At 76.2% G+C, this 454,820-nt stretch carries 432 protein-coding genes, 11 tRNA genes, 1 other RNA gene, 2 pseudogenes and 3 riboswitches (1 of these 449 running past the window's edge); of the genes and pseudogenes, 192 read left to right on the top strand and 254 right to left on the bottom strand.

The genetic code is table 11. The features are described 5' to 3' along the window. On the bottom strand, positions 1-491 hold the start of the coding sequence (locus tag ACU616_RS12375; RefSeq protein WP_446758761.1) for a DUF885 domain-containing protein. It extends 727 nt beyond the left edge of the window; 491 of the gene's 1,218 nt are visible here — the first part of the coding sequence; it begins with the start codon at positions 489-491; its stop codon lies off the left edge, out of view. Positions 492-504: 13 nt separating this feature from the next. Beyond that, the gene (locus ACU616_RS12370) at positions 505-1,284 is read right to left on the bottom strand and encodes an isoprenyl transferase (protein ID WP_446758760.1); all 780 of its coding nucleotides are present in this window, start codon (positions 1,282-1,284) and stop codon (positions 505-507) included. A gap of 136 nt (positions 1,285-1,420) precedes the next feature. Here ACU616_RS12370 and trhA point away from each other — a divergent pair, with 136 nt between their 5' ends. After that, the gene (gene trhA / locus ACU616_RS12365) at positions 1,421-2,239 is read left to right on the top strand and encodes a PAQR family membrane homeostasis protein TrhA (RefSeq protein ID WP_446758759.1); all 819 of its coding nucleotides are present in this window, start codon (positions 1,421-1,423) and stop codon (positions 2,237-2,239) included. A gap of 18 nt (positions 2,240-2,257) precedes the next feature. Here trhA and ACU616_RS12360 read toward each other — a convergent pair whose 3' ends face one another. From ACU616_RS12360 to ACU616_RS12350, 3 genes are read right to left on the bottom strand one after another with little or no spacing between them, the layout of a single operon-like run. Beyond that, positions 2,258-3,511, bottom strand: coding sequence for a geranylgeranyl reductase family protein (locus tag ACU616_RS12360; protein WP_446758758.1), 1,254 nt, complete (start codon positions 3,509-3,511; stop codon positions 2,258-2,260). 30 nt (positions 3,512-3,541) lie between these two features. Then, positions 3,542-4,201, bottom strand: coding sequence for a maleylpyruvate isomerase N-terminal domain-containing protein (locus ACU616_RS12355; RefSeq protein ID WP_446758757.1), 660 nt, complete (start codon positions 4,199-4,201; stop codon positions 3,542-3,544). Between the two features lie 20 nt (positions 4,202-4,221). After that, complete coding sequence (locus ACU616_RS12350; protein WP_446758756.1) at positions 4,222-4,848, bottom strand: hypothetical protein; 627 nt, start codon at positions 4,846-4,848, stop codon at positions 4,222-4,224. Between the two features lie 303 nt (positions 4,849-5,151). On the opposite strand from ACU616_RS12350, the gene ACU616_RS12345 reads away from it, so the two are divergent. From ACU616_RS12345 to trxA, 3 genes are all read left to right on the top strand, one after another. Then, a complete protein-coding gene (locus ACU616_RS12345; protein WP_446758755.1) occupies positions 5,152-5,706 on the top strand; it encodes an AMIN-like domain-containing (lipo)protein in 555 nt (184 codons plus the stop codon). A gap of 75 nt (positions 5,707-5,781) precedes the next feature. Next, positions 5,782-6,213 carry a winged helix-turn-helix transcriptional regulator gene (locus ACU616_RS12340; RefSeq protein ID WP_446758754.1) on the top strand — a complete coding sequence of 144 codons (432 nt, stop codon included), beginning with the start codon at positions 5,782-5,784 and terminating at the stop codon, positions 6,211-6,213. After that, complete coding sequence (trxA, locus tag ACU616_RS12335; protein ID WP_446758753.1) at positions 6,210-6,545, top strand: thioredoxin; 336 nt, start codon at positions 6,210-6,212, stop codon at positions 6,543-6,545. The genes ACU616_RS12340 and trxA overlap by 4 nt, the downstream gene beginning before the upstream one ends. Before the next feature lie 27 nt (positions 6,546-6,572). Here the strand turns inward: trxA and ACU616_RS12330 are convergent, their stop codons facing one another. Beyond that, entirely contained in the window at positions 6,573-6,914 is a 342-nt protein-coding gene (locus tag ACU616_RS12330; protein WP_446758752.1) for a hypothetical protein, read from the bottom strand. Beyond that, complete coding sequence (gene mca / locus ACU616_RS12325) at positions 6,911-7,798, bottom strand: mycothiol conjugate amidase Mca (RefSeq protein WP_446758751.1); 888 nt, start codon at positions 7,796-7,798, stop codon at positions 6,911-6,913. Before mca ends, ACU616_RS12330 begins: the two co-directional genes overlap by 4 nt. A 229-nt stretch (positions 7,799-8,027) precedes the next feature. On the opposite strand from mca, the gene greA reads away from it, so the two are divergent. Then, positions 8,028-8,528: a transcription elongation factor GreA gene (gene greA, locus ACU616_RS12320; protein ID WP_446758750.1), complete on the top strand. Its 501-nt coding sequence runs from the start codon at positions 8,028-8,030 to the stop codon at positions 8,526-8,528. 26 nt (positions 8,529-8,554) lie between these two features. Then, positions 8,555-8,875 (top strand): RNHCP domain-containing protein, encoded by a 321-nt coding sequence (locus ACU616_RS12315; RefSeq protein ID WP_446758749.1) that lies wholly within the window; start codon positions 8,555-8,557, stop codon positions 8,873-8,875. A 118-nt stretch (positions 8,876-8,993) separates the two neighbouring features. Here ACU616_RS12315 and ACU616_RS12310 read toward each other — a convergent pair whose 3' ends face one another. The 4 genes from ACU616_RS12310 to ilvA form a co-directional block, all read right to left on the bottom strand. Beyond that, positions 8,994-11,057 (bottom strand): M3 family metallopeptidase, encoded by a 2,064-nt coding sequence (locus ACU616_RS12310; RefSeq protein WP_446758748.1) that lies wholly within the window; start codon positions 11,055-11,057, stop codon positions 8,994-8,996. Positions 11,058-11,124: 67 nt separating this feature from the next. Beyond that, positions 11,125-11,928 carry an ABC transporter permease gene (locus tag ACU616_RS12305; protein ID WP_446758747.1) on the bottom strand — a complete coding sequence of 268 codons (804 nt, stop codon included), beginning with the start codon at positions 11,926-11,928 and terminating at the stop codon, positions 11,125-11,127. Continuing rightward, positions 11,925-12,935 (bottom strand): ATP-binding cassette domain-containing protein, encoded by a 1,011-nt coding sequence (locus ACU616_RS12300; RefSeq protein ID WP_446758746.1) that lies wholly within the window; start codon positions 12,933-12,935, stop codon positions 11,925-11,927. Before ACU616_RS12300 ends, ACU616_RS12305 begins: the two co-directional genes overlap by 4 nt. Positions 12,936-13,106: 171 nt before the next feature. After that, positions 13,107-14,345, bottom strand: a complete 1,239-nt coding sequence (gene ilvA / locus ACU616_RS12295; protein ID WP_446758745.1) for a threonine ammonia-lyase — start codon at positions 14,343-14,345, stop codon at positions 13,107-13,109. Between the two features lie 70 nt (positions 14,346-14,415). On the opposite strand from ilvA, the gene ACU616_RS12290 reads away from it, so the two are divergent. The 3 genes from ACU616_RS12290 to ACU616_RS12280 all read left to right on the top strand — a co-directional run bounded on the left by ACU616_RS12290 (position 14,416) and on the right by ACU616_RS12280 (position 18,431). Next, positions 14,416-15,891, top strand: coding sequence for a sigma 54-interacting transcriptional regulator (locus ACU616_RS12290; RefSeq protein ID WP_446758744.1), 1,476 nt, complete (start codon positions 14,416-14,418; stop codon positions 15,889-15,891). A 1-nt stretch (position 15,892) separates the two neighbouring features. Beyond that, positions 15,893-17,878 carry a VWA domain-containing protein gene (locus ACU616_RS12285; RefSeq protein WP_446758743.1) on the top strand — a complete coding sequence of 662 codons (1,986 nt, stop codon included), beginning with the start codon at positions 15,893-15,895 and terminating at the stop codon, positions 17,876-17,878. A gap of 76 nt (positions 17,879-17,954) precedes the next feature. Continuing rightward, positions 17,955-18,431, top strand: a complete 477-nt coding sequence (locus ACU616_RS12280; RefSeq protein WP_446758742.1) for a GNAT family N-acetyltransferase — start codon at positions 17,955-17,957, stop codon at positions 18,429-18,431. On the opposite strand, the gene ACU616_RS12275 is transcribed toward ACU616_RS12280, so the two are convergent. Continuing rightward, positions 18,397-19,761: a DUF2252 domain-containing protein gene (locus ACU616_RS12275; protein ID WP_446758741.1), complete on the bottom strand. Its 1,365-nt coding sequence runs from the start codon at positions 19,759-19,761 to the stop codon at positions 18,397-18,399. The two genes, ACU616_RS12280 and ACU616_RS12275, sit on opposite strands and share 35 nt — an antisense overlap. Before the next feature lie 69 nt (positions 19,762-19,830). Here ACU616_RS12275 and ACU616_RS12270 point away from each other — a divergent pair, with 69 nt between their 5' ends. Further along, positions 19,831-20,841 (top strand): SGNH/GDSL hydrolase family protein, encoded by a 1,011-nt coding sequence (locus ACU616_RS12270; RefSeq protein ID WP_446758740.1) that lies wholly within the window; start codon positions 19,831-19,833, stop codon positions 20,839-20,841. Positions 20,842-21,070: 229 nt separating this feature from the next. Continuing rightward, positions 21,071-22,291, top strand: a complete 1,221-nt coding sequence (locus tag ACU616_RS12265) for an acetyl-CoA C-acetyltransferase (protein WP_446758739.1) — start codon at positions 21,071-21,073, stop codon at positions 22,289-22,291. A 197-nt stretch (positions 22,292-22,488) separates the two neighbouring features. Here the strand turns inward: ACU616_RS12265 and ACU616_RS12260 are convergent, their stop codons facing one another. The 5 genes from ACU616_RS12260 to ACU616_RS12240 form a co-directional block, all read right to left on the bottom strand. After that, positions 22,489-23,382: a Bax inhibitor-1/YccA family protein gene (locus ACU616_RS12260; protein ID WP_446758738.1), complete on the bottom strand. Its 894-nt coding sequence runs from the start codon at positions 23,380-23,382 to the stop codon at positions 22,489-22,491. Between the two features lie 185 nt (positions 23,383-23,567). Then, positions 23,568-25,055: a M20/M25/M40 family metallo-hydrolase gene (locus tag ACU616_RS12255; protein WP_446758737.1), complete on the bottom strand. Its 1,488-nt coding sequence runs from the start codon at positions 25,053-25,055 to the stop codon at positions 23,568-23,570. Between the two features lie 175 nt (positions 25,056-25,230). Continuing rightward, positions 25,231-25,304: transfer RNA gene (locus tag ACU616_RS12250), tRNA-Leu, on the bottom strand. A gap of 35 nt (positions 25,305-25,339) precedes the next feature. Continuing rightward, on the bottom strand, positions 25,340-26,722 hold the full coding sequence (locus tag ACU616_RS12245; RefSeq protein WP_446758736.1) for an NAD(P)/FAD-dependent oxidoreductase: 1,383 nt from the start codon (positions 26,720-26,722) through the stop codon (positions 25,340-25,342). 81 nt (positions 26,723-26,803) lie between these two features. Further along, positions 26,804-27,568 (bottom strand): uracil-DNA glycosylase, encoded by a 765-nt coding sequence (locus ACU616_RS12240; protein ID WP_446758735.1) that lies wholly within the window; start codon positions 27,566-27,568, stop codon positions 26,804-26,806. 65 nt (positions 27,569-27,633) lie between these two features. On the opposite strand from ACU616_RS12240, the gene ACU616_RS12235 reads away from it, so the two are divergent. Further along, positions 27,634-27,936, top strand: a complete 303-nt coding sequence (locus tag ACU616_RS12235; RefSeq protein ID WP_446758734.1) for a DUF4235 domain-containing protein — start codon at positions 27,634-27,636, stop codon at positions 27,934-27,936. Here the strand turns inward: ACU616_RS12235 and ACU616_RS12230 are convergent. From ACU616_RS12230 to eno, 4 genes are read right to left on the bottom strand one after another with little or no spacing between them, the layout of a single operon-like run. Next, positions 27,920-28,891: a Ppx/GppA phosphatase family protein gene (locus ACU616_RS12230; protein WP_446758733.1), complete on the bottom strand. Its 972-nt coding sequence runs from the start codon at positions 28,889-28,891 to the stop codon at positions 27,920-27,922. The genes ACU616_RS12235 and ACU616_RS12230 overlap by 17 nt on opposite strands. Further along, positions 28,888-29,412: a DUF501 domain-containing protein gene (locus tag ACU616_RS12225; RefSeq protein WP_446758732.1), complete on the bottom strand. Its 525-nt coding sequence runs from the start codon at positions 29,410-29,412 to the stop codon at positions 28,888-28,890. Before ACU616_RS12225 ends, ACU616_RS12230 begins: the two co-directional genes overlap by 4 nt. Continuing rightward, a complete protein-coding gene (locus ACU616_RS12220) occupies positions 29,409-29,957 on the bottom strand; it encodes an FtsB family cell division protein (RefSeq protein WP_446758731.1) in 549 nt (182 codons plus the stop codon). The genes ACU616_RS12225 and ACU616_RS12220 overlap by 4 nt, the downstream gene beginning before the upstream one ends. Before the next feature lie 4 nt (positions 29,958-29,961). Beyond that, a complete protein-coding gene (eno, locus tag ACU616_RS12215) occupies positions 29,962-31,242 on the bottom strand; it encodes a phosphopyruvate hydratase (RefSeq protein ID WP_446758730.1) in 1,281 nt (426 codons plus the stop codon). A 163-nt stretch (positions 31,243-31,405) separates the two neighbouring features. Between eno and ACU616_RS12210 the strand changes: the two genes are divergently transcribed. Continuing rightward, a complete protein-coding gene (locus ACU616_RS12210; RefSeq protein ID WP_446758729.1) occupies positions 31,406-32,077 on the top strand; it encodes a hypothetical protein in 672 nt (223 codons plus the stop codon). Here the strand turns inward: ACU616_RS12210 and ACU616_RS12205 are convergent. From ACU616_RS12205 to mfd, 3 genes are read right to left on the bottom strand one after another with little or no spacing between them, the layout of a single operon-like run. Beyond that, positions 32,074-33,000, bottom strand: a complete 927-nt coding sequence (locus ACU616_RS12205) for a MazG family protein (protein ID WP_446758728.1) — start codon at positions 32,998-33,000, stop codon at positions 32,074-32,076. The genes ACU616_RS12210 and ACU616_RS12205 overlap by 4 nt on opposite strands. Before the next feature lies 1 nt (position 33,001). After that, entirely contained in the window at positions 33,002-34,003 is a 1,002-nt protein-coding gene (locus tag ACU616_RS12200; protein WP_446758727.1) for a SurA N-terminal domain-containing protein, read from the bottom strand. 56 nt (positions 34,004-34,059) lie between these two features. Next, positions 34,060-37,602, bottom strand: a complete 3,543-nt coding sequence (gene mfd / locus ACU616_RS12195) for a transcription-repair coupling factor (RefSeq protein WP_446758726.1) — start codon at positions 37,600-37,602, stop codon at positions 34,060-34,062. Between the two features lie 314 nt (positions 37,603-37,916). Between mfd and ACU616_RS12190 the strand changes: the two genes are divergently transcribed. Continuing rightward, on the top strand, positions 37,917-39,077 hold the full coding sequence (locus tag ACU616_RS12190) for a Wzz/FepE/Etk N-terminal domain-containing protein (protein WP_446758725.1): 1,161 nt from the start codon (positions 37,917-37,919) through the stop codon (positions 39,075-39,077). Between the two features lie 332 nt (positions 39,078-39,409). Here ACU616_RS12190 and ACU616_RS12185 read toward each other — a convergent pair whose 3' ends face one another. The 15 genes from ACU616_RS12185 to ACU616_RS12115 all read right to left on the bottom strand — a co-directional run bounded on the left by ACU616_RS12185 (position 39,410) and on the right by ACU616_RS12115 (position 58,400). Then, positions 39,410-40,666 carry a hypothetical protein gene (locus ACU616_RS12185; protein ID WP_446758724.1) on the bottom strand — a complete coding sequence of 419 codons (1,257 nt, stop codon included), beginning with the start codon at positions 40,664-40,666 and terminating at the stop codon, positions 39,410-39,412. After that, positions 40,663-41,934, bottom strand: coding sequence for a hypothetical protein (locus tag ACU616_RS12180; protein ID WP_446758723.1), 1,272 nt, complete (start codon positions 41,932-41,934; stop codon positions 40,663-40,665). The genes ACU616_RS12185 and ACU616_RS12180 overlap by 4 nt, the downstream gene beginning before the upstream one ends. Positions 41,935-41,999: 65 nt before the next feature. Beyond that, positions 42,000-42,758 carry a polysaccharide deacetylase family protein gene (locus ACU616_RS12175; protein WP_446758722.1) on the bottom strand — a complete coding sequence of 253 codons (759 nt, stop codon included), beginning with the start codon at positions 42,756-42,758 and terminating at the stop codon, positions 42,000-42,002. Continuing rightward, positions 42,755-43,204 (bottom strand): adenylyltransferase/cytidyltransferase family protein, encoded by a 450-nt coding sequence (locus ACU616_RS12170; RefSeq protein WP_446758721.1) that lies wholly within the window; start codon positions 43,202-43,204, stop codon positions 42,755-42,757. Before ACU616_RS12170 ends, ACU616_RS12175 begins: the two co-directional genes overlap by 4 nt. An 84-nt stretch (positions 43,205-43,288) precedes the next feature. Beyond that, a complete protein-coding gene (locus ACU616_RS12165) occupies positions 43,289-44,485 on the bottom strand; it encodes a glycosyltransferase (RefSeq protein ID WP_446758720.1) in 1,197 nt (398 codons plus the stop codon). Continuing rightward, a complete protein-coding gene (locus tag ACU616_RS12160) occupies positions 44,482-45,252 on the bottom strand; it encodes a CDP-alcohol phosphatidyltransferase family protein (RefSeq protein ID WP_446758719.1) in 771 nt (256 codons plus the stop codon). The genes ACU616_RS12165 and ACU616_RS12160 overlap by 4 nt, the downstream gene beginning before the upstream one ends. A gap of 277 nt (positions 45,253-45,529) precedes the next feature. Beyond that, on the bottom strand, positions 45,530-50,107 hold the full coding sequence (locus ACU616_RS12155; protein ID WP_446758718.1) for a PKD domain-containing protein: 4,578 nt from the start codon (positions 50,105-50,107) through the stop codon (positions 45,530-45,532). Positions 50,108-50,337: 230 nt separating this feature from the next. Continuing rightward, a complete protein-coding gene (locus ACU616_RS12150) occupies positions 50,338-51,021 on the bottom strand; it encodes a hypothetical protein (RefSeq protein ID WP_446758717.1) in 684 nt (227 codons plus the stop codon). Then, complete coding sequence (locus tag ACU616_RS12145) at positions 51,018-52,334, bottom strand: DUF1972 domain-containing protein (protein ID WP_446758716.1); 1,317 nt, start codon at positions 52,332-52,334, stop codon at positions 51,018-51,020. Before ACU616_RS12145 ends, ACU616_RS12150 begins: the two co-directional genes overlap by 4 nt. A gap of 120 nt (positions 52,335-52,454) precedes the next feature. Continuing rightward, positions 52,455-53,960 carry a sugar transferase gene (locus ACU616_RS12140; RefSeq protein WP_446758715.1) on the bottom strand — a complete coding sequence of 502 codons (1,506 nt, stop codon included), beginning with the start codon at positions 53,958-53,960 and terminating at the stop codon, positions 52,455-52,457. A gap of 184 nt (positions 53,961-54,144) precedes the next feature. Next, on the bottom strand, positions 54,145-54,708 hold the full coding sequence (gene pth, locus ACU616_RS12135; RefSeq protein WP_446758714.1) for an aminoacyl-tRNA hydrolase: 564 nt from the start codon (positions 54,706-54,708) through the stop codon (positions 54,145-54,147). A 92-nt stretch (positions 54,709-54,800) separates the two neighbouring features. Continuing rightward, entirely contained in the window at positions 54,801-55,505 is a 705-nt protein-coding gene (locus ACU616_RS12130) for a 50S ribosomal protein L25/general stress protein Ctc (RefSeq protein ID WP_446758713.1), read from the bottom strand. A gap of 234 nt (positions 55,506-55,739) precedes the next feature. Beyond that, positions 55,740-56,720: a ribose-phosphate diphosphokinase gene (locus ACU616_RS12125; protein WP_446758712.1), complete on the bottom strand. Its 981-nt coding sequence runs from the start codon at positions 56,718-56,720 to the stop codon at positions 55,740-55,742. Positions 56,721-56,734: 14 nt separating this feature from the next. Continuing rightward, positions 56,735-58,249 (bottom strand): bifunctional UDP-N-acetylglucosamine diphosphorylase/glucosamine-1-phosphate N-acetyltransferase GlmU, encoded by a 1,515-nt coding sequence (gene glmU / locus ACU616_RS12120; RefSeq protein WP_446758711.1) that lies wholly within the window; start codon positions 58,247-58,249, stop codon positions 56,735-56,737. A gap of 78 nt (positions 58,250-58,327) precedes the next feature. Next, a tRNA-Gln gene (locus ACU616_RS12115) sits at positions 58,328-58,400 on the bottom strand. A gap of 196 nt (positions 58,401-58,596) precedes the next feature. Here ACU616_RS12115 and ACU616_RS12110 point away from each other — a divergent pair. Further along, positions 58,597-59,574 (top strand): acyl-CoA desaturase, encoded by a 978-nt coding sequence (locus tag ACU616_RS12110; protein ID WP_446758710.1) that lies wholly within the window; start codon positions 58,597-58,599, stop codon positions 59,572-59,574. Between the two features lie 35 nt (positions 59,575-59,609). Here the strand turns inward: ACU616_RS12110 and ACU616_RS12105 are convergent, their stop codons facing one another. The 8 genes from ACU616_RS12105 to ACU616_RS12070 all read right to left on the bottom strand — a co-directional run bounded on the left by ACU616_RS12105 (position 59,610) and on the right by ACU616_RS12070 (position 68,944). After that, positions 59,610-60,569 (bottom strand): 4-(cytidine 5'-diphospho)-2-C-methyl-D-erythritol kinase, encoded by a 960-nt coding sequence (locus ACU616_RS12105; protein WP_446758709.1) that lies wholly within the window; start codon positions 60,567-60,569, stop codon positions 59,610-59,612. A 24-nt stretch (positions 60,570-60,593) separates the two neighbouring features. Beyond that, positions 60,594-61,496 carry a 16S rRNA (adenine(1518)-N(6)/adenine(1519)-N(6))-dimethyltransferase RsmA gene (gene rsmA / locus ACU616_RS12100; RefSeq protein ID WP_446758708.1) on the bottom strand — a complete coding sequence of 301 codons (903 nt, stop codon included), beginning with the start codon at positions 61,494-61,496 and terminating at the stop codon, positions 60,594-60,596. After that, complete coding sequence (locus tag ACU616_RS12095; RefSeq protein ID WP_446758707.1) at positions 61,466-62,569, bottom strand: ubiquitin-like domain-containing protein; 1,104 nt, start codon at positions 62,567-62,569, stop codon at positions 61,466-61,468. The genes rsmA and ACU616_RS12095 overlap by 31 nt, the downstream gene beginning before the upstream one ends. Positions 62,570-62,914: 345 nt before the next feature. Next, entirely contained in the window at positions 62,915-63,754 is an 840-nt protein-coding gene (locus ACU616_RS12090; protein ID WP_446758706.1) for a hypothetical protein, read from the bottom strand. Between the two features lie 139 nt (positions 63,755-63,893). Then, on the bottom strand, positions 63,894-64,796 hold the full coding sequence (locus tag ACU616_RS12085) for a TatD family hydrolase (RefSeq protein WP_446758705.1): 903 nt from the start codon (positions 64,794-64,796) through the stop codon (positions 63,894-63,896). Between the two features lie 73 nt (positions 64,797-64,869). Next, positions 64,870-66,663, bottom strand: coding sequence for a methionine--tRNA ligase (gene metG / locus ACU616_RS12080; protein WP_446758704.1), 1,794 nt, complete (start codon positions 66,661-66,663; stop codon positions 64,870-64,872). A gap of 42 nt (positions 66,664-66,705) precedes the next feature. Next, positions 66,706-67,323, bottom strand: coding sequence for a hypothetical protein (locus ACU616_RS12075; protein ID WP_446758703.1), 618 nt, complete (start codon positions 67,321-67,323; stop codon positions 66,706-66,708). 100 nt (positions 67,324-67,423) lie between these two features. Next, the gene (locus ACU616_RS12070) at positions 67,424-68,944 is read right to left on the bottom strand and encodes an amino acid permease (protein ID WP_446758702.1); all 1,521 of its coding nucleotides are present in this window, start codon (positions 68,942-68,944) and stop codon (positions 67,424-67,426) included. Positions 68,945-69,095: 151 nt separating this feature from the next. Here ACU616_RS12070 and corA point away from each other — a divergent pair, with 151 nt between their 5' ends. Continuing rightward, entirely contained in the window at positions 69,096-70,190 is a 1,095-nt protein-coding gene (corA, locus tag ACU616_RS12065; protein WP_446758701.1) for a magnesium/cobalt transporter CorA, read from the top strand. 36 nt (positions 70,191-70,226) lie between these two features. Here corA and ACU616_RS12060 read toward each other — a convergent pair whose 3' ends face one another. Together ACU616_RS12060 and rsmI are read right to left on the bottom strand one after the other, a co-directional pair. Beyond that, positions 70,227-71,141 carry an endonuclease domain-containing protein gene (locus ACU616_RS12060; protein WP_446758700.1) on the bottom strand — a complete coding sequence of 305 codons (915 nt, stop codon included), beginning with the start codon at positions 71,139-71,141 and terminating at the stop codon, positions 70,227-70,229. A 123-nt stretch (positions 71,142-71,264) separates the two neighbouring features. Beyond that, the gene (gene rsmI, locus ACU616_RS12055) at positions 71,265-72,104 is read right to left on the bottom strand and encodes a 16S rRNA (cytidine(1402)-2'-O)-methyltransferase (RefSeq protein ID WP_446758699.1); all 840 of its coding nucleotides are present in this window, start codon (positions 72,102-72,104) and stop codon (positions 71,265-71,267) included. Between the two features lie 53 nt (positions 72,105-72,157). Here rsmI and ACU616_RS12050 point away from each other — a divergent pair, with 53 nt between their 5' ends. From ACU616_RS12050 to ACU616_RS12035, 4 genes are read left to right on the top strand one after another with little or no spacing between them, the layout of a single operon-like run. Beyond that, positions 72,158-73,687, top strand: a complete 1,530-nt coding sequence (locus tag ACU616_RS12050) for a dolichyl-phosphate-mannose--protein mannosyltransferase (RefSeq protein WP_446758698.1) — start codon at positions 72,158-72,160, stop codon at positions 73,685-73,687. A 46-nt stretch (positions 73,688-73,733) separates the two neighbouring features. Then, entirely contained in the window at positions 73,734-74,171 is a 438-nt protein-coding gene (locus tag ACU616_RS12045; protein WP_446758697.1) for a MarR family winged helix-turn-helix transcriptional regulator, read from the top strand. Beyond that, a complete protein-coding gene (locus ACU616_RS12040) occupies positions 74,168-75,448 on the top strand; it encodes an MFS transporter (protein ID WP_446758696.1) in 1,281 nt (426 codons plus the stop codon). Before ACU616_RS12045 ends, ACU616_RS12040 begins: the two co-directional genes overlap by 4 nt. 39 nt (positions 75,449-75,487) lie before the next feature. Then, positions 75,488-76,297 carry an enoyl-CoA hydratase/isomerase family protein gene (locus ACU616_RS12035; RefSeq protein WP_446758695.1) on the top strand — a complete coding sequence of 270 codons (810 nt, stop codon included), beginning with the start codon at positions 75,488-75,490 and terminating at the stop codon, positions 76,295-76,297. A 26-nt stretch (positions 76,298-76,323) separates the two neighbouring features. Here the strand turns inward: ACU616_RS12035 and ACU616_RS12030 are convergent, their stop codons facing one another. The 12 genes from ACU616_RS12030 to galU all read right to left on the bottom strand — a co-directional run bounded on the left by ACU616_RS12030 (position 76,324) and on the right by galU (position 88,115). Further along, positions 76,324-77,322: a hypothetical protein gene (locus tag ACU616_RS12030; RefSeq protein ID WP_446758694.1), complete on the bottom strand. Its 999-nt coding sequence runs from the start codon at positions 77,320-77,322 to the stop codon at positions 76,324-76,326. A 105-nt stretch (positions 77,323-77,427) separates the two neighbouring features. Then, entirely contained in the window at positions 77,428-78,489 is a 1,062-nt protein-coding gene (locus tag ACU616_RS12025; RefSeq protein ID WP_446758693.1) for a fibronectin type III domain-containing protein, read from the bottom strand. Between the two features lie 189 nt (positions 78,490-78,678). Next, on the bottom strand, positions 78,679-79,722 hold the full coding sequence (locus tag ACU616_RS12020; RefSeq protein WP_446758692.1) for a hypothetical protein: 1,044 nt from the start codon (positions 79,720-79,722) through the stop codon (positions 78,679-78,681). 123 nt (positions 79,723-79,845) lie between these two features. Continuing rightward, a complete protein-coding gene (locus tag ACU616_RS12015; protein ID WP_446758691.1) occupies positions 79,846-81,489 on the bottom strand; it encodes a diguanylate cyclase in 1,644 nt (547 codons plus the stop codon). After that, positions 81,486-82,532: a hypothetical protein gene (locus ACU616_RS12010; protein WP_446758690.1), complete on the bottom strand. Its 1,047-nt coding sequence runs from the start codon at positions 82,530-82,532 to the stop codon at positions 81,486-81,488. The genes ACU616_RS12015 and ACU616_RS12010 overlap by 4 nt, the downstream gene beginning before the upstream one ends. Before the next feature lie 101 nt (positions 82,533-82,633). Further along, positions 82,634-83,209, bottom strand: coding sequence for a signal peptidase I (locus ACU616_RS12005; protein ID WP_446758689.1), 576 nt, complete (start codon positions 83,207-83,209; stop codon positions 82,634-82,636). Continuing rightward, positions 83,206-83,859: a hypothetical protein gene (locus tag ACU616_RS12000; protein ID WP_446758688.1), complete on the bottom strand. Its 654-nt coding sequence runs from the start codon at positions 83,857-83,859 to the stop codon at positions 83,206-83,208. The genes ACU616_RS12005 and ACU616_RS12000 overlap by 4 nt, the downstream gene beginning before the upstream one ends. Positions 83,860-84,071: 212 nt before the next feature. Beyond that, positions 84,072-84,145, bottom strand: a tRNA-Ala gene (locus ACU616_RS11995). Between the two features lie 119 nt (positions 84,146-84,264). Then, complete coding sequence (gene sepX / locus ACU616_RS11990) at positions 84,265-84,978, bottom strand: divisome protein SepX/GlpR (protein WP_446758687.1); 714 nt, start codon at positions 84,976-84,978, stop codon at positions 84,265-84,267. A 156-nt stretch (positions 84,979-85,134) separates the two neighbouring features. Next, positions 85,135-85,701 (bottom strand): GNAT family N-acetyltransferase, encoded by a 567-nt coding sequence (locus ACU616_RS11985; protein ID WP_446758686.1) that lies wholly within the window; start codon positions 85,699-85,701, stop codon positions 85,135-85,137. A gap of 58 nt (positions 85,702-85,759) precedes the next feature. After that, positions 85,760-87,166: a molybdotransferase-like divisome protein Glp gene (gene glp / locus ACU616_RS11980; protein ID WP_446758685.1), complete on the bottom strand. Its 1,407-nt coding sequence runs from the start codon at positions 87,164-87,166 to the stop codon at positions 85,760-85,762. 31 nt (positions 87,167-87,197) lie between these two features. After that, on the bottom strand, positions 87,198-88,115 hold the full coding sequence (gene galU, locus ACU616_RS11975) for a UTP--glucose-1-phosphate uridylyltransferase GalU (RefSeq protein ID WP_446758684.1): 918 nt from the start codon (positions 88,113-88,115) through the stop codon (positions 87,198-87,200). Between the two features lie 76 nt (positions 88,116-88,191). On the opposite strand from galU, the gene ACU616_RS11970 reads away from it, so the two are divergent. From ACU616_RS11970 to ACU616_RS11960, 3 genes are read left to right on the top strand one after another with little or no spacing between them, the layout of a single operon-like run. Further along, positions 88,192-88,785, top strand: coding sequence for a 5-formyltetrahydrofolate cyclo-ligase (locus ACU616_RS11970; RefSeq protein ID WP_446758683.1), 594 nt, complete (start codon positions 88,192-88,194; stop codon positions 88,783-88,785). Between the two features lie 40 nt (positions 88,786-88,825). Continuing rightward, the gene (locus ACU616_RS11965; protein ID WP_446758682.1) at positions 88,826-90,163 is read left to right on the top strand and encodes an SLC13 family permease; all 1,338 of its coding nucleotides are present in this window, start codon (positions 88,826-88,828) and stop codon (positions 90,161-90,163) included. An 18-nt stretch (positions 90,164-90,181) separates the two neighbouring features. After that, positions 90,182-91,369, top strand: a complete 1,188-nt coding sequence (locus tag ACU616_RS11960) for a CaiB/BaiF CoA transferase family protein (protein ID WP_446758681.1) — start codon at positions 90,182-90,184, stop codon at positions 91,367-91,369. 158 nt (positions 91,370-91,527) lie between these two features. Here the strand turns inward: ACU616_RS11960 and ACU616_RS11955 are convergent, their stop codons facing one another. Next, a complete protein-coding gene (locus ACU616_RS11955; protein ID WP_446758680.1) occupies positions 91,528-92,022 on the bottom strand; it encodes a MarR family winged helix-turn-helix transcriptional regulator in 495 nt (164 codons plus the stop codon). A gap of 460 nt (positions 92,023-92,482) precedes the next feature. Between ACU616_RS11955 and ACU616_RS11950 the strand changes: the two genes are divergently transcribed. Continuing rightward, complete coding sequence (locus ACU616_RS11950; protein WP_446758679.1) at positions 92,483-92,827, top strand: FmdB family zinc ribbon protein; 345 nt, start codon at positions 92,483-92,485, stop codon at positions 92,825-92,827. 85 nt (positions 92,828-92,912) lie between these two features. Then, entirely contained in the window at positions 92,913-93,569 is a 657-nt protein-coding gene (cpaB, locus tag ACU616_RS11945) for a Flp pilus assembly protein CpaB (protein ID WP_446758678.1), read from the top strand. A 21-nt stretch (positions 93,570-93,590) separates the two neighbouring features. Here the strand turns inward: cpaB and ACU616_RS11940 are convergent, their stop codons facing one another. Further along, positions 93,591-94,289, bottom strand: a complete 699-nt coding sequence (locus tag ACU616_RS11940) for a YbaK/EbsC family protein (RefSeq protein ID WP_446758677.1) — start codon at positions 94,287-94,289, stop codon at positions 93,591-93,593. Positions 94,290-94,379: 90 nt separating this feature from the next. Between ACU616_RS11940 and ACU616_RS11935 the strand changes: the two genes are divergently transcribed. From ACU616_RS11935 to ACU616_RS11925, 3 genes are read left to right on the top strand one after another with little or no spacing between them, the layout of a single operon-like run. Continuing rightward, positions 94,380-94,739, top strand: a complete 360-nt coding sequence (locus ACU616_RS11935; RefSeq protein WP_446758676.1) for a VOC family protein — start codon at positions 94,380-94,382, stop codon at positions 94,737-94,739. After that, positions 94,736-95,158 carry a PaaI family thioesterase gene (locus tag ACU616_RS11930; RefSeq protein WP_446758675.1) on the top strand — a complete coding sequence of 141 codons (423 nt, stop codon included), beginning with the start codon at positions 94,736-94,738 and terminating at the stop codon, positions 95,156-95,158. Before ACU616_RS11935 ends, ACU616_RS11930 begins: the two co-directional genes overlap by 4 nt. Then, positions 95,155-96,048 carry a phosphotransferase family protein gene (locus tag ACU616_RS11925; RefSeq protein ID WP_446758674.1) on the top strand — a complete coding sequence of 298 codons (894 nt, stop codon included), beginning with the start codon at positions 95,155-95,157 and terminating at the stop codon, positions 96,046-96,048. The genes ACU616_RS11930 and ACU616_RS11925 overlap by 4 nt, the downstream gene beginning before the upstream one ends. Here the strand turns inward: ACU616_RS11925 and ACU616_RS11920 are convergent. Genes ACU616_RS11920 through ACU616_RS11905 form a run of 4 tightly spaced genes read right to left on the bottom strand, consistent with a single transcriptional unit; the run spans position 96,018 to position 98,718 of the window. Further along, a complete protein-coding gene (locus ACU616_RS11920) occupies positions 96,018-96,980 on the bottom strand; it encodes an MSMEG_6728 family protein (protein WP_446758673.1) in 963 nt (320 codons plus the stop codon). The genes ACU616_RS11925 and ACU616_RS11920 overlap by 31 nt on opposite strands. A 31-nt stretch (positions 96,981-97,011) precedes the next feature. After that, the gene (locus tag ACU616_RS11915) at positions 97,012-97,368 is read right to left on the bottom strand and encodes a biopolymer transporter Tol (protein ID WP_446758672.1); all 357 of its coding nucleotides are present in this window, start codon (positions 97,366-97,368) and stop codon (positions 97,012-97,014) included. Continuing rightward, entirely contained in the window at positions 97,365-98,231 is an 867-nt protein-coding gene (locus ACU616_RS11910) for an NAD-dependent protein deacetylase (RefSeq protein WP_446758671.1), read from the bottom strand. The genes ACU616_RS11915 and ACU616_RS11910 overlap by 4 nt, the downstream gene beginning before the upstream one ends. Positions 98,232-98,271: 40 nt before the next feature. Beyond that, positions 98,272-98,718 carry an SRPBCC family protein gene (locus ACU616_RS11905; protein WP_446758670.1) on the bottom strand — a complete coding sequence of 149 codons (447 nt, stop codon included), beginning with the start codon at positions 98,716-98,718 and terminating at the stop codon, positions 98,272-98,274. A 111-nt stretch (positions 98,719-98,829) separates the two neighbouring features. Here ACU616_RS11905 and ACU616_RS11900 point away from each other — a divergent pair, with 111 nt between their 5' ends. After that, positions 98,830-99,726 carry an alpha/beta fold hydrolase gene (locus tag ACU616_RS11900; protein WP_446758669.1) on the top strand — a complete coding sequence of 299 codons (897 nt, stop codon included), beginning with the start codon at positions 98,830-98,832 and terminating at the stop codon, positions 99,724-99,726. Here ACU616_RS11900 and ACU616_RS11895 read toward each other — a convergent pair. Next, positions 99,615-99,986 carry a hypothetical protein gene (locus ACU616_RS11895; protein ID WP_446758668.1) on the bottom strand — a complete coding sequence of 124 codons (372 nt, stop codon included), beginning with the start codon at positions 99,984-99,986 and terminating at the stop codon, positions 99,615-99,617. The genes ACU616_RS11900 and ACU616_RS11895 overlap by 112 nt on opposite strands. A gap of 134 nt (positions 99,987-100,120) precedes the next feature. On the opposite strand from ACU616_RS11895, the gene ACU616_RS11890 reads away from it, so the two are divergent. Then, positions 100,121-100,193: transfer RNA gene (locus ACU616_RS11890), tRNA-Arg, on the top strand. 43 nt (positions 100,194-100,236) lie between these two features. Here the strand turns inward: ACU616_RS11890 and ACU616_RS11885 are convergent. The 3 genes and pseudogenes from ACU616_RS11885 to ACU616_RS11875 all read right to left on the bottom strand — a co-directional run bounded on the left by ACU616_RS11885 (position 100,237) and on the right by ACU616_RS11875 (position 103,125). Beyond that, a pseudogene (locus ACU616_RS11885) lies at positions 100,237-101,161 on the bottom strand (IS982 family transposase). A 99-nt stretch (positions 101,162-101,260) separates the two neighbouring features. Next, positions 101,261-102,109: an ABC transporter permease gene (locus ACU616_RS11880; RefSeq protein WP_446758667.1), complete on the bottom strand. Its 849-nt coding sequence runs from the start codon at positions 102,107-102,109 to the stop codon at positions 101,261-101,263. Then, a complete protein-coding gene (locus tag ACU616_RS11875) occupies positions 102,106-103,125 on the bottom strand; it encodes an ATP-binding cassette domain-containing protein (protein WP_446758666.1) in 1,020 nt (339 codons plus the stop codon). The genes ACU616_RS11880 and ACU616_RS11875 overlap by 4 nt, the downstream gene beginning before the upstream one ends. Before the next feature lie 37 nt (positions 103,126-103,162). On the opposite strand from ACU616_RS11875, the gene ACU616_RS11870 reads away from it, so the two are divergent. Beyond that, complete coding sequence (locus ACU616_RS11870; RefSeq protein WP_446758665.1) at positions 103,163-103,807, top strand: TetR/AcrR family transcriptional regulator C-terminal domain-containing protein; 645 nt, start codon at positions 103,163-103,165, stop codon at positions 103,805-103,807. A gap of 252 nt (positions 103,808-104,059) precedes the next feature. Here the strand turns inward: ACU616_RS11870 and ACU616_RS11865 are convergent, their stop codons facing one another. After that, complete coding sequence (locus ACU616_RS11865; protein WP_446758664.1) at positions 104,060-104,617, bottom strand: VOC family protein; 558 nt, start codon at positions 104,615-104,617, stop codon at positions 104,060-104,062. Positions 104,618-104,732: 115 nt separating this feature from the next. After that, the gene (locus ACU616_RS11860) at positions 104,733-105,392 is read right to left on the bottom strand and encodes a maleylpyruvate isomerase family mycothiol-dependent enzyme (protein WP_446758663.1); all 660 of its coding nucleotides are present in this window, start codon (positions 105,390-105,392) and stop codon (positions 104,733-104,735) included. A 307-nt stretch (positions 105,393-105,699) separates the two neighbouring features. On the opposite strand from ACU616_RS11860, the gene ACU616_RS11855 reads away from it, so the two are divergent. Together ACU616_RS11855 and ACU616_RS11850 are read left to right on the top strand one after the other, a co-directional pair. Then, positions 105,700-106,104 (top strand): VOC family protein, encoded by a 405-nt coding sequence (locus tag ACU616_RS11855; protein ID WP_446758662.1) that lies wholly within the window; start codon positions 105,700-105,702, stop codon positions 106,102-106,104. After that, on the top strand, positions 106,101-106,382 hold the full coding sequence (locus ACU616_RS11850; protein WP_446758661.1) for a winged helix-turn-helix transcriptional regulator: 282 nt from the start codon (positions 106,101-106,103) through the stop codon (positions 106,380-106,382). The genes ACU616_RS11855 and ACU616_RS11850 overlap by 4 nt, the downstream gene beginning before the upstream one ends. A gap of 487 nt (positions 106,383-106,869) precedes the next feature. Here the strand turns inward: ACU616_RS11850 and ACU616_RS11845 are convergent, their stop codons facing one another. Further along, the gene (locus tag ACU616_RS11845) at positions 106,870-107,511 is read right to left on the bottom strand and encodes a CAP domain-containing protein (RefSeq protein WP_446758660.1); all 642 of its coding nucleotides are present in this window, start codon (positions 107,509-107,511) and stop codon (positions 106,870-106,872) included. A gap of 357 nt (positions 107,512-107,868) precedes the next feature. Here ACU616_RS11845 and ACU616_RS11840 point away from each other — a divergent pair, with 357 nt between their 5' ends. The 3 genes from ACU616_RS11840 (at position 107,869) to ACU616_RS11830 (ending at position 110,438) form a co-directional block, all read left to right on the top strand. Further along, positions 107,869-108,189, top strand: coding sequence for a GNAT family N-acetyltransferase (locus ACU616_RS11840; RefSeq protein ID WP_446758659.1), 321 nt, complete (start codon positions 107,869-107,871; stop codon positions 108,187-108,189). Positions 108,190-108,262: 73 nt separating this feature from the next. Beyond that, on the top strand, positions 108,263-109,636 hold the full coding sequence (locus tag ACU616_RS11835) for a cryptochrome/photolyase family protein (RefSeq protein ID WP_446758658.1): 1,374 nt from the start codon (positions 108,263-108,265) through the stop codon (positions 109,634-109,636). Then, positions 109,629-110,438: an Fpg/Nei family DNA glycosylase gene (locus ACU616_RS11830; RefSeq protein ID WP_446758657.1), complete on the top strand. Its 810-nt coding sequence runs from the start codon at positions 109,629-109,631 to the stop codon at positions 110,436-110,438. Before ACU616_RS11835 ends, ACU616_RS11830 begins: the two co-directional genes overlap by 8 nt. A gap of 75 nt (positions 110,439-110,513) precedes the next feature. On the opposite strand, the gene ACU616_RS11825 is transcribed toward ACU616_RS11830, so the two are convergent. Next, entirely contained in the window at positions 110,514-110,825 is a 312-nt protein-coding gene (locus ACU616_RS11825) for a putative quinol monooxygenase (RefSeq protein WP_446758656.1), read from the bottom strand. Positions 110,826-110,908: 83 nt separating this feature from the next. Between ACU616_RS11825 and ACU616_RS11820 the strand changes: the two genes are divergently transcribed. After that, positions 110,909-112,297: an FAD-dependent oxidoreductase gene (locus ACU616_RS11820; RefSeq protein WP_446758655.1), complete on the top strand. Its 1,389-nt coding sequence runs from the start codon at positions 110,909-110,911 to the stop codon at positions 112,295-112,297. On the opposite strand, the gene ACU616_RS11815 is transcribed toward ACU616_RS11820, so the two are convergent. Beyond that, the gene (locus tag ACU616_RS11815) at positions 112,294-113,355 is read right to left on the bottom strand and encodes an inositol monophosphatase family protein (protein WP_446758654.1); all 1,062 of its coding nucleotides are present in this window, start codon (positions 113,353-113,355) and stop codon (positions 112,294-112,296) included. The two genes, ACU616_RS11820 and ACU616_RS11815, sit on opposite strands and share 4 nt — an antisense overlap. A gap of 81 nt (positions 113,356-113,436) precedes the next feature. On the opposite strand from ACU616_RS11815, the gene ACU616_RS11810 reads away from it, so the two are divergent. Together ACU616_RS11810 and ACU616_RS11805 are read left to right on the top strand one after the other, a co-directional pair. Next, a complete protein-coding gene (locus ACU616_RS11810; protein ID WP_446758653.1) occupies positions 113,437-114,411 on the top strand; it encodes a glycosyltransferase in 975 nt (324 codons plus the stop codon). Next, the gene (locus tag ACU616_RS11805) at positions 114,405-115,316 is read left to right on the top strand and encodes an SMP-30/gluconolactonase/LRE family protein (protein WP_446758652.1); all 912 of its coding nucleotides are present in this window, start codon (positions 114,405-114,407) and stop codon (positions 115,314-115,316) included. Before ACU616_RS11810 ends, ACU616_RS11805 begins: the two co-directional genes overlap by 7 nt. A gap of 73 nt (positions 115,317-115,389) precedes the next feature. Here ACU616_RS11805 and ACU616_RS11800 read toward each other — a convergent pair whose 3' ends face one another. The 3 genes from ACU616_RS11800 to ACU616_RS11790 all read right to left on the bottom strand — a co-directional run bounded on the left by ACU616_RS11800 (position 115,390) and on the right by ACU616_RS11790 (position 118,470). Beyond that, positions 115,390-116,250: a tetratricopeptide repeat protein gene (locus tag ACU616_RS11800; protein ID WP_446758651.1), complete on the bottom strand. Its 861-nt coding sequence runs from the start codon at positions 116,248-116,250 to the stop codon at positions 115,390-115,392. A gap of 103 nt (positions 116,251-116,353) precedes the next feature. Beyond that, complete coding sequence (locus tag ACU616_RS11795) at positions 116,354-117,544, bottom strand: ABC transporter permease (protein WP_446758650.1); 1,191 nt, start codon at positions 117,542-117,544, stop codon at positions 116,354-116,356. Then, complete coding sequence (locus tag ACU616_RS11790; RefSeq protein ID WP_446758649.1) at positions 117,541-118,470, bottom strand: ABC transporter ATP-binding protein; 930 nt, start codon at positions 118,468-118,470, stop codon at positions 117,541-117,543. Before ACU616_RS11790 ends, ACU616_RS11795 begins: the two co-directional genes overlap by 4 nt. Positions 118,471-118,634: 164 nt before the next feature. Here ACU616_RS11790 and ACU616_RS11785 point away from each other — a divergent pair, with 164 nt between their 5' ends. The 4 genes from ACU616_RS11785 to ACU616_RS11770 are packed head-to-tail and all read left to right on the top strand — an operon-like array spanning position 118,635 to position 121,006. Continuing rightward, a complete protein-coding gene (locus tag ACU616_RS11785; RefSeq protein WP_446761475.1) occupies positions 118,635-119,609 on the top strand; it encodes an MFS transporter in 975 nt (324 codons plus the stop codon). Then, complete coding sequence (locus ACU616_RS11780; protein WP_446758648.1) at positions 119,582-119,818, top strand: hypothetical protein; 237 nt, start codon at positions 119,582-119,584, stop codon at positions 119,816-119,818. Before ACU616_RS11785 ends, ACU616_RS11780 begins: the two co-directional genes overlap by 28 nt. Positions 119,819-119,867: 49 nt before the next feature. Continuing rightward, the gene (locus ACU616_RS11775; protein WP_446758647.1) at positions 119,868-120,545 is read left to right on the top strand and encodes a UdgX family uracil-DNA binding protein; all 678 of its coding nucleotides are present in this window, start codon (positions 119,868-119,870) and stop codon (positions 120,543-120,545) included. A 26-nt stretch (positions 120,546-120,571) separates the two neighbouring features. Next, positions 120,572-121,006: an organic hydroperoxide resistance protein gene (locus ACU616_RS11770; RefSeq protein WP_446758646.1), complete on the top strand. Its 435-nt coding sequence runs from the start codon at positions 120,572-120,574 to the stop codon at positions 121,004-121,006. Here ACU616_RS11770 and ACU616_RS11765 read toward each other — a convergent pair. Next, positions 120,999-122,357 carry an MFS transporter gene (locus ACU616_RS11765; RefSeq protein WP_446758645.1) on the bottom strand — a complete coding sequence of 453 codons (1,359 nt, stop codon included), beginning with the start codon at positions 122,355-122,357 and terminating at the stop codon, positions 120,999-121,001. The two genes, ACU616_RS11770 and ACU616_RS11765, sit on opposite strands and share 8 nt — an antisense overlap. Next, entirely contained in the window at positions 122,354-123,001 is a 648-nt protein-coding gene (gene pdxH / locus ACU616_RS11760) for a pyridoxamine 5'-phosphate oxidase (protein ID WP_446758644.1), read from the bottom strand. The genes ACU616_RS11765 and pdxH overlap by 4 nt, the downstream gene beginning before the upstream one ends. Before the next feature lie 159 nt (positions 123,002-123,160). On the opposite strand from pdxH, the gene ACU616_RS11755 reads away from it, so the two are divergent. Beyond that, positions 123,161-124,291, top strand: a complete 1,131-nt coding sequence (locus ACU616_RS11755) for a citrate synthase 2 (RefSeq protein WP_446758643.1) — start codon at positions 123,161-123,163, stop codon at positions 124,289-124,291. Positions 124,292-124,446: 155 nt separating this feature from the next. Continuing rightward, complete coding sequence (gene serC, locus ACU616_RS11750; protein ID WP_446758642.1) at positions 124,447-125,562, top strand: phosphoserine transaminase; 1,116 nt, start codon at positions 124,447-124,449, stop codon at positions 125,560-125,562. An 84-nt stretch (positions 125,563-125,646) separates the two neighbouring features. On the opposite strand, the gene ACU616_RS11745 is transcribed toward serC, so the two are convergent. Next, complete coding sequence (locus tag ACU616_RS11745) at positions 125,647-126,900, bottom strand: osmoprotectant NAGGN system M42 family peptidase (RefSeq protein WP_446758641.1); 1,254 nt, start codon at positions 126,898-126,900, stop codon at positions 125,647-125,649. 186 nt (positions 126,901-127,086) lie between these two features. Between ACU616_RS11745 and sepH the strand changes: the two genes are divergently transcribed. Together sepH and ACU616_RS11735 are read left to right on the top strand one after the other, a co-directional pair. Further along, the gene (sepH, locus tag ACU616_RS11740; protein ID WP_446758640.1) at positions 127,087-127,953 is read left to right on the top strand and encodes a septation protein SepH; all 867 of its coding nucleotides are present in this window, start codon (positions 127,087-127,089) and stop codon (positions 127,951-127,953) included. A gap of 104 nt (positions 127,954-128,057) precedes the next feature. Then, entirely contained in the window at positions 128,058-128,534 is a 477-nt protein-coding gene (locus tag ACU616_RS11735; protein ID WP_446758639.1) for a general stress protein, read from the top strand. A 92-nt stretch (positions 128,535-128,626) separates the two neighbouring features. Here ACU616_RS11735 and ACU616_RS11730 read toward each other — a convergent pair whose 3' ends face one another. Then, positions 128,627-129,430 carry a TrmH family RNA methyltransferase gene (locus ACU616_RS11730; RefSeq protein WP_446758638.1) on the bottom strand — a complete coding sequence of 268 codons (804 nt, stop codon included), beginning with the start codon at positions 129,428-129,430 and terminating at the stop codon, positions 128,627-128,629. A gap of 50 nt (positions 129,431-129,480) precedes the next feature. Between ACU616_RS11730 and ACU616_RS11725 the strand changes: the two genes are divergently transcribed. The 5 genes from ACU616_RS11725 (at position 129,481) to ACU616_RS11705 (ending at position 133,683) form a co-directional block, all read left to right on the top strand. Beyond that, complete coding sequence (locus ACU616_RS11725) at positions 129,481-130,446, top strand: NAD(P)/FAD-dependent oxidoreductase (protein WP_446758637.1); 966 nt, start codon at positions 129,481-129,483, stop codon at positions 130,444-130,446. Continuing rightward, complete coding sequence (locus ACU616_RS11720) at positions 130,446-131,480, top strand: hypothetical protein (RefSeq protein ID WP_446758636.1); 1,035 nt, start codon at positions 130,446-130,448, stop codon at positions 131,478-131,480. The genes ACU616_RS11725 and ACU616_RS11720 overlap by 1 nt, the downstream gene beginning before the upstream one ends. 96 nt (positions 131,481-131,576) lie before the next feature. Further along, positions 131,577-132,299 carry an ABC transporter ATP-binding protein gene (locus ACU616_RS11715; protein ID WP_446758635.1) on the top strand — a complete coding sequence of 241 codons (723 nt, stop codon included), beginning with the start codon at positions 131,577-131,579 and terminating at the stop codon, positions 132,297-132,299. Then, positions 132,296-133,072 (top strand): ABC transporter permease, encoded by a 777-nt coding sequence (locus ACU616_RS11710; RefSeq protein ID WP_446758634.1) that lies wholly within the window; start codon positions 132,296-132,298, stop codon positions 133,070-133,072. The genes ACU616_RS11715 and ACU616_RS11710 overlap by 4 nt, the downstream gene beginning before the upstream one ends. A 53-nt stretch (positions 133,073-133,125) precedes the next feature. Next, positions 133,126-133,683, top strand: a complete 558-nt coding sequence (locus tag ACU616_RS11705; protein WP_446758633.1) for a TetR/AcrR family transcriptional regulator — start codon at positions 133,126-133,128, stop codon at positions 133,681-133,683. Here the strand turns inward: ACU616_RS11705 and ACU616_RS11700 are convergent. Further along, positions 133,680-134,492 (bottom strand): thioesterase family protein, encoded by an 813-nt coding sequence (locus ACU616_RS11700; protein ID WP_446758632.1) that lies wholly within the window; start codon positions 134,490-134,492, stop codon positions 133,680-133,682. The two genes, ACU616_RS11705 and ACU616_RS11700, sit on opposite strands and share 4 nt — an antisense overlap. A gap of 28 nt (positions 134,493-134,520) precedes the next feature. Here ACU616_RS11700 and ACU616_RS11695 point away from each other — a divergent pair, with 28 nt between their 5' ends. Continuing rightward, positions 134,521-135,489, top strand: a complete 969-nt coding sequence (locus ACU616_RS11695) for an aldo/keto reductase (protein WP_446758631.1) — start codon at positions 134,521-134,523, stop codon at positions 135,487-135,489. 16 nt (positions 135,490-135,505) lie between these two features. Here ACU616_RS11695 and thpR read toward each other — a convergent pair whose 3' ends face one another. The 5 genes from thpR to ACU616_RS11670 form a co-directional block, all read right to left on the bottom strand. After that, the gene (thpR, locus tag ACU616_RS11690) at positions 135,506-136,033 is read right to left on the bottom strand and encodes an RNA 2',3'-cyclic phosphodiesterase (protein WP_446758630.1); all 528 of its coding nucleotides are present in this window, start codon (positions 136,031-136,033) and stop codon (positions 135,506-135,508) included. A 29-nt stretch (positions 136,034-136,062) separates the two neighbouring features. Next, a complete protein-coding gene (locus tag ACU616_RS11685) occupies positions 136,063-136,482 on the bottom strand; it encodes a hypothetical protein (RefSeq protein WP_446758629.1) in 420 nt (139 codons plus the stop codon). Between the two features lie 74 nt (positions 136,483-136,556). Further along, the gene (locus ACU616_RS11680; protein WP_446758628.1) at positions 136,557-137,849 is read right to left on the bottom strand and encodes an MFS transporter; all 1,293 of its coding nucleotides are present in this window, start codon (positions 137,847-137,849) and stop codon (positions 136,557-136,559) included. Then, complete coding sequence (locus ACU616_RS11675; protein WP_446758627.1) at positions 137,846-138,280, bottom strand: MarR family winged helix-turn-helix transcriptional regulator; 435 nt, start codon at positions 138,278-138,280, stop codon at positions 137,846-137,848. Before ACU616_RS11675 ends, ACU616_RS11680 begins: the two co-directional genes overlap by 4 nt. A 32-nt stretch (positions 138,281-138,312) precedes the next feature. Next, positions 138,313-139,863 (bottom strand): NCS2 family permease, encoded by a 1,551-nt coding sequence (locus ACU616_RS11670; protein WP_446758626.1) that lies wholly within the window; start codon positions 139,861-139,863, stop codon positions 138,313-138,315. Positions 139,864-139,969: 106 nt separating this feature from the next. Between ACU616_RS11670 and ACU616_RS11665 the strand changes: the two genes are divergently transcribed. Continuing rightward, positions 139,970-140,185: a DUF2530 domain-containing protein gene (locus ACU616_RS11665; RefSeq protein WP_446758625.1), complete on the top strand. Its 216-nt coding sequence runs from the start codon at positions 139,970-139,972 to the stop codon at positions 140,183-140,185. On the opposite strand, the gene ACU616_RS11660 is transcribed toward ACU616_RS11665, so the two are convergent. Further along, a complete protein-coding gene (locus ACU616_RS11660) occupies positions 140,182-140,976 on the bottom strand; it encodes a DUF3027 domain-containing protein (protein WP_446758624.1) in 795 nt (264 codons plus the stop codon). The genes ACU616_RS11665 and ACU616_RS11660 overlap by 4 nt on opposite strands. A 116-nt stretch (positions 140,977-141,092) precedes the next feature. On the opposite strand from ACU616_RS11660, the gene ACU616_RS11655 reads away from it, so the two are divergent. Then, entirely contained in the window at positions 141,093-142,697 is a 1,605-nt protein-coding gene (locus ACU616_RS11655) for an MFS transporter (protein WP_446758623.1), read from the top strand. Continuing rightward, positions 142,694-143,236: a DUF2771 family protein gene (locus tag ACU616_RS11650; RefSeq protein WP_446758622.1), complete on the top strand. Its 543-nt coding sequence runs from the start codon at positions 142,694-142,696 to the stop codon at positions 143,234-143,236. Before ACU616_RS11655 ends, ACU616_RS11650 begins: the two co-directional genes overlap by 4 nt. Before the next feature lie 5 nt (positions 143,237-143,241). On the opposite strand, the gene ACU616_RS11645 is transcribed toward ACU616_RS11650, so the two are convergent. Next, complete coding sequence (locus ACU616_RS11645; protein WP_446758621.1) at positions 143,242-143,637, bottom strand: cold-shock protein; 396 nt, start codon at positions 143,635-143,637, stop codon at positions 143,242-143,244. 137 nt (positions 143,638-143,774) lie between these two features. Between ACU616_RS11645 and ACU616_RS11640 the strand changes: the two genes are divergently transcribed. After that, positions 143,775-144,125 (top strand): YidH family protein, encoded by a 351-nt coding sequence (locus tag ACU616_RS11640; RefSeq protein WP_446758620.1) that lies wholly within the window; start codon positions 143,775-143,777, stop codon positions 144,123-144,125. Further along, positions 144,122-144,454, top strand: a complete 333-nt coding sequence (locus ACU616_RS11635) for a DUF202 domain-containing protein (protein WP_446758619.1) — start codon at positions 144,122-144,124, stop codon at positions 144,452-144,454. Before ACU616_RS11640 ends, ACU616_RS11635 begins: the two co-directional genes overlap by 4 nt. Here the strand turns inward: ACU616_RS11635 and ACU616_RS11630 are convergent. Continuing rightward, positions 144,444-145,007 (bottom strand): hypothetical protein, encoded by a 564-nt coding sequence (locus tag ACU616_RS11630; protein WP_446761474.1) that lies wholly within the window; start codon positions 145,005-145,007, stop codon positions 144,444-144,446. The two genes, ACU616_RS11635 and ACU616_RS11630, sit on opposite strands and share 11 nt — an antisense overlap. Before the next feature lie 76 nt (positions 145,008-145,083). Here ACU616_RS11630 and ACU616_RS11625 point away from each other — a divergent pair, with 76 nt between their 5' ends. Further along, positions 145,084-145,851, top strand: a complete 768-nt coding sequence (locus ACU616_RS11625) for an endonuclease/exonuclease/phosphatase family protein (RefSeq protein WP_446758618.1) — start codon at positions 145,084-145,086, stop codon at positions 145,849-145,851. A gap of 13 nt (positions 145,852-145,864) precedes the next feature. Here ACU616_RS11625 and ACU616_RS11620 read toward each other — a convergent pair whose 3' ends face one another. The 3 genes from ACU616_RS11620 to ACU616_RS11610 form a co-directional block, all read right to left on the bottom strand. Continuing rightward, a complete protein-coding gene (locus ACU616_RS11620; RefSeq protein WP_446758617.1) occupies positions 145,865-147,520 on the bottom strand; it encodes an AMP-binding protein in 1,656 nt (551 codons plus the stop codon). After that, complete coding sequence (locus ACU616_RS11615) at positions 147,517-147,744, bottom strand: hypothetical protein (RefSeq protein WP_446758616.1); 228 nt, start codon at positions 147,742-147,744, stop codon at positions 147,517-147,519. The genes ACU616_RS11620 and ACU616_RS11615 overlap by 4 nt, the downstream gene beginning before the upstream one ends. 88 nt (positions 147,745-147,832) lie before the next feature. Then, positions 147,833-148,384 (bottom strand): hypothetical protein, encoded by a 552-nt coding sequence (locus ACU616_RS11610; protein ID WP_446758615.1) that lies wholly within the window; start codon positions 148,382-148,384, stop codon positions 147,833-147,835. Positions 148,385-148,452: 68 nt separating this feature from the next. Here ACU616_RS11610 and ACU616_RS11605 point away from each other — a divergent pair, with 68 nt between their 5' ends. The 3 genes from ACU616_RS11605 to ACU616_RS11595 all read left to right on the top strand — a co-directional run bounded on the left by ACU616_RS11605 (position 148,453) and on the right by ACU616_RS11595 (position 153,008). Next, on the top strand, positions 148,453-150,714 hold the full coding sequence (locus ACU616_RS11605; RefSeq protein WP_446758614.1) for a helicase-associated domain-containing protein: 2,262 nt from the start codon (positions 148,453-148,455) through the stop codon (positions 150,712-150,714). Positions 150,715-150,809: 95 nt separating this feature from the next. Continuing rightward, positions 150,810-152,495, top strand: coding sequence for a DNA repair helicase XPB (locus tag ACU616_RS11600; RefSeq protein WP_446758613.1), 1,686 nt, complete (start codon positions 150,810-150,812; stop codon positions 152,493-152,495). Positions 152,496-152,615: 120 nt separating this feature from the next. After that, positions 152,616-152,682: riboswitch (guanidine-III (ykkC-III) riboswitch) on the top strand. A gap of 11 nt (positions 152,683-152,693) precedes the next feature. Continuing rightward, a complete protein-coding gene (locus ACU616_RS11595) occupies positions 152,694-153,008 on the top strand; it encodes a DMT family transporter (RefSeq protein ID WP_446758612.1) in 315 nt (104 codons plus the stop codon). Between the two features lie 259 nt (positions 153,009-153,267). Here ACU616_RS11595 and ACU616_RS11590 read toward each other — a convergent pair whose 3' ends face one another. Continuing rightward, the gene (locus ACU616_RS11590; RefSeq protein ID WP_446758611.1) at positions 153,268-155,250 is read right to left on the bottom strand and encodes a DUF222 domain-containing protein; all 1,983 of its coding nucleotides are present in this window, start codon (positions 155,248-155,250) and stop codon (positions 153,268-153,270) included. Positions 155,251-155,510: 260 nt separating this feature from the next. Between ACU616_RS11590 and ACU616_RS11585 the strand changes: the two genes are divergently transcribed. The 4 genes from ACU616_RS11585 to ACU616_RS11570 are packed head-to-tail and all read left to right on the top strand — an operon-like array spanning position 155,511 to position 159,469. After that, the gene (locus ACU616_RS11585) at positions 155,511-156,020 is read left to right on the top strand and encodes a 2Fe-2S iron-sulfur cluster-binding protein (RefSeq protein WP_446758610.1); all 510 of its coding nucleotides are present in this window, start codon (positions 155,511-155,513) and stop codon (positions 156,018-156,020) included. Then, complete coding sequence (locus tag ACU616_RS11580; RefSeq protein WP_446758609.1) at positions 156,017-157,021, top strand: FAD binding domain-containing protein; 1,005 nt, start codon at positions 156,017-156,019, stop codon at positions 157,019-157,021. The genes ACU616_RS11585 and ACU616_RS11580 overlap by 4 nt, the downstream gene beginning before the upstream one ends. Before the next feature lie 3 nt (positions 157,022-157,024). Continuing rightward, positions 157,025-159,124 carry a xanthine dehydrogenase family protein molybdopterin-binding subunit gene (locus tag ACU616_RS11575; protein ID WP_446758608.1) on the top strand — a complete coding sequence of 700 codons (2,100 nt, stop codon included), beginning with the start codon at positions 157,025-157,027 and terminating at the stop codon, positions 159,122-159,124. Positions 159,125-159,181: 57 nt separating this feature from the next. Then, a complete protein-coding gene (locus ACU616_RS11570; protein WP_446758607.1) occupies positions 159,182-159,469 on the top strand; it encodes a hypothetical protein in 288 nt (95 codons plus the stop codon). Between the two features lie 42 nt (positions 159,470-159,511). Here ACU616_RS11570 and ACU616_RS11565 read toward each other — a convergent pair whose 3' ends face one another. Continuing rightward, the gene (locus tag ACU616_RS11565) at positions 159,512-160,711 is read right to left on the bottom strand and encodes an aminotransferase-like domain-containing protein (protein ID WP_446758606.1); all 1,200 of its coding nucleotides are present in this window, start codon (positions 160,709-160,711) and stop codon (positions 159,512-159,514) included. A 370-nt stretch (positions 160,712-161,081) separates the two neighbouring features. Between ACU616_RS11565 and ACU616_RS11560 the strand changes: the two genes are divergently transcribed. Continuing rightward, positions 161,082-162,887 carry a DEAD/DEAH box helicase gene (locus ACU616_RS11560; protein ID WP_446758605.1) on the top strand — a complete coding sequence of 602 codons (1,806 nt, stop codon included), beginning with the start codon at positions 161,082-161,084 and terminating at the stop codon, positions 162,885-162,887. A 114-nt stretch (positions 162,888-163,001) separates the two neighbouring features. Here ACU616_RS11560 and ACU616_RS11555 read toward each other — a convergent pair whose 3' ends face one another. From ACU616_RS11555 to ACU616_RS11545, 3 genes are all read right to left on the bottom strand, one after another. Then, positions 163,002-165,935, bottom strand: a complete 2,934-nt coding sequence (locus ACU616_RS11555) for a helix-turn-helix transcriptional regulator (RefSeq protein WP_446758604.1) — start codon at positions 165,933-165,935, stop codon at positions 163,002-163,004. Positions 165,936-165,979: 44 nt separating this feature from the next. After that, positions 165,980-166,105, bottom strand: coding sequence for a hypothetical protein (locus ACU616_RS11550; protein WP_446758603.1), 126 nt, complete (start codon positions 166,103-166,105; stop codon positions 165,980-165,982). Positions 166,106-166,233: 128 nt separating this feature from the next. Then, on the bottom strand, positions 166,234-167,529 hold the full coding sequence (locus ACU616_RS11545; RefSeq protein ID WP_446758602.1) for an MFS transporter: 1,296 nt from the start codon (positions 167,527-167,529) through the stop codon (positions 166,234-166,236). Between the two features lie 91 nt (positions 167,530-167,620). Between ACU616_RS11545 and ACU616_RS11540 the strand changes: the two genes are divergently transcribed. From ACU616_RS11540 to ACU616_RS11530, 3 genes are all read left to right on the top strand, one after another. Continuing rightward, complete coding sequence (locus ACU616_RS11540; RefSeq protein WP_446758601.1) at positions 167,621-169,009, top strand: glucose-6-phosphate dehydrogenase; 1,389 nt, start codon at positions 167,621-167,623, stop codon at positions 169,007-169,009. Positions 169,010-169,209: 200 nt separating this feature from the next. Then, entirely contained in the window at positions 169,210-170,493 is a 1,284-nt protein-coding gene (locus ACU616_RS11535; RefSeq protein WP_446758600.1) for an ArgE/DapE family deacylase, read from the top strand. Then, positions 170,490-171,140, top strand: coding sequence for an HD domain-containing protein (locus ACU616_RS11530; protein WP_446758599.1), 651 nt, complete (start codon positions 170,490-170,492; stop codon positions 171,138-171,140). The genes ACU616_RS11535 and ACU616_RS11530 overlap by 4 nt, the downstream gene beginning before the upstream one ends. Here ACU616_RS11530 and ACU616_RS11525 read toward each other — a convergent pair. Then, the gene (locus ACU616_RS11525; RefSeq protein WP_446758598.1) at positions 171,070-171,357 is read right to left on the bottom strand and encodes a DUF4031 domain-containing protein; all 288 of its coding nucleotides are present in this window, start codon (positions 171,355-171,357) and stop codon (positions 171,070-171,072) included. The two genes, ACU616_RS11530 and ACU616_RS11525, sit on opposite strands and share 71 nt — an antisense overlap. Positions 171,358-171,394: 37 nt before the next feature. Here ACU616_RS11525 and ACU616_RS11520 point away from each other — a divergent pair, with 37 nt between their 5' ends. Together ACU616_RS11520 and ACU616_RS11515 are read left to right on the top strand one after the other, a co-directional pair. Continuing rightward, a complete protein-coding gene (locus tag ACU616_RS11520; protein WP_446758597.1) occupies positions 171,395-172,396 on the top strand; it encodes a Gfo/Idh/MocA family protein in 1,002 nt (333 codons plus the stop codon). 38 nt (positions 172,397-172,434) lie between these two features. Then, on the top strand, positions 172,435-173,181 hold the full coding sequence (locus ACU616_RS11515) for a hypothetical protein (protein ID WP_446758596.1): 747 nt from the start codon (positions 172,435-172,437) through the stop codon (positions 173,179-173,181). A 3-nt stretch (positions 173,182-173,184) separates the two neighbouring features. Here the strand turns inward: ACU616_RS11515 and ACU616_RS11510 are convergent, their stop codons facing one another. The 5 genes from ACU616_RS11510 to thrC all read right to left on the bottom strand — a co-directional run bounded on the left by ACU616_RS11510 (position 173,185) and on the right by thrC (position 178,857). Continuing rightward, positions 173,185-173,970, bottom strand: coding sequence for a DUF72 domain-containing protein (locus tag ACU616_RS11510; protein WP_446758595.1), 786 nt, complete (start codon positions 173,968-173,970; stop codon positions 173,185-173,187). 229 nt (positions 173,971-174,199) lie between these two features. Further along, entirely contained in the window at positions 174,200-175,828 is a 1,629-nt protein-coding gene (gene groL / locus ACU616_RS11505; protein ID WP_446758594.1) for a chaperonin GroEL, read from the bottom strand. Between the two features lie 227 nt (positions 175,829-176,055). Next, the gene (locus tag ACU616_RS11500; protein ID WP_446758593.1) at positions 176,056-176,940 is read right to left on the bottom strand and encodes an SDR family NAD(P)-dependent oxidoreductase; all 885 of its coding nucleotides are present in this window, start codon (positions 176,938-176,940) and stop codon (positions 176,056-176,058) included. Between the two features lie 208 nt (positions 176,941-177,148). Then, positions 177,149-177,349: a cold-shock protein gene (locus tag ACU616_RS11495; RefSeq protein WP_446758592.1), complete on the bottom strand. Its 201-nt coding sequence runs from the start codon at positions 177,347-177,349 to the stop codon at positions 177,149-177,151. A gap of 206 nt (positions 177,350-177,555) precedes the next feature. Continuing rightward, positions 177,556-178,857: a threonine synthase gene (gene thrC, locus ACU616_RS11490; RefSeq protein ID WP_446758591.1), complete on the bottom strand. Its 1,302-nt coding sequence runs from the start codon at positions 178,855-178,857 to the stop codon at positions 177,556-177,558. 12 nt (positions 178,858-178,869) lie between these two features. Further along, a riboswitch (SAM riboswitch) is annotated at positions 178,870-178,992 on the bottom strand. A 61-nt stretch (positions 178,993-179,053) separates the two neighbouring features. Between thrC and ACU616_RS11485 the strand changes: the two genes are divergently transcribed. After that, on the top strand, positions 179,054-179,884 hold the full coding sequence (locus ACU616_RS11485) for an HAD family hydrolase (RefSeq protein WP_446758590.1): 831 nt from the start codon (positions 179,054-179,056) through the stop codon (positions 179,882-179,884). A 317-nt stretch (positions 179,885-180,201) separates the two neighbouring features. Further along, positions 180,202-181,200 carry an alpha/beta fold hydrolase gene (locus ACU616_RS11480; RefSeq protein ID WP_446758589.1) on the top strand — a complete coding sequence of 333 codons (999 nt, stop codon included), beginning with the start codon at positions 180,202-180,204 and terminating at the stop codon, positions 181,198-181,200. A gap of 104 nt (positions 181,201-181,304) precedes the next feature. On the opposite strand, the gene ACU616_RS11475 is transcribed toward ACU616_RS11480, so the two are convergent. The 6 genes from ACU616_RS11475 to ACU616_RS11450 form a co-directional block, all read right to left on the bottom strand. Next, positions 181,305-182,171 (bottom strand): ABC transporter permease, encoded by an 867-nt coding sequence (locus tag ACU616_RS11475; protein ID WP_446758588.1) that lies wholly within the window; start codon positions 182,169-182,171, stop codon positions 181,305-181,307. Positions 182,172-182,254: 83 nt separating this feature from the next. After that, positions 182,255-185,146 carry an alpha/beta fold hydrolase gene (locus ACU616_RS11470; RefSeq protein ID WP_446758587.1) on the bottom strand — a complete coding sequence of 964 codons (2,892 nt, stop codon included), beginning with the start codon at positions 185,144-185,146 and terminating at the stop codon, positions 182,255-182,257. Between the two features lie 80 nt (positions 185,147-185,226). Then, on the bottom strand, positions 185,227-186,480 hold the full coding sequence (locus ACU616_RS11465) for a LytR C-terminal domain-containing protein (RefSeq protein WP_446758586.1): 1,254 nt from the start codon (positions 186,478-186,480) through the stop codon (positions 185,227-185,229). Between the two features lie 635 nt (positions 186,481-187,115). After that, positions 187,116-187,448, bottom strand: a complete 333-nt coding sequence (locus tag ACU616_RS11460) for a DUF3263 domain-containing protein (protein WP_446758585.1) — start codon at positions 187,446-187,448, stop codon at positions 187,116-187,118. A gap of 115 nt (positions 187,449-187,563) precedes the next feature. After that, positions 187,564-188,478: an EamA family transporter RarD gene (gene rarD / locus ACU616_RS11455; protein WP_446758584.1), complete on the bottom strand. Its 915-nt coding sequence runs from the start codon at positions 188,476-188,478 to the stop codon at positions 187,564-187,566. A 63-nt stretch (positions 188,479-188,541) separates the two neighbouring features. Further along, a complete protein-coding gene (locus ACU616_RS11450; protein ID WP_446758583.1) occupies positions 188,542-188,973 on the bottom strand; it encodes a CBS domain-containing protein in 432 nt (143 codons plus the stop codon). A gap of 143 nt (positions 188,974-189,116) precedes the next feature. On the opposite strand from ACU616_RS11450, the gene ACU616_RS11445 reads away from it, so the two are divergent. Further along, entirely contained in the window at positions 189,117-189,542 is a 426-nt protein-coding gene (locus tag ACU616_RS11445; protein ID WP_446758582.1) for a DUF5313 family protein, read from the top strand. A gap of 5 nt (positions 189,543-189,547) precedes the next feature. Here ACU616_RS11445 and ACU616_RS11440 read toward each other — a convergent pair whose 3' ends face one another. From ACU616_RS11440 to ACU616_RS11410, 7 genes are all read right to left on the bottom strand, one after another. Next, positions 189,548-190,465, bottom strand: a complete 918-nt coding sequence (locus ACU616_RS11440) for a hypothetical protein (RefSeq protein WP_446758581.1) — start codon at positions 190,463-190,465, stop codon at positions 189,548-189,550. A gap of 200 nt (positions 190,466-190,665) precedes the next feature. Beyond that, positions 190,666-190,738 (bottom strand) — tRNA-Thr (locus ACU616_RS11435). 133 nt (positions 190,739-190,871) lie between these two features. After that, on the bottom strand, positions 190,872-193,406 hold the full coding sequence (locus tag ACU616_RS11430) for a polynucleotide kinase-phosphatase (protein ID WP_446758580.1): 2,535 nt from the start codon (positions 193,404-193,406) through the stop codon (positions 190,872-190,874). After that, positions 193,403-194,899, bottom strand: coding sequence for a 3' terminal RNA ribose 2'-O-methyltransferase Hen1 (locus tag ACU616_RS11425; protein ID WP_446758579.1), 1,497 nt, complete (start codon positions 194,897-194,899; stop codon positions 193,403-193,405). Before ACU616_RS11425 ends, ACU616_RS11430 begins: the two co-directional genes overlap by 4 nt. Positions 194,900-194,996: 97 nt before the next feature. After that, positions 194,997-195,806 carry a DUF2182 domain-containing protein gene (locus ACU616_RS11420; RefSeq protein WP_446758578.1) on the bottom strand — a complete coding sequence of 270 codons (810 nt, stop codon included), beginning with the start codon at positions 195,804-195,806 and terminating at the stop codon, positions 194,997-194,999. Positions 195,807-195,810: 4 nt separating this feature from the next. Further along, entirely contained in the window at positions 195,811-196,413 is a 603-nt protein-coding gene (locus ACU616_RS11415; RefSeq protein WP_446758577.1) for a DUF1326 domain-containing protein, read from the bottom strand. A 100-nt stretch (positions 196,414-196,513) separates the two neighbouring features. Next, positions 196,514-197,227, bottom strand: coding sequence for a hypothetical protein (locus ACU616_RS11410; RefSeq protein ID WP_446758576.1), 714 nt, complete (start codon positions 197,225-197,227; stop codon positions 196,514-196,516). Positions 197,228-197,379: 152 nt separating this feature from the next. Here ACU616_RS11410 and ACU616_RS11405 point away from each other — a divergent pair, with 152 nt between their 5' ends. The 3 genes from ACU616_RS11405 to ACU616_RS11395 all read left to right on the top strand — a co-directional run bounded on the left by ACU616_RS11405 (position 197,380) and on the right by ACU616_RS11395 (position 200,878). After that, a complete protein-coding gene (locus ACU616_RS11405; RefSeq protein WP_446758575.1) occupies positions 197,380-198,156 on the top strand; it encodes an ABC transporter permease in 777 nt (258 codons plus the stop codon). A 122-nt stretch (positions 198,157-198,278) separates the two neighbouring features. Continuing rightward, positions 198,279-199,550 (top strand): S1C family serine protease, encoded by a 1,272-nt coding sequence (locus ACU616_RS11400; RefSeq protein ID WP_446758574.1) that lies wholly within the window; start codon positions 198,279-198,281, stop codon positions 199,548-199,550. A gap of 50 nt (positions 199,551-199,600) precedes the next feature. Beyond that, entirely contained in the window at positions 199,601-200,878 is a 1,278-nt protein-coding gene (locus ACU616_RS11395) for a DUF445 domain-containing protein (RefSeq protein WP_446758573.1), read from the top strand. A gap of 7 nt (positions 200,879-200,885) precedes the next feature. Here ACU616_RS11395 and ACU616_RS11390 read toward each other — a convergent pair whose 3' ends face one another. The 6 genes from ACU616_RS11390 to ACU616_RS11365 all read right to left on the bottom strand — a co-directional run bounded on the left by ACU616_RS11390 (position 200,886) and on the right by ACU616_RS11365 (position 205,339). Further along, the gene (locus ACU616_RS11390) at positions 200,886-201,245 is read right to left on the bottom strand and encodes a hypothetical protein (protein WP_446758572.1); all 360 of its coding nucleotides are present in this window, start codon (positions 201,243-201,245) and stop codon (positions 200,886-200,888) included. A gap of 63 nt (positions 201,246-201,308) precedes the next feature. Then, complete coding sequence (rlmB, locus tag ACU616_RS11385) at positions 201,309-202,283, bottom strand: 23S rRNA (guanosine(2251)-2'-O)-methyltransferase RlmB (protein ID WP_446758571.1); 975 nt, start codon at positions 202,281-202,283, stop codon at positions 201,309-201,311. After that, positions 202,265-203,665: a cysteine--tRNA ligase gene (cysS, locus tag ACU616_RS11380; RefSeq protein WP_446758570.1), complete on the bottom strand. Its 1,401-nt coding sequence runs from the start codon at positions 203,663-203,665 to the stop codon at positions 202,265-202,267. Before cysS ends, rlmB begins: the two co-directional genes overlap by 19 nt. Continuing rightward, the gene (gene ispF / locus ACU616_RS11375; protein WP_446758569.1) at positions 203,662-204,159 is read right to left on the bottom strand and encodes a 2-C-methyl-D-erythritol 2,4-cyclodiphosphate synthase; all 498 of its coding nucleotides are present in this window, start codon (positions 204,157-204,159) and stop codon (positions 203,662-203,664) included. Before ispF ends, cysS begins: the two co-directional genes overlap by 4 nt. Beyond that, complete coding sequence (gene ispD / locus ACU616_RS11370) at positions 204,156-204,818, bottom strand: 2-C-methyl-D-erythritol 4-phosphate cytidylyltransferase (RefSeq protein ID WP_446758568.1); 663 nt, start codon at positions 204,816-204,818, stop codon at positions 204,156-204,158. The genes ispF and ispD overlap by 4 nt, the downstream gene beginning before the upstream one ends. A 38-nt stretch (positions 204,819-204,856) precedes the next feature. Then, on the bottom strand, positions 204,857-205,339 hold the full coding sequence (locus ACU616_RS11365) for a CarD family transcriptional regulator (RefSeq protein ID WP_091373028.1): 483 nt from the start codon (positions 205,337-205,339) through the stop codon (positions 204,857-204,859). A gap of 130 nt (positions 205,340-205,469) precedes the next feature. On the opposite strand from ACU616_RS11365, the gene ACU616_RS11360 reads away from it, so the two are divergent. After that, positions 205,470-206,315, top strand: a complete 846-nt coding sequence (locus tag ACU616_RS11360) for a UbiA family prenyltransferase (protein ID WP_446758567.1) — start codon at positions 205,470-205,472, stop codon at positions 206,313-206,315. 18 nt (positions 206,316-206,333) lie between these two features. On the opposite strand, the gene ACU616_RS11355 is transcribed toward ACU616_RS11360, so the two are convergent. The 3 genes from ACU616_RS11355 to ACU616_RS11345 all read right to left on the bottom strand — a co-directional run bounded on the left by ACU616_RS11355 (position 206,334) and on the right by ACU616_RS11345 (position 209,593). Further along, positions 206,334-207,311, bottom strand: coding sequence for a hypothetical protein (locus ACU616_RS11355; protein ID WP_446758566.1), 978 nt, complete (start codon positions 207,309-207,311; stop codon positions 206,334-206,336). Beyond that, positions 207,308-207,937, bottom strand: coding sequence for an RNA polymerase sigma factor (locus ACU616_RS11350; protein WP_446758565.1), 630 nt, complete (start codon positions 207,935-207,937; stop codon positions 207,308-207,310). The genes ACU616_RS11355 and ACU616_RS11350 overlap by 4 nt, the downstream gene beginning before the upstream one ends. Positions 207,938-208,027: 90 nt before the next feature. Further along, a complete protein-coding gene (locus ACU616_RS11345) occupies positions 208,028-209,593 on the bottom strand; it encodes a cryptochrome/photolyase family protein (protein WP_446758564.1) in 1,566 nt (521 codons plus the stop codon). A gap of 106 nt (positions 209,594-209,699) precedes the next feature. Here ACU616_RS11345 and ACU616_RS11340 point away from each other — a divergent pair, with 106 nt between their 5' ends. The 3 genes from ACU616_RS11340 to disA all read left to right on the top strand — a co-directional run bounded on the left by ACU616_RS11340 (position 209,700) and on the right by disA (position 213,095). Beyond that, positions 209,700-210,413, top strand: coding sequence for a hypothetical protein (locus ACU616_RS11340; RefSeq protein WP_446758563.1), 714 nt, complete (start codon positions 209,700-209,702; stop codon positions 210,411-210,413). 88 nt (positions 210,414-210,501) lie between these two features. Continuing rightward, on the top strand, positions 210,502-211,875 hold the full coding sequence (gene radA, locus ACU616_RS11335; RefSeq protein WP_446758562.1) for a DNA repair protein RadA: 1,374 nt from the start codon (positions 210,502-210,504) through the stop codon (positions 211,873-211,875). Between the two features lie 131 nt (positions 211,876-212,006). Beyond that, entirely contained in the window at positions 212,007-213,095 is a 1,089-nt protein-coding gene (gene disA / locus ACU616_RS11330) for a DNA integrity scanning diadenylate cyclase DisA (RefSeq protein ID WP_446758561.1), read from the top strand. Between the two features lie 27 nt (positions 213,096-213,122). On the opposite strand, the gene ACU616_RS11325 is transcribed toward disA, so the two are convergent. Further along, positions 213,123-213,806, bottom strand: a complete 684-nt coding sequence (locus ACU616_RS11325; protein ID WP_446758560.1) for a MucR family transcriptional regulator — start codon at positions 213,804-213,806, stop codon at positions 213,123-213,125. A gap of 77 nt (positions 213,807-213,883) precedes the next feature. Between ACU616_RS11325 and ACU616_RS11320 the strand changes: the two genes are divergently transcribed. After that, a complete protein-coding gene (locus ACU616_RS11320) occupies positions 213,884-214,786 on the top strand; it encodes an A/G-specific adenine glycosylase (RefSeq protein WP_446758559.1) in 903 nt (300 codons plus the stop codon). Positions 214,787-214,789: 3 nt separating this feature from the next. Here ACU616_RS11320 and ACU616_RS11315 read toward each other — a convergent pair whose 3' ends face one another. From ACU616_RS11315 to ACU616_RS11270, 10 genes are all read right to left on the bottom strand, one after another. Next, positions 214,790-214,996, bottom strand: coding sequence for a hypothetical protein (locus ACU616_RS11315; protein ID WP_446758558.1), 207 nt, complete (start codon positions 214,994-214,996; stop codon positions 214,790-214,792). Between the two features lie 198 nt (positions 214,997-215,194). Next, the gene (locus ACU616_RS11310) at positions 215,195-217,738 is read right to left on the bottom strand and encodes an ATP-dependent Clp protease ATP-binding subunit (protein ID WP_446758557.1); all 2,544 of its coding nucleotides are present in this window, start codon (positions 217,736-217,738) and stop codon (positions 215,195-215,197) included. A 392-nt stretch (positions 217,739-218,130) separates the two neighbouring features. Further along, complete coding sequence (locus tag ACU616_RS11305; protein WP_446758556.1) at positions 218,131-218,484, bottom strand: histone-like nucleoid-structuring protein Lsr2; 354 nt, start codon at positions 218,482-218,484, stop codon at positions 218,131-218,133. 171 nt (positions 218,485-218,655) lie between these two features. After that, positions 218,656-220,158 (bottom strand): lysine--tRNA ligase, encoded by a 1,503-nt coding sequence (lysS, locus tag ACU616_RS11300; RefSeq protein ID WP_446758555.1) that lies wholly within the window; start codon positions 220,156-220,158, stop codon positions 218,656-218,658. Between the two features lie 37 nt (positions 220,159-220,195). After that, positions 220,196-220,999 (bottom strand): type III pantothenate kinase, encoded by an 804-nt coding sequence (locus ACU616_RS11295; protein WP_446758554.1) that lies wholly within the window; start codon positions 220,997-220,999, stop codon positions 220,196-220,198. Positions 221,000-221,004: 5 nt separating this feature from the next. Further along, complete coding sequence (gene nadC / locus ACU616_RS11290) at positions 221,005-221,910, bottom strand: carboxylating nicotinate-nucleotide diphosphorylase (protein ID WP_446758553.1); 906 nt, start codon at positions 221,908-221,910, stop codon at positions 221,005-221,007. Next, a complete protein-coding gene (locus ACU616_RS11285) occupies positions 221,907-223,577 on the bottom strand; it encodes an L-aspartate oxidase (protein ID WP_446758552.1) in 1,671 nt (556 codons plus the stop codon). Before ACU616_RS11285 ends, nadC begins: the two co-directional genes overlap by 4 nt. After that, positions 223,574-224,137, bottom strand: a complete 564-nt coding sequence (panD, locus tag ACU616_RS11280; protein ID WP_446758551.1) for an aspartate 1-decarboxylase — start codon at positions 224,135-224,137, stop codon at positions 223,574-223,576. The genes ACU616_RS11285 and panD overlap by 4 nt, the downstream gene beginning before the upstream one ends. After that, complete coding sequence (gene panC / locus ACU616_RS11275) at positions 224,137-224,991, bottom strand: pantoate--beta-alanine ligase (protein ID WP_446758550.1); 855 nt, start codon at positions 224,989-224,991, stop codon at positions 224,137-224,139. The genes panD and panC overlap by 1 nt, the downstream gene beginning before the upstream one ends. Further along, positions 224,988-225,932: a Rossmann-like and DUF2520 domain-containing protein gene (locus ACU616_RS11270; protein ID WP_446758549.1), complete on the bottom strand. Its 945-nt coding sequence runs from the start codon at positions 225,930-225,932 to the stop codon at positions 224,988-224,990. The genes panC and ACU616_RS11270 overlap by 4 nt, the downstream gene beginning before the upstream one ends. A 323-nt stretch (positions 225,933-226,255) precedes the next feature. On the opposite strand from ACU616_RS11270, the gene ACU616_RS11265 reads away from it, so the two are divergent. Beyond that, the gene (locus ACU616_RS11265) at positions 226,256-227,002 is read left to right on the top strand and encodes an SDR family oxidoreductase (RefSeq protein WP_446758548.1); all 747 of its coding nucleotides are present in this window, start codon (positions 226,256-226,258) and stop codon (positions 227,000-227,002) included. Between the two features lie 86 nt (positions 227,003-227,088). Here the strand turns inward: ACU616_RS11265 and ACU616_RS11260 are convergent, their stop codons facing one another. The 4 genes from ACU616_RS11260 to ACU616_RS11245 all read right to left on the bottom strand — a co-directional run bounded on the left by ACU616_RS11260 (position 227,089) and on the right by ACU616_RS11245 (position 231,012). Next, positions 227,089-228,291, bottom strand: coding sequence for a DUF6779 domain-containing protein (locus ACU616_RS11260; RefSeq protein ID WP_446758547.1), 1,203 nt, complete (start codon positions 228,289-228,291; stop codon positions 227,089-227,091). An 83-nt stretch (positions 228,292-228,374) separates the two neighbouring features. Then, entirely contained in the window at positions 228,375-229,388 is a 1,014-nt protein-coding gene (locus ACU616_RS11255) for a glycine betaine ABC transporter substrate-binding protein (protein WP_446758546.1), read from the bottom strand. 158 nt (positions 229,389-229,546) lie between these two features. Further along, on the bottom strand, positions 229,547-230,284 hold the full coding sequence (locus ACU616_RS11250) for an ABC transporter permease (protein WP_446758545.1): 738 nt from the start codon (positions 230,282-230,284) through the stop codon (positions 229,547-229,549). Beyond that, a complete protein-coding gene (locus ACU616_RS11245) occupies positions 230,281-231,012 on the bottom strand; it encodes an ABC transporter permease (RefSeq protein WP_446758544.1) in 732 nt (243 codons plus the stop codon). The genes ACU616_RS11250 and ACU616_RS11245 overlap by 4 nt, the downstream gene beginning before the upstream one ends. Before the next feature lie 3 nt (positions 231,013-231,015). Here ACU616_RS11245 and ACU616_RS11240 point away from each other — a divergent pair, with 3 nt between their 5' ends. Beyond that, positions 231,016-232,215, top strand: a complete 1,200-nt coding sequence (locus tag ACU616_RS11240) for an ABC transporter ATP-binding protein (protein WP_446758543.1) — start codon at positions 231,016-231,018, stop codon at positions 232,213-232,215. A 12-nt stretch (positions 232,216-232,227) separates the two neighbouring features. Here the strand turns inward: ACU616_RS11240 and ACU616_RS11235 are convergent, their stop codons facing one another. The 10 genes from ACU616_RS11235 to dacB all read right to left on the bottom strand — a co-directional run bounded on the left by ACU616_RS11235 (position 232,228) and on the right by dacB (position 241,759). Further along, a complete protein-coding gene (locus ACU616_RS11235) occupies positions 232,228-232,746 on the bottom strand; it encodes a DUF3180 domain-containing protein (RefSeq protein ID WP_446758542.1) in 519 nt (172 codons plus the stop codon). 5 nt (positions 232,747-232,751) lie between these two features. Next, entirely contained in the window at positions 232,752-233,255 is a 504-nt protein-coding gene (gene folK / locus ACU616_RS11230; protein ID WP_446758541.1) for a 2-amino-4-hydroxy-6-hydroxymethyldihydropteridine diphosphokinase, read from the bottom strand. Beyond that, on the bottom strand, positions 233,252-233,650 hold the full coding sequence (gene folB / locus ACU616_RS11225) for a dihydroneopterin aldolase (protein WP_446758540.1): 399 nt from the start codon (positions 233,648-233,650) through the stop codon (positions 233,252-233,254). Before folB ends, folK begins: the two co-directional genes overlap by 4 nt. Further along, a complete protein-coding gene (gene folP, locus ACU616_RS11220) occupies positions 233,643-234,497 on the bottom strand; it encodes a dihydropteroate synthase (RefSeq protein ID WP_446758539.1) in 855 nt (284 codons plus the stop codon). Before folP ends, folB begins: the two co-directional genes overlap by 8 nt. Then, a complete protein-coding gene (folE, locus tag ACU616_RS11215; protein WP_446758538.1) occupies positions 234,494-235,126 on the bottom strand; it encodes a GTP cyclohydrolase I FolE in 633 nt (210 codons plus the stop codon). The genes folP and folE overlap by 4 nt, the downstream gene beginning before the upstream one ends. Continuing rightward, positions 235,123-237,159, bottom strand: coding sequence for an ATP-dependent zinc metalloprotease FtsH (gene ftsH, locus ACU616_RS11210; protein WP_446758537.1), 2,037 nt, complete (start codon positions 237,157-237,159; stop codon positions 235,123-235,125). Before ftsH ends, folE begins: the two co-directional genes overlap by 4 nt. A gap of 307 nt (positions 237,160-237,466) precedes the next feature. Continuing rightward, positions 237,467-238,108, bottom strand: a complete 642-nt coding sequence (hpt, locus tag ACU616_RS11205) for a hypoxanthine phosphoribosyltransferase (protein WP_446758536.1) — start codon at positions 238,106-238,108, stop codon at positions 237,467-237,469. Beyond that, complete coding sequence (gene tilS, locus ACU616_RS11200; protein ID WP_446758535.1) at positions 238,105-239,148, bottom strand: tRNA lysidine(34) synthetase TilS; 1,044 nt, start codon at positions 239,146-239,148, stop codon at positions 238,105-238,107. Before tilS ends, hpt begins: the two co-directional genes overlap by 4 nt. Positions 239,149-239,161: 13 nt before the next feature. Beyond that, a complete protein-coding gene (locus tag ACU616_RS11195) occupies positions 239,162-240,247 on the bottom strand; it encodes a zinc-dependent metalloprotease (protein WP_446758534.1) in 1,086 nt (361 codons plus the stop codon). A 51-nt stretch (positions 240,248-240,298) separates the two neighbouring features. Next, positions 240,299-241,759: a D-alanyl-D-alanine carboxypeptidase/D-alanyl-D-alanine endopeptidase gene (gene dacB / locus ACU616_RS11190; RefSeq protein WP_446758533.1), complete on the bottom strand. Its 1,461-nt coding sequence runs from the start codon at positions 241,757-241,759 to the stop codon at positions 240,299-240,301. Positions 241,760-241,795: 36 nt separating this feature from the next. Between dacB and ACU616_RS11185 the strand changes: the two genes are divergently transcribed. Further along, positions 241,796-242,287, top strand: a complete 492-nt coding sequence (locus ACU616_RS11185; protein WP_446758532.1) for an inorganic diphosphatase — start codon at positions 241,796-241,798, stop codon at positions 242,285-242,287. 529 nt (positions 242,288-242,816) lie between these two features. On the opposite strand, the gene ACU616_RS11180 is transcribed toward ACU616_RS11185, so the two are convergent. The 4 genes from ACU616_RS11180 to tmk form a co-directional block, all read right to left on the bottom strand. After that, positions 242,817-243,461: a flagellar brake protein gene (locus tag ACU616_RS11180; protein WP_446758531.1), complete on the bottom strand. Its 645-nt coding sequence runs from the start codon at positions 243,459-243,461 to the stop codon at positions 242,817-242,819. 214 nt (positions 243,462-243,675) lie between these two features. Continuing rightward, positions 243,676-243,748: transfer RNA gene (locus tag ACU616_RS11175), tRNA-Thr, on the bottom strand. A gap of 72 nt (positions 243,749-243,820) precedes the next feature. Beyond that, complete coding sequence (locus tag ACU616_RS11170) at positions 243,821-244,999, bottom strand: DNA polymerase III subunit delta' (RefSeq protein ID WP_446758530.1); 1,179 nt, start codon at positions 244,997-244,999, stop codon at positions 243,821-243,823. Next, positions 244,996-245,619, bottom strand: coding sequence for a dTMP kinase (gene tmk / locus ACU616_RS11165; RefSeq protein WP_446761473.1), 624 nt, complete (start codon positions 245,617-245,619; stop codon positions 244,996-244,998). The genes ACU616_RS11170 and tmk overlap by 4 nt, the downstream gene beginning before the upstream one ends. A gap of 147 nt (positions 245,620-245,766) precedes the next feature. Here tmk and ACU616_RS11160 point away from each other — a divergent pair, with 147 nt between their 5' ends. Continuing rightward, positions 245,767-246,555: a trans-aconitate 2-methyltransferase gene (locus tag ACU616_RS11160; RefSeq protein ID WP_446758529.1), complete on the top strand. Its 789-nt coding sequence runs from the start codon at positions 245,767-245,769 to the stop codon at positions 246,553-246,555. 24 nt (positions 246,556-246,579) lie between these two features. On the opposite strand, the gene topA is transcribed toward ACU616_RS11160, so the two are convergent. The 4 genes from topA to ACU616_RS11140 all read right to left on the bottom strand — a co-directional run bounded on the left by topA (position 246,580) and on the right by ACU616_RS11140 (position 253,889). After that, a complete protein-coding gene (gene topA / locus ACU616_RS11155) occupies positions 246,580-249,450 on the bottom strand; it encodes a type I DNA topoisomerase (protein WP_446758528.1) in 2,871 nt (956 codons plus the stop codon). Positions 249,451-249,645: 195 nt separating this feature from the next. Next, positions 249,646-251,205, bottom strand: a complete 1,560-nt coding sequence (locus ACU616_RS11150; protein WP_446758527.1) for an alpha/beta hydrolase — start codon at positions 251,203-251,205, stop codon at positions 249,646-249,648. Continuing rightward, a complete protein-coding gene (locus ACU616_RS11145; RefSeq protein ID WP_446758526.1) occupies positions 251,202-251,528 on the bottom strand; it encodes a hypothetical protein in 327 nt (108 codons plus the stop codon). The genes ACU616_RS11150 and ACU616_RS11145 overlap by 4 nt, the downstream gene beginning before the upstream one ends. A 51-nt stretch (positions 251,529-251,579) precedes the next feature. Further along, positions 251,580-253,889: a sodium-translocating pyrophosphatase gene (locus tag ACU616_RS11140; RefSeq protein WP_446758525.1), complete on the bottom strand. Its 2,310-nt coding sequence runs from the start codon at positions 253,887-253,889 to the stop codon at positions 251,580-251,582. A gap of 201 nt (positions 253,890-254,090) precedes the next feature. Between ACU616_RS11140 and ACU616_RS11135 the strand changes: the two genes are divergently transcribed. From ACU616_RS11135 to ACU616_RS11090, 10 genes are all read left to right on the top strand, one after another. Further along, positions 254,091-256,763 carry a DEAD/DEAH box helicase gene (locus ACU616_RS11135; protein WP_446758524.1) on the top strand — a complete coding sequence of 891 codons (2,673 nt, stop codon included), beginning with the start codon at positions 254,091-254,093 and terminating at the stop codon, positions 256,761-256,763. Positions 256,764-256,899: 136 nt separating this feature from the next. Then, positions 256,900-258,336, top strand: a complete 1,437-nt coding sequence (locus tag ACU616_RS11130) for a glycosyltransferase (protein ID WP_446758523.1) — start codon at positions 256,900-256,902, stop codon at positions 258,334-258,336. Then, positions 258,333-259,541 carry an exosortase/archaeosortase family protein gene (locus tag ACU616_RS11125; protein ID WP_446758522.1) on the top strand — a complete coding sequence of 403 codons (1,209 nt, stop codon included), beginning with the start codon at positions 258,333-258,335 and terminating at the stop codon, positions 259,539-259,541. The genes ACU616_RS11130 and ACU616_RS11125 overlap by 4 nt, the downstream gene beginning before the upstream one ends. Then, positions 259,538-260,602 (top strand): ATP-grasp domain-containing protein, encoded by a 1,065-nt coding sequence (locus ACU616_RS11120; protein ID WP_446758521.1) that lies wholly within the window; start codon positions 259,538-259,540, stop codon positions 260,600-260,602. Before ACU616_RS11125 ends, ACU616_RS11120 begins: the two co-directional genes overlap by 4 nt. Next, positions 260,599-261,750: a non-hydrolyzing UDP-N-acetylglucosamine 2-epimerase gene (wecB, locus tag ACU616_RS11115; RefSeq protein WP_446758520.1), complete on the top strand. Its 1,152-nt coding sequence runs from the start codon at positions 260,599-260,601 to the stop codon at positions 261,748-261,750. The genes ACU616_RS11120 and wecB overlap by 4 nt, the downstream gene beginning before the upstream one ends. Continuing rightward, positions 261,747-262,487: an HAD family hydrolase gene (locus ACU616_RS11110; RefSeq protein ID WP_446758519.1), complete on the top strand. Its 741-nt coding sequence runs from the start codon at positions 261,747-261,749 to the stop codon at positions 262,485-262,487. The genes wecB and ACU616_RS11110 overlap by 4 nt, the downstream gene beginning before the upstream one ends. 105 nt (positions 262,488-262,592) lie before the next feature. Further along, positions 262,593-263,135: a hypothetical protein gene (locus ACU616_RS11105; RefSeq protein ID WP_446758518.1), complete on the top strand. Its 543-nt coding sequence runs from the start codon at positions 262,593-262,595 to the stop codon at positions 263,133-263,135. A 144-nt stretch (positions 263,136-263,279) separates the two neighbouring features. Next, positions 263,280-264,017, top strand: coding sequence for a PIG-L deacetylase family protein (locus tag ACU616_RS11100; RefSeq protein WP_446758517.1), 738 nt, complete (start codon positions 263,280-263,282; stop codon positions 264,015-264,017). A 99-nt stretch (positions 264,018-264,116) separates the two neighbouring features. After that, positions 264,117-264,827 (top strand): SDR family NAD(P)-dependent oxidoreductase, encoded by a 711-nt coding sequence (locus ACU616_RS11095; protein WP_446758516.1) that lies wholly within the window; start codon positions 264,117-264,119, stop codon positions 264,825-264,827. Beyond that, positions 264,827-265,411: an SDR family oxidoreductase gene (locus ACU616_RS11090; RefSeq protein ID WP_446758515.1), complete on the top strand. Its 585-nt coding sequence runs from the start codon at positions 264,827-264,829 to the stop codon at positions 265,409-265,411. Before ACU616_RS11095 ends, ACU616_RS11090 begins: the two co-directional genes overlap by 1 nt. Before the next feature lies 1 nt (position 265,412). Here ACU616_RS11090 and ACU616_RS11085 read toward each other — a convergent pair whose 3' ends face one another. Then, a complete protein-coding gene (locus tag ACU616_RS11085; RefSeq protein WP_446758514.1) occupies positions 265,413-266,096 on the bottom strand; it encodes a cyclase family protein in 684 nt (227 codons plus the stop codon). Between the two features lie 162 nt (positions 266,097-266,258). On the opposite strand from ACU616_RS11085, the gene ACU616_RS11080 reads away from it, so the two are divergent. Both ACU616_RS11080 and ACU616_RS11075 read left to right on the top strand, forming a co-directional pair. After that, complete coding sequence (locus ACU616_RS11080; RefSeq protein ID WP_446758513.1) at positions 266,259-267,839, top strand: purine-cytosine permease family protein; 1,581 nt, start codon at positions 266,259-266,261, stop codon at positions 267,837-267,839. Further along, a complete protein-coding gene (locus tag ACU616_RS11075; RefSeq protein WP_446758512.1) occupies positions 267,836-268,249 on the top strand; it encodes a YybH family protein in 414 nt (137 codons plus the stop codon). The genes ACU616_RS11080 and ACU616_RS11075 overlap by 4 nt, the downstream gene beginning before the upstream one ends. A gap of 286 nt (positions 268,250-268,535) precedes the next feature. On the opposite strand, the gene ACU616_RS11070 is transcribed toward ACU616_RS11075, so the two are convergent. The 9 genes from ACU616_RS11070 to ssd form a co-directional block, all read right to left on the bottom strand. Then, entirely contained in the window at positions 268,536-269,948 is a 1,413-nt protein-coding gene (locus ACU616_RS11070; protein WP_446758511.1) for a gamma-glutamylcyclotransferase family protein, read from the bottom strand. 105 nt (positions 269,949-270,053) lie between these two features. After that, positions 270,054-270,461 carry an Rv3654c family TadE-like protein gene (locus ACU616_RS11065; protein ID WP_446758510.1) on the bottom strand — a complete coding sequence of 136 codons (408 nt, stop codon included), beginning with the start codon at positions 270,459-270,461 and terminating at the stop codon, positions 270,054-270,056. Next, positions 270,458-270,802: a TadE family type IV pilus minor pilin gene (locus tag ACU616_RS11060; protein ID WP_446758509.1), complete on the bottom strand. Its 345-nt coding sequence runs from the start codon at positions 270,800-270,802 to the stop codon at positions 270,458-270,460. The genes ACU616_RS11065 and ACU616_RS11060 overlap by 4 nt, the downstream gene beginning before the upstream one ends. Positions 270,803-270,855: 53 nt before the next feature. After that, positions 270,856-271,149: a DUF4244 domain-containing protein gene (locus tag ACU616_RS11055; RefSeq protein WP_446758508.1), complete on the bottom strand. Its 294-nt coding sequence runs from the start codon at positions 271,147-271,149 to the stop codon at positions 270,856-270,858. Positions 271,150-271,336: 187 nt separating this feature from the next. Continuing rightward, positions 271,337-271,969: a hypothetical protein gene (locus tag ACU616_RS11050; RefSeq protein ID WP_446758507.1), complete on the bottom strand. Its 633-nt coding sequence runs from the start codon at positions 271,967-271,969 to the stop codon at positions 271,337-271,339. A 66-nt stretch (positions 271,970-272,035) separates the two neighbouring features. Next, a complete protein-coding gene (locus ACU616_RS11045) occupies positions 272,036-272,782 on the bottom strand; it encodes a type II secretion system F family protein (RefSeq protein ID WP_446758506.1) in 747 nt (248 codons plus the stop codon). A gap of 10 nt (positions 272,783-272,792) precedes the next feature. Continuing rightward, positions 272,793-273,590, bottom strand: a complete 798-nt coding sequence (locus ACU616_RS11040; RefSeq protein ID WP_446758505.1) for a type II secretion system F family protein — start codon at positions 273,588-273,590, stop codon at positions 272,793-272,795. Next, on the bottom strand, positions 273,587-274,726 hold the full coding sequence (locus ACU616_RS11035) for a TadA family conjugal transfer-associated ATPase (protein ID WP_446758504.1): 1,140 nt from the start codon (positions 274,724-274,726) through the stop codon (positions 273,587-273,589). The genes ACU616_RS11040 and ACU616_RS11035 overlap by 4 nt, the downstream gene beginning before the upstream one ends. After that, entirely contained in the window at positions 274,723-275,820 is a 1,098-nt protein-coding gene (gene ssd / locus ACU616_RS11030) for a septum site-determining protein Ssd (RefSeq protein ID WP_446758503.1), read from the bottom strand. The genes ACU616_RS11035 and ssd overlap by 4 nt, the downstream gene beginning before the upstream one ends. A 151-nt stretch (positions 275,821-275,971) precedes the next feature. Here ssd and ACU616_RS11025 point away from each other — a divergent pair, with 151 nt between their 5' ends. Further along, complete coding sequence (locus ACU616_RS11025; RefSeq protein WP_446758502.1) at positions 275,972-276,826, top strand: HAD family hydrolase; 855 nt, start codon at positions 275,972-275,974, stop codon at positions 276,824-276,826. 25 nt (positions 276,827-276,851) lie between these two features. Here the strand turns inward: ACU616_RS11025 and ACU616_RS11020 are convergent, their stop codons facing one another. Both ACU616_RS11020 and ACU616_RS11015 read right to left on the bottom strand, forming a co-directional pair. Beyond that, positions 276,852-277,820, bottom strand: coding sequence for an aldo/keto reductase (locus ACU616_RS11020; protein ID WP_446758501.1), 969 nt, complete (start codon positions 277,818-277,820; stop codon positions 276,852-276,854). Between the two features lie 51 nt (positions 277,821-277,871). Beyond that, positions 277,872-278,657, bottom strand: a complete 786-nt coding sequence (locus tag ACU616_RS11015) for an oxidoreductase (protein ID WP_446758500.1) — start codon at positions 278,655-278,657, stop codon at positions 277,872-277,874. Between the two features lie 92 nt (positions 278,658-278,749). On the opposite strand from ACU616_RS11015, the gene ACU616_RS11010 reads away from it, so the two are divergent. The 3 genes from ACU616_RS11010 to ACU616_RS11000 are packed head-to-tail and all read left to right on the top strand — an operon-like array spanning position 278,750 to position 280,616. Beyond that, the gene (locus ACU616_RS11010; RefSeq protein ID WP_446758499.1) at positions 278,750-279,313 is read left to right on the top strand and encodes a histidine phosphatase family protein; all 564 of its coding nucleotides are present in this window, start codon (positions 278,750-278,752) and stop codon (positions 279,311-279,313) included. Positions 279,314-279,318: 5 nt separating this feature from the next. Further along, positions 279,319-279,831, top strand: coding sequence for a bifunctional adenosylcobinamide kinase/adenosylcobinamide-phosphate guanylyltransferase (gene cobU, locus ACU616_RS11005; protein ID WP_446758498.1), 513 nt, complete (start codon positions 279,319-279,321; stop codon positions 279,829-279,831). After that, positions 279,828-280,616 (top strand): adenosylcobinamide-GDP ribazoletransferase, encoded by a 789-nt coding sequence (locus tag ACU616_RS11000; protein ID WP_446758497.1) that lies wholly within the window; start codon positions 279,828-279,830, stop codon positions 280,614-280,616. Before cobU ends, ACU616_RS11000 begins: the two co-directional genes overlap by 4 nt. A 431-nt stretch (positions 280,617-281,047) precedes the next feature. Here the strand turns inward: ACU616_RS11000 and cobN are convergent, their stop codons facing one another. Continuing rightward, positions 281,048-284,674: a cobaltochelatase subunit CobN gene (cobN, locus tag ACU616_RS10995; protein ID WP_446758496.1), complete on the bottom strand. Its 3,627-nt coding sequence runs from the start codon at positions 284,672-284,674 to the stop codon at positions 281,048-281,050. Positions 284,675-284,978: 304 nt separating this feature from the next. Then, positions 284,979-285,308, bottom strand: coding sequence for a tetratricopeptide repeat protein (locus ACU616_RS10990; RefSeq protein ID WP_446758495.1), 330 nt, complete (start codon positions 285,306-285,308; stop codon positions 284,979-284,981). Positions 285,309-285,459: 151 nt separating this feature from the next. Between ACU616_RS10990 and ACU616_RS10985 the strand changes: the two genes are divergently transcribed. Continuing rightward, positions 285,460-286,248: a DUF4383 domain-containing protein gene (locus ACU616_RS10985; protein WP_446758494.1), complete on the top strand. Its 789-nt coding sequence runs from the start codon at positions 285,460-285,462 to the stop codon at positions 286,246-286,248. A gap of 59 nt (positions 286,249-286,307) precedes the next feature. Then, positions 286,308-287,486 carry a precorrin-3B synthase gene (cobG, locus tag ACU616_RS10980; protein WP_446758493.1) on the top strand — a complete coding sequence of 393 codons (1,179 nt, stop codon included), beginning with the start codon at positions 286,308-286,310 and terminating at the stop codon, positions 287,484-287,486. Here cobG and ACU616_RS10975 read toward each other — a convergent pair. Next, complete coding sequence (locus ACU616_RS10975) at positions 287,468-288,640, bottom strand: glucose-1-phosphate adenylyltransferase family protein (RefSeq protein WP_446758492.1); 1,173 nt, start codon at positions 288,638-288,640, stop codon at positions 287,468-287,470. The two genes, cobG and ACU616_RS10975, sit on opposite strands and share 19 nt — an antisense overlap. Before the next feature lie 44 nt (positions 288,641-288,684). On the opposite strand from ACU616_RS10975, the gene ACU616_RS10970 reads away from it, so the two are divergent. The 4 genes from ACU616_RS10970 (at position 288,685) to ACU616_RS10955 (ending at position 293,693) form a co-directional block, all read left to right on the top strand. After that, a complete protein-coding gene (locus ACU616_RS10970) occupies positions 288,685-289,305 on the top strand; it encodes a precorrin-8X methylmutase (protein ID WP_446758491.1) in 621 nt (206 codons plus the stop codon). Beyond that, positions 289,302-290,795, top strand: coding sequence for a precorrin-2 C(20)-methyltransferase (locus ACU616_RS10965; RefSeq protein WP_446758490.1), 1,494 nt, complete (start codon positions 289,302-289,304; stop codon positions 290,793-290,795). The genes ACU616_RS10970 and ACU616_RS10965 overlap by 4 nt, the downstream gene beginning before the upstream one ends. Before the next feature lie 37 nt (positions 290,796-290,832). Then, positions 290,833-292,059 (top strand): MFS transporter, encoded by a 1,227-nt coding sequence (locus tag ACU616_RS10960; RefSeq protein ID WP_446758489.1) that lies wholly within the window; start codon positions 290,833-290,835, stop codon positions 292,057-292,059. A gap of 95 nt (positions 292,060-292,154) precedes the next feature. After that, positions 292,155-293,693 (top strand): DUF222 domain-containing protein, encoded by a 1,539-nt coding sequence (locus ACU616_RS10955; RefSeq protein WP_446758488.1) that lies wholly within the window; start codon positions 292,155-292,157, stop codon positions 293,691-293,693. A 24-nt stretch (positions 293,694-293,717) separates the two neighbouring features. Here ACU616_RS10955 and ACU616_RS10950 read toward each other — a convergent pair whose 3' ends face one another. The 6 genes from ACU616_RS10950 to ACU616_RS10925 all read right to left on the bottom strand — a co-directional run bounded on the left by ACU616_RS10950 (position 293,718) and on the right by ACU616_RS10925 (position 299,988). Next, entirely contained in the window at positions 293,718-294,821 is a 1,104-nt protein-coding gene (locus tag ACU616_RS10950; protein WP_446758487.1) for a serine hydrolase domain-containing protein, read from the bottom strand. 215 nt (positions 294,822-295,036) lie between these two features. After that, entirely contained in the window at positions 295,037-296,620 is a 1,584-nt protein-coding gene (locus ACU616_RS10945) for a GTPase (RefSeq protein ID WP_446758486.1), read from the bottom strand. After that, positions 296,617-298,326, bottom strand: a complete 1,710-nt coding sequence (locus ACU616_RS10940) for an ABC transporter (protein ID WP_446758485.1) — start codon at positions 298,324-298,326, stop codon at positions 296,617-296,619. Before ACU616_RS10940 ends, ACU616_RS10945 begins: the two co-directional genes overlap by 4 nt. A 70-nt stretch (positions 298,327-298,396) precedes the next feature. Further along, entirely contained in the window at positions 298,397-298,594 is a 198-nt protein-coding gene (locus ACU616_RS10935) for a hypothetical protein (protein ID WP_446758484.1), read from the bottom strand. A 138-nt stretch (positions 298,595-298,732) separates the two neighbouring features. Continuing rightward, positions 298,733-299,215 carry an FBP domain-containing protein gene (locus ACU616_RS10930; protein WP_446758483.1) on the bottom strand — a complete coding sequence of 161 codons (483 nt, stop codon included), beginning with the start codon at positions 299,213-299,215 and terminating at the stop codon, positions 298,733-298,735. Further along, entirely contained in the window at positions 299,212-299,988 is a 777-nt protein-coding gene (locus tag ACU616_RS10925) for a cobalt-precorrin-6A reductase (protein ID WP_446758482.1), read from the bottom strand. Before ACU616_RS10925 ends, ACU616_RS10930 begins: the two co-directional genes overlap by 4 nt. Positions 299,989-300,026: 38 nt before the next feature. Between ACU616_RS10925 and ACU616_RS10920 the strand changes: the two genes are divergently transcribed. Continuing rightward, positions 300,027-301,109, top strand: a complete 1,083-nt coding sequence (locus ACU616_RS10920; RefSeq protein WP_446758481.1) for a cobalt-precorrin-5B (C(1))-methyltransferase — start codon at positions 300,027-300,029, stop codon at positions 301,107-301,109. Here the strand turns inward: ACU616_RS10920 and cobM are convergent. The 3 genes from cobM to def are packed head-to-tail and all read right to left on the bottom strand — an operon-like array spanning position 301,106 to position 303,623. Further along, positions 301,106-301,849 carry a precorrin-4 C(11)-methyltransferase gene (gene cobM, locus ACU616_RS10915; protein WP_446758480.1) on the bottom strand — a complete coding sequence of 248 codons (744 nt, stop codon included), beginning with the start codon at positions 301,847-301,849 and terminating at the stop codon, positions 301,106-301,108. The two genes, ACU616_RS10920 and cobM, sit on opposite strands and share 4 nt — an antisense overlap. Further along, complete coding sequence (gene cbiE / locus ACU616_RS10910) at positions 301,846-303,069, bottom strand: precorrin-6y C5,15-methyltransferase (decarboxylating) subunit CbiE (RefSeq protein WP_446758479.1); 1,224 nt, start codon at positions 303,067-303,069, stop codon at positions 301,846-301,848. Before cbiE ends, cobM begins: the two co-directional genes overlap by 4 nt. Further along, the gene (gene def / locus ACU616_RS10905; RefSeq protein WP_446758478.1) at positions 303,066-303,623 is read right to left on the bottom strand and encodes a peptide deformylase; all 558 of its coding nucleotides are present in this window, start codon (positions 303,621-303,623) and stop codon (positions 303,066-303,068) included. The genes cbiE and def overlap by 4 nt, the downstream gene beginning before the upstream one ends. 125 nt (positions 303,624-303,748) lie before the next feature. Between def and ACU616_RS10900 the strand changes: the two genes are divergently transcribed. From ACU616_RS10900 to ACU616_RS10880, 5 genes are all read left to right on the top strand, one after another. Next, positions 303,749-304,711: a cobalamin biosynthesis protein gene (locus tag ACU616_RS10900; protein ID WP_446758477.1), complete on the top strand. Its 963-nt coding sequence runs from the start codon at positions 303,749-303,751 to the stop codon at positions 304,709-304,711. Between the two features lie 276 nt (positions 304,712-304,987). Continuing rightward, complete coding sequence (gene yczR / locus ACU616_RS10895) at positions 304,988-306,436, top strand: MocR-like transcription factor YczR (protein WP_446758476.1); 1,449 nt, start codon at positions 304,988-304,990, stop codon at positions 306,434-306,436. Positions 306,437-306,600: 164 nt separating this feature from the next. After that, the gene (locus ACU616_RS10890; RefSeq protein WP_446758475.1) at positions 306,601-307,329 is read left to right on the top strand and encodes a PAS and ANTAR domain-containing protein; all 729 of its coding nucleotides are present in this window, start codon (positions 306,601-306,603) and stop codon (positions 307,327-307,329) included. Between the two features lie 117 nt (positions 307,330-307,446). Continuing rightward, complete coding sequence (locus ACU616_RS10885) at positions 307,447-308,133, top strand: lysophospholipid acyltransferase family protein (RefSeq protein WP_446758474.1); 687 nt, start codon at positions 307,447-307,449, stop codon at positions 308,131-308,133. Further along, positions 308,130-309,638: a cobyric acid synthase gene (locus ACU616_RS10880; RefSeq protein ID WP_446758473.1), complete on the top strand. Its 1,509-nt coding sequence runs from the start codon at positions 308,130-308,132 to the stop codon at positions 309,636-309,638. The genes ACU616_RS10885 and ACU616_RS10880 overlap by 4 nt, the downstream gene beginning before the upstream one ends. Here ACU616_RS10880 and ACU616_RS10875 read toward each other — a convergent pair. Beyond that, a complete protein-coding gene (locus ACU616_RS10875; RefSeq protein WP_446758472.1) occupies positions 309,625-310,020 on the bottom strand; it encodes an acyl-CoA thioesterase in 396 nt (131 codons plus the stop codon). The genes ACU616_RS10880 and ACU616_RS10875 overlap by 14 nt on opposite strands. A gap of 34 nt (positions 310,021-310,054) precedes the next feature. On the opposite strand from ACU616_RS10875, the gene ACU616_RS10870 reads away from it, so the two are divergent. From ACU616_RS10870 to ACU616_RS10860, 3 genes and pseudogenes are all read left to right on the top strand, one after another. Then, positions 310,055-310,663 (top strand): MSMEG_1061 family FMN-dependent PPOX-type flavoprotein, encoded by a 609-nt coding sequence (locus tag ACU616_RS10870; RefSeq protein ID WP_446758471.1) that lies wholly within the window; start codon positions 310,055-310,057, stop codon positions 310,661-310,663. A gap of 30 nt (positions 310,664-310,693) precedes the next feature. After that, positions 310,694-310,807, top strand: a pseudogene (locus ACU616_RS10865) (VOC family protein); the annotation flags it as partial. Positions 310,808-310,809: 2 nt separating this feature from the next. Continuing rightward, positions 310,810-311,118 carry a VOC family protein gene (locus ACU616_RS10860; RefSeq protein WP_446758470.1) on the top strand — a complete coding sequence of 103 codons (309 nt, stop codon included), beginning with the start codon at positions 310,810-310,812 and terminating at the stop codon, positions 311,116-311,118. A gap of 23 nt (positions 311,119-311,141) precedes the next feature. Here the strand turns inward: ACU616_RS10860 and ACU616_RS10855 are convergent, their stop codons facing one another. Next, entirely contained in the window at positions 311,142-311,339 is a 198-nt protein-coding gene (locus ACU616_RS10855) for a hypothetical protein (protein WP_446758469.1), read from the bottom strand. A 189-nt stretch (positions 311,340-311,528) separates the two neighbouring features. Between ACU616_RS10855 and ACU616_RS10850 the strand changes: the two genes are divergently transcribed. Next, positions 311,529-312,017: a type II toxin-antitoxin system PemK/MazF family toxin gene (locus ACU616_RS10850; protein ID WP_446758468.1), complete on the top strand. Its 489-nt coding sequence runs from the start codon at positions 311,529-311,531 to the stop codon at positions 312,015-312,017. Positions 312,018-312,021: 4 nt separating this feature from the next. Here the strand turns inward: ACU616_RS10850 and ACU616_RS10845 are convergent, their stop codons facing one another. The 5 genes from ACU616_RS10845 to ACU616_RS10825 form a co-directional block, all read right to left on the bottom strand. Next, positions 312,022-312,450 (bottom strand): hypothetical protein, encoded by a 429-nt coding sequence (locus ACU616_RS10845; protein WP_446758467.1) that lies wholly within the window; start codon positions 312,448-312,450, stop codon positions 312,022-312,024. A 69-nt stretch (positions 312,451-312,519) separates the two neighbouring features. Next, positions 312,520-312,825, bottom strand: a complete 306-nt coding sequence (locus ACU616_RS10840; RefSeq protein WP_446758466.1) for a hypothetical protein — start codon at positions 312,823-312,825, stop codon at positions 312,520-312,522. A 31-nt stretch (positions 312,826-312,856) separates the two neighbouring features. Beyond that, the gene (locus ACU616_RS10835; protein ID WP_446758465.1) at positions 312,857-313,918 is read right to left on the bottom strand and encodes an AbrB family transcriptional regulator; all 1,062 of its coding nucleotides are present in this window, start codon (positions 313,916-313,918) and stop codon (positions 312,857-312,859) included. 2 nt (positions 313,919-313,920) lie between these two features. Continuing rightward, positions 313,921-314,214: a transcriptional regulator gene (locus ACU616_RS10830; RefSeq protein WP_446758464.1), complete on the bottom strand. Its 294-nt coding sequence runs from the start codon at positions 314,212-314,214 to the stop codon at positions 313,921-313,923. Then, complete coding sequence (locus tag ACU616_RS10825) at positions 314,211-314,669, bottom strand: hypothetical protein (RefSeq protein ID WP_446758463.1); 459 nt, start codon at positions 314,667-314,669, stop codon at positions 314,211-314,213. Before ACU616_RS10825 ends, ACU616_RS10830 begins: the two co-directional genes overlap by 4 nt. A 107-nt stretch (positions 314,670-314,776) precedes the next feature. Further along, positions 314,777-314,847, top strand: a riboswitch (cobalamin riboswitch). Between the two features lie 61 nt (positions 314,848-314,908). On the opposite strand from ACU616_RS10825, the gene ACU616_RS10820 reads away from it, so the two are divergent. The 11 genes from ACU616_RS10820 (at position 314,909) to ACU616_RS10770 (ending at position 324,991) form a co-directional block, all read left to right on the top strand. Beyond that, positions 314,909-316,921 carry a putative cobaltochelatase gene (locus ACU616_RS10820; protein WP_446758462.1) on the top strand — a complete coding sequence of 671 codons (2,013 nt, stop codon included), beginning with the start codon at positions 314,909-314,911 and terminating at the stop codon, positions 316,919-316,921. 2 nt (positions 316,922-316,923) lie between these two features. Next, on the top strand, positions 316,924-317,538 hold the full coding sequence (cobO, locus tag ACU616_RS10815) for a cob(I)yrinic acid a,c-diamide adenosyltransferase (RefSeq protein ID WP_446758461.1): 615 nt from the start codon (positions 316,924-316,926) through the stop codon (positions 317,536-317,538). Further along, on the top strand, positions 317,535-318,917 hold the full coding sequence (locus tag ACU616_RS10810) for a cobyrinate a,c-diamide synthase (RefSeq protein ID WP_446758460.1): 1,383 nt from the start codon (positions 317,535-317,537) through the stop codon (positions 318,915-318,917). Before cobO ends, ACU616_RS10810 begins: the two co-directional genes overlap by 4 nt. Further along, a complete protein-coding gene (locus tag ACU616_RS10805) occupies positions 318,904-319,593 on the top strand; it encodes an energy-coupling factor ABC transporter permease (RefSeq protein WP_446758459.1) in 690 nt (229 codons plus the stop codon). The genes ACU616_RS10810 and ACU616_RS10805 overlap by 14 nt, the downstream gene beginning before the upstream one ends. Then, entirely contained in the window at positions 319,590-319,895 is a 306-nt protein-coding gene (locus tag ACU616_RS10800; RefSeq protein ID WP_446758458.1) for an energy-coupling factor ABC transporter substrate-binding protein, read from the top strand. The genes ACU616_RS10805 and ACU616_RS10800 overlap by 4 nt, the downstream gene beginning before the upstream one ends. A gap of 87 nt (positions 319,896-319,982) precedes the next feature. After that, a complete protein-coding gene (gene cbiQ / locus ACU616_RS10795) occupies positions 319,983-320,717 on the top strand; it encodes a cobalt ECF transporter T component CbiQ (protein WP_446758457.1) in 735 nt (244 codons plus the stop codon). Further along, positions 320,714-321,568 (top strand): energy-coupling factor ABC transporter ATP-binding protein, encoded by an 855-nt coding sequence (locus ACU616_RS10790; protein ID WP_446758456.1) that lies wholly within the window; start codon positions 320,714-320,716, stop codon positions 321,566-321,568. The genes cbiQ and ACU616_RS10790 overlap by 4 nt, the downstream gene beginning before the upstream one ends. Next, on the top strand, positions 321,547-321,894 hold the full coding sequence (locus ACU616_RS10785) for a cobalamin biosynthesis protein (protein WP_446758455.1): 348 nt from the start codon (positions 321,547-321,549) through the stop codon (positions 321,892-321,894). The genes ACU616_RS10790 and ACU616_RS10785 overlap by 22 nt, the downstream gene beginning before the upstream one ends. Then, positions 321,891-323,003 (top strand): Rv2231c family pyridoxal phosphate-dependent protein CobC, encoded by a 1,113-nt coding sequence (gene cobC / locus ACU616_RS10780; protein WP_446758454.1) that lies wholly within the window; start codon positions 321,891-321,893, stop codon positions 323,001-323,003. Before ACU616_RS10785 ends, cobC begins: the two co-directional genes overlap by 4 nt. Continuing rightward, entirely contained in the window at positions 323,000-324,241 is a 1,242-nt protein-coding gene (gene cobA, locus ACU616_RS10775) for a uroporphyrinogen-III C-methyltransferase (RefSeq protein WP_446761472.1), read from the top strand. Before cobC ends, cobA begins: the two co-directional genes overlap by 4 nt. Before the next feature lie 18 nt (positions 324,242-324,259). After that, entirely contained in the window at positions 324,260-324,991 is a 732-nt protein-coding gene (locus tag ACU616_RS10770) for an SGNH/GDSL hydrolase family protein (protein WP_446758453.1), read from the top strand. Between the two features lie 14 nt (positions 324,992-325,005). On the opposite strand, the gene ygiD is transcribed toward ACU616_RS10770, so the two are convergent. Together ygiD and soxR are read right to left on the bottom strand one after the other, a co-directional pair. Beyond that, complete coding sequence (gene ygiD, locus ACU616_RS10765) at positions 325,006-325,857, bottom strand: 4,5-DOPA-extradiol-dioxygenase (protein ID WP_446758452.1); 852 nt, start codon at positions 325,855-325,857, stop codon at positions 325,006-325,008. 113 nt (positions 325,858-325,970) lie between these two features. After that, the gene (soxR, locus tag ACU616_RS10760; protein ID WP_446758451.1) at positions 325,971-326,438 is read right to left on the bottom strand and encodes a redox-sensitive transcriptional activator SoxR; all 468 of its coding nucleotides are present in this window, start codon (positions 326,436-326,438) and stop codon (positions 325,971-325,973) included. A gap of 48 nt (positions 326,439-326,486) precedes the next feature. On the opposite strand from soxR, the gene ACU616_RS10755 reads away from it, so the two are divergent. The 4 genes from ACU616_RS10755 to ACU616_RS10740 are packed head-to-tail and all read left to right on the top strand — an operon-like array spanning position 326,487 to position 328,687. Next, a complete protein-coding gene (locus ACU616_RS10755; RefSeq protein WP_446758450.1) occupies positions 326,487-327,182 on the top strand; it encodes an SDR family NAD(P)-dependent oxidoreductase in 696 nt (231 codons plus the stop codon). After that, on the top strand, positions 327,179-328,204 hold the full coding sequence (locus tag ACU616_RS10750) for an S-adenosylmethionine:tRNA ribosyltransferase-isomerase (protein WP_446758449.1): 1,026 nt from the start codon (positions 327,179-327,181) through the stop codon (positions 328,202-328,204). The genes ACU616_RS10755 and ACU616_RS10750 overlap by 4 nt, the downstream gene beginning before the upstream one ends. Before the next feature lie 13 nt (positions 328,205-328,217). Further along, positions 328,218-328,478, top strand: a complete 261-nt coding sequence (locus ACU616_RS10745; protein ID WP_446758448.1) for an HflX-like GTP-binding protein — start codon at positions 328,218-328,220, stop codon at positions 328,476-328,478. Between the two features lie 14 nt (positions 328,479-328,492). Beyond that, positions 328,493-328,687, top strand: a complete 195-nt coding sequence (locus tag ACU616_RS10740; RefSeq protein ID WP_446758447.1) for a hypothetical protein — start codon at positions 328,493-328,495, stop codon at positions 328,685-328,687. 12 nt (positions 328,688-328,699) lie between these two features. On the opposite strand, the gene ACU616_RS10735 is transcribed toward ACU616_RS10740, so the two are convergent. After that, a complete protein-coding gene (locus ACU616_RS10735) occupies positions 328,700-329,407 on the bottom strand; it encodes a (2Fe-2S)-binding protein (protein ID WP_446758446.1) in 708 nt (235 codons plus the stop codon). Positions 329,408-329,546: 139 nt separating this feature from the next. Here ACU616_RS10735 and acs point away from each other — a divergent pair, with 139 nt between their 5' ends. The 3 genes from acs (at position 329,547) to ACU616_RS10720 (ending at position 333,140) form a co-directional block, all read left to right on the top strand. Then, a complete protein-coding gene (acs, locus tag ACU616_RS10730; protein ID WP_446758445.1) occupies positions 329,547-331,499 on the top strand; it encodes an acetate--CoA ligase in 1,953 nt (650 codons plus the stop codon). A 157-nt stretch (positions 331,500-331,656) separates the two neighbouring features. Continuing rightward, entirely contained in the window at positions 331,657-332,160 is a 504-nt protein-coding gene (locus ACU616_RS10725) for a phage holin family protein (protein WP_446758444.1), read from the top strand. Between the two features lie 110 nt (positions 332,161-332,270). Then, positions 332,271-333,140 (top strand): alpha/beta fold hydrolase, encoded by an 870-nt coding sequence (locus ACU616_RS10720; RefSeq protein WP_446758443.1) that lies wholly within the window; start codon positions 332,271-332,273, stop codon positions 333,138-333,140. 60 nt (positions 333,141-333,200) lie between these two features. Here the strand turns inward: ACU616_RS10720 and ACU616_RS10715 are convergent, their stop codons facing one another. From ACU616_RS10715 to nth, 5 genes are read right to left on the bottom strand one after another with little or no spacing between them, the layout of a single operon-like run. Next, positions 333,201-334,382 carry a MarP family serine protease gene (locus tag ACU616_RS10715; RefSeq protein ID WP_446758442.1) on the bottom strand — a complete coding sequence of 394 codons (1,182 nt, stop codon included), beginning with the start codon at positions 334,380-334,382 and terminating at the stop codon, positions 333,201-333,203. 3 nt (positions 334,383-334,385) lie between these two features. Next, positions 334,386-334,865 carry a plastocyanin/azurin family copper-binding protein gene (locus ACU616_RS10710; protein WP_446758441.1) on the bottom strand — a complete coding sequence of 160 codons (480 nt, stop codon included), beginning with the start codon at positions 334,863-334,865 and terminating at the stop codon, positions 334,386-334,388. Beyond that, positions 334,862-335,632 (bottom strand): NUDIX hydrolase, encoded by a 771-nt coding sequence (locus tag ACU616_RS10705; RefSeq protein ID WP_446758440.1) that lies wholly within the window; start codon positions 335,630-335,632, stop codon positions 334,862-334,864. The genes ACU616_RS10710 and ACU616_RS10705 overlap by 4 nt, the downstream gene beginning before the upstream one ends. Continuing rightward, positions 335,629-336,219, bottom strand: coding sequence for a TlpA family protein disulfide reductase (locus ACU616_RS10700; protein ID WP_446758439.1), 591 nt, complete (start codon positions 336,217-336,219; stop codon positions 335,629-335,631). The genes ACU616_RS10705 and ACU616_RS10700 overlap by 4 nt, the downstream gene beginning before the upstream one ends. Beyond that, positions 336,216-337,010, bottom strand: a complete 795-nt coding sequence (gene nth / locus ACU616_RS10695) for an endonuclease III (protein ID WP_446758438.1) — start codon at positions 337,008-337,010, stop codon at positions 336,216-336,218. The genes ACU616_RS10700 and nth overlap by 4 nt, the downstream gene beginning before the upstream one ends. 105 nt (positions 337,011-337,115) lie before the next feature. Here nth and ACU616_RS10690 point away from each other — a divergent pair, with 105 nt between their 5' ends. Further along, positions 337,116-337,355: a hypothetical protein gene (locus ACU616_RS10690; RefSeq protein ID WP_446758437.1), complete on the top strand. Its 240-nt coding sequence runs from the start codon at positions 337,116-337,118 to the stop codon at positions 337,353-337,355. Positions 337,356-337,592: 237 nt separating this feature from the next. Beyond that, positions 337,593-338,270 (top strand): Crp/Fnr family transcriptional regulator, encoded by a 678-nt coding sequence (locus tag ACU616_RS10685; RefSeq protein WP_446758436.1) that lies wholly within the window; start codon positions 337,593-337,595, stop codon positions 338,268-338,270. 55 nt (positions 338,271-338,325) lie between these two features. On the opposite strand, the gene ACU616_RS10680 is transcribed toward ACU616_RS10685, so the two are convergent. The 3 genes from ACU616_RS10680 to ACU616_RS10670 are packed head-to-tail and all read right to left on the bottom strand — an operon-like array spanning position 338,326 to position 339,780. After that, a complete protein-coding gene (locus tag ACU616_RS10680; protein WP_446758435.1) occupies positions 338,326-339,117 on the bottom strand; it encodes an NUDIX hydrolase in 792 nt (263 codons plus the stop codon). Further along, a complete protein-coding gene (locus ACU616_RS10675; protein ID WP_446758434.1) occupies positions 339,114-339,596 on the bottom strand; it encodes a RidA family protein in 483 nt (160 codons plus the stop codon). Before ACU616_RS10675 ends, ACU616_RS10680 begins: the two co-directional genes overlap by 4 nt. 10 nt (positions 339,597-339,606) lie before the next feature. Further along, entirely contained in the window at positions 339,607-339,780 is a 174-nt protein-coding gene (locus tag ACU616_RS10670; RefSeq protein ID WP_204692708.1) for a hypothetical protein, read from the bottom strand. Positions 339,781-339,883: 103 nt separating this feature from the next. Between ACU616_RS10670 and ACU616_RS10665 the strand changes: the two genes are divergently transcribed. From ACU616_RS10665 to ACU616_RS10655, 3 genes are read left to right on the top strand one after another with little or no spacing between them, the layout of a single operon-like run. Beyond that, positions 339,884-340,876 (top strand): ArsA-related P-loop ATPase, encoded by a 993-nt coding sequence (locus ACU616_RS10665; protein ID WP_446758433.1) that lies wholly within the window; start codon positions 339,884-339,886, stop codon positions 340,874-340,876. After that, positions 340,873-342,126 carry an ArsA family ATPase gene (locus tag ACU616_RS10660; protein ID WP_446758432.1) on the top strand — a complete coding sequence of 418 codons (1,254 nt, stop codon included), beginning with the start codon at positions 340,873-340,875 and terminating at the stop codon, positions 342,124-342,126. The genes ACU616_RS10665 and ACU616_RS10660 overlap by 4 nt, the downstream gene beginning before the upstream one ends. Before the next feature lie 40 nt (positions 342,127-342,166). Then, positions 342,167-344,365, top strand: a complete 2,199-nt coding sequence (locus ACU616_RS10655) for a transglycosylase domain-containing protein (protein WP_446758431.1) — start codon at positions 342,167-342,169, stop codon at positions 344,363-344,365. A gap of 113 nt (positions 344,366-344,478) precedes the next feature. Here ACU616_RS10655 and ACU616_RS10650 read toward each other — a convergent pair whose 3' ends face one another. After that, positions 344,479-344,931 (bottom strand): GatB/YqeY domain-containing protein, encoded by a 453-nt coding sequence (locus ACU616_RS10650; RefSeq protein WP_446758430.1) that lies wholly within the window; start codon positions 344,929-344,931, stop codon positions 344,479-344,481. Positions 344,932-345,007: 76 nt separating this feature from the next. Between ACU616_RS10650 and ACU616_RS10645 the strand changes: the two genes are divergently transcribed. The 5 genes from ACU616_RS10645 to ACU616_RS10625 all read left to right on the top strand — a co-directional run bounded on the left by ACU616_RS10645 (position 345,008) and on the right by ACU616_RS10625 (position 350,413). Beyond that, positions 345,008-345,916, top strand: coding sequence for a metallophosphoesterase (locus ACU616_RS10645; protein WP_446758429.1), 909 nt, complete (start codon positions 345,008-345,010; stop codon positions 345,914-345,916). A gap of 40 nt (positions 345,917-345,956) precedes the next feature. Further along, positions 345,957-346,030 (top strand) — tRNA-Pro (locus ACU616_RS10640). A gap of 102 nt (positions 346,031-346,132) precedes the next feature. Then, positions 346,133-347,479: a hemolysin family protein gene (locus ACU616_RS10635; RefSeq protein ID WP_446758428.1), complete on the top strand. Its 1,347-nt coding sequence runs from the start codon at positions 346,133-346,135 to the stop codon at positions 347,477-347,479. Then, positions 347,476-348,597, top strand: coding sequence for a hemolysin family protein (locus ACU616_RS10630; RefSeq protein ID WP_446758427.1), 1,122 nt, complete (start codon positions 347,476-347,478; stop codon positions 348,595-348,597). The genes ACU616_RS10635 and ACU616_RS10630 overlap by 4 nt, the downstream gene beginning before the upstream one ends. A gap of 4 nt (positions 348,598-348,601) precedes the next feature. Further along, a complete protein-coding gene (locus tag ACU616_RS10625; RefSeq protein ID WP_446758426.1) occupies positions 348,602-350,413 on the top strand; it encodes a prolyl oligopeptidase family serine peptidase in 1,812 nt (603 codons plus the stop codon). Here the strand turns inward: ACU616_RS10625 and ACU616_RS10620 are convergent. The 3 genes from ACU616_RS10620 to ACU616_RS10610 are packed head-to-tail and all read right to left on the bottom strand — an operon-like array spanning position 350,346 to position 353,955. Beyond that, positions 350,346-351,626 carry a glycosyltransferase 87 family protein gene (locus ACU616_RS10620; RefSeq protein WP_446758425.1) on the bottom strand — a complete coding sequence of 427 codons (1,281 nt, stop codon included), beginning with the start codon at positions 351,624-351,626 and terminating at the stop codon, positions 350,346-350,348. The genes ACU616_RS10625 and ACU616_RS10620 overlap by 68 nt on opposite strands. 11 nt (positions 351,627-351,637) lie before the next feature. Beyond that, a complete protein-coding gene (locus ACU616_RS10615) occupies positions 351,638-352,690 on the bottom strand; it encodes an aspartate-semialdehyde dehydrogenase (protein WP_446758424.1) in 1,053 nt (350 codons plus the stop codon). Then, a complete protein-coding gene (locus ACU616_RS10610; RefSeq protein ID WP_446758423.1) occupies positions 352,687-353,955 on the bottom strand; it encodes an aspartate kinase in 1,269 nt (422 codons plus the stop codon). The genes ACU616_RS10615 and ACU616_RS10610 overlap by 4 nt, the downstream gene beginning before the upstream one ends. Before the next feature lie 95 nt (positions 353,956-354,050). Here ACU616_RS10610 and ACU616_RS10605 point away from each other — a divergent pair, with 95 nt between their 5' ends. From ACU616_RS10605 to leuA, 3 genes are all read left to right on the top strand, one after another. Beyond that, on the top strand, positions 354,051-355,643 hold the full coding sequence (locus tag ACU616_RS10605; RefSeq protein ID WP_446758422.1) for a phospholipase D family protein: 1,593 nt from the start codon (positions 354,051-354,053) through the stop codon (positions 355,641-355,643). A gap of 245 nt (positions 355,644-355,888) precedes the next feature. Continuing rightward, positions 355,889-356,539, top strand: coding sequence for a helix-turn-helix domain-containing protein (locus ACU616_RS10600; protein WP_446758421.1), 651 nt, complete (start codon positions 355,889-355,891; stop codon positions 356,537-356,539). Between the two features lie 181 nt (positions 356,540-356,720). Then, a complete protein-coding gene (leuA, locus tag ACU616_RS10595; RefSeq protein WP_446758420.1) occupies positions 356,721-358,457 on the top strand; it encodes a 2-isopropylmalate synthase in 1,737 nt (578 codons plus the stop codon). Positions 358,458-358,493: 36 nt separating this feature from the next. Here the strand turns inward: leuA and mnhG are convergent, their stop codons facing one another. The 7 genes from mnhG to ACU616_RS10560 all read right to left on the bottom strand — a co-directional run bounded on the left by mnhG (position 358,494) and on the right by ACU616_RS10560 (position 366,932). Further along, positions 358,494-358,901 (bottom strand): monovalent cation/H(+) antiporter subunit G, encoded by a 408-nt coding sequence (gene mnhG, locus ACU616_RS10590; RefSeq protein ID WP_446758419.1) that lies wholly within the window; start codon positions 358,899-358,901, stop codon positions 358,494-358,496. Next, positions 358,898-359,227: a monovalent cation/H+ antiporter complex subunit F gene (locus ACU616_RS10585; protein ID WP_446758418.1), complete on the bottom strand. Its 330-nt coding sequence runs from the start codon at positions 359,225-359,227 to the stop codon at positions 358,898-358,900. Before ACU616_RS10585 ends, mnhG begins: the two co-directional genes overlap by 4 nt. Further along, positions 359,224-359,787, bottom strand: a complete 564-nt coding sequence (locus tag ACU616_RS10580; RefSeq protein WP_446758417.1) for a Na+/H+ antiporter subunit E — start codon at positions 359,785-359,787, stop codon at positions 359,224-359,226. The genes ACU616_RS10585 and ACU616_RS10580 overlap by 4 nt, the downstream gene beginning before the upstream one ends. Beyond that, positions 359,784-361,502 (bottom strand): Na+/H+ antiporter subunit D, encoded by a 1,719-nt coding sequence (locus ACU616_RS10575; RefSeq protein WP_446758416.1) that lies wholly within the window; start codon positions 361,500-361,502, stop codon positions 359,784-359,786. Before ACU616_RS10575 ends, ACU616_RS10580 begins: the two co-directional genes overlap by 4 nt. Then, positions 361,499-361,990, bottom strand: a complete 492-nt coding sequence (locus tag ACU616_RS10570; protein WP_446758415.1) for a Na(+)/H(+) antiporter subunit C — start codon at positions 361,988-361,990, stop codon at positions 361,499-361,501. Before ACU616_RS10570 ends, ACU616_RS10575 begins: the two co-directional genes overlap by 4 nt. Next, positions 361,987-364,863, bottom strand: coding sequence for a Na+/H+ antiporter subunit A (locus ACU616_RS10565; RefSeq protein WP_446758414.1), 2,877 nt, complete (start codon positions 364,861-364,863; stop codon positions 361,987-361,989). Before ACU616_RS10565 ends, ACU616_RS10570 begins: the two co-directional genes overlap by 4 nt. Positions 364,864-365,120: 257 nt before the next feature. Next, positions 365,121-366,932, bottom strand: coding sequence for an ABC-F family ATP-binding cassette domain-containing protein (locus tag ACU616_RS10560; protein WP_446758413.1), 1,812 nt, complete (start codon positions 366,930-366,932; stop codon positions 365,121-365,123). A gap of 211 nt (positions 366,933-367,143) precedes the next feature. Here ACU616_RS10560 and ACU616_RS10555 point away from each other — a divergent pair, with 211 nt between their 5' ends. Further along, positions 367,144-368,673: a Mur ligase family protein gene (locus tag ACU616_RS10555; protein WP_446758412.1), complete on the top strand. Its 1,530-nt coding sequence runs from the start codon at positions 367,144-367,146 to the stop codon at positions 368,671-368,673. 20 nt (positions 368,674-368,693) lie between these two features. Here ACU616_RS10555 and ACU616_RS10550 read toward each other — a convergent pair whose 3' ends face one another. Both ACU616_RS10550 and ACU616_RS10545 read right to left on the bottom strand, forming a co-directional pair. After that, positions 368,694-369,458: a class I SAM-dependent methyltransferase gene (locus tag ACU616_RS10550; protein WP_446758411.1), complete on the bottom strand. Its 765-nt coding sequence runs from the start codon at positions 369,456-369,458 to the stop codon at positions 368,694-368,696. Continuing rightward, positions 369,455-370,474 carry a methylenetetrahydrofolate reductase C-terminal domain-containing protein gene (locus tag ACU616_RS10545; RefSeq protein ID WP_446758410.1) on the bottom strand — a complete coding sequence of 340 codons (1,020 nt, stop codon included), beginning with the start codon at positions 370,472-370,474 and terminating at the stop codon, positions 369,455-369,457. Before ACU616_RS10545 ends, ACU616_RS10550 begins: the two co-directional genes overlap by 4 nt. Before the next feature lie 155 nt (positions 370,475-370,629). Between ACU616_RS10545 and ACU616_RS10540 the strand changes: the two genes are divergently transcribed. From ACU616_RS10540 to ACU616_RS10530, 3 genes are read left to right on the top strand one after another with little or no spacing between them, the layout of a single operon-like run. Then, positions 370,630-371,541 (top strand): DUF5996 family protein, encoded by a 912-nt coding sequence (locus ACU616_RS10540; RefSeq protein ID WP_446758409.1) that lies wholly within the window; start codon positions 370,630-370,632, stop codon positions 371,539-371,541. Between the two features lie 28 nt (positions 371,542-371,569). Further along, positions 371,570-372,538 (top strand): pirin family protein, encoded by a 969-nt coding sequence (locus ACU616_RS10535; protein ID WP_446758408.1) that lies wholly within the window; start codon positions 371,570-371,572, stop codon positions 372,536-372,538. Beyond that, on the top strand, positions 372,535-372,963 hold the full coding sequence (locus ACU616_RS10530) for a PPOX class F420-dependent oxidoreductase (RefSeq protein WP_446758407.1): 429 nt from the start codon (positions 372,535-372,537) through the stop codon (positions 372,961-372,963). Before ACU616_RS10535 ends, ACU616_RS10530 begins: the two co-directional genes overlap by 4 nt. Positions 372,964-372,983: 20 nt before the next feature. On the opposite strand, the gene ACU616_RS10525 is transcribed toward ACU616_RS10530, so the two are convergent. Both ACU616_RS10525 and ACU616_RS10520 read right to left on the bottom strand, forming a co-directional pair. Then, positions 372,984-373,745 carry a VOC family protein gene (locus ACU616_RS10525; protein ID WP_446758406.1) on the bottom strand — a complete coding sequence of 254 codons (762 nt, stop codon included), beginning with the start codon at positions 373,743-373,745 and terminating at the stop codon, positions 372,984-372,986. 174 nt (positions 373,746-373,919) lie between these two features. After that, on the bottom strand, positions 373,920-375,989 hold the full coding sequence (locus ACU616_RS10520) for a TPM domain-containing protein (protein ID WP_446758405.1): 2,070 nt from the start codon (positions 375,987-375,989) through the stop codon (positions 373,920-373,922). A gap of 105 nt (positions 375,990-376,094) precedes the next feature. On the opposite strand from ACU616_RS10520, the gene ACU616_RS10515 reads away from it, so the two are divergent. After that, a complete protein-coding gene (locus ACU616_RS10515) occupies positions 376,095-376,451 on the top strand; it encodes a Rieske (2Fe-2S) protein (protein ID WP_446758404.1) in 357 nt (118 codons plus the stop codon). Between the two features lie 70 nt (positions 376,452-376,521). Here the strand turns inward: ACU616_RS10515 and ACU616_RS10510 are convergent, their stop codons facing one another. The 9 genes from ACU616_RS10510 to ACU616_RS10470 all read right to left on the bottom strand — a co-directional run bounded on the left by ACU616_RS10510 (position 376,522) and on the right by ACU616_RS10470 (position 386,190). Further along, positions 376,522-378,249 carry a dipeptide ABC transporter ATP-binding protein gene (locus tag ACU616_RS10510; protein WP_446758403.1) on the bottom strand — a complete coding sequence of 576 codons (1,728 nt, stop codon included), beginning with the start codon at positions 378,247-378,249 and terminating at the stop codon, positions 376,522-376,524. Further along, entirely contained in the window at positions 378,249-379,310 is a 1,062-nt protein-coding gene (locus ACU616_RS10505) for an ABC transporter permease (protein ID WP_446758402.1), read from the bottom strand. The genes ACU616_RS10510 and ACU616_RS10505 overlap by 1 nt, the downstream gene beginning before the upstream one ends. Further along, a complete protein-coding gene (locus ACU616_RS10500; protein ID WP_446758401.1) occupies positions 379,310-380,413 on the bottom strand; it encodes an ABC transporter permease in 1,104 nt (367 codons plus the stop codon). Before ACU616_RS10500 ends, ACU616_RS10505 begins: the two co-directional genes overlap by 1 nt. A gap of 110 nt (positions 380,414-380,523) precedes the next feature. Further along, a complete protein-coding gene (locus ACU616_RS10495) occupies positions 380,524-382,167 on the bottom strand; it encodes an ABC transporter substrate-binding protein (protein ID WP_446758400.1) in 1,644 nt (547 codons plus the stop codon). A gap of 170 nt (positions 382,168-382,337) precedes the next feature. Beyond that, entirely contained in the window at positions 382,338-382,937 is a 600-nt protein-coding gene (gene recR / locus ACU616_RS10490; protein ID WP_446758399.1) for a recombination mediator RecR, read from the bottom strand. A gap of 54 nt (positions 382,938-382,991) precedes the next feature. Continuing rightward, positions 382,992-383,378, bottom strand: a complete 387-nt coding sequence (locus ACU616_RS10485; protein ID WP_446758398.1) for a YbaB/EbfC family nucleoid-associated protein — start codon at positions 383,376-383,378, stop codon at positions 382,992-382,994. A gap of 91 nt (positions 383,379-383,469) precedes the next feature. Then, on the bottom strand, positions 383,470-385,815 hold the full coding sequence (locus ACU616_RS10480) for a DNA polymerase III subunit gamma and tau (protein WP_446758397.1): 2,346 nt from the start codon (positions 385,813-385,815) through the stop codon (positions 383,470-383,472). Between the two features lie 76 nt (positions 385,816-385,891). Next, positions 385,892-385,987: signal recognition particle sRNA small type (gene ffs, locus ACU616_RS10475), an RNA gene on the bottom strand. Positions 385,988-386,105: 118 nt separating this feature from the next. Then, positions 386,106-386,190, bottom strand: a tRNA-Ser gene (locus tag ACU616_RS10470). Positions 386,191-386,430: 240 nt separating this feature from the next. Here ACU616_RS10470 and ACU616_RS10465 point away from each other — a divergent pair. Both ACU616_RS10465 and ACU616_RS10460 read left to right on the top strand, forming a co-directional pair. Further along, complete coding sequence (locus tag ACU616_RS10465; protein WP_446758396.1) at positions 386,431-386,778, top strand: hypothetical protein; 348 nt, start codon at positions 386,431-386,433, stop codon at positions 386,776-386,778. Positions 386,779-386,849: 71 nt separating this feature from the next. Then, the gene (locus ACU616_RS10460) at positions 386,850-388,682 is read left to right on the top strand and encodes a serine/threonine-protein kinase (RefSeq protein ID WP_446758395.1); all 1,833 of its coding nucleotides are present in this window, start codon (positions 386,850-386,852) and stop codon (positions 388,680-388,682) included. 60 nt (positions 388,683-388,742) lie between these two features. On the opposite strand, the gene ACU616_RS10455 is transcribed toward ACU616_RS10460, so the two are convergent. The 5 genes from ACU616_RS10455 to ACU616_RS10435 all read right to left on the bottom strand — a co-directional run bounded on the left by ACU616_RS10455 (position 388,743) and on the right by ACU616_RS10435 (position 391,404). Further along, positions 388,743-388,830, bottom strand: a tRNA-Ser gene (locus ACU616_RS10455). Positions 388,831-388,840: 10 nt separating this feature from the next. Then, positions 388,841-389,317, bottom strand: coding sequence for a nucleoside deaminase (locus tag ACU616_RS10450; protein WP_446758394.1), 477 nt, complete (start codon positions 389,315-389,317; stop codon positions 388,841-388,843). A gap of 103 nt (positions 389,318-389,420) precedes the next feature. Continuing rightward, positions 389,421-390,065: an HAD-IA family hydrolase gene (locus tag ACU616_RS10445; protein WP_446758393.1), complete on the bottom strand. Its 645-nt coding sequence runs from the start codon at positions 390,063-390,065 to the stop codon at positions 389,421-389,423. Continuing rightward, positions 390,062-390,700, bottom strand: a complete 639-nt coding sequence (locus ACU616_RS10440; protein WP_446758392.1) for a tRNA adenosine deaminase-associated protein — start codon at positions 390,698-390,700, stop codon at positions 390,062-390,064. Before ACU616_RS10440 ends, ACU616_RS10445 begins: the two co-directional genes overlap by 4 nt. Next, positions 390,697-391,404: an O-methyltransferase gene (locus ACU616_RS10435; protein ID WP_446758391.1), complete on the bottom strand. Its 708-nt coding sequence runs from the start codon at positions 391,402-391,404 to the stop codon at positions 390,697-390,699. The genes ACU616_RS10440 and ACU616_RS10435 overlap by 4 nt, the downstream gene beginning before the upstream one ends. On the opposite strand from ACU616_RS10435, the gene ACU616_RS10430 reads away from it, so the two are divergent. From ACU616_RS10430 to ACU616_RS10420, 3 genes are read left to right on the top strand one after another with little or no spacing between them, the layout of a single operon-like run. Then, on the top strand, positions 391,403-391,858 hold the full coding sequence (locus ACU616_RS10430; RefSeq protein ID WP_446758390.1) for a PaaI family thioesterase: 456 nt from the start codon (positions 391,403-391,405) through the stop codon (positions 391,856-391,858). The two genes, ACU616_RS10435 and ACU616_RS10430, sit on opposite strands and share 2 nt — an antisense overlap. Next, positions 391,855-392,778: a prephenate dehydrogenase/arogenate dehydrogenase family protein gene (locus ACU616_RS10425; protein WP_446758389.1), complete on the top strand. Its 924-nt coding sequence runs from the start codon at positions 391,855-391,857 to the stop codon at positions 392,776-392,778. The genes ACU616_RS10430 and ACU616_RS10425 overlap by 4 nt, the downstream gene beginning before the upstream one ends. Before the next feature lie 36 nt (positions 392,779-392,814). After that, complete coding sequence (locus ACU616_RS10420; protein WP_446758388.1) at positions 392,815-393,048, top strand: DUF2630 family protein; 234 nt, start codon at positions 392,815-392,817, stop codon at positions 393,046-393,048. A gap of 90 nt (positions 393,049-393,138) precedes the next feature. Here ACU616_RS10420 and ACU616_RS10415 read toward each other — a convergent pair whose 3' ends face one another. Beyond that, a complete protein-coding gene (locus ACU616_RS10415) occupies positions 393,139-394,389 on the bottom strand; it encodes a PucR family transcriptional regulator (protein WP_446758387.1) in 1,251 nt (416 codons plus the stop codon). Positions 394,390-394,636: 247 nt separating this feature from the next. Between ACU616_RS10415 and ACU616_RS10410 the strand changes: the two genes are divergently transcribed. From ACU616_RS10410 to ACU616_RS10380, 7 genes are all read left to right on the top strand, one after another. Further along, complete coding sequence (locus ACU616_RS10410; protein WP_446758386.1) at positions 394,637-395,437, top strand: ABC transporter ATP-binding protein; 801 nt, start codon at positions 394,637-394,639, stop codon at positions 395,435-395,437. Beyond that, entirely contained in the window at positions 395,430-396,236 is an 807-nt protein-coding gene (locus ACU616_RS10405; protein ID WP_446758385.1) for an ABC transporter ATP-binding protein, read from the top strand. Before ACU616_RS10410 ends, ACU616_RS10405 begins: the two co-directional genes overlap by 8 nt. Before the next feature lie 42 nt (positions 396,237-396,278). Next, entirely contained in the window at positions 396,279-397,160 is an 882-nt protein-coding gene (locus tag ACU616_RS10400) for a branched-chain amino acid ABC transporter permease (RefSeq protein WP_446758384.1), read from the top strand. 5 nt (positions 397,161-397,165) lie between these two features. Continuing rightward, positions 397,166-398,329 carry a branched-chain amino acid ABC transporter permease gene (locus tag ACU616_RS10395; RefSeq protein ID WP_446758383.1) on the top strand — a complete coding sequence of 388 codons (1,164 nt, stop codon included), beginning with the start codon at positions 397,166-397,168 and terminating at the stop codon, positions 398,327-398,329. 87 nt (positions 398,330-398,416) lie between these two features. Beyond that, a complete protein-coding gene (locus tag ACU616_RS10390) occupies positions 398,417-399,760 on the top strand; it encodes an ABC transporter substrate-binding protein (RefSeq protein WP_446758382.1) in 1,344 nt (447 codons plus the stop codon). A gap of 248 nt (positions 399,761-400,008) precedes the next feature. After that, positions 400,009-400,986 (top strand): UDP-glucuronic acid decarboxylase family protein, encoded by a 978-nt coding sequence (locus tag ACU616_RS10385; RefSeq protein ID WP_446758381.1) that lies wholly within the window; start codon positions 400,009-400,011, stop codon positions 400,984-400,986. Positions 400,987-401,122: 136 nt separating this feature from the next. Next, on the top strand, positions 401,123-402,769 hold the full coding sequence (locus ACU616_RS10380) for a VWA domain-containing protein (RefSeq protein WP_446758380.1): 1,647 nt from the start codon (positions 401,123-401,125) through the stop codon (positions 402,767-402,769). Positions 402,770-402,855: 86 nt separating this feature from the next. Here ACU616_RS10380 and ACU616_RS10375 read toward each other — a convergent pair whose 3' ends face one another. From ACU616_RS10375 to ACU616_RS10335, 9 genes are all read right to left on the bottom strand, one after another. Further along, the gene (locus ACU616_RS10375) at positions 402,856-403,821 is read right to left on the bottom strand and encodes a glycosyltransferase family 9 protein (protein WP_446758379.1); all 966 of its coding nucleotides are present in this window, start codon (positions 403,819-403,821) and stop codon (positions 402,856-402,858) included. Further along, complete coding sequence (gene rfaE2, locus ACU616_RS10370; protein WP_446758378.1) at positions 403,818-405,236, bottom strand: D-glycero-beta-D-manno-heptose 1-phosphate adenylyltransferase; 1,419 nt, start codon at positions 405,234-405,236, stop codon at positions 403,818-403,820. Before rfaE2 ends, ACU616_RS10375 begins: the two co-directional genes overlap by 4 nt. Continuing rightward, on the bottom strand, positions 405,233-405,913 hold the full coding sequence (locus tag ACU616_RS10365; RefSeq protein ID WP_446758377.1) for a D-sedoheptulose-7-phosphate isomerase: 681 nt from the start codon (positions 405,911-405,913) through the stop codon (positions 405,233-405,235). Before ACU616_RS10365 ends, rfaE2 begins: the two co-directional genes overlap by 4 nt. A gap of 20 nt (positions 405,914-405,933) precedes the next feature. Then, on the bottom strand, positions 405,934-407,178 hold the full coding sequence (locus ACU616_RS10360; RefSeq protein ID WP_446758376.1) for a glycosyltransferase: 1,245 nt from the start codon (positions 407,176-407,178) through the stop codon (positions 405,934-405,936). Next, the gene (locus ACU616_RS10355; protein ID WP_446758375.1) at positions 407,175-408,155 is read right to left on the bottom strand and encodes a glycosyltransferase; all 981 of its coding nucleotides are present in this window, start codon (positions 408,153-408,155) and stop codon (positions 407,175-407,177) included. The genes ACU616_RS10360 and ACU616_RS10355 overlap by 4 nt, the downstream gene beginning before the upstream one ends. Next, the gene (locus tag ACU616_RS10350) at positions 408,152-409,228 is read right to left on the bottom strand and encodes a glycosyltransferase family 9 protein (protein WP_446758374.1); all 1,077 of its coding nucleotides are present in this window, start codon (positions 409,226-409,228) and stop codon (positions 408,152-408,154) included. The genes ACU616_RS10355 and ACU616_RS10350 overlap by 4 nt, the downstream gene beginning before the upstream one ends. After that, positions 409,225-410,748 (bottom strand): HAD-IIIA family hydrolase, encoded by a 1,524-nt coding sequence (locus tag ACU616_RS10345; RefSeq protein WP_446758373.1) that lies wholly within the window; start codon positions 410,746-410,748, stop codon positions 409,225-409,227. The genes ACU616_RS10350 and ACU616_RS10345 overlap by 4 nt, the downstream gene beginning before the upstream one ends. Positions 410,749-410,868: 120 nt before the next feature. Further along, the gene (locus ACU616_RS10340) at positions 410,869-411,381 is read right to left on the bottom strand and encodes a MarR family winged helix-turn-helix transcriptional regulator (protein WP_446758372.1); all 513 of its coding nucleotides are present in this window, start codon (positions 411,379-411,381) and stop codon (positions 410,869-410,871) included. Between the two features lie 25 nt (positions 411,382-411,406). Beyond that, positions 411,407-412,453: a hypothetical protein gene (locus ACU616_RS10335; RefSeq protein WP_446758371.1), complete on the bottom strand. Its 1,047-nt coding sequence runs from the start codon at positions 412,451-412,453 to the stop codon at positions 411,407-411,409. Between the two features lie 202 nt (positions 412,454-412,655). Between ACU616_RS10335 and ACU616_RS10330 the strand changes: the two genes are divergently transcribed. Next, positions 412,656-413,972: an alpha-hydroxy-acid oxidizing protein gene (locus tag ACU616_RS10330; RefSeq protein ID WP_446758370.1), complete on the top strand. Its 1,317-nt coding sequence runs from the start codon at positions 412,656-412,658 to the stop codon at positions 413,970-413,972. A 293-nt stretch (positions 413,973-414,265) separates the two neighbouring features. Here the strand turns inward: ACU616_RS10330 and ACU616_RS10325 are convergent. The 3 genes from ACU616_RS10325 to ACU616_RS10315 form a co-directional block, all read right to left on the bottom strand. Next, positions 414,266-414,338: transfer RNA gene (locus tag ACU616_RS10325), tRNA-Arg, on the bottom strand. Between the two features lie 20 nt (positions 414,339-414,358). Then, a tRNA-Ser gene (locus tag ACU616_RS10320) sits at positions 414,359-414,447 on the bottom strand. Then, positions 414,433-415,725, bottom strand: coding sequence for an MFS transporter (locus ACU616_RS10315; protein WP_446758369.1), 1,293 nt, complete (start codon positions 415,723-415,725; stop codon positions 414,433-414,435). Before ACU616_RS10315 ends, ACU616_RS10320 begins: the two co-directional genes overlap by 15 nt. 88 nt (positions 415,726-415,813) lie before the next feature. Here ACU616_RS10315 and ACU616_RS10310 point away from each other — a divergent pair, with 88 nt between their 5' ends. The 14 genes from ACU616_RS10310 to ACU616_RS10245 all read left to right on the top strand — a co-directional run bounded on the left by ACU616_RS10310 (position 415,814) and on the right by ACU616_RS10245 (position 432,384). Then, positions 415,814-416,347, top strand: coding sequence for a CGNR zinc finger domain-containing protein (locus ACU616_RS10310; RefSeq protein WP_446758368.1), 534 nt, complete (start codon positions 415,814-415,816; stop codon positions 416,345-416,347). Between the two features lie 113 nt (positions 416,348-416,460). Continuing rightward, a complete protein-coding gene (locus ACU616_RS10305; protein WP_446758367.1) occupies positions 416,461-417,903 on the top strand; it encodes a phosphatase PAP2 family protein in 1,443 nt (480 codons plus the stop codon). Positions 417,904-418,123: 220 nt separating this feature from the next. Further along, complete coding sequence (locus ACU616_RS10300) at positions 418,124-418,669, top strand: DoxX family protein (protein WP_446758366.1); 546 nt, start codon at positions 418,124-418,126, stop codon at positions 418,667-418,669. Next, positions 418,666-419,718 (top strand): PHP domain-containing protein, encoded by a 1,053-nt coding sequence (locus tag ACU616_RS10295; RefSeq protein WP_446761471.1) that lies wholly within the window; start codon positions 418,666-418,668, stop codon positions 419,716-419,718. The genes ACU616_RS10300 and ACU616_RS10295 overlap by 4 nt, the downstream gene beginning before the upstream one ends. A 264-nt stretch (positions 419,719-419,982) precedes the next feature. Continuing rightward, on the top strand, positions 419,983-421,794 hold the full coding sequence (locus ACU616_RS10290) for a hypothetical protein (RefSeq protein WP_446758365.1): 1,812 nt from the start codon (positions 419,983-419,985) through the stop codon (positions 421,792-421,794). Between the two features lie 444 nt (positions 421,795-422,238). Beyond that, positions 422,239-423,171, top strand: a complete 933-nt coding sequence (locus ACU616_RS10285) for a glycosyltransferase family 2 protein (RefSeq protein ID WP_446758364.1) — start codon at positions 422,239-422,241, stop codon at positions 423,169-423,171. Next, a complete protein-coding gene (locus ACU616_RS10280) occupies positions 423,168-424,193 on the top strand; it encodes a glycosyltransferase family 2 protein (RefSeq protein ID WP_446758363.1) in 1,026 nt (341 codons plus the stop codon). Before ACU616_RS10285 ends, ACU616_RS10280 begins: the two co-directional genes overlap by 4 nt. Then, positions 424,190-425,023, top strand: coding sequence for a polysaccharide deacetylase family protein (locus ACU616_RS10275; RefSeq protein WP_446758362.1), 834 nt, complete (start codon positions 424,190-424,192; stop codon positions 425,021-425,023). The genes ACU616_RS10280 and ACU616_RS10275 overlap by 4 nt, the downstream gene beginning before the upstream one ends. Before the next feature lie 31 nt (positions 425,024-425,054). After that, positions 425,055-427,616: a glycosyltransferase gene (locus ACU616_RS10270; RefSeq protein WP_446758361.1), complete on the top strand. Its 2,562-nt coding sequence runs from the start codon at positions 425,055-425,057 to the stop codon at positions 427,614-427,616. Then, entirely contained in the window at positions 427,613-428,992 is a 1,380-nt protein-coding gene (locus tag ACU616_RS10265) for a lipopolysaccharide biosynthesis protein (protein WP_446758360.1), read from the top strand. The genes ACU616_RS10270 and ACU616_RS10265 overlap by 4 nt, the downstream gene beginning before the upstream one ends. Continuing rightward, positions 428,989-429,600: an acyltransferase gene (locus ACU616_RS10260; RefSeq protein WP_446758359.1), complete on the top strand. Its 612-nt coding sequence runs from the start codon at positions 428,989-428,991 to the stop codon at positions 429,598-429,600. Before ACU616_RS10265 ends, ACU616_RS10260 begins: the two co-directional genes overlap by 4 nt. Next, positions 429,597-430,001, top strand: coding sequence for a hypothetical protein (locus ACU616_RS10255; RefSeq protein ID WP_446758358.1), 405 nt, complete (start codon positions 429,597-429,599; stop codon positions 429,999-430,001). The genes ACU616_RS10260 and ACU616_RS10255 overlap by 4 nt, the downstream gene beginning before the upstream one ends. Further along, positions 429,998-431,848 carry a hypothetical protein gene (locus tag ACU616_RS10250; protein WP_446758357.1) on the top strand — a complete coding sequence of 617 codons (1,851 nt, stop codon included), beginning with the start codon at positions 429,998-430,000 and terminating at the stop codon, positions 431,846-431,848. Before ACU616_RS10255 ends, ACU616_RS10250 begins: the two co-directional genes overlap by 4 nt. Next, complete coding sequence (locus ACU616_RS10245) at positions 431,845-432,384, top strand: serine acetyltransferase (RefSeq protein ID WP_446758356.1); 540 nt, start codon at positions 431,845-431,847, stop codon at positions 432,382-432,384. The genes ACU616_RS10250 and ACU616_RS10245 overlap by 4 nt, the downstream gene beginning before the upstream one ends. A 74-nt stretch (positions 432,385-432,458) precedes the next feature. On the opposite strand, the gene ACU616_RS10240 is transcribed toward ACU616_RS10245, so the two are convergent. The 3 genes from ACU616_RS10240 to ACU616_RS10230 all read right to left on the bottom strand — a co-directional run bounded on the left by ACU616_RS10240 (position 432,459) and on the right by ACU616_RS10230 (position 434,658). Continuing rightward, positions 432,459-433,403: an endonuclease/exonuclease/phosphatase family protein gene (locus ACU616_RS10240; RefSeq protein WP_446758355.1), complete on the bottom strand. Its 945-nt coding sequence runs from the start codon at positions 433,401-433,403 to the stop codon at positions 432,459-432,461. A gap of 80 nt (positions 433,404-433,483) precedes the next feature. After that, entirely contained in the window at positions 433,484-434,143 is a 660-nt protein-coding gene (locus ACU616_RS10235) for a glycoside hydrolase family 16 protein (protein ID WP_446758354.1), read from the bottom strand. A gap of 323 nt (positions 434,144-434,466) precedes the next feature. Further along, positions 434,467-434,658 (bottom strand): hypothetical protein, encoded by a 192-nt coding sequence (locus ACU616_RS10230; RefSeq protein WP_446758353.1) that lies wholly within the window; start codon positions 434,656-434,658, stop codon positions 434,467-434,469. Positions 434,659-435,234: 576 nt separating this feature from the next. Between ACU616_RS10230 and ACU616_RS10225 the strand changes: the two genes are divergently transcribed. Together ACU616_RS10225 and ACU616_RS10220 are read left to right on the top strand one after the other, a co-directional pair. Next, complete coding sequence (locus tag ACU616_RS10225; RefSeq protein WP_446758352.1) at positions 435,235-435,573, top strand: hypothetical protein; 339 nt, start codon at positions 435,235-435,237, stop codon at positions 435,571-435,573. Next, a complete protein-coding gene (locus tag ACU616_RS10220) occupies positions 435,570-436,223 on the top strand; it encodes a glycoside hydrolase family 16 protein (protein ID WP_446758351.1) in 654 nt (217 codons plus the stop codon). The genes ACU616_RS10225 and ACU616_RS10220 overlap by 4 nt, the downstream gene beginning before the upstream one ends. A gap of 45 nt (positions 436,224-436,268) precedes the next feature. Here ACU616_RS10220 and ACU616_RS10215 read toward each other — a convergent pair whose 3' ends face one another. The 3 genes from ACU616_RS10215 to ACU616_RS10205 all read right to left on the bottom strand — a co-directional run bounded on the left by ACU616_RS10215 (position 436,269) and on the right by ACU616_RS10205 (position 441,057). Next, a complete protein-coding gene (locus tag ACU616_RS10215) occupies positions 436,269-437,336 on the bottom strand; it encodes a glycosyltransferase family 2 protein (protein WP_446758350.1) in 1,068 nt (355 codons plus the stop codon). A gap of 95 nt (positions 437,337-437,431) precedes the next feature. Continuing rightward, entirely contained in the window at positions 437,432-440,062 is a 2,631-nt protein-coding gene (locus ACU616_RS10210; protein ID WP_446758349.1) for an alpha/beta fold hydrolase, read from the bottom strand. 119 nt (positions 440,063-440,181) lie between these two features. Continuing rightward, positions 440,182-441,057: a transposase gene (locus ACU616_RS10205; RefSeq protein WP_446757353.1), complete on the bottom strand. Its 876-nt coding sequence runs from the start codon at positions 441,055-441,057 to the stop codon at positions 440,182-440,184. Between the two features lie 291 nt (positions 441,058-441,348). Between ACU616_RS10205 and ACU616_RS10200 the strand changes: the two genes are divergently transcribed. Both ACU616_RS10200 and ACU616_RS10195 read left to right on the top strand, forming a co-directional pair. Further along, positions 441,349-442,065 carry a 4'-phosphopantetheinyl transferase family protein gene (locus tag ACU616_RS10200; RefSeq protein ID WP_446758348.1) on the top strand — a complete coding sequence of 239 codons (717 nt, stop codon included), beginning with the start codon at positions 441,349-441,351 and terminating at the stop codon, positions 442,063-442,065. After that, positions 442,062-445,028, top strand: coding sequence for an acetoacetate--CoA ligase (locus ACU616_RS10195; RefSeq protein ID WP_446758347.1), 2,967 nt, complete (start codon positions 442,062-442,064; stop codon positions 445,026-445,028). The genes ACU616_RS10200 and ACU616_RS10195 overlap by 4 nt, the downstream gene beginning before the upstream one ends. A 21-nt stretch (positions 445,029-445,049) precedes the next feature. On the opposite strand, the gene ACU616_RS10190 is transcribed toward ACU616_RS10195, so the two are convergent. Together ACU616_RS10190 and ACU616_RS10185 are read right to left on the bottom strand one after the other, a co-directional pair. Beyond that, positions 445,050-446,096 carry an alpha-hydroxy acid oxidase gene (locus ACU616_RS10190; protein WP_446758346.1) on the bottom strand — a complete coding sequence of 349 codons (1,047 nt, stop codon included), beginning with the start codon at positions 446,094-446,096 and terminating at the stop codon, positions 445,050-445,052. 75 nt (positions 446,097-446,171) lie between these two features. Beyond that, positions 446,172-447,029 carry a hypothetical protein gene (locus ACU616_RS10185; RefSeq protein WP_446758345.1) on the bottom strand — a complete coding sequence of 286 codons (858 nt, stop codon included), beginning with the start codon at positions 447,027-447,029 and terminating at the stop codon, positions 446,172-446,174. A 183-nt stretch (positions 447,030-447,212) separates the two neighbouring features. Between ACU616_RS10185 and ACU616_RS10180 the strand changes: the two genes are divergently transcribed. After that, on the top strand, positions 447,213-447,398 hold the full coding sequence (locus ACU616_RS10180; RefSeq protein ID WP_446758344.1) for a hypothetical protein: 186 nt from the start codon (positions 447,213-447,215) through the stop codon (positions 447,396-447,398). A gap of 20 nt (positions 447,399-447,418) precedes the next feature. On the opposite strand, the gene ACU616_RS10175 is transcribed toward ACU616_RS10180, so the two are convergent. Continuing rightward, positions 447,419-448,738 carry a UDP-glucose dehydrogenase family protein gene (locus ACU616_RS10175; RefSeq protein ID WP_446758343.1) on the bottom strand — a complete coding sequence of 440 codons (1,320 nt, stop codon included), beginning with the start codon at positions 448,736-448,738 and terminating at the stop codon, positions 447,419-447,421. A 422-nt stretch (positions 448,739-449,160) separates the two neighbouring features. Here ACU616_RS10175 and ACU616_RS10170 point away from each other — a divergent pair, with 422 nt between their 5' ends. The 5 genes from ACU616_RS10170 to ACU616_RS10150 all read left to right on the top strand — a co-directional run bounded on the left by ACU616_RS10170 (position 449,161) and on the right by ACU616_RS10150 (position 454,803). Then, a complete protein-coding gene (locus ACU616_RS10170) occupies positions 449,161-449,583 on the top strand; it encodes a hypothetical protein (protein ID WP_446758342.1) in 423 nt (140 codons plus the stop codon). Positions 449,584-449,604: 21 nt separating this feature from the next. Beyond that, on the top strand, positions 449,605-450,243 hold the full coding sequence (locus tag ACU616_RS10165) for an LCP family protein (protein ID WP_446758341.1): 639 nt from the start codon (positions 449,605-449,607) through the stop codon (positions 450,241-450,243). An 86-nt stretch (positions 450,244-450,329) separates the two neighbouring features. Beyond that, a complete protein-coding gene (locus tag ACU616_RS10160) occupies positions 450,330-451,238 on the top strand; it encodes a PP2C family protein-serine/threonine phosphatase (protein WP_446758340.1) in 909 nt (302 codons plus the stop codon). A 464-nt stretch (positions 451,239-451,702) separates the two neighbouring features. Continuing rightward, positions 451,703-452,959, top strand: a complete 1,257-nt coding sequence (locus ACU616_RS10155) for an IS256 family transposase (protein ID WP_446758339.1) — start codon at positions 451,703-451,705, stop codon at positions 452,957-452,959. 458 nt (positions 452,960-453,417) lie between these two features. After that, entirely contained in the window at positions 453,418-454,803 is a 1,386-nt protein-coding gene (locus ACU616_RS10150; protein ID WP_446758338.1) for a sugar transferase, read from the top strand. Positions 454,804-454,820: the final 17 nt, after the last annotated feature.

Genomic DNA, 454,820 nt, shown 5'->3' with positions numbered 1-454,820 from the left:
TCGCGCAGCGCGCTGGACAGCGCGTGCACCGCCTCCCCCAGCCGCTGCGGCGGGCACTCCTCGCGGCGGCGGTGCGCGGCGTACCGCTCGGCCAGCGACCCCTCCCCGGGCAGCAGCGTCTCGAGCTCGGCGTGCGCGGCGGCGTAGTCGGCCGGGTTCCCGAGGACGAGGTCGACCTGGAAGTAGCCGCGCACCTCGTCGAGGAAGGGCACCGGCTCGCCGCCGATCTTCCGGGCGCTGCACTCGAGACCGGTCAGCTGCCCGCGGAGGAACTCGGTCCGGTCGGCCGGCAGCCCGGCGACCTCGAGCTCGCGCAGCAGCGCCCGGGCCTGGTCGCGCAGGCCCTGCGGCGTCGGTGCCGGCTCGCTCTCCACCTCCGCGCGGATCCGCTTCTCACCGGTGTAGGCGTCGACGAAGCCGGACTCCAGGCGGTCGAAGCGCAGGCCCAGCCGGACGTACTCGAGGGGGACGTCGACGGTGCCGGAGGCCATGCGCCCGAGTCTGTCACCCACCGAATCGGCGGTGCCGCGCCGCATAGGCCCGCAGGGCGCGCAGGAAGTCGACCCGGCGGAAGTCGGGCCAGTAGACGTCGGTGAAGTAGAACTCCGAGTGCGCCGTCTGCCAGAGCAGGAACCCCGACAGCCGCTGCTCCCCGCTGGTGCGGATGACCAGGTCGGGGTCGGGCTGGCCGCGGGTGTAGAGGTGCTCGGCGATGTGCTCGACGTCCAGCACGCTCACCAGCTCGTCGAGCGTCGTCCCCCGGCTGGCGTGCTCGGCCAGCAGCGACCGGACGGCGTCGGCGATCTCCCGCCGCCCGCCGTAGCCGACGGCGAGGTTGACGTGGGCGCCCGGGCGACCGCGGGTGACCTCCTCGGCCTCCTTGAGCACGGCGACGGTCTCGGCCGGCAGCAGCTCCAGCGCGCCCACGGGCCGCAGCTGCCAGCGCCGGTCGGGCGCGGAGAGGTCCTCGGCGACGCCCTCGATGATCCGCAGCAGCGGCGTCAGCTCCGGCTCGGGCCGCGACAGGTTGTCGGTGGAGAGCAGGAACAGCGTGACCACCTCGACGCCGGCCTCGTCGCACCAGCCGAGGAAGGAGGCGATCCGGTCGGCTCCGCGGCGGTGCCCGGCGTTGGGGTCGAGCAGGCCGGTGGCCCGGGCCCAGCGCCGGTTGCCGTCGATGATCGCGCCCACGTGCCGGGGGACGTCGGCACCGACCAGCTGCCGCGCCAGCCGGTGCTCGTAGACCTGGGTCAGGGCGTCGCGGACCCACTGGCGCGCCCCCACGGGGCACACACTATGCCCCGGGACGTTCACGTTCCGCAGCCGTACCGGCGAGCCGCGGCACCCGCGCCGGGGAGTGGCAGCGACCTCACAGGCCGCTGCCGCTGCACCCGCACCGGCGGCTCCGTAACCTCGGTTCATGAGTGCTGGTGTCCCCGACGACCTCGAGCCGGTCCGGGTGCAGGCCGACGACGGAGCAGAGCTCGAGGCACCTCGCGGGACCGCCGTCGCCACCGTCCTCCACGAGGGCCAGCAGGTCGACCGGACCTGGACCGCCGCGGACTTCGCCGACGGCGACTGGGAGCACCCCGACACCCGCCCGCGGATGCGCGGCTGGCTGCACCTGTTCGCCTTCTTCGGTGCGATCGTCGCCGGTGCGGTGCTCGTCCCGCTCGGGTCGGTGCTCGGCGCGCGCGCCGGGTTCTCCGTCGCCGTCTACTGCGTGACGATCTGCGGCCTGTTCGGCATCAGCGCGCTGTACCACCGCCGCCGCTGGTCACCGCGCGGCTGGAAGGTCATGAAGCGGCTCGACCACTCGATGATCTTCCTGTTCATCGCGGGGACGTACACGCCCTTCTCGCTGCTCGCCGTCGACCAGCCGACCGGCTACTGGGTGCTGGGCACCGTCTGGGCCGGCGCGCTGGCCGGCGTCTCGCTCAAGCTGACCTGGCCGACCGCCCCGCGCTGGGTCGGCGTGCCGCTCTACCTCGGGCTGGGCTGGGTCGCCGTGTTCATCCTCACCGACATCCTGCACATCGCCGGCGTCGCGTCGCTGGTGCTGCTCGCGACCGGCGGCGTCCTCTACACCCTCGGCGGTGTCGCCTACGCGGTGAAGAAGCCCAACCCCGTGCCCGGCGTCTTCGGCTACCACGAGGTCTTCCACGCGATGACCATCGTGGCGGCGATCTGCCACTACATCGCCGTCTACTTCGCGATGTACAACTCGCCCTTCGTGTGAGGCCCGTGGGGGGCCGGCTCAGCTGAACGGCGGCCGCTGGTCCGCGCGGCCGGACAGCCGCCCGGCGGTGCGCCAGGCCCGGGCGACGACGTCGCGGTCGGCATCGGTGACCAGGTTGCCCATCACCCGCAGCGCCACGGTCATCAGGGCGCGGGAGCGCATGCCGACCGGCCCGGCCGCGGGCAGGAAGCGGGGGACGGTGAGGAGCCCGGCCAGCCGGCGGGCGATGGAGAACGCCTCGCCGTAGTGCCGCCGCAGCGTGGCCGGCCAGGCGTGCGACCAGTCGTCCTCGCCGAACAGGTCGACGACGCCGCGCCCGGTCTCCAGGCCGTAGTCGATGCCCTCGCCGTTGAGCGGGTTCACGCAGCCCGCCGCGTCACCGACCAGCGCCCAGTTGCGGCCGGCCACGCCCGACACGGCACCGCCCATGGGCAGCAGCGCCGACGCCGGCGCCTCCACCGGCCCGTCGAGCCGCCAGTCCTCGCGGCGCGCGTCGGCGTAGACCTCCAGCAGCGCCTTGAGCGCCACCCCGGCGGGACGGCGGGCGGTGGCCAGCGTGCCGACGCCGATGTTCACCTGCCCGGCCTGCGCGCCGAGCGGGAAGACCCAGCCGTAGCCGGAGAGCAGCTCGCCCTCGGCGCCCCGCAGCTCCAGGTGCGAGGAGATCCACTCGTCGTCGGCCCGGCCCGAGCGCACGTAGCCGCGGGCGGCGACCCCGTAGGCGGTGTCGCGGTGCCACTCGCGGCCCAGGACCCGGCCCAGCGGCGACCGGACGCCGTCGGCGACGACCAGCCGCCGGCAGCCGACGGTGACCGTCTCGTCGTCGGCGGTCTCGAACACGACGCCGGTCACCCGCTCGCCGTCCCGTTCGACGTCGACGGCGCGGGCCCCCTCCAGCGCGACGGCGCCGTCGGCCAGCGCCACCTCGCGGATCCGGGCGTCGAGCTCGGTGCGCGGCACCGCGCTGCCGTGGTCGGGGAACTCCCCGCCGGGCCAGGGCAGCTCCCACTGCCGGCCGAACCCGGCGGCGCGCAGGCCGCGGTTGCGGGCCCGGGAGCGCGCCCAGGAGCCGAGTCCGAGCCGGTCGAGCTCGGCGATCGCGCGCGGGGTCAGCCCGTCGCCGCAGGCCTTGTCGCGGGGGAAGACGGCGGCGTCGGCGAGCAGCACGTCGTGCCCGGCGCGCGCCGCCCAGGCGGCCGCGGCGGACCCGGCCGGTCCGGCTCCCACCACCAGCACGTCGGTCGCGGCGGGGACGGCGTCAGCAGGGGGCACCTCCCCAGTGTCCCTGGCCGGCGCGGGAACTCAGCCGAACAGGGGGAACCGGGCGGCGGTCTCCCCGAGCGCGGCGCGGTCGGCGTCGGTCAGCGGCTCCCGGCCGGTGCCGCGGCGGGCGGCCGTCGCGTCGTCCCACCCGGTGGGGAGCGGGCCGCCGCACAGGCCCTCGAGCACCCGCCGCACCTCGGCCAGCGCCTCGGGTGCGGGACCGGGCCGGTCCAGCCGCGCCACGAGGTCCAGGTGGTGGACGGCGGCCTCGACGGCCAGCGTGGACAGCAGGTCGTCGACGCGCAGGACGTGCCCCTGCGTCCGCACCAGGTCGTCGGGCCGCACCCGCCCGGCCGAGACCCCCACGGCGGCGACCAGCTCGGCGTACACGGCGGCCAGCTCCGGGAGCCCGCCGGTGACGCTGGCCCGCACCCGGGTGCGCCAGGCGACGTCGGCGTCCTGCTCGGCGCTCGGCTGCCAGGACCGCCAGTAGGCGACCGCGTCACTGGTGGCCGGACCGCCCGCCGGGGTGGCCAGCGCGACCAGACCCCGGCGGGCGTCGTCCACCAGGTGCAGCGTGAGGTCGAGGACCGCCCAGCCGCTGCACCCGCTGGGCGCCCAGCCCTCCTCCGGCGTGAGGCCGGAGACGACGGCGGAGAGGGCGGCGGAGGTCGAGCCCAGCAGCTCCGGCGAGGTCACCGGAGCAGCCTGGCAGAGGATCAGTCCAGGCGCGGGCCGCGCGCGCGGACCTCCTCCACCGAGGTCATGGCGTCGCGGAGCTCGGTCAGCCAGGCGTCGGCGTGCTGGCCGACCAGCCGCACCGCCCACACCAGCGCCTCCGACCGCGACCGGGCCACGCCGGCGTCGACGAGGGTGTCGAGCACCAGCCGCTCGGGCTGGCGCAGCCGGGTCATGACCGGCACGGAGGCGTTGGTGAACACCTCGCGGACGTCCCCGCACGCCGCGCCCCACGCCACCGAGCGGCCGTAGCGCTCCTGGGCCGCGTCGGCGATCGCCATGCGCTGCTCGCGGGTGTCCTCGCGGAAGCGGGCGATCCGCCCCGCCCGCGCGGCGGCCGGGTCGCCCTCGCCGGGGTCGGGCTCGGCCAGCGTGCCGACGACGGTGATCTCGTCGCGGTCGACCACCAGGTCGACCGGCCCGGTGAACCAGCCGTCGGGCAGGCGGCCGGCGAACCAGCCGGCCACCTCGGCCCGGTCGACGTGTGGCGGGGTGTCGGCTCCCCGCCCGCCCGGGCCGCGGCCGCGGCCACCGGGGCCGCGGCCGCGGAAGCCGGGGGCGCCCATCCGGGCGAAGGGTGAGTCGGCGAAGCGGTGGTGTCCGTGCACGACGGCCTCCTGGAGTGAAGTGCTTACGTGATTACACGGTAAGACCCACGTGGTCGTCCGGGAAGACGTCACGTGTGCGCCGAGAGCGGACACGGCACGCCCCACGTGGGTCGGCGACACCCGGACGGCGCAGACGACAGCTGCCACCCCATGGGAGGAGTCACCGCCCGGTCCTCATCAGGTGTTGCCAGCTCACGGGCTCCAGGATCGACATCTGTGGGCGATGCGAGCCATGGTGCCCACCTGCGCGTCGTCGCACTCTTCCAGCATCCGCAGTCCCCACCACCGATGCTGGAGGATCCCGTGGTCACCACCCGCACCCGCACCGCCGCCGTCCTCGCCGCTGCCGCCGTCGTGTCCGCGGCGGCCGCCCCGGCCTCCGCCGCCTCGTCCTGCGCCGTCGTCTGGGGCTCGACCCCGGAGACGGTCCAGGACCGCGGCGGCGGCGTGCTCGACGACGTCCGCGCCGGCCGCCACGACTGCTACGACCGGCTGGTCCTCGACCTGGCCGGGGTCGACGCCGCCGACGTCGGCTACGACGTCCGCTACGTGCCCGCGGTGCACGAGGACGCCTCGGGCCGGCCCGTGCCGCTGCGCGGCGCCGCCGACCTGCAGGTCGTCGTGCACACCCCCGCTTACGACGGGAACGGCGCGGCGACCTACGACCCGGCGGACGACGCCGAGGCCGTGGACGTCACCGGCTACCGCACCTTCCGCCAGGTCGCGTGGGCGCACTCCTTCGAGGGCTCGAGCACCGTGGGGCTCGGCGTCCGCGCCCGGCTCCCCTTCCGGGTCCTCGTCCTGGACGGCCCGGGGGACGGCTCCCGCGTCGCCGTCGACGTGGCACACGCCTGGTGAGCGACGAGAGCGGGGCCGCGGGTCGCCGGCCCCGTCCTCTGGCCGTTCCTGAGTACAGGGTCCATACTCAGCACCGTGGCCGTGACCGAGGCGCTCTCGCTGTTCGGGGACCGGTGGGTGCTGCTCGTCGTCCGCGAGGCGGCGCTGGGCGTCCGGAGGTTCACCGACCTGCAGCAGACGACCGGCGCCCCGCGCACCGTCCTGGCCGACCGGCTGCGCCGGCTGGTGGCCGCGGGGGTGCTCGAGCAGCGCGAGTACGTGCTGCCGGGGGCCCGGCCGCGGTCCGAGTACGTCCTCACCCCGGCCGGGCGCGACCTGCTCCCGGTCCTGGCGGCCTTCTCCGACTGGGCGGCGCGGCACCTGTCCGACGACCGCCCGCCGGACGTGACCTACCGGCACGCCGGCTGCGGCGGCCACGTGGGTGCGCACCTGGTGTGCGACTGCGGGGCCGAGCTCACCCCGGGCGACCAGCTGGTCGCCTCCGTCCTCCGTGAGGGAGTCCGATGAGCACCACCCTGCCGTCCACCACCGACGCGACGTTCGCCGCCGACGTCCTCGCCAGCGACCTGCCCGTGCTGGTCGACTTCACCGCGTCGTGGTGCGGCCCCTGCCGCATGGTGACGCCGGTCCTCGAGCAGCTGGCCGCCGCCGAGCGCGACCGCCTGCGCGTCGTGCAGCTCGACGTCGACGCCAACCCCGAGGTCACCCGCGCGTACGCCGTCCTGGGCATGCCGACGATGAGCCTGTTCCGGGACGGCGAGGTCGTGACGACCATCGTCGGTGCCCGGCCGCGGGCGGCGATCGACCGGGCCCTCGAGCCGCACCTCGCGGCGCGCTGACCGGTGCGCCGGACGGACCTGCCCGCGTCAGCGCGCCGGCGGGTCGGTCCGGTCGTCGCGCTTGGGGCCCTCGATGGCGCGCGGCGCCTGCCGCAGCGTGTCGAGCAGGTCCTGGCCGGGCCGCCGGGGCGGGTCGACGAGCTCGGCCGGGGTGTCGGGGACGACGACGGTCGGCTCGTCGTCGGGGTCGAAGCTGCGCGGCAGCTTCTTGAGGTGCCCGGTCATCGACTTGACCAGCAGCGCGACGGCGACCAGCAGCACCAGGAGGAGGAACAGGCCCAGCGGGCCGGACTTCCCGACGTCCTCGGGCAGCTCCTGCTCGGCGAGGACGGCGCCCACCGCGATGCTGCTCACGACGGTGGCGGTCACGGGACCGGCACCTCGCTGCGGATGCCGGCGAACAGGTCGTCCTCCGGCAGGGTCGAGTCGACCAGCGAGCGGGCCAGCTCGTAGTCCTCGGTGGGCCACACCCGCTGCTGCAGGTCCATCGGGCAGGCGAACCAGCGGCCCTGGGGGTCGATCTGGGTGGCGTGCGCGATGAGCGCGGCGTCGCGGACCGGGAAGTACTCCGCGCAGGGCACCCGGGTGGTGACCCGGTGGCTCATGTCGCGCGCCGGGTCCCAGGTGGCCAGCCACTCCGCGTAGGGCGACTCGGCGCCGGTCTCGAGCATGGCCTCGTGCAGCGCCCGCGTGCGGGTCAGCGTGAAACCCATGTGGTAGTAGAGCTTGCTCGGCTGCCAGGGCTCGCCGAGGTCGGGGTAGCGCTCGGGGTCACCGGCCGCCTCGAAGGCGAGCACGGACACGTCGTGGGTCTTGACGTGGTCGGGGTGCGGATAGCCGCCCCGCTCGTCGTAGGTGAGCACGACGTGCGGGCGGAAGCGGCGGATGAGCGCCACCAGCGGCGCGGCCGCCTCCTCGGTGGGCACCAGCGCGAAGCAGCCCTCGGGCAGCGGCGGCAGCGGGTCGCCCTCGGGCAGGCCGGAGTCGACGAAGCCGAGGAACTCCTGCTCGACGCCGAGGATCTCGCGGGCGCGGGCCATCTCCTCGGCGCGCAGCTGCGGCAGGCGCTCCCAGACCTCCGGGCGGTCGAGCGCCGGGTTGAGCACCGAGCCGCGCTCGCCGCCGGTGCACGTCGCCACCATCACCTGGACGCCCTCGGCGACGTACTTCGCCATCGTCGCCGCGCCCTTGCTCGACTCGTCGTCGGGGTGCGCGTGCACGGCGAGCAGGCGCAACGGGTCCGCTTCGGTCACCGGACCAGTGTCCCCCGGCCGGGCCCGGGGACGCCGCGGACCCCGCCCTCCGGAGGGCCGGGTGTGCTGCGCGTCACTGTGGGGTCGGACACCTGCGATCGCCTCTGCGGGGCCCCGATCCGGGTGCGCTGGGTCCGTGCAGGGGTCCCTCGGCCGGTGTTAGCTTGGCCGGATCGACGTCGTCGCCTCCTGGCCGGGAGGCGGCCCCCGAGCTGCAGGAGTCCCCCGCGTGACCACCCCCACTGAGAACGAGCAGGGCATCTGGCTGACCCAGGAGGCCCACGACCGGCTCAAGGCCGAGCTCGACCAGTTGGTGGCCGGACGGCCGGCCATGGCCGCCGAGATCAACGCCCGCCGCGAGGAGGGCGACCTCAAGGAGAACGGCGGCTACCACGCCGCCAAGGAGGAGCAGGGCAAGCAGGAGCACCGGATCCGGCAGCTCACCGACCTGCTCCGCAAGGCGCACGTGGGTGAGCCGCCGACGACGGCGACCACCGCCGAGCTCGGCACCGTGATCACCATCCGGTTCCAGGGCGACGACGAGACCGAGAAGTTCCTGCTGGGCTCGCGCGAGATCGCCGGCACCACCGACCTGGCCGTCTACTCCCCCGAGTCGGCGATGGGCGCGGCCATCCTCGGGTCGGAGCCGGGCACCACGGTGACCTACCAGGCGCCGAACGGACGCGACATCACCGTCGAGGTCGTCGCCGTCGAGCCGTTCGTCCCCTGACCCGGGCCCCGCGCCCCGCCGTCGGCATGCCCCGCTCCCGGCGGGCGGAGAACACCGGCTTCGTCTGCGTGCACTGCGCCGCCGACGTCCCGGCGAACACCGACGGGCACTACCGCAACCACTGCCCGCGGTGCCTGTGGTCGCTGCACGTCGACGACCTGCCCGGCGACCGGGCCAGCCACTGCCGGGCGCCCATGGAGCCCATCGGGCTGGTCGAGAAGTCGGGCAAGGGCTGGCAGGTGGTGCACCGCTGCACGGCGTGCGGCCACCGCCAGCCCAACCGGCTCGTCCGCGACGGCGACGCCCCCGACGACCTCGACCTGGTGCTGGGCCTCCCCTGGCTCTGACACTGCGGTCCTACCGGACCGCACCGCGGCCACGCGCCGTCCCGACCGCCGCTGAGCCGCTGCGTCGCGCCTGCCCGGACCCCTCCGGGGCCCACTCGGCACGACAGGCCTCCGGCCTCTAGGTGTTCGCCGCGAGGCCACGGCGGCGCAGCAGCGGCGTCGGGTCGGCGTCGCGGCCGCGGACTGCGCGGAATGCCTCCAGCGGGTCCACCGATCCGCCGCGGGAGAGCAGCCGGTCGCGGAAGACGTCGCCGTTCTCCCGGCGCAGCCCGCCGCGCTCCTTGAACCACTCCACGGTGTCGGCGTCGAGGACCTCCGACCAGATGTAGGAGTAGTAGCCGGCCGCGTAGCCACCGGCGAAGACGTGCTGGAAGTACGTCGTCCGGTAGCGCGGCGGCACCAGGTCGGAGGCGACGCCGGCGTCGGCCAGCGCCCGGCGCTCGAACCCGGCGGGGTCGCCGACCTCGGTCTCCGGGGTGATCCGGTGCCAGGCCTGGTCGAGCAGCGTCGCGGCCAGGTACTCCACGGTCGCGAACCCCTCGCCCCACAGCGACGCGGCGTCGATCGCCTCGACGACGGCGGCCGGCAGCGGCTCCCCGGTCTCCACGTGCCGCGCGTAGTGCGCCAGGACCTCCGGCCACAGCGCCCACACCTCGTTGACCTGGCTGGGGAACTCGACGAAGTCCCGCGGCACCGCGGTGCCGGCGAAGCGCGGGTAGGTGACCGCCGAGCTCAGCCCGTGCAGCGCGTGGCCGAACTCGTGGAACAGGGTGTTGACCTCGTCGAGGGTCAGCAGCGTCGGCCGGCCCTCCGGAGCGCGGGCCACGTTGAGGTTGTTGACGACGACCGGCCGGGTGCCCAGCAGCCGCGACTGGGAGACGAAGGAACTCATCCACGCCCCGCCCCGCTTGCCCTCGCGAGCGGTGAAGTCGCCGAGGTAGAGCCCGACCGCCTCGCCGTCGGGCCCGCTGACCTCCCAGACGCGGACGTCGGGGTGGTAGCCGGCCAGGTCCGGGCGCGGGGTGAAGCGGTAGCCGTAGAGGAGCTCCGCGGCCCGGAAGACACCGTCGACCAGGACGCGGTCGAGCTCGAACCACGACCGCAGCGCCGTGGTGTCCACCGAGTACCGCTCGGCGCGCACGCGCTCGCTGTAGAACGCCCAGTCCCAGGCGGCCAGCTCGGTCACGCCGTCGCGGGCGGCGACCTCGGCCAGCACCTCGGCCTCGGCCCGGGCGTTGGCCGTCGCCGGGCCGACCATCGAGGCGAGCATCGCGTCGACGGCGGCGGTGCTGCCGGCGGTCTGGTCGGCGAGCACCAGGTCGGCGTGGGTGGCGAAGCCGAGCAGCCGCGCGCGCTCGGCCCGGACGCGGGCGATGCGCGCGGCGACCGGCCCGTTGTCGTGCTCCCCGGACGACGCCCGGCCCACCGACGCCTCGAACACGCGGCGCCGCAGCTCCCGGTCCCGCAGCTTGGCCAGCACCGGCTGGCCGGTGGGCAGCAGCAGCGGCAGGAGGTACCCGTCGAGGCCGCGGTCGGCGGCGGCGCGGGCCGCGGCGGCGACCTCCTCCTCGGAGAGCCCGTCGAGCTCGGCGGCGTCGGCGACCCGGACGGCGGCGGCCTCGGTGGCCAGCTGCAGGTTCTGCCCGAACCGGGTCGACAGCTCCGAGAGCTCCCGGTTCAGCTCCGACAGGCGCGTCCGCCCGTCCTCGTCGAGGCGCGCGCCGGCCAGGACCCGGTCGAGGTGGTGGCGCTCGACCAGCCGGACCGCCTCCGCGTCGAGGCCGCAGGTGTGGCGGGCCTCGTGGACGGCGTCGACCCGGGCGAACAGCGCCGGGTCGAGCCGCAGCAGGTCGGCGTGCGCGGCCTCCAGCGGCGCGAGCTCCCGCTCGATCTCGCGCAGCCGCGGGGTCGACAGCGACGACGAGAGGTTGCCGAACACCGCCTCGGCCCGGGCCAGCAGCCGGCCGGAGCGCTCCAGCGCCACGATCGTGTTCTCGAAGGTCGGCGCCTGCGCCGACCCGGTGATCCCCGCGACCTCGGCCCGCTGCTCGGCCATCCCGGCGAGCACCGCCTCGCGGCAGTCCTCCAGGGAGATGTCGGCGAACGGCGGCAGCCGGAACGGCAGGGGCGACTCGGCGAGGAGGGGGTTGGACGCGGCGGGGGCGGGGTCGGCGGCGCTCATCGCGTCCCATCCTGCGCCCCTGCCGCGCCGGCCCTCCCGGAGGCCTCCGGCTCCACCCGTCCCGGCCTCAGCGGCTGGCGGTCCGCCGGTAGATCCGGACCGACAGCGGCACGAAGACCACCAGCAGCAGCACCGACCAGATCACCGTGTACAGCACCGGGTGCTGCAGCGACCACGCGTCGGAGGTCTCCAGCACCGGCGCGGTGTTGCCGAACAGCTGCCGGGCGGCCTGCACCACCGCCGACACCGGGTTCCAGTCGGCGATCACCTTGAGCAGCGTCGGGAAGTTGTTCGTCGGCACGAACGTGTTGGCGATGAAGGTCAGCGGGAAGATCACGATGAAGCTGGCCTGCTGCACCACCTCCGGAGTCCGCACGAGCAGGCCCACGGTGGCCATCAGCCAGCTCATGGCGTAGGCGAACAGCAGCAGCAGGGCGAAGCCGGCCAGGGCCTCGAGCGCCGAGGAGTGGATCCGCCAGCCCACGATCAGTCCGGTCACGCTCATGACCACGATGGACAGCGCGTTGAGCGCCAGGTCGGCGACCGTCCGGCCGACCAGGACCGCCGAGGACGCCATCGGCAGCGAGCGGAAGCGGTCGATCAGGCCCTTCTGCAGGTCCTCGGCGAGGCCGGCCCCGGTGATCGTGCTCCCGAAGACGATCGTCTGGGCGAAGATCCCGGGCAGCAGGAACTCGGCGTAGCTGATGCCCTGGATCGGGACGGCGCTGCCGAAGACGTACCGGAACAGCAGCACGAACATGATCGGCGACAACGTCGCGAAGACGATGAGCTCCGGGACCCGCCGGACCTTGACCAGGTTGCGGCGGGTGATCGTGAGGCCGTCCTCGACGGCGACGGACAGCGCGCTCATCGGGCACTCCCTGCGCTCTGGGCCGGCACGCGCCCGGCGGCCGGCGCGGCGGTGTCGCCGGCGCCGTCCTCCGCCGCGTGGCCGGTGAGGGTGAGGAACACGTCGTCGAGGTCGGGCCGGCGCAGCCCGACGTCGAGCACCTCCACGTCGCTCGCGGCCAGCAGCCGCAGCGCCTCGGCGAGGGCGTCGGTGCCACCGCGCACCGGCACGCTCAGCCGGCGGGTCTGCTCGTCGACCTGCGGGTCGCCGGCCGCCAGGGGCGCGAGCAGGGCAGCCGTGCCGACCAGGTCGCCGACGTGGCCGACGGTGAGCTCCAGCCGCTGGCCGCCGACCTGCGCCTTGAGCTCGTCGGCGGTGCCGCGGGCGATGACCCGGCCGTGGTCGATGACCACCATCCGGTCGGCCAGCCGGTCGGCCTCCTCGAGGTACTGCGTGGTCAGCAGGATCGTCGTCCCGCCGCCGGCGAGGTCGGCGATGAACTCCCACATGCCCAGCCGGCTGCGCGGGTCGAGCCCGGTGGTCGGCTCGTCGAGGAACAGCACCCGCGGGCGGGCGATCAGCGAGGCGGCGATGTCGAGGCGCCGGCGCATGCCGCCCGAGTAGGTCTTCGCCGGCCGGGTGGCGGCGTCGGTCAGGTCGAAGCGCTCGAGCAGCTCGCCGGCCCGCTCCCGCGCCTCGCGCTTGCCCAGCCGGTACAGCCGGCCGACCATCTCGAGGTTCTCGAAGCCGGTGAGGTACTCGTCGACCGCGGCGTACTGGCCGGTCAGCCCGATGAGCGAGCGCACCCGGCCGGGCTCCCGGACGACGTCGACGCCGGCCACCTCGGCGCGGCCGCCGTCGGGCACGAGCAGCGTGCTCAGGATGCGCACGACCGTCGTCTTCCCCGCGCCGTTGGGCCCGAGCAGGCCGAGGACGCTGCCCTCCGGGACGGTCAGGTCGACACCGGCGAGCGCGGTGTTGGCGCCGAAGCGCTTCTGCAGTCCCTCGACGAGGATGGCGTCGCTCATGAGGGCAACGTTAGGTGGGGGCACCGACGCTCCGAGAGCCCGCCGTGCCGGCGGTGTACCAGGTCCATGCCCTACCGACCGCGGCAGCGCGCCGGACTCATCGCCGACCCCCACCGCGGGCCCCGTCCGGGGGCTTCCCCGAGCCCGCGAGGGCGCGGGGGACGGGGCCCTCTACCCGGCGGTGACCTCGTAGCCGGCGTGGTCGAGCGCCGCGAGGACCTCCTCGGCGTGGGCGGGCCCGCGCGTCTCCAGGACGACGAAGACCTCCACCTCCCCGAGTCCCAGGCGGGTGGCGGTGCGCTCGTGCTCGACCTCCAGCACGTTGGCGCCGACGTCGGCCAGCGCCGCGAGGACCGCCGCCAGCGAGCCCGGACGGTCGGGCACGCGCAGCCGCAGCCGCAGGTAGCGGCCGGCCGCGGCCATGCCGTGCTGCACGACCTTGAGCATGAGCACCGGGTCGATGTTGCCGCCGGAGACCACCGCCACCACCGGCGGCACGAAGGCGGCCGGGTCGGCCAGCACCGCGGCGACCGCCGCGGCCCCCGCCGGCTCGACGACGAGCTTGGCCCGCTCCAGGCAGAACAGCAGCGCCCGGGAGAGGTCCTCCTCGCTCACCGTGCGCACCTCGTCGACCAGGTCCCGGACGTGGGCGAGGGTGAGCTCCCCGGGCGCCCCGACCGCGATGCCGTCGGCCATCGTCGTCATCCCGGCCAGCGGCACCGGCCGCCCCGCGGCCAGCGACCCCGGGAACGCGGCGGCCGCCTCGGCCTGCACCGCCACCACCCGCACGTCGGGCCGGCGGTCCTTCACCGCCGCCGCGATGCCCGAGACCAGCCCCCCGCCGCCGGTGCAGACGGCGACCGTGGCGACGTCCGGGCACTGCTCGAGGACCTCCAGCCCGACCGTCCCCTGCCCGGCGATGACGTCGGGGTGGTCGAACGGGTGGATGAACACCGCACCGGTCCGCTCGGCGTGCTCGACGGCGGCGGCCAGCGCCTCGGTGAGCGTGTGCCCGGTCAGCCGCGCCTCCGCGCCGTAGCCGCGGGTGGCGGCCACCTTGGGCAGTGGCGCGCTCTCCGGCATGAACACCGTCGCCCGCACGCCGACCATGCGGGCGGCCAGGGCGACCCCCTGAGCGTGGTTGCCCGCGCTCGCGGCCACGACCCCGCGGGCCCGCTCGTCGGCCGACAGCCGGGCCAGCCGCGTGTAGGCCCCGCGGAACTTGAACGACCCGGTCCGCTGCAGGTTCTCGCACTTGAGCCAGACCGGCCCCCCGACCCGCTCGGCGAGGGCCCGGGAGTGCTCCAGCGGCGTCCGCCGCACGACCCCGTCGAGCAGCGCCGCCGCCGCGGCGACGTCGGCCCCGCCGACCAGCGGGGTCACGCTCCCCTCCCCCGCGGTCACGGCCATGCCGGGATCCTCGCAGGGGAGGACGGCGAACGGTGCCCGCACCGTCGGCAGCCGTCGTACCGTGTCGGGGGTGACGGACAGCGCCTCCCCATGGGCCCCAGCGCAGACTCCACCCGCACCCACGACCCTCGGCGAGCTCCGCGCCGGCGGCGCCGCCTTCCGGCCGGTCAAGGCCGAGATCCGCGCCAACCTGCTCGCCCGCCTCGGCGCGGGCCAGCCCACCCTGCCCGGCATCGTCGGCTTCGAGGACACCGTCGTCCCCGAGGTCGAGCGGGCGCTCATCGCCGGCCACGACCTCGTCCTGCTGGGCGAGCGCGGCCAGGGCAAGACCCGCCTCATCCGCACCCTCGTCGGCCTGCTCGACGAGTGGACCCCGGTGCTGGCCGGCAGCGAGCTCAACGAGCACCCGCTGGCACCGATCAGCGTGTGGGCGCACCGCCAGATCGCCGAGCACGGCGACGACACCCCGGTCGGCTGGCTGCACCGCAGCGAGCGGTTCGGGGAGAAGCTGGCCACCCCCGACACCAGCGTCGGCGACCTCATCGGCGACGTCGACCCGATCAAGGTGGCCGAGGGCCGCACGCTGGGCGACCCCGAGACCGTCCACTACGGCCTGGTGCCCCGCACCAACCGCGGCATCTTCAGCGTCAACGAGCTGCCCGATCTCGCCGAGCGCATCCAGGTCGCGCTGCTCAACGTGCTCGAGGAGCGCGACATCCAGATCCGCGGCTACCGGGTGCGGCTGCCGCTGGACCTGCTGCTGGTGGCCAGCGCCAACCCCGAGGACTACACCAACCGCGGGCGGATCATCACCCCGCTCAAGGACCGCTTCGGCGCCGAGGTGCGCACCCACTACCCGATCGAGCTGGCCGACGAGGTCCGCCTGCTGCGCCAGGAGGCGCACACGTCGTGGCTGGGCGGGCCGAGCCGGCACGACGCCTTCGACGCGCCCGTCGTCCCCGAGCACCTGCTGGAGATCGTCGCCCGCTTCACCCGGCTGGTCCGCGAGTCCAGCCACGTCGACCAGCGCTCCGGGGTCAGCGCCCGGTTCGCCATCGCGGGGCTGGAGACCGTGGCCGCCTCCGCCGTCCGCCGGGCCGCCGTCGCCGGGGAGACCCGCCCGGTCGCCCGGGTGGTCGACCTGCCGGGGATCGTCCCGGCCAGCCGCGGCAAGGTCGAGTTCGCCGACGCCGGCAGCGACCCGGACGACGAGCGCGAGCTCGAGGTGCTCGAGCACCTGCTGCGGCAGGCCACCGCGCAGACCTTCCGCGCCCGCTGCGGCGGCCTGGACCTGACCGGCCTGCAGGAGCACTTCACCGGCGGGGAGACCGTCGAGTCCGGCGAGCTGGTGCCCGGCGCGGCGCTGCTCGGCCAGCTCGGCACCATCCCGAAGCTCGCCGAGCTGCTGGGCCGCCTCGGCGTCCCCGAGGGCGAGGAGTCGGCCGAGCAGGCCGCCGCCGCCGTCGAGTTCGCCCTCGAGGGCCTGTACCTCACCCGCCGGCTGGCCAAGGACACCGACGGCACCCGCACGGTGTACGGGGCCTGAGGTGACGCGCCGGCCCGGGAGGGGCTACCGGTACGGACGCTGGCGGGGCGGGCCCGACCCGCTGGCCCCGCCCTACGACCTGGGCAGCGCCGTCGACGAGATCGGCGACTCGGTGCTCGGCGGCAGCGGGGTCCGCGAGGCGCTGCGCGAACTGCTGCGCCGCGGCATGGACGGCCGCCGCGGCCTCGACGAGCTGCGCCGGTCGGTCCGCGACCGGCTGCGGCAGGCCCGCACCGCCGGCCGGATGGACGGCACCCTGCAGGAGGTCCGCGAGCTGCTGGACCGGGCGCTGGAGGCCGAGCGCCGGGAGCTGTTCCCCGACCCGGACGACGCCGCCCGCCTGGCCGAGGCCGAGCTCGACGCGCTGCCGCAGGACACCGCGGGCGCGGTCCGCGCGCTCAAGGACTACCCGTTCCGCTCGGCGGAGGCGCAGCAGGCCTACGACCAGATCCAGGACCTGCTGCGCCGGGAGGTGCTCGACAGCTCCTTCGCGAACATGAAGCAGGCGCTGCAGAACGCCACCGAGGGCGACATGCAGGCGGTCAAGGACATGGTCGCCGACCTCTCGCAGCTGCTCGACGCGCACAACCGCGGCGAGGACACCGACGAGCAGTTCCGCCAGTTCATGGACAGGCACGGGCAGTTCTTCCCCGACGACCCGCAGTCGGTCGACGAGCTGGTCGACTCCCTCGCCCGCCGGGCCGCGGCGCAGGAGCGGATGATGGCCGGCCTGTCGCCGGAGCAGCGCGCCGAGCTGGCCGACCTGATGGCGCAGACGATGTCCGACCTGGGGCTGGCCAGCGAGATGGCGCACCTGCAGGACGCGCTGCGCCAGGCCCGCCCGGACCTGCCGTGGGGACAGCGCGGCCAGGTGCCCGACGGCGAGCAGTCCCTCGGCCTGGGGGACGCCACCAGCGCCGTCGCCGAGCTGGCCGACCTCGAGGCGCTGTCCAACCAGCTCTCGCAGGGCTACGCCGGCGCCTCGCTGGCCGACGTCGACGAGGAGTTGCTGGAGCAGGCACTGGGCCGGGAGGCGGTCGACGACCTCGCCGCGCTGCGCCAGATGGAGCGCGAGCTGGAGCGGCAGGGCTACCTCAACCGCTCCGACGGCAAGCTCGAGCTCTCGCCCAAGGCGGTCCGCCGGCTCGGCGCCACCGCGCTGCGGCGGGTGTTCGCGACGCTCGACGCCACCGGCCGCGGCGAGCACGACGTGGCCGACGCCGGGTCGGCCGGGGAGCTCACCGGCAGCTCGCGGGAGTGGCAGTTCGGCGACGAGCAGCCGCTCGACGTCGTCCGCACGGTCCGCAACGCGGTGCTGCGCACCGCCGGCGACCCGCGGGGGGACGGCGAGCGGCGGGTGCGCATCGCCGTCGAGGACTTCGAGGTCGTCGAGACCGAGCGGCGCACCGGGGCCGCCGTCGCGCTGCTGGTCGACCTGTCCTACTCGATGGCGCTGCGCGGCACGTGGGGCGCGGCCAAGTCGACGGCGATGGCGCTGCACTCCCTGGTGACCACGCGGTTCCCGCAGGACGCGATCCAGATCATCGGGTTCTCCTCCACCGCGCAGGTGCTCAAGCCCGAGACGCTCGCCGAGCTCTCCGTGGACACGCTGCAGGGCACCAATCTGCAGCACGGGCTGATGCTGGCCCGCCGGTTCCTGGCCCGGCACCGCGACGCCGAGCCGGTGGTCCTGGTGGTCACCGACGGGGAGCCGACGGCGCACCTGGAGGAGGACGGCACGCCGTACTTCTGCTGGCCGCCGATGCCCGAGACGATCGCCAAGACCGTCGCCGAGGTCGAGCGGGTGGCCCGGTCGGGCGCGACGCTCAACGTCTTCGCGCTCGACCCCGAGCCCGGGCTGGTGCACTTCGTCCACGACATCACCGCGCGCGCCGGCGGGCGGGTGTTCACCCCCGACAGCGAGCGGCTGGGCGAGTACGTCGTCGCCGACTACCTGCGCACCCGCCGGGGCCGGCGGGCCCGCTGACCCTCCTGCCCCACACCTTGCAGGGTCGGTGCGGGCCCCTGCAGGAGGGCCACCTCGACGGGAGGAGACCGTGACGATGACCACCGACGCCCGGACGGCGGTGACCGTCGCGCAGGTCCCGGTCGACGTCGTCCTGCCGCTGCGCGGCGCGGTGCTGCGCGGCGGCGGGCCGGCGGGCATGCCCGGCGACGACGACCCGGCCACCGTGCACCTGGCCGCGCGCACCGCCGACGGCGCGGTGGCCGGCGTCGTCCGGCTCTCCCCCGCCCCGTGCCCGTGGCGGCCCGACGCCCGGGCGCCGTGGCAGCTGCGCGGCATGGCCACCGACCCCGCGGTGCGCGGCTCCGGCGCCGGCCGGGCGCTGGTCGAGGCCGCGCGGGCGCTGGTCGCCGCGCGCGGCGGCGACCTGCTCTGGTGCGACGCCCGGGTGGGCGCCGTCGGCTTCTACGAGCGGATGGGGTTCACCGTGGTGACCGGCGAGTACGACAAGCCGGGCATCGGCCCCCACCGCGGCATGCTCAGCGACGTCCCGGGTGCGACCCGCTCGAGCTGATCCCGGGGATCGCGCCCGCGCGGAAGGCGTCGACGAAGAGCCGGTGGTCCTCCTGGGTCCGGCGGGCGTAGGAGTGCGCGAAGTCGACCAGGTCGGCGACGAACTCCTCGCGGCGGCCGCCGATCATCCCGACGATCGCCTCCTCGGTCTGGAAGTCGACGAGCGTGTGGTCGCTGTCGACGTCGCCCACGCAGTGCACCTTCGCCGTCGCCCGGCCCAGCTGGGCCAGCACCGGCGCCATCTCGTCGGGCTCGGTGAGGTCGTCCCAGTCCAGGTCGACCTCGTAGGGCGACAGCTCCTGGACGACGAAGCCCACGCCGGCGATCTCGGTGTGGCCCAGGAACTGCGAGGCGTTGGTCTGCAGCGCCCGCTGGCTGACCGCCGTCCGGTGCCCGTGGTGCTCGAACCAGCTCCCGAGCCGGGGGTCGCGGACGATCCGGCTGGGCGCGGCCACGTTGCCCTGCTTGAGCGAGAGGACGACGTCGTTCTCCAGCGCCTGGTCGTAGCCCTCGAGCAGCACGTTGTAGGCGGGGAGCCCGGCGCTGCCGATGCCGAAGCCGCCGGTGCCGATGACGTCCTTGACGTCGTAGGCGACGTCGCGGCGGCGCACCGGCGGCACCACCGTCCCCCGCCAGCGCTCCAGCGCGGCGAGCACCGTCCGCCGCTCGGCGTCGTCCAGCCGGCGGACGCGCCCGCCGTCGGCGAAGCGCCGCTGGTAGTCCTCGACGACGGTCATCCGGTCCAGCAGCGAGCCCCGGGTGCGCGTGGTCGTCTCGAGGACGGCCTCCCGGACGGCGCCCTCGGTGTTGGCCGCGGTGAGGGCGAACGAGCGGTCCTCGTCGGAGCGGGTGAAGGCCTCGACCTGGTCGAGGTAGGCCCGCAGGTAGGTGCCCAGCAGGTCGCCGATGACGTCGTCGCCGAGCGCCTTGCTCCACGCCAGCAGCGCGAAGCTGGCGACGAAGCGGCGCAGGTCCCAGCTGACGTGGCCGACGTAGGCCTCGTCGAAGTCGTTGACGTCGAAGACGATCCGCCCGGCGCCGTCCATGTAGGTGCCGAAGTTCTCCGCGTGCAGGTCCCCCTGGATCCAGACCCGGCTGGTCCGCTCGTCGCACCAGCGGTCCTCGAGGGCGTCCATGTCGGCGTAGAAGAGGCAGGCGCTTCCGCGGTAGAAGGCGAACGGGTCGGCGGCCATCTTGCGGAACTTGGTACGGAAGGCGTCGGCGTCGGCGGCCATCAGCTCGGAGAAGGCGTCGACCAGGACGTCGACGATCACCCCCGCGCGGTCACTTGCAGTTCCCTCGGAGGACACCCGTCGGGGGGATTCGGACACGGGGGGCACCGTAGAGGCTCGATAGCCTGCGGGACAGACGGTTGCGAGGCGCGACGATCGGGGTCGGCGGTGACACGAGCGGGCACGGCACGGCGGTGGGCGGCCGGTGCCGCCTACGGGGGCGGCGGGGCCGGGCTGGCCGGTGCCGGGCTGTTCGGGGTGCTGCGGCTGCAGGCCCGGGCGGCCCGCCGCAGGGTCGAGGCGCGCACCTCCAAGCAGGACCCGCCCTCCGGCGACGGCGTCTACGGCCGCCGGCGCGGCAAGCCCCTGGTGTTCACCGTCCTCGGCGACTCCAGCGCCGTCGGCCTGGGCGTCGACCGTGCGTCGGAGACCCCCGGCGCGCTGCTGGCCGCCGCGCTCGCCGAGCTGGCCGAGCGGCCCGTGCGGCTGCGCCGCCTCGCCGTCTCGGGCGCGGAGTCCTGCGAGCTGGACCCGCAGGTCGACCGGGCCCTGGCCGAGCACCCCGACGTCGTCCTGATCATGATCGGCGCCAACGACGTCACCACCCGCACCCGGCCGTCGGTCTCGGTGCGCCACCTCGGCGACGCCGTCCGGCGGCTGCGGGAGGCCGGCGCGCAGGTCGTCGTCGGCACCTGCCCCGACCTCGGCACGGTCCGGCCGATCGGGCAGCCGCTGCGGCTGCTCGCCCAGCGGTGGAGCCGGCAGCTGGCCGCGGCGCAGACCATCGCGGTGGTCGAGGCCGGCGGGCGCACGGTCTCCCTGGGCTCGGTGCTCGGCCCCAGCTTCGCGCAGGACCGCACACTGTTCAGCGTGGACGAGTTCCACCCCAGCGCGGCCGGCTACGCCTCGGCGGCCGCGGTGATCCTGCCCGCGCTCGCCGACGCGGTCGGCGTCTGGCCCGCCCACGCCGAGGGCCGCCGGCGGCGCCGGGGCGCCGTCCGCCCCGTCGCCCGGGCCGCGGCCCGCGCGGCCGGCCGGCCGGGCACCGAGGTCCGCGCGACCGAGGTCCGCGGCTCGCAGACCGGCCCGCTCGGCACCTGGGCGCGGCTGCTGCGCCGCCGCCCGAGCGAGCTGCCGACCCCCGACGCGGCCGCCGTCCCCGAGGTGCCGGTCGGCTGAGGGAGGTCCCCGCGGCGGGCCCTGCTGCGGGGACCTGCCGCAGGGACCGTTCCCGCACGTCACCGGACGGGCACGGACCTGGCGGGTGGCCGCGGTCGGCGTGAGCCGCGCCACACCTGGAGAACCGAACGGGGTTCTAGCGGCCTCCGGCCGGCTACCCGGGGGTAGTTTCCCGGGTGACCCGACACCCGGCACCCCCGGCCGGGCCCCCCTCATCGTGGAGGACCCCATGCCCGAAGCAGTCATCGTCGCGACCGCGCGCTCCCCCATCGGGCGGGCGTTCAAGGGGTCGCTGAAGGACCTGCGCCCCGACGACCTGGCCGCCACCATCGTCCGGGCCGCACTCGACAAGGTGCCCGCGCTGGACCCGGCCGACATCGACGACCTGATCCTCGGCTGCGGCCTGCCCGGCGGCGAGCAGGGCCACAACATGGGCCGCGTGGTGAGCGTCCTGCTCGGCATGGACCACCTGCCCGGCGCCACGATCACCCGCTACTGCTCCTCGTCGCTGCAGACCACCCGCATGGCCATGCACGCCATCCGGGCCGGTGAGGGCGACGTCTTCATCTCCGCCGGTGTGGAGATGGTGTCCCGCTTCGTGAAGGGCAACAGCGACTCGCTGCCCGACACCCAGAACCCGGCCTTCGCCGACGCGCAGGCCCGGGTGGCGAAGACCGCCGAGAGCGGCGCGGACTCCTGGACCGACCCGCGGCAGAACGGCGAGATCCCCGACGTCTACATCGCCATGGGCCAGACCGCGGAGAACCTCGCACTGCTCAAGGACGTCTCCCGGCAGGACATGGACGAGTTCGCCGTCCGCAGCCAGAACCTGGCGGAGAAGGCACTCGCCGAGGGCTTCTGGGAGCGGGAGATCACCCCGGTCACCACGCCCGACGGCACCGTCGTCAGCAGGGACGACAGCCCGCGCGCCGGCACCACGCTGGAGGGCATCTCCGGCCTCAAGCCGGTCTTCCGCCCCGACGGCCGGGTGACCGCGGGCAACGCCTGCCCGCTCAACGACGGCGCCGCCGCGGTGGTGGTCATGAGCGACACCAAGGCCCGCGAGCTCGGGCTGACCCCGCTGGCGCGCATCGTCTCCACCGCGGTGACCGGTCTCTCTCCGGAGATCATGGGGTACGGCCCCGTCGACGCCTCGGAGCTGGCCCTGCAGCGGGCGGGGATGACGATCGACGACATCGACCTCGTCGAGATCAACGAGGCGTTCGCCGCGCAGGTCATCCCGAGCTACCGCGACCTGGGCATCGACATCGACAAGCTGAACGTGCACGGCGGCGCCATCGCCGTCGGCCACCCCTTCGGCATGACCGGCGCCCGCATCACCGGCACGCTGATCAACGGCCTGCAGACCAGGGACGCGACCTTCGGCCTGGAGACCATGTGCGTCGGCGGCGGCATGGGCATGGCGATGGTGCTCGAGCGCCTCTCCTGACGCCCCGACGATCACGGCGCCGGAACCGCCCACCGGGGTCCCGGCGCCGTGATCGCGGTGCACCCGGCCCGGAACGGCCGGTGGCCCGGCCCCCCGCGAGGGAGACCGGGCCACCGTTGTCCTCTGCCCCGTCCCGGGTCCCACCCTGAGCGTGCGGAGGGTGGGGAGGACGAGGTCCGTCAGTCGTCCTGGGAGCTTCAGTTGTCCTGGAAGTAGGACAGCAGCCGCAGGATCTCCAGGTACAGCCAGACGACCGTGACCAGCAGGCCGAAGGCGATGTACCAGGCGAACTTGGCCGGGGCGCCGCGGCGGATGGCCTCGTCGGCCATGTCGAAGTCGAGCAGCAGCGAGAAGGCCGCCACACCGATCACGACGAGGCTGAACACGATGGCCAGGGGGCCGCCGTCACGCAGGCCCAGACCGTCGGGGACGAAGAAGCCGACCACCAGGTTGACCAGCACCAGGGCCAGGACGCCGAACAGCGCGCCCACGACCCAGCGGGTCAGCTTCGGGGTGACCCGGATGGCGCCGGTCTTGTAGACCACCAGCATCCCGGCGAAGACACCGAAGGTGCCGATGATCGCCTGGACGACGATGCCCGGGTAGATCGTGTTGAAGGCCTCGCTGATGGCGCCGAGCGCGACACCGTAGAGCGCGCCGTAGGCCAGGGTGGCCGCCGGGTTGGCGATCTGCTTGAAGCTGATCACCAGGCCCAGGACGAAGGCCACGAGCACCGCGGGCAGCGCCAGGCCCCACGCGGCCTGGCCGGGCAGCGCCCAGACCACGGCCGCCGCGAGGACGGTGACGAGGAACGACAGGCCCGTCTTCTGGACGACGTCGTCCATCGTCATGTAGCGGGTGGCCGGCGGGCTGTACGGCGAGCCGGTGTAGGGCGCGGCCGCGCCGTACTGGTCCTGCGGGGCGCCGTAGGGCTGGCCGTACTGCTGGCCGTAGCCCGGGGCGGCGTAGCCCTGCTGGCCGTACTGCTGGCCGTAGCCGGGAGCGCCGTAGCCCTGCTGACCGTACGGCTGGCCACCGCCGGACGCGGCGTTGGCGAAGCCCCGGCCGAAGACGGGGTTGTGGCTGGGCATCGTCATCTCCTCGAGGTGACTGGTCGGTCCGTGGGCTGCGTCCTCGCAACCCACTCGGTCCCTACAACGCAGCGGGTGGGCTGCGCGTTCCGCGCGGGGCGCGCCACCCCCGTCGGGTGACCGGGGACGCCGGAGGCGCGGCACCGCGCGGGTGCCGCGCCCCCGGGTGGTGCCGGGTGGCGCGCTCAGGAACCGGCGCCGGGCCCCCCGACCGCCAGCGTGAAGGCGGCGTAGGCGATCGCGTCGGCGTTGAGGTCGAGGACCCCCTGGTCCAGGTTGCTGATGTCGTCGCAGGCCTGGTGGTAGCAGGGGTCATACGCCTCGCCGGCCACCCCGCCGTAGACGGCGGCCTCCTCCTCGGTCTTCACGCCCTCGGCCCCGGTGAACAGGCCACCGCTGGGGACGCCGGCGTCGGCGAAGGCCTGGTAGTCGCTGCGCCCGTCGAACTCGGTGTCCTCCGCCTCGAGGCCCCGGTCGGCGTAGAACGTCCGGAACAGCTGCTCGAGCGCCGCCGACTCGTCGGTCACGTACCCCTCGGGGGCCTCGAACGTCGAGCCGTCGCCGTCGTAGACGAAGCGGACGTAGTTGGGCGAGCCGACCATGTCGAAGTTCAGGTAGGCCGAGATCCGGTCGATCTCCTCCTGCGGCAGGCCCTCGACGTAGTGCGTGGACCCGAGCAGACCCGACTCCTCCGCACCCCACCACGAGAAGCGCAGCGTGGCCTCCGGCTGCACCTCCCGCAGGTTCTCGGCCACCTCGAGGATCGCCGCGCTCCCGCTGCCGTTGTCGTTGATGCCCGGGCCCTCGGGGACCGAGTCGAGGTGGGCACCGAGCTGGACGACCTCGTCGGTGCGGCCGGGCAGCTCGGCGAGGACGTTCTCGGTCTCCCGCGTGCCGGTCTCGGCCTCGACGGTGAAGGTGACCTCGGTGCCGGGCGCGGTCAGCTCCTGGCCGACGGCGAAGGACACCCCGATGGTCGGCAGCGCGGCCGGGTCCGTGAGGGTGCCGGCGATGACGCCCTCGTTCTCGGGGGTGCCCCGGTTGACCACGACGACGCCGGCCGCCCCGGCCGCGTCGGCGTTGGCGACCTTCACGGCGAAGGTGCACGTCCCCCGCTGGACGAGGGCGATGCCGCCCTCGGGGAACCCGGTGAAGTCCTCCGCCTCGCACCCGCTGGTGCTGGTGTCGGTGGGGGCCAGCGGGTCGCCGAGGTCGACCGGGACGACGGTGCCGGCGGCCGTCCCGACCGCGGAGTACTCGACGGTCGTGAAGTCCGTCCCCGCCACGTAGTCCCGCGGCTCGGGCGCGGTGCGGCTGAAGGTCTCCCCGGTCAGCTCGAAGAAGTCGAAGCTGAAGGGCTGGCGGGTCACCTCGTAGCCGGCCTGCTGGAGGCGCTGCTGCACGTAGTCGGCCGAGGCGGTGTAGCCGGGGGTGCCCGAGGCGCGGGTGCCCCCGTTGGCGTCGGCGACGTCCTGCAGCGCCTTCAGGTGCTCGTTGACGCCCTCGACCGTAACGCACTCGAGCAGCTCGTCGACCGTGTCGTTCGTGCGGTGCTCGCACCCGTCGGACGCGGCGGCCGGCAGCGCGGTGACCACGCCGCCGGCCAGCGCCAGCGCGCCGGCGGTGCCGGCCACGGCGATGCGGGACCGGCGGCGTGGGTGGACTCGACTCATGGATGCTCCCCCTCGGACGTCGGGTGGGCCGCGTCGCCCACCCGGCGCCAGCCTGTCAAGGTGCTCACAGGGAACGTCAAGTCCTGGACTTCCTCCGGCCGGTGCGGTATGGCGGCGCACGACGTCCTGGTCGGGGGCGTGCCGGTGCCGGTGAGGTCACCACACGGCGATCCGGTGCCCCCGGTGGGGTTCGAACCCACACTGGAACCCTTTTAAGGGGCCTGCCTCTGCCGATTGGGCCACGGGGGCGCACCGCCGCGGGCCCGACGGCCCCGGCGGGGTGGTCAGCGGGCCTGGGCCCGGTCGGCCTCCGTCGGCGCCGGCATCTGCCTGGTGCCGCCGCTGCTCGCGGCCGTGACGAACTCCCGCCGCGGGTCCTGCAGCTGGCCCAGCGCGATGACCTCGCGGCGGAACACCGAGGCCAGCGTCCAGTCGGCGACCACCCGCGCCTTGCGGTTGAACGTCGGCACGCGGCTGACGTGGTAGGTGCGGTGCATGAACCAGGCCGGCCAGCCCTTGAGCTTGACGCCGTAGACCTGCGCGACCCCCTGGTGCAGGCCGAGGCTGGCCACCGATCCGGCGTACTCGTGGCGGTAGGCCCGCGGCTCCCGGCCGGAGAGGACCGCGACGATGTTGTCGGCCAGCTGCTTGGCCTGGCGGACGGCGTGCTGCGCGTTGGGCGCCGTCGTCGCGCCGGGCTGGTCCTTGGTGATGTCGGGGACGGCGGCGAGGTCACCGGCGGCCCAGGCGTCCTCGGTTCCGCTGACCTGCAGCGTTGGCTCGCACCGCACCCGGCCCCGCTCGTCGAGGGGCAGGTCGCTGGCGGCCAGCAGCGGGTTGGGCTTGGTGCCCGCCGTCCACACCAGGGTCTCGCTGGCGAACTCGTCGCCGTCGCTGAGCCGGACCACGCCGTCGTCGGACACCGACTCCAGGCGGGTGTTGAGCCGCACGTCCATGCCCCGGGCGGTGAGCTGCTTGACCGTCCAGGCGGCCATGTCGAGGTCGACCTCCGGCAGGATCCGCCCGGTCGCCTCCACCAGCACCCAGCGCATGTCGCCGGCCGACAGCCGCGGGTAGTAGTGCTCGACGGCGTAGCGGGCCATGTCCTCGAGCTCGGCGAAGGCCTCGATGCCGGCGTAGCCGCCGCCGACGAAGGTGAACGTCAGCGCCCGGGTGCGGACGGCGGGGTCGTCGGTGGAGGCCGCGGCGTCCAGCCGGGCGAGGACGTGGTTGCGCAGGTAGATGGCCTCGCCGACGGTCTTGAAGCCGATGCCGTGCTCGGCTAGGCCCGGGATGGGCAGCGTGCGCGCCACCGACCCCGCGGCCATGACCAGGACGTCGTAGGAGAGCTCGTACGGGGCGCCCTCGGCGGGGACGACCCGCGCCCGCCGCTCGGCGTGCGACAGCGACGCGACCGCCCCGGTGACCACCCGGCAGCGGTTCAGCGTGCGCCGCAGCGGCACGACGACGTGCCGCGGCTCCACCGAGCCGGCTGCCGCCTCGGGCAGGAACGGCTGGTAGGTCATGTGCGGCTGGGGATCGACGACCACGATCTCCGCCCGCCCGCGGGACAGCTTCTTCTGCAGCCGCAGCGCGGTGTAGAGGCCGACGTAGCCACCGCCGACCACGAGCACCACCGGACGGGACTCAGGACCCGGTCGAGACATGGGGCCCAGCCTAGGGGCCCGGGCCCTCGCCGACAGGGTGACCGGAGCCCGGCCGCGACCGGCCGGGAGCCGGTCCCGCGGTCACCGGGTGCCGGCGACCTGCGTGGCGCGGGTCAGGACGGCGTCGAGCATCGGCTCGGTCAGCCGGCCCGTGAAGGTGTTCTGCTGGCTGACGTGGTAGCTGCCCAGCACCGTCAGCTCCCCGCGCGGGCCGGACAGCGCCACCTCGGCGCCGTGGCCGAACGCCGGGCGCGGCCGGGGCAGCGCGTAGCCGGCGCCGGCGAGCACCGGCCACAGCGCCGTCCAGCCGAAGCCGCCCAGGACGACGACCACCCGCAGGTCCGGCAGCAGCGCCAGCTCGCGCGCCAGCCACGGGTTGCACGTGTCGCGCTCGGCGGGGGTGGGGGCGTTGTCCGGCGGCGCGCAGCGGACGGCGGCGGCGACCCGCACGCCGGTCAGCTCCAGGCCGTCGCCGACGTGCGTGGACGTCGGCTGGCTGGCCAGCCCCGCCCGCCACAGCGCGGCGAAGATCCAGTCGCCGCTGCGGTCGCCGGTGAACACCCGCCCGGTGCGGTTCCCGCCGTGCGCGGCCGGCGCCAGCCCGACGACGGCGATCCGGGCGTCGGCCGGGCCCAGGCCCGGGACCGGGCGCCCCCAGTAGTCCTGGTCGCGGAAGGAGGCCCGCTTGACCCGGGCCACCTCCTCGCGCCAGGCCACGAGCCGCGGGCAGGCGCGGCAGCCCGACACCCGGGCGTCGAGGACGGCGAGGTCGCGGGTGGCGCGGGCGGACCGGGCGACACCGGCCGGGGTGCGCGTGACCGGGTACCCGTCGGCGTCGACTGCCACAACGCCCAGTGGACCACCCCGGCCGGGTGGCGCGGGGCCGGGGTCGGGACGGCATGATCGGCCCCATGGCCCGCAAGGAGCGCAAGGAGAAGGCGCCGCTGACCTGGAAGCTGCTCGGCTCGGGGCTCGCGATCCCCACCGGGATCGCCGCCCGCAAGCTGACCGACGCGGCCTGGTACGCCGCCCGCGGCACCAACCCGCCGAAGAACCCGGCGGCGCCCGGGGTCACCTGGCCGGAGGCGCTGGCCTGGGCCGCCTTCTCCGGGGTCGTGGTGGCCGCCGGCCGGCTGGTGGCCGCCCGCGGCGCCGCCGCGGCCTACCAGTCGCTGACCGGCAAGCTGCCCCCCGGCCTCAACGAGGGTCCCTGACCCCGTCGGCCCGGGCGAGCCGGAGGGCGATGCCGTCGAGGATGTCGTGCTCGCTGACGACGACCTCGTCGAGGGCGAACGCGTCCATCACCGCCCGCAGCACCAGGGCGCCGGCGCCGATGACGTCGACCCGGCCGGGGTGCATGACCGGGTACGCGGCGCGCCGCTCGCGGGTGGCGGTGAGCAGCCCGGCGGTGACCGAGCGGACGGCGCCGACCGGGATCCGGGAGCCGTGGATGGCCTCCGGGTCGTAGGCCGGCAGCCGCAGGGCCAGCGCGGCGACCGTGGTCACCGAGCCGGCCAGCCCGACCAGCGTGGCCGCCTCCCCCACCGGCACCGCCCCGGCGACCTCGGCCAGCGCGGCGCGGACGTCGGCCTCGGCGCGCTGGATCTCGTCGGCGGTCGGCGGGTCGCCGTGCAGGTGCCGCTCGGTCAGCCGCACGCAGCCGACGTCCACCGAGCGGGCCGCGCGCACCCCGCCGGCGTCGCCGAGCACGAACTCCGTCGACCCGCCGCCGATGTCGACCACCAGGTAGGGCGGGCGGGGCGGCGGCCCGCCGTGCGCGGCGGCCGCGGCGTCGAGGGAGGCGGTGGCCCCCAGGTAGGACAGCCGGGCCTCCTCGTCACCGGGGACGACGTCGGGCGGCTGGCCGAGGGTCGCGGTCACCATCGCCTCGAAGTCGGCGCGGTTGGCCGCGTCGCGGGTGGCGCTGGTGGCCACCATCCGCACCGCCGTGGCGCCGAGGTCGCGGGCCTGGGCGGCGTACTCGGCGAGCACGACCCGGGTCCGCTCGATCGCCTCGGGCGCCAGCCGGCCGGTGGCGTCGACGCCCTGGCCGAGCCGGACGACCTCCATGCGGCGCAGCAGGTCGGTGTGCGCACCCTCAGGGGGGACGTCGGCGACCAGCAGGCGGATGGAGTTGGTGCCGCAGTCCACGGCGGCCACCCGGGTCACGGACGCTCCCCCTCGGGCAGCGCGCACGGGCCGCCGGCCCACCACTGCCCCATCTCGGCCACCGCGCGGTCGCCGACGGGGTTGACGCCCGCGCCGGCGGCCAGGGCGTGCCCGGCCAGGGCGTGCAGGCACTTGACCCGGTCGGGCATGCCCCCGGCGGTGGCGCGGGTGGGCAGCTCGCCGAGGGCGTCGCGCTCGGCCAGGTAGGCCTCGTGCGCGGCCCGGTAGCCCTCGGCGAGCGCGGCGTCGGTACCCAGGTCGTCCTGCCACTCGCGCATCCGGCCGGCGGACTCCAGCCGGCTGGCGGCCGCGGACGCGCGCGGGCAGGTCAGGTAGTACAGCGTCGGGAACGGGGTGCCGTCCTCCAGCCGCGGCGAGGTCTGCACGACGTCGGGCTGGCCGCAGGGGCAGCGGTGCGCCACCGCGCGCACCGCCCGCGGCGGGCGGCCGAGCTGGCGGGCGACGAGCTCGCGCTCCTCGGGCGTGATCGGCTCGCGCACCCGCTCCCCGGGCGCGGTCACTCCCCCGCTCCGGCGTCGTCGGCCTCGGCGACCGACCCGAGCAGCTCGTCGTACCAGGGCTGCGCGGTGTCGGGGACGTCGGGCAGCGTGCCGGCGTCGCCCTCGGCGGCCTCGCCGTCGACCACCACGACCAGCCGGTCACCGGGCAGCACGTAGGCCAGCCGCTCCCGGGCCTGGCGGGCGGTCCAGGCGGGGTCGGCCTGGCGCTCGAGCTGGGCCTGCAGGTCGGCGATCTGCTGGTCGTAGGCGGTGCCCTCGGCGGCGAGCCGGGTCAGCTCCGCACGGCCCTCCAGCCACTGGCGGAACGGGCCGGCCAGGGTCAGCAGCAGGAGCAGCACCAGACCCACGAGCAGCACGGCGCGCCCGGTGAACAGCGGCCGCCGGGCCGCGGTCGCCCGCGGCGCCGGCCGCGGGGTGCGCCGGCCGGGCCGGGCTGCCGCCGGGCGGTTGCCCGCGCCCGAGCGGGTGCCGGCCGGCACCGGCCGGGAGGCCGCGTGCGAGAGCGGCCGGCCGGTGGATCGCCGCCGGCCGGTGCCCACGCTCACCGGGTCAGCGGGCCTGCAGGCGCGGGAAGGCCGCGGCGCCGGCGTAGCGCGCGGCGTCGTCGAGCTCCTCCTCGATGCGCAGCAGCTGGTTGTACTTGGCGACGCGCTCGCTGCGCGCCGGGGCGCCGGTCTTGATCTGCCCGCAGTCGGTGGCGACGGCGAGGTCGGCGATCGTGGTGTCCTCGGTCTCGCCCGAGCGGTGGCTCATCATGCAGCGGTAGCCGTTGCGGTGCGCCAGGCCGACGGCGTCGAGGGTCTCGGTCAGGGTGCCGATCTGGTTGACCTTGACCAGCAGCGCGTTGGCGGCGCGGCGCTCGATGCCGTCGGCCAGGCGCGCGGGGTTGGTGACGAACAGGTCGTCGCCGACCAGCTGCACGCGGTCGCCGAGGGCGGCGGTCAGCGCGATCCAGCCGTCCCAGTCCTCCTCCGACAGCGGGTCCTCGATCGAGACGATCGGGTAGGCGTCGACCAGCGAGCGGTAGTAGTCGGTGAGGTACTCCGCCGAGCGGGTCTGCCCCTCGAAGTCGTAGCCGCCGTCGGAGTGGAACTCGGTGGCGGCGACGTCGAGGGCGAAGGCGACGTCGGTGCCGACGGAGTAGCCGGCCTTCTGCACGGCCTCGGCAATGAGGTCGAGCGCGTCGCGGTTGCTGGGCAGGTCGGGGGCGAAGCCGCCCTCGTCACCCAGGCCGGTGGACAGCCCGCGGCCCTTGAGCACCGACTTCAGCGCGTGGTAGGTCTCCGCGCCCACGGCCAGCGCCTCGGCGAAGGTCGCCGCGCCGATCGGGGCGATCATGAACTCCTGGACGTCGACGTTGCTGTCGGCGTGGGCGCCGCCGTTGAGGATGTTCAGCATCGGCACCGGCAGCAGGTGCGCCGAGGGGCCGCCGACGTAGCGGAACAGCGGCAGGCCGGTGGACTCCGCGGCCGCGCGGGCCACGGCGAGGCTCACGCCGAGCAGGGCGTTGGCGCCCAGCCGGGACTTGTCGGGGGTGCCGTCGAGGTCGAGCAGCCGCTGGTCGACCAGCCGCTGCTCGGTGGCCTCGTAGCCGACCAGCTCGGGGCCGATGACGTCGAGGACGCCGTCGACGGCCTTGGTCACGCCCTTGCCGCCGTAGCGCTCACCACCGTCGCGCAGCTCCACCGCCTCGAAGGCGCCGGTGGAGGCGCCGCTGGGGACCGCCGCGCGGGCGATCGTCCCGTCGTCGAGGGCGACCTCGACCTCCACGGTGGGGTTTCCGCGCGAGTCCAGGATCTCCCGCGCGCCTACGGCATCGATGCTGGGCACGGGAAGCAGCCTAGCCAGACCGGCCGGGATGCTCGCGCGACCGCGACACGTGGTCCGGGAACTCCTGTGACGGAGCGCTCACGGAGCGGCCCCGTCGGGACCGCTCCGGCGGTAACCTCCCCGTGGCGGGCGTCTCCCCACGTCCGCGCCGTCGGAGGACCCGATGACCGAGCGCCAGCAGCAGCGATCCCCCTCGTCCGGCGCCGGAGCCGCGCCCGCGCCACCTCCCGGGGACGCCGACGCCGAGTCGGGTCCCACCGTCCTCGGGTTCGCCCCGGACACCGCCGAGGACGACGAGACCGTGGAGCCGGTCGCGGACGGCACGGCGGCGAGGGTGGCGGTCGGCAGCGACCGGCTGGCCTACGTGCGGCGTCCCGACCTCGTCGGCGGGCTGCTCCTGCTGCTGGCCGGCGTGGCCGACGCGGCGAGCGTGTGGCTGCCGTGGGACCGGGACGGGGACGTCAGCGGGCTGTCCCTGGTGGTGCGTGCGGTCGACGCGGCCCCGGAGGGGATCGCCGAGCTGGGGCGCACCGGCCTGTGGCAGCCGGCGGCGGTGGCGGCCGGCGGCGTCGTGCTCCTCGTCCTCGGGCTGCTGCTGCTGCGCCCCGCGCGCGGCCACCGGGTGTCCGGGGTGCTGGCGCTGGGCGTCGCGCTGGCCGTGGCCGCCGCGGTCGTCGGCCGGCTGGTCGACGTCGGCTGGGACGCCCGCTCCTTCGGGCCGGGCGCCTGGTGCGCCGTCGCCGTCGCCGGGCTCGGCGCGCTCGGCGCGCTGAAGGCCGTGCTCACCGCGCCGCGGGTCACCACCGTGCCCGCCGAGCGGCTCCTCGTCGGCTAGCCCGGACCCGCCGGCGACGCCGCGTCGGCGGCCGCGTCGAGCTCGCCGGCGTAGCGCCGGACCGCCTCCCGCAGCGCGTCCTCGGCGTCCCAGCCGCGCTGTGCCGCCGCGGTGACCACGGCCAGCAGCCGCTCCCCCAGCTCCTCCGGCGAGGCCGACCCGAGCTCGGCCGGCTGGGGTGTCGGGAGCCCGGCGCGCTGCGCCCGGCGCACCAGCGCGGCGCCCCAGGAGGTGGCCGGCTGCGAGCGGGACACGCCCTCGGTGGGCGAGCGCCGCTGCTTCTCGGCCTTCTTGATCTCCTCCCAGCCCGCCTCGACGCCGGCGACGTCGCGCGGCCCGGCGTCGCCGAAGACGTGCGGGTGGCGGCGCACCAGCTTGTCCACCAGGTCACCGGCGACGTCGTCGACGTCGAAGCGCCGCTCCTCCCCGGCCTCCGCGGCCACCCGGGCGTGGAACACCACCTGCAGCAGGACGTCGCCGAGCTCCTCGCGCATGGCGGCCGGGTCGTCGTCGACGATCGCGTCGTAGGCCTCGTGCGCCTCCTCGAGCAGGTAGCCGCGCAGCGAGGAGTGCGTCTGCTCGGCGTCCCAGGGGCAGCCGCCGGGCGAGCGCAGCCGGTCCATGACCGCGACGACGTCGAGCAGGCGCACCCCGGGCGGCTCCGGCGCGCCGTCGACGACCGGCGCGTCCGGCACCTGCTCGCCCGCCGCGGCGAGGCAGGCGACCTCGCCCGGGAGCGCCGCGGCGACGGCCGCGTCCGCGACGTCGACGACCTCGCGGCCCGCGGCGCGCAGGGCCCGCGCGGTGGCCGCGGCCCCGGGCAGCGCGGCCACCGGGCGGTCACCGCCCAGTGCCGTCCAGCCGGCCGAGCCGAGCAGGCCGGGCAGCCGCGGGCTGACCGTGACGACGACGGCGACCGGCACCTCAGCCGCCCGACCCGGTGGCGGCCGGGTCGGTGGCGGTGCCGTCGTCGTCGAGCAGGTCGACGACGCCGCCGTCGGCCTCCTGGACGACGTCGTCCTCCAGCGCCCCGTAGCGCGGGTTGACGGTGATCCCGAGGTCGGCGCGGACGTCGTCGACCAGCGCCGCGCCGGCCTCCTCGGCGCCGCTCGCCGCCTCGGTCTCCAGCTGCCCCCGGACCTCCTCGAAGGACGGGGTGGTGCGCTGCCCGACGAAGGCGACGACGACGCCGGGGACGTCGGGCACGGTGACGGTGAAGCCGCTGTCGGGTGCGGCCGCGGCGACGCCCTCGACCAGCGGCGCGGGCACGTCGGAGACCGCGACCGGCTGCAGCGCGGGCCGGGTGATGCCGCCGGGGAAGCGCGCCGCGACGGCCGGGTAGGACGCCGGGTCGGCGGTCAGCTCCGCGACGACGGCGTCGGCGGTGGCCTGGTCGGGGGCGGCGAGGTAGCCGAGCTCGACCTGCTCGAGGTCGCCGCGGACCTCCTCGTAGCGGGCGCGCAGCGCCGCCTCGTCCAGCCCGCCGCCCTCGCCCGCCGCCGTGCCGAGCTCCCGGCGGACGAGCTGGTGGCGGGCGCTGTCCAGGACGTCCTCGCGGGTGAACCCCTGGGCGGCGGCCTGGGCGAACAGCGCCTCGGGGTCCTGGCCGGCCAGCGCCTGCGCGACGAAGTCGTCGACCTCGGTGTCGGTCACCTCGACGTCGTAGCGCTGCGCGGCGGCGTCGTAGACCTGCTGGCGCAGCAGCAGGGTGAGCACCTGGCGGGTGTAGTCGGCCTCGCTGCCGGCCGCGGCCCCGGCGATCGCCGGGTCGGCCAGCCGCTGGTCGACCTCGGCCTGCAGCTCCGCGACGGTCACCTGCCCGTCGCCGACGTAGGCGGCCACGTCGGGCGAGGTCCGGCAGCCGGTCAGGGCGACGACGGCGGCCACGAGCCCCAGGACGGCGGCGGCGGGACGGCGGGTGCGCACGCAGGCAGGCTCCCACAACGCCGCGGACCGCCGTCGCGGCACGCCCCGTCCCGTCCTCAGGAGGCGGCGGCCACCGGCTGCTCGAGCACGGCCGTCAGCAGCGAGTGCAGGTTCTCCAGCAGGGCGACGTCGCGCAGCGGGGTGCGCCGGTCGGGGCCGACCGGGACCTTGAGCGACACCGCCTGGACGGCGGACTTGTAGGTGGCGCCGTCGGCGAGGCGGGCCAGCCGCATCTGCTGCGACTCGCGCAGCGGCACCGGGCTGACCCGGATGGACCGGCCCTGCAGGGAGACCTCGGTGACGCCCAGCCTGCGCATCGCGGCGCGGAAGCGGGCGACGGCCAGCAGGTTGAGCACCGGGGCCGGCGCGGCGCCGTAGCGGTCGGTGAGCTCGTCGAGGACGGCCTGCGCCTGGTCGTCGTCCTGCACCGCGGCGACCTTGCGGTAGGCCTCCATGCGCAGCCGCTCGCCGGGCACGTAGTCGTGCGGCAGGTGGGCGTCGACCGGCAGGTCGACCCGCACCTCGGCGGGCTCGGCCGGCGCCTCCTCCCCCGTGAGCGAGGCGCGGTAGTCGCTGACCGCCTCGCCCACCAGCCGGACGTAGAGGTCGAACCCGACCCCGGCGATGTGCCCGGACTGCTCGCCGCCGAGCAGGTTGCCCGCGCCGCGGATCTCGAGGTCCTTCATCGCCACGGCCATGCCGGCGCCGAGGTCGGTGTTGTGCGCGATGGTGGTCAGCCGGTCGACCGAGGTCTCGGTCAGCGGCCGCGAGGGGTCGTAGGTGAAGTAGGCGTAGGCGCGCTCGCGGCCACGGCCGACCCGGCCGCGGATCTGGTGCAGCTGGGAAAGGCCGAAGGTGTCAGCGCGGTCGACGATCAGGGTGTTGGCGTTGGGGATGTCCAGGCCGGACTCGACGATCGTCGTCGCCACCAGGACGTCGTACTCCTTCTCCCAGAAGCCGACCATGATCCGCTCGAGCTCGTGCTCCTTCATCTGCCCGTGGCCGACGGCCACGCGGGCCTCGGGCACCAGCCGGCGGATCTTGGCCGCGGCCTTGTCGATCGACTGCACCCGGTTGTGGATGACGAACACCTGCCCGTCGCGCAGCAGCTCGCGGCGGACGGCGGCGGCCATCTGCTTGTCGTCCCAGGCACCCACGTAGGTGAGCACCGGGTGCCGCTCCTCGGGCGGGGTGAGGATCGTCGACATCTCGCGGATGCCGGTCAGGCTCATCTCCAGCGTGCGCGGGATCGGGGTGGCCGACATCGACAGCACGTCGACCGCCGTCCGCATGGTCTTCAGGTACTCCTTGTGCTCGACGCCGAAGCGCTGCTCCTCGTCGACGACGACCAGCCCGAGGTCCTTGAACCGGGTGGTGGCCTGCAGCAGCCGGTGGGTGCCGACCAGGACGTCGACCTCCCCGGCGGCGAGCCTGCGCAGCGTCTCGGCGCTCTCGGCGTCGGACTGGAAGCGGGAGAGCACCGCCACCGTCACCGGGAACTGCGCGAACCGCTCGGAGAAGGTCTTGAAGTGCTGGTTGGCCAGCAGCGTCGTCGGCACCAGGACGGCGACCTGCTTGCCGTCCTGCACCGCCTTGAACGCCGCGCGGACGGCGATCTCGGTCTTGCCGTAGCCGACGTCGCCGCAGATGACCCGGTCCATCGGCACCGGGTTGGCCATGTCGGCCTTGACCTCCTCGATCGCGGCCAGCTGGTCGGGGGTCTCCTGGTAGGGGAAGGCGTCCTCGAGCTCGCGCTGCCACACGGTGTCCGGGCCGAACGCGTGCCCCGTGGTGGCCATCCGCGCGGAGTAGAGGCGGATGAGCTCGGCGGCGATCTGCTTGACCGCCTTGCGCGCCTGGCCCTTGGTCTTCTGCCAGTCGGCGCCGCCGAGCTTGGACAGCGCCGGGGCCTCCCCGCCGACGTAGCGGGTGAGCTGGTCGAGGGCGTCGGTGGGCACGAACAGCCGGTCCGGCGGCTGGTTCCGCTTGGACGGGGCGTACTCGACGATGAGGTAGTCGCGCTGGCCGCCGTGCACGGTGCGGCTGACCATCTCGACGTAGCGGCCGATGCCGTGCTGCTCGTGGACGACGAGGTCGCCGGGCTGCAGCTGCACCAGGTCGACGGCGTTGCGCCGGCGGGCCGGCATCTTCACCGCGTCGCGCATCGTGGTGCCGCGCTGGCCGGTGAGGTCGTGCTCGGTGACCAGCACCAGCCCCACGCCGGGGAAGGCGAAGCCGGACTCGAGGTTGCCCTGGGTGATCGAGGTCAGGCCCGCCTCGGGCGCGGACTCGACCCCGGGCACCAGCCGCACGCCGAGGTCGGCGGCGGTGAACTGGTCGGCGGCGCGCTGGGCGGGGCCGGGGCCGGCGAAGGTGACGACCACCCGGCGGCCGTCGCGGGTCCAGCCGCGCAGCGCCTCCACGGCGCGGTCGAGGTCGCCGGAGAAGCGCTCGACCGTGGTCGCGTCGAGGGTGACCGAGCCCTCGTCGTCGGGGCCGAGGGTGAACGCGCCGGTGGTCCACCACGGCAGGCCGCGGCCGCGGGCGGCGGCCTCGACGTCGGCGAGGTCGCGGAAGGACGACGCGCCCAGGTCCAGCGGCGCCTCCCCGGCCTCGGCGGCGGTGGCCCAGGACGCGGCGAGGAACTCCTCCGCGGTGCGCACCAGGTCGGCCGCGCGGCTGCGGACCCGCTCGGGGTCGGCGACGAGCACGTGCGTGCCGGCGGGCAGCAGGTCGGTGAGCAGCTGCATGTGCGCGTCCCCGATGAGCGCCGGCGTGAGGGACTCCATGCCCTCGACGGCGATGCCCTCGGCCAGCTTGCCGAGCACCTCGAGCAGCCCCGGGTGCTCGACGGCCAGGTCGGCGGCCCGGGCGCGGACGGCGTCGGTGAGCAGCAGCTCGCGGCACGGCGGCGCCCACAGCCGGTCGGGCCGCTCGTCGAGGGAGCGCTGGTCGGCGGCGGAGAAGTACCGCAACTCGTCGACCTCGTCACCCCAGAACTCCACGCGGACCGGGTGCGGCTCGGTGGGCGGGAAGACGTCGAGCAGGCCGCCGCGGACGGCGAACTCGCCGCGCCTCTCGACCAGCTCCACGCGGGTGTAGGCGGCGTCGACCAGGGCGCCGGCGACGTCGTCGAGCTCGGCGGTGTCGCCGGGGCGCAGCTCCACCGGGACGCGGTCGCCCAGGCCGGGGGCCAGCGGCTGCAGCACGCTGCGCACCGGGGCGACGAGCACGTCGACCGCGCCGCCCGGGCCGGGGTGCGTCAGGTCGCGCAGCACGGCCAGCCGGCGGCCGACGGTGTCGGCACGCGGGGACAGCCGCTCGTGCGGCAGCGTCTCCCAGGCGGGGAAGGTCTCCACCCGGCGGCCGGGCAGGAGGCAGCGCAGCAGGTCGGCGGCGACGTCGGCGTCGCGCTCACCGGCGGTGACCAGCAGGACCGGCACGCCGGCGCCGGGCGCCGGGGCCGCCAGCGCCGCGGCGACGAGCGGCTGCACCGGCGGCGGGGCGGGGACGGCGAGCTCGGCGGATCCGGCGGCGGCCACCACGCGGGCCACGCCGGGATCGGTGAGGACGACGTCGAGCACGCCGCGCAGGCTCACGAGGGACTTCCTCCTGGGGATCGGACGGCCTCGCGTGCCGCCGACTGCGGCAGGGCCCCCCCCCAGGCTAGTCGCCGGAGGGAGGCCGTGCCGGGGTCGCGGGCCGGGGCGTGGGGCCGGGGCATGGGGCCGGGGTCGGCAGGCGGGCTGGGGCGCCCCGGGCAGCGCTCCTCCGCTCGGGTGAGGCCGTGCCCGCGGCCGGGCCGGGGCGGGGCCGGGGCGACCTAGCCTCGCGGGGAGCCGCTCCGGGTGCGCCGGAGCGACGCACGGGCCGGCACGGCCCCGGCGTCGGCGGGGCTCCGGGGGTGGGGGACATGGAACTTCGTGACTACGTGGCAGCCCTGCGCCGGCAGTGGCGGACGTGGGTGGGGCTCACGCTCGCGGGCCTGCTCGCTGCGCTGGGCGTCGTGCTGGGGGTCCAGCCGACCTACACGACCACGGCACAGGTGTTCGTGGCCAGCTCGGGTGACGGGACGAGCGGTTCGCAGTTCATCAGCCAGCGCGTGCAGACCTACCCGGACGTCGCCCGGAGCCAGACCGTCCTCGACCCGGTCGTGGAGGAGCTCTCCCTCGACGAGTCCACCACCGAGCTGAGGGCCCGCATCGAGGCGGTCAACCCGCCCGACACCTCGCAGGTCGACATCTCGGTCAGCGACGAGGACCCCGACCGGGCCGCCGCCGTCGCCAACGCCGTCGCCGAGCGCTTCAGCGTCGCCGTCGAGGACCTGGAGGAGCGCCAGGACGGCGTCAGCCCGGTGGACCTCACCGTGACCGACCCGGCCACCGTCCCCTCGACCCCGGTGTTCCCCGTGCCGGGCCTCGTGCTGGGCCTCGGCCTGTTCGTGGGCCTGGTCCTGGGCGCCGCCGTCGCGCTGCTGCGCAGCCGCACCGACACCCGCCTCCACTCCGAGGACGACGTCCGCGCCGCCTGGGGCGCCGACGCCGACGAGCTGACCGTCCACGTCGTCGGAGGCCGGCGCCGCCGGGGCATCGGGCGCACGACGTCGCTCACCCGCCAGCTCGAGCCCCTCGACGACCGTCCCGTGCGGGCCGTCGTCGTCCCGGTGTCGCCGGACCAGCCGGGGAACGTGCAGGCCCTGCTGGCCGCCCTGGCGACCGAGCTCGCCGACCGCGGCACACCGGTCGCGGTCACCGAGCACGGCGGCGCGGTCCCCGCCCCCACCGCCCCCGGCGGGGTCCGGCTGACGGTCGGGTCACCGCTGGCCCCGGCGCGCGAGTGGCGGCGCCTGGCGCTCGGGAACGACGGCGTCGTGCTGGTCGTCACCGCCGGCCGGACCGGTGCCGCCGACCTGCGCGGGGTGCGGTCCCTGCTGGCCGCCGTGGAGGCCCGGCTCCTCTCCGTGGTCCTCCTCCCCCCGCTGCGGGCGGCGCGCACGGCTCCGTCCGACGTCCTCCCGGGGAAGCCGGCCCGCCCGGCGGTGGTGACCGGCGACCGGGAGACCGTCGCCTCCTGACGCCCCACCGGCGCCGCACCGCCCCGGTCGTCCTCCACGGGTCCTCGTCTCGCGCGGACCCCGGACGGCCGGGGCGTCCGCCGTCGGCGGGACCGTCTCGTCCGCCGTCGGCGGGACCGTCTCGTCCGCCGGTCCGGGACCGAGGACCGCCGGGTCGAGCGCGGCGGTCGGCCGTGTCCCGGCTCCCCTCCCCCGGCACCACCCCGCACGACCGGCCCGGCGCGGTCCCCGTCCCGCGCGCGGACCCGCCCGGGACGGCCGGTGGCTCCCGGGCAGCGCACGCCGGGCGGCCCGGTCACCCGCAGACGGCGGGAGTGCCCCGGTGCGGCCGCTCAGCGGGGACCGGGGGCCGGCGCCTCGAGCAGCCGTTCCTCGGCGCGCAGCCGCTCCCGCGAGCCGCCCTCGGCGAGGAGGGAGACGGCCAGCAGGAGCAGGAACGCCACGGAGGCGTCGAAGAGGCCGCTCTCGAGCACGCTGCGGCCGAGCAGGAAGGTCAGCAGCCCGAGGAACAGGACACGGTGGGCGCGCGGCGCGCTCAGCACCCCGCGCGCGGTCCAGAGGACCCACCCGGTTGCGACCACCACACCGAACCAGCCGGCCTGCACGAGCAGCGAGACCCAGCTGCTGTCCAGGGGCTGGGTGTCCCAGTACTGGCCCCGGACGCGGATGACCTTGACCGAGAGCCCGCCACCGAAGACCGTCTGCCAGTCCGAGGCGGCCCAGGTGAGGGCGGCCCGCCAGGCGATGAACCGGGAGCCGAGGGTGCTCGTCCCGTCGCCGCCGCGGGACAGGAAGCCGGCCACGGCGCCGGTGGCGACGAGCGCGACGGCCGCGCACCCGGTCAGCACCAGTCCGCTCACCACGAGGCCCACCCGCGGGCGCCGGACGTGCACCGCCATGACGAGCACGGCCACCACGAGCACCAGCAGCGCGGTGCGCGACCCCGTCGCCCAGACGACGCCCAGGAGGACGCCCGCGGCGGCCGCGGCCGGTGCCCCCGCCCGGCCGAGCACGGTGCGCCACGCCAGGTGGAGGACCCCGAGTCCGGCCAGGAGGGCCAGCTCGTTGGGGTCGATGGCGGGCACGCCGCCCGCCAGCCGCCCGTCGGCGTAGGAGGGCAGGCCGGTGACCGCGGCGACGACCGCCACCACGACGCAGGCCCGGACCACGGCGGTCAGGACGTCGACGGCAGGCGCCGCCCGCAGGAGGAGGAGGACGGTGGCGCCCAGCAGGGCGACCCGCACGGCGACGACCCCTCCGGCGACGAGGTGACCGGCGGTGACCGCGCCGAGGACCGAGCTGCTCAGCAGCAGGCCCAGCCACCACAGGGACCCGGTGCCGACCCGGCGCCGCGCGCCGGACCCCGCGAGGACGGCGGCCAGTCCCAGCGCCAGCAGGCTCACGACGGCCTTGGCCACCACGACCGGGTCGAGGGAGCCCGTGAAGTACTCGCCCCGGCGCCACCCGACGCTGCCCACGACGACCAGCAGCGCCGCCAGGGCCAGCAGCGGACGCGACGGCGCGCGTGGATCGGCCCGGACGGCCGGGCGGCGGTCGGGCCGGACGGGGGACGGGGCCGCCGGGGTCACGTGCCCACCACCTCCGCCGACCTCGCGCCCGCGGAGGTCGCGCGTTCGGCGCGGGCCCGGGGCGCCAGCACCGACCGGCGGACGGCGACGGCGGCGAGCACCGGGCCGAGCGCCAGGGCCAGCGGGCTCCAGACCGCCCCGCCCTCGACGGCGGTCACCAGCAGCGCCACGAGCCCCAGCGAGCCGACCTCCAGCGCGCGCAGTGCCAGCACCCGCCGCTGCCTCCCGTGGACGGAGGCCAGGCCCGCGTAGGGCAGCAGCGCGGCGCCGGCCGCGGCGTACGCGCCCCAGCCGAGCACCGCGCCGACCGGCACGGCGTAGCCCCCGCCGGTGAGCAGCGGCCCCGCCCACGGCAGGGCGACCACGGCGAGGACGCCGAGCAGGGCCACCAGGACGGCCAGGCCGGCGGCGGCACGGTCGGCGGAGCGCAACCCGGCCCGGACACCGAGCGGCCGCAGGGAGACGAAGTGCGGGAGGAGGAAGGAGCCCAGCCCGGCGACGAGGACCATCGCCGGTGCGGTGTAGACCCGCGCGGCCTCGAGCGGGCCGTAGGCGGTGGCCCCGGCCGCCGCCACCACCACCAGCCGGAGCAGCGTGAGCAGCGCAGGGCGGATCACCTGGGCGGCCGCCCGCCAGACGCCGAAGTCGGCCACGGCGCGCAGCGCCGGACGTCGCCACGGGCCGCGTGGCCGCTCCGCGCGCGGCACCAGCGCCCAGGCCACGAGGGCCGCACCTGACTGCCCGACGGCGAGGGCGACGACGAAGGAGCCGAGGGTCGGCCCGCCGGCCGACCCCGCGAGCACCAGGGTGACCAGCGCCAGGCCGAGGGCGGTGAGGTCGACGGCCGGCAGCGACCAGAACCGGCCGGCGGCCATGAGCAGGCGGCGCAGCGTGTCCTCGAGCATGAACGCGACCGCCGCCGGGCCGACGAGCAGACCCGCCCACGGCGGGACGGCTCCGGTGGCGAGGGCGAGCAGGCACCCGGCCACGCCGGCGCTCCCCGCGACCAGCGCCGTGGTGACGTGCAGGCCGGCGCGGATGCCGGGCTCGTGGCGGTCCAGGACGGTCAGCGAGTCGCCGACCAGCCCGCTGGAGACGGCGGTGGCCAGGACGAGGACCCCGTAGGCCAGGGAGAACAGCGCCAGCCCCGCAGCCCCCAGCTCCCGCGCCGCGGCCACCTGCAGGACCAGCCCGGCCAGCGCCTGGGTGCCCTGTCCGACGAGGGCGCCCGTGGCCCTGCGGCGGGGCAGCCGGGGGCGACCGGGCATCGGCCGGTGCTCCCGGTCCCCGGGCGCGCCGCCGCTCCGCCGGCAGGACGGGTTCCCCGGAGCGGTCACGACGGGCGGGCGGTCCCCGCGGCCACGGCACGCCGCAGCCGCACGGCGTGCCGGAGCAGGCGCGCGGCGACGTGCCCGCGGGTGTCGCGGGGGCCGACGTAGCAACGCGGCAGCGTGACGCGGTCACCGGGGTGGTAGTCGCCGGTCACGCAGGCGTTGCCGTAGCCGGCGGCGCGGACGGCGCGCGCCGCGGCGTCGTCGTAGGCGCCGTAGGGGTAGCAGAAGCTCGACACCTCGGTCTGCAGGACCTCCTCCAGCACGTGCCGGCTCCGGCCGACCTCGGCGTCGAGCACCGCGGCGTCGGCTCCGGGGAGGCGGGCGTGGGTGAGGGTGTGGCTGCCCACCTCCTGGCCCGCCGCGGCCACCGCCCGCAACTGGTCGGCGTCCATGAGGCGGCAGCGCGGGCCGGGGTCCCAGTCGTTGGTGCCGCCCAGCAGGCCCGCGACCGCGTAGACCGTGCCGGTCGCCCCGTGCCGACGGAGCACGGGGACGGCGTGCTCGAGGAAGTCCGTGTACCCGTCGTCGAAGGTCAGGCCGACCAGCCCGGCGGCGGCGCCGCGGTCGGCGGCCCGCACCAGCTCGGTGAGGGAGACCCCGCGCAGCCCGAGCCGGCGCAGCAGCCGCAGGTGCCGGTCCAGCCGGGCGGGGTGGACCCGCAGCCGGTGCGGATCGGGTCCGGTCGACGGGCTGATCGAGTGGTACATGAGCACGGGCGGCAGCGGCACCCGCGGGCCCGCGTCCAGCGCGGAGGTCATCGGAGCACGCCACCGTCGAGCGCGGCGTGCGTCTCCAGGACGGCCAGCGCCTGCCGCAGCGCGGTGCTGGAGGTGTGCACCGTGTACGGGAAGTACCGCACCTCGACCCCGACACCGGAGAAGTCGTGCTCGAGCTGCAGGCCCTTGGGGGTGCCGCGCCAGTCGTCGCCCTTGAAGATCACGTCGAAGCCGACCTCGCGCCAGGTGTCGAGCTTGTCGGGGACGACCTCGGCGTGCACGTCGTCCACGCAGCTGAGGGCGGCCACGATCTCCATCCGCTCCCGCAGCGGGACCACCGGCAGCCGGCCCTTGCTCAGCAGCAGCATCTCGTCGGAGACGACCCCCGCGATCAGCCGGTCACAGTGCGCGGCGGCGTGCCGGAGGATGTTCAGGTGCCCGATGTGGAAGAGGTCGTAGGCGCCGGGCGCGTAACCGGTCACTGGCATGTCGAGATCCCCCCGAGGACGTGGCGCGTGCACCGCGAGTGCACAAGTCCCGGGGGGTGGCCGTCATCCCCCCGACGGGTCCCCTCACCCGAAGGGACGGGCCCCGGGCGCGACGGCCGGCACGCCGGTCACCGCTGCCGGCACCGGGCCCGCACCGGACGGGGCGACCGCCGCGCGCAGCTCGGCGGTGTACCGCTCCGGCGCGTGCCGGCGGCGCGCGGTCTCGGCGTCGGCCAGGGCGGCGGCGCGGGCACCCGCCCAGTCGGCCGTCACCCGGGTGACGGCGTCGGCCCACGCCGTGGGCCGGCCGGGAGGGACCGCCTGGACGCCGGCGTAGCCGGCCACCGCCTCCTGCAGCCCGCTGTGCGCGCTGACCACCACCGGCCGGGCGGCCAGCACGGCCTCCACCGCCGTGTTGCCGAAGGACTCGTCCCCCACCGACGGCACCAGCACCACGTCGGCCGCGGCCAGGTGGGGCCACACGTCGGCGGAGAAGCCGAGGAACTCCACCCGGTCGGCCAACCCGGCGTCGGCCGCGCCCGTGCGCAGCTCGGCCTCGAACCACTCGTAGCCGGGGAACACCGAGCCGACCACGGCGAGGCGGGCGTCGACGCCGCGCCGCCGCAGGTCCTGCAGCGCGGCGAGGGCGACCTGCGGGCCCTTGCGCGGTGACAGCCGGCCGACGTAGAGCAGCCGCAGCGGGCCCTCCAGCACCGGGCGCGGGGGCGGGACCAGCGCCGGACCGCGCACGACGTTGTGCACCACCCTGCCGCGCCGGCCCACCCGCGGTGCGACCTCGGCGAGGGTCTCCAGGGTGAACCAGCTGTTGGCCACCACCCGGTCGGACAGCACGGGGCACAGCGCCATCCCGCGCCGCAGCAGGCGTGGCGCCGACCGTTCCGCCTCGTGCACGTGCGTGACCGAGCGCCGCCCGGCCAGCCGCGCCAGCAGCGGCCAGGACGGCAGGGTGAGCGTGCTGACGTAGACGCCCGCGGGGTGCCGGCGCAGCAGCCGCAGCGCCGGCGGGGCGCCACGGACGGCGTCGGCCAGCAGCCGCAGCAGGCCCCGGGGGCGCAGCGCGGAGTTGCGCAGGACCGGCATCGGGCACAGCTCCACCGGGAGCCCGCGGGCGCGCAGCTCGGCGACCAGCGGGCCCGGTCCGGGGAGGACGACGGTGACCTCGAAGTCCGTGGCCAGGGCGGTCGCGGCCTCGAGCAGCATCCGGTCGGCGCCGTAGAGCTCCGCGCCGGGGTGGGCCACCAGCAGCCGTGGGCGGGTCACCGGGGCAGCCGCCCCATCTCCCGGAACCACTTGACCGAGGCGAGGGCGAGGAAGCCGGCGGCGGCCAGGAACAGGACCGTGTAGACCGGCACGAACCCCCCGGTCCACCCGTAGAGCACGAAGACGCAGGCCAGCAGCCCGTAGTCGGTCGGCAGCGTGAGCAGGGAACGGCCGGTGCCGACCCGCTCGGCGGTCGGCTGGGCGCGGGTGGCGACACCGTGCTGGGCGCGCAGCGCCTCGTTGAGCATGGTGCCGAAGTAGGTGACCGCGTCGACGACGCAGTAGCCCAGCGGCACGAGCAGGACGACCGGGTCGACGTCGGTGTGCTGGTGGAGCCCGATGAGGACGGCCAGGTGGAGGCTGGAGGCCTTGGCCGCGTCCACCATGTGGTCGAGCCACTCCCCCGCCGGTGAGCCGCCGCCGCGCAGCCGGGCCAGCTGGCCGTCGGCGGCGTCGAGCGCGTAGCCCAGGACGAGGCAGGCCGCGACCACCAGCCCCATCGGCACCGACGGCGGGACGAGGGCCACCAGGGCGATCCCGGTACCGGTGGCGACGGCGCTCAGTGCGGTGACGGCGTTGGGCGTCAGACCCGCGTGGAACGCCAGCGCCGCGAGCAGCCGGCCGAGCCTGCGGTTGACGAACCGGGAGTACGCCGGCGCGCCGGCCGCGCCCTTCTGGGCGGCGGACAACCGCCGCAGCGTTCCGTGCAGCCCCTTCCCCCCGGGGTCGCGCAGGCGCGGGCCGGGGAGGACGCTCGAACGGTTCAACGGGGTGCCTCCGTGTGCTGCGACCGGGTCGGCCGGGGTGCCGCGCGGCGTACGCGGACTCGTTCCTCGTGGGCAGGATCGCAGGGGGCGGGCCCGCCGTGTCGCCGACCGCGTGGCCTCTCACCCGGAGGGGCCAGGCCCTCGTCACCGGGCGGGGAGGGAGCGCACCCCGCGGACGCCGGCGCCTCCCCGGGCCGCGGCAGCCTCCTCCCACGGACGTCAGGACGGCGCCGACGCCCGGTCCCGGGGATCCGGGACCGGGCGTCGGCCCGGCGGGTCAGGCCGGGACGGAGGCGACCGGGCGGGCCGAGAAGGACGTCACCCGGACCGGCACCGGCGCGGTCGCACTGGCCGACAGGTACCCCGACAGGCCCACCGCGCCGGCCGCCTGCAGCGAGACGGTGGTGTCCGTCCGCGTCAGCGTGGGCTGCGCCGGCTCGGGCTGCCCCGCGGCCCACACCGTGGCCGACAGCGCCGTCGTCCCGGTGCCGTCGACGACGAGCCGCACGGCGACCGGGGTGCCGGGCGTGGAGGACACCCCGGGGACGACCACCTCGGCGCCGAGCAGCACCTCGGTGGCCGAGCCCGAGAGGCGGCTGAAGGCGAGCCGGACCGTGCCGTCGGCCAGGTACCGGAGCCGGGCCCGGTACTCCTGGTCGGCCGCCAGGCGACGCCCGACGACGTACACGGTGGCGCCGCCGCCGGTCGGCGCCGCCCCCACGGTCACCGTGGTGCGGACGTCGGCCCGGGTCTGCGCGACGCTGCCCAGGTAGGAGCCGGTGTTGGTGCCCACGGTGAGGCCGAGGGTCGCCGTCCCCGCGGACACCGACTGCCGGGTGGCCCCCGTCGCCGCGGTCCACGCGCCGCCGACGTCGGCGGTCCCCAGGCCACCGGTCACCTCGCGGGCGAAGGCGTCCTGCGCGAAGGGCTGCGGAGCCGGGTCGCCGGCCGGCGCGGTGACCTCGACGCTCCGCGCGGTGGTGGCCGTCGCGCCGTCGTCGTCGGTGACGGTCAGGCGCACGGTGTACGTGCCCGGCGACGCGTAGGCGTGGGTCACCCGCGCCCCTGCGGCCGTGGCGCCGTCCCCGAGCTCCCACGCCCACGCCGCCACCGTGCCGTCGGCGTCGGTGGAGCCGCTGCCGTCGAGCGCCACCGACAGGCCCGTGGCGGTGGCGTCCGCCCGCGCCACCGGAGCCGCGTTGGGCACGGGGCCGCCGCCGGGGACGGGGGCGCCGACCGGGACGGCCGTGAATTCGGCGAACCGGACGGCCACCGGGGCGGTCGCGCTCGCCCCGAGGTAGCCCAGCAGGCCCACCGAGCCCGCCGCCTGCAGCGAGGCGGTCGCGTCGGTCCGCTCGACCAGCGGGGTGGCCGGCTCGGCCGAGGCCGCCGGCCAGGCCGAGGCCCGCAGCGTCGTGGTGCCGCTGCCGTCGACGACCAGGCGGACCGCCAGCGGCGTCCCGGTGGCGTAGCCGGGGACGGGCACCTCGGACCCGACGACGGTCTCGGCGCCGCCGGTGAGCCGGACGACGGCGAGGCGGGCGCTGCCGTCGGCCGGGAACCGCAGCCGGGCGGAGTACTCCTGGCCGGCCGCGACCCGACGCCCGACGACGTACACCGTGGCGCCGGAGCCGGTGGGCACGACCGGGAGCGAGACGGTGGTGCGCACGTCGGCGCCGGGCGCCGCGACCGACCCGAGGAACGCGCCGGTGTTGGTGCCCGCGGTGGTGGCCAGGACGGCGTTGCCCCCGGTCACCGACTGCCGGGTCGCGCCGGCCGACGACGTCCAGGCGCCGCCCGTGGTCGCGGTGCCCAGGCCGCCGCTCACCTCCCGGTCGAAGGTGTCACCGGCCAGGACGCCCGCGCGGACGGTGACCCGCTGCGTGGCAGTCGCGGTCGCGCCGTCGTCGTCGGTGACGGTCAGGCGCACGGTGTAGTCGCCGTCGGCGCGGTAGTCGTGTCCGGCCCGCACGCCGGTGCCGGAGGTCCCGTCACCGAAGTCCCACCGGTGGGCGGTGACCGTGCCGTCGGCGTCCCGCGACGCGGAGGCGTCGAACGACGCCGTCCGCTCGGCGGTGCCGGCCGTGAACGACGCGGTCGGCGGCTGGTTCGGCGGTGGCGCGGCGATGGTCACGGTGGCCGTGCGGGCCGCCGTGGCGCCACCGTCGTCGGTCACCGTCAGTGTCACCGGGTAGGTGCCGGGGGCCGCATAGGTGTGGCCGGCCTGCGCCCCGGTGCCCGTGGCGCCGTCACCGAAGGTCCACGCCCAGGAGGTGATGCGGCCGTCGGCGTCGGTGGAGCCGGCGCCGTCGACGGTGACCGCCGACCCGCTCACCGTGGAGGTGAACGCGGCGGTCGGGATGGCGTTGGCGGGCCGCCCGGTGGTGCCGGCGGCGAAGTGGTTGGCCACCTGCGCCGCGCCGAGCGCCGACGGGTACACCGCGACCTCGTCGACCCGGCCGCTGTACCAGGACTCCGCCTCGACCTCCCAGCTGTACCCGCCGCCGATCCGCCACCAGCCCAGGGTGGGCTGGGCGACGACCACGTCGGAGCGGGCGGCGACCTGGGCGCCGTCCACGTACAGCACCATCGAGCCGGCGCGGAAGGTCGCGACCACGTGGTGCCAGCCGCCGTCGTTGTAGGCCCGCGGGCTGGTCACGACCGCCTTGGCGTTCTGCCAGACGCCGAAGTTCAGCCGGCCCGCGCGGTCGAAGTACACGAGCCGGTCGTGGGAGGGGGCGATACCGCTGGTGCGGTTGCCGAACTCCGCGACGATGCCGCCGGACGTCGTCCGGGTGTTGACCCAGGCCTCGAGGGAGAAGGTCTGCGGCGCCTGCACCTGGGTCGTGGTCGCGGCCAGGCCCGAGCTGGTCCCGCTCAGCTGCGCCGCCGTGTCCGGGTCCCCGGCCAGCGCACCGGCCTGGCCGCGGGCCACCCCCGCGCCGACGGCGAGGTCGTAGCCGCCGGCCTGGTCCAGCGACGCGCCACTGCGCTCGCCGAGGGACCACAGCGACTCCGCGCCGTCGGCCCGCACCGTCTCGACGTAGGACCGGGCGGCCGTGCTGCCCGCGGCCACGGTGACCGGCGTCCACGGCCCGGTGTTGCGGTTGCCCTGCGGGTCGGTGACGGCGACGCGGTAGGTGTGCGAGCCCGCGGTCAGGCCGCGGTCGGTGAACGACAGGAGCTCGCGGTCCCACCAGGTCTGCGAGGTGCTGGTCTCGTACACCGGGGTGGTGCCGTTGTCCCGGTACACGCGGTAGATCAGCACCTCGTTGTCCGGGTCCAGGCTCTCCTGCCAGACGACCCGCGCGGTGCCCGGGGCCGGCGAGGTGACGGTGGGCGTGAGCCCACCGCCGCTGGGCGCCATCCGGCCGGGGGCCGTGCCCGGCAGGGCGAAGCGGACCAGGCCCTGCTGCTCGGTGCCGTTGACCCGCGGGAACTCCCCGGCGTAGACGACGTAGCGGTCGTTGCCGCTGATCGACCACGCGGCCTGGTACTGCCCCGTGGCGGTGCCGGAGGCGAAGATCGGCCACCAGCTGAGCAGCGGGGGCGCCGGCTTGCGGACGAAGTTGGCGTTGTTCCAGACGTAGGGGCCGTTGGTGCCGGTGGCGGTGGTGCCGAACGCCGCGGCGTAGCGGAACTGCCTCGGGTCGTAGTCGGCGTGGGCGCCGATGTTGCCGCAGGCGTGGAGGTGCGAGGCCGTGTAGAGCGCACCGCCGAGCGGGAAGCTGGCGTAGGTGTCGCCCCGGCAGGTGCTGGCCCACAGCAGCCGGCCGCCGGTCGCCTCGGCGGCGAAGGCGCTCTCCAGGTTCCCCGGCCCGTAGTAGTCGTAGGCGGTGCCGTACACCGCCCGGCCGTCGGTGGACAGGCTCCACACCGCGGAGTTGACGCCCTGGTTGGTGATCAGCTGGTTGACCTCGAAGGGTCGGGTGGCGCCGCTCACCGGGTCGAGCGCGCCGATGCCGGTGGCCTTGACCCCGTTGAGGCTGTCGAAGCGGCCCGCGGCGACGACGTGGCCCCCGGCGAGGACGAGTGCCTGGACGACGTTGCTCGTCTGGGAGTTCACCGCGGTGTTCAGGATCGTGTTGCCCTGGGCGTCGCGCTTGGGCGTGAGGGTCTGCTCGTTCTCCCAGACGGGGAGCACGTTGCGGTCCGTCGGGCCGACGCCGGGCACCGGGGCCCAGGGCAGCAGGGCGCCGTTCGCGGAGGACACGGCGGCCAGCCGGCTGCGGCTGGCCGAGCCGACGGCGGTGATCGTCCCGCCGAGGTAGACGGCGCCGGCCGAGGCGGCGATCGCGCGCACCTGGCCGCTCACGCTGGGCCGCCAGTCGGGCACCAGGGCGCCGGTCCGCGTGTCGTAGGCGGCCACCCGGTTGCGCGGCTGCCCGTTGGCGACGGTGAAGTCGCCGCCGACGTAGACGCGCGTGCCGTCGGGCGAGGCGGCGATCGCCAGCGCCTGGCCGTTGAGGTCCGGCGCGAACGACGTCACCAGCTGGCCGGTGCGGACGTCGTAGGCCAGCAGGTTGCGCCGGGGGACCTCCTGGGTGCCCGGGGCCGCGCCCGCGGGGCGGGCGGTGAGGAACCGGCCGGCGACGTAGACGGTGTCGCCGACGACGACCTGCGCCCAGGCGACGCCGTCCTTGCCGTCGGCGGCCTTGCCGATCTGCACCGTCGGCAGGGCGTCGGCGGTCACCGTGACCGGCGTCGCCGGGTCGGCCGGGTTGATCGGCGCGGAGTCCGCGCGGGCCGCGGCCGGTGCGGCCAGACCCAGGACACCGGCGACCAGCAGCAGGCCCAGCAGGCCGGCCACCGCCCGGCGAGCGGTCGTCGTCGACCGCGGCACACGTGCAGACACGTTCGTTCCCCCCATGATCCCGGACGGCCCCACACGGGGCCGGCCCTCACCGAGAGTCACGGTGACACGGGGAACAGGCCGAGGGGGATCACCCGGACAGGTGCCTGCACGCGGAGGACGGGCCCGGATCACCCGCACGGGTCACGCAGCGTCACCGATGGCGGGGTGCGGACACGACGACGCCCGCCCCTCCGGGAGGAGGGACGGGCGTCGGCCGGGCGGGTGTGGGGTCAGTCGGCGGAGCCGGTGAACACCAGGTAGGGCGCGCCGGCCTGGTAGCCGACGGCGAGGGTGAGGGCGTCGCGCTGCCCCTCGGGGACGGTGAAGACGTAGACGCCGGTGGCGTCGGCGCCCGGTGCGGCCGTGCCGGTGAACGGCGCGGACGAGGGGTCCTCCAGCGGCGAGGCCGGGGTGGCGTCGGGGCCGTAGGACAGGTCGACGGCGACGGCGTCGAGCGACACCGGCGTCCCGGACCCGTTGGTGACGCGCACGGTGACCCGGACGGCCGGCCCGGAGACCTGGCCGGGCCCCTGGCCGGTGGCCTCGATCGCCTCGAGGTCCTCGACGGTGGCCGTCACCCCGTTCCCGACGGCGGCCTCCTCGGTGAGCGCGACCGGCGTCAGCCGCGGCGGCAGCTCCTCGGCGGCCTCGGTCGGGCCGGTGGGCCCGGGTGTGGGAGGAGGCGGCGGGACGGTGCCGGTGGGCTCCACGACCTCGGTCGGCGCGGGCGTGCCGGTGGCCCCGGACGCGACCGGGGCGGCGGCCGCGGACCCGCCGGCGCCACCGGTGCCGCCGCCCCCGGCGACGGCGAGCGCCAGGAGCGCGGCGGCCAGGACGGTCCCGGCAGCGACCAGCAGCAGCCGTCCCCGGCCGGACCGTCCACGCCACGAACCGAACCGCTCCGGGAGCCTCATCGGGACACCCCCTCCGCCTCGGGGCGACGGCGGCGCGGCGCCGGGCGGGCCGTCCCGGCCGGCGTCGCGGCCGCGGTCACTGCCGGGACCGGCGGCAGCGGCCCGGCGCCGTCCGGCACCGGCGTCGCCGCCGGTGCGGAGGAGAGCGGCGGGACGGGCAGGTCCGCGGCCGTGGGCCGGCGCCGTCCGCTGGGCCGGCGCGCGGGGACGTCCCGGGCGGCCAGCCGCCGGGCGAGCTCCTCGTAGCCGTCCGCGACGGCGTCCCAGTCGTAGCGCGCGGCGTGCACGCGGGCGCGCTCCCCGGCCCGCCGGGTCCCCTCCGGGTCGGCCTCGGCCGCGGCCAGCTCGCGGGCCACGTCCTGCGGGGTGCGGAACCAGCGGCCGGCGTCGCGGACGACCTCGCGGTTGAAGTCGACGTCGAAGGCGGTCACCGCCGCGCCGGCGCCGATGGCGCGCAGCAGCGAGGGGTTGGTGCCGCCGACGGAGTGGCCGTGCAGGTAGGTGCAGCAGTGGGCGTAGAGCTGGTCGAGCAGCTCCTGGTCCCACAGCCCGCCGAGGAAGCGGACCCGGTGGTCGGCCAGGGCGTGCACGTGGCGGGTGTACTCGTCGGCGTAGGGCGCCGAGCCGACCACCACCAGCGGCTTGGCGGCGTCGCTCGCGGCGTAGCCCTCGACGACGACGTCGACGTGGTTCTCCGGCTCGAAGCGCGCGACGACGAGGTGGTAGCCGCCGGGCTCGAGGCCCAGCTCGGCCAGCCGGTGCGCGCCGGGGGCGATGAGCGGCGCGCCGTAGGTCAGCAGCGTCGTCGGGGCGGCGAAGGCGTCGCGGTAGTAGTCGGCGATGCCCTGGGCGTCGGCGATGAGCACGTCGGACCAGCGGACGGCGAGCGCCTCGGCGGCGCGGTAGTAGCGCCGTCCGGCACCGCCCCACTTGGCGCGCTTCCACTCCAGCCCGTCGACGTGCGTGGCCACCGGGATGCGGGCGGCCCGCAGGGCGGGCAGCAGCGGGGCGTTGGCGGCGTTGAAGACGAACGCGGCGTCCGTGCGGTGGGCCAGCAGGTGGCGCACCGACAGGGCGGAGTGGCTCAGCGTCTCGATCGAGCGGCGGCGGGCGGCCGGCAGGTGCACGAGCTCCATGCCGAGGTGCTCCGCCGGGCGCTCGGCGCCGCTGCCCGGGGTGGTGCGGCAGTAGACGACCACCCGGTGCCCGCGGTCGGCGAGCCGGCGCCCCACCTCCTCGACCGCCGTCTCGAAGCCCCCGTAGCGTGCCGGGACACCGCGGGTCCCCACCATGGCGATGCTCGTGCGGTTCATGGGTCCGTCCTCCGATCAGGTCCGGGTCGGCACTGCGCCCGGCGGTCCTGGCGACGCTAGGGAGAGGGCGGGCGCGTCGGCGTCACCCGCCGGAGGGGGGGTGAGGCGGGCAGCGGCGGCCTAGTAGGCGCCGGAGCGGCCGAGGACGGCGCGCACGGTCTTGACGAGGATCAGCGCGTCGAGGGCCAGCGACCAGTTCTCCACGTACCGGAGGTCCAGCCGCACGGCCTCCTCCCAGGACAGGTCGCTGCGGCCGGAGATCTGCCACAGCCCGGTCAGGCCGGGCTTGACCAGCAGCCGCCGGCTGACCGAGGAGTCGTACCGCGCGACCTCGCGGGGCAGCGGCGGGCGCGGGCCCACCAGCGACATGGAGCCGCCGAGGACGTTGACCAGCTGCGGGAGCTCGTCGAGGGACAGCCGGCGCAGCCACCGTCCGACCCGGGTGACCCGGGGGTCGGCGCGCATCTTGAACAGCAGCCCGTCGGCGCCGTTGGCCGCCTGCAGCGCCTCCAGCCGGCTCTCGGCGTCGACGACCATGCTGCGGAACTTCAGCATCGTGAAGCGCCGGCCGTTCACCCCGACCCGCTCCTGCCGGTGCAGGACCGGCCCCGGGTCGTCCAGCCGGACGGCGAGGGCCAGCCCGAGCAGGAGCGGGGACAGCAGCAGCAGCGCGAGCGCGGCCACGACCCGGTCGACGCAGCCCTTGAGCACCCGGCCCCACCCCTCGAACCGCGGCTGCTCGACCGACAGCAGGGGCAGCCCCTCGAACGGGCGGATGTGCAGCCGCGGTCCGGCCACCTCGATCAGCCCCGGGGCCACCAGCAGCTCGACGCCGCTGCCCTCCAGCTGCCACGACAGCCGGCGCAGGTACTCGGCGGCGGTCTCGCTCGCCGAGGTGACCGCGACGGTGTCGGCGCCGAGCCGCACGGCGGTGTCGACGACGTCGTCGAGGCCGCCGACCGGCACCCCGAGCGCGCCGGCCACCAGCTCGCGGCTCTCCGGCGTCACGCACGCGGCCACGACCTCCAGCCCGGCGTAGCCGTCCCGGCGCACCCGCATGGCCAGCTCGACGACGGCTCCACCGCGGCCGGCCAGGACGACCCGCCGCAGGCAGCGGCCCCGGGCGCGCAGCCGCCGCAGCTGGCAGCGGGCGGCGAACCGCGCGGCCAGGGTGAGGACGGTGACCGCGGGGACGGCGACCACGACCAGCGCGCGGCTGAGTTCGAGCTGGGCGGCGTAGGAGACCAGGCTCGCCAGCGCCACCAGCAGCAGACCGGCCCGGCCGACCCGGCGGTACTCGTCGCTGCCGGTGCCGTGGACCCGCTCGTCGTAGGCGCCGGTCCCCGCCAGCAGCAGCGGCCAGGCCAGGACCAGCAGGCCCGCCGTCCACACCAGGGGCGCGGCGGCGGAGGGCGGGGACGGGTGGGCCGACAGGACCAGGCCGGTGACGGCCGCGGCAGCGGTGACGTCGAGCCCGACCAGGGCCCCGGAGTAGCGGGCGGACCAGCGGGAGGGCGCGGTCGTGCCGGTGGGCCGCGGCCTCCCGGTCAGGACGTCCAGCGCCGGGATCGGGCCCGCGGGCGCGGTGACGCCGACCCGTCCGGCGCCGTGGTGGTTCAGCAGCACGTCTCCCCCTCGAACCGCGTGACTCTCCGTGTGCGGAGGGGAAGAACAGTCACCGAACGTGCTGTGCTGTCGTGCCGCCGATGGCGCCACGTCCCCCGACGCACGAGAGACGCTCACCCAGCGTCATGAGGAAGGCAATGCGGAGAGTGACGGTTCACCCCCTGGGGGCGGCCGCCTCACCCGTTCAGCTACGGGGGTGGACCACGTTCTGTGCCGCCTCCAGGCCCTGCGCGAGGAGTTCCTCGGCGGCGTCGGCGGCCTCGGCGACCAGTAGGTCGAGCTCCTTGCGCTCGGTCGCGGAGAAGTCCTTGAGGACGAAGTCGGCGGGGTCCTGGCGGCCCGGCGGGCGGCCGATCCCGACCCGCACCCGGAGGTAGTCGCGGGTGCCGGTGGAGCGGCTGATCGAGCGCAGGCCGTTGTGCCCGCCCTCGCCCCCGCCCCGCTTGAGCCGGACGGCGGCGAAGGGGATGTCGAGCTCGTCGTGGACGACGACGAGGTCGGCGACCGGCAGCTTGTGGTAGTCGAGCAGCCCGCGCACCGGGCCGCCGGACTCGTTCATGTACGTCGTCGGCCGGGCGAGGACGACGCGGCGGCCGGTCAGCCGGGTCTCGCCGACGAGGGCGCGCGCCCGGGCTCCCTTGCCGGGTGAGAGCTTCACGCCGGCACGGGCGGCGAGCTCGTCGAGGACCATCGCCCCGACGTTGTGCCGGTTGCCGGCGTAGCCGGGGCCGGGGTTGCCCAGCCCCACGACGAGGAAGGGGCCCTCGGAGGGCGGGGACGCCGCAGGGGCGCCGGCCGTGCCGGCGCCCCTGCGGGTCGTGCTCTCGGTCAGCGGGGACCTCAGCTGTTCTCGGTGGACTCGATCGACTCGCCGCTGCCCTGCGCCTGCGGCTCGGGGACGACGTCGCCCTCGCCGGTGCCGCTCTCGGCCGGCGCGGACTCCTCGCGCTCGATGCCGGCCTCGGCCTCGGCCTCGGCCAGCTCGGCGTCGAGCTGCTCGGCGGTCGGCGCGCCCAGGAAGCCGATGACCAGCGCCTCGGGGTCGGTGACGAGCGTGGCACCGCGGGGCAGCACCAGGTCGGCGGCGGTGATGTTCTGGCCCGCCGTGCGGCCGGTGACGTCCACCTCGATGGTGTCGGGCAGCGCGGTCGCGTCGGCCTCGATCGCGACGGTGTTGAGCTGGTGGTTGGTGATCGCGTCCACGCCGGGCTCGCCGACGACGACCAGCGGCACCTCGACGGTCGTCTTCTCGCCGCGGCGGACGGCCAGCAGGTCGACGTGCTCGTGCTGGCGGGTCAGCGGGTCGCGCTGCACCGACTTGGTGAGCGCGAGGTGCTCGGCGCCGTCGAGGACGACGGTGATCAGGGCGTTGGTGCCGCCGTTGCGCAGCACGGCGGCGAACTCCAGCGCCGGCAGCGACAGGTGGACGACGTCCTGGCCGTGCCCGTACAGGACGGCGGGGACGCGGCCGGCGCGGCGGGTCCGGCGGGCGCTGCCCTTGCCGAACTCGGTGCGGGGCTCGGCGACGAGGCGGAAGTCGGCCACGGTGGTGTGCTCCTCAACAGGTGGGTCGGTCTGCGGGCCGGCGGCCGGGCGCGGCACACCTCGCAGGAGCACACGCACGTCGATCACGGAGTCGGACGGGCCGCTCCCTCGCCGGGCTCTGCCATCTTACCCGGCCTCCGGCCGGGTGACCGCGGCCAGGTGCCGTCCCCCCGCTGCGTGGAGCCGTCCCCGTCCGTCCTCGGGGGACCCTCCGGGCCCCCACTCGGCGGACCGTCAGCTGGCGCCGCCGAAGAGGCTGGTCACCGAGCCGTCCTCGAAGACCTCCTTGATCGCCCGGGCCAGCAGCGGGGCGATGGACAGGACGGTCAGCTTGTCGAACTGGCGGGACGGCTCGATGGGCAGCGTGTTGGTCACGATGACCTCGCTGATCCGGCTGTTCTTCAGCCGGTCCACCGCCGCGCCGGACAGGACGCCGTGGGTGGCGCAGACGATGACGTCGGCGGCGCCGGCGTCGAAGAGCGTCTCGGCGGCCTTCACGATCGTGCCGCCGGTGTCGATCATGTCGTCGACCAGGATGCAGACCCGGCCCTCGACCTCGCCGACGACGCGGTTGGCGACCACCTCGTTGGGCCGCATCGGGTCGCGGGTCTTGTGGATGAAGGCCAGCGGGACGCCGCCGAGCTTGTCGCTCCACCGCTCGGAGACGCGCACCCGCCCCGAGTCCGGCGAGACGACGGTGATCTCGCGGTCGCCCCAGTTGCCCTTGACGTGGTCGACGAGCAGGTCGAGGGCGAAGAGGTGGTCGACCGGGCCGTCGAAGAAGCCCTGGATCTGCGCGGTGTGCAGGTCGACGACCATCAGCCGGTCGGCCCCGGCGGTCTTGAACATGTCGGCGACCAGGCGGGCGGAGATGGGCTCGCGGCCGCGGTGCTTCTTGTCCTGCCGGGCGTAGGGGAAGAACGGTGCGACGACGGTGATCCGCTTGGCCGAGGCGCGCTTGGCGGCGTCGACCATGAGCAGCTGCTCCATGAGCCAGGTGTTGATGGGCGCGGAGTGGCTCTGCACGATGAAGGCGTCGGAGCCGCGGACCGACTCCTCGAAGCGGACGAACAGCTCACCGTTGGCGAACTCGTAGGCCGCCGTCGGGGTGGGGGTGACGCCCAGGTGGCCGGCGATCTCGTCGGTCAGCTCGGGGTACGCCCGGCCGGAGAAGAGCATCAGGCTCTTGCTGGTGGTCTGCCGGATCGCGCTCATCGGCTCTGCTGCCCCTACTGGTCGTGGTTCCCGTCGGGCTCCGTCGGCCGGTCCGCACCGTCGCCGCCGGTCACGGGCCGGGCACCGGCCGCGTCCTCGGCCGGTCCCGTCGCCGCCGCAGCGGCCTGCGCGGCGGCGGTGCCGGGACGGCGGCGGCGCACCCAGCCTGCCACATTGCGCTGCGCCGCCCGCGCCACACCCATGGCCCCCGGCGGGACGTCGTGCGTGATCACCGACCCCGCGGCGGTGTAGGCGCCGTCCCCTACGGTGACCGGCGCGACGAGCATCGTGTCCGAGCCGATCCGCACGTGGTCGCCGATCGTCGTGTGGTGCTTGGTCACGCCGTCGTAGTTGACGAACACGGTGGCCGCCCCGACGTTGGCACCCCGCCCGATGGTCGCGTCGCCGACGTAGGACAGGTGCGGCACCTTGGAGTCCTCGCCGACGCGGGCGTTCTTGGTCTCGACGAAGGCGCCGACCTTGGCGCCGCGCGAGAGGTCGGTGCCCGGCCGCAGGTAGCTGAAGGGGCCGACCGTGGCCCCGGGCCCGACGACCGACCCGAGGCAGTGCGACCGGACCACCGACGCGCCCTCCCCCACCCCGGTGTCGACGAGCGTGGTGTCGGGGCCGACGACGGCGCCGGCCCCGACCGACGTCGTCCCGTGCAGCTGCACGCCGGGCAGCAGCCGGGCCCCGGCGGCCACCGACGCGGTCACGTCGACCCAGGTGGTGGCCGGGTCGACGACGGTGACGCCGGCCCGCATGAGCCCGTCGAGCACGCGGTCGTTGAGGGTGCGCCGCCGCGCGGCCACCTCCCGCTGGTCGTTGCAGCCCAGCACGTCGTCGGGGTCCTCGGCCACCGCGCCGGCGACCGGCTCGCCGTCGCCGACCAGCAGGCCGACGGCGTCGGTGAGGTAGAGCTCGCCCTGGTCGTTGTCCTGGTCGATGCGCGCCAGCGCGCGGCGGAGGGCGGCGGCGTCGCCGACGTAGACGCCGGCGTTGACCTCGGTGATCGCCCGCTGCTCGGGTGTGGCGTCGCGCTCCTCGACGATGCCCGTGACCGCGCCGGAGGCGTCGCGGACGACGCGCCCCAGGCCGGTGGGGTCCTCGACCTCAGCGGTGAGGACGGTGAGGACGGCGCCGGCCGCCCGGTGCGCCTCGACCAGCGCGGTGACCGTCTCCGGCCGCAGCAGCGGGGCGTCGCCGTTGACGAGCAGGACCGGGCCGGTCAGGTCGGGGGCGGCGGCCAGTGCGACGGCGGCGGCGTGGCCGGAGCCGCGCTGCTCCTCCTGCACCACCGGCCGCGCGCCGGGCGCGACGGCGGCCAGGTGCTCGGCGACGGCCTCGCGGCCGGCGCCGACCACCACCAGCGTCGTGCCGGCGCCCAGCGGCCCGGTCGCCGCGAGCACGTGGCCGAGCATGCTGCGCCCGCCCATCTCGTGCAGGACCTTGGGCGTGGTCGAGCGCATCCGGGTCCCCTGCCCGGCGGCGAGGACGACGACGGCGGCGACTGCCTGCTGCGGACTCACTGATCTCCTCCGACGGTGGACGGACCGCCGGAGGGGCGACCCGGTGCCTCGGCACGGGTGCGCGTGCCCTCGGCGCTGCTGGGGGACTCGGACTCGAACCGAGACTTCCCGGCTCCAAAGGCCGGCGGGCTGCCGATTACCCCATCCCCCACCGCGGCGCCGTCCCGGCGGCACCACGCGGACGAGCCTAGGGCGCTCCCCGTGGCGGGGCACGGAGCAGGGGGCGGCCGGAGCCGGGGCGCGCCCGTCCGGACGGCGGGGGTGCGGCCGGTGACGTAGGTTACGGCGTCGAAGCCACCGGCCGTCGCGCCGGAGCGTCCTCGCCACGGACGACCCCTGGAGGCCACGTGTCCGCTCCCTCCCTCACCCGGCCGTCGGCCTTCCGACCCGCCGATCCCGACCGGGGCCTGCCGCCGAACGCGCTGGGCAAGGAGAAGGGGCACCTCGAGCAGCTCACGCTCTACGTCTTCGTCGTCGTGCCGTTCCTGGCACTGGCCGCCGTGGTCCCGGCGGTGTGGGGCTGGGGCCTGTCCTGGCTCGACGTCGGCCTGTTCGTCGCCTTCTACTTCGTGCCGCTGCTCGGCGTCACCGTCGGCTACCACCGGTACTTCACGCACGGGTCGTTCAAGGCCACCCGGTCGCTGCGGATCGCGCTGGCGATCGTCGGGTGCATGGCCATCCAGGGCCCGGTCGTGCAGTGGGTCGCCGACCACCGCCGCCACCACGCCTTCTCCGACCGCGACGGCGACCCGCACTCGCCGTGGCGCTACGGCGACGACACCCGCGCGCTGCTCCGGGGCATGTTCCACGCCCACCTCGGCTGGCTGTTCGACCGGCGGCAGACCAACGCCGCGCGCTACGCCCCCGACCTGCTCAAGGACCGCGGCCTGCGGGTCACCAGCCGGCTGTTCATCGTGTGGGCGTTCCTGAGCCTGGCCCTGCCGGCGGCGATCGGCGGCCTGGTGACGGGCAGCTGGGCCGGCGCCTGGACGGCGTTCTTCTGGGCCGGGCTGGTGCGCACCGCGCTGCTGCACCACGTCACCTGGTCGATCAACTCGATCTGCCACGTCGTCGGCAGCCGGCCCTTCGCCTCCCGCGACCGGGCCACCAACTTCTGGCCGCTGGCGATCCTCAGCGGCGGCGAGTCCTGGCACAACCTGCACCACGCCGACCCGACCTGCGCCCGCCACGGCGTGCTGCGCGGGCAGGTCGACATCAGCGCGCGGGTGATCTGGGTGTTCGAGAAGCTGGGCTGGGCGCACTCGGTGAAGTGGCCCGACCCGGTCCGCCTGGCCGCCAAGCGCCAGCAGCCCGCCGCCGCGTAGACACCGTCCGGAGGACGGCGGGCCCCCGCGGTCCCTCACCCCACCAGGCGGGCGCCGGGGACGGGGCCGTGCACGACCCGGACGGTGCGGAACACGCCCTCGCCGGCCAGGACGGCGGCCAGCCGGACGGCGGCGTCCTCGTCCTCCGCCAGCGCGGCCACGGTCGGGCCCGAGCCGCTCACCAGGGCCCCGGCCGCACCGGCACCGGTGGCGCTGCGCAGCGCACGGCGCAGGGCCGGGCGCAGCGAGACCGCCGGCGCCTGCAGGTCGTTGTCCAGCGCGGCGGCCAGCGCCTCGACGGGACCGCTGCGCAGCGCGGCGAGGACCGCCTCGGGCGAGGAGGACGCCGCGCCGTCGGGCAGCCGTCCCGCGGCGCGCAGCCGGTCGAGCTCGGCGTAGACCGCCGGCGTGGACAGCCCGCCCTCGGCGATGCCGAGCACCCAGTGCCACCGTCGCCGGGCCAGCACGGGGGTGAGCTGCTCCCCGCGGCCACCGCCGAGGGCGACGCCGCCGGCGAGGCTGAAGGGGACGTCGCTGCCCAGCCGCGCGGCCAGCGCCGTGAGGTCGCCGCGGGTGGCGTGCGTGCCCCAGAGCGCGTCGAGGGCGACCAGGGTGGCCGCGGCGTCCGCGCTGCCACCGGCCAGTCCGGCGGCGGCCGGGATCGCCTTGTCGACGGCGATGGTGGCGTCGGCGGCCACGCCGGCGTGCTCCGCGAGCAGCTCGGCGGCCTGCCACACCAGGTTGCGCCGGTCGGTGGGCACCGGGTCGGCCCCGCCGGCGCCCTCACCGGTCACGGTGACCGACAGGCCCTCGCCGCGGCGCACGGTGACCGTGTCGAGCAGCGAGACGGCCAGGTAGACGGTCTGCAGCGCGTGGAAGCCGTCGGGCCGCAGCGGGCCCACGGCCAGCGAGACGTTGATCTTGGCGGGTGCGTGCGCGGTGACCGCGCCGTCCCCGCGGGTGTGCCCGGGCCCACCCGGCGACGACCAGCTCACGACGACCGGCTCACGACGGCCGGCTCACGGGGTCACCGGCGCCGTCGCGGCCAGCCGGGCGAAGTCGGTCACCGACAGCTGCTCGCCGCGGGTGGCCGGGTCGATGCCGGCCGCCCGCAGCCGCGCCTCGGCCGCGGCGGGGCTCCCGGCCCACCGGGCCAGGGCGGCGCGCAGGCCCTTGCGGCGCGTGGCGAAGGCGGCGTCGACGACGGCGAAGGTGGCGGCGCGGTCGCCGGGCGGTGGCGGACGGCGGTCGAGGGCGACCAGACCGGAGTCGACGTTGGGCTCGGGCCAGAAGACGCGGCGGCCGACGCTGCCGGCGCGGCGGACCTCGCCGTACCAGGCGGCCTTCACCGACGGGACGCCGTAGGCGGTGCTCCCCGGCGGGGCGGCCAGCCGCTCGGCGACCTCGGCCTGGACGAGCACCAACGCCCGCCGCAGCGAGGGCAGCAGCTCGAGCAGGTGCAGCAGGACGGGCACCGCCACGTTGTACGGCAGGTTGGCCACCAGCGCAGTGGGCGGGGGGCCGGGCAGCTCCGTCACCCGCAGCGCGTCGGCCTCGACCACGGTCAGCCGGCCGGCGAGGTCGGGACGCCGCGCGGCCACCGTCTGCGGCAGCCGGGCGGCCAACCTCGGGTCGATCTCGACGGCGGTGACGGCGGTGGCGGCCGGCAGCAGCCCCAGGGTCAGCGAGCCCAGGCCCGGCCCGACCTCGAGGACGACGTCGTCGGGCCGCAGCTCCGCGGTGCGCACGATCCGCCGGATGGTGTTGGCGTCGTGCAGGAAGTTCTGCCCGAGCGTCTTGGTGGGGCGCAGGTCGAGCTGCTGGGCCAGGTCGCGGATGGCGGCCGGGCCCAGCAGCCCGTCGGTCTGCTCCGGGGTGCTCAGCGGACCGCTCAGTCGAACAGGTGGTGCCCGCAGCCCCACTGGCCGGCGCCGGAGCGCGCGTAGAGCATCTGCGCGCGGAGGGTCTGCTCGGCCACGGAGGCCGCGGCGGGGTCGCCGGCCCCGCCCACGGACGCCCACGTGGAGCGGGAGAACTGGTAGAGGCCGCGGTACGTGCCCGAGGAGCTGACGGCGTCGGGCCGGCCCCCGGACTCGCACTGGGCGAGGGCGCCCCAGTTGAGACCGTCGGCGCTCGCCGGGACGCTGCCGGTCGCGGCGGCGGGGCGCTCCTTGGTGCCGACGCTGACGAGCTCGTCGACCGGCTCGCGGGTGACGGTGGTGGCGAGCTGCTCGCGGGCGGTCTGCACGCCGTCGACCACGGTGATCCGGACGGTGGTGGACTGCTCGCCCTCCACGCCCTCCTGGGTGACCGTCTCCTCCCCCTCGAGGGCCTCGGGGTCCTCGGTCTCGACGGTCCGGTAGTCCAGCGGGCTGGTCTCGACGACCTCGGTCACCTGCACCCGGTACACCTGCAGCCGCATCCCGGCGAGCAGCGGCTGGGCCGGGTAGAGGCTGGTGCGGTCGTCGGCGCCGAGGGTCACGCCCTGCTCGGCGAGCAGGTCGGCGGCGGTGGCGGCGGTCGTGGTGACGACGCGGGAGGCGCCGTCGACGACGAGCGTGACGTCCTTCGGCGTGGAGATCGACAGCGCCATGCCGTCGAGCGGGAGGCGCTCGCTGCGGCTGGCCGACAGCACGAGGTCCTCCGCCCGGTAGCCGAGCTGCTCGAGCGCCTCGTCCACCGACAGCGCGGTCACGTACACCTCCTTGGCCACCCCGTCGACGGTCAGCTGCAGCGGCCGGGCGCGGTTGAGGACGACCGCGTCGCCGTCCCCGACGGTGGCGTCGAGATCGGGGAGGACGACGTCGTGCGCCTGCGTCTGCAGCCCCTCCTCGTCGAGCACCTCACCGACCGTGTCAGCGTAGGTGCTGACCTCGCGGACCTGCCCGTCGATCGTCAGCGTCACCGACTTCTGCGCGGCGAACCAGGCGTAGGAGCCGCCCACCAGTCCGGTCAGGACCAGGGCGGAGAGGGCGAGCTTCAGCGTTCGGGGCACGGCACTTCCACGGGGTCGAGGGGCGCCGGGCGGAAGCGATCGCAGGACGCGCGGCAGCCGGCCACGAGGGGGGACCCAGGGCCGTCGGACGGCGCCCGGACGATCCCCCTCCCGGCTGTCGGTCACGACACGATAACGAGCTCGGTGCGTCTAGAAACGGTGCGCACGGAGTCAAGCAGGTGATCGACACGTCGATCCGACACCACGCCGACACGGTGGGTGACGGACGCGCCTCTCGGGACGCGTGTGCCAGCCGGGATCAGTGAGGTGGAGCCGTGATCGAGGTCACGGTGTCACCCAGGGGCAGCGGGCGGCGTCCCGGGCCGGGTCGGGACGCCGGCTCCCTCAGCCGGCGAGGGCGCGCGCGTCCGCCCGCACCGGGCGCAGCCAGGTCAGCAGGAAGCCGGCGACCGCGATGCCCGCGGCCAGGCTCGCGAAGCCCCCAGCGACCAGCGCGACGGGGAGGAGGTCGACGTTCTCGGTGACGCGGTCACCGAGGTCGATGCCCGCGGCGAGCAGCAGGGTGCCCAGCGGCAGCAGGGCCAGGACGCTGCTCGCGGCGGTGACCAGGTGCGCCGTCCACGTGCGCAGCGCCTCGTCGACCGGCACGTCGGCGCCCTCGGCCGGCAGCGGCCGGACGAGCACGCGCAGCAGCGCGACCTCGGCCAGCAGCCAGGCCAGCAGCGGGACGACGAGGGCCACCCAGCCGACCGTGTCGGGCAGGTCGCCGCGCTGCCACATCAGGGCGGCGACGACGACCTCCGCGGCGACGACGGCGCGCATCGTCCACAGCAGCCACGGCGAGACCTGCTCGGCGCGGCGGGGACGGCGGGCGGGGTCGGAGAGCCGCCAGCGCGGCCGGGGGCGGGTCGCCTCGGCCAGCACCACCCCGGTGAGCAGCCCGACCACCAGGGCCGGCAGCCAGAGGAACACCGAGGCCTCGGCGAACATCCACACGCTCGCCCCGATGCCGAGGACGCCGAGCACCAGGCCCAGCCGGCGCACCCGCCGGCCGTGCTGCGCCTGCCGCTGCAGCGTGGCGACGCCCTCGGGGGTGGGAGTGGCGAACTCGACACCGGCCGACGCGACGGCGCGGCGGCCGGCCGCCAGCGCCCACTCCCGGGCGAGGAGCACACCGGGCACCAGGACGGCGATGAAGAGAACCACGGCGATGAGGCGTCCCACGGGGACCAGTGTGCCCCGCCTCCCGGCTCGCCGGTCGCCCCCGCCGCGGCGCCCCGCACCGGGCTGAGTACCCCTCCCGCTCGCGGGGGTGAGCGGCACGGGGGCAGCGCGGCCCCGCTGCAGGGGCCCGCGCCGAGCGTCAGCGAGGGGTGGGGGGCAGCGGGGTCCTTCCCCAGGTGCCGAAGACCCGTTCGGCGGTGCGGGTGAGGGTGTCGCACAGCTGCGCGAGCTCCACGCCGGTGACCTCGGCCAGCGCCCGGACCGTGTGCGGCACCAGCCGCGAGGCGTTGGGCCGGCCGCGGTGCGGCACCGGGGTGAGGAACGGCGAGTCGGTCTCGACGAGCAGCTGGTCGACCGGCGTGAGGGCCGCGGCCTCGCGGAGGTAGCCGGCGTTGCCGAAGGTCAGCGTGCCGGCGAAGGACAGCACGTGGCCGCGCTCGACGCACGCCTGCGCGAAGGCGGCGTCGCCGGAGAAGCAGTGGAAGACGGTGTGCTCGGGCGCGCCCTCGTCGTCGAGCACCCGGAGGATCTCCTCGTGCGCGTCGCGGTCGTGGACGACCAGCGCGACGCCGTGCTCCTTGGCGATGCGGACGTGCGCCTGGAACGACGCCTCCTGCGCCGCCCACCCCTCGGGGCCGGTGCGGTAGCGGTCCAGGCCGGTCTCCCCCACCGCCCGCACCCGCGGCAGCGCGGCCAGGCGGTCGATCTCGGCCAGCGCCTCGTCGTCGGCGAGCCCGGCGCCGGCCTCGTTGGGGTGGACGGCGACGGCGGCCAGCACGCCGGGGTGCCGCGCGGCCAGCTCCGCCGACCACCGCGACGAGGGCACGTCGACGCCCACCTGCACCAGGCGGGTCACGCCGACGGCGGCCGCGGCGGCGATCTCGGCGTCCACGGCGTCGTCGGCGGCCGGCTCCTCGGTGCGGAAGCCGTTGAGCACGATGTCGAGGTGCGTGTGGCTGTCGACCGCCGGGGCCGGCAGCGGCTCCGGGGACGGCGGCGGCTCGCCCCGCCGGTTGGCGCGGGAGGCGGCCGAGCGGCTCACACCGACCCCTCGCCGGCGCTCGGGCCCGGCTCTCGCCGGGCTGCTCGGTCCACCGGTGAGCTCGCGAACTCGCTCACTGGCCGCCCTCGAGCCGGGCGAGCTCGTCGGCGACGATCGACTCGTCGAGCTTCCTGAACACCGGGGTGGGCGGCGACAGCGGCGTCCCGGGGGGCAGCGGGCGGGAGGCCCACACGGCCTGGCCGTCGGAGTGGTCACCGGTGATGATCGGGTACGGCGAGCCGTCGTCGAGGTCGGTGACCTCCTCGATCCGCGGCTCCGGCGACCACACGCCGGTGCCGCCGAGCAGCTCGTGCACCTTCTGCGCGGAGTGCGGGAGGAACGGGGTGAGCAGCGCGTTGCAGTCGCTGACCGCCTGCAGCGCGGTGTGCAGCACGGTGTCCCGGCGGGCCGGGTCCTCCTTGAGCTTCCACGGCGCCTGGTCGGAGAGGTACTTGTTGGCCTCGCCGACCACCCGCATCGCCTCGGTGGCCGCGGCCTTCTGCCGGTTGCGCGAGAGCAGCTCCCCGACCGGCCCGAAGGCGCCCTGCGTGGCCGACAGCAGCGCGCGGTCGGCGTCGGTGAGCTCGCCCGGCGTCGGGACGGCGCCGACGTTCTTCGCGGCCATCGACACCGTGCGGTTGACCAGGTTCCCCCAGCCGGCGACCAGCTCGTCGTTGTTGCGCCGCAGGAACTCCGCCCAGGTGAAGTCGGTGTCCTGGCTCTCCGGCCCGGCCGCGGCGATGAAGTAGCGCAGCGCGTCGGCGTCGTAGCGGGCCAGGAAGTCGCGCACGTAGATGACCACCTGGCGGGAGGAGGAGAACTTGCGCCCCTCCATCGTCAGGAACTCGCTGGAGACCACCTCGGTCGGCAGGTTGAGCCGGCCCAGCGACCCCGGCGTCCCGCCCCTGTCGCCCTCGCCGTCGTACCCGAGCAGCTGGGCGGGCCAGATCTCGGCGTGGAAGACGATGTTGTCCTTGCCCATGAAGTAGTAGGCGTCGGCGTCCGGCGTCTGCCACCACTGCCGCCAGGCGTCGTCGTCGCCGGAGCGGCGGGCCCACTCGATGGAGGCCGACAGGTAGCCGACGACGGCGTCGAACCACACGTAGATGCGCTTGTCGGGGCGGTCGCGCCAGCCGTCGAGCGGCACCGGGACACCCCAGTCGATGTCGCGGGTGTAGCTGCGCGGCTTGAGGTCGGTGAGCAGGTTCTTCGCGAAGTTGAGGACGTTGGGCCGCCAGCCGCGCCGCGAGTCCAGCCACTCGCCCAGCGAGCGGGTGAACGCCGGCAGGTCGAGGAAGTAGTGCTCCTCCTCGACGAACCTGGGCGTCTCGCCGTTGATCCGGCTCCGCGGGTTGATGAGGTCGACCGGGTCGAGCTGGTTGCCGCAGTTGTCGCACTGGTCGCCGCGGGCGCCGTCGTAGCCGCAGATCGGGCAGGTGCCCTCGATGTAGCGGTCGGGCAGGGTGCGCCCGGTCGAGGGGCTGATCGCGCCGAGTGTCGTCTTGGGGAAGACGTAGCCGTTCTTCAGCAGGCCGAGGAAGATCTCCTGGCTGATCGCGGCGTGGTTGGCCGTCGTCGTCCGGGTGAACAGGTCGTAGGACAGCCCGAGCGACTGCAGGTCGCCGACGATGACCCGGTTGTTGCGGTCGGCGATCTCCCGCGGGCTGACGCCCTCGGCGTCGGCGGCGACGGTGATCGGCGTCCCGTGCTCGTCGGTGCCGCTGACCATCAGCACCCGGTCGCCCACCATGCGGTGGTAGCGGCTGAAGACGTCGGAGGGGACGCCGAAGCCGGAGACGTGGCCGATGTGCCGCGGGCCGTTGGCGTAGGGCCAGGCCACGGCGGTCAGGATGTGCCGATCACTCACGCCCCGAGCCTAGGTGGCGGCGTCCACCCGGTTCCGCGGCCGTCAGCCGCCGGCGGCCGGCGTGGTCACGGTCGGCGGCTCGCCACCCACCGGGGTGGTGACGGCGAGGGTGCACAGGGCCACCCCGATGAGCGCCACGGTGACCAGCCGCAGCCGCGGGTGGACCACCTGCGCGGGCACGTGCCGCCGCGGGCGCGCCGCGGCGGCCCAGGCGAGGGTGGACGGCGCGGAGGCCAGCAGCAGCTTCCCGACCGGGACGGCGAGGGCGAGCAGCGCCAGCGCCGGCACCGGCAGGCCGTCGAGCACCGGGCCGGACAGCCCGACCACGAGCAGCGCGAGGGCCAGCGCCGCCTCGGCGCAGGCGACGCCGGCCGCGAACGGGAGACCGGGGCCCTCCAGGACCCCCAGCGCCGCGCCCGCGCACGCCACGATCCAGGCGGCCAGCCCACCCAGGACGGCGGCGGCGACGACGCCCGGGGGCCGCGACGCGGCGGCGAGCAGCCCGTCGAGCCCGGTCAGCCCGCCGGCGAGCAGGGCGAGGGACTGCAGCGCGCAGACGGCGGCCAGCGCGAGCACCGGGCCCGGCCGCCGGGGCACGGCGGCCGGGCCGGGGCCCGCTGCGGGGGTCGGGAGGGGGGCGTCGAGGACGCTGGTCGCCACGGGTCTGCTCCTGGCCGGGGACGTCGGTCACCGGTCAGGTCGTCCCGCGGGGCCGGGCGCTGGAGGTGCGGGGCGGGGCCGCTCACCCCGGAGGGTGGGGTCAGCGGCCCCCGCCGCGGGCGGCGCGGTCGGCGACCGCGCGCCGGGCGGCCGCCTCGCCCTCCGCGCCGGCCAGCCGGCTGCGCCGCTTGCCGTAGGTGAAGTAGATGAGGAACCCGAGCGCCATCCAGATCGCGAACCGCAGCCAGGTGTCGGCCGGCAGGTTGAGCATCAGGTAGAGGCAGGCCAGCGCCGAGACGATCGGCAGGACCGGCACCAGCGGCACCCGGAAGGCGCGGTGCAGGTCCGGCCGGGTCCGCCGCAGGACGATGACGCCGAGCGAGACCAGCACGAAGGCGAACAGCGTGCCGATGTTGACCAGCTCGGCCAGCGTCCCCAGTGGGAGGAAGCCGGCCAGCAGCGCCACGAAGACGCCCGTGCCGATGGTGATCTTGTACGGCGTCCCGTAGCGCGGGTGGACGGCGGCCATGCCGGGTGGCAGCAGGTGGTCGCGGCTCATCGCGAACAGCACCCGGGACTGGCCGAGCATCAGGATCATCACGACCGACGTGAGCCCGGCCAGCGCGCCCACGGAGATGAGGCTGGAGACGAACGACAGCCCGACGCTGCTGAACGCCTCGGCCAGCGGCGCCTCGGTGGACAGCTCCGCGTAGGGCTGCATGCCCACGACCACCAGCGACACCGCGACGTAGAGCAGCGTGCAGATGACCAGCGAGCCGATGATCCCGCGCGGCAGGTCCTTGCGCGGGTCCTTCGTCTCCTCGGCCGCCGTGGCGACGATGTCGAAGCCGATGAAGGCGAAGAACACGATCGAGGCACCGGCGATGACGCCGCCCCAGCCGAAGCTGCCCTGGGTGAAGCCGAACAGCTGGATGAGCGGGGCGTGCCAGCCGCCCTCCCCCTCGGCCGCGGGCTGGGCGGGCGGCACGAAGGGCGTGTAGTTCGCGGCCTTCGTGTAGAAGAACCCGAGCACGATCACCAGCAGGACGATGACGACCTTGATCGCCACGATCACGCTGGTCACCCGCGACGAGAGCTTGATGCCGAGCACGAGGACGCCGGTCATGACCAGGGCGATGACGATGGCCGGGATGTTGACCGTGGCGGTCTCCCCCGCGATCGACGTCGGCAGCGGGGTGCCCAGGTCACCCAGCAGCTGGTTGAGGTAGCCCGACCAGCCGACCGAGACCGTCGCCGCCCCGAGGGCCAGCTCCAGCACGAGGTCCCAGCCGATGATCCAGGCGACCAGCTCCCCCAGCGTGGCGTAGGAGAACGTGTAGGCCGACCCGGCGACCGGGACGGTCGAGGCGAACTCGGCGTAGCAGACCGCCGCGAGCCCGCACACGACGCCGGCGATGACGAAGGAGATCGCCACGGCCGGGCCCGCGGTGGTGCTCGCGACCTCACCGGTGAGGACGAAGATGCCGGTCCCGATGATCACCCCGACGCCGAAGACGGCGAGGTCGAGCCCGGACAGGTTCTTCTTGAGCCGGTGTTCCGGTTCCTCGGTGTCGCGGATGGAGTCCTCGACGGACTTCACGCGGCGGGCCCCTGCGGCCACGGCGTCCTCCCCCTCGGCGTGCTGCTCGACCTGGCCCCCGTGAGCCCGGCCTCCCGGCCGACCCCTCCGGCAGCGTGGCACGGGCCGGGCCGCCCCGCACGCCTACGCTCTCTCCGGCCCGCCGTCGCGGCGGGACGGGAGGAGGCGCGTGGTGAGCGATCCGCAGACCGACGGCGCGCCCGAGTTGTTCCTGCCCAGTCCCCGCCCGCGACCGGCGGGGGCGTCCCGGCCGGGCCGCGCCCGGCCCCAGGGCACCAGCGCGGTCGTGGACTGCGCGGTCTACGTGCAGGGCCGCCGGGAGCCGCCGGTCGACCCCATGGAGTCCCTCGACGTCGCGGTCGAGCGCGGCGGGTTCGTGTGGCTGGGCCTGTTCGAGCCGACGGAGGCCGAGCTCGGCGCCATCGCCGAGCGCTACGGGCTGCACCCGCTGGCCGTCGAGGACGCCGTCTACGCCCACCAGCGGCCCAAGCTCGAGCGCTACGACGAGGACCTGTTCATGGTGCTCAAGACCGCGCGGTACGTGGAGCACGAGCAGCTGACCGCCACCAGCGAGGTGGTCGACACCGGTGAGGTCATGGTCTTCCTCGGCCCGCACCACGTGATCACCGTGCGGCACGGCGACCACAACGACCTCACCGCCCTGCGGCGCCGACTGGAGGAGCAGCGCGACCTGCTCTGCCACGGGCCGGCCGCGGTGCTGTACGCGGTGGCCGACCTCGTGGTCGACACGTTCGTCGACGTGGCCGAGCAGGTGGCCGACGACGTCGACGAGCTCGAGGCGTCGGTGTTCAGCCCGGAGCGCACCGACGACATCGGGCGGCTCTACCAGCTCAAGCGGGAGCTGATGTCGCTGCGGCGGGCGGTGGGGCCGCTGGAGGTGCCGCTGCAGAAGCTCTCGGAGCGGGCGGTCGACGTCGTCCCCGAGTCGATGCGCTCCTACTTCCGCGACGTGCTCGACCACGCGATCCGGGTGCGCGACCAGGTGGGCTCGCTCGACGAGCTGCTGTCGTCGATCCTGCAGGCCTCGCTGGCGCGCACGTCGATGGCCGACAACGAGGACATGCGGCGCATCTCCGCGTACGCGGGCATCATCGCCGTCCCCACCGCGATCGCCGGGATCTACGGGATGAACTTCGAGCACATGCCCGAGCTGCACTGGCGCTGGGGCTACGCGACGGTGTGGCTGGTCATCGTGGTCGTCTGCTCCCTGCTCTACCGCGGCTTCAAGCGCAACGGCTGGCTCTAGCGGAGGGCGCCTCCGGCCACTGTGCGCCGGTCGGGGTCACGCGTGATCCCGCGAGCCCGACGAGCGCACACTCGCAGCGTCCGCCAGCGCCCGGGCGATGCGGACGACCAGCTCCTCGGGCCGGTACAGGTCCTCGGCGGTCACGAACACCACCCGCCAGCCCGCCGCCTGCAGCCGGTTCAGCCGCTGCCGGTCGCGGGCGAACTGGCCCGGCTCGGCGTGCCACCGCCCGTCGTACTCGACGGCGACGCACACCTGGGGCCAGGCCAGGTCGACGCGCGCGACGAACCGACCGTCCACCCGGACGGTGAACTGCGGGACCGGCGCGGGGAGGCCGCTGCGCGCGACGAGCAGCCGCACCCGGGTCTCCTGCGGGGACTCCGACCGCTCGTCCGCCAGCTCGCAGACACCCCGCGCCCGAGCGCTCCCCCGCCCCGCGGCCTCCGCCGCGCGCGCCCGGAGGGAGGGCAGATCGACCAGGCCCGCCGCCAGGAACCGGTCGACGGCCACCACCGCGTCGTCACCGCTCAGCCGCCGTGCCAGGTCCAGAGCAGTGGCCACCGGCGTGGTCGTGAGGACGCCGTGTCGGCGGAGGACGTCGGTCCTGGCGAGTCGCACCCGGCGCACCGCCAGTCCGCTCGCCCGGACGGGGTGTCGCCCGGGCGGCAGTGTCAGGACGACGTCGTCGTCCGTCCCGGCGAGGTCGACACCCCAGAAGGCGGCCGCACTCGTGCCCGACACCACCGCGCCGGGGAGCACCAGGGAGGCCGCGGCGGACGCACGGAGGACGTGTGTCACCGGGACGTCGCGGTGCAGGTAGACGTCCCGGAACAGGCGCCGCCACGCACGGCTGCGGAGCTGCTCGGGGGTCAGCAGACCGCGGCGGATGGCGTCCGTGCCGCGGAAGGGCAGCCCCAGGAGGCTCGGGGGTTCCGCCGCGGGTCGAGGCACCGCGGCACCGTGCCGCACGGGGAGCCGTTCTCGCCCCCGTCGTCCACAGGTCCGCGTGAGTGTGCGCCCACCGGGGTCTCCGCAGCGGCGATGACCCCGACGACCGCACGGTCGCCCAGCGCCTCAGGAGGGCTTGGCGGCGACGACGGCGTCGTAGACGGTGCGGCGCGGCAGGCCGGTGCGGGTGACGACGGCGCGGATGGCGTCCTTGCGGGTGGCGCCCGCCGCCTCCTCCCCCGCCACGAGCGCGGCCAGCTCGGCGGGGGCGAGCGCCACCGGCGCCGGCGCGGCCCCGGCGACCACCAGCGTGATCTCCCCGCGGACCCCCTCGGCGGCCCACGCGGCCAGCTCGGACAGCGGCCCGCGCCGGACCTCCTCGTGGGTCTTGGTCAGCTCCCGGCAGACGGCGGCCTCCCGGGCGTCCCCGAACGCGGCGGCGCAGTCGGTGAGCGCGTCGGCCAGCCGGTGCGGCGACTCGAAGAAGACCATCGTGCGGCGCTCGTCGGCCAGCCCGGTCAGCCGCGACCGCCGCTCGCCGCCCCTGCGCGGCAGGAACCCCTCGAAGCAGAAGCGGTCCACCGGCAGGCCCGAGACCGCCAGCGCCGTGACCACCGCCGAGGGCCCGGGCACCGAGGTCACGTCGACGCCGGCCTCGATCGCCGCGCGCACCAGCGTGTAGCCGGGGTCGGAGACCGAGGGCATGCCGGCGTCGGTGAGCAGCAGGACGGTCTGGCCCTGGTCGAGCGCCGCCAGCAGCCCGGGGAGGCGGGCCCGCTCGACCGACTCGTGGAAGGTCACCACCCGCCCGGTGAGCGTCACCTCGAGGTCGGTGGCCAGCCGGTGCAGCCGGCGGGTGTCCTCGACGGCGAGCACGTCGGCCTCGGCCATCACCCGGCGCAGCCGCGGGCCGACGTCGCCGGGCTGGCCGAGCGGAGCGCCGCCGAGCACGAGCCGTCCCGTCACGCCCCGAGCCTGTCACGCCGGGCAGGCCGGGGAGCGCACCTACCCTGAGGCGCATGGCGGTCCTGGCTCCCGAGCGCACGGACGCCGGGGACCCGCCGGGGACGCCCTCCCGCGCCACCCGCCGCTGGCCCGCGCCGCGGCCGCGGGTGGACCGCATCCCGCCGCTGCCGGCCGACCGGCTGCTGTCGTGGCTGCTGGCCCTCGCCCTCGGCGTCCTCACGCTGGTCAGCCGGCTGGTCGGCATCGGCTATCCGGACACCCTGCTGTTCGACGAGGCCTACTACCCGCCCGAGGCGCACGACCTGCTGACCTGGGGCCACGAGTACAACCGCGGCTACACGTTCATCGTCCACCCGCCGCTGGGCAAGTGGCTGATCGCGGCCGGCGAGCAGCTGTTCGGCTACGACTCGTTCGGCTGGCGGTTCCCGTCGGCGGTGGCCGGAGCGATCAGCGTCGTCGTCCTCACCCGGCTGGCCCGGCGGCTCACCGGCTCGACGCTGCTCGGGCTGGTCGCCGGCCTGCTGCTGGCCCTCGACGGCTTCCAGTTCACCGTCTCCCGCATCGGCCTGCTCGACGTCTTCCTGCAGGTCTTCGTGCTCGCCGCGGTCGCCTGCCTCGTCGTCGACCGCGACCGGGTGCGGGCCCGGGTCCGCGCGCAGCTGCCGGTGCCGGCCGCGGGTCTCCGGCTCGGCCCGCGCGGCTGGCGGATCGCCGCCGGGTTCCTCTTCGGCTGCGCCTGCTCGGTCAAGTGGAGCGGCGTCTACTTCCTGGCCTTCTGCGCCGTGCTGTCGCTGTTCTGGGACCGCGCCGCGTGGCGGGAGGCCGGCGTCCCGAGGCCGACGGCGACCGCCCTGCGCCGCGGCCTGCCCGGCGCCACCTGGGCGCTCGCGGCGGTCCCGGTGCTCACCTACCTGGCCAGCTTCACCGGCTGGTTCCTCGGCGAGACCGCGCAGGGGCGCTGGTGGGCCCAGCGCAACCCGGACACCGCGTTCCCGTTCGTCCCCGGCGCGCTGCGCTCCTGGTGGCACATGCACGCCGAGTGGTGGCGGTTCCACAACGGCCTATCGACGCCGCACCCGTGGGAGTCGGGGCCCTGGTCGTGGCTGGTCGACGGGCGGCCGATCCTGCTGTGGAACCCGCAGGGCCTGACCGACGCGAGCGGCGGGCAGGTGATCCGCTACATCCTCATGGTCGGGACGCCGACCCTCTGGCTGGCCTTCGCCCCGGCCCTGGTGTGGCTGCTCTGGCGGATCGGAGCCCGGCGCGACCCCGCGGCGGTCCTGGTCGCGGTGGCCGTCGTCGCCGGGTGGGGTACCTGGTTCCTCAACCCCGAGCGCACCATGTTCATCTTCTACACGGCGCCGGTGCTGCCCTTCTTCGTGCTGGCCGTGACCCTCGTGCTGCAGGACGTCCTGGGCCGGCCCGGGGCACCGGCCTGGCGCCGCAGCGCGGGGCTGGCCGCCGTCAGCGGCTACGTCGCCGTCGTGGCCGGCACGTTCGCGTTCTTCTACCCCGTCCTGGCCGGCCGCCCGCTGTCGCACGCCGAGTGGCTGCTGCGGATGTGGTTCCCGTCCTGGTTCTGAGGTCCCGGCTGGCCCGATAGATAGTTGGGGCGTACAACCAATAGTCGTGAGCGCCCCGCCTGTCGACGAGCACCTCGCCGACGTCCTCGTGCGGCTGGGCACCCTGACCGCACCGGACGACGGCCCGTCCCGCACCGCGGCGGCCACCCTCGCCCGCCTGGAGCGCCAGAGCGCGACCCGGGTGACCGAGCTGGCGGCCTCCGAGGGGGTCGCCCAGCCCTCGATGAGCGCGCTGGTGGCCCGGCTGACCGCCCAGGGCCTGGTCCGGCGCGGCGGTGACGCCCGCGTCGTCCTGCTCGGCCTGACCGAGGCCGGCGCCACCGTCCTGGCGCGACGCCGCGCCCGGCGCTCCGCCCGGCTCGACGCCGCGCTCGCGGCCCTCTCCCCCGACGAGGTGCGGCGCATCGCCGACGCGCTGCCCGCCCTCGCCTCCCTGGCCGCCGCGCTGCGCCGGCCCGACCCCACCCCGGAGGTGATCCGGTGAGCTCCGCCGGAGCCAGCACCTGGAGGCAGCCCAAGGCGGTCTACGCCGTCGCCTTCGCCTGCGTCGTCAGCTTCATGGGCATCGGCCTGGTCGACCCGATCCTGCCGGCGCTGTCCGAGCAGCTCGACGCCACGCCGAGCCAGGTCAGCCTGCTGTTCACCAGCTACCTCGTGGTCACCGCCGTGGCGATGCTCGGCACCGGCTGGGTGTCCAGCCGGATCGGTGCCAGGAAGACGCTGATCACCGGCCTGGCGATCATCGTGGTCTTCTCCGCGCTCGCCGGGCTGTCGGGCTCGATCAGCGGCATCGTCGGCTTCCGCGCCGGCTGGGGGCTGGGCAACGCGCTGTTCATCGCCACCTCGCTGGCGGTCATCGTCGCCTCGGCCACCGGGGGCTTCGCCGGCGCGATCGTGCTCTACGAGGCCGCCCTGGGCCTGGGCATCGCGGCCGGCCCGCTGGTCGGCGGCCTGCTCGGCGACATGAGCTGGCGCGGCCCGTTCTTCGGCGTCGCCGTGCTCATGGCCGTCGCGCTGCTGGCCACCGTCGTCCTGCTCGACGAGATGCCCAGGCCGGCGCACAGGACCCCGCTGTCGGCGCCGCTGCAGGCGCTGCGGCACCGCAGCCTGCTGACCATGGGCCTCACCGCGGTGCTCTACAACTGGGGCTTCTTCACGATGCTGGGCTACGCGCCCTACCCGATGGAGCTCGGCGCGGTGCAGCTCGGCTGGGTGTTCTTCGGCTGGGGCCTGCTGGTCGCCCTGTTCTCCGTCGTCGGGGCGCCGCGGCTGCAGGCCCGCTTCGGCACCGCGCCCTCGCTCTACGGCGCGCTCGGCTTCTTCGCCGTCCTGCTGCTGCTCATCGGCCTGTTCACCGACGTCCGCTGGGCGCTCATCACCTGCGTGGTCGCCTCGGGCATCGTGGTCGGCATCAACAACACGCTGACCACCCAGGCGGTCATGCTGGTCTCGCCCGTCGAGCGCCCGGTCGCCTCGGCGGCCTACGGGTTCGTGCGCTTCATCGGCGGCGGGCTGGCGCCGTTCGTGGCCGGCAGGATGGTCGACGCCTGGGACATCCACGTGCCCTTCCTCGTCGGCGCCGGCGCCGTTGCCCTGGGCATCGCCGTGCTGGCCACCGGCCACCGCATGCTGGCCGCGGCCGACGCCGGCCTGTCCGGCGAGGAGCACCTCGACGACGTCGCCGGCGAGGTCGCCGACGAGTTCGGCGGCGCCCCGGCCGCGGTCGACAGCGAGGTCACCGAGGAGCGCGTCCGGGCCTGAGCCCTACGGTGGTCGCCACCGGCTCCTGGAGGACTCCGCATGACCACCACCGACCGCCCGCGCGTGCTCACCGCACCGGACGGCGACGTCTGGACGATCACGCTCGACCGGCCGGAGGCGGGCAACGCGCTCGACCCGGCCATGGCCGAGCAGCTGACCGCGGCCCTGCGGGCGCGCCCCGACGCCAGCCGCGCGGTGCTGCTGCTGGGCAACGGTGAGCGCTTCTGCGTGGGCGGTGACGTGCGCGCCTTCGCCGGCGCCGAGGACCCCGGCGCGTTCGTCGGGCAGCTGGCACACGACTGGCACGAGGTGGTGCGCCTCCTGCTCTACAGCCCCGTGCCGGTGGTCGCGGGCGTGCAGGGCGCGGTGGCCGGGGCCGCGGTGGGCCTGGTGGGCGCGTGCGACGTCGTCGTCTGCGCCCGATCGACGAAGTTCCGCCCGGCCTACGGGGCGCTGGGCTTCTCCCCCGACGGCGGCAGCTCCTGGGCGCTCACCCGCGCGCTCGGCGCCCCGCGGACCCTGGAGCTGATGCTCACCGACGGGTCACTCAGCGCCGCCGAGGCGCACCAGTTCGGCCTGGTCGCGCGGCTGGTGGAGGACCGGCAGCTGCGCGAGGCCGCCGTCACCCTGGCGCAGACGGTGGCCGCCGGACCGGTCCGGGCGATGGTCCGCACCCGGTCGCTGGTCCGCCGGGCGGCCATCCGCACGCTGGAGGAGCAGCTGGACGACGAGGCCCGGCTCATCGCCGAGTCCGCCGCCGACCCCGAGGGCCGCGAGGGCGTGCGGGCCTTCGTCGAGAAGCGGCGGCCGGACTTCCGCGCCGCCGGCCGGGCGGACACCCCGCGGTAGACCTCCCCGTCCGGAGCGCCCGCCGCTCAGCCGGCGGGCAGCAGCGACGGCGGGACCGGCGCCACCAGCAGCGGGTCGGGCCGGCCGACGACGTCGTCGCGGCGGCCGCGGTAGTCGAGCACGGAGAGCACGTGCCGCAGCGCCTCGGTGCGGGCGCGCCCCTCGTCGTCGGCCGCGAGCACCGTCCACGGCGCGGCCGGCGTCGAGGTGGCGCCGACCAGCGCCGCCTCCGCCGCGGGGTCGGCGTCCGCGCGGGCCACGGAGAACCACAGTTTGACCAGGTGGACCCCTCCCCCGGTCAGCGCCTCCTCGAGCCGGGTGAGGTCCTGCAGCGGCGCGGCGCGGGCGGCGGGGTCCCGGGTCAGCGGGCCGCACCAGGACCGGTCGAAGACCACCAGCCGGCCCGCCGCGGGCAGGTGCGCGGCGCGGTCCGGCGCCCCGGCGGGGACGACCGTCGCCACCCGCGGGTCGAGGTGCTCGACCAGCGCGGCGGCGGTGCCGCCCTGCCCGGCGTCCCGCGCGCCCTCCAGGACGACGACGACCCGCCGGCCCTCCTCGTGCACCCAGGCCTGCAGCTTGAGCAGCTCGACCTGCAGGCGCAGCAGGTCCGCGTCGTCGCTCCCCGGCGCGGGCCGCTCCGCGGGGACCCGCTCGGGGCGCCGGGCCGGAGGCCGGGCGGCGCGGTGCACCGCTCCCCGGCCGGCCGCGGTCGCCGGCGGGGGCACCGGCGGTGGCACCGCCCGCCGGGTCGGCGGCGCGGGCGCGGCCACCGGCTCGGGCAGGGCCTCCGGCTCGGGCAGGGCGTCCGGCTCGGGCAGGGCCTCCGGCTCGGGCAGCCGGAGGAGGGTCAGCGGGGTCCAGAGCACGCGCGACCCGCCGTCCCAGTCCAGCCGGACCCGCGCCTGGCAGCGGCCGTCGTCGTGCCGCCAGCCGAGCAGCTCGGCCGGCCGCCAGGCGGCGTCCAGGAGCGCCTCGACCGCCAGCGCCTCCCGGAGGAGGGCGACCGGATGCTCCCCCGCTGCCACGGGGAAGGACGGTAGGCGGCCCGGGGGCCTGGTCCGGGGACGTCGGCCCCACGGGGGTTGACGAAGTCGCCCGCCTCCTGCTGTCGAACGACGTCCCGCGGCCGGTCAGCAGGAGGGGGTCAGCGTGGTGCTCACCACAGGAGACGTCCACGTCCCCTTGTAGGCCCACAGCCGGAACGTGTACGCGGTGCCGTTGACCAGCGGTCCCTCCGTCGTGCCCGTCGCGCCGATCGGCGTGATCGACCGCGTCGACGGCGTCGCACCGCCCGCGCTGCGCTCGAGGCGGTAGCCGGTCGCCCACGGGCTGGCGCTCGCCGTCCACGAGAGGACGGCCGACGGCGTGCCCGACGAGCGCCGGAGGGCCACGGTCTGCCCGACCCAGGAGGCCGCCACGCCACTGGGCGCGGACGTGGTGCGCACGGGCGCCGTCCCGGGTCCGGGGAACGGCTCGTCACCGGCGCTGACGCCGCCGGTCCCCGTCACCGCGAGCTGCCGCCACCGCTCGGTCGTGCTGCTCGGGGCCGGGTGGGGCTCGCGGGCGCTGGTGGTCAGGCGGATCAGTTCCGTGTCGGCCGTCGTGGTGGTGACCCCCGGGGTCCTGATGACCGTGTCGGAGCCCGAGAGCCCGTCCGAGGTCTCGATGGGGTTGGTGAGGCTGACCCCGCTGTAGGCGGCGACACCCCCGGCCATGGTGACGGTGCTCCCGGCGGGGAAGGCGAAGGTGGCGCTGCCCTCCCCGTCGACGGCCTTCTTCCAGAACACCGCGGAGGTCAGCCCGCTCGTGTACGAGTCGCGGCGGACGAGCGTCCAGCCGGGGGGCTCGGGAAGGGGCACGGCGCTGGTGCCGTGCCCGACCTGGGCGAGCAGCACGTCCCCGGCCCGCGTCCCCGCGGGCGCCGGCAGGGTCAGCGAGCCCTGGGCGGTCGCCGAGGCGGCGGACCGGAACGCGATGGAGGGAGCCGGCGCCGAGCACGCCTGGGAGGCCGCCAGGCCGGTCGGCGGCGCCACCCCGTCGGTGGCCCACGCGCCGGCGGGGTTGGCGGTCACCGAGGAGAACCGCGCCGACGCGCCGGGCAGCACCACCGTGAGGGCGAGCAGGCCCAGGGCGCACGCCACGGCGGCCAGGGCACGGCGGGGCAGCCGCCGCGCGCGCCTGGACCGTGTCATCGCCGTCCTCCGTCCGCGCCCGCGTGCTCGCGGGGTCCTCGCCGGTGCATCGACCGCGCGCGGCGCCGACTTGAGCGGCCGGGGCGTGCGGGCACTCCCTCGGAGGAGGACCCGCGGACGACGGGGTGCCGGCACTGCGTGGGTCGACGACGTGGGCGGCGCCGCGCCGTCGATCCGCCCCGGGGCGGGTCAGCAGGAGGGGGTCAGCGGGGCGGTCACCGCGGTGGAGGTCCAGGTGCCGCGGTAGGCCCACAGCCGGAAGGTGTACGCGGTGCCGTTCACCAGCGGTCCCTCGGTGGTGGAGGTCGCGCCGATCGGGGTGAGGGAGCGGGGCGCCTGGGCCGTGCCGCCGGTGCTGCGCTCGAGGCGGTAGCCGGTCGCCCAGGTGCTGGGGCTGGCCGTCCAGGACAGGGACGCCTCGACCAGAGGGGCGGTGGGACGCAGGGCGATCGTCTGGGCGATGTACGCGGTCGTGGAGCCGGGCGACGAGAAGGAGCGGGACGGGGTCGTACCCGGCCCCACGAAGGACTCGTCCGCCGCGGTGATCCCCTCGCTGTCGGAGCTGAGCTTCCAGCGTTCCCGGAGACCCCCGGGCGTCGCGAACTGCGCGCCCGCCTTGGCCAGGAAGTACACGAGCACCGTGTCCTTCACCGTCGTCGTCACCGCCGACGGGGTGACCGTCTCGCCGGCACCGGTGGTCCTCCCGGTGACGGCGACGGGGCTGCTCCGGTCGACCCCGCTGTAGGCGACGATCCCGCCCACCATGTCCCCGGGGCTCGAGTCCGGACGGGTGAAGGTCGCGGGCGCGTCGGCGCCCGTGGCGACCTTGTAGTAGACGGCGGAGGTCACCACCCCTCCGCTCGTGTCCGCGAAGAGGAGTGTCCAGTCGCTGGGCGCGCTGATCGTCGAGGCCCCGTAGTAGGTCACCTGGGCCACCAGGACGTCGCCTGCCTGGGTCGCACTCGGCCGGCTCAGGGTGAGCGGTGACGGACTCGTCGACGCGGCGGCCCCACGGAACGTGATGGGCGTCCGGGTGCAGGCCTGGACCGCGGACAGGCCGGTCGGCGGCGCCACCCCGTCGGTGGCCCACGCGCCGGCAGGGTTGGCGGTCACCGAGGAGAACCGCGCCGACGCGCCGGGCAGCACCACCGTGAGGGCGAGCAGGCCCAGGGCGCACGCCACGGCGGCCAGGGCACGGCGGGGCAGCCGCCGCGCGCGCCTGGACCGTGTCATCGCCGTCCTCCGTCCGCGCCCGCGTGCTCGCGGGGTCCTCGCCGGTGCATCGACCGCGCGCGGCGCCGACTTGAGCGGCCGGGGCGTGCGGGCACTCCCTCGGGGGAGGACCCGCGCCGGCGCTCAGTGCGCCGCGGCCGGCTCCTGCCACGGGTACTGCACCGGCAGGACCCCGTCGTCGACCGCCACGCCGCTGACCGGCCCCTCGACGCCGTCCATGCGGGCCTGGTCGCGCCCGCCGGCCTTGGACGCGTACAGGGCCGTGTCGGCGGCGTGCAGCAGGTCGGCGGCGGCCGCCCCGGCGCCGCGGTGGCAGGAGATGCCCACGCTCGCGGTGATCGTCCGCGGCGCCTCGACCTCCGCCAGCACCGTGCGGATGCGGCGCGCGAACGCGATCGCGTCGTCGGCCTCGGCACCGGGCATGACCACGGCGAACTCCTCACCGCCGTAGCGCGCCACGACGTCGCCCTGCCGCGCGCTCCCCCGCAGCGCCGCACCCACGCCGCGCAGGACGTCGTCGCCGGCCTGGTGGCCGAAGGTGTCGTTGAGCTTCTTGAAGTGGTCGAGGTCGAAGATCAGGACCGCGAGCGGGGCATCCGCCCGGGCGGCGATCGACAGCTCCCGGTCCAGGGCGGCGTCGAAGGCCCGGCGGTTGGACACCCCGGTGAGGCCGTCGGTGAGCGCGCTGCGCTGCAGGTGCTCCAGCAGCGCCACACGGGCGAAGGCCGTCGCGGCGTGGGCCACGGCCTGCTCGGCCACGCCCACCCGGCGCTGCTGGATGCGTGAGCCGGTGCGCGCGTCGTCGGTGAAGGTGAGGACGCCACTGCCCTGACCGTCGAGCCCGAAGGGGATGGCGACGACGCGGCGGGCGCCGTCGAGCACCTCGTCGACCCAGGGGTCGGGAGCGGTCATGGCGGCGAGGAAGGTGTGCCCGCGCGCGCCGACGTCGGCCAGCAGGGAGCCGGGAGCGGGCGGCGCGATGCCCCGCAGCTCCTCCGCCTCGCCGTCCCCGCGCCGGCGCACGGCCAGGTCGACGGCGGGGCCGGTGGCGCCGTCGGGCACGTGGCAGTGCACGGCGGCGACCGCGGCATCGGCCGCGTCGACGGTGAAGTCCAGCAGCGCCTCGGCCACCTCGGTGGTGCTCTCCGCCTCGTGCAGCGCCGCCGCCAGCCGCCGCAGCGCCTCCTCGTCGTAGCGGCGGCGCCGCAGCTCGCGCTCGTTGACCGCGCCGAGGACGGCCGTGGTCACCGCGGTCACCCACACCACCGTGAGGAAGACGCTGTAGGTGAGCTTGTCGAAGCCCTCGACCCCGCGCGCGGGCAGCGAGCCGGTGGTGATCCCCTCGAGCACGCACATGACCACGAGGGAGTGCCAGAGGGCCATCTTCAGGCCGCTGCGGAAGGAGCTCAGCAGCGAGACCGCCAGCACGTGCAGGACGATCACGTAGACGACCGGGCTGTCGATCCCCCCGGTGAGGTAGAGCGCCCACCCGAGGTGGACCGCGTCGAGCATGACCGGCGCGGTGATCGCCAGGACGGCCCACCGGCGTCCCCGGCCCGACAGCCCCTGCAGCAGCAGCCCGAACGCCAGCAGCGCCACCCCGGGCACCAGGAGGTACTGCAGGGGCAGCGTCTGCGCCGTCCGGGTGACCGCCCAGGCCGCCAGCGGCAGGGCCACGACCAGCCCGGCGCGGACGGCGAGCAGCCACCGCAGCCGGTCGGCCAGCGGCAGGAGGTCGAGGTCCTGCGGTGCGGATGCCTGGCTCATGTCGTGGTCCTCGGCGTTCGGGGGAAGTCCTGGAAGTCGTGCACGTCGGAGCTGACGCGGGCCAGCGCCAGCTTCGGGTCGCGCTGGTCGAGCCGGCCCTGCACGAAGAGGAACCCGACCACCACGCCCACCAGACCGAGGGGGAACTGACCGTCCTGGGCGACGGCGACGGCGGTCTCCCCCACGGCGGCGGCCACCTCCGCGACGGCCTGTGCGACCGCCTCGGCGACCGTCGCCGGCGGCGCCTGCAGCGGCTCGGCCCGGACGACGTCGGAGACCGGGGGCGGGTCGTCCAGTGTCGGCGGCGGGGTCGGGCTCGGGACCTCCGGGGTGGGGGTCGGCTCCGGCACGGGCGCGGGGAGGACCTCCGGGGTCGGCGTCGGGGTCGGCGTCGGGGTCGGCGTCGGGGTCGGCGTCGGCGTCGGCTCCGGGGTGCGGCCCGGGAGCGCCGAGGGGGTGGGCTCCGGCGCGGGCGGGACCGGCTCGACGTCGAGGGCCCAGACGAACGTCGCCGCCGCGCGGCGACCCTGTGCCCCGGGGTCGTCGAGGACGGTGACGGTGAGGCGGAAGACGGCCTCGGACGCCGATGCCGGTCGCCAGCCCGTCGGGATGCCGGCGGTGGCGTCGGCGGGCATCCGGTCCAGCGTCCCGCTCCAGACCGGCACGCCGGAGAACGTGGCGCAGCTGGCCGGGTCGGCCAGGGTGCCGGCCTCGACGCCGACCTGCAGGTACGGAGCGAGATCACCACCGGTCCCCGTGGCGCTGAGCTCGACCTCGCCGAGGGACGCCGCCGACCCGGTCACCGCCAGCGCGACGCAGGTGCTCTCGGTGCGCCCGGGGGTCAGCCCCGTGGAGGTGAACAGGGCGGCACCGCCGCGGTCGTCGACCAGGCTGACGGCGCTGGTGCTCGCGGCCGCCGGAGTCGTCCCGACCGGCAGCCACTCCCCTGCGAGGGAGGCGAACAGGGCGGCACCGACCAGCCAGGCGGCGGCTCGGCCGCCACCGGCCGCACGCCGGGGCGGGAGCTGAGGCGCTGGGCGCACGCTGTCCCCCTCCTCGACGTGGTCCGCACCACCGGCGCGGGACCGGCCTCCTGGTCTCATCGGCCTCGCGGGGCCGTTCTTGAGCGGGAGCAGCCGACGGGTCAGACGACGGCCCGCAGGGCCGCTGCCCGGAGCCGGTCGGCGGTGGTGAGGCCACGGCCAGCGCTGCCGCCGGTCCGGCCGGAGACGACGACGGCGGCTGCCGCGAGCAGTGCGGCGGTCGCACCGATCGCGCCCCACCGCCCCTCGGTCCGCCAGTACGCGGGCAGGCCGACGTAGGGCACGCGCAGCTGCACCTCGCCGATGACGCTGGCGGCCGGCACGTGCGCGGTGTCGTTGCTCTGGTTGGCGTCGCCGCGGGTGACCAGGGCGCCCTGCTCGTCGAGGGAGACCAACCGGTGCACCACCAGCCGGTCGACGCCCGAGGGGTCGGGGAACAGCAGGATCTGCCCCGGCTCGAGGTCCTGCAGGAGGACCGGACGGGTCAGCACCACGTCGCCCTCGGCGAGCCGGGGGGCCATCGAGCCGGAGACGACCACGTGCCCCTGGAAGCCGACGAGCCGGGGGGCGAGGGCCAGGAGGACCAGGCCGGCGACGGCGACCAGGACGACCGCGACGGCGATCCGGCCGGCGGCCGTGGCCCGGGAGGTCCACGAGGGAGCGGTCGACGTGATCACGTGTTCCGCGCCTCCCACGTGATCGTGGCGTCGGACCGGGTGCGCTGGGCGTCGTTGTCGTCCTTGACCAGGTACGAGATGCGCAGGGTCAGCGACGTGCCCGGAGCGACCGACGGGCCGAGGGACAGCCCCGTGGCGTAGTCCGCGCGGCTCCGCAGGGCGGTGAGCGTGGCCGCCTGGTCGGCCAGGCCGTCGTTGGCCTGGCGGGTGTTGAACAGGAACGTCGGGGACGCCGTCGGGGTGAAGCCGGTGCTGCAGTCGGGCAGCACCGAGGTGGTCGCCGACACGTTCTGCCCGCGCTCGACGCTCATGACGAGGAAGCGGTCGAGGGTGGTCGCGCCACCGGCCGGCGTGCCGACGTACATCCGGATGTCGGCGGCGACGTCCCCGGCGTAGTCGAGGCGGATGCAGCGGGAGCGGGCCGCGCCGGGCGTGAGCCCGGTCTCGGTCGCGCTCTCGAACAACGCCGTCCCGCTGTCGTTGTCGGTCAGCCGGACGCTGCCGGTCTGCCAGGAGTTGCCGGGGTTCTGCGTGGTGGCCGAGAAGGCCGCGTACGTGGAGCTCCAGGTGAGCGCCACGCTCAGCACCAGACCCACGGGGACGACGGCGGCCAGCACGGATCGGCGACCGCGGCGCGGGGAGACGCGCACGATGCCTCCTTCAGGTGGGTGACGCAGGGACGCTTCTGTTGGACACAACAGGCATCGGCACGTCGTCCCGTGACCCGAGATCGGCACCGGCGTCGCTCACCCCTCCGGGTGACCGCCCGGGAGGTCGGTCCGCGCGGCGGGCGCGGTCGCCGCCCCGGAGACGCCGAACGCCGCCGGGGCGGTGGCCCCGACGGCGTTCTGACGTCTCGGTGTGGAGCTGAGGGGATTTGAACCCCTGACCCCCTCGATGCGAACGAGGTGCGCTACCGGTCTGCGCCACAGCCCCTGACGGACGGCAACGATACCGCCCGCTGGTCCGGGTGCCGCCAGCGGGGGCGGACCCGGCGTGGCCCCCCTGCAGGGTCCCGCCGCGAGCCTGGGAGCGGCGGGGGCAGGGGGCCTTCGTCAGCCGTTGACCACCCGCGGCTGGTAGAGGTCCACGTCGGCGAAGCCGATGTCGTCGTCGTCCAGGCCCACGACCGCGCTGTCCTGCCAGCCGGCGGGCGCCGGCGTGCGGGCGGCCACCACGCGGCCGGGGCGCAGCGGGTGCACCGGGGCCAGCGGCAGGCTCGGGTGCGGCAGGTCGGCGGTGGACCGGGCCGGGGCCTCCTCGGCCACGGCCGGGACGTCGACCGGCGCGGGACGCGGGGCCGGCGCCGGACGGGCGGCCGGGCGCGCCACGGGGCGAGCGGCCGGCCGGACGGCGGCACGGGCGGCGCGGCGGGCAGCGGCCTGCTCCCGGCGCGCGGCGGCCCGCAGCACCACGAGGTAGCCGACGAGCGCGACGTCGAGCAGCCCCTGCAGCAGCCACAGCCACGGCGACACGACCAGCGCACCGACCAGCGCCAGCACCGTCAGGGCGAACAGCCCGGCCAGCGTGCGCCGGCGCACCGCGTGCACGTCGACGCGCAGCTCGCCGGTCCGGCGCAGCGTGTCGCGGTCCACCGACACCCGCTCGGTCGCCGCGGAGTGCACCGGGTCACCGGCCCGCCGCCGCTGCAGCGTCCGCCCCTGGGCGACCTCCGCACGGGACGACGAGGTGTCGCGGGTCACCACCATGGGCACCAGCACCACGAACCACAGCACGACCAGAGCGGCGAGCAGCACGCCAGACCCCATCGAGAACACCACCCGTCACACGAGTCACTTGCCGCGGCAGGTTATGCAGGTCGCTCCCCCCGTGGAGGGAGGCGCGCGGGCGTGTCGCGCGAGTGGTGTGTGACGCGAGTGCCGGACCGGTGGCGTGTCGACGTGGCGTCACGCTCCGCATCGTCCTCAGCGTGGTACGCGGGACCGCCACAGGCCGAGGACCCCACCCGGGACGTCCTCGGCCAGCAGCGCGTACGACAGGTGGTCGCGCCAGTCACCGTCGATGTCGAGGTACCGGCGGGCCAGACCCTCGCGCCGGAACCCGAGCCGCTCGACCAGGCGCTGGCTGGGCAGGTTCTCCGGGCGGATGTCGGCCTGCAGCCGGTGCAGGCCGGCCGGGCCGAACGCGTGGTCGCACACCAGCGCCACCGCCAGCGAGGCCATCCCCCGCCCGGCCACCGCGCGGTCGACCCAGTACCCCAGCGACCCCGAGCGCAGCGCGCCGCGCACGATGTTGTCCACGGTCACCTGCCCGGCCAGCCGCCCCTCCACCCGGACGGCGAAGGGCAGCGACGTCCCCGCCCGCGCGCGCCGCGTCAGCGACCGGCGCATCGCCCGGTAGGCCGCCGAGGTGTGCCGCACCGACCAGGCCACCCCCGCGGAGGGCTCCCAGGGCCGCAGCCACGCCTCGTTGGCCAGCCGCAGCCGGCTCCACTCCGCGGCGTCACCGCGGCGCAGCGGGTGCACCTCCACCGGCCCGCAGGCCAGGCTCGCCGGCCAGCCCGGGTGCTGCAGCGGGTCGAGGTCCAGGTCAGCCGCCCAGCAGCAGCGGCATGACCGTCACCAGTCCACCCTCGGCGACCTCGGTGACGTCCTCGTCGACCACGATGAGGCAGTTGGCCCGCGCCATGCGGGCGAGCATCGCCTCGTCGCCGTCGCCGAGCGGCTCGACGACGTACCCGCCGTCGGGATGGCGCATGACCTGCCCGTGCAGGTACTGGCGGTACCCCAGCGGGGAGAGCAGCCGCCCGGCGCAGATGGCCTGCACCGTGCGCCGGAACAGCTGCCGCTTGCCCAGCATCGAGCGGATCGCCGGGCGGACGAAGACCTCGAAGGACACCAGCGCGGCCACCGGCTCGCCCGGTACGCAGATCACCGGGACCTCGTCACGGCCCAGCCGGCCGAAGCCCTGCACCGGGCCGGGGTGCATGGTCACCTGGCGGAAGCGCATGGGCCCGAGTTCGGCGAGCACCTCCTGCACGAGGTCGCCCTCGGCGGTGTGCGTGCCGGCGATGAGCACCAGGTCGCTGCGCAGCAGCTGGCTCTCCAGCACCTCGGTCAGCCGGCGCCGCTCGGTGGGCAGGATCCCCCAGCGGTAGGCCGAGGCACCGGCGTCGCGGGCGGCGGCGGCGAGCGCGTAGGTGTTGACGTCGACCACCTGGCCCGGCGTGGGCGTGGCGGTGATGTCGACCAGCTCGCTGCCGGCGGACAGGACGGCGACCCGCGGCCGCGGGCGCACCTGCACCCGGTCGCGGCCGACGGCGGCCAGCAGGCTGATCTGCGCCGGGCCGATCGGCGTCCCGACGTGGACGGCGGCGGTGCCGGGCGAGACGTCGTCGCCGGCGCGGCGCACCCAGCCGCCAGGCTCCACCGGCGCGTGCACCTGCACCCGGACCACCCCGCCGTCGGTCCACACGGCCGGGACGACGACGTCGGCGCCGGCCGGCAGCATCGCCCCGGCGGCGACCTTGTGCGCCTGGCCGGGCGCCAGCGCGCTCGGGCCGGCGGCGCCGGCGGCGGTCTCCCCGACGACGGCGAGCTCGACCGGCGCGTCGGGCGCGGCACCGGCGACGTCCTCGGCGCGGACGGCGTAGCCGTCGAGGGCGGCCTGGTCGAAGGAGGGCAGCGCGCGGGCGCTGACCACCTCCTCGGCGCACAGCAGACCCTGCGCGTCCAGCACGGCGAGCTCGATGGGCTCGGGCTGCGGGACGGCGGCCAGGATCTCGTCGAGGTGGGTCTCCACGTCGCGCAGCACCGGCGTCTCGGGCGCTGCCGCGCGCGGCGGCGGGACCTGGCCGGGCTCGATCTGCGTGGTCGCGTGCACGGGCGGCGCCGGGGGGTCGACGGTGGCGCCGCTGCGCAGGTCCAGCGCCGACGTCTCCCGGTACTCCGCGTCCCGGGCGCCCAGCGGCGCCCGCCCCGTGCTGTGCTCGGTCATCCCCGTGATCGTCCCCCCTGCGGGGGCCGGGTCAGGCCTGCGACGCGCCCTCGGCCGGCAGGTCGGCCACGAAGTCGGTCAGCCAGGAGCGCAGCGCCGGACCGAGGTCCTCCCGCTCGGAGGCCAGCCGGATGACGGCCTTGAGGTAGTCGAGCTTGTCCCCGGTGTCGTAGCGGCGGCCGCCGAAGACGACACCGTGCACCGGCTGCCCCCGCTCGACCAGCGTGGCCAGCGCGTCGGTCAGCTGGATCTCCCCGCCGCGGCCGGGCGCGGTCTCCCGCAGCACGCCGAACACCTCGGGGGCCAGCACGTAGCGGCCGATGATGGCCAGGCTGGACGGCGCCTCCTCGACCGGCGGCTTCTCCACCAGCCCGGTGATCGTCACCACGTCCTCGGACCCGCCGGGCTCGACGGCGACCGCGCCGTACTTGTCGATGTTCTCCTTGCCGACGTCGAGCAGCGCCACCACCGAGCCGCCGTGCTCGGCCTGGACGGCGAGCATCTGCTCGAGCAGGTGGTCGCGGGCGTCGATCAGGTCGTCGCCGAGGAGGACGGCGAAGGGCTCCTCGCCGACGAACGCGGCCGCCTGCAGCACCGCGTGGCCCAGGCCGCGGGCCTCGCCCTGCCGGACGAAGTGCACCTGGGCGACGTCGGTCGACTCGTGCACGGCGGCCAGCCGGCCGGCGTCGCCCTTCTTCTCCAGCGCCGTCTCGAGCTCGGGCGTGCGGTCGAAGAAGTCCTCGATGGCGGCCTTGTTGCGGCCGGTGACCATGAGCACCTCGCGCAGGCCCGCGCGCGCGGCCTCCTCGACGATGTACTGCAGCGCCGGGCGGTCGACGACCGGCAGCAGCTCCTTGGGGACCGCCTTGGTGGCGGGGAGGAACCGGGTGCCCATCCCCGCGACGGGGATGACGGCCTTGCGCGTCGGGCGCGTGCGCGGGGTCTCCACGCGGGGAGCCTAGCCAGCCCCCGGGACGGGCCCGGACGGCGGCTCGGGCGACGGGTTCCGGCAATAGCCTGTCGCGGTGACCACCCCGCACGACGGAGAGCCGGCCAAGGCGGCCCTGCGCGACCGGTTCGTGGCCCGCCGCCGGGGCCGCTCCCCCGCCGAGCGCGCGACCGCCGCCGCGGCGGTGACCACCACCCTGCTCCGGCAGCTGGCGCGGGTGCGCACGCTGGCGGCCTTCGTGCCCGACGAGACCGAGCCGGGCACCGGCCGGCTGCCGGCCGCCTTCACCCAGCTGGGCGCCCGCGTGCTGCTGCCGGTCGTGCCCGAGACCGGCCGGGAGCTGGGCTGGGCGGTCGACACCGGCCGGCTGGCGCCGGGCCGGTTCGGGCTGCTGGAGCCGGTCGGGCCGCGGCTGGGCCCGACGGCGGTGGGGGCGGCGGAGGTCGTCGTCGTGCCCGCGCTGGCCGTCGACCGGGCCGGCACCCGCCTGGGCCGGGGCGGCGGCTACTACGACCGGGCGCTGCGGCACACCCGCCCGGGCGCCGTCGTGGTGGCCCTGGTGTTCGACGACGAGCTGGTCGACCGGCTGCCGGCGCTCGACCACGACCGGCCGGTGAGCGCCGTGGTCACCCCGGACGGCGGATGGCAGGCCCTACCCGCCGGTAGGTGACACGGTGGGCCGACCCGTCACCGTCGACAGGAAGGCTCCCGTGTCACCGGAGATCGTCACCATCCTGGCGCTCGTCGCGATCTTCGCGATCGCCACGTTCCTGCCGATCAACATGGGCGCGCTGGCCTTCGTCGCCGCCTTCGTCGTCGGCACCCTCTCGGTCGGGCTGAGCACCGACGACATCCTCGCCGGTTTCCCGGCCGGACTGGTGCTGACCCTGATCGGCGTCACGTACCTGTTCGCCATCGCGCAGAACAACGGCACCGTCGACCTGCTGGTGCGCGGCGCGGTGCGCCTGGTCGGGGGCCACGTGGCCGCCATCCCCTGGATCATGTTCCTCGTCACCGCGCTGCTCACCGCCATCGGGGCGCTCTCGCCGGCGGCGGTGGCGATCATCGCGCCGATCGCGCTCACCTTCGCCGCGCGGCACGGGATCAGCCCGCTGCTGATGGGCATGATGGTCATCCACGGCGCCCAGGGCGGTGGCTTCTCGCCGATCAGCGTCTACGGCGTCACGGTCAACGAGATCGTCGAGGAGTCGGGCCTGCCGAACGACCCGCTGGCGGTCTTCCTCGGCGCCCTGTTCTTCAACCTGGCCATCGCGCTGGTCCTGTTCCTCGTCCTCGGCGGCCGCCAGCTGCTGGGCCGGAAGGTGGCGGCCGAGCCCCTGGCCCACACCGAGCACGCGCACGGCACCCTCGTCCGCGGGCACGGTGCGGCACCCGGGCCCGGGGTCGGCGGGGACGACGACGAGCACGTCCACCCCGACCGGCCCCGCCCGGTCTCCCTCGAGCAGGTCCTCACCCTCATCGGGCTCGTGGTGGTCGCCGTCCTGGCGCTGGTGTTCGAACTCGACATCGGGTTCGTCGCCATCACCGTGGCCGTCGTCCTGGCGCTGTTCTCCGCCCAGCGCCATAAGGGGGCGGTCACCCAGATCAGCTGGTCGACCGTGCTGCTGATCGCCGGCGTGCTGACCTTCGTGTTCGTCCTGCAGGAGGCGGGGACGATCGACTACGTCGGCGACGCGGTGATCGGGCTGGGCGCACCGCTGCTCATCGCGCTGCTGCTGGCCTACATCGGCGGCGTCGTGTCGGCCTTCGCGTCGTCGACGGCGATCATCGGCGTCGCCATCCTGCTCGCGGTGCCGTTCCTGGAGTCCGGGGCCATCAGCGCCGTCGGCGTGGTGGTCGCCCTGTCGGTGGCCTCCACGATCGTCGACGTCAGCCCGTTCTCGACCAACGGCGCGCTGGTGCTGGCCAACGCGCAGGACGTCGACCGGGACCGCTTCTACAAGCAGATCCTCGCCTACTCCGGGATCGTCGTGGTCGTCGGGCCGTTCCTGGCCTGGCTGGTCTTCGTCGTCCCCGGCTGGCTCTGAGACCCCCGGAGGGCTGTCGTGACCGGACCGCTGGACGGCGTGCTCGTCGTCGACCTGACCCGTGCCCTGGCCGGGCCGCACGCGGGGATGATGCTCGGCGACCTGGGCGCGCGGGTGATCAAGGTGGAGAACCCCGGCAGCGGGGACGACACCCGCGGCTGGGGCCCGCCGTTCATCCAGCCGGACTCCGGCGACCGGGAGTCGACGTACTTCCTGTCGACCAACCGGAACAAGGAGTCGATCACCCTCGACCTCAAGGAGGCATCCGACAAGGAGCTGCTGCGCGAGCTGGTCCGCCGAGCCGACGTGCTGCTGGAGAACTTCCGGCCCGGCACGCTGGAGCGCCTCGGCTTCGGCACCGCCGTGCTCGCCGAGCTCAACCCGCGGCTGGTCACCCTCTCCATCAGCGGCTTCGGCCACGACGGGCCCGAGGGCAGCCGGGCCGGCTACGACCAGATCGCGCAGGGTGAGGCCGGGCTGATGTCGCTCACCGGCCCGGGTCCGGACGACCCGCAGCGCGTCGGCGTGCCGATCGGCGACCTGCTGGCCGGCATGTACGGCGCCTACGGCGTGCTCGCCGCGCTGCACGAGCGGGAGCGCACCGGCCGCGGCCAGGTGGTGCGCACCTCGCTGCTCGCCGCGATCGTCGGCGTGCACGCCTTCCAGGGGACGGCGTGGACGGTGGGCGGGCAGGTCGGCCGCGCGCAGGGCAACCACCACCCCTCGATCGCGCCGTACGGCCTGTTCCGCTGCAAGGGCGGCAGTGTGCAGCTGTCCTGCGGGTCGGAGGGGCTGTGGCGGCGGCTGTGCGCCGAGTTCGGCCTGGACCCCGAGGCCGACGGCCTGGCGACCAACGGCGAGCGGGTGGGCAACCGGCAGCGGGTGATCGAGCTGCTCGAGGGCGTGTTCGCCGACGTCCCGCCCGAGGAGCTGCTCGCCCGGCTGGCCGCCGCCGGCGTCCCCGCCGGGAAGGTGCGCACCATCGACGAGGTCTACGGCTGGGAGCAGACCCTCTCGCAGGGGCTGCTGGTCGACGTCGAGCACGCCACGCTGGGCCGGCTGCAGCTGCCCGGGCCGCCGCTGCGCTTCTTCACCCCCGGCCCGGACGGCGAGACCGAGACCACCCGCCGCGACCACACCGCCCCACCGGTCCTCGGCGGCTCGGACGCCGACGTCCGCGCGTGGCTCTCCGCCCCCGGCGACTGACCTCCGGGCCCCGGGGCTCGCGCCACGATCAGGTGACCTGATCGTGGCGCGTCCTCCCTCACGGTGGGCGGTGAGGGAGGACGCGCTGCGGTGAGGGAGGACGACGCACGGTGCGGGAGGACGCGCCGGCGCCGGCGCGACCCCCACGCTGCGGCCGGTCAGCCGGCGACGTCGCTGCCGTGGGCCACCCGCCGGCTGGCGTCGGGGTCGAGGCCCTGGACGACGGTCTCCAGGACGTCGCACAGCGCCTCGGTCTGCTGCCGGGTGAGCGGGTCGAACAACGCCGACCGGACGGCCGCGACGTGTCCGGGGGCGACGCCGCGGACGACGTCCCAGCCGGCGTCGGTGAGGACGGCGACGTTGCCGCGGCCGTCGTCGGCGGACCGCTCGCGGCGCACCCACCCGCGCTCCTCGAGCCGGGCGACGGTGTGCGACAGGCGGCTCTGCGACTGGTTGGCCCGCCGGGCGAGGTCGCTCATCCGGCGGCTGCGACCGGGGGCCTCCGAGAGCATCGCGAGCACGATGTAGGCGGCGTGCGTGAGCCCGGCGTCGCGCTGCAGCTGGGCGTCGAGCTCGCGCGGCAGCAGCTCGGCGACGGTGAGCCACGCTCGCCACGCCCGCTGCTGCGTCTCGTCGAGCCAGGGCTGTGTCACGCGCGGCAGGTTACCGGCGCGTACGGCCCCGTTCCGCCGACTCCGTCGTCCCGTTGTCCCGCCCGCCGCGGGGTCCCCGGTCCACCTCGTGCCGGGCACCACCGTCCGTCGTGCGGCGACGGTGCACCAGGACCGAACGGCGATCCGGCCGGAACTCATCGGCGCGGACGGCACCAGGGCCGGACCGGTACCGACCTCGTCGGGACGACGGGTCCACGGGGCCGGCTCACCCGGTCGGCGGCTGCGCAGCAGGTCGCGGTGCGCGCCGCGGCACCCCCGCCGCCGCACGGCCACCCCGGACCCCGCTGCCGTCGGATCCCGGCACGACGCGGACGTGACGCTCGCCGACAGTGCGTGGACGCCGCGCGGGGCGTGTCGCATCATTGGCAGTCGAGGGTCCCGAGTGCCAGCTCCCGCCGGCACCGGGTCCGCCGACCCGTCCGCCCAGGAGTGTCCCGCCGTGCCCACGTACCAGTACGCCTGCACCAACCCCGAGGCCAGGCACCAGTTCGAGGTCGTGCAGTCCTTCACCGACGCACCCGTGGCCGAGTGCCCGACCTGCGGCGCCCCGGTGCGCAAGGTGTACGGCTCGGTCGGCGTCGTCTTCAAGGGCTCGGGCTTCTACCGCACCGACTCCCGCTCGAAGGCCTCGGCCGGCGACTCGTCGTCGACGACGTCGCCCTCCGAGTCCTCCTCGGGCTCGTCGTCGGGCTCGTCGTCGGACTCCTCGAAGACGACGGCGAAGAAGGAGTCGTCCACGAGCAGCACGCCGTCCTCGAGCGGGAGCAAGGCCGCCGCCGGCTGACGACGGCGCGTCCACAGCCGGGCGCGTCCTCCACAGACCCCGGACGCCGCCGCCCACGGGGACCCCGGACGTCGAACCTGGGCCGGTGCTGCGCCTGCGCCGACCCCGCTCCCCCGTCACCCTCCTGCGCCGGTGCCTGGCGGCGGCCCTCGCCGTCGGCGCCCTGGTGCTCGCCCTCCGCCCGCCCGCGGCACCGGCCGCCGTCCCGCCGCCGGGGACCCCGGTGGTCACCGCCGCCGCCGACCTCCCGGCCGGCACGGTGCTGACGACGGCGGACCTCGCCTCGGCCGAGCTGCCGGACGCCGCGGTCCCCACGGGGGCCGCCGCCGACCCCGCCGCGCTCGCCGGCCGGGTGCTCGCCGCGCCGGTGCGCGCCGGTGAGCCCCTCACCGACGTCCGGCTCGTCGGCCCGGGCCTGACCGCGCTGCTCCCGGCCGGTCAGGTCGCCGCGCCGGTCCGGCTCGCCGACCTGGCCGTGGCCGGGTTGGCCACCACCGGTGACCGGGTCGACGTGCTCGCCACCGCCGCCGGTGGCGTCCGGGCCGAGGTGGTCGCCCGCGCCGCGCTGGTCCTGGCCGCGCCCCGGGCCACCGCGGAGGACGGCGCCGCGGGCGCGGGGACGCCGGCCGACGCGGGCCTGCTGGTCCTCGCCGTCGACGAGCCCACGGCCGCCGCCCTGGCTGCGGCGGCGACCACCGCGACGCTCACGCTCAGCCTCCCCGCCGGTCCCGGTCCGCCGTGAGGCGTGTGCCCGGCCCGGGCGTCAGTCGCTGCCCCAGTGCGGCGGGCGGTCCTCCAGCCAGCGGCGGTCGTCGTCGCGCTCGTCGGGGCGCTCGCCCCAGCCGACGTCGCGGTCGTCGGGCGCCCGCTCGGCCGGCACGGCCGGCGGCGGCGGGGGCGCCTCCTCCACCGGCACACCGAGGCCGTCGAGCACCTCGGCGGCCGGCAGCGCGGCCAGCACCGACCCGGGGACGGCGAGCTTGGCGCCGCGCGTGCCCGACCCGACGACGACCACGTCGGCGGCGGCCACCGCGGCGTCGACCAGCACCGGCCACCCTCCCGGCAGGCCGATGGGGGTGATCCCGCCGAAGGCCATCCCGGTCTCGGCGACGGCGACGTCCTGCGGGGCGAAGGAGGCCTTGCGCGCGCCGAGGTGCCGGCGGACCAGGCCGTTGACGTCGGCGCGGGTGGTGGCCAGGACGACGCAGGCGACCAGCGTCGTCTGCCCTGCCCGGCGCGCGGCCACGACGACGCAGTTGGCCGAGGCCTCCGGGGGCACCCCGTAGGCCTCGGTGAAGGCGGCGGTGTCGGCGAGGTGGTCCTCGACCGGGGCCACCCAGGCGGGGCCGGTCAGGATCGGCAGCGCCGCGGCGACCGGCTCGCCGAGCAGGTCGGGCCGCTCGGCCGCAGGGACCCAGGTCAGGGAACCGAGGGCGGGCACGGGGAGGTCGTCGTCCGGCACCCCCCGATCCTGCCCCGGTGGCCGGATCCCCGCGACGAACGGCAGGTCCCCGGCGGGTGGGCCGGACCGGGAGCCAGCAGGATGGAGGCCATGATCGGCCAGCTGCACTCCGTCGTGATCGACGCGCCCGACGCGCACGCGCTCGCCACCTTCTACGCCGACCTGCTCGGGATGGAGGTGAGCAGGGGCGGCCCCGGCGACGACTGGGTGGTGGTCACCGGACAGGGCCACCGCCTGGCCTTCCAGCAGGCGCCGGACCTGGTGCCACCGGACTGGCCCGATCCCGGGCGGCCCCAGCAGTTCCACCTCGACGTGCGCGTGGCCGACATCGAGGCGGCCGAGCCCGCGGCGCTCGAGCTCGGCGCCCGCAAGCTGCCCGGCGGGGGCGGGGACTTCCGCGTCTACGCCGACCCGGTGGGCCACCCCTTCTGCCTGGTGTGGGACGCGTGAGCGGGCCGGAGCTCCCGGCGGTCGACCGCGCGTCGAGCAGCGCCTTCGTCGCGGCCACGGGTTTCGAGCCCGCCGAGATGACCGGTACCCGGGTCACCGGCACCGTCGAGCTGGGCCCCGACCAGCACACGCCGTGGGGCGTGGTGCACGGCGGCGTCTACTGCACGGTGATCGAGTCGGCGGCGTCGATCGGGGCCAGCGTCGCCGTCGCCGACCGCGGCCAGTTCGCCGTCGGGGTCAACAACAGCACCGACTTCCTCCGGCCGACGACCACCGGCCGGCTCGACGTCGTCGCCGAGCCCGTCCAGCAGGGCCGCACCCTGCAGCTGTGGCAGGTGCTGCTCACCCGCGCGGAGGACGGCAAGCTCGTCGCCCGCGGCCAGGTGCGCCTGCAGAACGTGCCGCTGCCGGGGGCGTGAGCGGGGCCGGACGGGACGACACCGCGGGGCGCCGCGCGCGTGCCGTCGCCGCGGCCACGGCCGTGGCGGCGGCGCACGGCCTCCAGGCGGCCGGGGCGCGGGTGCTGCACGACGGGGTCAACGTCGTCGTGCACCTCGCCCCGGCGCCGGTGGTGGCGCGGGTGGCGACCCTGACGCCGCTGCTGCGCCCCGACCCGGCCCGCCCGTTCGGCCGCGAGGTCGCCCTCGCGGCAGCCCTGGCCGCGGCCGGGGCGGCCGTCGTCCCACCCAGCGACCTGCTGCCACCGGGCCCGCACGAGCACGACGGGCTGGTGCTCGCCTTCTGGCAGCACGTCGAGGTCCGCCCGCAGGCACCCGCGCCCGGCGACGTCGCCGCGGCGCTCACCGCCCTGCACGACGTGCTCGCCGGCCTCCCCGCGACCGGCCCGCCGCTGGACACCCCGCTCGACGATCTCGCCGTCTTCGCCGAGCGGGCCGGCGACTGGGGCGTCTCCCCCGCCGTCCGCGCGCGGATCGCCGAGCGGGCCGAGCGGCTGCGGCCCCGGCTCGGCGGCCCGGCCCGGGCGCTGCACGGCGACGCCCACCCCGGCAACCTGCTCGCGACGCCGGACGGCTGGCGCTGGACCGACCTCGAGGACACCTGCGCCGGCCCGGTCGAGTGGGACCTCGCCTGCCTGCGCAGCACCTCCCGGCTCGACGGCCGGGCCGCGCTCGACGCGCTGGGCGGCCCGTCGGACGCCGCGCTGGCGCCGTGGCTGGAGCTGCGCCGGCTGCACGCGGCGGCGTGGTGGACCGTCGTCGCCGCCGGGCACCCGGAGCGGCGGGAGCGGGCCGCGGCCGTGCTGGCGGAGACGCTGGGTCACACGAGCGGCAGCGCCGGCTCCCGGTAGGTCGTGCCGGCCAGCGCGGGGGGCAGCACGTCGGGGTCGATCACCACGGAGAACAGCGCCCGGGGGTCCTGCAGCGTGGCCGGCGGGCGGGCGGCCGACCGCGGCACCACGCGGTCCCAGCGGGCGGGCCGGCGGTGCGGCAGCAGCTCGCGGCCCTCGAACAGGTAGTCGCCGAGGACCTCGCCCACGAGCAGGCCGGCGCCGTGCTCGACGGGCAGCGCGACGGGGTCGCCGGGGCGGATCTCGTCGAGGAAGGTCGACAGCTGGCGCAGGTCCTTGCTCGGCCGCCGTCCCGACAGCTCCTTGGCGAGGGCCCGCAGCTCGGCCGGGGACACGCCGGTGGCGTCGACGTCGACCCCGGACTGGGTGCCCAGGCCGACGACGCCCGCGGCCAGGCACGCGCCGAGCTCGTTGTGCGCCCGCGGCCGCACCACCCACACCCGCGTGCCCTCCGGCTCGGCCGCCGCCGGGACGTCGTCGGGGCCGGGCCACACGTAGGGCAGGTCCTCGGGCTCGGCGCCGAAGAGGGGCTGGAACAGCGGCCGGTAGAACTCCGGGTCCTTCGCCAGCAGGTTCGACCGGTGCGACAGGTGCAGCGCCTCGTCACCGACCCAGGAGGGCAGCAGGCCGGCGCGGGCGAGCTCGTCCTGGGGAGCCCCGGCGACGTCGGGGGCGAACTCGGCGATCAGCGTCTGCGTGCTGTCGGCGAACCCGCGCTCGCGCCAGACCCGCACCATCGCCAGGCCGTAGCCGACCAGCGCCGCCGTCCGCCCGCGCCACATGCGCACGACCGGGTGGGAGGTCCAGCCGTAGTCGGGCAGCTCGAGGGCGCGCAGCACCTGGAGGGTCTCGACCCGCTGCTTGCCCAAGCGCGGGGAGTCGAGCAGCCGGGCGCTCTCCACGAAGTCGGACACCGGCAGGAAGGTCTGCATCGCCGCGCTTCCTGCCCGCCCCGGCGCGCGGTCAACCGCCGAGCGCCTCCAGCGCGGCCTCCCAGCGGGCGCGGCGGGCGTCGTCGTCCTGGTCCCACCAGGCCGGCCCGCGCTCGCCGAGCCCGGTCTTGGCCAGCTGCACCCGGTCGCGGGCGGCGCGGACCTCGGCGGGGTCGGTCGCCGTCCGCACCGCCGAGCGGGCGGCGCCGAGGTGCGAGAGCAGCCGCGCACGGACGTCGTCGGGCAGCGAGGGGTCGGCCGCCCGCCACCGCCGCCCGTCGACGACGATCCAGCGGCCGTCGCCGGTGAGCCGGCCTCCCTGCAGGGGCCCGGCGCGAGCCTGCGAGCGCTGGGGGGCAGGGAGGTCCTCCCGCTCCCGGCGGGTCACGCGCCGCAGCGGTCGGCGAGCTCCGGCAGGACGGTGCCCAGCGGGGCGTCGACGCGGACGTCGGCCTTCGCGTCGGCGCGGGTCGGGCCGAGGTTGACCAGGGCCACCGGGATGCCGAGCTCGGCGGCGCGCAGCACGAACCGGTAGCCGCTCATGACGGTCAGCGAGGAGCCGAGGACCACCAGGCTCGCGGACTCCTCGAGCATCCGGAAGCAGGTGTCGACCCGGTCGCGCGGCACGGTCTCGCCGAAGAAGACGACGTCGGGCTTGAGCGGGCCGGCGCCGCAGGCGGTGCAGTCGACCATGACGAAGCCGTCGAGCACCTCGTCGGGCAGCTCGGCGTCGCCGTCGGGGTTGACCTCGTCGGCGCGCGGGCCGAAGCCGGGGTTGGCCGCGCGCAGCCGCCGGTGCAGCCCGGCGCGGCCGGCGACGTCGCCGCAGGCCAGGCAGACGGTGCGGTCCAGGCCGCCGTGCAGCTCGACGACGTCGCGGGCGCCGGCGGCCTGGTGCAGCCCGTCGACGTTCTGGGTGACGACGCCGCCGAGCAGCCCGGCCCGCTGCAGCCGCGCGACGGCGGAGTGCCCGGCGTTGGGCCGGGCGGCGGCCATCTGCGGCCAGCCGACGTAGCTGCGCGCCCAGTAGCGGTGCCGGCCGCGGGGGTCGCGGCGGAAGGTCTGCCAGGTCATCGGGGTGTGCCGGCGCAGCGAGCCGGTGGCGCCGCGGTAGTCGGGGATGCCGGAGTCGGTGGACAGGCCGGCGCCGGAGAGGACGAGGACGTCGCCGTCGGCGACCAGGTCGGTCAGCTCGTCGAGCCCGGCGACCGGGGTCCCGGTCGGCTCGACGGCGGGGAGGGCGGCGGTCACCGGCCCATGGTCCCCCGCGACGACGCGCCGTGCCGCGACCTCAGGAGGCGGCGCCGAGCTCCCGCTCCAGCCGGCCCAGCAGGTCGTCGTACACGCGGCGCAGGCCCCGGGGCGCGAAGGTGCGCTCGAAGAAGCCGCCGACGCCGCTCGCGCCGTCCCAGGTGGTGCGCACCCGCACGGTGCTGCTGCCGACGTCGGCCGGGGTGACCGTCCAGGTGGTCACCATCGACGAGCGGGTGTCGCGCTCGACCAGGTTGCCGTCGGGCTCGCTGACCTCGATCGACTGGTCGCGCACCCGCCTCGAGGTCGCGGCGAACCGCCAGTGCACGCGGGTGCCCGAGCCCTGCCCACCGGCCTCGAGGCGGTAGTCGCTGAACTGCCCGGGCAGCACGCGCGAGCGGGTGCCGGCGTAGTCGGCGAGCGCGGCGCGCACCCGCTCAGCCGGAGCCCGGACGACGCGTTCGGCGGTGGCCACGACCTGTCCCATGCCACCCATCCTGCCCCGCCGATCGGGGACCGCGCCGGTCCGCGGACCGGTGCGGCGGTGGGGTGATCAGGTTCACCGATCCGCTCGCCGGTCGCCGGGTACGGGTTCTGGGTGACCACACCGCTGTCCCGGACGCGCACCGGCACGGGCGAGCCCCTCCTGCTCCTGCACGGCATGGGCAGCTCCCGTCGCGACTTCACCGCCGTCGTCCCCCTGCTCACCGACCGCTTCGACGTGATCGACGTCGACCTCCCCGGAGTGGGCCGGTCCCCGGCCCTGGAGGAGCGGCCCACGGTCGCGGCGATCACCGACGCCGTCGAGCGGACGCTGGACGACGAGGGCGTCGGGTCGGTGCACGTCCTCGGCAACTCCCTCGGCGCCCGTGTCGCGCTGGAGCTGGCCCGTCGCGGCCGCGCGCGGTCGGTCGTGGCGATCGCGCCGTCCGGGCTGAACGTGCCGCCGGAGCGGGTCGCGCAGGGCAGCGGCATGGCCCTGGCCCGGGTCGTCATGCGCACCGCCGCACCGCTGGTCGCCCCGCTGTCCCGCTCGGCACTCGGCCGGGCCGCCCTGCTGGGGCCGCTGAAGGCGCGCCCGTGGTCCACGTCCCCCGAGGAGGCCATCGGGGCGCGCGAGGGGTTCGCCGACTCCCGGGACTTCTGGCGCACGCTGCTCTGGGGCCTGCTGCTCGACGTCCCTCGGGGTCTGGACCGCATCGACTGCCCGGTCACCCTGGTGCAGGGGGTGGCCGACTGGATCTCGTCGGGACAGACGGTGCGCTACCTGCCGCTGACGCCGGGTTCGAAGTTCGTGCCGCTGGTCTGGGCGGGTCACGCGCCGCAGTCGGACCGGCCGCGGACGATCGTGCGGCTGGTCGAGGAGACGGCCGACCGGACCGCTCAGTTCACGGACTCCTCCGCGTTGAGGTACGAGCAGCGGAACCGGGCGCCGGCCATGGCCTCGGTGAAGCGCGCCTCCCAGGCCGGGTCGCCTGACGGAAAGGCCGTGTAGACCCGGTCCTCGAGCACGACCGGCAGCCCGTCCGGGCCGGCGTACGCACGCCGCAGCAGCACCCGCGTCTGCCCGTCGACCTCGTCGTGTGCCGGGGCCCAGCGCGCGCGGGCGACCGCGTCGGCCGGGCCGGCGCGCCGGCGTCCGGACAGCCGGGCAGGGCCGGAGTCGGACGGGCGTGCCGACGAGGTGCCCAGGGCGTAGAGCAGGAGGCCTGCGAGCAGCAGGAGGACCAGCAGCTCGGCCAGCGCGACCACCATGGACCGACGGTAGTTCCCCTGAGGCGCCGCGGGCAGGTGCCGGACACCGCCCGCTCCGACCGGCACCGCCACCCGGAAGCCGATCCCGGCCCGCTAGCCTCGACCGGCACCCCCACCCGGCCGCCGGCCGGCGAGCCCCCGTAGCTCAGGGGATAGAGCATCGGTTTCCTAAACCGTGTGTCGCAGGTTCGAATCCTGCCGGGGGCACCGCAAAAGCGCTGGTCAGCGGCCGGAAGACTGATTCCAAGGGTCAGTGGTCGTAGGCGAGTAGCGATCGTCGGACGGTCTGGCCGGTGTGGTCGTTGTGCCAGATGACCGCGGTCAGGGCCAGCAGGCGCTGCAGCACCCGGATCAGGACTCCGGCCGGGGTGTGGCCGCCGTGCAGCTCGAGGTCGAGCTGGCCTGTGAGGGTGTCGAAGACCGACTCGACGGTCTGGCGCAGTGGCTTGAACACCGATGCGCCGGGCCGGTCGGGTTCTCCGCGGCGGGGGCGGCGCAGCAGCCTGAGCCCGGCGTCGCCAGCTCGGCGTCGAAGCGGCGGCCGTAGTCGTGCTTGTCGGTGATGAGCAGCTGTCCGGCATGGCCGGCGAGGAGGGCGGGGTCGGCGCCGAGCAGGTCCAGCAGCACCTGGCGTTCGTCGGCTGTGGCGCCGGAGACGCGAAGCCGACCGGTAGCCCGTGCAAGGTGGCGATCAGGTGCAGCCGCAGCCCCCAGAAGTAGCGGGTGTGGCTGGCGCAGTAGCCGTACTCGGCCCAGCCGGCCAGCTCCGAGCGCCGCACCGCCTCACGGGAACGGGCGCATTCGATCGGCCATTCGATCGGCGTGGAGTCGATCACCCACACGTCATCGGCGAAGATGCTGGTGTCGACGGCGAGCTGGCGGATCAGCCAGGTCAGGGTGCCGGCCAGCCGGCGCAGCCGCTTGTTGTAGCCGGGCTGGTGCGGCAGGTAGGGAAACAGCGGGCGCAGCTGCTGGTCGGCGAAGCGCAGCCAGCGGGCCCCGCTGGTGAACCCCAGCAGCGCCTGCAGCACCGCCAGGGTCACCAGCTCGGCATCGCTGAGCCGGGGAGCGATGCCCGCCGCCGGGCGCCACGGGAGCCGCTGCGGCGAGGCCTTCAGCAGGTCATCGGTGCGGGCACACAGTGCCGTGGCGAGGGTGTCCAGGTCGGCGTCCACGAGGGCCTCCCGGCTCGACGTTGGGTCAGCAGCGCCAAGCCTGAACACCCTCGCCCGTGATCACACCGGCCGTCGCCAGGACCCCTCGGAATCAGTCATCTAGTCCGTCTTGCTGAACAGCCAGGCGGCGACGGCGAGGAGCAGGCCGCCCATCCCGCCGACGATCACCACGTCGAGCCAGACGGGTACCGTCCACGAACCCCAGTGCAGCGCGACCGCGGCGCCCGAGCCGGCGTCGACGTAGTGCAGGACCAGCCTGCGGACGGCGTCGACGCCGTAGGTGATCGGGTTGACCAGGGCGAGGCCGTGCAGCCAGGCCGGCAGGGCGCTGCTGACCGGGAAGAAGGCCCCCGACAGGAACATCAACGGCGCGAGCAGCAGCTGCACCCGCGGCATCACGGTCTGGATCTGTTCCACTCGCACCGCGATCACCAGGCCCAGCGCCGTGAGCGTGAACGCGATGACGAACAGCAGCGCGATCGAGCCGACGATCATCAGCGGCGCGTACGGGACGCCGACCAGGCCGGCCAGCGCCAGCAGCACGACCGACTGCGCCGTCGCCACCGTCGCGCCACCCAGCGCCTTGCCCAGCACGATGCTGGTGCGACTGATCGGCGCGACCATCATCTCGCGCAGGAAGCCGAGCTCCCGGTCCCAGACGATCGAGATCGCCGAGAAGACCGCGGTGAACATGACCGAGGTGGCCAGCACGCCCGGAAAGAGGAACGTCGAGTAATCCGCGCCGCCGAAGCCGCCCCCGCCGATGCTCGCGCCGAGGCCTTTGCCCAGCACGAAGAGGAACAGCAGCGGCTGCACGAACGAGGAGATGATCCGCCCGCGGTCGGTGCGGAACCGCAGGACGTCGCGGTACCAGACCACCTTCACCGCGCGGAGCTCGTGCCGTAGGCCGCGGCCGGCGAGCTGGACCGGAGCGATCGTCGTGGTCATCGCCCGCCTCCGGGGAACAGCCGGTTACCCCGTCCGGGGGCGGCGGCCTGCCGGTCGGCCATCCGGGCGCCGGTGTAGGCCAGGAACACGTCGTCGAGCGTCGGTCGAGCCACGCTGACCGAGCGCACGGTGAGTCCGAACTCGAACAGCCGGGGCACGAACTCCTCGCCGTCCGGGGTGAGGACGACGAGCGCGCCGCCCTCCCGCGTGGTCTCCACACCCAGCCGCTCGCGGAGGAGCGCCTCGGCGGCGTCGTCGTCGACGGTGGCCACTCGCACCCGGTCGTGCCCCACGCTCGCCTTGAGCGCGGACGGGGTGTCGAGTGCCCCGATCCGACCGGCATCGACGATGGCGATGCGGTCGCAGCGCTCGGCCTCGTCCATGTAGTGCGTGGTCAGGAAGACGGTGATGTCCTCCTCGGCGCGCAGCCGGTCGACGTAGCGCCACAGTGAGGCGCGCGACTCCGGGTCCAGCCCGATCGTCGGCTCGTCCAGGAACAGCACGCGCGGGGAGTGCAGCAGGCCGCGGGCGATCTCCAGCCGGCGCTTCATGCCGCCGGAGAAGGTGCGCACCTTGGACTCACATCGATCGGTCAGCCCGACCATCTCGAGGACCGCGTCGATGCGCGGTGCGACGTCCGCCTTCGGCATGCCGTAGATGTCGGCGTGGAAGCGCAGGTTCTGCTCGGCGGTCAGGTAGTCGTCGAGCGTCGTCTCCTGGAAGACCAGCCCGATGTGCCGGCGCACCTCGGTGCGCTCGCGCACCACATCGAAGCCGGCGACCCGCGCACCGCCGGCGGTCGGTCGCAGCAGGGTGCAGAGGATCTTGATGGTGGTGGACTTGCCGGCGCCGTTGGGGCCGAGGAAGCCGAAGAGCTCCCCCGCCCGCACCGACAGGTCGATGCCTCGGACGGCCTCGACCTGATCGAACGTCTTGACCAGGCCTTTCGCCTCGACCGCGGGCGGCCGGTCGACGAGGGCATCCCCTGCTGGGGTCCCTAACGCTGTTAGAGTCACGCGCACAGGTTTCTCTAACATCGTTAGAGTGTCAAGCGTGCCGATCTCCAGAGCCGACGTCGTCCAGGCCGCCGTCGAGGTGCTCGACGACGAGGGCCTGGCTGGGCTGACCCTGCGCGCGGTCGCGGGCCGCCTGGGCGTCAGCGCGCCGACGCTCTACTGGCACGTCAAGGACAAACGGCACCTGCTCGACCTGATCGCCGAGCAGGTGCTGGCCGAGGTACCGGAGAGCACCCGCGCGCCGCGGGAGGGCGAATCGGTGCTCGAGTGGCTCGCGGAGAGCTTTCGCGTCCGCCGCGCGCTGCTGCTGTCCCACCGCGACAGCGTCCAGGTGGTGGCCGGCAACCGACCGACGGACGACGCCCTCCCCGGGATCGAGCGCACCCTCGCCGTGCTGGTGGACGCCGGCCTGGAGCCCGGTGAGGCCGTGCGCGTGATCACCGCGCTCGGCTCGTTCCTCCTCGGCGACGTCCTGGAGACCCAGGCGGCGGCGGACCGGCCGCTCGAGGAGCCGCGCGTCGCCGACCTCAGCGCGTTCCCCACCGTGGTCGCGGCGACCCGCACCGCCGGCGGCGAGGATGAGCGGTTCGAGGACGGTTTGCGCCTCATGCTCGACGGCCTGCGACTACGCCTCGAACGGCGCGCCCGAACCCAGGACGGCACCGCACCTCAGCCGGCGTAGTCGCGGGCGACGGCGGCGAACCGCCGCAGCAACGGACGGCAGCCGGCGCGGACCACCGCTGCGCGCGGGGGTGATCTCGACGGTGCCCGACCCCGGACCATCCGGCCGGTGTGCACAACCTCTGCATCAGTGCGTCGGGGTGCCGGTTGGGGATCCCCCGTAAGCGTCGAGGTTGTCGCCTGCGCGAGTGACGTCGTGGCGACGAGCCATGCGACCGGAATCCCGTGACGATCACCGTCCGCGGACAGCGGCTCAACGGGGGCGTGACAACTCTGTGGTCAGGGAGCGTTGCACGTAGCTCATCGCCTCGTGGGCCGAAGGCCTGGCGAAGCGCCCGGCGAGGTCGTCGACGGAGACGTCCTCCAATCGCTGGTGAATCCACCACAGGTGCCCCTGCGGGTCCCGTACCCGCGCAACCCGCTCACCGAAGGCCAAGTCGGTCGGCCTGGTGACCGGCTCCGCCCCCACCGCCACGGCACGCTCGAACGCATCCCGGGCGCTCGCCACGTACACGCGCAGGTGCGCCGGCGTCGACGGCCAACCAGGCTGAGCGTCGAACAACATGATCACCGCGTCCCCGAGCTCGACCTCGACGTGGCCGATCCGACCGTCGGGCCCAAGCACCCGCGACCCTGGGGTCTCCGCGGCCCCGAAGGCTGCGGTCAGAAAAGTGATCTCGGCGTCGGTGTCCCGACTGATCACCCAGGGATCGACCCGCGAGCAGCGGGTGGGCACACCGACCTCGGCATCGACATCCTCAGTGACCATGTCCCGGATGCCGGCACCAACCGCCGACACGTCCGCGTTCACCGATCAGCCCTTCACCTCGCGGAACGCTCAACACGTGCCGGTCAGGGATCATCTCGTGGGACGCACCGCGTCGCTCACCAGCCGGGCGTGGCGGATCGGGGAGCTCGGCGCGCCGTCACGGGGTCAACGGCTGAGCCAGAAAGGCAGCGGCGGTGACACGGTCACCGGTGACGGTGATGCTCGGGTCGTGCAGCGGGATGCGCCGCCACAGCAGGAGCGCCACGGCGATCTCCGGCCCGGCCACCTCCGCCACGGGGTCTGCGCCCACCTGCCACACCCCGGTCGGCGTGCGCAGCCGCACTCCCACCTCTGCAGCTGCCATCCGGCCCAGGCGCACCTGGCGCGGCTGCAGCGTGTCGACGACCTCGGCGATGCAGTCAGCCGCCACCGCCGAATCCGCCGTCACCTCCACGCCCAGCGCAGCAGCGAGGTCGAACCGGTGGACCAGGACCTCGTGCACCTGTCTGCGCACCCACCAGGCAGCAGTCCCCGGGCCGACGAGCGTGGGGCACGGGCGCGCGGTGTCCGTCAACGCTGCGCGCAGATCACTCGCTGCAGCGGGGTAGTCCAGAAGGTCAGCCCTGCACTCGTAGGGCTCGTGGTCGGGTAGCGGCGCGTCCGGGTCGAGGCGGGCCGTGGCCGCCGCCCAGCGGTGCACCGCACTGACGTGGCGCACCAGAGCCCCTGCGCTCCACGACGCGCACGCCGGCACCGGCAGGGTCAGGTCCGCTCCGGCGGCCAGGGCCGCGAAGGCGTCCTGTTCAGCGGCCAGCACATCTCCTCGCACGAGAAGACAGTCTGACTCCCCCACCCTCGAGTCACCGCCAATCAGGGATCCTCCACGACCGTGATCACCGCCCTCGCGCGTCCGCGGAGACGCCGGTAGCCCGTCGGCTTGCGGGACAGGGCTGCGGGTCGTCAGTGGTCCCAGTCGTGTCGCGAGTCGCCCATGGCGGCCCACCCAGGGACACCTCCTTGGCCCGGTGGAACTCGGGACACGGTCGAACTGCAGCGCGTCGAGGCGGCGGGCGATGCGGGCTCGAGCCTTGACGTCATACTTGCATTTTGCAAGTGTGAACCGCATGAGCCTCTTCATCACCTGCCCCGTCGAGGACGTCGAGCGCGCGACCGCCTTCTACACCGCCCTCGGCTGGACCCTCAACGCCGAGATGTCCGATCACAACGTGTCGTGCTTCGCGATCGCGCCCGAGCAGTACGTCATGCTCGGCAGCCGCGAGATGTACGCGAGCGTCGGCGGCGTCGAGGAGCTGGTCGGCGGACCCCACACGCCCTCGAAGGTCACCGTCTCGTTCGACCTCGGCAGCCGCGAGGCGGTCGACGAGCTCACCGAGCGCGCCGGCGCCGCCGGCGGGCGGATCGGTGACACCGACGACTACCCCTTCATGTACCAGCGCCAGTTCGACGACCCCGACGGCTACCACTACTCGCCGTTCTGGATGAAGCCGGACGCCGACCCGACCGCATGAGCGACCTCGCCGCGGCCCTCGAGATCGTCGGAGCCCGGTGGGCCCTGCTCGTCGTGGAGCGGCTGCTCGACGGGCCGCAGCGCTACGGCGATCTGCAGCGCGACCTCGGGGTACCGACGAACGTGCTCGCGACCCGCCTGCGCGAGCTCGAAGCGGCCGGCGTCCTGACCCGTCTGCCGCTCCGGCACAACACCCGGGCCTACGCGCTGACCGATCGCGGGCTTGCCCTGCGCGAGGCGATCGTCGCGCTCGCACGCTGGGGCGCTGAGCAAGCCTAGGTGTGGCACGCAATCACGGGTCGCTCCGACTGGTCGAGCCCGGCTTGCACCTGCCGGCGGCACCCCGTGATGTCCCAGGACGTCGCGGACGCCCGGACCGACGGATCGTGCGTCCGGGCGTTCGTCGTCGTGCTGGCCGGCCTCGGTGGCCTGCCGGTGGGCTGGTGGTCGCGGGTGGCGTCCTCGGCCCGCCTGGAGAGCCGCTCCCGGACGGCTGGAGCAGTCGGGGGTCGGTGCACACCGGCCGCGCTGGACGCGATCTCTGGAACCGAGCGGACCGGTCTGGTCACGGCCGGGTAGGAGGTGTCCGTCGAGGTGCCCGGGAGCGCCCCCGGCCTCGACGAGCACGAGGGTGATCTCCACGGTCGAGTCGGAGTCGGAGTCGGATCGACAGTCGGCGAGCACCCGGATGCGCTGGTGGAGGTCGGTGGCCACGTGTCCCAGGTCGGTCCAGGACTGGATGGTGCGGGACGTCGAGAAGGCCACCTCAGTGGGCATCGGTGTCGCCACCTCTCGTTCCGGTCCCTGCGGGTGAGCGCGTGTCCTCTCCGGGCGAGATCCAGGCCCTCGCGAAGTCGACGGTGAACCGCACGAAGGCCTGTTGTCGCTGATCGCCCCCAACGTCCTCGGTGCGGGTGACGATCCGGACGCCCACCCCGACGGAGTCGTGGTCGGGGCTGAGGATGGCCCTCCGGTGCCCGTCGTCCGGCGGGACCTCCGCCATGAACAGGTGGTGGATGTCGGAGACGATCCCGCCATGAGGCTCCCACCCCGGGTCCGGAGGCTGCCGCCATGCCCATCCCCTGCCGACGTTCTCCATCGGCGCGACCCCCGACCGCGTCTGCCAGTCCGGCTGGATGCGTTGGATGGGGCTGGGCTCCTCTGCAGGACACCAGTGGTCCTCCTGCCAGGTCTCGGTCCACGTCTCGACAGGGACGTCGGTCTGCGCAGGGCACACGGGGTCGTTCGGGTCCGCGGCCGCCACGGCCTTCGACATCAGCAGATCGGTGTGCGCGCGTGCCCCGGCGTCGAGCGTGCCGTCCCGCACGTAGGGCGGGAGACAGTTGGCGGTGCGTTCGGCGTTGACCAGGCCCAGCAGCTGGTCCTCGACATCGGCCTCGCTGACCATGGTGACCTCCTGGGTTGTGGCGCGCCGGGACGAGGCTCCCTGACCGCCGTCACCCGACCGTCACCGAGCTGCCCGGGCGCCGACCGGGAGCGGCCGCCGTGCCGTCGTCCCTCACGGGCGCAGGGCAGGGCACGGCCGGGGGGACGCTGAGCCACGCGGAGGGCACACCGGGAAGACCGCCGCCGGAGACGGACCGACCGGGTCACGCAGCACACCGCCGGCCCCGGGGACCACGACCTCCGGGTGACATCCGCCCTCGGAGGGAAACCCCCAGGGGCTGCGAGGCGTTACCGTTCCAGTTGCACATCGAGCGCCGGGCAACGTCGCCCGGAGCCATGCGGAGGTGGGAACGCGACGATGGAGACCACGGTGGTGGACGTCCCCGAACGGGGGCGCTTCGAGGTGCGGATCGGCGACCGGGTGGTCGGCCTGGCGAGCTACCACGTCGAGAACGGCACCATGGCCCTGCCGCACACCGAGGTCGACCCGAGCATGGGTGGCCGCGGTATCGGCAAGCTCCTCGTCAGCGGCGTCCTCGACGCGGCCCGCCAGCGCGGGCTGACCGTCCTCCCCTACTGCTCCTTCGTCCGCCACTACATCCAGCAGCACCCCGAGACGCTGGACCTGGTCGCCGACGACGACAAGCCGCACTTCGGCCTGGCCACCGTCGACCACTGACCTCCCGGCGACGACCCGGTGATGACCCGGTGATGACCTGCGGCGCCGCGCTCCGTTGCCTACCGTGGCGCTGGTGCCCACCGCCATCGTCTGGTTCCGCCGCGACCTCCGGCTGAACGACCACCCGGCGCTGGTCGCCGCCTGCGAGTCCGCCGGAGCGGACGGCACTGTCGTGCCCGTCTTCGTCGTCGACCCCCGGCTGTGGGAGCCCTCCGGCGCGCCCCGCCGGGAGTTCCTGCGCGGCTGCCTGGCCGACCTGCGGGAGCAGACCGGCGGCGCGCTGGTCATCCGCTCCGGCGACCCGGCGCGCGTCGTCCCCGACCTGGTGCGGGAGACCGGCGCGGCCAGCGTGCACGTCTCGTTCGACGCCGGCGTGTACGGCCGGGCGCGCGACGCCGCCGTCGAGGAGGCGCTCGGGGAGGTCCCGTTCGTCCGCACCGGCTCGCCCTACGGCGTCACGCCCGGCCGGCTGCTGAAGGACGACGGCACGCCGTTCAAGGTCTACTCGCCCTTCGCCCGCGCCTGGCGGGCCCGCGGCATCCACTCCCCCGCCGGGCGGCCCGACGACCTGCGGTGGGCCGACGGCGTCCCCACCGAGGACCTGCCGCCCGCGCCGGACCTCGGTGGCACCGTGCTGCCCCCCGCCGGGGAGCGCGCCGGGCGCGACGCGTGGGCGCTGTTCCGCGACCAGCGGCTGCTCGGCTACGCGACCTCGCGCAACACCCCCGGCACCGACGGCACCAGCCGGCTGTCGGCGCACCTGAAGTACGGCACCGTGCACCCGCGGACGCTGTTCGCCGAGGCGCAGGCCCTCGGCGAGCAGCACGCCGAGGCCGTGGACAAGTTCACCGGCGAGCTCATCTGGCGCGACTTCTACGCCGACGTCCTCTGGCACCGCCCCGAGACCGCCCGCGAGCCGTTCAACCCCGAGATGGCGCGCATGCGGTACGACACCGGCCCGGTCGCTGACGAGCACTTCGCCGCCTGGGCGCAGGGCCGCACCGGCTACCCGATCGTCGACGCCGGGATGCGCCAGCTGCACGGCGAGGCCTACGTGCACAACCGGGTGCGGATGGTCGTCGCGTCGTTCCTCTGCAAGGACCTGCACATCGACTGGCGGCGCGGCGCCCGCTACTTCCTCGACCACCTCGTCGACGGCGACCTGGCCAGCAACCACCACGGCTGGCAGTGGGTCGCCGGCACCGGCACCGACCCCTCGCCGTACTACCGGGTGTTCAACCCGATCCGGCAGGGCCAGCAGTTCGACCCCGACGGCGCCTACGTGCGGCGCTGGGTGCCCGAGCTGCGCGACGTCCCCGACCGGTACGTGCACGAGCCGTGGACCGTGCCCGGCGGGCCGCCGGAGGGCTACCCGCTGCCGGTCGTGGACCACGCCGAGGAGCGCCAGGTGGCGCTCGCCCGCTACCAGGCGGTGCGGGATGCCTGAGGGGCACACCCTCTACCGGCTGGCGAAGGAGCAGTCGGAGCTGTTCGCCGGCCGGCCGGTGCAGGTGACCAGCCCGCAGGGCCGCTTCGCCGCCGGCGCCGCGCTGCTCGACGGCCGCGTCGTCGAGGAGGTCACCAGCTACGGCAAGCACCTGTTCGCCGACTTCGGCGGCGACGTCCTGCACGTGCACCTGGGCCTCTACGGCACCTACACGACCGGCGTCGGCGACCCGCCGGCCCCGCGCGGCGCGCTGCGCATGCGCTGGGTCGCCGACGGGCCGAAGGGCGAGGGCGTGTGGACCGACCTGCGCGGGGCCACGGCCTGCGACGTGCTCACCCAGCCCGAGGTCGACGCGGTCCTCGACCGGCTGGGCCCCGACCCGCTGCGCACCCGCCGGGGCGGGCCGCTGTCGTACGCGCGGGTCGGCCGCAGCCGGACGGCGGTCGGCGCGCTGCTCATGGACCAGTCGGTGCTGGCCGGCGTCGGCAACGTCTACCGCGCCGAGATCCTCTTCCGGCACCGGATCTCGCCGTTCCGGCCCGGCCGCGACGTCGGCGAGGCCGAGTGGCTGGCGCTGTGGGACGACCTGGTGGTGCTCATGCGCGCCGGCGTCCGGCTGGGCCGGATCGTGACGACCGAGCGGGCCGACCGGTCCCGCCGCTCGGGTGCGGTCCGCCGGGAGGACGCGCACTACGTGTACCGGCGCACCGGGCTGCCCTGCCGGCTCTGCGGCACCGAGGTGCGGACGGCGGAGATGGTCGGCCGCAACCTCTACTGGTGCCCCGTCTGCCAGGCCCTCTGACCGCGAGATCTGCACACTGGTGGCCTTCCGGGCCCGGAAGGCCACCAGTGTGCAGATCTCGCGGGCGCACGGCCGTCAGAGGGAGCCCTTCGCGGGGTCGCCGGCGGGGACGGCGTCGAGCACGGTGACCGCCGGCGCCCCGGTGAGCTTCCCCTCGAGGCGGCCCGACAGCGCGGTGAGCGCCTCGGCCTTGCCGTGCGTGGCCAGCGCCTCGGGGCTCTCCCACTTCTCCACCATCACCAGGGCGCCGTCGCGGCCCTGGTGCAGCGAGTAGCGCTCGCAGCCGGGCTCCTCGTGCACCCGCGGCACGGTGTCGAGCACCGCCCGGCGGACCTCGTCGGCGTGCTCGGGCTTGGGGCTGATGGTGGCGACGACGACGACGGACACGAGCGGTCCCTCCTGCGGTGGGTGGTCGGTGGGCCGGGTGGTGACCTGGCGCACGACCGCCCGGCCGGGCCAGGATGCCAGTCGTGGCCGACGACGGATCGCTCCCCCCGGAGGACGGCAGGCCGCTGCGGGTGGCCGTCGTCGGCGCCGGGCCCGCAGGCATCTACGCCGCCGAGGCGCTGACCGGCCGCGCGCCCGTCCCGGTCACCGTCGACCTGATCGACCGGCTGCCCACCCCCTTCGGCCTGGTCCGGCACGGCATCGCCCCGGACCACCCGAAGATGCGCGCCATCCGCGACACGCTGCACCGGGCGCTGGACCACCCCGGGGTCCGCTTCGTCGGCAACGTCGAGGTCGGCACCGACATCACCCTCGACGAGCTGCGGGCGCACGTCGACGCCGTCGTCTACACCTACGGCGCCGCCCTGGACCGGCCGCTGTCCATCGACGGCGAGGACCTCCCCGGCAGCCTCGCCGCCACCGACCTGGTCGCCTGGTACTGCGGCCACCCCGACGCCGACCGGGAGCGCGTGGAGGCGTCGCTGGCCGGCGTGCGGCGGGCCGTCGTCGTCGGCGTGGGCAACGTCGCCCTCGACGTCGCGCGGGTGCTGTCCCGGGTCCCGCGGGAGCTCGAGCCCACCGACATGCCGCAGCACGTCCTCGACGCCCTCGCCGCGACCCGGGTCGAGGAGGTCACCGTGCTCGGCCGCCGCGGCCCGGCGCAGGCCACCTTCACCACCAAGGAGCTCGACGAGCTCGGTGAGCTGGCCGAGGCCACCGTGCTGGTCGACCCGGACCAGCTGCCCGGCGAGGACGAGCCCCCGCCGCCGGACCGGCTGGTCGCCCGCAACATCGACGTCCTGCGCCAGTACGCGGCCCACACCGCCGAGCCCGGCCGCACCCGGCTGGTCCTGCGCTTCTACCGCCGGCCGGTGCGCCTGCTCGGCGCCGACCGGGTCACCGGCGTCGAGGTGGAGCGCACGACGGTCGACGCCGACGGCCGCGCCACGGGGACCGGCGAGTACGAGGTGCTGCCGGCCGACCTCGTCGTCCGCTCGGTGGGCTACCGCGGGGAGGGGCTGCCCGGCCTGCCGGTCGACCAGCGCAGCGGCACGGTGCCCAACGAGGACGGCCGGGTGCTGCGCGACGGCGCCGCGTCGCCCGGGGAGTACGTGGCCGGCTGGATCAAGCGCGGGCCCACCGGCGTCGTCGGCACCAACAAGCACGACGCCCGCGAGACGGTGGCCTCCCTGCTGGCCGACGTCGGGTCCGGCGTCATCGGCCCGCACGGAGACCGCGACGACCTGGTGCGCACGCTGCAGGCCCGCGGCGCCGAGCCGGTGCTGCTGGAGGACTGGCGGGCCATCGACGCCGCCGAGGTGTCCCTGGGCGCCTCCCGCGGGCGGGCGCGCACGACGCTGCACGAGCGCGAGGCGCTGCTCGCGGCGGTCCGGGCGGCCGCCGGGCGCTAGCCCAGCACCGCGGCGGTCAGCTCCCGGGCGGCGTCCTCGGTGGCCGCCGCGGCGAACCGGATGAGCGTCTCGGTGTCGGGCCGCAGCCGCAGCGGCGCGCCGTCCGGGGTGAGCGCCACGCCGCCGGCCGCGGCCAGCACGGCCAGCCCGCCGGCGACGTCGTGCACGTGCGTGCCGCCGCGGTCGAGGTTGTGCCACGCGCCGGCGGAGCCGTCGGCGACCAGGCAGACGTCGACGGCGGTGCAGCCGGTCACCCGCACCCGCCGCGCGGTCGAGGGGACGAGCACGCCGCGGCCGGTCGGCGCCGTGGGGGCGACGAGGGTGGTGCCCGGACGCGCCCGCGCCGGCACGCCGTCCCGCCGGGCGCCGGCCCCCTCGGCACCGGCCCACCGCCGTCCCGAGGACAGGTCGGCCACCAGCCCGGCCACCGCCCGCCCGCCGTGCACCAGCGCCGCCGAGAACGCCCACGGCGGCAGGCCGGCGCGGAAGTTGCCGGTGCCGTCGAGCGGGTCGAGCACCACCCACGGCTCGTCGTCGGGCACCCGCCGGTCGGAGCGCTCCTCCGACAGCACGGTGACCCCCAGCGGCGCCATGCACTCGGCCGCGGCGGCGTGCGCGGCCTCGTCGGCGGCCATCGACCAGCTGCCGTCGGCCTTGCGCGTGTCGCCGCCGGTGTCCCGGGCGAGCGCGACGGCGACCTCCACGCGGGTGGCGGCCATCGCCGCGAGCTGCGCGAACCGCTCGGTCAGCGGCGCGTCCGCCGGGGGTGGCGCGACCTGCAGGACGCGGCCGGTGCCGATGTCGCGCACCTGCGAGCAGCCCCAGTCCGAGGCGACGGCGAGCAGCGCGGCGCGGCCGGTGACGTGCGTGGACCGGTGGACGACGACGGCCTCGGTGGTGCCCTCGTCGGTCCAGCGCCGGCGCAGGTGCGCGGCAGCGCCGTCGCCGACGAGCAGCCGCGCGCCGGGGTCGAGCAGCTCGGGTGCCAGGGCCGCCGGGCCGACGCCGAGCAGCTCCGCCGCGGCCCGCAGGTCCGCTCCCGACGCAGCGACCCGCATGCTGCCCGTCTCCGCCACGGTCCCCCGCCTCCCGCCGCCGTCCTCCGCACGGTAGGCCCCCGCGCGGGGTAGGGCCCTGCCGTGCTCGACCCCCCCGCGCGGCAGCAGCGCCGCACCGGCCTCGACGACGTCGACGTCGTCTTCCTCGTCCACCGCGAGCCGCCCGACCTGCTCGTCCGCCACCACGCCGCGGTCGCGGCCGACACCGGTCCGGGCTGGCGCGGCCGGGCGCTGCTGGTGGAGAACGCCGCCGCGCCCGCGACCTCCGCCGCCGCCCGGGACCTGCTGCGCACCCGGCACCCCGACGCCGACCGGGCGGTGCTGACCTCGCCGCGCAACCTCGGCTTCGCCCGTGCCATGGACCTGGCGCTGGACGCCTGCCGGGGCCGCTACGTCCTGCTGGTCAACTCCGACGGCGAGCCCGAGCCCGGCATGCTCCGCCGGCTGGCCGAGGTCCTCGACGCCGAGCCGACGGCGATCTGGGCGGCCCCGGCCGTGCACGGGCCCGGCGAGGACGACGACCCGCCCGGGCCGCCGGTCGCCGTGGAGGAACTGAGCGGCACCGCGCTGCTCGTGCGCCGGTCGGAGTTCCTCGCCGCCGGCGGCTTCGACCCGCTGTACTTCTTCTACAACGAGGACCGCGACGCCTTCCGCCGGCTGCGCGCCGCCGGGCACCGGCTGCTGCGGGTGCCGGAGGTCCGGTTCCGGCACGGCAAGGAGGGCCGGACCGCCCGCGGGGTCCTCCTGCGCGAGTGGCACTACGCCCGCACGGTGCAGGTGCTCGTGGTCCAGCACGCCCGCCACCCGGTGCCCGAGGCGGCCGCCCTCCTCGTCCGGCGGGTGCGGTCGGTCGTCCGGCACCTGCGCGACGGCGACCTGCCCGGGGCGGCCGGCATCGCCCTGGCCTGCCTGGAACTGCCGCGCGGACTCCTGGTCGCGGCCGCCCGCCGGCGCCGGCCCTGGGACGGCGAGCGCCTGACCGCCTGGCTCGACCGCGCCCGCCACGACGTCGAGGTGCACGCGGACCGACCAGCGGGCACCCTCCCCGCGTGCTGACACTGCGCGCCGAACCCGCCGCTCCTCCCCCGGCCGACCACGGGGAGGGACCGGTCTGGGACGCCGACCGGACCGAGCTGCTGTGGGTCGACATCGCGGCCGGCCTGCTGCGGCGGGCCGCCGTCGACGCCGCCGGGGAGCTGACCGAGACCGGCTCGGCGCGGGTGGGCGACACGGTCGGCGTCGTCGCCCCGGCCACCGCCGGCGGCTGGGTGGCCGGCGCGGGCGGGGGGTTCACGCACGTCGCCGAGGACGGCACCGCCCGCGTGCTGCTGGACCTCCCCGCGGAGGGTGGCGGCCCCGACGACGGCGGCACCCGCATGAACGACGGCGCCTGCGACCGGGCCGGGCGCTTCTACGCCGGCACCATGGCCTTCGACGAGCGCCCCGGCGCCGGCGCGCTCTACCGGCTCGACACCGACGGCACCGTCACCACCGTGCTCGACGGGCTGACCGTCTCCAACGGCCTGGGCTGGTCGCCCGACGAGCGCACCGTCTACCTCGCCGACTCCGGCCCCGGCCTGGTGCACGCCCACCGCTACGACCCGGACAGCGGCGCCTTCACCGACGGCCGGGTGCTGCTCGAGACCGGCGGCCCCGACGGCGTCGCCGACGGGCTCACCGTCGACGACGAGGGCTGCCTCTGGACGGCGATGTGGGGCGGCGGGCAGGTGCGCCGCTGGTCCCCGGAGGGCGAGCTGCTCGCCGTCGTGGAGGTGCCGGTCGCGCGCACCTCCAGCTGCGCGTTCGCCGGGCCCGGCCGCGACCTGCTGGTGATCAGCACGTCGCGCGGCGAGGAGCCCGAGCCCGACGCCGGGCGGCTGTTCACCGTCCGCCCGGGCGTCACCGGCCCGCCGGCGCAGCCCTACCGCGGCCCCCTGGCCGGCCTCCGCCACGTCGTCTGAGCACGCGAGATCTGCACACTCGCGGCCTTCCGCCCCCGGAAGGCCGCGAGTGTGCAGATCTCGCGCGGAGGCCTCAGCTCTCGCGGAGCAGCTGCAGCGCGGCCGCGGCGAGCTGGTCGCCGGCCTCGGCACCCCGCTGGAACTCCTCGGCGGCGCCGGCGAGGTCGCCCCGGTCGGCGAGCAGCACCCCGAGGTTGTGGTGGCAGTACACGTCGCCGGCCGCGATGCCGGCCCGGTAGGCCTCCTCGGCGGCCTCGTCGTCGCCGAGCTCCTCGCGGTAGAGGTTGCCCAGCGGCAGCCAGGCCACCTGCTCGCCCAGCTTGGCGCCGCGCTCGAGCACCGCGCGGGCCTCGACGGGACGGTCGGTGCTCAGCAGCAGCGCGGCCAGGTCGGCGCGGGCGGCCGCGAAGTGGCCCGCACCGGCCCGCAGCCGCGGCTCCAGCGCCGGGTCGAGGGTGGCGCACCACTCCCAGCAGGCGGCGACGGCGTCGGCCTCGTCGTCCCCGGCGGCGGCGAGCTCCTGCGCGACGCGCAGCGCCTCCTCGCGCTCGCCCTGCTCCCGCAGCAGGAACGCCAGCTGCAGCCCGCCCTCGGTGTCGCCGGCGTCGGCGGCGCCCCGGTAGGCGGCCATGGCCCCCGCGAGGTCGCCGAGCTGCTCGAGCGCCAGCCCGAGGTTGCGCCAGGCGTCGGGCTCGCCGCCGGCCAGCGCGACCGTGTAGGCGTCCACGGCCTCCGACCAGCGCTGCTGCGCGGCGAGGCTGTTGCCCAGGTCGTAGTACCCGGTGGCGTCGCCGAGCGCGGCCGCCCGGCGGAAGCACCACTCGGCGTCGGTGTGCCGGTCGGCGTCGGCCAGGTCGCAGCCCAGCTCGATGAGCTCGTCGGCGTCCTCGGAGGCCTGCAGCCGCCAGAGGCGCGCGTCCAGGTCCTCGGTCATGAGGCCGATGATGTCGGCCCTGACCTGCACGCACGCCCTCCGTCGGGGTGAGGTCACCCCAACGTGTCCGGCGCTGCTCCGCGCGGGTGTCCCCCGCGCGGGCTCAGGCCCGACCGGCCCGCAGCGCCTCCCTGAGCCTGGTCTTCCCGCTGGTGCGCAGCAGCGCCCCGGAGTAGACCCGCCCGCCCAGCCGGACCACCAGCGCGATGGCCACGAGCATGAGGACGACGGCGACGACGACCTCCCACGCGGCCACCTCACCGGCCGCCTGCCGCACCGGCATGACCATCGGGGAGACCCCGGGGACGAACGACGTGACCGTGGCCAGGGTCCCGCCGGGGTCGCCGGCCGCCTGGATCGCCACGATGAAGCCGACGAAGAGCACCAGCGACGCCGGCGCGAGCACGCTGCCCAGGTCCTCCTGCCGGCTGACCAGCGACGCGGCGACGGCGAACAGCGACGCGAACAGCGCGTAGCCGAGGAGGTACCAGAACAGCACCCAGCCGACCGTGCCGAAGAGGTCACCGGGCACGTCGACGACGTCGAACGCCAGCGCCCCGCCCACGCCGATGACCGCGATGAGGGCGATCTGCGCCAGCCCGAGCGCACCGAGGCCGAGGATCTTGCCCGCGAGCAGGTGCCAGGGCCGCATGGTGGCCAGCAGCAGCTCCACCACCCGGCTGGACTTCTCCTCCACGACGCCCTGGGCCACGAACTGGCCGAACAGGATGATCAGGCTGTAGAGCAGCACCACGCCGACGATCGCCACGACGGTGCGCTGCCCGGCGGCCGGGGACGTCTCGTCCAGCGCGGTGACCGACACCTGCGGCAGGTCGCCGGGGTCGATGCCGGCGTCGGCGAGCACGCCGTCCAGCGCCACCGCGCCGACGGCGCCGGAGACCAGCGCCTCGAGGGTCGAGTCGGACTCGCGCACCACCAGCTCGGGGTCGGCACCGGTCCCGCCCAGCACGGCGGCGTCGACGTCCTCGTCCTCGACCGCGGTGCGCGCGGCGTCGTCGTCCCCGAACTCGACGACGGTGACGTCGAGGTCCAGCGCCTGCCCCTGGGCCTGCAGCGCCGGGCCGAGCCGCCCCGCGTCGCCGACCACCCCGATGCGGCTCTCGTCGCTGCCGGAGTTGACGACGACCTGGAACACCAGGACGCCGAGGATGATGAGCAGCATCACGGCCGAGCCGACGAGGAAGGTCTTGTCGCGCAGCCGCGTGGACATCTCGCGCCTGGCCACCAGACGGATCAGGGCGCCGCTGCCGAGCGGGCGGCCGAGCTCGCTCACGCGGCCACCTCCGCCCGCGGGGCCGGCTGCACCCCGGGGTCGGCGACCGCCTCGCGGAACAGCTCGACGAGGGTGGCCTCCCGCCAGGCGAAGTGCGTCACCCGGCCGGTGCGCAGCGCGGCGGCCAGGACGGCCTGGTCGTCGGCGCCCTCGGCGAGCTCGAGCACCGTGTCGCCGGCCCGCTCGGAGACCACCCGGACGCCGGGGACGACGCCGGCCCAGCCCGGGGCGGCGTCGGGGGCGACGACGCGCAGCACCCGGCCGGACTCGCGGCGGCGCAGCTCCTCGACGGTGCCGCTGGCCACGATGCGGCCGCGGGCGAGGATGCCGACGGCATCGCACAGCCGCTCGACCAGGTCGAGCTGGTGGCTGGAGAACACGACCGGCACCCCGGCGCGGCACTGCTCGAGCAGCGCCTCGGCCAGCGAGTCGACCCCGACCGGGTCCAGGCCGGAGAACGGTTCGTCGAGGATGAGCACCTCGGGCCGGCTGACCAGCGCGGCGGCGAGCTGGACCCGCTGCTGGTTGCCCAGCGACAGCTCCTCGACGCGGGAGCGCCGACGCTCGCCCAGGCCCAGCCGGCCGGCCCACTCCTCGGCGGCGCGCGCGGCGGCCGCGGCGTCGAGGCCGTGCAGCCGGGCGAAGTAGGTGAGCTGCTCGCCGACGCGCATCTTCGGGTAGAGCCCGCGCTCCTCCGGCATGTAGCCGACCCGGCGCCGCGCCTCCTCGTCCAGCGGCCGGCCGCGCCACCGGACCTCGCCGGCGTCGGCGCGGGCCAGGCCCATGGCGATGCGCATGGTCGTCGTCTTCCCGGCGCCGTTCGCGCCGCAGAAGCCGAACATCGAGCCGGGGGCGACGGTGAAGCCGACGCCCTCCAGCACGTGGTGGTCGCCGTAGCTCTTGTGCAGCCCGTCGAACTCGAGCACTGCCCCTCCGTCCGCTGGTCCCCGTGCGCGGCCGACGCTAGCGACCGGGACGACGGTCCGGTGGGAACCGAGCCACGCCGGAGCCGTAATCCGTCGGGGGCCGCGGCTACCGTCCCCGCCGTGTCCGCCGCCGCTCGCGCCCCGGCCGTCGCCGGGCCGACCGGATCCCGGCGGGGTACTGGCTCTGGCTGGGCGGCACGACCCTGTCGCTGGTCGGCAACCAGGCGCTGGCCTTCGGCCTGGCCTGGTCGGCGTCCGCGAGCGGGGGCGTCCTGGCCGGCCTCGTCCTGACCGCGGGCCTGCTCCCCCGGGTGCTCCTGCTGCTGGTGGGCGGCGCCGTCGCCGACCGGGCCGGCGTCCGGCGGGTCCTGCTCACCGGGGACGGCGTCATGCTGGCGGCGACGCTCGGGCTGGTCCTGGCGCTGCAGGTGACCGCGCCGACGGCGGCCCTGCTGCTGGGCACCGCGGTCGTGGTCGGCGCCGTCGACGCCTTCTACCTGCCGGCCTCCGCCACCCTGCCCCGGCGGCTGGCGCCGCCGGCCGCGCTGCCCCGGGCGATGGCGGCCCGCCAGCTCGCCGGGCAGCTGGCGCTGACCTGCGGTGGACCCCTGGGCGGCCTGCTGGTGGGGACGGCGGGGCTGACCGCGGTCGCCCTGGCCGACGCGGCGTCGTTCCTGCTGGTGCTGGTCGTGCTGCTGGCGCTGCGGCTGCCCGGCGCGCCGGCCGGGCTCCCCGACGCGGGCACGCCGGGGCTGGCCCGGGCGGCGCTCGACGGGCTGCGCGTCGTCCTGGCCGACCGCCCGCTGCGGCTGTGCCTGGTGCTGCTGTCGGCGGCCGCGCTCGCGCTGCTGCCGGCGTCGGCGCTGCTGCTGCCGCTGCTGGGCCGCGGGCGCGGGTGGACGGCGGGGCAGACCGGGGCGCTCGTCGGGGCGGTGGCGCTCGGCACGGCAATGGTGGTGGTGACCGTGCTGGCGCTCGGGACGTCCGCGCGCCCCGGGCTGGCCGGCCGGCGGGGCTGCTGCTGGCCGCCGCGGGCCTGTCCGGGCTCACCCTGCTCCTGCCCGCTCCCGCCGCGGTCGCGCTCGGGGCGGTCGTCGGCGCGGGCACCGGGGTGTTCACCACGCACGTCGCCCCGCTGATCCTCGGCCGGGGCCCGGCCACCCACCTCTCCCGCGTGCAGGCCGTCGTGGCACTGGCCCAGAACCTGCCCCTGCTGGCCGGCAACCCGCTGCTGGGCACGCTCGCCGACCGGGCGGGGGCGCCGGCCGCGCTGGCCGTGTCCGCCGCCGTCCTCGCGGCCGCCTCCGGGGCCGCGCTGGCCTCCCCCGTGCTGCGCGGCGCGCGGTGAGGCGCCGTCCCACCTCGCGCCCGGGGCCGACCTGGGGTGTCATCGGTCCATGAGCCAGGAGAACCACCCCGCCAGCCCGCCCTCGGGCGTCGGGCTCGACGGGCTGCGCGCCGCGGCCGCCGGCTGCCGGGCCTGCGAGCTGTGGGAGCCGGCCACCCAGACGGTGTTCGGCGAGGGCCCGGAGACGGCGCGCATCGTGTTCGTGGGCGAGCAGCCCGGCGACCAGGAGGACCGCCGGGGCGAGCCGTTCGTCGGGCCGGCCGGCCGGCTGCTCGACCGGGCCCTCGCCGACGCCGGCATCGAGCGCCGGGACGCCTACGTCACCAACGCCGTCAAGCACTTCCGCTTCACCCCGACGCCCAAGCGGCGGCTGCACCAGTCGCCCGGCGCCGAGCACATCCGCGCCTGCCGGCCGTGGCTGGAGGCGGAGTTCGAGGTGCTCAAGCCCGAGGTCGTCGTCTGCCTGGGGGCGACGGCGGCCAAGGCGCTCATCTCCCCGTCGTTCCGGATCACCAAGGAGCGCGGGAAGCTCATGCCCTGGACGCCACCGGGCGTCGCCCGCGCGGAGGCCGGCGACGACGAGCCCGACGAGGACGCCCCCGCCCAGACCTGGATGCTGGCCACCGCGCACCCCTCGGCGGTGCTGCGGGTGCCCGACGAGGACCGGCCCAAGGCCTACGACGCCCTGGTCGCCGACCTGCGCGTCGTCGCCGGCGCGCTGGCCTGAGGAGAGACTGGCCCGAGGAGGGAACCGTGGACGCGATCTACACCGCCGAGGCCACCGCCACCGGAGCGCGCACCGGGGAGGTCGCCTCCTCCGACGGGCGGCTGGACCTGCAGCTGTCGCGCCCCGCCGAGATGGGCGGCGACGGCGGCCCCGGCACCAACCCCGAGCAGCTGTTCGCCGCCGGGTTCGCGGCCTGCTTCCACAGCGCGATGCGCTTCTCGCTCACGCCGCTGGGCCTGTCCCCGAAGGTCCTGGAGGGGTCCTCGGTCACCGCGCAGGTGCACTTCCTGCGCGGCGAGCCCGGCGACTTCGACCTCGCCGTCGACCTCACCGGCCACCTGCCGCAGCTCGACGAGGAGCAGGCGCGGGCGCTGATGGAGCGCACGCACACCGTCTGCCCCTACTCGCGCGCGACGGCGGGCAACGTGCGGGTCGGCCTGCACGTGGCGCCGGTCAGCTGACGACGCGCGAGGCCCGGAAGTCGCGGAACGAGGGCACCAGCAGCGCGACCGCCACCATCGCCACCACGATGACGACGCCGCCGGAGACCATCGCGGCGCCGACGCCGGCGGCGCTGGCGACCGCGCCGGCGCGCAGGTCGCCCAGCCGCGGCCCGCCGGCGACCACGACGAGGAAGACGCCCTGCATCCGCCCGCGCATCTCGTCGGGTGCCGCCGTCTGCAGCATCGACGAGCGCAGGACGGCGCTGACCATGTCGCCGGCGCCGGCCACGGCCAGGCAGGCCACGGCCAGCCACAGGCTCGGCGCCAGCCCGAAACCGATGATCGCCACCCCCCACACGACGATGGCGGCCAGCACCACGGCGCCCTGCCGGTCGACCCGCGACACCCAGCCCGAGGTCAGGCCCATGAGCAGCGAGCCGATGGAGATGCCGGCGTAGAGCCACCCCAGGCTGTTGGGCGAGCCGGCGTAGCGGCCCTCGGCGAGCTCGGGGAACACCGCCTGCGGCCAGGCGAACAGCATCGCGATCACGTCGACCACGAAGGTCATCAGCAGCACCGGCTGGGTGCGCAGGAAGCCGAAGCCCTCCCCCACCCCGCGGAGCGCCGCGCCCAGACGCAGCGGCCCGGTGTGCCCGCCGGGCGGCAGCGGCGGCAGGCCGCGCACCATCAGGACGGCGAAGGCGAGGGTGACGGCGTCGACGGAGTAGGCGAGGAACAGGTCGCCGGCGCCGATGAGGACGCCGGCCAGCAGGGGCCCGACGATCACGCCGGCCTGCCGGACGGTCATCGCCAGCGCGTTGGCCGCCGGCACCTCCTCCGGACCGACCAGCGCGGGGATGACGGCGCTGCGGGCGGGCTGGTTGACGGCGGTGAACCCGGAGACGGCCGCGGTCAGCAGCCAGAGCAGCGCCAGGTTCCCGCCGCCGGGCAGCAGGGCCTGGGCGGCCAGCAGCGCGCTGGTCACCGCCGACCCGAGGCCGGTCACGATCATCAGCCGGCGCCGGTCCATGGCGTCGGCGATCGACCCGCCGAGCAGGCCGAAGACGACCAGGGGCACCAGCGCCACGACCGAGGTGACGCCGACCAGCAGCGAGTCGCGGGTGATCGCGTAGACCTGGAACGGAACGGCGACCAGCGTCATCTGCTGGCCGATCATCGTGGCGGTCACGCCCCAGAAGAGGCGGCGGTACCCGGGGTCGCGCAGCGGGCTGGTGTCGATCGCCCAGCCGCGGCGGGTGCGGCCCCGGCCCAGGGGCCCGCGCCGGGCCTCTGCGGCCGCGTCCGGAGGCTCGCCCCGAGCCTGCGAGGGACGTGGTCCCTCCAGGGGGGCGGCGGGGTCCTCCGTCACGGCGCCAGCCGCTGCAGGACCCAGCCGCCGCCCTCCTCGTCGTCCCGGACGAAGCGCAGCCGGTCGTGCAGCCGGCCCGGGCCGCCCTGCCAGAACTCGATGCTCTCGGGCACCACCCGGTAGCCGCCCCAGGTCGGGGGCCGCGGCACCTTCTCGGTCGCCGTCTCCTCGTCGAGCAGGCGCACCCGCGACTCCAGCTCCTCCCGCGAGTCGACGACGGTCGACTGCAGCGAGGCGACGGCGGCCAGCTGGGCCTCGCGCGGACGGGGATCCCACAGGTCGTCGGAGGCGGCGTCGCCGACCCGCTTGACCCGGCCGGTCACCCGCACCTGGCGCTGCAGTGCGTGCCAGGGGAAGACCAGCGCCGCGCGGGGGTTGGCCGCCAGCTGCGCGCCCTTGGTCGAGGCGTAGCTGGTGCCGAAGACGAACCCGGCCTCGTCGTAGCCCTTGAGCAGGACGATCCGCGCGTCGGGGGCGCCGTCGGCGTCGGCGGTGGCGACGACGACCGCGTTGGGGTCGGGCACCTCGGCGGCGACGACGTCGCGGAACCAGCGGTCGAACTGCTCGAGCCACGAGGCCGCGAGGTCCTCCTCGCGCAGGCCCGGGCGGTCGTAGTCCCTGCGCATGCGGGAGAGATCGGGCACCGGACCATGCTGACACCGCGGCGCGCGGCGGGCCGGGGCGGCCACCGCCACGGGGCGGCCCCGCCTGTGCCGCGATCGGGCGGACGGCCTAGATTCGCTCTGCAGTCGTGCGCCATGACCTGTGCGCGCACGGAGATCGCGCGCAGAGGAGCATGCGACATGGCCGACGACTTCGTACCCGGCCTGGAGGGCGTCATCGCCTTCGAGACCACCATCGCGGAGCCCGACAAGGACGGTGGGTCGCTCCGGTACCGCGGGGTCGACATCGAGGACCTGGTCGGCAAGATCACCTTCGGCAACGTCTGGGCGCTGCTGGTCGACGGCAAGTTCGGGCCGGGCCTGCCGCCGGCCGAGCCGTTCCCCATCCCGGTGCACACCGGCGACGTCCGCGTCGACGTGCAGGCCGCGCTGGCGATGCTGACCCCCATCTGGGGCTACCGGCCGCTGCTGGACATCGACGCCGCCGAGGCCCGCGAGGAGCTCGCCCGGGCCGCCGTCATGGCCCTGTCCTACGTGGCGCAGTCCGCGCGCGGCATCGGGATCCCGGCCGTGCCGCAGCGGCGCATCGACGAGGCCGCCACGATCGTCGAGCGGTTCATGGTGCGCTGGCGGGGTGAGCCCGACCCGCGGCACGTCGCCGCCGTCGACGCCTACTGGACCTCGGCCGCCGAGCACGGCATGAACGCCTCGACGTTCACCGCCCGCGTCATCGCCTCCACCGGCGCCGACGTCGCCGCCTCGCTGTCCGGCGCGATCGGCGCCATGTCCGGCCCGCTGCACGGCGGCGCCCCCTCCCGGGTGCTCCACATGCTCGACGGCGTCGAGCAGTCCGGCGACGCCGAGCGGTACGTCAAGGACCTGCTCGACCGCGGCGACCGGCTGATGGGCTTCGGCCACCGGGTCTACCGGGCCGAGGACCCGCGCGCCCGCGTGCTGCGCAAGGCCGCCAAGGAACTGGCCGCGCCGCGCTTCGAGGCCGCGCTCGCGCTGGAGCAGGCCGCGCTCCAGGAGCTGCGCGAGCGGCGTCCCGACCGCCCGATCGAGACCAACGTCGAGTTCTGGGCCGCGATCGTGCTCGACTTCGCCGAGGTCCCGAGCCACATGTTCACGTCGATGTTCACCTGTGCCCGCACCGCCGGGTGGTGCGCGCACATCCTGGAGCAGAAGGAGACCGGCCGCCTCGTGCGCCCGTCGGCCCGCTACATCGGCCCCGGCCCGCGCAAGCCCGACGAGGTCGAGGGCTTCGACAGCATCCAGGTCAAGGCCATCAACGAGCCCGCCCCGGCCTGACGAAGGACCCCCTTCCTCCCCGCCCTCCGCGAGCTCGGGGCGGGACCCAGGAAGGGGGCCGCACGACGGCCCGGGACCGCGACCGCCGCGGGCCCGGGCCGTTCGTCGTCGGCCGGCTCCCCCGAACGATCCGCACCGGAAGGCACTCCCGCGCCATGACCCTCCAGATCCCCGCCGACCTCCTGCCCGCCGACGGCCGGTTCGGGTGCGGCCCGTCGAAGGTCCGCCCCGAGGCGCTGCAGGCGCTGGCCTCCGACGGCGCCGGGATCATGGGGACGTCCCACCGCCAGGCGCCGGTCAAGGGGCTGGTCCGGCAGGTGCGCGAGGGCCTGGCCCAGCTCTTCGACCTGCCCGAGGGCTACGAGGTGGTGCTCGGCAACGGCGGCACGACGGCCTTCTGGGACGCCGCGACCTTCGGGCTCATCCGGCGCCGCAGCGCCCACGGCACCTACGGCGAGTTCTCCGCCAAGTTCGCCTCCGGGGTCGCCGAGGCGCCCTTCCTCGAGGAGCCGGTGGTCGCCAAGGGGGAGCCGGGGTCGCTCGCGCTGCCGAAGGGCCAGCCGGGCGTCGACGCCTACGGGTGGGCGCACAACGAGACCTCGACCGGCGTCATGGCGCCGGTCGTGCGCCCGCACGGTGCCGACGACGACGCCCTGGTGCTGATCGACGCGACCAGCGGCGCCGGGGGCCTGCCCGTCGACGTCGCGCAGTCCGACGTCTACTACTTCGCGCCGCAGAAGTCCTTCGCCTCCGACGGCGGGCTCTGGATCGCGCTGATGAGCCCGACGGCGCTGGAGCGGGTGGCCGAGATCAAGGCCTCCGGGCGGTGGGTCCCCGGCTTCCTGGACCTGTCGATCGCGATCGACAACTCCGCGAAGGACCAGACCTACAACACCCCCGCCGTCGCGACGCTGTTCCTGCTCGCCGACCAGGTCCGCTGGATGCTCGGCCTGGGCGGCCTGTCCGGCGCGGTGGCGCGCAGCTCCGACTCCGCCCGCCGGCTCTACGGATGGGCGGAGAGGTCGCCGTACGCGACGCCGTTCGTGACCGACCCGGCGCAGCGCAGCCTGGTGGTGGGCACCGTCGACTTCGACGCCTCCATCGACGCCGCGGCGCTGGCGGCGACGCTGCGGGCCAACGGCGTCGTCGACGTCGAGCCCTACCGCAAGCTCGGCCGCAACCAGCTGCGGGTGGGCATGTTCCCCGCCGTCGACCCCGACGACGTCAGCGCGCTGACCGCCTGCATCGACCACGTCGTCGAACGCCTGTGACGGCCCCGCTGCAGGGGCCCGCGCCGGGCTGGGGGTACCTCCCGCTTGCGGGGGACAGCGAGGCGTGGGGGGCAGCGGGGTCCTTCACCGGGCCTGCTCGCCGTCGGCGGGCTGGACGGCCAGGCTGGGGAAGTCGCTCAGGTCACCGGTCGGGCGGCGGTCCCAGCTGCGGAACGTGAGGTCGGTCTGCAGGTAGAGCGCGATCAGCTCGGCGGTGCTGCGGATGCCGTCGAGGTGGGTCCGCTCGTTGCCGTGGCTGCCGTCGATGCCGAAGCCGACCAGCGCCGCGCGGGTGTTCGCGCCCGCCTCCAGCGCCGAGGCGGCGTCGGACCGGTAGTACTTGTAGACGTCGCGGCGGTGCGGCACCTCGTGCACCCGGCACAGGTCGATCAGGTGCCGGGTCAGGTGGTAGTCGAACGGCCCGGTGGAGTCCTGCATCGCGATGTTGACGCACTGCTCCGACGACGCCTGCCCCGGCGCCACCACCGACGTGTCGATGGAGACCAGCTCGGCGACGTCGGCGTCCAGGCCGTGGCTGGCGCCCAGGCCCACCTCCTCGGCGATGGTCACCAGCAGGTGCGCGGTCACCGGCACCTCGACGCCGTGGTCGACGATCGCCTTGAACGCCCCCAGCGCGGCCGCGATGCCGGCCTTGTCGTCGAGGTGCCGGGAGTTGACGAACCCGCTGGCGGTGATCACCGGCTGCGCGTCGATCGCGACGAAGTCGCCCACCTGGATCCCGCGGCGCTCGAGGTCGGCGCGGTCGTGCACGACCTCGTCGACGCGCACCTCGACGTGGTCCCAGCCCACGCCCTGCTCGTCGACCTCGTCGCCGAAGCGGTGCCCGCTGGCCTTGATGGGCAGGATCGTGCCGGTGTGCCAGTAGTCGCCGGAGACGTCGTCGCTGAAGACCGTCACCCGCGCGCCCTCGGCGAAGCGGGCGCTGTGCGTGCCCACCGGGACGATCGCCAGCCGGCCGTTGTCCTTGAGCTGGCTGACCATGCAGCCGATCGTGTCGGCGTGCACGACCACGGTCCGGTCGGCGCCCGGCGCCCCGCTGGGCAGCTCGGCGATCAGCGCCCCCCGGCGGGTGACCTCGAACTCCAGGCCGAGGTCGCGCAGCTCGCCGCCGATGAGCTGCATCACGTGGTCGGTGCGGCCCGAGGGGCTCGGGATGGTGAGCAGCTCCACCATCACGCGCTGCACGTAGTCCATGTCGATGGGCAGGCGCTTCTGACCCGCGTCGACCGGGGAGGGCAGGAAGCGCTCGTTGGGCTCGACGTCGTCGCGGGTGTCGTCGCGGACGAGGCCGGCGTCGTCCCGGGGACCGGTCAGCATGGACGCCGAGTCTAGGACGGGCCCGCCGGCCGGCCGGGGGTGCCGCTCCGGGCCCTGCGGCGGCGATCTCCGCGCACGCCACGCCGCGAACCTGCGGCGCGGCCCCCGTGCACGCGGATAGCCTCACGCGTGGTCCGGTGTCCCCCGGGCCGTCCCGTCCGCCGCCCTGCGTCCGAGGAGGTCACCGTGCGCCCGTTGCGCCTCGTGGCCCTGTCCGAGGACGGCCGCAGCCTCGTCCTCGCCCTCGACGGTGCCGACGGCGACGAGGAGCGCTTCGAGCTGCGGATCGACGACCGGGTCCGCGCCGCCGCCCGGGGAGACACCCGGCGGCTCGGCCAGATCGAGGTCGACAGCGCGCTGTCGCCGCGGGTGATCCAGCAGCGCATCCGCGCCGGTGAGACGCCCGAGCAGGTGGCCGAGGCCTCCGGCACCCGGGTCGAGCGGATCATGCGCTTCGCCCACCCGGTGCTGCAGGAGCGCGAGCGCGTCGCCGACCAGGCCCGGGAGGCGCGGGTGCGGCTGTCCGAGGGCACCCCGAGCGTGCCGCTGCAGCAGTTCCTGTCCGAGCGGCTGCGGCTGCTGGGCGCCGACCTCGACGCCGTCCGCTGGGACGCCGCCCGCTCCGACGACGGCACCTGGGTGGTCACCGCCGCGTGGCAGGCCGGCGCCAAGGAGGGCACCACGCAGTGGGTCTACGACCTCGGGGCCCGCGCGGTCAGCCCGCTCGACGCCGCCACCCGTGACTTCGCCGAGGGCACCCGGCTGGTGCGCGTCGTCCCCGGGGTCCCGCCCGAGCGGCCGGCCCTGCCGGTGCACCGCAGCGCGGCTCCCCAGGACCGGGCCCCCGAGCGGACCGCGCCGGCCGCCGAGCCGCCGCGCGGCGGCCCTGCCGACCGCCGCGCCGACGCCCCTGACGCCCCCGACGACGAGGACGTCTCCGAGCACGACACCGTCGTCCTGCGCACCGGTGAGACCGACGGCGAGGACGAGGACCCGCGCGCCCGCGTCCCGGCGTGGGAGGACATCGTCTTCGGGGTCCGCCGCAACCACTGACCGCCCGGTGTGACCGACCGGACGTGTCCAACCGATCGGCCGGGGTATCCCTCGTCGCGAACGCCCAGCACAGGGCAGCAGCACGCGTGTGAGGAGTACGAGACATGTCGATGTCGGTGTCGATGCCGCTGGGCGGCGTCCAGGTCGGGTCCTACGACAGCTACCAGCAGGCGCAGGCGGCGGTGGACCACCTGTCCGACGAGCGGTTCCCGGTCGAGAACGTCACGATCATCGGCTCGGACCTCAAGATGGTCGAGCGGGTCCTCGGCCGGCTGACCTGGGGCCGGGCGATCGCCGCGGGCGCCGCCAGCGGTGCCTGGTGGGGTCTGTTCGTCGGCCTGCTGCTGGGGATCTTCGCCCCGAGCGGCACCAGCTGGATCAGCTCGGTGCTGACCGGCCTGCTGATCGGTCTCCTGTTCGGGGCGCTGTTCGGGGCGATGGGGTACGCCGCCACCCGCGGGCAGCGCGACTTCACCAGCACCTCGCAGATCACCGCGAGCCGCTACGACGTGATGTGCGACCCCAGCCGCGCCGAGGAGGCCCGCGCCATCCTCGCCCGCTGGTCGCTGCGCAACCCCTGAGACGGCGGCAGGACCGCCGTGCCCCCCACGGCTCGCGCGCTCACCGCGGGGCCCTGCACGGGGGCCGTCCAGCACGACAGGGGCCGTCCCCCTCACCGGAGGGTGGCGAAGGCGACGGCCGCGGCGGCGGCCACCCCGAGGGAGTCGACGCCGTCCCGCATGGGGATCCGGGCCCGCACCCGCGCCGCCGCCTGCGCCTCGGGTGTGAGGCCCGGCCCCTCGGCGCCCAGCAGGACCGCGGTCCGCGGGTGCGCCCGCGGGTCCACCGCGGCCAGGTCGACCGCGTCGGGTGCGGGTGTGAGGGCCACCGTGAGGTACCCGGCGTCGTGCAACCGCGCCAGCCCGCCCGGCCAGTCGGGCAGGACGGCGAAGGGCAGCGCCAGCACGTGGCCCATGGAGACCCGCACCGCCCGCCGGTAGAGCGGGTCGGCGCAGCGCGGGTCCAGCAGCAGCCCGTCGACGCCGAGCGCCACCGCCGAGCGTGCGATCGAGCCGAGGTTCTCCGCGTCGTTGAGCGCCTCGAGGACCGTCAGGCGCCGGGGGGCGGCCGGGTCGGGGCCGGCGAGCAGCGCGTCGACGTCGGCCGGCGGGCGGCGGTCGGCCGAGGCGAGCACCCCGCGGGTGAGCCGGAACCCGATGAGCTCCGACAGCGCCCACTTGTCCATCTCGTAGGCGGCCACGCCCGCGGGCAGGTCCAGCTCCGCCAGCCGGCCGGGGACGCCGAGCACCGCGCGCACGCGGTACGGCGAGGCGAGCAGCCGCTGCACCGCCGGCACGCCCTCGACGACCACCGGACCGGTCCCCCGCGGCCGGCCGGCCGGCCGGTCGCCGGCGTGCAGGTCGCGGAAGTCGGCCACGCGCTCGTCGGCCGGGTCGGTGATCGGGACGGCGGGCACGCCTCGATCCTCCCCGAGCGCCGTCGGCGGTCTGCCCGCAGGATCCAGTGGTGCCCAACACGACTGTCGTCGGTGCCGGGATCGCCGGCGTCGCCTGCGCCCGGGCCCTGGCCGCGGCCGGGGTGCCGGTGCGCGTCCTCGACCGCGGCCGCCGTCCCGGGGGCCGGATGGCCTCCCGCACCCTGTCCGGCCGGGTCACCGACACCGGCGCCTCCTACCTGACCGCCGCCGACGGCTCGCCGTTCGCCGACGTCGTCGCGGACTGGGTCGCCCGCGGGCTGGCCCGCCCCTGGACCGACACCTTCGCGGTCGCCGGCCCGGACGGCGTCGAGCGCACCACCAGCGGGCCGGTGCGCTACGCCGCCCCCGGCGGTCTCCGCTCGCTGGTCGTCGACCTCGCCACCGGCCTGGACCTGGCGCAGGAGCACGCCGTCGAGCGGGTGGAGCCCGGTCCCCGCGTCGACGGCGAGGAGGTGCCCGCCGCCGTCCTGGCCCTCCCCGACCCGCAGGCCCGCCGCCTGCTGCCCGGCGACCTCGCCGGGCGGCTGCTCGGCGAGCGGGAGTGGCAGCCCAGCCTGGCCGTCGTCCTCGGCTGGGACGAGCGCCGGTGGCCGGCCGACCTGCACGGCGCGTTCGTGCACGACGACCCGGTGGTCGAGTGGATCGCCGACGACGGCGACCGGCGTGGCGACGGCGCGCCCGTCCTCGTCGCGCACACCACCGGCGCGACGGCCGCCGCGCACCTCCAGGACCCCGACGCCGCCGCTCCGGCCGTGGCCGCGGCGGTGCGGCGGGTGCTCGGCGTCGGCGTCCCGCCGGCCTGGACGCACGTGCACCGCTGGACGTACGCCCGGCCGGTGGAGCCGCGCGAGGAGCCCTTCGCCCTGGTCGAGGGCATCGGGGTGTGCGGCGACGGATGGCGGGCGCCGTCGAAGGTGGAGAGCGCCTGGACCTCCGGCCACCTGCTGGGCACGGCACTGGCCGCGCAGCTCGGCGCACGGCCGGGGAGCCGCTGATGCCCGGTGGCCTCGCGCCTCCCCCGGGCCCGCCGGACGAGGCGGCCGAGACCGAGCGGTCCGACGGCTCGCGGCCGAAGGCCGGGCTGCGCACCATCCTGCTGCCGGCGTTCATCGCCGTCGCCGTGGGCACGGCCTTCGTCGCGGTGTTCCTCGCCGCCTTCTCCACGCCCGAGCCGCACGGGCTGGCCGTCGGCGTCGCCGCGCCCGCGCCGCAGGTGCAGCAGGTCCGCGACGCGCTCGACCGGGCGCAGCCGGGCGCCTTCACCGTCGTCCCGCTGGACGGCGCCGCGGAGGCGGAGGAGGCCGTCCGGCGCACCGACGTCTACGGCGCGCTCGTCCTCGGCGGCCCGGGGCCGCAGCTGCTCGTGGCCGGCGCGCACGGCCAGGGCGTGACCCAGACGCTCACCCAGGCGTTCGGCCCGGTGGCGCAGCAGGCCGGCGGGCAGCTGCAGGTGCGCGACCTGGTCCCGCTGGCCGCCGGCGACACCCGCGGCCTGGCGATCTTCTACACCGCCTTCGGCGTGGTGCTCGGCGGCTTCCTGTTCGGCATCACCACCTACCAGGCCGCGCCGCAGCTCGGGCTGGGCAAGCGGACGCTCAGCGCGCTGCTGTTCGCCGGCGCCTCCGGGATCAGCGCCTCACTGCTCGGCGAGGTCGCCTTCGCGTCGGTGCCGGCCGGGTTCTGGACCGTCGCCGGCCTGGTCGCGCTGCTGGCCCTCTCGGTGGCCGCGACGGCGGCGCTGGTGCTGCGGCTGCTGGGCGCGGCCGGCACCTTCGTCACCTCGGTCGGGCTGCTGATCCTCGGCAACGCGACCAGCACCGGCAACCTCCCGGCCGAGTACCTGCCGGGGTGGCTGGAGCCGCTGGCCGGGATCCTGCCGCCGGGTGTCGCCGTCCGGGCGCTGCGCGGGGTCACCTACTTCGAGGGCGACGGCGTGGCCCGCGCCCTCGTCGTCCTCGGCCTGTGGTGCGTGGTCCCCGCGCTGCTCATCGCGCTCCTCGACGCCGCCGCCCGCCGCCGCGCGCGCTGACCTCCTCCCGGCACGGCCGGGGGTGTTGACCTGCCCGCGGAAACTCATCTAGCGTTGAGTTCATCAGGCGTTGAGTTCCGTCTCCGGGAGGTCGCCATGACCGACGCCGTCACCGTCACCGACCTGGTCGTCGACCGCGGGCGCCGACGAGTGCTCCCCGGGCTGTCCTGCGCCGTGCCCGCGGGCCGGGTCACCGGCCTGCTCGGCCCCAGCGGCAGCGGGAAGACCACGCTGCTGCGCGCCCTGGTCGGCGTGCAGCGGATCCGCTCGGGCACGGTCACCGTGCTCGGCGAGCCGGCCGGCAGCCCCGGCCTGCGCAGCCGGGTCGGGTACGTGACCCAGGCGCCCAGCGTCTACCCCGACCTCACCGTGCGGGAGAACGCCCGGCACTTCGCCGCGCTGTACGGGCGCGACGCCCGCGCGGCCGACGACGCGCTCGCCGCCGTCGGCCTGACCGACGCCGCCGGGCAGCTGGTCGCCGACCTCTCCGGCGGCCAGCGCGGCCGGGCGTCCCTGGCCTGCGCGCTGGTGGGCGAGCCCGAGCTGCTCGTCCTCGACGAGCCCACCGTTGGCCTGGACCCGGTGCTGCGGGTCGAGCTGTGGGAGCGGTTCCACGCCCTCGCCGCGACCGGCGTCACCCTGGTGGTCTCCAGCCACGTGATGGACGAGGCCGGCCGCTGCGACCGGCTGCTGCTGCTGCGGGAGGGCCGCCTGCTGGCCGACTCCACGCCCGCCCGGCTGCGCGCCGAGTCGGGCACCGACGACCTCGAGGAGTCCTTCCTCCGCCTGGTGCGGGCCCAGCAGGAGGTGGCGGCGTGAGCGCTCCGACCGCCGTCCTGAGCCCCCGGCTGACGACGGCGACCACCGCGCGGGTGCTGCGCCAGCTGCGGCACGACCGCCGCACCATCGCGATGATGGTGCTGCTGCCCAGCCTGCTGCTGGGGCTGCTCTACCTGGTCTGGGAGGACGTGCCGAGCCCGCCCGGGCAGCCCGGCGTCTTCGACCGGGTCGGGCTGACGATGCTGGGGATCTTCCCGTTCGTGGTGATGTTCCTGGTGACCAGCATCGCGATGCTGCGCGAGCGCACCTCCGGCACGCTCGAACGGCTGCTCACCACGCCGCTGTCCCGGCTGGACCTGCTGCTCGGCTACGGCGCCGCGTTCGGGGTGGCCGCGGCGGTGCAGGCGGTCGTGACGGTGAGCGTGGCGACGACGGTCTACGACCTGCAGATCGCCGGGTCGGTGTGGCTGGTCGTGCTCATCGCCGTCGTCGACGCCGTCCTGGGGGTGGCGCTCGGGCTGCTGGCCAGTGCCTTCGCCCGCAGCGAGTTCCAGGCGGTGCAGTTCATGCCGGTCGTCGTCCTGCCGCAGTTCTTCCTGTGCGGGCTGCTGGTGCCCCGTGAGCAGATGGCCGGCTGGCTGCAGGCGATCAGCGACGTGCTGCCGCTGACCTACGCCGTGGAGGCCCTGCAGGAGGTCGGGCGGTCGGCCGCCGGGACGGGCACGATGTGGGCCGACGTCGGCATCGTGGCCGGCGCGGCCGTCCTCGCCCTCGCCCTGGCGGCGGCGACCCTGCGGAGGAGGACCAGCTGACGGCAGCACGGCGCCCGGGACGGCGGCCCGGCAACCCCGACACCCGCGAGGCGGTGCTGGCCGCGGCCCGCACCGCCTTCGCCGAGCGCGGCTTCGACGGTGCCACCATCCGGGCCATCGCCACCGCGGCGGGTGTCGACCCGGCCCTGGTGCACCACTACTTCGGCACCAAGGACAAGCTGTTCCTCGCCGCGATCGAGGCGCCGGCCGACCCCGCGGAGTTCCTGTCGGAGGCGCTGGCCGGCGGCCGTGAGCAGCTCGGGGAGAACGTCGTCCGGCTGCTGCTGCGGGTGTGGGACGGCCCGGTGCGCCCGGCCGGCCTCGCGCTGGTCCGCTCGGCGGTGGGCAACGAGTGGACGGCGCGGCTGCTGCGCGAGTTCCTCGTCTCCCAGGTGCTGCGCCGGGTGGTCGGGACGCTGGACCTGCCGCCGGCCGAGGCGCAGGCCCGCGGCGCGCTGGTGGCCTCCCAGCTCATCGGCGTGGTCATGACCCGCTACGTGCTGCGGCTGGAGCCCATCGCCTCCGCGCCGCCGGCCGAGCTGGTCGCGGCGCTGGGGCCGACCGTGCAGCGCTACCTCACCGGCGACGTCGTCCTGCCCGGGAGCCGCTAGCGCGCCACCCGGGCCAGCTGGCGGCCCTGCGCGACCAGCCGGCCGGCGGAGTCCCAGATCCGGCACTCCTCGTCCGACCAGCCGCCGGTCACCTCCGTCGAGCGCGACTCGACCAGGCACCAGCCCGGCGCCGGCAGCGCGCGGACGAGCACCTGCAGCTGCACGGTGGGCGCCCAGCCGGACTTCCCGACGGCGAAGGCGGTCGGGGGCAGCGCGTCGGCGAACAGCAGCAGCGCCAGCGGGTCGGGCTCGCGGCCGTCGGCCAGCCGGATCCAGGCCCGCAGCACCCGCCGGTCCGACGGGCGGCCGACCACCCAGCCGGCCGTCGCCGGGTCCAGCCGGGTGTCGATCTGCCGGGCCAGCCCGACGGCGGGGCCGCCCTCGCTGGTCCGGGTGGCCACGCACTCGTCGGGCCCGGGCAGCGAGGGAGCCGGGTTGACCGAGTAGTCGGCCGGGGCGCTGCCGAGGGTCGCCGTCGTCACCTGGACGGCGAGCGAGGGGCCGGCCGCGCCGGCCAGCAGGACCGAGGCGTGCGCCAGGGTGCGCCCGGCGGGCCCCGGGGTCACGGTGAGGTCGGCCGGCCCGCCGGCCGTGGCCCGCAGGTAGCTCGCCGAGAGCGCCACCGGGTGCGGGTGCGGGCTGTCGAGCAGCGCCGCCCGCGCGACGACCCCGAGCAGGTAACCCCCGTTGAGCACCGCGCCGCCGACGTCCCAGGCCGGGTCCAGCTCGGCGCGGAACCCGCCGCCCTCGGTGCGGGCGACGGCGGTGGCCCGGTCGAAGGCGGAGAGCTCGGCGTCGGTCTGCGGCACGGCCGCCAGGGTGCCAGGGTGACTGGACGTGGAGTACACGCACCTCGGACGCAGCGGCCTGTCGGTCTCCCGGCTCTGCCTCGGCACGATGAACTTCGGGTGGCGGACGGAGGAGCCCGAGGCGCACGCGGTCATGGACCGGGCGCACGCCGCGGGCGTCAACTTCTTCGACACCGCCAACGTCTACGGCTTCGAGGCCGGCAGGGGGCGCACCGAGGAGGTGCTCGGCACCTGGTTCGCCCAGGGCGGGGGCCGCCGCGAGCGCACGGTGCTGGCCACCAAGGTCTACGGCGGCATGTCCGACTGGCCCAACGACACGTTCCTGTCCGCCCGCAACCTCGTGCGCTCGGCCGAGGCGTCGCTGCGCCGGATGCAGACCGACTGGATCGACCTCTACCAGTTCCACCACGTCGACCTCGCCACGCCGTGGGACGAGATCTGGCAGGCCTGCGAGACGCTCGTCGCCCAGGGCAAGGTGCTCTACGTCGGGTCGTCGAACCACGCGGCATGGCAGCTCGCCGCGGCCAACGAGGCCGCCGCCCGCCGCCGGTTCCTCGGGCTGGTCAGCGAGCAGTCGCACTACAACCTGCTCACCCGGCACGTGGAGCTCGAGGTGCTGCCGGCCGCCCGGCACTACGGCATCGGGGTCATCCCGTGGAGCCCGCTGGCCCAGGGCCTGCTGGCCGGCGTCCTGGGCGACCAGGAGGGCGACCGGCGGCACGCCGAGCGCAACCGGGAGCGCATCGAGCGGCACCGCCCGGCCCTGCAGGCCTACGAGGACGCCTGCCGCGAGTGGGGCCTGGCCCCGGCAGACGTGGGCCTGGCCTGGCTGCTGCACCGGCCGGGCGTCACCGCGCCGATCGTCGGCCCGCGCACCGTGGAGCAGTTCGAGGGCTCGCTGCGCGCCCTGGACGTGCGACTCGAGCAGGCCCAGCTCGACCGCCTCGACGAGGTCTTCCCCGGCTACCGCACCGCGCCCGAGGAGTACGCGTGGTAGCCCACGACGGGGTGACTCACGGCAGGGTCCAGGTGGTCTGCACCTCGTGCCGGCCGGCGGTGCTGCGCACGAGCGCGACCCCGGCGAGCGGCCAGTCCGGCCCGCGGTAGCCGGTCAGCCGGTCGGGCAGGTCGCCGTCGGCGGGCCGGCGCGGGAGCCAGCGGCCCACCGTCAGGTGCGGGCGGAACGGGCGGTCCTCGACCGGCAGGCCGAGTCCGCGGGCGCCGGCGGCCAGCCGGCCCGCCAGCGCGGTGAGGACGGCGACGTCGCCGTCGAGGCCGGCCCAGCAGACGGCGGGCCGGCGCCGGGAGCCGAACCGGCCGGCGCCGGCCAGCCGGAGCGTCGCCGCGGGCGTGCCGGCGACCGCGGCCCCGACGGCGGCGGTGAGGTCGGTCAGCCGGGCGGGCGGGACCGCACCGAGGAACAGCAGGGTCAGGTGCCAGCGGGCGGGGTCGCCCCAGCGCGGCGCGCCCGGGACGTCCCGCAGCGGAGCGAGGGCCGCGGCGAGGTGCGCCCGCGCCGGCGCGGGGGGCGTCACGGACACGAACAACCGCAGCGGTGCCGCGGGCTCGCTCAGCGCACCACGAGGCCGGCCTCGGCCAGCGCGGTCTCCAGCCGCAGCCGTTCGACGTCGCGGGCCAGCCCCGGCGGCAGGGTGGCCAGCGCGTGCGGGACGTCGAACTGCCCGGCCGCCTCGGTGAGCACGTCGTCGTAGGCCGCCTGGAAGCCGCGCCGGCGCTGCGCCGGAGAGCCCGCCGGCACCCGGTCGAGCTGGCGGGCCAGCCGGCGCAGGTCGGCGGCGACCTGCTCCACCGGGCGGTGCACCGGCGCGGGCGGCTGCTCGAGGCCCAACGCCCGGCGGCGGGCGGTGCGGCGGGCGCGCAGGTCGAGCCGCAGCTGGCCGGAGAACAGCTTGAAGGCCGCGCCGAGCGCGGCGAAGCTGCCGACCAGCATGCCGGTGACGGCGGCGAGGGACAGCAGGGCCTCGGTCATGGCGCTCCGTCGAGCCACGGGGGACGGTGGCCGCGACGGTACGTCGGGCGGTCGCCGCCCGCCAGGTGGCCTGCTCAGGCCGCCACCGGCGCGCGACGACGGCGGGCCAGGACCAGCCCGGTGCCCAGTCCGGCCACCACGACGACCAGCCCGCCGAGGATGAGGCCCCACGGCGCCCCGAGGTGCTCGGACACCCAGCCGATGAGCGGCGCCCCGAGCGGCGTGCCGCCCATGAAGCACATGAAGTACAGCGCCATCACCCGCCCGCGCATCTGCGGGTCGGCGCCCAGCTGCACGAAGCTGTTGTTGGCCACGCTGAACACCAGCGCGGCCGCGCCGGCGGGGACCAGCAGGACGGCGAAGGCCACGTACCCGGGCGCCAGCCCGCAGGCGACGGTCAGCAGCCCGAAGACGACGGCGGACCCGACGAGGAAGCGCTGCCGCGGCCGGACGCTGCGCCGGGTGGACAGGAACGCGCCGGTGAGCGAGCCGACCGCGAACGTCGTCGACAGCAGCCCGAAGGCCTCGGCGCCCAGGTCGAAGACCTCGCGGGCCATGAGCGCGATGGTGACCTGGTAGTTGAACCCGAAGGTGCCGATGACGAAGGCCAGCACCATCGCCAGCACCAGGTCCGGGTGCGACCAGGTGTAGGCCAATCCCGCCCGGAGCTGGCCGCGGCCGCGCGCCACCGGCGCGCTGCGCCGCAGCTCCCCCGGCCGCATGAGCGACAGCGCCCCGATGGTGACGACGAAGCTCGCCGCGTTGACGAAGAAGGCCGGCGCGGTGTCGCCGCCGGAGGCGCCGATGAGCAGCCCGGCCAGCGACGGGCCGATCAGCCGGGCGCCGTTGAAGATCGTCGAGTTCAGCCCGACGGCGTTGGCGAGCAGGTCGCCGCCGACCATCTCCGAGACGAAGGCCTGGCGCACCGGCGCGTCGATCGCGGTGACCGACCCCAGGGCGCCGGCCAGGACGAACACGTGCCAGAGCGCGATGGCGCCGGTGGCCACCAGGGTGCCGAGGAGCAGGGCGAGCAGGCCCATGAGCACCTGGGTGACGACGAGGACGCGCCGCTTGTCGTAGCGGTCGGCGAGCACCCCGCCGTACATGCTCAGCAGCAGGGTCGGGCCGAACTGCAGTGCGGTGACGAGGCCGATGGCCACACCGCTGTCACCGGAGAGCTGCAGCACCAGCCAGTCCTGGCCGATGCGCTGCATCCACGTGCCGGTCAGGCTGACCAGGTTGGCCGAGGCGTAGAGCCGGAAGTTGTGCACCCGCAGCGAGCGGAAGGACCCCCGGGCGGCGGACGGCGCGGGCGCGGTCGTGCCGGGGCTCGTCCCGGGGGTGGTCTCAGCGGCCGTCGGGGTCACCCACCGACGAGTTCCTCCATGATCGCCGCGGCCTCCCGCAGGGTCGCCCGCTGCTCGGGGCTGAGCCGGTGCAGCCGCCCCGACAGCCAGGCCTCCCGGGCCCGCGCCTCCTCGGTGAGCAGGCTCTCCGCGGCCGGCGTCAGGGCGATGACCACCTGGCGGCCGTCGGTCGGGTGCGGGTCGCGCGTGACCAGGCCCATCCGCTCGAGCGCGACGACGACGCGGGTCATCGACGGCGGCTGCACCCGCTCGTGGGCCGCGAGCTCCCCCGGGCTCATCGCGCCGTGCCGCTGGAGCGTCGAGAGCGCGGCCAGGTGGGTGAGGGTGACCGTGGTGTCGACCCGCTGGTTGCGCAGCCTCCGGCTGAACCGCATGACGGCCAGGCGCAGGTCGTGGGCGAGCGCCGCGGAGTCCAGCGTGGACCGGGTCACGACGCCCACCCTACCGCGACCCTTAGCCGGGCTCAGAACAGCTGCTGGAGCGGGTCCAGGGCGAAGTAGACGACGAAGGCGACCGCGATCACCCACATCAGCGGGTGCACCTCGCGCCGGCGGCCGACCGCCGTCCGCAGCAGGACGTAGCTGACCACGCCGGCGCCGATGCCGTTGGTGATCGAGTAGGTGAACGGCATGAGCGCGATGGTGAGGAACGCCGGGATGACGAGGGACATGTCGTCCCACTCGAGGGTGCGGATCTGGCTGATCATCAGCGCGCCGACCACCACCAGCGCCGGCGCCGCCGCCTCCGAGGGCACGATCTGCACCAGCGGGGTGAAGAACATCGCCAGCAGGAACAGCGCACCGGTGACGACGCTGGCCAGGCCGGTGCGGGCGCCGTCGGCCACGCCGGCCGCGCTCTCGATGTAGGTCGTGCTCGACGAGACGCTCGCCGCGCCGCCCGCGGCGGCGGCCACCGAGTCGACCAGCAGCACCGGCTGGGAGCCGGGCAGGTTGCGGCGCTCGTCGAGCAGGTCGCCCTCGGCGCCGACGGCGGTGACCGTGCCCACGGTGTCGAAGAAGTCGGCGATCATGATGGAGAAGACGATCAGCAGCGCGGCCACGACGCCGATCCGCTCGAACCCGCCGAAGAGCGAGAACCTCCCGACCAGCGAGAGGTCCGGGGCGCTGACGACGTCGCCGGGCAGGCCGGGCACCTGCAGTGCCCACCCGCGCGGGTTGACCTCGGTGCCGTCGGCGCCGGTGCGCGGCCCGACCGAGGCGATCGCCTCCACGACGATCGCCAGCACGGTCGAGACGACGATGCCGATGAGCAGCGCCCCCCGCACCCGGCGGACGACGAGGACGGCGGTCAGCAGCAGCCCGACGACGAAGACCAGCAGCGGCCACCCGGCCAGCTGCCCGCCCACGCCGAAGGTGATCAGCGGGTTCCCGGGGCGGATGACCCCGGCGTCGGCCAGGCCGATGATCGTGAGGAAGAAGCCGATGCCGACCGCGATCGCCGTCTTCAGCTGCGGGGGGATGGCCTCGAACACCGCCCGCCGGAACCCGGTGAGCACCAGCACGGTGATCAGCAGGCCCTCGAGCACGATCAGGCCCATGACCTCCGGCCAGGCCAACTGGGTGGCGGCGAAGACGGCGACGACGGCGTTGATGCCCAGGCCCGTGGCCAGTGCGAACGGGTAGCGGCCGACGACGCCCATGAGGATGGTCAGGGCCCCGGCGACCAGCGCGGTGACCGCGGCGACGGCGCCGAAGGGCAGGCTCGCCCCGGTGACGTCCGCGCCGGACAGGATGATCGGGTTGAGCACCACGATGTAGGCCATCGTGAAGAAGGTGGTCACCCCGCCGCGCACCTCGCGGCCCACGGTGCTGCGCCGCGCGCTGATGGAGAAGTACCGGTCCAGGCCGTTGCGCGGCCTGATCCTCGGACCCTCGCTGCGACGGGGACGCGGCGACCCGGCCGCGACGTCGGCGGGCGTGTCGCCGGTGCGGCCGGCCGCGCGGACGCCACCGGCCGCGCCGGCGCCACCGGAGGGGCGGGACTTCTCGGGCATGGGGGCTCCTGCTGACCTCGGCTGCCGGGCGGTGAGCGGCGACAGCGTGCCACACGCCGGTCGCGGCCCCGCGCGCGTCGCCGGCCCGGGCGCCTAGGGTCGGTCCGTGCCCGCCCCCACCAAGCCGGCCCCTCCACCGCTGCGCGTCGACACCGTCCGCGTCGTGCTCGTCGGGACCGGGCTGTGGGCCGTCGCGCTCGTCGTCCTGCTGCTGCTCGGGGACCGGGTGGACCGGATGTGGACCTGGACCTGCGTGGCCGGGATCGTCCTCGCCGTGCTGGGGCTGGCCCTGATGCGCTGGCAGAAGGAGGGCGGCCGCTAGAGGACGTCGAAGTCCGCGGTGTCGTAGCGGGCCGACGTCACGACCTCGGCGGGCTCGCCGACGGCGAGGGTCGCCTGGCTGTGCGCGCCGCAGCCGTAGTCGACGGCGACGACGCGGCCGTCGGCCGGGGAGTACTCGTTGCCGCAGGCGCCGAGCAGGCCGCGCAGCGAGCCGGCCAGCGGCAGGAAGAAGCCGCACGCGCCGCACGGGCCGGGCGCCTGGCGGGCCATCGGCGCGCGGGGGCCGAACTCACCGGCCAGCCAGCGCGCGGCCGCGGTGCTGCGCCCCTCGCGCGACATCACCCGCTCGCGGCCCAGCCCGAGCTCGGTGGCCAGCGCCTGCGCCTCCGGGTCGGCCGCGGCGTCGTCGTCGGCGGTGTAGGACGGCACCAGGCGGGGGTCGTCCTCGGTGGCGGGCAGGACGTCGCCGACGGACAGGTCGCCGGGGCGCAGCCGCTCGTGCCAGGGCACCCAGGCCGGGGCCAGCAGCGCGGCGTCGCCGGGCAGCAGCACGACCTCGTCGACGGTGACCTCGTCGGCGTCCGGGACGCGGGCGAGGGTGACCGCCCAGTGCCACCCGACGTAGCCGGGCTGGCGGCTGGCGAAGGAGTGGGTGAGGACCTGGCCGAGCGCGCCGGCCGGCACGCCCTCGGCGGGGTCACCGAGGGGCTCGGGCGTGGCGCCCAGGTGCTCGCCGACGAGGGCGGGGTCACCGGCGGTCTCCTCGGCCGCTGCGCGGGCCAGGTCGACCGCCGCGGTCAGCACGTCGCGGTCGGCGGGGTCGGGGTGCACGCCGCCATTGTCGCCGATGGCCGCTCCCGCGCCGAGGTCCCGGGGTCCCCCGGCCCCAGCGTGACCCCCGTCGCGGTCCCGGCCCCTGCTCAGGGAGGTGCGGCACCATGGGGCCCGTGCCGTCCTCGCGTCCGCCCGGGCCCTCCCGGGGAGTGCTGCGCCGCCGCCCCGCGCCGGCGCCGCCGGACCGCCGCTCCCCCGACCACGGCTCCCCCGACCGTGTGGACACCACCCCGCTGGAGCTGCCCACCGCCGAGCCGGGGCCCGGCACCCGGCCGATGGCCGCGGCTCCCCCGGCCCCGCCGCCGCACCAGCCCCCGCACCAGCCGCCGCCCGCGCACCCGGCGCCCAGGACGACGGTCACCCGGGTCGCCGTCGCGCGCACCCGCGAGCTCACCGGCGCCGCCGTCGCCCGCGTGCGGGCGGCCGGCCGGGCCGACGGGGCCGCGGAGAGCGGCCTGACCCACCTGCTGTGGGTCAACGCCCTGCACATGGCCGGGGACGCGATGATCGCCGTCTCCCTGGCCGGCACGCTGTTCTTCACCGCCACCACCGACGCCCAGCGCGGCAACGTGGCGCTCTACCTGCTGGTCACGATGGCGCCGTTCGCGGTGCTGGCGCCGGTCCTCGGCCCGCTGCTCGACCGGCTCCAGCGCGGCCGCCGGTGGGCGCTGGCCGCCGCCTCGCTCGGTCGGGCGGCCCTGGCGCTGGTGATGGCCGCCCACGTCGGCGACGTCGTCCTCTACCCGGCCGCGCTCGGCGTCCTCGTGCTGTCCAAGGCGCACACCGTGCTGCGCGCCGCGGTGGTCCCGCGGGTGCTGCCGCGCGCCATGTCGCTGACCTCCGCCAACGCCCGCCTGTCGGTGTTCGGGCTGGTCACCGCGGCCGTCGCCGGCGGCATCGGCGCCGGGCTGGCCGCGCTGGCCGGGTTCGGGCCCCTGCTGTGGGCCACCGCCGCCGTCTTCGCCGTCACCGGGGTCATGGCCGTCCGGCTCCCCCGGCACGTCGACGTCCCCACCGGCGAGCAGCCGGCCGACGTGCTCGGCACGGCCCCGCTGCCGCGCTCGGGCCGCCGGCGCCGCCTGGTCGACCCGCACGTCGTCCTGGCGCTGCGGGCCAACGCGGCCCTGCGCGGGCTCGGCGGGTTCCTGACGATCTTCTCGGCGTTCCTCGTGCAGGCCACCGTCACCGACGGCTGGGAGGCCACGCTGGCCCTCGGCGCGATCGCCGGGGCGGCGGGGGCCGGCAGCATCCTGGGCACCGGCATCGGCTCGCGTTGGCACGCCGCCGATCCCGACCGGGTGGTCGTCTGGTCGGCCGGGGCCGCCGCGGCGGTCACCGTGCTGGCGGCGGTGTTCTTCGGCCTGGCGACGGCGGCCGCGGTCGCCGGTGTCGCGGCGGTCGCCAACGCGCTGGGCAAGGTGGCCCTCGACGCGATCATCCAGCGCGAGGTGCCCGAGGGGCTGCGGGCCTCGGCGTTCGCCCGCTCGGAGACGGCACTGCAGCTGGCCTGGGTGGTCGGCGGGGCCCTCGGCATCGCGCTGCCCCCGATCGGCTGGCTGGGCTTCACCGTCGCCGCCGCGCTGCTCGTGCTCGCCGTCGGCCTCGCGCTCTGGACGCCCCGCCGGCGGCGCTGGGCGCCGGTCGACCCGGCGGCCCCGACCGTGCCCGACGCCGTGCGCGTGGCCGGCCCGCCCACCGTCCCGGAGGGCCGGCCGTGAGGACGAGGGGCACCGGCGCCCTGCTGGCCGGCGTGCTGACGGCGGCGCTGGCCGGCTGCGGCGGATCGGCCGCGTCGTCCGGGCCGCCGGAGGTGACGGTGACGGCCGGGCCGCAGGAGGTCGCCGCCCGGCCCACCCAGTACTGCGGCGACGGCGAGGGCCAGCGCTACAAGGTCGAGCCCCCGGTGATCGAGGTCTCCCCCGACACCGCGATCGTCCTCACCGTGCCCCAGGAGGTCGCCGACAACGGCTGGGGCGTGCAGGTCTACGACCAGGGGCTCGAGGAGCGGCTCGGCGAGGTCGACGTCGAGGACGGGCAGGCCCGGTTCGACGGGATCAACAGCTCCGACGTCGTCCCGCCGGCCTTCTACCTGGTGGTGGTCGAGGACGAGCACGACGACTGCGTGCTCTCCGGCGCCTGGCCGATCGGCTTCCTGCGGGCCGGCGGCGACCTCGGCCCGACCCCGACCCCGACGCCGACCCCGACCCCGACGCCGACCCCGGCCCCGTCACCGGCCCCGGTCACCCCGGCCGGCTGACCCCCTCAGGCCTCCAGGTCGGCCGCCACCGCCCGCAGCACCGCCGCGACCTTGCGCGACTCGGCGCGGTCGGGGTGCCGGCCCCGGTGCAGCGTGTTCGAGACGTCGTCCAGCAGCCGGATGAGGTCCTCGATGATGGGGACCAGCTCGTCGGGCTTCTTGCGGTGCTGCGCGGCGACCTTGGCCGCCACCGACGGCAGCGGGTCCAGGACGCGCACCTGCAGCGCCTGGTCGCCGCGGCGGCCGGCCACGATGCCGAACTCCACCCGCTGACCCGGCTTGAGCTCGGTGGTGCCCGACGGCAGGGCGTCCTTGTGCACGAAGACGTCGGGGCCGTCCTCGCGCGAGAGGAAGCCGAAGCCCTTCTCGGGGTTGAACCACTTGACCTTGCCGCTGGGCACGTTGATCCCTCAGTCGTCGTCCGTGGGTGGCCCCGGCGCTGGGCCAGGGGACGGGTGCGGCAGCCTCGGCCGCTGTCCGGGCCCAGGTTAGCCACCGCCGGGATCCCGGTGGAGCGCTTTCGGGGAGGATCGGTCCCGTGAGCGACGGGCCCGGGCACCCGGACTACCGGTTCACCCTCGCCAACGAGCGGACCCTGCTCGCCTGGCTGCGCACCGGCCTGGCGCTGGTCGCCGGCGGGGTGGCGGTGGCCTCCTACGTGCCGCGGCTGGGCGTCCCCTGGGGCGGCGGCGCGGTGGGCCTGGCGCTCGTGGCGACCGGCCTGGGGACCGCGCTGGCCGGCCACGCCCGGTGGCGGCGCAACGAGCGGGCGATCGCCGCCGACCGGCCGCTGCCCGCCGCCCGGACGGTGACCGGGCTGGTGGCGGCGCTCACCGTGGTCGTGCTGCTGGTCGCCGTGCTGCTCGTCCTCGACGTGGCCGGCCGGTGAGCGGGCCGGCCGGTGAGCGGGGCCGGCCGGTGAGCGGGGCCGAGACCCAGCCGGAGCGCACCGCGCTGTCCTGGCAGCGCACCGGCCTCGGACTGCTGGGTGTGGCCGCGCTGCTGGCCCACCGGGCGGCGCTGTCGGGCCGGGTGCTGCCCGGTGCGCTGGCGGCCGTCGTGGCGCTGGCCGGGCTGGCCGTCCTCGGCCTGCTCGCACCGCGGCGGGCCCGCGCGCTCGCCCGCGCGGCGGCGGCGGCACCGCGCGCGGCCGCGCTGGCCACCGCGGCCGTGGTGCTCAGCGCCGCGGCCGCCGCGGCGGTGGTGGTCAGTCGCTGACCGGCGGCTCGACGACGCCGAGGCGGCCGAGCAGGTCGAGGAAGACGACGGCGAAGTCGTTGTCGGTGACCTCGCGCCGGACGGTGGCCCAGTCGACCTGCTCGCGCAGCGCCCGCGCCACCGGCAGCAGCCGGGAGAAGTCGCAGTAGTGCTCGTCGAGCGCCATGAGCTTGGTGGTCAGGATGTCGGTGGCCGCCAGGACGGGCATGTGCACCGACAGCACCGGCTTGACCTCGGCGCGCTCGATGAGGTCGCTCTCCACCGGGTGGCCGCAGGTGCGCCACAGCACGTCGACGAACGAGTTGCCCTGGACGACCTTGGTCAGCCAGTCCTCGGCGGGGTCCTCGACCTGCAGGCCGGCGTCGTGGAGGACCTTGACCGCCCGCTCGGCCTCGGCGGAGGGGACGAGGAAGTCGGCGTCGTGGTCGGGCTCGGGGGCGCCGCGCACCCACGCGGCGTACCCCCCGCACAGGGCGAACGGGACGCCGCCCTCCTTGAGGGCCACGGCGGTGCGCTTGAGCAGGTCGCGGATCTCGTCGCGGTCGTCGGGCATCACGCTCCGGCTGCTACCCGCGACCGGGCGCGCCACGCACGCGTGGGGACGGGCCGGCCGGGGCACGCAGCACGGCGTGCGCATCGCGACCTTCAACATCCTGCACGGGCGCTCGACGGTCGACGACCGGGTCGACGTCGACCGGCTGGCCGCCGCGGTGAAGACCCTGGACGCCGACGTCCTGGGGCTGCAGGAGGTCGACCGCGACCAGCCCCGCTCGATGAACGCCGACCTCACCGCGGTGGCCGCCGAGGCGATGGGCGCCGTCGACTCGCAGTTCGTCGCCGCGCTGGCGGGCACGCCCGGCGGCACCTGGATGGCCGCCACCGGTGACGAGCAGCCGGGCTCGGCCAGCTACGGCATCGCGCTGCTGTCGCGGTTCCCGGTCGTGTCCTGGCGGGTGGTGCGGCTCCCGGCGCTCAACCGGCGCGTGCCGGTGTGGTTCCGCGGCGCCCGGGCGCCCAAGCTGGTCGGCGACGAGCCGCGGGTGGCCGTGGCCGCCGTCCTCGACGGGCCGCACGGCCAGTTCACCGTCGCGGCCACCCACCTGTCGTTCATCCCGGGCTGGAACTCCTTCCAGCTGCGCCGGCTGGTGCGCGCGCTGACCGGCACCCGCGAGCCGCTGGTGCTCCTCGGCGACCTCAACATGGAGCCGCGGCAGGCCACCCGGGTCAGCGGGCTGCGGCCCCTGGCCGCGGGCGCCACCTTCCCCGCCCACGCGCCCACCCGGCAGCTCGACCACGTGCTGGCCCGCGGCCGGCTGGTGGCCACCGGGCAGGCCGAGGCGCCGCGGCTGCCGCTGTCGGACCACCGGGCGCTCGTGGTGCCCTGCGGCCCTGCCTGAGGGGAGCCCGCCCTCAGGCGTTGCGGACGGCGGCGGCCGACTGCAGGCCCAGCTCCTCGATCGAGACCTCCCGCATCTCGACCTTGCGCACCTTGCCGGTGACCGTCATCGGGAACCCGTCGACGATCTTGACGTAGCGCGGGACCTTGTAGTGGGCCAGCTTGCCGGCGCAGAACTCCCGCAGCGCCTCGGCGGTGAGCGGTTCGGCGCCCTCGCGCAGCCGCACCCAGACCATGAGCTCCTCGCCGAACCGCTCGTCGGGGACGCCGATCACCTGCGCGTCGACGACGTCGGGGTGGGTGTAGAGGAACTCCTCCACCTCGCGTGGGTACACGTTCTCCCCGCCGCGGATCACCATGTCCTTGATCCGGCCGACGATGTTGAGGTAGCCCTCGTCGTCCATCACCGCGAGGTCGCCGGTGTGCATCCACCGGGCGGCGTCGATGACCTCGGCGGTCTTGTCCGGCTGCTGCCAGTAGCCGAGCATCACCGAGTAGCCGCGGGTGCAGAACTCCCCCGGCGTCCCGCGCGGCACGGTGCGGCCGGTCTCGGGGTCGACCACCTTGACCTCCAGGTGCGGGTGCACCCGCCCGACGGTCGAGGTGCGCCGGTCGAGGTCGTCGTCGGCACCGGTCTGGGTGGACACCGGGGAGGTCTCGGTCATGCCGTAGCAGATGGTCACCTCGGTCATGCCCATCTCGGCGACCACCCGCTTCATCACCTCCACCGGGCACGGCGAGCCGGCCATGATCCCGGTGCGCAGGCTGGAGAGGTCGTAGGTGCCGAAGTCGGGCAGGGCGAGCTCGGCGATGAACATCGTGGGGACGCCGTAGAGGGAGGTGCACCGCTCGTCCTGCACCGCCTGCAGGGTGGCGGCGGGGTCGAACGCCGGCGCGGGGATGACCATCGTGGCGCCGTGGCTGGTGGCGCCGAGGTTGCCCATCCCCATGCCGAAGCAGTGGTAGTAGGGCACCGGGATGCAGACCCGGTCGGCCTCGGTGTAGCCGCAGCCCTCGCCCACGAAGAAGCCGTTGTTGAGCAGGTTGTGGTGGCTGAGCGTGGCGCCCTTGGGGAAGCCGGTGGTGCCCGACGTGTACTGGATGTTGATCGGGTCGTCGGCCGAGAGCTCGGCGGCCCGCTCGGCCAACAGGCCCCGGTCGGCGGCCCGGCCGGTCGCCATCAGCCGCTCCCACTCCGGGTCGCCCAGGAACACGACCTCGCGCAGCTCGGGGCACTGCTCGCGGACCTCGGCCACCATCGCCCGGTAGTCGCTGGTCTTGAAGGCCGGCGCGGCCACCAGCACCGAGATGCCGGCCTGCTGCAGCACGTAGGCCAGCTCGTGCGTGCGGTAGGCGGGGTTGATGTTGACCAGGACGGCGCCGAGCTTGGCGGTGCCGTACTGGACGAAGACCCACTCGGCGCAGTTGGGCGCCCAGATGCCGACCCGGTCGCCCTTCTGCACGCCGAGGGCGTCCAGGCCGAGGGCGCAGGCGTCGACGTCGGCGACCAGCTCGGGGTAGGTCCAGCGGCGACCGGTCGCGCACTCGACGAGCGCCTCGTGGTCACCCACCCGCGCCGCCGTCCGGTCCAGGTCCGCACCGATCGTGTCCCCGAGGAGGGGGACGGTCGAGGTGCCGCTCGCGTAGGACGGCAGCGCGGGCGCGCTCATCGCCGGCGGTTCTCGGGGAGCTGGACACCTGCCCGGTTGGGCTTGTCGGTGGGGTGCGCGTAGCGCAGCCGCTCGGGCGGCAGCGGGAAGCTGTGGTCCTCACCGAAGGGCGAGAGCCCGCCGGCCAGCTCGCTGACCAGCTCGGTCACCGGCGGCCCCTCGTTCTCCGACTGCCCCCAGGTGGGCTCCACCAGGTGGGCGTGCTTCTCCTTGCGCTTGGCCATCTCGCCTCCGTGCCTCGGGCGCACCTCGGGTGCGCGTCGACGCCATTCTCGCGTGCCCCGTGTCCTACCCGCACCAGCCGCGCCCGCATCACCCCCGTTCGCGGGGACCGCGGCGGGACCGGCCGGCGGTGCGGGCGCCGTAGAGGGTGGGCAGGCCCTCGGCGGTGAGCACCCACCGCCCCCCGCCGACCGGCGCCGCGCGCACCTCACCGCCGTCGAGGCCCTGCACCTGGCGGGTGCGCCACACCGAGGTGCTGACCAGCCGCAGCCGCACCGGCTCGTCGTCGGGGTCCCACTCGTCGTAGCCCTCGGGCTCGAAGGCGACGATCGCCGGGCCGGCGATGCGCAGCAGCCCGCGCTGCCACGGGACGGCCGACAGCCCCCGCCGCCAGCGCAGCGCCCGCAGCAGCCCCCCGAGGCCGGCGACCGCGGCGACGAAGCCGCCGACGACCAGGACGACGACGAGCATGCCGACGAGCGGCAGCGGGCGGCCGCGGTCCTGCGCGACGCTGACGGCGACCGCGCCGAGCAGCACGGCCAGGACGACGGCGATGACCCCGCCGGCCAGCCAGCGCAGCGCCCCGGCGCGATAGCCCTCCAGCGCGGCCCGGGTGTGCGGGTCGTCGGCGGCCGGCTGCACGCCGCCATGCTGGCAGGCCCTCGGGACGGCGGCGGCGGCCCGGCCCGCTGCGTCGTAGCGTTGACCGGATGCCTGCCGACCGCCCCGCCACGCTCGCCGCGTGGCTGCGCACCCGCAGCGACGCCCAGCTCGCGGCGCTGCTCGCCGCCCGGCCCGACGTGGCCCGGCCCGCGCCCTCGGACGTCGTCGCGCTGGCCAGCCGGCTGGCGGTCCCCGTGTCGGTGGACCGGGCGCTCGACGAGCTCGACGCGGCCACCCTGCAGGTGCTCGACGTCGTGCTGCTGGCCCCCACCGACGGCATCGAGGGCGGGGACGTCGCCGCGGCGCTGCCCGGCCTGCCCGAGGACGCCGTCGTCGCCGCGGTCGAGCAGCTGACCACCCGGGCGCTGCTGTGGGGCGACGACGTCCTGCACGCCCCCGACCAGGTGCGCCGCGCCGTCCGGTACCCGGCCGGGCTGGGCCGCCGCGCCGCCGAGCTGCGGGTGACCCTGCCCGCCGACCTGCCCGCGGCCGTCGGTGCGCTGGAGCCCCCCGAGCGGGAGGTCCTCGAGCGGCTGGCCGGTGACCGCCCGGTGGGCCACCTGCCCGAGACCGGCGGCGGCGCGGCCTCACCCGCGCGGCGGCTGCTGCAGGCCGGGCTGCTCGCGCGCATCGACGCGCTCAACGTCGAGCTGCCCCGCGAGGTCGGCCTGCTGCTGCGCGGCGACCAGCCCTACGGCCCGCCGCGGCTGCGCCCCGAGCCGGACGTGGTCGAGCGGGACCCGGCCGCCGTCGACCGGCAGGCCGCCGGCGCGGCGCTGGAGGTGGTCGGGCGGGTCGGCGAACTGCTCGCCGAACTCGAGGAGGAGCCGGCCGGGCTGCTGCGCAGCGGTGGGGTCTCCGTCCGCGACCGCAAGCGGCTGGCCCGGGCGCTGTCGGTGTCGGAGGCCGACGCCGGCTGGCTGCTGGAGCTGGCCTTCGCCGCCGGCCTGCTCGACGTCGGCGGCCCGCACCGCGACGAGTGGCTGCCCACCCGCGGCTACGACCTGTGGCGGGAGCAGCCGCTGCCCGACCGCTGGGCGACCCTGGCGGCCGGCTGGCTGGAGAGCACCCGGCTGCCCTCGCTGGTCGGGCAGCGCGACGTCGCCGGCAAGGCGGTGAACGCCCTGTCCCCCGACCTGGTGCGGCACACCGCCCCGGCCATCCGCCGCTCGGCGCTGACCGCGCTGCTCGACACCCCACCCGGCCGCGGCCTGGCCCCCGACGACCTGGTCACGCTGCTGCGCTGGCGCACCCCGCGGCGGGCCGACCGGCTCGCACCGGTGCCCGACGTGCTCGCCGAGGCCGCGCGGATCGGCGTCCTGGTGGGCGGGGTGCTGTCCTCGGGCGGCCGCGGGTTGCTCACCCGCGGCGAGGAGGGCGCCGCCGACGGCGTGCAGGGGCTGCTGCCGGAGCCGGTCGACCACGTGCTCGCCCAGCCCGACCTGACGCTGGTGGCGCCCGGTCCGCTGGTCGCCGGGCTCGCCGACACGCTCTCGGTCGTGGCCGACGTCGAGTCCTCCGGCGGCGCGACGGTGTTCCGGGTGTCGGAGTCCTCGGTCCGGCGGGCGCTGGACGCCGGGTGGTCGGCCACCGACCTGCACGAGTTCTTCGGCCGCGCCTCGCGGACGCCGGTGCCGCAGGCGCTGGACTACCTGGTCGACGACGTCGCCCGCCAGCACGGCCGGCTGCGGGTGGGCGCCATCGAGTGCTACGTCCGCTCCGACGACCACGGGCTGCTCTCCCAGGTGCTCGGGGACCGGCGGACGGCGTCGGCCGAGCTGCGCCGGCTGGCCCCGGGCGTGCTGGTCAGCGGACTGGGCGCCGACGAGGTGCTCACCGTGCTGCGGCAGGCGGGGTACGCGCCGGCCGGGGAGTCGCCGGGCGGCGCCGTCCTCACCCGGCCGCCGGCCCGGCCCCGCGCGGCCGGGCGGCGTCCCGGCCCTCCGCCGTCGCCGGCCGGGCGCCCGCTCACGCCGGCCGAGGCCGACGCCACCGTGCGCGAGATCCGGGCCGGCGACGCCGCGCTGGCCGCCCGCCCGGCGGCGCCGGTGCGGCAGGTCCCGGGCGTGACCACCGCGGGGACGCTCGAGGTGCTGTCGCGCGCCATCCGCGACGGCGTGCCGGTGTGGCTGGGCTACGTCGACGCGCAGGGCAGCGGCAGCCAGCGCGTCGTGCAACCGGTGTCCCTAGCCGGTGGCTTCCTGCAGGGCTGGGACGAGCGGCGGCGGGAGAACCGCACCTTCGCCGTGCACCGGATCACCTCGGTGGCGCTGGTCGAGGACGACGAGGCGCAGGCCGCGTCGTCCTGACGGGAAGGTGCCGTCGGCACCCGGCGTTACCGTGGGTGGTCCGGCGCAGCCCTCGCGCGCGCCCCTGTGGACCTCCCAGCGACGGAGAGAGACGCGTGTCCGACGGCCCCCTGATCGTCCAGTCCGACAAGACCCTGCTGCTCGAGGTCGACCACCCGCAGGCCCGTGAGTGCCGGGCGGCCATCGCGCCGTTCGCCGAGCTCGAGCGCTCGCCCGAGCACGTGCACACCTACCGGGTCACCCCGCTGGCGCTGTGGAACGCGCGCGCGGCCGGGCACGACGCCGAGCAGGTCGTCGACGCGCTGGTGCGCTACTCGCGCTACCCGGTGCCGCACGCGCTGCTGGTCGACGTCGCCGACACGATGGACCGCTTCGGGCGGCTGACGCTGCAGAACGACCCGGTGCACGGGCTGGTGCTGACCACCACCGACCGCGCGGTGCTCGAGGAGGTCGTCCGGTCCAAGCGGGTGGCGCCGATGCTCGGGGCGCGGATCGACCCCGACACCGTCGTCGTCCACCCCTCCGAGCGCGGGCGGCTCAAGCAGGCGCTGCTCAAGATCGGCTGGCCGGCCGAGGACCTCGCCGGCTACGTCGACGGGCAGGCGCACCCGATCGAGCTGGCGCAGGAGGGCTGGCACCTGCGCGACTACCAGCAGGAGGCCGTCGAGGGCTTCTGGGCCGGCGGCTCGGGCGTCGTCGTCCTGCCGTGTGGCGCGGGCAAGACACTGGTCGGCGCCGCGGCGATGGCCGAGGCCAAGGCGACCACGCTGATCCTGGTGACCAACACCGTCTCGGGGCGGCAGTGGAAGCGCGAGCTCATCGCGCGCACGTCGCTGACCGAGGAGGAGATCGGCGAGTACTCCGGGGAGCGCAAGGAGATCCGCCCGGTCACCATCGCGACCTATCAGGTGATGACGACCCGCCGGAAGGGCGAGTACCGGCACCTGGACCTCTTCGACGCGCAGGACTGGGGCCTGATCGTCTACGACGAGGTGCACCTGCTGCCCGCGCCGATCTTCCGGCTGACCGCCGACCTGCAGTCGCGCCGGCGGCTGGGCCTGACCGCGACGCTGGTGCGCGAGGACGGCCGGGAGGACGACGTCTTCTCCCTCATCGGGCCCAAGCGCTACGACGCCCCGTGGAAGGACATCGAGTCCCAGGGCTACATCGCGCCGGCCGAGTGCACCGAGGTGCGGGTGGCCCTCGACGACGAGGAGCGGATGACCTACGCGGTCGCCGAGCCCGAGGAGCGGTACCGCATCGCTGCGACGGCGACGTCGAAGCTGCCGGTGATCCGGCGGGTGCTCGAGCGCCATCCCGGCGAGCAGAAGCTGGTGATCGGCGCCTACCTCGACCAGCTCGAGGAGCTCGGCCGGGTCCTGGACGCGCCGGTCATCCAGGGCTCGACGACCAACCGGGAGCGGGAGAAGCTCTTCGACGCCTTCCGGCGCGGCGAGGTCGACACGCTGGTCGTGTCCAAGGTGGCCAACTTCTCCATCGACCTGCCCGAGGCCGCCGTCGCCGTCCAGGTGTCGGGGACGTTCGGGTCGCGGCAGGAGGAGGCCCAGCGGCTGGGCCGGGTGCTGCGGCCCAAGGCCGACGGCCGGCAGGCGCACTTCTACACGGTGGTCAGTCGCGACACCCTCGATGCCGAGTACGCCGCCCACCGGCAGCGCTTCCTCGCCGAGCAGGGCTACGCGTACACGATCGTCGACGCCGCCGACCTCGCCGGGCCCGGTGAGGTCGGCGGCCCCGACTGGGTGGACGAGCCCGCCGACTGAACAAGGACCCTGTTCCCCCACCACTCGCGAGCTCGTGGCGGGCCCCTGCAGCAGCGCCGCTCTCCTGCTCACTGGTGGCCGACCTCACCGCCCGGGCCGGCCCCCGTGTGCCATGGTGGGGACGGGACCCGGTCGAGGGCCCCCGGACGAGCGGCGCCGTACCCGGACAGCGACAAGACGGCGACCACGGGAGTCCTCGTGTCCTGGTTCGTCCTCGTCCTCTCCGGCGCCCTCGAGGCCGTGTGGGCCACCGCCCTCGGCCGCACGGAGGGGTTCACCCGCCTGGCGCCGACCGTCGTGTTCCTCGTCGGGATCGTCGGCAGCATGCTCGGGCTCGCCTTCGCGATGCGGAGCCTGCCGATCGGGACGGCCTACGCCGTGTGGGTGGGCATCGGTGCCGCGCTGACCGCCGGCTACGCGATGTGGTCCGGCGAGGAGCCGGTGTCGGCGGTGCGGGTCCTGCTGCTGCTGGGCATCGTCGGCTGCGTCATCGGCCTCAAGCTCACGCACTGACCGCCCCGTGCCCCACGGTGCAGGGGTGATGGCGCGGCTGGTGAGCGAGGTGGCGACCCTGCTGTACCGCCATGACCCGATCGGCATCGCCTTCGGTGACAACCCCGACGAGTACCGCCTCGAGGCGGAGAGCATCGTCGCGCGTCTACCCCGGGCCCGCTCCGTCGAGGACGTCCACCCGCTGGTGCACGAGGAGTTCGTGCGCTGGTTCGACGAGGACACCGTCGTACATCTCCTCACCGTGAGTGGGCTCGCCTCGTCAGTACGGCGGGGGCTCGGTGGTGGCGGTGAGGCCGGTGGGTGTGGTGACGGTGAGGGTGCCGTCGGGGGCCTGGTGGTGGGACCAGCCGGGGGCCTGGTGCTTGCCGCGGTGGTGGCCGGTGCAGTAGCCGGTGAGGTTGGCCGCCGAGGTCCCTCCGGCCGGCCAGGGGACGGTGTGGTCGAGTTCGCCGCCGCGGGGCACGCGGCGGCGGCAGCCGGGGAAGCGGCAGCGGCGGTCGCGGGCGCGCACGTACCGGTCGAGGGCGGCGGCCGGCCGGTGGCCGTCGGTGGGGGCGGGGGTGTGCAGGCCGGTGCCGGCCCGGGCGGTGGCGCGCAGGTCGGGCAGGTCGGTGAGCGCGAGCAGGGCGCCGGTGAGGGCGTCGACGACGGCGATGCGAGGGCGGTCGGCCAGTCCGCCGCCGGTGGTGCGGTCGAGCAGGGCGGCCAGAGTCTGGCGGTGGGCGTGGCTGGCGGCGGTCAGCGCGCCGAGTGCGTCGGTGGCGGCGGTGACCTGCCCGGCGGGGCTGCGCCCCCAGGCGGTCTCGTCGGCGGTGTCGGCGCGCTGGGCGGTGGCGACGGTGCGTCGGGCGTGACCGATGGCCTGCTGGGCGGCCAGCAGCGCGGCACCGGCGTGCTCGACGGCCCGGTCGGCGCGCGCCCACCAGCCGCCCTCACCGGAGTCGGCGCCGGAGGAGCCTTGATCGGCAGCGGAGGGGTTGGCGTGCAGCGCCCGGTCGGGCTGCGGGTCGGGTGGGTCGAGGTCCGCGGCGACGTCGCCGGGGCCCTGCTGGTCTGGTGGTGGGCCGGTGCGTGCCAGCCAGCGCAGCAGTTCTTCCTCGGGCACCGCGTCGTCGGGGTCGGGATCGACCTCGCCGGCCAGGAGGCGGCGTTCGAACTCCTCCGACCAGCGCCGGAAGTCCTCCTCCTCGGCCAGCGAGAGCGCCGCACCGGCCATGTGGACCTCACCGTCAGTCGTCCGGTCAGGCGTCACGTCGGTGGGCGTTGCCTCCGGGCTCGACTCAGTCGTGGTCGCATTGGCGGGCGTGGCGTCGGTGCTGATCAGTGGCTGGCCGGTGAGGGCGGTCAGCAGGGCGCGGACCACCTCGGCGGGCACGACCTGCCCGTCGATCTCACATGCCGCGTCGCCGCCGAGCAGCGCCCCGACCGGGGCGACCACGGTGAGGACCACCTGCACCGGCGGCAGCCCGGACTCACCCGGGCGCAGCACCAGGTCCAGCAGGCAGTCGGCCATCTTCTGCCCGCGGGTGCGGATGTCGGCTGGATCGGCGGGCAGCGCGTCGGCGCAGGCGCCCAGCGCCGCCACCAGCGCGCACGCCTCCGGAGAGGTCAGCAGCGCCGAGACCACGCTCATGCCGTCGGTGCGGTCGGGGCGGAGGTCGATGTCGCGCTGCCGGACCGCGCGGGCCAGCCGGTCGGCCGCGGCGCGGGCGTCACGCGCCAGCACCAGCCGGCGGGCCCTGTCGCCCAGCTGAGCGGGGGTGGTCACCGCCCGCCCGGCGGCCCAGGCCAGCAGCTCGGCCTCCACCGCGGCCCGCAGGCCGTCGTCGCCGATCGGGGCGACCTTGTCCAGCAGCGGCCCCAGGTGCCCGGGGTGCAGCACCCCGGTCTCCAGCGCGGCGAGGGCGGACGGCAGCCGGTGCACCAGGGTCAGCGAGCGTTCCAGCAGTGCTGCGGCGGCCTGCTCGCTGATCGCCAGCGCCACTACCAGCTCCTGGGTGGCCCACTCGCTCACCGGCCGCAGCACCTCGGCCCGCCCCGCCCACCGCTGCGGACTCATCGCCCCCGGGGTGCCCTGCGCCCGGTCGACCGAGGCGGGACGGGCAGCGGCGAAGGCGGCCACCGCGCGCGCCTGCAGCGCGGTCTGCCGGCCGATCTCCCGCCACGCGGCCTGCACCGCACCCAGCGGCCCCGGCGACAGCGCGACCGGCGGCTCCAGCACCGAGGTCCGCACGTCGTCCACGGCACCGACACTACGGCCGACCACTGACAGGAACGGCGGCCTGAGCAGGGCGAACACGGACGAGGACCCCGGATCCACAGGTCCTGGTCCGTACGCGCCTCGGCCGGGGAGCGGGACCTCGGGGCCGAGTCGCCCGGCCCTGATCCGGCACAGCACGGCCGACCACGAGCGGGCCACACCCGTACCCCGGACCAGCCGGAACGGAGCAGTCCGGTCGTGTCCGGTTTGCCACGCCGCGCGCTCCGGGCACGACCGGCGGCATGGACGCCGACATCAGGCTGCGGGTGGACGGCGAGCTGCACGAGCTCACCGTCGACACCCGGACCACCCTGCTCGACCTGCTGCGCGAGCGGCTGGGCAACACCAGCCCGAAGAAGGGGTGCGACCACGGCCAGTGCGGCGCGTGCACCGTGCTGCTCGACGGGGAGCGGGCGCTGATCTGCCTCGCGCTGGCCGTCGCCCACGACGGCGCGGAGATCACCACCGCGCACGGCCTGGCGCCCGACGGCGAGCTCCACCCGGTGCAGCAGGCCTTCCTCGACCACGACGCCTTCCAGTGCGGCTACTGCACCCCCGGCCAGGTCTGCTCGGCCGTCGGCGTGCTGCAGGAGGTCGACCGCGGCTGGCCGAGTCACGCCACCGCCGACCTCACCGCCGACCCGCAGCTCACCGCCGACGAGGTCAGCGAGCGCATGAGCGGCAACCTCTGTCGCTGCGCCGCTTACGCGCACATCACCCCTGCGGTGCAGCAGGCCGGGGGCGCGCGGTGAGGCCCTTCGCCTTCGCCCGGCCGGGCAGCGTCGCGGAGGCGGTCCGCGAGGTCGCGGCCGAGCCCACCGCCGTCTTCCTCGGCGGCGGCACCAACCTGGTCGACCACCTCAAGCTCGGCGTCGCCCGCCCCGACCTCGTCGTCGACGTCCGGACGCTCACCTCCCGCGCGGTGACCGACACCGACGACGGCGGCCTGCTCGTCGGCGCGGCCGTCACCAACAGCGAGCTGGCCGCCGACCGGCGGGTGTGCGAGCGCTGGCCCGCCCTCGCCCAGTCGCTGCTGGCCGGCGCCACCGGGCAGCTGCGGAACCTCGCCACCGTCGGCGGCAACCCGCTGCAGCGCACCCGCTGCGTCTACTTCCAGGACGTCACCACCCCCTGCAACAAGCGCGAGCCCGGCAGCGGCTGCTCGGCCATCGGCGGCTACACCCGCTACCACGCGGTCCTCGGGGCGAGCGAGCAGTGCATCGCCATCCACCCCTCCGACATGGCCGTGGCGCTGACGGCGCTCGACGCCGTCGTCCACGCCGAGGGCCCGGACGGCGGGCGCACGATCCCCTTCGGCGAGCTGCACCGGCTGCCCGGCGACGACCCGACCCGCGACACCGTCCTCGAGCACGGCGAGCTGATCACCGCGATCGAGCTGCCCGCGCTGCCGATGGCGCGCCGCTCCACCTACCGCAAGGTCCGCGACCGGGCCTCCTACGCCTTCGCCCTGGTGAGCGTCGCCGCCGCGCTCGACCTCGCCGACGACGGCACCGTCCGCGACGCCCGCATCGCCCTCGGCGGCGTCGCGCACCGACCGTGGCGGGCCACCCGCGCCGAGGAGGTGCTCCGCGGGCAGCGACCCACCGACGACGTCGCCCGCGCCGCCGCCGAGGCGGAGCTCGCCGACGCAAGCCCTCAGCCGGGCATCGACGGCGGCAACGCCTTCAAGGTCCCACTGGTCACCCGCACGCTCGCCGCGACCCTGCGGATCCTCACCGGCCGGGAGGGCTGACCCGTGACCGAGCTGCTCGAGCCGCGCGCGATCGGCCGCGACCTCGTCCGCCGGGACGGCGTCGAGAAGGTCCGCGGGACGGCCACCTACGCCTACGAGACGCCGGTCGAGTCGCCGGCCTTCTGCCACCCGGTCACCGCGACCGTCGTCCGCGGGCGGATCACCGCCGTCGACAGCACGCAGGCCGAGGCGCTCGACGGCGTCCTCGCCGTCCTCACCCACGAGAACGCCGAGCGGCTGGCCTCGACCGACGACGCCGAGCTCGCGGTCCTCCAGTCCCCCGACGTCGCCTTCCGCGGGCAGGTCGTGGGCGTCGTCGTCGCCGAGACCTCCGAGGTCGCCCGGCAGGCCGCCGACCTGGTGCGCGTCACCTACGACGAGCAGCCGCACGACACCGAGCTGTCGGAGAGCCGCGACGACCTCTACGCCCCGGAGAAGGTCAACCCCTCCTTCGACACCGACACCGTCCAGGGCGACGTGGACGCCGAGCTCGCTGCCAGCGCGGTGCGGGTCGAGCAGACCTACACGACGGCGATGGTGCACAACAACCCGCTGGAGCCGCACGCCTCCACGGCGCTGTGGGACGCCGCCGGCGGCGGGAAGCTCACCCTCTGGGACTCCACGCAGGGCGTGCACCCCGACCGCAAGACCGTCTGCACGGTCTTCGGCCTCGACCTCGAGCAGGTGCAGGTCGTGTGCCCCTACGTCGGCGGCAGCTTCGGCTCCAAGGGCACCCCGCACGCCAACGTCGTCCTGGTGACCATGGCCGCCCGCGCCCTGCCCGGCCGCGCGGTCAAGCTGGCCCTCACCCGCCAGCAGATGTTCACCCTCGCCGGCTACCGGACGCCCACCATCCAGCGCATCCAGCTCGGCGCCGACCGCGACGGCCGGATCCGGGCGCTGGCGCTCGACGTCGTCGAGCAGACCTCGCGGATCAAGGAGTTCGCGGAGCAGACCGGCGTCCCCGCCCGGATGATGTACACCGCCGCGGCCCGGCGGACGACGCACCGGCTGGCCGCCCTCGACGTCCCGGTGCCCTCGTGGTTCCGCGCGCCCGGCGAGTGCCCCGGCATGTTCGGTCCCGAGGTCGCCATGGACGAGCTGGCCCACGCCCTCGGGATGGACCCGATCGAGCTGCGGATCCGCAACGAGCCGGAGGTCGACCCGGAGACCGGCCGGCCGTGGTCGAGCCGGCACCTCGTCGAGTGCCTGCGCGAGGGCGCCGAGCGCTTCGGCTGGGCCGGCCGCGACCCGCGGCCCGGCGCGCGGCTCGAGGACGGCTGGCTGGTGGGCACCGGTGTGGCGGCGTCGGTGTACCCGACCTACCGGATGGCCCAGTCGACGGCGGCCATCCGCCACGAGGCCGGCCGCTACGTCGTCGAGATCGGCGCCGCCGACCTCGGCACCGGCGCGTGGACGGTGCTGCCGCAGATCGCCGCCGACGCCCTCGGGGTCGACGTCGACGACGTCGAGGTCCGCCTCGGCGACACCCGCTACCCCATCGCCTCGGTGGCCGGCGGCTCGTCGGGCACCAACACGTGGGGCTCGGCGATCGTCGTCGCCGCGCGGGAGTTCCGCGGCAAGTTCGGCCCGCGGCCGGAGGACGGCGACGAGGCGCAGGGCGCGGTCGACCAGGCCGGGAGCGACGAGGAGCACGTGGCCGCCGCCTTCGGCGCGCAGTTCGTCGAGGCGCGGGTGCACGCCGACACCGGCGAGGTCCGCGTCCCGCGGCTGCTGGGCGTGTTCGCCTGCGGCCGGATCGTCAACCCGCGCACCGCCCGCTCGCAGTTCATCGGCGGCATGACCATGGGGCTGTCCATGGCGCTGCACGAGGACAGCGTCTGGGACCCGCGGGTCGGCCAGGTCGCCAACCACGACCTCGCCGAGTACCACGTGACGGTCAACGCCGACGTCGGCGACGTGCAGGCGCACTGGATCGACGAGCACGACCCGTACGTCAACGCCATGGGCGCCAAGGGCATCGGGGAGATCGGCATCGTCGGGACGGCAGCGGCGGTCTCCAACGCCGTCTTCTCCGCGACCGGGGTGCGGGTGCGGCAGCTGCCGATCACCCTGGACGCCGTGCTGCCCGGGCTTCCCTGACCGGCGCGGCACCCGGTCGCCACGGCCCGCTGGTCGCTCTACCGTGCTGGAGTGCCCGTGAACGACCTGCAGGACCTCGTCCGGCGCCGCCTCTGGGAGGCGCGGCTGACGGTGTACGAGGCCTCCCGGCGTGCCCGGGGGGCCATCGCGCCCGAGGTGATCGAACGACTGGGCCGCACCGGCGGCCGGGCCTTCATCAGTGCCCGGCTGGCCGGGCACCTGGCCCGGGCGCTCGACGTGCCGGAGAACCGGGTCCGCCGCGCGGCGGACCTGCCGGAGGTGCACGACCCGCGGGTCGACGAGCCCACCGGCCCGCACCTGCGCCTGGTCACCAGCGACGGCTGAGCCCCGTCCGGATCGGCCCCGTCCGGGTCGGCCCCGTCCGGGTCAGCCCCGCAGGACGCCGGCCAGGCGGCGCAGCCCCTCGGTGATCGTCGCCGGGGTGTTGGTGGTGAACGACAGGCGCAGCGTGGCGCGGTCCGGCGTCGCCGAGCAGGAGAACGGCGCCCCGGGCACGAAGGCGACGTCGGCGGCCAGCGCCCGGCGCAGCAGGTCCGCGGCGTCGACGTCGCCGGGCAGGCGGGCCCAGACGAACATGCCGCCGTCCGGGTCCGACCACGTGCTGCCCTCCGGCAGGGTCGCCGGCAGCGCCGCGGCCATCGCGTCGCGCCGCTCGCGGTAGGCCGCGCACAGCCGCCGCACGTGCGCGTCGAGGTCGGTGCGCGCCAGCCACACGGCCGCGGCGGCCTGGTCGATCGTCGAGGTGTGCAGGTCGGCGGCCTGCTTGGCCACCGTGAGCAGGGGCAGCAGGGCCGCCGGCGCGCGCAGCCAGCCCAGCCGCAGCCCGGGCGCGGCCAGCTTGGAGAAGCTGCCCAGGTGCAGCACGCGGTCGGCGGCGGCCGGGTGCACGGCCAGCGGAGGGACCGGCTCGCCGCGGTAGCGCAGCTCGCCGTACGGGTCGTCCTCGACGATCCAGAAGCCGGCCCGGGCGGCGAGCTCGGCCACCGCGGCGCGGCGCTCCGCGGGGAGCGTGCGGCCGGTCGGGTTGGCGAAGGTGGGCACCAGGTAGAGCAGCGCGGGCCGCTCGCGGGCGACGACGTCGGCCAGCGCGCCGGGGTCGATGCCGTGCTCGTCGGAGGCGACGCCGACGACGCGGGCGCCGGCCAGCCCGAAGGCCTGCAGCGCCGCGAGGTAGGTGGGGTCCTCGACGGCGACCACCGCGCCGGGGTCGAGCAGCGCGGTGGTGACCAGGGTGAGCGCCTGCTGGGAGCCGGTGGTGACCAGCAGGTCGGTGGCGGCGGTGGGCAGCCCGCGGGCGGTCATCCGCTCGGCGACGCGGGCCCGCAGGTCGGGGTCGCCCTCGGTGGGCGCGTACTGCAGGCCGCGGCGGGCGCCGGGGCCGGCGAGGACGGCGTCGAACGCCGCCCGCAGGCCCTCGACGTCGAACAGCTCGGGAGCGGGCAGCCCGCCGGCGAAGGAGACCACCTGCGGCCGGTCGAGCAGCGCGAGCAGCTCGCGGACCGGGGAGCTGCCCACCCCGCGCAGCCGCCGGGCGGGCGCGGGCGGCGGGGCGGCGAGGGAGGTCATGACGGCTCCAGGGCTCGACGGACGGCGGACGGCGGGCAGTGAGCGCGGGAGGTGTGCCGCGCGGGCCGGGCCGGGGGCTGCCTGGTCGAGGAGCCGACGAGCACGGTACGCCCGGGACACCGCCGCCGACCTCGCCACCGACCTCGCCGCCGACGTCGCCGGCCGCGGCACCCCGTCCGGCGGGGCGGGTGGGACCGGCGGCGCGGACCGGTGCGCGCCGCGTGAGGCACGCCACTCCCCGACCGCTCCGTCGACCGTCCGCGCAGGTCAGGGCCGTGCCGCAGGGCCCGTATACGTCGTCCGGGGGGAGGCGCGCGGGAGGCGGCCGGTTGGGCGTGTCTCCGGCGGCGCAGGCAGGATGGGTCCCGAGATGGCGAGCGCAGCACGGGCCGGGGCGGTCGCCCCGCAGACGACCAGCCGACCGCTCCGGGCGTGGCAGCAGGCCGCGCTGGACAGGTACGAGGAGCAGGCGCCCAAGGACTTCCTGGTCACCGCGACCCCCGGCGCGGGCAAGACGACCTTCGCGCTGACGCTGGCCACGCGGCTGCTGCAGCGGCGCGAGGTCGGCCGCGTGATCGTCGTCTGCCCCACCGACCACCTGCGGCTGCAGTGGGCCGACGCCGCCGACCGGCTGGGCATCGTGCTCGACCCGGGGCTGACCAACGCCGTCGGCCCCGTGCGCGCCGGCACCCAGGGCTACGTGACCACCTACGCGCAGGTCGCCGGCAAGCCGATGCTGCACGCCGCCCGCGCCACCGCCGTCAAGACGCTGGTGATCCTCGACGAGGTCCACCACGCCGGCGACGGCCTGTCCTGGGGCGAGGCGGTCGAGGAGGCCTACGGCTTCGCCGCGCGCCGGCTGTGCCTGACCGGGACGCCGTTCCGCACCAAGGCCGACGAGCGCATCCCCTTCGTGCGCTACGAGGAGGACGGCTTCGAGGGCGACGACGGCGAGGGCGGGCTGGGCCTGGTCAGCCGCGCCGACTACACCTACGGCTACAAGGAGGCGCTGGCCGACAGCGTCGTCCGGCCGGTCGTGTTCGCCGCCTACACGGGCACCTCCCGCTGGCGGAACTCCGCCGGCGAGGTGGTCGCGGCCTCGCTGTCGGAGGCCGGCACCCGCTCGGTGGAGATGGCCGCCTGGCGCACCGCGCTGGACCCCAAGGGCCAGTGGGTGCCACACGTCATCGCCGCCATGGACGACCGGATCACCCACCTGCGCGAGGACGGCGGCATGCCCGACGCCGCCGGGCTGATCCTCGCCAGCGACCAGGACGACGCCCGCGCCTACGCCAAGATCGTCCGCCGGGTGACCGGCAAGGCGCCCGAGCTGATCCTCTCCGACGACCCCAGGGCGTCGAAGAAGATCGAGCGCTTCGCCGCCGGGTCGGCCCGGATCGCCGTCTGCGTCCGCATGATCTCCGAGGGCGTCGACGTGCCGCGGGCCGCCGTCCTCGCCTGGATGACCTCCTACCGGACGCCGCTGTTCTTCGCCCAGGCCGTCGGCCGCGTCGTCCGTGCCCGGGCGTCGCACGAGACGGCGACGGTGTTCCTCCCCGCCGTGCGGCCGCTGCTGGGGCTGGCCGCCTCGCTGGAGAAGGAGCGCAACCACGTCATGCCGCCGCCCAAGGCGGCCGACCCCGAGGCGCTCGACCTCGACCCGCTGCCGCCCAAGGAGCGCGAGCCGGTCGGGCTCAAGCAGTGGGAGGCGCTGGAGGCCGACGCCCGGTTCGCGCACGTCCTGCACGGCGGGACGGCGCACACCGGCGAGGGCGCCGGCCCGGTCGCGGTCGCGCCGGAGGACGAGGACTTCCTCGGCATCCCCGGCCTGCTCACCGCCGAGCAGACGGCGTCGCTGCTGGCCCGCCGCGACGACGAGCTGCGGCTGCGGATCGCCCAGCGCGCCCACCTCGACGACGACACCGGCGAGCTCCCGCTGGTCGAGGACCATCCCGACGAGGACCTCGCCGACGACGCTGCCGGCCGGTCGTGGCGCGACGCCGCCGAGCTGCGCCGGGAGATCAACCGGCTGGTCGCCCGGGTCGCGGCCAAGACCTCCCGGCCGCACGGGGTCGTGCACACCGAGCTGCGCAAGTCGGTGCCCGGCCCGCCGTCGGCCTCGGCGTCGGTCGACGTGCTGCGCGCCCGCCGCGAGCGCCTCCGCACCATGCTCTGACACCGCGGTCCTCCCGGACCGCACCGCGGCCACGCGCCGTCCCCGACCTGCGCCGAGCCGCTGCGTCGCTCGATCCCGGGACCATCCGGGCCCACTCCTCGCGACCGGACGGCCCTAACCCGTGGGCAGCAGGCCCTGGGCGGCGGCGAGGGCGACGGCCTCGGTGCGGCTGCCGGCGCCGAGCTTGGCCAGGATGTTGCTCACGTGCACGCTCGCGGTCTTCTCGCTGATGTAGAGCTCGGTACCGATCTGCCGGTTGGTGCGGCCGCGGGCCAGCAGGGCGAGCACCTCCGTCTCGCGCGGGGTGAACACCGCCGCCGTCTCCACGACCCGACCGGCGCCGGGCAGCTCCAGACGCGCCCGGCGGGCCAGCGCGGTCACCGCGGCCAGCAGCGGCGCCGCGCGGAGCGAGCGGGCGGTGGCGGCGGCCGCCCGCAGCGGCTCGGCCGCCCCTGACCGGTCCCCCGCGGCGACCAGCGCCTCGGCCAGCCGCCACCGGCTGCGGGCCTGCTCGTAGACGTGCCCGTAGCCGAACGCCGCCACCGCCGCCGCCCACAGTTCCGGGGCCGCCCGGCCGGCCAGCCGCGCGGCCTCCGCCTCCAGCCGCGCGATCCACGCCGCCGCCTCGACGCCGTACCCGCCGACTGCGCGCTCGTGGTCGGCGACCGCCGCCCGGGCCAGCCCGACGAGCTCCTCCCCCGCCGCGGTCCACCGGCCTTCCGCGGCGGCGTCGCCGGTCAGCCGGGCGGTGGCTGCGGCGTCGCCGACGGGCGCGAGCGCGGTGACCGCCAGGCGGACGACGGCGAGGCGCTCGGCGCCCCACAGCTCCCGCAGCCGCACGTCGGCGGCCCGGGCGGTGGCCAGCGCGGCGGCCGGGTCCGGCGTCCACGCGGCCAGCTCGATCTCCGCGCCGGCGGTCGACACCAGCAGCAGCGCGTGCGCTTCCAGCCGGCGCACCAGCCCGCGCGCCCACGCGATCCGGGCCACGGCCTCCGGGTCGCCGCGACCGACCCGCACCAGCAGGCCCGCAGCCCGCACGTGCGCGGCCATCTCCGGCACCCGGGCCAGCCGGTCGGCCAGCGCCAGGGCGCCGTCCCAGTCGCCGAGGGCGTACCGGGACAGGACACCGAGGTGGCGCAGCTCCGCGGCGTAGAACGACCACTCGACGCGGAGCTCGTGGGCCCGCGCCAGCCCGGTGTCGCTCCACCGCAGCGTCTCCTCCGCGGCGCCGCCCTCGTGGGCGACGATCGCCAGGTTGAACAGCACCCGCATCTCGACGTCGGTGTCGCCCGAGCGGCGCGCGCGGGCCAGCGCCTCCTCCAGCCGGGCCGGCAGCTCCGCGCCGCCGCGCGAGCGGGCCAGCGAGACCGCGACGTCGGCCCACGCGCTGTCCAGGCCGAGGACGTCGGCGGCGGCCAGCGCCTCCTCGGCCGCCGCCTCCGCCTCGGCACGACGGCCCACCTCGAAGCAGGTGCGGGCGTGGGTGGCCGCCGCCCAGGTGCGCACCGGCGACGGCGGCGCCGCGGGCACCAGGGCCATCGCCGCGGTGCTCTCCCTCAGCGCGGAGGCCTGGTCCTCGACGCGGGCGAGTGCCTGCGCCAGCGTGTAGTGCACGCGGGCCCGCAGCGCGCGGTCGCCGTCGGGGCCCAGCACGTCCTGCGCCGCGCGCAGCAGCGCGACCGCCCGGTGCAGCTCCCCGCCGCGGCGGGCGGCGGCCGCGGTGTCGAGCAGCAGCTCGGCCTGCCCGCGGCCGGTCCGCTCGGCCGCGTCGGGCACGGCCGGCCACAGCGCCAGGGCCGTCTCCAGGTGCTGCAGCTGCTCGGCCGGGGCGCCCACCCGGCGGGCCTCGTCGGCGGCCTCCAGCGAGGCGGTCAGCGCGCCGGCCAGGTCGTTGCTCTCCCGCAGGTGGTGGGCCCGCTCGGCGGCGGTACCGGCACCCGGGACGGCGGCCAGCTGGGCGGCGACGGCGGCGTGCAGCCGCACCCGCTCGCCGGGCAGCAGGTCGGCCAGCACCGCCTCGCGCAGCAGCGCGTGCCGGAAGCGGTAGGCGCCGTCGGGCGAGACGACCAGCAGGTGGGAGTGCACCGCCTCGGCCAGCGCCTGCTCCAGCTCGGCGGCGGCCAGGCCACCGACGGCGGCCACCAGCTCGTGCCGCACCCGCCGGCCGGCGACCGCGGCCACCCGCAGCACCTGCTGGGCGGCCGGTCCGAGCTGCTCGACCCGGGCCAGCAGCACGTCGGTGAGGCCCAGCGGCAGCGTCTCACCCGCCAGGCCGGCGGCCAGCAGCTCCTCGGCGTAGAAGGCGTTGCCCTCGGCGCGGGCCACCACGTCGTCCACCGTGCGATCGGGCACGCCGGCGGCCAGGCCGCGCACCAGCTCCTCGACGGCGGCGTCGGGGAGCGGGCCGAGGTCGAGCCGCTCCACGCCGGGCAGCCGGACCAGCTCGGCCAGCAGCGGCCGCAGCGGGTGGCGGCGGTGCAGGTCGTCGGAGCGGTAGGAGGCCACCACGGCGACCGGCTCGTCGGCCAGCCGGGCGAGCAGGTAGCGCAGCAGGTCGCGGCTGGAGCGGTCGGCCCAGTGCAGGTCCTCGAGCACCACCAGCAGCGGGGCGTCGGCCGCGAGCCCGGCCAGCGCGGCGGCGACCGCCTCGAACAGCTGCAGCCGGCCGTCGTCGACCGGCGGCCGCAGCGCCCCGACCGGGCTCGCGAGGTCGGGGGCGTCGGGTCCCGCGGCCGCGGCCGCGCGGGCGGCGAACAGCCCGGCCGCGCCGTCGCCGAGGTCGGCGGCGACCGGGCGCAGCAGGTCGACGAAGGGCAGGTAGGGCAGGCCGACCTCCCCGAGGTCGACGCAGTGCCCGGTGAGCACCCGCAGCCCGCGGTCGGCGGCGCGGGCCGCCAGCTCGTCGAGCAGCCGGGACTTGCCGACGCCGGCGTCCCCGGCCACCAGGACGGCGCAGCCGCGGCCGGCCCGCGCACGGTCGACGGCGGCGAGGAGGGTGGCCAGCTCGTCGGCCCGGCCCACCAGGGGTCGCTCGTCCCACCGCGGCACGCCGCCGATCGTGGCACGGGCCGCCGACACCGCCGTGAGCGTTCTCAGCGGGCCCGTCGCGTCCGCCACGGGCCGCGGCGGGTGCGGGTGCCGCGGCCGATCGCCTGCAGGAGGTCCCGCCGGTAGGCCAGCTCGGCCTCGAGCCCGGGGTTGGGGTAGGTGGTGTGCACGGCCGTCTCCTCGTGTCGTCGTCCGGGGGTGGACGGCCACCACGGTCGGCCTGAGGAGGTGCCCGGGACATCGGGCGACCGGGCGGTCCTCGGAGGCCGAGGCCCGTCTGAGGGGCCTCAGGCGCACCTCAGCGCAGGTCGGTGCCCTTCGTCTCGCGCAGGGTGAGGACGGCCAGGAAGGTGATCACCGCGGCGACGGCGACGTACCAGAAGAAGACCGTCGGCACGTCCCGGTTGGACAGGGCGGTGATCACCAGCGGCGCGGTGCCGCCGAAGATGGCGACGGTGAGGTTGTACCAGGCGCCGATGCCGGTGGCCCGCAGCTCCGTGGGGAACAGCTCGCTCATGATCGCCGGCGCCAGGGAGGCCATCGCGGCGTACAGGGCCAGCCCCACGCAGAAGACGACGATCAGCGAGAGCAGGTCGTCGCGCACGAGGTAGGACAGCGGGACGACGAGCACCGCCGTCGCCGCCGCCCAGGTCAGCAGCACGGGCTTCCGGCCCACCCGGTCCGACAGCGCGCCGTAGGGGTAGCACAGCGCGATGAACAGCGCGGTGCCGATCGACAGCGCGATGAAGACCTCGTTGCCGTCGGCGTCGCGGAAGTTGATCGCGAACGGCGTCAGGGCGCTGAAGAACGTGTAGTACGACAACGTGTTGAGCAGGGTGATCGCGATGAGCTGCAGCACCGAGCGGGGGTGCTCGCGGACCGTGCGCAGCAGCGGGTGGGTCGTGGCCCGTGCCTTCTCGGCGTTCTCCTCGAAGCTCTCGCTCTCGGTCAGCGACCGCCGCAGCCACAGGCCGACCAGCCCGAGCAGGCCGCCGACGGCGAAGGCGATCCGCCAGCCGTAGGACTCCAGCTGCCCCTGGTCGAGCACCCCGGTCAGCAGGACGCCGAGCAACGAGGCGAGCAGCAGCGCCGACCCGGTGGAGATGTAGAAGAACGCGGAGTACCGGCCGCGGCGCTCGGCCGGGGCGATCTCGGCCAGGTAGGCCGAGGCGCCGGAGACCTCGCCGCCGAGGCTGAGGCCCTGGGCGATCCGGGCCACCAGCAGCAGCACCGGGGCCAGCCACCCGACCTGCTCGTAGGTGGGCAGGATCGCGATCACCAGCGAGCCGCCGGCCATGAGCAGGATGGTCAGCAGCATGCCGGCCTTGCGGCCGCGCAGGTCGGCGAAGCGGCCGATGAGGACCCCGCCCAGCGGCCGGAAGAAGAACGCCAGCGCGTAGGTCGACGTCGTGCCGATCAGCGCCAGCGCCCGGTTCTCCGAGGGGAAGAACTGGCCGGCGAAGTAGACGAGGAAGGTCGCGTAGACCGTCCAGTCGAACCACTCGACGGCATTGCCGATGCTCGCCGAGACCAGCGTCTTCACCGGCAGCCGGTGCCGCTCGTCCGCCGCCTGCTGCCGAGCCGTCTGCGCCATGGACGGCACGCTAGTGACCGCGGACACGGTCGGCGCGGTGAGCGCGACGCCCGGGAGGGGACGAGGCTGGGGACGACGAGAGGAGCCCCCCGTGCCCGACCTGCCCCCGACCGTCTTCGTCCTCTTCGGTGCCACCGGTGACCTGGCCGCCCGCATGGTGCTGCCGGCCTTCGACCAGCTCGACCGGCGGGGGCTGCTGCCCCGGGACTGGCGGCTGGTCGGCAGCGGCCGCGGCGAGCGGTCCGACGACGACTTCCGGCACCTGGTCCGCGACGCGCTCGCCGAGCACGGGGACGGCGAGCCGTCGCCGGGCCTCCTCGACCGGCTGCGCTTCGCCGGCGGCGGCCACACGCCCGAGGACCCCGGGCAGCTGGTCGACGTCGTCGCGCAGGCCCGCGACGAGCTCGGCGACGGCGTCTCGCTCGTGCACTACCTCGCCATCCCGCCCGAGGCCTTCGAGGGCACCACCCGGGCGCTGCACACCCACGGCCTGACCGAGGGCGCCCGCGTCGTCTACGAGAAGCCCTACGGCACCTCCCCCGACGGCTTCCGCGAGCTCGACGAGCTGGTGCACTCGGTGCTCGACGAGGAGCAGGTCTTCCGCATCGACCACTTCCTCGGCAAGGAGGGCACCCAGGACCTGCACGTCCTGCGCTTCGCCAACGGCCTGTTCTCCTCGGTGTGGGACCGCGAGCACGTGGCACAGGTGCAGGTCGACGTCCCCGAGACCCTCGACGTCGCCGACCGGGCCGAGTTCTACGACGCGACCGGCGCGGTGCTCGACATGCTGGTCACCCACCTGTTCCAGGTGGCGGCGGAGGTGGCGATGGAGCCACCGGCCTCGCTGACGCCGGGCGACCTGCAGGAGGCCCGGGAGGCGGTCCTGGCCGCGTTCCGGCCGCTGGCGCGCGAGGACGTCGTCCTGGGGCAGTTCGAGGGCTACCGCGACCTCGACGACGTCGCCGACGACAGCACCACCGACACCTTCGTGGCGGCCCGGCTGTGGGTGGACACCGACCGGTGGCGCGACGTGCCCTTCCTGCTGCGCACCGGCAAGCGGATGGCCGAGAGCCACCAGGTGGTCACCCTGGTGCTGCGCCGGCCCGACGGCCCGGTGGGCGCCGTCCCCGGCGGGGGCAACACCGTGTCGCTGTCGCTGTCGGGCGCCGGCGAGCTCGACCTCGGGCTGGTGACCAAGCAGCCCGGCCCCGACCTGGCGCTGGCGGTGGCGCAGGCGTCGCTGGACCTGGGCAAGGTGGCCGGCGGCGAGCCGCTGCCGGCCTACGCCTCGCTGATCCACGACGTGCTGGTGGGCGACCGGTCGCTGTTCACCACCAGCGCCGGGCTGGCGCAGACCTGGCGGGCGGTGCGGCCGGTGCTCGACGACCCGCCCGAGGTGCGGCCCTACGCGCCCGGCTCGTGGGGGCCCGAGGCGGCGCAGGAGCTGGCCGACCCGTGCGGGTGGGCGCTGGGGAGCTGAGGTCCGGACCGGGCTCTGGTCGCCTCGCGGCGAGTTGCACGACGCGGCTCCAGGCCCCCGACCGAGGTCGGGGCGGTAGTCCGTGAAGGCGGTATCCAATTGGCACCCGGGGACACAGAGTCGCCCGGTCCGGACGACACCGACCGTACCCCGCCCCCGGCCGCCCCACACCCGGACCGCGCGGGTGCCAGACTCCCGCCGTGGCCGACCTGACCCGCGCCGAGGCCGCCGTCCTGGACGCCGTCGACGAGACGGCGGCCGTCGGCCTGCTGTGCCGCCTGGTGGCCGTCCCCTCGATCGGCGGGACCGCGGCCGAGAGCGAGGTGCAGTCCCTGGTCGCCGGCGAGCTGGAGCTGCTCGGCTGCGACGTCGACCGCTGGCCGATCGACCTGGCCGCGGCCGCCACCGCGCCCGACGCGCCCGGCCAGGAGGTCGACCGGGAGGAGGCCTGGGGTGTGGTCGGCACGCTGCCCGGCCACTCGTCGGACCCCGACGACGGCGTCCCCGCGCTCGTGCTCTGCGGGCACTCCGACGTCGTGCCGACCGGCGACCGGGCGCTGTGGGCGGGCGACCCGTTCACCCCGCGGCTGGCCGGCGGCGCGGTGCACGGCCGGGGCTCCTGCGACATGAAGGGCGGGCTCGCCGCGGCCCTGGCCGCCCTCGCGGCGGTGCGGGCGGCGGGGGTGCGGCTGCGCCGGCCGGTCGCCGTGCACAGCGTGGTCGGTGAGGAGGACGGCGGCCTGGGCGCGTGGGCGACGCTGGGCCGCGGCCACCGCGGCGACGCGTGCGTCATCCCCGAGCCCACCGACGGCGCCGTCGTCACCGCCGCGGCCGGGGCGCTGACCTTCCGGCTGGAGGTGACCGGTGCCGCCGCGCACGCCGCGATGCGCGACCGCGGGGTCAGCGCCGTGGAGCTGTTCGCCGAGCTGCACGCCGAGCTGCGTCTGCTGGAGGCGGAGCGGCAGCGGGACGCCGACCCCCGCTTCGGCGGGGAGCGGTACCCGTTCGGGCTGTCGGTCGGCACCGTGCGCGCCGGCGACTGGGCCTCCACGGTGCCCGACCGGCTGGTCGCCGAGGGCCGGTACGGGGTGCGGCTGGGCGAGCCGGTCGAGGCCGCCCGGGCGGCGTTCGAGGCGCGGGTCGCCGCCTTCTGCGCCGGGCACCCGTGGCTGGCCGCGCACCCGGTGCAGGTCACCTGGACCGGTGGCGCCTTCGCCAGCGGCGAGCTGCCGCCGGGCTCGGCGCTGCTCGGCCAGGTGCGCGACGCCGTCGTCGACGCCGGCGGGCCGCTCCCGCCCGAGCGCGCGGTGTCCGCCGGCACCGACCTGCGCCTCTACGCCGCCGCGGGCATCCCGGCGCTGCACCTCGGGCCCGGTGACCTCCACCTGGCCCACGGCCCGGCCGAGCGGGTGCCCGTCGCCGAGGTGACCGCCGTCGCCCGCGCGCTGGCGCTGCTCACCCTCCGCCGCTGCGGGGTCGCGTGATCGGGTACGAGGAGTTCGCGGCGCTGACCGAGGACTCCCCCACCGCACGCACCGAGTGGGCCGCCGTCGTCGCCGCGTGGAGCGAGCCGCACCGCCGCTACCACGACCTGCACCACCTGGCCGCCGTGCTGGGCCTGGTGGGCGAGCTGGGCGCCCACGCCGCCGACCCGGCCGCCGTCGCGCTGGCCGCCTGGTACCACGACGTCGTCTACGACCCGCGGCGCGACGACAACGAGCAGGTCAGCGCCGAGCGGGCGCGCGCCGGGCTGCGCGGCCTGGTGCCCGGCCCGCGCCTGGAGGAGGTGGTCCGGCTGGTGCTGCTGACCGCCGGGCACGACCCCGCCCCCGGCGACGGCGACGGCGCGGTGCTCTGCGACGCCGACCTCGCCGTCCTGGCCGGGCCGCCGGACGCCTACGCCGCGTACGCCTCGGCGGTGCGCGCCGAGTACGGGCACCTGACCGACGAGGCCTTCACCGCGGGGCGGATCGCCGTCCTGGAGCACCTGCTGGCGCTGCCGGCGCTCTACCGGCTCCCGGCGGTCGCGGGCGCCTGGGAGCCGCGGGCGCGGGCCAACCTCACCGCGGAACTCGGTCTGCTCCGGTCCCGCGCTTCCGGACCCGCAGCCCCGCCCCCACCAGCCGGGTGAGCAGCTCGCGGGCTCCGACCGGCTGGGCCCCGGCGGAGACGGCGACGTCGTAGAGCTCCTCGGGGACGTCGTAGTGGTCACCCTGGAACGCCCGCCGGGGGATGCCCAGCTCGGCGGTGACGAAGGCGTGCAGCTCCTCGTAGCTGACGTCGCTGACCAGGTGCGACCACCGCCGGCCGCGCCAGGGCCAGACCGGGGAGTCGATGAGCACCGCCACCGGGTCAGTCTGCCGCGCCCCGGCTAGCGTCGTCGGGGTGAGCAGGGAGATCCGCTGGGGCGTCGTCGGGCCGGGGCGCATCGCGCAGAGCGTGATGGGCGACTTCGCGCACGTCCCCGACGCGCGGCCGGTGGCCGTGGCCTCGCGGTCGGCCGACCGGGCCGCCGCCTTCGCCGGGCAGCACGGGCTGGAGCGGGCGTACGGCTCCTACGCCGAGCTCGTCGCCGACCCCGACGTCGACGTCCTCTACGTCGCGACCCCGCACCCGCAGCACCACGCGGTCGCGCTGGCCGCCATCGACGCCGGCAAGGCACTGCTGGTCGAGAAGACGTTCACCGCGACGACGGCCGGTGCGCGGGAGGTGGTCGACGCCGCCCGCGCGAACGGCGTCTTCGTCATGGAGGCGATGTGGACGCGCTTGCAGCCCGCCGTCGTCGCGCTGCGGGACCTGGTCGCCGACGGCGCCATCGGGGAGGTCCGCTCGGTGCAGGCCGACCTCGGCGTCGACCGCGCCTACGACCCCGCCGACCGGCTGTTCGCCCTCGAGCTCGGCGGCGGGGCGCTGCTCGACCTCGGCGTCTACGTCGTCTCCTTCGCCCAGATGCTGCTCGGCGCGCCCGACACCGTCACCACCGTCGGCTCGACCTTCCCGACGGGGGTCGACGCCGAGGCCGGGCTGCTGCTCGGGTGGAACGACGGGCGCACGGCCACGCTGACCACCTCGCTGCGCTACCCGACCCCCGGGCAGGCGCGGGTCTTCGGCACGGAGGGGTGGATCGACGTCCTCCCCCGCTTCCACCACCCGGACACGATCGTGCTGCACCGCACCGGCGCCGAGCCCGAGACGATCACCCGCCGTCCCGACGGGGTCGGCTACTCCCACGAGCTGGCCGAGGTCACCGCCTGCCTGCAGGCCGGCCGCACGGAGAGCGCGGTCGTGCCGCTGGCCGACACCCTCGCCGTCCAGGACGTCCTGGGCCGCGCCGCCGAGCAGCTCGGGGTCACCCACCGGGAGGATCCCGACGCGCTCGCTGTTTGACGGTTCAAGTTCCGAGCTGTGGTGCCGAACACCAGGGCATGCCGCTGCTGACGGGACTGACCACCGTCCTCGCCAAGATGACCTCTGCCTCCGCCGTGGCCCAGGCCGCGGCAGGAGTGGGCATCGCCGTCATCGGGGTCACCGGCGCCGGCGCCACGGGGGTCCTCCCCGGTCCGGTGCAGGACGGCGTCGCCGGCGTCCTGGAGACCGTGACGCCGTTCGACCTGCCCGACTCGGCCGACGGCGACGCCGCGGCCACCACCGACGACGACGCGGGGACCGATCCGGCCGCCGTCTCCCCCACCCCCACGCCGGCCGCACCGACCCCGGACGCCCCGGACGCCGGCGACACCCCCGGCTCCGACGACGCGCCCTCCGCCGAGCACACGGCCGGCTCGCCCGGCTCCGACGACCCGGCCGACGCCCCCGACGGGCGGCCCTCCGCCGTCCCGACGCGGACCCCGGCCGCGCCGGGCACCGCCGACCACTCCGGCTCCGGCCCCGACTCCGGCCCGGGGTCGACCAGCCCGGGCTCCGGCTCGAACTCCGGCCCGGGCTCGGACTCCCGGTCCGGTCGCGACCACCCCGAGGACGACGCCACCCCCTCCGTCGCCGCACCCAGCACCGGCTCCGACGACGAGGCCGACGACTCCGGCGCCGACTCCGCGAGCGACCTCGACGACTCCGGCAAAGACGGCTCCGGCAAGGACGGCTCCGGCAAGGACGGCTCCGGCTCGGGCGACTCCGGCTCGGACCCCTCCGGTCACGGCGGCAGGGACGACTGACCCTCAGGCCGCCGTCCAGGCCAGGCCGCTCGCCTGCTCGGGTGTGGGCACCCGGGTGGCCGTGCGGCCGGCGCGGCGGACGGCGCCGGCCAGCGCCACCGCGTCGACGACGGCGGCCCCGCCGGGGTCGTTGTTGAGGTAGACGAACACGTCCTCGTCGTCGGTCCAGGTGGCCGCCAGCCGCTGCGCCCACTCCTCGAGCACCGCCGTGGGATAGCCCCAGCCCTCGGCGCCGGTGTGCAGCCGCAGGTAGCCCCAGCCGGTGGTGCGCCACAGCGGCGTGACCGGCCGCTCGGCCCGGTCGGCCCAGCACAGGGCCGCGCCGTAGCGCTCCAGCAGGTCGCGGACCTCGTCGGTCCACCAGGTGTCGTGCCGGGGCTCGACGGCCACCCGGACGCCGGGCGGGAAGCAGGCGAGGCAGTCGCGCAGCAGGCCAGCGTCGGCCTTGAGCGTGGGGGGCAGCTGCAGCAGGACGACGTCGAGCCGGTCGCCGAGCCCCTCGGCGTGCCGCAGCAGGCGGGCCACCGGCTCCTCGGGCTCGCGCAGCCGCTTGACGTGGGTGAGGAACCGGCTGGCCTTGACCGCCCAGCGGTAGTCGGCCGGCGTCCGCTCGCGCCAGGCGGTGAAGGTGTCGCGCTCGGGCAGCCGGTAGAACGCCGCGTTGCTCTCCACGGTGGCGAAGTGCCGCGCGTGGTGCTCCAGCCACAGCCGCTGCGGCAGCCGCTGCGGGTAGAAGCGGCCGCGCCAGTCGCGGTACTGCCACCCCGACGTCCCGATCACCACGGCCACGGCGTCGGCCTACCCGGCGCCGTGGCGGCCGACGCACCGCCGGCCGCCCGTGATCACCTCGGGTGCAGTGGGGCCTCCTCCGCGCCGAGGACCCGCTGGACCCGGGGTGGTCACGACGTCCCCGCAGGGCGGTGGCCCGGACAGGGCCCGGCAGACGCCGACAGGGGCGGCCCGCCGAAGCGGACCGCCCCTGCCGGGCAGTGCTGGTGGTGCTACGGGGTGGCCGGACTCAGAAGTCCATGCCGCCCATGCCGCCGTCGCCACCGGGCATGGCCGGAGCGGCCTTCTCCGGCTTGTCGGCGATGACGGCCTCGGTGGTGAGGAACAGCGCCGCGATGGAGGCGGCGTTCTGCAGCGCCGAGCGGGTGACCTTGGCCGGGTCGATGATGCCGGCCGCGACCAGGTCCACGTACTCGCCGGTGGCGGCGTTGAGGCCGTTGCCCACCTCGGAGTTGCGCACCTTCTCCGCGACGACGCCGCCCTCGAGGCCGGCGTTGACGGCGATCTGCTTCAGCGGCGCCTCGAGCGCGACGCGCACGATGTTGGCACCGGTGGCCTCGTCACCCTCGAGCTCGAGCTTCTCGAACGCGACGGTGGTGGCCTGCGCCAGGGCGACGCCACCACCGGCGACGATGCCCTCCTCGACGGCGGCCTTGGCGTTGCGCACCGCGTCCTCGATGCGGTGCTTGCGCTCCTTGAGCTCGACCTCGGTCGCGGCGCCGGCCTTGATGACGGCGACGCCACCGGCCAGCTTGGCTAGGCGCTCCTGCAGCTTCTCGCGGTCGTAGTCGGAGTCCGACTTCTCGATCTCGGCGCGGATCTGGTTGACCCGGCCGGCGATCTGGTCGGTGTCACCGGCACCCTCGACGATCGTCGTCTCGTCCTTGGTGACGACGACCTTGCGGGCGCGGCCCAGCAGGGAGACGTCGGCGGTGTCGAGCTTGAGGCCGACCTCCTCGCTGATGACCTGGCCACCGGTGAGGATGGCGATGTCGGTCAGCATGGCCTTGCGGCGGTCGCCGAAGCCGGGGGCCTTGACGGCCAGCGACTTGAAGGTGCCGCGGATCTTGTTCACGACCAGGGTCGCGAGGGCCTCGCCCTCGACGTCCTCGGCGATGATGGCCAGCGGCTTGCCCGACTGCATGACCTTCTCCAGCAGCGGGAGCAGGTCCTTCACCGAGCTGATCTTCGAGTTGACGACGAGCACGTACGGGTCGTCGAGGACGGCCTCCATGCGCTCGGCGTCGGTGACGAAGTAGGGCGAGATGTAGCCCTTGTCGAAGCGCATGCCCTCGGTGAGCTCGAGCTCGAGGCCGAAGGTGTTGCTCTCCTCGACGGTGATGACGCCTTCCTTGCCGACCTTGTCCATCGCCTCGGCGATGAGCTCGCCGATGGCCGGGTCGGCGGCGGAGATCGACGCGGTGGCGGCGATCTGCTCCTTGGTCTCGACGTCCTTGGCGGTCGAGAGCAGGTAGTCGGTGACCGAGGCGACGGCCTTCTCGATGCCCTTCTTCAGGGCCATCGGGTTGGCGCCGGCGGCGACGTTGCGCAGACCCTCGCGGACGAGCGCCTGGGCGAGCACGGTGGCGGTGGTGGTGCCGTCACCGGCGACGTCGTCGGTCTTCTTCGCGACCTCCTTGACCAGCTCGGCGCCGATCTTCTCCCAGGGGTCCTCGAGCTCGATCTCCTTGGCGATGCTCACACCGTCGTTGGTGATGGTGGGAGCGCCCCACTTCTTCTCGAGGACGACGTTGCGGCCCTTGGGGCCGAGCGTCACCTTGACGGCGTCGGCGAGGGTGTTCATGCCCCGCTCGAGACCGCGGCGCGCCTCTTCCTCGAAGGCGATCATCTTGGCCATGTGGTGATGTCCTCCATGCATGGATCGCTGCACGGCCGGGACCGGCGCCCGCGACGGACGACACCGGCGCCGCGGGCGCTCACGTGGCCCGCGCTCCAGTGCCTCACCGTTCCGACCTGATTGGCACTCGGCACTGTCGAGTGCCAATCCGAAGTCTGGCACTCGCCCCTGCCGAGTGCAAGAACGGGGGGTGGCCGCCGGCTGTTCCCCTCCCCCGGCGGGACCCGTCAGCGCGGGGGAGCCTCCGCCGCGGCTGTGGACGCCGTCCGGGCCCCGGCACGGTCCCGTTCCTCCTGACGGGCCAGGGTCGCCGTCTCCAGCCGCAGCAGGAGCCCCGGCGACAGGCGCATGAGCCGCCACAGCACCCGCGCCTGCCGCGGGGCCACGATCACCGCCCGGTTGCGCTCGATCCCCCGCAGCACGTCGGCGGCCAGCGCGTCGGCGGGGTAGAGCCGTCCCCCGCTCACCCGGGTGATCGCGGCGCGCGTGTCGGTGCCCTCGGCGGACGGCACGCGCGGCAGGTCCGCCGGCATCCCCTTGTCGAGGATCGGGGTGTCGATGCCGCCGGGGCAGACGACGCTCACCCGGACCCCCCGCGACGCGGCCTCCGCCCGCAGGCTGAGCGAGAGCCCGACGACCGCCCACTTCGTCGTCGCGTAGGGGCCCATGCCCGGCGCCGGCAGCAGACCGGCCAGCGAGGCGGTGTTGACGATGTGACCGTGTCCCTGCCGCAGCATCAGGGGGTAGGCGGCCTGCACGCCGTGGACGACCCCCCGGAGGTTGACGTCGATGGTCCGGTCCCAGTGCGCCGGGCTCAGCTCCTCCGCCGGTCCGCCGATCCCGAGGCCGGCGTTGTTGACCAGCAGGTCCAGCCGGCCGTGCCGCTCCGCGGTCCCGTCGACCAGCGCGGCGACCGCGTCGGCGTCGCGCACGTCGACGGCAGCCGCCGTGGCCGTGCCGGGTCCGGCGGCGGTCAGCCGCTCCGCGGTCCCCTCGGCTGCCGCGCCGTCGACGTCGGCGAGGACCACCTGGTCCCCGCGACGCACCAGCGCCGCGCCCAGGGCTCGTCCGATCCCGGATGCACCACCCGTGACGATCGCGATGCGCGACACGGCACCCCCTCGTCCCCCGGCGCCGGCCGCGCCTCCTGCGGCAGCCTCCCGCGGCGAGGAGCCCGGGGCCACACCCCGCCGCACGGCGGCCGGCCGCGGAGCACCGGGAGGCCGCGGAGCACCGGGAGGAGGGCACCGCGACCACACGGCACCGAGGCCCGGCTCCCTGTCGGGGACCCGGGCCTCGGTGGGCGTGCAGAGGTGGTTCTCAGGCGGTGCGGACCGCGTCGGCCTGCGGACCCTTCTCGCCCTGGACGACCTCGAAGGTGACCCGCTGGCCCTCGTCGAGGCTCTTGTACCCGTCCATCTGGATGGCCGAGTAGTGGACGAAGACGTCCTGGCCGCCGTCGAGGGCGATGAAGCCGAAGCCCTTCTCGGCGTTGAACCACTTCACGGTGCCCTGTGCCACGTGTGCTCCCACGTTCGTGCGTGCGGACGGACCCCGGGTTCCGGGGGCCGGGTACAGCTCTTCCGCCCGTCGGACACGAACGTGGAACTGACAACCGCGCGAGAACGTACATCAGGGACAGCCAGGTGGGGAGTCACCCCACGCACGACTGCTGCCCGATCGGGGGAGCTGCTCACCCGGACCGGCGCCGGGACGAGCGTACGCCCCTACCGGATGAGCCCGGCCGCCCGCACCGACTTCAGCGACGGCTCCACGCGGTGCGTGGGGCCGACCACCGGCTCCAGCGGGTCGAGGGTCTTGAGGCCCTCGCCGGTGTTGAGGACGACGGTCTCCTTCGTGGGGTCCAGCCGCCCGTCCTCGACCAGCTGCCGCAGCACGGCCACGGTCACCCCGCCTGCGGTCTCGGCGAACACGCCGGTGGTGCGGGCCAGGTCGCGGATGCCCTGCACGATCTGCTCGTCGCCGACCCGGCCGACCGCGCCGCCGGTGCGCCGGATGGCGTCGAGCGCGTAGGGGCCGTCGGCGGGGTTGCCGATGTTCAGCGACTTCGCGATGCCGGTGGGCCTGACCGGCTTGACGACGTCCCAGCCGTTGTCGAAGGCGGTGGCGATCGGGTCGCAGCCGGCGGACTGGGCGCCGAAGACCCGCCACTCGGTGGCCTCGACGATGCCGGCGGCGGCGAGCTCCCGCCAGGCCTTGTCCACCTTGGTCAGCAGCGAGCCCGACGCCATGGGGATGACCACCTGGGCCGGGATCCGCCAGCCGAGCTGCTCGGCGATCTCGTAGCCCATCGTCTTGGAGCCCTCGGCGTAGTAGGGCCGCACGTTCTGGTTGACGAAGGCGGTGTCCTCGAACTCGTCGGTCTCGACGAGCTCGCTGGTCAGCCGGTTGACGTCGTCGTAGGACCCGTCGACGGCGACCAGCGTCTGGCCGTAGACCGCCGACTGCACCACCTTGCCTGGCTCGAGGTCGGCCGGGATGAAGACGTAGGAGGGCAGGCCGACGCGGGCGGCGTGCGCGGCCACCGAGTTGGCCAGGTTGCCGGTCGAGGCCGCGGCGATCTTGGCGTAGCCCAGCCGCTTGGCAGCGGTGGCCGCCAGGCTGACCACGCGGTCCTTGAACGAGTGGGTGGGGTTGGCCGAGTCGTCCTTGACCCACAGCCCGCCGGTGAGGCCGAGCTCGGCGGCCAGCCGGTCGGCGCGCACCAGCGGCGTCATGCCGGGATCGAGGGAGACGCGGTCGGCCGGGTCCTGGCCCACGGGCAGCAGGGCGGCGTAGCGCCAGATGTTCTGCGGGCCGGCCTCGATCTGCTCCCGCGTCACCGCCCGCATGCGCTCGGGGTCGTAGTCGACCTCCAGCGGGCCGAAGCACTGCGCGCAGGCGTGCTCGGCGATGAGGCCGAAGGTGGCGCCGCAGTTGCGACAGACGAGGCCACGGGCGGGGCTCGGGGGGACGGGGCCGCCGGCGGACGAGTCGGCCTGCAGCGAACCGGGAGCGGTCAGGGTCATGCGACGACTACCTCCTCATCTTCCCCGCGGCGGGCCGTCGAGCCGTGCGGGACGGAATTGGCACCTCTCGCCGCTCGCGCAGCGCGGTTGCCGGGGCTTCACCGGGCCGTGTCCCTCTGCCCCTCTGGATGAGTGGAACGGGGCCGACTCTACCCGGGTCCCGGAGCACCGCCGTGGTCCGGCCATGCTGGGCGTCATGGCCTCGGCTGCAGCCCGCATCGTCTACACCGACCTCGACGGCACGATGGTCGGCGCGCGGGGCTCCTTCTGGCACACCGCGGACGGCGTCCCCACCGCCGAGCCGGCCACCGCGCTGCTCGAGCTGCACACCGCCGGGGTCCCGCTGGTCATCGTCAGCGGGCGGACCGTCGACCAGGTGACCGAGGCCGGGCGGATCTTCGCCGCCGACGGCGCCATCGCCGAGCTGGGTTCGTTGGTCACCTGGAAGGGCGGCCGGGCGCGCCACCAGCTTCCCGGCGAACTGCCCGCCGAGCACGCCGGGCGCACGCCCGTGGACGTCATGGCCGGGCTCGGCGTCGTCGAGGACCTCTGCGCGGCGAACCCCGGCCGGCTGGAGTGGCACGCGCCCTGGCACACCACCCACTCCGGCGATGCGCTGCTGCGCGGGTTCGTCGACCCGCTCGCCGTCGACGCGTGGCTCGCCGAGCGGGGCCTGGGCTGGCTGTCCCTCAGGGACAACGGCGCCATCCCCGCGACGGCGGAGCTGGACCTGGCGCCCGAGGGGCAGCTGGCGCGGGTCTACCACCTCATGCCGCGCGGGATCTCCAAGGGCGCGGCGATCGCCTGGGACCTCGAGCGCCGCGGGATCGACCCCGCCGACGCCGTCGCGGTCGGCGACAGCGCCAGCGACCTGGAGATGGCGCCCGTCGTCGGCCGGTTGTGGATCACCGCCAACGGCGCCGAGGTCGAGGGCATGCCGGAGTTGCTGGCCGCCGTCCCGAACGTGACCGTCACCGACGGGGCGATGGGCGAGGGCTGGGCCCAGGCGGTGCGCGCGAGCCTCTGACCGGACGACGGCGGACGGGGTCGTGACGCGGTCCTGCGCACGCCGGTGCGGAAGCGCCCGGCGTGGACGACGGCCACCCGGAGCCGGCATCCCGTCTTGCCCGGTCAACCAGACGGATAAATACTCCCGCCTGACGTCGATCGGCGAAGCGGGGCATCCGAACGGGCTGCGGCCATCTTGCCCGGACCTGGTGACCGCGGTCGGCGACGACGCCGCGGAGGCGACCCTCCGGTGAGTGCCCCTGGACCCCTCGCGGGCACCGGACCAGCGATCAGCGACGATCGGAGCACCAGTTGAGCCACACCACCGACAGGGCGATGAACCGCAGGCGCGTGCTCGCCGGGCTGGCCGGGGCGGGCGTCGTCGCGCTCGGCGCGACCGCCGGACCCGCGAGCGCGGCGCCGGGCACCTCGGGGCCGTCGGGGCCGGGGGGACAGGCCGGCGGCCCCGGCCAGCGGGCGGAGCTGATCCCCGCGCAGACGTCGTGGGAGCCGGTGCCCCCGATGACGGGGAGCCTGGGCCAGGTCCAGATCCCGGGTGTGAAGCTGGCGGTGTGGGACACCGGCGGGAACGGCACACCGATCGTGCTCATGCACCCGCACAGCGGGCACGGCGGCGTGTGGGGCTACCAGCAGGCGGCCCTCGCCGAGGCGGGCCACCGGGTGATCAGCTACTCCCGGCGCGGCTACCTGGGGTCCGAGCCACTGGTGGGACGCGACGCCGGCACCGACCTCCGTGACCTCACCGCCCTGATGGACGTGCTCGAGGTCGGGCAGTTCCACCTGGTCGGGCTGGCCGCGGGCGGCAACGCGGTGTTCGACGCCGCGGTGTCGATCCCGGACCGGCTGCTCAGCTGCGTCGTGGGCTGCACCATCGGCGGCATCCAGGACCCGCAGTGGGCGGCAGTCACCCAGCGGTTGATCGCCGGGGGTTTCCTGCAGCTCCCCGCCGAGTTCCAGGAGCTCGGGCCCTCCTACCGGGCCGCGGCACCGGAGGCGCTGGAGGAGTGGAAGGCCAACGAGGAGGCGCCCAAGCCGGCGACCCCGTTGCCGGGCACGCAGAACGCCCTCACGTGGTCGGCCATCGAGGCGATCACCACGCCCACGCAGCTGTTCACCGGCGACGCCGACATGTACTTCCCGCCCAGCCGGCTGCGCGAGCTGGCGACCCACCTGCCATCAGCCGAGGTCGCGGTGTTCGCCGAGGCGGGGCACTGCCCGCACTGGGAGTCCTACCTCGCCTTCAACGACATGGTGCTGTCGTTCGTGCGGAGGAACGAGCCTGGGGGGCGCGGGCACGGGGGACACGGGGGCTAGGCCGGACGAGGGGGCGTCGAGCCCGTCCTCGACGCCCCCTGGTCGAGCCGGCGGGAGTCTCCTCCACCGCGATGCGTCAGCGCTGCTCCCCTGCGGCGTGACGCTCAGCTGGTGACGTCGCGCCGGGAGAAGTGGCGGAAGCCCAGCGCGGTGAACACCGCGGCGTAGACCAGCGACTGGACGACGCCGCGGAAGAGGTCGGAGGAGTCGACCGGCGTCTGCAGCAGGTCGGTCCAGGCGAACTCCTCCGCGGTCGGGAACCAGTCGCGCAGCGACCCGAGCTGCTCGACCTGGTCGAGGATCGCGAACACGAACATCGTGAACACCGCCCCGCCGACGGCGGCCAGCGGCGCGTCGGTGATCGTCGACAGCCAGAACGCCAGCGTGCCGACGACGAGCAGGTGCACGGCGAGGTAGCCGAGCATCCCGGCCAGCCGGAGCAGCCCCTCCCCCTGCGGCAGGGTCACCCCGATCGGCGTCTGGATCTCGGCGAACCCGAACGCGATGCCGCCGGCCACCACCGCGACGACCGCCAGGGTGAGCAGCGCGGCCACCGACAGCACCAGCGCGGCGGCGAACTTCTGCCGCAGCAGCCGCATCCGCGGCACCGGGGTGGCCAGCGTGTAGCGCAGCGACCCCCACTGCGCCTCGCTGGCCACGGTGTCGCCGAAGAACAGCGCGTAGACCACGACCAGGAAGAAGCCCGTCGTCGCGAACAGCACGAACAGCGTGAAGTTCAGGCCGCTGGCGGTGGCGACGTCGACGAGGTTGATCCGGCTGTTGGTCTGCGCCTCCTCGCTGGCGCCCAGTTGCAGCGCGGCGATGAGCACCAGCGGCAGGGCGACCATCAGCACGAACACGCCGATGGTGCGCCGCCGCTTGAACTGCCGGCGCAGCTCGACCGACAGCCGCAGCGTCCGCTCGGGCCGGTAGCCGGCGACCGCGCCGGTGGGCTGGACGTGCTGTGTCATGGCTCGACTCCGGCCTCGGTCCGCTCCTCGCTCGCTGGCGCTCGCTGCGGTGCTCCCGCGGCTGTCGTTCTCGTGGTCGACGGTCACGACTCCCCCACGAGTGCCAGGAACGCGTCCTCCAGGCGGCGGCGCGGTGTGAACTGGTCGACGGCGACGTCGGCGGCGACCAGCGCCTGCAGCGCCGCCGCCCGCGACGTCCGCTCGCCCAGGTCGGCGACCAGGCCCTCGTCGGTGCGCTCGACGGTGACCCCGGGCAGCCCGGACAGGACGGCGGCCGCGCGGTCGGTGTCGGCGTCGTCGGCCAGACCGACGGAGACCGCGCCGCCGGCGCCGACGATCTCCTCGACCGTGCCCTGCGCGATCTTCTGCCCCTTGGCCATGACCACCACGTGCGTGCAGGTCTGCTCGATCTCGCTGAGCAGGTGGCTGGAGACGATGACCGTGCGGCCGGTGGCGGCGTAGGAGCGCAGAACCTCCCGCATGGCGTGGATCTGCGGCGGGTCCAGGCCGTTGGTCGGCTCGTCGAGCACCAGCAGGTCGGGCAGGCCGAGCATCGCCTGGGCGATGGCCACGCGCTGGCGCATGCCCTGGCTGTAGCGGCGCACCGGACGGTCGATGGCCGCACCCAGGCCGGCGACCTCGATCGCCTCCGCCATGTGCGCGTCGGCGGCCGGGCGGCCGGTGGCGGCCCAGTAGAGGGTGAGGTTGTCGCGGCCGGACAGGTGCGGCATCAGGCCGGTGCCCTCGACGAAGGAGCCCAGGCGCGACAGCACCGGCGCCCCGGGACCGGCGGCGTGGCCGAAGACGCTGATCCGGCCCTCGGTCGGGCGGATGAGGCCCATGAGCATGCGCAGCGACGTCGTCTTGCCCGCGCCGTTGGGGCCGAGCAGGCCGAGCACCTGTCCGCGGCGGACCTCGAAGGACAGGTCGCGGACGGCGACGAAGCCGTCCTTGTAGGCCTTGGTCACGCCCTCGAAGCGCAGCGGCACGTCCTCGCCGTCGGGCTCGACCGCCGAGGTCACCCGGCGCCGGCGGCGGCCCCACAGCCGCGCGGCCAGCCACCCGAGCAGGCCGAGCAGGACGACGGCGCCGAGCAGCCACCACCAGCGCGAGGTGCCGCCGTCGGCCTGGGCCTGGCCCTGCACGGTGGGGACGGCGATCGTCGCGCCGCCGTCGCCCGCACCGGCGAGGGCGACCGAGTAGACGGTCGCCTCGGCCGGCAGCGCGAAGGCCTGGTCGGTCGAGGAGACGACGACGCGCATCGTGTGGCCGGCCTCGAAGCGGTGCACGATGCCGGGCAGCGTGACGCTCACCGGGGTCGGCGCCGCCGGGTCGGCCGACAGGCCGCTGAGCGCGAGGGGGGCGACCACGCCGCCGGGCAGCGTCTGGGCGCCGTCGGGGCCGACGTCGTAGAGCTTGGCGAACAGCGTGGCGCTGCCGCTGGGCGAGGCGACGGCGAGGTCGACCGTGGACGCGCCGACCACCTCGACGGCGTCGGCGAGCGGCTCGCTGGAGAAGGCGGCGAACTGGCCGGGGACCTCCACCGCGGTGCCGCCGAGCGCCGAGGCCAGCGACCCGAGCCCGGGGACGGTGGTGATGGCGGCCGGGGTCCCGCCGGCGGGGGTGACGACCGGCTGGACCGCACCGTCGAGCACGACGTCGACCCGCTCGGTCGGCTCACCGCCGTCCAGGCCGGGGTAGGCGCCGGCGATCACGCTCTGGCTGCCGCCCTGCACGGTGCCCAGGCCGCTGCCCAGCCCGGTCGGCGCGGGGAACCGGAAGCCGGTGCCGGGGTCCTCGCCGCGGGCGGGGTCGCCGGCGTCGCGCAGGTGCCGGTCGAACCAGCCGGCCACGAGCTCGCGCAGGTCGGCGGTCTCCCGCTCCGAGGCCTGCGAGTCGTGGCCCCCGGCGTACCAGACGACCTCCACCGGGGTGCCGTTCGCGGCGATCCCGCGGGCGTTCGCGTCGGCCTGGCCGAGGCCGAACAGCGAGTCCTCGGTGCCCTGCACCAGCAGCGTCGGCGCGGTGATCCGGTCGAGCACCGCGGCGGGGCTGCTGCGGTCGAGGACGGCGGCGATCTCCGGCGTCAGCGTCCCGGTGGCCGCGGCGTCCTGGTAGGCGGCGCAGATGTCGGCGCGGAACCGACCGCAGGTGAGCGCCTGCTCGACCACGGCCGGGTCGACGGCGGAGGTGTCGACCGAGGAGGGGTCGAACGGCAGCGCGGCGCCGTCGGAGGCGGCGGCGCCGTCGGCGCCGCCGAGGGCGTCGAGCAGCCCGCCGGTGGGCGCCGAGCCGACACCGAAGAAGAGCCCGGCCCACAGCCGCTTGTAGACGCCGGCCCCGGCGGTCTGCGGCGTGGCCGCCGGGGTGGCGGCGTCGACGGTGCCGGTCTGGGAGGGGAAGAGCGCCGCGGTCAGCGAGTTCCAGGTGATCTGCGGGGCGATGGCGTCGACGCGGTCGTCGTAGGCGGCGCCGAGCAGCGACAGCGCTCCGCCGTAGGAGGCGCCGGCGACGCCCACCCGCGGGTCGCCCTCGCCGTCGAGCAGGACGTCGTCGCGCGCGGCGAGGACGTCGAGCAGCGTGGACAGGTCGGCGACCTCGTAGCGCGGGTCGTCGAGGCCGATCTGCCCGGTGCTCGCGCCGAACCCGCGGGCGGAGTAGGTCATCACCACGTAGCCGCGCCCGGCCAGGTCGCGGGCGTCGTCGGCCACCGACTGCTTGCTGCCGCCGAAGCCGTGCGCGAGCACGACCGCGGGGGCCGGCGCGTCCGCGGTCGCCGACGCCGGCCGGTAGAGGGTGGTGTCGAGCTCGACGGCGTCGGCACCGGAGCCGGAGGGGACGCGGGCGTCCTCGGTGGAGACGTCCTCGGCCGCGACCGCGGGTGCGGGCAGCGAGACGAGCGCCGTGCCCGCGAGGAGCAGGGCGACGAGGACACCGAGGGCGGCACGGGTGCTCGAGCGCGGGCGAAGACGCACGGGCCCGCGGACGGGAGGCACGCTGCGGCCAACGGACGGCGCCGCACCGGTGTTCCGGGACGGGACGCGACGGACTCGGGTCAGGGCTGCCACTCGGCGGTGAGGACGACGACCAGGCCCGGATCGGCCTCGCCGGGGACCTCGAAGAAGCGCACGGTGGGCCCGACGGTGATCCCGGGGAACGCCTCCATCAGCTGCAGGGCCGACTGGCGCTGGGACTCGTCGCCCGCGGTGAAGAAGACGGTGGTCGTCGCGATCTCGCTGCCCTGGTACTCGCCGACGCCGGCCGCGGTCCACCCCTGGGCGGCGAAGGCGGCGGAGGCGTCGCCGGCCAGCCCGCCGACGTCGGTGGCGTTGAGCACGGTCACCGGCACCCGCACCGGCGTGGTCGGCGCCTGCTCCACCGGCGGCAGCGGGACGGCCGACAGCGGCGGCAGCGGGCCGGAGGTGGGCGTCGCGGACGCCGAGGCGGTCGGCTCCGCGGGCTGGGTGGCGTCGCTCTCCTGCGCGGCCGGTGACGTGAAGCTGTACACGCCGAGCACGACCAGCGCGACCACCACGACGGCGAGCAGTCCGACCACGGACCGCCGGCGCGGGCGACCGCCCTCGTCGTCGTCCCCGCGCAGCGCCGACGGGGAGACGCCGGCCCGGCGCGCGGCACGGCGGCGCTCGACCTCCATCGCCTGCCGCTCGGCGCGCGACGCCGCCCGGCTCCCGACCACACCGGTCGAGGGCCCGGTCGACGGTCCGGTGGAGGGTCCGGTCGGCGGCCCGGCGTCGGGCTCGTCGCGGCGGTCGCGGGACGTGCGGCGCCGGTCGGCGACCTCGCGGTCGGGGATGGCCTCGGTGAGCGGCGCCGGGGGCGCGGCGTCGGTGCGGTCGCGGACTCCCTCGCGGTCGGGGATGGCCTCGGTGGCCGGGGCGGCCGCCCGGGCGCGGGAGACCTCCCGGTCGGGGATGGCCTCGGTGAGCGGGGCCGCGGCAGGCGCGGCGGCCCCGGGGCCCGACGGGCGGGTCCAGTCGCGGTAGGTCGACGCACCGCCGGCCGGCGCCGTGGCGGCCGGTGTGGCGGCCGGTGCGGCCCCGGGGGCCGGCGACGAGGACCGGGACGGAGCCGCGGCGGGGCCCCGGCTGCCGGCCGCGGCCGGGCGGATGTCCTCGGGTGCGGGGCGGGCGGGCGCCCGGCGCGGGGACTCGGCCGGCGCGGGACGCGCCGGGGACGCCGTCCGGCCGCGCGCGGCGGGCCGGGCGGGCTGGTCCCACGGGTCCAGGACGGGGGTCGCGAGCTCGGGCGCGTCGGCCTGGGGCGTGGGGACCGCCTGGAAGGGCGCCATGGTGGTCTCGAGCGCCGTGGGACGGGCGGGTGGCTCGGGTGCCGGGCGGGCGGCTGCGCCGGCCGGCGGGGCGGGCAGCCGCGGCCGCGTGAGCGGCGCGGGCTCCAGCGGGCGCGACCGGGCGGCCGGTCGCGCGGGTACCGGCTGGGCGACCGGCCGCGCCGGCGCCGGCTGGGCAGCCGGCCGTGCGGGCGCCGGCTGGGCAGGCGGCCGTGCGGGCGCCGGCGGTGCGACGGGTCGCGCGGGCGCCGGCGGCGCGGGCGCCGGCTGGGCGACGGGTCGCGGGGGCGCCGGCTGGGCGACCGGCCGCGCGGGTGCCGGCTGCGCGGGGCGCGCAGGTCCCGGTTGTGCGGACGGGCGGCCGGTGAGGGGACGGCGCCGGTCGCCGTCGCCCCCCAGCAGGGCGTCGCGCCGGCGGTCGGCGCGGCTGCGGCCGGGGGTCGTGGGGTGGTCGCTCAGGTCGGCCGGCTGCGCCGCCGCGGTCGGCGCGGCGCCGCGGGGGGCGGCGGGCGCAGCAGGGCCGGGGACGGACGTGTCACCCCCGGGGGGCGGGACGTCGGTACGGCGCCGGCCACCGGCCGGCCGGTCCGTTTGGTCACCACCTGGCGCCACATGCCTGCCCACAGTGACCAAATCTAGAGGGCGGAGGAGTCCTTGCCCAGCAGGTGAGGCGAACGCCGCTGTCTGCGGGCGGTGCGCAACCGGCGCAGCCGGCGCACCAGCAGGGGGTCGGCGGCGAGCGCGGCAGGCCGGTCGACCAGGGCGTTCAGTACCTGGTAGTACCGCGTCGGGGGGACGCCGAACCGCTCGCGGATCGCCGTCTCCTTCGCTCCGGCGTGGCGCCACCACTGCCGTTCGAAGGCCAGCATCTCGTGCTCGCGCCGGGTCAGGCCCGCGGGGTGTGCGGGGCCCTCGCTCGACGCCGTGTCCTCCCGCGGGGGGACCGCGGGGTCGGGGTCGGAGGTCATGGCCGGGGAGGTCCGTTCGATCGGGGGGAAGCCGTCACCGACAACGGTAGGCCCGGGTGCCGACACTCGCGGCGCGCCGTGCGCGGCTCGCCCGATCCGTGATGACCGGGCGCGGTCAGGCGACGGCGGGCACCTGCTCCGCCGCCCGGCGTCCGGCCGCACGGGCCGACCGCAGGCTGTCCACGGTGAAGACGACCAGCGCGGCCCAGACGATGGCGAAGCCGGCCAGCCGGGCCGGCGGCATCGGCTCGGAGAAGACGAAGACGCCGATGGCCAGCTGCATCAGCGGGGTCAGGTACTGCAGCAGCCCCAAGGTCGACAGGGGGATGCGCCGGGCGGCCGCGGCGAACAAGAGCAGGGGCACCGCCGTGGCGATCCCCGAGCTCAGGAGCAGCAGCAGGTGCCCGGTGCCGGCGGTGCCCGCCGTCCCCCGGCCGGTGGCGTGCAGCACGGCGAGGACGGCGAGCGCGGGCACCACCACGACCGCCGTCTCGACCAGCAGACCCGGCGCCGCCTCGACGCGGACGAGCTTCTTGAGCAGGCCGTAGCTGCCGAACGTGGCGGCCAGCGTGAGGGCGATCCACGGCGGCCGGCCGTAGTCGACGGTGAGGACAGCGACGGCGACCGTCGCCAGCCCCACCGCCGTCCACTGCAGCGGGCGCAGCCGCTCGGCGAAGACCACGACGCCGAGCAGGACGCTGACCAGCGGGTTGATGAAGTAGCCGAGCGAGGTCTCGACGACGTGACCGGAGTTGACGCCGTAGACGAAGACCAGCCAGTTGGCCGCGATGAGCACCGACGCGCCGGCCAGCACGAGCATCGTGCGGGCGTCGGTGACCGCGGCGCGGACCAGCGACCAGCGGCGCAGCACGGTGATCAGCAGGGAGATGAACAGCAGCGACCAGACGACGCGGTGGGCGACGATCTCCAGGCCGCCGGCCGGCTCGAGCAGCGGGAAGTACAGCGGGAAGACGCCCCACAGACCGTAGGCGGACAGGCCCGCCGCCGTCCCCAGCCGCCGCTCGTCCACGGCGGGCACCGTACGCCTGCCCTCGCGCAGGTCCCCGCCGCGAGCGGGTGGGGGCGTCCCCGCCTAACCGGTCTGGATGTAGTCGACCAGGTGGGCGCGCTCCTCCTCGAGCTCGTCGAGGCGGGCCTTGACGACGTCGCCGATCGAGACGATGCCGAGCAGCCGGCCGTCCTCCACGACGGGCACGTGGCGGACCCGGTGCTCGGTCATGAGGCGGGCCAGGTCGTGGACCGACGCGGTGCGCACGCAGGTGCGGACCTCCGCGGTCATCAGCGCCGACACCGGCCCGTCGAGCACGCCGGGCCCGGAGGCGTGCAGCCCGCGGACCACGTCGCGCTCGGAGAGGATCCCGTCGACGACGCCGGGGGCGCCGGAGACGACGAGCGCGCCGATGCCGCGCTCGACGAGCAGGGACAGCGCCGCGCGGACCGGGGCGCCGGGCGCGACCGTGACGACCTGCGGGCCCTTGCGGCGCAGCAGCTGGGCGATCTGCACGGGAGCCCTCCCTCCCTCGGCGTCCGGCAGTGTCCACCCGCACGCGCCCGAGGGGCAACGGACTCCGGCGCGCGCCCCGCGCCCGCGGCCGCGCGGCTCGCGCACCCCTCCCCCGGGTGGCGCGGGCGGCCTACCGTCGTGGTGTGCGAACCGAGCACGAGGCCCCTCCCACCCGCCCCGGCCCGTGGCAGTGGCTGCGCTATGCCTTCGGCGGCGGGCTGCCCCGGGCCCTGTGGCCCTGGGTGCTCGCCGACACCACCCGTCCCGGCTGGGTGCGCCGTCACCTGGCCCGCTCCCTGGTGCAGCTGTCGCCACTGGTGGCGCTGTGCCTGTTCGCCGTCCCGGTGGCGGTCGCCTACCGGCTCACCGCCGCGCTGGGCGGCCTGATCGTGGGCCTCGTGTACTCGATGGCGTTCATGGTGGAGACGACCGAGCACCGTGTCGCCAAGGCCGGCTACCCCGCCGGCACCGCGGCCCGGGTGCGCGAGGAGCGGGCCGAGCGTGCGCGGGCGACGCGCGTCGAGGAGCGCTTCCCCTACCGCGTCGGCGGAGCCGGCAGCTTCGACTGACCCGGTCACCGCACCATCGCGGTCAGGACGGGGACGGCGGCGTCCCGGAACGTCGGTGTCACCCGCCCGTCCTCGCCCAGCAGCTGCAGCAGATCGGCGGCCTCGTTGCCCAGCTCGAAGACCGGCAACGCCCGCATGCCCCGCAGCGTCACCAGGACCTCCTCCGCGGCAGGACCGACGGCGTCCGGGTCCTCCTCGGCCCGGGCGACGAGGTCGACCAGGGCCTGCCGGGGCGCCGGGTCGGCCAGCTCCAGCAACGTGGGGACCACCGCCCTCTCGACCGCCTCCGTCAGCCGCCCCTGCTCGGCGCCTGCGGTCACCGCCTGCAGCAACGCGCCGGCACGAGCGGCCGTCTGGTCGGCGGGTACGCGGTGGTCGAGGGCGAACAGCTGGTCGAAGAGCTCCGGTCCGCCAGACCCGGCGGCGAGCGGGTCCACCTCCAGCATCGCCACCAGGTCGACCAGCCGGTCGGGCCGGACGACGTCGTCGAGCACCTGCCGGACCCGCTGCCCCACACCGGCGTCCAGCTCGCCGGCCAGCACGGCGTCGGCGACCGCGACGTCCGCGGTGATCGCAGCGGAGCGGCGGAAGCCCCCGCCGAGGGTCGCGATCCGCCGGAGGTCCTCGAGCACGTCGGCGGCCCCCGGTCCCACGGCGTCCGGCGTGCGCGCCGCCGCCTCGGCGAGGGCCGGGATGGTCAGGCCCAGCCGCTCGACGGGCGTGGTGGCGGTGGCGGGCAACGGTGGCAGGAGGGACGTCCCGTCGGGGACGGGAGCGCCCTCGGCCGGCGGCGATGCCTGATCCGTCCGCGCGGGCGGCTCCGCGACAGCGCTGGGGGACGGGTCCTGACCGGTCCTGACGAGGGCGAGGGCGAGGGCCACACCGAAGAGGACGGCGGCCAGCAGGCCGACCAGGAGGGCCACGGTCGGCCGGCGACGCCGGCGGGCAGGACGACGGTGCCTGGCGGTGCCGGGGGGAGCAGCCGCTCGCGTGGCCTGTGGCTCCAGCGCGTCGTCCGAGGCCACGTCCCCGGGATACCCGCGGTCGGCAACGGATACGCGGCCACCACGGACCTCACCAGGTCATCGGGTGCAGACGACCAGGGCGCCCATCCGGAGGGACGAGCCGACGGGGGGACTCGAACCCCCAACCGCCCGATTACAAGTCGGGTGCGCTGCCAGTTGCGCCACGCCGGCGGGACACGGGGACCAGCCCCGGGACCAGGATAGGGACACCGCAGGAGGAGGCTCGGCGGCCCCGGACCGGCACCGGACGGCGGTCGACCGTCGCGCTCCGCCCGGGACCGTCGACGCGTGCCGAGCGGCCGGCCTACAGCCGGGGGTCGACCGGCTCGGACTCCAGCGCCAGGACGGCGAAGACGCACTCGTGCACCCGCCACAGCGGCTCGCCGCGGGCCAGCCGCTCCAGCCCCTCCATCCCGAGCGCGTACTCCCGGAGGGCGAGTCCGCGCTTGCGGCCGAGCGAGCGCTCCCGCAGCCGCTCGAGGTGCTGCGGCTCGGTGTAGTCCGGGCCGTAGACCAGCCGCAGGTACTCGCGTCCCCGGACCTTCAGCCCGGGCTGCACCACACCGCGCCGGCCGTGGGTGAGGTTGGCCGCGGGCTTGACCACCATGCCCTCGCCGCCGGCCGCGGTCATCTCCTCCCACCACGCCGTCGCCGCGGCCTCGCCGGTCGGGTCGGTGACGTCGACGGGCAACGAGCGGGTGCCGCGCACGAGCTCGGGGTCGGCCGCGGCGAGGCGGTCGGCGACGGCCAGGTGCCAGGCGTGCGGCCGGTCGGCGTACGTGGTGCCGGCGGTCGCGAGCAGCTGGAAGGGCGCGAGGGAGACGCCGCTGAGCCCCTCGGTGGGCCAGCAGTACCGCCGGTAGACCTCGGTGAAGGCCTCGGCGTCGCCAGCCCGGCGCCGCTGCCGGTCGAGCACGTCCGCCACCTCGAGGCCGCGCGCGGCCGCCTGCTCCAGGGCCGCCACGGCGGCCGGGAGCGCCGTCCGCGCGGCGGCGCCGACCGCCGCGTACTGCGAACGGATGAGGTCGCCGGCCTTGGCCGACCAGGGCAGGAGCTCGGCGTCGAGCAGCAGCCAGTCGGTGTCGAGCTCCTCGAACAGCCCGGCCTCCTCCGCCGCGATCGAGAGCCGGGCGGAGAACGCGTGCGTCAGGTCGCCGGCGAGGACGGAGCGTCCGGTCCGGGTGTGCAGCACCCCGGAGCCGTCCCGCCGCACCAGCGCCACCGCACGGGAGCCCATGTGCTTCTCCTGGCAGACGACCTCGGTCACGCCCTCGCCGCGGTAGTACGCGAACGCCTCCGCCGGGTGCTCGAGCAGCCCGGGCCGCTCCGACGTCGCCGAGGGGCTCATCGTCGGCGGGAGGTACAGCAGCTGCTCCGGCGCGACGGCGAAGCGGCTCATCACCTCGAGCGCCGCCGCGGCGTTCTCCTCCCGCACGGTCACCCGCCCGGCCAGGCGGGTCTCGACGACCCGCTTGCCGAGCACGTCCTCGACGTCGAGCACGCCGTCGGGACGGTGCGCCCCGGCCGCCGGGGCGGCGTCCTCCGCGGGCAGGAACGGCCGGGCCGGCTCGTAGTAGGTGTGCCCGGCCGGGACGCCGACCAGCTCCCGCTCCGGGTAGCGCAGCGCGGTCAGCCGCCCGCCGAACACGCAGCCGGTGTCCAGGCACAGGGTGTTGTTCACCCACTCCGGCGTCGGCACCGGCGTGTGCCCGTAGAGCACCATCGCCCGTCCCCGGTACTCCGTCGCCCACGGGTAGCGGACGGGCAGGCCGAACTCGTCGGTCTCGCCGGTCGTGTCCCCGTAGAGCGCGAAGCTGCGCACCCGCGCGCTGGACCGGCCCTGCAGCGACTCGGGGAGCCCGGCGTGCGCGACGACCAGCGCTCCGCCGTCGAGCACGTAGTGGCTGACCAGGCCGTGGCAGAAGGCCTCGACCTCGCGCCGGAAGTCCTCCTCCTCGGCCTCGAGCTGGGCCAGGGTGCGCTCCAGGCCGTGCGTCACCTGCACGTTTCGGCCGCGCAGCGCGCGCACCAGCTTGTTCTCGTGGTTTCCCGGCACGCACAGGGCGTGCCCGGCGGCCACCATCCCCATGACCAGGCGCAGCACGCCCGGCGAGTCCGGCCCGCGGTCGACGAGGTCGCCGACGAAGACCGCCCGGCGCCCGGCCGGGTGGACGGCGTCCACCGGACGGCCGCGTCCGTCCCTGTGCAGCTCGTAGCCGAGCCGGCCCAGCAGCTCCTCGAGCTCGGCGCGGCAGCCGTGCACGTCGCCGACGACGTCGAACGGGCCGGTGTCCTCGCGCCGGTCGTTGTACTGCTTCTGGTAGCTGATGACCGCGCGCTCGACCTCCTCGGTGCCGTCGAGCACGTGCACCTTGCGGAAGCCCTCCCGGCCCAGCCCGCGCAGCCCCCGGCGGAGGTCGGCGCGCTGCCGCCGGATCACCCCGGGCGAGATGTCGCGGTCCGGCCGCGCGGCGTTGCGGGCCAGGCACACGCTCTCCGGGACGTCGAGGACGATCGCCACCGGCAGCACGTCGTGCTCACGCGCCAGCCGCACCAGGGACGCGCGGTCCTCGGGCCGCACGTTGGTGGCGTCGACGACGGTCAACCGCCCGGCGCGCAGCCGGATGCCGGCGATGTGGTGCAGCAGCGCGAACGCCTCGGGAGTGGCCGACTGGTCGTTCTCGTCGTCGGCGACCAGGCCGCGGCAGGAGTCACTCGAGAGCACCTGGGTCGGCCGGAAGTGCCGGCGCGCGAAGCTGCTCTTGCCCGAGCCGCTCACCCCGACCAGCACGACGAGGGACAGGTCGGGGACGGCGAGGGTGCGGGTCCCGGCGGTCACGAGACCACCTCCGCGGCGCCGCGGGTGAACACGGCCAGCTGCGTGGGCGGGCCGACGTCCGGGTCCTCGTCCCCCACACCGAGCAGCCGGACGGCGTACCCGTGGCGCTCCCCCACCGTCGCGGTCCACGCGGCGAACTCCGCGCGGGTCCACTCGAAGCGGTGGTCGCGGTGCCGGAACGCGCCGGCGGCCAGCCCCTCGAACCGCACGTTGTACTCGGCGTTGGGCGTGGTGACGACGACGGTCCCCGGCGCCGCGGCGCCGAAGACGGCGTGCTCGAGCGCCGGCAGCCGGTCGGGGTCGAGGTGCTCGACGACCTCCACGAGCACGGCCGCGTCGTAGCCGCGCAGCCGGGCGTCGGTGTAGGTCAGGCCGCTCTGCAGCAGCCGGATGCGGGCCCGCTGCCGCTCCGGCATGCGGTCGAGCCGCAGCCGGCGGGCGGCCACCTCGAGCGCCCGGGCGCTGACGTCCACGCCGAGCACCTCGGTGACGGCGGGGTCGGCGAGCAGCGCGGGCAGCAGCGCGCCGGCACCGCAGCCGAGGTCGACGACCCGTGACGCGCCGGCCGAGCGCAGCGCCGCGAGCACCGCCGCGTGCCGCTGCAGCGCGAGGGGCACCGGCCGGTCGGCGGCCCCGTCCCCGGTGGCCCCGTCCTCGGTGGCCCCGTCCTCGGTGGCCCCGTCCTCGGTGGCCGGCCCGCCGGCGGCACCGACGGGCGGCGCGGTGGCGTCGTCCAGCGTGTCCGGCTCGGCGTCGTCGACCTCCGCGAGCCGCTCGAGGGCCCGGCCGGTGAGGGCGGCGCGGTGCTTGAGGTAGCGGCGGGTGATCAGGTCCCGGTCCGGGTGCGCGGCCAGCCAGCCGGAGCCGGCGCGCAGCAGCTTGTCGACCTCGTCGGTGCCGATCCAGTGGTGCTTGGCGTCGTCGAGGACGGGCAGGGCGACGTAGAGGTGGTTGAGCGCGTCGGCGAGCCGGAGCTCCCCGGTCAGCCGCAGGTCCACGTACCGGGAGTCGCCCCACTCCGGGTACGTGGCGTCCAGGGGTACCGCCGTCGCCTCCACCCGCCACCCGAGCGGCGCGAAGAAGCGGGAGGCCATCTCCGCCCCGCCCCGGCAGGAGAGGGCGGGGACGTGTACCTCCAGCGGGAGGGCGACGTCGACGAGCTCGGGGCGCTCCCTGCTCACGCCCCGGCGGGCACTGGCGAACGCCTTGCCCAGGGCCACGGCGAGCAGGCTGGAGGCGGCGTAGGGACGGTCGTTGACGTACTGCGCGAGCGCGGCGCCCTCGGCACCGCCGGCGCGCGCGGTGCGCACCAGCCCGACCGGGTCGACCTCGAGCAGCAGCGCGACGGTGCAGCGGTGCTCGTCCGCCTCCGGGTAGAACACGTGCGCCGTGCCGGTCGAGACGTCGATCCGCTGGGCCCGCGCGGGGTTCTTGTGCAGCAGGAAGCCCAGGTCGGTCGCGGGCACGTGGGTGGTGGACAGGGTGACGAGCACGCCGCAGTGTCACCGAGCATCGGCGCGGAGTCGACCACCTTCCGCGGATCGGGCGGCGCCGCGTCGTCCGCCGGCGCCCCACGGGGCCACGCGGAGGTCAGGCCATCGGGTCCATCTCGCCGGGGACGGGGAGCGCCGGGACGGCGTCGGGAGCGACGACGAGCAGCACACCGAGCAGGAGCAGCAGGGCCGCCGTCCCGTAGACGGCGACCCGGCGCCACGGCAGGGTCTTCTCGACGGCGATCAGCCCGGCGACGACGGCCGTCCAGGCGACGCTCATGACCCCCAGCGCGAACAGCGACGCCATCAGCGCCCAGCAGCAGCCCACGCACCAGGCACCGTGCCGCGCTCCCATCCGCAGCGCTCCTCCGGGGCCGTCCCGCCAGGCGCCGAGCAGGAAGCTCAGCGGGCTGCGGCACCGGCCGAGGCAGACGTCCTTGAGCGGGGACACCTCGTAGGCCGCGGCGACGACGAGCGTGGCGCCGGCGACCCACCGGCCCGCGCGGTCCCAGGCGAGGACGTCGCCCCCGACCCGGCCCACGACCGCCCACAGCGCGAAGGCCGCCAGCCCCCCGCCCGCCCAGGTCACCAGGTAGCCCGCCGCGAACAGCAGCGGCGAGAGCGGCGACCGCCGCCTGGTCATGCGGGCGTAGAGCGCGACCGTCGGCGCCACCGACGGGAACATCATCGCCGCCATCATCACGACCCACGTCCCGAGGAACCAGCCCAGCGTCCCCAGCTCCGTCCAGGGCCCCTGGTCCATGCCGCGCATCCGGCGCACGGTCCACCACCAGCCGACGGCGGCGAGGGCGAACAGCACGGCGATCAGCCCGAGGCGGACGCGGGCGGCGGCGAAGGCGGGGGCCAGGCCCCCGCTTCCGGGACGTTCCTGCGCCGGGGCGCTCACCGGGTCACGCGGACCAGGAGAACTCCGCGGTCGAGACGCCGCTCCTGCCCTCGTAGCGGATGCCGAAGGCATCGATCCGGGAGCGCCGCGCCTCGGCGATCGTCAGGTCCGACGCGACCGGGTGGCCCCCACCCTCCAGCCTGGCCGGCCGACCGTCCTCCTTGTCGAAGGGCACGACGTCCTCGATCTCGAAGTCGATGGCGTCGCCGACGCGGACGCTGTGCCGCAGCCCGTCGTCGCGGAACTCGATCGGCGCCCGTTCGACGCCAGCGATCTCCGCCACGAGCGGGCCCAGCGCGGCCATCGGCCCGCCGAGCTGCCCACCGAAGACCTGGACCAGCTTGTCGAACTGCTCGTCCGTGGCCTGGTCGTCGACGAACATCCCGAGTCGCCAGTTGCCGTCGGTCATGACCTTCGGGGTGTCGATGATCGTCACGACCCTGCGGCCCCGGACGTCCGTGCCGTCGACCTGGCCCTCGCGGATGTCGAAGGCGAGGGCCGCCCGGCAGAAGTCGTAGGTGGCACCGTGGTCGAGCGAGAGGTTGCAGGGGCACATCAGCTCACACGAGCACGTCTCGGCGTAGCCGCCCCTGAGGTTCCATGCCATGGCCGGTCCCCTCCGTGACCCAGCCAGTGTCCGATCCGGGCCGGGACCGGTCAACCACCTCGCGCGCGGGCCAGGTGCCGCCGGCGGCACCGTGCGGGACTCAGGCGGCGTCGGTGCCGGCGGCCGGACCCTGGCAGAGCCAGTCGGCCGGGTCGCTGCCGGGCAGCGGGCCCTCGGCCAGCCAGCGGCCGAAGCCCTCGGGGTCGCGGCGCTCGAGCTCGTCGAGGGTCTCCTGACGGCGGCGGACCACCGCCTGCCGCGACGCGGGGTCGAGCCGGCCGGCCAGGGCCGCCGTCGTGCCCAGCCACTCCCGGCCCAGCGCGACGGTCGACATCGTGGTCACCGGGGGCAGGGCCAGCACCCGCGCGCGCGACTCCCCCGGGCGCTCCCCGGTCACCGTCCGCGGCGCCTCCGACGAGGACGCCGGCGCGAACCCGACGGGCGCGCTCCCCGGCCGGCGCCCGGTCCGCCGACCGGCGCGCACCAGCCAGACGGCCGACCCGGCGACGACGAGCAGCGCGCCGGCCGAGGCGGTGAGCGCGGGGCCCCCGAGTGCGGCCGTGCCGGACAGGAACAGCAGCACGCCGATCGTGGCCGCGCCGGCCCGCCACGCGGCCTCCAGCGGCGCGAGGGTGCCCTCTCCGGTGGACTCGCGGGCCACCCCGGCGGCCAGGCAGGCGGTGACGACGGAGGCCAGGCCGACGGCCAGCAGCCCGGCGGGCCGCAGCGCCAGACCGCCGACGCCGGCCACTCCCGTCCCGGCGAGGACGGCGAGGCCGAGGAGCAGGCGGGCGGGCAGACCGCGGGTGGACACGAGCAGCCTCCAGGGAGCGCAGGCCGGGCACGGGGTCCGGCCGTCCCGCTGGGGAGGACGGCCGGGCTGGCCCCTTACCCAGCGACCCCTCGATCGCACACCGTGTCCGGGCGTGTCGGACCGTTCGGTCGCGCACGGCAGGATCGGCGGCCGTGGGCACCTCCGTCGTCGACCTCGGCCCGTCCCTCGCCGTGGTCCTGGTGCTGCTCACCGCGCTGGCCGCGGCGGCCGGCCGGCTCTCCGGCCTCGGCCAGGAGCGGCCGGTCGTCGTCGCGGCCCTGCGGGCCACCGTGCAGCTGGGCGTGGTCTCGGCGGTGCTGCTGCTCGTCGTCGGCTCGCTGTGGCTGTCGACGGCGTTCGTGCTCCTCATGGTCACCGTCGCGGCGCTCACCGCGGCCGGGCGGGTCAGCGGCCGGCCGCTGCGCTCCCCCGGCGCCCCGCGCCGCGTGCTGTCGTCGGGGCTGGCGGTGGTCGGCGGTGCCGCGCCGGTCGTGGCGCTGGTGCTGGCCAGCGGGACGGTGCCGCTGCGCGGGGAGGCGGTGATCCCGGTGGCCGGCATCCTGGTCGGCGGGGCGATGACGGCGACGTCGCTGGCCGGACGGCGGCTGCGCGAGGAGCTGGCCACCCGGCGCGGCGAGGTCGAGGCGGCTCTCGCGCTGGGGCTGCTCCCCCGCGACGCCGTCCTGGAGATCGCCCGCCCGGCCGCCGCCACCGCCCTCGTGCCGCCCCTGGACCAGACCCGCACCGTGGGCCTGGTCACCCTGCCCGGCGCGTTCGTCGGCGTGCTGCTCGGCGGGGGCAGCCCGCTGGCCGCCGGCGCCGCCCAGCTGCTCGTGCTCGTGGGGCTGCTGGCCGCCGAGGTGACGGCGGTGTGGCTGGTCACCGAGCTGGTCGCCCGGGGGCGGGTGCTGCCCGACCTGCCCCGCTGACGACCCGTCCGGGGACGCCGTCCAGGGACCTCACAGGCATCCTCCAGGGCCCCGCCAGACGCCCGGCGGACCGTCGTCGGTGCAGGGCGGCGGACGGCCGCCCACGGAGGAGGCGCAGGACAGTGACCGACGGAACCCCGTACCCGAACCCGGCCCACCAGCCGACCGGTGCGACCCCGGGGTGGACCCCGCCGTCGTCCGCGCCGCCCGGCGCCTGGTACCCGGCCGGTGGCGCGGCGACGGCCACCCTGCCGCCGCCGGCGGCACCGTCCGCGCCCGCCCTGCGCCGCGGGGGCCGGCTGCGCCTCGGGGTCGCGGCCCTGCTCGCCGGTGCCCTCATCGGCGGCGGCGCCGGGGCCGGCGTCGTCGCCCTCACCGACGACGGCAGCGGCAGCGGGACGGCGGCCCCCGCCGCCGCGCAGAGCGTGGTCATCAAGGACCCGGAGTCGGCCACCGCGGTGACCGCCGCGGCGGCGAAGGCCTCGCCCAGCGTGGTCACCGTGTACGTGACCGGCGGCTCGGGCGCCGGCAGCGGCTCGGGCGTCGTGCTCTCCGCCGACGGCTACGTGCTGACCAACAACCACGTGGTCACCCTCGACAGCAGCACCGACGCCGCGACCATCCAGGTGCGCACGTCCGACGGCACGCTCTACGACGCCACCGTCGTCGGCACCGACCCGACCTCCGACCTGGCCGTGGTGAAGCTGCAGGGGGCCGGCGGGCTGACCCCGGCCACCTTCGCCGACTCCGACGACGTGCAGGTCGGTGACCTCGCCGTCGCGATCGGCGCCCCGCTGGGCCTGTCCGACACCGTCACCGACGGGATCATCAGCGCGACCGACCGCGCGGTGGCCACCGGCTCCAGCCAGGACGACGCGACCGTCATCGACGCGCTGCAGACCGACGCCGCGATCAACCCGGGCAACTCCGGCGGCGCCCTGGTAAACGCCGCCGGCGAGGTGGTCGGCATCAACACCGCCATCGCCTCGGTCGCCTCGGGCGCGCCCGGCCAGGACGCGCAGAGCGGCAACATCGGCGTCGGCTTCGCCATCCCCAGCAACACCGCGAAGCGGATCGCCCAGGAGATCGTCGACAACGGCTCGGCGACCCACGCCGTCCTCGGGGTGCAGGCGCAGACCGCGGCCAGCGACACCAGCAGCGAGGTCGGCACCGGCGCCCAGATCGTGCAGGTGCAGGCCGGCGGCGCGGCGGCCTCCGCCGGGCTGCAGCCCGGTGACGTGGTGACGGCGGTCGGCGACCGGGCGGTCACCACCTCCACCGAACTGACCGCCGCCGTCCGCAGCGCCGCCCCGGGCTCGGAGGTCACGCTCACCGTCCGCCGCGACGGGCAGACGTCGACCGTCGAGGTCACCCTCGGCAGCAGCGACCGCTGAGCACTGCGGCACCCGACGGGCACCCTCCCGGGCCTCTTAGGCTCGGGAGGGTGTCGTCGTCCCCGATCACTCCGCTGACCTCCTCGCTCGACGACCCGGAGCGCGCCGAGGGGCTGCGCCGGATGAAGCGGCTGGCGACCGGGCTGTTCCTGGCGGCCGCGGTCGTCTTCCTCGCGTGCGTGCTGCTCGGTGGGGAGGCCGGCGCCTGGGTCGGCTACGTGCGGGCCACCGCCGAGGCGTCCATGGTCGGGGCCCTGGCCGACTGGTTCGCCGTCACCGCGCTGTTCCGGCACCCGCTGCGGCTGCCGATCCCGCACACGGCGATCATCCCGCGCAAGAAGGACCAGATCGGCGCGAGCCTCGGCGCCTTCGTGGAGGAGAACTTCCTCACCCGCGCGGTCGTGGACGACAAGCTGGCCACCGTCGACGTCCCCGGCCGGCTCGGCGCCTTCCTGGCCGTGCCCGGCCGGGCCGAGCGGCTGTCGGGGGACGCCGCCGCCGCGCTGGCCGGCCTGACCGAGCTGCTGCGCGACGACGACGTGCAGGACGCCGTCGCGGGGCTGGTCGACCGCAAGCTGCACGAGACGCCGGCCGCGCCGGTCCTGGCCCGGGTGCTGGAGCTGGTCGTCGACGGCGACCGCCACCAGGAGGTGCTGTCGGCGGCGCTGCGCTACCTCGCCCGCTTCCTGCAGGACAACCGCGTCGTCTTCCGGGCCCAGCTCGGTGACGCCTCACCGTCGTGGGTGCCCGACTGGGTCGACGACCGGGTGTTCGACCGCGTCTTCGCCGGCGTCCAGTCCTTCCTCGACGAGGTCGGCGACGACCGGCACCACGAGCTGCGCCGGGTGTACGACGCCCGGCTGCGCGCCTACGTGCACGCGCTGCGCACCGACCCCGACACCGCGGCCCGCGTCGAGGCGTTCAAGAAGGAGCTGCTGGAGCACCCCGCCGTGCGGACCTGGTCGTCGTCGCTGTGGACCAACGCCAAGACCGCGTTCCTCGGCGCTGCCGCCGACCCCGACTCCGAGCTGCGGGCCCGGGTCGCCGACCTGGTGCGCGACGCCGCCCGGCTGCTGCAGACCGACCCCCGGGTGCGCGAGCGGGTCCAGCGCCAGGCGGTGCGCGTGGCCGGCTACCTCGTCGAGCGCTTCTCCGGCGACCTCGCCGACGTCGTCGGCACCACGGTCGCCCGCTGGGACACCGAGGAGACCAGCCGCCGCATCGAGCTGCAGGTGGGCCGCGACCTGCAGTTCATCCGGATCAACGGCACCGTCGTCGGCGGCCTGGCCGGCCTGGTCATCTACACCGTCGCCCAGCTGCTGGGCTGAGCGGCACTCAGCGGCCGGCGCGCTCGTCGAGGACCAGCGCGCCGAGGGCGAGCGCGCCCCAGGCCCAGGCGGAGGCGGCGACCAGGCCCCCTGTCCCCCGGCCGGACAGCGCCGGGGGGAACACGACCGCGTCGGTCCAGTCGCACAGCGCCCGCGCCGTGGTCGCGAGGCGCCGCGGCCGGCCGGGTGGCGCCAGGGCCAGGGCCAGGCCGCTGACGGCGTCCCGGGCGCCGAGTGCGCGGACCAGCGCGCGGGTGTCGGCGGTGTCGGCGAGCCGGGCGGGTCCGATGAGGACCCCGGGCGCCACGAGCAGCGCCGCCGAGAAGGCGGTCGTGGCCGCCCCGACGAGGGAGGTCAGCGAGGGCACCCGCTCAACCAACCAGCCCGGCCGCGGTGCCCGCCACCCGTCCGGCGGGCGGGACCGCGGCGGTCAGCGCCGGGCGGCGGCCGCGGCGTAGAGCGCGATGCCCGCGGCGACGCTGACGTTGAGCGACTCGGTGTCGCGGGCGATGGGGATGCGCAGGACGACGTCGCAGCGCTCGCGGACCAGCCGCGACAGCCCCGTGCCCTCCGCGCCGACCACGAGCGCCAGCGGGTCGGCGAAGCCGTCGAAGTCGTGCAGGTCGGTGTCGCCGTCCCCGGCCAGGCCCACGGTCATCAGGCCGGCGTCCTGGTAGGAGGCCAGCGCCCGGGCCAGGTTGACCGCACGGGCGACGGGCAGCCGGGCCGCCGCGCCCGCGCTGGTGCGCCACGCCGAGGCGGTCATGCCGACGGCGCGCCGCTGCGGGACGACGACGCCGTGCGCGGCGAACGCGGCCGCCGAGCGGACGACGGCGCCGAGGTTGCGCGGGTCGGTGACGCCGTCCATGGCCACCACCAGCGGCGGGCGGCCGGAGTCGCGGGCGACGTCGAGCAGGTCGTCGGGGTGCGCGTACTCGTAGGGCGGGACCTGCAGGCCGATGCCCTGGTGCAGCGCGCCGTTCGACATCCGGTCGAACTCGGCCTTCCCCACCTCCAGCAGCGGCAGGCCGCGGTCGGCGGCCAGCTGCACCGCCTCGGCGACCCGCTCGTCGGTGCGGGCGCTGTCGCCGGTGACGACGTAGAGCGCGGTCGCGGGGATCTGCGCCCGCAGCGCCTCGACCACCGGGTTGCGGCCCAGCAGCAGCTCCGGCGCCTCGTCGGCACGCTGCCGGCTGCGGTCGCGCTCGGTGCGGCGGCGGGCGTCGGCCTGCGCCCGGCGCTGGGCCGGGTGACCCGTGCGCTTCTCCGCCGGCGGGGTGGCCCCGCGGCCGGCCAGCGAGCGGCGGTTCTTGCCGCCGGTGCCGGCGGTGGCGGTCTTCTTGCCGGCGCCGCTGGTGCGGCCGCGGCGCTGGCTGTTGCCGGCCATCAGCGGGTCAGCTCCCATCGGGGTCCCTGGGGGGTGTCCTCGACCTGCACGCCGAGGGCGGTGAGCTGGTCGCGCAGCGCGTCGGCCGCCGCGTAGTCCTTGCGCGCCCGGGCCGCCTGCCGCTGCTCCAGCGCCAGCCGGACCAGCCCGTCGGTCACCTCGGCCAGCCGGTCGCGCGCGCCTCCGCCGGCCCACTGGGGGTCGAGCGGGTCCAGGCCCAGGACGGCCAGCATCGCCCGCACCGAGCCCAGCGCCGCGGCGACGGCGGCGTCGTCGCCGGCGGCCAGCGCGGTGTTGCCCTCGCGCACCGTCTCGTGCACCACGGCGACGGCGGCGGGCGTGCCGAGGTCGTCGTCCATCGCGTCGCGGAAGGCCTTGGGCAGGTCGGCCTCCTGCTCGGCGCCCACCCGCTCGGCGGCCCGCTGCACGAACGACTCGATCCGCCGGTAGGCCGCGCCCGCCTCGGCCAGGGCGGCGTCGGTGAACTCGATCGTCGACCGGTAGTGCGGGGCCACCAGGTAGTAGCGCAGCTCCACCGGCCGCACCCGCTGCACCACCTCCTCGACCAGCGCGGTGTTGCCCAGCGACTTGCTCATCTTCTCGCCGCCGAGGGTCACCCAGCCGTTGTGCAGCCAGTACCGCGCGAACCCGTCGCCGGCCGCGCGCGACTGGGCCTGCTCGTTCTCGTGGTGCGGGAAGCGCAGGTCCAGCCCGCCGCCGTGCAGGTCGAAGTCCGGGCCCAGGTAGCGCCCGGCCATGGCCGAGCACTCGATGTGCCAGCCGGGCCGGCCGCGGCCCCACGGCGTCGGCCAGGCGGCGGTGTCGGGCTCCCCGGGCTTGTGCGCCTTCCACAGCGCGAAGTCGCGGGGGTCGCGCTTGCGCTCGTCGGTGTCGGTGTCGGCGGCCGGCTCGAGGTCCTCGAGCCGCTGGTTGGTGAGCGCGCCGTACTCGGGGAACGAGCGGACGTCGAAGTAGACGTCGCCGTCGACGGCGTAGGCGTGGCCGCGGTCGACCAGCCGCGCGATGAGCTCGACCATGTCGGGCACGTGCCCGGTCGCGCGCGGCTCGTAGGTGGGCGGCAGCACGCCGAGGACGTCATAGGCGTGGGTGACCGCGAGCTCGTAGCGGTAGGCCCAGGCCCACCACGGGACGCCGTTCTCGGCGGCCTTGGTGAGGATCTTGTCCTCGATGTCGGTCACGTTGCGCACGTAGGTGACCTCGAGCCCACCGGCGGTCAGCCAGCGGCGCAGCACGTCGAACACCAGCGCGGACCGCACGTGGCCGACGTGGGGTGGGCCCTGCGGGGTGAGTCCGCAGACGTACACGGAGGCCTGTCCCGCACGCAGGGGCGTGAAGTCGCGGACCGCGCGGGCGGCCGTGTCGTACAGGCGGAGGCTCACCGCGCGGAGTCTACGGACCCCGCCCGGACCACCAGCGCGGTCGCGACGGCCGCCCGCCCCTCCCCGCGCCCGACCAGCCCGAGCCCGTCGGTGGTGGTGGCGGTGACGCTCACCGGGGCGCCCAGGGCGGCCGACAGCGCCGCCTCGGCCTCGGCCCGCCGCGGACCGAGCTTCGGCGTCGGCGCGACCAGCTGCACGGCGGCGTTGCCGACCCGCCACCCGGCGGCGGCCAGGGTCTCCCGGACGTGCTCGAGGACGGCGACGCCGCGGGCGCCGGCCCAGCGCGGGTCGTCGGTGCCCAGCAGCCCGCCGATGTCGCCGAGCCCGGCGGCGGAGAGGACGGCGTCGGTGAGCGCGTGCGCGGCGACGTCGCCGTCGGAGTGGCCGGCGCACCCGTCGGCGCCGGGCCACGCCAGCCCGGCCAGCCAGCACGTGCGGCCGGCCTCGACGGGGTGGACGTCGACGCCGAGGCCGACGCGGGGCAGGTCGCTCACCGGGCCACCAGCAGCTCGGCCAGCGCGAGGTCGTGCGGCACGGTCACCTTCGCGGCGCGCTCGTCGCCGGCCACCGTGCGCACGGGGATGCCGACGGCGCGGACCACGGCGGCGTCGTCGGTGAGCTCGGCGCCGCCGGGCAGCGCGTCGTAGGCCTCGACGAGCACACGGCGGGCGAAGCCCTGAGGGGTCTGCACCCGGCGCAGCGGCGCCCGCGGGACGGCGTCGGTGACGGTGCCGGCCTCGTCGACCACCACCGTGGTGTCGACGACCGGTAGCACCGGGACGACGGCGGGCGCGCCGGACCGCAGCGCGTCGAGCACCCGGGTGACGACGGCGGGCGGGGTCAGCGGCCGGGCGGCGTCGTGCACGAGGAGGGCCGTCGCCTCGCCGGAGACCCTGGCCAGGGCGGCGCGGACCGAGGCGGTGCGGGTGACGCCGCCCTCGACGAGGCGGACCCCGCCGGGCAGGACGGCGGCGAAGGCATCGTGGTCGGCGGTCGGGACGGCGACGAGCACCTCGTCGACCCCGCCGTCGAGCAGGGTCTGCACCGACCAGGCGACCAGCGGCCGGCCGGCGAGCGGGACCAGCGCCTTGGGGCGGTCGGCCCCCAGACGCAGACCACTCCCGGCCGCAGCGACGATGCCGACAGCGGACACGGGAGTGGTCGGGGTGGTGCGGGGTGCCGAGGCGGAGCTCAGCTGGCGAGGACCTCGTCGAGCAGGACCTCGGCCTTGTCCTCGTTGGTGCCCTCGGCGAGCGCGAGCTCGCTGACCAGGATCTGGCGGGCCTTGGACAGCATCCGCTTCTCGCCGGCGGACAGGCCACGGTCCTTGTCGCGGCGCCACAGGTCGCGGACGACCTCGGCCACCTTGTTCACGTCACCGGAGGCCAGCTTCTCGAGGTTGGCCTTGTAGCGGCGCGACCAGTTGGTCGGCTCCTCGGTGTGCGGGGCGCGCAGGACCTCGAAGACCCGGTTGAGCCCGTCCTGCCCCACGACGTCGCGCACGCCGACGATCTCTGCGTTGTCGGCCGGCACGCGCACGGTCAGGTCGCCCTGGGCGACCTTCAGCACGAGGTAGGCCTTCTCTTCACCCTTGATGGTCCGCGTCTCGATCGCCTCGATGAGAGCGGCCCCGTGGTGCGGGTAGACGACGGTCTCGCCGACAGTGAAGCCCATGTGTGTGTGACCCCTTTCGCTGACCTCAGGTTAGCACGGCAGACTGACGTCCGGACAGAGCCGTCATCTCATAAGCGCAGGTCAGAGGCCTGGTGAACTACCCGGGAGGGGTTGACAGAGCGTGGTCGGTGTGCGTGCGCACCGCTCGCGGACGCCGTCCGTCGGGGCCCTCGTCCGCGCCACGCACGCCCCGCCGGCGGTCGCCGTGACCGTCGTCGCGATCCTGCTGGCCGTGGCCGCGCAGCTGCCGGCCGGACGGGTGGCGCTCGTGGGTGCGGCCGTCCTCGCAGGTCAGGCGTCCATCGGGTGGAGCAACGACTGGCTCGACGCCGACCGCGACCGCGCCGTCGCGCGGGCGGACAAGCCGGTGGTGCAGGGCGCGGTGGACCCGCGCGTGCTGCGGACGGCGGCGCTCGCCGCGGCCGCCGCGGCCGTCGTCCTCTCGCTGCTGCTCGGCTGGGTCCCGGGGTCGCTGCTGCTGGTCCTGGTGGCCAGCGGGTGGGCCTACAACGCCGGCCTCAAGCGGACGGCGGCCTCCGGACTGCCCTACCTGACCGGGTTCGGCGCGCTGCCGGCCGGGGTGGTGGCCGCCGCGCCCGGCGCGCCGCCGGCGCCGTGGTGGCTGCCGGCCGCGGGTGCCGCGCTGGGCGCCGCGGCGCACCTGGCGAACGTCGCGCCGGACCTCGAGGAGGACCTGGCCACCGGGGTCCGGGGGCTGCCGCACCGGCTGGGCGCGCGGGTCTCGGCGGCCGCGGGGGCGCTGCTGCTCGGCGCGGCGTCGCTGGTGCTGGTGCTCGGCCTGGACGGGCCACCGGCGTGGTGGGGCTGGGCCGGGCTGGTGCTCGCGGCGCCGGCGGTCGCCGTGGCCGCGCTCGCCGGGACGGCCCGGTTCCGCCGGCTGGCGTTCCCGGCGGTGATGGTCCTGACCGTCCTGGACGTGGTGCTGCTGGTGGCCGGCGGGGCCGCGCTCACCTGAGCGCGGCCCCGCCCTGGCTCACCTGCGGCCGTTGCCGTTGCCGTTGCCGTTCCCGCCACCATTGCCCTGGCCGCCATCGGGTGCGGCGGGCACGGGGGCCGGAGCCGGCGCAGGAGCCGCCTCCTGGGTCACCTGCTGCTCGGCAGGCGCCTCGACCGGTGCCAGGGTGGCGGCGCCGTTGCGGGCGGTCTGCCGCGCGTCGTTGCGCTCGTGGGCCTCGCGGCTGACGTCCTGACCATTCACCCAGCCGTTGCGCGCGCCCTCGCTGACCCAGTCGCCGTGGGACTGTCCCGGCTGCGGGCCGATCTCCCACGCCTCCTGGGTCAGCTCAGGTACGGGCACCACGTCGTCGGGCACCTCGGCGATCTCCTCGCCGGTGGCGCCGTCGTTCGTGGCGCCGTCGTTCGTGGTGCCGTCGCCCTCGGCGCCGTCGCTCCCTGCGCCGCCGCCCTCGGCGCCGTCGCTCTCCTCGGTGTCGTTCCCCGCGATCGTGTCGTCGTCGGTGACCGCGGTGTCGTCGGTGGCGCCGGGCTCGACCTCGTCGACGGTGACCTCGTCGGTCGGCTGCTGGTCGACGGTGCCGGTGTCGCCAGGCTGGACGACGGCGGTCCCGTCGTCCTGGCCGGGCAGCATCTCGGCGCTGGCGGCGGCGCCGGTCAGGGCGACGGCGACGACGCCGGTCGCAGCGGCGGCCTTGGCGGCGATGCCCGCGGCGGCGAGCTTGGCGGTGAGAGTGCTGAGGATCATGCGGGGTCTCTTCCGTGAGGCCCGGGCGGGGTGCCCGGCCGTCCGCGTGGACGGTTCCGATGTGTCGGTGAGCAGACCGGTCGCCAGCAGCTCGGCCAGGGCCGCGTTCGGCCGCCCGGGCGTGGCGGCGCCGGCCCGGACCGCGTCGGTGAACGCGGTCAGGTGCGCGGCGCCCTCGGGTACGGGACGGCCGGCGAGGCAGGCCGCGAAGGCCGCCTCGTCGGTCCGGGCGTCGGCTGGAGTGGTCATCTCGCTCCTGTCATCGCCGGGCGGGCCGGGAGGGGTGCGCCCGACTCCTCGGTCGTCCCATCCGTCCCACCCGTCCGGGGGGTGCCGGCCGGCTCGAGGTCGGCGCGCAACCGGCGCAGCCCCCGCCGCTGCAGCGCCTTGACCGAGCCCACCGAACGGCCCATCACCTCGGCGACCTGCTCGACGGTCAGGTCGGCCAGCACGCGCAGCAGCAGGACCGAGCGCTGGTCCTCCGGGAGGCCCGCGCACATCCGGTGCACGGTCTCGGTGCCCAGCCGGATCAGGACGTCGTCCTCCACGTCGCCGCCGGGGGTCTCCGGCGGCGCGGCACCGTCGTCGGCCAGTTGCGGCCGGCGGCTGCGCCGGCGCCAGTCGTCGACCAGCCGGCGGTGGGCGATGGTGAACACCCAGGAGCGCAGCGCGTCCTCGTCCCCCGTGAAGCCCCCGAGGCCGCGGAAGACCGCGAGGAAGGTCTCGCTGGCCAGGTCGTCGGGGTCGAGCGCCCCGTGCAGCCGCAGGTACCCGGTGACCGCCGGGGACAGGTCCCGGTAGAGCACCTCGAAGGCCCACGCGGCGCCCGCCTGGGCCGCCGCGAGGACGTCGTCGAGGACCGAACCGCTCGCCACCCGCACCTCCTGCCGTTCCCCCTGTGCGGGAGTGGCATCGGCAGGAGCGGGCCCGGACTGGACCGCCCGTCACCCGGACGGGCGGCGGGCTCAGGGGGCGGCGGTGCCCCGGGCGGCCTCCTGCTCGACGACCAGCGGGAGGTCCTTCAGCCGGTCGAGGCCCTGCAGCGGGCGGCGCATCCGCTGGTTGCCGGCCAGCCGCTCGCGGTTGCGGTCGAGGAAGGCCCAGTAGCCGGCGGTGTAGGGGCAGGCGTCGTCCCCGAGGCGTTGCCGGGGGTCGTAGGGGCACCCGCCGCAGTAGTCGCTCATCCGGTCGATGTAGGCCCCGCCGGCGGCGTAGGGCTTGGTGGCCAGTGCCCCGCCGTCGGCGTGCTGGCTCATGCCGACGACGTTGGCCACCATCACCCAGTCGTAGCCGTCGACGAAGGTGCGGTGGAACCAGTCGGTCATCGCCAGCGGGTCGATGCCGCGCTGCAGGGCGTAGTTGCCGAGCACCATCAGCCGCGGGATGTGGTGCACCCAGCCGTCGCGGCGCAGGTCGCCCAGGACGTCGGACAGGCAGGCCGCGTCGACGGCGCCGTCGTCGAGCTCGGCCATCCAGTCCGGCACCGGCTCGGTCGCCCGGAGCGCGTTGGCGTGCCGGTAGTGCCGGCCGAAGTGCCAGTAGGTGTGCCAGATGTAGTCGCGCCAGCCCATGACCTGCCGGACGAAGCCCTCGACGCTGTTGAGCGGCAGCGGGTCGCCGTCGGCGGCGCGTGCCCGGGCGACGTCCTCGGCGGCGTGCACCACCTCCAGCGGGTCCAGCAGCCCGAGGTTCATCGCCGGGGAGAGCAGCGAGTGGGCCAGCCAGCGCTCGCCGGCGAGCATCGCGTCCTCGTGCGGGCCGAAGACGCCCAGCCGCTGCGTGAGGAAGTCGTGCAGCCGGGTGCGCGCCTCCTCGCGGGTGACGGGGAACAGCCGCGGGCCGTCGTCCCCGACGAAGGAGACGTCGCCGTCGGCCTCCCAGCGGTCGAGGTCGGCGCGCACCTGCTCGTCGATCTCGTCCTCGGCCGGCCACCACGGCTCCGGCGCCGGCGACCGGCCGTCGCGGGGTGCGGGCTCGCGGTTCTCCTGGTCGTAGTTCCACCGCCCGCCCACCGGCTCGACGCCGTCCATGAGCACGCCGAGCCGGCGGCGGGCGTCGCGGTAGAAGTCCTCCATCAGCAGCCGGCGCCCGCCGCGCCCCTCGGCCCAGCGGGCGAACTCGTCCTGGCTGCTGACGAACCCGCGCGCGGCGAGCACCCGCAGCCCGCGCCGGCGCAGCACGTAGTCGCGGCTGCTCCACGTGGTGGGCGCGCAGACCGACAGCGGCTCGTCGTACCGGTCGAGCGCCTCGGCGTACGTGGTGACCTGGTGCAGGTGCGCCTGCTCGCCCAGCTCGGCGGCCCGGTGGCGCAGCGCGGACAGCACCAGGTGCGCCTTCTGCCGGTGGAAGCGACGGCGCGCGAACACGGCCTTCGACTCGATCAGCAGCACCGGCTGGTCGGGCGCGTCGAGGAAGTGCGCGCCGAGCTGGTCGGCGAAGGTCCACCGCCGGGTGCCCGGGGACCGCTCGGGGAAGTCGGCCAGGGCAGGGTCGCGCTCCTCGGCGCCGCTGCCGGATCCGGGACGCCCCATCCGCCTCACCTCCCGGCGGACATCGTGGGCGGACCGTTAGGCTCGGCGCGACTCGGGCCATCGAACTCACGGTGGCCGGCCTGTGTCCTCCTGGAGGTCGACCGCTGTGAACCGCGCGCTGCGCGCCACCGTCGTGGGTGTCCTCGTCCTCAGCCCGGTCACGCTCGGCGCCTGCAGCGCCGGCCAGGTCTCGCAGACCGGCACCCAGGACCGCGACAAGGTCGGTCCCCAGGCGCAGGTGGAGGACATCCTGCTCCGCCAGGTCCAGCTCGCCTACCCCGAGGGAGGGCGGTACGAGGAGGGCGACGACGCCGAGCTGATCGTCACGATCGTCAACTCCTCCGAGCGGGACGACACCCTGACCGGGATCGAGGGCGAGGGCTTCTCGGGGCTGCAGGTCGCGGCCACCGGGCCCACGCCGTCCCCGTCCTCCCCTGCCGGCAACCAGCCGACGGCCACCCCGACGCCCGGCAGCACCGGCGCCACGCCGGGGACGACGTCGGGCGCCACCCCCGCCACGCCCACCGGCGCCGCGGCGACGACCGCCTCCCCCAGCGCGAGCTCGCGGCTGGCCCTGGACATCCCGGCCCAGACCGCCCTCTACATCGGACGGGAGGACGGCGCGACGATCACGCTGCAGGACCTCGCCGAGCCGCTCACCCCGGGGCAGGACCTGACGCTGACGTTCAGCTTCGAGCAGGCCGGCGACATCACCACGCAGGTGGTCGTGGCCGGTCCCCAGGAGGAGCTCGAGCGGGGGGAGCCCTTCTCGTTCGACACCGAGGAGGAGTCCGACGAGCCCAACACCGAGGGGGAGTGACGCGGCGCTGAGCCGCTCCTCCGGCTGACCGCGGACGGGTCGCCGCGACCTCCCCGGGACCGTCGGTGCCCGCGGTTACCGTCCAGGCATGCCCCCGTCCGGAGTGAAGGCCGCGCGCCCCGCCCACCGCTGCACCGAGTGCGGCTTCACCTCGGCCAAGTGGATGGGCAAGTGCCCCGAGTGCCAGGCCTGGGGCACCCTGCAGGAGGTCGGGCCGGCCGCCCCGGCGCTGCGCTCGGTCGCCGCCGGCCCGGTCACCGCCCCGGCCCGGCCCATCGCGCAGGTGGAGCTGACCGGCGCCCGCGCCGTCCCCACCGGCATCCCCGAGTTCGACCGGGTGCTCGGCGGCGGCCTGGTCCCCGGCGCGGTGGTGCTCGTCGCCGGCGAGCCCGGGGTGGGCAAGTCCACGCTGCTGCTCGAGGTCGCCCACCGGGTCGCGGCGAGCAACGGCCCGACGCTGGTCGTCTCGGGCGAGGAGTCCGCGGCCCAGGTGCGGCTGCGCGCCGAGCGCATCGACGCCCTGCACGACCGGCTGTACCTGGCCGCCGAGACCGAGCTGTCGGCCGTGCTCGCCCACGTCGAGCAGGTGGCGCCCTCGCTGCTGGTCCTCGACAGCGTCCAGACGGTCCGCTCCCCCGCGGTCGACGGCACCGACGGCGGCGCCACCCAGGTGCGCGCGGTGGCCACCGCGCTGACCGCCGTCGCCAAGTCCCGCGGGATGACGACCATCCTCGTCGGGCACGTCACCAAGGACGGCGCGATCGCCGGCCCGCGGGCGCTCGAGCACCTCGTCGACGTCGTCGTCTCCTTCGACGGCGAGCGCCACTCCACGCTGCGGCTGGTGCGCGCCACCAAGAACCGGTTCGGCCCGGCCGACGAGATCGGCTGTTTCGAGATCGGCGACGGCGGCGTCGTGGGCGTCCCCGACCCCTCACACCTGTTCGTCTCCCGCCGCACGGCCGCGGTGCCCGGCAGCTGCGTCACCGTCACCCTGGAGGGCAGCCGGCCACTGCTGGCCGAGGTGCAGGCGCTGGTCGCCACCAGCGCGGGGGGCGGCTCGCCCCGGCGGGCGGTCAGCGGCCTGGACTCCCAGCGGGTCGCCATGGTCAACGCCGTCGTCGAGCGGCGCGGCGGGGTCCGGCTGGCCGACGCCGACGTGTTCGCCGCCTCGGTCGGCGGGGTGAAGATCGCCGAGCCCGCGGCCGACCTGGCCCTGGCCCTGGCCATCGCCTCGGCGTCGCGGGACACCCCGCTGCCCGAGGGCATGATCGCGCTGGGTGAGGTCGGGCTCTCCGGGGAGATCCGCCGGGTCGGCGGCACCGGCCGGCGGCTGGCCGAGGCCGCCCGCCAGGGCTACCGGCTGGCCCTCGTGCCGCCCGACGCCGGTCCCGCGCCCAAGGGCATGCGGCTGATGGAGGTCCCCGACCTGGGCGCGGCGCTGTCCGGGCTGTTCCCCGGCTGACGTCGGCCGTCCCGGGGACGGCCTCGCCGGAGGTCCTCGGGGACCGTTGCCCACCGCACCCTCCTCGCGACCGGCCGGGAGGCGTGCCACGTAGACTCGGTTCCCGCACCACGTCGACGTCAGGAGCGCCCGTGCCCCCCGCTGTGGACTCCGAGGTCGCCCTCCGCGAGCTCCTCGGCCGCATCGCCCCGGGGACCGCGCTGCGCGACGGTCTCGAGCGGATCCTGGCCGGGCGCACCGGAGCGCTGATCGTCCTGGGCTACGACCGGGTCGTGGAGTCCATCTGCACCGGCGGCTTCGCCCTCGACGTCGCCCTGTCGGCCACCCGGCTGCGGGAGCTGGCCAAGATGGACGGCGCGGTCATCCTCTCCTCCGACGGGCTGCGCATCGTCCGGGCCGGCGTGCACCTGATGCCCGACCCGACGGTGCCCACCGAGGAGTCGGGCACCCGGCACCGCACCGCCGAGCGGGTGGCCGTGCAGACCGGGTTCCCGGTCATCTCGGTCAGCCAGTCGATGCACATCATCAGCGTCTACGTGGCCGGCCGCCGCTACACCCTCGAGCACCCGACGACGATCCTCGCCCGCGCCAACCAGGCCCTCGCGGCGCTGGAGCGCTACAAGCTGCGCCTCGACGAGGTGGCCAGCACGCTGTCGGCCCTGGAGATCGAGGACCTGGTCACGGTCCGCGACGCGATGAGCGTCAGCCAGCGGCTGGAGATGGTGCGGCGGATCGCCGACGAGATCGAGGGCTTCGTCGTCGAGCTCGGCACCGACGGCCGGCTGCTGGCCCTGCAGCTCGACGAGATGCTGGCCGGTGTCGAGGAGGACCGCGCGCTGCTGGTCCGCGACTACCTGCCCGGCGGCGTCGGACGGCGGCCGCGCAGCATCGAGCAGGTCCTCACCGACCTGCGGGCGCTGTCGGCCACCGAGCTGCTCGACCTGTCCGCCGTCGCACGCTGCTACGGGCTGCCCACCTCGGCCGAGGCGTTGGACTCCCCCGTCAGCCCCCGGGGCTTCCGGCTGCTGGCCCGCGTGCCGCGCCTGCCGGCCGGGATCATCGACCGGCTGGTCGACCACTTCGGCGGCCTGCAGAAGCTCCTGGCAGCCACCATCGAGGACCTGCTGGCCGTCGAGGGCGTCGGCGAGGCCCGCGCCCGCGGCATCCGCGAGGGGCTGTCCCGGCTCGCCGAGACCTCGATCCTCGACCGCTACAGCTGAGCGGCCGCCCTGCTCGGCAGGGGCCGCTCAGCTGATCTGCAGGACGGCGTCCGGGCTGGTCTTGGTGTCCAGCCGGGCGCGGAGCACGTACTGCCCCGGCCCCACCGGCACCCGTGCCGCGGTGCACGTCGGCTCGCTGGTCGTCCCGCTCCAGGTCAGCGGGAAGACCACCTGCTCGCCGGGCGCGAGCGTGCGGGTGTCGCTGCTGGCCTCGGGGACGCAGTCGTTGCTGCCCCACAGCCGGTTGCCCCCCGCGTCGAGCAGCACCATCTCCTGCAGGCCCTTGTCGAGCACACGGGTGCAGGGCACGGTCGCGGTGTTGGTCACCACCAGCTCGAACACCGGCCGCGAGCCCGTCGCGACGGTGCCCGGGGTGCGCACCTCCAGGGCGAGGACCTCGTCGCGGCAGGGGGCGCCGGCCTCCTGCACCGGGGCCGCCGGGGCGGCCGTCGCCGGCGTCGGGGGGCTGGTGGGTGGCGGCGTCGGGGTCTGCACGCTGGCCAGTGACGGCACGACGCGGTCGAGGGCGGGAGCGCCGGCGGAGGTCGACGTCGTCGTCGCCTCGGCGGCCGTGGCCTCGCTGTCGGAACCGGTCAGCAGGGCCGCACCGAGCCACACCCCGCCGCCCAGGACGGCCAGCAGGAGGACCAGCACCAGGAGCCGCCGCCGCCAGTAGACGGCGGCCGGCAGGGGCCCGACCGGGTGCAGCACGCCGACGACCGTAGTCCGCGCCCGCTCCCCTCCCGAGGACGGCACGCCGCCCCACCGGGCAGGCACACTGGACCCCCGTGGACAGCCCCGTCGCAGCTCCCCCGACCGCCGCCGCGGCAGAGGCCGGCGACGCCCTCGTCGACTGGTACGACACCGCGGCGCGCGACCTCCCGTGGCGCCGTCCGGGCGTGGACCCGTGGGCGGTGCTGGTCAGCGAGGTCATGCTGCAGCAGACGCCGGTCGCACGGGTCGAGCCGGTGTGGCGGGAGTGGGTGCGGCGGTGGCCCACCCCCGCGGACCTGGCCGCCGCCTCACCGGCCGAGGTCATCCGCGCGTGGGGCAAGCTCGGCTACCCGCGCCGCGCGCTGCGGCTGCGGGAGACCGCCGCCGCGCTGGTCGAGCGGCACGGGGGCGTCGTCCCGGCCGACGTGGCGGCCCTGGAGGCGCTGCCGGGGATCGGCACCTACACCGCCCGGGCGGTCGCCTGCTTCGGCCACGGCCGGCCGCAGCCGGTCGTGGACACCAACGTGCGCCGGGTGGTGGCCCGGCTGGTGCACGGCCGGGCCGAGGCGGGGACCGCGCGCGCCGCCGACCTCGCCGACGTCGCGGCGCTCGCCCCGGCCGACCGGGACCGCGCGGTGCGCTTCTCGGTGGCGGCGATGGAGCTGGGGGCGCTGGTCTGCGTGGCCCGGACCCCGCGCTGCGCCGTCTGCCCGGTCCGGGACCGCTGCGCCTGGCGGCTGGCCGGCGCTCCGGCGGCCGACGGGCCGCCGCGTCGGGTGCAGCGCTTCGCCGGCACCGACCGGCAGGTGCGCGGCCGGCTGCTCGACGTCCTGCGCGCCGCGGAGGGCCCGGTCCCCGCCGCGGCGCTGGACGCGGCCTGGGACGACGCGGCACAGCGCGCCCGCTGCCTGGACTCCCTGCTCGCCGACGGTCTGCTCGAGCAGCTGGCCGACGGCCGCTTCACGCTGCCCGCCTAAGGCTCAGGGGCGCCGGCGCGGGGTGAGGTCGCGGAAGGTCATCAGCCACCCGGCCAGCGCCGCGAGGCCGCAGAGGACCAGCAGGACGGCGCGCAGGACGGTCGGCAGCCGCGTGCCGTCGACCACGACCAGCGTGGCGCCGACCATCGCCGCGGCGATCAGCAGCCCGCCGTAGACCGGCGTGCGCCTCGGGTGGTCACCGCGCGCCACGGCCACCTCCTCCCGCCCGGGTGGCGTCCTCCCGCACCGCAGCGCGTCCTCCCCCACCGCAGCGCGTCCTCCCCCACCGTGGGCGGTGAGGGAGGACGCGCCACGATCAGGTCAGCTGATCGTGGCCGCCCCGGGCAGGGGACGGCACAGGGGCCGCCTCCCGGGGTGGGAGACGGCCCCTGTGGTCGGGCTATCGGGTCACTGGCTCTTCTTGAGCGAGGTGGGCCCGTCGCCGTCCTCGTCGTCACCGACCGCCAGGGCGACCGGCGGGGTGTCGGGGACGTCGATCGGCTTGGCCTCGCCGCGGAAGGTGAAGGTCGCGGTCGGGCCCTCGCCCTCCACGTCCACCACGATGATCTGACCGGCGGTCAGCTCGCCGTAGAGGATCTTCTCCGACAGCGCGTCCTCGATCTCGCGCTGGATGGTCCGGCGCAGCGGCCGGGCGCCCAGCACCGGGTCGAACCCGCGGTGCGCCAGCAGCTTCTTGGCGTCCTGCGTGATCTCCAGCGACATGTCCTTGTTGGCCAGCTGGCCCTCCACGCGGGCGACCATGAGGTCGACGATCTCGATGATCTCGTCCTCGGTCAGCTGGTGGAACACGACGATGTCGTCGATGCGGTTGAGGAACTCCGGCCGGAAGTGCTGCTTGAGCTCCTCGTTGACCTTGAGCTTCATCCGCTCGTAGTTCGACTGCGCGTCGTTGCCGACCTGGAAGCCCAGACCCACGGCCTTGGAGATGTCCCGCGTACCGAGGTTGGTCGTGAGGATCAGGATCGTGTTCTTGAAGTCCACGATCCGGCCCTGACCGTCGGTGAGCCGGCCGTCCTCCAGCACCTGCAGGAGCGTGTTGAACACGTCCGCGTGCGCCTTCTCGATCTCGTCGAAGAGGACCACCGAGAACGGCTTGCGCCGCACCTTCTCGGTCAGCTGGCCGCCCTCGTCGTAACCGACGTAACCGGGAGGCGCACCGACGAGTCGCGACACGGTGAACCGGTCGTGGAACTCGCCCATGTCGATCTGGATGAGCGCGTCGTCCTCGCCGAAGAGGAACTGCGCGAGCGCCTTGGCCAGCTCGGTCTTACCGACACCCGAGGGGCCGGCGAAGATGAACGAGCCACCGGGGCGACGCGGGTCCTTGAGGCCCGCGCGGGTGCGCCGGATCGCCTGGGAGACGCTCTTGATGGCCTCCTCCTGCCCGATGATGCGCTTGTGGAGCTCGTCCTCCATGCGCAGCAGGCGGGTGGTCTCCTCCTCGGTGAGCTTGAAGACGGGGATGCCGGTCCAGTTCGCCAGCACCTCGGCGATCTGCTCGTCGTCGACCTCGGCGACGACGTCCATGTCGCCGGCCTTCCACGCCTTCTCGCGCTCGGCCTTCTCGCCCAGGAGGGTCTTCTCCTTGTCGCGCAGCGACGCGGCCTTCTCGAAGTCCTGCGCGTCGATCGCCGACTCCTTCTCGCGGCGGATGGTCGCGATCCGGTCGTCGAACTCGCGCAGGTCCGGCGGCGCGGTCATCCGCTTGATCCGCATCCGGGCGCCGGCCTCGTCGATCAGGTCGATCGCCTTGTCGGGCAGGAAGCGGTCGGAGATGTAGCGGTCGGCCAGCGTCGCGGCGGCGACCAGGGCGCCGTCGGTGATGCTGATCCGGTGGTGCGCCTCGTACCGGTCGCGCAGGCCCTTGAGGATCTCGATCGTGTGGGTGAGCGTCGGCTCGCCCACCTGGATCGGCTGGAAGCGGCGCTCCAGCGCGGCGTCCTTCTCCAGGTGCTTGCGGTACTCGTCGAGCGTGGTGGCACCGATGGTCTGCAGCTCGCCGCGGGCCAGCATCGGCTTGAGGATGCTGGCGGCGTCGATCGCACCCTCGGCGGCACCGGCACCGACGAGGGTGTGGATCTCGTCGATGAACAGGATGATGTCGCCGCGGGTGCGGATCTCCTTGAGGACCTTCTTCAGGCGCTCCTCGAAGTCACCGCGGTAGCGCGACCCGGCCACGAGGGCGCCGAGGTCGAGGGTGTAGAGCTGCTTGTCCTTCAGCGTCTCGGGGACCTCGCCCTTGACGATCGCCTGGGCCAGGCCCTCGACGACGGCGGTCTTGCCGACGCCAGGCTCGCCGATGAGGACGGGGTTGTTCTTGGTCCGCCGCGAGAGGACCTGCATGACCCGCTCGATCTCCTTGGCCCGCCCGATGACCGGGTCGAGCTTGGAGTCGCGCGCGGCCTGGGTCAGGTTGCGGCCGAACTGGTCGAGGACCAGCGAGGTCGACGGCGTGCCCTCCGAGGGGCCGCCGGCGGCGGCCGGCTCCTTGCCCTGGTAACCCGACAGCAGCTGGATGACCTGCTGGCGGACGCGGTTGAGGTCGGCACCCAGCTTCACCAGGACCTGGGCGGCGACGCCCTCGCCCTCGCGGATGAGGCCGAGCAGGATGTGCTCGGTGCCGATGTAGTTGTGGCCGAGCTGCAGCGCCTCGCGCAGCGACAGCTCCAGCACCTTCTTCGCCCGCGGGGTGAACGGGATGTGGCCGGAGGGGGCCTGCTGGCCCTGGCCGATGATCTCCTCGACCTGCTGGCGGACGCCCTCGAGCGAGATGCCGAGGGACTCGAGGGCCTTGGCCGCGACACCCTCACCCTCGTGGATCAGGCCCAGGAGGATGTGTTCGGTGCCGATGTAGTTGTGGTTGAGCATCCGGGCCTCTTCCTGGGCCAGGACAACCACCCGACGGGCTCGGTCGGTGAACCGTTCGAACATCTGCTGCTTCTCCTCTGACCGGCTGGTCCGGCACTGTCCTCCCCACGAGCGGGGAGGAGCACCCGACGTCCGTCGGCGCGCTGGGGCACCGGTCTTTCCACTGTAGTCACGGACCACGCCGTCCCGTCGGCGCACGACCGGGGGTCGGTGGGTGGCTGCCCGGTCCAACCGATCGTGGCCGGGCGGTGTTCCGGTGCCGTTACGCCGACAGCGGACGGCGCGTCGCGGTGCCGCGACGCCGACGGCCCGGCACCTGTGGGTGCCGGGCCGTCGGCGTCGGGAAGGACCTCACTGCCCCCCGCCGCTCGCGAGCCTGCTGACGTGCTGGAACGGCCCCCTCGCAGGGGCCCGCCCCGAGCGGAGCGAGGGGTGGGGGGCGAGGGGGTCCTTCCTCAGTGGGCTGCTTCGTAGGCCTCGACGACGCTGGCGGGGATGCGGCCCCGGTCGCTGACGTTGTGGCCGTTCTTGCGAGCCCAGTCGCGGATGGCACCGGCCTGCTCGCGGTCCATGCGGCCACCGCCGCCGGTGGCGCGGGAGCGACCGCCGCCCGAGGCCCGTCCGACGCCGCGGCCGACCTTGCGGGCGGCCTGCACGTACCGGGAGAAGGTGTCGCGCAGTTCCGTCGCGTTCTTCTCCGACAGGTCGATCTCGTAGTTCGTGCCGTCGATCGAGAAGCTCACCGTCTCGTCGGCGGGGAGGTCCTCGTCGAGGTCGTCACTGAGGATGACCTGCACCTTGCGCGCCATTATCGCTGTTCCTCTCAGTCCCCCGGCACAGGGCCGGTATCGGATTGTCGTCCGCCTGCTCCGGACACCGGGACCATTCGACCACACAATCCACGGGACGCACCAATCACGCGGAGTGACCCGCCCATTCCGGGGGAGAAAAACCACGGCGAATACGAGCACGACACCGTTTCACGAGAGCGGGCGCACCAAGGGGAAGAGGATGGTCTCGCGGATACCGAGGCCGGTGAGCGTCATCATCAGGCGGTCGATCCCCATGCCCACTCCACCGGTGGGCGGCATGCCGTACTCGAGCGCCTCGAGGAAGTCCTCGTCGAGCACCATGGCCTCGGGGTCACCGGCGGCGGCCAGCAGCGCCTGCTGGGTGAACCGCTCGCGCTGGGCCACCGGGTCGACCAGCTCGGAGTAGCCGGTGCCCCGCTCGAGGCCGCCGATGTAGAGGTCCCACTTCTCGGCCAGCCCCGGGGTGGAGCGGTGGGCGCGGGTCAGCGGCGAGGTGTCGACCGGGTAGTCGACGACGAACGTCGGTGCCTGCAGCGAGTCCTGCACGAGCGCCTCGAAGAGCTCCTCCACCACCTTGCCGGGCAGCCACGCCGGGTCGACGCCGACGTCGTGCCGTTCGGCGAGAGCCCGCAGCCGCTCGGGCGGGGTCTGCGGGGTGACCTCCTCGCCGACGGCGTCGGACACCAGCGCGTACAGCGGCACCTGCGGCCACTCCCCCGACAGGTCGACCTCGGTGCCGTCGTGGTGGCGGGCGACGAGGTCGCCGAACAGCGCGGTGCAGCTCTCCTGGACCAGCTCCCGGGTGGTGCGGGCGACGTCGGTGTAGTCGGCGTGGGCCTCGTAGAACTCCAGCATCGCGAACTCCGGCGAGTGCGAGCTGTCGGCGCCCTCGTTGCGGAAGTTGCGGTTGATCTCGAAGACCTTCTCCAGCCCGCCGACGATGCACCGCTTGAGGAACAGCTCGGGTGCGATCCGCAGGTACAGGTCGAGGTCGAAGGCGTTCATGTGGGTGCGGAACGGCCGGGCGGCGGCGCCGCCGTGGACGGTCTGCAGCATGGGCGTCTCGACCTCGAGGAAGCCGCGGCCGGTCAGCCCCGCGCGCAGCGCCGCGACCACGGTGGCCCGCTGCCGCACCGTGCGCCGCGCCTCGTCGCGGACGATGAGGTCGACGTAGCGGCGCCGGACCCGCAGCTCCTCGCTCATCGGCCGGTGCGCCACCGGCAGCGGCCGCAGCGCCTTGGCCGCCAGCTGCCAGGAGTCGGCGAAGACCGACAGCTCGCCGCGCCGCGACGTCCCGACCTCCCCGGTGACCAGCACGTGGTCGCCGAGGTCGACGTCGGCCTTCCACGCGGCCAGCGCGTCCTCGCCGACCCGGTCGCGGGAGAGCATCACCTGCAGCTCGGCGTCGCCCTCGCGCAGCGTCGCGAAGCACAGCTTGCCGGTGTTACGGCTGAAGATGACCCGGCCGGTGACGCCGACCCGCTCGCCGGTCATGGTGTCCGGCTCGAGGTCGGGGTGCTCCGCCCGGACGTCGGCCAGCGACGCCGTCCGAGCGACGGTGACCGGGTAGGGGTCGACGCCGGCCTCCCGCAGCCGGTCGAGCTTGGCGCGGCGGACGCGCACCTGCTCGGGGAGCTCGTCGTCCGGGGAGCCGGGGGGCAGGTCGGTCACGGCGCCCGAGCCTACGGGCGTGGGCCGCGCCACCCCGTCACGCTCCCTGGCGGCGGCCGGGCGCCTGCTGGCGCTCGAAGGCCAGCCGCAGGCCGTGCACGGTGAGGTCGGGCTCGCGCTCGGCGATGGTCCGGCAGCTGTCGGCGACCAGCGGCGCGAGCCCGCCGGTGGCGACGACGACCGGCGCCGCCCCGAACTGGGCCACCAGCTCGGCGGCGATGCGGCCGACCAGCCCGTCGACCAGGCCGGCGAAGCCGAGCACCAGGCCCGACTGCAGCGCCGCGACGGTGTTCTTGCCGATCGCCTGCGGCGGCACGGTCAGCTCGACCGAGCGCAGCTGGGCGGCCCGGCTGGCCAGCGCCTCCAGGCTCACCTCGACGCCGGGCGCCAGCGCCCCGCCGAGGAACTGCCCGTCGGGGCCGACGGCGTCGACGTTGGTCGAGGTGCCGAAGTCGACGACCACGACCGGCTGCGGCCCCCCGTCGGGCCGGCGGCCGAAGAGCTCGTGCGCGGCCAGCGCGGTGACCACCCGGTCGGCGCCGACCTCGCGCGGGTTGTCCACGTGCAGCGGGACGCCGGTGCGCACCCCGGGGCCGATGAGCACCACCGGCACCTCGAGGGAGTCCAGCAGCGCGCGCAGCGCCGGCAGCAGCGCCGGCACGGTGGAGCAGACGGCGACGCCGGTGACCTCGGTGTCGCGCAGCAGCCCGCGCCAGAGCATCCGCAGCTCGTCGGAGGTGGCCCGGGCGTGCGTGGTCACCCGCCAGCCGCCGACCCGCCGGGCGCCGTCGAAGGTGGCCAGCACGGTCTGGCTGTTGCCGACGTCGACGGTGAGCAGCACGGGGCTCAGCTCCGCAGGTCCAGGGCGAGGTCGAGGATCGGCGAGGAGTGCGTGAGGGCGCCGACCGACAGGAAGTCCACGCCGGTGGCGGCGACCTCGCGGGCGACGGCGAGGGTGAGCCCGCCGGTGGCCTCCAGCTCCGCGCGGCCGCCCACCAGCGCCACGACCTCGCGCAGCACCGCCGGCGGCATGTTGTCCAGCAGCAGGAAGTCCGCGCCGGCCTCGACCGCCTCGACCGCCTGGGCCGGGGTGTCGGCCTCCACCTGCACCGGCACCCGCGGCGCCCGCTCGCGGACGGCGGCGACCGCGGCGGCCACCGACCCGGCCGCGGCGACGTGGTTGTCCTTGACCATCGCGACGTCGTAGAGGCCCATCCGCTTGTTCGACCCGCCGCCGCAGCGCACCGCGTACTTCTCCAGCGGGCGCAGGCCCGGCGTGGTCTTGCGGGTGTCCAGGACGACCGCCCCGGTGCCCTCGACGGCGTCGACCCAGGCACGCGTGGCGGTGGCGATGCCGCTGGCCCGGCTGGCGATGTTCAGCGCGCTGCGCTCGGCGGCCAGCAGCGCCCGCACCGGGCCGCGGACGGTGAGCAGCACGTCGCCGCGGCGCACCCGGTCGCCGTCGGCGGCACCGGCGGTCAGGGTGGCGCCGGGCGCCAGGCGGGTGAACACCCGCGCGGCCACCGGCAGGCCGGCCACGACGCCGTCGGCACGGGCGACCAGGTCCGCGGTGCCGAGCTGCGCCGGCGGCACCGTGGCGGCGCTGGTGACGTCGTAGGAGACGGCGAGGTCGGGCGCGCCGGGCAGGGCGGCGCCGCCAGCGAGGTCCTCGGCCAGGGTGCGCTCGACCAGGTCGTCGACCCAGGCCTCCGACAGCCCGGTGCCCTCCAGGGAGCGCGGGTCGGAGGTCACCACGCCGCTCCCGCCGGGGTGCCGACCGGGCGGCGGGTCAGCCGCAGCCGGCCGTCGTCGTCGAGGCGCACGTCGAGGTGCACCCGCCAGTCGTCGGCGGTCCCGGGGCGGTCCTCGCGCCAGTGGCAGCCGCGGGTCTCCTCCCGGGCGGTGGCCGCGGCGGTCAGGGCGCCGGCGACGGTGAGCAGGTCGGTGGCCTCCCAGCCGGCCACCCCGGGAGCCGCCTCGGTGCCGAGGCCACCGGCGAGGGCGGCCAGCCGGGCGGTCGCCTCGGCCAGTCCTCCTCCGCTGCGCAGCGCCCCCACCCGGCCCGACATGGTGTCGGTGACCGCGCGGCGGCCGGCCGGGTCGAGCAGGCCGGCCGTCGCCGGCACCGCCTCGCACAGCTCCCCGGCCGGCGGCAGGGATCCGGCCAGCTCCGCGCCGATGCGGGCGGCGAAGACCAGCCCCTCGAGCAGCGAGTTCGACGCCAGCCGGTTGGCCCCGTGCACGCCGGTGCAGGCCACCTCGCCGCAGGCGTAGAGGCCCGCGACGGTGGTGCGCCCGGCCAGGTCGGTGACCAGCCCGCCCGAGGCGTAGTGGGCGGCGGGGGTGACCGGCACCAGGTCGGTGACCGGGTCGATGCCCTCGGCCCGGCAGCGGGCGACGATCGTGGGGAACCGGCCGGCCAGGCCGGGGACGCCGCGGGCGTCGAGCCACACGTGGTCGACGCCGTCCCGCAGCTGCACGCCGGTGACCGCCTTGGCGACGACGTCGCGCGGGGCGAGCTCGGCCAGCGGGTGGACGCCGACCATGAACCGCTCCCCCGCGCCGTCGCGCAGCACCGCGCCTTCTCCGCGCAGTGCCTCGCTCACCAGCGGCTGCTGCCCGCGGACGCCGGGGCCGAGGTACAGCGACGTCGGGTGGAACTGGACGAACTCCAGGTCGGTGGCCACCGCGCCCGCACGCAGGCCGAGGGCCACGCCGTCGCCGGTGGACACCGAGGGGTTGGTGGTGGCGGCGTAGACCTGCCCCATCCCGCCGGTGGCGAGCACGACCGCACGGGCGCGCACCGCGCCGACGCCGTCCTCGGTGCCCTCGCCGAGCACGTGCAGGGTGACGCCGGCCGCGCGCCCGCCGGCGTCGCGCAGCAGGTCGAGGACCATCGCGTGCTCGACGAGGGTGATGCCCGGGTCGGCGTGCACCGCCGCGCACAGCGCGCGCATGACCTCCGCGCCGGTCGCGTCGCCGCCGGCGTGCACGATCCGGTCGGCGGAGTGCCCGCCCTCGCGGGTCAGCAGGAGGCCCCCGGCGGCGTCGCGGTCGAAGGCGGCGCCCCACTCGATGAGCTGGCGCAGCCGCGCCGGCCCCTCGGTGACCAGCGCTCGCACCGCCTCCGGCTCGCAGAGCCCGACGCCGGCCACCTCGGTGTCGCGGGCGTGCGCCTCCGCGGTGTCGGCTGGATCGAGGACGGCGGCGATCCCGCCCTGCGCCCAGCGCGTCGAGCCGTCGTCGACCCGCACCTTGGTGACGACGGCGACCGAGAGCCCGGCCGCCCGCGCGTGCAGCGCGACGCACAGGCCGGCGACGCCGGAGCCGACCACGCAGACGTCGGCCGCGAGCTGCCAGCCCGGCGCGGGGGCGGCCAGCCGGGTGGGCAGGCCGACGACGGGCGCCAGCGCCGTCACCGGACCGGCACACCCAGGTCGCTCCGCCCTCCCGGCCCCCTCGCGGGTCCCGTGCCGAGCGTGCGAGGGGCGGGGAGGAGGGGGTCCTCCTGCTCGTCCTCCCCTCCGCTCGCGAGCTCGCGAGGGACCCCGGGACGAGGCCGGGAAGCGGTTGCCAGCGGGCTCCGCCGATGGTCCTCTGCGCCGGGGACCGGGGCCGAGGGGTCCCCGCCCAGCGCGACGACGCGGTTGGCGGCGTCGACGTGCACGACCCTCGGGACGTGGCGCTCGACCTCGGCCTCGTCCATCAGGCCGTAGCTGATCAGGATCACCAGGTCGCCGGGGTGCACCAGGTGCGCGGCGGCGCCGTTGATGCCGATGACGCCGGTGCCGCGCTCGCCGGGGATGACGTAGGTCTCCAGCCGGGCGCCGTTGGTGACGTCGACGATGGCGACCTGCTCGCCGGGGAGCAGGTCGGCGGCGTCGAGCAGGTCCTCGTCGATCGTCACCGAGCCCACGTAGTGCAGGTCGGCCTGGGTGACCGTCGCCCGGTGGATCTTCGACTTGAGCATCGTGCGCATCATCGGGTCCCTCCGAGCCGGACGGCGGTGTTGTCGAGGAGCCGGGTGCTGCCGGCGCGGGCGGCGACCAGCAGCCGGGCGGGGCCCGTGGACGGCGCCGGCCCGAGGTCGGGGTCGGTCAGCTCCAGGTAGTCCTGGACCAGGTCGGGCGCCCCGGCCAGGACGGCCCGGGCGGCGGCCAGGACGGCGTCGGCGCCCCGCGGTCCGGCGTCGGCGCCGGCCCGCAGCGCGCGCGAGATGGTGACGGCCGTGGCCCGCTGCTCCGGGGAGAGGTAGCGGTTGCGGGAGGACAGCGCCAGGCCGTCGTCCTCGCGGACGGTGGGCACGCCGACGACCTCCAGTGGCAGCACCAGCTCGCGCACCATCGCCCGGATCAGGGTGAGCTGCTGGTAGTCCTTCTCGCCGAAGACCGCGAGGTCGGGGCGGGCCAGCCCGAACAGCTTGGCGACGACGGTCAGCACCCCGGTGAAGTGGCCGGGCCGGACGGCGCCCTCCAGCACGTCACCGAGCGGACCGGGGTGCACGGTGACACCGGCCGCGCCGGGCGGGTAGACCTCCTCCACCGGCGGGTGGAAGACGACGTCGGCGCCCTCCTCGGCCAGCGCGGCGAGGTCGGCGTCCCACGTGCGGGGGTAGCGGTCGAGGTCCTCGCCGGGGCCGAACTGGGTCGGGTTGACGAAGACCGAGACGACGACGCTGCCGGCGCGCTCGCGGGCGGCGCGCACCAGGGTGCGGTGCCCCTCGTGCAGGGCGCCCATCGTCGGCACGAGGGCCACCGGGCCGGGGAGGGCGGCGCGCAGCCGGGCCAGCTCGGCGGTGGTCTCGGCGACGGCCGGCCGGGTCACGGTGGTCACCGGGAGCCCGCCGGGTCAGCGGCCTCGTACAGCAGGTCGAGCAGCGGGACGCCCTCGTGCCGCTTGAGCCGGCCGGCGTCCAGGGCCCGCTCGGTGGTCCGCTGCGCCATCGCCACGTAGGCCGCGACCGATGCCGGCGCCCGCTCGGTGAGCGTCAGCAGGTGGTCGCGCACGGTGCCGACGTCGCCCCGGCTGACCGGCCCGGTGAGGCCCCGGTCGCCGCGGCGCAGGCCGTTGTCGAGCGCGGCGGTCAAGAGCGGGGTCAGCACGCGGGCGGGCGAGCCGACGCCGGCGGCGCGCAGCAGGTCGGCCGCCTCGGCGACGAGGGTGACCAGGTGGTTGGCGCCGGTCACCAGCGCCGCGTGGTACAGCTGCCGGTCGTCCTCGGCGACGAAGAACGGGTCGCCGCCCATCTCCAGCACCAGCGTCTCGGCGACCGGCCGGTGCCGGGGGCGGCTGGTGACGCCGAACGGGGCGTCGACGAGCCGCTCGGCGTCCTCGGGGGCGCCGGTGAAGGTCATCGCGGGGTGCAGCGCCAGCGGCAGGACGCCGGCCCGCTCGGCGGGCTCCAGGACGGCGAGGCCGTGCGCGCCGGAGGTGTGGAAGGCGAGCTGGCCGGCCCGCCACATCCCGGTCTCGGCCAGGCCGGCGACCAGGCCGGGGAGCGTGTCGTCGGGGACGGCGAGGACGACCAGGTCGGCCGCGGCCACGACCTCGTCGGCGGGCAGGAGCGGGACACCGGGCAGCAGCCGGGCGGCGCGCTCGGCGGAGGCGGGGGACAGGCCGGCCGCGGCGACCACGTCGTGGCCGGCGGCGGCGAGAGCGGCGCCCAGGACGGCGCCGACGCGGCCGGCGCCGATCACGCCGACGCGGAGGCGGGCGGGGGCGCTGGCGGCGGGCGGGAGCCCGGCAGCGCGGGGGGTCCTGCGGGCAGCAGGCATCGGTGCACCTCTCGTTCCAGTCCCTGCCGGGTACCGGACTCGGGTCGGGCCGCCGTCGTCGGCGGCCCGGTCGTGCGGGTCGAGCGGGTCGTGCGGGTCGTGCGGGTCGTTCCGGCGGCCGCCCCGCTGCGACCAGGTGTGTCACGCGGGCAGGCGCCGATCGCGAGTGTGGGACGCCCCGCGCGCCGCTGCAACGCAACGCCCGTGTGGGGTGGGTCACGCCGCCCGGGCCCCCGGGGTGAGGACGGCGCCGTTCCGGTGCGGCCCTACCGTGAGCGACGGCGACCGGCACCGGGGCCGGGCGCGCGGACACGAGGAGTTCCGTGAACACGTTCGAGGGGCGCACCGCGCTGGTCACCGGCGGCAGCCGCGGCATCGGGCTGGCGATCGCCCGCAGCCTGGTCGACCGGGGGGCGCGGGTGGTGCTCACCGCCCGCAAGCCGGAGGCGCTGGAGGAGGCGGTCACCGCCCTCGGCGGCGCGGACGTCGCCGTGGGGGTGCCCGGCCACGCCGGTGACGCCGGGCACCGCGCCGAGGCCGTCCGCACCGCGGTCGAGCGCTTCGGCAGCCTCGACCTGCTCGTCGGCAACGTCGGGATCAACCCGGTCTACGGACCGCTGGTGGACCTCGACCTCGACGCCTTCCGCAAGATCCTCGACACCAACGTCGTCGGCACGCTGGGCCTGGTGCAGGAGGCCTGGCGGGCGTGGATGGCCGAGCACGGCGGCTCGGTGCTCGTCGTCGCCTCGGTGGCCGGGCTCAAGGCCTCGCCGATGATCGGCGGGTACGGCATCAGCAAGGCGGCGCTGGTCAACCTGGTGACGCAGCTGGCCGTGGAGCTCGGACCGACGGTCACCGTCAACGCCGTCGCCCCGGCCGTCGTGAAGACCCGCTTCGCCGGCGCGCTGTACGAGGGCCGCGAGGAGGAGGCCGCCCGCGCCTATCCCGCCGGTCGGCTGGGTGAGCCCGAGGACGTCGGCGAGGCCGCGGCCTACCTGCTCGGCGCCGGCTGGGTCACCGGCCAGACGCTGGTGCTCGACGGCGGCGCGCTCTCCCGCGGCCCCGCCTGAGGAAGGACCCCCTCGCCCCCCGCCACTCGCAGGCTCGCGGCGGGGCCCCTGCGAGGGGGCCGTCCCCCGCCCGCCGTCGGGGTGGGTCAGCGGCCGAGGACCCGGGCGAGGACGTCGTCGCCGGGGTCCTCGTCGCGGTAGCGGTGCCGGCGGCCGCCAGGGGTGACGCCGCTCTCGGCGAGGATCTGCGCCAGCCGCGCCGACCCGGCGTCGTCCGGCTGCGACGCGACCGCCGCGGAGGCGGCCGGCGACCACCCGCCCGCGGCGTGGCCGGCCGCGGCGGCGTGCACGGCCGGCCGCTCGACCGTCAGCTGCTCGGCCGCGACGGGCGCCGAGAGCGGTGCTCCCACCGGGTCGGTGCGGCGACGGCGCAGGGCCGCCCCGTCGTCCGCCCCGTCGTCCGCGGTGCCACCCGCCTCCTCCCGCACCGGGACCGGGCGCAGCGGCGGCGGCGGGTGGACGGCCGGCGCGGGGTCCACCCCCGGCAGGGCCGTGGTCGGGACGGGCGCCTCCTGCGGACGCCGGTCGTCGCGGGACGGCACCGGCCGGCCGGCGGACAGGTCGCGGGCGACGTCGGCGTGCCAGGCCGTGGTCGCGGGCTCGAGGAGCTCCCGACCGGGCGTCGCCCGGACCGACTGGGTGCGCATGACCAGGCGCTCGACGTGCATCTCGCCCGACAGCCGCTCGGTCAGCTCGGTCCGCAGCCGGCCGACGTCGGCCCGCAGGTCACCGAGCCCCTCGAGCTGCCCGCGCAGGGCGGCGACGGCGGCCAGTTCCCCGCGCAGGGCGGCGACTGCCGCCAGCTCCTCGCGCAGTCCGCTCAGCCCGGACAGGCCCGCGCGCAGGCCGGCCAGCTCCGCGCGCAGCGCGTCCAGCTCCGCGCGCATCGCCTCCTCGGCCTCGCGGCGCAGGGAGCTCTCCAGCTCCAGCTCGAACTGCTGGCGGGCGGCGACCTCGCGCTCGAGCTCCCGGTCGTAGGCCGAGCGCAGCTCCGCCTCGACCGCCGCCACGTCGGCCGCGAGGCTGCCGGCGGCGGGGGTGTCGGCGGCGGGGGCGTCGGCGGCGGACGGGTCGGCTCCCCGGTGGCGCCCGGCCGCGAACGCCGCGGCCAGGCAGGCCCAGGCGACGGCGACCACGGCGACCCGGAGCAGCTGCGGGTCGTCGGTCAGGAAGACGGCGGCGGTGGCGGCGAGAGCCACCAGGCAGCCGGCGGTCAGCCCGGCGGCCCGCAGTCGCGGGGAGCCGGCTGCAGCCGGTGCCCGACGGGTCGCCGCGTCGTCTCCCCGCACGGGCTCAGGGTAACGCTGAGCGAACGGCCGACTCCGGCACGCAGGCGGCTGCGTGCCGGAGTCGGCCGTGCACGGGGTCGTGCTCAGCGCTGGGCGAGGGCGCCGTCGGAGCTGAAGACCAGGCCCATGGAGACCTCGCCCTGCTGGATGGCGGCCTTGGTGGCGGGGCCGCCGGCGTCGAACTCGCGGAACTCGGCGAACTGGAGGCCGTAGGTCTCCTCCAGACCCGGCTGGCAGAACGACCGGGTCGGGCACTCGGCCGGGCCCCCGAGGACGAGGGAGCCGTCCCCGCAGGCGTCGGCGAGCTCCGACAGCGTGGTGACGCCGAGACCGTCGGCGAACTCCTGCGTCACCGCGAAGGCGTTCTGGTCGGCGGCCTCCGACGGCTGGCCGAAGGTCAGCCCGACCTGGTCGGCCAGTGGCTGCAGGGCGTCCCGGGTGGCCTGCGCGTCGCCGCTGGCCATCTGCGCGGCGTCGGGACCGTTGACCTGCGTGTTGAGCGCCTCGGTGACGGTGGCCAGGTACTCGGGGAACACCTGCAGGTCGGTGCCCGAGATGAGGGCCGGCAGGTAGAGGTCGCGGTTGCCGACCTCGCGGACCGAGGCGTCGAAGCCGGCCGCGTCGAGGACCCCGGCGTAGACGTTGGCCAGGACCGTCGACTCGGTGAAGTTGCCCGCCCCGACCACGATCGGGCCGCTGCCCGGCTCGAGACCCTCGGTGACGCCGCTGTCCTGGATCCAGGCTGCGGCGACGTCCTCGGCACTCTGCCGTTCGAGGTCGACGGCGGCGTTCATGTCGACGAGCTGGTCGGTGGTGAGCGCGGCCGAGACCGCGTCGAGCGCCGGGAGCACCGCCGGGTTGGCCGCCGCGGTGGCGGAGGTGACCGCCGGGACGATGTTGTCGGCGAGCTGCAGGTGCTGGTCGTCCTCGAGCACGACGAGCTGGTCGCCGGCCACCGGAGCGCAGGCGTCCCCGGTGGCGGCCGAGCCGCTGGCACCGGTGCTGCCGCCGGTGCCGGAGGAGCCGGACTCGCCGCAGGCCGCGGTCAGCAGCACTCCGGTCAGGAGGAGGGGGGCGAGGGCGCGTGCCTTGCGCATGGAGCCGCCTTCTGTGTCCCGTGCGGCGGGCGGCCGCGACGCGTGTCTGGCGGGGGTTCCCGCGCGGCCATGCAACTCCCGCCGCTCACAGCGGGGCAATCGCGGCGCGGATGTGTTGCCGGGTCGTTACAGAGCGGGGCCCACGGGCGCGACCCTGCTCACAGCGGGACCCCGCTGGCCGTCGGTTCCGGAACTCGACCGGGCTCCTCCGGTGTCCTGACCTGCAGGAACGGCAACCGGCGGGGGCCGGGGGTGACCGCCCACGACACGAGGGCGAGCACCAGCTCGGCCAGCAGCGCCAGTACCGCGACCAGGATCGCGCCGGCGATCATGACGCCGTAGTCCTGCTGGCCGAAGCCCAGGTTGACGATCCGGCCCAGTCCCCCGCCGCCCACCAGCGCGGCCAGCCCCGCCGTCGCCACGACCTGCACCGTGGCGGTGCGGATGCCGGTCATGACCAGGGGCAGGGCGAGGGGCAGCTCGACCCGGGCGAGCACCTGGCCGCGGCTCATGCCCATGCCGCGGGCGGCCTCGCGGACCTCCGGGTCGACGCCGCGGAACCCGACGAAGGTGTTGGTCAGGATCGGTGGGACGGCGAAGACCGCCAGCGCGATCGCCGTCGCCCGGTTGCCGAAGCCGATCGGGCTGACCGCGAAGAGGGTGAGCAGCGCCAGGGTGGGCACGGCGCGGCTGACGTTGGACAGGACGACGACCAGGCCCGAGCCGCGGCGGCCCGTCCCGAGGGCCGTGCCGACCGGCAGCGCGACGACCATCGCGGCGAGCACCGCGGCCGCCGAGATCCACAGGTGCTCCAGCGCCAGGTCGGCGATGCCGCTCGGCCGGCTCCAGTTGTACGGGTCGTTGAGGTAGACCAGCGCCCGCGAGAAGTCGTTCACGACCGCGCCGCCCGCACCCAGGGGGTGAGCAGCCGCTCGACGCCGGCCAGCAGCAGGTCGGCGGCCAGGGCCAGCAGGATGCAGCCCACCGCCCCGGTCGCGATCTCGGCCCGGTAGAAGTTGGCCGCGAACCCGCCGGTGATCAGCTGCCCCAGGCCGCCGTGGCCCACGAGGACGCCCACGGTGGTCAGCGCGACGGTGGAGACGGTGGCGATCCGCAGTCCCGCCATGAACGCCGGCAGGGCCAGCGGCAGGTCCACGCGCCAGAACGTCTGCACCCCCGACAGCCCCATGCCGCGGGCCGCCTCGCGGACGTCGGCGGGCACACCCTGCAGCCCGGCCAGGAAGTTGCGCACCAGGATGACCAGGGAGTAGACCACCAGGCCGACCAGGACCGTCGTCGACGACAGGCCCGTGAAGGGCACCAGCAGCGCGAACGTCGCCAGCGACGGGATCGTGTACACGACGGTCGACAGCCCCAGCACCGGCGCCGCGAGGAACCGGGTGCGCCGGGCCGCCAGGGCCAGCGGCAGCGCGAGGACCGCGCCGAGGACGACGGCGGCCACGGTGAGCCGGACGTGCTCGCCGGTGTAGGCCAGGATGGTGTCCCAGTTGTCGCGCACGTAGGACGGCTCGAACCACGGGTTCGGCGCCTCGTCCACCGCGAGCACCCCCGCCGCGGGGTCGCTCACCGCGTCCAGCAGCGGACGCGCACCCAGGGAGGTCACCCCGTGGACGCTACTGCCGAGCTCGGCGCGCGCAGCACCGCGCCGGAGGGCACCGCGCAGGAGATCCGGCTCGAGGGCGTCAGCAAGACCTACGCCGACGGCACGGTGGGCGTCGAGCGGCTGGACCTGACCTTCGCCGCCGGCGAGCTCAGCGTCCTGGTCGGCCCCTCGGGCTGCGGCAAGACGACCACGATGAAGATGATCAACCGCATCATCGAGCCGACGACGGGCCGGATCCTGCTCGGCGGCGAGGACGTCACCCGGGTCGACGCCGACCGGCTGCGCCGCCGCATCGGCTACGTCATCCAGAACGTCGGGCTGTTCCCCCACCAGACGGTGCGCGCCAACGTGGCCACGGTGCCGCGGCTGCTGGGCTGGGACCGCCGCCGGGTCCGCGCGCGCGTCGACGAGCTGCTGGCCACGGTCGGTCTCGACCCCGCCGTCCACGGCGACCGCTACCCCGCCCAGCTCTCCGGCGGTCAGCGGCAGCGGGCCGGGGTGGCCCGCGCGCTGGCCGCCGACCCCCCCGTCCTGCTCATGGACGAGCCGTTCTCCGCCGTCGACCCGGTCGTGCGCGAGCGGCTGCAGACGGAGTTCCTGCGGCTGCAGGAGACCGTCCGCAAGACGATCGTGTTCGTCACCCACGACATCGAGGAGGCCGTGCGCCTCGGTGACCGGATCGCGGTGATGAGCACCGGCGGCCGGGTCGAGCAGTTCGCACCCCCCGCCGAGCTGCTGGGCCGGCCGGCCAACGCCTTCGTCGCCGACTTCGTCGGCGCGGACCGGGGCCTCAAGCGGCTGGCGGTGACCGGGATCGAGGTCGACGACCTCGAGCGGCCGCCGGTGGTGCGCGCCGCCGACGGGCTGGCCGACGCGCGCGCCTCGCTGCAGGCCACCGGCGCCCGCTGGGCGGTCGTCCTCGACGACGGCGGCCGGCTGCACGGGTGGCTGTCGGCGGACCGGGCCTCCGGCGCCGGCACCGTGGGGTCGGCGGCACGGCGCATGGAGGCGTGGGTGCCGGTCGACGCCACGCTGAAGACGGCGTTCGCCACGATGCTGCAGCACGAGGCCGGCTGGGTGGCGGTGCTCGACGGGGACGTCTTCCTCGGCGTGCTCACGCCGGAGTCGCTGCACGCGGCGCTGCGCCGCTCGGTGGAGGGCACGGTCCCCGAGACCGCCGGCGCCGTCGTCCCCGCGCGCTAGGCATCGCCACGGCTAGGCGCGGACGCCGCTCCCGGGCCGCTGGTCGTCGTGCTCCTCGGGCGGCACCCGGCACACCGACTCCAGCCACAGCGCGGCGGCGGTGAGGGCCACGGCGAGGACGACGCCCAGCACGGCGGTGAGCGTGTCGCTGCCGGCGGCCTGCAGCCGCCGCACCGCGGGCGCGACGTGCAGCAGCACGCCGGCCCAGACGCCGGCGAAGACCGCGCCGACGAACGCGCTGGCCTGGGCGAGCACCGCCAGGCGGGCCACCACCATCGGCTCGACCCGGCGCACGAGCGGGGCCGCCCGTTCGGCGGGGCGACCAGCACGGGCACCGCGGCGGGCCTCCCGTTCGGCGGCCAGCCGGGTGCGCAGGGTACGGGCGCCGAGGGCCTCGGCGACGGCGAGCACGCCGAGCGGCACCGGTAGCCACCAGCGCAGCGACGGCAGGCTCCCGTAGGTGGCGCGCACCACCAGCCAGGCGGCCAGCGTCAGCCCGAGGGCGACGACGAGGAGGTCGCGCCGGTTCACCGGCCTCAATGGAGGTGCTCCCACCGGACCACCGCGGCCACGTCCTCGGCCGGCAGCGCGGCGACCAGGTCGGCCACCCGGCCGCGCCCGGGCAAGACCGCGGTCGGGTCCAGCGACAGCCACGGCACCAGGACGAAGGCCCGCTCGTGCGCCCGCGGGTGCGGCAGCGTGAGCGCGGGGTCGTCGGAGAGCACCGGGCGGCCGTCGTCGCCGGTCACCGTGACGACGTCGACGTCGAGCGTGCGGGCGCCCCACCGCACCTCGCGGGTGCGGCCGGCGGCCCGCTCGAGCTCCTGCGCGCGGGCCAGCCAGCCGGCGGCGTCGCGGTCGCCGCGGACGAACACCACCGCGTTGAGGTAGGGCGGCTGCTCGACCGGACCCCACGGCGGTGTCTCGAACAGCGTGGACCGGGCGACCAGCCCGTCGCCCCTGAGCGCCTCGATCGCGGTGCGCAGCGCGCGGGCGCGGTCGCCGAGGTTCGCGCCCAGGGACAGCACCGCGCGGCTCACGGGCGCTCCCGGCGGATGGTGACGGTGACGTCGTCGAAGGCGACGCCGAGGTCGGCCTGCGGCTTGTGCACGGTGATCTCGGCGGCCTGCACCAGCGGGTCGGCCAGGCAGACGTCGGCCAGCCGCTGGCAGAGGGTCTCGAGCAGGTCGACCGGCTCCCCGGTGAGGACGGCGTGCAGCCGCTGCGCGAGCTCGGCGTAGTTCACCGTGAGCGCGAGGTCGTCGGTGGCGGCCGCCGGCGCGGTGTCGACCTCGAGGACGGCGTCGACGGAGAAGGTCTGGCCGTTCTCGCGCTCGAAGCCGTAGACGCCGTGGTGGGCGTGCGCGGTCAGCCCGCGGACGGCGATCCGGTCGGGGACCTGGCCGGGGTGCTGGGGCGGGTGGGTGTCAGCCACGGCGGGCCCCCCGCGCGGCGCGCACGGCCGCCACGGTGCGCACGGCGTCCACCGAGGCGGCCGCGTCGTGCACCCGCACGCCCCAGGCACCCGCCTCGGCGGCGAGCACCGTGGTGGCGAGGGTGGCGGCGTCGCGCTGCTCGGCCGGGCGCGGCTCGGCGTCCGGCCCGGCCAGCATCCGCCCGAGGAACGTCTTGCGGGAGGCACCGACCAGCACCGGCAGCCCGAGGGCGATCAGCCGGTCGAGGCCGGCCAGCAGCGCCCAGTTGTGCTCGGCGCGCTTCGCGAAGCCCAGGCCGGGGTCGAGCACCAGCTGCCGCGGGTCCACGCCGGCGGCGACGACGTCCTCGACGCGGGCGGTGAGCTCGGCGCACACCTCGGTGACCACGTCGCCGTACTGCGCGGCGGCGTACATCTCCCGGCTGTGGCCGCGCCAGTGCATGAGCACCCAGGGGACGCCGGCCTCGGCGACCAGCTCGGCCATGTTTTTGTCGGCCAGCCCGCCGCTCACGTCGTTGACCAGCACCGCGCCGGCCCCGAGCGCGGCCTCGGCGACCTCGGCGCGCGTGGTGTCGACGCTGGCCCGCACGCCCGCGGCCGACAGCGCGCGCACCACCGGCACGACCCGGCGGCACTCCTCCTCGGCGTCGACCCGGTCCGCGCCCGGGCGGGTGGACTCCCCGCCGACGTCGACGTAGTCCGCGCCCGCGGCGGCCATGGCCAGGCCGTGGGCGACGGCGACCTCGGGGTCGGCGAAGCAGCCGCCGTCGGAGAAGGAGTCGGGCGTGACGTTGAGGACGCCCATGACCACGCACCGCGCGGGGTGCAGCAGCGGGACGGCGTTCACCGGCCCAGGACGAGGCTCATCGCCTCGGCGCGGGTGGCGGCGCTGTCGCGGAAGATGCCGCGCACGGCCGAGGTGACCGTGATCGAGCCCGGCTTGCGGATGCCGCGCATGCCCATGCACAGGTGCTCGGCCTCGATCACCACGATCGCGCCGCGCGGCTTGAGGTGCTCGGCGAGCGCGTCGGCGATCTGCCGCGTCATCCGCTCCTGCACCTGCGGCCGGCGGGCGTAGACGTCGACCAGCCGGGCGATCTTGGACAGGCCGGTCACCCGGCCGTCCTCACCCGGGATGTACCCGACGTGCGCGGCGCCGTGGAAGGGCACGAGGTGGTGCTCGCAGGTCGAGTACATCGGGATGTCCCTGACCAGCACGAGCTCGTCGTGGTCCTCCTCGAACACCGTCGCGAGCACCTCGCCCGGGTCCTGCCACAGGCCGGCGAAGGTCTCGGCGTAGGCGCGGGCCACCCGGGCCGGGGTGTCCTGCAGTCCCGGCCGGTCGGGGTCCTCCCCCACCGCGAGCAGCAGCTCGCGGACGGCGGCCTCGGCCCGGGCGGTGTCGATCCGCGACGGGTCGGCGACGGTCCCGTCGTCCGGGGACCCGCCGGCCGCCGGTCCCGCCGGCCCGCTCACCGCTGCGCGGGCGCGCCGACGTCACCCACCGCGCTGCTGCCGCCCTTCACCAGGCTGCTGCCGGTGGCGCCGTGCCCGTTGGTGCCGTGGCCGTTGGCCTGCGCGGCGGCCTCGGCCGGGGTGAGCACCGGCGGCTGGTCCGACGGCGTCCGCTTGCCGAAGCCGTTGTAGGGCGCCAGCGAGGGCCGCTTGGTGACCGGCGCGCAGATGCGGGCCATGTCCTCCTTGGAGAGCGTCTCCTTCTCGATCAGCTCGAGCACGAGCTGGTCGAGCACCCCGCGGTACTCCACGAGGATCTCCCACGCCTCGTCGTGCGCGGCCTCGATGAGGGCGCGCACCTCGCCGTCGATGTCGGCGGCGACGGCCTCGGAGTAGTCCGGACGCGAGCCCATGTCGCGGCCGAGGAACGGCTCGGAGTCGGTGCTGCCGTACTTGACCGCACCCAGCTTCGCGCTCATGCCGTACTGGGTGACCATCGCGCGGGCCATCGAGGTGGCCTTCTCGATGTCGTTGCCGGCGCCGGTGGTCGGCTCGTGGAAGACCAGTTCCTCGGCCGCCCGCCCCCCGAGGGCGTAGGCCAGGGTGTCGATCATCTCCGAACGGGTCTGGGTGTACTTGTCCTCGGTCGGCAGGACGAGCGTGTGCCCGAGCGAGCGGCCGCGCGGCAGGATCGTCACCTTGTGCACCGGGTCGAGGTTGGGCAGCGCGTGCGCCACCAGGGCGTGCCCGCCCTCGTGGTAGGCGGTGACCTTCTTCTCCTTCTCGCTCATCGCCCGCGTCTTGCGCTCGGGGCCGGCGATGACGCGGTCGATCGCCTCCTCGAGGGCCTCGTCGGTGATCACCGAGCCGTTGCCGCGGGCGGTGAGCAGGGCGCCCTCGTTGAGCACGTTGGCGAGGTCGGCGCCGGTGAAGCCGGGGGTGCGGCGGGCGACGGTCTCCAGGTCGACGTCGGGGGCGAGCGGCTTGCCCTTGGCGTGCACCTCGAGGATCCGCTTGCGGCCCTCCAGGTCGGGCCGGTCGACGGCGATCTGGCGGTCGAAGCGGCCCGGGCGCAGCAGCGCGGGATCGAGGATGTCCGGCCGGTTCGTGGCGGCGATCATGATGACGCCGCCCTTGACGTCGAAGCCGTCCATCTCGACGAGCATCTGGTTGAGCGTCTGCTCGCGCTCGTCGTGGCCGCCGCCCATGCCGGCGCCGCGGTGCCGGCCGACGGCGTCGATCTCGTCGACGAAGATGATCGCCGGGGCGTTGCTCTTGGCCTGCTCGAACAGGTCGCGGACGCGGCTGGCACCGACACCGACGAACATCTCGACGAAGTCCGAGCCGGAGATGGAGAAGAACGGCACCCCGGCCTCACCGGCCACCGCGCGGGCCAGCAGCGTCTTGCCGGTCCCGGGCGGGCCGAACAGCAGCACGCCCTTGGGGATCTTGGCGCCGACGGCCTGGAACTTCACCGGGTTGGCCAGGAAGTCCTTGATCTCCTGCAGCTCCTCGATGGCCTCGTCGGCACCGGCGACGTCAGCGAACGTGGTCTTCGGGGTGTCCTTGGTGACCTGCTTGGCCTTGGACTTGCCGAAGGCCATGACCCCGCGGCCGCCGCCCTGCATGGAGTTGAACAGCCAGAACAGCAGCAGCAGGAGGATGAGGAAGGGCAGGAAGCTGATCAGGACGCTGACGAAGACGCTGTCCTGGGTGACGTTGGTGGTGAAGTCGACGCCGTTCCCGGTGCTGGTGCCGTCGGCACCGATCCCCGAGACCAGGGCGAAGACGTCGTCGGAGGCCCCGATCGGGTAGGACGCGCTGATCTGGTCGTTGCCGTCGACCGGTTTGGTCAGGTCGAGGTCGAGCGTCTGTTCCTTGTCGTTGATCGTGACCGAGTCGACGTTGCCGTCCTCGATCTGCTGCAGCGCGACGGAGGTGTCGACCTGCTCGTAGTTCGAGCCACCGCCGAGGAACGAGGACAGTCCGAGGGCCACCAGGACGACGAGCACGACCCAGAACCACACGGAGCGGAAGATCTTCTTGCGTTCCATACACCGATGCCGGGCGGCCGGAGGGCTCCGGCCTGGCCCGTCGACCCTCCTGATCGTCCGGGTGACGCGCCGCGCGCGCCGGGCGGGCACCCTCGCGCGGTCCAGCGTCGTTGCGCTCGACGGTACACCGGGCGGGCTGCGCGTCCCCTGTCCGCGAGCTGCACACCCGCTGCCGGGTCCCCCGTCCGGGTCCCGCCCGGGTGGGCTCCGGAGGGCTCCGCGAGGGGTGCGGCGGACGCACTCGACGCGGGTCCGGGCGCCGTCCGGTGGCGGTGCGGTCCGCGGGACCGCGATCAGGTGGCCGCGATCAGGTGGTGTAGACCTCCGGCTTGAGCGTCCCGATGTAGGGCAGGTCGCGGTAGCGCTCGGCGTAGTCGAGGCCGTAGCCGACGACGAACTCGTTGGGGATGTCGAAGCCGACGTAGCGCACCGGCACGTCGACCTTCACCGCGTCCGGCTTGCGCAGCAGGGCGCAGACCTCCAGCGACGCCGGCCGCCGTCCGCCGAGGTTCTTCAGCAGCCAGGACAGCGTGAGGCCGGAGTCGATGATGTCCTCGACCACCAGCACGTGCTTGTCGGAGATGTCACGGTCGAGGTCCTTGAGGATCCGCACGACGCCCGAGGAGCTGGTGGAGCTGCCGTAGGAGGAGACGGCCATGAACTCCATCTGGGTGGGCAGCTGCAGGGCGCGGGCGAAGTCGCTCATGAACAGCACGGCGCCCTTGAGGACGCCGACGAGCAGGACCTCGCGGCCGGCGTAGTCGCGGGCGACCTCGGCGGCCAGCTCGGTGATCTTGTCCTGGATCTCCCGCTCGGACAGCAGCACGTGGTCGATGTCGGGGCCGTAGCCGTGGTCGGGCCCCAGGCCGCCGGGGACGGCCTCGGTCGACACGGCCTCGGTCGACACGGCCTCGGTCGACACGGCCTCGGTCGACGCGGTCTCGCTCACGGGTGCTGCTCCTCGGGCTCGGGGACCGGGCTGGGGGCTCGGGTGGGGCCGGCAGCGGCCGGCCGGGCCCTCCCGCCCCGGGAGCCGGCGGGCCGCAGCACCAGCCTGCCAGACGCCCGGAGCGCCACGGCACCGCCCGGGAGCGTCACCGGTCCCTGGCCGCGCCAGCCGGTAAGGAGCGCGTCGACGGCGCCCAGGTGTGCCGCCTGCAGGTCCGAGACCCCGGCGTGGCGCAGCCACCCGCGCAGCACCCGGCGGCGCAGCGCGGCGGGCAGCGCGGCCACCTCGCCGGCCGGGAGGCCACCGCCCTCGGCCAGCCGGGCCCGCTCGGCGTCGCCGAGGGCGTCGAGGAGGTCGAGGTCCTCCCGCAGCAGCGCGGCCGTGCGGGCCAGGGCAGGGGCGACCCCGCCGCCGAGGACGTCCTCGAGCAGCGGCAGCACCTCGCCGCGCAGCCGGGCGCGGCGGTGGGCCGGGTCGGTGTTCCAGGGGTCGTCCCACACCGGCAGGCCCAGCGCCGTGCACGCCGCGCGGGTGGTCGACCGGCGGACGCCGAGCAGCGGGCGCCAGAACGGGGGGCGCTCGGCCACCATGCCGGCCACCGACCGCGGGCCCGAGCCGCGGCCCAGCCCGAGCAGCACGGTCTCGGCCTGGTCGTCGAGGGTGTGCCCGAGCGCCACGCGCGCCCCGTGCCCGGCGGCGGCAGCGGTCAGGGCGGCGTGGCGGGCGGTGCGGGCCGCGCCCTCGGGGCCGCCGTCGGCGCCGACGTCGACGGGCAGGACGAGCACCGGGTCCAGGCCGAGGTCGCGCAGCAGGTGCGCCGTCCGCCGGGCGCGCTCGGCCGAGCCGTCCTGCAGGCCGTGGTCGACGGTGACCGCGCCGGCCGGCACCCCCGCGCGCGGCGCCTCGAAGGCCACCGCGGCGGCCAGGGCCACGGAGTCCGCTCCCCCGCTCACGGCCACCAGCACCGGCTGGGCGGAGCCGCGCAGGCCCGGGCGGACGGCACCGCGGACGGCCGCGACCGGCGGCGGCGGTCCGCTCACCGGCGCCCGGGCGTCAGGCGGTCACGGCCGGGCGGCCGTGCACCCGCTCGACCCACCGGGCGGGCTCGGTGAGCTCGTCGACCAGCGGCAGGTTCTCGGGCCCGGCCCACACCCGGTTGAAGCCGTCCATGCCGACCAGGTCGACGACGCCGCCGACGAAGAGGCGGCCGTCGGCGTACTGCTTCATCTTCTGCTCCAGGCCGAGCAGCCGGCGCAGCACGCGGTCGAGCGGGCCGCGGCCCTTGCGGCGCTGGGCGAAGCGCTTGCGCAGGGTGCGCACCGAGGGGACGACGTCGGGGCCGACGCCGTCCATCACGTACTCGGCGTGCCCCTCGACCAGGCTCATCACGGCGGTGACCCGGTCGAGCACCTCGCGCTGGGCGGGGTCGCGCACCAGCGCCATCAGGCCCTGCGAGCCGCTGTCGTCGTCGCCACCGCGGACGGCGTCGGTGATCCCGCGGACCAGGTCGCTCATCCGGTCGCGCAGCGCGTCGGGGCTGAGGTCGGTGGCCTCGACGAACTCGCTGATCTGCGCCTCGAGGTGCTCGCGCAGCCAGGGGAAGGCGGTGAACTGCAGCTGGTGGGTGACCTCGTGCAGGCACACCCAGAGCCGGAAGTCCGACGGGTCGACGCCCAGCTTGCGCTCGGCGTCGACGATGTTGGGCGCCACGAGCAGCAGCCGGCCGCCGGTGCCGAACACCTCGTACTGGCCCAGCACCCGGGAGGACAGGAAGGCGAGCAGACCGCCGGCCTGCACGCCGGTGGCGCGCGAGCCGATCGCGGTGGCCAGCGGCCCGGGCCGGGTCTCCTGCCGCTCGGTGAGGGCCTGCACCAGCGGGTCGAGCAGGGCGGCCATGCCGGCGGCGTTGGCGTCGATCCAACCGGGCCGGTCGACGACGGCGACCTCGGGCACCGGCCCGCCCTCGACGGGGCGCAGGCCGGTGAGGCCCTCGACGTGGGCGACCGCGGTGGCCGAGGCCTCGTGCAGCTCGCGGACGACGTCCGCGGCCTCCTCCCGGGTGGTCGCCGGCCCCGGCCCCGTCAGCTTGCGGGCGGTGCGCCCGGCGAGGTCCCAGTCGACCAACGCGCTGCTCGTCATCGCCTCACCGTACGCGGGCGGCCTGGGAGCCCGTGGCCTCCCGCGGCCGCCCTAGCTGCAGCCGCAGGCGGCCAGGGCGGAGGCGACGGCGTCCAGCGCGGCCTCCTCCGGGTCCCCGCCGCCGGAGGTGCCGTTGGCGACGAGCGCGTAGGCCAGCAGCCGGCCGTCGGCGGTCACGACCGTGCCGGCGAGGGCGTGCACGCCGAGCAGGGTGCCGGTCTTGCCGCGGACCGAGCCGGGCGCCGTCGCCGGGTCGTCGTCCCCCCGGTCGAACAGCGTGCCGTCCCAGCCGGCCACCGCGAGGCCGGACAGGACCGCCGAGGCGCCCTCCAGCGAGCCGTCGGCGACGCCGGCGACGAGGTCGGTGAGGACGTCGGGGGTGACCAGGTCCAGGCGGGACAGGCCGCTGCCGTCGTGGAGCTCGACGTCGGAGACGTCGAGCCCGGCCTCCTCCAGCGCCTCGGTGACCGCCTGGGCCGAGCCCTCGAAGGTCGGCGGCAGGTCGCGGGCGAGCGCCACCTGGCGGGCCAGCGACTCGGCCAGCAGGTTGTCCGACTGCGACAGCGCCTGCTCGACCAGGCGGGCGACCGGGGCGGAGCGGACGCTGCCGAGCGTCGCCGCGCCCTCGGGCGCCGTGCCGAGCTGCACGGTCGCGCGCGGCACGCCCAGGGCCGCGGCCAGCGCCGCGCCGGCGTCGGTGCCGGGCTGCCCGCTGCGGGCGTCCTCCCCCGGCGTGACGCGGGCGCCGTCGACGGCGGTGGCGGTGACCGGGGCGGCGTAGGTCGACGGCGCGTCGTCGGGACCCCAGCCGTCGGCGGTGAGCGGGCCCTGGAACAGCGAGCCGTCGACGACGACCCGGCGCACCACCGTCCCGGGCGGGAGCGCGGCCTGCACCTGGGCGGCCAGGTCGGCGACGGTCGCCGCGCCCGGGTAGGTCGGGGAGGGGTCCGTGGTCGACAGGGTGGGGTCACCGCCGCCGACGAGCACGACCTCGTCGGGGGTGGCCCCGGCGACGACCGTCGTCTCCAGCGTGGCCTCGGGCTCGAGCGTGGTGAGGGCCGCGACGGCGGTGAGCAGCTTGGCCGTCGAGGCCGGGGTCACCGGGGCGTCGGCGTCCTGGTCGAACAGCGTCTGCCCGTCGGCGACGTCGACCACCTCGGCCGACACGCCGCCGAGCAGCGCGGGGGCGGCCAGCAGCGGGATCAGCCGGGTGGTGAGCACGTCGGGGTCGGGCGCGGGCGCCTCGGTGGACAGCGCGGCCAGCACCGGGTCGGGCTCGCCGACCTCGGGCAGCGCGGCGGCGGCGCGGGCGGCCTCCCCGCCGTCCCCGGAGGCGTCGTCCCCGGCGGCGACGACCAGCCCGGCGACGACCAGGGCGGCCACCACCACGGCCGCCAGGACGGTCAGCAGGAGCCGTCGGCGCAGCCGCCGGTAGCTCGGCGTGACGCTGGTCGACCCGCCCTGCGCGATGGTGCCCACCCCCCGGAAGAGGTCCCCGGAGCAGACCTGCACCGGTGGACCTGGTACCGGTGGGCCACACTACGTCCCGTGCAGTTCGACGTGACGGTAGAGATCCCCAAGGGCCAGCGGAACAAGTACGAGCTGGACCACGCCACCGGGCGCATCCGGCTCGACCGGATGCTGTTCACCTCCACCCGGTACCCGGCCGACTACGGGTACATCGAGAACACGCTGGGCCAGGACGGCGACCCGCTCGACGCCCTGGTCCTCCTGGAGGAGCCGACCTTCCCCGGGTGCCTGATCACCTGCCGGGCCATCGGCATGTTCCGGATGACCGACGAGGCCGGTGGGGACGACAAGGTGCTCACCGTCCCGGCCACCGACCCCCGCATGGCCCACCTCCAGGACATCAGCGACGTCTCGGAGTTCGACCGGCTGGAGATCCAGCACTTCTTCGAGACCTACAAGGACCTGGAGCCCGGCAAGTCGGTCGAGGGCGCCAACTGGGTGGGCCGGGCAGAGGCCCAGGCCGAGATCGAGGCCTCGCTCAAGCGGGCCCAGGAGACCGGCGACCACTGACGGCCGCGCCGGCCCCCCGCCCCGGCCCCCGGGCCCCGACCGCACGACGGACGACGGACGGCGGACGGCGGTGCACCCCTCCGCGAGGCTGCACCGCCGTCGTCGTGTCAGCCCGCGTGTCGTGCCCCCGCTCGGCGGCGGTGGGCGCCCCGGTGAGCGCCCGGTCGGTGAGCGCGCCGGCCCGGCACCACTCGTACTCGTCCCACTCCGGCGGCGTGCTCAGGGGCGCGTAGCCGGGCCCGAGGCCGGCGCGGGCCACCTCGGCCAGCAGCCCGGGCAGGTCGGGCAGCTCGCCGCGACCGTCGGGCCGGGGTGCGCGGCCAGCCGCGGCAGCAGCCAGGCCCGGGTGCCGCAGCCGAGGTGGAGGACCCGGCCGCGGCGGGGCGGGTCCAGCCGCTCGAGCAGCCGGCGCAGGCTCCCCTCGGAGACGGGGCGGCGACGGGGTGCCGGCGGAGGGCGATCGCGCTGATCCGGGCCCGGTCCACGGGGGCGTCCTGACCGGGCGGCGGTGGGTCACCGCCGCCCGGGCTCACATCACGCCGCGGGAGCGCAGGTCGCGCAGCTCGGCGAAGACCCGGCGCCGGATGGTGTCCTCCCGCTTCTCGCCGATGCGGAGGAAGCGCAGGGACAGCTCCGTGCGGTCGTCCTCGCGCGGGTGGTGGCGCACCACCTCGGCGTCGACGGTGAGCCGGTCACCGTCGAGGTCGACGGTCACCGGCACGACCGTGCCGGCCTCGACGGCCGGCTGCTCGCCGCCGGCGGCGAGCAGGCAGCGGCTGCCGCCCTCGCTGAGGTCGAGGGTGGCCCCCCGCAGCACGGTCCCGCCGACCTTGAGCTCCAGCGGCACCGCCAGCGGGGCGCGGACGGCGGCGCGGCGCTGACCGCGCGAGGCGGGCCCGACGGTGCGGACCCGCCAGGTGGGGTCGTCCCCCGTGCTGACGGCGACGAGCTCGGCCGGCACCGACCGCAGCTCCTCCGGTCCCCGCCAGATGAGCTCCAGGTGCTCCCCGGGCTCGAGCCGGACGCGGCGCTGCGCGGCGTCGGTCCCGACGCTGAGCACCAGCTCGCTGGCCGACGCCTCCTCGACGAAGCTGAGGAGCACGTCGTCGGGGCTCACCGCCTTGACGTCGACGACCGACCGCTCCTCCGGGTGGTCGACTCCCGGCGTGCTCATCGCTGTTCCTCTCGTTCGGCGTGCATGGGGCAGGCGCCCGCGGCGGGCGCACGGGAGGTGCATCGGCACCCGGCCGCGCGGAGGCGAGGGCCGGGACGGACCGGCTCCCCCGAAGGGGGAGGACGCCGGGCGCCGGGGAGCGATGATGCCGGACCGGGGTGGGCGAGGGCGGCCGACACGGCCGAGCGCCCCGGCGGGAGGCCGGGAGGAGGAGAGCCGCCTGTCGGAATCGAACCGACGACCTTCTCATTACGAGTGAGATGCTCTACCGACTGAGCTAAGGCGGCGGGCGTGCGGGACACAGCCTACGGCACGGCCGCGCCGGGCCCGCGAGGCCTGCGGGGCAGGAGGGTCCTCCCTCAGGCCGGCAGCCGCAGCGCCACGGTGAGCGCCTCGACGGCGACCTGCGGCTTCACGTTCTGCTCGAGCGCCGTGCGGCAGGCCAGCACCGCGTCGATGCGGCGCAGCGCGCCCTCGGCGCCGATGCGGCGGGCCAGCTCCTCGGCGTCGGCCCGCCGGTCGGGGTGGTCCAGCGGCAAAGTCTCCCCCGGGGCGGCGTCCAGGACCAGCGCGTCGCGGTAGAGCCCGGCGAGGTCGACCAGGGCGCGGTCCAGCGCGTCCCGGCCGATGCGGGTGGCCCGCGACTTCTGCCGGCGCTCGAGCTCCTTGAGCTGCCCGGCGCCGCGGCTGGCGGCGGCGATCCCCGGCCCGCGGGCCCCGACGCCCAGGCTGGTCTTGACCGCCTCGGTCTCCGCGCCGTCGAGGGCCGCGCTGGTGCGGTCGGACTCCTCCTTGGCCGCGCTCACCAGGTCGTCGGCGGCGGTCAGGCAGGCGGCCAGCGAGACCAGCGACATCGGGATGTCGAGCACCGCCTTGCGGGCCAGCCGCGCGCTCTCGTCGCGGGCCAGGTGCCGCGCCCGCCCGACGTGCCCGCCGGCCGCGCCCGCGGCCCAGGCCGCCAGCGCCGGGTCGATCCCGTCGCGGCGCACCAGCACGTCGGCCACCGCGTCGACCGGCGGGGTGCGCAGGCCGACCACCCGGCAGCGGGAGCGGATGGTGACCGACACGTCCTCGGGGTGCAGGCTCGGGGCGCACAGCAGGAACACCGTCCGCGGCGGCGGCTCCTCGATCATCTTGAGCACCGCGTTGGCCGCCTGCTCGGTCATGCGGTCGGCGTCCTCGACGACGACGACCTGCCAGCGCCCCTGCGACGGCGCCCGCCCGGCCAGCCGCACCAGCTCCCGCGCCTCCACCACCCCGATGGACAGCCCCTCGGGGACGACGGTCTGCACGTCGGCGTGGGTGCCGGCCAGCACGGTGCGGCAGGCGTGGCAGGTGCCGTCGCCGCCGTCGGGGCACTGCAGGGCGGCGGCGAAGGCGCGGGCGGCGACCGACCGGCCCGAGCCCGGCGGGCCGGTGAACAGCCACGCGTGGGTCATCGCCGTGGGGTCGGCGACGGCGGCGCGGAGCTCGGCGACGGCGGCGGGCTGGCCGACGACCTGCGCCCAGACACCCCCGGGGACCGCCGGGGTGCTCACGCGACCCGTCCCGGCAGCAGGGCGGCGACCCGGTCGCGGACGGCGGCGGCGATCTCGTCGGCCGGGAGGGTCGCGTCGAGGACCAGGTAGCGCTCCGGCTCGGCCGCGGCCAGCTCGAGGAACGTGGCGCGGACCCGCTCGTGGAAGTCCAGCGACTCCGCCTCCAGCCGGTCGGCGGCGCCCCGGCCGCGGGCGCGCTGCAGCCCGGTCGCGGGCGGCAGGTCGAGCAGCACGGTGAGCGCGGGCACCAGCCCCCCGGTGGCCCAGGCCGACAGCCGGCGGACCTCCTCGACCGCGAGGGTGCGGCCGGCTCCCTGGTAGGCCAGCGAGCTGTCGACGTAGCGGTCGGTGACGACCACCTCGCCGACGTCCAGCGCCGGGCGGACCACGGCGTGCACGTGCTGGGCGCGGTCGGCGGCGTAGAGCAGCGCCTCGGCCCGCGGGGACAGGTCACCGGTGGCCGGGTCGAGCAGCAGCGCGCGGATGCGGACCCCGGGCGCGGTGCCCCCGGGCTCGTGCGTGACCCGCGCGGGGATCTCGTGCAGGCCGAGCCAGTCGAGCAGCCGCCGCACCTGGGTGGACTTGCCGGCGCCCTCGCCGCCCTCGAAGGCGACGAACAGCCCGCGGCCGGGCAGGCGCGGGTGGGCGGTGATCGGGTGCTCCCGGGGCTCGGTGGGGACGGGGACGGGGATCCTCCGACGGCCGGTCCACGGTACCGGCCGGCACCGACGTCCCCGGGCACGCGGCGGGCTCCTACGGTCGGTGCCGTGGACGCCGCCTGGGACCCCGCCGCCTACCTGCGCTGCGCCGGCGAGCGGGCGCGGCCCTTCGCCGACCTGCTCGCCCGGGTGGACGCCGCCGACCCGCGGGTGGTCGTCGACCTCGGCTGCGGCGAGGGCGCCCTGACCGCGTCCCTCGCCGCCCGCTGGCCGGGTGCGCGGGTGACCGGCGTCGACTCCTCGCCGGAGATGCTGGCCGCGGCGGCCGCGCACGCGGTGCCCGGGCGGGTGGAGTTCGTGCCCGGCGACGTCCGGGACTGGCGCCCGGACGGGCCGGTCGACGTCGTGGTCAGCAACGCCGTCCTGCACTGGGTGCCCGGCCACGCGGCGCTGCTGGCCCGGTGGGCGGGGCAGCTGGCGCCCGGGGGCCGGCTGGCGGTGCAGGTGCCGGGCAACCACACCGCCCCGACCCACCGGCTGCTGGCCGCGCTGTGCACCTCGCCGCGGTGGTCGGACCGGCTGGCCGGTGCCGCTCCCCCGGCGGACGCCGTCCTCGAGCCGGCCGGCTACCTCGACGTCCTGACCGGGGCCGGGCTGGCCGCCGACGTCTGGGAGACGACGTACCTGCACGTGCTGCGCGGCCCCGACCCGGTGCTCACCTGGGTGCGCAGCACGGTGCTGCGGCCGGTGGTGGCGCTGCTGGACGACGACGGGGCCGCCGAGCTCACCGCCGCCTACGCCGCGGCGCTGCGGGCGGCCTACCCGCCCCGGCCGGACGGGACGACCGTGCTGCCGTTCCGCCGGGTCTTCGCGGTGGGGCGGCTCGGCGGGGCATAGCCGGCAGCGCGCGGCCGGCGGCGCTCAGCCGGCGGGGACCGCGTCGGACGAGGCCGCCGTCTTCTTGGCGGTCGTCTTCTTGGCGGTCGTCTTCTTCGCCGTCGTCTTCTTCGCCGTCGTCTTCTTCGCGGCCGTGGTGGTCGTGCGGGTGGCCTTCTTCTTCGTCGCGGCCGGGCGGCTGCGACGGTCGGCGAGCAGCTCGGCCGCCCGGTCGAGGGAGATGGTCTCGACGTCGTCGCCCTTGCGCAGGCTGGCGTTGGTCTCGCCGTCGGTGACGTAGGGGCCGAACCGGCCCTCGCGGACGGTGATCTGGCCCTGCGTCACCGGGTCGGGACCCAGCTCCTTGAGCGGCGCCGCCGCGGCCCGCCGTCCCCGCTGCTTGGGCTGGGCGAACACGGCCAGCGCCTCGTCGAGGGTGACGGTGAACAGCCGGTCCTCGCTCTCCAGCGACCGGGAGTCGCTGCCCTTCTTCAGGTAAGGCCCGTACCGGCCGTTGAGCGCCTGGATCTCCTCGCCGTCGGGCGCGGTGCCCACGGTGCGCGGCAGGGTCAGCAGCCGCAGCGCGTCGTCGAGGGTGACCGTCTCCGGCGACATGGAGGAGAACAGGCTGGCCGTGCGGGGGGCCTCCTTGCTCCCCTCGGGCACGACGGTGGTGACGTAGGGGCCGTAGCGGCCGGCCTTGAGCACGACGGGGTGCCCGGTGCCGGGCTCGGTGCCCAGTTGGCGGTCACCCGACGGCGCGGCGAGCAGCTCGGCGACCGTGTCGCCGGTCAGCTCGTCGGGCGCGAGGTCCTCGGGGAGGCTGACCCGCGCCCCGTCCTCGCCGCCGGCCTGCAGGTAGGGGCCGTAGCGGCCGACCCGCACGACGACCGGCTCGCCGTCGGGCCCGGTGGCGCGCAGCGGGATCGAGTTGACCCCGCGGGCGTCGATCTCCTCCAGCTGCTGGCCGATGACCGACTTCAGGCCGCCGGAGGCCGCGATCCCGCCGGCGTGCCGGCCTTCGCCGCCGAAGTAGAACTCCGTCAGCCAGTCCACCCGGCCCAGGTCGCCGGCGGCGATCTCGTCGAGCTCGTTCTCCAGCGACGCGGTGAAGTCGTAGTCGACGAGCTGGCCGAAGTGCTGCTCGAGCAGGTTGACCACGGCGAAGGCCACGAAGGTGGGCACCAGTGCTGCCCCCTTCTTCCACACGTACCCGCGGTCCTGGATGGTCTGCATGATCGACGCGTAGGTCGACGGGCGGCCGATGCCGAGCTCCTCCAGCCGGGCGACCAGGCTGGGCTCGGTGTAGCGCGACGGCGGGGTCGTGGTGTGGCCCTTGGGCTCCAGCGACCGCGTGTCGAGCTGCTGGCCGCGCTCGACGCGGGGCAGCCGGCGCTCGGCGTCGTCGCTGCCGTGCTCGTCGTCGCCGCCCGCGGCGCCCTCGTCGCGGGACTCGACGTAGGCCCGCAGGAAGCCGGGGAAGGTGATGGTGCGCCCCGACGCGGTGAACTCCACGCGCTCGTCGGTGGTGCTGCGCCCCGCCAGCCGGATGCTGACGGTCTGCCCGACGGCGTCGGCCATCTGCGAGGCGACGGTGCGCTGCCAGATCAGCTCGTAGAGGCGGAACTCGTCGCGGGCGAGCTGCCCGGCGAGCTGGCCGGGGGTGCGGAAGGAGTCACCGGCGGGCCGGATCGCCTCGTGCGCCTCCTGCGCGCCCTTGGCCTTCTTGCTGTAGCGGCGCGGCTCGGCGGGCACGTAGGCGTCGCCGTAGAGCTCGCGGGCCTGGGTGCGGGCGGCGTTGATCGCCTCGTTCGACAGGTTCGTCGAGTCGGTCCGCATGTAGGTGATGTGGCCGTTCTCGTACAGCCGCTGCGCCACCCGCATGACCTGCGCCGAGGACCAGCCGAGCTTGCGGCCGGCCTCCATCTGCAGCGTGGAGGTGGTGAACGGCGCGTACGGACGGCGCCGGTAGGGCTTCTCGTCGACCCGGCCGACCGTCACCTGCCGGCCCTCGAGCCGGGCGGCCAGGCCGCGGGCACCGGCCTCGTCGAGGTGGACGACGTCGCCGGTGACCTGGCCGGTGGCCGGGTCGAAGTCGCGGCCGGTGGCCACGCGGCTGTCGTCGACGCTGACCAGCCGGGCGCGCAGCGTCGTGGGCTCGCCGGCGTCGGCACCGGCGGTGCCGGGGACGGCGAAGACGCCGTCGAGCGACCAGTAGTCGGCCGCGGTGAACGCCATCCGCTCGCGCTCCCGCTCGACGACGATGCGGGTGGCCACCGACTGCACGCGGCCGGCCGAGAGCTTGGGCAGGACCTTCTTCCACAGCACGGGGCTGACCTCGTAGCCGTAGAGCCGGTCGAGGATGCGACGGGTCTCCTGCGCGTCGACCAGCGCGGTGTCGAGCTCGCGCGGGTTGGCCACGGCGCGGGCGATCGCCTCGGGGGTGATCTCGTGGAAGACCATGCGGCGGACGGGCACCCGCGGCTTGAGGGTGTCGACCAGGTGCCAGGCGATGGCCTCGCCCTCGCGGTCCTCGTCGGTGGCGAGGTAGACCTCGCTGGCGTCCTTCACCAGCTGCTTGAGCCGGCTGACCTGCTGCTTGCGGTCGGGGCTGACGACGTAGAGCGGCTCGAAGGAGTTGTCGACGTCGACGCCCAGCCGGGCCCACGAGGCGCCCTTGTGCTCGGCGGGCACGTCGGCGGCGTTGCGCGGCAGGTCGCGGATGTGCCCCACGCTGGCCTCGACGACGTAGCCGTTGCCGAGGTAGCCGGCGATCTTCCCGGCCTTGGTGGGCGACTCCACGATGACCAGCGGGCGGCCACCTCCGGGAGCGGCGCTCCGGCGGCGGGCGGGCGTGCTGGTGCCGCCGGCCGTGCGGCCGGCGCTCTCGCCGTTCTTCGCGGTCTTCGTGGGCACGGTGCTCCTGTCGGTGGTGCGAGGTCGCGGCGGCGCGGTGCCCGATGGTCGGCACCTGGTGCGCCCCTCGGCGGGCCACGGTAGGCCACGACCCCGGAACGCGACCGGCTGGCGACCCCGCGTGGGCGCGCCGTCACCGGCACCAACGGGCCAGGGCGCTGCGTGTTCCCGCCCGTCCGTCAGGCCGGCCCGCTGTCACGCCGGCTCGTAGGTGTCGACGACGACCTCGCCCATCGCCGCCCGGGTCGGGAAGCCGTCGTCGTAGTACTCCGAGTGCATCATCCACGAGCCGGTGGGGAGTTCGACGGCGCCGAAGTCGTCGCGCCAGGTCGGGTACTGCCCGTGGTGGTCCCAGGAGGTGACGAGGTCGGCGGGCGAGGACGCCTCGTACACCTCGGCCACCTCGAGGCCCGCGGCGTCGTTCTCCATGCCCGGGCTGCCGTTGAGCACCACCGCGTCGGCGGCCAGCCGACCCGGCGCGTCCGCCGCCTCGTCCACCACCACCGTGCCGTAGCTGTGCGCCACCACGGTGACGCGCGGGTCGTCCGGGCGCAGGGGGTCGGCCGCGCGGGCCGCGGCCAGCCCGGCGAGGTCGCCGGCCAGCGCCACCCCGCCCTCCTCCGCCCTCCCCCGGAGGAGCACGCGCCACGACTGCGCCCCGGACGGCGGCCGGTAGCCGAACCAGGCGACGGTCGCGACCGCGGCGGCGGGCGCTGCGGCCGACGCGGCGTCGGCGACCGACTGCGCCCGATCCCCGAGGTCGTCGAGGTCCTCGGCCGGGTCGTTGCCCATGCCCGGCACGAGGACCGCGACGTCCTCGGCGGTGTCCAGGTCGCCGTAGGAGACCGCGACCTGGCCCTGTTGCGGGTCGAGGACCCACAGCTGCGCGGGCCGGCCGGCCGCCTCCTCGGTGGCGAGCTCGGCGGCGGCCGCCCGGGCCGTCGCGTACCCGGTGCCCGACGGGTCGGCCAGCGTCCGGTCGAGCAGCAGCCGGTTGGCCCGGTCGCGGGCCCAGGCCGGGAGGCCGTCGAGCGCGCCGATCGACCGGGGGTCCAGCGTGGTCAGCGTGTCGCGGGCCGGCTCCGGGAGGCCGGCCCACCAGGCGGCGACCGCCCCGGGTGAGCGGTCGGCCGGGAGCGGCACCGTCGAGGGACCGGCACCGACCACCGCCTGCAGGCCGGCGAAGTCGGCGGGGACCACCGCGCCGCTGCCGCCGACCGCGCCCAGCACCTCGGCCGACCCCGCCGCGTGCAGCGCCGCCTGCGCGGCCGCGTGCAGGGCGTCGGCGGCGAGGGCGGCCACCCGCTCGGCGGCGGCCGCCCACTCGGCCGCCGCGGCGGCGTGGTCGGCCAGCGCCTGCGGCGTCGCGCCGGCGGGTGGCGCGAGCGGCGCCGGGGTGCCGACCCCGCCGGCCTCGTCGACCGTCACGCCGTTCGCCGCGGCCTCGGCGAGCGCCTGCGCAGCCAGCTCCTGCGCCGTACGCGCCTGCCGCGCCGCGTCCCACAGCCGGTCGAGGGAGGAGTCGAGGGCCACGGTGACGGCCGTCGTCACCGCCGACACCTCGGCGAGCACGCGGGCGGCCTGCTGCGCCGCGTCGCCGTACCAGCACCGCGCGTCGGCCAGGCTGCGCGCGACCCCCTCCACCCGCGCCCGCCAGCGCGGCAGTCGTTCGGCCACCGCCTCGAGGGTGTAGACCGCGCCGTCGAGCAGCGAGGTGTCCCAGGCGGCGACGCCGGTCAGGCCCGGGGCGCTCACGCCGTCGCCCCGGTGACGCGGCCGGCCCGCGCGCGCAGCAGCGAGTCGGAGACGGCGGCGTCGGCGAGCCGGTAGGACCGAACGGCGCCCAGCAGCGTCTCCCCCGTCGCCGCGGCCCCGGCTCCCAGGTTGGTGACGAGGGTGGCCCAGGCCCGGCCCGTGGCCCCGGCCTGCTCCGCCGCGTCGCCGGTGACCGCCGTCGCCAGGGACACCGCCGTGGAGCGGCAGAGGTCGGCGTCCCCGGAGAGCTCGGTGGCGAGGGCGGCGAGCTCCTCACCGAGCCCCTGGACGGCGGTGAGTTCGACGGCGATCTGCGCGGACAAGGGACCCTCCCGGTGACGGCGCCGGCCCGGGGTGGACCGGCGCCGCGCACGCTAGGAGCGGGGACGGGCAGCGGGCGTCGCGTCGTCCACAGCCGGGGTCCCGTCCACAACCGGCGCCGTCAGCCCCGGACCGGCGGTGTCGTCGGCGCTCCCGCCGACGACGACCGACCGGCGCTTGGACACCACCACGGCCGCGACGACGACCAGGGCCGCGGCCGCGGCGATGAGCAGGCGCACCGTCGTGTTGGCGTCCTCCCCGACCGAGAGCCCGACCACCGCGGGCGCGATGAGCAGCGCCACCAGGTTCATCACCTTGATCAGCGGGTTGATCGCCGGGCCGGCGGTGTCCTTGAACGGGTCGCCGACCGTGTCACCGATGACCGTGGCCGCGTGCGCCTCGCTGCCCTTCCCGCCGAAGGCGCCGTCCTCGACCATCTTCTTGGCGTTGTCCCAGGCCCCGCCGGAGTTGGCGAGGAAGACGGCCATGAGCGTGCCGGTCGCGATGGCGCCGACCAGGTAGGCCGCCAGCGGGCCGAAGCCCAGCCCGAAGCCGACGGCGACCGGCGCCAGGACGGCGAGCAGGCCGGGGGTGGCCAGCTCGCGGAGGGAGTCCTTGGTGCAGATGTCGACGACGGCGGAGTAGTCCGGCCGCTCGGAGAAGTCCATGATCCCCGGGTGGGTCCGGAACTGCTCGCGGACCTCGAAGACCACCCGGCCGGCGGCCCGCGAGACGGCGCTGATCGCCAGCCCGGAGAAGAGGAAGACGACGGCCGCGCCGATCACCGCGCCGACGACGTTGTCCGGTGCGACCAGGCTGAACGACTGCGCCAGGTCGACGTCGCCCAGCGCGGTGCGGACCTGCTCGTTGTACGACCCGAACAGTGCCGTCGCGGCGAGGACGGCGGTCGCGATCGCGATGCCCTTGGTGATCGCCTTGGTCGTGTTGCCGACCGCGTCGAGGTCGGTGAGCACCCGGGCACCGGCCTCGTCGATGTCGCCCGACATCTCCGCGATGCCCTGGGCGTTGTCGCTGACCGGGCCGAAGGTGTCCATGGAGACGATGACGCCGGCGGTGGTCAGCAGCCCGCAGCCGGCCAGGGCGACGGCGTAGAGCGCCGCGCCACCGCCGATGAGGAACGCGCCGTAGACCGCGGCACCGATGAGCAGGGCGGCGTAGACGGCCGACTCCAGGCCCAGCGAGATGCCCGAGAGCACCACGGTCGCCGGGCCGGTCAGCGAGCTGCGGCCGACGTCGCGAACCGGCTTGCGGGAGGTCTCGGTGAAGTAGCCGGTGAGCTGCTGGATCGCCGCGGCCAGGACGATGCCGATGAGGACCGACACGAACCCGAGCACCTGCGGGTTGACCACCGCGTCGGGGACGTCGGCGACGCTGGGCAGCACGGTGAAGGCCGCGGCGGCGACGAGCACGAGGGAGACGACCGCGGAGGTGAAGAAGCCGCGGTTGATCGGGGCCAGGCCGCTGGCGTCGTTCTTGCCGGGGTTGCTGGCCAGGATGCCGACGACCGAGGCGAGCACGCCGATGCCGGCCACCACCAGCGGGAAGACCATGCCGTCGGAGCCGAAGAAGACCTGCCCGAGGATGAGGGCGGCGACCAGCGTGACGGCGTAGGACTCGAAGAGGTCCGCGGCCATCCCGGCGCAGTCGCCGACGTTGTCGCCCACGTTGTCGGCGATGGTCGCGGCGTTGCGCGGGTCGTCCTCGGGGATGCCCGCCTCGACCTTGCCGACGAGGTCGGCGCCGACGTCGGCGGCCTTGGTGAAGATGCCGCCGCCCACGCGCATGAACATCGCCAGCAGCGCGCCGCCGAAGCCGAAGCCCTCCAGGACCACCGGCGCGGTGTCGTCGAAGAGCAGCAGCGCCAGGGACGCCCCGAACAGGCCCAGGCCGACGGTGATCATCCCGCAGACGCCGCCGGTGCGGTAGGCGATGCGGAAGGCCGGCCGGTACCCGCCGTCCTGGGCCGCCGCGGCCACCCGGACGTTGCCACGGGTGGCCAGCGTCATGCCGATGAACCCGACCGACGCCGAGAACAGCGCGCCGACCAGGAAGAACACGGCGCGGCCGACCCGGGTGCCCCAGCCGCCCTCGGCCACCGGGAGCACCAGCAGCAGGAGGAACACGATGACGGCGAAGACCCCGAGTGTCCGGAACTGCCGGCGCAGGTAGGCGCCCGCTCCCTCCTGGACGGCCCGGGCGATCTCGCGCATCCGCGTCGTCCCCTGGTCGGCGCCCAGGACGGCGCGCACCAGGGACCCGGCGAACAGCAGTGCGGCGAGCGAGACGACGAGGGCTGCTGTGACGAGGACGACGTCCCCGCCGGAGAGATGGGTGTCCGGCATGGATACCTCCGTGCGGTCGGGTGCCGCCGGGCGGCCCGCGTCCCCGGTCGGCGGAGGGCCCCCCGCGGGTGGGCGGTCTCCCACCCCCGGGCGCCGCGTCACTGTATTGGAGATCACACTCTGCGTCTGCCCCTCGGCCCGGACCCGGACGACGCGATCGCGGGGGCGCAGCGGGTTGCCCGGGGGTGTGACAGTGGGAGGGTGACCACGCTCCACCCGGTCCGGCCGGCTGCTCCCCCATCCGGCCCGGAGGGTGCACCCGGGGGTGACCCGGGCCCAGGGGGCACGCCCGCCGACCCGGCGGTGCACGCGTCGGCCGCCGCCCACGGGTCCGGCGGCCCGGTCCGTCCCGGTCCCGTCCCGCCCAGCGCCGTCCCGCCCGGCGCCGAGCTGCTGGAGGGTCTGCTCGCCGGGACCCCGGACGACGAGCGCCCGGTCACCCACGTCCACCGCCTGGCGGTGCGCGAGAGCCACACCCTGCCGTGGCCGGCGTGGGTCGACCCCGGCCTCCGGCAGCGGCTGGAGGAGGCGGGGGTCCGCGAGCCGTGGCGGCACCAGGTGGAGGCCGCCCGGCTGGCGCACGAGGGCACCTCGGTCGTCGTGGCCACGGGCACGGCGTCGGGCAAGTCGCTGGCCTACCAGCTCCCCGCGCTGACCCGGCTGGCGCAGGACCCGCGCGCCTGCGTGCTCTACCTGGCCCCGACCAAGGCGCTGGCCCGCGACCAGCTCGCCTCGGTGGCCGCGCTCGCCGACCCCTCGGTGCGGCCGGCCGCCTACGACGGCGACACCCCCGCCGAGGAGCGCGACTGGGTCCGCCGGCACTCGCGGTGGATCGTCACGAACCCGGACATGCTGCACCGCGGCGTGCTGCCGGCCCACCAGCGCTGGTCCTCGACGCTGCGCCGGCTGGCCTACGTCGTCGTCGACGAGTGCCACGCCTACCGCGGGGTGTTCGGCTCGCACGTCGGGCACGTGCTACGCCGGCTGCGGCGCATCTGCCGCCGCTACGGCGCCGACCCCGTGTTCGTGCTGGCCTCGGCGACCGTCGCCGAGCCGGCCGCGGCCGCCACCCGTCTGGTCGGGGCCCCGGTCGTGGCGGTCACCGACGACGGGTCGCCCCGGCCCGGCGCCACCTTCGCGCTGTGGGAGCCGCCGCTGACCGAGCGCACCGGGGAGCACGGCGCGCCGCTGCGCCGGTCGGCGGCCGCCGACACGGCCGGGCTGCTGGCCGACCTCGTCGAGCGCGGCGCGCGCACACTGGCCTTCGTCCGCTCCCGGCGCAGCGCGGAGACGGTGGCCGAGCAGGCGCGCCGGCTGCTCGCCGAGCGGGGCCGGGACGACCTGGTGCGCCGCGTGGACTCCTACCGCGGCGGCTACCTGCCCGAGGAGCGCCGGGAGCTCGAGCGGGCCCTCTCGGCCGGTGAGCTGCTCGGGGTGGCGACCACCAACGCCCTCGAGCTGGGCATCGACATCGCCGGCCTGGACGCCGTGGTGCTGGCCGGCTACCCGGGCACGCTGGCCTCCCTCTGGCAGCAGGCCGGCCGCGCCGGGCGGGCGCAGCGCGAGTCGCTGGTCGTCTTCGTCGCCCGCGACGACCCGCTCGACCACTACCTGGCCCACCACCCCCGGGCGGTCTTCGGCCGGCCGGTCGAGGCGACGGTCACCGACCCGGCCAACCCCTACGTCCTCGGGCCCCAGCTGTGCTGTGCGGCGGCCGAGCTGCCGCTCACGCCCGAGGACCTGCCCGCGTTCGGCGGCGCCGTGGCGCAGGCCCGGCTGGAGGAGCTCGTCGCCGCCGGCGTGCTCCGCCGGCGGCCGGCCGGCTGGTACTGGGCCGGCCGCGGGCGTCCCGACGTCGACATCCGCGGCAGCGGCGGCGAGCCCGTGGCGATCATCGAGGGCGCGACCGGCCGGCTGCTGGGCACCGTCGACGGCGGCGCCGCGCACGCGACCGTGCACACCGGCGCGCTGTACGTCCACCGCGGCGAGACCTACGTCGTCGACGAGCTCGACCTCGACGACGCCTGCGCCGTCGTGCACGCCGAGGCGCCGGAGTGGACCACCGTCGCCCGCGACGTGACCGACCTGGGCATCGTCACCACCGACCGGACCCGCCGGCTGGGCACCGTCACCGCGCACACCGGCGTCGTGGACGTGACCAACCAGGTCGTGGCCTACCAGCGGCGCCGGGCCGGCACCGGCGAGGTGCTCGCGGAGTTCCCGCTGGACCTCCCCGCCCGCCAGCTGCGCACCCGCGCGGTCTGGCTGACCCTCGACGCGCAGGCCGTCGCCCGTGCCGACGTCGACGACCTGGCGCTGCCGGGGTCGCTGCACGCCGCCGAGCACGCCGCGATCGGCATCCTGCCGCTGCTGGCCACCTGCGACCGGTGGGACCTCGGCGGGTTGTCGACCGCGCTGCACCCCGACACCGGCACCGCGACGGTGTTCGTCCACGACGGGCACCCCGGCGGCGCCGGGTTCGCCGAGCGGGGGTTCGCCGCGCTGCGGCGCTGGCTGACGGCGACGCGGGCCACCGTGGCCAGCTGCGAGTGCGAGAGCGGCTGCCCCTCCTGCGTCCAGTCGCCCAAGTGCGGCAACGGCAACGAGCCGCTGGACAAGGCCGGCGCCGTCCGGGTCCTCGACGTCGTGCTCGACGAGCTGGCCGCCGCCGAGGACGACGGCGACGACGACGGCGAGGGCGACGGCGCCGGCGACGGCGCCGGCGAGGGCGGTGCCGAGGTCCCCACCGGGCCGGTGCGCGGCCTGCTGCGGCGGCCGGTCACCGGGCGGGTCCCCGCCGGCGCGGCTCCCGACCCCGACCCGTCCCCCGCGGTCCCCGCCGCCGGTCACGCCGAGGACGGCCTCGTCTTCTGACGCCGGGCTCCCCCGACGGCGGCCGTCGCCCGCCGACGTCCGCCGTCGCCGCTTCCGCTTGAGGTGGGTCCTCCCGCTGCCGATCCACCCGTGAGGTGGCGCAGGCGCGTCCCCGGCGCGCGCAGGAGGAGGACCCGTGGCACACGGCAGCGATCGCCCGGAGGGCCGGCCGCTGGTCCTCGCGGGCTACATCGTCGCCGTCACCGCCGCCGTCTTCGCCTTCGGCCTCGACCCCGTCCTCGGCGTCCTCGCCGGCGCGTTGAACGTCGTCTTCGGCATCTACTTCTGCCGGCACCTGGCCTTCGCCGTGGCCGCCGCCCGCTGGGCCGAGCGCGACCTGCTCGCCGCCGACGTCGGCCTGGACACCTACACGCCACCGGTCGCCGTCCTCGTCGGGTGCAAGAACGAGGAGCTCGTCGTCGACGGGATGGTCGCGGCCCTGCTGGCGCTGGACTACCCGGCCGACCGGCTCACCCTGGTCGTCGTCGACGACGGCTCCGACGACGCCACCAGCGCCAAGCTCGACGCCTGGGCGGCGCGGGAGCCCCGGCTGCGCGTGCTGCACCGTCCGCCGGGCTCCGGCGGGGGCAAGTCCGGCGCCCTCAACGACGCGCTGGACCTGGTCGAGGCCGAGGTCGTGCTGGTGTTCGACGCCGACCACGAACCGGAGTCCTCGGCGCTGCGCCGCCTGGTGCGGCACTTCCGCGACCCCGTCGTCGGCGCCGTCATGGGCCGGTGCGTGATCCGCAACGGCCGGGACTCGCACATGGCCGGCACGGTGTTCGTCGACTACCTGTCCGGCTACCTGGTGAACGAGTACGGCCGCCAGGCGCTGTTCGAGCTGCCCGCCTACGGCGGGGCCAACTGCGCCGTCCGCATGTCCACGCTGCGCGCCCTCGGCGGGTGGAACCCCGAGACGGTCACCGAGGACACCGACCTCACCCTGCGGATCCTCGCCGCCGGGCAGCGGGTGCGCTACGACGTCTCGGCGATCGACTTCGAGGAGGCGGTGGTCAGCGCCCAGCGGTTCTGGAAGCAGCGCTACCGCTGGGCCCGTGGCCACCAGAAGTGCCTGCGCGACTACTGGCGGCCGCTGATGCGCACGCCCCACCTCTCGCCGCTGGAGAAGGTGGAGACCTCGCTGTTCCTGGCCGTCTACCACGTGCCGATGCTCAGCGGCCTGGGCCTGCTGCTCACCGTCCTGCGCGCGTTCGGGATCGGCGACCTGCCGGTGGTCGGGCTGCTGCCGCTGTCGATGCTGCTGTTCATCGGCCCGCTGGCCGAGCTGTGCGTCGGCCTGCTGGTCGGCCGGGTGGAGCGGCGCTCGGCCTGGCGGCTGCTCGGCTTCCTGCCCGCGTTCGCGCTGTCCATCTGGATCACCTCGCGGGCCTACGTCGACGGCATGCTCGGCCGGCCCTACAGCTGGGTGAAGACGACGCGGTCGGGCGCCACCTCGACGGTGGACCCGGCGCTGCAGACCGCCGGCACGGGCCCCGACGTCGCCGTCCCCGGGTCCCGGCCGCGCTCGTTCGCCGTGGCCTCCGGCCCCGGACCGCTCGGGGGACCGCGGTGACCGCCGGCGGCCTGGCGCTCCCGCCGGCCCGGCGCAGCCCGTGGCGCGCGGCGAACCGGCGGCTGCTGCCGGTCGTGCTGGACCTGCTGCTCGCCGCGGCGATCTGCCTGCTCGGCTTCCGGTACCTCGCCCGGCCCCTGCAGGTGCTGGAGGCGGCCGGCCTCGCCCGGGTCCTGGGCTGGATCGCGCCGGGGCAGGCCTCCGGCGTCGTCCCCACGCACGTCCTGCTCTTCCGCGGCGACGGCGAGATCATCGACGCGGTCGTCACGCTGTCCTGCTCCTCCGTGCTCTCGGTGCTGGGGCTCGTCGCGCTGACCGCCGTGGTCCTCCGCGGCCGCGGGCTGCACGCGGTGGCGGGCCTGCTGGTCGCCGTCGCCGCCCTGCTGGTGCTCAACCACGGCCGGCTGCTGCTCTCCGCCCTCGCCGGCCTGTGGTGGGGCGAGGGCGCCCTGGTGGGCTTCCACGACTGGGTCGGCACGCTGTGGAACCTGGTCGCCACGCTCGGCGGCTTCCTGCTCATGGTGTGGATCGCGCTGCCGGCCCTCGACCGGGCGGAGCAGGACGTGGAGGGCCGGCACACCGCCCGCCGTCCCGACAGCTGGGCCCGGCCCGGGCTGGGCTACCGCGGGCCGGAGGACGACGACCGGCGCGGACGTGGCCGGCGGGTCACGCTCACCGGGCTCCTGCACCGCTACGTGTACCCGCGCCGGCTCTCCGGGTGGCTGGCCGCCCACCGGGAGGCCCGGCGCATCGACTACCGGCTGGGGCACCTGCCCGTGCACGAGCGGGTGGAGCGCGTCCGGGAGTTGACCGCCGACGGGCTGGGCGCGCACGCCGCGTCGCTGGTGGCGGTCGCCACCTACGAGCAGGACCCCGCCGTCCTCGACGCCCTCGCCGAGGCCGTGGCCGCCCGCCAGTGGGAGCCGGTGACCGGCGACCGCGTGGCCGCCCTGCGGCTGTGGGCGCGGGGGTGGCTGCTGGCCCGCGGGCCGCAGGACGACCCCGGCCCGCCGCCGGCCTCCCCCGCCGGGACGCAGGCCACGGTGCCCGTCTGCCGGATCGCCGTCCCCCGGGCCGCCGGCGCCCCCGCCGGTCCTGCGTCGGCGCCGCCGCGGGTCCGCCCGGCGCACGTCGACGCCGCCCCGCGCCCCGCCACGTTCGCCCGTCCGTCCCTCGCGCCCGACCTCCCGGAGGCCTCCCGGTGACCTCGACCCTGCCGGCCCGGCCGGCCTCCCCGACCCCGCCGGGCTCCCGGGCGGAGCAGCGGCCCGGGCGCCCGGCGGTGGTCGTCACCGGCGCCGGCGGTCCGGCCGGCGTCGCCGTGGTGCGCCGCCTGGTGGCGCTGGGCCACCGGGTCGTCGGGGTGGACGCCGACCCGACGGCCGCCGGCGCGGCGCTGGCCACCGTCGGGGCCACGGTGCCGCGCGCCGACCACGCCCGGTTCGTCGACGCCCTGGTGGCCGTGGCGACCGCCTCCGGCGCCGACGCCCTCGTCGGGACCGTCGCCGAGGAGCTGCCCGCGCTCTCCGCGGGCGCCGACCAGCTGGCCCGGGCCGGCGTGGCGACGTGGTTGCCCGACCCGGACGCCGTGGCCCTGTGCTGCGACAAGGCCGCGTTCGCCCGCGCGCTGCGGGCGGCCGGCGTGCCCCACCCCGCCACCGCGGACACCGGGGCCGGCCTGGCGCAGGTCCCCGGACCGTGGGTGGTCAAGCCGCGCGCCGGCCGGGGCAGCCGGGGCGTGCGGCTGCTCGACACCCGCGCCGCGGTGGCCGACGCCCTGCGCGAGGACCCGTCGCTGATCGCGCAGACCCGCCTGGGCGGCCGCGAGTTCACCGCCGACGCCCTGGTCGCCCGCGACGGCCGGCTGCTCACGGTGGTGCCGCGGTGGCGGGACGACACCCGGGCGGGCATCTCGGTGAAGGGCACCACCTTCGACTCGCCGGCGGTGACCGACGTGGTCGCCGGGGCGCTGGAGGCCGTGCGGCTGACCGGCCCGGCCAACGTGCAGGGGTTCGTGGCCGACGACGGCCGCGCCACCGTCGTCGAGGTCAACCCCCGCTTCTCCGGCGGGCTGCCGCTGACGCTGGCGGCCGGCGCGGACGTCGTCAGCACCTACCTGACCGGCATCCGCGATCCCGGCGCCGACCTCCCCTCCCTGTGGTTCACCCCCGGGGTCCGGATGAGCCGGTACTTCGCCGAGACCTACAGCGCCGACGACGGCAGCCCGGTGGCCGACCCCTGCGCGACGACCGAGGCGCGGGCGTGATCCGCGCGCGGCGCGTCCTGGTGCCCTTCGGGACCCGGCCGGAGGTGGTCAAGCTCGCCCCCGTGGTGGCCGCGCTCACCGCCGCGGGACACCGGGTCGACGTCGTCGACACCGGGCAGCACACCGACCCGGCCCTGTCGACGCGGCTGCAGGAGGAGCTGGGGCTCGCGCCCGGCTGCCGGTTCACGCTGCCGGCCGGCGACCCGGCCGCCCGGCTCGGGGCGCTGCACGCCGACGCGGCACGGGCGGTGACCGGCCTGCGGCCCGACGTCGTCCTGGCCCTCGGCGACACCAACACCGTCCCCGCCTACGCGCTGGCCGCCCGCGGCGCCGGCGTCCCCTTCGCGCACCTGGAGGCGGGGCTGCGCAGCCTCAACCCGCGCAGCGTCGAGGAGGTCAACCGGCGGGTGGCCGCGGCGGTCGCCGCGCTGCACCTGGCCCCCACCCGCCGGGCGGCGGCTTTCCTCGCGGCCGAGGGGGTGCCCGCCGAGCGGGTGTTCGTCGTCGGCAACCCGGTGGTCGACACCCTGGTGTCCCGCGGGGTGCGCCCGGTGCCCGTGGCCGAGCGCGCCGGGGTGCTGGTCACCGCGCACCGGCCGACCAACGTCGACGACCCGGTGCGCCTGCAGCGCCTGGTCGGGGTCGTGCGCGCCCTGGCCGACCGGGTGGGGCCGGTGACCTTCCCGGTCCACCCGCGCACGGCGGCCCGGCTGGCGGCCACCGGCCTGGACGCCGAGCTGGCGCACCCGGGCGTCACCCGCACCGGCCCCGTGGAGTACGACGCCCTGCTGGGCGCCCTGGCCTCGGCGCGGCTCGCGGTCACCGACTCCGGCGGCATCCAGGAGGAGGCGGCCTTCCTCGGCGTCCCCGTCGTCGTGCTGCGCGGGTCGACGCCGCGGTGGGAGGGCGTCGAGGCCGGCACCACCACCCTGGCGAGCCTGGCCGACGACGCCGCGGCCGACGCCGTCCTCGCCGCCGCCGCGCGGCACACCTCCGCCGAGGGGCAGGCCCGCGCCGCGACGCTCCCCTGCCCCTACGGCGACGGGACGACCGGCGAGCAGGTGGCCGCCCTGCTCGCCGACGGGGCGACCGACGCGCTGCTGGCCCTCGACGAGCCGGACTTCTCCGACGGCCGGCTGCCGTGGTGAGCGCTCCGCCGGCGCCGCCGTGGGAGGGGCCCCCGCCGCTGGGCGTGGTGGTCGACCTCGACGACACCCTCTACCCGCAGGCCGCCTACCTGGCCGGCGCCGCCGCGGCCGTCGGTGCCGCGGCCTCGGCGGCCGGGCTCGACGGGGAGCGGGTGCACGCCGCGTTCCTGCGGGAGCTCGCCGCGGGCTCCGACAGCGGGGGCACCATCGACCGCGCGCTGCAGGCCGCCGGGGTCCCCGCCGCGGAGGTGCCGGCGCGGGTCCCCGCCCTGGTGGCCGCGTTCACCGCCCACGCGCCCGACGTCCTCGCCCCGTACCCGGGGGTCGTCGAGGCCCTCACCGCCCTCGGGGAGGTCACCGCCGTCGGGTGCCTGACCGACGGCAACCCCGCCATCCAGGCCGCCAAGCTCGCCGCGACCGGGCTCGGCCCGCTGCTCGGCAGCGTCGTGGTCACCGACGCGCTCGGCGGCCGGGCCGCGCGCAAACCCGCCCCCGGCGGGCTGCTGGAGCTGGCCGCCCGGCTGGGTGTGCCCGCCGACCGGCTGCTGGTGATCGGCGACCGCCCGGCCAAGGACGTCGCCGTGGCCGCCGCGGTGGGCGCGCGGGCGGTCCGCGTCCGGCAGGGCGAGCACGCCGCGGCGCCGGACCGGCCGGCGGCGTGGGCCGTCACCGACTCCTTCCCCGCCGCCGCGGACCTGGCCCTCGCCGTGCTGGCGCCGGCCGCCGCTCCGCGGTGATCCCCCGGAGGGGTGGACCCGGCGGCGTCCCCCTGTAGTCGCCGGCCCCGCCGGCCGATGGCCCCCTGGTGGGCGGTCGTGCGCCCGGTCAGGAGGAGTTCGACCATGGCAGGCAACAGGCGGCGTCGGCGGCCGTCCCTCGGGACGCGTCTGGCGGTGACGGCGGCGGCGGGAGCCGTCGTGGTCCTCGGGACACCGGGGGTGGGAACGGCCGCCGGCGGGCCGATGAAGCCGCTGGTGACCTGCGTGCTCCCGGTGCAGGACGGCTCCTGGACCGCGGTCTTCGGCTACGACAACCCCACGCCCCTGACCTGGGACGAGTCGCGGGGCTTCGACAACGAGCTGACCCCGGCCCGCCTCGACGGCGTCCAGGTCACCTCGTTCGCGCCGGGTACCCACCCGGGCGCGTTCTCCGTCCGGGTCCCGGCGTCCACCCCGAGCGTCGACTGGCAGGTGCACAGCCGGCACGCCACCGCCTCGCTGGACGGGAGCGCGCCCTGCCCGTCGGCGACCGAGCTGCCGGCCGACGGCAACGGCCTGGGCGCCCCGATGGTGCTGGTCGCCGCCGGGGTCGTGGGGGCGGTGTCGATCGCGGTCTCCCGGCGTCGGCGCGCGGACACCACCGAGGCGGCCGCGGCGTCGACCTGACGTCGCCCGCGGACCCGACTCCCTGACGGCCGGTCCTCCCCCTTCCGGGGGAGGACCGGCCGTCGCGCTCCACGCGGGCGCCGGATCCGCCGATGAGGAGGTGTCGGGCGGGGCGGCCGCCTCGAGTCGTGGAGGACACCGGCCATGGACGGCGGACGGACGGGGAGCACGGGACGCAGCGTCCTGGCCATCGGGGCGCACCCCGACGACATCGAGCTCGGCTGCGGCGGCGCCCTGCTGGCGCACGCGGCGGCCGGCGACACGGTGACCATGCTGGTCGTGACCGGCGGGGAGAACGGCCCCGGTGACGACGTCCGCATCGCCGGCCGCCGCGCCGAGCAGGAGCGGGCGGCCGCGCTGCTGGGCGCCCGGCTGCTGTGGGGCGGCCTGCTCGACTGCGCGGTCGCGGCCGACTCCGGCACGGTCCGCCGCATCGAGCAGGTCCTGGAGTCCACCCGGGCCGACCTGGTCTACGTGCACGCGCCCGACGACAGCCACCAGGACCACCGGGCGGTCGCCGGCGCCACGCTGGCCGCGGCACGGCGGCTGCCCCGCGTCCTGCACTACCAGAGCCCCTCGACGCTGACCTTCACCCCGAGCGTCTACGTCGACGTCACGGCCTTCGTCACCGGCAAGCTCGCCGCACTCGCCGCGCACGCCTCCCAGGTCGAGATGTCGGCGATGGTCGAGCCCGACGCCGTCGTGGCCTCGGCCCGCCACTGGGGAGCGCACGCCCGGATCGGCTACGCCGAGGCGTTCCAGCCCACCCGGATGGTGCTCGACCTCGCACCCTCCCCCGCGTCCGTCGCCGTCTCGTCCGCCGCCCCCGAGGCCGTGCCCGCCGCGTGGTCGCTCATCCCGTCCGCCGGCCGGATCGGCTGACCCCGGCCTGCCGCGGACGCGGCGGCTGCGAGACTGGGCCCCCGCCGCGCACCGGTGGTCCGCCCGGGCGGACCGGCGCGACGGGACCGGGGAGGTGGCGTGGCCGAGGAGTCGGACCGGCCGGGCGTCGCGGTCGTGACCGGAGCCGCCAGCGGCCTCGGCGCGGCGGTCGCCGGCGCGCTGGCCGCCGCCGGCTGGCGGGTCGCCGGGTTCGACCTGCGGCCCAGCCCCGCGACGGCGCTGGGCGTCGAGGTGGACGTGACCGACGCGGCCGCGGTCGCGGCGGCCGTCGACCGCGTGGAGCGGGAGCTGGGCGCCGTCGGTGCCCTGGTCACCGCGGCGGGCGTGTACGAGATGCGGCCCGTCGAGGAGATCGACGACGCGCGCTGGTCCCGGATGATGGCGGTCAACCTCTCGGGCACCGCGAACGCCTGCGCGGCCGTCGTCCCGCGGATGGTGGCCCGCGGCCGGGGCGGGGTCGTGACGATCTCGTCGGACCTGGGGGTCGGCGGCAGCCAGGGCGACGCCCACTACGCGGCGAGCAAGGGCGCGATCGTCGGGTTCACCCGCGCGCTGGCCGTGGAGGTCGAGGGCACGGGCGTCGCCGTCAACACGGTCGCGCCCGGCGCGGCCGACACCCCCATGCTCGACGCCGGCTCGCCGTGGCGGGCCGCGGACTTCCTGGCCACCCTGCCGGTGCAGCGGCTCGTCGCCCCGGGCGAGATCGCCGCGGCCGCGCGCTTCCTGCTCGAGGCAGGCCCGGCGGTCTCCGGGCAGGTCCTCTCACCGAACGCGGGGGCGACGATCTGATGGCCGGCCGCAACGCGCTCGTGCGCTGCGACGCCGCCGCGGTGAGCGAGGCGCTCGTCGCGCGGCTGACCGCCGACGGTCTGCGCGTCACCGTCGTCCCGCCCGGGGCCGACCCGGACGGCGCCGTGGCCGACGCGGCCCGGGACGGCGGGCTGGACGTGCTCGTCTGCGCCGTCGCGCGGCCGCCGGAGGCAGCGTTCCCCCGCGCCGACCCCGCCCGGTGGTACGCCGGGGTGACGGTCTGCCTGACGCCGGCCTTCCGGCTGGCCCGCGCGGCCGCGCCGGCCCTGCGGCGGTCCGGAGCGGGGCGGCTGGTGTTCCTGGGCGGCGGGTGGACGGCCGTCGACCGCCCGCGGACGACGGCCGCCGGCGCGGTGGAGGGCGCCCTCGTCGCGCTGACGAAGACCCTCGCCCGCGACCTCGGCCCCGACGCCGTCACCGTCAACGAGGTGGTCACCGACCCCGCCGCCCCGCCGTCCCCCGCGGTCGTGGCCGCCGCGGTGTCCTACCTGTGCGGCGAGGCGGCCGGATCGGTCGTCGGGCAGCTGCTCACGGTGGGCCGGGGCGGGCCGCTGCGCCCCTGACTCAGCGCGCCACCCGGAACGCCACCGCCCGCACCGGGGCCCCGTCGGCCCCGGCCAGCCGCAGCGGCAGGACGCTGACCACCGCGTCGGTGTCGGGCACCGCCCCCAGGTCGCGCAGGTTCTCGACGATGACGCCCCCGGCACCGAGGACCTCGAGGTGGGCGGCGAACCCGTCGGCGGGCTTCCCACCGACGACGGTCTCGTCGAGGCTCAGCGCGTCCAGCCCGACGGTGCGCACACCCGCGGCCACCACGCGCGCAGCGGCGTCCCCGGTCAGGTACGGGTGGTCGAAGTAGGCGTCGGTGCCCCAGTGCTCGTCCCACCCGGTGCGCAGCAGCAGGATGCGGCCGGGGCCCAGCAGGGGGGCGCAGGGCGCCAGGTCCGCCCACTCGATCCGGCCGTGCGGGGGCTTGCCCCGGACGTCGGCGACGACGGCCGGGCCCAGGAAGTGCTCGAGCGGCAGCTCGTCGACGCGGGAGCCGTCCTCGAGGAAGTGGTACGGGGCGTCGACGTGCGTGCCGGTCTGCGAGCCCATGCGGACGTGCAGGACGTTGTAGCCGTCGGCCGCCACGGTGGCGGCAGGGGAGAAGCGGGCGACCGGGTCGCCGGGGTAGACCGGGGTGTCGTCGTCCAGGGGGTGGGAGAGGTCGACGACGTCGCGGAGGGACGGGGCAGGGCCGGTCACGGGGCTCCTCGGGGTGGGTGGTCGCAGGACGGGGTGCGGGCCCGCCCGTCGCATCCCAGCATGCTGCCCCCATGGTGGGAAACGGCGGTTGTCTGTGAGTCAACCCGGCTCTACCCTCTGCGCACCGCGGTGGTCCGTCCACCGCCCCAGCGGGAGGTGCACGTGAGCGGAGCGGAGGTCGCCGGGGTGGCGGCCGGGCAGCGGCGGCCGCGGGCCACCGAGGTGGAGCAGCACGGGATCGACACCATCCCGGACGCCGAGCGGACGTCGCGGCCGCTCGACCTGTTCCGGATCCAGTTCGGCGGCGCCAACACCTTCGCCACCGTCATCCTCGGCACCTTCCCGGTGCTGCTGGGGCTGGACCTGGTGCAGGCGGTGGCCGCGACCGTCGTCGGCGTGGTCGTCGGGGCGCTGATCCTCATGCCCATGGGCCTGTTCGGGCCGCGGACGGGCACGAACACCGCCGTCTCCTCCGGCGCGCACTTCGGCGTCCGCGGCCGCGTCCTGGGGTCGTTCCTGTCGCTGCTGACCGCGATCTCGTTCTACTCGATCTCGGTGTGGGTCAGCGGCGACGCCCTCGTCGGCGCCTCCACGCGGCTGTTCGGGACCGGCGACTCCGACCTGCTCCGCGGGGTCATCTACGCCGTCCTCGGCGCCCTGGTGATCGTCGTGGTCATCTACGGCTACCAGCTGATGCTGCTGGTCAACAAGGTCGTGGTGGTGGCCAACACGGTCCTGATGCTGCTCGGGCTGGTCGCCTACGCCACGCTGTTCGACCCCTCCTACGACCCCGGTCCCCAGGCCTACGCGCTGGGCGGGTTCTGGCCCACGTTCGTGCTCTCCGCGCTGATCGTCATGGGCAACCCGGTCAGCTTCGGCGCCTTCCTCGGCGACTGGTCGCGCTACCTCCCGGCCGACACCCGCCCGTCGCGACTGATGGGGGCGACCTTCCTCGGCCAGCTGGCCACGCTGGTGCCGTTCCTGTTCGGGGTGGGGACGGCGACGATCGTCGCCGGTGAGGCCGACTACGTGTTCGCGCTGATCCAGGCCTCGCCGCTGTGGTACGCCGTGCTGCTCATGGTCGTGGCCTTCCTCGGCGGCATGTCGACCGGCGTGACCTCCCTCTACGGGACGGGCCTGGACTTCTCCTCGGTCTTCCCCCGCCTCAACCGGGTGCAGGCGTCGCTGTCGATCGGGGTGCTGGCCTTCGCCTTCATCCTCGTGGGCCGGCTCGTGTTCGACCTGCTGGCCAGCGTCAACGCCTTCATCGGCGCCATCGTCATCTGCACGACGCCCTGGATGGTCATCATGACCATCGGCTACTTCGTGCGCCGGGGCTCCTACTCCCCCGAGGACGTGCAGGTCTTCAACCAGGGCCGGATCGGCGGGCGGTACTGGTTCAGCGGCGGGGTCAACTGGCGCGGGATGGTGGCCTGGATCCCGGCCGCCGTCGTCGGACTGCTGTTCGCCAACTACCCGCCCCTGATCGAGGGCCCGTTCCGCAACGCGGCCGGCGGGGTCGACATCAGCCTGCCGATGTCCCTCGGCGTGGCGGCCGTCGTGTACCTGTCCCTGCTGGTCGCCGTCCCCGAGCCCCGGTACGTCTTCGGTCCCGCCGGCCCGCGGCTGGTCCCGGCCCGGGAGTCGGAGGTGCCCCCGGTGACCGACGACCCGCGCGCCTCCGTGCACCGCGCCGGCCGCCGCCGTCCGCTGCCGGCGGCCGAGGAGCCGGTGGGCCGATGACCGAGCACACCGACGCCGACGGCGAGGTCCGGCGCGCGGCCGCCGCGCTGGTGGCGGCCTTCGGGCGCGACGACCTCGAGGAGTACCTTGGCTGCTTCCGCGAGGACGCCACCTTCCTGTTCCACACCACCGGCCGGCTGCTGACCTCCCGCGAGGAGTACCGGCAGGAGTGGTCCTCCTGGGTCCGCGACGACGACTTCCGGGTCCTCGGGTGCGAGACGTCGGGCACCCACGTGCAGGTGCTCGGGGACACCGCCGTGCTGACCCACGCGGTGCGCACGACGGTGTCCACCCGGGCGGGGCGGGAGGAGCTGCGGGAGCGGGAGACGATCGTCTTCACCCGCGGGCCGTCCGGGCGGTGGCTGGCCGTCCACGAGCACCTCTCACCGGCACCGGGGCCCGGCCGGTAGCGCCGTCGAAGCCGGTGCCGGGTGTCCTGTCCTGGCAGGTGGGTCGCGCGGCTGATCGCCGGACGGCACCCGGCCACCGCCCGGCGGAGCACGGCGAGGGCGGCAGCGGTGCAGCACCGCACAGCCGGTGGACGCCCGTACCCCGGGGCGAGCGGCGGTCTCCACCGGCCCGGGCCGGTGGGCCCCGGCGCACGGTGTGCAGCCCGGGCCGCGTCCGGAGGCCCTCCGTCCACGAGATCCGTCGGTCAGATCCCCGGGGTCACACGCCCCCGACCGACGTCGCCGGTCACTGGGGCGGGACCGGCGGCGCGACGCCGTCCTCCCGGTCCAGGGGCTCGACGGAGGCCCCGTCGAGCTCCGCCACGCCGGCGAAGCCGTCGGCGGTGCCCTGGATCCGGGCGGCGGCGTCGCGGACCGAGTCGAAGTAGCTCTGCTCGATCACCAGCTCGCCGGTACCCCGGCGCCGGCGGAAGTCGGCGACCGCCGCCGGCTTGGGCACGTAGGTGAACACCCGCGGTGGGCGGCGCTCGTCTCGGTCGGGCCAGCTGACGGCCGCGCTGACGTCGGTGCGGTCGTAGTCCTGCTCGCGCAGGTCGAAGTCGGCCAACTGCCTGGGTCCGACGCGGACGACCACACCGCGGACCGACGCACCGTCCTCCCGCTCGAGGCCGAGGCTGACGATCCGTCCGGTGAACACCGGCCGGCCCGGGGTGAGGTGGCGGTAGCGCCGGTGCTTGTGCGCCGGGTCGCTGGCGACGTTCCACCGCCGTCGCCACCCCTGGAGGGTGGCCGTCCGCGCGTCGCCGGGGTCCAGGCCGGCAGCGCGGAGGTCCGCGTCGCGCATGAGCGAGCCGTAGACGAAGACGTACACGTCCTGGACCCCGTGGAAGTTGCCCCAGCCGGAGTCCGGCCCGACGTCGGGCCCGATGTCCTGGAAGATCCCCTCCTCGTCGATGTCGCTGGGGCGCTTGCCGTCGGCGGCACGCAGCGGATAGACCCACCTGCTCCGGAACTGCTCGTTCGTCGAGGTCATGACGCCCTCCACGATGACCAGCAGCCGGGCGGTGTCGCGTCGGACCAGGTGCCCCTGGACCTCGATGGTCTCCGCGCTGACGGGCACCCCCGGCCGGTCGGTCGGCCCCAGGACGACGCGGAAGGTCGTCGGCTCGCCTTCTCCGGCGATCGGCCAGACGTGCTCGGTGCCGTGCTCCCCGCGCACCAGGTCGAGCTGCTTGTTGCGGTGCACGGTGGGGCTGTCCTGCGGGGTCCACTTCAGCCACGCCCGCACCCGCACGTCGGCGAGGTCGACGGTCAGCCGGTTGTAGAAGCGCACCGCCAGCACGAAGTACCCGGGCGGGTGGACCTCGAGTGTCGGCCGCTGCCGCCACCGCAGCGGATCGTGCGAGAACAGCTTGAACACGAAGGCACCGAGCACGAACACCGGCAGCAGCACGCTCACCAGGGCGTTGAGCAGCGCGAGGGCGTAGTAGAGGAGCGAGCGCCCCGGTTCCCCGAACAGCGAGTCCGGTCCCCACATCGCCTGGAACGCCCGGCGCACGACGTCGACGAACCCGGAGCTGCCCCCGTCGTCGACGAGCAGGACCGTCGAAACCACCAGGGTCCAGCCCAGGACGAGGAGGACGTAGACGCCGACCACCTGGACCAGATCCAGCTTGCTCAGCAGGATCGCCAGCGGCACGGACCGTTCGGGCCCGGACCGGCGCCGCCCCAGACGCCCGCGACCCGTCCGGCTCACGGCTCCCCTCCTCCGTCGGGCCGGGCTCGACCCGTCCCCGGGCGGAGTCTAGGTCGGCACGGTGGACGGGCCGGGTGGCGGGTCCGGCCCCGCGACCGCCTCCTCCACCGGTCCCGCCCGGGCGCTCGCCGCTGCTCCACGGGTGCCCAGCGGGCCGAGCCGGACGGCGACCTCGGCGGTCACCGTGACCACCGCGCCGTCCTGCACGGAGCAGGCGGTGAGCACGGCTCCGTTGGCCCGCGCCACCTCGCCGGCGGCGGTGCAGGCCGCGGGGTCCCCGGCCACCGCCCGGGACGCGGCGGCCAGGGCGGCCAGGTCGGCCGCGGAGCCCGCCCGGTGCCGCGCGACGACCGCGGCCCCGACGAGCACCGCGGCCAGGCCGACGGCGGCGAGGACGCCGGCCAGCGCCACGGTCCACACCGTGGCGGATCCGCGCTCCCGGTCCCGGCCGCTCACCCCGGCTCCCCGGTGGCGACGCCCGGCTCCAGGCGGGCGACCGCGGTCGCGCCGACCCCGGTGCCCAGGCGCACCGGCCCGACGGGGACGACCTGGGCGCTGACCGTCACCCGGACCTCGGCCCCCTCGACCGACACCGTGGTCACCGCGCCGTCGGGCGCCGCACGCGCGGTGACCGCGCGGACCACGGCCGGGTCCTCCCCGCGGGCGGCCGCCCGTGCCCCCTCCCGCGCGGCGTCCACGCAGCGCAGCTGCGCACCGACGACCACGACGGCGGCCACGACGGCGGCCAGCACCAGCACCAGCACGGGCAGGACGACGGCGGTCTCGGCGGTCACCATGCCCGCCTCCCGCCGGTCCGCCGGGACGCTCCCCGGCCGCGGCCGGCGCACGGTCAGGAGAGGACGCCGAGCGCGGACTCGACCAGGTCACCGAGCGCGCTGACGATCGAGCCGCCGGTCACCACGCGGTAGAGCACCGCGGCGAAGGCGCACGCCGCCACCGTGCCGACGGCGTACTCGGCGGTGCTCATCCCGGCCTCCGGCTGCGCGGTGACGCGCGCCCAGCGGCCGGCGGGCCCCGGCGGCGGGGCCGGCGGCTCGTCCTGGGGAGCGGCTCCGTGGGCGACCTCGTGGGCGGCGCGCCCGGAGGCAGGGGGCTCGGGGGTGTGCGGGTTCTCGACGGTCACGGGTCCTCCTCGGGGTCCGCCCCGCCGCTGCGGGACACGCCCCGACCCTCGCCGCGCCCGCCGGCCCGCTCCAGCGCCTGCACCGACCTGTGGGCGGGCGGCCCGCCTGTGGACGGCGCCCCGGCACCCTGCGGCACAGCGCTGCCGACGCCTCGCCGGCGCCCCGCCGCGGCGGGACGCGGTCACCTCAGCGGCGCAGCGCCTGGCTCTGCCGGTAGGACCGGTCCCGCACGGCGCGGAGGAGGGGGACCGGCTGGAGGTCGTCGGCGCCCAGGGTCGGCAGGAAGCGGAGGGTCTCCGCCTCCGCGTCGGGCAGCGCCGGGCCGAGGGTGAGCCGCCCCCACCGCGTCCAGCGGCCGGCGAGCGAGGCCGCGAGCAGCTCCCAGTCCGCTCCGGTGCCCTCGCTGCGCGCCCCGAGCACGACCACGCGCCCGCTGCCGGTCCGGTGGGGCAGCACGGCGGAGTACGTCCGGCCGAACGGCTCCGGCAGGAACACGTGGCGCAGACCGGGCGGCCCGCCGGCGGTGCTGACCAGCACGTCCAGCGGCCCGTGGTCCCGGCCCAGCCCGGGGAACCGGATAGCGAGCCCGACGACGTCCGGCAGTGGCTCGGGCAGCCCGACGGCGCGGGAGACGCGGACCACGACGTCGTGCCGGCCGGGCTCGTCGAGCACCCGGGCGCCCCAGCCGCCACCGCCGTCGGTCACGACGGTCGCGGTGGAGGCGTGTCCTCGGGGGTGGAAGACCCGCGCCCCGCGCAGCGCCGTGCCGAGGGCGAGGGAGGCCGCCGTGGCGGCGCGGGGCAGGGCGAGCAGGTCCATGCCCTCCGGCTACCCGGCCGGACGACCGGTGACCCCCGTGCCCGCGCGCCGGCCCGCGGGTGGTGCTCACCCGAAGACCTGGCCGGCGATGCCGAGCACGAGCGGCGCGATGCCCAGACAGACGAAGGCCGGCAGGAAGCACGCGCCCAGCGGGGCGAGCACCCACACCCCGGCCCGGCGCACCCCGGCCTCCGTGCGGCTGCGCGCCGCCGTGCGCGCCTCACCGGCGAGGGTGCGCAGCGCCGGCACCGCCGCGGCGCCGGACTCCCCCGCCCGGACCAGCACGCGCCCCAGCCCGGCCAGCTCCTCGGGTGCGGCGCTCCAGGCCACGCGCGCGGCCGCGCCCAGCCGGAGCCGGCCCGCGACGTCGGCCAGCGCCCCGCCCAGCGGGCCGGGCAGGGCGGGGGCGACGGCGGCCAGCGCGCTGCCGACCGGCAGGCCCGCACCGAGACAGACCGCCAGCAGGTCGCAGGCCACCGGCAGCTCCGCCGCCATCTCCGCACCCGTGTCGTCCCGGACCGCCGCCCGCCGCAGCAGCCGGTCGGCCAGCACGGCCGCGACGACGCCCGCCCCGGCGCCGGCCGGCCCGCCGAGCAGCAGGGCGGTGGCCAGACCGGCCGTCGCCGGCAGCACGAGGCGCCGGACCCCGCCGGGCGGCTCCTCGACGGCCGCCCGTGGCGCCACGGGACCAGCTGCGGGGACCGCCACGGGCCGCCGGGTCACCGCACGCACCCGCGCGGCCAGTCGCGCTGCCGTCGGCGGCCACACGGCCAGCGCGGCGGCGAGCAGCAGAGCCGCCACGCCCGGTGTCACGGCGTCCCCCTCACCGCAGTGCCCGCCGCACCAGGCGGGCCGACCACGCCAGCCCGGCGGCCTCCAGGGCGACGCCGAGGAGGAGCAGCACCTGCCCGGCAGGGGTCGTGGTGAGCACCGCCCACGGGTCCGCACCGATGCCGCTGCCCATCGCCAGCGCCAGCAGCGGCAGCCCCGCCAGCAGCGCGGCGCTGGCGCGCGGGCCGGCGGTCGCCGAGCGCAGCTCGAGGCGCTGCCGCCGGCGGGCGCGCAGGTCGTCCTCGACCGCGCCGGCCACCGCGGCCAGCGAACAGCCGGTGCGGGCGCTGAGCAGCACCGCCGCCGCGATCCGCCCGAGGGCGCGGTCGAGGTCCGATCCGACCTCCGGCGGACCGGCCTCCGGGGCGCGCAGCGCCCGGGCGAGCGCCGCGCCGCTCCGCCCGTCGGCGCACACGGCGACCGCCGCCCCGGTGGCGGCCTCGAGCGGGCGGCCGCTGCGCAGCTCGGCGGCCAGGGCGGCGAGGGCCTCGGCGAGGGAGTCGACCCGCGCGTCGTCCCGCCGCTGCTCCCGCTGCCGGACGAGGGCGCGGACGCCGCCGCCGGCCAGCACGCCGGCCAGGACCGCGACCAGCGGCGTGCTCAGCACCGCGGCGCCGGCAGCGGCGAGCGCCGCGGCCGCCACGGGCCAGGCCGGCGGTGGCAGGGCGGCCACGAACGACGTGGGCGCCGCCTGCTCCCGGGTCAGCCGGCGCAGCCGCCGGCGGCGGTGGGCCGACCGGCCGGGCCAGAGCAGGGCCGCCGCCGCGACGAGCAGCAGCGCGCCGCTCACCCCGCCGTCCCGTCCAGCAGCGCGGCCAGCCGCCGCTCCCCCGGGCACGGCCCGCCGTCGGCCCGCCAGCCCGGTTCGACGGCCACCAGGTCACCGTCGCGGCGGACCACCCCGATCTCCTCCACCCGGCGGCCGGCCGGGGCACGCCGCAGGTGGACGACGACCGCGAGGGCGGCTGCCGCCTGGCTGTGCACGGCCCTGCGGTCGAGGCCGGCGGCCACCCCGAGCGCCTCCAGCCGCGCCGGCACCTCACCGGGCCGGTTGGCGTGCAGGGTGCCGCACCCGCCGTCGTGCCCCGTGTTGAGCGCCGCGAGCAGGTCGGTCACCTCGGCGCCGCGGACCTCACCGACGACGAGCCGGTCCGGCCGCATCCGCAGCGCCTGGCGCACGAGGTCGCGCAGCGTCACCCGGCCGGCGCCCTCGACGTTGGGCGGGCGGGTCACCAGCCGGACGACGTGCGGGTGGGCCGGCGTCAGCTCCGGAGCGTCCTCGCACAGCACGATCCGCTCGGCGTCGGGCACCTCGCCGAGCAGCGCGGACAGCAGGGTGGTCTTGCCCGACCCGGTGCCGCCGGTGACGAGGAAGGCCAGCCGGGCCCGCAGCACCGCCCGCAGCAGGTCCTCCGCCGCGCCGGGCAGCGTGCCGCGGCCGGCGAGGTCGGCCAGGCCCAGGGAGCAGCGGCGCAGGACGCGCAGCGACAGGCAGGTGCCGGCGCCGGCGACCGGCGGGAGGACGGCGTGCAGGCGGGTGCCGTCGGGCAGTCCGGCGTCCACCCACGGTGCGGCGTCGTCGAGGCGGCGCCCGGCGCCGGCCGCCAGCCGCACGGCGAGCCGGCGGACGGCGTCCTCGTCGGGGAAGCGCACCGCGGCGCGCTCCAGACCCGCGCCGCGGTCGACCCACACCTCGGCGGGGCCGTTGACCAGGACGTCGGTGACCCCGGGCTCGCGCAGCAGCGGCTCCAGCGGTCCGGCCCCGGCCAGCTCGTGCACCGCGTCGCGCACCGCGTCGAGGACGTCGGCGTCCCCCAGCAGCCCGGCCTCCTCGCGGACCAGGGCGGCGACGGTCGCGCGGCTGGGCGGTCCCGGTTCGAGCGCCAGGCGGGCGCGCACGCGCTCGACCAGCGGCAGCCCGCTCACGCCGCCCACCCGGGCCGGTCGACCCCGCCCAGCAGCCGGCGGGCGAGCGCACCGAGCGGGCTGCGCGGTCCCACGGCCGGCGGCTCCCCCCGCTCCCCCCGTGTCAGCGCACCGCGGTCGTGGCCCAGCTCCCCGGCCACCGGGCGCCCGGCCACGACCGCCACGTCCTGGGCCGACAGCCCGCCGGGCACGGGACGCACGACCACGCGGGCCGCCGACCACGGTGCGGGCCCACCCGGCGGACCGGACAGCAGCAGCCGGGCGGCCGAGGCGGCGCGCAGCCGGGCGGGGACGACGAGCACGCCCAGGTCGGCCTCGGCGAGCGCCGCCTCGGCCAGGGCACCGCCGTCGCCCCCCGGGCGCGGCAGGTCGACGACGACCGGCCACCCGCACGCCCGGGCGGCGTCCACGACGGCGGTCAGCGCCTCGGCGGGCACGGCTGCCGGGTCCTCCCGCGAGGCGGCCAGCACGCGCACCCCGCCGACCTCGGGCAGCGCGGCGAGCAGCGCGTCGCCGGCCACCCGGCCGCGGACACCGGTCAGCGCCGGCCAGCGCAGCCCCTCGGCGTCCTCGGCGCCCAGCAGCAGGTCCAGCCCGCCGCCCCACGCGTCGGCGTCGACCAGCAGCACACCGTCGGCGTCCTCGGCCGCGGTGAGGGCCAGCGCGGCGGCCAGCGTGCTGGCCCCCGCGCCGCCGCAGCTGCCGCCCACCACGGCCAGCCGGCCGCGCTCGACCGGCGAGCGGACGGCGTCGGCCGCGCGGGAGACCAGCCACGCCTCGTCCCCGGGCAGGACGGCGACGCGCTCGGCGCCCAGCTCGACCGCGGCCGCCCAGGCGGCCGCGGGCAGCGGGTCGGCCGCGACGACCACCACGCCCGGACGGCGGGGCAGCGCGCGGACCGCGGGGCTGGTGAGCACGTCGGCACCGAGCAGGACGACCGCGGCCTCCCGCGCGGCCCGGCGCAGCGCGGGCCCCCCGGAGGCCACCTGCGGCTCGGTGCCGGCCGCGGCGAGGACCCGGAGGACGTCGTCGAGGAGGTCCTCGTCGGAGCTGACGACCAGCGGATGCGAGGACGCGCGCGGAGCGGGGGACACACGGCGGGACGGCGAGGCGGGCACGCGGCCGAGCCCAGCGCAGGAGGACCGCGCCGCGGCGCGGCGGCCGGGATCTGTGGATGACCCGCACGGGTGTGGACGGCGCCGAGGCCGGGGTCACACCCCGCGGGTCCGCTTACAGTCGTGAGCTGTGACCCGCGCCGCGGCGTTCTTCGACCTGGACAAGACGGTCATCGCCAAGTCCAGCACCCTGGCCTTCGGCCGCCCCTTCTTCGCGGGTGGGCTGATCAACCGCCGCGCCGTCCTCAAGGGCGCCTACGCGCAGTTCACCTTCTCCCTCGCCGGCGCCGACGCGCAGCAGATGGAGCGGATGCGGACGCAGATCACGCGGATGGCCACCGGCTGGGACGTCGGGACGGTGCACGAGATCGTCCGGGAGACCCTGCACGAGATCGTCGACCCGTTGGTCTACGCCGAGGCCGCCGACCTCATCGAGGAGCACCGGGCGGCCGGGCGGGAGATCGTCATCGTCTCCAGCAGCGGCGCGGAGATGGTCGAGCCGATCGGCGAGATGCTCGGGGCCGACCGGGTGGTGGCCACGCGGATGGTGGTCGCCGACGGCCACTACACCGGCGAGATCGACTTCTACGCCTACGGGGAGAACAAGGCCGAGGCGATGCGCCGGGTGGCCGCCGAGAGCGGCTACGACCTCGCCGACTGCTACGCCTACAGCGACTCGGTCACCGACCTGCCGATGCTCACGGTCGTCGGGCACCCCACGGCGGTGAACCCCGACCGGGCCCTGCGCCGGGCCGCCGCCGAGCGGGGCTGGCCGGTGCTGGAGTTCACCCGGCCGGTGTCGATGCGGTCGCGCTTCGGCCGGCCGGCCCCGGTGGTGACCGGCGCGGCGATGGGCGTGGGTGCGGCGGTGGCGGGGCTTGCCTGGTACGCGCGGCGGCGGGCGCTGCGCCTGCTCGCCGCCGCCCCGGCCGCCGTGGCGCCGCTGTCCCCGGCCACCGGTCGCTGGCGCCGCCGCGGCGCCTGAGGGCCTCCAGCCGGAGGGCCACCGGTCAGATCGGGAGCCGCTCCCGGACGCCGTCGACCAGCGTGCGGGCCGCCGAGACCGGCGTGAACGCCCGCGCCGCCCGGGTGAGCGCCTCCTGCTCGTCGGGGCGCAGGTCGACGTCGCCGGCCGCGGCGTTGGCCTCCACCTGCTCCACGCTCGAGGCGCCGGGGATGACCACGACCTGCGGCAGGGAGACCAGCCAGGCCAGGGCGATCGTGCCGGGGCGGACACCGTGCGCGTCGGCGACCTCGCGGAGGACGTCGAGCAGCGGCTGCACGCGGCGCAGGTTCTGCGTGCCGAACAGCGGGTTGGCCGCGCGCACGCCGCCGGGCCGGTTGCCGACGTCGTACCGGCCGCCGAGCAGGCCCTGCGCCAGCGGGCTGTAGGCGATGACCACGCGACCCTCCCGCTCGGCGAAGGGCACCATGTCCGCCAGCGCCCCGGGACGAGCGAGGGAGAACTGCACCTGGTTGCTCACCACCGGCCGGCCCAGCGCGGCGTCGGCCGCCCGCCAGCGCGGCAGCGAGTAGTTGGAGACGCCGACGGCCCCGATGCGGCCCTCGTCGAGCAGCGTGCGCAGCCCGGGCATCGTCACGGTGTCGGGGACGACGGGGTTGGGCTGGTGCACCTGGTACAGCGGCACGCGGTCGAGGCCCAGCCGCCGCGCGCTGCCCTCCAGCCGGCGCCGGACGACCGGCGGGAACGGCGCCACGGGGAACAGCTTTGAGGCGACGACGACCTGCGTGCGCTCGTCGCCCAGGGCCTCGCCGAGGATCCGTTCGCTGCGGCCGAAGCCGTAGACCTCGGCGGTGTCGAACAGGGTGACCCCGAGGTCGCGGGCCCGGCGCACGATGTCCCGCGCCGCGCCGGCGGCGTAGCCCTCGCCGTAGCCCCACTCGCGGGACCCGAACTGCCAGGTGCCCAGGCCGATCCGGCTGACCGGGCCGAGCCCGTCGACGTCGAGGTAGCGCATCCGTCCACCCTCCCCCGGGCCGGGTGGTGGCGCAGGACGGGAGCCGGGGAGTCAGCCGCGCAGGATCGCCTCGGCGACGGCCAGGCCCTCGCGGGCGCCGAGCTCGGTCGCGCGGCAGCAGTGCACCAACCAGGCGGCCAAGCCCTCGGGCCCCCCGGCGGCGTAGCCGGCCAGGCGCGCGCGGTACTCCTCGGCGCCCAGCTCGGCGAAGCCCACCTCGGGCACCGACACCGCCTTGGGGTCCAGGCCGCGGCCGATCGTGGTGAGCCGGCCGGCGGCGCGGGCCACCACGCCGTCGGCGGTGCCGAAGGGCGCCAGGGCGGCGAGCTCGCCGTGGACGAGACCGGCCACGAGCACCGCGGGCACCGTCGAGGTGCCGGTGACCACCTGGAACAGCCCACCCAGCCGCGGGCCGGCGTGCGGTGCCGGCCGGCCGAGGTCGGCGCGGTCGACCAGGTCGGCGGCGGCCAGCACGTGCAGCCGGGCGAGCACCTGCCCGGGCGCCCGCGACCAGGTCTCCACCAGCGAGCCCAGCCCGACCGAGACGCGCAGCGAGCCCTGCACCACGGGGTCGTCGACGGAGCCGGCGCGCAGGTCGGCCAGCGGGACGTCGACCCCGTCGAGGGCCGCCGAGGCGCGCGCGCCCCGCAGCGCCGACTCGGTGCTCACCTCGGCCGACCGGTTGCGCATGAGCCGGTGCGCCAGCAGCCGGTCGATGCCCGCGCGCGCGGCGTCGGCGGCCTCGCGGACGCCGGGGAGGTCCAGCAGCGGGGCCAGCGGGTCGGGGCCGGTGGGCCGGGCGGCTGCGGCGGCGCCGGGACGGACGGGGATGCTCACGCACCGACGGTACGAGCCCGGCCGCGCGGCTCCGGCGGGGACCGTCCCGCGACCGAGGGGCCCGGCCCGCTGCCCTACGCTCGGCGACCACCATGGCCCGTCCGCTCACCCTCCTGCTCGTCCGGCACGGCCAGAGCGAGTGGAACGCCGCCGGGCTGGTGCAGGGCCAGACCGCGCACGTCCCGCTGACCGGGCTGGGTCACGAGCAGGCCGCCGCCGCCGCGCGCGAGCTGGCCGTCCGGCGGCCGGGGGCGCTGCTCTCCAGCGACCTGCGCCGCGCCGTGCAGACCGCCGAGCACTGCGCGCGCGCCACCGGACTGCCGTTCACCACGACCGCGGCGCTGCGCGAGCAGGGCTACGGCGTGCTGGAGGGCCGGCCCTCGCGCGAGCTGTGGGACGTCGTCGACTGGACCGATCCGCACTGGGCGGCCGAGGGCGGCGAGAGCCTGGCCCAGCTGCACGCCCGGGTCGCGGACCTCCTGGCGGAGCTGCAGCTGGCGCCACCGGCCGACGTCGTCGGGCTGGTCACCCACGGCGACACCATCCGGGCCGCCCAGGCGGTGGCCGCCGGGCTGGGCCCGGACCGGCTCCCGGCGGTGACCCCGCACAACGGCACGGTCACCCGCCTGGACCTCCCCCGGCCGGCGGCACCGTGAGCCGGGTGCTGGTCCTCGGCGGCTCGCGGTCGGGCAAGTCGGCGCACGCGGAGTCGCTGGTCGCCGACCGCGACGACGTCGTCTACCTGGCCACGTCCACGGCGGCGCCCGAGGACGCGGAGTGGGCGCAGCGGGTGGCCGCCCACCGCGCCCGGCGCCCGGCCGGGTGGACGACGCTGGAGACGACGGTGCCGAGCGACCTCCTGCGCGGCGGCACCGTGCTCGTCGACAGCGTGACCACCTGGGTGGCGGCGCTGATGGAGCAGACCGGCGTGTGGGCCGACGAGCCCGGCGCGCTCGACCGGCTGGCCGGCCGCTGCGACGCCCTGGTCGGCGCCTGGACGATGACACCGGCCCACGTGGTGGCGGTGAGCGACGAGGTGGGGCTGGGCGTCGTTCCGGAGACCCGGTCGGGACGGCTGTTCCGGGACGCCCTCGGCGAGGTCAACCAGCGGCTGGCCGGCACCGCCGACGAGGTGTGGTTCGTCGTCGCCGGCCTGCCGCAGCGGCTGCGGTGAGCGGGCGCCGGGCGGCGTGGTGGATCGGCCCGCTGGAGTCGGTCGCGCTGCTCACCGTGGTGCGGGTGCCGTCCGCGGCGGCGGCCTCGACCCGCGGGGTGCTGCCGTGGGCGCCGCTGGTCGGGCTGGCGCTCGGCGGCGTGGCGGCCGGGACGGCGGTGCTCGGCACGCACCTGGTGTCCCCGCTGGCCGGTGCGGTGGCGGCGCTGGCCGTGCTGGCCGCGCTCACCCGGGCGCTGCACCTCGACGGGCTGGCCGACACCGCCGACGGGCTGGGCCCGCTGCGGAGCCGGGAGCGGGCGCTGCAGGTGATGCACCAGGGCGACGTCGGCCCGTTCGGGGTCGTGACGCTGGTGCTCACCCTGCTGCTGCAGGCGGCGACCGCGGCGGCCCTGCTCGACCGCGACGGCGGCTGGCTCGCCCTGGGGACGGCGGTGGTCGTGGCCCGGCTGGCGATGGCGCGCACGGGGCTGCCCGGCGTCGCGACGGCGGAGGGGTCCGCCCTCGGCGCCGCGGTGGCGGGCACGGTGTCCCGGCCGTGGCTGGCGGGCTGGTCGGCGGCCGTCACCGTGCTGGCGGGGGCGGGGGCGTGGCTGCTCGCCGGCCCGGTCGCCGCGGCGGTCCTGGTCGCGGGCACGGCCGCGGGGCTGTTCGCGGCCGAGGCCGTGCTGACCCGCGCCACGGACCGCCTCGGCGGTGTCACCGGGGACGTGATGGGTGCCATGGGTGAGACGGCGGCGACCGTCGTGCTCGTGGTCGCCGCCGCCCTCACCGGTACGGCCTAGCGGCCCCTGCAGCGGGGCCCTCGGCTAGCGGCGGCCGGTCAGCGACCCGAGCAGCCGGCCCAGGCCACCGGAGGCAGCGGTCGTCGGTGCGCCGCGGCCCATGCGCCGGGTCGGCGTGCCGGCCGACATCCGGGTGCGGCCCATGCCGCGTCCGGTGCTCGTGCCACGCCCGGTGCCCGTGGTGCGGCCCACACCGCGGCCGGTCGATGCCCGCCCCGCAGCGGCGCGGCCTCCGGCGGCGCCCCGACGAGCCGTGGTCTCAGCAGTTCCGAGGAGTCGGTTCAGGATGCCCATGCGCTGGTGGATACCCGGTGATCGGCTCCACAACCGGTCGATCGGCCCTCCCGCAGGGACCCGCCGCAGGCCCGTCCGCAGGCTGCGGGGGACGAGGAGGACGAGGTCCTGCCGCGGTGGGGCAGCAGGGTCCTCCCTCAGGTCGTCGCGCCCTGCTGTGCCGGCGTCTCCCCGCCCTCGAGGTCGCCCTCGGTGTCGAGGTAGGCCTGCCGCAGCCCGGCCAGCAGGGAGGGGTCCGGCTCGGCCCACATGCCGCGGTCCACGGCCTCCAGCAGCCGCTCGGCGATGCCGTGCAGCGCCCACGGGTTGGACCGCTCCATGAACTCCCGGTTCTCCGGGTCGAGCACGTAGGTCTCGGTGAGCTTCTCGTACATCCAGTCGGCCACCACGCCGGTCGTGGCGTCGTAGCCGAACAGGTAGTCGACGGTGGCGGCCAGCTCGAAGGCGCCCTTGTAGCCGTGCCGGCGCATCGCCGAGAGCCACTTGGGGTTGACCACCCGCGCCCGGAACACCCGCGAGGTCTCCTCGGTCAGCGATCGGGTGCGCACCTGCTCGGGCCGGGTCGAGTCGCCGACGTAGGCGGCCGGCGCACGTCCGGTCAGCGCGCGGACGGTCGCCACCATCCCGCCGTGGTACTGGAAGTAGTCGTCGGAGTCGGCGATGTCGTGCTCGCGGGTGTCGACGTTCTTGGCCGCCACCGCGATCCGCCGGTAGGCCGCCTCCATGTCCGGCCGCGCCTGCACGCCGTCGAGGTCGCGGCCGTAGGCGTAGCCGCCCCACACCGCGTACACCTCGGCGAGGTCGGCGTCGCCGCGCCAGTCGCGGGAGTCGATCAGCGACAGCAGGCCGGCCCCGTACGCGCCGGGCTTGGAGCCGAACACCCGGGTGGTCGCCCGCCGCCGGTCGCCGTGCCCGGCGACGTCGGCCTCGACGTGTGCCCGCACGAAGTTCTGCTCCGGGGACTCCGAGTCGAGTCCCGCCACGAGCGTCACCGCGTCGTCGAGCATGGTCACCACGTGCGGGAACGCGTCCCGGAAGAACCCGGAGATCCGCACGGTGACGTCGATCCGCGGCCGGCCCAGCTCGTCGAGCGGCACCGGCTCCAGCGAGGTCACCCGCCGCGAGGCGTCGTCCCACACCGGGCGGACGCCGAGCAGGGCGAGCACCTCGGCGACGTCGTCGCCCGACGTCCGCATCGCCGAGGTCCCCCACACCGACAGCCCCACCGACGGCGGGTACTCGCCGGTGTCGGCGAGGTAGCGCTCCAGCAGCGAGTCGGCCATCGCCTGCCCGGTCTCCCACGCCAGCCGCGAGGGGACGGCGCGCGGGTCGACCGAGTAGAAGTTCCGCCCGGTCGGCAGCACGTTGACCAGCCCGCGCAGCGGCGAGCCCGACGGCCCGGCCGGCACGTAGCCGCCGTCGAGGGCGTGCAGCGTGGCGTCGAGCTCGTCGGTGGTGCGCTCCAGCCGCGGCACCACCTCGTCGACGGCGAACCGCAGCACGGCCGCGACGCCGTCGTCCTCGCGCCCGAGCACCTCCCGGACGACGGGCCCGACGGCGCCGATCGTCCAGCCGGCGTCCTCCATGCCCGAGACCAGGGCGGCGGCCTGTGCCTCGACGGCGTCGGTCGCCCTGAGGCCCGCGGTGCCGTCCTCGGTCAGCCCGAGCGCCTCGCGCAGCCCGGGCAGTGCCACCGACCCGCCCCAGATCTGCCGGGCGCGCAGCATCGCCAGCACCAGGTCGACCCGGTCGGCGCCCGACGGCGGCGTCCCGAGCACGTGCAGGCCGTCGCGGATCTGCGAGTCCTTGATCTCGCAGAGCCAGCCGTCGACGTGCAGGATCATCTCGTCGAAGTGGTCGTCCTCCGGCCGCTCGGCCAGCCCCAGGTCGTGGTCGAGCTTCGCGGCCTGCAGCAGCGTCCAGATCTGCGCGCGCACCGCCGGCAGCTTCGCCGGGTCCATCGCCGCGACGTTCGCGTGCTCGTCGAGCAGCTGCTCCAGCCGCGCGATGTCGCCGTAGGAGTCGGCGCGGGCCATCGGCGGCACCATGTGGTCGACCAGCGTCGCGTGCGCCCGCCGCTTGGCCTGCGAGCCCTCGCCCGGGTCGTTGACCAGGAACGGGTAGACCAGCGGCAGGTCGCCGATCGCGGCGTCGGGCCCGCAGGACGCCGACAGCCCCACCGTCTTGCCGGGCAGCCACTCCAGGTTGCCGTGCTTGCCGACGTGCACCAGCGCGTGCGCGCCGAAGACCGACCGCAGCCACCAGTAGGCGGCCAGGTAGTGGTGCGAGGGCGGCAGGTCGGGGTCGTGGTAGATCGCGATCGGGTTCTCCCCGAAGCCGCGCGGCGGCTGCACCATCACGACGACGTTGCCGGCCCGCAGGGCGGCGAACACGACGGCCTGCTCGTCCCCGGAGCCGTCGACGAACAGCGACCCCGGCGCCTCGCCCCAGTGCGACACCATCGCCGCGCGCAGGTCGGCCGGCAGCGTGTCGAAGAAGCGCCGGTAGTCGGCGGCCGGGATGCGCACCGGGTTGCCCGAGAGCTGCTCGTCGGTCAGCCAGTCGGCGTCCTGCCCGCCGGCGGCGATGAGCGCGTGGACGAGCGCGTCGCCGTCGAGGTCGGCCACGCCGGGCAGCGCGTCGGGCCCGTCGAACGGGCCGATGTCGTAGCCCTGGCCCTGCATGGCGGCCAGCAGCCGCACCACCGAGGCCGGGGTGTCCAGGCCGACGGCGTTGCCGATCCGCGCGTGCTTGGTCGGGTAGGCGCTCAGCATGAGCACGATCCGGCGGTCCCGGGGCGCCACCGACCGCAGCCGCGCGTGCGCCACCGCCGTCCCCGCCACCCGGGCCGCCCGCTCGGGATCGGCGACGTAGTGGGTCAGGCCGTCGGCGTCGGTCTCCTTGAAGGAGAACGGCACGCCGATCAGCCGGCCGTCGAACTCGGGGATCGCGACCTGGTTGCCCACGTCGAGCGGCGAGAGGCCGTCGTCGTCGGCCAGCCAGTCGGCCCGCGAGCGGGTCAGGCACAGCCCCTGGACCACCGGCACGTCGAGCGCGGCGAGCCGGCCGACGTCCCAGGCGCCGTCGTCCCCGCCGGCCTGCGCGGTGGCAGGCCGCGAGCCGCCGGCGGCGAGCACGGTGACGACGAGCGCGTCGGCGGTGCGCAGCACGTCGAGCAGGTCGGCGGGGACGCTGCGCAGCGAGCTCACGAACACCGGCAGGGCCTGCCCGCCGGCGTCCTCGACCGCCGAGCACAGCGACTCGACGAAGGCGGTGTTCCCGGCCAGGTGGTGTGCCCGGTAGTAGAGGACGGCGATGCGCGGACCGCTGCCGGACGACGACCGCTGCAGCACCCCCCAGTCCGGCGCGACCGACGGCGGGTCGAAGCCCTCGCCGGTGAGCAGCACGGTGTCGGAGAGGAACCGGTGCAGCTGGACGAGGTTGTCCGGGCCGCCCTGCGCCAGGTAGCCGTGCGCCTCGGTGGCCACGCCCATCGGCACCGTGGACAGCTCCATCAGCTCGGCGTCGGGCACCTGCTCCCCGCCGAGGACGACGACCGGCGCGGGCCCGGCCAGCAGCGGCGCCAGCACCTCCTCGTACTGCCGCCGCACCCCGAGGATCCGGACGACGACGAGCTGCGCGCCCTCGGTCAGCGCCGCGATCCCGTCGTCCCCGAGCCGGACGGGGTTGCCCAGCCGCCAGTCGGCGCCGCTGGCGCGGGCGGAGAGCAGGTCGGTGTCGCTCGTGGAGAGCAGGGTGAACACGCTGCGTCCTCACTCGGGGTCCGCGCCCCGGGTCGTCGGGCACGGCAGCCGGAGTGTCTGGCTCCCCCGGGGCCCGGGGACACAGTGGCGGGATCGCGCCGGGATCGCACCGGCTTCCTGCGCACTGCCGTGGTGGCCCGACCGTACCGCCCGGGCCGGCCGGCCCCCGGCGCGCGACGTCGTCGGACCGGCCGGCCGAGGGAGGCGTGCACGGCGGCCCTCAGCCGCAGGTACTGCTCGCGGTTGCGGAGCGGCGGACCCGGCGGCCGGACGACGACCCGCGGTCACCGTGCGCCGAGGGCGGTCACTCCGCGCCGAGCGCGTCGGCCACGCGGTGGTGCACCGTCGCCTCCGCGGCGCGGCTCTGCCGCTCCAGCGTGCGGGCCAGCGCGCGGCGGGCCCACCCGTTGGCCGGCGCGAGCTCGACCAGCCGCAGCAGCGACTCCTCCGCCCGGCGCAGCTGCGCCGAGCCGAAGTAGCTGCGGGCGAGCAGCTCGAGCGCCGCCTGGTTGCCGGGCTCGGCCTCGACCAGCGGCTCGAGGAGACGCGCGGCCTCGACGGGCTGACCCATCGAGAAGAACAGGTCGGCGCGCAGGTACTCCGAGTGCAGGTCGGTCTCGAACGGCTGGGTCATGCCCGCACAACGGCGTCGCCGGGGGACGTCTTCCCGAGATCACGACACGCCCGGCCGCATGTCGGACGAGGAAGTCCGGATCTCTCTGCATCCGGGCGCCACTCAATTGGGAACAACCGGTGTCAGTGCCACCCGACCCGAGGAGCCCGCCATGGCCCTGTCCCTGCACCGCCACCGGACGGCCGGCCGCACACTGCCGGCCGCCCCGTCCGCGGACGCGCACCCCGCCCCGGAGCCGCCGGCCCCCGCACCGGAGACACCCGCGCCGCAGATCCCCACCCCCCGGACGGCCGGGCGCGGCAGCCGCGTCTACGCCGTCCAGCGCATCGGCGCGTTCGTCGTCGCCGGGGTGATCGCCGTCTTCGGCCTCCTCGGGTTCGCCAACGGCCTGGCGTTCTTCTCCACCGACGGTGAGCGGATCCTCGGCCTGTCCTCCAACGGCCTGCTGTCGACCATCTCGATCGTCACCGCGGTCGTGCTGGTCGTCTCCGCCTTCCGCAGCCCCCGCACCGCCTCGACGATGATGATCGTCATCGGCGTGCTGTTCCTGGTGTCGGCACTGGCCAACCTGGCGGTGCTCAACAGCGACCTCAACGTCCTGGCCTTCGGGCTGAGCAACGTCGGCTTCTCCGTCGTCGCCGGGCTCGTGCTGCTGTTCCTCGGCGCCTACGGCCGGGTGAGCGGCAACCTGCCCGCCGACAGCCCGTACGCGCGCGAGTCGGCCGACGGCGAGGTCTCGCCGGTCTCCCCCGACGAGTACCCGTCGACGCCGGCCGAGTTCGCCGCCGAGCGGGCGATGCGTGAGGCCGAGGTCGCCGTCGTCCAGCACGTCGCGTCCTTCGAGCAGCGGCGCCGGGTGGCCGCGATGGCCCAGGTGCAGACCCGCAAGGAGCGCCGCGAGGTGTGGATGTCGTTCGACCGCGCCCGCCGCGACGCCTGACACCGCGACGCCTGACGCCAGGAGGGTCGTGGCACCCGCGACATAACCTCGCGGGTGCCATGACCTCCTCCCCCGCCCGCCTGCGCGCCGACGCCTGTCCCGGCGCCCTGCAGACCCACTCCGCCGCCGACGGGGAGCTGGCCCGGGTGCGCGTGCCCGGCGGGCTGCTCACCGCCGGCCAGCTGCGCGTGCTCGCAGGGGCTGCCCGGGAGCTGGGCGACGGGGCCCTGGAGCTCACCAGCCGGGGCAACCTGCAGCTGCGCGGGCTGGCCGCCGGGTCCGCGGCGGCGCTCGGCGACCGCCTGGCCACCGCCGGCCTGCTGCCCAGCGAGAGCCACGAGCGGGTGCGCAACGTGCTGGCCAGCGTGCTGACCGGCCGGAGCGGGGGGCACCTCGACGTCCGGCCGTGGGTGGCCGCGTTCGACGCCGGGCTGCGCGCGGATCCCGCGCTGGCCGCGTTGCCCGGCCGCTTCCTCGCCACTCTGGACGACGGCCGCGGCGACGTCACCGGCCTCGGCGGCGACGTCGGCCTGCTCGCCCTCGACCCGGGCACAGTGGCCCTGACGCTCGCCGGGTCCGACAGCGGGCTGCGCACGACGCCCGCCACCGCCGTCGACCTGCTGCTCGCCGCCACGCGCGCCCTCCTCGCCGAGCGGGCCGCGCAGGGCGGCACGGCCTGGCGGCTGGCCGAGCTGACCGACGGCCCGGCGCGGGTGGCGGCCCGCCTGCCCGGCCCGCGCGCGGCCGCCGTCCCCCTCCCCCCGGCTCCGGCGACGGGTCCCGTCGGCGCGGTGACCCAGCGGGACGGGCGGACGGCGCTCGTCGGCGTCCTCCCGCTGGGGAGGCTGACCGCCGCCCAGGCCGACCTGCTGGCCGGCCTCGCGGACGACGTCCAGCTGACGCCGTGGCGCAGCGTCGTCGTCCCCGACCTCGCCGAGGACCGCGTGGACGACGCCGCCGTCGACCTGCACCGGACCGGCGTGGTCTTCGACGCGGAGAGCGCGTGGACCCGGGTCACCGCGTGCGCGGGTCGGCCGGGGTGCGCGAAGTCGCTGGCCGACGTCCGCGCCGACGCGGCCGCGGCCGTCGCCGCCGGGACGGTGCCCGACGGCGCGCGGCTGCACTGGGCCGGCTGCGAGCGCCGGTGCGGCCGGCCCCGGGGCGAGGTCCTCGACGTCGTCGCGACCAGCGAGGGCTACCGCGTGGGTCGGGCCCTCCCTCAGTCGTCCGCGGGGTAGCGGGCCCCGGCCGCGACCTCCGTGCCCTCGGCGAGCTGCGCGCGGCGGCCGAGCAGCGCGACGTCGCCCTCTCCCCCGACCGTGCAGCCGCGGCCGACGTCGACGCCGTCGTCGACCACCGCGCGGGTCACCGTCGCGCCCGACCGCACCCGCACACCGGGCAGCAGCACCGAGTCGACGACGGTGGCGCCGGCCTCGACGACCACGCCGGGTGAGAGCACCGAGCCGCGCACGTTGCCGGAGATGCGGGTGCCGCCGGAGAGCAGGCTGTTCTCGATCTGGCCGTCGTCGAGCACCCGGGCCGCGCTGTGCCGGCCGCCGCGGGTGTGCACCGGCCAGGCGGGCTCGTCGAGGTCGATGGGCGGCTCGGCGGACAGGAAGTCGCGGTGCGCCTCCCAGTACGACGACACCGTGCCGACGTCGCGCCAGTAGCCCTGCAGCGGGTAGGCCCGCGCCAGGCCGTCGCGGGTCTGCGCGGGCAGCAGGTGGGTGCCGAGGTCCTCCAGCCCGTCCTGGCCCACCTCCGACTGCAGCTGCTCGAGCCGGTCCAGCGTCGGCCCGGGGGTGAACACGAACACCTCGTTGGTGGCCGTCGTCGTCGCCGGCTCGTCGGGCTTGTAGGCGTACCCGGTCACCCGGTCGCCGTCGACCTCGACGATCCCGTAGCGGGCGGCGTCGTCGGCGGCGACCTCGGTGGTCACCATCGTCACCTCCGCACCCGACCCCAGGTGCGCCTCGGCGACCTCCCGGTAGTCGAGCTTGTAGACGGCGTCGGAGCTGACGACGACGAGCGCGTCGGCCCCGTACTGACGGATGAGCTCGGCCTGCCGCCACAGCGAGTTGGCGGTGCCGGTGTTCCACCCGCCGCGCTCGGTGCCCTGGAACGGCGGCAGCGTCATCAGCCCGCCGGTCGTGCGGTCGAGGTCCCACGGCCGCCCGTTGGCCAGGTGGTCGGCCAGGGACGTCGGGTGCTGCTGGATCGACACCCACACGTCGGCGATCTGCGAGTGCTCGCAGTTGCTCAGCGGGAAGTCGACCAGCCGGTAGACGCCGGCGAACGGGACGGCGGGCTTGGCGCGCTGCTCGGTGAGCAGCTCCAGCCGGCCGCCGGCGCCACCGGCCAGCACGAGGACGAGCACGCGGGGAAGGGCCATGCCGAGCCGCTACCCGGTGCGGACGCGACGTAGCCTCCTGCCCGATGTACGAGTACGAGAAGGACGGCGCGGAGATCTACCGGCAGTCGTTCGCCACGATCCGCGCCGAGGCGGATCTCAGCGGCCTGCCCGAGGACGTCGCCCGGGTCGTGGTCCGCATGGTCCACGCCTGCGGGCAGGTCGACCTCGTCGACGACGTCGCCTTCAGCCCCGGCGTCGTCGCCCGTGCCCGCGAGGCCCTCGACGCCGGCGCCCCGGTCCTGTGCGACGCGACGATGGTGGCCTCCGGCGTGACGCGGCGGCGGCTGCCGGAGGACAACGACGTCGTCTGCACGCTGGGCGACCCGCGGGTGCCGGCGCTGGCCGCCGACCTGGGCACCACCCGCACCGCCGCGGCGCTGGAGCTGTGGCGCGACCGCCTCGAGGGCGCCGTCGTCGCCATCGGCAACGCGCCGACCGCGCTGTTCCACCTGCTGGAGATGGTCGCCGCGGGCGCGCCGCGGCCGGCCGCCGTCCTGGGCATCCCGGTGGGGTTCATCGGCGCCGCGGAGTCCAAGGAGGCCCTGGCCGCCTCCGACCTGGAGTTCCTCGTCGTCCGCGGACGGCGGGGCGGCAGCGCCATCACCGCCGGCGCCGTCAACGCGATCGCGAGCGACGTCGAGTGACCGGCCGCCTCTACGGGGTGGGCCTGGGCCCCGGCGACCCCGAGCTGGTCACCGTCAAGGCCGCCCGGCTGATCACCGCCGCCGACGTCGTCGCCTTCCACGCCGCCCGGCACGGCCGCTCGGTCGCCCGCGCGGTGGCCGCGCCCTACCTGCGCGAGGGGCAGGTCGAGGAGCTGCTGGTCTACCCGGTCACCACCGAGACCACCGACCACCCCGGCGGCTACCAGGGCGCCATCGACGAGTTCTACGAGGCCGCCGCGGCCCGGCTGGCCGCGCACCTGGACGCCGGACGCGACGTCGTCGTCCTCGCCGAGGGCGACCCGTTCTTCTACGGGTCGTACATGCACATGCACAAGCGGCTCGCGCACCGCTACCCCACCGAGGTCGTGCCCGGCGTGACCAGCGTCAGCGGCGCCGCCGCGGCGGTCGGCCGGCCGCTGGTCGAGCGCGACGAGGTGCTCACCGTGCTGCCGGGCACGCTGCCGGCCGAGGAGCTCGCCGAGTGGCTGGCCACCACCGACTCCGCCGCCGTGCTGAAGCTGGGCCGCACGTTCGGCGGCGTGCGCGAGGCGTTCGACGCCGCCGGGGTGCTCGACCGCGCGCTCTACGTCGAGCGCGCCAGCACCGACCGGCAGCGCACGATGCCGCTGGCCGACGTCGACCCGGAGACGGTCCCCTACTTCTCCCTCGCGCTGCTGCCCAGCCCGCTGACCGGGCCGGGGAACGCGCCCGCCCCCCGGGACGACGAGGCGCGCACCGGGGAGGTCGTCGTCGTGGGCCTGGGCCCGGGCGACCGGTGCTGGACGACGCCGGAGGCCGCCGACGCGCTCGCCTGCGCCGACGACCTGGTCGGCTACGGCCCCTACCTCGACCGGGTGCCGGCCAACCCGCGGCAGACCCGCCACCCCAGCGACAACCGGGTGGAGGCCGAGCGGGCCGCGCACGCGCTGGAGCTGGCCCGGGCCGGACGGCGGGTCGCGGTGGTCTCCAGCGGCGACCCGGGCGTGTTCGCGATGGCCGCCGCGGTGCTCGAGGTGGCGGCCCGGCCGGAGCACGCCGGCGTCCCGGTGCGGGTGCTGCCGGGGCTGACCGCGGCGCAGGCGGTGGCCTCGCGGGTCGGCGCGCCGCTCGGGCACGACTTCGCCGTGATCAGCCTCTCCGACGTCCTCAAGCCGTTCGACGTCGTCCTCGACCGGCTGCGCCACGCCGCGGCCGCCGACCTGGTGGTCGCGCTGTACAACCCGCGGTCCAGGGCGCGCCCGCACCAGCTCGGCGAGGCGCTGACCGCGCTGCTCGAGGTGCGCAAGCCCGACACCGTGGTGGTCGTCGGCCGCGACGTCGGCGGGGCGCAGGAGTCCGTCGTCGTCACCACGCTCGGCGAGCTGGACCCGGAGACGGTCGACATGCGCTGCCTGGTGCTCGTCGGGTCGTCGCAGACGCGGGTGACGCCGTCCGGGCAGGTGTACACGCCGCGCCGCTACCCGGCCTGAGGGAATGCCGGGCCGATCGATGGCCTTGCCAACGGTCGTGCCCACCGCCCGACTCTCCCGCCCGGCCGCGTTCTGGTCGGTGGCCGTGCTGCTCGTGCTGGTGCTGGCCGCCTCCGGCGTGCCCTCGCCGCTCTACCGCGTCTACCAGGAGCAGTTCGGGTTCGGCCCCGGCGTCCTGACACTGGTCTTCGGCATCTACGCCTTCGCCCTGCTCGCCTCGCTGCTCGTGGTGGGCGGGCTGTCCGACCACGTGGGACGGCGGCCGGTGCTGGCCGGCGGGCTGCTGCTGCAGGCGGTGGCGATGGTGGTGTTCCTCGCTGCGGACGGCGTCGGCTGGCTGCTGGCCGCGCGCGTGCTGCAGGGGCTGTCCACCGGCGCGCTCACCGGCACCATGGGCGCCGCGCTGCTCGACCTCCAGCGCGGTGACCGCCCGCTGGGCCCGCTGGTCAACAGCGTCTCCCCCGGCCTGGGCCTCTCCCTGGGCGCGGTCGGCGCCGGCCTGGCCATCGAGGCCGTCGCCGAGCCGCAGCCCTGGGTGTTCGGCGTGCTCACCGTCGTCTTCGTGCTCGGCGCGGGCCTGGCGTACGCGCTGCCCGAGTCCTCGCCGCGACTGCCCGGCGCGCTGGCCTCCCTGCGCCCGCAGGTCGAGGTGCCGCGCGCGCAGCGGCGGCCGTTCCTCGTCGCCGTCCCGTGCCTGGTGGCGCTGTGGGCGATGGGCGGGCTGGTGCTCTCCCTCGGCCCGTCGCTGACCGCCGGCGTCTTCGGCCTCACCGACCACCTGGTCGGCAGCCTGCTCATCCTCTGCATGCAGGGCGCCGGGGCGCTCGGCGGCGTGCTGGCCCGCGACCTCGCGCCGCGCCGGGCGATGGCGGGGGGCTGCCTGGTCTTCGCCGTCGCCGTCGGGGCGCTGCTGGTCTCGCTGGTCACCGGTGCCGCCTGGCTGTTCTTCGTCTCCGCCGGTGTCGCCGGCCTCGGGTTCGGCGCGGCCTTCCTCGGCGCGGTCGCCACCGTCACCGCCGGGGTCGCCCCAGGCCGCCGGGCGGGGCTGCTGTCGAGCATCTTCGTGGTCGGCTACCTCGGCTTCAGCATCCCGGCCATCGCGGCCGGCATGGCCTCGGGCGCCGTCGGGCTGGAGGTGACCGCCGAGGTCTACGGCGCCGTCGTCATCGTGCTCGCCGTCGCCGCGGCGGTCGGGCTGCGGCTGTCGGGCCGCGGCCCCGCCGCCGTCCCGGCCGAGGAGTCCGCGGAGCCGCTGGCGGCCTGACGGTCGGCGTCCTCGGCCCCGCCGGGCTGCCCGTTCGCTCCCAGCGCGAGTCGCTGACCTGCGGTTCCGTCGTACCCCGGTCGTAGGTTCGCCTCGTGACAGCGGTCGAGGAGTGCGAGCCGGCGGGAGCCGGTGGGCTGCTCGACCTGCTGCTGGCCCAGGGTCCCGAGCTGCAGCGGTTGCCGGTGGGGTTGCTGTCGCGGGAGCAGAAGGCCGCCGAGCTGGCGCGGCTGCAGGCGGTCAAGGCGATGACGGCTGCCTACGAGGCCGAGCTGGTGCTCGGTCTGGCCGATGACAGCCCCGACGAGCTCGATCCCGCTCCTGGGACGCCGGGGGCGCGGCGGGGGTCGTGGGCGCCGGATCCCGAACTGCCCGGGGTGAGCGAGTTCTTCACCGCCGAGCTGGCGATGGTGCTCAACTGCGGCCGCGGCACCGCCACCCACCTGGCGCACCGGGCCTGGACCTACCGCGAGTCGCTGCCGGGCACCTGGGCCGCGCTGGCCGCCGGCAGCCTGGACGAGACGCGGGCCAGAGTCCTCGTCGACGTGCTCGAACACACCGACCCCGCGATCGCCCGCGCCGTGGAGGCGCAGCTGCTGGCCGAGGCGGCCACGCTGACCACCGGCAGGCTGCGCAAGCGCGCCGTGGCGGCGCTGCTGGCGGTGGACGCCGACGCGGTCGACGAGCGGCGGAAGGAGGCTGAGCGGCACGCCGACGTACGGGTCCACCCCGCTCCGCAGGCCGGCATGAGCACGCTGGCCACCGAGCTGCCCGCGCCGGTGGCGGCGGCCTGCCACGACGTGATCGACCAGCTCGCGGTGCTGCTGAAGCAGGGTGGCGACGACCGCCCGATCGGGCAGCTCCGCGCCGCCGTGCACACCGACCTGATCCTGCGCCCGTGGGACACCTCCCGGGCGCCGGTGACCGCGCACCTGCAGCTCGTCGCTGCCCTTGCCTCCCTCACCGGCCGGTCGAAGGAGCCGGGTGAGGTCAACGGGCTGCCGATCACCGCCGGGCAGCTGCGCGACCTGCTGCGCGAGCTCGACGGCCTGGGGCTGCGCACCCCGGCGGGCGGGTCGGTGACCGTGGCGCTGACCGACACCGACGGCGCCCTGCGGGCCACCGCCGGCCTCGACCAACTGCGGCGCCTGGTGCGCCGCGGCTGCCCCGCCCACCCGGACGCGGACTGCGAGTGTGCGGTGCTCGACCGGCCCGACCCGGTCGAGCACTACGCCCCCTCGGCCGGGCAGCAGACCTTCGTGCACACCCGCGACCGCACCTGCCGCTTCCCCACCTGCGCCCAGCGCGTGGGCCGGGCCGACGCCGACCACGTCATCGCCCACGCCGACGGCGGACCCACCGACTGCGCCAACCTGTGCTGCCTGTGCCGCCGCCACCACCGGCTCAAGACCTTCGCCCCCGGCTGGCGCTTCCGGATGAGCCCCGACGGCGTGCTGACCGTGACCACCCCGTCCGGGATCACCCGCACCACCCGACCACCGGGCATGCGCCCACCCGACGCACCCACTCCGGCGCCGCCCGAGGACCCCGCACCACCACCCGACGACCCCGCACCACCGCGGTCGGACGGTGACGCACGGACCGGACCGGACGACGACCCGCCACCGTTCTGACGCAGGTCACCGAGACGCCGACCATCACGCCCGGAGGCCGGCGAGCCCGTCGTAGGCGGCCATCACGAGCTCCAGTCCCCGGTCGTCTTCGGGTTCGCGCATCTGGTTCGTCACGTAGGCCACCGTCATGCGGCTGTCGGGATCGAGCACGACCAGGGAGCCGCCCCAACCGCCCCACCCCAGGGTGGTGCCGAACAGCCCGTAGCCCAGGCCGTACCGGACCGGCATGCCGAGGATGCGGTCCTCGCCGCGCACCTGCTCCTCGCGGGCACGGTCACAGCCGGCCCGCGACAGCAGGCGCACCCCGCGCACCTCTCCCCCGCAGGCCACCACCGACTGCACGAGGGCGACCGAGCGGGCGTTGCCGAAGCCGCTGGCTGCGGGGATCTGGGCACGGCGCCAGGCCACGCTGTTCCCGTCGCGGACCCGCACCGGGGTACCGGCGCCGGCGGTGGGGTTGCTGCCGCCCGCGCTCGCGACGTGGTCCTCGTCGCGTCCCGCCGGCGGGACGCTCCTCGCCACCCGGTGGTCGTGCTCGGCGGGGAGTCCGATGTGGAAGTCCGCCCCCAGCGGTCCGGCCACCTGCTCATGGAAGAACTCACCGACGCTGCGGCCGGTGATCCGGCGGACGACCTCGCCCACGAGGAACCCCTGGGTGAGCGAGTGGTACCCGACCGCGCTCCCCGGTTTCCATCGCAGGGCCTGCGCGGCCAGCCGTGCCGTGGCGGCCGGCCAGTCGTACAGGTCGGCGATCGGCCCGATCCAGTCGGGCAGGCCCGCGGAGTGCGAGAGCACGTGCCGCACCAGCACCTCGTCCTTGCCGGCCGCCGCGAACTCGGGCCAGTACCGGCCGACCGGTGCGGCGAGGTCGAGGTCGCCGCGGTCGGCGAGGACCAGCGCACACAGGGCCGTCATGGTCTTGGTGACCGACCAGACGTTGGTCAGCGTGTCCTCCTGCCACGGGACCGTGCGGGCCCCGTCGGCGAAGCCACCCCAGACGTCCACCACCGGTTCGCCGTCCACGACGACCGCCACCGACCCGCCCGCGTCCCTGTCGTCCAGGAACCCGGCCAGCACGGTCGGCACCGCGGTGAACAGGTCGTCGTAGGAGCCCTGCACGTCAGCCACGTGCCGTACGAGCCCACACCCGGCCCGGCGGGGCAAGCGGGTTTCCCCGGCCAGGCGGCCGCCGGCAGGAGGGCTCGGGCGGGAGGTCGCCCGGTGCTCGACGGGTCGGCCTCTCGGACCGCGCGGCCGGCGTCCACGCCCGCCGGGATGACGACCGTTCCTGCGCAGAGGAGCCGTGGGCCGGCAGCTCACCCGTCGGGCGCCGGGCGCCGGGCTCAGGACCGGGCGCGGCTCACCGCGGCGCAGTAGCGGTCGTGGTCTGCCCGCGCCTCGGTCAGCGGCGCCAGCACCTCCTCGTCGGCCACCTCGCCGATCCGGGCGGTGAGCCGCTTCTGCGCCGTCCGCGCCCGGCGTCTGGCCCCGGCGGCGACCAGGGGCCGGCACACCAGGGCCAGCAGCAGGCCGGCGAGCAGCCCGCCGACCAGCAGCAGCGTGGGCAGCGGGATCCCCTGCACGCGCGGCAGCGGGACGACGTCGTCGAGCTGCAGCAGCCCGAGCCCGGCCAGCGCCAGCAGCCACAGCGCCCCGACGAGCGCGGTCAGCGCCAGCAGCCACTGCAGGCCGCCGACGGCGCGCTGCCACAGCGGCGTGCGGTCCGGGCCGAGGTCGGTGCCGGCGACGGCGCGGTCGAGCCGGTCGGCCAGCCGCTCCCCGGTGTCCTCCGACGTCCGGCGCAGCTCGTCGCGCCAGGCCTGCGGGAGCCCCCGCCCGGCGTCGTCCCGGGCCCGGCGGAGCGCCGCGTCCATGCCGGCCCGCTGGACCGCCCCGGCCTCCGGCAGCGAGGTGCGCACCCGCTCGTCGCCCAGGTGCAGCCGGCCCAGCGGGTCGGCGCGCAGCTTCGACGTCCAGCGCAGCACCGGCCAGCCGGTGTGCGCGACCCCGCTGCGGCGGGCCGAGCGCTCGACGGCGGCCACCACGGCCGGCACCCCGGCGGCGTCGGCGAGGGCCCCGGTGAGCTCCTCGCGCGCGGCCCGGTCGGGGCCGCGGTCGCGGCCGGCGTCCGGGGCGCAGTGCGCGGCCAGGGCGCCGGCCGCGGCCCGGGCGTCGGCGGTGAGCCGGTCGGTGGCCGCCTTGCGCGCCCCCACCCGGCGGGCCAGCTCACGGCGCAGCTCGGGCAGGCCCAGGCCGGTGCGCGCCGCCGTGGGCAGCACCGGCGTCCCGGCCAGCCCCTCCTCGTCGAGCAGCCGGCGCAGGTCCGCGAGGCAGGCCGCGGCGGCCGCCTCGTCGAGCCGGTCGACCTGGTTGAGCACCACGAGCAGCACCCCGGAGTGGCCGGCCAGCGGCGCGAGGTAGCGGGTGTGGACGGCGTCGTCGGCGTACTTCTGCGGGTCGAGCACCCACACCAGCACGTCGACCAGCTGCACCAGCCGGTCGACCTCGAGCCGGTTCTCCAGCCGCACGCTGTCGTGGTCGGGCAGGTCGAGCAGGACCAGGCCGTCGAGCGCCGGGTCGGGGTCGTCCACCCGGTGCCGGCGCGGCACCTCCAGCCAGTCGAGCAGCCGGTCGGCCCCGTGCTCCCCCCACACGCTGGCGTGCGCGACCCCGGTGGTCGGCCGCCGCACCCCCGGCGTGCTCACCTCGGCCCCCGACAGCGCGTTGAACAGCGTGGACTTCCCGCTGCCGGTGGCGCCGGCCAGCGCGACGACGGTCGCGTCGCCCAGCGCCTCGCGGGCCCCGGCCTTGGCCAGCAGGGAGCGCGCGGTGCCCACCTCGGGCACCTCCAGCCGTCCCTCGGCCACCCCGACGGCCTCGCGCAGCGCGGCCAGCCGGTCGGCGAGCGGGAGCTCGCGGGCCCTCACGCGGCGGCCCCGCGCGCGGCGGCCAGGGCGGCGACGGCGGCGCGCAGCCGGTCGGCGGCGTCGTCGGCGGGTGCCGCCTCAGCCAGCAGGTCCTCGAAGCGGTCCTCCTCCCAGCGCAGCAGCCGGTCGGCACGGGCGTCGAGGTCCTCGCGGGCCCGGGTGGCCAGCGCGCGCACCGCGGCGTCGCCGAACACCGCCTCGAGCACCCGCTGCCCGACCGCCGTCGTCCCGCCGGCGATGGCCAGCTCTGCGCCCGACAGCCCCGCCGTCGAGGCGAAGACGGCGACCATCACCACCGCGCCGGCCCCGTTGACGCCCCACGACAGCAGCCGCGCCTGGGAGCGCTTGCCGGCGCCCTCCTCGCGGACCAGCTCCAGCACGTACCCCTGCCAGTCGCGCACCTCCTCGGCCGCGACGGGCGCGAAGTCCGGCGAGACGCCGCCGAGGTCCTCCTCGCGGCCGGCCAGCAGGCCGGGTCCGCCGGGCAGCGCCCGCCAGGCGGTCACGGTGCGGTCGGCGGCCCGGTCGGCCTCGGCCCGCAGCAGCGTCTCGACGCCGGACTCCAGCGCGCCCTGCAGCGAGTCCGACGACGTCGGCCGGCCGGTGATGGCGGCGGCGAGCCGGTCGCGCAGCCGGCCCACCTGGGTCTGCAGCGAGCGCATCCACTCGCCGGTGCCGACGAAGTCCTGCCAGCGGGCCAGCACCTCCCCCCGCAGCAGGCTGCCGTTGCCCACTCCCTCGCTGACCGCGTCCCGCGCGCCGTCGTAGGCGGCGTCGGCGGCCGACCGCAGCGCGTTGGCCGCGGCGGCCTGCTCGTCGACGCCCGCGGCCACGCCGGCGACCCGCCCGTCGAGGCTCTCCAGCGCGCCGGCCAGCGTCTGGCGGACGACGGCGGCGCGCTGCTCCTGGTCGGCGGCCAGCCCGCGCAGCCAGTCGCGCAGCGGGGCGACCTGGTCCTCGGGCAGGAACCCGTCGACCAGCGGCCGCTCCTCGACGACGAAGAGCCGGGCGCTGCCCAGGCCGCCGCGCTGCAGCATCGCGGCGAGGTCGGCGGCCACCTCGGTCACCGCCTCCGGGGGCGTCCGGTCGAGCACGACGGCCAGCGCGGTGCCCCGCTCCTGCGCCGTCCGCAGCAGGTCCCAGGGGACGGCGTCGGCGTAGCGGGCCGCCGTCGTGACGAAGACCCACAGGTCCGCGGCCGACAGCAGCTGCCCGGCGAGGTCGCGGTTGGCCTCCACCACCGAGTCGACGTCGGGGGCGTCGATGAGCGCCAGCCCCGGTGGCAGCGCCTCGCTGGCCACCAGCCGCAGGCCGCCGGCCACGTCGCTGGCGGCGGCGCCCTCGCCGGTGGTGCGGGCCAGGCCGGGCAGGACGCGGTCGCCGGAGAAGGCCGCGCGGTCGACCGGTGAGCACACGAGCACGGGCGCCCGGGTGGTCGGCCGCAGCACGCCGGGCGTGGTGACCCGGGCGCCCAGCACGCTGTTGACCAGCGTGGACTTGCCCGCGCCGGTCGAGCCGCCGACCACCGCGAGCAGTGGCGCGTCGAGGTCGCGCAGCCGCGGCAGCAGGTAGTCGTCGACCTGGTCGACCACCGCCCGGGCGGTGCGCGCCGTGGCGTCGCGGGACGGGGTCGCCAGGCCCAGCGGAGCGGCGGCGACGGCGTCGCGCAGCTCCTGCAGCGCGTCGGTCAGCGGGGGCGCGGTCACGTGCCGGTACTAGCCCGGACGGGGCCTCCCTAGTCCCGGCCCGGTCGGCGTCCGGCGAGGGGCCGCCTGGTCAGCCGCCGGGGAAGAACGGTCCCGGGAACGACGGTGGAGCAGGGCGGTCACGCCCTCCTCCGCCGTCAGGGGCTCCCGGACCGCCGTCGGCCCGGACGTCGGCGCCGACGTCCGGGAACCGGCCGGCCAGCAGCGCCAGCGCCACCACGACACCGAGGACGCACAGGCCGATCAGGACCTGCTCGATGACCCCCATCTCGACCTCCTCGAGCAGCTCCCGTCCTCCGGCAACACCGACTCGGCCCGCCGAGGGCAGAGGACCGCTCGCCGGGACAGGACGCGTCTGCAGGGTGCGCGCTCCCGGAACGCGCGGCAAGCAGTACGGAGCAGCGGGTCAGCGCAGGACGGCGTCGAGGAACCCGTGCACGCGCTCACGCAGCTCGGCGACGCGCTCCTCGCCCACCTCGGCCGGGTCCCGCTCGCGCAGCCACGGCGGGATCTCCGTCCGCGCCCGCGCCGCGCAGCCCAGGTCGGCGCAGACGTAGGTGCCCACCGTGTTGCCGTTGCGGCCGGCCTCCCCCGCGCGCCGGGCGGTGAACAGCGACACGGCGTCGCCGGACTGCGTCGACCGGCAGAGCAGGCACATCACGCTGCGGCGGGCCGACATCCGCGACTCCGCCGCGCGCAGCGCGATGCCGACCGGCCGGCCCTCCCGCTGCACCACGAGGTAGCCCCGCAGCGGCGCCTTCGGGTCGCGCCAGGCGAGCACCTCGAGCTCGTCCCACGGCAGGTCGGCGAGGTCGCGCGGGAGGGTGGCGGAGTTCGCCTCGCCCTTCGAGCAGTTGACGAAGGAGCGCCGCACCTGCTGGTCGGTCATCGGGTCCACGAGGAGCCAGTCTCCGTTCCGGCACCGGTCCGTCTCAACCGGTTCGTCCAGCCGAGCGCCTCCGCCACGGTGGCCACGACCTCCACGCCACCGGGCACCGGCGGGCGGCGGACGAGAACGACGGGCAGCCCGAGCTGCCGGGCGGCGGCCAGCTTGGCCTCGGTCATCGCGCCGCCGGAGTCCTTGGTGACGACGACGTCCACCCCGTGGGCGCGCATCAGCGCCAGCTCGTCGGCCACGGTGAACGGCCCGCGGGCCAGCAGCAGCACCGCCCCGGCCGGCAGCGGCTCGTCGGGCGGGTCGACGCAGCGCACCACCACCCGGCCGGTCAGCCCGGCGAAGGCGCCCACCCCCTGCCGGCCGGTGGTCAGGAGGACGCTGCCGGCGTCCCGGACCGCCTCGGCCGCCGCGGGCAGCGAGTCCACGTACGTCCACCGGTCGCCGGACCCCGGCGTCCAGCCGGGGCGCTGCAGGCGCAGCAGCGGCGTGCCGGTGCGGGCGGCGGCCGCGGCGGCGTTCGCGGTGATCCGGGCGGCGAAGGGGTGAGTGGCGTCGACGACGGCGCGCGGCCGGTGCCCGGCGAGCCAGGCGGCCAGCCCGTCGGCGCCGCCGAAGCCGCCGACGCGCACCTCCCCCTGCGGGAGCCGCGGGTCGGCCACCCGGCCGGCCAGGCTGGAGAGGACGTCGACGCCGTCGGCGACCAGCGCCGCGGCCAGCGCGCGCGCCTCGCCGGTGCCGCCGAGGACGAGCACCCGATCGGTCACGGTGTCTCCCCTTCGCTCCCGCCGGGGATCATGGGCCCGTGAGCAGGGAGGGGACCGGGGGGCTGCGGCACGGCTGGACCACCGGCGCGTGCGCGACGGCGGCCACCACCGCCGCCTACACCGCGCTGCTCACCGGCGAGTTCCCCGACCCGGTGACCATCGACCTGCCCAACGACCGGCACCCGGCGTTCGCGCTGGCCACGGAGTCCCTCGCGCCCGGTGCCGCCACCGCCGGCGTCGTCAAGGACGCCGGCGACGACCCTGACGTCACCCACGGCGCGCTGGTGTCGGTGTGCGTGACCCATGGCGAGCCCGGCCGCGGCGTCGTCTTCCGCGCCGGCGAGGGCGTGGGCACGGTGACCAAGCCCGGCCTGCCGCTGGCGGTCGGCGAGCCGGCGATCAACCCGATGCCCCGGCGGTTCATCCGCGAGCACGTGGCCGCGGTGGCGGCGCGGCACGGCGGCAGCGGTGACGTCGTCGTCGAGGTGTCCATCGAGAACGGCGCCGAGCTCGCCCGGAGGACGTGGAACCCGCGGCTGGGCATCCTCGGCGGGCTGTCGGTGCTGGGGACGACCGGCGTCGTCGTCCCGTACTCGTGCTCGTCGTGGATCGATTCGATCCGCCGCGGCATCGACGTCGCCCGCGCCGCCGGGCACCGGCACGTGGCCGGCTGCACCGGGTCGACCAGCGAGGCGACGGTGCAGGCGCTCCACGGCCTGCCCGAGGACGCGCTGCTGGACATGGGCGACTTCGCCGGCGCGGTGTTGAAGTACCTGCGCCGCCACCCGGTGCCGCGGCTGACCGTGGCCGGCGGGATCGGGAAGCTGGCCAAGCTGGCCGACGGCCACCTCGACCTGCACTCGGGCCGCTCCCAGGTGTCGTTCGACTCGCTGGCCGCCCGGGTGGCCGGCGCGGGCGGCGATCCGGCGCTGGTCGAGGGCGTCCGCGGGGCCAACACCGCGCTCGACGCGCTGCGGCAGTGCCAGGCGGCCGGGGTGCCGCTGGGCGACCTGGTGGCCGCCGGTGCCCGGGAGACCGCGCTCGGCGTCCTGCGCGGTGCGCCGGTGGCGGTCGACGTCGTGGTGATCGACCGGGCCGGGAACGTGGTCGGCCGCGCCTAGGAACGGCATCGCGTGGTCGAGTACAGGTGGCTGTCGGGGAACTGCCCCGCGGTGAGCACCGGGCCGACGACCACCACCGCCGTCCGCCGCACCCCCGCCGCCTCGACCTGCCCGGCGATGTCGGCGAGCGTGCCGCGCAGGACGAGCTCGTCGTCGCGGCTGGCGCGGGCGACGACGGCGACCGGCCCGTCGTCGCCGTAGTGCTCGGCGAGCTGCGGCGCGAGCTCGGCGATCCGCTGCACGGCCAGGTGCAGCACCAGCGTGGCGCCGGTGGCGGCGTAGGCGGCCAGCTCCTCCCCCGGCGGCATCGGCGTGGACCGGGCCGACGTCCGGGTGAGGACGACGGTCTGCCCGATGCCGGGGACGGTCAGCTCCCGCTTGAGCGACGCCGCGGCCGCCGCGAACGCCGGGACCCCGGGGACGACGTCGTAGGGCACGCCGGCGGCGTCGAGACGGCGCATCTGCTCGGCCATGGCGCTGTAGACGCTCGGGTCGCCGGAGTGCAGCCGGGCGACGTCGTGGCCGGCCTCGTGCGCGGCGACCAGCTCGGCGGTGATCGCGTCGAGGTCGAGGTCGGCGGTGTCGACCAGCCGGGCGCCGGGCGGAGCGGTGTCGAGCAGCTCGCGCGGCACCAGCGCGCCGGCGTAGAGGCAGACCGGCGCGCTTGCGATGATCCGCGCCGCCCGCAGCGTGACCAGGTCCGCGGCGCCCGGGCCGGCCCCGATGAAGTGCACCGTCACCAGCGGGTCACCGACCAGATGGTCACGGGCATCGCGGGCTTCCAGCCGGTGAACGACCCGACCGGCTCGGCGCGCTGCACCTCGACGCGCACCAGCTCCCCGCCGACCTCGGCGTGCCACCGGGCGAGCACCGCCTCGCTCTCGACGGTGACGGCGTTGGCCACCAGCCGGCCGCCCGCGGGGAGCGCGTCCCAGCAGGTCTCCACCAGCAGCGGCGTGGTCAGGCCGCCGCCGATGAACACCGCGTCGGGCGCGCCCAGCCGGGACAGCACCTCGGGCGCGTGCCCGTGCACGACGCGCAGGTACGGGACGCCGAGCCGGCCGGCGTTGCGGGCGATCCGCGCGGCCCGCTCGGCGGAGGCCTCGACGGCGACGGCGCGGCAGGTGGGGGCGGCGCGCATCCACTCGATGCCGATCGAGCCCGCGCCCGCGCCGACGTCCCAGAGCAGCTGCCCGGGGACGGCGGCCAGCCGGGCCAGCGTGACCGCCCGGACCTCCGACCTCGTCAGCTGCCCGTCGGACTCGTAGGCGCCGTCGGGCAGGCCGGGGGTGGTGGGCAGCGGCGCCGTGCCGCGGTCGGCCCGGCACTCGACGGCCGTGACCACGAGCGCGGGCGCCGGCTGCGACCAGGTGGCCGCCGTCCCGGTGCGCACCTCCTCGGCGGGGCCGCCGAGGCCGCCGAGCACGGTGACCCGGCTCTGCCCGTAGCCGCGGCCGGCCAGCAGCGCGGCCACCTGCGCGGGGGTGCCGCCGTCGGAGCCGAGCACCAGCAGCCGCGCACCGGGCTGCACGTGCGGGTGCAGCAGCTCGACCGGCCGGCCGACGAGGCTGACCACGCCGGTGTCCTCGACCGCCCAGCCCAGCCGGGCACAGGCCAGCGACACCGACGACGGCGCCGGCAGCACCCGCACGCGGTCGGCGCCGAGCAGCCGGGTGAGGGTGGTGCCGATGCCCGACAGCATCGGGTCGCCGCTGGCCAGCACCACCACGGCGCGGCCGGCGTGCTCGGCGAGCAGCCCGGGCAGCGCCTCGGTGAGCGGCGAGGGCCACGGCACCCGCCCGGCGGTCACCTCCGGCGGCACCAGGGCGAGCTGGCGGGCGCTGCCGAGCAGCACCTCGGCCCGCTCGACCTCGGCCCGCGACGTCGGGGCCAGCCCGTCCCACCCGTCGGCGCCGATCCCGACCACCACGACGGGGGCCGCCGCCACGACCCCGCTCACGCCGGCAGCTCCCCCTCCGGCCCGGCGGCCTCGGCCAGCAGCCGCTCGCGCTGGTCCTCGGGCAGCCGGTCCACGTAGACGACGCCGTCGAGGTGGTCGACCTCGTGCTGCAGGCAGCGCGCGGCCATGCCGGTGGCCTCGATCGTGACCGGCCTCCCCGTCACGTCCACGCCGTCGACCCGGGCGCGGAAGGCCCGCGGCAGCTCGGCGTAGGGGCCGGGCACCGACAGGCAGCCCTCCTCGGTGACCTCCTCGGCCGGTTCGCCCTCGGCCGGCGGCAGCAGCGTGAGCGACGGGTTGACCACGTACCCGACGACGTCCTCGCCCTCGGCGTCGGGGCAGTCGATGACGAACACCCGCGCGTCGACGCCGATCTGGTTGGCCGCCAGGCCCACCCCGTCGGCCTCGCGCATCGAGGCGAACATGTCGAGCACCAGCCGGCGCAGCCGCTCGTCGAAGTCGGTCACCGGCGCGCACGGGCGGTGCAGCACCTCGTCGCTGCCGTACGTGACGATCGGCCGGGCGACGCCGTCGTAACGGCCGGGCAGACGCATGCGGCGATCCTAGGAAGCGCCCTGAGCGGCCGACCGGGCGCGCGTCGGGGGCGACTCGGCCGTGACTCCGCGGTGCGACGCGGTGCGACGCGGTCCGCGCCGGGGCCCTGGGCAGGATGGGCGCCGTGCTCGACCACCGCGGGACCGGCCGCCGGGACCTCCCCACCGCTCTCGGCCTGGCGCTCGGCGCGGGTGCGGACCTGCTGCTGGCCGACCCGCGGCGGCACCACCCGGTCGCCGGTTTCGGCACGGTGGCCGCGGCGCTCGAGCGGCGGGTCTGGCGGGACTCGCGGGCCGCCGGCGCCGGCTACGCGGCGGTCCTCGTGGCGGGCGCGGCCGCCGCCGGGGCGGCCGGGACCCGCCTCACCCGGGACCGGCCGGTGGCGCGGACCCTGACCGTCGCCGCGGCCACCTGGACGGTGCTGGGCGGCACCTCCCTCGGCCGCGCCGCCACGGCGATGGCCGGCGTGCTCGACGCCGATGACCTGCCCGCCGCCCGCGGCCTGCTGCCCACGCTGGCCGGGCGCGACCCGAGCTCGCTGGACGCCGGGGAGCTGGCGCGGGCCACCGTGGAGTCGGTCGCGGAGAACACCTCCGACGCCGCCGTCGCGCCGCTGGTGTGGGGGGCGCTCGCCGGGCTGCCCGGTCTGCTCGGGTACCGCGCGGTCAACACGCTCGACGCAATGGTCGGCCACCGCTCACCGCGGCACGCCCGCTTCGGCTGGGCCGCCGCCCGCGGCGACGACGTCGCCAACTGGCTGCCCGCCCGGCTGACCGCCGCGCTCACCGCGGCCACCGCTCCGCTGGCCGGGGGCTCGGCGCGCGGCGCGCTGCGGGTCTGGTTCCGCGACGGCGCCGCCCACCCCAGCCCCAACGCCGGCCGCTGCGAGGCGGCGGCGGCCGGTGCGCTGGGGCTGCGGCTGGGCGGGCGCAACGTCTACGGCAGCCGGGTCGAGGTCCGGCCGGTGCTGGGCGCGGGCCGGGCCCCGGGCAGCGACGACGTCGTCCGCGCCGTGCGGCTGTCGCGGGCGGTGTGGCTGGCCGCCGCGGCCCTCGCCGCGGCGAGCAGGCTGGCCCGCCGCGGCTGAGGACGCATCCGGGCCGGGGACGTGCGCGGACCCCGGCCGTGCAGGGCGCCGCGCGGCTCCGGGAGGGCGGGGAAGCCGGCCGGGTCGGTCCGCGGGTGACTGGCCGGCGGGTCCGCCGGGCCGCGGCCGCCGCGGACGGCGACGACGAGCGTGGCGACCGACAGGCCGCCGAGCGCGAGCAGGAACATCAGGGCGAACACTCCACCAGGGGTCATGACCGAACAGTGGCACCACCGGACCTGGACGAGAGCAGTCCAATCCGGCATGGTGGTCTGCATGCCACTCACCGGCGAGCAGTCCACCGCGGCCGAACTGGCCGCACTGGTCGGCCCCCTCGACGAGCTGCCCGGTCCCCGCTACGCCGGCCTGGCCCGCCGCGTCCGGGAGCTGGTGGCCCTCGGCCGGCTGCCGGTGGGCACCCGCCTGCCCGCCGAGCGCGACCTGGCCGCGGCCCTGACGGTCAGCCGGGTGACCGTGGCCTCGGCCTACCGGCTGCTGCGCGAGGAGGGGCACGCGAGCACCCGGCACGGCGCCGGCACTGTCGTCGAGGCGCCCCCGGCCGACCCCGTCTGGAGCGCCCCGACCACCGACCCCGCCGTCCTCGACCTCGCGCACGCGGCACCCGAGGCCGCCCCGCAGCTGCTGCCCGCCTACGAGCGGGCCCTCGCCCGGCTGCCCGCGGTCCTGGCCGGCCACGGGTACGCGCCCAGCGGCCTGCCGGAGCTCCGGGCCGCGATCGCCGACCGCTACACCGCCCGCGGCCTGCCCACCGACCCGGAGCAGGTCGTGGTCACGGCCGGCACCGGCGACGCCACCGCCCTCGTCGTCGACGCGCTGCTGCAGCCCGGCGACCGGGTGCTCGTCGAGCACCCCACCTACCCGGGGGCGCTCGGCCTGGTCACCGCCGCCGGGGGCCGCTGCGTGCCCGTGGCCGTCGACGCCGCCGCCCCCGACGCGGTGGTGGGCGCCGCGCACCTCGCCGTCCGGCAGAGCAGCCCACGGATGGCCTTCCTCATGCCCGACTTCTCCAACCCCAGCGGCGCGCGCCTCTCGGCGGCCGGCCGCCGCCGGCTGGCGGCCACGCTGTGGCAGCAGGGCGTGCTCACCGTCGTCGACGAGGTGACCGCCGAGCTGTGGCTCGACGACGACGGGCCGCTGCCGCCCTACGCCGCCGGCCTGCCCGACGCGGCGACGGTGACCGTGGGCGGGCTGTCCAAGGCGGTCTGGGGCGGCCTGCGGATCGGCTGGCTGCGCACCGACGCCGCGCTGGCCGCCTCCCTGGGCGCCGCGCTCGGCCGCCGGCAGCTGTCGGTCGGCGCGCTCGACCAGCTCACCGCCGCGGTCCTCGTCCGCGGCCTCGACGAGGTGCTCGCCCCCCGCCGCGCCCTGCTCCGCGAGCGCCGCGACGTGCTGCTCGCCGAGCTGGCCGCCCGGCTCCCGCACTGGTCGGCGCCGCGGCCCTCCGGCGGGCTGTCGGCCTGGTGCGCGCTGCCGCCCGGGCCCGGCTCGGCCGCGCTCGCCGCCGCCGCCGCGCCGCTCGGGCTGGTGCTCGCCGAGGGCCGCGCCTTCGGCACGGGGACGGCGTTCGACGACCACGTGCGGCTGCCGTTCACGCTGCCCCCGGACCAGCTGCGCTCGGCCGTCGCCACGCTGGCCGCCGTCGACGCCGCACTGCGCACCGGCCCGCCCGCGCGCTCCCCGGCCCGGCCGGTGACGGTCGTGTGAACTCGCCGTGGAGCCGGTCCGAGGGCGTGCATCGGGACGGCGGGACGGCTACCGTCAGGGGCGTTCCGAGCGGCCGGCTCACCCCGGCATCCCGCGGATGGTCGAACACACGGCTGCGCGGCGCTCTCCCGGGCCCCGCCCGGCGCGCGTCACCGGAGCACGCCATGACGTCGACCCAGTCCCGTGTCATCTCCCGGCACAGCACCCCGTCCCCGCGTACGGCCGCACCCCTCCCCCGCCCCCCGGCGCCCACGCCCCTGGGCAACCGGCGCACCCGCGTGGCCGGCCGCTGGCGCTACGACCGCGCCACCGGCGAGTGGGAGTGGTCGGAGGAGATGGCCACGCTGCACGGGCTGGGGCTCGAGGGCCCGGGGCCGTGCACGGAGAGCCTCGTCGCCGCCCTGCACCCCGACGACCGGCCGCGGGCGATCGACGCGCTCTCGGGCGCGGTGACCGGCGCGGAGGCCTTCTGCCTGCAGGTCCGGCTGCAGCGCGAGCACGGCCCCGACCGTCCCGTCCTCTTCCTCGGCGAGCCCCAGCTCGACGCGGACGGCTCGGTGACGGCCGTCGAGGGCGTGGTCGTGGAGGTCCCGCGGCCGGCGACGCCGGCCGACGACCGGATCCGCGACCTGGAGACCGAGGTGGGGCAGCTGCGCACCGCCATGGCCAGCCGGGCGCCGATCGAGCAGGCCAAGGGCGTGCTCATGCTGCTCACCGGCTGCGGTGACCAGGTGGCCTTCGACCTGCTCGCGCACATCTCCAGCCACACCCACCGCAAGGTGCGCGAGGTCGCCGTCGACCTCGTCGCCTCGGCGTCCGGGCACGGCACCCTGCCCCCTGACATCCGGGCGATCCTGCGCGACGCCTGCCCACCCGGCCGACCGGTGCCCTGACCCGCCTCCCCGTCCCCGGTCGCCCTGCCTCCCCGGTGACCGGGGCCGCGGGGGAGGATGCCCGGGACCGGGACGGGGTCGCCGACGCCGGCCCCGTCCGAGCGAGGGGAGGCCGGCGTGTTCTACCTGGTCGTGCGGTTCGTGCTGCGGCCGCTGTTCTGGCTGGTGTTCCGGCCCCGGGTCACCGGGCGGGCCAACGTGCCGACGACCGGGCCGTTCATCATCGCGAGCAACCACCTGTCGTTCATCGACAGCATGGTCATCCCCCTCTCGGCGCCGCGGCGGGTCGGCTACCTGGCCAAGGCCGAGTACTTCACCGCCCCGGGCATCGGCGGCTGGCTGACCCGCAACCTGTTCACCGCCCTCGGGGCGCTGCCCGTCGAGCGGCAGACGCACCGGGCGGCCCAGGAGGCGCTGGACACCGCGCTCGGGGTGCTGCGCGCCGGCGGCGGCTTCGGCATCTACCCCGAGGGCACCCGCTCCCGCGACGGCCGCCTGGCCCGCGGCAAGACGGGCGTGGCCTGGCTAGCGCTGACCGCCGACTGCCCCGTGGTCCCCGTCGGCGTCCGCGGCACCGACCGCATCCAGCCGGTGGGCTCGCGCTGGCCCCGGCCGCACCGCTTCTCCGTCACCTTCGGCGAACCGCTCACCTTCCCCGAGCACCGCGGCCAGGCCGGCAGCAACCGGGCCCGCCGCGAGGTCACCGACCGGGTCATGGAGGCGATCGCGGAGCTGTCGGGCCAGGAGAAGGCCGGCTGGGGTCGGGGGAGGGCCGCCTCGGGCACGCCGCGCGGGGCCTCGTGAGCGGCGCCCTGCTGGTCGCCGGGACGACGTCGGACGCCGGCAAGTCGGTCGTCACCGCCGGCATCTGCCGCTGGCTGGCCCGCCAGGGCGTGCGGGTGGCGCCGTTCAAGGCGCAGAACATGAGCAACAACTCGGTGGTCACCGCCGACGGCGCCGAGATCGGCCGCGCCCAGGTCATGCAGGCCGCCGCCGCCGGCGTCGAGCCCGAGGCGGCGATGAACCCGGTGCTGCTCAAGCCCGGCGGGGAGGACGCCAGCCAGGTCGTCGTCCTGGGCCGGCCAGTGGCCGAGGTGACGGCGCTGTCCTACCGGCCGATGAAGGCGGCGCTGCTCGAGCAGGTGCTCAGCTGCCTGGCCGACCTGCGCGCCCGCTTCGACGTCGTCGTCTGCGAGGGCGCCGGCTCCCCCACCGAGATCAACCTGCGGGCCGACGACATCGCCAACATGGGGCTGGCCACCGCCGCGGGGCTGCCGGTGGTCGTCGTCGGCGACATCGACCGCGGCGGGGTCTTCCCGGCGCTCTACGGCACGGTCGCGCTCATGCCGCCGGGCGACCAGCGGCTGGTCGCCGGGTTCCTCGTCAACAAGTTCCGCGGCGACGTCCGGCTGTTGGCGCCCGGCCTCGACCGGCTGGCGGCGCTCACCGGGCGGCCCACCCTCGGCGTCCTGCCGTGGCTGCCCGGCGCGGCGCTCGACGTCGAGGACTCCCTGGGCATCCCCACCGGCGTCTCCTCCGCCGGCCCGCCGCACGGCGAGGACGTGCTGCGGGTGGCCGTCGCCCGGCTGCCCCGCCTGTCCAACTCGACCGACGTCGACGCGCTGGCCGCCGAGCCCGGCGTCCTGGTCCGCTTCGTCACCCGCCCCGAGGAGGCCGCCGACGCCGACCTGCTGGTCCTGCCCGGCAGCCGGGCGACGGTGGCCGACCTCGGCTGGCTGCGCGCCACCGGGCTGGCCGACGCGGTGACCCGGCGGGCGGCCGAGGGGCGGCCGGTGCTGGGCATCTGCGGCGGGCACCAGATGCTGGCCCGCACCATCACCGACGACGTCGAGTCGCGGGCCGGCGCCGTCGCCGGGCTCGGGCTGCTCCCGGCCGACGTGCGGTTCGCGCGGGCGAAGACGCTCGGCCGCCCGGCCGGGGAGGCGCTGGGCCACCCGGTGCGCGGCTACGAGATCCACCACGGGGTGGTCACCTACGACGAGGCCGGCGCCGAGCCGTTCCTCGACGGCGGCCGCGCCGGGCCGGTGTGGGGCACCACCTGGCACGGCGCGCTGGAGAACGACGGCTTCCGGCGGGCGTTCCTCGTCGAGGTCGCGCGGGCGGCCGGACGGCGTTTCGTCCCGGCGCCGGGGACCTCCTTCGCCGCGGTGCGCGAGCAGCGCCTCGACGCCCTCGGCGACCTGGTCGCCGAGCACGCCGACACCGCGGCGCTGTGGCGGCTGCTCGAGCAGGGGGCGCCGGACGGCCTGCCGCTGCTGCCGCCGGGCGCCGGGCTCAGCCCGCGCTGACCGCCTCCAGCCGGGCCCGCACGTCGTCCGGCCACGGCACGGCCGCGCCGCCGACGGTGGCGACGTAGGTGTTCCGGACGACGCAGCACACCCGCTCGCCCACGCGGACGGTGAACCGCACGGTGACGCTGGTGCGGCCCAGCCGCTCGGCCCCGGCGTCGACGGTGACCGTGTCACCCCAGCGGGCCGGCGAGGACCACTCCAGCGCGCTGGCCTTGACCACCGGGTCGGCCCGGCTCACCAGGTCGTCCCACGGCAGCCCGGCCGAGGACCACCACACCATCGACGCCTCGTCGGCCCAGACCAGGTAGTGGGCGTTGAACACCACCCCCTGCTGGTCGCACTCGACGAACCGGACCGGGGAGCTCCAGGACACGGGCACGTCCGGGGACGGTAGCGGGGGCTACCGTCCTCCCGTGCAGGCCGACGGCTCCCCCGACCCCGTCCTGGCGTCCTACCGGCCGCCCTCGCAGCTGGTGGTGGACAAGGAGGTCGACCACCTCGACGCCCACTGCCGCGCCTTCGTCGAGCTGGCCCCGTTCGCGGTGCTGTCGACTGCCGACGCCACCGGCGCACCGGAGGTCTCCCCCCGCGGCGGCGACCCGGGCTTCGTCAGGGTGCTCGACGAGCACCGCCTGGCGCTGCCCGACCGGCAGGGCAACAACCGGCTCGACAGCCTGCGCAACGTGGCGGCCAACCCGCGGGTGGCGCTGTTGTTCCTCGTGCCGGGCGTCGAGGAGACCCTCAAGGTGTTCGGCACCGCCGACGTGGTGGCCGCCGACGCCCTCGACGTCGACCTCACCGAGTTCGGCCGGGCGCCGCGCTCGGTGCTCGTGGTCACCGTGCAGCGGGCCTACCTGCAGTGCGCCAAGGCGGTCATGCGCTCGGGCCTGTGGGACCCGGCCGCGCAGGTGGACCGCTCGGCCCTCCCGCCGTTCGGCGTCATGATCCGCGACCACTGCCGGCTGGAGACGCCGCTGCCCGACGACGCGACGATCCGCGCGGAGCTAGCCCTGGAGCTCTGACCTGTCGGTGGCCGGTGCCAGGCTGCGGCCATGGCGACCGACGTCCAGGTGGTGATCGACGCCGCCGACCCGCACGCGCTGGCCGACTGGTGGGCCGAGGCGCTGGGGTGGCAGGTCGAGCGGCAGGACGAGGCGTTCATCCGGCGATGGTCGACACCGGCGCCGCCGCCGAGAGCGACACCACCACCCACCGCGGTGCGCTGGTGTGGGCGGTCGGCGCGGCGATCACCTCACCGGACCCGCACCGGCCGCGGGTGCTGTTCCAGCGGGTGCCGGAGGCCAAGACGGTCAAGAACCGGCTGCACCTGGACCTGCGGGTGGGCGGGGAGCGGCGGGAGGCCGAGGTGGCCCGGCTGGTCGGCGCGGGCGCCACCGAGCTGTGGCGCGGGGCGCAGGGCCCCTCCGCGTGGGTGACGCTCGCCGACCCCGAGGGCAACGAGTTCTGTGTTACCTGACGCCGGCCCCGCGGCGGGGACCGTCAGCCGAGACGGACGTCGCGCGCCAGCCGGCGGTAGGCGATGGTGCGCTCGGTGACGCGGCGGGCGCGGCGGCGCCGGGGACCGCGTCCGGTGCCCAGGTAGCGGGCGTCCTCGACGAGCTGGAACGCGGCGAGGACGCTCGCCCGCACCTCCCGCGGACGCGGACCGGTGGGGATCACGGGCTGGGCCGAGGTCATGGGAGCCCCCTCTCCCGGGGCGCCGGCGACCCACGCCCTGTGCCCCGTGCCCCGTGCCGACGATGGTGCCCGCGCGAGGGCCACCTGAACCGGTACCGACACGAATTGGTACTGGTGTGACGAACGGGACGAAGGGGACCTCGCCGCGCCGTTGCCATCCCTCACCGGGCCGGTCCGTACGGTGCGGGGATGGACCGCCCGCGCCGTCTCGTGGACACCCTCGTCCGGCTGGTGCGTGCCGCCGCGCCCCGGTCCCGTCCCCCGGCGGGGCGCCCGGCCGCTGCGCCGCCCGCCGGCATCGACGTCGCATACCGGCCCCGCGCCGACGGCCGGCCCGACCCGGGCGAGGTCGTGTGGGCCTGGGTGCCCTTCGACGAGGGGGACGGCCGCGGCAAGGACCGCCCGGTCCTGGTGCTCGGCCGGCGCGGCGACGAGCTGGTCGGGCTGGCGCTGAGCAGCCAGGACCACGACCGCGACGCCGCCGACGAGGCCCGCCACGGGCGGACCTGGATGGACGTCGGCACCGGCGGGTGGGACAGCCGCCGCCGGCCCAGCGAGGTCCGGCTCGACCGGCTGCTGGTGCTCGACCCCGGGCGCGTCCGGCGGGAGGGCGCCGCGCTGGACCGGGAGGTGTTCGACCGGGTGGTCGCCGCCGCCCGCCGCACCCAGGGCTGGTGACCGGTCAGGCCGCCGCGACCGCCAGCCGCCGCTTGGCCACGGCGATGGGCAGCTGCCCCAGGAGCGCGGGCAGCACCCACGCGACCGGGCTGCCGGTCTCGGCCACCAGCACACCGGTGGTCAGCGCGATGTAGGAGCCGCCGAGCAGGCGGGGCTGCAGGGCCGGCCAGCGCCGCCAGGCCCGCCGGCGGGCCAGTGCCCCGGTGACGGCCAGCCCCTCGCTGAGGACGGCGACCGGCAGCAGCCAGGCCAGTCCCGGAGAGACGAGGGCCAGCACGCCGCCGGTCGCGGCCACCAGCGCTACGGCCGTCTGGTAGCCCGTCGCCGCGGGGCGGCCCCGGTGACCGCGCAGCCGCGCGACCAGCCAGACCGGCCCGAGCAGGAGCCCGACCGTCCCGGCCGTGACGTGGAGGACCAGCAGCGTCTCGTGCACGGACCCACCGTGGCCGACGCCGGGCCGCGGGCGTCAGTGCCGGCCGTCACCGGCCCGGGGTGACGCCCGTCAGTCGGTCACGGGCTCGTCGCGCGCCACCTGCCGCACCGGCGGGCGCAGGTGGTAGACCCCCGTCTGCCCGGGCAGCGGGTGCAGGTCGTAGCGGGAGACGACCTTGGGGCCGTCGTGCAGGTGCACGTGGGTGACCGTGGGCAGCGGGTCGCCGTGGCGGGCGGCGCGGACCTCGACCCGCCCGTCGAGCGGGCCGCCCACGAAGAGCAGCACGGTGTCCTCGGCGTCCTCCTGGCCCACTCGCTCGGGCACCCCGGACGGCTCGACGTCGGACAGGTCGCTCCCCCTCCTGGCTGCGCTCACCCGGTCGAGGGTAGGCGCCCGGACGACGGGATCAGTCCTCCCGGCGCCCCAGACGTCGCGCCACCAGCGGAGCGCTGAGCAGCATGACGAACAGCCGCAGCACCTGGACGGCGAGGACGAAGGTGGCGTCGGCCCCCGTGCCGGTGGCCGTCGCCAGCACCGCGTAGAGGCCGCCGGGGGTGGTCGCGAGGTAGGCGTCGAGCTCGCTCACGCCGGTGGCCGCCGAGAGGACGACGCCCAGCCCGGCACAGGCGACGACGAGGCCGACGATCACCGCCAGCGCCGGCAGCAGCGCCCGGCCGATGGTGCGCAGGCTGGCCACGGTGAACCGCAGGCCCACCTGCAGGCCGATGAGCACGAAGGCCGCCGCCTCGACCGGCCCGGGCACGGCGGTCCCGCCGGAGAGCCCGCCGAGGTCGGCCGCGGCGGCGAGGAGCAGCGGGCCCAGCAGCGCCGGCACCGGCAGCCGCACCCGCCGGGCCAGCCACCCGCCGGCCACCGCGCAGGCGACGGTGAACAGCAGCCCGGCCGGCCAGCCGGGCCCGGTCACCTCGACGACGGCGCCCCCGGCAGCGGGGTCGGCCCCGTAGACCGTCGTCGCGACCACCGGCATCGCGACGACGATGAGCAGCACCCGCAGGTACTGCAGGACGGCGACCATGCGGTCGTCGGCGCCGAGGTCGCGGGCCATCGCGGTGATGCCGGACGCGCCGCCGGCGATCATCGCGAACGCGCCGGTCACCGGGCTGATCCCCGGCTGCAGCCGCAGCAGCAGCCCGGCGGCGACGGTGAGCAGCAGGGTGGCCACGGTGACCAGCAGCACCGGCAGCCACTCCTCGGCGATCGCGGCGAGGGTGTCGGGGTCGACCAGCGAGCCGATCGAGACGCCGACGACCGACTGCGCCGCGGCCGTCGCCGCCCGCGGCACGTCGAGCGGCCGGCGCCCGCCCAGGCCGCGCACCAGCCCGGCGAGCAGCCCGCCGAACAGCCCGCCCGACGGGACGCCGAGGCGGTCGAGCAGCCAGCCGGCGAGGACCGCACCGGCGAGGACGAGGGCGCCGTCGGCGAGCCGTCGCGGGTCGGGCCGGGGCACCCTCACACGCCGGCGATGCGGCGCAGCTCGGCGACGTGGGCGTCGAACGCCCGCCGCCCGTCCCGGGTCAGCGACAGGCTGGTCCGCTGGCGCGAGGCCACGGTGGCCTTGCGCACCGTGACGTAGCCGGCCTCCTCCAGCTGCTTCACGTGCTTGGACAGCACCGAGTCGCTCACGCCGACCTGGTCGCGGACGGCGGCGAACTCCATCGTGTCGACGGCGGCGAGCAGCCCGCAGATCTGCAGCCGGGGCGGCGGGTGGATGACCGCGTCGAAGCGCGGCGCGACCGCGGTCACGACTGCCCGCGCAGCTCGGCGACGTAGATCCGCGTCCACCAGCGGCTGACCAGGACCACGGCGACGCCGAGCACGGCACCCGCGACGACCATCGCGCCGCGCCAGCGCTCCTCGGCGGCGAAGCCGGTCCCCAGCACCGTGAGGGCCACGACGACCCAGACGACGACCGCCCGTCGTGTCGGGCCCCGCCGGAACCCGTCCACCCAGAACCCGGTGAGCCGGCGGTACAGCGTCATCATCCCGCGCAGGCACAGCAGGAAGACCGCGACGGCGGCGAGCGTCACCCAGTTGTCGTGCACCGAGTAGGAGGCGATGAACCCGAACAGCAGCAGGCCCAGCAGGGCGTCGTACCACCACGGCTGTGTCGCGCGCTCGGCCAGCGCGGCCCGCTGGGACCGCAGGGCGGCCAGCTCGGCCGCGGCGGCAGCACGGTCGGAGACCTCGTTGCTTTCCATGGCGGAAAGCCTGGCCCGTAGCTTTCCGATCCGTCAAGTCAGCGGCCCGGTCTGTCGGCGCGGCGCTCCGGCGTGGTTCCATGGGCGCCGCCACAGCGACGGCAGTGGAGGAAGCCCGGTGCGACTCCGGCGCGGTCCCGCCACTGTGACCCGGCAGCCGCCGGGGAGTCAGGAACTCCCGCCGTCGCCTCCTGCCACCTCCGGGCGTGGACACCCGGGGAGAGGACCCGTGCCCCCGCATGACGTATCCCTTCGGCGCCGTCGTCGGCATGGACGACATGCGGCTGGCCCTGCTGCTCAACGCCGTCTCGCCGGCCATCGGGGGCGTGCTCGTCCGCGGCGAGAAGGGCACGGCGAAGTCGACGACGGTGCGCGCGCTGGCCGCCGTCCTCCCCCCGGTGACCGTCGTCGCCGGCTGCCGGTTCGCCTGCGACCCCGCCGCCCCGGACCCGGCCTGCCCGGACGGGCCCCACGACATGGGCGTCCCCGGGCAGACGCGTCCGGCGCGGCTGGTGGAGCTGCCGGTGGGCGCCTCGGAGGACCGCGTCGTCGGCTCGCTGGACCTCGAGCGGGCGCTCACCGAGGGCGTGAAGGCGTTCGAGCCGGGGCTGCTGGCCGCCGCGCACCGCGGGGTGCTCTACGTCGACGAGGTCAACCTGCTGCACGACCACCTCGTCGACCTGCTGCTGGACGCCGCCGCGCTGGGCACCGCCTACGTCGAGCGGGAGGGCGTCTCGGTGCGGCACGCGGCGCGGTTCCTGCTGGTCGGGACGATGAACCCCGAGGAGGGCGAGCTGCGCCCCCAGCTGCTCGACCGCTTCGGGCTCACCGTCGAGGTCGCCGCGCCCCGCGACCCGGCCGAGCGCGCCGAGGTCGTGCGCCGCCGGTTCGCCCACGACGCCGACCCGGCCGGGTTCGCGGCGTCCTGGGCCGACGAGGAGGCCGGGCTGGCGCGCCGCATCGCCGACGCCCGCGCCCGGCTGCCGCACGTCGTCCTCTCCGACGACGCGCTGCGCCAGGTGACCGCCGTCTGCGCCGCCTTCGACGTCGACGGGCTGCGCGCCGACCTGGTCACCGCCCGCGCCGCGATCGCGCACGCCGCGTGGTGCGGCCGCGACGAGGTCACCGAGGACGACGTCCGCGTGGCCGCCCGCCTGGCCCTCCCCCACCGCCGCCGGCGCGACCCCTTCGACACCCCGGGCCTGGACGACGAGACCCTCGAGCAGGCGCTGGAGGACTCCCGCCCCGACGACGACCCGCCCCCGCCCCCGGACGGCCCCGGCGACGGCGGCGCTCCCCCGCCCGGTGAGGCAGGCACGGGAAGCGACAGGCACGGATCGGCGCCCGAGACAGGGGGAGAGCCTCCTTCGCCCGGCGAGGGCGAGACCGACGGCGGGCAGGGCGGGGCGCCGGCGTCCGAGCGGGCGGCGGTCGCGCCGGCCGACCCGTTCCGCGCGCGGCGGCTCGAGGTGCCCGGCGTCGGCGCGGGCGCGGCCGGACGCCGGTCGAAGGCGCGGGCCGAGCGCGGCCGGGTGGTGGGGTCGGTCCGCCCGTCCGGACCGGTGACCCGGCTGCACCTGGCCGACACCGTGCTCGCCGCCGCGCCGCACCAGGTCGCGCGCGGGCGCACCGGCCCGGGTCTGCGGGTCGCCCGCGAGGACCTGCGCCAGGCCACCCTGGAGGGTCGCGAGGGCAACCTCGTGCTGTTCGTCGTCGACGCCAGCGGCTCGATGGGCTCGCGCTCGCGGATGGGCGCGGTGAAGGGCGCCGTCCTCTCCCTGCTGCTCGACGCCTACCAGCGCCGCGACAAGGTCGGGCTGGTCACCTTCCGCGGCGGCGACGCCGAGCTCGCGCTGCCGCCCACCTGGTCGGTCGAGGCGGCCGCGGCCCGGCTGCGCACGCTGCCCACCGGGGGGCGGACGCCGCTGGCGGCCGGCCTGCGGCGTGCCGCCGAGGTGCTGCGGGTCGAGCGGGTGCGCGACCCGCAGCGGCGGGCGCTGCTCGTCGTGGTCACCGACGGCCGGGCCACCGGCGCCCGCGGCTCCGACGCTCTCGGCGCGGCCCACACGGCCGCCCGGCGGCTGGCCGGGGAGGGGACGGCGGCGGTCGTCGTCGACTGCGAGTCCGGGCCGGTGCGCCTCGGGCTGGCCGGGGTCCTCGGCAGCCACCTCGGGGCGCAGACCCTGCGGCTGGAGGAGCTGGCCGCCGAGACGCTCGCCGGCACCGTCCGCGCCGTCCGAGCGGCGGCCTGACGGTGCCGCAGGGGCAGGTCGCCGTTCCCCCGCAGGACGGGCTGACCACCCGGCAGCGCCGCAACCGGCCGCTGCTGGCGGTGCACACCGGCGAGATGAAGGGCAAGTCCACCGCCGCGTTCGGCATGGCGATGCGGGCGTGGAACCAGGGCTGGTCGATCGCGGTCTACCAGTTCGTCAAGAGCGCCAAGTGGAAGGTGGGCGAGGAGAACGCGCTCACCGCGCTGGGCCGGCTGCACGAGCAGACCGGTGAGGGCGGGCCGGTGGTCTGGCACAAGATGGGCTCGGGCTGGAGCTGGTCGCGCCGGCAGGGCACCGAGGTCGACCACGCCGCCGACGCCGCCGAGGGCTGGGCGCAGATCAAGCGTGACCTCGCCGCCGAGGCGCACCGGTTCTACGTGCTCGACGAGTTCACCTACCCGCTGAAGTGGGGCTGGGTGGACGTCGACGACGTCGTCGAGACGCTGGCGGACCGGCCGGGCACCCAGCACGTCGTCGTCACCGGCCGGGACGCCCCGCCGGCCCTGGTCGCCGCCGCGGACCTGGTCGTGGAGATGACCAAGGTCAAGCACCCCATGGACGCCGGCCAGAAGGGCCAGCGGGGGATCGAGTGGTGAGCACCCCGCGCGTGGTCGTCGCGGCCCCGAGCAGCAACGCGGGCAAGACGTCGGTGGCCACCGGGCTGGTGGCCGCCCTGACCGCCCGCGGGCTCACGGTCTCCCCGCACAAGGTCGGCCCCGACTACATCGACCCCGGCTACACCGGCCTGGCCGCCGGGCGTCCCGGTCGCAACCTCGACCCGGTGCTGGCCGGCGAGGAGCGGATCGTCCCGCTGTTCCTGCACGGGGCCCGCGGTGCCGACGTCGCCGTCGTCGAGGGGGTCATGGGCCTGTTCGACGGCGCCACCCGGCCGGGCCTGGAACCGGGGTTCGCCTCCACCGCGCACGTCGCGCGGCTGCTGCGGGCGCCGGTCGTCCTGGTCGTCGACGCGAGCGCGCAGGCGCAGAGCGTCGCCGCGCTGGTGCACGGGTTCGCCACCTACGACCCGACCGTGCGGCTGGGCGGCGTGGTGCTCAACCGGGTCGGCAGCGACCGGCATGAGGAGATCCTCCGCGACGCGCTGGGGGCCTCGGGGGTGCCGGTGCTCGGCGCGGTCCGGCGCCTCGCCGAGCTGGGCACGCCGTCGCGCCACCTCGGGCTGGTGCCGGCCGCCGAGCGGTCGGCCGAGGCGCTGGCCACCGTGCGGCGGCTGGGCGAGGTCGTGGCCGGCGCCGTCGACCTCGACGCCGTCCTGCGACTGGCCCGCACCGCCCCCGACCTCGACGCCCCGGCGTGGGACCCCGCCGCCGAGGTCACCGCCGTCCCCGGCCGGCCGCGGGTCGCCGTCGCCGGCGGTGCGGCCTTCACCTTCGGCTACGCGGAGAACGCCGAGCTGCTGGCCGCGGCCGGCGCCGAGGTGGTGACCGTCGACCCGCTGCGCGACGAGGCGCTGCCCGAGGGCACCGCCGGGCTGGTGGTGGGCGGCGGGTTCCCCGAGGTGCACGCCGAGGCGCTGTCGGCCAACGGGACGCTGCGCGCCGACGTCGCCGCGCTCGCCGCCCGCGGCGGGCCGGTCGCGGCCGAGTGCGCCGGGCTGCTCTACCTCGCCCGCGAGCTCGACGGGCACCCGATGTGCGGCGTCCTCGACGTCGCGACGGCGATGTCCCCGCGGCTGACCCTGGGCTACCGCGAGGCGGTCGCCGTCACCGGCAGCGTGCTGGCCCCGGCCGGCACCCGGGTGCGCGGCCACGAGTTCCACCGCACGCACGCGCTGCCCGGCGCCGGCGCGACGCCGGCCTGGCAGTGGTCGGCGGCCGGCCCCGAGGGGTTCGTCTCCGGCTCGGTGCACGCCTCCTACCTGCACCTGCACTGGGCGGGGTCCCCGGCCCTGGCCGAACGGTTCGTGGCCGCCTGCGCGGCGGCCGTGCCGGAAGGGGTACGGCATGCACATCGCTGAGGGCTTCCTGCCGGCGCCGCACGCGATCGGCTGGACGGTCGCGGCCGCCCCCTTCGTGGTGCACGGCGCGCGGGCGGTGACCCGGGAGGTGCGCGAGCACCCGGAGTCCACGCTGCTGCTCGGCGCGGCCGGCGCGTTCACCTTCGTGCTCAGCGCGATCAAGCTGCCCTCGGTCACCGGGAGCTCCAGCCACCCGACGGGCACCGGCGCCGGGGCGGTGCTGTTCCGGCCCCCGGTGATGGCGCTGCTGGGCACGGTGGTCCTGCTCTTCCAGGCGCTGCTGCTGGCCCACGGCGGGCTCACCACGCTCGGCGCCAACGCGTTCGCGTTCGCCGTCGTCGGGCCCTGGGCCGGCTACGGGGCGTACCGGCTGGCGCGGGCGCTCGGTGCGGGGCTGCTGCCGGGGGTCTTCGTCGCGCTGGCGCTGGCCGACCTGGCCACCTACGTCACGACGTCGCTGCAGCTGGCGCTGGCCTTCCCCGACGCGTCCAGCGGGTTCGCCGGCGCGGCGGTGAAGTTCCTCGGCGTCTTCGCCGTCACCCAGGTGCCGCTGGCGGTGGCCGAGGGCCTGCTCGGGGTCCTGCTGTTCCGGGTGCTCACGGTCAACGCCCGCCCCGAGCTCGAGCGGCTCGGCGTCCTGCGCCCCGAGCCGGCCCCGACGGAGGAGGCCGCGTGACCCGCCGCCGCCTGGTCACCGCGCTGCTCGTCGTCGCGGTGGTGGCGCTGGTCGCCCTCCCGCTGCTCCTCGACGGCGGCTCGGCCGAGTACGCGGGCACCGACGGGCAGGCCGCCGCGGCCATCGAGGAGTCGGGCTACCGGCCGTGGTTCGAGTCGGTGTTCTCGCCGTCGTCCCAGGAGGTCGAGTCGGGGCTGTTCGCGCTGCAGGCCGCGCTCGGCGGCGGGGTGCTCGGCTACGTGCTCGGCCGGCTGCGCGGCCGCCGGCAGGCCGAGCGCTCGCGGGAGGACGGCCGCCCGTGACCCCCACCTCCCCCGTGATCACCGCCGGGTGGTCGTCCGTCGTGGGCGCGCCGGCGACCGGGTGCCGATGACCACGGGGGCGACGGCGTGAGCGGCCTGGCCGTGGACGACGCCGCCTGGGCCAGCGCGTGGCGCACCCGCGCGCCGCTGGACAAGCTGCTGCTCTGCGGCGGCCTGGTGGTCTGCGCGCTCGTCCTGCCGGCCTGGCCGGGCAGCGTGCTGGTCGCCGCCGCCGCCGTCGTCCTCGCCCTCGGCCCGGCCCGGGTGCCGGCCCGCACCTTCGGCCGCGCCGTGCGCTGGCCGCTGGCCTTCGTCGCCGTCGGTGCGCTGACCGCGGTCGTCTCCCTCGACGGCGCCGGGCTCGGCTGGGCGCCGGACGCCGCCGCCCGGGCCGGCTCGCTGGTCGGGCACGCGGTCGCCGGCGGCGCCGCGGTGCTGCTGCTGGCCACCACCACGCCGGTGAGCGACCTGCTGACCGCCCTGCACCGGCTGCGCGTCCCCGCGGCCGTGGTCGAGGTCGCCGGCGTGACCTACCGGATGCTGTTCGTGCTGCTGGAGAGCCTGTCGACCATCCGCGAGGCCCAGGCCAACCGGATGGGCTACTCCTCGGTGCGCCGCTCCTACCGCTCGTCGGGAGCGCTGGCCGCCGCGGTGCTCACCCGCTCGTGGGACCGCGCCCGCCGCCTGCAGGAGGGCCTGGCCGGCCGCGGCCTGGAGACCGGCCTGCGGGTGCTGCCGGAGGCCCACCCCTCCTCCCGCGCGTTCCTCGCCGCCACCGCCGCCGGCCTGGCCGCGCTGGTGGCCGTCGGGCTGGCGGCATGAGCCACCGCAGCCTCACCGCCGAGGGGCTGGTCGTCGGCTACGAGCGCGGCCGCCGGGTGCTGGACGGCGCCTCGCTGAGCGTCCCGGCCGGGCGCCGGCTGGCCCTGCTCGGCGCCAACGGCTCGGGCAAGACGACGCTGCTGCGCTGCCTGTCCGGCGCGCTGCGACCCGACGCCGGCGGGGTCGCCGTCGACGGGGCGCTGCTGCGGCACACCCGCGGCGGCCTGCGGGCGCACCGGCAGGAGGTGCAGCTGGTCCTGCAGGACCCCGACGACCAGCTGTTCAGCGCCTCGGTGGCCCAGGACGTCTCCTTCGGCCCGCTCAACCTCGGCCTGCCCGAGGAGGAGGTCCGCGAGCGGGTCGCCGAGGCGCTCGCGCTGCTCGCCGTCGACGCGCTGGCCGGCCGGCCCACCCACCAGCTCTCCTACGGCGAGCGCAAGCGGGTCGCCATCGCCGGCGCGGTGGCGATGCGCCCGTGCGTGCTGCTGCTCGACGAGCCGACCGCGGGGCTGGACCCCTCCGCCGTCGCCGAGGCGCTGGCCGCGCTGGCCCGGCTGCAGGAGTCCGGCTCGACGGTCGTCATGAGCACCCACGACGTCGACCTGGCCCTGCGCTGGGCCGACGAGGTGGCCGTCGTCGTCGACCGCCGGGTGGTGCAGGGCGCTCCCGAGGACGTCCTGGCCGACGACGGCCTGCTGGCCCGCGCCCGCCTCGACCGGCCGTGGACCCTGACGGTCGGTGCGCGGCTGCGGGCGCTGCGCCTGCTGCCCGAGGGGCCCCTCCCCCGCGACGCCGCCGCCCTGCTGGCCGCGCTCCCCGGCGTGCCGACGTGGACGTCACCGTCGGCGTAGGGGCGGTGTCGGGGGTGCGGGCCGAGGAGGTGCTCGCCGCCGTCGACGCCGTCCTGCCGCCCGGCGCCCGCGTGACCGGCCTGGCGACCCTCGACGCCCGCGCCGCCGAGCCCGGGCTCGTCGCCGCGGCGGCGGCCCGCGGCTGGCCGCTGACCGGGCACCCCGCCGCCGCGCTCGCGGGAGTCGAGGTCCCCGCCCCCTCGGCCCGCGTGGCCGCGGCCGTGGGGACCGCCTCGGTGGCCGAGGCCGCGGCGCTGCTCGGCGGCGCGCGGCTGGTGGTGGGCAAGACGGCGCACGGCCGGGTGACCGTCGCGGTGGCCACGTGACCGGCCCGCACGCCGACGGCGACCTCGACCACCACGGCGACCTCGACCACCACGGCGACCTCGACCTCGCGCCCGGCCTCACCGACCTCGCCGTCAACGTCCGCGCCGGCACCCCGCCGCCGTGGCTGCGGCACGTGCTGCGCCGCGCCCTCGACGACGTGGCCGCCTACCCCGACACCGGCCCCGCGCGCGCCGCGGTGGCCGCCGCGCACGGCCGCGACCCCGCCGAGGTGCTGCTCACCGCCGGCGCGGCCGAGGCGTTCGTGCTGCTCGCCCGGGCCCTCTCGCCCCGGCGCCCGGTCGTGGTGCACCCGTCGTTCACCGAGCCCGAGGCCGCCCTGCGCGCGGCCGGCCACCCGGTCGAGCGGCTGCTGCTCGAGCCGCCGCACTACCGCCTGCGGGCGGTCCCCGAGGACGCCGACCTCGTCGTCCTCGGCAACCCGACCAACCCCACGTCGGTGCTGCACCCGGCGGACGACGTCGCCGCGCTGGCCCGCCCCGGCCGCGTGCTGGTCGTCGACGAGGCCTTCGCCGACACCGTCCCCGGCGAGCCCGCGTCGCTGGCGCACCGCACCGACCTGCCCGGCCTGCTGGTCGTGCGCAGCCTGACCAAGACCTGGGGGCTGGCCGGCCTGCGGGTCGGCTACGTGCTGGGGCCGCGGGAGCTGGTCGCCGCGCTCGCCGCCGCGCAGCCGCACTGGCCGCTGTCGACGCCCGCGCTGGCCGCGGCGGTCGCCTGCACGGCGCCGGCCGCCCGCGCGGAGGCCGGCGCCGCGGCGCGGGAGCTGGCCGCGCACCGCGCCGCGCTGCTGGCCGCCCTGCCGCGGGGGGTGACCGTCCTCGGGGAGCCGCGGTCGTCGTTCGTGCTGCTGCGCGTGCCGGACGGCGAGCGGGTGCGCGCGGCGCTGCGCGGGCGGGGCTGGGCCGTCCGCCGCGGCGACACCTTCCCGGGCCTGTCCCCCGACCACCTGCGGGTGGCCGTCCGCGACCCGGCGACCTCGCGTGCGTTCGCCGCGGACCTCGCTGCGATCCTGGGGGCCGAGGAAACCCTGGTCCCGATGCCGACGACGACGTCGCTGCCGGCCGCCGTCCCGGAGGAGCACCGCTGAGCGCCACGCCCGTCGACCCGCAGTCCGGCGTCGTCTACCCCGTCGGCCTGCGCCTGCTCGACCGCCGCGTCGTGGTGGTCGGCGGCGGCCAGGTCGCCCACCGCCGGGTGGCCGGGCTGCTGGAGGCCCGTGCCCGCGTGACCGTGGTCAGCCCCGAGGTGACCCCCGCGCTCGAGGCCCTGGTCGAACCCGGCTCGCTGACCTGGGTGCGCCGCCGCTACCGGCCCGGCGACCTCGACGGCGCCTGGTACGCCGTGGCGGCCACCGACGACCCCGCCGTCAACGCGGCGGTGGCCGAGGAGGCCGAGGGCCTGCACGTCTTCTGCGCCCGCGCCGACGACCGCTCGGCCTCCAGCGTCTGGACCCCCGCCGTCGGCCGGCAGGGCGACCTGGTCGTCGGCGTCCACGGCGGCGGCGACCCGCAGCGGGCCGTCGGCGTGCGCGACGCCGTCGTCGCCGGGCTCACCGACGGCAGCATCCGCGACCGCGCCGCCCGCGAGCCCGAGGGCGGGCGGACCGGCAGCGTCGTGCTGGTCGGCGGCGGGCCGGGCGACCCGGGGCTGATCACCGTCCGCGGGCAGCAGGCGGTCGCGCAGGCCGACGTGGTCCTGGCCGACCACCTGGCACCGCAGGGGCTGCTGGCCTCGCTGCCCCCGGAGGTCGAGGTCATCGACGCCTCCAAGCTGCCGCGCGGGCGGTCGATGGCGCAGGAGCAGATCAACGCCCTGCTGGTCGAGCACGCGCTGGCCGGCAAGCGGGTGGTGCGGCTCAAGGGCGGCGACCCGTTCGTCTTCGGCCGCGGCATGGAGGAGCTCGAGGCGTGCGTCGCCGCGGGCGTGCCGGTCGAGGTGGTGCCCGGCGTGACCAGCGCGATCGGCGTCCCCGGCCTGGCCGGCATCCCGGTCACCCACCGCGGGCTGACCCACGAGTTCGTCGTCGTCTCCGGGCACGTGCCGCCCGGGCACCCGGCCTCGCTGGTCGACTGGCCGGCGCTGGGGCGGCTGCGCGGCACGATCGTGGTGCTCATGGGCGTCGACACCGCGGGCGCGATCGCCGCGGCGCTGGTCGAGCACGGGCGCTCCCCCGAGACCCCGGTCGGCGTGGTCGCCGACGGGTCGACGACCACGCAGCGGGTGGTGCGGACGACGCTGGCCGGCCTGGCGCGGACGCTGGCCGACGAGGGCATCCGGCCCCCCGCGGTGTGGGTGGTCGGGGAGGTCGTCGCCCTCGGCGCCTGAGGTCTACGGTCCGGGCGCATGGGAGCCGTCGCCGTCCGCGCCACCCGCCCCGCCGCCGTCGTGCTCGCGCCGGTGCTGGCCGTCCAGGGCACCGGCGTCCGCCGGCGCACACCCGTGCTGCCCGAGGCGGCCGGGCCCCGCAGCGGCGTCGCCGCCGGCGACGGCCCGCCGCTGACCGTGGCGGTCGTCGGGGAGTCCCCGGCCGCCGGCGTGGGCGTCGCCACCCAGGACGACGCGCTGGCCGCGCGCTTCGCCGCCGCGCTGGCCGGCCGCAGCGGCCGGGAGGTGCGCTGGCGGCTGGCGGCCCGCACCGGGACGACGGCCGGGCGCGCGGTCCCCCGGCTGGTGCCGGCGCTGGCCGGGCCGGTCGCCGACGTCGTCCTGGTCCAGCTCGGGGTGAACGACACCCTGCGGCTGCGCGCGCGGGCGGCCTGGCGCCGCGACGTCACCGCGCTGCTCGACGCGCTGGCGCCGCTGGTCGCGCCGGACGGCGTCGTGGTCCTGGCCGGGCTGCCCGACCTGGCCGCCTTCCCGACGCTCCCGCAACCGCTGCGCGGGGTGCTCGGGTGGCACGCGCGGGCGCTGGACCGCGAGCTCGACCGCCTCGCCGCCCGGCGTCCCGGGGTCCGGCACGCCCCGGCGCCCCCGCTGTCCGGTGCCGACCACTTCGCCGCGGACGGCTTCCACCCGAACGCGGCCGCCGTCCGCGAGTGGGCGACCGCCCTGGCCGGGACCGCCCTGGCCGGCTGACCCGGCCCGCGGCGTCAGATGTTGGCGCCGTCCGGTGGCAGGCCGTCGGGGAGCGGCGCGGCGAAGCCGCTGCCGTCGGGCTGGGGCGCCGGCATGCCGACGGTGTAGGAGGTCATCGACAGGGAGCCGTAGGCGTAGCCGTCGACCAGCACCTCCGCCGCCGTCCCGGTGGCCTCGGCCATCCCGGCCACGTACAGCAGCGGCAGGAAGTGGTCGGGCGTCGGAACGGCCAGGTCGAAGTCGCGGTGGCCGTCCAGGCGCGCGATGCCCCCCGGGTCGGAGAGCATCAGCTCCTTGGCCCGCTCGTCGAAGCGCTGGGCCCAGTCGAAGCCGGCGTCGGGCATGGCCCGGCTGGCCCCGCCGAGGTTGTGCACCACGTTGCCGCTGCCGATGACCAGGACGCCGTCCTCGCGCAGCGGAGCGAGCGCCGCCCCCATCTGCAGGTGGTAGTCGGGGCTCTTGAGCGCGTTGATCGACAGCTGCGCGACCGGGATGTCGGCCTCGGGAAAGGCGTGCAGCAGCACCGACCAGGCGCCGTGGTCGATGCCCCAGCTGTCGAGGTCGGCGCCCACCCAGCTCGGGGAGACGACGTCGGCGACCTGCTCGTGCAGGTCCGGGAGGCCCGGGACGTCGTAGCTGACGTCGAACAGCTCGGGCGGGAAGCCGAAGAAGTCGTGGATGGTGCGCGGCCGGGGCATCGCGGTCACCGCCGTGGCGTGCACGTACCAGTGGGCCGAGACGACGAGGATCGCCCGCGGCCGCGGCACCGCCCGCCCGAAGGCCCGCCAGGCCTCGGTGTAGCGGTTGTGCTCGAGGGCGTTCATCGGGTTGCCGTGGCCGATGAAGGCGGCGGGCATGAGGGTCATGCGGCTCTCCTCGTCCGGCGGTCAGGGGGTGGACGGCGCCGTCCCGGATCCTCCCGCTCCGGGCCCGGTCGCGCGAGGCGTACCGGCCGGTCGGCCTGCGTCGCTCCGGCCGGTCAGCCTGCGTTGCTCGAGGGCGGCACCCGCCGCAGCAGGGGGGACAGCCACCGGGCGCCGGGGCCCTCCGTGCCGGCGACGTCCCCGGGGTTGGACAGCGCGCATGTCGTCAGCGACAGGCAGCCGCAGCCGATGCACGACGACAGCCCGTCGCGCAGCTGCTCGAGCGCCCGGATCTGCGCGTCGAGCCGGTCGCGCCAGCCCTGCGACAGGCGCGCCCAGTCGCGGGCCGAGGGCGTGCGCCCCTCCGGCAGGGTGTCCAGGGCGGCGCGGATCTCCGGCAGGGTCAGCCCGACGTTCTGCGCCGCGCGCACGAAGGCCAGCCGCCGCAGCACCGACCGCGGGAAGCGCCGCGCGCCCCCCGCCGTACGGGTGGCGGTGATCAGGCCCTGCGCCTCGTAGTGGCGCAGCGCCGAGGGCGCCAGCCCCGACCGGGCGGCCACCTCACCGATCGGCAACCCGTCCATCCCCGGCCCCCTTGACCTCAAGTGCACTTGAGGTCAGAGCCTACGGCCATGACCCCTCGCACCGCACTCCTCACCGGCGCCTCACGCGGCCTCGGGCGGGCCCTCGCCACCGCCTTGAGCGCACGCGGCTGGCGCCTGGTCGTCGACGGCCGGGACGGCGACCGGCTCGCCGCGGCCGTCGCCGGCCTGCCCTCCCCCGACCTGGTCACCACGATCGCCGGGGACGTCGCCGACCCCGCGCACCGCGCCGCGCTGGCTGCGGCCGCCGGCGACCGGCTCGACCTGCTGGTGAACAACGCCAGCGACCTCGGCCCCACGCCACTGCCCCCGCTGGCCGAGCTGCCGCCGGCCGCGCTCGAGCACGTGCTCACGGTCAACACCGTGGCGCCGCTCGCCCTGGTCCAGGCCGTGCTGCCGGCGCTGCAGGCGGCCGGCGGGGTCGTCGTCGACGTCAGCAGCGACGCCGCCGTCGAGGCCTATCCCGGCTGGGGCGGCTACGGCGCGAGCAAGGCCGCCCTGGACCAGCTCACCGCCGTCCTCGCCGCCGAGCTCCCGGAGCTGCGGGTGTACGCCGTCGACCCCGGCGACATGGCCACCGACATGCACCGCGCCGCCGCGCCCGAGGACGACGGCTTGCCGGAGCCGGAGACCGTCGTCCCCGCGTTCCTCCGGCTGCTCGACGACCCCCCGCCCAGCGGCCGGTACCGCGCGACCGCACTGCTCCCGGCCGGAGCAGCCCGGTGAGCACCTTCGTCCTCCCGCCCGGCCGCGAGGCTCCCGCGCCGCCGGAGCACCGCGGCCTGGCGCGCGACGGCGTCCGGCTCCTGGCCGTCCGCCCCGGCAGCCTCACCCACGCCCGCTTTCCCGACCTGCCCGACCTGCTCGACCCGGGCGACCTCGTGGTGGTCAACACCTCTGCCACGCTGCCCGCCCGCCTCGACGCCCGCCGCGCCGACGGGCAGCTGGTCCCGCTGCACGTGTCCACCCCGCTCGACGACGGCTCCTGGGTGGTCGAGGTCCGCCGTCCCGGCAACGACGGGCCCGAGACCGGCCTGGAGCCCGGGACGGAGCTCGCCCTGCCCGGCGGCGTCCGGCTGCGGCTGCGCACCGGCTTCCCCGACCCGGCGCGCCCGTCGCGGCTGTGGGAGGCCCGGCCCGAGCCCGCCGTCGCCCTCGTGCCCTACCTGGCCGAGCACGGGCAGCCGGTGCGCTACGGCTACCTGTCGGCGCCCGTGCGGCTCGACGAGGCGCAGAACGTGTACGCCACCGAACCCGGCAGCGCCGAGAACGCCAGCGCCGGGCGGCCGTTCACCGACCGGCTGCTCGTCCGGCTGGTGGCCCGCGGGATCCCGGTGGTCCCGCTGGTGCTGCACGCCGGCGTCTCCAGCCCGGAGCTGCACGAGCCGCCGGCACCCGAGCGCTACCGCGTCCCGGAGGTCACCGCGCGGCTGGTGACCGCCACCCGGGCCGCCGGGCAGCGGGTGGTCGCGGTGGGCACCACGGTCACCCGGGCGCTGGAGACCGTCACCGGGGACGACGGGGTCACCCGCCCCGGGCAGGGCTGGACCGACCTCGTGCTGGGCCCGGACCGGCCGGCCCGGGCGGTGACCGGGCTGGTCACCGGCCTGCACGCGCCCGAGGCCAGCCACCTGCTGCTGCTGGAGGCCGTCGCCGGGCCGGACCTGGTGGCCGCCGCCTACCGCGCCGCGGTGTCCGGCGGGTACCTGTGGCACGAGTACGGCGACTCGATGCTGTTCCTGCCGTGAGGCCCGCGGCCCGGTGGCGGCGGGCGTCCCGAGCGGGAGGGCGCCGTCGACCCGCTCGACGAGCTGGCGCGACTGGCCGGGACCGACGGCGTGCACGTCGTCGGCCGGATGGTGCAGGCGCGAGCACCCCGACCCGGCGACCTACCTCGGCTCGGGCGAGGTCGGCGAGCTGGCCGGCCTGGTCGCCGACCGCGGAGCCGCGCTGGTCATCGCCGACGGCGACCTCTCGCCCGCGCACTGCGCGTGGTCGACGCCTCGGCACCCGACGCCGTGAGCCAGGTGACGGCGGTGCACGGCGTCCTGTACGGGATCGGCGCGCGCGACCGCCCCGAGCTGCTGGCCCTCGACAAGACCGACGTCGCACCGGCGGAGCGGGTCGCCGCGCTGTGCGCCGCCCACCCGACCGCGGTGCCGGTCTCGGCGGTCACCGGCGAGGGCGTCGAGGACCTGCGCGCCGCGATCGGTCGCGCGCTGGCCCGCTGAGCCGGCCCGCCGTCACCACAGGCCGGCGGCGTCCTCCAGCAGGACCTGCCGGTGCGCGGGCGGCCGGCCCGGGCAGGCCGTGCACATCGGCTCGTGCGGCAGCCGGTACAGCAGGCAGCAGGAGGCTCGGCGCACGAACCGGACGCCGGCGACGTCGGTGTAGCGCGGCGCCGGCAGCGGGGCACCCACGGCCGCGGCCACCGGGCCGGCCAGCGCGGTGACGGCGTCCACCGCGCGCAGGGCGCGCCCCACCGCCAGCAGCCGCCCCGCCAGCGAGTCGGTGGCCACCGCCCACAGCGGCCGCTCGCGCACACCGCCCGCGCCGGCCACCGCGGCGACCGCCGCACCGAGCGCCTCCCGCAGCTCCCCCGCCGGGTCCGGGCCCGCCGGCGCCGCGGACACCCCGGCCACCAGCGGTCCGCCGGGCAGCTCGTACAGGGTCGTGTCGGCCAGCCGTGCCGACAGCGGCCGGCCGGTGGCCAGCCCGGCCGTCACCGGCGTCAGCAGCACCGCCGACGCCGAGTACCACCAGACCGTGGCCAGCACGCGGCGGTCGTCGCTCTCGTACCGGCGGCCGAGCGCGGCCACGCGCTGCGCCGTCCACGCGGGGTCGGCGAGCAGCGTGGCCGGCAGGGCCCGGGCCGACGGCGGCGGCAGCAGCCCCAGGCCGGCGGCACCGGGCACCCGGGCCGCCACGAGCGCCTGGGGTCCGCCGTCCACCGGCCCAGTCTGCGCACCGCCGCGGCGATGTCGCGGCTGGGCTCTCCGCGCAACCGGGTTGGGCCCTACGGTGTGTGTCGTGGACCACGCCGTCCGAATCCCGGGCGGCGCGCCACCCCGATACGGAGGGAGCCCCCACGTGAGCGAGACGAGCGGGCCTGAGGGTCGCCGCTTCCCGGCGCCGGAGCAGCTGACCGCCCAGGCGAACGTCGGTCCCGACGTCTACGAGCGCGCGGCGCAGGACCGGCTGGGCTTCTGGGCGGAGCAGGCCGAGCGGCTGACCTGGGCGCAGAAGTGGGACGAGGTCCTGGACTGGACCAACCCGCCCTTCGCGAAGTGGTTCGTCGGCGGGAAGCTCAACGTCGCCTACAACTGCGTCGACCGGCACGTCGAGGACGGCCACGGCGAGCAGGTCGCCTACCACTGGGAGGGCGAGCCGGGCGACACCCGCACCATCACCTACGCCCAGCTCAAGGACGACGTCTGCCGCGCCGCCAACGCCCTGCTCGAGCTCGGCGCGCAGACCGGCGACCGGGTGGCCATCTACATGCCGATGATCCCCGAGGCGGTCGTGGCGATGCTGGCCTGCGCCCGCATCGGCGCCGTCCACATGGTGGTCTTCGGCGGCTTCTCCGCCGACGCGCTGGCCAGCCGGATCACCGACTCCGGCGCCGTCCTGGTCATCACCTCCGACGGCGGCTACCGGCGCGGGGCGCCCAGCGCGCTCAAGCCCGCGGTCGACGACGCGGTCGGCCGCACCGGGAGCGTCCGCAACGTGCTGGTGGTCCGGCGCACCGAGCAGGACGTCGAGTGGACCGAGGGCCGCGACCTGTGGTGGCACGACGTCGTCGACCGGCAGTCGACCGAGCACACGCCCGAGGCGTTCGACGCCGAGCACCCGCTCTACATCATGTACACGTCGGGGACGACGGCCTCGCCCAAGGGGATCCTGCACACCTCCGGCGGCTACCTCACCCAGGTCGCGTACTCGCACTGGGCGTCCTTCGACCTCAAGGCCGACAGCGACGTCTTCTGGACCTCGGCCGACATCGGCTGGGTCACCGGCCACAGCTACATCGTCTACGGGCCGCTGGCCAACCGGGCCACCTCGATCATGTACGAGGGGACGCCGGAGACCCCGCACCGCGGCCGCTGGTTCGAGCTCATCGAGAAGTACAAGGTCACGATCCTCTACACCGCGCCCACGGTGATCCGGACCTTCATGAAGTGGGGCGAGGACATCCCGGCGAACTTCGACCTGTCCTCGCTGCGGGTCCTCGGCTCGGTCGGTGAGCCGATCAACCCCGAGGCGTGGCTGTGGTACCACGAGCACATCGGCGGCGGCCGCTGCCCGATCGTGGACACCTGGTGGCAGACCGAGACCGGCGCGCACATGATCAACCCGCTGCCCGGGGTGACGAGCCTCAAGCCCGGCTCGGCGCAGACGCCCTTCCCCGGCACCTCGGTCAAGGTCGTCGACGACGAGGGCAACGAGCTCGGCGACGACACCACCGGTCTGCTGGTGCTCACCGAGCCGTGGCCGTCGATGCTGCGCACCATCTGGGGCGACGACGACCGCTACGTCGACACCTACTGGTCGCGGTTCGGCAAGGAGGTCTACTTCGCCGGGGACGGCGCCAAGAAGGACGCCGACGGCGACATCTGGCTGCTCGGCCGCGTGGACGACGTCATGAACGTCTCCGGGCACCGCATCTCCACCACCGAGGTCGAGTCCTCGCTGGTCGCGCACCCGACGGTCGCCGAGGCCGCGGTCGTGGGCGCCAGCGACCCGACCACCGGGCAGGGCATCGTCGCCTTCGTCATCCTCCGCGGCAACGCCGAGGACTCCGGCGACGAGCTGGTGCAGCAGCTGCGGACCCACGTGGCCAAGGACATCGGCCCGATCGCCAAGCCGCGCCAGATCATGGTCGTGCAGGAGCTGCCCAAGACCCGCTCGGGCAAGATCATGCGCCGCCTGCTGCGGGACATCGCCGAGAACCGCGAGCTCGGCGACGTCACGACCCTCACCGACTCGTCGGTGATGAACCTCATCAAGGACAAGCTGCCGGCCAACTCCTCCTCGGAGGACTGAACCAAGGACCCCTGCAGGGGCCGTCCCCCGGGCGCCCGGCGTCCTCCGCGCAGCTCGCGCGGGGGACGCCGGGGCGCGGGCGCGGCGGTCATGAGGGACGATCACGGGAGGCCGCCTCCGGGCGGCGTCTGCCGAGCCCGACCTGGGAGGAGCCCCCGTGGCCCACAGCGTGTCGTCCACCTCGTCGGCCGGGCGGTCCGCCGGCACCGACGACCCGAGCGTCGGGGCACTGGTGCAGAGCGCCATGGCCGACGTCTCCACGCTCATCCGCTCGGAGATCGAGCTGGCCAAGGCCGAGATCAGCCGCTCGGCGAAGAAGGCCGGGGTCAGCGTCGGCCTGTTCGCCGTGGCCGGCGTCCTGCTCGCCTTCGCCGGCATCTACCTGTTCGTCACGCTGGCGGAGTTCCTGACCTGGCTGGGGCTGCCCCGCTGGGTGTCCTACCTGATCGTCACCGTCCTCCTGCTGGTCGTCGCGGGCATCGCCGGGCTGATCGGGCTGCGGATGGTCAAGAAGATCGACAAGCCCGAGCGGACGATGGAGTCGCTGCGCGAGCTGCCCGAGGTCATGCACCGCGAGGCGCCCGGTCAGCGTCGCCGCGCCCTGCCGACCGTGAACAACGGCCGCGTCGAGCGGCGCGACCCCGACACGTACCTGGTCTGAGCGCCGGGACCGCCCGGCCGGCGCCCACCGGCCGGGGCGGGCGCGGTCCGGCGACCGTCCCCGCCGACGAGCGGCCCGACGCCACCAGCGTCCTGCTGCCCGGCCCCTGGGTGCACCGCGACGCCTCGGCCAACGGCGTCCGGCTGCACCTGGCCGAGGCCGGCGAGGGCCCGCTGGTGCTGCTCCTGCACGGCTTCCCGCAGTTCTGGTGGACCTGGCGTGCGCAGCTGCCCGCCCTGGCCGAGGCCGGGTTCCGTGCCGTCGCGCCCGACCTGCGCGGTTACGGCGCCAGCGACAAGCCGCCGCGCGGCTACGACCTGCCGACCGCGGCCAGCGACGCCGCGGCGCTGGTCCGCGCCCTCGGTGAGCGCGACGCCGTCGTCGTCGGGCACGACTGGGGCGGCCTGGTCGCCTGGACGATGGCCGCGCTGCACCCGCGCAGCGTGCGCCGTCTCGTCGTCCTCTCGATGGCGCACCCCCGGCTGCTGCGCGCCGGGCTGGCCGACCGCGAGCAGCGCCACGCGCTGCGGCACGTCGTCGGCTTCCAGGTCCCGCGGCTGCCCGAGCGGCGGCTGACCCGCGCCGACGACGACCCGGTCGCCGACTTCCTGCGCCGCTGGACCGGGCAGGCGTGGACGCACACCGCCGACTTCGCCGAGGCGGTCGAGCGCTACCGGTCGGCGGCGCGGATCCCGCAGGCCGCCTACGGGTCGATGGAGTACTTCCGCTGGGCCGGCCGCTCGCAGCTGCGTCCCGACGGGCTGCGCTACGCCCGCCGCATGTCCGCCCCGGTCACCGCACCCACCCTGCAGCTGCACGGCACCGCCGACCCCCTCGTGCTGCCCGGCACCGCCCGCGGCTCGGGCCGCTACGTCGCCGGGGCCTACGAGTGGCGGGAGCTGCCCGGCATCGGCCACTTCCCGCCCGAGGAGGCCGCCGCCGAGGTCAGCGCGGCGATCACCGCCTGGGCGGCCGCCTGAGGAAGGACCCCCTTGCCCCCACCGCTCGCACGCTCGCGGCGGGCCCCTGCACGGGGGCTGTCATTCGCAGGCGCCGGTGTCGACCGGTGCGGTGCTCGCCGCGCCCTCGCGGGCCGCGGGGGCGACCTGCTCGGCGGTCAGCGCGTAGCCGGTGGACGGGTCGTCGATGGCCGAGGCGAACACGACGCCGAGGACCTGGCCGCCGGGGTCGAACAGCGGCCCGCCGGAGTTGCCCGCCCGCACCTCGCCGTAGAGCGCGTACACCTCGCGCTCGACGGTGCGGGCGTTGCGGAAGTCGGGTCCGCTGATCTCGCCGCGGTCGCGCACCCGGGCCGGGCCGACGAACAGGTCCCCGCCACCCGGGTAGCCCATGATGATCGCGTCGTCGCCGGTGCCCGCGGGCTGCCCGACGAACTGCAGCGGCACCTGCGGCAGGCCCGGGACGGCGAGCACCGCGACGTCGACCTCCTCGTCGACGTAGACCGGTGTCGCGGGGTACTCCTGCCCCTCGGCCAGGACCACCGGGTCGGTGACGCCGGCCAGCACGTGCGCGTTGGTCATCACCCGGTCGTCGGCGTAGACGAAACCCGACCCGTCGATCTGCCGGGAGCACGACGGCGCGACCCCGCGGATCTTCACCACCGAGCCGGTCACCCGGCCGACGACGGGGCTGTTCAGCAGCGCCTGGTCCGGCACCGGGACGTCGCGCACCTGGGTGGGGGTGAGCGGGTCGAGGACGTCGGGCAGGCCGCGCCGGTTGATCGCCTCGCGCAGCGAGTCGTAGACCGCCCGCACGCTGTCGGGGACCACCCGGTCGACCACCTGCACCAGCGCCGACTGGCGCACCTGGCCGGCGACCTGCGGGAAGGGTGCGCTGGCCAGCGGGGTGGCCACCATCCACGCCACGAGCAGGACGGCCACCGCCGAGACGACGGCGCCGGCCACCGAGTCCAGCACCTCGGCCGGCTGCCAGGTGACCCGCCGGCGCACCGCCCGCCCGACCGCGCCGGCCAGCACCTGCCCGAGCAGCGCCCCGGCGAGCACGACGACCAGCGCGGCGAACACGCGCGTGACCGCCGAGCCGTCGAGGCGGTCGGCGACCGGGCCCGACAGCTGCGCGCCGAGCACCGCCCCGCCGAGGAAGCCGAGGAAGGAGGTGGCCGAGACCACCAGGCCCTGGCGGTACCCGGAGAAGGCGAAGGCCAGGGCGAGGAGGACGAGGACGAGGTCCACCAGCGACACGGTTCAGCCCGAGACCGTCATGACGCCGGACTGGCCGAGCTGCGCGTGGAAGGTGCAGTCGAAGGGGTGGTCCCCGCTCGCGGTGACCTCGAACTCGATGGTGCGGCTCTCCCCCGGCGCGAGGATGGGGATCTCCTCGGCGATCTCCTCCGGGCCGGCCCCGGGGCGGAAGCGGAAGTTGTGGGTCATCTGCTCGGCCGTGCTGGTCACCGTCAGCCGGACCCGGCCCGGGGCGACGGTGAAGGCGTCGGGCACGAACACGTAGTCGTCGGGGGTCTCGATGGTGACCTCCTGGACGCCGTCGGGCGCGGTGGTCACCGTGCCCGCCGACGGGTCCGACGGCTGCGCCGAGGCACCGGCCCCGCCGCCCGTGCCGCCGTCCGCGCCGCCGCCCGTGCCGCAGCCGGCCAGCAGGCCGGCGGTCAGCAGCACCCCGCCCAGCAGTGCCGGGACGCGCCCGGCCCGTCCCCTCGTCCCCCTCATCGCGGGGGAACCGTACGCGCCGGACCCCCGTCGGGTGCGGGGTCGGCGACCATCGGCGCGGCGGCGTCCTCGTCCCCGCCCTCGTCCAGGGAGCCCGGCGCCGCCGCCGGCTGCGTCCCGGTGACCTCCAGCGGGCGCACGTCGCCGGCGTCCCACGGCCGCGCCAGCCCGGCGGCCTCGAGCACCGCGTCGAGCAGCCCGGCGGTGAAGCCCCAGACGACCATGCCGGCCACCCCGAACGCCGGGCCGACGTAGCCCGAGGGGTGCCGCACGCGGAACCGGTTGGCCGGGTCGGTGAGCTCGGCCAGCGGCACCCGGGCCACCCGGGCCACCTCGCGCGGGTCGCCGACGACCGCCTCGGTCGGGTCGTCCCACCACGCGACGACGGGGACGACGAGGTTGTCCGACGGGCCGAGGAACAGCTCCGGCAGGGTGGCCAGCACGCGGACGCCGGCCGGGTCGACGCCGGCCTCCTCCTGCGCCTCGCGCAGCGCGGTGGCCACCGGGTAGTCCTCGCCCGGGTCGGCGCCGCCGCCGGGGAAGGCCGGCTGCCCGGCGTGCGTGCGCAGCCGCGGCGACTTCTCGATGAGCAGGACGTCGGCGCCGCGCGGGCCCTCGCCGAACAGGACGAGCACCGCCGAGCGGCGCGCGGTGGCGCTGGGACGCGGCATGCGGTGGCGCAGCGGCAGGTCGGGGCCGGACTCGAGCAGCCGGCGCACGTGGGCGGGCAGGCCGGTGAGGTCGGCGCCGGGCAGGACGCCGGTCACAGCTGCACCCCGAGGTGCTCGGCGACCAGGGCGCGCAGCTCGTCGACCGACGTGACGGGCCCGACCTGGGTGAACACCAGGGCGCCGTCGGCGTCGACGAGGTAGGTGAAGGGCAGGACGTTGACCCCCAGCGCGTCCATCAGCTCGCCGTCGCGGTCGTAGGCGCTGGGGAAGGTGACCCCGGCGTCGCCGGCGAAGGAGTCGGCCTGCGGGACGCCGTCCTTGCTGATGACGCCGACCACGTCCACCCGGCCGGCCGCGGCGTCGGCGAACTGCTGTACCAGCGGCAGCTCCTCGCGGCAGGGGCCGCACCAGCTGGCCCACAGGTTGACCACCGTCGGCACCCCGGGCGCGCGGCCCAGGTCGAGGGTGCCGCCGCCGGGACAGGGCAGGGACACCGCCGGCAGGGTCGCGGCGCCGCTCGCCGGCTCGTCGGGCTGCTCGGGGCAGGCCTGCAGCGGCGTGCTGAAGGTGGTCGGCGCGGCGGCCGGCGGGCTGCCGCCGTCGCCGGCCGTCGACGCCGTGCAGGACGACAGCAGCGCACCGGCCAGGAGGGGCACTGCGGCCGCCCGTCCCCGGGCGCTCACTCGGTGTCCGACGCGGCGGGCGTCGTGACCAGCTTCGCGGCCACCTCGGGGTCGGTGGGGCCGATGCCGAACGACGGGCACCAGCGCGCCAGCCCGCAGGCCCCGCACGCGGCCTTCTTCGCGTGGCAGACGCGCCGGCCGTGGAAGATCACGCGGTGGCTGAACATCGTCCAGTCGCGCTTGGGGACCAGCTCGGCGACCTCGGCCTCCACCTTGACCGGGTCCTCCTCGGCGGTCCAGCCGAAGCGGCGGACCAGCCGGCCGAAGTGGGTGTCGACGGTCAGCCCGGGGACGCCGAAGGCGTTGCCCAGGACGACGTTGGCCGTCTTGCGGCCCACCCCCGGCAGCGTGACCAGGTCGGCCATCCGGCCGGGCACCTCGCCGTCGAACCGCTCGACCAGCGCCCGGCCCAGGCCGATCACGGAGCTCGCCTTGGCGCGGAAGAACCCGGTGGGCCGGAGGATCTCCTCGAGCTCGGCGCGGTCCGCGCCGGCGTAGGCGGCCGCGTCCGGGTAGCGGGCGAACAGCCGCGGGGTGACCTTGTTCACGGTCTTGTCGGTGGTCTGCGCCGAGAGCACGGTGGCGACCAGCAGCTCCAGCGGCGTGGTGAAGTCCAGCTCGCAGTGCGCGTCGGGGTGGAGCACGGCCAGCTCGCGCGCCATCCGGCGGGCGCGGCGGGTGCGGGCCAGCGGCGTCTCGTCGGGGTCGAACGGCGTGGCGGCCGGGCGGCGGGCGGGAGCGCGGCGCCCCGCGGGGCGCGTTGGAGGCTGCACGGGGGCCGGCGAGGACACGCGGTCGAGGGTAGGCGGCGCCAGCGACACCGCCGGTCACGTGCCACCATGGCCGTACAGGGGTCCGTGCAGAGCCGGCCCGCTGCGACCGGACCGGAGGTGGACGTGGTCGCGCTCATCGTCATCCTCTTCCCGCCCATGGTCATCGCCTTCCTGCTGATCATGGAGCGCGTGGAGGAGCCGCTGCGCCGGCCGACCTCGCCGCGCGAGGTGGCCGAGTTCCTCCAGTCCGCGACGCCGGGCGAGGTCGACACGCTGGCCGCCTCGGGCATCCGCCGGGCCATGGCCCGCTGGCGCCGGCGGCGCCGCTCGCGCGTGCGCCGCGGCACCGAGCCGCTGGTCTGACGAAGGACCCTCCTGCCCCCCACCACTCGCTCCGCTCGCGGCGGGCCGCTGCAGGAGCGCCCTGCTCACCCGCTGCGAGCTCGGGCAGGCCCCCACCGCAGGGGGGCCGGCTCACCCCGCCGGGGTGTCCTCCGCCGGACCGGACGGGTGACGGCGGGCACAGCCCCCTAGACTCGCCGTGGACGCGGGTGCCGTCGGCCCCGCAGGTCGAGCGTGAGTGACGAGGTGGAGAGACGCGTGGTGGACGAGGTGCTGGCCCAGTCCGGGATCTTCCAGGGGCTCTCGGAGGAGGCCGTCGGCCCGGTCGCCCACCGTCTGGAGACGATCACCCTGCCGCGCGGCCGGGTCGTCTTCAACGAGGGCGAGCCCGGCGACAGCCTCTACATCGTGCTCAGCGGCAAGATCAAGCTGTCCCGCCGCGCCCCCGACGGCCGGGAGAACGTGCTCGCCGTCATGGGCCCCTCCGACCAGTTCGGCGAGCTGTCGGTCTTCGACCCCGGGCCGCGCACGGCCAGCGCGACCGCGGTGACCGACGTCCGGCTGGCGAAGATGCCGCAGTCGGTGCTGCGCCCCTGGATCGAGGCCCACCCCGAGATCGGCGAGCAGCTGCTGCGGGTGCTGGCCCGCCGGCTGCGGCGCACCAACGACTCGGTGGCCGACCTGATCTTCACCGACGTCCCCGGCCGGGTGGCCAAGGCGCTGCTGCAGATGGCCGACCGCTTCGGCAGCCGCGAGGCCGACGGCCTGCGCGTCAAGCACGACCTCACCCAGGAGGAGCTGGCCCAGCTGGTGGGCGCCTCCCGCGAGACGGTGAACAAGGCGCTGGCCGACTTCGTGCACCGCGGCTGGATCCAGCTGCAGGGCAAGTCGGTCGTCGTCCTCGACGAGGACCGCCTGCGCCGCCGCGCGCGCTGACGGACCCCTCGCCCCTCGCAGGCTCGCGGCGGGCCCCTGCGGGGAGGCCGGACGGCTAGCTGGGGAGCGGCACGACCAGGCGGATGCGGGTGCCGTCGGGCAGGACCGCCCAGCGCCCGTCGGGGGTCTCCTCGAAGGTGGGGCTGATCGGTGACAGCGGCTCGGGCGGGCTGCCGGCCAGGGCCGCGGCGACGTCGGGGAACGCGGCGAGCTGACCGAGGGTGTGGACGGTCGGCGGCAGCATCGGCCGGGTGCCGGCCCGCATCTCGGCCAGCGCCGCCCCGGGGGTGAGCCAGCTAGCCTCGTCGGCCTCGCCGGAGACGTCGCGGGCCTCCTGCCCGTCCGGCAGCGCGGCGACGAAGAAGCGGGTGTCGTAGCGCCGCGTCTCCTGCGGCGGCGTCACCCAGTGCGCGAAGGGCCGCAGCAGGTCCGAGCGCAGCGCCAGCCCGCGGACGGCGAGCAGCTCGGCCAGCGACAGCTCCCGGGTGAGCAGCGCCTGCCGCTGCGCCTCCCACTCCTCGCCCGAGACGTCCGGGACGACGCCGGCCCCGTCGGGGGACCCGGCCAGCAGGACGCCGGCCTCCTCGAACGTCTCGCGGACGGCGGCGCACACCAGCTCCCGGGCACCGCGCTCGTCGCAGCCCAGCGACCCGGCCCAGACCGACGGGGGCGGCCCCGACCAGGCGACGTCGGTGTCGCCGTCGCGCGGGTCGACCCCGCCGCCGGGATAAGCGGTCATCCCGCCAGCGAACGGCATGCCCCGCGTGCGCCGCAGCAGGTGGACCTCCAGGCCGGCGTCCCCGTCGCGCAGGAGCAGGACCGTGGCCGCCGGGCGGATCGGCGTCACCGCAGCTCGACGGTCAGCTCGACCTCGACGGGGGCGCCCAGCGGCAGCTCGGCGACGCCGATGGCGCTCCGGGCGTGCCGGCCGGCCTCGCCGAACACCTTGCCGAGCAGCTCGCTGGCGCCGTTGACCACCCGCGGCTGCCCGGTGAAGCCCTCGGCGCTGGCGACGTAGCCGACCACCCGCACCACCCGGGCCACCGCGTCCAGGCCGACCAGCTCGTCGACGGCGGCCAGGGCGTTGAGCACGCACAGCTTGGCGTCGGCGGCGGCGTCCTCCGGGTCGACCGAGCCACCGACCTTGCCGGTGCGCCGCAGGCCGCCGTCGACGAAGGGGAGCTGGCCGGAGGTGAGGACCAGCTGGCCGCTGCGCACGGCCGGGACGTAGGAGGCTACCGGCGCCGCCACCGGGGGCAGCCGGATGCCGAGCTCGGCCAGCCGGGACTTCCAGCTCTGCACCGGGGCGCCCGGCGCCTGCGTCATCGCCGGGCCCTCAGTCGACGGGGCGCTTGAGGTAGGCGACCGGCTGCCCGGCGCCGTTCGGACCCGGCAGGACGGTGACCAGCTCCCAGCCGTCGACACCCCAGGAGTCGAGGATCGCCTTGGTGTTGTGGATCAGCAGCGGGATGGTCGCGTACTCCCAGCGGCGACGGGCCGGTTCGCTCATGGGGGACGACGCTAGCGCAGGTCCACGGCCCCGTCCCGGGCCCCGCCGTGACCTTGCAGACGGTGAGGGGCAGGAGGGTCCTGCGACTCCTAGGCTGGTGGAGGTGAACCCCTCCTCCCTCCCCGTGCGCTGCCACGTCGTGACCGGCAAGGGCGGGACCGGCAAGACGACCGTCGCCGCCGCCCTGGCCCTCGCCCTGGCCGCCGAGGGACGCACCGTCCTGCTGGTCGAGTGCGAGGGCCGCCAGGGCATCGCACAGCTCTTCGACACCCCGCCGCTGCCCTACGAGGAGCGGCGGGTCGCGGTCACGCGCGGCGGCGGCGAGCTGCGGGCACTCGCGATCGACGTCGAGGAGGCCCTGCTGGAGTACCTCGAGATGTTCTACAACCTGCGGCGGGCCGGGCGGGCGCTGCGCAAGATGGGTGCCGTCGACTTCGCCACCACGATCGCCCCCGGCCTGCGCGACGTGCTGATCACCGGCAAGGTCAAGGAGGCGGTCACCCGCCGCAAGGACGGCCGGCCGGTCTACGACGCCGTCGTCGTCGACGCCCCGCCGACCGGGCGGATCACCCGGTTCCTCAACGTGACGGGCGAGATGGCCGGCCTGGCCCGCTCGGGCCCGATCAAGACGCAGAGCGACGGCGTCATGGCCGTGCTGCGCTCCCCGCAGACGGCGGTGCACCTGGTCACCCTGCTCGAGGACATGCCGGTGCAGGAGACCGCCGACGCCATCGCCGAGCTGACCGAGGTCGGCCTGCCGGTGGGCTCGGTGGTGGTCAACATGGCCACCGAGCCGGTGCTGCCGGCCGCGGACCTGGCCCGGGCCACCGACGGCCGGCTCACCGGGGCCGACCTCGCCCCGGGGCTGGCCGCAGCGGGACTGCGCACCGACAACGGCCTGGCCGACGCGCTGGCCACCGAGGCGGTCGAGCACGCGCGGCGGTGGGCCGCCCAGGACGCGCTGCGCGCCCGGGTGGAGTCCCTGGGCCGACCGACCGTGGAGCTGCCGCTGCTGGCCGCGCCGATCGACCTCGGCTGCCTGTTCGAGCTCGCCGGCCGCCTCGAGGAGCACCTCGGGGCCGAGGTGGCGGCGTGAGCGCGGCCGAGGAGACGCCCGGCACCGCGTCGCGCCCGGCCCGCGCCGCGCGCCCGGCGGCCGACCGGCTGGCCCCGCCCCTGGACCTCGCGGCCCTGGTCGCCGACCCGGACACCCGGATCGTCGTCTGCTGCGGGTCGGGCGGCGTCGGCAAGACCACGACGTCGGCGGCGCTGGCGCTGGCCGCCGCGGAGGCCGGCCGCCGGGTCGTCGTCCTCACCATCGACCCCGCCCGCAGGCTGGCCCAGTCGCTCGGGCTGGTTGAGCTGGGCAACGAGCCGCGGCCGGTCGACGTCCCGGGGGTCCCCGGCGAGCTGCACGCGATGATGCTGGACATGAAGCGCACGTTCGACGACATCGTCGTGGCGCACTCGACCCCCGAGCGGGCCGAGCAGATCCTGGCCAACCCCTTCTACCAGACCCTCTCCTCGTCCTTCGCCGGCACGCAGGAGTACATGGCGATGGAGAAGCTGGGGCAGCTGCGCGCCGACGACGAGTGGGACCTCATCGTCGTCGACACCCCGCCGTCGCGGTCGGCGCTGGACTTCCTCGACGCCCCGAACCGGATGAGCCGCTTCCTCGACGGCACGATGATCCGGCTGCTCACCGCGCCGGCGCGGGCCGGCGGCCGCGCCGGGTTCAAGATGGCCAGCGCCGGCTTCCTGATCTTCACCCGGATCATCTCCAAGGTGCTCGGCGGGCAGCTGCTGCGCGACATCTCCGCCTTCGTCACCGCGCTCGACACGATGTTCGGCGGGTTCCGCGAGCGGGCCACGGCCACCTACGAGCTGCTGCGCCGCCCGGGCACCTGGTTCGTCGTCGTCGCGACGCCGGAGCCCGACGCGCTGCGGGAGGCGTCCTACTTCGTCGACCGGCTCTCCGCGGAGGGGATGCCGCTGGCCGGGCTGGTGCTCAACCGCACCCACCCGCCGGCGAGCACGGCGCTGTCGGCCACCCGCGCCGAGGCCGCCGCCGAGGCGGTCGACGACGGCGACGCGGCCACGGCCCTGGCCGCCGGCGCGCTGCGGGTGCACGCCGAGCGCATGACCCTGGCCGCCCGCGAGCAGCGGCTGGCCGACCGGTTCACCAGCGCCCACCCCGAGGTGGCGATGCGGACGGTGCCCGCGGCGGCCGGCGACGTGCACGACCTCGAGGGCCTGCGGGTGATGGGCGAGGCGCTGACCGGGCCGGACGGCGACACGCCGACGGGCGTGCCGCGCACCCGCGTGCTCCCCGCGCGCCGCGCCTGAGTCGACACTCCGCGCAGCGGCCCGCCGTACATTGGCGGTGATGTCCACTCCCAGTCGCGCCAGGGTGCTGGCCAAGCTCGCCGCCATGATCGTCCTGGCCGGCGCCCTCGTCGCCTGCCTGGCGCTGCCCGCCGTCGGAGGCGCCGGCCTGGCCGCGCGCAACTCCGCCTCGCTGCTCGACGCGCTGCCGGTGGAGCTCACCGACGCCACCCCGGCGGGCAACACGCGCGTGCTGGCCGCCGACGGGTCGCTGATCACGAACTTCTACACGAACAACCGCACCGTGGTGGCCTCCGACCAGATCGCCGACGTCATGAAGCAGGCGCTGGTCGACATCGAGGACTCGCGCTTCTACCAGCACAACGGCCTCGACGTGCAGGGCACGCTGCGCGCCGCGGTGACCAACGTGGCCGCCGGCTCGGTCCAGGAGGGCGGCTCCTCACTGACCCAGCAGCTGGTCAAGCAGACCCTGCTGGAGACAGCCGACACCGCCGAGGAGCGGCAGGCGGCCACCGAGCAGGACATCGGCCGCAAGCTGCGCGAGGCGCGGCTGGCCCTCGCCCTGGAGGAGACCTACTCCAAGGACGAGATCCTCACCCGTTACCTCAACCTCGTGTACTTCGGCCAGGGCGCCTACGGCATCCAGGCCGCCGCGCAGCGGTACTTCAGCGTCGACGCCGCCGACCTCGACCTGGCGCAGGCGGCCATGCTCGCCGGGCTGGTGCAGAGCCCGGCCAACGACGACCCGATCACCAACCCGGACAACGCGCAGACCCGGCGCAACCAGGTGCTGCAGCGGATGTACGACCTCGGCCACATCACCGAGGGCGAGCTCACCGAGATCTCCGCCCAGCCGGTGCAGGTGGCCCCCGGCGCCAGCGCGCCCAACGGCTGCATCGACGCCACGGTCGGCGGCTTCTTCTGCGCCTTCGTCGCCGACTACCTCACCGGCACGCTCGGCATCAGCCAGGACCAGCTCGACAACGGCGGGCTGACGGTCCAGACGACGCTGGACCCGCAGCTGCAGACCCTCGGCGACCAGGCGGTGCTCACCACCCTGCCGATGGGCGACCAGCTGGCCGGCATGTTCACCGCCCTCGCGCCGGGCACCGGGCACGTGCTGGCCATGAGCGTCAACCGTCAGTACGGCTGCTCCGACCCCCAGTGCGAGTCCGTGGTCCTCAACACCGTCGCCAGCAAGGGCGCCGGGTCGACCTACAAGGTCTTCACCGCCGCGGCCGCGCTCGAGGCCGGCATCCCGGCCAGCCACGTGATCAGCACGCCCGGCGGCCGGTACACCTCGCGGGTCTACAAGAACGGCAGCGCCCCCTACAGCGTCGAGAACGCCAGCGTGAACTACCCCGACACCCTCGACATGGTGGAGGCGCTGGTCCGTTCGTCGAACACCTACTTCGTGGCGCTGGAGGACCAGCTCGGCAGCGTCGAGGGGCCGGTGCGCATGGCCGAGCGGATGGGCATGGGGTTCGGCCAGCCCAACCAGACCCCGGCCGACCAGATCATCGCGGAGAACCGGGGGTCGTTCACCCTCGGCGCGGAGGCCACCAGCCCGCTGGACCTCGCCAACGCCTACGCCACCCTCGGCGCGCAGGGCACCCGGTGCGACCCGGTCCCGGTCACGCAGGTGCTCGACCGCGACGGCGAGCCGCTCACCGGCGACGACGGCCAGCCGCTGGTGACCGGTGACAACTGCACGGAGAACGCGATCCCGCCCGGCATCGCCAACACGCTGGCCAACATCCTCATCGGCGACGTCGCCAGCCCCATCGGCACCGGCACCCGGGCGGCCATCCCGGGCCACCAGATCGCCGGCAAGACCGGCACCTCGCAGGGCCGGGACTCCGTGGCCTTCGTCGGCGTCATGCCCGAGTACGCGGTCAGCGTCATGGTGTTCAACCCCAAGACCCAGCAGGACGTCGGCGGCTACGGCGGCAACATGCCGGCGACGATCTTCCGCGACGCGATGACGCCCTACCTCGCCGACAAGCCCACCGGGACCTTCCCGCCGGTCGACCCGACCCTGATGGGCCAGGGCAGCCCGGCGGACCAGGCCCCGGCCACCGCCGACGACGACACCGACACGGGCACCACCGGCACCGGCACGACCGGCACCGCCGACCAGGGCAACGGCACCACCAACGGCAACGGCAACGGCGGGGGCACCGGCAACGGCGGGGGCCGCGGCAACTGGAACGGCAACGGCGGAGGCCGCGGCAACTGAGGAAGGACCCCGTCCTCCCCACCCTTCGCGAGCTCAGGGCGGGCCCCTGGACGGGGCCACCTGCAGGGTCCCGCCCCGAGCGTGCGAGGGGTGGGGGGCAGAGGGGTCCTTCATCAGCCCAGCTGGCGGCGGACCTCCGCGGCGACGCGGCCGCCCTCGGCGCGGCCGGCGACCGCGGCGTTGGCCGCACCCATCACCCGGCCCATGTCCCTCATCCCGCTCGCGCCGGTGCGGGTGATGACGTCGGCGACCAGGGCGGCGAGATCGGCGTCCTCCAGCTGCGCCGGCAGGTAGCCGGCCACGACCTCGCCCTCCGCGCGCTCGCGGTCGGCCTGCTCGGCGCGGCCGGCACCGGCGAACGCCTCGGCCGCCTCCCGGCGCCGCTTGGCCTCCCGCCGCAGCACCGCGAGCACCTCGTCGTCGCTGAGCTCCCGGGCCTCCTTGCCGGCGACCTCCTCCGCGCTCACCGCCGCGAGCACCATGCGCAGCGTCGCGGTGCGCAGCTCGTCGCGGGACTTCATGGCACTGGTGAGGTCGGCTCGGAGCCGGTCCTTGAGGGCGGACACGCGCCCCAGCCTGGCACGGCCGGCGCGTCCCCCGGCGCCGGGTGGCGCACCGGCCGCGCCCGTAGGCTCGGCGACCGTGCGCTGGTACACCGTGCCCTCGGCCGCCGTCGCGGCGGGCACCGCGACGCTGGGCTACGCCTCCCTCTACGAGCGGAACCGCTGGACGCTGCGCCGCTTCGCGGTCCCCGTGCTGGCCCCCGGATCCGCGCCGCTGCGCGTGCTGCACCTGTCGGACCTGCACATGACCGCCGGGCAGCGGTCCAAGCAGGCGTGGGTGGCCGGGCTGGCCGAGCTGGCACCCGACCTCGTCGTCGACACCGGTGACAACCTGGCCGGGGCCGACGCCGTCGGGCCGACGCTGCGCGCGCTGGACCCGCTGCTGGACCTGCCGGGGGTGTTCGTCATGGCCAGCAACGACTACTACGCCCCGCGGCCGAAGAACCCGCTGAAGTACTTCAAGCGCGAGCACAAGCGGGTGCACGGCGACCCGCTGCCCTGGCGCGACCTGCGCGACGGGATGACCGCCCGCGGCTGGCTGGACCTCACCAACGCCCGGGGCGAGCTGACCGTGGCCGGGCGGCGGATCTCCTTCGCCGGCGTCGACGACTCCCACCTCAGGCGGGACCGCTACGACCTCGTCGAGGGCCCCGCCGACCGCAGCGCCGACCTGCGGGTCGGGCTGGCCCACTCCCCCGAGCCGCGGGTGCTCGACCGGTTCGCCGCCGACGGCCACGACCTGCTGCTGTGCGGGCACACCCACGGCGGGCAGCTGCGGGTGCCGTTCTACGGCGCGCTGGTGACCAACTGCGGCATCGACCGGGCGCGCGCCCGCTGGCTGCACCGCTGGGCGCCGCCGGCTCCCGGCCGCCCCTCCGGCACCTGGCTGCACGTCTCGGCCGGGCTCGGGACCAGCCCCTACGCCCCCGCCCGGTTCGCCTGCCCGCCCGAGGCGACGCTGCTGACCCTCACCGCCCGGGAGCCCTGACGGGGCACCGCCGGGCGTCGGTTAGACTCACCAGGCACCGCGGGGTGTGGCGCAGCTTGGTAGCGCGCGTCGTTCGGGACGACGAGGCCGCAGGTTCAAATCCTGTCACCCCGACCCACCGCTCAGGGGCCGCCGAGAGGCGGCCCCTGAGCCGTTCCGGGGCCGGGATCGTCCGTCTCCGGTTGGGGAGGTCCCCCGGCGGGCACCGGCAGCCCGATGACCGAGTGGTTGCTCCTCCTCGCCGCCGTGGTGCTGACCGCACTCACCGGCTTCTTCGTCGCCGCCGAGTTCTCCCTCACCACCGTGGACCGGGGGCGCGCCGAGGAGGCCGCCCGGGCCGGTGACGCGGGAGCCGGAGGTGTGGTCACCGCGCTGCGGTCGCTGTCCACCCAGCTGTCGGCCGCCCAGCTGGGCATCACCCTCACCACGCTGGTCGTCGGCTACCTGGCCGAGCCGGCCCTGGGTGAGCTGCTGCGCGGCCCGCTGGAGCTGGTCGGCCTGTCCGGCGGCGCGGCCACCGCGGTCGCCTACGGCCTGGCCCTGGCGCTGGCCACGACCCTGCAGATGCTCCTCGGCGAGCTGGGGCCCAAGAACCTCGCGATCGCCAACCCGCTCGGCGTCGCCCGGGTCGTCGCACCGGGGATGCGGGCGTTCACCGCGGTCACCGGCGTCGTCGTCGCCGCACTGCAGCGGCTGGCCAACGCGATCGTGCGCCGGCTGGGCTTCGAGCCGCGCGAGGAGCTCGACTCCGCCCGCGGCGCCGACGAGCTGGCCGCCGTCGCCCGCCGCTCGGCCGAGGAGGGCGACCTCTCCCCCGTCGCCGCCCGGCTGCTGGAGCGGTCCCTGGGCCTGCGGCAGAAGTACGCCACCGACGTCATGACCCCGCGCACCCGGTTGTGGACGCTGCGGGCCAGCGCCACCGCCGCCGACGTCATCGCCGCGGCCACCGAGTCGGGCAACTCCCGCTTCCCCGTGTACGGCTCGGACCTCGACGAGGTCACCGGGGTGGTGCACGTCAAGCGCGCGGTCGCCGTCCCCGAGGCCGAGCGCTCCCGCCGCACGGCCGGGGAGCTGGCCGACCCCGTGCTCGCCGTCCCGTCGTCGCTGCGGCTGGAGCGGCTGATGGACCTGCTGCGCGAGCAGGGCCTGCAGATCGCCCTGGTCGTCGACGAGTGGGGTGCGACGCACGGCGTGGTGACCCTGGAGGACATCGTCGAGGAACTGGTCGGCGAGATCGCCGACGAGACCGACCGGCCGCTGCGCACGCTGCGGCGGCTCGGCGACGGGCACTGGCTGCTCTCCGGGCTGCTGCGCCCCGACGAGGTGCTGGAGCGCACCGGCATCCCGGTGCCCGAGGGCCGCTACGAGACGCTGGCCGGGTGGCTCGCCGAGCGGTTGCAGCGCCTGCCCGAGGTCGGCGACACCGTCGAGCTCGACGGCGCGCGGCTCACCGTCGAGACCCTCGACGGCCGCCGGGTCGCCCGGGTGCGCGCCGAGCGGACGGTGGTGCTGCCGGCGGGCGCCACGGCCTCCCGCATCCGCGCGGAGAGGACGGCGGCGTGAGCGACGCCGTGAGCCTGCTGGTCCTGGTGGCCCTGCTGCTGGGCAACGCCTTCTTCGTCGCGGCGGAGTTCGCGCTGGTCTCCGCCCGGGTCGACCAGATCGAGCCGCGCGCCGACGCCGGCAGCACGCGGGCGCGCAAGACCCTCGCCGCCATGCGCAACGTCTCGCAGATGATGGCCGGCGCGCAGCTGGGCATCACGCTGTGCTCGCTGGGCCTGGGCGCGGTCGGCGAGCCCGCCGTCGCCCACCTCATCGAGGCGCCGATGGAGGCCCTCGGCGTCCCCGAGGCGCTGCTGCACCCGGTCGCGCTGGTCATCGCACTGTCGCTGGTGACCGTGCTGCACATGGTGCTCGGCGAGATGGTGCCCAAGAACATCACCATCGCTGGCCCCGACCGCGCGGCGATGGCGCTCGGCCCGGCGCTGGCCACCTTCTCCCGGCTGCTCAAGCCGGTGATCTGGTTCTTCAACACCACCGCCAACGCCTTCGTGCGGCTCTTCGGGGTCACCCCCACCGACGAGGTGGCGGCCAGCTTCGACGAGACCGAGATCCGCTCGATGATCACCCAGTCGCGGCGGGAGGGGCTCCTGGGCAGCGAGGTCAGCGAGCTCGCCGCCGGCGCGCTGACCTTCGAGCAGCACACCGTCGAGGACGTCCTGCTGCCGATGGACACCGTGGTCACGGTGCCGCGCTCGACCACGCCCCGGCAGCTGGAGGCCGTCGTCGCCGAGCACGGCTTCAGCCGCTACCCGGTGCGCGACGAGGACGGCGCGCTGCTGGGCTTCGTCCACGTCAAGGACGTGCTGGGCATCGAGGCGCAGGGCCGCGACGAGCCGATCCCCGACGAGCACGTCACCCCGCTGGTGCCGCTGGCGGCGGGCAGCAAGCTGCCCGAGGTCCTCGCGGAGATGCGGGCCCAGGGCGCCCACCTCGGTGGCGTGGTGGCCGAGCGGCGGACCGTGGGCCTCGTCGCCCTGGAGGACGTGCTGGAGCTGCTCATCGGTGACGTCCGCGACGCCGCCGCCGAGCACACCCGGGTGCTGGCCGACCGGGCCGCCCGCGGCGTGCGGGGCGGCCGGGCCGGGTACCCGGCCGGTGTCGGCGCCGGGGGACGATGACCGGGTGAGTGCCGAGCCCGCCGCCGTCCCCGCTCTCCCGCCCGACGTCACCGCCCGCTGGCAGGCCCGCTTCCGCGCCCCCCGGGTCAGCCTGCCCGACTGGGCGCTGCACGCCCCGCACCGCAGCCTGTACTCCTCCGACGTCAGCGGCGTCGTCGAGCAGTACGCCTGGGACCGCACGACCGACGTGCACCGCCAGGTCACCGACCGGGCCAACGGCACGCTCATCAGCACGATCAGCCCGGACGGCGAGACCATCTGGTGGTTCGCCGACACCGACGGCGACGAGTTCGGCGTCTGGATGGTGCAGCCCTTCACCGGCGGGGACGACCGGGTCGCCGTCCCCGAGGTCGGTCCGGCCTACCCCGCCGGCCTGGAGATCGGCGCCGGCCTCGTGGCGATCGGGCGCTCCACCGACGACGGCAGCGAGCTGTGGCTGGTCCCCGCCGGGGGGAGCCCGCGGGTGGTCTACCGGCACGAGGACCCCGCCTCGGTCGACGCCCTGACCCTCGACGACGAGCTGCTGGTGATCTCGCACTCCGAGCACGGCGACCCGCGCTACCCGGCGCTGCGGGTGCTGCGGACGGCCACCACCACCGAGGAGGCGCCGGCGGTGGTCGCCGAGAAGTGGGACGGCGAGGGCCGCGGCCTGCACGCCCTGGAGTTCGCCCCGCTGCCGGGCGACCGGCGGCTGCTCGTGGGCCACGAGCGGCGCGGCCGGGAGGAGCTGCTGGTCTGGGACGTCGCGGCCGACACCGAGGTCGAGCTCGCGCTCGACCTGCCCGGCGACGTGACGGCCGGCTGGTACCCCGACGGCTCGGCGCTGCTGGTCGGCCACGACCACGCCGCCCGCAGCGAGCTGTACCGCTACGACCTCGCCAGCGGGACGCTGGAGCGGCTGGACACCCCACCGGGCGTCGTCCGCGGGGCCACCGCCCGCCCGGACGGCACGGTGGAGCTGGCCTGGTCGTCGGCGCAGCACCCGCCGGTGATCCGCCGGGCCGACGGTCCGGTCGTGCTCGCCGCGCCCGGCGAGGAGCCGCCGGCGGCCCACCCGGTGGAGGACCGCTGGGTGCCCGGCCCCGGAGGCGACGTGCACGCGCTCGTCGTCCGGCCGGCCGGCCCGGCCCCGTACGCGACGGCGTTCCTCGTCCACGGCGGTCCAGAGGCCGCCGACGACGACTCCTACCGCGCCCGTCGCGCGGCCTACGTCGACGCCGGGTACGCCGTCGTGCACGTCAACTACCGCGGCTCCACCGGCTACGGCAGCGCGTGGCGGGACGCGCTCACCGGCCGGCCGGGGCTGACCGAGCTCGAGGACGTCGCCGCGGTGTACGACGCGCTCGTCGCCGAGGGGTTCCTCGACCCGGCGCGGGCGGTGCTCACCGGCGGGTCGTGGGGCGGCTTCCTCACCCTGCTGGGGCTGGGCACGCAGCCCGAGCGCTGGGCCGCGGGCATCGCCGAGGTGCCGGTGGCCGACTACCTGGCCGCCTACGAGGACGAGATGGAGGGGCTGCGGGCCTACGACCGCGCGCTGTTCGGCGGCTCGCCCGACGAGGTGCGCGAGGTCTACGTGCGGTCCTCCCCCATCACCTACGTCGAGGCGGTGCGGGCACCGGTGCTCGTCGTCGCCGGGGCCAACGACCCGCGCTGCCCGATCCGGCAGATCGAGAACTACCTCGGCGAGCTCGACCGCCTCGGGACGCCGCACGAGGTGTACCGGTTCGACGCCGGCCACGGGTCGCTGGTCATCGAGGAGACGATCCGCCAGGTGGAGACGGCGCTGTCGTTCGCGCTGCGGCACGTGCGGACCTGACCCGGGCCGGGAGCACCGCGACCACGACGAGGGTCACCAGCAGCCACAGGTCCTCGACCAGCAGCCCCCACACGCCGGCGTCGTGGTGGTGGCCCGGATGGGCCTCGGCGAACCAGATCGCCGAGGAGGCCAGCACCAGCGCGAGGACGGCGGCCAGCGTCCCGGCCACGACGCGCGACCGGCCCGGCCACCGTCCGGGGGCGACCGGGGCGCCCGCGGCGACGTCGACCAGGACCACCAGCGCCGGCACCAGCCACACGAAGTGGTGCGACCAGGAGATCGGGCTGACCAGGCACGCGGCCAGCCCGGTGAGGGTGACCCCCGCCAGGTCGTCGCCGGCCCGGGCCACGCGCACCGCCCGCGCCACCACGGCGACCAGCACGACGGCGGCGAGCAGGGCCCACACCGCCCGCGGCGGGTCCCCCGGGTCGGCGAGTCGGGCGAGGGCGCCCAGCAGCGACTGGTTGGAGGTCTTGTCCAGCCGGCCGACCCGCTCGGTGTGCCACAGCGTCTCGGTCCAGAACCGCCACGACGTCCCCGGCGCGACGGCGGCGGCCAGCAGCGTGGCGCCGGCCGCGGTCGCGGTGGCGACGCCGGCCGCGCGCCGCCGCCCGGTCAGCAGCAGGTACACGACGAACAGGGCGGGGGTCAGCTTCACCGCCGCGGCCAGGCCGGTGCCGACGCCGGCCCACCGCGAGCCGCGCCGCAGCGCCGTGACGTCGGCCAGCACGAGCGCGGCGAGGAACAGGTTCACCTGACCGAAGCCCATCGTCTCCCGCACCGGCTCCAGGACGAACAGGACCGGGACGGCCGCGACCCAGGTGGAGGGCAGCGGCCAGCCGTGCCGCCGGGCCACCGGGACCACCAGCCAGCGGGTCAGGCCGGCCAGGACGACGACGTTGAGCAGCGTGTGCGCCGTCGCCACCGCCCACACCGGCAGCGCGGCCATGGGGGCCACCAGCAGCGCGGCGAACGGGGGGTAGGTGAAGCCGTAGGGGCTGCGTCCGTAGGTGAAGTCGTACAGCGGCCGCCCGTCGAGCCACCACGCGACGGCGCCGCGGTAGACCCGCAGGTCGAAGAAGTCGTGCCACGGGTCGTTGGGCACGACCAGGCACACCGCAGCGGCGAGCACCGCCAGCAGCAGCACCACCCCGGCCCGGCGCGCCGTCCGGGCCCGGCCGGTGCGGGGGGCGACGCGCTCCTCGACCGCCACCGGGCGGTCGGCTACCGGCCGCGGCGGGCGAGCAGCAGCTCGGCGATCTGCACGGTGTTGAGCGCCGCGCCCTTGCGCAGGTTGTCGTTGCTGACGAACAGCGCGAGGCCGCGGCCGTCGTCGACACCCGGGTCCTGCCGGATCCGGCCGACGTAGCTCGGGTCCTGCCCCGCCGCCTGCAGGGGGGTCGGGACGTCGGTGAGCTGCACGCCGGGCGCGGCCGAGAGCAGCTCGGTGGCCCGCTGCGCCGACAGCGGCCGGGCGAACTCGACGTTGAGCGACAGCGAGTGCCCGGTGAAGACCGGCACCCGCACGCACGTGCCCGACACCCGCAGGTCGGGGATGCCGAGGATCTTGCGGCTCTCGTGGCGGAGCTTCTGCTCCTCGTCGGTCTCGGACGACCCGTCGTCGACGACCGAGCCGGCCATCGGCAGCACGTTGAACGCGATCGGGGCGACGTACTTCCGCGGCTCGGGGAAGGCCACCGCCGACCCGTCGTGGGTGAGCTCGGCCGCCTTGTCGGCGACGGCCCGCACCTGCCCGTCGAGCTCCTCCACGCCGGCCAGCCCGCTGCCGGAGACGGCCTGGTAGGTGCTCGCGACGATCCGCACGAGCCCGGCCTCGGCGTGCAGGGGCTGCAGCACCGGCATCGCGGCCATGGTGGTGCAGTTGGGGTTGGCGACGATGCCCCGGGGGATGCTGTCGAGGGCGTGCGGGTTGACCTCGCTGACCACCAGCGGGACGTCGGGGTCGCGCCGCCAGGCCGAGCTGTTGTCGATGACGGTGACGCCGGCCGCGGCGAACCGCGGGGCCTGGGCCCGCGAGGTCGACGCGCCGGCCGAGAAGATCGCGATGTCGAGGCCGGCGGGGTCGGCGGAGGCGGCGTCCTCGACGGTGATCTCGCCGTCCCCCCAGGGGAGGGTGCTGCCGGCGGAGCGGGCCGAGGCGAAGAACCGCAGCTCGCCGACGGGGAACTGCCGCTCGGCGAGCAGCCGCCGCACCACGGCGCCCACCTGGCCGGTGGCGCCGACGACGCCGACGCGCGGTCCCGTGCTGTCGCTCATCGTCCGGTCCCTCCGTAGACGACGGCCTCGGCCTCGTTGCTGCCGAGGTCGAAGGCGTCGTGCACCGCGCGGACGGCGACGTCCACGTCGGTGTCCCGGCACACCACGGAGATGCGGATCTCCGAGGTGCTGATCAGCTCCAGGTTGACCCCGGCGTCGGCCAGCGCGCCGAAGAAGCGGGCGGACACCCCCGGGTGCGAGCGCATGCCCGCCCCGACCAGCGACACCTTGCCGATGTGCTGGTCGAAGGTGACGTCGGTGTAGCCGACGGTGTTCTTGACCTGCTCCAGCGCCGCGATCGCCGCCGGGCCGTCGCTCTTGGGGAGCGTGAAGGAGATGTCGGCGAGCTTGCTGGCCGCCGTCGACACGTTCTGCACGATCATGTCGATGTTGACCTCGGCCTCGGCGAGCACGCGGAACAGCTGCGCGGCCTCGCCCGGCCGGTCCGGGACGCCGTAGACGGTGATCTTGCCCTCGCTGCGGTCGTGCGCGACGCCGGTGATGATCGCCTGTTCCACGCTGAGGTCCTCCATCGAGCCGGTCACGATCGTGCCGGGGAGCTGGGAGTAGGAGCTGCGGACGTGCACCGGGATGCCGTAGCGGCGGGCGTACTCGACGCACCGCAGCACGAGCACCTTCGCCCCGGAGGCGGCCAGCTCGAGCATCTCCTCGTAGGTGACCGTCTCCAGGCGCCGGGCGTTGGGCACGATCCGCGGGTCGGCGGTGAAGACGCCGTCGACGTCGGTGTAGATCTCGCAGACGTCGGCCTGCAGCGCCGCGGCGACGGCGACGGCGGTGGTGTCCGAGCCGCCGCGGCCGAGGGTGGTGATGTCCTTGGTGTCCTGGCTGACACCCTGGAACCCCGCGACGATGACGATCGAGCCCTCGTCGAGCGCCGAGCGCAGCCGGCCGGGCGTGACGTCGATGATGCGGGCCTTGCCGTGGCTGCTGGTGGTGATCACCCCGGCCTGCGAGCCGGTGAACGACCGGGCCTCGTAGCCGTACGTGCTGATCGCGATGGCCAGCAGCGCCATGGAGATGCGCTCGCCCGCGGTGAGCAGCACGTCGAGCTCACGGCCGGGCGGGTCGTCGGTGATCTGGCTGGCCTGGTCGAGCAGCTCGTCGGTGGTGTCGCCCATCGCGGAGACGACCACGACGACGTCGTTGCCGGCCTTCTTCTCCGCCACGATGCGCTCCGCGACGCGCTTGATGTGGGCGGCGGAGGCCACGGAGGAGCCACCGTACTTCTGCACGACGAGGGCCACGGGTCCACAGGCTACCGATGCGCGACAGCGGCGCCGGACTCCCCATCCGTGTCCCCCCGTTGCGCCCGCCGGGTCCCGCACGATGTGATCACCGGGTGACCGACCCCGAGGACTGGCTGCTCAGCGCCGAGGAGCGGGGGAACGCGGCCACGGACCTGCCCGCGTTCACCGAGGGCAACCTGGTCGTCCCCCTGGTCCACGGGTCGGCCTACTTCGACCGGCTGGTCGAGGTGGTCGAGGCGCTCGACGAGGGCGACCACCTGTTCTTCACCGACTGGCGCGGCGACCCCGACGAGCAGCTGCGCCCGGGCGGGCCGACGGTCGCCCAGCTGTTCACCGAGGCGGTGCGCCGCGGGGTGACGGTGCGGGGCCTGGTGTGGCGCTCGCACCTGGACGCCGCCTCGTTCTCCAAGGAGGAGAACCGCGCGCTCGACGTGGAGATCGAGCACGGCGGCGGCGAGGTGATCCTCGACCAGCGCGTGCGGCGCTTCGGCAGCCACCACCAGAAGTTCGTCGTCTGCCGGCACGACCAGGACGCCACGAAGGACGTCGCCTTCGTCGGCGGCATCGACCTGTGCCACAGCCGGCGCGACGACGCCGAGCACCAGGGAGACCCGCAGGCGGTCGCGATGGCCTCCGCCTACGGCCCGACGCCGCCGTGGCACGACGTCCAGCTCGAGCTGCGCGGCCCGGCGGTGCACGTGCTCGACACCGTCTTCCGCGAACGGTGGGACGACCCGAACAGCCCCGACACCGACCACCCGGTCGCGTGGCTGCGCGACAAGCTGAACCACGCCCGCCTCGCGGGCGACCCGCTGCCGCCGCAGCTGCCACCGCCGCCGCCGGCCGGGCCGCACCTGGTGCAGAACCTCCGGACCTATCCGGCGATCCGCCCGCCCTACCGCTTCGCCCCGCAGGGCGAGCGGTCGGTGGCCCGCGGGTACTCGAAGGCCATCCAGCGGGCGCGCCGGCTGGTGTACCTGGAGGACCAGTACATGTGGTCGGGCGCGGTGGCCCGGCTGTTCGCCGAGGCGCTGGCCGAGCACCCGGACCTGCACCTGGTCGTCGTCGTCCCCCGGGTGCCCGACCAGGAGGGCGCCTTCGCCGAGCGGCCGCAGTTCGTCGGGCGGTGGCAGGCGATCGAGATGTGCCGGCGGGCCGGGCGCGACCGGGTGCACGTGTTCGACGTCGAGAACCACTCCGGCACGCCGGTCTACGTGCACGCGAAGGTGTGCGTGGTCGACGACGTGTGGGCCAGCGTGGGCAGCGACAACTTCAACCGGCGCTCGTGGACACACGACAGCGAGCTGTCCAGCGCCGTCCTCGACACCACCCTCGACCCCCGGGAGCCGCGCGACCCGGCCGGCGCCGGCGACGGCGCGCGGACCTTCGCCCGCGACCTGCGGCTCGAGCTCGCGCGCGAGCACACCGACCGGGCCGCCGACGGCAGCGAGGACGCCGACCTGCTCGACCCCGAGGCGTTCGTGGCCACGCTGGAGGAGGCCGCCGACGAGCTCGACGCCTGGCACGCGGGCGGCCGCCGCGGCCCCCGCCCGCGCGGCCGGCTGCGGCACCACCAGGCCGAGCGGTTGTCGCTGCCCACCCGGCTGTGGGCGACACCGGTCTACCGCCTGATCGACGACCCCGACGGCCGCCCGCTGAAGCTGCGCCTGCGCGGCGACTTCTGACCACCCATGGTCCCGGCCGCGCGGGGACGCCCGGTCCGACACCGGCGCAGCCGGGGCACCAGCCCCGGCACCCTCCTCCCCGCATCGTCGTGCTCTGCCCACGACTGTAGGCAGAGCACGACGGAGGGCACCGCCATACCGCTCCCGGCCCTCGTGCTCTGCCCACGACTGTGGGCAGAGCACGACGGTCCCCAGGTGGACGTCCGGGGTGCCTCCTGGCGCGCTCCGCACGGGACGCTGCCGCGGTGCCCGACCTGGACCTGCCCGGCCTGATCCGCCGCATCCGACGCAGGGCCGACCTGTCGCAGCGCGAGATCGCCGCGGCCACCGGGATCCCGAAGGCGACGGTCGCGGCAGCCGAGGCGGGCACGCGGGGCCTGGACGCACGCGCCCTCGCCCGGCTCGCGGAGGTGGCGGGGCTGCGGCTGGTGCTGGTCGACGGGGAGGGCGCCGAGGTCGCGCCGATGGACGGCAGGGCCGTCCGGGACGAGGGCGGCCGGCGATTCCCCGCGCACCTCGACACCCGGCACGGCGACGAGGGCTGGTGGCACGGGCCGCACCGGTACGACCGCACCCCGGTCATCTACACCTTCACCCGCCACCGTCGGCGCAGGGACGAGCGGAGGAGTGTGCGCGGCGGGACACCGGAGGACCACCAGCTCCCCCGGCCCGGGGACGGTCCCGCCGCCCGGGCCGCGGCCCGGCAGGCGGCCGCGCGGAGGCCCGCGAGGAGGAGCTGGAGCGCCGGCGCGCGGCCGGCGTCCTCCGGCCGGCCGGCGACCGGTTCCGCTGCGAGTGCCCGCCGGCCTGCGACGACCTCCTGCTCGACGACGGCCCGCCCACCCCGGGCCGACCCGGGCCGCACGCGCCGGACTGCGTGTGTGGCTGCGACCTGAGCTGACCCGCTGCTACCGTGGGCGTCGTGCGCGGCAGCCTCCTGCTTACCCGCCGCGGCGAGGCCCTCTCCTAGGTCGGCCCCCTCGCCGCGGTGTCCTGCCGTGACGTGAGCGCGTCCCCGGCGCTGCTGACCGCCCCCAGGAGCGACAGTCCAGCCCGCGCCAGAGGAGTCGAGTCCCCGTGAGCACCCCGCAGCACCCGCACGTCCGCAACCCCCAGCGTCCCTCGCGGATGCCCGTCCACCGCTACGCCCCGTTCACCCCGGTCGACCTGCCCGACCGCACCTGGCTCGCGCGGGTCACGACCGCGGCCCCGCGCTGGTGCGCCGTCGACCTGCGCGACGGCAACCAGGCCCTCATCGACCCGATGACCCCCGACCGCAAGCGGCGGATGTTCGAGCTGCTGGTCCGGATGGGCTATAAGGAGATCGAGGTCGGGTTCCCGGCCGCCAGCCAGACCGACTTCGACTTCATCCGCCAGCTGGTGGAGGAGGACCTGGTCCCCGACGACGTCACCGTCCAGGTGCTCACCCAGGCCCGCGACGAGCTGATCGAGCGCACCTTCGAGTCCCTGCGCGGCGCCCGGCAGGCGATCGTGCACCTCTACAACTCGACGTCGACCCTGCAGCGGCGCGTGGTGTTCGGCTCCGACCGCGCCGGCATCGTCGACATCGCCGTCCACGGCGCGCAGCTGGTGCGCAAGCTGGCCGAGCAGATGGGCGACACCGAGATCCGCTACCAGTACAGCCCGGAGTCCTTCACCGGCACCGAGCTGGACTTCGCCGTCGAGATCTGCAACGCGGTCACCGACGTGTGGGAGCCGACCGCCGACCGGCCGACCATCCTCAACCTGCCGGCGACCGTCGAGATGGCCGAGCCCACCGTCTACGCCGACCAGATCGAGTGGATGCACCGCAACCTGGGCCGCCGCGACGCCGTCGTCCTCTCCCTGCACCCGCACAACGACCGGGGCACCGCCGTGGCCGCCGCCGAGCTGGGCTACCGCGCCGGCGCCGACCGCATCGAGGGCTGCCTGTTCGGCAACGGCGAGCGCACCGGCAACGTCGACCTGGTCACCCTCGGCCTGAACCTGTTCAGCCAGGGCATCGACCCGCAGATCGACTTCTCCGACATCGACGAGATCCGCCGCACCGTCGAGTACTGCAACCAGCTGGGCGTGCACGAGCGGCACCCCTACGGCGGCGACCTGGTCTACACCGCCTTCTCCGGCTCGCACCAGGACGCCATCAACAAGGGCTTCACCGCGCTGGCCGCCGACGCGCAGGCGGCCGGGAAGACCGTCGACGAGATGCCGTGGGCGGTCCCGTACCTGCCGATCGACCCCAAGGACGTCGGCCGCAGCTACGAGGCGGTCATCCGGGTCAACAGCCAGTCCGGCAAGGGCGGCGTCGCCTACATCATGAAGACCGAGAACCAGCTGGACCTGCCCCGCCGGCTGCAGATCGAGTTCAGCGCGGTCATCCAGCGGCACACCGACGACGAGGGCGGTGAGGTCACCGCGCAGCAGATGTGGGCCGCCTTCAGCAGCGAGTACCTGCCCGACCCCGACGCCCCGTGGGGCCGCTTCGCGCTGGCCGGCCACCGGCACACCGCGCACGGCGACCAGCTCGACGAGATGGTCGTCGAGCTGACCGACGGCGGCGTCCCGGTCACCGTGCAGGGCCGCGGCAACGGCCCGATCGCGGCCTTCGTCGACGCGCTGAGGACCCTCGACGTCGACGTCCGCGTCCTGGACTACGCCGAGCACGCGCTCAGCGCCGGCGGGGACGCCCGCGCCGCCGCCTACGTCGAGTGCGCCGTCGGCGACCGGGTGCTGTGGGGCGTGGGGATCGACCCGAACATCGTCTCGGCGTCGCTGCGCGCCGTCGTCTCCGCGGTGAACCGCGCCCAGCGGTGAGCGCCGGGACCGGGGCGTGCGGTGCACGCCCCGGTCTCAGCCGCCCGGGTGGGACCGCGGCTCCTCGGGTGGGGCGTCGCCGGGCTCGTCGCCCCGGTAGACGTCGTCCTGGCGGCCGGCACCGCGGAACTCGTCGACGAGCAGCAGGTCGCGCCGGACGTGCCGGCGACGGTAGGCGACCCGGCTGATCAGGTGGGCGCTGACCGGCGCGGTCAGCAGCTGGAAGGCCGCCACCAGCAGGAGCATCCAGGCGTTGGACCAGCCGCCGAGCCGGATGGCGGCCCCGACCATGACCAGCAGCACGCCCACCACCTGCGGCTTGGTGCCGGCGTGCATCCGCGACAGCACGTCCGGGAAGCGGACCAGTCCCAGCCCGGCGGTGAGGCAGAGGAAGGCGCCGGCCAGCAGGCACGCGAACGCCACGACGTCGGCGAGTGCGGTCACGACCGGCTCTCCCGTTCCTCGGCGGCCACCGGCAGGCCGACGTCCCGGCCGTCCTCGGTCCGCGACCGCAGCAGCATCCCGCCGACGTAGCGGGCGACCGAGACCGACCCGACGAAGGCCAGCAGCGCGACCACGACCAGCACCGGCACGAGCGTCGGGTCGCGCACCACCGCGGCGTGGACGGCCAGCCCGGCGGAGATGATCACCAGCAGCGTGTCGGTGGCCACGACCCGGTCCAGCAGCGACGGGCCGCGGGCCAGGCGGACGAGGGCGAGGAGGGCTCCCCCGCCGATGAGCGCGTACAGCGCGCCCGCCACCACCGTCACGGCGCCGCCACCTCCGCCCGGTCCCGCTCCAGGGCGGCGACGTCGCCGGCGGAGCCGAACGCCCGCACCAGCCGCTCCTCGACCACGAGGACGTGCGCCCGCTTGCGCTCGACGTCGTCGCGGTCGCGGACGGGCAGCAGGTGCAGGGTCATCACCCGCTGCTCCCGGTCCAGGTCCAGCACGAGGGAGCCGGGCACCAGGGAGGTCGCCTCGGCCACCATCGTCAGCAGCAGGTCGGAGTCGACCCGCAGCTGCACCCGCACGATCGCGGTCCGACGCAGCCCCTGCGGTCGCAGCGCCTGCCAGGCGACCTCCGCCCCGGACACGACCAGGTCGGCGACGAAGTGGCCGAGGAAGGCCAGCACTGGCAGGGGCCGCACCCGCACGCCGCCCACCACGTGCGGCAGGGGCAGCACCACCAGCACGAACAGCCCGACGGCCAGGCCGGAGAGCAGGTTCGCCCACGACCAGGTCCCCCACAGCAGCATCCAGACCAGCACCAGCCAGGCGAGCAGGGGGACCTGGTGGCGCAACCGGGTCGCGGCCGGCTCGACGCTCACCGGTCCTCCTCCCCCAGCACCGACGAGAGGTAGGGCGTGCGCTCCAGCAGGTCGGTCGACGTCCGGTCCGCGAGGCCGTACAGCGGCCCGGCCAGCCCGGTCAGGGCCACGGTCAGCGCGACCAGTGCGGCGGTCGCGCCCACCATCGTCCGCGGCAGCGGCCGCAGCGCCCGGACGGCGCCCGCCGCGGGCGGGAGGTCGGGCTCGGACGCCGTCGCCACCGCGGTGTGCCGGCGCCAGGCGTCCTGCAGCGCGGTGCGCGGCCGGTCGGCGGAGGACACCGCGCCGTCGGCGGAGGACACCGCGCCGCCGGCGGCGGACCCGTCCTCTCCCCCGGACCGCTGCGGTGTGGCGTCAGCAGCCGCGGCCGCGGCCGTGTCCTCGAACGGTGCCTGGCTCGGGGACCGCCAGAAGGCACGCGTCCAGACCCGGGCGACCGCGAGCAGGGTGAGCAGGCTGGTGACCACCGCGGCAGCGACCAGGGTGAGGGCCGCGGCGCTGCCCTCGGCGACCCCGGCCTGCAGCAGGCCCAGCTTGCCGATGAACCCCGACAGCGGCGGGATCCCGGCCAGGTTCATCGCCGGCACGAAGAACAGCACGGCCAGCAGGGGCGAGCGCCGGGCCAGCCCGCCGAGCCGGTTGATCGACGTGGTCCCGCCCTGGCGCTCGACGAGCCCGGCGACGAGGAAGAGGGTCGTCTGGATGGCGATGTGGTGGGCCACGTAGAAGACCGCACCGGCCAGGCCCGCCGCCGTCCCCAGGGCGATGCCGAACACCATGTAGCCGATGTGGCTGACCAGGGTGAACGACAGCACCCGGCGCAGGTCGCTCTGGGCCACCGCCCCGAGGATGCCGATGAGCATCGTGGCCAGCGCCGCCCACATGAGCACGCCGTCGAGCGCACCGCCCGGGAACAGCAGCGTCTGGGTGCGGATGATCGCGTACACGCCGACCTTGGTGAGCAGGCCGGCGAAGACCGCGGTGACCGGGGCCGGCGCGGTCGGGTAGCTGTCGGGCAGCCAGGCCGACAGCGGGAAGACCGCGGCCTTGATGCCGAAGGCGATCAGCAGCATCGACTGCAGCAGCGCCTGGGTACCCGCGGGCAGCTCGCCCAGCCGCACCGCCAGCTGCGCCATGTTCACCGTGCCGGTGGCGGCGTAGACCAGGCCGATCGCGGCGAGGAACACCAGCGAGCTGGTCAGGCTGACCACGACGTAGGTGATGCCGCCGCGGATCCGGCCGGCGGTGCCGCCGAGGGTCAGCAGCACGTAGGAGGCCATCAGCAGGATCTCGAAGCCGACGTAGAGGTTGAACAGGTCGCCGGCGAGGAAGGCGTTGCTCACGCCGGCGACCAGCACCAGGAACGTCGGGTGGAAGATCGACAGCGGCGTCTCCTCCGACCCGTCGGCCGCACCCTGGCCGATGGCGAACACGAGGACGCCCAGCGCCACGGTCGAGGCGACCACCAGCATGAGCGCCGAGAGCCGGTCGACCACCAGCACGATGCCCAGGGGCACCGGCCAGCCGCCGACGGAGACCGCGCTCGCGCCGTCGGCGTCGGCCAGGAACAGCAGGGCCACCGAGACGGCGAGCACCACGGTGAGCACCACCGTGCTGAGGGTGCGCTGGGAGCCCGGGTGCCCGGAGGCCAGCAGCGCGCCGGCCGCTCCGAGCAGCGGGAGCAGGACCGGCAGCGGGGCGAGGACCTCGATCACCGGGTGCCGCTCCCCGCCGGCACGTCGACGTCGTCGACCAGGTCCTCGAGGTCCGCGGGGAGGCTGTCGGCGTGGCCGGCGGCGCGGTCCTGCGGGTCGAGGTCGTCCGGGTCGAGCTCGTCGGCGTCGGTGTCCCGGCTGGCGGCGACCCGGCGGTCCTCCTCGTCGGTGCCGACGGCCTCGTTGCGGGCCAGCCGCCAGGAGCGGTGGATGATCGCCAGCACGAACGCCGAAACGCCGAAGGTGATCACGATCGCGGTCAGGATCAGCGCCTGCGGCAGCGGGTCGTTGAACCCCTCGGCGTCGGAGTAGCCGAGGATCGGCGCCAGTCCCGCGGGCCCGCCGGAGGACAGCACCAGCAGGTTGGTGGCGTTGCCCAGCAGCACGAAGCCGAGCAGCACGCGGGTGAGGCTGCGGTCGAGCAGCAGGTACACCCCCGCCGCGTACAGCCCGCCGATCATCACCGGCAGCACGATCGTCGGGGTCATCGCAGCACCACCTCACCGGGGGACAGCTCGATCGGGTCCTCCTGGTCCTCCTGGCGGTCGAGCTCCGCGCCCAGGCTGCGGAGCACGTCGAGGACCAGCCCGACGACTATCAGGTAGACGCCGAGGTCGAAGAACAGCGAGGTCACGAGCTTGACGTCGCCGAGCACGGGCAGCGTGGCCTCCAGGACCGCCGTCTGCAGCACCCCGGCGCCCAGGAGCAGCCCGGCCACACCCGTGCCGCCGGCGAACAGCAGCCCGCAGCCCAGCAGCAGGCCCGGCGCCACCGGAGCCGCCTCGCCCAGCTCGTAGCGGCCGCCGGCCAGGTACCTCAGCACCAGCGCGAGCCCGGCGACCAGGCCGCCGGCGAACCCGCCGCCGGGCTCGTTGTGCCCGCTGAACAGCAGGTACAGCGAGAAGACGACGATCGTGTGGAAGAGGATCCGGGTGACCACCTCGAGCACGACCGAGCGGCGCGCCGGGTCGAGAGTGGCGGTGGCCGCCAGCCAGCGGTCGCGCGGCGCCCGCCGGCTGCGCCCGCGGCGCTGTGCCAGCTGCGCGCGGTCGACGCGGTCGACGCCGCCGGTGCGCCCCCGCAGGAAGACCAGGCTGGCCACGCCGGTGGCCGCGACGACCAGCAGCGAGATCTCGCCGAGGGTGTCCCAGGCGCGGATGTCGACCAGCGTCACGTTGACGACGTTCTTGCCGCCGCCGAACGTGTACGCCGGCCCGGGCCAGCCCTCCGACACCGGCGCGGCGGTGCGGGCGGACAGCGCCACCGCGCCGGCGGCGGCCATGAAGGCGCCGACCGCGACGGCGATCACCCCGCGGACGGCGCGCTCCCGCGGCCGGTGCCGCTCGGTGATGTCCTTGGGCAGCTTGCGCAGCACCAGCACGAAGACGACGAGGGTGAGCGTCTCGACCAGGAACTGGGTGAGCGCCAGGTCGGGGGCCCCCTGCAGCGCGAACACGACCGCGAGGCCGTAGCCGGTGACCCCGACGACGAGCACCGCGGACAGCCGCTGCCGGATCCGCAGGGCGAGCGCACCGGCGGTCACGACGACGACGCCGACCACGGCCTGCACCGGGGTGTCCCACGCCCGCCACTCCTCCGGCCACGGAGCGCGGGTGAGCAGCAGCGTGCCCGGCAGCGCGAGCACGGCGACCAGGATGGTCCCCAGGTAGGCCGGCAGGGAGCCGCGCTGGGTGGTGCCGGTGACCAGCACCGCGAGCCGGTCGATGCCCTGGACGACGTTCCAGTAGCCCTCGTCGGCCGAGGCACCCACGGCCACGCGCCCCTGCAGGCGCGTGACCTGCCCGCGCAGGGCGAACAGGGCGGCGCCGCCGGCGATCGACACCGCCGACAGCGCGAGCGCCGGCTGCCAGCCGTGCCACAGGCCCAGGTGCTCCGGCTCCGGCGCCAGCAGCGGCAGCGTGTCCGCGTAGCCGGCGACCAGCGGCTCCAGCAGCGGGCTGGCCGGCCCGAGGACCAGCCCGGTCAGCGCCAGGACGGCGGGGGCGGCGAGGAACAGTGGGCCGGGCGGGTGCTCGACCGGGGTGTCCTCGACGCCGGCCTTGCGAGCGAAGGCACCCCACACGAAGCGCGCGGTGTAGGCGGCGGTGAGGACCGACCCCGCGACCAGCCCGGCGAGGACGACGGCCGCGGCCGTGCGGTCGGGGAGGCCCGCGTCCCAGAGCGCGGCGAACGCCGCCTCCTTGCCGACGAACCCCAGCAGCGGCGGCAGCCCGGCCATGGACGCCGCCGCGGCGATCCCGATCGCGGCGAGCACGGGCAGCCGGCGGCCGAGGCCGGACAGCCGGCGCAGGTCGCGGGTGCCGGTCGCGTGGTCGATGACGCCGACGGCGAGGAACAGCGTGGACTTGAACAGCGCGTGCGCCAGGGTCATCGCCAGCCCGGCGGCGGCCAGCTCGCGGCTGCCCCCGCCGACCAGCGTGACGAGGAAGCCGAGCTGGCTGACGGTGCCGAAGGCCAGCAGCAGCTTGAGGTCCCTCTGGCGCAGCGCGCGGTAGCCGCCGACGAGCATGGTGGCCACGCCCAGGCCCAGCACCAGCGGGCGCCAGCCGGGGACGTCGGCCAGCCCGGGGGCCAGCCGGGCGACCAGGTACACACCCGCCTTCACCATCGCCGCGGCGTGCAGGTAGGCGCTCACCGGCGTCGGCGCCTCCATGGCCGCCGGCAGCCAGAAGTGGAACGGCACGAGCGCGGACTTGGTGAGCGCCCCGACGAGCACGAGGGCCGCACCGGCGGTCATCGCGGTGCCGCTGCCCGGGTCGGCGACCAGTTCCGAGAGCAGGAACGAGCCGCTGGCCTGGCCGATCAGGATCAGCCCGACCAGCATGGCCAGCCCGCCGGCGGTGGTCAGGATCAGCGCCTGCGACGCCGCCCGCCGCGCGGCCAGCCGCCGTCCCGAGCCCCCGATGAGGAGGAACGAGAAGACGGTGGTGAGCTCCCAGAACACGTAGAGCAGCAGCACGTCGTCGGCGAGGACCAGGCCGAGCATCGACCCGGCGAAGGCGGTCAGCGTGCCGGCGAAGCGCCCGGTGCCCTCGTCGTCGGGCCCGAAGTAGCGGGCGCAGTAGACGAGGACCAGGGCGCCGATGCCGGTGACCAGCGCGGCGAAGGTGAGCGCCAGCGCGTCCAGCCGCAGCGCGACGTCGAGGTCGAGGGCGGGGATCCACGGCACCGTCTCGCGGACGTCGCCGCCGGCCAGGACCGTGCGCAGCTGCAGCAGCGTCCAGACGAAGCCCGCGGCCGGGACCAGCGCGAGGACGAGGAAGGCCCGTCTGCCCCACCACCGCGCGAGAAGGGGCGCCAGCAGCGCGGCCAGCAGGTGGAGGGACAGCAGAGCGATCACGGGTCTCCCGGGAGTCGAGGGCGGCTCGGGGACCACTGACGTCGGTCGACGACGGCCGGCGGTGCCCATGACTCTACCCGGCAGGTCGTCTGAGCCCGGCCCCGCTGCAGGGGCCCGCCCGGAGCGGAGCGAGGGGTGGGGGGCAGCGGGGTCCGTCCGCTACCCGGCCACGATCAGGTGACCTGATCGTGGCGCGTCCTCCCCCACGGTGGGCGGTGAGGGAGGACGCGCTGCGGTGCGGGAGGACGCGCCGGCGATCAGCCCTCGGCGAGTTCCGCGGCGGCCAGCCAGTCGGTCTCGACCTGGTCCTTCTCCGCCAGCAGCGCGCGCAGCCGGCCGTCGAGCTCCATCACCCGCGCGTGGTCGGTCGCGGCGGCGGCGAGCTCGGCGTGCAGCCGTTCCTCCTCGGTGCCCAGCTTCTCCAGCCGCCGCTCCAGCCGGGCGGCCTCCTTGCGGGCGGCGCGCACCTCGCCCGCCGAGGGCCCGGCGGCAGCCACCGACGGGGCCGCGGGAGCCGGGCCGGACGCCGCCGAGGGCAGCGCCGCCTCCCCCGCCGCGCGCCGCTGCAGGTACTCCTCGACGCCGCCGGGCAGCGCGGCCAGCGAGCCGTCGCCCATGAGCGCCACCACCGAGTCGCAGACCCGGTCGACGAAGTACCGGTCGTGACTGACCACCAGCACCGTGCCGGGGAAGGAGTCGAGCAGGTCCTCGAGCTGGGTGAGCGTGTCGATGTCGAGGTCGTTGGTCGGCTCGTCGAGCAGCAGCACGTTCGGCTCGGCCATGAGCAGGCGCAGCAGCTGCAGCCGGCGCCGCTCGCCGCCGGACAGGTCCCCCACCGGCGTCCACTGCCGCGACGCCGGGAAGCCGAACCGCTCGGCCAGGGACGACGCCGAGATGTCCTGGCCACCGATCCGTGCGATGCGGGCGATCTCCTGCACCGCCTCGAGCACCCGCAGCTTCGCGGGCAGCTCGGTCACGTGCTGCGACAGGTACGCCGGCGCCACGGTCTGCCCGCGCACCACCGTGCCCCGGTCGGGCTCGGTCTCCCCCACCAGCAGCCGCAGCAGCGAGGTCTTCCCCGCGCCGTTCACCCCGACCACGCCGATCCGGTCGCCCGGGCCCACGTGCCAGGTCAGGTCGCGGAACAGCGGCCGGGGACCGTCGTCGGAGGGGACGGCGTAGTCGACGTCCTCGACGTCGTAGACGGTCCGCCCGAGCCGGCGGGCGGCGAAGCCCTTCAACGCCATCGACTCGCGGGGCGGCGGCTCGTCGGCGATGAGCGCCTCGGCCGCCTCGATCCGGAACCGCGGCTTGCTGGTGCGCGCCGGCGGGCCCCGGCGCAGCCAGGCCAGCTCCTTGCGGACCAGGTTCAGCCGGCGCTCCTCGGTGACCGCCGCGATGCGGGCGCGCTCGGCGCGGGCCAGCGTGTAGGCCGCGTAGCCGCCCTCGTAGGCGTGCACCGCGCCGTCGGAGACCTCCCAGGTCTGCGTGCACACCTCGTCGAGGAACCACCGGTCGTGGGTGACCACCACCAGCGCGCCCACCCGCTCGCGCACGTAGTCGGCCAGCCAGGCCACGCCCTCGACGTCGAGGTGGTTGGTCGGCTCGTCGAGGACCAGCAGGTCCAGCGGCCGGACCAGCTGCGCGGCCAGCGCGACCCGGCGCCGCTCGCCACCCGACATCGGCGCCACGGGGCTGTCCAGGCCCAGCCGGTCGAGCTCCAGGCCGGTCAGGACGCTGCGCACGGCCGGGTCGGCGGCCCACTCGTGCTCGGCGGCGAACAGGGTCCCGGGCAGGACGACGTCGCGGACCGTGGCGCCCGGCGGCAGCGTGCCGGACTGGTCGAGGACGCCGACGGCGAGGTCGCCGCGCTGCGTGACCCGGCCGCTGTCGGGCTCCTCCGCACCGGTCAGGACGCCGAGCAGCGTGGACTTGCCGCTGCCGTTGCGCCCGACGACGCCGATCCGCTCGCCGGCCGCCACGCCGAGGGAGACGTCGTCGAGCAGGACGGTCGTGCCGTGCGCCTTGGACACCCGCTCGAGGTTGAGCAGGTTCAGCGGGGCGCTCACCGTCGGGTCCAGGTCATGAGGGCCCCAGTATCGCCGTCGCCGCGCGCGCCCCGTCCGGCACCGTCGCGCCGACGCGGCAGGTGACACCCGGGACCCCGCGTGCTGCGCTGAGTGACCGGCCGGTCGCGCAGGTGGGGACGGCAGGCGGCGCGCCCCCGCGGTCCACCGCCGCGACCAGCGCGGACACCACCGCGGGCCTACCGTCGGCCCGGTGCTGCCCGCGGTGCCCTGGTCGGAGGTGGAGCGCCGTGCGCGCACGGTCCCCGGCGGCCCCGTCGTCCGCTCCGGCGGCGCCGACGACCTGACCGTGCACGGCCTGGTCACCGACTCGCGGCGGGTCGTCCCCGGCTCGCTGTTCGCCTGCGTCCGGGGGGCGGCCAGCGACGGGCACCGGCACGCCGACGCCGCGGCCCGGGCGGGTGCGGCGGCCCTGCTGGTCGACCGCCCGGTCGCCACGGACCTGCCGCTGCTGCGCGTGCCGTGGGTGCGCGCGCAGCTCGGTCCGCTGGGCGCGCTGCTGGCCGGCGACCCCGCCCGGGCGCTGGGCCTGGTGGGCGTGACCGGCAGCAACGGCAAGACGACGACCAGCGCGCTCGTCGGCGGCGTGCTGGAGGCCGGCGGCGACCGCACCGGCGTCGTCGGCACGCTCGGCGCGCGGGTGGGCACGCGCTCGCGGCTGACCGCGCTGACCACCCCCGAGGCCCCGGAGCTGCACGAGCTGCTGCGCTGGATGGTCGACGCCGGGGCCCGCCGCGCGGTGGTGGAGGCCTCGTCGATCGCGCTGGACCGCGGCCGCCTCGACGGGCTCGGCTTCGACGTCGCCGTCTTCACCGGCTTCGAGGAGGACCACCTCGACCACCACGGCACCCTGGAGCACTACTGGGCGAGCAAGGCGCGGCTGTTCGAGCGCGAGCGGACCGCGGCCGGGGTGGTCGTCGTCGACGACCCGTGGGGACGGCGGCTGGCCGACCAGGCCCCGGTGCCGGTGACCCGGGTGGGCACGGCGGCCGACGCCGACGTCCGGGTGCTCGGCTGGCGGACCGGCGCCGCGGGCACCGAGGTGCTGCTGGGCGACGACACCGGCGGCCACCGGGTGCGCAGCCGGCTGGTCGGCCGGGTGCACGTGGGCAACCTGGCCGCGGCCTGGGCCACCGGTCGGGTGCTCGGCGTGGCACCCGACCGGATCGCCGCCGGCCTGGCCGCGGTGGCCCCGCCGCGCGGACGCGGCACCGTGCTCGGCGGCTCGGGGCGGCCGGTGGTCGTCGTCGACTACGCGCACACGCCGCACGCCCTGGCCGCGGCGATCACCACCGCCCGCGACCTGTGCGGCCCCGGCGGCCGCGTGCACCTGGTGCTCGGCGCCCGCGGCCGGCGCGACCGCTACAAGCGGCAGGGGCTGGGCGAGTCGGCCCGCGCCGCCGACTGCGTGTGGCTGACCAACGAGGGCAGCCACGGCGAGGACCCGGCCGCGATCATCGCCGAGCTGCGGGTCGGGCTGCTCGGCGCGACCGCGGCCGTGCGCACGGTGCCCGACCGGCGGCAGGCCATCTCCGCGGCGGTCCGCGCGGCCGGCCCCGCCGACGTCGTCCTCGTCGTCGGCCGGGGCCACGAGACGCGGGTGCTCGACACCACCGACCCGCGCGACGCCGTCCACCTCGACGACGCCGAGGTCGCGAACACCGCCCTCATCGCCGAGCACGGCCCGCCCACCGCGGCCGCCCGGGTCGAGCGCGCTTCCTGACGGCCGCCGCGCCGCCGGCGTCAGCGGGCCTCGGCGACCCCGAGCCACGGCCGCAGCGCCCCGTCGCCGAGCAGCCGCCCCACCCGCGCCGACTGCTCCTGGGCCTCCCGCCAGCGGGGGTCCTCCCCGTGCCGGCGGGCGACCTCGGCGTCCACCGCGTCCGCGCGCTCGCCCCACTCCGGCGGGCTGTCGCCGAGGTCGGCGGTGGCGGTGTCCCCCAACCGGAAGCCGGCCGCGGCCAGCAGCCCGCGCAGCTCCTCCTCCGCCGGGAAGTCGTTGCCCTCGGGCAGGGGCGGGGGCAGCGGCCGGTCGGCGACGAAGACCAGCAGGCCGAGCCGGCCGCCGTCGACCAGCACCCGGCGCAGCTCGGTCAGCGCCGTTGCCTTGTCGGAGGTGGTGCACAGGACACCCAGGCACCAGGCCGCGTCGAACGCGGCGTCGACGAACGGCAGCGCCTGTGCCAGCGCGGTGACCGAGGGCAGCCCGAACAGCCGGTGGGCGGCACGGGCCGCGGCGTGCATCGGCTCGGCGCAGACGGCGCGCACGCCGCGGTCGGTGGCCAGCCACCCGGCCGGGCCGCCGACGCCGGCGCCGTCGTCGAGCACCCGGCTGCCGGCCGTCAGCGCCATCCGGTCGGCCAGCCAGCGCAGCGCCCCCTCGCTGCCGCTGCCCCGGCACCCGGCCGGGACGGCGTGCTCGGGTCCCAGCGCCCGCACCGCCTCCTCGGTCCAGCCCGCGACGGTGCCGAACTCGGCCTCCATCGCCTCGCTCTCCAGCTCGCTCACGCGACCTCCCTGACCGCGGCGGCGACCTCGGCCTTGACCCGGGCGCCGTCGTCCTCCCCGCCGCCGGAGGCCAGGCCGGAGAGGTTGACCCCGACGACGCCGGGGACGGTCAGCAGCGCCCGGGCCTCGGCCACCGCCGCCGCGATCCCCGCCGACCGGGGGTCCGGCGCGGCCAGCACCTGCTCCACCGTCGCGTCGTCCACGTGCAGGCCGGGGAAGCGCTGCAGCACCCGCGCCGAGCGCTCGTCGGTGTAGACGGCGACCGCCGCGACGAACGGCAGCGTCGCCCCGGCGTCGCGCGCGGCGGCGACGAAGGCGGCCACCTCGGTCGGGGTGCGCACGTGGTTGAGCACGCACACCTGCGCGCCGGCCCGCTGCTTGTCCGCCACCCGGGCCGGGCGCCGGTGCACCGGTGGGGCCGCCGGCGACTCCGGGACGGCGACCGGCAGCCCCGCGTCCGCGGCGAGGGCGGCCAGCCGCGGACCGTCGAGGTCGAAGACCTGGGTGACGCCGAGCCGGACGCCGGGGCCGCGGGCGTCGCCGGTCACGCACAGCACGCCGTCGACGCCGACCGCGGCCAGGCCGGCCAGCTCCTGCTCCAGGACGACGCGGTTGCGGTCGCGGCAGGCCAGCGTCGTCCACGGCCGCCCGCCGGCGTCCAGGATCTCGGCGGCGAACAGCGTGGGAGGGAAGTCGGGCCGGTTGGCGTGCTCGCCGACGAGCAGCCCGTCGGAGACCGGGGCCAGGACGCCGACCACCCGGCGCAGCGAGGCCGGGTCGAACGGCGCGACGGTGAGGTCGGTGAGCACCACCGGCCCGGTGCGGGCGCGGTCGAGCAGGCTGCCCGGCGGAGGCGGGACCGGAGGCGGCGTCGGCCCGGCCCACGCGGGGGCGGGGTCGTCGACGAAGGGACAGCGGTGCTCGGCGACCTCGCAGCGGCCGTCGTCCCGGACCCCGCCGCACGGGCCGAAGACCATGCGCTTCGGGCAGCCCGGCCGGCGGGCGTCGTCGTCCACGCTCGCAGCCTGACACCTCCCGGCGCCGGGCGGGCGGCGGGCGGGCGGCGAGCGGGGCATCCCGCCGTCCCGGGGAGCGGCTACCGCGCCGCCGCCGCGGGCTGCATGCTGGCCGCACCGGTCCCGTCGCCCCGGAGCCAACGCAGGAGCCGCCCGTGTCCGTCTTCCCGCCCATCCCGCTGGCCGAGTGGGCCGACACCAAGGACACCGTGCACCGGTTCCTGCAGGCCGTCGGCAAGCTGCGGCTGGCCAACGCCCCCCGGCGCAACCACTGGTGGCACGTCCCCTTCCACCTCACCGGCCGGGGGCTGACCACCCGCCCGATGGGCTTCGACCCCGTCTTCGCCGTCGACCTCGACCTGGTCGACCACCGGCTGGAGGTGGCCGTCGCCGACGGACGGCGGGCGTCCTTCCCGCTGCCCGGGCTCAGCGTGGCCGCCTTCTACCGGCAACTGCTCGACACCCTCGCCACGCTCGGCCTGCCCGCCACCGTGGACCTCCCGGTCCCGTTCGACCTGGCCGACTGCACCCCGTTCGCCGAGGACGAGCACCACGCGTCCTACGACCGGGCCATGGTGACCCGCTACTGGGTGGTGCTGGGCCAGGTGGCGCAGGTGCTCGAGGAGTTCGCCGGGCGCAGCTACGCCAAGACCAGCCCGGTGCACCACTTCTGGCACACCTTCGACCTCGCCGTGACCCGCTTCTCCGACCGGCGGGTGCCGCAGCCCGACACCGTCGACCCGGTCACCCGCGAGGCCTACTCGCACGAGGTCATCAGCGCCGGCTTCTGGTTCGGCGACGACCAGGTGCCCGAGCCCGCCTTCTACTCCTACACCGCGCCCGAGCCGGCGGGCCTGGCCGAGGAGCCGCTGCGGCCGGGCGCGGCCCGCTGGATCGACAGCCGGGGCGCCCACCTCGCGCTGCTGCCCTACGAGGACGTGCGGACGGCGGCCGACCCGCGGGGCACCGTCCTGGACTTCCTGGAGAGCGCCTACGCGGCCGGCGCCCGCCGGGCGGGCTGGGACCTCGACGCCCTGTGCTGCCCGACCGCGCCCGAGCCCCGGTGAACCGCCGCACCCCCTGGAGGCCCCGCACATGAGCAACCTCGACCGCCGCCCGCCCGCCCGCGAGCTCGGTGGGCTGGCCGACACCGCCGCCGGCCCCGCCCTCGACCTGCTGCCCGCCAAGGAGGTCGCGCTCGGGGAGAGCACGCGGGTCCGGCGGCTGCTGCCGACGCTGGGCCGCCGGATGGTCGGCGCCTGGGCGTTCGTCGACCACTACGGCCCGGACGACGTCGCCGACGGTCCCGGCATGCAGGTGGCCCCCCACCCGCACACCGGGCTGCAGACGGTGTCCTGGCTGCTGCAGGGCCGCGTGCACCACCGCGACTCCCTCGGCAGCGACGTCTCCTTCGGCCCCGGCGAGCTCGCCCTCATGACCGCCGGGCACGGCATCGCGCACTCCGAGCAGTCGCCGGTGCCGCACCCGCGCTACCTGCACGGCGCGCAGCTGTGGGTGGCGCTGCCCGACGTCACCCGCGACACCGCACCGGCCTTCGAGCACCACGCCACCCTGCCGGGCTTCGACTCCGACGGGCTGCGCGCCACGGTGCTGATGGGCGGGTTCGGCGGCCAGACCTCACCGGGGACGGCGCACACCCCGATCGTCGGCGTCGACCTCGACCTGGCCCCCGGTGCCGACGTCGAGCTGCCGCTGGAGCCGGACTTCGAGCACGCGCTGCTCGGCGCCTCCGGTGGTGCCGACGTCGAGGGCGCGCCGCTGGCCCACGGCGCGATGGTCTACCTCGGCACCGGCCGGCGGACCGTGCGGGTCCGCACCGAGGCGCCGGCGAGGCTGCTGCTCCTCGGCGGCGAGCCGTTCGAGGAGCAGCTGGTGATGTGGTGGAACTTCGTCGGCCGGTCGGGCGAGGAGATCGTCGAGTACGCCGAGCGGTGGAACGCCGAGGACGAGCGGTTCGGCGCCGTCGAGGGGTACGAGGGCGACCGCCTGCTCGCGCCGGCGCTGCCGCCGGTGCCGCTCAGGGCACGGGGGCGGGTCCGGTGACCGTGGACCAGCGGCACCTCGCCTTCCTCGCCGAACACCGGTGGGGGGTGCTCGCCACGGTGAAGCGGGACGGCCGGCCGCAGCTGTCCAACGTCGGGTACGCCTACGACCCGGCGCAGCGCCTGTTCCGGGTCTCGGTGACCGCCGACCGCGCCAAGACCCGCAACCTGCAGGCCGACCCGCGGGTCACCCTGCACGTGTCGTCGCAGGACTTCGGGTCGTGGGTGGCCGTCGAGGGCGCCGCGGAGCTCACGCCGGTGGCCGCCGACCCGCACGACGCCACGGTCGAGGAGCTGGTCGCCTACTACCGCGGTGTCTCCGGCGAGCACCAGGACTGGGACGAGTACCGCGCGGCGATGGTCGCCGCCCGGCGCCTCGTCGTCCGGTTCACGTCGGAGCACACCTACGGCCAGCTGCGCGGGTGAGGCCGGCCCCGTCCGCCTGCTCAGCCCTCGGGTGGCGTCTGCATGACCGAGAACGACGCGCCCCACGGGTCGCTGACGACGGCGAACCGGCCGAACTCGGTGTCCATCGGCGCCATGGCGACCTTGCCGCCGGCGGCCTCGACCGCGGCGACCGTGTCGTCGGTGGAGGCGACGGCGAAGCAGGTCGCCCACCCCTTGGGCGCACCGGGTGAGATCCCGCCGAGGCCCCCGAGCGGACGGTCACCGGTCGCGAAGGTCGTGTAGCCCCCGGCGCCGGGGACCTCCTCGTAGGTGAACCCGAAGACGGCGGCGTAGAAGTCGCGGGCCGCAGCGGGGTCGTCGACCGCGGCCTCGTTCCACACCAGCGCGCCGGGCTCGTTGAACACCTCGACGCCGGTGTGCGTGCCGGCCTGCCACAGTCCGAACTGGTTCCCCTGCGGGTCCCGCGCGACGACCATCGTGCCCATCGGCCCGACCTCCATCGGCTCGACGACGACGGTGCCGCCGGCCGCGCGGATGCGGTCGCAGGTGGCCGTGGCGTCGGCGGCCGCGAAGTAGGTCGTCCAGGACGGCGCGGCGCCCGGGTCCATCAGCGGGCCGAGGCCGGCGGCCTGGTGGCCGTCCTTGAGCGCGTTGACGTAGCCGCCGAACTCGGGACTGTCGGCGGTCCACTCCCAGCCGAGCAGGGAGCCGTAGAAGGCCTTGGCGGCCGGGATGTCGGGGGCGCCGTAGTCGATCCAGCACGGTGTGCCGTCGGGCCAGGGGGTGTTCCGGGTGGGCATGGCTTCCTCCTCGGGTGTGGGGAGGAACACCGTGCCACCGGGGGCCGACACTTCCCGGGCCCGCGCACACGGCACCGGGAACGCGTCCTCCCGCACCGCAGCGCGTCCTCCCCCACGGTGCACGGTGAGGGAGGACACGCCACGATCAGGTCCCCTGATCGTGGCGCGACGGTCTCAGAAGCGGCCGCCGCCCGAGCGTCCGTGGCCGCCGCCACCACCGAAACCGCCCCCGCCCGAGCGTCCGCGGCCACCGGAGCCCCCGAAGCCGCCACCGCGCGGCCGGCCACCGCCGAGACCACCGCCGAGACCCCCGCCGGGGCCACCGCGCATCCCACCGGCCAGGATGCCGCCGAGCACGAGGCTGCCCAGGTCGACACCACCGCGGCCGGGCGCGTAGCCCCCGCCGTAGCCCCCGCCGTAACCCCCGCCGTAGCCGCCGGACCACGTGGCCACGTCGTCCTGCGCGAGCTGCAGCGCCTGCTGGGCCAGCTGGTCGGCCAGCTGCGCCTCCCGCAGCGCGCCCTCGGGGTCGGTGCGGCCGGTGCCCGCGGCGGCGTCGAGGTGCCGCTGCGCCTCGGCCAGCCGGGTGCGCGCCTCGGGCCCGACCGCCCCCCGTCGGGTGGCGACGAAGTCGGCGGCCGCGGCGACGGTCGAGCGGGCGCGCAGGAGGGTCTGGTCGAGCGCGGCGGCGGCCCGGCGGCCGCGGGTCTGCGCGTCGCGGGCCACGGTCAGCGCCTGCTCCAGGGCGAGGTCGGCCTCCTCGAGCCGGCGCAGCGCGGTGATGGGGTCGGGCAGCCCGCCGTCGCCGGAGCGGAGGGCCTCGTCGGCGGCGGCCAGCCCGGCCTCCGCGCGGGCCACCTGCGGGCGCAGCCCGGCGCTGTCGCCGCCGGAGGACAGCAGCGCCCGGGCCTCGGCGAGGTCCTGCTCGGTCTCGGCGCGGACGGCGGGGATGCGCGCGGTCGCGGCCTCCAGGTCGCGCTCGAGCCGCGTGACGGCGTCGAGCAGGGTGCCCACCTGGGCCACGGCGTCCTCGGCCGCGCGCAGGTCGCCCACCGCCTCGCCGGACCGGCCGGCGTCGAGGGCGGCGCGCGCCTCGGCGACCTCCTGCTCGGCGGCGGCCAGCCGCGCGCGGGCCTGGTCGAGGTTGTCGGCGACCGGCGCCAGCGCCGAGGGCGCGTAGCGGCGGCGCAGCCGGGCGGTGCGCTCCTCGTCCTGGGGCAGCCGGCCGTGCAGCGCGGTGATCCGTGGGCCGAGCCCCTCGAGGACCTGCGGCGCGGTGCGCTCGAGGTCGCGCAGCTGCGCGAACGCCTCGGCCTGCGCGTCGAGCCGCTCGTCGGCCGCGGAGGTCAGCTGCAGGATCTCGGTGACCATCGCCCGCCGGGTCGGCTCGTCCTCGGGGATCTCGTCGTCGAGCTGCTGGCGCAGCGTAAAGGCCCGGGTGAGCTCCTGGCGGGACCGGGCCAGCGCCTCGTCGAACCCGGCGACGGCGGCCTCGCCGTACTGCAGCCGGGCGAAGTCCAGGTCCAGCTGCGAGGTCTTCACGGCCTCGTCCAGCTCGAGCAGCGCGGTGCTCGCCCGGCCCTGCAGCTCCTCGGTGGGCACGCCGGCGTGGGGGTCGGGCCGCTCCAGCCGGGTGGTGGGCGGCGGCTGGGCCTCGCGGCGCCGCCGCCGGGACCGCGCCACCAGGTACGCCCCGCCCCCGACGACGGCGATCCCGCCGACGACGGCAGCGGTGGCCGCGCCCGACCCGGACCCGGATCCCGACCCCGACCCCGACCCCGACGACGCGTCGTCCCCGATCCCGTCGGCGAAGGCCACCGCCGCCCCGGCCCAGTCGTCGTCCCCGAGCTCCGGCTTGACGTCCTGCGCCAGGAAGTCCTCGATCTCGGCGTTGGTCTGCGGGAACGCGTCGTCCACCCAGTAGCCGTAGAGCCGGTCGCCCACCGCGACGGCGAACAGCACGTCGGTGCCATTCAGCCCCGAGGCCTCCGCGGTCTGCTGCGCCCACTCGCCCTGGTCGACGCCGTCGAAGGAGGTCACGTAGACGACGAAGACCTGCGTGCCGTCCTCGGCCTGCCGGTCGTCGACCGCCCGCTGCACCTCCGCGCGGTCGCCGGAGTCGAGGACGCCCGCGCGGTCGGTGACCTCGTCGGGGACGTCGAACGGCGGCTCGGCCAGTGCCGGCCCGCCGCCGGCGACCAGGACGGCGGCCGCGGCCGCGAGGACTCCCATCAGCCGGCGCACGGCACCGACCCTAGGTGCGGCACCCCGCCCGGGCAGCCCGGCCGGGTAGGACGTCCGCAACCGGGTAGGGCCCGGTCAGCCCAGCACCCGGCCCGAGGAGGACCCGTGAGCGAGAACGACCGCATCCCCGCCAGCCAGCTGCCCTCGGGGGCGGTGCGCCGGGCGGGCAACTGGGCGGTCGGCAACCGCGACGGGGAGTACTTCGCCGTCTCCCGCCGCTGCCGGCACCAGCTGGCGGACGTGTCGAAGGGCAGCATCGACGCCGACGGGTGCCTGGTCTGCCCCTGGCACGGTGCGCGCTACGACGTCCGCACCGGGGAGATGGTCGCCGGCCCGCGCGGGTTCCTCGGCTACCACGGGCCCACCCCGGGCTACACCCAGTTCGTCCGCGGCTACGCGAAGGTGCTGCGGCTGCGGGTGCGGCGGGCGCTGCGCCGCGGGGACGACGTCGTCGTGGAGTGAGGCACACGGGCGGCCCTCCTGCAGGGGGCCGCCGCGAGCCTGCGAGTGGTGGGGCAGGAGGGTCCCTCCGCTAAGCCGGAGCTGCCGGAGCCGCCCGGCCCGCCGCGGTCAGCTGCTGCCAGCCGGCCCGGCGGGCGGCCTGCGCGTCGGGGTCGGGCACCGGCAGCGAGGCCAGCAGGCGCTGCGTGTAGGGGTGCTGCGGCGCCCCGAGCACCTCCTCGCCCGTCCCCTCCTCGACCAGCCGGCCGCGGTAGAGGACGGCGATCCGGTCGGCCAGCAGGTCGACGACGGCGAGGTCGTGGCTGATGAACAGCGCCGCGAAGCCGAACTCGCGCTGGATCTCGTCGAAGAGGTCGAGCACCCGCGCCTGCACCGACACGTCGAGGGCCGAGGTCGGCTCGTCGGCGATGAGCAGCTCCGGCCCCAGCGCCAGCGCCCGCGCGAGGCTGGCCCGCTGCCGCTGGCCGCCCGAGAGCTCGTGCGGGAAGCGGTCGCCGAAGGCGCGGGGCAGCTGCACCGACTCGAGCAGCTCGTCGACCCGGCCCCGCGCCTCCCGCGCGTCACCGGCCCGCCCGTGGACGACCAGCGGCTCGGCGACCGCCTCGGCGATGGTGAGCAGCGGGTTGAAGCTCGAGGCGGGGTCCTGGAAGACGAACCCGATCCGCTCGCGCACCGGCCGGAAGCGCTTCTCCTTGACGCCGTTCATCTCGGTGCCCAGCACCGACAGCGACCCGCCGGTCACCTTCGTCAGGCCGGCGATGGCCCGCCCGATCGTCGTCTTGCCGCTGCCGCTCTCCCCGACCAGACCGAGCACCTCGCCGGGCCGGATGCGGAAGCTGACGCCGTCGACGGCGGTGAAGTCCGGGCGGCGCAGCCGGCCGGGGTAGACGATCCGCAGGTCGCGGGCCTCCACCACCGGCGCGGCGGTGTCCCACCCGGCCGGCCGGGCCGCCGCGCGCGCCTGCGTGCGCGCCAGTCCCTGCCCCAGACGCGGCACGGAGGCCAGCAGCTGCCGCGTGTAGGCCTCCCGCGGCGCGGAGAACAGGGTGCGGACGTCGGCCTCCTCCACCAACCGCCCCTGGTACATGACCGCGACCCGGTCGGCGAGGTCGGCGACCACCCCCATGTTGTGGGTGATCAGCACGATCGCGGCGCCGAACTCGTCCCGGCAGCGGCGCAGCAGGTCGAGGATCTCGGCCTGCACGGTGACGTCGAGGGCCGTCGTCGGCTCGTCGGCGATGATGACGCCGGGGTCGAGGACGAGCGCCTGGGCGATGACGATGCGCTGCTTCTGCCCGCCGGAGAACTGGTGCGGGTAGTGGTCGACCCGTGTCTCCGGGTCGGGGATGCCCACCCGCCGCAGGACGTCGACGGCCTTGGCGCGCGCCTCCTTGCGGCTGTACCGGCCGTGCGCGCGCAGGCCCTCGGCGATCTGCCAGCCGACGGGGTAGACCGGGTTGAGCGCGGTGGAGGGCTCCTGGAAGACCATCGCCGCGTCCCGGCCGCGCACGGCGCCGAGCTGGCCGCGGGACAGCGTCACGACGTCGTGCTGCTCGCTCCCGTCCTTGCTGCGCAGGAGGACCGCCCCGCGCGTGGTGGCGGTCTCCGGCAGCAGCCCGAGGATGCTGCGCGCCGTGACCGTCTTGCCGCTGCCGCTCTCCCCCACGACGGCGAGCACCTCGCCGGCGGCCACGGACAGGCTCACGTCCTGGACGGCGGCGATGGTCCCGGCGTCGGTGGCGAAGGAGACGGACAGGTTCTCGATGTCGACGACGTCGCCCGTCGGCGTGCCGGTCATCAGGCGATCCCTCCTGCACCGGTGACCCGGGCGACGTCCACGCCGGTGTCGAGCGGGCCACCGGGCACCACCGCGACCTCCGCGGTCTCCCCCGCCTCGGCCGCCCGCCGGCTGCGCAGCCGGGGATCGGCCAGGTCGTTGAGGCTCTCCCCGACCAGGGTCAGGCCCAGCACCACCAGCACGATGGCCGCCCCCGGGAAGATCGACGTCCACCAGATCCCGCTGGTGACGTCGGACAGCGACTTGTTGAGGTCGAAGCCCCACTCGGCGGCGGCGGTGGGCTCGATGCCGAAGCCCAGGAAGCCGAGCCCGGCGAGGGTCAGGATGGCCTCGGAGGCGTTGAGCGTGAGGATCAGCGGCAGCGTGCGGGTGGCGTTGCGCAGCACGTGCCGGCTCATGATCCGCCAGTGGCCGGCGCCGATGACGCGGGCCGACTCGACGTAGGCCTCGCTCTTGATCCGCACCGTCTCGGCGCGGACCACCCGGAAGTACTGCGGGATGAACACGACGGTGATGGAGATGGCCGCCGCGAGGATCCCGCCGAAGAGGCTGGACTGGCCGCCGCTGATGACGATGGCCATGACGATCGCCAGCAGCAGCGACGGGAAGGCGTAGACCGCGTCGCAGACGACCACGAGCACCCGGTCCAGCCAGCCGCCGAAGTAGCCCGAGACCAGCCCGAGCAGCACGCCGGCGAACAGGGACAGCGCGATCGCCAGCACGATGACCATGACCGCGGTGCGTGAGCCGTAGAGGACGCGCGAGAGCACGTCGTAGCCGCCCACCGTCGTGCCCAGCCAGTGGTCGCCCGACGGGTGCTGCTGCGCACCGAAGGGGCCGTCGGCGTCCCGCAGCTGGTCGTAGCCGTAGGGCGCCAGCAGCGGCGCGCACAGCGCGACGAGCAGGAAGACGCCGGTGAGGACCAGCCCGGCGACGAGCATGCCGCGCTGCAGGCCGACGCTCTGCCGCAGCTGGTGGACCACCGGCAGCCTCCGCCAGCCCCGTCGGGCGGGGTCGGGCGCGGGCGTCTGGTCCGTGGGGGTGGACACGGCGGTGGCCATCAGTACCTCACCCGGGGGTCGATGAGCGCGGCGATGACGTCGACGACGAAGTTGGTCACCGCGACGATGACCGCGAGCAGCGCGACGATGCCCTGCACCGCCACGAAGTCGCGGGCCTGCAGGTACTCGGCGAGCTGGAAGCCGAGCCCCTTCCACTCGAAGGTGGTCTCGGTGAGCACCGCGCCACCCATGAGCAGGGCCACCTGCAGGCCGATGACGGTGATGATCGGGATGAGCGCCGGGCGGTAGGCGTGCTTGCGCAGCAGCCGCCGCTCACCGACGCCGCGGGAGCGGGCCGCCTCGACGTAGCCGGAGCCGAACGTGCCGATGACGTTGGTGCGCACCAGCCGGAGGAACACCCCGGCGGTGAGCAGCCCGAGGGCGATGGCCGGCAGGACCGCGTGCTCCAGCACGTCGAGGACCACCTCGCCGTCCCCGGTCCGGATCGAGTCGATGAGGTAGCTGCCCGTCGGGTTGTCGAGGAACTGCAGCTGGATCTCCGCGCCGGTCGAGGCGCGGCCGGCCACCGGGAGCCAGCTCAGGCCGCTGGCGAAGACGAGTTTGAGCACCAGGCCCGCGAAGAAGACCGGTGTCGCGTAGCAGAGGATCGCGAAGACCCGCAGCACCGCGTCGGGCCACCGGTCGCGGGAGTAGGCGGCCAGCCGGCCCAGCGGGATGCCGACGACGAAGGCGACCAGCAGCGCGTAGAACGCGAGCTCCAGGGTCGCCACACCGAAGGTGGTCAGCACCTCGGTCACCGGCCGGCGGTCGCTCAGGGTCGTCCCGAAGTCGCCGGTGGCGACGTCGCCGAGGTAGTCGAGGTACTGCACCAGGAGGGGCCGGTCGTAGCCGGCCTCCCGCACGCGCTCGGCCAGCTCCGCTCCCGTCAGCCGGCCGCCCAGCGCCGCGGTGATCGGGTCACCGGTCGAGCGCATCAGGAAGAAGACCGTCGTCACGAGGATGAGGACGGTCGGGAAGATCAGCAGGAAGCGGATCACGAGGTAGCTGCCCAGCCCACCCCCGCCGCCCCGGCGACGGCGTCCGGTCGACGCCTCCTCCTGGGCGGGATCGCCCGCCGCCAGCTCGGTGGCTGCTGTGGTCATCGCGTCGACTCCGTCTGTGCGGGCCCCCCGCACACGGGAGGCCCCGGGGAACCCCGCCGCGCGGCGGGGTTCCCCGGGGCCGGTGTGGCTGGTCTACCAGGCCGGTCCGGTCAGCCCTGGCTGAGGGCGCCGTAGCGGAACTTGAAGGAGGGGTCGAGTGTGTCACTCGCTCCCTCGACACCGGTCCGCACGACGGCGACCTGCGCGCCCTGCAGGTAGGGCACCGTGGACAGGTCCTGGGCCTCGAGCTGCTGGATCTGCTCGATGAGGGCCTCGCGCGCGGCGGGGTCGGCCGTGGTGGCCTGCTGCAGGATCAGGTCGTTGACCTGCTGGTTGGTGTAGTGGTTGGCCAGGAAGTTCTCCGTGAGGAAGAACGGCGTGAGGTAGGTGTCGGCGTCGGAGTAGTCCGGGAACCAGCCGAGCTGGTAGGCCGGGTAGACGTCGGCCGTCCGGTCCTCGGAGTACTGCACCCACTCGGTGCTCTGCAGGTCGACCTGGAACAGGCCGGTCGCCTCCAGCTGGTCCTTGATGAGGGCGTACTCGTCACCGGAGGACGGACCGTAGTGGTCCGGGTTGTACTGCAGGCTCAGCTGCACCGGGGTCTGCACACCGGCCGCCTGCAGGGTCTGGGCCGCCTTGTCGGCGTCCGGACCACCCTGGCCGTCGCCGTAGAGGTCGCGCAGCGGGGTGATCGCCCCGGTCAGGCCCTCGGGCACGAAGGAGTACAGCGGCGTGTACGTGCCCTTGTAGACCTGGTCGGCGAGCTCCTCGCGGTCGAGCAGGTGGGCCACCGCCTGCCGCACGGCCAGCGCCTTCGCCGGGTCGGCCTCGGGCGTCGTCGCGCCGAAGGGCTGGGTGTTGAAGTTGAAGACGATGTAGCGGATCTCGCCGCCGGGACCGTCCACGACCTCCACCCCGTCGCTGCCGCGCAGGTCGTCGATGTCGGTCGCCGTCAGGCTGCGGAAGGCGACGTCGATGTTGCCCTCCTGGATGTCGAGCTTGAGGTTGGACGCGTCGGCGTAGTACTTGGCGTTGATCGCCGCGGTCTTCGGCGCACCCAGCACGCCCTGGTAGTCCGGGTTGGCCTCGTAGGACACCAGGTTGTTCTGGTCGTAGTTCGTGATCGTGTACGGGCCGGCGAACGCGTTGGCGTCGACGATGTCCTGGTCGGGCGTCAGCGCCGCGGGGTCGAACACCTCCTCGTCGACGATCGGCCCGACGTTGCTCGACAGGATCTTCGGGAAGATCTGGTCGTCGGGTTTCGTCAGGCGGAAGACGACGGTGGAGTCGTCCGGCGTGTCCACACCCGCGAGGTTGTACAGCAGCGAGGCCGGGCCGTTCGGGTCGTTGATCACCACCATGCGGTCGAAGCTGAACTTCACGTCCGAGGAGGTCAGCTCGTGCCCGTTGGCGAAGGTGAGCCCCGGCTTGAGCGTGACCGTGTACTCGGTCGGCGAGGTGAACTCGGCCGACTCGGCGATGTCGGGCTCCACGTCCGGGCTGCCCAGCGGCGTGTTCAGCAGGAACGGGTAGACCTGGTTCATCACCGTGAAGGAACCGTTGTCGTAGGAACCCGCGGGGTCCAGGGTGACGATCCGGTCGGTGGTGCCGATCGTCAGCGTGTCGCCGCCACCACCGCCTCCGCCGGAGCCGCCGTCGTCGCCTCCACCGCAGGCGGACAGCGCCAGTGCTGTCACCGCGATGCCGGCCGTGGCCGCGCGCACGCGCCGGCCGCTGGTTCCTGCGGGAGTCATCCGCCACCTCGTTCTCGGGGCGCGGCCGCGCTGCGCCGGAGCGCCGTCCCGCGGCCGCCGTTGGCCTGTCGTACCCATGAGTAGCACACGTCTCTCAGCGCTCAGAGACCTCGCGGACGGGCGTTACCCGACCGTGACGACGCCCCGCCGGACGCCGCGGGCGCCGCCGTTCAGGCGTCGATGCGGCGGCGGCCCTCGAAGGCGCGGCCCAGGGTGATCTCGTCGGCGTACTCCAGGTCGCCGCCCACGGGCAGGCCGCTGGCCAGCCGGGACACCGCCAACCCCAGCGGGCCGACCAGCCGCGCCAGGTAGGCCGCGGTCGCCTCCCCCTCGAGGTTGGGGTCGGTGGCGATGATCAGCTCGGTGACCGAGCCGTCCATCAGCCGGGTCATGAGCTCCTTGACCCGCAGGTCGTCGGGGCCGACGCCCTCGATGGGGCTGATCGCGCCACCGAGCACGTGGTAGCGGCCGCGGAACTCCCGCGTGCGCTCGATCGCGACGACGTCCTTGGGCTCCTCGACGACGCAGATGACGTCGTCGGCGCGGCGCGGGTCGCGGCAGATCCGGCACTGCTCGCCCTCGGCGACGTTGTAGCAGGTCACGCAGAAGCGCACCTCGGCCTGGACGCGCTGCAGGGCGGCCACGAGCCGGCCGACGTCGGCGGACTCGGCGGCCAGCAGGTGGAAGGCGATGCGCTGCGCGCTCTTGGGCCCGACGCCGGGCAGGCGGCCGAGCTCGTCGATGAGGTCCTGGACGGCACCCTCGTACACGGTGCTCCTCGGGGAGAGGGTGGAGCACCCCGGCGCGCGCCGGGGTGCGGGAGATCAGGAGCCGGGCAGGCCGGGCAGGCCGCCCCCGCCGCCGGGCAGGTCGGGGAGACCACCGCCGGGGAAGCCGCCTCCGAGGCCGCCGGCCAGCGGGCCCATCCGGTCGGCGGTCAGCTCGCTCGCCAGGCGGGAGGCGTCCCGGACCGCGGCGACCACGAGGTCCTGCAGCGTCTCCAGGTCGTCGGGGTCGACGGCGGCCGGCGCGATCGTGACCGACTGCAGCTCGCCGTCGCCGGTCATCGTGGCGGTGACCAGGCCACCGCCCGCCGAGCCGGTGACCTCCTCGCTCGCCAGCTGCTCCTGCGCGGCCGCCAGCGCCTGCTGCATCTGCTGGGCCTGCTGGAGGATCGCCTGCAGGTCGGGCTGGCCACCACCGGGGAACATGACCCGAGCGTAGGCGCAGCCACCGACGCACCGCTCGACCTCGCGCGGCGGCTCGCCGCGGGTCCGCGAGCGATGCGGAGGACGGGGTCGGTCAGTCGACCGGCCGGGCCCCCAGCTGGGCGCGCAGCAGCGCCAGCGCCGCCTGCTCCGGGTCGACGGCCGGCACGTGCTCCCGGACGCCGTCGTCGGAGACCTCCGCGGCCCGCTCGGCCATGAGCTCGCGGGCCTCGGCGGCCTCGGCGGCGCGCGCGGCCTCCCGGGCCACCTCCGGCGTCACCGCGCCACCGCCGCCCGGGGCGGTCGCGCCCTCGACGACCGCCTCGACCTTCCAGCGCACCCCGAGCAGCTCGTTGAGCGCCTCGCGCAGCACGTCCTTGTTGAGGTCGTCGCCGATCCGGCGGGCCAGTGCCGGGGAGGCGGTCGACAGCGTCAGCACACCGGCGCGCAGGTCGTGCACCTGGGCGTTCTTCAGCAGCGCCTCGGTCGTGCGCTTGTGCCGCTTGACGACGGCGAGCAGCTCCGGCCACACGCGGCGGACGTCGCTGGTGGTCAGCGCGCCGTCCCCGGCCCCGCCGATCCCCTCCGGGTCGGCCGAGACCACCGGCGTCGGCTCGCCGCCGCGCGGCGCCGGTGCCGACTCGGCGGCCGCCCGCGGGGGCGAGGCGGGCGGGCGCGGCTCGGCCACCCGCGCGGCCGCGGCGCGGGCGGCGGCGGGCTCGGCCGGGTGCGGCCAGTCCTCGTCGTCGGTGGGCTCGGGCGGCAGCGGGACGTCCGGTTCGCCGGTCATCACGCGCGCGCCCGGCCGGGGCCCGGCGGGAGCAGGGGCGTCGGCCGGCCGGCCGGCACCCGAGCCCGGCGCGGTGGTCTCGGGCCAGTCGTCGGACCCGGCGGGCGCGGGGGCCGGCGCCGGGCGCGACGCACCCGAGCCGGGCGGGGTCGTCTCGGGCCAGTCGTCGGCCGCCGCGGCCGGTGCACCGGCCGGCGCGGCAGCGGCCGCCGCGGCCGGCTCGGGGGCGGGAGCGGCCGGAGGAGCGGACGGCGCCGGCGCAGGTGCGGCGGGGGCCTCGGCCGGTGCGGCGGCCGGCGCCGCTCCCCGCTGGGACGGGCGGACGTACTCCCGCCGCGGCGCACCGGAGCGCTCGGCGGGCGTCGGCTCGTCACGGGCCGGCTCGTCGCGGGCCGGCGCCGGGCGCGCCGGTTCCCGCACGGGCGGGGGGACGTCGACGGCGGCACCGCCACCGGTACCGGCACCGCCACCGGTACCGCCACCGCCTGCGATCGACAGCCGGCGCTCCAGGCGCTCGAGTCGCTGCAGCGTGCCGACGCTGGAGTCGTCGGTGCCGGGCAGCAGCATGCGGGCGCAGACCAGCTCGAGCAGCAGCCGCGGCGCCGTCGTCCCGCGCATGTCGGTGAGCCCGTCGTGCACGGTGTCGGCCAGGCGCGAGAGCGTCGCCGAGCCCAGCGCCCGGGCCTGCTGGCTCATCAGGTCGAGCCGGTCGGGCGGGCAGTCGATGAGGCCGTTGCCGCCGGCGTCGGGCACCGCGTCGAGGACGATGAGGTCGCGCAGCCGGTCGAGCAGGTCGGTGGCGAAGCGCCGCGGGTCGTGCCCGGCCTCGACCACGCGGTCGACGGCGCGGAAGACGCCCGGCGCGTCGGAGGCGGCCAGCGCGTCGATGGCCTCGTCGAGCAGCGCGTCGTCGGTGACGCCGAGCAGGCCGACCGCGCTGGCGTAGGTGACGCCCTCGGGCCCCGCGCCGGCCAGCAGCTGGTCGAGGATCGACAGCGAGTCGCGCACCGAGCCGCCGCCGGCCCGCACGACGAGCGGGAACACCGTCGGCTCGACCTGCACGCCCTCCGCGGCGCAGGTCTTCTCCAGCAGGCCGCGCAGCGTCGTCGGCGGGACCAGCCGGAACGGGTAGTGGTGGGTGCGGGAGCGGATCGTCGGCAGCACCTTGTCCGGCTCCGTCGTCGCGAAGACGAAGACCAGGAACTCCGGGGGCTCCTCGACCACCTTGAGCAGGGCGTTGAAGCCCTGCGTGGTCACCATGTGCGCCTCGTCGACGATGTAGACCTTGTAGCGGCTGTTCACCGGGGCGAAGAACGCCCGCTCGCGCAGGTCGCGGGCGTCGTCGACACCGCCGTGGCTGGCCGCGTCGATCTCGATGACGTCGAGCGAGCCGGGACCGTCGGGCGCCAGCGCCACGCACGAGCCGCAGACCCCGCAGGGTGTCGACGTCGGCCCCTGCTCGCAGTTGAGCGACCGGGCCAGGATCCGCGCCGACGACGTCTTGCCGCAGCCGCGCGGGCCGCTGAAGAGGTAGGCGTGGTTGATCCGGCCGCCGTCGACGGCGTTGACCAGCGGGGTGGTCACGTGCTCCTGCCCGACGACCTCGGCGAAGGTCGCCGGGCGGTACTTCCGGTAGAGCGCCAGGGCCACGCCGCGAGGTTACGTGCCCGAGGTGACGTCCCGGGACCGGCGCGACGGCGACGTCCCGAGCACGGTCGGGCTGGAACGAAGGGACCCCCCGCGCACCCGCCAGAGCCCGCTTATCCTTGCTGCCTTCCGGCCCTGGGGAGGTTCACGGGGTGACGCCACACGAGGGGTCTGGCCACCACTGTAGAGGACGCCGGCCCGCGGGCCGGCTGCCGGGGTCCGCGGACCCGATGGGCCCGACGGCCCCGGGCGGAACGCCGCCGGAGCCGGCCGCCGCGGCGGCCCCGTCGCTGCGGAGGATGGGAGATTCGAACTCCCGAGGGGTTGCCCCCAACCCGCTTTCCAAGCGAGCGCCATAGGCCACTAGGCGAATCCTCCAGGTGCCCGTCGATGGTAGCGGGCGGCGCGGCCGGGGTCAGTCGGCGCCCCGGCGGCCGACCGGGACTCCGCGCCGCTCCGGGTGGTCCGGCGCGGCGGCACGGGGCAGGCTGGTCCCCCACGGGAGCGGAACGACCCCGCGAGGACACGGTGGGACGACGCGGGGACACCGCGAGGACGGCGCGAGGCCCGGCGGGCGCCGGGCCGGAGCGCCCACCCGAGCGACGAGGAGGCAGGCTGATGAGCGAGCCGGTGCAGGTCCGACCCGAGGTCGTGGAGGCCATCGTGGCCGTCCTGCGCGGCGCCGACCCCGCGGGCCTGCCGCCGTCGGCGACGCGCGAGGAGAAGGAGGCGGCCAAGGACCGCTACCTCTCGGAGTTCGTCGCCGAGCGCAGCAAGCGCGACCGCCAGACGCAGGCCTGGGAGCTGCTCCTCACCCGCAGCTACGACGAGCCCCCGACCTGGGAGCGGCTGTTCGACGACCTCTCCCCGGAAGCGGTCGAGGAGCTCGGCGAGCTCTACGACGTCCTGCCCGAGGGCGCCCAGGAGGAGTACGCCCGCCGCTTCGGCGTCCCCAGCAGCGTGTGACCCGGAGTGCCCGACTCGTCGCCTGTGACCTGCAGGTTCAGCAGGGCGGCGCCCGGGGGTAAGGGGCCCCGGTGACCACCACCGCGCCCGGCCGCCTCGTGGCGGAGCGCTACCGGCTGCTGACGCAGATCGGTGGCGGCGGGCAGGGCTCGGTCTGGCTGGGCCGGGACGAGCTGCTCGGCCGCCAGGTCGCGGTCAAGCAGATCCTCCTCCCGGCCGGGAGCGCCCCGGGCCTCGGCGACGAGCAGCGCCAGCGGGCCCTGCGCGAGGGCCGCATCGCCGCCCGGCTGAGCCACCCGCACGCCATCACCGTCTACGACGTCGTCCTCGAGGGCGGCGTCCCGTACCTGGTCATGGAGTACCTGCCCTCGCGGAGCCTGGCCGCGGTGCTGCAGCAGGAGGGCACGCTGCGGGTCGACCAGGTGGCCCAGATCGGCGCCCAGCTGGCCGACGCGCTGGCCGCCGTCCACGCGGCCGGGATCGTGCACCGCGACGTCAAGCCGGGCAACGTGCTCATCGGCGAGGGTCCGCGGGTCCAGGGCCTGGTCAAGATCACCGACTTCGGCATCTCGCACGCGGCCGGCGACGTCACGCTGACCCAGACCGGCCAGATCACCGGGACGCCGGCCTTCCTCGCCCCCGAGGTGGCCCAGGGCGTCGAGATGTCCGCGGCCAGCGACGTCTTCTCGCTGGGTGCCACCCTCTACACCTGCCTGGACGGCGAGCCGCCGTTCGGGATGGACCTCAACGCCCTGCGGCTGCTGCACAAGGTGGCCGGCGGGGAGGTCCGCCCGCCGCGGCGCGCCGGGTCCCTGGAGCGGCCGCTCATGCGGATGCTCGCCACCGACCCGGCCGCACGGCCGCAGATGACCGAGGTGCGCGACGAACTGGCCAAGCTCGCCGCCGGCCGCGACGGCGACACCACCACGGTGCTGCTGGCCCGCACCGACCTGCGGCCGGCTCCCGGCCGCTCCCGCACCGAGGAGCTCGCCGCGGACCCCGCGACGCCCGCCACCCCGCTCCCGCCGGTCGGCCCGGCCACCCGCGTCGGCCCGGATGCGCCCGCCGCGCAGGCCACACCCGCCGCGACGGCCGCCTCCGCGGCCCCGCCGCCCGACGGCGCGACGCCCACCGGCACCCGGACCGACCTGCCCGGCACTCCCCCGCCGGCCGGGCCCTCGGCCGCGGAGCCGGTCGCCGGGCCCACCCCTGAGCCGACCCCTGAGCCGACCTCCGGGCCGCCCCCGCAGCCGGCGGCCCGGTCCGGGCCGCTCGTCGGGCCGCGACGTCGGCGGCGTCCGCTGCTGGTCGCCCTGCTGGCGCTCGTGGTGCTCGCCGTCGCGGGCACGCTCACCTGGACGGGGCTGCAGGGGGACGACGCCTCCTCCTCGGCGGCCGGCGCCGCGTCGTCCGCGCCGCCGTCGGGGGCGGACGACGCCTCCTCGGCGGAGGCCACCGACACCCCGGCGGACGCCACGACCGACACCGCCGCCGACACCACCGCACCGGAGCCGTCACCGGCACCCACGCCGGAGCCCACGTCGGAGAGCCCGTCCCCGTCACCGGAGACGACCGCCGCGCCGGCCGACCCGGCCACCGCCGCGCAGCAGACGCTCGAGCAGTACTACGCGCTGCTCCCCGGCGACACCGCCGGCGCCTACGCGCTGACCGGGCCGACCCTGCGGTCGCGGGCCAGCCTCAGCTACTACCAGGGCTTCTTCGGCCGCTGGTCGGAGGTCAACCTGCTCGACGTCCGCAACGTGCGCGACCAGGGCGACCGGATCACCGCCACCACCGACGTGGAGTTCCTCAACCCGGGTCAGCGGCAGGTCGAGACCCACGCGGTCACCTTCGTCCGGGGTGACGACGGCCGGCTGCTCATCGACCTCGACGTCATCGCCTGACACCGCCGGAGACGACGACGGCGGCGCCCCGTCGGGGACGCCGCCGTCGTGGTCTCGTGCTGGCGGTGGCGGTGGGATTTGAACCCACGGAGGCTTGCACCTCACACGCTTTCGAGGCGTGCTCCTTCGGCCGCTCGGACACGCCACCGCCGGAGAGACTACAGGCCCCGTTCCCGGCGGAAGAAGGCACGTAGGAGCGCGCTGCTCTCCTCCGCCCGCACCCCGCCGGTGACCTGCGGCCGGTGGTTGAGCCGGCGGTCGCGGACGACGTCCCACAGCGACCCGGCAGCTCCGGCCTTGGGGTCGTCGGCGCCGTAGACCACCCGCGCCACCCGGGCCAGCACGCTCGCCCCGGCGCACATCGTGCAGGGCTCGAGGGTCACCACGAGCGTCGCGCCGGTCAGCCGCCAGCCGTCGCCGTGCGCCCGCGCGGCGGCCCGCAGCGCGAGCACCTCGGCGTGCGCCGTGGGGTCCCCCGACTTCTCCCGCTCGTTGGCCGCCTCGGCCAGCACCGCGCCGTCGGGCCCGAGCACGACCGCGCCGACGGGGGTGTCCCCCCACTCCTGCGCGGCCCGCGCCAGCTCGAGGGCGCGCAGCATCGCCGCGTCGACGGCGTCCGCTCCCGGACCGGTCACGGCACGCCGTCCGGCCGGTGTGCTCCCCGCACCGTCGTGCTCTGCCCACAGTGGTGGGCAGAGCACGACGGTGCGCGGAACGGGTCCTGCCGGGTCCGGGAGGTCACGTCAGCGGGAGGCCGACCAGCGCCGAGAGCTCGGCCAGCGCGTCGGCCGGGTCGGCGACCTTGATCGTGTGCATGCCCAGCGCGCGGGCCGGCTTGAGGTTGATGCCGAGGTCGTCGAGGTAGGCGCAGTCGGAGAAGGCCAGCTCCCGGCCCACCGCCTCCGACAGCCGCGTCAGCGTCCGCCGGTAGATCTCCGGCTCGGGCTTGCGCACGCCCTCCACCGACGACTCCACCACCGCGTCGAACAGGTCCAGCAGCTCGGCCAGCCGCCCGGCGCGCTCCATCGGTGTCACGTTGTTCGACACCATCCCCAGCGGCAGCCCGGCCGCGCGCAGCCGGCGGACGGCCTCGACCATCGCCGGCCGCAGCTCACCCGCCAGTGCGGCCAGCACACGGTGGGCGTCGACCCGGTGGCCGGCGGCGAGCGCCTCGGCCTCGAAGGTGTCGACGAAGCCCTCGGCGTCGAGCTCGTTGCGCTCGTACCGCGCCCAGGCGTTGGTGTCGGGGTTCGTGCTGTTGAGCGCCCGGATGAGCCCCTCGGGCAGCCCGGCCTCGGCCTCGTAGGCGGCGAAGGCGAGCATCGGGCTCTCCGTGATCACCCCGCCGAGGTCGAAGACGACGGCCGACACGGTGGCGCTCACGCCCGGACCGCCGCGGCCAGCTCGTCGGCGAAGCCCAGCCGCGCGGCGATCCGCGTGACCATCTCGTCGGCCCACAGGTCGTCGGCGGTCACGATCGGCCGCAGCTCGTCGGCCCTCAGCCCGTCGTCGGCGAACACGTCGAGGTCCCCTCCCGGCCGACCGGTCCCGTCGTCGTCGTCGAAGGCGGTTCCCCCGTCGACGGCGATGCCCCCTCCGATGCCCCCTCCGATGCCCCCTCCGATGCCCCCTCCGATGCCCCCTCCGATGCCCCCTCCGATGCCCCCTCCGATGCCCCCTCCGATGCCCCCTCCGATGCCCCCTCCGATGCCCCCTCCGATGCCGTAGCGCTCCACCACCTCGGCGCCGAGCACCCACTCCTGCATGGTCGCGTCGGAGATCAGCGCCCGGACCATCCCGCCCGGGCCGTGCCGCAGGACGACGAAGTACAGCCGCGAGTCGACGACGACGACGAACGGCGGCGGCCACCCCCCGGTGCCCGGCTCGCCCAGCGCGCGCTCCAGGACCGGCAGCTCGTCGCCGGCGTCGGCGGCCAGCAGCTCCACCCGCCAGCGGGAGTCCGGCCGGCTCACCCGCACCGCCCAGCTGGCCGGCGCGCCCGCCTCCGCGGCGCTCACCGGACTCGCAGCACGGTCAGGCCGTCGGCCAGCGGCAGCAGCACCGTCTCGAACCGCGGGTCGGTGGCGAGCGCGGCGTTGAGCGCGACCAGCGCGCGGTCGTCGTCGGACTGCGGGTCGAGCACCCGGCCGCTGCGCAGCGTGTTGTCCAGCAGCACCAGCCCGTTCGGCCGCATCCGCGGGTGCAGCTCCTCGACGTAGGCGGGGTAACCGGTCTTGTCGGCGTCGACGAACGCCAGCTCGAACACCGGCTCGGCGGGCAGCGCGCGCAGCAGCTCCAGCGCCTCGCCCAGCCGCAGCTCGACCCGGTCGCCGACGCCGGCCCGCTCCCAGTACCGGCGGGCGACGGCGGTCCACTCCTCGCTGCGGTCCAGGCACAGCAGCGAGCCGTCCTCGGGCAGGCCGCGGGCGATGCACAGCGCCGAGAAGCCGGTGAAGGTGCCGATCTCGACCGCCCGCCGCACGCCGAGCGCGCGGGTGAGCAGCTGCATGAGCACGCCCTGCTCGGCGGCGATCTGGAAGGTGGCCGGCGCCGCGCCGCGCTCGGCGAGCGCGGCGGTCTCCTCGACGAGGGCGCGGGCCACCTCGTCGAGCGGCTCGGAGCTGGCCCGGACGTAGTCGCCGAGCTCCGGGGTGAGCAGGAACGACCGCGGCGTCATGCCGGGAACCGGGGGTGCGGGGAGGACGGCATAGCCTCCGATCATGGCCGATCCCGCCCCGGACGACTCCGCCCAGGTCGACGCGGCCGACGTCGACCCCGCCCTCCTCGCCCGGCTCGCGGCCGACCCGCTGGCGGCGCACCTGGGCATCGAGCTGGAGCAGGTGCGGCCCGGGTACGCGCGGGCGTCCATGACCGTGGGCCCCCAGCTGCTCAACGCCGTCGGCACCGCGCACGGCGGCGCGACCATGGCGCTGCTCGACGTGGTGCACGCCGCGGTGAGCAACAGCCACGGCACGGTCGCGGTGGCCCAGGACGTGCACACCGAGTTCCTGCACCCCGGCCGGCCCGGGGAGCGGCTGGTCGCCGAGGGCACCGAACTGCACCGCAGCAGCCGCACCGCCGTCTACCGGATCGACGCCCGCGGCGACGACGGCCGGCTGGTGGGCACCGCGCTGGCCCGGGTGTTCCGCACCGACCGCCCCTGGGAGACCGCGTGAGCCTGCCGGTGCCCACGATGGCCGCCCCGCCGGTCGGCGTCGTCGGCCTGGGGCAGCTGGGCGGGTCGCTGGCCGCCGCGCTCGTGGCGCGGGGGCGCGAGGTGCGCGGGTGGGACGTCGACCCGGCGGCGCGGGCGGCCGCGGCAGCCCGCGGCGTGACGGTCACCCGGGAGCTGGCCGGGGTCGTCGTCCTCGCCGTCCCGCTGCCCGCGATGGCCGGCGCGCTCGACGACCTCGACGTCGACCCCGCCGCCACCGTCACCGACCTCGGCTCGGTGAAGGCCCCCGTCCTCGACGCGCTCGGCGCGGCGCTGGGCGGACGCCTCGTCGGTGGCCACCCGATGTGCGGGACGGAACGGTCCGGCCACGAGGCCACCGACCCCGGGCTGTTCCAGGGCGCGCGCTGGGCGCTGTGCCTGGAGCCGGGCACGGAGCTGCCGCGCTGGCTGCGCGCGGCCGAGGTGGCCCTGGACGCCGGCGCCGAGGTGGTCCCGGTGACCGCGGCCGAGCACGACGACGCCGTCGCCGCGGTCAGCCACGTGCCGCACCTGCTCGCCGCCGCCCTCGCCGCGGCCGCCGGGGAGGCCGGCCCGCTGGCCCTGGCCCTGGCCGCGGGCAGCTTCCGCGACGGCACCCGGGTGATCGCCAGCGACCCGGCGTTCGTGACCGCGGTGGTCGAGGGCAACGCGGGGCCGACGGCGGCCGCCCTCGACCGGGTGCGGGCGCAGCTGGACCGGCCGTGGCCGGACCTCGTCGCGGCCGGGCACGCCGTGCGCACCGGGCCGTACGGGCGGTCCGACGGACGCCGTCCGGTGCGCGTCCCGGTCGACCGGACCGCGCTGCTCGCCCTGGGCCGGGCCGGCGGTGCGGTGACCCGGCGGCTGGCCGCCTTCCTCGAGGGCTGGGTGCCCGAGGGCTGACCGTTTCGCCCCGGCTGCGGCGGGCAGGGAGCGGTCATGGACGACAGCGAGATCCGCAGCCGCATCGAGGACCTGGTGGAGGAGGAGCGCCGACTGCGGGAGGGCGCGGAGCACACCGACGAGCAGCGCGCCCGGCTCCGGCAGATCGAGGAGGACCGCGACCAGCTCTGGGACCTGCTGCGCCAGCGGGACGCCAAGCGGCAGTACGACGAGGACCCCGACAGCGCCGAGGTCCGCCCGAAGTCCGAGGTCGAGGGCTACCTGCAATGACGTGAGGCACGGCCGTGACCGGCCCCCCGGTGGCCCTCCTGCAGGGGCCCGCCGCGAGCGTGCGAGCGGTGGGGGCAGGAGGGTCCTCTCTCAGGCGGAGTCGCGGACCGGGCGGCGGGAGCCGGCGTCGTGGTGGCCGGTGCCCAGCAGCGCCAGCTGCCACAGCAGCCGGACCCGGGGGTCGCTCAGCTTCCGGCCGGTCACCGACTCGATCCGCCGCAACCGGTGCATGACCGTGTTGCGGTGGCAGTAGAGGAGGTCGGCGGCGCGGGTCGGTGAGCCGTCGGCGTCGAGGAAGGCCGACAGCGTCTCCAGCAGCACCTCCCGCTCGTCCCCGGGCAGCTCGAGCAGCCGGCCCAGCGTGCGGTCGACCAGCCGCGAGCCGATCTCCGGGGAGTTGCTCAGCAGCGCCTCGGGCAGGCGGTCGTCGATGGTGACCACCCGGGCGGCGCCCGGCGGCAGCGTGCGCGCGGCGGTCTCGGCCAGCCGGTAGGCGCCGGCCACGTCGGCCGCCCCCTCGACCACCGGCGAGACGCCGACCGGGCCGGCGGCCAGGAGGGCGAGCCAGCCCAGGAGCTCCGGCAGCCGGCGGGCGCCCAGGGCCACGACGCCGACCTGCGCCTGCGCGCGGGTCCCCCACACCGAGCGGACGCCGCGCTTGCACAGCACCGCCCCGGGGTCGGCCAGCGGCACCGGCTCCTCCTCCCCGGTCGGGGCCACGACGACGACCAGCCGGCCCCCGAGCGGCACGGCCAGCTGCTCGCCCGCCGTCCGGACGAAGGCGGGGTCGCCGCCGCGGCCGTCGAGCAGGCCGTCGAGCAGGCGCTGGCGCTCGGCCGCGCCGAGCCCGGAGCGGCGGCGCTCCTCGGCGCGGTAGCCCTCGGCGGCGGCACTGCACCCGCGGTCGTTGGTGCGCCAGAGCGAGCCGGCGACCTCCAGCAGCAGGGCGTCGTCGTGCCGGTCCTCGCGGCGGGAGAGCGCGACCAGCGCCTCCCAGGTGATCTGCCCGCCGAGCCGGTAGGCGCGCAGCACCGCCTCCAGGGGGATCCCCTGCGCCGCCCGCAGGGACCCGACGGCACGGGCGCCCTCCGCGTGGCTCTGGTGGTAGGCGGCCGGGACGTCGGAGGCCAGCCCGCGGACGCCGACCTCGAAGTTGCGGCGCAGCGTCGTCCGCATGCGGGGGTCGCCACCGGTGAGCGCCTCGCGGTACGCCGGCTCGGTCTCGACGAGGATCTCGACCATCCGGTCGGTCATCTCGTCGAGCCGGTCGAGCAGCACGGGCACCAGCTCGGCGAGCCGCGTCCCGACGTCCGGCCCGCTGCTCGGCGAGGCAGTCTGCACGCGTCCACCTCCGGTGTTCATCGCACAGAGCACAACACGGGTTCGTCATCACTGTGCGGTCAGCCCATTGTGACGGCCCCCACTGGTCGGCAGGCTCATCGGGACGGAGCCGTGACTGAACCGACGCCGACGGGCGCGAGGTCCGGCGACTCCCCGACGAAGAGGAGACGTGGGCCCCTTGGCGCCGCCCGGAACCACAGGCAGCAGCACCCCGGCCCAGGACCGGTCGCCCACGTCCCGGCTGGAGATGACCGGGATCAGCGTCGCCTTCGGTGGCGTCAAGGCCCTCACGGACGTGTCGCTGACCGTCGAGCCGGGCCAGGTGCACGGCCTGATCGGGCCCAACGGCGCCGGCAAGACGACGATGTTCAACGTGGCCTGCGGGCTGGTCCGCCCCACCGAGGGCCGGATCGCCTGGCGCGGCGCGGAGCTGCGGCGGCTGCGGCCGGCCCAGCTGGCCGGGCTGGGCATCGCCCGCACGCTGCAGGGCGTGGGCCTGTTCCCCGGCCTGAGCGTGCTGGAGAACGTGATGGTCGGGGCGCACAAGCACGCCCGCGCCGGCTTCCTGTCCGCCCTGCTCGCGGTCCCCACCGCCGACCGGGACGAGGGGCGGCTGCGCGAGCGCGCGATGGCCGCGCTCACCGAGCTCGACGCCGAGGACTACGCCGGCCGCTACCCGGGCAGCCTCCCCTACCCGGTGCAGAAGCGGGTCGCGCTGGCCCGCGCGCTGGTCTCCGAGCCCGAGCTGCTGCTGCTCGACGAGCCGGCCAGTGGGCTGAGCGAGGACGAGATGCACGAGCTGGGGACGCTCATCGGCCACCTGTCCGGCCGGATGAGCGTGCTGCTCGTCGAGCACCACATGGACCTGGTCATGCGCGTCTGCGACCGGATCACCGTGCTCGACTCCGGCCGCCAGATCGCCGCCGGCACCCCCGAGCAGGTCCAGAACGACCCGGCGGTCACCGAGGCCTACCTCGGCGACGCCGTCGACGCCGAGGCCGACGCCGCCGAGCTGGCGGCCACCGACGGGGGGACGCAGCGTGGCTGACACCGGCGCACACGGCAGCAGCGCGTCGGGCGCCTCGGCCGCCGGCCTGTCCGCGGGCGGCCGGGCTCCGGCCGGCGGCACCGCGACGGCCGACGCCGTCCTCTCGGTCGAGGGCCTCTCCGCCGCCTACGGCCCGGTGCGGGCCCTGGACGGCGTGACCCTGCAGGCGGAGCAGGGCCGCATCACCGCCGTCCTCGGGGCCAACGGCGCCGGGAAGACGACGCTGCTGCGCACGATCAGCGGCCTGGTCCGGCCCACCGCCGGGCGGGTCGTGCTGGGCGGCGAGGACGTCACCCGGGCCCCGGTGGAGGCCATGGTCACCAAGGGCATGTCCCACGTGCCCGAGGGCCGCGGCGTCATCGCCGAGCTGACCGTCGACGAGAACCTGCGGGTGGGCTCGCTGTTCCGCGGCAAGGTCGCCCAGGAGGAGTTCGACCGCGTCTACTCGTTCTTCCCGCGCATCGCCGAGCGCCGGAACGCGACGGCACACACGCTCTCCGGCGGGGAGCGGCAGATGCTCGTCATCGGGCGCGCGCTGCTGGCCCGGCCGAAGGTGCTGCTGCTCGACGAGCCGTCGCTGGGCCTGGCCCCGCGGATCGTCGCCCAGATCTTCGGGATGGTCCGCCACCTGGTCGACACCGAGGGCCTGTCGGTGCTGCTGGTCGAGCAGAACGCCCGCAGCGCGCTGTCGGTGGCCGACACCGGCGTCGTCCTCAACCTCGGCCGTGTCGTGGTCACCGACGACGCCGCCCGGCTGGCCGGCGACGAGGACCTCCGGCACGCCTACCTCGGCTTCTAGGCCTCCCCTGCTCCTCCGCACCACCAGGAAGGCAGCTCCTCCGTGACGCAGTTCGTCAACCTCACCCTCGGCGGGGTCATCACCGGGGCGGTGTACGCGGCCTTCGCGCTCGCTCTCGTGCTGATCTGGCGGTCCACCCGGATCGTCAACTTCGCGCAGGGCGCCATGGCCGCCATCACCACGTTCATCGCGCTGTCCCTCATCGAGAACGGCCAGTCCTACTGGGTCGGCCTGCTCGTGGCCCTGCTCGCCGGCCTGGTCATCGGCGCCGTCGTCGAGCGGCTGGTCATCCGGCCGGTCGAGGGTGGCCCGGAGCTAAACGCGGTGATCGTCACGCTGGGCCTGTTCATCGCCATCCAGGCGCTCATCTCGGTGCTGTTCGGCGTCAACCAGCGGGCCTTCGTCGCGCCCTTCTCGACCATCGGCTTCTCGGTCGGCGACACCAACCTCGCGCTGAGCCCCAACACGCTGTTCACCCTCGGCGCGGTGCTGGTGGTCATGGTCGGGCTCACCGCGCTGTTCCGGTTCACCCGCGTCGGCCTGGCCATGCGCGCCTCGGCCTTCGGCCAGGAGGTCGCCCGGCTGCTCGGCGTCCGGGTCGGCCGGATGCTCACCCTGGGCTGGGCGCTGGCGGCCGTCGTCGGCTCGCTGGCCGGCATGCTCATCGCCGCGGAGGTCACCTTCGTGACCCCGACCTACATGGACGCGCTGATCGTCTTCGGCTTCGTCGCCGCGGTGCTCGGCGGCCTGGACTCCCCCATCGGCGCCGTCGTCGGCGGCCTGCTGCTCGGCCTGGCGCTCAGCTACGTCCGCGGCTACGTCGGCGACGAGCTGGTCGGCCTGGCCGCCCTGGTGATCCTCGTGGTCGTCCTGCTGGTGCGGCCCGGCGGCCTGTTCTCGACGACCCAGACCCGGAGGGCATGAGCGGCATGAGCGACCTGCACACCCCCGCGTCCCCGGCCGACGCCGGCGCGGCCTCCTCCGACGCGCCCTCGACCGCCACGGCCGCGGCGAACGCCAGCTCGGTGCAGGCCACCGGCGGCCGCTCGCTGCTGCCGCGCAACACACTGCTGCGCCACCTGCTCGTGCTGGTGGTCTGCGCCGTCGGCGCGGTGCTGCTGCTGGAGTCCACCGACCTCGGCTTCAACGCCCAGGTCGGGTACGTGGCCTTCTACGCGATCGCCGCCGGCGGCCTCACCGTGCTCACCGGGCTCAACGGGCAGATCTCCCTCGGCCACGGCGCGCTCATGGCCGTCGGCGGCTACACGACGGCGCTGATGCTCGACGCCGAGGAGCCGCTGCCGCTGGTGGTCATCTTCCTGGCCGCGGTCGCGCTGACCTCGCTGGTCGGCGCGGTCGTCGGCGTCGCCGCGGCCCGGCTGCACGGCCCCTACCTGGCCGGCGCCACGCTGGCCCTGGCCGTCGGCCTGCCCGGCCTGGCGCTGTACTTCAAGGAGAGCCTCGGCGGCGAGCAGGGCCTCACGGTGTCCAGCCCCGACCGGCCGGAGTGGTTCACCGAGACCATCCGCACCCTGTCCGGCGGCTCGCCGTCCGGCGTCAAGTGGATCGCCTACATCAGCGTCGCCTGCCTGCTGGTCACCTACTTCCTGCTGGCCAACCTCATGCGCAGCCGCGTCGGGCGCACCTGGCGGGCGGTGCGCGACCAGGAGGTCGCCGCCGAGCTCGCCGGCATCAACCTGGGCGCGTGGCGGGTGACCGCCTTCGTCGTCAGCGCCGCGGCGGCGGGCCTGGCCGGTGCCGTGCTGGCCCTCGTCGTCCGCCTCACCGCGCCGACGGCGTTCACCATCGTGCTGTCGCTGTCCCTGCTGACCGCCATCGTCATCGGCGGCCTGGGCAGCCTGCTCGGGGCGCTGCTGGGCTCGGTGCTGCTGGTCTTCCTGCCGCGGCTGCTCCGCGACGCCGGTGAGTCGCTGGACATGGACGCCGCCCAGGCCGCCGAGATCTCCTACGTCGTCTACGGCGTGATCCTCGTGGTGGTCATGCTGTTCGCCCCCGCGGGCCTGGTCGGCTCGGTCCGGCTGGCCTGGCTGCGGGCGCGCGCCCGGCGGACCGGCGCCCGCGCCCGGGGCTGAGGGAGCGCCGGCCGCGCCGGTCCCCGCTCCCCACCCCACCCACAGACTCCCGGGCACAGGCGCCCGGGTACGCACAGAGGAGATCCCTTGACACGATCCTCACGACGCCTCGTCAGCTTCGTGGCCGCGGCGACCGTCGCCACCACCCTGGCCGCCTGCGGCGGCGGTGACTCCGGGAGTGGTGGGGGCGGTGGCGGCTCCGAGGAGAACGAGGCCTCGGACGTCGGCATCACCGAGGACACCATCAAGCTCGGCGCGCACTACCCGCTGACCGGTGTCGCGGCGCCCGGCTACAGCGAGATCCCGACCGGTGTCCAGGCGTATTTCGACTTCGTCAACGCCAACGGCGGCGTGAACGGGCGCGACATCGATTTCGTCTACCGCGACGACGCCTACAACCCGACCAACACCAGCCAGGTGGTCAACCAGCTCGTCCTCGAGGACGAGGTCTTCGCGATCATGTCCGGCCTGGGCACCCCGACCCACAACGCGGTCACCGACTTCCTCAACAGCGAGGGCGTGCCCGACCTGTTCGTGTCGTCGGGCTCGCGGCTGTGGGACGACCCGGAGAACAAGCCCTACACCTTCGGCTGGCAGCCCGACTACGAGATCGAGGGCAAGATCATCGGGCAGTACGTGGCCGAGAACTTCCCCGACGCCAAGGTCGGCCTCTTCCTCCAGGGCGACGACTTCGGCGAGGACGGCGCGGCCGGCGCCCGGGAGTACCTCGACGACCAGATCGTCGCGGAGGAGACCTACGTCCCGGGCAACACCGACGTCCGCCCGCAGATCTCGGCCCTGCAGGCCGCCGGCGCCGACTTCGTCCTCGGCTTCAACGTGCCCAGCTACACCGCGCTGTCCCAGCTGACCGCGCTGCAGCTGGGCTACGACCCGCAGTGGTTCTACTCGAACGTCGGCTCGGACCCGGCACTGGTCGGCTCGCTGCTGGCCCGCTTCTCCGAGGGCACGGTCAGCGACGCCAGCCTGCTCGACGGCGTGCTGACCACCGAGTACATCCCCGGCGTCGACTCCCCCGACAACCCGTGGACCCAGCTGTGGCAGCGGGTGTGGGACGAGTCCGGCCAGGAGGGCGAGCTCACCAACTACCGCGCCTACGGCATGTCGCAGGCGTACACGATGGTCCAGGCGCTGCAGTCGGCCGGCCAGAACCCGACGCGTGACGACCTGGTCGCCGCCGTCGAGCAGGCCGGTGGCGACTGGCAGGGCCCGGGCTTCTCGCCGTTCCGCTACTCCGAGGACAAGCACGCCGGCTACAGCGGCATGCTGGTCAGCCGGATCCAGGGCAACGCCTCCGAGGACCTCACCCCCGTGCTGGTCACCGACAACGGCGACGCCGACATCGAGGAGTACGACGGCGAGGCGGCCACCCCGCCGGAGAGCGGCATCCCGGACGAGGAGCCGGTCAACTAACCGGAGCTCCCTCCTCATCCCGCGCACGCAGGCGGCCCCGTCCAGAGGCTCGCCCCGAGCGTGCGAGGGGTGAGGAGGACGGGGTCCTCCCACGGGCCGTCGGTCTCCTCGCGGAGGCCGACGGCCCGTCGTCGTCCGGCCCGGGTCGCGGAGGACACTCAGACGGTGAAGTGTCGGGAGTTGATCTCCGGGTAGGCAGCTCCGGGACCCCTCCGCGCAGGAGGACGGCGAGACGAGGGAGCAGGCGCATGGTGCACGCGGCACGGACGATCCGGCGGGCGGTGGTGACCGGCGGGGCCGGCTTCCTGGGCTCCCACCTCTGCGAGCACCTGCTCGACCGCGGCGTCGAGGTCGTGTGCCTGGACAACTTCCTCACCGGGTCGCCGGAGAACGTCGTCCACCTGGTGGAGCACCCGGGCTTCCGGCTGGTCCGCTGCGACGTCACCGACTTCGTGCACGTGCCCGGCGAGGTCGACCTGGTGCTGCACTTCGCCTCGCCGGCCAGCCCGCTGGACTACCTGAGGATGCCGATCGAGACGCTCAAGGTCGGCAGCCTCGGCACCCTGCACACCCTCGGCCTGGCTCACGAGAAGGGCGCCCGCTACGTGCTGGCCTCGACCTCGGAGGTCTACGGCGACCCGCTGGAGCACCCGCAGCGCGAGGAGTACTGGGGCAACGTCAACCCGGTCGGCCCGCGCGGCGTCTACGACGAGGCCAAGCGCTTCAGCGAGGCGATGACCACCGCCTACCGGACGTCGAAGGGCACCGACACCGGCATCGTGCGGATCTTCAACACCTACGGCCCGCGGATGCGCCCGGACGACGGCCGCGCCATCCCGGCCTTCGTCGGGCAGGCGCTCTCCGGCCGGCCGCTGACCGTCGCCGGCGACGGCTCGCAGACCCGCTCCATCTGCTACGTCGACGACACGGTGCGCGGCATCCTCGCGATGGCCTTCTCGCACCACACCGGCCCGGTCAACATCGGCAACCCCGACGAGCTGTCGATGCTGCGGCTGGCCGAGTGGATCGTCGAGCTGACCGGCTCGTCGTCGGAGATCTCCTTCATCGACCTGCCCGTCGACGACCCCCGGGTCCGCCGTCCCGACACCACCCGCGCCGAGCAGCTGCTCGGCTGGCGGCCGGAGGTGCCCTCGGAGGAGGGCCTGCGCCGCACCGTCGCCTGGTTCGCCGAGCAGCGCGCCGCGGCCGCCGTCCGGGCCGGCTGACCCGGCCGGTCACGGGCAGTCCGCTCCTCCGGGCAGGCACGACCGGCCCCGCGGCGGTGGATGCCGGCGCGCATCTACCCTGGGGACCGGCGGTCGGAGGGCACGCCGAGGAACCGGACTCTGACGGAGAGCGAGCATGGGCCGCCACGCCGACACCACCTCTGCGCGTCGCTCACCGCTCCCCGCGCCGACCCTGCGGATCGCCCTGGTCGTCGGCCTCGTCGTGGTGGCCCTCGTGGCCGGCGGCCTGGTGTGGTGGCTGGCCGGCTCCGGCGGCGGCTGCGACGAGACCCGCACCGTCCGGCTGACCGTCGCCCCCGAGATGGCCGACGTCGCGCAGGACCTGCTCGACGAGCCGCAGGACCTGGGTGGCGGCGCGTGCGCCGCCGCCGAGGTGACCGCCCAGGAGCCGCTGCAGACCGTCGGCGACCTCGAGGCGCTGGAGGGCGACGCGCTCCCCGAGGTGTGGGTGCCCGACAGCTCCCTGTGGACGGTCCGGGCCGCCGACACCGACCTCGACGACTCCGGCTCCATGGCCACCTCGCCGGTGGTCCTCGGCACCAGCCGCGCCACCGCCGACGAGCTCGGCTGGACCGAGGAGCCGCCGGCCTGGCGCGACGCGCTCACCGGCGTCCGGCCCGTGGCGGTGCCCGACCTGGCCGCCAGCGCCGAGGGGCTGTCCGCGCTGTCGGCGCTGCGGACCTCGCTGGGCGGCACGGACGCCGCCGACAACGCCGTCGTCCAGGCGGTGCTCGCCGCCCGCCGGGGCCCGGCGGTCACCCCGGCCGAGGCGCTGCAGGCGGCCGGCGCGGGCGAGGCCGACGCACCGCTGGTGCCGGTCAGCGAGCAGGAGGTCGTCACGGCCGGCCGCGGCGCCGAGGACTCCCAGCTGGTCGCCGTCTACCCGTCCGAGGGCTCGCCGCAGCTGGACTACCCGGTGCTGCGCGTCGGCTCGCCGGGCGAGGAGGACCGCGCCGCCGTGGACGCCGTCGTCCGGACGCTGACCTCCGGGACGGCGCGCACCGCCGTCCTGGCCGCCGGCTTCCGCGACGCCGACGGCACCGCGCCGACCGACCCGGGCGAGGGGATCCGCGCGGAGGCGCCGGAGGCCCTCGAGGTGGACGCCGAGCAGGTGCAGACCCTGCTGGCCGAGCTCTCCCGGCTGGCCGCGCCCTCCCGGCTGCTGACCGTCTTCGACGTGTCGGCGTCGATGGAGGCCCCCGCCGGCGACGGCACCCGCGCCAGCCTGGCCCGCGACGCCGCCAAGAGCGCGCTGGCGCTGATCCCCGGGACGTCGTCGATCGGGCTGTGGGTCTTCGCCTACCAGCTCGAGGGCGAGCAGGACTGGAGCGAGCTGGCGCCCATCCGCACGCTGGAGACCGAGGTCGACGGCGGCACCACCCAGCGGGAGCTGCTCGACGAGCAGCTCGACACCATCCCCGAGCGGCTGTCGCGCGGCGGGACGGGGTTGTTCGACACCACGCTCGCCGCGGTGCGGTCGGCCCGCGAGCAGTTCGACCCGAACGCGGTGAGCAGCGTCGTCATCGTCACCGACGGCACCAACGAGGACGACCAGGGCATCGCCCTCGACGAGCTGGTGCAGACCCTGCGCGACGAGGCCGACCAGGACCGGCCGGTGAAGGTCATCGGCGTCGCGCTGGGCCCGGACGCCGACATCGCCGCGCTCGAGCAGATCGCCGATGCGACCGGCGGAGCGGCCTACTCCTCGGCCGACCCGACCGCGCTGCAGACCGTCCTGTTCGACGCGCTGCGGCAGCGCTAGCCGCCGTCCTCCCTCACCGCAGCGCGTCCTCCCTCACCGCAGCGCGTCCTCCCTCACCGTCCACCGTCGGGGAGGACGCGCCACGATCAGGTCACCTGATCGTGGCGCGTGCGGGTGAGCAGGTCGGTGAGGGCGTCGGTCACCTCGTCGACCGTGATCCGGGCCAGCGCCGGGTCGAGCTCGGCGCCCCAGGGGTCGCCGGTGCCGTCCCCGTGCCAGAGGACGACGTGCAGCGCTCCCCCGCTCCTGGCCCGCGGCGGCGGTCCCCACAGCGCCGGTGAGACCGGGCCGAAGAGCACCACCGACGGGCGCCGGTAGGCGGTGGCCAGGTGCGCCACCCCGGTGTCGCCGCTGACCACCACGCGCGCGGCGGCCACCGTGGCGGCCAGCTCCAGCGTCGAGGTGCGCCCGGCGAGCACCGCGTCCTCGCCCAGGCCGGCCCCGCGCGCCACGGCGCAGGCCGGTTCGCGTTCGGCCGGCCCGCCGGTGACCCGCACGTCGTACCCGGCGCCGGCCAGCTCCCGGGCGACCGCGGCGAACCGCTCGACCGGCCACCGCCGCCCGGGGAAGGCCGCGCCGGGGTGCACCAGCGCCGCACCGCGCACCGGCGGGGGCACTGCCGGGACGGCGAGGTCGAGCGCGTCGGGGTCGGCCGCGACGCCCAGGCCCTCGGCGACCAGCCGGCACCAGCGCCGCACCTCGTGCTCGTCGGGGTACCAGGTGGGGCCCGGCCAGCCGGGGCTGGCGAAGGTGAGCAGCCGGGCCGGGCGCAGGCCGGCGACGACGGCGTGCGAGGCCGGCCCCTTGCCGTGCAGGTCGACGGCGAGCTCCGGCGGGGGGCCGGCCCAGTCCAGCGGCTCGAGCTCGCGGGCGGGCAGCACCTCGTCGACGGCGTCGACCAGCCCGGCCAGCGGCGCGAGCGCGGCCGTCGTCGCCAGGACCAGCCGGTGCTCCGGCACCGCCGCCCGCACCGCCCGGATCGCCGGGACGCCGGTCAGCAGGTCGCCGAGCCCCAGCGGCCGCAGCACGACCGCGACCGGCCGTGCACTCACGGCCCCGTTCCGGGCCCCGCGCTGAGCTTGCGAAGCGTGGGGAGAACGGGGTCCTTGCTCCGGGAGCGCTCGACCAGGGCGGTGGTCGAGTGGCCGTCGAGGTAGGGCAGGACGACGGCCTGCCCGCCCCACTGCCGCAGCACCGCGGCCTCCGGCAGGTCCGCGCCGGCGTAGTCGCCGCCCTTGGCCCAGACGTCGGGCCGCAGCCGGTCGAGCACCTGTGCCGGGGTGTCCTCGTCGAAGACCACGACCGCGTCGACGAACTCGAGCGCCTCGAGCACCCGGGCGCGGTCGGCGGCGGTGACCAGCGGCCGCGACGGGCCCTTGAGCCGGCGCACCGAGTCGTCGGAGTTGACGCACACGACCAGGCAGTCGCCCAGCCCGCGGGCGGCGCGCAGCGTGGCCACGTGCCCGGCGTGCAGCAGGTCGAAGCACCCGCCGGTGGCCACCACGGTGCCGCCGGCCGCGCGCACGCGGGCCAGCAGCGCGGGGACCCCGCCGTCGGCGGCTCCGTCCGGCTCGCCGGCGGGAGCGGCGTCCCAGGCCGCGGCACCGCCGTCCGCCACGAACCGCCCGGCGGAGGCCACCGCGGCCGCCACCGCCTCGCCGGTCACCGCGCCGTCGGCCAGGGCCAGCGCCGCGGCGGCGGCGAACGAGTCGCCCGCGCCGCACGGGTCGCCGCCGGTCACCGGGACGGCGGGCACGACCATCGGCGCGCCCTCGCCGTAGGACAGCAGCGCGCCGCGGGCACCCAGGGTGACGACGACGGCGCCGACGCCCCAGTGCCGGATGAGTGCCTCGGCACGGGCGCCCACGGCAGCGAGGCCGTTCCCGTCGACGCCGGGTGCGACCCGCGCGGCCTCCGCGGCGTTCGGGGTGACCAGCCGCACCGACGGCACCGGGTCGGCCCCGCGTGGGTGCGGATCCCACACGACCGGCCCGCCGGCGGAGGCCAGCGCGGCCCGGACGGCGGGGTCGGCGGTCGTGCCGCGCCCGTAGTCGGCCACCAGCACGGCGGCGGCGTCGCGGATCAGCTCCACGGCCTCGGCGGGCAGCTCGCCGAGCGTGGCCGTCGGTGCGCCGCTGTCGATGCGCACCACCGAGTGGTCGCCCACCCGCACCCGGCGCTTCACCGCGGTGCCGCCGGTGGCCGGGACGGCGACCAGCCGCACCCGCCCGGCCAGCAGCGCCCGCAGCCGCGCCGCGCCCTCGTCGTCGGCCATCGGGGCCACCAGGACGACCTCGCGACCGGTGGCCCGCGCCGCGACCACCGCGGCCAGCGCGGCACCGCCGGGGCGCTCGCGGCTCTCGACGTCCTCGACCACGGGCACGGGCGCGTCGGGCGTCAGCCGCGACGCCGTCCCGACCAGGTCGACGTCGAGCAGCGCGTCGCCGACGACCACCAGCGGCCTCACCGCGCCACCCCGATCCGGCTGACCGGCACGCGCGCCGGCTCGGCGAGCACCGCGGCGTCGAAGGCGGCGCACAGCAGGTGCAGCGCGACCAGGTGGCACTCCTGCACGGTCGCCGTCCACGGGGAGTCGATGCAGACCGCCTCGTCGGAGGCCGCCGCCAGCGGGTTGGGCGCCGGGCCGGTGATCGACAGGACGGTGATGCCGCACTCGCGGGCGCGCCGGGCCGCGGCGACGGCGTTGGGCGAGCGGCCCGACGTCGACAGCAGCACCAGGACGTCACCGGCGCGGCCGTGCGCCTCGACCTGGCGGGCGAACAGCTCGTCGGCCGGGTAGTCGTTGGCGATCGCGGTGAGCGAGGAGGTCTCCGCCGTCAGGCAGATCGCGGAGAACGGCGGCCGGTCGGCGCGGTAGCGGCCCACCAGCTCGGCGGTGAGGTGCTGCGCCTGGGCGGCGCTCCCCCCGTTGCCGGCCGCCAGCAGCCGCCCCCGCGTCTCCCCGCACAGCACGTCGGCCAGCAGCGCGCCCCAGCGGTCGAGGGTGTCGACCGACGCGTCGAGGCTGCGCAGCGCGTGCGTCAGCGAGGCGACGTGGTCGCGGCCGGTGAGGTGCGTGCACGAGTCGGGCGGGACGACCTCGCCGGCAGTGCTCTCGTGGGCGTGGTGGGGGGCGACGCTCATCGGGCGACCTCCAGGGGCGCTCATCGGACGGCCTCGACGGGACGCCGGGTGGACAGGACCTGCCGGTAGACGGCCTCGGTGTCGGCGGCCACGCGGGCCCATCGGTAGCGGGCGCGGGCCCGCCGCACCCCGGCCGCCCCGTAGGCGGCGCGGCGGGCGTCGTCGGCGAGCAGCGCGGCGAGCACCGCGCCGAGGCGCTCCGGGTCGCGCGGGGGCACCAGGTCACCGGTGACGCCGTCGGCGACGGAGTCCTGCAGCCCACCGACGGCGGTGGCCACCACCGGGCGGCCGCAGGCCATGGCCTCCAGCGGGGTGATGCCGAAGGGCTCGTACCAGGGCACGGCGAGGACGACGTCGGCCGAGCGCACCCACGCCGGGACGTCGGCGCGGGCGACCGACCCGGCGAAGCAGACCCGGTCGGCCACGCCCAGGGAGGCGGCGACGGCGCGCAGCCGGCGGACCTCGGGGTCGGCGTCGACCGCGTCCGGCGGCGGGCCGCCGACGACGACCAGCTCGGCGCCGGGGACGGCGGCCAGCGCGCGCACGGCGTCCTCCTGGCCCTTGCGCTCGACCAGCCGGCCGAGCACCAGCAGCCGCGGCCGGTCGGTGCGCGGGGCGACCGGCCCGCGCGGGGTGAACACCGTGGTGTCGACGCCGCACGGCACGATCGAGACGCGGTCGTGGGACAGCCCCAGCCGGCGCAGCTCGAACACCTCGTCGCTGCAGGTGGCCACCACGTGGCCGACCGCCCGGCACAGGCCCCGCTCCAGCTCGACCCGCTGCGCCGGCGAGGTGTCGGCGTCGCCCTGGTGGCGGCGCTTCACCGAGCCGAGCGCGTGGAAGGTCTGCAGCACCGGGACCGGCGTGAGCAGGCTCGCGGCGGCCTCGACCGCGGCCAGCCCGCTCATCCAGAAGTGCGCGTGCACGACGTCGGGCGGCTGCACGGCCCACCGGGCGCGCAGCGCGGCGGCCAGCGCCGGCACGTGCGCGAGCAGGTCGTCCTTGGGCAGGGGCTGCGCCGGGCCTGCGGTGAGGTGGCTGACGACGTAGCCGTCGTCGGTGGGCACCTCGCCGGGCAGGTCGGGGTCGTCGCGGCGGGTGTGCACGGTGACCTCGTGGCCGCGGGCGGCCAGCCCGGCCGCCAGGGCCGCCACGTGCACGTTCTGGCCGCCGGCGTCGACGCCGCCGATGGCCGCGAGCGGTGAGGCGTGCTCGCTGACCAGGTCGATGCGCAGCGGCGCGCCGGGGGCCCGATGGGTCCTCATCGGGTGACCTCCTCGAGCAGGGTGTCCCAGTCGGAGAGGAACCGGGGCAGCCCGTAGCGCTCGAGCGCGGCGGCGCGGGCCGCCTTGCCGGCCAGCCGGGCGGCGTCCTCGTCGTGCAGGTAGCCGCGGACCGCGTCCCACAGGACGTCGGGCCGGGTGGAGAGCACGCCGGCCTCGGCCGGCACCGCCTCGACCACCTCGGTGGTGGCCAGCGCGACCACCGGCATGCCCAGGTGCATCGCCTCGAGCAGGGAGAGCCCGAGCGAGGTCCACCGCACCGGGTGCACGTAGACGCGGCGGCGGGCCAGCTCGGCGTGCATCGCGGCCTGCGGCGGGTCGTCGTGCAGCGCGACCCGCTCGGGGTCGAGGCCGTGGCGCTCGTGCAGCCCGGCCAGGCCCATGCCGAAGACGTCGACCGGGGCGACCGCGGCCAGCCCGGGCAGCAGGTCGGCGCCCACCGTGCGGCCCCGGCGCACCGGCTCGTTGGTGACGACGGCGGCCCGCGCCAGCTCGCCGGTCCAGCGCTCGCCGGGGTCGACGATGCCGTGCTCGATCACCGTCGTCGGTGCCCGGCCGTTGTCGTAGAAGAGCCGGTTGAAGTGGGTCACGTGGGCGATCGGGACGTCGTCGCGGTCGCCCAGCGGGTGCCGGGTGTGCGGCACCGGCCCGTCGCCGGGCTCGAGCCCGGGCGCGTTGTGCTCGAGGAAGACGGCGGGCAGGTCGCGGCCGGGTTCGCGGCCCAGCCACTGCCGGACCAGCTCCAGGTCCCGGGTCCGCTGGAGGACGACGACGTCGACGTCCTCCTCGCGCAGCCGCTCCGGGGTCACCTCGCGGACCGACGCCGGCCAGTCCCACGTGCGCGCCCGGCCCAGGCCGTCGGGGCCCCGGCCGGGGACGACCGGGACCAGGTACTCGTGGCCGCCCTGGACGAACGCCGTCGTCCACGAGCCGTGCACGTGCCAGACCAGGACCTTCATGCACTCACCTTCTCGACGGCGGCGACGACGTCGGCAGCGGTCACCGAGGTCAGGCACGGGTGGCCGGGGACGGGGCAGACGCGGGCCCGGGTGTCGCGGCAGGGCGCGTCCTGGTCGCCGAGCAGGACGGTGGGCACGCCGTGGGGCGCCCACCGGGCCGCCGGGACGACGGGGCTGAACAGCGAGACCACCGGGGTGCCGACGGCGGCGGCCAGGTGTGCCGGGCCGGTGTTGCCGACGACGACGGCCGCGGCGCCGTCGAGCAGCGCGGCCATCTCCGGCAGGGTCGTGGCACCGCCGAGGTCGACGCCGCGGGTGCCGGCGACGGCGGCGGTGAGGGCGCGCTCCCCCGGGCCGCCGGTGACCAGCACGCGGTGGCCGGCGTCGGCCAGCGCCTCGACCGCCTCCGCGCAGCGCCCGGCCGGCCACGCGCGGGCCGGGACGGAGGCGCCGGGGTGCAGCACGACGTAGCCGGGCGTCAGCGCCTCCGCGAGATCTGCACACCGGTGGCCTTCGGACGCCCGGAAGCCGCGAGTGTGCAGATCTCGCGCCTTCACGGGCGGCAGCGGACGGCGCACCGCCAGCCGGCCGTCGTCACCGTCGGGGAGGTCGAAGCCGGCGGCGCGGGCCAGGGACAGGGCGCGCTCGGCCTCGGGCAGGTCCTCGTCGGTCCGGTGCCGGACGTCGAGCAGGGAGCCGGGGTAGTCGACGCTGACGGCGCTCAGGCGGGGCACGCCGGCCGCCCGCAGCAGCAGCGCGAGCGGCAGCGGCGACTGGTGGAACGACGTGGAGAGAACCGCCTCGTCGGGCGCCAGCGCCCGCACCCGCTCGGTGAGGGCCGCGAGGTCGGCGGCGTCGACCGGCGGCGGGTCGCCGAGGATCCAGGGGCAGGTCCAGGTGAGCACCTCGTCGACGCCGGGCAGCAGCGCGGCGGCCTCGGCGCCGGCCGGGCCGGCCAGGAACACCACCCGCTCGGCCCCGTGCGCCACCGCGCGGACCAGCGGGCCCTGCAGCAGCACGTCGCCGGCGTTGTCCAGCCGGGCGACGAGCACCGTCCCCCGGCGGGCGCTCACCAGCGCCCCGCCAGCACGTCGTCGACCGCGGCGGTCAGGGTCGGCGCCCGGCGGGGCGCGGAGGCGACCTCCTGCCGGCGCGTCACCGGCGTCGGCACCAGGATCCCGACAGCCCCGGCCGCGGCGGCGGCCTCGACGTCGGCGCCGATGTCCCCGATGACCACGCACCGGGCGGGGTCGACGCCGAGCCCGGCGCAGGCGGCCACGACCATCCCGGGCGCGGGCTTGCGGCAGGCGCAGCCGTCGTCGGGGCCGTGCGGGCAGACCTGGACCGTCTCGAAGGGGCCCAGCAGCGCGTCGAGCCGGGCCATGCAGGCGTCGACCTGGTCGCGGGTGATGATCCCGCGGGCCACCCCGGACTGGTTGCTCACCACCCCGACGCGGACGCCGCGGGCGCGCAGCGCCTCGACCGCCTCCCGCGCCCCGGGCACCGGCCGCACCAGTTCGGGGTCGCCGTTGTAGGGGTAGTCGCGCACCAGCGTGCCGTCGCGGTCGAAGAGCACCAGGTCGGGCAGTCCGCGCCACGGCGTCACCCGGCGGTGCCGCACGACGCCGCGCAGCCAGTGCCAGGTGGCCAGCGGCGGGATGGCCGCGCTGGTGAGCGCCATGGTGGTGACCTCGGCGCGGTCGCGCGGGCCGGGCGCGATCCGCGCCCGGGCGAACTCGGCGGTGCCGGCCGCCCAGGCCAGCGCGGCGAGGGCCGCGGCGCGCGGCCGGCGCGCCGCGGCCAGCCCGAGCGCGGCGACCCCGGCCGCGGTGACGGCGAGGTGCTGCGGACGGCGGCCGAGCGCGGCGTCGGCGCGCTCGCGCCAGTCCGGGCCGTGCAGCCGGCGCATGAGGACGTCGTCGGCGTTGCCGGCCTGCACGCGGACGCTGACCCAGCGGTCGACCGGGCGCACCGGGTGGGTGATCCAGCGCTGCCCGCGGACCAGCCGGGAGCCGGTGTCCATGACCCGCAGCGCCAGGTCGGAGTCCTCGCGGAAGGCACGCGGGAAGCGCTCGTCGAAGCCGCCGACGGCGGCCAGCGCGGCGCGGCGGTAGGCGAGGTCGGCGGTGATCCAGGAGCTGGTGGCCAGGCCCGCGGTGCCGCGCTCCCAGTCGGTGGGCCGGCGGTCCCCGGGCAGCGGGACGCGGACCCGGCCCTGGCTGCCGGCCACGTCGGCGGGCAGGCCGGCGAGGTCCTCGGCCAGCCGCTGGTACCAGTCGGGGTCGGGGACGACGTCGTCGTCGAGGAAGGCCACCCACGCGGTGCGCGCGGTCCGCCAGCCGAGGTTGCGGGCGCGGGCGGGCCCGCCGCCGCCGGTGCGGACCACGCGGACCGGCGGCAGCCCGGGCCGCTCGACGGTCAGCCCCGGCCCCTCGGGCCGGTCGTCGACCACGACCAGCTCGGCGGGGCGCGGCCCGGGGGCGGCCGCGAGGGCGTCGAGGAGCACGTCCAGCGACGGCCGACCGATGGTCGGCACGACGACGGTGCACTCCGCGAGCATGATCGCGCCCTGCCCGAGCCGGGCGCCGGTCAAACACTACGGGCTTGAAGTTCCCTGGGAAGCGGCACTCGGGCGCTCATGGCAAGCCTTGACGGCCCCTCTGCAGGGGCCCGCCGCGAGCCTGCGAGCGGTGGGGGGCAGAGGGGTCCTTGATCAGCGGCGGATGCGGGTGGCCGCGGAGACCCGGGCGAGCGCGTCGGTGACGACCGCGGCGTCGTCCCCGAGCAGGACGAGCAGGTGCGCGACGAGCTCGTCGTGGGTGGCCGCGGCGGCCCGGACCCGCGCGCGGCCGGCGTCGGTGAGCCGGGCGTGCAGCAGCCGCCGGTCGCCGGGGCGCCGCTCCCGCACGACCAGCCCCTGCTCGACGAGCCGCCCGACGGTGCTGGTCACGCCGGCGCGGGAGAGCCCGAGCGCCTCGGCCACCTCGCCCATGGTGGCCCGCTCGCCCGGCGCCTCGGCGATCCGCCGCAGGGCCTCGAAGCCCGTGAGGGAGAGGTCGTGGTCGCGGTGCAGCGCGGAGTCGACGCGGTGGGTGACCCGGTCGTGCACCTGGACGATGCGCAGCCAGGTCTCGGCGGCGCCCGGCGCGGACCCGGGCAGCGCCGCCGGGTCGGACGGGACCTCCCCGGACGGGATCGGGGTCGCCAGCACGTCCTCGGGCCGCATCGCCCCAGTCTCGCCGACGCGGCGCTCAGGCGCTCCCGCTCGGCCGGGGCTGCGCCGAGGCGGACCCGCGCCGGCCGGCCGCGAGGACCAGCCCCGTGGCGCTCGCCAGCAGGGCCACGCCGGCCGCGACCAGCGGGAGCGGGAAGGGGTCGACCGGCGCCGCGGCCGCGGCGACCCGCAGCCGCACCGCGGCCGTCACCGCCGAGGTGGCCCCGGTCAGCTCCACCGTCGTGGCGCCGGCGTCCGCTCCGCGGGGTACGCGCACGGTGATCTCGACGGTGCCGTCCGGGCCGGCCGGCACGGACGCGAGGACGGCGCCGTCGGCGGTCCGGACGGTGACCTCCTCGCCGGGCGCGAAGCCCGTGCCGGTCAGCACCACCTCACCCCCGGCGGGGACCTGCCGGGTCGAGGCGCTGGCCGCGCCGGCACCGACGGCCGGGCCGTCGGCGGGGGCGTCGGCGGGGGTGTCGGCGGGGGTGTCCGGGGCGGCCTCCGGCGCGGGCGGTCCCGGCGCTCCGTCGGGGACCGGCGTCGCGTCCGCGGACGACCCCGGTGCCGGCGGAGCGTCCACGGAGGGGGCGGGCGCCGGGGCGACGCCGGACGGGGCCTCCGCCGCGGACGACGGCGCGGCGATCGCCGCGCAGTCCTCCTCGGCCGGGCGGGTGTAGGAGAAGCCGTCGAGCTCGTCGACGTGGGCGGTGTCGGACCCGTCGAGCGCGGCGTACTCCAGCCGGCTGTCGATCGTCTCGCCCCAGTCGACGTCACCGGTGCGCAGCACCACGGTCGCGCCGGGCTGGACCTCGGTGCGGTCCTCGCCCTCGGGCCGGCGGGTGGTGGCCAGCGTGACCGCGTACGCGACGGTGCCGGCGGTCACCTCGACCACCACGCCGCCGGGGTGGCAGCTGGGACCGTGGGTGACCCGGGCGTCGGGCCGGGTCGGGTCGTCGACGGCGGCCGCGGGGACGGCGCCCGCCACGCCGAGCACCAGCAGGCCCGCGACGGCGGACAGCAGCGCGAGCCCCGTCGTCAGGACGGGGGAGGGCGGACGCGTCGGCGTCGTCCCGACCGGCACGGATCCCCCCCTGGACGGTCGTGCGGCGCCGCGCACGGTGGTCCGGCGAGGAGCGCGCCCCCATGATGCGGGGCGGGACCGCGCGCGGACGAGGAGTCCGCGGCGCGTCGTCCGCCCCGCACGGCGTGTCGGGTTCCGGGCGTGTCGTACCGGCCGGTACGGAGCCGTTCCGGGCGAGACGCGGGTCACTACGGTGACGGTCGTGGACTCAGCAGCCGGGACCGGACGCCGCCGCCAGAACGAGGTCTACCGCGCCGGGGTGTACGGGCGCTCCCCGCTCGTGCCCACCACCGCCCGGCCGCTGCAGCGCCGCGCCCGGCGGCGGCTGACCGCCCGCGCCTACGCCTACGTCGCGGGCGGCGCCGGCGAGGAGCACACCCAGCGGGCCAACCGCACGGCGTTCGACCGGTGGGCCGTCGTCCCGCGGGTGCTGCGCGACGTCAGCGCCCGCGACACCTCCGTGGAGCTCCTCGGCCGGCGGATCCCCGCCCCGCTGCTGCTCGGCCCGGTCGGAGCGCTGGAGCTGGTGCACCGCGAGGCCGACCTGGCGGTGGCCCGCGCCGCGGCGTCCCTCGGCGTGCCGTTCGTGTTCTCCAACCAGGCGTCGGTGCCGATGGAGACCTGCGCGCAGGCCATGGGCGACGCGCCGCGCTGGTTCCAGCTGTACTGGTCCACCTCCGACGACCTGGTGGAGAGCCTGGTGCACCGGGCGGAGGCGGCCGGCTGCGAGGCGCTGGTGGTCACGCTCGACACGACGATGCTCGGCTGGCGCCCGCGCGACCTCGACCTCGGCCACCTGCCCTTCGCCCTCGGCAAGGGCATCGCGCAGTACACCTCCGACCCGGTCTTCCGGCGGCTGGTCGAGCAGCGGGTGGCCGCGGCGGGGGACGCCGCCCCCACGCAGGCCGGCGGGGCGGCCGGGCGCGACCGGCAGCCCCGTCCCACGCTCGCCGCCGTGCTGGCGATGGTCGGGATGGCCCGCGCCTGGCCCGGCCCGCTGCGGGAGAACCTGCGCTCGCCGCTGCCGCGGGCCGGCGTCGAGACCTTCCAGGCGATCTACTCGCGGCCCTCGATCACCTGGGCCGACCTCGCCTGGCTGCGTGCCCGCACGCGGCTGCCGATCCTGCTCAAGGGCGTGCTGCACCCCGACGACGCCCGGCGGGCGCTGGACGAGGGGGTCGACGGCGTGGTGGTCAGCACGCACGGCGGACGGCAGGTCGACCGCTCGATCTCCGCGCTGGACGCGCTGCCCGACGTCGTCGCGGCGGTGGGCGACCGGGCGCCGGTGCTGCTCGACAGCGGCATCCGCAGCGGCGCCGACGTCCTGGTGGCCGTGGCGCTGGGAGCGCGCGCGGTGCTGCTCGGCCGGCCCTACGCGTGGGGACTGGGCCTGGGCGGGGAGGCCGGCGTGCGGCAGGTGGTCTCCGACGTGCTGGGCGAGTTCGACCTCAGCCTGGGCCTGACCGGGCACACCTCGGTGGCGGAGCTGACCCCGGAGGTGCTGCGCCGGGTGGGGTGAGGGCTCTCCCGCTCGCGGGGTCCGGCGGGAGGACGGCACCGACACGCCCGGCAGGCGGGCGGGGTTGACGCCGACTGTGACCCGGCTCACAGTTGGCGTGGGCGGGGGCAACCGGCGAACGAGTGGCCACCGACAGCTCGGTGGATCGACCAACGCGGCCAGACCGCCAGGACCGGTCCCCCGCCCCACACGTCCGCGATCCCGTGCGGCACGGCACCGCACCCGACCCCGGAGACACCGCGGCCCCGCCCTCCACGAGGAGGACGGGGCCGCGGTGCTGTCTCAACCAGACGTGCACCCGAAGGGATTCGAACCCCTAACCTTCTGATCCGTAGTCAGATGCTCTATCCGTTGAGCTACGGGTGCCGGTGTGCAGTTGTCGTGCGCGGAGGCTCCGGGATTTGAACCCGGGATGGGGATTAACCCAAACCGCATTAGCAGTGCGGCGCCATAGACCGGACTAGGCGAAGCCTCCCGGGGTCCGAGTCCCCCCGGAACCACCGAGGAGCACAGTACCAGCGCCCGCCTCGCCCCTCCCAGCCCGGGGTCGGGCCGCCGCCGCGTCCCGGCGGAGCGCCCGGGACCCCCGCCGCCCCGGCAGGAGGGTCACCAGGACGGCGAGGGCGGCGCCCGCGACGGCCAGCACCAGGCTGCCGCTCACCCCGGCCGGGCCCTCGATCAGCGCGCCGCCGAGCGCCGCGCCGACCGCCGAGGCGCCGGTGGCCACGGTCGACAGCCAGGTGAACGCCTCCGTGGTGGCGTGCGCCGGGGCGAGGGCGCCGACCAGCGAGTTCTGCACGGTCAGCGCCGGCGCGATCGCCGTCCCGCCGAGGAAGAGGAGGGCGCCGAGCACCCACGGGCTGGACGCCGCGGTGAGCGGGGCCAGGCCGATCGTGACGCCGAACAGCAGCCACCGGTACTGCCTGGGCAGGGAGGCGCTGACCACCCGGGCGCCGAACCACAGGCCGCCGGCGACCGAGCCGAGCGACCACAGGGCCAGCAGCAGGCCCGAGACCCCGGGTGCCCCGGCGGCGTCGGCGAAGGCGGGGACGGCGACCTCCAGCGCCCCGAAGCCGAGCATCAGCAGCGAGCCGCTGACCAGCACCCGCGGCATGCCGGGGGCGAGCACGGTGGTGAGCGGTCCGGTGCGGGCCGCGGCCGGCGGGGGCGCCCAGTCGCGCATGGCCGCCGACGTCGCGATGGCGAGCGCGCCGCCGACGGCGAGCACCCCGGCGACGGCGAGCGCCCACGCCGGGCCGGCGAGCACGGCGAGGGTGGCGACCAGCGCCGGGCCGGCCACGAACACCAGCTCGGTCGCCGTCGCGTCGAGCGCGTAGGCGGTGGGCCGGACGGCGGGGTCGGCCCGCGACCACAGGGCGCGGACGGCACCGGACACCAGCGGCGTCCCGAAGCCGGCGGCGGCCGACGCGGCCACGATCACCGGCACGGGCGCCCCGCCGAGGACGGCGGCCACGAGCAGCACCAGCAGCAGGGGGTGGACCGCGGCCTGGACCAGCAGGACCGGACGCGGGGTGCGCCGGTCGGCCAGCCGGCCGAGCACCGGGGCCATGACCGCCATCGCGACGCCGTAGGTCGCCGACGCGAGCCCGGCGACGGCGTAGGAGCCGGTCCGCTGCTGCACCATGAGCAGCAGCGCCAGCGGGACCATCGCCGAGGGCAGCCGGCCGGCGAAGCCCGCGACCAGCAGGACGGGGGCGGACGGCAGACGCCAGACCGACAGGTACGCACGCACGACGGGACCCACTTCGACGACACAGGGAACGGTAGTTGGTCAAACCGCGTTGACCACCTACGACACTAGCAGGGCGGTAGGGAGTCACATGGACTACGACACCTACGGGTCGAACGCCGTCGAGCTGGCGATCGACCTGGCCAACGCCGACCGGGCCGGCGACCCGGGGTGGGCCGAGGCGTTCCTGCGCAGCCACGACGAGTGGTTTCCCGTCGAGACGCCGCTGGAGCTCACCCCCGCCGAGGCGCGCCGGGCCGCCGCGACCGCCGACCTGGTGCGGGCCGTCGCCCTCGCCGGGACGCAGGACGACGTCATCGCGCGGCTCAACGAGCTGCTCACCCTCGCCCGGCCGCACCCCTACGCCACCGACCACGACGGCGAGCTGCACCTGCACTACGCCCGGCCCGACGCCCCCGCGCTCGAGCAGCTGACGACGACGGTGGCCATGGGCCTGTCGCAGGTGGTGGCCCAGCACGGGTGGCAGCGCCTGGGCGCCTGCTCGGCCGAGGGGTGCGACGACGTCTACGTCGACACCTCGCGCAACGCCAGCCGCCGCTACTGCTCCAACACCTGCGCCAGCCGCTCGACCGTCGCCGCCTACCGGGCCCGCCGCCGCGTCTGAGGAAGGACCACTCTGCCCCCCCACCGCTCGCAGGCTCGCGGCGGGACCCTGCAGGGCGGCCGCCGTCCCGGTTCCGACCCGCGAGCCCGGGGTGGGGCCGTAGCGTCTCGCGCATGACCCCGCTGCGGCTGCGCTACTGGGACGCGCGGCTGCACGCCGCGATCGGAGCGCTCCCCGAGTCCCCCGCCGACCGGTGGCTGCGCCGCCTGTCGACGACGGCGAACCACGGGAAGCTGTGGCTGCTCATCGCCGCGCTGCTCGGACTGCGCCGCGGACCGCTGCGGCGCTCGGCGCTGCGCGGGCTGGGCGCCATGACGGTGTCGAGCGCGCTGGTCAACGTCGTCCTCAAGCGGCTCTTCGGCCGGGTGCGGCCGGACCTGGCCAACCTGGCGACCGACCGGCAGCTGCGGCGGGCGCCGCACACGCTGTCCTTCCCCAGCGGGCACTCCGCCTCGGCCGGCGCGTTCGCGACCGGGGTGGCGCTGGAGAGCCCGGTCCTGGGCGCGGTGCTGGCCCCCGTGGCGCTCACGGTCGGGTACTCGCGGGTGCACGTGGGCGTGCACTACCCGGGCGACGTCGTCAGCGGGTTGACGATCGGCGCGGGGATCGCGCTGGCCGGCCGGCGGTGGTGGCCGGTGCGGCCGACGGAGCCCGCGCGGGTGCGCCCGGTCCGGTCGGCGCCCGCGCTGCCGCGCGGCGAGGGCCTGGTGGTCGCGGTGAACCCGCGGTCGGGGCCCGACGGGTACGACCCGGCGGCGGAGATCCGCGAACTGCTGCCGGCCGCGGAGGTGCGGGACACCTCCCCGGAGCGCGGGATCACCGACCTGCTCACCGAGGCGGCCCGGTCGGGCCGGGCGACCGCGCTGGGGGTGGCCGGCGGCGACGGCAGCGTCGCGGCGGCCGCGGCCGTCGCGCTGGAGCACGGCCTCCCGCTGGCCGTCGTCCCCGCGGGGACGCTCAACCACTTCGCCCGGGACCTCGGCGTCGAGACGCCGGAGGAGGCCGCCGCGGCGGTCGAGGAGGGGCGCGCGGTGTGCGTGGACGTCGCCGACGTCAACGGGACGCCCTTCCTCAACACCGCGAGCATCGGCGCCTACCCGGAGATGGTCCGCCGGCGCGACGCCCTCGAGGGCCGGCTGGGCCGCTGGCTGGCGACCGCGGTCGCGGCGGCGCAGGTGCTGCACGGCGGGGTGCCGGTGTCGATGGTGCTCGACGGCCGGCCGGTCGAGGTCTGGATCCTGTTCGTGGGCAACTGCTGCTACACCCCGCGCGGCCTGGCGCCGGCGTGGCGGCCGCGGCTGGAGGACGGGCTGCTCGACGTGCAGTACCTGCGCGCCGACGTGCCGTTCAGCCGCACGCGGGCGGTGCTGGGCGCGCTGCTGGGCCTCAGCGACCGCAGCTCGGGCTACGCGGAGCGCCAGACGCCGGAGCTGCGCGTGCAGCTGTGGTCGGGCCCCAAGCCGGTCGCCTACGACGGCGAGACGGCGCCCGCGTCGTCGTCGTTCGTGTTCCGCAAGCGCGCGCCGCTGACCGTGTACTGCTGCCGGACCTCCTGAGCCCGCTCCCCACCCGCCCGGGTCGCCCTGCCGGTGTTCCCCGCGGGCCGCGGGCGCCGCAGGACCGGCACCGCACGGGGAACGCCGGCAGTGCCCCGCCGCGACGACGGCTGACCGAGCGCCGCGGCGATGACCTCACTACGGTCCCGAGCAGGGGGCTCCGTCCCGCCGTGCGGTCACGGGGCCCGCAGTCAGGTCCCATCGACGGAAGAGGTCCTCCATGTTGGTCCGCCGGATCGCCCGGCCCCTGCTCGCGTCGTCGTTCATCTACGGCGGCATCGACACCCTGCGCAACCCGCAGAGCCGGGTGCCGGGCGCCCGGCCGGTGGTCGACCAGATCGCCAGGACGGCGGACGCGCAGCTGCCGGTGCAGGTGCCGCGCGACGTCGAGCAGTGGGTCAGGATCGACGCCGGGATCAAGGTGGGCGCCGGCTCGCTGTTCGCGCTGGGCAAGTTCCCCCGCCTGGCGGCGCTCGCCATGGCCGGCAGCATCGTGCCGACGACGCTGGCCGGGCACCGGTTCTGGGAGCACGAGGACCCGGAGGAGCGCTTCGGGCAGCTGTCGAACTTCCTCAAGAACGCCGGCCTCCTCGGCGGCCTGCTCATCGCCGCCGTCGACACCGAGGGCAGGCCGTCGGTCGGCTACCGGGCCCGCCGTGCCGCCAAGCGCGCCACCTCGGCCACCGAGCGGAGCCTGGAGGACGCGCAGAAGCGCGCCGCCAAGGCCGAGCGCAGGACCAAGAAGCAGCTGAAGAAGCCCAGCTGACCGCGCCGCTCCCGCCCGCGGCCGCGCTCCGGAGGATCGCCTTCCTCCTGGAGCGCGCCCGCGAGCCCACGCACCGGGTGGCCGCGTTCCGCACCGCGGCCGCGGTCGTCGACACGATCGGGCCCGACGAGCTCGACCGACGGATCCGCACGCGGACGCTCACCGACCTGCGCGGCATCGGACCGAAGACCGGCGCCGCCATCGTGCAGGCGCACGCCGGCGAGGTGCCCGAGTACCTGGCCCGGCTGCAGGACGCCTACGCCGAGCTGGTGCCCCTGGCCGACGACGTCGCCGAGTTCCGCGCCGCGCTGCGCGGCGACCTGCACATGCACTCGGACTGGTCCGACGGCGGCAGCTCCATCCGCGAGATGGCCGAGGCCGCCGTGGCGCTGGGCCACGAGTACATGGCGCTCACCGACCACTCCCCCCGGCTGACCGTCGCCAACGGGCTGACGGCCGAGCGGCTCGAGCGCCAGCTCGACGTCGTCGCCGGGCTCAACGAGGAGCTCGCGCCGTTCCGGATCCTCACCGGCATCGAGTGCGACATCCACCTCGACGGCAGCCTCGACCAGACCGACGAGCTGCTCGGCCGCCTCGACGTCGTCGTCGCCAGCGTGCACTCCGACCTGCGCGCCGACAGCGCGGCGATGACCGAGCGGATGCTCACCGCCGTCGCCGACCCGCACACCGACGTCCTCGGGCACTGCACCGGCCGGCTGCTGGTCCCCCGGGAGCAACGCGAGGGACGGCGGCAGCGCCCGCGTCCGGAGAGCACCTTCGACGCCGAGGCCGTGTTCGGCGCCTGCGTCGAGCACGGCACCGCCGTGGAGATCAACTCCCGGCCCGAACGGCTCGACCCCCCGCTGCGGCTGCTCGCCCTCGCCGTCGAGCTGGGGTGCCACGTCGCGATCGACACCGACGCGCACGCCCCGGGCCAGCTCGACTGGCAGGGCGACGGCTGCGAGCGGGCGGTGGAGTGCGGCGTCCCCCTCGAGCGGGTGGTCAACAGCTGGAGCGCCGAGGAGCTGCTCGACCGGTGGCTGCGGTGACGCTCCGCACCCCGTGAGCCGACCCACGATTCCCGTCCCGACCCTTGGTGGACCGCACCGTCTCGCTCACTCTGAGCGACGAACAGTCGGCGTGCCGGGACCGTGAGCCATCTCGCCGTTCCCACAGTTGACCTCCCGGCCGGGCGCTGGCCACAGTCGGGACGGACGACACACCAGGTCCCGCCCCTGCGGCGACGGATGCGAAGGGTGAGCGTGGTCAGCGCGACGGAGCCGGAACGTGCTTCCGGTCGCCGGAGCCGGGCGGTGACGATGTCGCTCGGGGCTGGTGGCCGGTCGTGGCTCGCCCGCGCCCTGCTCACCGTCCTGCTCCTGTTCGCCGCGTGGACGGCGCTGTCCCTGGCCAGCGGGTCGGCTCGCGCGGACACGTCCGGTTCGGAGTCGGCCGACGCGCCGGATGCCGTGCACGAGACGTCGGCGGAGGAGGCCTCTCCCGACGCCGGGTGGACCGGCGCCGACGGCGCCGCCACGGACAGCACGACCACGGACGACGCCGCCACGGACCCCGGGTCGACCGACGACACCACCGCCGACGACACCACCGCGGACGGCACCACCGCGGACGACACCGCGACTGCCGATCCGAGCGCTCCGCAGGTCGACGAGCCCGCGCCGCCGCCGGCGACGGACACCCCGGTCCCCGCCGAGCAGCCGGAGACCTCCGCACCCGCGGCGACCGACGACGGCCGGTCCACGACGACCGGCCCCGCGACCAGTGACGACACCGCGGCCGACGACACCGCGGCCGACGACACCGCGACGGACCTGGACCCGTGCGCCGTCCCGCCGACCGACCCCTGGGCGGACGACGAGGATCCCTGGTCGGACGACGAGGTGGCCGGCTCCACCGCGGACCAGGACGGGACGACCGCGGTCGACGCCGATCCGGCGTGCGCCCCCGACACCGCGCCGCCGTCCGGCGGGACCGACGCCCCCGGTACCGGGACGCCGCAGACGGCGGGCACGCCCGGCTCCGGCTCCACCGGCCCGGTGACGACCCCGCCGACCACGCCGTCGACCGGGTCCGCGACCACGGGCGGCACGAGCACGGCGACGACCGGGACGACCGGGACGACCGCAGCGCCGCCGACCACACCGTCCCCCGCTCACACGCCGACCCCCGCGGCCCCCACCGCCGCGCCGACCCCGGCGGCGACCGGGCCCACCTCGTGCCCGGTCAGGAACCTGACCGGCACCGGCACCACCAGCGGGAAGACGACGACCGCGACGACCGCCACGAGCACCGCGACGTCGGGCACGACCGGGACCACGACCGCGCCCCTCGGGCCGGTCCCCGTCACCGCGTCGACGAGCAGCACGGCCAGGCCGCAGACCACGTCGGCTCCGGGCACGACGACCAAGACGGCCACCAAGAGCACCGCGACCACGGCCACGACGGCCACCAAGAGCCCGGCGACCGCGACCGCAGGGACACCGGCCGCGGCGGGATCGCTGTGCACGGCGGCGACCCCGCCGGCGCCCGTGGTGGCCCACCCGGCACCGCCGACGACCGCGGAGCCGACGGCGGCGGCGCCTGTCGCAGCCGAGCGGCCCGCGGTGCCCGCTCACGCGCTGACGAGCGGGCCGACCGTCGAGGCCGCCACCCCTGTCGCTGCGCCGTCCGCCGCCCCCCTCGTCACCGAGGCGCAGGACGCGGGCGACCCGCAGTGCGCACCGGTCGAGGCCGGACACGACTCGGTCACCTGGAACGCGCGGGCTCCTGCGCAGCGGTCGGGACGCCAGGCCCCGGCCGCGCCGTCGTCCGCCACGCCCGGTCAGGCGCTCGCCCCCCCGCCGCCGTCCGCGCCGGCGCCGCCCGCCCCATCGCCGGTACCGCCGGCGCCGTCCGTTCCCCCGCCGGCGCCGTCGACGCCGTCCGGGAGCTCGGGTGGCAGCTGCGCCGGCAACGGCCACCACAGCGGCGGTGACCACTCCCACGACGCCGTCCTCCCGCGGTCGGTGAGCAGCACACCGGGCGAGGTCGGCATGCGCATGGCGGAGCTGCGGGCCGCCGGCGACCTCCCCGGCTCGAACGACCCGGACTCCCGGCCCGACTAGGGCCGCCGGCGGCGCGTCCTGCCTCGCACGGACGTCGCGGCCGTCGGGAGCCACCGTGGCCGACGCATCCTCGTGGTGCCGGCGTGACGGGCTCCCCGGAGGGATCCGGGCCACCGCCGTGACCATGTGTGATCAGTCACCCGGTGAGCGCCTCCCCCGCACACGGACGTGGGACTCTCCTGGACAGTGCGATGACGCTCCGTGACACTCAGATCGAGATCCGGGGAACCGCGTGTCCCCGAGATGACCCAGCCGAATCCCGTGGGGGCCCTGTTCGAGTCGTGCACGTCCGCGCCGTTGCGCCGTGCGCCGACAGGACGACCCCACCCAGCCACACCACTCAGCAACACGGGTAGCGATGACCCGTCGGGCGACCTGGTCGCCGAAGGCCCGACGGCGAGCAATGGCGAAACCGGACCCGTCCCCCAGAACGAGAGGACCGGTATGCGCACACAGCAGGGCACCGTGACGATGACCCACACGACGGGCGCCAGCCCCCGGATCAGCGTCGTCATCCCGACCTACAACGAGGCCAAGAACCTCCCCCACGTCTTCGGGCTGCTGCCCGACGACCTGCACGAGGTGATCGTCGTCGACGGGCACAGCATCGACGGGACCGTCGAGATGGCCCGGTCCCTCCGCTCGGACGTCGTCGTCGTCGAGCAGAACCGCCGCGGCAAGGGCAACGCCATGGCGTGCGGGTTCGCCGCGGCGACCGGCGACATCATCGTCATGCTGGACGCCGACGGCTCGGCCGACCCACGGGAGATCCCGCGGTACGTCGCCGCGCTCGTCACGGGTGCGGACTTCGCCAAGGGCACCCGGTTCAGCCAGGGCGGCGGCAGCAGCGACATCACCCGCACCCGCGCCTGGGGCAACCGGTGGCTCAACCGTGCGGTCAACGTGCTGTTCGGCACGTCCTACAGCGACCTGTGCTACGGCTACAACGCCTTCTGGGCCCACTGCCTGCCGGTGCTCGAGCTCGACGCCTCCGACGTCGGCCGCGACGGCAAGCTCTGGGGCGACGGTTTCGAGATCGAGACGATCATCAACACCCGCGTGGCCAAGGCCGGGCTGGCGATCTCCGAGGTCCCGAGCTTCGAGTTCCCGCGGATCCACGGCCAGAGCAACCTCAACACCTGGCGCGACGGGTTCCGGGTGCTGTGGGCGCTGCTGGTCGAGCGGGCGAACGGCGTGGGCCGCTCCGTCCCGGTCGACCGGCGTCGCTCCCTGGAGGCGCGTGCGGCCGGGCAGCCGGCCGCGCTGGCCGAGTTCTCCCGCTTCCCCCGGGAGGGCGGCCACGACCTCGACACGCTGGCCGACCTGACCAGGGCGCAGCAGATCGGCCTCGACCGGCGTCGGGACGACGTCGCATGACCTCCGTCTCCGTCGTCATCCCCTGCTTCACCGAGGCGCGGTGGGGGGAGATCACGCGGGCCGTCGGCTCCGTGCTCGCCCAGACCCACCCGTGCCAGCTGATCGTCGTCGTGGACCACAACGACGTCCTGCTCGAGCGGCTGCGTCGCGCGGTCGGTCAGCAGGCCCGGGTGGTCCCCAACCGGTTCGCCCGGGGTGCCTCGGGCGGCCGCAACACCGGCGCGCTGCTCGCCGAGGGCGACCTCGTCGTGTTCATGGACGACGACGAGGTCGCCGAGGCGGACTGGATCGAGAACCTCGTCCGGGCCCACCGCGCGGCGCCGTTCGCCGTGGGCCTCGGCGGTGCCGTCGAGGCCCGCTGGCCGCACGGCACCCCGCGGTGGTTCCCGGAGGAGTTCTCCTGGACCGTCGGCGGCACGGCACCGCGGCCGCAGGACACCGACGTGCGCAACGTGTGGGGCGGCAACATGGCCGTGCGCCGCGCCCTCTTCCTCGAGGTCGGCGGGTTCGCCAACGAGTTCGGCAAGGTGGGGCACGCGTCCCAGCCCGAGGACACCGAGCTCTGCCTGCGCATGAACGCCCACGTGGGCGCCGGCGCCCGGTGGCGCTTCGTGCCGGACGCGGTCATCTCGCACGAGGTGCCGCCCGAGCGCAGCACGTTCCGCTTCTTCCTCCGCCGCAACTGGGCGGAGGGGACCGGCAAGCGGGTCATGTCGTCGCTGTCGGCCGAGGGCAGCGGGGTCCTCGACGAGGAGTCCGCCTTCGTCCGCACGGTCCTGACCCGCGGGGTGCCGCGCGAGCTGGCCGCGGCCGCGCGCGGCGACCTCGGCGGGCTGGCCCGGGCCGCGGCGATCGTGCTCGGGATCGGCGCGGCCGCGCTCGGCTACCTCGCCGCCGGCGTCCGGTCGGCCCGCACCCCCCGGCGCCGGCAGGCCGCCGACGCAGTCGTGCACGCCCGCCCCCTGGTCGGGCTGGCCTCGTCGACGGACTTCGAGCCCCGGCTCGAGAGGATGGAGGCGTGACCGCGGCCGGCCCGGGGACGGACGCCGACAGGCGCACCGTGCCGCCGGCCCGGTGGCGCATGCCGGTCCTCATGTACCACTCCGTGCCGGCGACGGCGCCGGCGACGCCGCACGAGCACGCGGTGCCCGCCGCCGAGCTGGAGGAGCAGCTGACCCAGCTCTCCGACGACGGCTGGCAGCTGGTGGGCCTCACCGAGGCACTCGCGCTCCGGGCCGCCGACCCGGACGCGCGGGTCGTCGCCGTCACCTTCGACGACGGGCTGCTCGACTTCCTGAACGCCGTCGAGGTGCTCACCAGGGTCGGCGCGCGGGCCACGATGTACGTGCCGACCGGTGACGTTGGCCTGCGCCTGGCGGCGGACGACCCCCACGGGTCGCGGCTGAGCTGGGCAGAGCTGGCCGACGCGGCCGCCGCGGGGGTGGAGATCGGCAGCCACTCGGTCAACCACCGGACCATGGACGTGCTGCCGGCCGCCGACCTCCGGACCGAGCTCGTCGACAGCAGGCGGGCGATCGAGGACGCCCTGGGTCTGCCGGTGCGGTCCTTCTGCTACCCCCACGGGTACTCCTCCCGCCGGGTGGAACGAATGGTGGCGGCCGCGGGTTACTCCAACGGGTGCACCGTGGGCCGGAGGATCGCCACGTCGTCAGATGGTCCGTACCGTGTTCCTCGCCTGCACGTCCGGCCCGGCGTCACCGGTGACGCCTTCGAGGAGCTCCTCCGCGTCGGGGAGCCCGGCCTGACGCCCCGCCTCAAGCGCGTCGCCGCACCCGCGTGGCGGCTGGCCCGCCGGACCGCCGTGCACGTCCTGCACCGCGAGCTGACCTGACATCCCAGCCGGAACGGAGCGATGACCTGACATGACCGCGGTGGAGAACGTCCTCACACCCGTGTGCGACACCGCGGCTCACGTCCTGGACGTGGAGCTGAGCCGACCGGTGCCCGCGGTGCCGCGCACCGCACCGGACGGCAGCACGGCCGACGAGGCCTGGCTCCTCGTCCGGCTCGACGGCGAGCCGCTGGGCTGGGAGGTGCTGTCGCTGCCGGCGGAGGGGGTGCCCGCAGCCGCGCTGCAACGCCTGCTCGACGAGCGCTGGGGCGAGGAGGTGCGCCGCCGACGGGCGCAGGCCGTGGGCTTCGCCGAGCGGCACGCCCGCCACCTCGCCACGGCCGGGCCCGCCAGCGTGGTGATCTGCACGCGCGAGCGGTCCGAGGCGCTCACCACGTGCCTGGAGAGCCTCGTCGAGCAGGACCACCCGCACTTCACGGTCTGGGTGGTCGACAACGCGCCGGTCAGCTCGGCGACCCGGGACGTCGTCGCCGCGTTCGCCGACCGCCTCGACGTCCGCTACGTCCTCGAGCCGCAGGCCGGCCTCTCCCGGGCGCGCAACCGCGCGCTGCGCGAGGCGCTGGAGGGCGACGTCGTCGCCTGGATCGACGACGACGAGGTCGCCGACCCCCTGTGGCTCTCCGAGCTCACCCGCGCGATGGCCGAGCGGCCCGACGCCGACGCCGTCTCGGGCCTGGTCGTGCCCGCCGAGCTGGCCACCCGGGCCCAGGTCTGGTTCGAGCGCTTCGGTGGGCACAGCAAGGGTCGTGGCTTCGCGCCTGCCGACTTCGGCCGCGGCAGCGACGACCGGCAGAGCCCCCTGTACCCGCTGCCCTCCTTCGGTGTGGGCGCCAACATGGCGTTCCGCACCGCCGCGCTGCGGCGGGTGGGGTTCGACGTGGCGCTGGGCGCCGGCACCCTGACGCACGGCGGCGAGGACACCCGCGTCTTCACCGACCTGCTGCGCGCCGGCGGCGCGACGCTGTACCGGCCGAGTGCGGTCACCCGCCACTTCCACCGCCGCGACCTCGCCGGGCTGCGCAGGCAGATGGAGGGGTACGGCACCGGGCTGACGGCCTTCTACACGTCCCTCGTGGCCGACTCCCCCCTCGTCCTCGTCCGGCTGGCCGCGCTCGCCGGCCGGGCCGTGCGGGACATGACGAGCGACTCGAGCCTGCGGGTGTCGGGCCTCTCGGAGGACTTCCCGCCCGAGCTGATGGCCGCCAACCGGGCCGGCATGAAGCGCGGCCCCGGGGCCTACGTGCGCCAGCGCCTGCTGGACCGTCGCGCCGCCACCGCCACCGCTGCGGCAGCGCCCGCGGGCACGCCGGCCGCGGACGTCCCCTGGCAGCCGGCCAGGGTCGTGCGGTGGGACCTCGACGCCCCCTCCGACGACCTCGGCCTGAGCGCCGGGGACGCCGCCACCCACGGCAGCGCCCTGGTCGTGGTGTGGCGCGCCGCCCGCCCGGTCGCCCTGCTGACCCTGCCGGTGGCCGCGGCCCGCGACCGCGCCGCCCGCGAGGAGGCGCTCCACCGCGTCCTGCCCACGCTCCCGCCGCTGGTCCCCCGGGCGCCGGCCGCCGCGCTGCCCGGCGTCTCCGTGGTGGTCCCGACCGTCCTCGAGCGCCCCGAGGAGCTGGCCCGCTGCCTGGACGCGCTGCTCGACCAGGAGTTCCCCCCGGTCGAGGTGCTCGTCGTCGACAACCGCCCCGACGGCAGCCCCGACGAGGTCCGCGCCGCGATCCCGCAGCTCGCCGCCCCGCGCGTGCGGCTGCTCCGCGAGCCGGAGCCCGGCATCTCCGCGGCCCGCAACCGCGGGGTCGGCGAGGCGGTCGGTCAGGTCGTCGCCTTCACCGACGACGACGTGCAGGTCGACCGCGGGTGGACCCGGGCGCTGGCCGAGCGGTTCGTGACCGAGCCGGAGCTCGACGGCATCGGCGGGCTCGTCCTGCCCAGTGAGCTGGAGACCCCCGCGCAGGAGGTCTTCGAGCGGCACAGCGGCGGGACCGACAAGATCCTGCAGCCGGAGACCTTCTCGCTGGAGCGGCCCGGCGCCGGACCGTGGCACCCGGCCCGCTACCGGGTGCTGGTCCGCCGGGCGGGCGACGTCGTCCGCACCCACTCGCTCTACCAGCTCGGCACGTTCATGGGGGCCAACATGGCCTTCCGCACCGCGGCGCTGCGGGCCCAGGGGCCCTTCGACGAGGCGCTCGGCACGGGCACCCCGAGCCGCGGCGGCGAGGACGTCGACATGGTCGTCCGGATGCTGGCCTCCGGCCGGTCGCTGGGCTACGAGCCGGGGGCCGTCACCAGCCACGTCCACCGGCGCAGCGACGCCGAGCTCGCCCGGCAGATGTCGGGGTACGGAACCGGTTTCACCGCGCTGCTGACCGCGCTGGTCGTCCGCGACCCGCGCCACCTGGTCGGCCTGGTCGCCGCGGCCGTCCCCGTGCTCCGCGCCCGCCTCGGGCGGCGCGACCCGGAGGTCACCACGCTGCTGGAGGGACTGCCGCCCGAGCTGGGCCGGCTCCGCGTGCGCGGCATGCTCGCCGGCCCGCGCGCCTACCTCGGCGCGCGCCGGAGGACGTCGTGACCACGACGGTGACCCCGCCCAAGCGGCGGGCCATGGAGTTCAACGCCCTCGCGCTGATGGCCTCGACCGTGCTGACCGGTCTGCTCGGCGTCGTCTTCTGGGTCGCGGCCGCCCGCCTGCTGCCGCCGGCGGAGGTGGGCCGGGCCTCCTCCGCGCTCTCGGCGATCACGTTCCTCGCCGGGCTGGCACAGCTGAACATCATCAGCGTCCTGCTGCGCTTCGTGCCCGGCGCCGGGCGCGCCACCGGGGGGTTCATCGTCCGCGCGTACGGGCTGGCCCTGGGCACCGGGCTGGTGGTGACCCTCGTCTTCCTGGCGCTCGGCCTCGGCAGCGACATCCTCGGGAACGAGTGGTTCGTCCCCCTGGTCTTCCTCGGGGCCGTGCTCTGCTACGCCGTCTTCCTGGTCCAGGACGGCGCGCTGACCGCGCTCGGCGCCGCGGTGTGGGTGCCGCTGGAGAACCTGCTGGCCGGCGCGCTGCGCGTCGGGCTGGTGTTCGCCCTGGCCGTGGTGTCGACCCAGTGGGGCGCGCTCGCGGCGCTGGTCGCGCCGACGGTCGTGGCGATCGCGGTCGTCAACTGGTTCGTCTTCCGCCGGCTGGTACCCCGGCACGAGGCCACCACGACCGCCTCCACCGACGTGGGCTGGCGGACGATCCGGGGCTTCGTGGCCGGCGACTACGCGGCCAGCGCGCTCGCCAGCTGCGTCGCGCTGCTCCCGCCGGTGCTGGTCTCCGCCGAGCTCGGCAGCGAGGCCGCCGCGTACTTCTACATCCCGTGGTTCATCGGCGTGCAGTTCGGGACGCTGGTGTGGAACATCGCGATGGCCTTCGTCGTCGAGTACGCCGCCGACAGCGGCACCATCTCCCGGCTGGTCCGGCGCTCGGTCCGGCTCACCGCGGCCGTCAGCCTCGCGGCCTGCGCCGTCGTCGTGCTGGGCGCTCCGCTGATCCTGGCGCTCCTCGGCTCCGGCTACGCCGACGAGGGGACCACGGCCCTGCGGTGGATCGGGCTGTCCTTCCCGTTCAGCGCCGGCTTCGTGCTCTTCACCGCCCTGAGCGTCTCCCGCAAGAAGCTGGTGCCGCTCATCTCGTCGCTGGCCGTCAAGACCGTGGTCTTCCTGACCGTCACGGCCCTGGGACTGCACTCCTTCGGCATCGACGGGCTGGCCGTGCTCTTCCTCGTCTGCGAGGCCGGGACCGCCCTCGCCGTCGCGCCCGTCGCCCTGCGCTTCTACCGGGAGCTCGCCTCCGGCAGCGGGGACCGCCGCCCGGCGTCCGACGGACCCGACCAGCTCCCCGCCGGTGACGACGTCGCCGCCGCCCCACCCCCCGGGCCGCCTGCGAGCCCCCCCACCTCCTCAGGGAGCACCTCGTGATCCACCCGGCCCCCACCGCCGGCGAACCGGCCGAGCGGTCCCCGCGGGCGTCGCTGCGCCTGCTGCTGGAGTCGCTGCGGCTCGACGCGCGGGTCTTCGGCCGCAACGTCTGGCTCAACCGGATCGCGGCCTCCTTCGCCGTGCCGAAGGTGCTGCGCCGGGCCGTGTACCGGGCCAGCGGGATGGCGGTCGACTCCTACGCGGTCAGCCCGCTGCTGCGGATCGAGGGCGACCCGCGCAACGTCCGGATCGGCGAGCGCAGCTACCTCAACCTCGACTGCTACCTGGAGGCGGTGGCGCCGGTGCACATCGGCGTCGACTGCGCGATCGGCATGCAGGTCCTGATCATCACCTCCGACCACCGCGCGCCCGGCGGCGGCTGGCGGCAGGAGGCCTCCGGCCTGCCGGTGCGGATCGGCGACCGGGTCTGGATCGGGGCACGGGCCACGGTCCTGCCCGGCGTCACGATCGGCGACGACGTGATCGTCGCCGCAGGCGCGATCGTCTCGTCCGACTGCGCGCCGGGCGGCGTCTACGCCGGCGTCCCCGCCCGCCGCATCCGCGAGGTGGAGCAGTCGTCCCGGCCCGGACGGAAGGCACTGGCATGAGCACGACCCCCGCGGTCCTCGAGGACCGCACCCCGCCGCTGGTCGGCGGCCGCGACGACCGGTTCACCCGGGCGCTGATCGCGTGGACCGGCCTGGTCACCGCGGTGCTGGCGGCCGCGAGCGTCCTGCTCGACGCGCCGTCCTGGCTGCGGCTGGTGACCGTCCTGGCCTTCGTCTGCGCCGGCCCCGGAGCGGCCGTCACGGCGCACGTCCCGGTGGGCCGGCAGTCCGCCGCCTGGGCGCTGACCAACGTGCTGTCGCTGGCCCTGTGGGCCATCGGCACGGCCGTGCTCGCGTGGCTCAACCGCTGGTCGCCGTCGGTCCTGCTGCTGGTCCTCGCCGCCGCCACGGTCGCCTCGTGCGGCTGGGCCGCGCTCCGTGCCCGGCGGGTGGCCCGATGACCCGCACGCTGTCAGGGGAGGCCGTGGTGGACACCGTGCAGGCAGTCCCGTCGCGACACCCGGCTGCCGGGTCGGGCGCGCCGCGGGTCCCGTTCCTGCGCCGCTGGGGCGCTCCCCTGCTGCTGCTGGTCGGCCTGGCCGCGTGGGCGGTCAGCCTGACCCAGGTCGACACCGCGACCCGCTCGGACTACGGGCTCCTGGGCATGGTCGGTCCCCTGTTCCCCCTCGGGCTGGCGCTGCTGTGCGCCGGCTTCGTCCTGGAACTGGCCGACCAGCGGCGCTCGTCGGTCCTGGCCGCCGGCGTCATCGGCCTGGTCCTCATCATCGACGCCTCGGTGCCGATCCTCTACAGCACCCCCGAGTACGCGTGGACGTACAAGCACGTCGGCGTCGTCGAGTTCTTCCGCGAGGGCCAGGGGGTCACCGACCCCCGCGACATCTACCAGCAGTGGCCGGCCCTGTTCACCGCGGTGGCCGCGGTGGCCGACCTCACGGGCGTCAGCTCGCTGGCGCTGGCCACCTGGGCGCCGGTGGCGTTCAGCCTGCTGGCGTGCCTGCCGCTGTTCGCCATCGTGCGGCACCTGTCCGACGACCGGCGCGTCGCGTTCCTCACCGTCTTCCTCTTCCACGCCGGCCTGTGGGTGGGCACCTCCTACCTCTCCCCGCAGGCCCTGGCCTTCCAGCTCGCCCTCGGCTGCTTCCTGGTCGTCGTCGCCTGGCTGCGGCGCACCCCGGTGGAGTGGCGACGGGGGCCCAGGTGGCTGCGCCGGCTCAAGGCGTGGTCGATCCGCGGCGCGGAGGAGGCCCCGCCGGCCTCGCGCCGGGCCCGGGGGGCCGCGCTGGCGGCGCTGTACCTCCTCTTCTCCGCCATCACGATCACCCACCAGCTCTCGCCGTACATCCTGATCGCGGCCCTCGTGCTCGCCACCCTGCTCGGCCTGGTGCGGCCGCGCTGGACGGTGCTGGGCTGCCTGGTCATCGCCGTGGCCTTCCTCGCGCCCCGGCTGGAGTTCATCAACAGCGCCTACGGCCTCCTGGACAGCCTGAAGTTCTGGGAGAACGCCGGCGGCGTGGTGACGACGACGAGCGGCACGCCGGGGCAGGTGTTCACCAGCCAGGTCTCCACGCTGCTGGCCCTGGGCGTCTGGTCGCTGGGGCTGCTGGCCGCGCTGGCGTCCTGGCGTCGGCCCGGCCGGGTCCTGCTGCCGGCCGCGTTCGCCTTCGCGCCCTTCCTCATCCTCGTCGGGCAGAGCTACGGCGGTGAGGCGATCTACCGCGTCTACCTCTTCTCCCTGCCGTTCACCGCCTTCCTCATCGCGCAGGCTGCGGTGCGCATCCGCTGGCAGCGGCTGCTGATGCCGGTCCTCGCGGTGTTCCTCGTCGCCGCCTCGCTGGCGAGCATCCAGGGTCTGCACGGCACGCTGGCGTGGTCGACCTTCTCCGAGGACGAGGTGCAGGCCCAGCAGTGGCTCTACGCGAACGGGGAGGAGGGCCGCATGATCGTCGTCGGGGCGCAGAACGGGCCCGGCCGGCTCGCGGACAACTACAACGCCTTCGGCGTCCCGTCCTCCGGCGGGGACCCGGACCTCATCACCTACGCCGGGCTGTCCGGCGTGATGCTCGACGCCGAGAACCGGGCCGCGGTCGACGAGTTCATGGCCACCCAGGGCGACCGCCCGTACCTGGTGATCTCGCGGGGGATGATCGAGTACGCCCGGTACTACGGGCTGCTCCCCGACGGCTCCCTGGAGGCGCTCGAGGAGGAGCTCGCCACGGCGCCCGGCTGGACGACCGTGCACCGCACGTCGGACGCGGTGGTGTTCCAGTACGTCGGGGCGGAGGAGTGACCGCGGCCCGGCCGGGTGGCGGCTTCCTGCGCTGGACCACCCAGGACTGGGCGGTCAACGCCGGCTACCTCGACTCCCGGCTGGTGCTGCTGTGGTTCCGGGCCGCCCAGTGGGCGGCCCGGAACTGGGGACTGCCCGGCCGGGTGTTCGCCGCCGTCTACTCGCTGGTCACGTCGCTGTTCGTGGGCGTCGAGCTGCCGCCGGGCCTGGAGGTCGGGCCCCGGCTGCGGCTCTACCACCCGCACGGCATCGTGCTCAACCCCGGCGTGCGGCTGGGCGCCGACTGCGTGCTCCGCCAGCACGTGACCATCGGCAACGTGGTGCGCCGCGACGGCACGGAGAAGGGCGTGGCCAGCGCCGGGGACGGCGTCGAGTTCGGTGCCGGCTGCGTCGTCGTCGGCGGCCTGCACGTCGGGTCCCACGCGCGCGTGGGCGCCCTGTCGCTGGTGCTGCGGGACGTCCCCGAGTGGGGGGTGGCCGTCGGCAACCCGGCCACGGTGGTCCGCGTCGACGACCCGGGGGCGTCGGCGGCCTGAGACGCGGGGCGCCCACCGCACCGAGCGGTCCCCGGCGTGCGGTCGCCCCTCGCCCGTGGTCGCGGCCGGCGCGCTCAGCTGTCCGGCAGGGTCACCCGGACGACGAGGCCGCGGTGGTCGGAACCGGGGATCTCGACGGTGTGCAGGGCGTCCGCACCGGCCTCTCGCACCAGCACGTGGTCGATGCCGATGACCGGCGGCACGGCCCACCCGGACGGGAAGGTCGTCGTCCACGGGACGCCGAGCCGCTCGGCGGCGTCCCGGTACCCGCCCTGCAGCAGTGCCCGGAACTGGGCGTTGCCCCAGGTGGCGTTGAAGTCGCCGCCGACCAGGACGGTGGAGCCGTGCGCGTCGGCCCCGGCCGCCACCCGGCCGAGCAGGTCGGGGGTCTTGGCCATGTCACGCACCCAGTCGTCGGCCGACTGCGGCCACGGCCCGGCCGTGTGCAGGGTGAGCACCGTGGGGCTGGGCTGCCCGTCGCCCAGGACCAGCCGCGCCGAGACCGAGGCGAAGGTCAGCTCCGGGTGGCGCTGCTCGTCGGCGAGGGGGTGGCGACTCCACAGCCCGACCCCGTCGGCGCCGGGCAGGGCCTCCAGCACGCTGTACGGGAGCAGCTCGTCGAGGCCCGCCGCGGTCAGCCGGCCGGCCAGCGGCGGGGTGAGCTCCTGCAGCAGCAGCACGTCGGCGTCGGCGTCGCGGACGGCCGCGACGACGCCCTGCGGATCGGCCTCCCCCAGCGCCACGTTCGCCGTCAGGACGGTGAGCGACGCGCCGCCGGGGTCGGCCGGTCCGCCCACGTAGGTGGGGGCCAGGACGACGACGGCGACGGCGGTGAGCACCGCGGCCGCACCCGCGGCCACCCGCCGCCGGGCCAGCGCCAGCAGGACGGTGGCCAGCGGGCTCGCGGCCAGTAGGTACGAGGAGAAGGCGCTGAGCGCGACCAGCCGGTTGCTGCCCGAGGGGTAGACGTGGGCGACCCCGCCGACGACCGCCACGACCCCGAGGAGCGCACCGAGCACACCCGCGCCGCGGCGCGCGAGGGTCCGCCGCCGACCCGGCCCCGGTGCGCTGCGCTGGGTCGGGTCGGCGCCCGCGGTGCTCAGTGGTACATGCGCACCCAGTCCACGTAGAGGCTCACCGCGTCCGGGGTCGTCGCGTCCGGTGCGGGGATCCACGTGCCCTGGGGGCCCACGTCGAGTTGGATGGCGAGGTGCATGGGGCCGTGCGGGATGGCGGCCGGGTTGGTGTTCCGGTAGACCTGCTCGCCGTCGAGGTAGACGGTGATGCTGTCGGACTGCCAGTCGACCGCGTAGGTGTGCCACTGCGTGAAGTCGCCGGTGACGATGCCCTCGTCGCGCTGGTCGTCGGCGCCGTAGTGCACCGTGGTGTGGTTGGTCTGCCGATCCCCCTCGACGATCTCCATCACGTCGATCTCGCCGTCGATCGGCCAGTTGTCCGAGTCCGGCCACAGCAGGACGGCGGGGGCGTAGCCGGTGCCGGGTTCGACCCGGGCCCGGAACTCCCACTTGCCGTAGGTGGTGGCCGGCGGGGCCTGCCAGGCCAGGCCACCGGAGACGTTCCCGCTGGCGGAGATCCCGAGCAGGCCGTTGCCGACCCAGACGGCCTGGGGGCTGCGGATGCCCACGCCGTTGGCCCCGGTGCCGCCGTAGAGCCGCCACGTGGCCGCGTCCAGGCTCGACCCGTTGAACTCGTCCCCGCCGCGCTGCTTCCAGCCGTGGCGGTCCGCGGCCGTCGGCACGGTCGGTTCGGCGGTCGTCGGCCCGGGAGCGTCGTTGCGCCCCTCAGGGGCGCCGACCGTGGTGTCGCTCGTGCAGGAGGCGAGGGTCAGGGCCAGAGCGAGGGGCGCGGAGGCCCAGCGCGGTAGCCGCCTGCGGCCGCCACCGCGCCGGTCCGCGGGCAGGGTGGAGGTCCCGTCTGTCGGGCCACGCGAGGACATGATGCTCCCAGGGTAGTCGCGCCGCGCAGGCCGGGCCGCCGACGTGCGGAGCACCACTGGATCGGGCGAGTCAGCCCGCTCGCCGGCGGGGACGCGCCGCGGAGGCGCCGCGGCGGCGCCGACGGTCAGCGCAGTCCGAACCAGCGGCGCCCGCGGTAGCGGCCGCAGCCGCACAGGGCGCAGTCGGTGCCCCTGCGGTAGTGCTCGTGCGCCGCTCGGACGTGCCCGCAGCTGCACGGCTTGGTCTTGGTCACGGGGAGCTGCGGCGCGCGTCCGGTCGCCGAGGGAGCCGGGCGCTGCACGTCGGTGATGCTCATCGCGGCGCTCCCAGACGCTCGACGTCCGTGCCGCCATCCGAGGACGCGCACGCCTGACACGGCGTCGTCCTACACCACCAGCCCACCATGCCGCACCACTTTCTGGATCGAGTCGGCGAGACCGAGGACGACCTCCGCCGTAGTTCGCCTGAACGTACCGGCTCCGTCACGGTCAGTAGAAGACGCGCGCTCCGACACGCCCCTGAGGAGTGACACGTCGCGACGCCCGACAGGGCTCCTCGAGGCGTCACACACCGGTCCATGCGCCCCACGCTGCCGCACCTGCCTGGGAGGGAGCTGGACGCGGGCTGGGAGGTGTGTGACTCGTGTGACTCCTGGGAGCCATCTCTTCAGTTGCGCCGTGTCGACATGTCTACTGACGCCCATGCATTCACACCCCGTAGTCGAACGACCTCGCAAGGTGAGGCAGCGTCGGTCCCTGCGGCTCGTCGCGCTGGCTACGTCGATCACGGCTGCCTGCGGTGTCGCCGGCCTGGTGGTGGACGCCCGGTCCACGTCGTCGGCCGACGCGGGAGCCGAGCTGCAGGACACGTCCCTGGCGGCGACGTTCTCGCCGTGGACGGGATCCGGTACCCGGACGCGCGGTGGAGCCGCCACGACCTCCCCCCGGCAGAGCACGCCGTCGGCTCCCGCTCCGGCCACGACCGGGTCCGCCGTGCCGTCCGCGCCGCCGAGGACCACGGCACCGGTCGTCCCGGCCCCCACGACCACGACGCCGCCCCCGGCCGCCGCGCCCGTGACGACGGCGGCGCCGAGGACCACGGCGCCCTCCGGCACGAGCACGGCGTCGGCCCCGGCGGCGCCCACCCGTTCGACGACCCCGGCACCCACCTCGACGCCGGCGTCCTCGACCCCTCCGGCGACCGGGACGGGCGGCACGGCCCCGACCGGTGACCTCCCCGGGTGGCGGCAGGTCTTCTCCGACGACTTCGCCGGCACCTCCCTGGGGTCGCGGTGGCGGACCTACTCCGGCCAGCCGGGGGGGGTCGCCGTACGGCACGTGGTCGCCCTCTCAGGTGCAGGTGGCCGGCGGCTTCCTCAACCTCCGCAACGGCCTGCAGAACGGCCAGTGGGTGAGCGGTGGACTGGCCAGCACGGTCAGCCAGACCTACGGCAAGTGGGAGATGCGCTTCCGCATCGACGCCGGCGACGAGATCAAGTACGCCGCGCTGCTCTGGCCGGACGGCCCCAACTGGCCGCCGGAGATCGACTTCGCCGAGGACGCCGGGGGGAACCGCAGCGGCACCACCGCGACCCTGCACTACGGCGCCGACAACGCGATGGTCGGCGAGCGGGTCGCCACCGACCTCACGCAGTGGCACACGATGGGCGTCGAGTGGTCCCCGGGTCGCGTCGTCTACACCCTCGACGGACGGCCGTGGGCGACGACGGACCACCCGGGCGTCCCGAACGAGCCGATGCACCTGGCGATCCAGACCCAGCCGGGTGGCTGCCAGGGTGGCGCTGCCTTCGGGTGCGGCGGGGGGACCCCGGGCACGACGAGCATGCAGGTCGACTGGGTGACCGTCTACGCCCCGGCCTGACGCTGCGACCGACGGCCGGCCGGCACCCCGGGCCGGCCGTCGGTCTCAGCCGCGGTGCCGGAGCAGCGCCAGCCGCCCGACGAGGAAGCCCCAGCCCGCGGCCACGAGGCCGATGCCCGCCGTGGCGGCCCGGGCCGGTCCCCACACGTCACCGGCACACAGTCGGCCCAGGTCCCGCAGCATGCCGCGCGGGATGGCCACCAGCACGTGGCTGCGCTCGTCCCCGAGCGCGGTGCCCTCGTCCAGCGCGGCTATCTCGGCCTTGCCCCTGCCCTCCGCGTGGCACCGCCGCACGAAGAACGACCAGGTGGCCCGCTCGGCCGGGAGGTCGTGGACGATCTCGGCGTCGGGGACATACAGCCAGGTGCGGCCGGTCCGGCCGGTGATCCGGATGCAGAGCTCGGTGTCCTCGGGGCGGGAGCTGGAGCCCAGCTTGCCGAAGCCGTCGCGGAACCCCCCGACGCGGGCGAACTCCGCGCGCCAGACGGCCATGTTCTCGCTCCACACGTTGCGCACCTGGCTGCGGGTGCGCGGCATCCCCTCGTAGGTCGCACCGACCACCCACAGGAACTCGGGCGGGAACCACCGCGGCGCCGTGCCGTCGGGCCACCCGGCGCCGACCCGGCCGCCGACGCCGACCGCGTCGGGCACCTCCTCCAGGCCGCGCACCAGGTGGGTGAGCCAGGCCCGCGAGGCGCGGGTGTCGTCGTCGAGGAACGCGACCACGTCGCCGCGGGCCACCGCGGCCCCGGCGTTGCGGGTGCCCGACGCCCCCGGCGAGGCGGTGTTGGCGACCACGCGCACCTGCGGGAACTCCCGCTCGATCCGGGCCAGCAGGGCCGGAGCGTGGTCGACCGCCACGATCACCTCGAGCGGGGGCCGCTCCTGGTCCACCGCGGACCGGAGGGCTGCGACCAGCCCGTCCCAGCGCGCCTCCGTGTAGCAGGCGATGACCACCGACACCGTCGGCTCGCGGCCGGCCTCGTGCGCAGCCGCCGTCCCGGCCGACGGCACCGGGGCGGGCGGACCGGCCGGGCGGCTGAGGAGGGCCGTCGCGGACGGCATCCCCGTCGCCGGTGTCCGGGGCTGGGCCTGCGGCTGTTCAGCGCTCATCGGTACAGGGTCGCGGGCGTTGCTGTGCATAGGCTGGGAGCGGGTACCCCTCGTGGGCGGGATCACCCTGTCGGGGATGCGGTGCGGGGCCGTGCTCAGGCCCCGTCGGGACGCCCGGTGGGTCCTGCGGCGACGCCGCGTGCGATCTCCTCGACGTACGGGGGGCGCAGCAGCGAGTTGTGCTCACCCTGCAGCGTCACCTGGGTGACCTCACCGGTCAGCAGCCGGCGCCACACCACCAGACTCGCCTCGTTGAGGTGGCTGACGTACACCGTCACCCGGCCGTCCCAGGTCCGCGGGCGGTGCACCAGGGAGATGCGCACCCCGAGCTCGAGCAGCCCCTCGGTGCGCGCCGCGGACGGCGGCAGGACGCAGGCCGCGACCGCCAGCAGGCGTCGCCGCCACAGCTCGCGCCGCGTCGGTGGCGGGCCGTACCGGTCGTCGCCGGGTAGCGGCGCGACGGCCGGACGTCCGGCGTCGGCCGCCTCGTCGGGGCACCACGCCTGGTCGACGAGGCCCTGCGGGAGGACGGTGTCGACCAGCGTCACCTCGGCGACCTGCTCGCCGGCCGCGGTCAGCCGCCGGGCCAGCTCCAGCGCGACCAGGCCGCCCATCGAGTGCCCCACCAGCCGGTAGGGCCCGTGCGGCTGGACCGCCCGCAGCCGGCGCAGGTGGCGGCGCGCCGCCATGCCGATGCTGAGGTCGGGGACCGCCCAGTCCTCGAGGCCGTGCGGCTGGAAGGCGTAGACCGGCTGGTCGCTGCCGAGGGCCTCGGCCAGCGGGAGGAAGACCTGGCCGCTCGCCCCGGCGCCGGCGAAGCAGAGCACGGGCGGTCGCGAGCCCGTCGCGCGGAGGACGACGACGCTGCCGTGCCGCCGGGAGGCGCCGCGCGCCTCGCCCTCGGCACCCGGCGCATACCGGGCCGCGAGCGCGGCCAGCTCGCGCACGGTCGGGCCCTCGGCGACGTGCGCGGAGGTCAGCACGACCCCGTGCTCCTCGGCGAGGCGGGTGAGCAGCTCCTCGACGCTGAGGGAGTCCCCGCCCAGGGCGGTGAACGTCTCGTCGCGGCCCACGCCGGGGCGGGCCAGCACGGCCTCGAACAGCCCCGCGAGGACCTGCTCCCAGTGCCCCTGGGGCGGCACGGCCTCGGCTCGGGGCGGCGGGGGCAGCGCCGCGCGGTCGACCTTGCCGCGCTCGTTGCGCGGCAGCTCCGGCAGCAGCAGGAGCTCCGCCGGGACCATCCAGGTCGGCAGCAGGGCCGTCAGGCCGCGGCGCAGCTGCGCGGGTGAGGGCGTGCGCTGCTCGCTGCCGGGCGCCACGTAGCCGACGAGGCGGGTGCCGGCCGCCGTCCCGCTGTCCACGGCGACGACGGCGGCGTCGGCCACGCCGTCCAGCGTGCGCAGCGCGGCCTCGACCTCGGCCGGCTCCACGAGGTAGCCGCTGACCTTCACCGCGTCGTCCGTGCGGCCGGTCTGGTGCAGGACGCCGTGCTGGTCGTAGCGGCCGCGGTCGCCCGTGCTGAAGGTCTCCCGGCCGTCCTCGGCATGCCCGAAGGGGCCGTCCGGGCCGCCCTCGAGGTAGCGGCCCAGGTGGGTGCCGAGCACCCGCAGCGTGCCGACCTCCCCCACGGGGACGGGGTCCCCGTCCTCGCCGAGGACCTGGACCTCCTTCTCGGGCACCACGCGTCCGGCCGGCACCGCGCCCTCGGGGAGGGGATCGGTCGGCGCCAGGGGGGCGAAGGTCAGCTGACCGGTCTCGGAGGAGCCGAGGTGGTTGACGACGGTGACCGCGCCGAGCCGCTCGCGAGCGGCCCGCACGTCACGCCCCTGCAGCGCCTCCCCGGCGGTGACGACCAGCCGGAGGTCGGCCAGCGGCCGCCCCGGCGGCATGGCCCCGCTCAGGGCGCGCAGCAGCGACGGCGTCATCGACAGGACGCTGACCCGCTCCTCGCGGAGCCAGGCCGGCAGCCCGCGCAGGCCGCGGTCGCGGGGGTCGTACACGTGCAGGCTGGCCCCGGTGAGCAGGGCGCCGAAGACCGCGTGCTCGCCGAGGGAGAACGAGGGCGGCAGCACCAGCGCCAGCCGCTCGCCCGCGGTCAGGCCCGTGTGCCGGCCGGTGATCTCCGCCTCCGTGGTGATCATCCCGTGCGTGTGCACGACGCCCTTGGGCCGCCCGGTCGACCCGGAGGTGAAGACGATCGTCGCCGGGCTGTCGGGTCCGGGGGCGGGCACGGCGTCCGGCACCGCGTCCGGCACGGCGTCACCGGGACCGGGCGGGGCGACCACGGCGTCCAGGTCGGCGCGTGCCGCGAACCCCTGGACCTCCGCGGCACGCTGCGCGAACCGGCTCTCGACCACGCAGAGCGCGGCGCCGGCCATGTCCTGGATCTGCTGCAGGCGACCCGCGGGCAGCTGCGCGTCGAGGACGACGACCGGCCGCCCGGTGAGCAGGACCGCGAGGACGGCGACGACGAGGTCCGCCGACGACGTCGCGAGGACGGCGATGGGCGCGTCGAGCGCGGTGTCCGCCGGCACGAGCGCTGTCAGGCGGTGGGCGCCGGCAGCCGCGCGCGCGCCGAGCTCCCGGTAGGACACCGTGACGCCGGGTGCGCTGATCGCCGTGTGCTCGCCACGCTCGGCCACCACCGCCGCGAGCGCCGAGGGGATGGTCTCGGCGGCCACCAGGGAGCCGGGCGCGGAGGTCCGACCGGACGCGGGGGCAGTCATGTACACCATCTCTCCACCGGAACTGGGCGCCTGACGCTAACCGCCGGTGCCGGGACCGAGAAAACGGACCTCACCCGATCGTGCCCGCACGACGCCTCAGGCGCGTTATGTGGGTTGGGTTACGCCAGCCTGAGGTCGGTGGAATGAACGCGTAGCAGGGTGTGCGCGGCGATGGTGGCGGCGGTGCGGGTCAGCAGGCCCCAGAAGGTGTGGGCGCCGTGGCGGGCCAGCTCCATCCGGTCGGTGAGCTCGCCGAAGGTGACCTCGATGTGGTTGCGCCAGCGGGCGATCACCTGGCGCAGGGCGCTGGGCATGTTCGGGCGCTGGGCCTTGGTGGGCGGGGTGAGCACGGCGGTGCCGCGGGCGGCGCAGGCGGCGGTGAAGGCCCGACCGGTGAAGCCCTTGTCGACCAGCAGGTCACGCGGTGCTGGCCCGGCGGCGAGCAGATCGGTCGCGACGTCGCGTTCGTTGACCGCGGCGGGCACGATGCTCCAGGCGCGCACCAGCCGCGATCCCAGATCGGTGCGGACGGCCAGCCGGAAGCCGTAGAACCACTCTCCGTGCGCGCCGTCGCGGCCGAAGCCGGCGACCAGCTCGTGCGGGCCGACCCAGCCATCGGGGCCGCGGACCCGGGAAGGGTGCTTGACCGGCAGCGCGCTGGTGTCGATCTGGGCGCAGTCATCGAGCGGGCACCGGGCCACCAGCGCGGCGCGCAGCTGCTCGAAGGCCGCCCACAGCCAGCGGATGCGCCGGTTGGCCTCCGACTGGTGGGGCAGCCGGGGAAACAGGTGCGCGAAGTCGCGGGCGACCTCGGCGAGGAACCCGGCTTCGCTGCGCCGGCCCAGCAGATGGCGCACCAGCGCGATGGTGAGCAGTTCGGCGTCGCTGCAGGCCGGCGCCGGACCCGGCCGCACCGGAATGGTCACTTCTGCGGCGGCGATGGCGTCGTCGACGAGCACGTAGACGTGGACGAGGAGGTTCTCGGTGGGCAGCATGAGAGGCGCCTCTGCGGACGAGGGGTCTTCGACAACCGCCACGTTCCGCAGAGGCGCCCTCATGTCAAGCCATCAGTTGCCGCGGGCAACCCACATAACGCGCCTCAGGCGTCCGGCGGCCCGCGGTCGACGTCCTCGGACGCCGCGTCCGCGTCGCCGGCTCCGGGGGCTCCCCCCTCCGGGGGATGTCACGGGAGTGACAGCGGAACAGAGACGCCCACACTTGGCAGTCGTCCAGGAGCGTCATAGCTTGGGACTCCACGGCTCGCACGACCGTGGCGTGTACGCAGCGTGACAGGAGCACAGGTGGAGTTCGGCGGCGAGGGGGCGTCCGGCCGCGTCGGCGTGCGTCCTGCGGTGCTCGTCCGGTCCATCGACCTGTCCGATCCGGGGTGGGACGTCGCGGCCGAGGCCGCCTGCCTGAGCGGCGACGAGCGGGCGCGCGCCGATCGCGGCGCCCCCGCCGTGCGCCGGCGTCGCGTCCTGGTCCGCGCCGGCCTGCGCCGCGTGCTCGGCGCTCTGCTCGGGACGGCGCCGGCCGACGTCCCGCTGCACAGCGACCGGGGCCGCCCCGTCCTGCCCGGCGACGGGCTCCGCTTCTCCTGCTCGGCCAGCGGCGACCTGGCGCTGGTGGCGGTGGCCCGGGACCGCGCCGTCGGGGTCGACGTGCAGCGCCACCGCGACGAGGACGTCCGCGACGCCGCCGAGGAGGGCTGGCTGTCCGCCGTCGAGCTCGCCCGGCTCGCCCGGCTGGCCGAGGGGGACCGGCCCACCGCGGTGACGCGCGCGTGGACGCAGAAGGAGGCCGTGCTCAAGGCGTGGGGAACCGGCATCCGCCGGGTACCCGTTGACCTCGTGACACCGGTCGCCGAGCGCGGCCGGGTCGGCGGTCTGCACCTGTCGCCGATCCCGGTCCCCGCCGGGTACGTGGCCACCCTCGCCGCCGGGGTCCCGGTCGACCCGGACCTGCTCGATGCCGTGGTGCTGTCACCAGGAGGTTGTCGATGACCCTGCCCGTCACGGCGCGGGACGAGGTGCGCACAGCGGCGCCGCCGTCCCAGCTCGCCGACTTCCGGGTCCGCTGCGAGGCGGTCGCCGGTCGCGAGCTGCCCACGGCGGCCGCGCTGCACGCCTGGTCCGTGGCGTCCTCCCGCGAGTTCTGGCGCACCTTCCTCGACTGGGCCGACCTCGCGTGGGAGGGCTCCGCCGAGACGGTCACCACCGACGGCGACGTGCGGACCGCGCGCTTCTTCCCCGACGTCCGGCTCAACTACGCCGAGAACCTGCTGCGCCCGCTCCCCGGGGTGGACGACGGCGCGCCGGCGCTGACCTCCGTGCACGGTGACGGCTCGTTCGAGCAGCTCTCGCGGGGGGAGCTGCGCACGTCCGTCCGCCGGACCTCACGAGCGCTGGCCGCAGCGGGGGTGCGGGCCGGGGACACGGTGCTGGCGGTGGCCGCCAACAACGGCCGGGTCGCCGTGGCCGCCCTCGCCGTGGCGGGCCTGGGTGCGGCGCTGTCGACCGCCACCCCGGACATGGGCGTCAGCACGCTGCTGGGGCGGTTCGGGCAGGTCGGCGCGACCACCGCGGTGATCGACCGGGGCGGGCCGGGCAGGGCCGGCGTCGCCGAGGAGGACCTGGCCGAGCTGCTGGCGGGGCTGCCCACGGTCCGGCGGGTCCTGCTGCTCGACGACCTGCCGCTGCCGCAGCTGCCCGGGCTGGAGGTGTCCCGCCTCGCCGACCTCCTGTCGAGCGTCCCCGCCGACGACCCCGGGCCGGAGTGGCCGCGGCAGGCGTTCGACGCCCCGCTGTGGGTGCTGTTCTCGTCGGGGACGACCGGGCCGCCGAAGGCCATGGTGCACGGGGTGGGCGGCTCGCTCCTCGAGCACGTCAAGGAGTACCGCCTGCACCTCGACCTGCGGCCGAGCGACACGCTCTACTTCCACACCACCACGGCCTGGATGATGTGGAACTGGCAGCTCTCGGCCCTGTCCGTCGGCGCGCACGTCGTCGTCTACGACGGCGCCGTCAGCGGGCCGGAGACGCTGTGGCACCTCGTGGCCCGGCACGGGGTCACCGTCTTCGGCACCAGCCCGGCCTACCTGCAGCTGTGCGAGGACGAGGGCTACGCCCCGGAGGACGCCGTCGACCTGAGCGCGGTCCGGGCCGTCCTGTCCACCGGCGCGGTGCTGCACGACTGGCAGTTCGCCTGGGTGACCGAGCACGTGGGGCCGGTGCCGGTGCAGTCGATCTCCGGGGGCACCGACATCGTGGGCTGCTTCGTGCTCGGCCACCCGGAGGTCCCGGTGCGGCCGGGGCGCTGCCAGTCGATCAGCCTGGGCCTGGACGTGGCCGCCCTGGACGACGAGGAGCGCCCGGTCCTCGGCGAGGTGGGCGAGCTGGTCTGCCGCAACCCGTTCCCCTCCCGTCCCGTCCGGTTTCTGCAGGACCCCGACGGCGAGCGCTTCCGGGCCGCCTACTTCGCCCAGCACCCCGGCGTGTGGACCCACGGTGACCGCATCGAGATCGACGCGGACGGGTCGTCCCGGCTGCACGGCCGCTCCGACGGCGTCCTCAACGTCAACGGCGTCCGGATCGGCCCGTCGGAGATCTACACGATCGTGCGCACCGTGCCCGGCGTGGCCGACGCGATGGCGGTGGAGACCCGCGACCCGGCCGTGCCGGGCAGCAGCCGCCTGGCCCTGCTCGTGGTGCTGCAGCGGGACCACCTCCTCGACGACGCGCTGAGCCGGCGGATCCGGGCGACGCTGCGCCGGGAGGGGTCACCCGCGCACGTGCCCTCGGTGATCCTGGCGGTCGACGAGATCCCGCTGACCCACAACGGCAAGCGCTCCGAGAGCGCCGCGCGCGCGGTGCTCGACGGTGAGCCGGTCCGCAACGTCGCGGCGCTGAAGAACCCCGGGGCCCTGGAGTCGATCGCCGCCGCCGCGCGTTCCGCCGAGGCGGCCCGGGCCGCGGCGGTGGGCGACGACGAGGGGGACGACGGCGTGCACGCCGTCGTCGCGCGCGTGTTCGCGGACGTGCTCGGGGCGCCCGTGCCCGACGACGCGGACTTCTTCGACGCCGGTGGCACCTCGCGCCAGACGATGACGCTGATGCGGCGGCTGCGCATGGAGCTGCACCGGCCGCTGCTGCTGGAGGACCTCCTCGTCGACCCGTCGGTGGCGGGGGTCACCCGGGCGGTGACCGCCCCGGCCACGCACGACTCCCCCGTGGAGGTCCTGCGTCCGGGGGAGCCGGGGACCGCTCCCCTGTTCCTGGTGCACGGCTACCTCGGCGACGTCGACATCTACCGCTCCATGGTCGACGCCCTGCAGACCCCGGCGCCGGTCTACGGCCTGACCTCGGACCCGCAGATCGCCACCCGCGAGGGCATCACGATCGTGGACATCGCCACGCCGCTGGTGGCCACGGTCGAGGAGACCGTGCCCGACGGGGACGTCCGGCTGGCCGGGTACTCCTTCGGCGGTCTGGTGGCCTACGAGATGGCCCGCCAGCTCACCGCGGCCGGCCGCTCGGTCACGTTCCTCGGCCTGATCGACACCGAGCCGCCCTTCGGCCGGCTCTCGCGGGTGTCCCGGGTGCTGCGCACCCTCGCCTGGTGGATCGCCCTGGTGGTGCCCGGGATGGTGGAGGACACCGTCGCCGGGGTGCTGCGCCGCCGGCTCGGGCGCTCCGCCCCGCCGGACGAGGAGGCGCGGACGTTCGCCGCCGCCTACCGGGTGTTCAACGCCTACGAGTGGGAGCCCTACGACGGGCCGGTCACCTACTTCCGGGCCCGGTTCCGCGTGCCGGTGATCGCGAACCTGCTCTACCTCTGGCGCCGGAACGTGCGCGACCTCCGGGTCGTCGAGATCCCCGGGTCGCACCACGTCCTGCTCAGCGGCGAGCACACCCCGGAGCTGGCGGCCCGTCTCGACGAGGCGCTGCAGGCGTCGTCGTCCCGCTGAGGCCCCCGGCCGGCCCGGTCCTCAGCCGGTCGTGACCGTGCTGGGGTCGAGGTCGGCCGGGCGGGCGGCGCCGGCGACGGCGAGGACGTGCGCGAGGTCGTCGGCCAGGGCGTCGAGACCGTCGCGCACGGCCTGCGCGCCACCGGCGGCCAGCGCCCACAGCACCGGCCGGCCGACGAGGACGGCGTCTGCGCCCAGGGCCAGGGCCACGAGGGCGTCCGTGCCGGTGCGGATGCCGCCGTCGACGAGCACGGGCACCCGCCCGCCGACGGCGTCCAGGACGTCCGGGAGTGCCTGGGCGCTGGCCACGGCCCGGTCGAGCTGGCGGCCGCCGTGGGTGGAGACGACGACCCCCGCCGCCCCCGCCTCGACGCAGCGCAGCGCCTCGTCGCCGCGGAGCACGCCCTTGACCAGGACCGGCAGGCTGCCGACCGCGGCCAGCCGGCCGATCACGTCGGGGGTCGCGGAGGGGTCCTGCTCCGCGGACTCCCGGCCCACGGCGCCCGGGACCAGGTGCTGCGCCAGGTTCACCAGGTACTCGTCGTCGGGCACGGCGATGCGGACGCCGTCCACCCGGTGCTTGCGCCCCACGTAGGGGGTGTCGACGGTGAGGACGACGGCGCGGGCACCGGCCGCGGCCGCCCGCCGCACGAGCGCCTCGGTGAGGCCGCGGTCGCGCATGAGGTAGGCCTGGAACCACCAGGGGCCGGTCGCCGCGGCGGCGATGTCCTCGATGGTCCGCGAGGCCCGCGTGGAGACGACCGTCAGGCAGCCGGCGTCCCCCGCCCCGCGGACGGTGGCGCACTCGGCGTCCGGGTGGGCCAGCGCGTGGAAGGCCACCGGGGCGACGGCGAACGGCGAACGCACGGTCGTCCCGAGCAGCTCGGTGGTGAGGTCGACGGTGGAGACGTCGCGGAGCACCCGCGGCCGCAGGCGGTACTCGCGCCAGCCGGCCACCGCCTCGCCCAGGGTCAGCTCCTCACCCGAGCCGGCCTCGTAGTAGTCCCAGACCTCCGGCCGGAGCCGGGCGCGCGCGGTCTCCCGGTGGTCGGCGAGCAGTCCCAGCACCCGGCGCCCCTCCTCTCGTCCGCCCGCGGGTGACCCGGCGCGGGGAGCCGCCGAGCGTAGCGGCGGGCGGTCCGCTCAGTCCCGGGGCGCGAGCGTGCGCAGCGGCGGGACCTCGAGGGACAGGTCGTCGTCGCGACGGCGCAGCCAGGACGTCGGCAGCACCAGCCGCGGCGCGACACCGACGAGCACGGCCACCAGCACGGCCACGCCGCCGAGCGCCTCCCCCGTCTCCTCGACGAAGGTCGCCACGGTCGTCCAGCGCGCGTCGACGGCGGCCGACACCGCGGACAGCCCGACCGAGGCGGCCGCGTAGAGGCAGAGGGCGGTGAGCACCCGGCGCCGGTCGCGGCGCTCGGCGCGGCTGACGACGGCCAGGACCGCGAGGACGGCGACGGCGAGCAGGGCGCTGACCACCGTTGCGGCGGTGGACGACGTCCGGTCGGCGAGCCAGTGCACCGCCGTCACGTGCACCGTGCCGCCGGCCTTGACCACCGCGATGCCCGCGGTGACCGCCGCCACCGCCAGCCACCAGGTGCGCCGGCCGGGGTTGCGGCCGGCTCCGGCGACCGCGGCGAGCGCCGCCGCGGCGAAGAGGGCGGCGACGTACGTGCGCGGCAGCGAGAGGGGGGCGTCCATGGACAGGGTCTGCGCGACCTGGCCGCGGGCACCGGTGAGCCGCAACAGGAAGCCGACCGTCTCCAGCGCCACGGCGACCAGGGCGAGGACGATCCCGAATGGTGGGAGGGGCAGGCGCCCCCGCCCCGCCGGGCCGGCGGGGCGGGGGTCGCTGAGCGACGCGGTGGTCAGCCGTCGGCCGGCCCCCGTGCCCGGCGACCGCTCGTCGGCCAGCCGAATGCCCCGGCCCAGGACGACGCCGAGCGCAACCGCCACGACCACCCACGCGGCGAGCCCACCGGCGATCCACGTCCACACACGCCCGATCTCGGCAGGTCCGGGCCCGGACGTGACCGCGTGGTCACACCACCGGGTCCCGTGGGACGGGCGGGACCAGCCGGATGGGTGAGGCGGCAGCCCACATCGGCGTGCCGGTTGTTCGGCACCATCTGCCCGCGCGGGCTCACCCGGGCCGGACGGCGCCGCACCTAGGAAGAGCGGGTGACCCTCGTACTCGTCCTCGCCGCGGCCTGGCTGGTCGCCGCAACGGTCCTCGGCCTCGTCCTCGGGCGCGGCATCCGGCTCGCCGACGAGCGCACGCACCCCTGCGACGTCGACCTCGGCCCGGAACTGGACGCCGTCCTCGCCGGGCTCGAGGACGACCTGCGCACCGCCACCGCGGGCTGACTGCACACGGGACGGCGGCCTCAGCCGGCGCGGCGGCCCAGGGCGCGGTAGGTCCAGCCGGCTGCGGTCCAGGCCTCACGGTCGAGGGCGTTGCGGCCGTCGAGCACCCGCTTCTGGCGGACCACCTTCCCGAACGCCATCGGGTCGAGCTCGCGGTACTGCCGCCACTCGGTGAGCACCAGGACGGCGTCGGCGCCGGCAGCGGCCTCCTCCGGGGTGTCGGCGTAGTCCAGCTGCGGCCAGGATCGGCGACAGTTCTCGATCGCGGCGGGGTCGGTCACCTGGACGACGGCGCCCTGCAGCTGCAGCTGCGCGGCGACGTTGAGCGCCGGTGAGTCCCTGATGTCGTCGCTGTCGGGTTTGAACGCCGCCCCCAGGACGGCCACCCGCTTGCCCAGGAGGGACCCGTCGAGCACCTCGCGGGCCAGTTCCACCATGCGGATGCGGCGGCGCATGTTGATGTTGTCGACCTCGCGGAGGAAGGTCAGCGCCTGGTCGGCGCCGAGCTCGCCGGCGCGGGCCATGAAGGCGCGGATGTCCTTGGGCAGGCAGCCGCCGCCGAAGCCGAGCCCGGCGTTGAGGAACCTGCGCCCGATGCGGTCGTCGTAGCCGATGGCGTCGGCGAGCTGCTTGACGTCGGCGCCGGTGGCCTCGCACAGCTCGGCCATCGCGTTGATGAAGCTGATCTTCGTGGCGAGGAAGCTGTTGGCCGCCGTCTTCACCATCTCGGCGGTGGCGTAGTCGGTGGCCACCTTCGGCGTCCCGCGCTCGACGATGGGCGCGTAGACCTCGTCGAGCAGCCGCTCCACAGCGGCGCCGTCCTCGCCGGCGGGCAGGCCGTAGACGAGCCGGTCGGGGTGGAGGGTGTCGCGGACGGCGAACCCCTCGCGCAGGAACTCCGGGTTCCACGCGAGCAGCGCCCCGGGCACCTTCTCCGTGAACATGGCGGCCAGCTCGGCGGCGGTCCCCACCGGCACGGTGGACTTGCCGACCACCAGCTGACCGGGGCGCAGCACCCCCAGCAGCGACTCGGCGGCGGCCTGGACGAAGCGCAGGTCCGCGGCGTACTCACCGTGCTTCTGCGGGGTGCCGACACACAGGAAGTGCACGTCCGCGTCGGCGGCGTCGGCGACCTCGGTGCTGAAGGAGAGGCGGCCCGACCCGAGCGAGTGGCGGAGCAGCTCGGGGAAGTCCGGCTCGTAGAAGGGGGCCCGCCCCTCACACAGCGCGGTGACCTTGCGCCGGTCGACGTCCACGCCGACCACCTGGTGCCCGAGTTCGGCCATGGAGGCAGCGTGGACCGCACCGAGGTAACCGCAGCCGATGACCGAGATGCGCACCGACTTCTCCCTCCGGTCCGGACACTTCAACTCCGAAGTGCACCACGCCTGGCCGCGCTTCGCCTGGGGAGGACCCGATCGGGGCGGACGGTGGGGGCAGCGGAGGTCAGAGCCCGGGACGGACGACGCCACACCGGCAGCTGTAGAGACTCGCGCCGCTGAAGGCGTCCTCCCCGACCCAGCGGAACCGGTGCCACCAGCACCGGCGGGCCCTGGACGTGAGCGGACGGGGTCGCCACCCTCCGGGACGGAGGGGCCGCTTCGGGGACGGGACCGCGCGCACGCCGTCCATGCTGCCCCATCCTGGGGTGGAGGGACACCGTCCGACCGCCCCGCCACCTCACCCGTGCGGGTGGGACGCCGCCGCGCGGCTCCCCCACCGCCCGTAACCTCCGTCGGGACCGACAGCCACGGGGGGCCTGGTGAGCGACGACGCACGCGACCGGTCGACGGCCGTCCTCGACGAGGACGGCGCATCCACGGCCGCACCGCGCCGCCGTCGCCGGGGGCTGCGGCGCTTCCTGACCGCCCTCGGCGTCCTGCTCACCGTGCTGGTGGTGCTGGTGGGCGGTGGACTCTGGTACCTGACCGACCGCTACGCGGGCAACATCGACCGGGTCGCCGACGTGTTCACCGGCCTCGACGAGGACACCCGCCCCGCGCCGGCGTCGCCGGCCGCGGAGACCGGTGCCGAGCCGGTCACCCTCCTCCTGGTGGGCACCGACACCCGGGAGACGGCGGAGGCAGGCGTCGCCGAGGGCGGCCGATCGGACGCCATCATGATCGCCCGGCTCTCGGGCGACCGGCAGCACGCGCAGTTGGTGTCGATCCCCCGCGACTCGTAGGTCGACGTCCCCGGTCACGGCATGAACAAGATCAACGCTGCGTACGCCTTCGGTGGGCCCGCGCTGCTCGTGCAGACGGTGGAGCAGCTGACCCAGGTGCGCATCGACCACTACGTGGCCATCGACTTCGAGGGGATCGTCCAGGTCACCGACGACCTGGGCGGGGTCGACGTCGTCGTGGCCGAGACCACCACCAACGGGCCGTACACCTTCCCGGCCGGGGTCAACCACCTCGACGGCGACCAGGCGCGCTGGTACCTGGGGCAGCGCTACGGGCTACCCGGCGGCGACTTTGACCGGGTGCGGCGCCAGCAGCAGTTCATGGAGGCGGTGTTCAGCCAGTCGCTGAGCACCGACACCTTCACCGACCCGGGTCGGCTCGACGCCGCGCTGCTGGCGGTGACCAGCGCGGTCGCCGTCGACGACTCGTTGGGCGACACCGACCTGCTCGGGCTGGCGTACTCGATGCGCGACCTGCGTCCCGACGCCGTCGACTCCTTCACCGCGCCCGTGCTGGGCACCGGGACGGAGGGCGCGGCCAGCGTCGTGTACCTCGACGACGTGGCCGGCCAGCGCATGTGGGCCTACCTGCACAACGACACGCTGTCGCAGAACGCGGGCGAGTTCGACGCCGAAGCGCTGCCCGACGTACCCCGCTGACCCGCCGTCCCCGCCCGTCACGGACACCCCCGCTGTCGTCGCGGACCGCCATCCCCGCTGTCCCCCGGACGATCGCCACCGGGGACGTGCTGCAGCTCAGCGGCGAGCAGGCCCTGGCCACGGCGGCGTCCGGCGAGCCGCGGGAGCTGCTGGCCGCGTTGGAGCCCAGCGCCGTGCTGGCCCTGCACCTCCATGGCCGGGACCGCGCGCTGGGGCTGGTCTCGACCACGCCGAGATCCTCGTCCGGTGCCCGCCCGCCGCCGAGGCCGCCGCAGTCTGCGGCGCCTGGTACGACGCCTTCCCCTCCTCCGCCGGCGCGACCACGCCGGTCATCGGCGACGTCACCGGCCCACGACACCGCGGCCGCGGCGACGATGGGCCAGCTGCGCGGCCTGCTGCGGGGGATCGCCATCGGCACCGGCGCCGGGCCGGCCGACGTCCTGCGCGACCTCGACGGGTCGATGGGGCTGCTCCGGCCCTCGACCCTGGTGAAGGCCGCTGCCGCCCGCCTCGAACAGGCCCCCCGCCGAGATCACGGTCGGCACCACCCGGCTGCGGTGGTCCGACGTCGGGCACCCGCCTCGGTCGTGCTCTCCCTCGCCGACGCCGTGCCCGTCCTCGACGACGGGCACCACGACGTGCTGCCGGGCGTCGATCCGGTCGGCCCCCGGCGGGAGCGGGTCACCGTCCTCGAGCGGGGCTCGACCGTGCTGCTCTACACCGACGGCCTCGTCGAGCGGCGCGACTCCGACCTCGACGAGGACCAGGCCCGCCTCACCCGGTGCAGCACGACCTGGCCGGGGCGCCCGCTGCCCGAGCTGGGCGACTCCCTCGTCGAGCGAATGGTCGACCACCACCCCGATGACGACGTCGCGCTGGTCGCCGTCCGCCTGCACCCCCAGGACCGGCCGCGGCCGGCCTCCGCCGGCCCGGCGGACGTGCCCGACGTCGTCCCGCCGGACCCGGCCGACCCGGACGCCTGGGCCGCAGGGTGATCGTCGTGACCGCCACCGGCGCGCTGCACCTGGTCTGGCCGACCTTCGACCCGGCCGAGGCGACGGGTGCCCCGGCCGTGCGACACGCCACCGCCCGCGCGGGGGTGCGCCGGCTGGTTCACCACTCGGTGCTGCACCCGCAGACCCGAGCGATGCCCACCACACCGCCGAGGACGCGTCGAGGAGTCGCTCGACGCCGTTGTCGTCGACACCAAGAACCGCTGCTGAGGCGCCGCTCGGGCGGACATCACCAAGCGATGACCGAGTCGTGCGCTACTCGCGAGCAGGTGGCAGTCCTGTGCCGACCTCCGACGAGGACCTCGAGTAACCGGACAGGCACGGTAGCCACAGTGGCGTCCGCCAGGGTGGTGTGCGACGGCCCCGGTGAGCAGCGGGCCTTCCACGTAGAGGCGGCCACCGCGTGATCTTCTGGAGACCTTCCACAGACCCAGGAGTTCGACGCGATGACCGCTCCTTCCAGTATCGACCCTGCCCGCTTCCTGCATGAGCAGCTGGCCCAGGCGAGCCCGGATCTGCTGCGCCAAATGCTGACCACGTTCATCAACACGCTCATGAGTGCCGAGGCCGACACGGTCTGCGGCGCGGAGTACGGCGCCCGCTCGGCCGAGCGGGTCAACACCCGCAACGGCTACCGGAACCGGGACTTCGACACCCGCGCCGGCACCCTGGACGTCGCCATCCCCAAGCTCCGCTCGGGCTCGTACTTCCCCGACTGGCTGCTCGAGCGCCGCCGGCGCGCGGAGCGGGCGCTGACCACCGTGGTCGCGACCTGCTACCTGCTCGGGGTGAGCACCCGGCGGATGGAGCGCCTGGTCGAGTCCCTGGGCATCACCCGGCTGTCCAAGTCGCAGGTCAGCGAGATGGCCCGCGACCTCGACGCGCAGGTCGCCGACTTCCGCCACCGCCCGCTGGACGCCGGCCCCTACACGTTCGTCGCCGCTGATGCGCTCGTGCTCAAGGTCCGCGAGGGCGGGCGGGTGGTCAACGTGCATGCCCTGGTCGCCACCGGGGTCAACGGCGACGGCCACCGGGAGATCCTCGGCCTGCAGGTCACCTCCGCCGAGGACGGCGCCGGCTGGCTCGGGTTCTTCCGGGACCTGACCGCCCGCGGGCTGACCGGAGTGCAGCTGGTCACCTCCGATGCCCACCGCGGCCTGGTCGAGGCGATCGGCGCCACGCTGCCCGGGGCGGCCTGGCAACGATGCCGCACGCACTACGCGGCGAACCTGATGGCGGTCTGCCCGAAGAGCTCGTGGCCGTGGGTGCGGGCGCTGCTGCACTCGGTCTACGACCAGCCTGACGCCGCCTCGGTGCACGCCCAGGTCGACCGAGTGCTGGCCGCCCTGACCGACAAGCTGCCCAAGGTCGCCGAGCATCTGGAGGCCGCCCGGCCCGACGTGCTGGCCTTCACCGCCTTCCCGAAGGAGGTGTGGCGGCAGATCTGGTCGAACAACCCCTCCGAGCGGCTCAACCGGGAGATCCGCCGGCGCACCGACGTGGTCGGCATCTTCCCCGACCGTGACGCCCTCATCCGGCTGGTCGGCGCGGTGCTGGCCGAGCAGCACGACGAGTGGACCGAAGGTCGCCGCTATCTGGGCCTCGACGTCCTCGCCCGCTGCCGCATCCGACCCGTCACCGACACCACTGACGACACTGAGGAGGTGACCACCCAGACGACGATCCCGGCGCTCAGCGCCTGACCGCCGTGAAGATCACGCGGTAGCCGTTACACACCACGCCAGCGGGCTTGACCGTAGCCACTCGATCGCTCGTCGACGACCCTCACCTTCTGTTACCGCTGCCTAACGTGCTGGCAGGGGACTTACGTCTTTGATCAGGAGTGATGGCGCTCGAGGGGGTTGCGCTCGGTCACGGCTTCTGGTTGCTTGACGTCCTCACACGGAGGACATCGACACACAAGTGTCCAGGGTCCGGCGTGGGACGCAGCGGGGGAGCGTCTCCAGGCGCTGCCCCGTGCCTGTCAGCAGTGACAGGAAGGGGCTGTGCAGTGGCGTTGGAGGTCCCCCGGACCCGCGAGCCGGTCGAGCTCGCCGACCTGGTCCGCGGCACGTCGGCCCGAACCGCACGGCTCGGACCGATGCCGACAGGCGCCGGTCCGCTCCGTGCTCGCAGTCCGGATCGACGCCCCTTGCACTGGGTGCCCCGGTACATCACAGCGGCCGTCGCGTCCGACCTGGTCGCCGCCGCTGTGTGCGGGGTCGGTGCTCACCTCGTCCGGTTCGGCACCGACGTCGGTCCGGCGACGCAGATCGCGGTGGCGGTGTTCCCCCTGGTGTGGGTGGCAGTCGTGGCCCTCGGCGGCGGCTACGAGGTCTCGACGATCGGCACGGGCAACGAGGAGTTCAGAAGTGTCCTCCACGCCGGGCTGGCCGGTCTGGCCGCCATCGGGTTCGCGTCCTACGCGGGGAACTGGCAGCTGTCCCGCGCCCTGGTCGTGATCGCCGTACCGACCACGGTCGTGATGAGCGCGGTCGGGCGCTACGTGCTGCGCCGGTGGGTGCACCGGCTCAGAGCTGCCGGGCGGTGCATGCGGACGGTCCTCGCCGTGGGCAGGGAGGGGGCGGTGGTCGATCTCGTCCGCCAACTGCAACGCGAGCGACACTGCGGGATGGCCGTCGTCGCGGCCTGCGTCCCACATCCCGACGACGCGTCGCTGCTGCGCGCCGAAGGTGTGCAGGTGGTGGGCGACCTCGCCCACGTCCGGGAGGCCGTCTCGGTGTGGGAGGTCGACGCGGTAGCCGTCACCAGCAGCAGCGAGACCGCTGCGGCCTACCTCCGTCGCTTGTCCTGGCAGCTGGAGGGCACGGGTGTGGAACTGCTCGTCGCCCCAGGCCTCATGGAGGTCGCCGGCCCGCGCATGCACATGCGTCCGTTCATCGGGCTGCCCCTGGTGCACGTGGAGGAGCCTCACTTCACCGGTCCCAAGAGAGTGGTCAAGACATCGCTGGACTGGATCGGTGCAGTCGCGCTCGTACTCCTCGCGCTCCCGATCCTCATAGGCCTGGCCGTGGCGATCCGGGTCGACAGCAGGGGGCCGGTACTGTTCCGCCAGACCCGCATCGGTCGCGCGGGCCGGCCCTTCACCATGCTGAAGTTCCGGACCATGGTCACCGATGCGGAGGCATACCGGGCGGAACTGGGGACTCGGAACCAGAACGCCGACGGGCTGCTCTTCAAGATCCGGAGGGACCCACGGGTCACCCGCGTCGGACAGATCCTCCGGCGTCACTCGCTCGACGAGCTGCCCCAGCTGTTCAACGTCCTCCTCGGCCACATGTCCCTCGTCGGCCCGCGCCCACCGCTGCCCGAGGAGGTCGCCCGGTACGACGACTCCGTCCGTCGCCGACTGCTCGTCAAGCCGGGGCTCACCGGCCTCTGGCAGGTCTCCGGCCGCAGCGACCTGACCTGGGAGGAGGCCGTGCGCCTCGACCTCCGCTACGTCGAGAACTGGTCCTTGGCACTCGATCTCATGATCCTGTGGAAGACGCTTCGAGCCGTCGTCCGCGGTGAGGGGGCGTACTGATCGCACAATCCGGTGCG

Source organism: Geodermatophilus sp. URMC 62, assembly GCF_052931475.1.
This window is presented reverse-complemented; position numbering and strand designations above follow the sequence as displayed.

Excerpts from the sequence above, each read along its gene's own strand:
- ACU616_RS10860 (WP_446758470.1), top strand. The coding sequence starts at position 310,810 with ATGGTCGACACCGGCGCCGCCGCCGAGAGCGACACCACCACCCACCGC.
- ACU616_RS11800 (WP_446758651.1), bottom strand. The coding sequence starts at position 116,250 with ATGACCGAGGACCTGGACGCGCGCCTCTGGCGGCTGCAGGCCTCCGAG.
- ACU616_RS11830 (WP_446758657.1), top strand. The coding sequence starts at position 109,629 with ATGCCTGAGGGGCACACCCTCTACCGGCTGGCGAAGGAGCAGTCGGAG.
- rlmB (WP_446758571.1), bottom strand. The coding sequence starts at position 202,283 with ATGGGAGCTGACCCGCTGATGGCCGGCAACAGCCAGCGCCGCGGCCGC.
- ACU616_RS11465 (WP_446758586.1), bottom strand. The coding sequence starts at position 186,480 with ATGGCGCCCTTCCAGGCGGTCCCCACGCCCCAGGCCGACGCGCCCGAG.
- ACU616_RS10395 (WP_446758383.1), top strand. The coding sequence starts at position 397,166 with ATGAGCGACCTGCACACCCCCGCGTCCCCGGCCGACGCCGGCGCGGCC.
- ACU616_RS12310 (WP_446758748.1), bottom strand. The coding sequence starts at position 11,057 with ATGAGCGCCGCCGACCCCGCCCCCGCCGCGTCCAACCCCCTCCTCGCC.
- ACU616_RS11905 (WP_446758670.1), bottom strand. The coding sequence starts at position 98,718 with ATGGGACAGGTCGTGGCCACCGCCGAACGCGTCGTCCGGGCTCCGGCT.
- ACU616_RS10210 (WP_446758349.1), bottom strand. The coding sequence starts at position 440,062 with ATGACTGCCCCCGCGTCCGGTCGGACCTCCGCGCCCGGCTCCCTGGTG.
- soxR (WP_446758451.1), bottom strand. The coding sequence starts at position 326,438 with ATGGACGGGTTGCCGATCGGTGAGGTGGCCGCCCGGTCGGGGCTGGCG.
- ACU616_RS12315 (WP_446758749.1), top strand. The coding sequence starts at position 8,555 with ATGCCCCGCTCCCGGCGGGCGGAGAACACCGGCTTCGTCTGCGTGCAC.
- ACU616_RS12260 (WP_446758738.1), bottom strand. The coding sequence starts at position 23,382 with ATGCCCAGCCACAACCCCGTCTTCGGCCGGGGCTTCGCCAACGCCGCG.
- ACU616_RS10380 (WP_446758380.1), top strand. The coding sequence starts at position 401,123 with ATGGGCCGCCACGCCGACACCACCTCTGCGCGTCGCTCACCGCTCCCC.
- ACU616_RS11270 (WP_446758549.1), bottom strand. The coding sequence starts at position 225,932 with ATGCCTGCTGCCCGCAGGACCCCCCGCGCTGCCGGGCTCCCGCCCGCC.
- ACU616_RS12235 (WP_446758734.1), top strand. The coding sequence starts at position 27,634 with ATGGCCCGCAAGGAGCGCAAGGAGAAGGCGCCGCTGACCTGGAAGCTG.
- ACU616_RS11305 (WP_446758556.1), bottom strand. The coding sequence starts at position 218,484 with ATGGCGCGCAAGGTGCAGGTCATCCTCAGTGACGACCTCGACGAGGAC.
- glp (WP_446758685.1), bottom strand. The coding sequence starts at position 87,166 with ATGACCGAGCACAGCACGGGGCGGGCGCCGCTGGGCGCCCGGGACGCG.
- ACU616_RS11460 (WP_446758585.1), bottom strand. The coding sequence starts at position 187,448 with ATGACCTCCGACCCCGACCCCGCGGTCCCCCCGCGGGAGGACACGGCG.
- ACU616_RS11515 (WP_446758596.1), top strand. The coding sequence starts at position 172,435 with ATGCCGCTGCTGACGGGACTGACCACCGTCCTCGCCAAGATGACCTCT.
- ACU616_RS12190 (WP_446758725.1), top strand. The coding sequence starts at position 37,917 with ATGGAACTTCGTGACTACGTGGCAGCCCTGCGCCGGCAGTGGCGGACG.
- ACU616_RS10205 (WP_446757353.1), bottom strand. The coding sequence starts at position 441,057 with ATGCTGCCCACCGAGAACCTCCTCGTCCACGTCTACGTGCTCGTCGAC.
- ACU616_RS12050 (WP_446758698.1), top strand. The coding sequence starts at position 72,158 with ATGGCGGTCCTGGCTCCCGAGCGCACGGACGCCGGGGACCCGCCGGGG.
- ACU616_RS12025 (WP_446758693.1), bottom strand. The coding sequence starts at position 78,489 with ATGACACGGTCCAGGCGCGCGCGGCGGCTGCCCCGCCGTGCCCTGGCC.
- ACU616_RS12305 (WP_446758747.1), bottom strand. The coding sequence starts at position 11,928 with ATGAGCGCGCTGTCCGTCGCCGTCGAGGACGGCCTCACGATCACCCGC.
- ACU616_RS10570 (WP_446758415.1), bottom strand. The coding sequence starts at position 361,990 with ATGACCCCGACGATCGTGCTGCCGGTGATGATCGGCGGGCTGTACGCG.
- thrC (WP_446758591.1), bottom strand. The coding sequence starts at position 178,857 with ATGACCCTGACCGCTCCCGGTTCGCTGCAGGCCGACTCGTCCGCCGGC.
- ACU616_RS10890 (WP_446758475.1), top strand. The coding sequence starts at position 306,601 with ATGACGTCGACCCAGTCCCGTGTCATCTCCCGGCACAGCACCCCGTCC.
- groL (WP_446758594.1), bottom strand. The coding sequence starts at position 175,828 with ATGGCCAAGATGATCGCCTTCGAGGAAGAGGCGCGCCGCGGTCTCGAG.
- def (WP_446758478.1), bottom strand. The coding sequence starts at position 303,623 with ATGCGTCTGCCCGGCCGTTACGACGGCGTCGCCCGGCCGATCGTCACG.
- ACU616_RS10655 (WP_446758431.1), top strand. The coding sequence starts at position 342,167 with ATGTCCACTCCCAGTCGCGCCAGGGTGCTGGCCAAGCTCGCCGCCATG.
- ACU616_RS10675 (WP_446758434.1), bottom strand. The coding sequence starts at position 339,596 with ATGACGCAGGCGCCGGGCGCCCCGGTGCAGAGCTGGAAGTCCCGGCTG.
- ACU616_RS11105 (WP_446758518.1), top strand. The coding sequence starts at position 262,593 with ATGGCAGGCAACAGGCGGCGTCGGCGGCCGTCCCTCGGGACGCGTCTG.
- ACU616_RS10790 (WP_446758456.1), top strand. The coding sequence starts at position 320,714 with ATGAGCCACCGCAGCCTCACCGCCGAGGGGCTGGTCGTCGGCTACGAG.
- ACU616_RS12265 (WP_446758739.1), top strand. The coding sequence starts at position 21,071 with ATGCCCGAAGCAGTCATCGTCGCGACCGCGCGCTCCCCCATCGGGCGG.
- panD (WP_446758551.1), bottom strand. The coding sequence starts at position 224,137 with ATGCGCACGATGCTCAAGTCGAAGATCCACCGGGCGACGGTCACCCAG.
- ACU616_RS11775 (WP_446758647.1), top strand. The coding sequence starts at position 119,868 with ATGAGCCAGGAGAACCACCCCGCCAGCCCGCCCTCGGGCGTCGGGCTC.
- ACU616_RS10855 (WP_446758469.1), bottom strand. The coding sequence starts at position 311,339 with ATGACCTCGGCCCAGCCCGTGATCCCCACCGGTCCGCGTCCGCGGGAG.
- sepX (WP_446758687.1), bottom strand. The coding sequence starts at position 84,978 with ATGGGGTCTGGCGTGCTGCTCGCCGCTCTGGTCGTGCTGTGGTTCGTG.
- ACU616_RS11855 (WP_446758662.1), top strand. The coding sequence starts at position 105,700 with ATGAGCCTCTTCATCACCTGCCCCGTCGAGGACGTCGAGCGCGCGACC.
- ACU616_RS11670 (WP_446758626.1), bottom strand. The coding sequence starts at position 139,863 with ATGCCCGAGAAGTCCCGCCCCTCCGGTGGCGCCGGCGCGGCCGGTGGC.
- ACU616_RS11735 (WP_446758639.1), top strand. The coding sequence starts at position 128,058 with ATGTCGATGTCGGTGTCGATGCCGCTGGGCGGCGTCCAGGTCGGGTCC.
- ACU616_RS11560 (WP_446758605.1), top strand. The coding sequence starts at position 161,082 with ATGGCGAGCGCAGCACGGGCCGGGGCGGTCGCCCCGCAGACGACCAGC.
- ACU616_RS10510 (WP_446758403.1), bottom strand. The coding sequence starts at position 378,249 with ATGACCGGCACGCCGACGGGCGACGTCGTCGACATCGAGAACCTGTCC.
- ACU616_RS10495 (WP_446758400.1), bottom strand. The coding sequence starts at position 382,167 with ATGACTCCCGCAGGAACCAGCGGCCGGCGCGTGCGCGCGGCCACGGCC.
- ACU616_RS12245 (WP_446758736.1), bottom strand. The coding sequence starts at position 26,722 with ATGTCTCGACCGGGTCCTGAGTCCCGTCCGGTGGTGCTCGTGGTCGGC.
- ACU616_RS11880 (WP_446758667.1), bottom strand. The coding sequence starts at position 102,109 with ATGACCACGACGATCGCTCCGGTCCAGCTCGCCGGCCGCGGCCTACGG.
- ACU616_RS11090 (WP_446758515.1), top strand. The coding sequence starts at position 264,827 with ATGGCCGGCCGCAACGCGCTCGTGCGCTGCGACGCCGCCGCGGTGAGC.
- ACU616_RS10615 (WP_446758424.1), bottom strand. The coding sequence starts at position 352,690 with ATGAGCGACAGCACGGGACCGCGCGTCGGCGTCGTCGGCGCCACCGGC.
- ACU616_RS11480 (WP_446758589.1), top strand. The coding sequence starts at position 180,202 with ATGAACCGCAGGCGCGTGCTCGCCGGGCTGGCCGGGGCGGGCGTCGTC.
- ACU616_RS12175 (WP_446758722.1), bottom strand. The coding sequence starts at position 42,758 with ATGACCTCCGCGCTGGACGCGGGCCCGCGGGTGCCGCTGCCGCCCGTG.
- ACU616_RS10195 (WP_446758347.1), top strand. The coding sequence starts at position 442,062 with ATGACCCTGCCCGTCACGGCGCGGGACGAGGTGCGCACAGCGGCGCCG.
- ACU616_RS10365 (WP_446758377.1), bottom strand. The coding sequence starts at position 405,913 with ATGAGCGTCGCCCCCCACCACGCCCACGAGAGCACTGCCGGCGAGGTC.
- ilvA (WP_446758745.1), bottom strand. The coding sequence starts at position 14,345 with ATGGCCGTGACCGCGGGGGAGGGGAGCGTGACCCCGCTGGTCGGCGGG.
- cobG (WP_446758493.1), top strand. The coding sequence starts at position 286,308 with ATGACCTCCTCCCCCGCCCGCCTGCGCGCCGACGCCTGTCCCGGCGCC.
- ACU616_RS10360 (WP_446758376.1), bottom strand. The coding sequence starts at position 407,178 with ATGAGGACCCATCGGGCCCCCGGCGCGCCGCTGCGCATCGACCTGGTC.
- ACU616_RS10500 (WP_446758401.1), bottom strand. The coding sequence starts at position 380,413 with ATGACCACAGCAGCCACCGAGCTGGCGGCGGGCGATCCCGCCCAGGAG.
- ACU616_RS10770 (WP_446758453.1), top strand. The coding sequence starts at position 324,260 with ATGGGAGCCGTCGCCGTCCGCGCCACCCGCCCCGCCGCCGTCGTGCTC.
- ACU616_RS10255 (WP_446758358.1), top strand. The coding sequence starts at position 429,597 with ATGAGCACGACCCCCGCGGTCCTCGAGGACCGCACCCCGCCGCTGGTC.
- ACU616_RS10305 (WP_446758367.1), top strand. The coding sequence starts at position 416,461 with ATGACCCCGCTGCGGCTGCGCTACTGGGACGCGCGGCTGCACGCCGCG.
- ACU616_RS10355 (WP_446758375.1), bottom strand. The coding sequence starts at position 408,155 with ATGAAGGTCCTGGTCTGGCACGTGCACGGCTCGTGGACGACGGCGTTC.
- ACU616_RS10270 (WP_446758361.1), top strand. The coding sequence starts at position 425,055 with ATGACCGCGGTGGAGAACGTCCTCACACCCGTGTGCGACACCGCGGCT.
- ACU616_RS10250 (WP_446758357.1), top strand. The coding sequence starts at position 429,998 with ATGACCCGCACGCTGTCAGGGGAGGCCGTGGTGGACACCGTGCAGGCA.
- ACU616_RS10850 (WP_446758468.1), top strand. The coding sequence starts at position 311,529 with ATGGACCGCCCGCGCCGTCTCGTGGACACCCTCGTCCGGCTGGTGCGT.
- ACU616_RS12255 (WP_446758737.1), bottom strand. The coding sequence starts at position 25,055 with ATGAGTCGAGTCCACCCACGCCGCCGGTCCCGCATCGCCGTGGCCGGC.
- ACU616_RS10420 (WP_446758388.1), top strand. The coding sequence starts at position 392,815 with ATGGACGACAGCGAGATCCGCAGCCGCATCGAGGACCTGGTGGAGGAG.
- ACU616_RS10165 (WP_446758341.1), top strand. The coding sequence starts at position 449,605 with ATGAACAAGATCAACGCTGCGTACGCCTTCGGTGGGCCCGCGCTGCTC.
- ACU616_RS11415 (WP_446758577.1), bottom strand. The coding sequence starts at position 196,413 with ATGGCATGGAACCTCAGGGGCGGCTACGCCGAGACGTGCTCGTGTGAG.
- ACU616_RS10410 (WP_446758386.1), top strand. The coding sequence starts at position 394,637 with ATGACCGGGATCAGCGTCGCCTTCGGTGGCGTCAAGGCCCTCACGGAC.
- ACU616_RS11630 (WP_446761474.1), bottom strand. The coding sequence starts at position 145,007 with ATGCCCGACGACCGCGACGAGATCCGCGACCTGCTCAAGCGCACCGCC.
- ACU616_RS10230 (WP_446758353.1), bottom strand. The coding sequence starts at position 434,658 with ATGAGCATCACCGACGTGCAGCGCCCGGCTCCCTCGGCGACCGGACGC.
- ACU616_RS11310 (WP_446758557.1), bottom strand. The coding sequence starts at position 217,738 with ATGTTCGAACGGTTCACCGACCGAGCCCGTCGGGTGGTTGTCCTGGCC.
- ACU616_RS10930 (WP_446758483.1), bottom strand. The coding sequence starts at position 299,215 with ATGACCGACCAGCAGGTGCGGCGCTCCTTCGTCAACTGCTCGAAGGGC.
- ACU616_RS10280 (WP_446758363.1), top strand. The coding sequence starts at position 423,168 with ATGACCTCCGTCTCCGTCGTCATCCCCTGCTTCACCGAGGCGCGGTGG.
- ACU616_RS11010 (WP_446758499.1), top strand. The coding sequence starts at position 278,750 with ATGGCCCGTCCGCTCACCCTCCTGCTCGTCCGGCACGGCCAGAGCGAG.
- ACU616_RS11565 (WP_446758606.1), bottom strand. The coding sequence starts at position 160,711 with ATGACCTCCCTCGCCGCCCCGCCGCCCGCGCCCGCCCGGCGGCTGCGC.
- ACU616_RS10340 (WP_446758372.1), bottom strand. The coding sequence starts at position 411,381 with ATGCGGCCCGAGGACGTGCTGGCGACCCCGATCCCGTCCGGGGAGGTC.
- ACU616_RS10385 (WP_446758381.1), top strand. The coding sequence starts at position 400,009 with ATGGTGCACGCGGCACGGACGATCCGGCGGGCGGTGGTGACCGGCGGG.
- ACU616_RS11100 (WP_446758517.1), top strand. The coding sequence starts at position 263,280 with ATGGACGGCGGACGGACGGGGAGCACGGGACGCAGCGTCCTGGCCATC.
- ACU616_RS11255 (WP_446758546.1), bottom strand. The coding sequence starts at position 229,388 with ATGCGCAAGGCACGCGCCCTCGCCCCCCTCCTCCTGACCGGAGTGCTG.
- ACU616_RS11545 (WP_446758602.1), bottom strand. The coding sequence starts at position 167,529 with ATGGCGCAGACGGCTCGGCAGCAGGCGGCGGACGAGCGGCACCGGCTG.
- ACU616_RS10505 (WP_446758402.1), bottom strand. The coding sequence starts at position 379,310 with ATGGCCACCGCCGTGTCCACCCCCACGGACCAGACGCCCGCGCCCGAC.
- yczR (WP_446758476.1), top strand. The coding sequence starts at position 304,988 with ATGCCACTCACCGGCGAGCAGTCCACCGCGGCCGAACTGGCCGCACTG.
- ACU616_RS10805 (WP_446758459.1), top strand. The coding sequence starts at position 318,904 with ATGCACATCGCTGAGGGCTTCCTGCCGGCGCCGCACGCGATCGGCTGG.
- ACU616_RS12145 (WP_446758716.1), bottom strand. The coding sequence starts at position 52,334 with ATGAACCGCACGAGCATCGCCATGGTGGGGACCCGCGGTGTCCCGGCA.
- ACU616_RS12180 (WP_446758723.1), bottom strand. The coding sequence starts at position 41,934 with ATGCCCGGTCGCCCCCGGCTGCCCCGCCGCAGGGCCACGGGCGCCCTC.
- ACU616_RS11585 (WP_446758610.1), top strand. The coding sequence starts at position 155,511 with ATGGACGCCGACATCAGGCTGCGGGTGGACGGCGAGCTGCACGAGCTC.
- serC (WP_446758642.1), top strand. The coding sequence starts at position 124,447 with ATGACCCTCCAGATCCCCGCCGACCTCCTGCCCGCCGACGGCCGGTTC.
- ACU616_RS10975 (WP_446758492.1), bottom strand. The coding sequence starts at position 288,640 with ATGGCCCTTCCCCGCGTGCTCGTCCTCGTGCTGGCCGGTGGCGCCGGC.
- ACU616_RS11475 (WP_446758588.1), bottom strand. The coding sequence starts at position 182,171 with ATGACACAGCACGTCCAGCCCACCGGCGCGGTCGCCGGCTACCGGCCC.
- ACU616_RS11895 (WP_446758668.1), bottom strand. The coding sequence starts at position 99,986 with ATGGTGGTCGCGCTGGCCGAGCTGCTGGTCCTCCTGCTGCTCGCAGGC.
- ACU616_RS11020 (WP_446758501.1), bottom strand. The coding sequence starts at position 277,820 with ATGCGCTACCTCGACGTCGACGGGCTCGGCCCGGTCAGCCGGATCGGC.
- ACU616_RS11180 (WP_446758531.1), bottom strand. The coding sequence starts at position 243,461 with ATGAGCACGCCGGGAGTCGACCACCCGGAGGAGCGGTCGGTCGTCGAC.
- ACU616_RS10935 (WP_446758484.1), bottom strand. The coding sequence starts at position 298,594 with ATGGGGGTCATCGAGCAGGTCCTGATCGGCCTGTGCGTCCTCGGTGTC.
- ACU616_RS10155 (WP_446758339.1), top strand. The coding sequence starts at position 451,703 with ATGACCGCTCCTTCCAGTATCGACCCTGCCCGCTTCCTGCATGAGCAG.
- ACU616_RS10285 (WP_446758364.1), top strand. The coding sequence starts at position 422,239 with ATGCGCACACAGCAGGGCACCGTGACGATGACCCACACGACGGGCGCC.
- ACU616_RS10710 (WP_446758441.1), bottom strand. The coding sequence starts at position 334,865 with ATGAGGGGGACGAGGGGACGGGCCGGGCGCGTCCCGGCACTGCTGGGC.
- ACU616_RS10525 (WP_446758406.1), bottom strand. The coding sequence starts at position 373,745 with ATGCCCACCCGGAACACCCCCTGGCCCGACGGCACACCGTGCTGGATC.
- ACU616_RS12150 (WP_446758717.1), bottom strand. The coding sequence starts at position 51,021 with ATGAGGCTCCCGGAGCGGTTCGGTTCGTGGCGTGGACGGTCCGGCCGG.
- ACU616_RS10465 (WP_446758396.1), top strand. The coding sequence starts at position 386,431 with ATGAGCGAGCCGGTGCAGGTCCGACCCGAGGTCGTGGAGGCCATCGTG.
- ACU616_RS11685 (WP_446758629.1), bottom strand. The coding sequence starts at position 136,482 with ATGACCGAGGCCCTGCTGTCCCTCGCCGCCGTCACCGGCATGCTGGTC.
- ACU616_RS11840 (WP_446758659.1), top strand. The coding sequence starts at position 107,869 with ATGGAGACCACGGTGGTGGACGTCCCCGAACGGGGGCGCTTCGAGGTG.
- ftsH (WP_446758537.1), bottom strand. The coding sequence starts at position 237,159 with ATGGAACGCAAGAAGATCTTCCGCTCCGTGTGGTTCTGGGTCGTGCTC.
- ACU616_RS11620 (WP_446758617.1), bottom strand. The coding sequence starts at position 147,520 with ATGAGCGCGCCCGCGCTGCCGTCCTACGCGAGCGGCACCTCGACCGTC.
- ACU616_RS10670 (WP_204692708.1), bottom strand. The coding sequence starts at position 339,780 with ATGAGCGAACCGGCCCGTCGCCGCTGGGAGTACGCGACCATCCCGCTG.
- trhA (WP_446758759.1), top strand. The coding sequence starts at position 1,421 with ATGAGTGCTGGTGTCCCCGACGACCTCGAGCCGGTCCGGGTGCAGGCC.
- trxA (WP_446758753.1), top strand. The coding sequence starts at position 6,210 with ATGAGCACCACCCTGCCGTCCACCACCGACGCGACGTTCGCCGCCGAC.
- ACU616_RS10825 (WP_446758463.1), bottom strand. The coding sequence starts at position 314,669 with ATGGAAAGCAACGAGGTCTCCGACCGTGCTGCCGCCGCGGCCGAGCTG.
- ACU616_RS11815 (WP_446758654.1), bottom strand. The coding sequence starts at position 113,355 with ATGCGGGTCGCTGCGTCGGGAGCGGACCTGCGGGCCGCGGCGGAGCTG.
- ACU616_RS10990 (WP_446758495.1), bottom strand. The coding sequence starts at position 285,308 with ATGACCCAGCCGTTCGAGACCGACCTGCACTCGGAGTACCTGCGCGCC.
- ACU616_RS12015 (WP_446758691.1), bottom strand. The coding sequence starts at position 81,489 with ATGAGCCAGGCATCCGCACCGCAGGACCTCGACCTCCTGCCGCTGGCC.
- ACU616_RS11920 (WP_446758673.1), bottom strand. The coding sequence starts at position 96,980 with ATGCAGACCTTCCTGCCGGTGTCCGACTTCGTGGAGAGCGCCCGGCTG.
- ACU616_RS12170 (WP_446758721.1), bottom strand. The coding sequence starts at position 43,204 with ATGCCAGTGACCGGTTACGCGCCCGGCGCCTACGACCTCTTCCACATC.
- ACU616_RS11060 (WP_446758509.1), bottom strand. The coding sequence starts at position 270,802 with ATGGTGACCGCCGAGACCGCCGTCGTCCTGCCCGTGCTGGTGCTGGTG.
- ACU616_RS11075 (WP_446758512.1), top strand. The coding sequence starts at position 267,836 with ATGACCGAGCACACCGACGCCGACGGCGAGGTCCGGCGCGCGGCCGCC.
- ACU616_RS12210 (WP_446758729.1), top strand. The coding sequence starts at position 31,406 with ATGACCGAGCGCCAGCAGCAGCGATCCCCCTCGTCCGGCGCCGGAGCC.
- ACU616_RS10485 (WP_446758398.1), bottom strand. The coding sequence starts at position 383,378 with ATGTTCCCCGGTGGTGGCCAGCCCGACCTGCAGGCGATCCTCCAGCAG.
- ACU616_RS11355 (WP_446758566.1), bottom strand. The coding sequence starts at position 207,311 with ATGACCACTCCAGCCGACGCCCGGACCGACGAGGCGGCCTTCGCGGCC.
- ACU616_RS12035 (WP_446758695.1), top strand. The coding sequence starts at position 75,488 with ATGACCACCACCGACCGCCCGCGCGTGCTCACCGCACCGGACGGCGAC.
- ACU616_RS12280 (WP_446758742.1), top strand. The coding sequence starts at position 17,955 with ATGACCACCGACGCCCGGACGGCGGTGACCGTCGCGCAGGTCCCGGTC.
- ACU616_RS11850 (WP_446758661.1), top strand. The coding sequence starts at position 106,101 with ATGAGCGACCTCGCCGCGGCCCTCGAGATCGTCGGAGCCCGGTGGGCC.
- ACU616_RS10215 (WP_446758350.1), bottom strand. The coding sequence starts at position 437,336 with ATGAGCGCTGAACAGCCGCAGGCCCAGCCCCGGACACCGGCGACGGGG.
- ACU616_RS11140 (WP_446758525.1), bottom strand. The coding sequence starts at position 253,889 with ATGCCGGACACCCATCTCTCCGGCGGGGACGTCGTCCTCGTCACAGCA.
- ACU616_RS12020 (WP_446758692.1), bottom strand. The coding sequence starts at position 79,722 with ATGACACGGTCCAGGCGCGCGCGGCGGCTGCCCCGCCGTGCCCTGGCC.
- ACU616_RS10300 (WP_446758366.1), top strand. The coding sequence starts at position 418,124 with ATGTTGGTCCGCCGGATCGCCCGGCCCCTGCTCGCGTCGTCGTTCATC.
- ACU616_RS11195 (WP_446758534.1), bottom strand. The coding sequence starts at position 240,247 with ATGACGAGCAGCGCGTTGGTCGACTGGGACCTCGCCGGGCGCACCGCC.
- ACU616_RS11050 (WP_446758507.1), bottom strand. The coding sequence starts at position 271,969 with ATGGACCTGCTCGCCCTGCCCCGCGCCGCCACGGCGGCCTCCCTCGCC.
- ACU616_RS11345 (WP_446758564.1), bottom strand. The coding sequence starts at position 209,593 with ATGGGGCGTCCCGGATCCGGCAGCGGCGCCGAGGAGCGCGACCCTGCC.
- ACU616_RS10970 (WP_446758491.1), top strand. The coding sequence starts at position 288,685 with ATGTACGAGTACGAGAAGGACGGCGCGGAGATCTACCGGCAGTCGTTC.
- ACU616_RS10430 (WP_446758390.1), top strand. The coding sequence starts at position 391,403 with ATGGCCGATCCCGCCCCGGACGACTCCGCCCAGGTCGACGCGGCCGAC.
- ACU616_RS11715 (WP_446758635.1), top strand. The coding sequence starts at position 131,577 with ATGACCGACGCCGTCACCGTCACCGACCTGGTCGTCGACCGCGGGCGC.
- ygiD (WP_446758452.1), bottom strand. The coding sequence starts at position 325,857 with ATGACCCTCATGCCCGCCGCCTTCATCGGCCACGGCAACCCGATGAAC.
- ACU616_RS10435 (WP_446758391.1), bottom strand. The coding sequence starts at position 391,404 with ATGATCGGAGGCTATGCCGTCCTCCCCGCACCCCCGGTTCCCGGCATG.
- radA (WP_446758562.1), top strand. The coding sequence starts at position 210,502 with ATGCCCCCGTCCGGAGTGAAGGCCGCGCGCCCCGCCCACCGCTGCACC.
- ACU616_RS11365 (WP_091373028.1), bottom strand. The coding sequence starts at position 205,339 with ATGGGCTTCACTGTCGGCGAGACCGTCGTCTACCCGCACCACGGGGCC.
- ACU616_RS11935 (WP_446758676.1), top strand. The coding sequence starts at position 94,380 with ATGATCGGCCAGCTGCACTCCGTCGTGATCGACGCGCCCGACGCGCAC.
- ACU616_RS11720 (WP_446758636.1), top strand. The coding sequence starts at position 130,446 with ATGCCCGGTGGCCTCGCGCCTCCCCCGGGCCCGCCGGACGAGGCGGCC.
- ACU616_RS10635 (WP_446758428.1), top strand. The coding sequence starts at position 346,133 with ATGACCGAGTGGTTGCTCCTCCTCGCCGCCGTGGTGCTGACCGCACTC.
- ACU616_RS10535 (WP_446758408.1), top strand. The coding sequence starts at position 371,570 with ATGAGCAACCTCGACCGCCGCCCGCCCGCCCGCGAGCTCGGTGGGCTG.
- ACU616_RS11485 (WP_446758590.1), top strand. The coding sequence starts at position 179,054 with ATGGCCTCGGCTGCAGCCCGCATCGTCTACACCGACCTCGACGGCACG.
- ACU616_RS11745 (WP_446758641.1), bottom strand. The coding sequence starts at position 126,900 with ATGCTGACCGGTCCCCGGGACGACGCCGGCCTCGTCCGCGACGACACC.
- ACU616_RS11755 (WP_446758643.1), top strand. The coding sequence starts at position 123,161 with ATGGCCGACGACTTCGTACCCGGCCTGGAGGGCGTCATCGCCTTCGAG.
- ACU616_RS11615 (WP_446758616.1), bottom strand. The coding sequence starts at position 147,744 with ATGGCCAAGCGCAAGGAGAAGCACGCCCACCTGGTGGAGCCCACCTGG.
- ACU616_RS11845 (WP_446758660.1), bottom strand. The coding sequence starts at position 107,511 with ATGGTCAGCGAGGCCGATGTCGAGGACCAGCTGCTGGGCCTGGTCAAC.
- ACU616_RS10985 (WP_446758494.1), top strand. The coding sequence starts at position 285,460 with ATGGCCCTGTCCCTGCACCGCCACCGGACGGCCGGCCGCACACTGCCG.
- ACU616_RS10755 (WP_446758450.1), top strand. The coding sequence starts at position 326,487 with ATGACCCCTCGCACCGCACTCCTCACCGGCGCCTCACGCGGCCTCGGG.
- ACU616_RS12125 (WP_446758712.1), bottom strand. The coding sequence starts at position 56,720 with ATGAGCGCGATCCGGCAGACCACCAGCAAGAGCCTGATGCTCTTCTCC.
- ACU616_RS10310 (WP_446758368.1), top strand. The coding sequence starts at position 415,814 with ATGGACTACGACACCTACGGGTCGAACGCCGTCGAGCTGGCGATCGAC.
- ACU616_RS10820 (WP_446758462.1), top strand. The coding sequence starts at position 314,909 with ATGACGTATCCCTTCGGCGCCGTCGTCGGCATGGACGACATGCGGCTG.
- ACU616_RS11605 (WP_446758614.1), top strand. The coding sequence starts at position 148,453 with ATGCCTGCCGACCGCCCCGCCACGCTCGCCGCGTGGCTGCGCACCCGC.
- ACU616_RS12300 (WP_446758746.1), bottom strand. The coding sequence starts at position 12,935 with ATGAGCGACGCCATCCTCGTCGAGGGACTGCAGAAGCGCTTCGGCGCC.